Source organism: Flavobacterium polysaccharolyticum (assembly GCF_038739875.1).
GTDB classification, from domain to species: domain Bacteria; phylum Bacteroidota; class Bacteroidia; order Flavobacteriales; family Flavobacteriaceae; genus Flavobacterium; species Flavobacterium polysaccharolyticum.
In genome coordinates, this window is sequence record NZ_JBCGDP010000001.1 from 57,672 (window position 1) to 395,235 (window position 337,564).

Annotated in this window: 289 protein-coding genes, 10 tRNA genes and 5 pseudogenes (1 of these 304 running past the window's edge); 174 read left to right on the forward strand and 130 right to left on the reverse strand. The window is 34.4% G+C overall.

The features are described 5' to 3' along the window. From WFZ86_RS00285 to queG, 10 genes are all read left to right on the forward strand, one after another. On the forward strand, positions 1 to 1,015 hold the 3' portion of the coding sequence (locus WFZ86_RS00285) for a c-type cytochrome (RefSeq protein ID WP_342690341.1). The gene continues 320 nt to the left of window position 1, outside the view; the window shows 1,015 of its 1,335 coding nt (coding positions 321–1,335); its start codon lies off the left edge, out of view; it ends in the stop codon at positions 1,013 to 1,015. Positions 1,016 to 1,049: 34 nt separating this feature from the next. Continuing rightward, on the forward strand, positions 1,050 to 4,100 hold the full coding sequence (locus WFZ86_RS00290; RefSeq protein ID WP_342690086.1) for a TAT-variant-translocated molybdopterin oxidoreductase: 3,051 nt from the start codon (positions 1,050 to 1,052) through the stop codon (positions 4,098 to 4,100). A gap of 35 nt (positions 4,101 to 4,135) precedes the next feature. Next, positions 4,136 to 5,539: an NrfD/PsrC family molybdoenzyme membrane anchor subunit gene (gene nrfD, locus WFZ86_RS00295; RefSeq protein WP_342690087.1), complete on the forward strand. Its 1,404-nt coding sequence runs from the start codon at positions 4,136 to 4,138 to the stop codon at positions 5,537 to 5,539. After that, a complete protein-coding gene (locus WFZ86_RS00300; RefSeq protein WP_342690088.1) occupies positions 5,532 to 6,056 on the forward strand; it encodes a DUF3341 domain-containing protein in 525 nt (174 codons plus the stop codon). The genes nrfD and WFZ86_RS00300 overlap by 8 nt, the downstream gene beginning before the upstream one ends. A gap of 8 nt (positions 6,057 to 6,064) precedes the next feature. Continuing rightward, on the forward strand, positions 6,065 to 6,610 hold the full coding sequence (locus WFZ86_RS00305; protein ID WP_342690089.1) for a c-type cytochrome: 546 nt from the start codon (positions 6,065 to 6,067) through the stop codon (positions 6,608 to 6,610). A 27-nt stretch (positions 6,611 to 6,637) separates the two neighbouring features. Beyond that, positions 6,638 to 8,005: a quinol:cytochrome C oxidoreductase gene (locus WFZ86_RS00310; RefSeq protein ID WP_342690090.1), complete on the forward strand. Its 1,368-nt coding sequence runs from the start codon at positions 6,638 to 6,640 to the stop codon at positions 8,003 to 8,005. A gap of 20 nt (positions 8,006 to 8,025) precedes the next feature. After that, the gene (locus tag WFZ86_RS00315; protein WP_342690091.1) at positions 8,026 to 9,183 is read left to right on the forward strand and encodes a cytochrome c oxidase subunit II; all 1,158 of its coding nucleotides are present in this window, start codon (positions 8,026 to 8,028) and stop codon (positions 9,181 to 9,183) included. A 27-nt stretch (positions 9,184 to 9,210) separates the two neighbouring features. Next, entirely contained in the window at positions 9,211 to 11,007 is a 1,797-nt protein-coding gene (locus tag WFZ86_RS00320) for a cytochrome c oxidase subunit I (RefSeq protein ID WP_342690092.1), read from the forward strand. A gap of 75 nt (positions 11,008 to 11,082) precedes the next feature. Next, positions 11,083 to 12,105 carry a Holliday junction branch migration DNA helicase RuvB gene (gene ruvB, locus WFZ86_RS00325; RefSeq protein ID WP_342690093.1) on the forward strand — a complete coding sequence of 341 codons (1,023 nt, stop codon included), beginning with the start codon at positions 11,083 to 11,085 and terminating at the stop codon, positions 12,103 to 12,105. 2 nt (positions 12,106 to 12,107) lie between these two features. After that, positions 12,108 to 13,031 carry a tRNA epoxyqueuosine(34) reductase QueG gene (gene queG / locus WFZ86_RS00330; protein WP_342690094.1) on the forward strand — a complete coding sequence of 308 codons (924 nt, stop codon included), beginning with the start codon at positions 12,108 to 12,110 and terminating at the stop codon, positions 13,029 to 13,031. Here queG and WFZ86_RS00335 read toward each other — a convergent pair. The 6 genes from WFZ86_RS00335 to WFZ86_RS00360 all read right to left on the reverse strand — a co-directional run bounded on the left by WFZ86_RS00335 (position 13,026) and on the right by WFZ86_RS00360 (position 20,942). Then, on the reverse strand, positions 13,026 to 14,051 hold the full coding sequence (locus tag WFZ86_RS00335; RefSeq protein WP_342690095.1) for a LacI family DNA-binding transcriptional regulator: 1,026 nt from the start codon (positions 14,049 to 14,051) through the stop codon (positions 13,026 to 13,028). The two genes, queG and WFZ86_RS00335, sit on opposite strands and share 6 nt — an antisense overlap. 142 nt (positions 14,052 to 14,193) lie before the next feature. Next, a complete protein-coding gene (locus WFZ86_RS00340) occupies positions 14,194 to 15,213 on the reverse strand; it encodes a LacI family DNA-binding transcriptional regulator (RefSeq protein ID WP_342690096.1) in 1,020 nt (339 codons plus the stop codon). A 125-nt stretch (positions 15,214 to 15,338) separates the two neighbouring features. Continuing rightward, a complete protein-coding gene (locus WFZ86_RS00345) occupies positions 15,339 to 17,024 on the reverse strand; it encodes a glycoside hydrolase family 13 protein (protein WP_342690097.1) in 1,686 nt (561 codons plus the stop codon). An 88-nt stretch (positions 17,025 to 17,112) separates the two neighbouring features. Then, positions 17,113 to 18,021 (reverse strand): carbohydrate kinase family protein, encoded by a 909-nt coding sequence (locus WFZ86_RS00350; protein WP_342690098.1) that lies wholly within the window; start codon positions 18,019 to 18,021, stop codon positions 17,113 to 17,115. Further along, positions 18,014 to 19,345, reverse strand: coding sequence for a sugar porter family MFS transporter (locus tag WFZ86_RS00355; RefSeq protein WP_342690099.1), 1,332 nt, complete (start codon positions 19,343 to 19,345; stop codon positions 18,014 to 18,016). Before WFZ86_RS00355 ends, WFZ86_RS00350 begins: the two co-directional genes overlap by 8 nt. Next, complete coding sequence (locus tag WFZ86_RS00360; RefSeq protein WP_342690100.1) at positions 19,338 to 20,942, reverse strand: glycoside hydrolase family 32 protein; 1,605 nt, start codon at positions 20,940 to 20,942, stop codon at positions 19,338 to 19,340. Before WFZ86_RS00360 ends, WFZ86_RS00355 begins: the two co-directional genes overlap by 8 nt. A 184-nt stretch (positions 20,943 to 21,126) precedes the next feature. On the opposite strand from WFZ86_RS00360, the gene WFZ86_RS00365 reads away from it, so the two are divergent. From WFZ86_RS00365 to WFZ86_RS00510, 30 genes are all read left to right on the forward strand, one after another. Further along, complete coding sequence (locus WFZ86_RS00365; protein WP_342690101.1) at positions 21,127 to 23,133, forward strand: kojibiose hydrolase; 2,007 nt, start codon at positions 21,127 to 21,129, stop codon at positions 23,131 to 23,133. 408 nt (positions 23,134 to 23,541) lie between these two features. Then, on the forward strand, positions 23,542 to 26,529 hold the full coding sequence (locus WFZ86_RS00370) for a SusC/RagA family TonB-linked outer membrane protein (protein WP_342690102.1): 2,988 nt from the start codon (positions 23,542 to 23,544) through the stop codon (positions 26,527 to 26,529). Between the two features lie 12 nt (positions 26,530 to 26,541). Continuing rightward, complete coding sequence (locus WFZ86_RS00375; protein ID WP_342690103.1) at positions 26,542 to 28,074, forward strand: RagB/SusD family nutrient uptake outer membrane protein; 1,533 nt, start codon at positions 26,542 to 26,544, stop codon at positions 28,072 to 28,074. A gap of 167 nt (positions 28,075 to 28,241) precedes the next feature. Further along, on the forward strand, positions 28,242 to 31,550 hold the full coding sequence (locus tag WFZ86_RS00380) for a VCBS repeat-containing protein (protein WP_342690104.1): 3,309 nt from the start codon (positions 28,242 to 28,244) through the stop codon (positions 31,548 to 31,550). After that, complete coding sequence (locus WFZ86_RS00385) at positions 31,543 to 34,800, forward strand: VCBS repeat-containing protein (RefSeq protein ID WP_342690105.1); 3,258 nt, start codon at positions 31,543 to 31,545, stop codon at positions 34,798 to 34,800. The genes WFZ86_RS00380 and WFZ86_RS00385 overlap by 8 nt, the downstream gene beginning before the upstream one ends. 23 nt (positions 34,801 to 34,823) lie before the next feature. Then, on the forward strand, positions 34,824 to 36,176 hold the full coding sequence (locus WFZ86_RS00390) for a vanadium-dependent haloperoxidase (RefSeq protein WP_342690106.1): 1,353 nt from the start codon (positions 34,824 to 34,826) through the stop codon (positions 36,174 to 36,176). A 4-nt stretch (positions 36,177 to 36,180) separates the two neighbouring features. Next, positions 36,181 to 37,092, forward strand: coding sequence for a GyrI-like domain-containing protein (locus tag WFZ86_RS00395; RefSeq protein WP_342690107.1), 912 nt, complete (start codon positions 36,181 to 36,183; stop codon positions 37,090 to 37,092). A gap of 174 nt (positions 37,093 to 37,266) precedes the next feature. After that, complete coding sequence (locus WFZ86_RS00400) at positions 37,267 to 37,440, forward strand: hypothetical protein (RefSeq protein ID WP_342690108.1); 174 nt, start codon at positions 37,267 to 37,269, stop codon at positions 37,438 to 37,440. Positions 37,441 to 37,675: 235 nt separating this feature from the next. After that, positions 37,676 to 38,227, forward strand: coding sequence for a transposase (locus tag WFZ86_RS00405; protein ID WP_342690109.1), 552 nt, complete (start codon positions 37,676 to 37,678; stop codon positions 38,225 to 38,227). Positions 38,228 to 38,570: 343 nt separating this feature from the next. After that, complete coding sequence (locus WFZ86_RS00410; protein WP_342690110.1) at positions 38,571 to 39,881, forward strand: MFS transporter; 1,311 nt, start codon at positions 38,571 to 38,573, stop codon at positions 39,879 to 39,881. Between the two features lie 141 nt (positions 39,882 to 40,022). Beyond that, entirely contained in the window at positions 40,023 to 41,201 is a 1,179-nt protein-coding gene (locus WFZ86_RS00415) for a glucosidase family protein (protein ID WP_342690111.1), read from the forward strand. A gap of 2 nt (positions 41,202 to 41,203) precedes the next feature. After that, positions 41,204 to 42,136, forward strand: a complete 933-nt coding sequence (locus WFZ86_RS00420) for a carbohydrate kinase family protein (protein ID WP_342690112.1) — start codon at positions 41,204 to 41,206, stop codon at positions 42,134 to 42,136. 132 nt (positions 42,137 to 42,268) lie between these two features. Then, on the forward strand, positions 42,269 to 43,483 hold the full coding sequence (locus WFZ86_RS00425; RefSeq protein ID WP_342690113.1) for an MFS transporter: 1,215 nt from the start codon (positions 42,269 to 42,271) through the stop codon (positions 43,481 to 43,483). Further along, entirely contained in the window at positions 43,480 to 45,345 is a 1,866-nt protein-coding gene (locus WFZ86_RS00430) for a trehalase family glycosidase (RefSeq protein ID WP_342690114.1), read from the forward strand. The genes WFZ86_RS00425 and WFZ86_RS00430 overlap by 4 nt, the downstream gene beginning before the upstream one ends. Positions 45,346 to 45,578: 233 nt before the next feature. Continuing rightward, a complete protein-coding gene (locus WFZ86_RS00435) occupies positions 45,579 to 46,004 on the forward strand; it encodes a CBS domain-containing protein (RefSeq protein ID WP_342690115.1) in 426 nt (141 codons plus the stop codon). 141 nt (positions 46,005 to 46,145) lie between these two features. Next, on the forward strand, positions 46,146 to 48,431 hold the full coding sequence (locus tag WFZ86_RS00440) for an NADP-dependent malic enzyme (RefSeq protein WP_342690116.1): 2,286 nt from the start codon (positions 46,146 to 46,148) through the stop codon (positions 48,429 to 48,431). An 88-nt stretch (positions 48,432 to 48,519) separates the two neighbouring features. Further along, a complete protein-coding gene (gene ruvA / locus WFZ86_RS00445; RefSeq protein ID WP_342690117.1) occupies positions 48,520 to 49,101 on the forward strand; it encodes a Holliday junction branch migration protein RuvA in 582 nt (193 codons plus the stop codon). A gap of 23 nt (positions 49,102 to 49,124) precedes the next feature. Continuing rightward, complete coding sequence (gene sov / locus WFZ86_RS00450) at positions 49,125 to 56,345, forward strand: T9SS outer membrane translocon Sov/SprA (RefSeq protein ID WP_342690118.1); 7,221 nt, start codon at positions 49,125 to 49,127, stop codon at positions 56,343 to 56,345. 81 nt (positions 56,346 to 56,426) lie between these two features. Further along, the gene (gcvH, locus tag WFZ86_RS00455; protein WP_159690201.1) at positions 56,427 to 56,807 is read left to right on the forward strand and encodes a glycine cleavage system protein GcvH; all 381 of its coding nucleotides are present in this window, start codon (positions 56,427 to 56,429) and stop codon (positions 56,805 to 56,807) included. Positions 56,808 to 56,865: 58 nt separating this feature from the next. Then, on the forward strand, positions 56,866 to 57,177 hold the full coding sequence (locus tag WFZ86_RS00460; protein WP_342690119.1) for a VanZ family protein: 312 nt from the start codon (positions 56,866 to 56,868) through the stop codon (positions 57,175 to 57,177). A 187-nt stretch (positions 57,178 to 57,364) separates the two neighbouring features. Next, positions 57,365 to 58,108, forward strand: coding sequence for a deoxyribose-phosphate aldolase (gene deoC, locus WFZ86_RS00465; protein WP_342690120.1), 744 nt, complete (start codon positions 57,365 to 57,367; stop codon positions 58,106 to 58,108). A gap of 16 nt (positions 58,109 to 58,124) precedes the next feature. Next, on the forward strand, positions 58,125 to 60,230 hold the full coding sequence (locus WFZ86_RS00470; RefSeq protein WP_342690121.1) for a gliding motility protein RemB: 2,106 nt from the start codon (positions 58,125 to 58,127) through the stop codon (positions 60,228 to 60,230). Between the two features lie 83 nt (positions 60,231 to 60,313). Next, positions 60,314 to 61,234, forward strand: coding sequence for a heme o synthase (gene cyoE, locus WFZ86_RS00475; protein WP_425402847.1), 921 nt, complete (start codon positions 60,314 to 60,316; stop codon positions 61,232 to 61,234). Position 61,235: 1 nt separating this feature from the next. Next, positions 61,236 to 61,823, forward strand: coding sequence for a cytochrome c oxidase subunit 3 (locus WFZ86_RS00480; RefSeq protein ID WP_342690122.1), 588 nt, complete (start codon positions 61,236 to 61,238; stop codon positions 61,821 to 61,823). Positions 61,824 to 61,866: 43 nt separating this feature from the next. Beyond that, positions 61,867 to 62,844: a cytochrome c oxidase subunit 3 gene (locus WFZ86_RS00485; protein WP_342690123.1), complete on the forward strand. Its 978-nt coding sequence runs from the start codon at positions 61,867 to 61,869 to the stop codon at positions 62,842 to 62,844. Positions 62,845 to 62,864: 20 nt separating this feature from the next. After that, entirely contained in the window at positions 62,865 to 63,215 is a 351-nt protein-coding gene (locus WFZ86_RS00490) for a cytochrome C oxidase subunit IV family protein (RefSeq protein WP_342690124.1), read from the forward strand. Positions 63,216 to 63,291: 76 nt separating this feature from the next. After that, entirely contained in the window at positions 63,292 to 63,933 is a 642-nt protein-coding gene (locus tag WFZ86_RS00495; protein ID WP_342690125.1) for a hypothetical protein, read from the forward strand. Between the two features lies 1 nt (position 63,934). Further along, positions 63,935 to 64,621: an SCO family protein gene (locus WFZ86_RS00500; protein ID WP_342690126.1), complete on the forward strand. Its 687-nt coding sequence runs from the start codon at positions 63,935 to 63,937 to the stop codon at positions 64,619 to 64,621. A gap of 1 nt (position 64,622) precedes the next feature. After that, positions 64,623 to 65,165: a DUF420 domain-containing protein gene (locus WFZ86_RS00505; RefSeq protein WP_342690127.1), complete on the forward strand. Its 543-nt coding sequence runs from the start codon at positions 64,623 to 64,625 to the stop codon at positions 65,163 to 65,165. Beyond that, the gene (locus WFZ86_RS00510; RefSeq protein ID WP_342690128.1) at positions 65,155 to 65,415 is read left to right on the forward strand and encodes a hypothetical protein; all 261 of its coding nucleotides are present in this window, start codon (positions 65,155 to 65,157) and stop codon (positions 65,413 to 65,415) included. Before WFZ86_RS00505 ends, WFZ86_RS00510 begins: the two co-directional genes overlap by 11 nt. A 42-nt stretch (positions 65,416 to 65,457) precedes the next feature. Here WFZ86_RS00510 and WFZ86_RS00515 read toward each other — a convergent pair whose 3' ends face one another. Continuing rightward, a complete protein-coding gene (locus WFZ86_RS00515; RefSeq protein ID WP_342690129.1) occupies positions 65,458 to 66,867 on the reverse strand; it encodes a DUF4403 family protein in 1,410 nt (469 codons plus the stop codon). 168 nt (positions 66,868 to 67,035) lie between these two features. Between WFZ86_RS00515 and WFZ86_RS00520 the strand changes: the two genes are divergently transcribed. The 7 genes from WFZ86_RS00520 to tsaB all read left to right on the forward strand — a co-directional run bounded on the left by WFZ86_RS00520 (position 67,036) and on the right by tsaB (position 74,890). Continuing rightward, entirely contained in the window at positions 67,036 to 67,737 is a 702-nt protein-coding gene (locus tag WFZ86_RS00520) for an ABC transporter ATP-binding protein (RefSeq protein ID WP_342690130.1), read from the forward strand. After that, positions 67,730 to 68,974: an ABC transporter permease gene (locus WFZ86_RS00525; protein ID WP_342690131.1), complete on the forward strand. Its 1,245-nt coding sequence runs from the start codon at positions 67,730 to 67,732 to the stop codon at positions 68,972 to 68,974. The genes WFZ86_RS00520 and WFZ86_RS00525 overlap by 8 nt, the downstream gene beginning before the upstream one ends. A 2-nt stretch (positions 68,975 to 68,976) precedes the next feature. Next, positions 68,977 to 70,242: an ABC transporter permease gene (locus tag WFZ86_RS00530; RefSeq protein WP_342690132.1), complete on the forward strand. Its 1,266-nt coding sequence runs from the start codon at positions 68,977 to 68,979 to the stop codon at positions 70,240 to 70,242. Positions 70,243 to 70,275: 33 nt separating this feature from the next. After that, positions 70,276 to 71,391, forward strand: a complete 1,116-nt coding sequence (locus tag WFZ86_RS00535) for an efflux RND transporter periplasmic adaptor subunit (protein WP_342690133.1) — start codon at positions 70,276 to 70,278, stop codon at positions 71,389 to 71,391. A gap of 81 nt (positions 71,392 to 71,472) precedes the next feature. Continuing rightward, the gene (locus WFZ86_RS00540; RefSeq protein ID WP_342690134.1) at positions 71,473 to 72,840 is read left to right on the forward strand and encodes a TolC family protein; all 1,368 of its coding nucleotides are present in this window, start codon (positions 71,473 to 71,475) and stop codon (positions 72,838 to 72,840) included. 6 nt (positions 72,841 to 72,846) lie between these two features. Then, entirely contained in the window at positions 72,847 to 74,142 is a 1,296-nt protein-coding gene (locus WFZ86_RS00545) for an efflux RND transporter periplasmic adaptor subunit (RefSeq protein ID WP_342690135.1), read from the forward strand. A 76-nt stretch (positions 74,143 to 74,218) separates the two neighbouring features. Next, positions 74,219 to 74,890 (forward strand): tRNA (adenosine(37)-N6)-threonylcarbamoyltransferase complex dimerization subunit type 1 TsaB, encoded by a 672-nt coding sequence (gene tsaB / locus WFZ86_RS00550; RefSeq protein ID WP_342690136.1) that lies wholly within the window; start codon positions 74,219 to 74,221, stop codon positions 74,888 to 74,890. Here tsaB and WFZ86_RS00555 read toward each other — a convergent pair. The 3 genes from WFZ86_RS00555 to WFZ86_RS00565 form a co-directional block, all read right to left on the reverse strand. Further along, positions 74,887 to 75,711 carry a mechanosensitive ion channel family protein gene (locus tag WFZ86_RS00555; RefSeq protein WP_342690137.1) on the reverse strand — a complete coding sequence of 275 codons (825 nt, stop codon included), beginning with the start codon at positions 75,709 to 75,711 and terminating at the stop codon, positions 74,887 to 74,889. The genes tsaB and WFZ86_RS00555 overlap by 4 nt on opposite strands. Before the next feature lie 76 nt (positions 75,712 to 75,787). Further along, positions 75,788 to 76,231 (reverse strand): YtxH domain-containing protein, encoded by a 444-nt coding sequence (locus tag WFZ86_RS00560; RefSeq protein ID WP_342690138.1) that lies wholly within the window; start codon positions 76,229 to 76,231, stop codon positions 75,788 to 75,790. Between the two features lie 155 nt (positions 76,232 to 76,386). Continuing rightward, complete coding sequence (locus WFZ86_RS00565) at positions 76,387 to 77,280, reverse strand: NifU family protein (protein WP_342690139.1); 894 nt, start codon at positions 77,278 to 77,280, stop codon at positions 76,387 to 76,389. Between the two features lie 156 nt (positions 77,281 to 77,436). Here WFZ86_RS00565 and WFZ86_RS00570 point away from each other — a divergent pair, with 156 nt between their 5' ends. Both WFZ86_RS00570 and WFZ86_RS00575 read left to right on the forward strand, forming a co-directional pair. Beyond that, complete coding sequence (locus WFZ86_RS00570; RefSeq protein ID WP_342690140.1) at positions 77,437 to 78,435, forward strand: PorP/SprF family type IX secretion system membrane protein; 999 nt, start codon at positions 77,437 to 77,439, stop codon at positions 78,433 to 78,435. A 19-nt stretch (positions 78,436 to 78,454) separates the two neighbouring features. Next, entirely contained in the window at positions 78,455 to 78,979 is a 525-nt protein-coding gene (locus WFZ86_RS00575; protein ID WP_342690141.1) for a gamma carbonic anhydrase family protein, read from the forward strand. Here WFZ86_RS00575 and WFZ86_RS00580 read toward each other — a convergent pair. The 5 genes from WFZ86_RS00580 to WFZ86_RS00600 are packed head-to-tail and all read right to left on the reverse strand — an operon-like array spanning position 78,974 to position 82,957. Further along, positions 78,974 to 79,696, reverse strand: coding sequence for a LytR/AlgR family response regulator transcription factor (locus WFZ86_RS00580; RefSeq protein WP_342690142.1), 723 nt, complete (start codon positions 79,694 to 79,696; stop codon positions 78,974 to 78,976). The two genes, WFZ86_RS00575 and WFZ86_RS00580, sit on opposite strands and share 6 nt — an antisense overlap. Positions 79,697 to 79,706: 10 nt before the next feature. Continuing rightward, positions 79,707 to 80,780: a sensor histidine kinase gene (locus tag WFZ86_RS00585; protein WP_342690143.1), complete on the reverse strand. Its 1,074-nt coding sequence runs from the start codon at positions 80,778 to 80,780 to the stop codon at positions 79,707 to 79,709. Position 80,781: 1 nt separating this feature from the next. Continuing rightward, positions 80,782 to 81,141, reverse strand: a complete 360-nt coding sequence (locus WFZ86_RS00590; protein WP_342690144.1) for a DUF4907 domain-containing protein — start codon at positions 81,139 to 81,141, stop codon at positions 80,782 to 80,784. Further along, complete coding sequence (locus WFZ86_RS00595) at positions 81,128 to 82,123, reverse strand: Kelch repeat-containing protein (protein ID WP_342690145.1); 996 nt, start codon at positions 82,121 to 82,123, stop codon at positions 81,128 to 81,130. The genes WFZ86_RS00590 and WFZ86_RS00595 overlap by 14 nt, the downstream gene beginning before the upstream one ends. Before the next feature lie 15 nt (positions 82,124 to 82,138). Next, positions 82,139 to 82,957 (reverse strand): DUF6268 family outer membrane beta-barrel protein, encoded by an 819-nt coding sequence (locus WFZ86_RS00600; protein WP_342690146.1) that lies wholly within the window; start codon positions 82,955 to 82,957, stop codon positions 82,139 to 82,141. 227 nt (positions 82,958 to 83,184) lie between these two features. On the opposite strand from WFZ86_RS00600, the gene WFZ86_RS00605 reads away from it, so the two are divergent. Both WFZ86_RS00605 and bamG read left to right on the forward strand, forming a co-directional pair. Next, positions 83,185 to 84,519 carry a DUF4270 family protein gene (locus WFZ86_RS00605; RefSeq protein WP_342690147.1) on the forward strand — a complete coding sequence of 445 codons (1,335 nt, stop codon included), beginning with the start codon at positions 83,185 to 83,187 and terminating at the stop codon, positions 84,517 to 84,519. Beyond that, positions 84,519 to 85,754 carry a BamG family beta-barrel-assembly machinery protein gene (gene bamG / locus WFZ86_RS00610; RefSeq protein ID WP_342690148.1) on the forward strand — a complete coding sequence of 412 codons (1,236 nt, stop codon included), beginning with the start codon at positions 84,519 to 84,521 and terminating at the stop codon, positions 85,752 to 85,754. Before WFZ86_RS00605 ends, bamG begins: the two co-directional genes overlap by 1 nt. Here bamG and murI read toward each other — a convergent pair. The 8 genes from murI to WFZ86_RS00650 form a co-directional block, all read right to left on the reverse strand. Continuing rightward, the gene (murI, locus tag WFZ86_RS00615) at positions 85,751 to 86,527 is read right to left on the reverse strand and encodes a glutamate racemase (RefSeq protein ID WP_342690149.1); all 777 of its coding nucleotides are present in this window, start codon (positions 86,525 to 86,527) and stop codon (positions 85,751 to 85,753) included. The two genes, bamG and murI, sit on opposite strands and share 4 nt — an antisense overlap. An 89-nt stretch (positions 86,528 to 86,616) precedes the next feature. Next, positions 86,617 to 87,114: an OmpH/Skp family outer membrane protein gene (locus WFZ86_RS00620; RefSeq protein WP_342690150.1), complete on the reverse strand. Its 498-nt coding sequence runs from the start codon at positions 87,112 to 87,114 to the stop codon at positions 86,617 to 86,619. A 20-nt stretch (positions 87,115 to 87,134) separates the two neighbouring features. Beyond that, complete coding sequence (locus WFZ86_RS00625; RefSeq protein WP_342690151.1) at positions 87,135 to 88,175, reverse strand: OmpH family outer membrane protein; 1,041 nt, start codon at positions 88,173 to 88,175, stop codon at positions 87,135 to 87,137. 37 nt (positions 88,176 to 88,212) lie between these two features. Next, positions 88,213 to 90,963: a BamA/OMP85 family outer membrane protein gene (locus tag WFZ86_RS00630; RefSeq protein WP_342690152.1), complete on the reverse strand. Its 2,751-nt coding sequence runs from the start codon at positions 90,961 to 90,963 to the stop codon at positions 88,213 to 88,215. After that, positions 90,896 to 91,636: an undecaprenyl pyrophosphate synthase gene (locus WFZ86_RS00635; protein WP_342690153.1), complete on the reverse strand. Its 741-nt coding sequence runs from the start codon at positions 91,634 to 91,636 to the stop codon at positions 90,896 to 90,898. The genes WFZ86_RS00630 and WFZ86_RS00635 overlap by 68 nt, the downstream gene beginning before the upstream one ends. A gap of 1 nt (position 91,637) precedes the next feature. Continuing rightward, positions 91,638 to 92,324 (reverse strand): type IX secretion system protein PorG, encoded by a 687-nt coding sequence (porG, locus tag WFZ86_RS00640; protein WP_342690154.1) that lies wholly within the window; start codon positions 92,322 to 92,324, stop codon positions 91,638 to 91,640. A 166-nt stretch (positions 92,325 to 92,490) separates the two neighbouring features. Further along, the gene (locus tag WFZ86_RS00645; protein ID WP_342690155.1) at positions 92,491 to 93,375 is read right to left on the reverse strand and encodes an NAD kinase; all 885 of its coding nucleotides are present in this window, start codon (positions 93,373 to 93,375) and stop codon (positions 92,491 to 92,493) included. Between the two features lie 69 nt (positions 93,376 to 93,444). After that, on the reverse strand, positions 93,445 to 94,104 hold the full coding sequence (locus WFZ86_RS00650; protein ID WP_342690156.1) for a CBS domain-containing protein: 660 nt from the start codon (positions 94,102 to 94,104) through the stop codon (positions 93,445 to 93,447). A gap of 114 nt (positions 94,105 to 94,218) precedes the next feature. On the opposite strand from WFZ86_RS00650, the gene WFZ86_RS00655 reads away from it, so the two are divergent. From WFZ86_RS00655 to WFZ86_RS00665, 3 genes are all read left to right on the forward strand, one after another. Next, positions 94,219 to 94,932, forward strand: coding sequence for a pyridoxine 5'-phosphate synthase (locus WFZ86_RS00655; RefSeq protein ID WP_342690157.1), 714 nt, complete (start codon positions 94,219 to 94,221; stop codon positions 94,930 to 94,932). Between the two features lie 82 nt (positions 94,933 to 95,014). Beyond that, positions 95,015 to 97,294 carry a TonB-dependent receptor plug domain-containing protein gene (locus WFZ86_RS00660; protein WP_342690158.1) on the forward strand — a complete coding sequence of 760 codons (2,280 nt, stop codon included), beginning with the start codon at positions 95,015 to 95,017 and terminating at the stop codon, positions 97,292 to 97,294. Positions 97,295 to 97,370: 76 nt separating this feature from the next. Continuing rightward, entirely contained in the window at positions 97,371 to 98,153 is a 783-nt protein-coding gene (locus tag WFZ86_RS00665) for a DUF4249 domain-containing protein (protein ID WP_342690159.1), read from the forward strand. A gap of 48 nt (positions 98,154 to 98,201) precedes the next feature. Here WFZ86_RS00665 and WFZ86_RS00670 read toward each other — a convergent pair whose 3' ends face one another. After that, positions 98,202 to 99,527, reverse strand: a complete 1,326-nt coding sequence (locus tag WFZ86_RS00670; RefSeq protein WP_342690160.1) for a hypothetical protein — start codon at positions 99,525 to 99,527, stop codon at positions 98,202 to 98,204. A 180-nt stretch (positions 99,528 to 99,707) separates the two neighbouring features. On the opposite strand from WFZ86_RS00670, the gene WFZ86_RS00675 reads away from it, so the two are divergent. From WFZ86_RS00675 to serB, 8 genes are all read left to right on the forward strand, one after another. Further along, the gene (locus WFZ86_RS00675; protein WP_342690161.1) at positions 99,708 to 100,475 is read left to right on the forward strand and encodes an alpha/beta fold hydrolase; all 768 of its coding nucleotides are present in this window, start codon (positions 99,708 to 99,710) and stop codon (positions 100,473 to 100,475) included. A 45-nt stretch (positions 100,476 to 100,520) separates the two neighbouring features. Continuing rightward, complete coding sequence (locus WFZ86_RS00680; RefSeq protein ID WP_342690162.1) at positions 100,521 to 100,865, forward strand: phage holin family protein; 345 nt, start codon at positions 100,521 to 100,523, stop codon at positions 100,863 to 100,865. 201 nt (positions 100,866 to 101,066) lie between these two features. Next, a complete protein-coding gene (locus tag WFZ86_RS00685) occupies positions 101,067 to 101,879 on the forward strand; it encodes an MOSC domain-containing protein (RefSeq protein WP_342690163.1) in 813 nt (270 codons plus the stop codon). Between the two features lie 210 nt (positions 101,880 to 102,089). Next, positions 102,090 to 102,806, forward strand: a complete 717-nt coding sequence (locus WFZ86_RS00690; protein ID WP_342690164.1) for a hypothetical protein — start codon at positions 102,090 to 102,092, stop codon at positions 102,804 to 102,806. A 216-nt stretch (positions 102,807 to 103,022) separates the two neighbouring features. Further along, a complete protein-coding gene (locus WFZ86_RS00695) occupies positions 103,023 to 104,348 on the forward strand; it encodes a trigger factor (RefSeq protein ID WP_342690165.1) in 1,326 nt (441 codons plus the stop codon). Positions 104,349 to 104,560: 212 nt separating this feature from the next. After that, the gene (clpP, locus tag WFZ86_RS00700) at positions 104,561 to 105,235 is read left to right on the forward strand and encodes an ATP-dependent Clp endopeptidase proteolytic subunit ClpP (RefSeq protein WP_342690166.1); all 675 of its coding nucleotides are present in this window, start codon (positions 104,561 to 104,563) and stop codon (positions 105,233 to 105,235) included. A 128-nt stretch (positions 105,236 to 105,363) separates the two neighbouring features. Then, positions 105,364 to 106,596, forward strand: coding sequence for an ATP-dependent Clp protease ATP-binding subunit ClpX (clpX, locus tag WFZ86_RS00705; protein ID WP_342690167.1), 1,233 nt, complete (start codon positions 105,364 to 105,366; stop codon positions 106,594 to 106,596). 219 nt (positions 106,597 to 106,815) lie between these two features. Next, positions 106,816 to 108,051: a phosphoserine phosphatase SerB gene (gene serB / locus WFZ86_RS00710; RefSeq protein WP_342690168.1), complete on the forward strand. Its 1,236-nt coding sequence runs from the start codon at positions 106,816 to 106,818 to the stop codon at positions 108,049 to 108,051. A 173-nt stretch (positions 108,052 to 108,224) separates the two neighbouring features. Here the strand turns inward: serB and WFZ86_RS00715 are convergent. Further along, positions 108,225 to 108,298, reverse strand: a tRNA-Pro gene (locus tag WFZ86_RS00715). Between the two features lie 123 nt (positions 108,299 to 108,421). On the opposite strand from WFZ86_RS00715, the gene WFZ86_RS00720 reads away from it, so the two are divergent. After that, positions 108,422 to 108,862 (forward strand): SRPBCC domain-containing protein, encoded by a 441-nt coding sequence (locus WFZ86_RS00720; RefSeq protein WP_342690169.1) that lies wholly within the window; start codon positions 108,422 to 108,424, stop codon positions 108,860 to 108,862. 8 nt (positions 108,863 to 108,870) lie between these two features. Further along, positions 108,871 to 109,308: a VOC family protein gene (locus WFZ86_RS00725; protein ID WP_342690170.1), complete on the forward strand. Its 438-nt coding sequence runs from the start codon at positions 108,871 to 108,873 to the stop codon at positions 109,306 to 109,308. A gap of 84 nt (positions 109,309 to 109,392) precedes the next feature. Here the strand turns inward: WFZ86_RS00725 and WFZ86_RS00730 are convergent, their stop codons facing one another. Together WFZ86_RS00730 and WFZ86_RS00735 are read right to left on the reverse strand one after the other, a co-directional pair. Beyond that, positions 109,393 to 111,615: a TonB-dependent receptor domain-containing protein gene (locus WFZ86_RS00730; RefSeq protein ID WP_342690171.1), complete on the reverse strand. Its 2,223-nt coding sequence runs from the start codon at positions 111,613 to 111,615 to the stop codon at positions 109,393 to 109,395. A gap of 313 nt (positions 111,616 to 111,928) precedes the next feature. Then, positions 111,929 to 113,443, reverse strand: coding sequence for a GH3 auxin-responsive promoter family protein (locus tag WFZ86_RS00735; protein WP_342690172.1), 1,515 nt, complete (start codon positions 113,441 to 113,443; stop codon positions 111,929 to 111,931). Between the two features lie 184 nt (positions 113,444 to 113,627). Between WFZ86_RS00735 and WFZ86_RS00740 the strand changes: the two genes are divergently transcribed. Next, the gene (locus WFZ86_RS00740) at positions 113,628 to 114,422 is read left to right on the forward strand and encodes a DUF2797 domain-containing protein (protein WP_342690173.1); all 795 of its coding nucleotides are present in this window, start codon (positions 113,628 to 113,630) and stop codon (positions 114,420 to 114,422) included. 45 nt (positions 114,423 to 114,467) lie between these two features. On the opposite strand, the gene WFZ86_RS00745 is transcribed toward WFZ86_RS00740, so the two are convergent. Then, entirely contained in the window at positions 114,468 to 117,065 is a 2,598-nt protein-coding gene (locus WFZ86_RS00745; protein WP_342690174.1) for an AsmA-like C-terminal region-containing protein, read from the reverse strand. 45 nt (positions 117,066 to 117,110) lie between these two features. Then, entirely contained in the window at positions 117,111 to 118,871 is a 1,761-nt protein-coding gene (gene sppA / locus WFZ86_RS00750) for a signal peptide peptidase SppA (RefSeq protein ID WP_342690175.1), read from the reverse strand. A gap of 136 nt (positions 118,872 to 119,007) precedes the next feature. Here sppA and folK point away from each other — a divergent pair, with 136 nt between their 5' ends. Continuing rightward, complete coding sequence (gene folK / locus WFZ86_RS00755) at positions 119,008 to 120,147, forward strand: 2-amino-4-hydroxy-6-hydroxymethyldihydropteridine diphosphokinase (RefSeq protein ID WP_342690176.1); 1,140 nt, start codon at positions 119,008 to 119,010, stop codon at positions 120,145 to 120,147. A 160-nt stretch (positions 120,148 to 120,307) separates the two neighbouring features. On the opposite strand, the gene WFZ86_RS00760 is transcribed toward folK, so the two are convergent. The 3 genes from WFZ86_RS00760 to WFZ86_RS00770 form a co-directional block, all read right to left on the reverse strand. Further along, positions 120,308 to 122,467 carry an Ig-like domain-containing protein gene (locus tag WFZ86_RS00760; RefSeq protein ID WP_342690177.1) on the reverse strand — a complete coding sequence of 720 codons (2,160 nt, stop codon included), beginning with the start codon at positions 122,465 to 122,467 and terminating at the stop codon, positions 120,308 to 120,310. Positions 122,468 to 122,564: 97 nt separating this feature from the next. Beyond that, complete coding sequence (locus WFZ86_RS00765) at positions 122,565 to 123,095, reverse strand: RNA methyltransferase (protein WP_342690178.1); 531 nt, start codon at positions 123,093 to 123,095, stop codon at positions 122,565 to 122,567. A gap of 67 nt (positions 123,096 to 123,162) precedes the next feature. Further along, positions 123,163 to 123,603 (reverse strand): DUF1573 domain-containing protein, encoded by a 441-nt coding sequence (locus WFZ86_RS00770; protein WP_342690179.1) that lies wholly within the window; start codon positions 123,601 to 123,603, stop codon positions 123,163 to 123,165. A 151-nt stretch (positions 123,604 to 123,754) separates the two neighbouring features. Here WFZ86_RS00770 and mutS point away from each other — a divergent pair, with 151 nt between their 5' ends. The 4 genes from mutS (at position 123,755) to WFZ86_RS00790 (ending at position 127,139) form a co-directional block, all read left to right on the forward strand. Next, positions 123,755 to 126,361 (forward strand): DNA mismatch repair protein MutS, encoded by a 2,607-nt coding sequence (gene mutS / locus WFZ86_RS00775; RefSeq protein WP_342690180.1) that lies wholly within the window; start codon positions 123,755 to 123,757, stop codon positions 126,359 to 126,361. A 143-nt stretch (positions 126,362 to 126,504) separates the two neighbouring features. Next, positions 126,505 to 126,577 (forward strand) — tRNA-Gly (locus WFZ86_RS00780). 15 nt (positions 126,578 to 126,592) lie between these two features. Beyond that, a tRNA-Leu gene (locus tag WFZ86_RS00785) sits at positions 126,593 to 126,678 on the forward strand. A 113-nt stretch (positions 126,679 to 126,791) separates the two neighbouring features. Beyond that, the gene (locus WFZ86_RS00790; protein WP_342690181.1) at positions 126,792 to 127,139 is read left to right on the forward strand and encodes a YegP family protein; all 348 of its coding nucleotides are present in this window, start codon (positions 126,792 to 126,794) and stop codon (positions 127,137 to 127,139) included. Between the two features lie 108 nt (positions 127,140 to 127,247). On the opposite strand, the gene WFZ86_RS00795 is transcribed toward WFZ86_RS00790, so the two are convergent. The 3 genes from WFZ86_RS00795 to WFZ86_RS00805 form a co-directional block, all read right to left on the reverse strand. After that, positions 127,248 to 127,466, reverse strand: coding sequence for a hypothetical protein (locus WFZ86_RS00795; RefSeq protein WP_342690182.1), 219 nt, complete (start codon positions 127,464 to 127,466; stop codon positions 127,248 to 127,250). Between the two features lie 171 nt (positions 127,467 to 127,637). Continuing rightward, positions 127,638 to 129,794, reverse strand: a complete 2,157-nt coding sequence (locus WFZ86_RS00800; RefSeq protein ID WP_342690183.1) for a S46 family peptidase — start codon at positions 129,792 to 129,794, stop codon at positions 127,638 to 127,640. Positions 129,795 to 129,825: 31 nt separating this feature from the next. After that, entirely contained in the window at positions 129,826 to 130,269 is a 444-nt protein-coding gene (locus tag WFZ86_RS00805; protein ID WP_342690184.1) for a GNAT family N-acetyltransferase, read from the reverse strand. A gap of 475 nt (positions 130,270 to 130,744) precedes the next feature. On the opposite strand from WFZ86_RS00805, the gene WFZ86_RS00810 reads away from it, so the two are divergent. The 3 genes from WFZ86_RS00810 (at position 130,745) to WFZ86_RS00820 (ending at position 134,631) form a co-directional block, all read left to right on the forward strand. Then, the gene (locus tag WFZ86_RS00810; RefSeq protein ID WP_425402845.1) at positions 130,745 to 132,745 is read left to right on the forward strand and encodes an alpha/beta hydrolase family protein; all 2,001 of its coding nucleotides are present in this window, start codon (positions 130,745 to 130,747) and stop codon (positions 132,743 to 132,745) included. A 217-nt stretch (positions 132,746 to 132,962) separates the two neighbouring features. Further along, the gene (locus WFZ86_RS00815; RefSeq protein ID WP_342690185.1) at positions 132,963 to 133,925 is read left to right on the forward strand and encodes a sensor histidine kinase; all 963 of its coding nucleotides are present in this window, start codon (positions 132,963 to 132,965) and stop codon (positions 133,923 to 133,925) included. After that, positions 133,912 to 134,631 (forward strand): LytR/AlgR family response regulator transcription factor, encoded by a 720-nt coding sequence (locus tag WFZ86_RS00820; protein WP_342690186.1) that lies wholly within the window; start codon positions 133,912 to 133,914, stop codon positions 134,629 to 134,631. Before WFZ86_RS00815 ends, WFZ86_RS00820 begins: the two co-directional genes overlap by 14 nt. Before the next feature lie 4 nt (positions 134,632 to 134,635). Here WFZ86_RS00820 and WFZ86_RS00825 read toward each other — a convergent pair whose 3' ends face one another. Continuing rightward, positions 134,636 to 135,865: a 3-deoxy-D-manno-octulosonic acid transferase gene (locus WFZ86_RS00825; RefSeq protein WP_342690187.1), complete on the reverse strand. Its 1,230-nt coding sequence runs from the start codon at positions 135,863 to 135,865 to the stop codon at positions 134,636 to 134,638. 142 nt (positions 135,866 to 136,007) lie between these two features. Here WFZ86_RS00825 and WFZ86_RS00830 point away from each other — a divergent pair, with 142 nt between their 5' ends. The 4 genes from WFZ86_RS00830 (at position 136,008) to WFZ86_RS00845 (ending at position 138,765) form a co-directional block, all read left to right on the forward strand. Next, entirely contained in the window at positions 136,008 to 137,138 is a 1,131-nt protein-coding gene (locus WFZ86_RS00830; protein ID WP_342690188.1) for a DegT/DnrJ/EryC1/StrS family aminotransferase, read from the forward strand. A gap of 99 nt (positions 137,139 to 137,237) precedes the next feature. After that, positions 137,238 to 138,251, forward strand: a complete 1,014-nt coding sequence (galE, locus tag WFZ86_RS00835) for a UDP-glucose 4-epimerase GalE (protein WP_342690189.1) — start codon at positions 137,238 to 137,240, stop codon at positions 138,249 to 138,251. Positions 138,252 to 138,370: 119 nt separating this feature from the next. Further along, positions 138,371 to 138,568, forward strand: coding sequence for a hypothetical protein (locus tag WFZ86_RS00840; protein WP_342690190.1), 198 nt, complete (start codon positions 138,371 to 138,373; stop codon positions 138,566 to 138,568). Beyond that, entirely contained in the window at positions 138,556 to 138,765 is a 210-nt protein-coding gene (locus tag WFZ86_RS00845; protein ID WP_342690191.1) for a hypothetical protein, read from the forward strand. Before WFZ86_RS00840 ends, WFZ86_RS00845 begins: the two co-directional genes overlap by 13 nt. A gap of 147 nt (positions 138,766 to 138,912) precedes the next feature. On the opposite strand, the gene WFZ86_RS00850 is transcribed toward WFZ86_RS00845, so the two are convergent. Both WFZ86_RS00850 and fabD read right to left on the reverse strand, forming a co-directional pair. Further along, entirely contained in the window at positions 138,913 to 139,164 is a 252-nt protein-coding gene (locus tag WFZ86_RS00850) for a hypothetical protein (protein ID WP_342690192.1), read from the reverse strand. 134 nt (positions 139,165 to 139,298) lie between these two features. Further along, a complete protein-coding gene (gene fabD, locus WFZ86_RS00855) occupies positions 139,299 to 140,171 on the reverse strand; it encodes an ACP S-malonyltransferase (RefSeq protein WP_315146297.1) in 873 nt (290 codons plus the stop codon). 145 nt (positions 140,172 to 140,316) lie between these two features. On the opposite strand from fabD, the gene WFZ86_RS00860 reads away from it, so the two are divergent. The 3 genes from WFZ86_RS00860 (at position 140,317) to WFZ86_RS00870 (ending at position 143,258) form a co-directional block, all read left to right on the forward strand. Next, on the forward strand, positions 140,317 to 141,948 hold the full coding sequence (locus WFZ86_RS00860) for a hypothetical protein (RefSeq protein ID WP_342690193.1): 1,632 nt from the start codon (positions 140,317 to 140,319) through the stop codon (positions 141,946 to 141,948). A gap of 41 nt (positions 141,949 to 141,989) precedes the next feature. Further along, on the forward strand, positions 141,990 to 142,541 hold the full coding sequence (locus WFZ86_RS00865; protein ID WP_342690194.1) for a sugar O-acetyltransferase: 552 nt from the start codon (positions 141,990 to 141,992) through the stop codon (positions 142,539 to 142,541). Between the two features lie 159 nt (positions 142,542 to 142,700). Beyond that, positions 142,701 to 143,258, forward strand: coding sequence for a hypothetical protein (locus WFZ86_RS00870; protein ID WP_342690195.1), 558 nt, complete (start codon positions 142,701 to 142,703; stop codon positions 143,256 to 143,258). Between the two features lie 8 nt (positions 143,259 to 143,266). On the opposite strand, the gene WFZ86_RS00875 is transcribed toward WFZ86_RS00870, so the two are convergent. From WFZ86_RS00875 to WFZ86_RS00920, 10 genes are all read right to left on the reverse strand, one after another. Next, on the reverse strand, positions 143,267 to 143,578 hold the full coding sequence (locus tag WFZ86_RS00875) for a helix-turn-helix domain-containing protein (RefSeq protein WP_159690487.1): 312 nt from the start codon (positions 143,576 to 143,578) through the stop codon (positions 143,267 to 143,269). Positions 143,579 to 143,582: 4 nt separating this feature from the next. After that, on the reverse strand, positions 143,583 to 143,921 hold the full coding sequence (locus WFZ86_RS00880) for a type II toxin-antitoxin system RelE/ParE family toxin (RefSeq protein WP_159690490.1): 339 nt from the start codon (positions 143,919 to 143,921) through the stop codon (positions 143,583 to 143,585). A gap of 100 nt (positions 143,922 to 144,021) precedes the next feature. Continuing rightward, complete coding sequence (locus tag WFZ86_RS00885) at positions 144,022 to 144,546, reverse strand: NADPH-dependent FMN reductase (protein ID WP_342690196.1); 525 nt, start codon at positions 144,544 to 144,546, stop codon at positions 144,022 to 144,024. A gap of 17 nt (positions 144,547 to 144,563) precedes the next feature. Further along, entirely contained in the window at positions 144,564 to 144,788 is a 225-nt protein-coding gene (locus tag WFZ86_RS00890; RefSeq protein WP_342690197.1) for a (4Fe-4S)-binding protein, read from the reverse strand. A 5-nt stretch (positions 144,789 to 144,793) separates the two neighbouring features. After that, positions 144,794 to 145,201, reverse strand: coding sequence for an OsmC family protein (locus WFZ86_RS00895; protein ID WP_315174289.1), 408 nt, complete (start codon positions 145,199 to 145,201; stop codon positions 144,794 to 144,796). A gap of 1 nt (position 145,202) precedes the next feature. After that, positions 145,203 to 145,484 carry a GNAT family N-acetyltransferase gene (locus tag WFZ86_RS00900; protein ID WP_064716399.1) on the reverse strand — a complete coding sequence of 94 codons (282 nt, stop codon included), beginning with the start codon at positions 145,482 to 145,484 and terminating at the stop codon, positions 145,203 to 145,205. Positions 145,485 to 145,533: 49 nt separating this feature from the next. Beyond that, on the reverse strand, positions 145,534 to 146,250 hold the full coding sequence (locus WFZ86_RS00905) for a pirin family protein (protein ID WP_342690198.1): 717 nt from the start codon (positions 146,248 to 146,250) through the stop codon (positions 145,534 to 145,536). A 310-nt stretch (positions 146,251 to 146,560) separates the two neighbouring features. Next, positions 146,561 to 148,861: a DEAD/DEAH box helicase gene (locus tag WFZ86_RS00910; protein ID WP_342690199.1), complete on the reverse strand. Its 2,301-nt coding sequence runs from the start codon at positions 148,859 to 148,861 to the stop codon at positions 146,561 to 146,563. Continuing rightward, positions 148,858 to 149,544, reverse strand: a complete 687-nt coding sequence (locus tag WFZ86_RS00915) for a hypothetical protein (RefSeq protein WP_342690200.1) — start codon at positions 149,542 to 149,544, stop codon at positions 148,858 to 148,860. The genes WFZ86_RS00910 and WFZ86_RS00915 overlap by 4 nt, the downstream gene beginning before the upstream one ends. After that, positions 149,541 to 150,287 carry a nucleotidyltransferase domain-containing protein gene (locus WFZ86_RS00920; RefSeq protein WP_342690201.1) on the reverse strand — a complete coding sequence of 249 codons (747 nt, stop codon included), beginning with the start codon at positions 150,285 to 150,287 and terminating at the stop codon, positions 149,541 to 149,543. The genes WFZ86_RS00915 and WFZ86_RS00920 overlap by 4 nt, the downstream gene beginning before the upstream one ends. Before the next feature lie 783 nt (positions 150,288 to 151,070). Here WFZ86_RS00920 and WFZ86_RS00925 point away from each other — a divergent pair. Beyond that, entirely contained in the window at positions 151,071 to 151,217 is a 147-nt protein-coding gene (locus tag WFZ86_RS00925) for a hypothetical protein (protein ID WP_342690202.1), read from the forward strand. A gap of 689 nt (positions 151,218 to 151,906) precedes the next feature. Then, positions 151,907 to 154,573, forward strand: a complete 2,667-nt coding sequence (locus WFZ86_RS00930) for a S8 family serine peptidase (RefSeq protein ID WP_342690203.1) — start codon at positions 151,907 to 151,909, stop codon at positions 154,571 to 154,573. Between the two features lie 205 nt (positions 154,574 to 154,778). Here the strand turns inward: WFZ86_RS00930 and WFZ86_RS00935 are convergent. The 16 genes and pseudogenes from WFZ86_RS00935 to WFZ86_RS01010 all read right to left on the reverse strand — a co-directional run. Continuing rightward, positions 154,779 to 156,313: pseudogene (locus tag WFZ86_RS00935) on the reverse strand (IS1182 family transposase); the annotation flags it as partial. Between the two features lie 111 nt (positions 156,314 to 156,424). Next, complete coding sequence (locus tag WFZ86_RS00940; RefSeq protein ID WP_342690204.1) at positions 156,425 to 158,185, reverse strand: hypothetical protein; 1,761 nt, start codon at positions 158,183 to 158,185, stop codon at positions 156,425 to 156,427. Continuing rightward, complete coding sequence (locus tag WFZ86_RS00945; RefSeq protein ID WP_342690205.1) at positions 158,175 to 160,724, reverse strand: ribosomal protein L7/L12; 2,550 nt, start codon at positions 160,722 to 160,724, stop codon at positions 158,175 to 158,177. The genes WFZ86_RS00940 and WFZ86_RS00945 overlap by 11 nt, the downstream gene beginning before the upstream one ends. A gap of 5 nt (positions 160,725 to 160,729) precedes the next feature. After that, a complete protein-coding gene (locus WFZ86_RS00950) occupies positions 160,730 to 161,428 on the reverse strand; it encodes a hypothetical protein (protein ID WP_342690206.1) in 699 nt (232 codons plus the stop codon). Between the two features lie 4 nt (positions 161,429 to 161,432). After that, complete coding sequence (locus WFZ86_RS00955) at positions 161,433 to 162,563, reverse strand: AAA family ATPase (protein WP_342690207.1); 1,131 nt, start codon at positions 162,561 to 162,563, stop codon at positions 161,433 to 161,435. 39 nt (positions 162,564 to 162,602) lie between these two features. Further along, positions 162,603 to 163,229: a hypothetical protein gene (locus tag WFZ86_RS00960; protein WP_342690208.1), complete on the reverse strand. Its 627-nt coding sequence runs from the start codon at positions 163,227 to 163,229 to the stop codon at positions 162,603 to 162,605. 235 nt (positions 163,230 to 163,464) lie between these two features. Continuing rightward, positions 163,465 to 164,010, reverse strand: a complete 546-nt coding sequence (locus tag WFZ86_RS00965; protein ID WP_342690209.1) for a 3'-5' exonuclease — start codon at positions 164,008 to 164,010, stop codon at positions 163,465 to 163,467. Positions 164,011 to 164,031: 21 nt separating this feature from the next. Next, positions 164,032 to 164,598, reverse strand: coding sequence for a metallophosphoesterase family protein (locus WFZ86_RS00970; protein ID WP_342690210.1), 567 nt, complete (start codon positions 164,596 to 164,598; stop codon positions 164,032 to 164,034). A 55-nt stretch (positions 164,599 to 164,653) separates the two neighbouring features. Next, positions 164,654 to 165,751: a slipin family protein gene (locus tag WFZ86_RS00975; protein WP_342690211.1), complete on the reverse strand. Its 1,098-nt coding sequence runs from the start codon at positions 165,749 to 165,751 to the stop codon at positions 164,654 to 164,656. Between the two features lie 773 nt (positions 165,752 to 166,524). After that, the gene (locus WFZ86_RS00980) at positions 166,525 to 167,310 is read right to left on the reverse strand and encodes an ATP-grasp domain-containing protein (RefSeq protein WP_342690212.1); all 786 of its coding nucleotides are present in this window, start codon (positions 167,308 to 167,310) and stop codon (positions 166,525 to 166,527) included. Between the two features lie 34 nt (positions 167,311 to 167,344). Then, the gene (locus WFZ86_RS00985; RefSeq protein WP_342690213.1) at positions 167,345 to 167,914 is read right to left on the reverse strand and encodes an RNA ligase 1 family protein; all 570 of its coding nucleotides are present in this window, start codon (positions 167,912 to 167,914) and stop codon (positions 167,345 to 167,347) included. Between the two features lie 31 nt (positions 167,915 to 167,945). Then, positions 167,946 to 168,018: transfer RNA gene (locus WFZ86_RS00990), tRNA-Leu, on the reverse strand. A gap of 177 nt (positions 168,019 to 168,195) precedes the next feature. Further along, positions 168,196 to 168,267, reverse strand: a tRNA-Pro gene (locus tag WFZ86_RS00995). A gap of 6 nt (positions 168,268 to 168,273) precedes the next feature. Next, positions 168,274 to 168,346: transfer RNA gene (locus WFZ86_RS01000), tRNA-His, on the reverse strand. A 91-nt stretch (positions 168,347 to 168,437) separates the two neighbouring features. Continuing rightward, positions 168,438 to 168,510, reverse strand: a tRNA-Asp gene (locus WFZ86_RS01005). Between the two features lie 20 nt (positions 168,511 to 168,530). Continuing rightward, positions 168,531 to 168,602: transfer RNA gene (locus WFZ86_RS01010), tRNA-OTHER, on the reverse strand. Positions 168,603 to 169,499: 897 nt separating this feature from the next. On the opposite strand from WFZ86_RS01010, the gene WFZ86_RS01015 reads away from it, so the two are divergent. Then, the gene (locus WFZ86_RS01015) at positions 169,500 to 169,751 is read left to right on the forward strand and encodes a WGR domain-containing protein (protein WP_342690214.1); all 252 of its coding nucleotides are present in this window, start codon (positions 169,500 to 169,502) and stop codon (positions 169,749 to 169,751) included. Here WFZ86_RS01015 and WFZ86_RS01020 read toward each other — a convergent pair. From WFZ86_RS01020 to WFZ86_RS01055, 8 genes are all read right to left on the reverse strand, one after another. Then, positions 169,745 to 170,803 carry a nucleotidyltransferase domain-containing protein gene (locus WFZ86_RS01020; protein WP_342690215.1) on the reverse strand — a complete coding sequence of 353 codons (1,059 nt, stop codon included), beginning with the start codon at positions 170,801 to 170,803 and terminating at the stop codon, positions 169,745 to 169,747. The two genes, WFZ86_RS01015 and WFZ86_RS01020, sit on opposite strands and share 7 nt — an antisense overlap. A 3-nt stretch (positions 170,804 to 170,806) precedes the next feature. Next, entirely contained in the window at positions 170,807 to 172,102 is a 1,296-nt protein-coding gene (locus tag WFZ86_RS01025) for a hypothetical protein (RefSeq protein WP_342690216.1), read from the reverse strand. 10 nt (positions 172,103 to 172,112) lie between these two features. Beyond that, positions 172,113 to 172,859 (reverse strand): nucleotidyltransferase domain-containing protein, encoded by a 747-nt coding sequence (locus WFZ86_RS01030; protein ID WP_342690217.1) that lies wholly within the window; start codon positions 172,857 to 172,859, stop codon positions 172,113 to 172,115. Between the two features lie 122 nt (positions 172,860 to 172,981). After that, the gene (locus WFZ86_RS01035; RefSeq protein WP_342690218.1) at positions 172,982 to 173,782 is read right to left on the reverse strand and encodes a TatD family hydrolase; all 801 of its coding nucleotides are present in this window, start codon (positions 173,780 to 173,782) and stop codon (positions 172,982 to 172,984) included. A gap of 123 nt (positions 173,783 to 173,905) precedes the next feature. Further along, a complete protein-coding gene (locus WFZ86_RS01040; protein WP_342690219.1) occupies positions 173,906 to 175,327 on the reverse strand; it encodes an RtcB family protein in 1,422 nt (473 codons plus the stop codon). A gap of 175 nt (positions 175,328 to 175,502) precedes the next feature. Further along, complete coding sequence (locus WFZ86_RS01045; RefSeq protein ID WP_342690220.1) at positions 175,503 to 177,743, reverse strand: hypothetical protein; 2,241 nt, start codon at positions 177,741 to 177,743, stop codon at positions 175,503 to 175,505. 241 nt (positions 177,744 to 177,984) lie between these two features. Further along, a tRNA-OTHER gene (locus WFZ86_RS01050) sits at positions 177,985 to 178,102 on the reverse strand. A gap of 277 nt (positions 178,103 to 178,379) precedes the next feature. Next, positions 178,380 to 179,432 (reverse strand): hypothetical protein, encoded by a 1,053-nt coding sequence (locus tag WFZ86_RS01055; RefSeq protein WP_342690221.1) that lies wholly within the window; start codon positions 179,430 to 179,432, stop codon positions 178,380 to 178,382. A 129-nt stretch (positions 179,433 to 179,561) separates the two neighbouring features. Between WFZ86_RS01055 and WFZ86_RS01060 the strand changes: the two genes are divergently transcribed. Together WFZ86_RS01060 and WFZ86_RS01065 are read left to right on the forward strand one after the other, a co-directional pair. Further along, positions 179,562 to 180,191, forward strand: a complete 630-nt coding sequence (locus WFZ86_RS01060; RefSeq protein WP_342690222.1) for an HD domain-containing protein — start codon at positions 179,562 to 179,564, stop codon at positions 180,189 to 180,191. Between the two features lie 105 nt (positions 180,192 to 180,296). Further along, positions 180,297 to 181,328, forward strand: a pseudogene (locus WFZ86_RS01065) (helix-turn-helix transcriptional regulator). Positions 181,329 to 181,412: 84 nt separating this feature from the next. Here WFZ86_RS01065 and WFZ86_RS01070 read toward each other — a convergent pair. The 4 genes and pseudogenes from WFZ86_RS01070 to WFZ86_RS01085 all read right to left on the reverse strand — a co-directional run bounded on the left by WFZ86_RS01070 (position 181,413) and on the right by WFZ86_RS01085 (position 183,350). Beyond that, positions 181,413 to 182,036, reverse strand: a pseudogene (locus WFZ86_RS01070) (putative polyvalent protein kinase domain-containing protein). Between the two features lie 102 nt (positions 182,037 to 182,138). Beyond that, a complete protein-coding gene (locus tag WFZ86_RS01075) occupies positions 182,139 to 182,714 on the reverse strand; it encodes a Crp/Fnr family transcriptional regulator (RefSeq protein ID WP_342690223.1) in 576 nt (191 codons plus the stop codon). Beyond that, positions 182,715 to 183,035, reverse strand: a complete 321-nt coding sequence (locus WFZ86_RS01080; protein WP_342690224.1) for a DUF6370 family protein — start codon at positions 183,033 to 183,035, stop codon at positions 182,715 to 182,717. A 57-nt stretch (positions 183,036 to 183,092) separates the two neighbouring features. Beyond that, on the reverse strand, positions 183,093 to 183,350 hold the full coding sequence (locus WFZ86_RS01085; RefSeq protein ID WP_342690225.1) for a DUF983 domain-containing protein: 258 nt from the start codon (positions 183,348 to 183,350) through the stop codon (positions 183,093 to 183,095). A gap of 193 nt (positions 183,351 to 183,543) precedes the next feature. Between WFZ86_RS01085 and WFZ86_RS01090 the strand changes: the two genes are divergently transcribed. After that, positions 183,544 to 184,404, forward strand: a complete 861-nt coding sequence (locus tag WFZ86_RS01090; RefSeq protein WP_342690226.1) for a helix-turn-helix domain-containing protein — start codon at positions 183,544 to 183,546, stop codon at positions 184,402 to 184,404. Positions 184,405 to 184,741: 337 nt separating this feature from the next. On the opposite strand, the gene purT is transcribed toward WFZ86_RS01090, so the two are convergent. The 5 genes from purT to WFZ86_RS01115 form a co-directional block, all read right to left on the reverse strand. After that, positions 184,742 to 185,920, reverse strand: coding sequence for a formate-dependent phosphoribosylglycinamide formyltransferase (purT, locus tag WFZ86_RS01095; protein ID WP_342690344.1), 1,179 nt, complete (start codon positions 185,918 to 185,920; stop codon positions 184,742 to 184,744). Positions 185,921 to 186,445: 525 nt separating this feature from the next. After that, positions 186,446 to 187,171 (reverse strand): phytanoyl-CoA dioxygenase family protein, encoded by a 726-nt coding sequence (locus WFZ86_RS01100; RefSeq protein ID WP_342690227.1) that lies wholly within the window; start codon positions 187,169 to 187,171, stop codon positions 186,446 to 186,448. A 183-nt stretch (positions 187,172 to 187,354) separates the two neighbouring features. Then, positions 187,355 to 189,229, reverse strand: coding sequence for a peptidase U32 family protein (locus WFZ86_RS01105; RefSeq protein WP_342690228.1), 1,875 nt, complete (start codon positions 189,227 to 189,229; stop codon positions 187,355 to 187,357). Positions 189,230 to 189,485: 256 nt separating this feature from the next. Then, positions 189,486 to 190,673, reverse strand: coding sequence for a pyridoxal phosphate-dependent aminotransferase (locus tag WFZ86_RS01110; protein ID WP_342690229.1), 1,188 nt, complete (start codon positions 190,671 to 190,673; stop codon positions 189,486 to 189,488). A 50-nt stretch (positions 190,674 to 190,723) separates the two neighbouring features. Beyond that, positions 190,724 to 191,818, reverse strand: coding sequence for a fatty acid desaturase family protein (locus tag WFZ86_RS01115; protein ID WP_342690230.1), 1,095 nt, complete (start codon positions 191,816 to 191,818; stop codon positions 190,724 to 190,726). A 109-nt stretch (positions 191,819 to 191,927) separates the two neighbouring features. On the opposite strand from WFZ86_RS01115, the gene rsmG reads away from it, so the two are divergent. The 5 genes from rsmG to WFZ86_RS01140 all read left to right on the forward strand — a co-directional run bounded on the left by rsmG (position 191,928) and on the right by WFZ86_RS01140 (position 197,804). Beyond that, positions 191,928 to 192,557, forward strand: a complete 630-nt coding sequence (gene rsmG, locus WFZ86_RS01120) for a 16S rRNA (guanine(527)-N(7))-methyltransferase RsmG (protein WP_315141585.1) — start codon at positions 191,928 to 191,930, stop codon at positions 192,555 to 192,557. 278 nt (positions 192,558 to 192,835) lie between these two features. Then, the gene (locus WFZ86_RS01125) at positions 192,836 to 193,669 is read left to right on the forward strand and encodes a M48 family metalloprotease (protein WP_425402848.1); all 834 of its coding nucleotides are present in this window, start codon (positions 192,836 to 192,838) and stop codon (positions 193,667 to 193,669) included. Positions 193,670 to 194,106: 437 nt separating this feature from the next. After that, positions 194,107 to 195,168: a sensor histidine kinase gene (locus WFZ86_RS01130; RefSeq protein WP_342690232.1), complete on the forward strand. Its 1,062-nt coding sequence runs from the start codon at positions 194,107 to 194,109 to the stop codon at positions 195,166 to 195,168. Next, entirely contained in the window at positions 195,165 to 195,887 is a 723-nt protein-coding gene (locus WFZ86_RS01135; protein ID WP_342690233.1) for a LytR/AlgR family response regulator transcription factor, read from the forward strand. Before WFZ86_RS01130 ends, WFZ86_RS01135 begins: the two co-directional genes overlap by 4 nt. A 174-nt stretch (positions 195,888 to 196,061) precedes the next feature. Continuing rightward, positions 196,062 to 197,804 (forward strand): CocE/NonD family hydrolase, encoded by a 1,743-nt coding sequence (locus WFZ86_RS01140; protein ID WP_342690234.1) that lies wholly within the window; start codon positions 196,062 to 196,064, stop codon positions 197,802 to 197,804. Between the two features lie 77 nt (positions 197,805 to 197,881). Here WFZ86_RS01140 and pruA read toward each other — a convergent pair whose 3' ends face one another. The 14 genes from pruA to WFZ86_RS01210 form a co-directional block, all read right to left on the reverse strand. Next, complete coding sequence (gene pruA / locus WFZ86_RS01145; protein WP_342690235.1) at positions 197,882 to 199,510, reverse strand: L-glutamate gamma-semialdehyde dehydrogenase; 1,629 nt, start codon at positions 199,508 to 199,510, stop codon at positions 197,882 to 197,884. Positions 199,511 to 199,630: 120 nt separating this feature from the next. Continuing rightward, the gene (apaG, locus tag WFZ86_RS01150) at positions 199,631 to 200,017 is read right to left on the reverse strand and encodes a Co2+/Mg2+ efflux protein ApaG (protein WP_159690530.1); all 387 of its coding nucleotides are present in this window, start codon (positions 200,015 to 200,017) and stop codon (positions 199,631 to 199,633) included. A gap of 67 nt (positions 200,018 to 200,084) precedes the next feature. Further along, positions 200,085 to 201,332, reverse strand: a complete 1,248-nt coding sequence (locus WFZ86_RS01155; RefSeq protein ID WP_342690236.1) for a type IX secretion system plug protein — start codon at positions 201,330 to 201,332, stop codon at positions 200,085 to 200,087. 54 nt (positions 201,333 to 201,386) lie between these two features. Next, positions 201,387 to 204,293, reverse strand: a complete 2,907-nt coding sequence (locus WFZ86_RS01160) for a DEAD/DEAH box helicase (protein WP_342690237.1) — start codon at positions 204,291 to 204,293, stop codon at positions 201,387 to 201,389. 83 nt (positions 204,294 to 204,376) lie between these two features. After that, the gene (locus WFZ86_RS01165; protein WP_298298504.1) at positions 204,377 to 205,141 is read right to left on the reverse strand and encodes a class I SAM-dependent methyltransferase; all 765 of its coding nucleotides are present in this window, start codon (positions 205,139 to 205,141) and stop codon (positions 204,377 to 204,379) included. 48 nt (positions 205,142 to 205,189) lie between these two features. After that, positions 205,190 to 205,603 (reverse strand): GxxExxY protein, encoded by a 414-nt coding sequence (locus WFZ86_RS01170; protein ID WP_342690238.1) that lies wholly within the window; start codon positions 205,601 to 205,603, stop codon positions 205,190 to 205,192. 72 nt (positions 205,604 to 205,675) lie between these two features. Next, positions 205,676 to 206,494: a type I methionyl aminopeptidase gene (gene map, locus WFZ86_RS01175; protein ID WP_342690345.1), complete on the reverse strand. Its 819-nt coding sequence runs from the start codon at positions 206,492 to 206,494 to the stop codon at positions 205,676 to 205,678. A 659-nt stretch (positions 206,495 to 207,153) separates the two neighbouring features. Then, the gene (locus tag WFZ86_RS01180; RefSeq protein ID WP_342690239.1) at positions 207,154 to 208,554 is read right to left on the reverse strand and encodes a TolC family protein; all 1,401 of its coding nucleotides are present in this window, start codon (positions 208,552 to 208,554) and stop codon (positions 207,154 to 207,156) included. After that, complete coding sequence (locus WFZ86_RS01185; protein WP_342690240.1) at positions 208,554 to 209,909, reverse strand: HlyD family secretion protein; 1,356 nt, start codon at positions 209,907 to 209,909, stop codon at positions 208,554 to 208,556. The genes WFZ86_RS01180 and WFZ86_RS01185 overlap by 1 nt, the downstream gene beginning before the upstream one ends. Positions 209,910 to 209,913: 4 nt before the next feature. After that, a complete protein-coding gene (locus tag WFZ86_RS01190) occupies positions 209,914 to 211,572 on the reverse strand; it encodes a peptidase domain-containing ABC transporter (protein ID WP_342690241.1) in 1,659 nt (552 codons plus the stop codon). After that, the gene (locus WFZ86_RS01195; protein WP_342690242.1) at positions 211,572 to 212,249 is read right to left on the reverse strand and encodes a TetR/AcrR family transcriptional regulator; all 678 of its coding nucleotides are present in this window, start codon (positions 212,247 to 212,249) and stop codon (positions 211,572 to 211,574) included. Before WFZ86_RS01195 ends, WFZ86_RS01190 begins: the two co-directional genes overlap by 1 nt. Before the next feature lie 31 nt (positions 212,250 to 212,280). Next, complete coding sequence (locus tag WFZ86_RS01200; RefSeq protein ID WP_342690243.1) at positions 212,281 to 212,913, reverse strand: leucine-rich repeat domain-containing protein; 633 nt, start codon at positions 212,911 to 212,913, stop codon at positions 212,281 to 212,283. A gap of 264 nt (positions 212,914 to 213,177) precedes the next feature. Then, positions 213,178 to 213,951, reverse strand: a complete 774-nt coding sequence (locus tag WFZ86_RS01205; protein ID WP_342690244.1) for a DUF2490 domain-containing protein — start codon at positions 213,949 to 213,951, stop codon at positions 213,178 to 213,180. A 5-nt stretch (positions 213,952 to 213,956) separates the two neighbouring features. After that, positions 213,957 to 214,724 carry a carbonic anhydrase gene (locus WFZ86_RS01210; RefSeq protein WP_342690245.1) on the reverse strand — a complete coding sequence of 256 codons (768 nt, stop codon included), beginning with the start codon at positions 214,722 to 214,724 and terminating at the stop codon, positions 213,957 to 213,959. Positions 214,725 to 214,856: 132 nt separating this feature from the next. On the opposite strand from WFZ86_RS01210, the pseudogene WFZ86_RS01215 reads away from it, so the two are divergent. The 3 genes and pseudogenes from WFZ86_RS01215 to WFZ86_RS01225 form a co-directional block, all read left to right on the forward strand. Further along, positions 214,857 to 215,048: pseudogene (locus WFZ86_RS01215) on the forward strand (acetyl-CoA hydrolase/transferase C-terminal domain-containing protein); the annotation flags it as partial. A 143-nt stretch (positions 215,049 to 215,191) separates the two neighbouring features. After that, the gene (locus tag WFZ86_RS01220; RefSeq protein WP_342690246.1) at positions 215,192 to 215,593 is read left to right on the forward strand and encodes a Sec-independent protein translocase subunit TatA/TatB; all 402 of its coding nucleotides are present in this window, start codon (positions 215,192 to 215,194) and stop codon (positions 215,591 to 215,593) included. Then, positions 215,593 to 216,162, forward strand: a complete 570-nt coding sequence (locus tag WFZ86_RS01225; RefSeq protein WP_342690247.1) for a phosphatase PAP2 family protein — start codon at positions 215,593 to 215,595, stop codon at positions 216,160 to 216,162. Before WFZ86_RS01220 ends, WFZ86_RS01225 begins: the two co-directional genes overlap by 1 nt. Positions 216,163 to 216,336: 174 nt before the next feature. Here WFZ86_RS01225 and WFZ86_RS01230 read toward each other — a convergent pair whose 3' ends face one another. The 5 genes from WFZ86_RS01230 to WFZ86_RS01250 all read right to left on the reverse strand — a co-directional run bounded on the left by WFZ86_RS01230 (position 216,337) and on the right by WFZ86_RS01250 (position 221,000). Further along, positions 216,337 to 216,978, reverse strand: coding sequence for an O-methyltransferase (locus tag WFZ86_RS01230; RefSeq protein ID WP_342690248.1), 642 nt, complete (start codon positions 216,976 to 216,978; stop codon positions 216,337 to 216,339). Positions 216,979 to 217,509: 531 nt separating this feature from the next. Further along, positions 217,510 to 218,253 carry a LamG-like jellyroll fold domain-containing protein gene (locus tag WFZ86_RS01235; protein ID WP_342690249.1) on the reverse strand — a complete coding sequence of 248 codons (744 nt, stop codon included), beginning with the start codon at positions 218,251 to 218,253 and terminating at the stop codon, positions 217,510 to 217,512. 206 nt (positions 218,254 to 218,459) lie between these two features. Next, positions 218,460 to 219,011 carry a hypothetical protein gene (locus WFZ86_RS01240; RefSeq protein WP_342690250.1) on the reverse strand — a complete coding sequence of 184 codons (552 nt, stop codon included), beginning with the start codon at positions 219,009 to 219,011 and terminating at the stop codon, positions 218,460 to 218,462. Between the two features lie 6 nt (positions 219,012 to 219,017). Beyond that, complete coding sequence (locus WFZ86_RS01245) at positions 219,018 to 220,421, reverse strand: hypothetical protein (RefSeq protein ID WP_342690251.1); 1,404 nt, start codon at positions 220,419 to 220,421, stop codon at positions 219,018 to 219,020. Positions 220,422 to 220,433: 12 nt separating this feature from the next. Next, positions 220,434 to 221,000: a YceI family protein gene (locus tag WFZ86_RS01250; RefSeq protein WP_342690252.1), complete on the reverse strand. Its 567-nt coding sequence runs from the start codon at positions 220,998 to 221,000 to the stop codon at positions 220,434 to 220,436. A gap of 449 nt (positions 221,001 to 221,449) precedes the next feature. Between WFZ86_RS01250 and rlmN the strand changes: the two genes are divergently transcribed. Next, positions 221,450 to 222,493, forward strand: a complete 1,044-nt coding sequence (gene rlmN / locus WFZ86_RS01255; RefSeq protein ID WP_342690253.1) for a dual-specificity RNA methyltransferase RlmN — start codon at positions 221,450 to 221,452, stop codon at positions 222,491 to 222,493. A 60-nt stretch (positions 222,494 to 222,553) separates the two neighbouring features. Here rlmN and WFZ86_RS01260 read toward each other — a convergent pair whose 3' ends face one another. After that, positions 222,554 to 223,636 (reverse strand): alkaline phosphatase family protein, encoded by a 1,083-nt coding sequence (locus tag WFZ86_RS01260; protein ID WP_342690254.1) that lies wholly within the window; start codon positions 223,634 to 223,636, stop codon positions 222,554 to 222,556. A 222-nt stretch (positions 223,637 to 223,858) separates the two neighbouring features. On the opposite strand from WFZ86_RS01260, the gene WFZ86_RS01265 reads away from it, so the two are divergent. The 5 genes from WFZ86_RS01265 to dnaG all read left to right on the forward strand — a co-directional run bounded on the left by WFZ86_RS01265 (position 223,859) and on the right by dnaG (position 229,850). Then, positions 223,859 to 224,836: a polyprenyl synthetase family protein gene (locus tag WFZ86_RS01265; RefSeq protein ID WP_342690255.1), complete on the forward strand. Its 978-nt coding sequence runs from the start codon at positions 223,859 to 223,861 to the stop codon at positions 224,834 to 224,836. Positions 224,837 to 224,993: 157 nt separating this feature from the next. Next, complete coding sequence (locus WFZ86_RS01270; protein WP_315174395.1) at positions 224,994 to 225,554, forward strand: RNA polymerase sigma factor; 561 nt, start codon at positions 224,994 to 224,996, stop codon at positions 225,552 to 225,554. Continuing rightward, the gene (locus WFZ86_RS01275) at positions 225,541 to 226,209 is read left to right on the forward strand and encodes a hypothetical protein (RefSeq protein WP_342690256.1); all 669 of its coding nucleotides are present in this window, start codon (positions 225,541 to 225,543) and stop codon (positions 226,207 to 226,209) included. Before WFZ86_RS01270 ends, WFZ86_RS01275 begins: the two co-directional genes overlap by 14 nt. 42 nt (positions 226,210 to 226,251) lie before the next feature. Further along, the gene (locus tag WFZ86_RS01280; protein ID WP_342690257.1) at positions 226,252 to 227,295 is read left to right on the forward strand and encodes a hypothetical protein; all 1,044 of its coding nucleotides are present in this window, start codon (positions 226,252 to 226,254) and stop codon (positions 227,293 to 227,295) included. A 578-nt stretch (positions 227,296 to 227,873) separates the two neighbouring features. Further along, positions 227,874 to 229,850: a DNA primase gene (dnaG, locus tag WFZ86_RS01285; RefSeq protein WP_342690258.1), complete on the forward strand. Its 1,977-nt coding sequence runs from the start codon at positions 227,874 to 227,876 to the stop codon at positions 229,848 to 229,850. Between the two features lie 62 nt (positions 229,851 to 229,912). On the opposite strand, the gene WFZ86_RS01290 is transcribed toward dnaG, so the two are convergent. Together WFZ86_RS01290 and nadE are read right to left on the reverse strand one after the other, a co-directional pair. Continuing rightward, positions 229,913 to 230,542, reverse strand: a complete 630-nt coding sequence (locus WFZ86_RS01290) for a LuxR C-terminal-related transcriptional regulator (protein ID WP_342690259.1) — start codon at positions 230,540 to 230,542, stop codon at positions 229,913 to 229,915. 88 nt (positions 230,543 to 230,630) lie between these two features. Further along, positions 230,631 to 231,431: an NAD(+) synthase gene (gene nadE, locus WFZ86_RS01295; protein WP_342690260.1), complete on the reverse strand. Its 801-nt coding sequence runs from the start codon at positions 231,429 to 231,431 to the stop codon at positions 230,631 to 230,633. A gap of 183 nt (positions 231,432 to 231,614) precedes the next feature. Here nadE and gldB point away from each other — a divergent pair, with 183 nt between their 5' ends. Then, positions 231,615 to 232,571: a gliding motility lipoprotein GldB gene (gene gldB / locus WFZ86_RS01300; RefSeq protein ID WP_342690261.1), complete on the forward strand. Its 957-nt coding sequence runs from the start codon at positions 231,615 to 231,617 to the stop codon at positions 232,569 to 232,571. Next, complete coding sequence (gene gldC / locus WFZ86_RS01305; RefSeq protein ID WP_342690262.1) at positions 232,571 to 232,906, forward strand: gliding motility protein GldC; 336 nt, start codon at positions 232,571 to 232,573, stop codon at positions 232,904 to 232,906. Before gldB ends, gldC begins: the two co-directional genes overlap by 1 nt. Before the next feature lie 67 nt (positions 232,907 to 232,973). Here gldC and yihA read toward each other — a convergent pair whose 3' ends face one another. Beyond that, positions 232,974 to 233,594, reverse strand: coding sequence for a ribosome biogenesis GTP-binding protein YihA/YsxC (yihA, locus tag WFZ86_RS01310; RefSeq protein WP_342690263.1), 621 nt, complete (start codon positions 233,592 to 233,594; stop codon positions 232,974 to 232,976). A 24-nt stretch (positions 233,595 to 233,618) separates the two neighbouring features. Then, positions 233,619 to 234,392: an alpha/beta fold hydrolase gene (locus WFZ86_RS01315; protein ID WP_342690264.1), complete on the reverse strand. Its 774-nt coding sequence runs from the start codon at positions 234,390 to 234,392 to the stop codon at positions 233,619 to 233,621. A 370-nt stretch (positions 234,393 to 234,762) separates the two neighbouring features. Between WFZ86_RS01315 and WFZ86_RS01320 the strand changes: the two genes are divergently transcribed. From WFZ86_RS01320 to WFZ86_RS01390, 15 genes are all read left to right on the forward strand, one after another. Beyond that, the gene (locus WFZ86_RS01320) at positions 234,763 to 235,236 is read left to right on the forward strand and encodes a division/cell wall cluster transcriptional repressor MraZ (RefSeq protein ID WP_342690265.1); all 474 of its coding nucleotides are present in this window, start codon (positions 234,763 to 234,765) and stop codon (positions 235,234 to 235,236) included. Beyond that, positions 235,217 to 236,119 carry a 16S rRNA (cytosine(1402)-N(4))-methyltransferase RsmH gene (gene rsmH / locus WFZ86_RS01325; protein WP_425402846.1) on the forward strand — a complete coding sequence of 301 codons (903 nt, stop codon included), beginning with the start codon at positions 235,217 to 235,219 and terminating at the stop codon, positions 236,117 to 236,119. The genes WFZ86_RS01320 and rsmH overlap by 20 nt, the downstream gene beginning before the upstream one ends. A gap of 6 nt (positions 236,120 to 236,125) precedes the next feature. Next, positions 236,126 to 236,473, forward strand: coding sequence for an FtsL-like putative cell division protein (locus WFZ86_RS01330; protein WP_342690266.1), 348 nt, complete (start codon positions 236,126 to 236,128; stop codon positions 236,471 to 236,473). Then, entirely contained in the window at positions 236,464 to 238,470 is a 2,007-nt protein-coding gene (locus WFZ86_RS01335) for a penicillin-binding protein (RefSeq protein WP_342690267.1), read from the forward strand. The genes WFZ86_RS01330 and WFZ86_RS01335 overlap by 10 nt, the downstream gene beginning before the upstream one ends. Beyond that, positions 238,467 to 239,930 carry a UDP-N-acetylmuramoyl-L-alanyl-D-glutamate--2,6-diaminopimelate ligase gene (locus tag WFZ86_RS01340; protein WP_342690268.1) on the forward strand — a complete coding sequence of 488 codons (1,464 nt, stop codon included), beginning with the start codon at positions 238,467 to 238,469 and terminating at the stop codon, positions 239,928 to 239,930. Before WFZ86_RS01335 ends, WFZ86_RS01340 begins: the two co-directional genes overlap by 4 nt. Positions 239,931 to 240,017: 87 nt before the next feature. Further along, positions 240,018 to 241,247, forward strand: coding sequence for a phospho-N-acetylmuramoyl-pentapeptide-transferase (gene mraY / locus WFZ86_RS01345; protein ID WP_342690269.1), 1,230 nt, complete (start codon positions 240,018 to 240,020; stop codon positions 241,245 to 241,247). Position 241,248: 1 nt separating this feature from the next. Further along, positions 241,249 to 242,580 (forward strand): UDP-N-acetylmuramoyl-L-alanine--D-glutamate ligase, encoded by a 1,332-nt coding sequence (gene murD / locus WFZ86_RS01350; protein WP_342690270.1) that lies wholly within the window; start codon positions 241,249 to 241,251, stop codon positions 242,578 to 242,580. A gap of 31 nt (positions 242,581 to 242,611) precedes the next feature. Then, a complete protein-coding gene (locus tag WFZ86_RS01355) occupies positions 242,612 to 243,904 on the forward strand; it encodes an FtsW/RodA/SpoVE family cell cycle protein (protein WP_342690271.1) in 1,293 nt (430 codons plus the stop codon). Positions 243,905 to 243,948: 44 nt separating this feature from the next. Continuing rightward, on the forward strand, positions 243,949 to 245,040 hold the full coding sequence (murG, locus tag WFZ86_RS01360; RefSeq protein WP_342690272.1) for an undecaprenyldiphospho-muramoylpentapeptide beta-N-acetylglucosaminyltransferase: 1,092 nt from the start codon (positions 243,949 to 243,951) through the stop codon (positions 245,038 to 245,040). Positions 245,041 to 245,073: 33 nt separating this feature from the next. Continuing rightward, the gene (gene murC, locus WFZ86_RS01365; protein WP_342690273.1) at positions 245,074 to 246,423 is read left to right on the forward strand and encodes a UDP-N-acetylmuramate--L-alanine ligase; all 1,350 of its coding nucleotides are present in this window, start codon (positions 245,074 to 245,076) and stop codon (positions 246,421 to 246,423) included. Next, complete coding sequence (locus tag WFZ86_RS01370; RefSeq protein ID WP_342690274.1) at positions 246,410 to 247,132, forward strand: cell division protein FtsQ/DivIB; 723 nt, start codon at positions 246,410 to 246,412, stop codon at positions 247,130 to 247,132. The genes murC and WFZ86_RS01370 overlap by 14 nt, the downstream gene beginning before the upstream one ends. A gap of 6 nt (positions 247,133 to 247,138) precedes the next feature. Beyond that, positions 247,139 to 248,536: a cell division protein FtsA gene (gene ftsA, locus WFZ86_RS01375; RefSeq protein WP_342690275.1), complete on the forward strand. Its 1,398-nt coding sequence runs from the start codon at positions 247,139 to 247,141 to the stop codon at positions 248,534 to 248,536. Positions 248,537 to 248,613: 77 nt separating this feature from the next. Beyond that, complete coding sequence (gene ftsZ / locus WFZ86_RS01380; protein ID WP_342690276.1) at positions 248,614 to 250,554, forward strand: cell division protein FtsZ; 1,941 nt, start codon at positions 248,614 to 248,616, stop codon at positions 250,552 to 250,554. Between the two features lie 208 nt (positions 250,555 to 250,762). Then, on the forward strand, positions 250,763 to 251,212 hold the full coding sequence (locus tag WFZ86_RS01385) for a GatB/YqeY domain-containing protein (protein ID WP_342690277.1): 450 nt from the start codon (positions 250,763 to 250,765) through the stop codon (positions 251,210 to 251,212). A 75-nt stretch (positions 251,213 to 251,287) separates the two neighbouring features. Continuing rightward, positions 251,288 to 251,361: transfer RNA gene (locus tag WFZ86_RS01390), tRNA-Arg, on the forward strand. Positions 251,362 to 251,620: 259 nt separating this feature from the next. Here WFZ86_RS01390 and WFZ86_RS01395 read toward each other — a convergent pair. The 5 genes from WFZ86_RS01395 to WFZ86_RS01415 form a co-directional block, all read right to left on the reverse strand. After that, positions 251,621 to 252,418, reverse strand: coding sequence for a hypothetical protein (locus WFZ86_RS01395; protein ID WP_342690278.1), 798 nt, complete (start codon positions 252,416 to 252,418; stop codon positions 251,621 to 251,623). Position 252,419: 1 nt separating this feature from the next. Beyond that, positions 252,420 to 252,638 carry a hypothetical protein gene (locus tag WFZ86_RS01400; protein ID WP_342690279.1) on the reverse strand — a complete coding sequence of 73 codons (219 nt, stop codon included), beginning with the start codon at positions 252,636 to 252,638 and terminating at the stop codon, positions 252,420 to 252,422. 65 nt (positions 252,639 to 252,703) lie between these two features. Further along, on the reverse strand, positions 252,704 to 253,567 hold the full coding sequence (locus tag WFZ86_RS01405; RefSeq protein ID WP_342690280.1) for a hypothetical protein: 864 nt from the start codon (positions 253,565 to 253,567) through the stop codon (positions 252,704 to 252,706). A gap of 181 nt (positions 253,568 to 253,748) precedes the next feature. After that, entirely contained in the window at positions 253,749 to 254,531 is a 783-nt protein-coding gene (locus tag WFZ86_RS01410; protein WP_342690281.1) for a hypothetical protein, read from the reverse strand. Positions 254,532 to 254,598: 67 nt separating this feature from the next. After that, positions 254,599 to 258,495, reverse strand: a complete 3,897-nt coding sequence (locus WFZ86_RS01415) for a M23 family metallopeptidase (protein ID WP_342690282.1) — start codon at positions 258,493 to 258,495, stop codon at positions 254,599 to 254,601. A 466-nt stretch (positions 258,496 to 258,961) separates the two neighbouring features. Here WFZ86_RS01415 and WFZ86_RS01420 point away from each other — a divergent pair, with 466 nt between their 5' ends. The 23 genes from WFZ86_RS01420 (at position 258,962) to WFZ86_RS01530 (ending at position 279,213) form a co-directional block, all read left to right on the forward strand. Then, positions 258,962 to 259,612, forward strand: coding sequence for a hypothetical protein (locus WFZ86_RS01420; RefSeq protein WP_342690283.1), 651 nt, complete (start codon positions 258,962 to 258,964; stop codon positions 259,610 to 259,612). Between the two features lie 24 nt (positions 259,613 to 259,636). After that, positions 259,637 to 259,834: a hypothetical protein gene (locus WFZ86_RS01425; RefSeq protein WP_230155757.1), complete on the forward strand. Its 198-nt coding sequence runs from the start codon at positions 259,637 to 259,639 to the stop codon at positions 259,832 to 259,834. A gap of 628 nt (positions 259,835 to 260,462) precedes the next feature. Then, positions 260,463 to 261,281, forward strand: coding sequence for a hypothetical protein (locus tag WFZ86_RS01430; protein ID WP_342690284.1), 819 nt, complete (start codon positions 260,463 to 260,465; stop codon positions 261,279 to 261,281). Between the two features lie 4 nt (positions 261,282 to 261,285). Continuing rightward, the gene (locus tag WFZ86_RS01435) at positions 261,286 to 262,497 is read left to right on the forward strand and encodes a hypothetical protein (protein ID WP_342690285.1); all 1,212 of its coding nucleotides are present in this window, start codon (positions 261,286 to 261,288) and stop codon (positions 262,495 to 262,497) included. Between the two features lie 308 nt (positions 262,498 to 262,805). Then, a complete protein-coding gene (locus WFZ86_RS01440; protein WP_342690286.1) occupies positions 262,806 to 263,678 on the forward strand; it encodes a hypothetical protein in 873 nt (290 codons plus the stop codon). An 11-nt stretch (positions 263,679 to 263,689) separates the two neighbouring features. Then, positions 263,690 to 264,727, forward strand: coding sequence for a hypothetical protein (locus WFZ86_RS01445; protein ID WP_342690287.1), 1,038 nt, complete (start codon positions 263,690 to 263,692; stop codon positions 264,725 to 264,727). An 11-nt stretch (positions 264,728 to 264,738) separates the two neighbouring features. Further along, positions 264,739 to 264,930 carry a hypothetical protein gene (locus WFZ86_RS01450; protein WP_342690288.1) on the forward strand — a complete coding sequence of 64 codons (192 nt, stop codon included), beginning with the start codon at positions 264,739 to 264,741 and terminating at the stop codon, positions 264,928 to 264,930. A 418-nt stretch (positions 264,931 to 265,348) separates the two neighbouring features. Continuing rightward, entirely contained in the window at positions 265,349 to 265,693 is a 345-nt protein-coding gene (locus WFZ86_RS01455) for a hypothetical protein (RefSeq protein ID WP_342690289.1), read from the forward strand. A gap of 13 nt (positions 265,694 to 265,706) precedes the next feature. Next, complete coding sequence (locus WFZ86_RS01460; protein WP_342690290.1) at positions 265,707 to 266,954, forward strand: hypothetical protein; 1,248 nt, start codon at positions 265,707 to 265,709, stop codon at positions 266,952 to 266,954. A gap of 3 nt (positions 266,955 to 266,957) precedes the next feature. Beyond that, positions 266,958 to 268,805, forward strand: coding sequence for a fibronectin type III domain-containing protein (locus tag WFZ86_RS01465; protein WP_342690291.1), 1,848 nt, complete (start codon positions 266,958 to 266,960; stop codon positions 268,803 to 268,805). A 108-nt stretch (positions 268,806 to 268,913) separates the two neighbouring features. Further along, on the forward strand, positions 268,914 to 269,189 hold the full coding sequence (locus tag WFZ86_RS01470; RefSeq protein WP_342690292.1) for a hypothetical protein: 276 nt from the start codon (positions 268,914 to 268,916) through the stop codon (positions 269,187 to 269,189). Next, a complete protein-coding gene (locus WFZ86_RS01475; RefSeq protein ID WP_342690293.1) occupies positions 269,183 to 269,428 on the forward strand; it encodes a hypothetical protein in 246 nt (81 codons plus the stop codon). Before WFZ86_RS01470 ends, WFZ86_RS01475 begins: the two co-directional genes overlap by 7 nt. Before the next feature lie 466 nt (positions 269,429 to 269,894). Beyond that, on the forward strand, positions 269,895 to 271,676 hold the full coding sequence (locus WFZ86_RS01480) for a hypothetical protein (RefSeq protein ID WP_342690294.1): 1,782 nt from the start codon (positions 269,895 to 269,897) through the stop codon (positions 271,674 to 271,676). Between the two features lie 7 nt (positions 271,677 to 271,683). Beyond that, positions 271,684 to 272,325 (forward strand): hypothetical protein, encoded by a 642-nt coding sequence (locus tag WFZ86_RS01485; protein WP_342690295.1) that lies wholly within the window; start codon positions 271,684 to 271,686, stop codon positions 272,323 to 272,325. Positions 272,326 to 272,714: 389 nt separating this feature from the next. Continuing rightward, positions 272,715 to 273,065 (forward strand): hypothetical protein, encoded by a 351-nt coding sequence (locus tag WFZ86_RS01490; protein WP_342690296.1) that lies wholly within the window; start codon positions 272,715 to 272,717, stop codon positions 273,063 to 273,065. A gap of 1 nt (position 273,066) precedes the next feature. Then, complete coding sequence (locus tag WFZ86_RS01495) at positions 273,067 to 273,276, forward strand: hypothetical protein (RefSeq protein ID WP_342690297.1); 210 nt, start codon at positions 273,067 to 273,069, stop codon at positions 273,274 to 273,276. Between the two features lie 2 nt (positions 273,277 to 273,278). Then, positions 273,279 to 274,202 (forward strand): hypothetical protein, encoded by a 924-nt coding sequence (locus tag WFZ86_RS01500; protein ID WP_342690298.1) that lies wholly within the window; start codon positions 273,279 to 273,281, stop codon positions 274,200 to 274,202. 846 nt (positions 274,203 to 275,048) lie between these two features. Then, complete coding sequence (locus tag WFZ86_RS01505; protein ID WP_144893745.1) at positions 275,049 to 275,243, forward strand: hypothetical protein; 195 nt, start codon at positions 275,049 to 275,051, stop codon at positions 275,241 to 275,243. A gap of 382 nt (positions 275,244 to 275,625) precedes the next feature. Next, positions 275,626 to 276,093 (forward strand): hypothetical protein, encoded by a 468-nt coding sequence (locus WFZ86_RS01510; RefSeq protein ID WP_315175568.1) that lies wholly within the window; start codon positions 275,626 to 275,628, stop codon positions 276,091 to 276,093. Between the two features lie 12 nt (positions 276,094 to 276,105). Continuing rightward, a complete protein-coding gene (locus tag WFZ86_RS01515; RefSeq protein WP_315175571.1) occupies positions 276,106 to 276,663 on the forward strand; it encodes a DUF6046 domain-containing protein in 558 nt (185 codons plus the stop codon). Then, entirely contained in the window at positions 276,656 to 277,957 is a 1,302-nt protein-coding gene (locus WFZ86_RS01520; protein ID WP_342690299.1) for a hypothetical protein, read from the forward strand. Before WFZ86_RS01515 ends, WFZ86_RS01520 begins: the two co-directional genes overlap by 8 nt. A gap of 9 nt (positions 277,958 to 277,966) precedes the next feature. Continuing rightward, a complete protein-coding gene (locus WFZ86_RS01525; protein WP_342690300.1) occupies positions 277,967 to 278,962 on the forward strand; it encodes a hypothetical protein in 996 nt (331 codons plus the stop codon). Between the two features lie 2 nt (positions 278,963 to 278,964). Further along, on the forward strand, positions 278,965 to 279,213 hold the full coding sequence (locus WFZ86_RS01530; RefSeq protein WP_221917197.1) for a hypothetical protein: 249 nt from the start codon (positions 278,965 to 278,967) through the stop codon (positions 279,211 to 279,213). 90 nt (positions 279,214 to 279,303) lie between these two features. On the opposite strand, the gene WFZ86_RS01535 is transcribed toward WFZ86_RS01530, so the two are convergent. Then, positions 279,304 to 280,104 (reverse strand): S24 family peptidase, encoded by an 801-nt coding sequence (locus tag WFZ86_RS01535; RefSeq protein ID WP_230155790.1) that lies wholly within the window; start codon positions 280,102 to 280,104, stop codon positions 279,304 to 279,306. A 279-nt stretch (positions 280,105 to 280,383) separates the two neighbouring features. On the opposite strand from WFZ86_RS01535, the gene WFZ86_RS01540 reads away from it, so the two are divergent. From WFZ86_RS01540 to WFZ86_RS01620, 17 genes are all read left to right on the forward strand, one after another. Continuing rightward, a complete protein-coding gene (locus WFZ86_RS01540; protein ID WP_342690301.1) occupies positions 280,384 to 280,971 on the forward strand; it encodes a hypothetical protein in 588 nt (195 codons plus the stop codon). A gap of 100 nt (positions 280,972 to 281,071) precedes the next feature. After that, on the forward strand, positions 281,072 to 281,251 hold the full coding sequence (locus tag WFZ86_RS01545; protein ID WP_315175586.1) for a hypothetical protein: 180 nt from the start codon (positions 281,072 to 281,074) through the stop codon (positions 281,249 to 281,251). 296 nt (positions 281,252 to 281,547) lie between these two features. Further along, positions 281,548 to 282,879 carry a DUF2586 domain-containing protein gene (locus WFZ86_RS01550; RefSeq protein WP_342690302.1) on the forward strand — a complete coding sequence of 444 codons (1,332 nt, stop codon included), beginning with the start codon at positions 281,548 to 281,550 and terminating at the stop codon, positions 282,877 to 282,879. Between the two features lie 140 nt (positions 282,880 to 283,019). Next, positions 283,020 to 283,445: a hypothetical protein gene (locus WFZ86_RS01555; RefSeq protein WP_144893727.1), complete on the forward strand. Its 426-nt coding sequence runs from the start codon at positions 283,020 to 283,022 to the stop codon at positions 283,443 to 283,445. A 419-nt stretch (positions 283,446 to 283,864) separates the two neighbouring features. Beyond that, positions 283,865 to 284,209: a hypothetical protein gene (locus tag WFZ86_RS01560; protein ID WP_144893725.1), complete on the forward strand. Its 345-nt coding sequence runs from the start codon at positions 283,865 to 283,867 to the stop codon at positions 284,207 to 284,209. Between the two features lie 108 nt (positions 284,210 to 284,317). Then, positions 284,318 to 286,438, forward strand: coding sequence for a phage tail family protein (locus WFZ86_RS01565; protein ID WP_342690303.1), 2,121 nt, complete (start codon positions 284,318 to 284,320; stop codon positions 286,436 to 286,438). A 3-nt stretch (positions 286,439 to 286,441) separates the two neighbouring features. After that, a complete protein-coding gene (locus WFZ86_RS01570) occupies positions 286,442 to 287,023 on the forward strand; it encodes a hypothetical protein (protein ID WP_342690304.1) in 582 nt (193 codons plus the stop codon). 374 nt (positions 287,024 to 287,397) lie between these two features. Next, entirely contained in the window at positions 287,398 to 287,880 is a 483-nt protein-coding gene (locus tag WFZ86_RS01575) for a M15 family metallopeptidase (protein WP_342690348.1), read from the forward strand. 4 nt (positions 287,881 to 287,884) lie between these two features. Then, the gene (locus tag WFZ86_RS01580; protein ID WP_342690305.1) at positions 287,885 to 288,355 is read left to right on the forward strand and encodes a hypothetical protein; all 471 of its coding nucleotides are present in this window, start codon (positions 287,885 to 287,887) and stop codon (positions 288,353 to 288,355) included. A 3-nt stretch (positions 288,356 to 288,358) separates the two neighbouring features. Beyond that, positions 288,359 to 288,691: a hypothetical protein gene (locus tag WFZ86_RS01585; protein ID WP_144893707.1), complete on the forward strand. Its 333-nt coding sequence runs from the start codon at positions 288,359 to 288,361 to the stop codon at positions 288,689 to 288,691. Between the two features lie 212 nt (positions 288,692 to 288,903). Beyond that, positions 288,904 to 289,191 carry a hypothetical protein gene (locus WFZ86_RS01590; protein WP_144893705.1) on the forward strand — a complete coding sequence of 96 codons (288 nt, stop codon included), beginning with the start codon at positions 288,904 to 288,906 and terminating at the stop codon, positions 289,189 to 289,191. Next, positions 289,178 to 289,471 (forward strand): hypothetical protein, encoded by a 294-nt coding sequence (locus WFZ86_RS01595; RefSeq protein ID WP_315175607.1) that lies wholly within the window; start codon positions 289,178 to 289,180, stop codon positions 289,469 to 289,471. Before WFZ86_RS01590 ends, WFZ86_RS01595 begins: the two co-directional genes overlap by 14 nt. Before the next feature lie 145 nt (positions 289,472 to 289,616). Then, complete coding sequence (locus tag WFZ86_RS01600) at positions 289,617 to 290,642, forward strand: hypothetical protein (protein ID WP_342690306.1); 1,026 nt, start codon at positions 289,617 to 289,619, stop codon at positions 290,640 to 290,642. Between the two features lie 18 nt (positions 290,643 to 290,660). Further along, on the forward strand, positions 290,661 to 291,332 hold the full coding sequence (locus WFZ86_RS01605; protein ID WP_342690307.1) for a hypothetical protein: 672 nt from the start codon (positions 290,661 to 290,663) through the stop codon (positions 291,330 to 291,332). 10 nt (positions 291,333 to 291,342) lie between these two features. Next, the gene (locus tag WFZ86_RS01610) at positions 291,343 to 293,880 is read left to right on the forward strand and encodes a fibronectin type III domain-containing protein (RefSeq protein ID WP_342690308.1); all 2,538 of its coding nucleotides are present in this window, start codon (positions 291,343 to 291,345) and stop codon (positions 293,878 to 293,880) included. A gap of 72 nt (positions 293,881 to 293,952) precedes the next feature. Further along, entirely contained in the window at positions 293,953 to 294,423 is a 471-nt protein-coding gene (locus tag WFZ86_RS01615; RefSeq protein WP_342690309.1) for a phage holin family protein, read from the forward strand. A 293-nt stretch (positions 294,424 to 294,716) separates the two neighbouring features. Beyond that, positions 294,717 to 295,136 (forward strand): CBS domain-containing protein, encoded by a 420-nt coding sequence (locus tag WFZ86_RS01620; RefSeq protein WP_342690310.1) that lies wholly within the window; start codon positions 294,717 to 294,719, stop codon positions 295,134 to 295,136. 50 nt (positions 295,137 to 295,186) lie between these two features. Here the strand turns inward: WFZ86_RS01620 and rpe are convergent, their stop codons facing one another. The 10 genes from rpe to WFZ86_RS01670 all read right to left on the reverse strand — a co-directional run bounded on the left by rpe (position 295,187) and on the right by WFZ86_RS01670 (position 305,137). Then, complete coding sequence (gene rpe, locus WFZ86_RS01625) at positions 295,187 to 295,852, reverse strand: ribulose-phosphate 3-epimerase (RefSeq protein ID WP_342690311.1); 666 nt, start codon at positions 295,850 to 295,852, stop codon at positions 295,187 to 295,189. Positions 295,853 to 296,380: 528 nt separating this feature from the next. Then, positions 296,381 to 297,244, reverse strand: coding sequence for a sigma-70 family RNA polymerase sigma factor (locus WFZ86_RS01630; protein ID WP_026707723.1), 864 nt, complete (start codon positions 297,242 to 297,244; stop codon positions 296,381 to 296,383). Between the two features lie 184 nt (positions 297,245 to 297,428). Further along, the gene (locus WFZ86_RS01635) at positions 297,429 to 297,665 is read right to left on the reverse strand and encodes a hypothetical protein (RefSeq protein WP_342690312.1); all 237 of its coding nucleotides are present in this window, start codon (positions 297,663 to 297,665) and stop codon (positions 297,429 to 297,431) included. 162 nt (positions 297,666 to 297,827) lie between these two features. Further along, positions 297,828 to 298,574, reverse strand: a complete 747-nt coding sequence (locus WFZ86_RS01640) for a LytR/AlgR family response regulator transcription factor (RefSeq protein ID WP_342690313.1) — start codon at positions 298,572 to 298,574, stop codon at positions 297,828 to 297,830. Position 298,575: 1 nt separating this feature from the next. Continuing rightward, a complete protein-coding gene (locus tag WFZ86_RS01645; RefSeq protein ID WP_342690314.1) occupies positions 298,576 to 300,306 on the reverse strand; it encodes an ATP-binding protein in 1,731 nt (576 codons plus the stop codon). 90 nt (positions 300,307 to 300,396) lie between these two features. Continuing rightward, positions 300,397 to 300,792 (reverse strand): hypothetical protein, encoded by a 396-nt coding sequence (locus WFZ86_RS01650; protein ID WP_342690315.1) that lies wholly within the window; start codon positions 300,790 to 300,792, stop codon positions 300,397 to 300,399. A 197-nt stretch (positions 300,793 to 300,989) separates the two neighbouring features. Continuing rightward, positions 300,990 to 303,125, reverse strand: a complete 2,136-nt coding sequence (locus tag WFZ86_RS01655) for a polyribonucleotide nucleotidyltransferase (protein ID WP_342690316.1) — start codon at positions 303,123 to 303,125, stop codon at positions 300,990 to 300,992. Positions 303,126 to 303,297: 172 nt separating this feature from the next. Then, entirely contained in the window at positions 303,298 to 303,567 is a 270-nt protein-coding gene (gene rpsO, locus WFZ86_RS01660; RefSeq protein WP_064716460.1) for a 30S ribosomal protein S15, read from the reverse strand. Between the two features lie 159 nt (positions 303,568 to 303,726). Next, positions 303,727 to 304,671 carry an energy transducer TonB gene (locus WFZ86_RS01665; RefSeq protein ID WP_342690317.1) on the reverse strand — a complete coding sequence of 315 codons (945 nt, stop codon included), beginning with the start codon at positions 304,669 to 304,671 and terminating at the stop codon, positions 303,727 to 303,729. A 10-nt stretch (positions 304,672 to 304,681) separates the two neighbouring features. Next, complete coding sequence (locus tag WFZ86_RS01670; RefSeq protein ID WP_342690318.1) at positions 304,682 to 305,137, reverse strand: GAF domain-containing protein; 456 nt, start codon at positions 305,135 to 305,137, stop codon at positions 304,682 to 304,684. Positions 305,138 to 305,210: 73 nt separating this feature from the next. Here WFZ86_RS01670 and xrtF point away from each other — a divergent pair, with 73 nt between their 5' ends. From xrtF to WFZ86_RS01710, 8 genes are all read left to right on the forward strand, one after another. After that, positions 305,211 to 305,759, forward strand: coding sequence for an exosortase family protein XrtF (gene xrtF, locus WFZ86_RS01675; RefSeq protein WP_342690319.1), 549 nt, complete (start codon positions 305,211 to 305,213; stop codon positions 305,757 to 305,759). Further along, positions 305,734 to 306,171, forward strand: a complete 438-nt coding sequence (locus WFZ86_RS01680) for an exosortase F system-associated membrane protein (protein ID WP_342690320.1) — start codon at positions 305,734 to 305,736, stop codon at positions 306,169 to 306,171. The genes xrtF and WFZ86_RS01680 overlap by 26 nt, the downstream gene beginning before the upstream one ends. 62 nt (positions 306,172 to 306,233) lie before the next feature. Next, positions 306,234 to 307,061 carry a restriction endonuclease gene (locus WFZ86_RS01685; RefSeq protein ID WP_342690321.1) on the forward strand — a complete coding sequence of 276 codons (828 nt, stop codon included), beginning with the start codon at positions 306,234 to 306,236 and terminating at the stop codon, positions 307,059 to 307,061. A gap of 26 nt (positions 307,062 to 307,087) precedes the next feature. After that, positions 307,088 to 308,443: an MBL fold metallo-hydrolase RNA specificity domain-containing protein gene (locus WFZ86_RS01690; protein ID WP_342690322.1), complete on the forward strand. Its 1,356-nt coding sequence runs from the start codon at positions 307,088 to 307,090 to the stop codon at positions 308,441 to 308,443. A gap of 51 nt (positions 308,444 to 308,494) precedes the next feature. Continuing rightward, positions 308,495 to 308,902 (forward strand): HYC_CC_PP family protein, encoded by a 408-nt coding sequence (locus WFZ86_RS01695; protein WP_342690323.1) that lies wholly within the window; start codon positions 308,495 to 308,497, stop codon positions 308,900 to 308,902. Positions 308,903 to 309,168: 266 nt separating this feature from the next. Beyond that, a complete protein-coding gene (locus WFZ86_RS01700; RefSeq protein WP_342690324.1) occupies positions 309,169 to 311,178 on the forward strand; it encodes a TonB-dependent receptor plug domain-containing protein in 2,010 nt (669 codons plus the stop codon). Between the two features lie 20 nt (positions 311,179 to 311,198). Then, a complete protein-coding gene (locus tag WFZ86_RS01705) occupies positions 311,199 to 311,543 on the forward strand; it encodes a heavy-metal-associated domain-containing protein (protein ID WP_342690325.1) in 345 nt (114 codons plus the stop codon). Positions 311,544 to 311,680: 137 nt separating this feature from the next. Then, the gene (locus tag WFZ86_RS01710) at positions 311,681 to 312,352 is read left to right on the forward strand and encodes a DedA family protein (RefSeq protein WP_342690326.1); all 672 of its coding nucleotides are present in this window, start codon (positions 311,681 to 311,683) and stop codon (positions 312,350 to 312,352) included. Positions 312,353 to 312,520: 168 nt separating this feature from the next. Here WFZ86_RS01710 and WFZ86_RS01715 read toward each other — a convergent pair whose 3' ends face one another. The 8 genes from WFZ86_RS01715 to miaB all read right to left on the reverse strand — a co-directional run bounded on the left by WFZ86_RS01715 (position 312,521) and on the right by miaB (position 321,944). Next, the gene (locus WFZ86_RS01715) at positions 312,521 to 314,938 is read right to left on the reverse strand and encodes a hypothetical protein (RefSeq protein ID WP_342690327.1); all 2,418 of its coding nucleotides are present in this window, start codon (positions 314,936 to 314,938) and stop codon (positions 312,521 to 312,523) included. 292 nt (positions 314,939 to 315,230) lie between these two features. Next, a complete protein-coding gene (groL, locus tag WFZ86_RS01720) occupies positions 315,231 to 316,862 on the reverse strand; it encodes a chaperonin GroEL (RefSeq protein WP_064716469.1) in 1,632 nt (543 codons plus the stop codon). Positions 316,863 to 316,933: 71 nt separating this feature from the next. Further along, positions 316,934 to 317,209, reverse strand: a complete 276-nt coding sequence (locus WFZ86_RS01725) for a co-chaperone GroES (protein ID WP_024982279.1) — start codon at positions 317,207 to 317,209, stop codon at positions 316,934 to 316,936. A 141-nt stretch (positions 317,210 to 317,350) separates the two neighbouring features. Next, positions 317,351 to 317,689 (reverse strand): preprotein translocase subunit SecG, encoded by a 339-nt coding sequence (secG, locus tag WFZ86_RS01730; RefSeq protein WP_342690328.1) that lies wholly within the window; start codon positions 317,687 to 317,689, stop codon positions 317,351 to 317,353. 3 nt (positions 317,690 to 317,692) lie between these two features. After that, the gene (locus WFZ86_RS01735) at positions 317,693 to 318,544 is read right to left on the reverse strand and encodes a tetratricopeptide repeat protein (protein WP_342690329.1); all 852 of its coding nucleotides are present in this window, start codon (positions 318,542 to 318,544) and stop codon (positions 317,693 to 317,695) included. Between the two features lie 27 nt (positions 318,545 to 318,571). After that, positions 318,572 to 319,075, reverse strand: coding sequence for an LptE family protein (locus WFZ86_RS01740; RefSeq protein WP_342690330.1), 504 nt, complete (start codon positions 319,073 to 319,075; stop codon positions 318,572 to 318,574). Between the two features lie 82 nt (positions 319,076 to 319,157). Then, complete coding sequence (locus WFZ86_RS01745; protein ID WP_342690331.1) at positions 319,158 to 320,411, reverse strand: sigma 54-interacting transcriptional regulator; 1,254 nt, start codon at positions 320,409 to 320,411, stop codon at positions 319,158 to 319,160. An 87-nt stretch (positions 320,412 to 320,498) separates the two neighbouring features. Beyond that, complete coding sequence (gene miaB / locus WFZ86_RS01750) at positions 320,499 to 321,944, reverse strand: tRNA (N6-isopentenyl adenosine(37)-C2)-methylthiotransferase MiaB (protein ID WP_342690332.1); 1,446 nt, start codon at positions 321,942 to 321,944, stop codon at positions 320,499 to 320,501. 316 nt (positions 321,945 to 322,260) lie between these two features. On the opposite strand from miaB, the gene topA reads away from it, so the two are divergent. The 7 genes from topA (at position 322,261) to WFZ86_RS01785 (ending at position 331,887) form a co-directional block, all read left to right on the forward strand. After that, positions 322,261 to 324,780, forward strand: coding sequence for a type I DNA topoisomerase (topA, locus tag WFZ86_RS01755; protein ID WP_342690333.1), 2,520 nt, complete (start codon positions 322,261 to 322,263; stop codon positions 324,778 to 324,780). 3 nt (positions 324,781 to 324,783) lie between these two features. Beyond that, positions 324,784 to 325,935, forward strand: coding sequence for a formimidoylglutamase (locus WFZ86_RS01760; protein WP_342690334.1), 1,152 nt, complete (start codon positions 324,784 to 324,786; stop codon positions 325,933 to 325,935). A 108-nt stretch (positions 325,936 to 326,043) separates the two neighbouring features. Next, complete coding sequence (gene porK / locus WFZ86_RS01765; RefSeq protein ID WP_342690335.1) at positions 326,044 to 327,444, forward strand: T9SS ring complex lipoprotein PorK/GldK; 1,401 nt, start codon at positions 326,044 to 326,046, stop codon at positions 327,442 to 327,444. A gap of 48 nt (positions 327,445 to 327,492) precedes the next feature. Further along, positions 327,493 to 328,137, forward strand: a complete 645-nt coding sequence (gene porL / locus WFZ86_RS01770) for a type IX secretion system motor protein PorL/GldL (protein ID WP_342690336.1) — start codon at positions 327,493 to 327,495, stop codon at positions 328,135 to 328,137. Positions 328,138 to 328,187: 50 nt separating this feature from the next. After that, the gene (gene porM, locus WFZ86_RS01775) at positions 328,188 to 329,726 is read left to right on the forward strand and encodes a type IX secretion system motor protein PorM/GldM (RefSeq protein WP_342690337.1); all 1,539 of its coding nucleotides are present in this window, start codon (positions 328,188 to 328,190) and stop codon (positions 329,724 to 329,726) included. A 47-nt stretch (positions 329,727 to 329,773) separates the two neighbouring features. After that, on the forward strand, positions 329,774 to 330,763 hold the full coding sequence (gene porN / locus WFZ86_RS01780) for a type IX secretion system ring subunit PorN/GldN (protein WP_342690349.1): 990 nt from the start codon (positions 329,774 to 329,776) through the stop codon (positions 330,761 to 330,763). 71 nt (positions 330,764 to 330,834) lie between these two features. After that, positions 330,835 to 331,887: an NAD(P)/FAD-dependent oxidoreductase gene (locus WFZ86_RS01785; protein WP_342690338.1), complete on the forward strand. Its 1,053-nt coding sequence runs from the start codon at positions 330,835 to 330,837 to the stop codon at positions 331,885 to 331,887. 1 nt (position 331,888) lies between these two features. On the opposite strand, the gene WFZ86_RS01790 is transcribed toward WFZ86_RS01785, so the two are convergent. Further along, complete coding sequence (locus WFZ86_RS01790; protein WP_342690339.1) at positions 331,889 to 332,272, reverse strand: DUF983 domain-containing protein; 384 nt, start codon at positions 332,270 to 332,272, stop codon at positions 331,889 to 331,891. A gap of 64 nt (positions 332,273 to 332,336) precedes the next feature. Here WFZ86_RS01790 and WFZ86_RS01795 point away from each other — a divergent pair, with 64 nt between their 5' ends. After that, positions 332,337 to 334,253: an ABC-F family ATP-binding cassette domain-containing protein gene (locus WFZ86_RS01795; protein WP_342690340.1), complete on the forward strand. Its 1,917-nt coding sequence runs from the start codon at positions 332,337 to 332,339 to the stop codon at positions 334,251 to 334,253. A 529-nt stretch (positions 334,254 to 334,782) separates the two neighbouring features. After that, a pseudogene (locus WFZ86_RS01800) lies at positions 334,783 to 337,564 on the forward strand (hypothetical protein); the annotation flags it as partial.

Genomic DNA, 337,564 nt, shown 5'->3' on the forward strand with positions numbered 1-337,564 from the left:
GGCGGCTGTAAAAGTTTTTGAAGAGAATAATAAAGCGGTAATGACTGCATTTCCTCAATTGTCTGAAGGAGATATTGATAATATTATAGCTTATACTTCTGAGCCAAAAGCTGAAGCCCCTGCTCCAGGTACTAATGTTGCAAATGAAGGTGGGCAACAAAATCAAGAAGGAGGAATTAGTAATAATGTTATACTTGGTGCTTTAGCATTAGTAATGGCAATGTTAGTGGTTCTTTTGTTTTTTGTTAATAATGTATTACGAAAAGTTGCTAAAGCAAATGGTATTGAAGTTGAGCCTAAAACGCCATCTTTACCAATTTGGAAAGCATTTGCTAAAAATCAATTTTTAGTATTGGTTTCTGCTATCTTTTTGTTGTTGTGCAGTGCTTATTTTGTATATGGGTATTTAATGCAAATTGGTGTTGATCAAGAATATGCTCCAATTCAGCCAATTCATTACTCACACAAAATTCATGCTGGTGATAATGAAATTAACTGTAAGTATTGCCACTCTGCGGCACGTGTTAGTAAAAACGCAGGTATTCCTTCTTTGAATGTTTGTATGAACTGTCACAAGAATATTTCTGAAGTGGCTGAAACTACAGCTACTCCTGAGTATAGCAAAGCCTTTTATGATGAGCAAATTCAAAAATTATATGCTGCGGTAGGTTGGGATAAAACAACACAGTCTTATACTGGTAAAACACAGCCTGTAAAATGGGTTAGAATTCATAATTTACCTGATTTTGTTTATTTTAATCATTCACAACACGTTACGGTGGCTGGTATTGAATGTCAAACGTGTCATGGTCCTGTTGAAACTTATGAAATTCAAAAACAATTTGCTCCTTTAACTATGGGATGGTGTATTGATTGTCATAGAAAAACTGATGTTAAGACTGAAGGTAACGAGTACTATACCAAAATTCACGAACAACTTTCTAAAAAGTATGGTGTTGAGAAGTTAACAGCTGCTCAAATGGGAGGTTTGGAGTGTGGTAAATGTCACTATTAAAAGAAATTATTAAGATTTAATATTTATATATAATATGTCATCAAACAAAAAATACTGGAAAAGTGTTGAAGAGCTAGACGGAAATAGTTCTATTGTTGAGGCGCTTAAGAATAACGAATTTGTTGAAGAAATTCCTACTGATGAATTTTTGGGTAATAGTGATAAATTATCTTCTTCTACTTCACGTCGTGACTTTTTAAAGTACGTTGGTTTTAGTACTGCAGCTGCTACTTTGGCTGCTTGTGAAGGACCAGTTAACAAATCAATACCGTATGTGTTGCAACCTGAGGAAATCATTCCGGGCGTAGCTGATTATTATGCTACAACTGTTTTTGATGGTTTTGATTTTGCCAATTTATTGGTTAAAACTCGTGAAGGGCGACCTATTAAAATCGATAATAATACAATTGCAGGAGCTAAATTCTCGGCAAATGCAAGAATCCATGCGTCAATTTTATCGTTGTATGATAATATGCGTTTGAAAGAACCAAAAGTTGCAGGAAAAGCTGCTTCTTGGTCTTCAGTTGATTCTAAGTTGAAATCAAGTATAGCTGAGGCTAAAGCAAAAGGGGGGCAAGTAGTTTTGCTTACCAATACATTAGCAAGTCCTTCAACAGAAAAATTGATTGCTGAGTTTACAGCTAAAAATCCTAATGCAAAGCATGTTGTATACGATGCTGTTTCTTCTTCTGAAGCGTTAGATGCATTTCAAACTGTTTACGGAAAAAGAGCCTTAGTTGATTATGATTTTTCTAAAGCGTCTTTGATTGTTTCAGTTGGTGCTGATTTCTTAGGTGATTGGCAAGGTGGAGGTTTCGATGCTGGATATGCACAAGGCAGAATTCCTAAAGCTGGAAAAATGTCACGTCATTTTCAATTTGAAGCCAATATGACACTCTCTGGTGCTGCTGCTGATAAAAGAATTCCAATGACTGTTGCGAATCAAAAGCAGGCATTAGTTCAAATATATAATATTGTTACTGGTAATGCTGTTGGAGTTAAGCTAGATGATAAATTCAAAGCTGAAGTTACTAAAGCTGCTCAACAATTGAAATCTGCAGGTTCCAAAGGAGTTTTGGTTTCTGGGATTCAAGACGTAAATGCGCAGTTATTAGTTTTGGCTATTAATCAAGCTTTGTCAAGTGAAGCGTTTGTTACTTCAGGTGCACGTTTGATCAGAAAAGGTTCAAATGCAGCTGTTGCTCAATTATTAAAAGACATGAATGCTGGAACTGTTCATACATTGATTATGAGTGGTGTTAATCCAGTGTATACTTTAGCAGATAGCAAATCATTTGTTGATGGTTTGAAAAAAGTTACTACTTCTGTTGCTTTAACAATCAAAGAAGATGAAACTGCCTTATTGGCTACTATTGCTGCTCCAGTTCCTCATTATTTAGAGTCTTGGGGTGATTTGCAATTAACGGAAGGTTCTTATAGTATTACTCAACCAACAATTCGACCTTTGTTTAACACGAAACAATTTCAAGATGTTTTGTTGTCATTAAATGGTATTCCTGGTGTATATTATGATTACTTGAAAGCGGTTTCGTCTGCAAATTTTGCAGGTTCAAGCTGGAATAAAGTGTTGCATGATGGGGTTTATGTTGGTACAGTTGGTGTTGCTTCTGCTGGAACAGCTAACTATGCTGCTGCTGCAAATACCTTAGCTAGTGCATCAAGTGCTAAAGGTTTAGAATTAGTATTGTATACTAAAACTGGTATGGGTGATGGTCAACAAGCTAATAACCCTTGGCTGCAAGAATTTCCAGATCCAATTACAAGAGTTTCTTGGGACAATTATATTACAGTTTCTAATGCTGATGCAACTAAAATTGGATTATCAAATGAAATTGTTGCTAATGGTGGTTTAAACGGTTCTTATGTGACTTTAACTGCTAATGGTGTTAAGTTAGAAAATGTACCTGTTATTGTTCAGCCTGGTCAGGCAGTTGGAACTATTGGTATGGCTTTAGGTTATGGTCGTAAGGCTGCTTTAAAAGAAGAAATGCAAGTAGGTATTAATGCTTACTCTTTATATAAAGATTTTAATGATTTACAAAACGTTACCATTGAATTGGCTTCTGGCGAGCATGAGTTTGCTTGTGTTCAAGGTCAGAAAACATTAATGGGACGTGGAGATATTATTAAGGAAACAACTTTAGAAATTTTCAATACTAAAGATGCTGAAATTTGGAATGAGAAACCTATGGTATCTTTAGATCATAAAGAAGTAGAAGCTACTTCTGTAGGTTTATGGGATTCTTTTGATCGTTCTATTGGTCATCATTTTAATCTTTCGATTGATTTAAATGCTTGTACAGGTTGTGGTGCTTGTGTTATTGCATGTCATGCTGAAAATAATGTTCCAGTTGTAGGTAAAGACGAAGTTAGAAGAAGTAGAGATATGCATTGGTTGCGTATCGACAGATATTATTCTTCTGAAAGTACTTTTGCTGGTGATGTGGAAAGAAAAGAAAATATAGCTGGTTTATCTAGTTCTTTGTCCACTTTTAATGAAATGGAAAAGGCTGGAGAAAATCCACAAGTTTCTTTCCAACCTGTAATGTGTCAACATTGTAATCACGCGCCTTGTGAAACAGTTTGTCCTGTAGCTGCTACTTCTCACGGTCGCCAAGGTCAAAACCAAATGGCTTATAACCGTTGCGTTGGTACTCGTTATTGTGCAAATAACTGTCCATATAAAGTTCGTCGTTTTAACTGGTTCTTGTACAACAAAAACACTGAATTCGATTATCATATGAATGATGATTTAGGAAGAATGGTATTGAATCCAGATGTTAACGTACGTTCTCGTGGAGTTATGGAGAAATGTTCTATGTGTATTCAAATGACACAAGCAACAATTCTTAAAGCAAAAAGAGAAGGTAGAGAAATCAAAGATGGTGAATTCCAAACAGCTTGTTCAAATGCATGTTCTTCTGGAGCTATGATATTTGGAGATGTTAATGATAAAGAAGCCGTAGTTACTAAATTAGCTGCAGATGAAAGATCATACCATTTGTTAGAGCACGTAGGAACAAAACCAAACGTGGTTTACCAAGTTAAAGTTAGAAATATCTAGTAAAAAAAATTAATTAAGAATCAATATAAAGGATTATGTCGTCTCACTACGAAGCACCCATTAGAAAACCCTTAGTTATAGGTGATAAATCTTATCATGATGTAACTGTAGATGTTGCTGCACCTGTTGAAGGTAAGGCCAATAAGCATTGGTGGATTGTATTTACAATCGCATTAACCGCTTTCCTTTGGGGATTGGGTTGTATTATTTACACAGTATCAACAGGTATCGGAACTTGGGGATTAAACAAAACAGTTGGATGGGCTTGGGATATCACTAACTTCGTTTGGTGGGTTGGTATCGGTCACGCTGGAACATTAATCTCAGCTGTACTTTTATTATTCCGTCAAAGATGGAGAATGGCCATTAACCGTTCTGCAGAAGCTATGACGATTTTCTCTGTTATCCAAGCAGGTTTGTTTCCAATTATTCACATGGGGCGTCCATGGTTAGCATATTGGGTACTTCCAGTTCCAAATCAATTTGGTTCATTGTGGGTAAACTTTAATTCGCCATTGCTTTGGGACGTTTTTGCAATTTCTACATATCTTTCAGTTTCATTAGTTTTTTGGTGGACTGGTCTTTTACCTGATTTTGCAATGCTACGTGATAGAGCGATTACTCCTTTTAATAAAAGAATATATTCTATTTTAAGTTTTGGATGGAGTGGTAGAGCTAAAGATTGGCAACGTTTTGAAGAGGTTTCTCTTGTTCTTGCAGGATTAGCTACACCTTTAGTACTTTCTGTGCACACTATTGTATCCATGGACTTTGCTACTTCAGTAATTCCTGGGTGGCACACCACGATTTTCCCTCCATACTTTGTTGCTGGTGCGGTTTTCTCTGGATTTGCTATGGTAAATACTTTGCTAATCATTATGAGAAAAGTTTCTAACTTAGAATCTTATATTACAATCCAACATATTGAATTAATGAATATCGTAATTATGATTACGGGTTCTATTGTAGGTGTAGCCTACATCACTGAGTTGTTTATTGCTTGGTACTCAGGTGTGGAATATGAGCAATATGCTTTCTTAAATAGAGCTACAGGACCTTACTGGTGGGCATATTGGGCAATGATGACTTGTAACGTCTTCTCTCCTCAATTTATGTGGTTTAAAAAATTGCGTACTAGTATAATGTTCTCTTTTATTATTTCGATTGTTGTAAATATTGGGATGTGGTTTGAGCGTTTTGTAATCATTGTGACTTCATTACACAGAGATTATTTACCATCTTCATGGACTATGTTTTCCCCAACCTTTGTTGATATAGGTATTTTTATTGGAACTATTGGATTCTTCTTTGTGTTGTTTTTGTTATATTCTAGAACTTTCCCTGTTATCGCTCAGGCTGAAGTAAAAACAATATTAAAAGGAAGTGGAGATAATTACAAAAGAGAAAGAGAAGCAAATAAAGATGTACACCATGAGTAATAAAGTAATATACGCTATATACAACGACGATGATGTATTAATGGATGCTGTTAAAAAAACACGTGCAGCGCATTATCATATTGAAGATGTTTTTACCCCTTTTCCGGTTCACGGATTAGATAAAGCAATGGGACTTGCACCAACTAGATTAGCTATTTGTGCTTTTATCTATGGTTTGTGTGGTATTTCATTCGCTACTTGGATGATGAATTATATTATGATTCAAGATTGGCCTCAAGATATTGGAGGTAAACCAAGTTTCAGTTATATCGAGAACATGCCTTCATTTGTTCCAATTATGTTTGAAGAGACTGTTTTCTTTGCTGCTCACTTGATGGTTATTACTTTCTATATGAGAAGTAGATTATGGCCTTTTAAACAAGCCGAAAATCCTGATATTAGAACTACTGACGATCATTTTTTAATGGAAGTAGCTGTTAATAATAATGAAGAAGAATTAGTTTCTTTTTTCAAAAATACAGGAGCAGTTGAAGTAAATGTAATAGATAAGAATTAATTGTAGCTATGAGAAGTATATATAAATTAACACTTTTGGCTGGTATTACTTTGTTAGTTTCATCTTGTCATGATAAATTGACACCAAACTATCAGTATTTTCCAAACATGTATGAATCGGTTGGTTACGAGACATATTCCGAATCTAAAGCATTTAAAGACGGAAAAGAAGGTCAATTACCTGTAAAAGGTACTATCAAAAGAGGTTTTGATGTGTATGAATATGAAAATTCTACTGCTGGATATGAATTAGCCAAAGCTAATTTAAAGTCGCCTTTAGATTCATTGGAAAGAAATTCTGAAAAAGGAAAAGAACTTTTTGAGATTTATTGTATCAGTTGTCATGGTGCAACTGGAAATGGTAAAGGGAAATTAGTTGAAAGAGAAAAGTTTCTTGGTGTACCTAGTTATGCTGACCGTCCAATTACAGAGGGAAGTGTATTTCATGTAATTACTTATGGATTAAATTCTATGGGATCACATGCAAACCAATTGAGTGCCCATGAGCGTTGGTTAGTTGTAGACTATGTTCTTAAACTAAAAAGCGAATTATAATTGTTGAACAAACTGATCGTAATAGATATGTATACATTTTCAAGTAGATTAAAAACTTTTTCTCTTATTCTAATGGCTGTAGGCTTGTTAGGTATAGGTTATGGTTTTTATAGTGCACCAAAAGATATTCAAGAAGTAGAAGCTCTTCTTGCTGCTGATTCACACGGAAGTCATGGAGAATCATCACATGCTGCTCCAGCTGTTGCTCATGAAGAACATGCTGCTGTTACTTCTCATTCGGACAAAGCTGAAAAGTCTAGTCATAATGTTAAGGAAGACGCTGAGCATAAAGAACATTTAGAGCATGTTTTACATCAATTAAGCAACAAGCCATGGGCTGCTGTTTATGTTGCTTGTATCTTTTTTATGCTTTTATCATTAGGAACTCTTGCTTTCTATGCTATCCAACAAGTTGCACAAGCAGGATGGTCACCAGTTCTATTTAGAGTAATGCAAGGAATAACTGCTTATTTACCTATTGGTTCTATCATATTCTTTGTTATATTAGTCTTGTGTGGTCTTCACTTTAATCATTTATTCATTTGGTTAGATCCAGAAGTAGTTGCACATGATAAATTGATACAAACTAAATCAGGGTATTTGAATTTTCCTTTTTGGATTGTTAGAGCAGGAATCTTCTTGTTAGGGTGGAATGCTTACAGATATTTTTCAAGAAAAAATTGTTTAGCTCAAGACGAATCAGATGATAATTCTTTTTACAAAAAGAATTTCAAAATGTCTGCTGGTTTTTTAGTTTTCTTTATTGTTACTGAGTCTATCATGTCTTGGGATTGGATTATGTCTATTGATCCACACTGGTTCAGTACTTTATTTGCATGGTATGTTTTTGCTAGTTTCTTCGTTAGTGGTATTACAACTATTTGTATGGTTACATTATACTTGAAATCTAAAGGGTACCTAGAGCATATAAATACTAGTCATATTCATGACTTAGCTAAGTTTATGTTTGGTATTAGTGTATTTTGGACGTATTTATGGTTTTCTCAATTTATGTTGATTTGGTATGCTAATATTCCGGAAGAGGTTACTTATTTTGTTACTAGAATTCAAGAATTTAATTTGCCATTCTTTGGTGCTGTAGCTATGAACTTCTTATTTCCAGTTTTAATTTTGATTAATACTGACTTTAAACGAATTACATGGGTGTTGGTTATGGCTGGTACAGTGATACTTCTAGGTCATTATATTGATTTCTTCAATATGATTATGCCTGGTACTGTAGGTGATCAGTGGTTCATTGGAATTCCCGAAATTGCATCGGTCCTATTCTTTCTTGGGTTATTTATTTATGTTGTATTTACTGCACTTACAAAAGCTCCATTGTTGCCAAAAAGAAATCCTTTTATTGAGGAAAGTAAGCACTTCCATTATTAATATTTTAAACAGAAAAACAGATGACAAGTTTGTTGGTAATTATAGTTTTAGTTTTATTAGCTGTTGCACTTTGGCAATTGACTAAGATATTTGATCTTACACAAGTAGGTTCAAAATCTGATGACTCTCAAATCGCAACTGATAGTGATAACAATGTACAAGGATATTTAATGTTTGGCTTTTTAGCTTTTATTTATGTATTCACAATATATGGTTTGTTGAAATGGGGTGATTTGCCTCTACATACTCCTGCTTCACAGCATGGGGCTACAGTTGATAGTTTAATGAATATTACTTGGGTTTTAATTTTTGTTGTTCAAGCAATTACTCAAGTATTATTACACTATTTTGCTTTTAAATACCGTGGTAATAAAGATAATAAAGCTCTTTACTTTGCCGATAACAATAAATTAGAAGCTATTTGGAGTGTAATCCCTGCAGTTGTTCTAGCTGGTTTAATTTTATACGGTTTATATGCATGGACTAATATAATGTTCATTGATGATGAAGAGGATACTGTAGTTATAGAGTTATATGCTCAACAATTTAAATGGACAGCTAGATACGCTGGTGCTGATCAAGTACTTGGTAAAGCTAATGTTCGTTTAATTGATGGTGTTAACTCAGTAGGTATGGATTTATCTGATAAGAATGCTCAAGATGATTTCTTAGCTACAGAAATACATATTCCAAAAGGTAAAAAAGTTCACTTCAAAATGCGTTCTCAAGATGTATTACATTCTGCTTATATGCCACATTTTAGAGCTCAAATGAACTGTGTTCCTGGTATGGTTACTGAATTTGCTTTTACTCCTATTTATACTACAGCTGAGTATAGAGATTTGCCTTTTATGATTGAAAAAGTGGCTAGAATTAATGATTTACGTTCTAAGAAAAGTACTGAATTGGTTGCTAAAGGTGGAACGGCACTTGATCCTTACACATTTGATTATCTTTTGCTATGCAACAAAATCTGTGGTGCCTCACATTACAATATGCAGATGAAAGTTGTTGTAGATACTCCTGAAGATTATAAAAAGTGGTTAAGTGATAAAGTTGCTTTAGCTAAAGAATATAAATCTTCTAAAGAAGTTCCCGCCTCTACGGATGGTGCGACTAAGCCAGACAGTTTAAGTATGTCAAAAGAAACTGCTGCTGTTAAAGTAGCGATGAAATAATTATTTAAAATATTTAAAAGTATATATATGTCAGCAGAAGCTCACGATCACGGACACGATCACGAACACGAACACCACCATAAAGATACGTTCATTACTAAATACATTTTTAGTATTGATCACAAGATGATTGCTAAGCAATACTTGATTACTGGTATTGTTATGGGTATTATTGGTGTTGGAATGTCATTGCTTTTCAGAATGCAATTGGCTTGGCCAGAAGAATCTTTTAAAATTTTTAACATTTTATTAGGTGATAAATTTGCTCCAGAAGGAGTAATGGCCAATGATATTTATTTAGCTTTAGTTACAATTCATGGTACCATAATGGTATTCTTTGTACTTACTGCTGGTTTGAGTGGTACTTTTAGTAATTTACTGATTCCACTGCAAATTGGAGCAAGAGATATGGCTTCTGGATTTATGAATATGATTTCATATTGGTTGTTTTTCTTGTCTAGTGTTATAATGATTTGTTCTCTTTTTGTTGAGGCTGGACCAGCATCTTCAGGATGGACAATTTATCCTCCTTTGAGTGCTTTACCACAAGCTATTCCAGGTTCTGGAACTGGTATGACTCTTTGGTTAGTATCTATGGCTATTTTCATCGCGTCTTCATTAATGGGATCTTTGAATTATGTTGTAACTGTTATTAATTTGAGAACAAAAGGGATGTCAATGACAAGAATGCCTCTAACTATTTGGGCTTTCTTTGTAACAGCAATTATTGGAATTATTTCTTTTCCAGTGTTACTATCTGCAGCTTTGTTGTTGATTTTCGATAGAAGTTTTGGCACTTCTTTCTTTTTATCCGATATATATATAGCTGGAGAGGTTTTACATTATCAAGGTGGTTCACCAGTTCTTTTTGAGCATTTATTTTGGTTCTTGGGACACCCAGAAGTTTACATTGTATTGTTACCAGCTTTAGGGATTACTTCTGAAATTATTGCTACAAATTCTCGTAAACCAATTTTTGGTTACAGAGCGATGATTATGTCAATTTTGGCTATCGCTTTCTTATCTACAATTGTTTGGGGGCATCATATGTTTATTTCTGGTATGAATCCATTCTTAGGATCTGTATTTACATTCACAACTTTGTTGATTGCAATTCCATCAGCTGTAAAAGCATTTAACTACATTACTACTTTGTGGAAAGGTAATTTACAATTGAACCCAGCTATGTTGTTTTCAATTGGTTTGGTTTCTACTTTCATTACTGGTGGTTTAACAGGTATTATTCTTGGTGATAGTACTTTAGATATTAATGTTCACGATACTTATTTTGTGGTAGCTCACTTCCACTTAGTAATGGGTATTTCTGCTTTGTATGGTATGTTTGCTGGTGTTTATCACTGGTTTCCAAGAATGTTTGGTAGAATGTTAAATAAGAATTTAGGTTACGTACATTTTTGGGTAACGGCAGTTTGTGCTTATGGTGTATTTTTCCCTATGCACTTTATTGGATTAGCTGGTTTACCAAGACGTTATTATACAAACACTAACTTCCCTCTTTTCGATGATTTGCAAAATGTGAATGTTTTGATTACGACATTTGCTTTAATTGGAGGGGCATTTCAATTGGTATTCTTGTATAATTTCTTCGTAAGTATTTTTTACGGTAAAAAAGCTGAACAAAATCCATGGAAATCTAATACCCTTGAATGGACAGCTCCTGTAGAGCATATTCACGGTAACTGGCCAGGTGCAATTCCTGAAGTTCACAGATGGCCTTACGATTACAGTAAACCAGGGCATGATGAGGATTTTGTTCCTCAGAATGTTCCTATGAAAGTTGGTGAAGAAGTTTTACATCACTAATTCTAAGATATATTTAAAAAAGCCTTTCCTTGTGAAAGGCTTTTTTATTGCAAACCCTTTTTTTATCTTTATCCAATGAATGAAAATTTAGACCCAACCAATAGTAATTATAATTCTGAAGAACTTGATATAGAGAAAAGATTAAGGCCTCTTAGTTTTGATGATTTTGCAGGTCAAGATCAAGTTTTGGAGAATCTTAAAGTTTTTGTTGCTGCTGCGAATCAGCGTCATGAAGCTTTAGATCACACCCTTTTTCATGGTCCACCAGGTTTAGGAAAAACCACATTAGCTAATATTTTGGCTAACGAATTACAGGTTGGGATTAAAATAACTTCTGGTCCAGTACTTGATAAACCAGGAGATTTGGCAGGGTTGCTTACTAATTTAGAAGAAAGAGATGTTCTTTTTATTGATGAAATTCATCGTTTGAGCCCTATTGTAGAAGAATATCTTTATTCTGCAATGGAGGATTTCAAGATTGATATCATGATCGAATCGGGTCCCAACGCTAGAACCGTCCAAATTAATTTGAATCCGTTTACTTTAATTGGAGCAACAACTCGTTCGGGTTTATTGACTGCTCCGATGCGCGCTCGTTTTGGTATTTCTTCTCGTTTACAATATTATTCAACAGAATTGCTTACCACAATAGTTGAAAGAAGTGCTTCTATTTTTAAAATGCCAATTACTATGGAAGCGGCAATTGAAATTGCAGGTAGGAGTAGAGGAACTCCGCGTATAGCTAATGCGTTGTTGCGTAGAGTGCGAGATTTTGCTCAAATTAAAGGTAATGGTACCATAGATATAGAAATAGCTCGTTTCGCGCTTAAAGCTCTTAATGTTGATGCACATGGTTTAGATGAAATGGATAATAAGATTCTTACAACCATCATTGATAAGTTTAAAGGAGGTCCAGTTGGTTTAACTACTTTGGCAACTGCTGTTTCTGAAAGTAGTGAAACAATTGAAGAAGTATATGAGCCTTTCTTAATTCAAGAGGGGTTTATTATGCGAACACCACGCGGAAGAGAGGTAACTGAGAAGGCTTATCAGCATCTAGGTAAAGTTAGAATTAATGTTCAAGGTGGATTGTTTTAGCTGTGATTAATAACAAAGAAAAATACACTCAATTTATAAAAGCCGAATCTAAAAGACTCGGCTTTTTGTCTTGCGGTATTTCTAGAGCTGGTTTCTTGGAAACTGAAGCGCCAAGATTAGAGAAGTGGTTGACTATGCAAATGAATGGTCATATGAATTATATGGAGAATCATTTTGACAAAAGACTCGATCCCACTTTGTTGGTTGATGGAGCTAAGAGTGTAATCTCTTTGTTGTTGAATTATTATCCTTCTGAAGTGCAAAATCCAGATTCTTATAAGATTTCAAAATACGCCTTTGGTCAAGACTATCATTTTGTAATTAAAGACAAATTAAAAGAGCTATTATTTTCGATTCAAACTGAAATTGGAGAAGTTTCAGGAAGGGCATTTGTTGATTCAGCTCCTGTTTTAGATAAAGCTTGGGCTGCGAAAAGTGGTTTAGGTTGGATTGGAAAAAATAGTAATTTAATCACTCAAAAGGTTGGCTCATTTTACTTTATTGCAGAATTAATTGTTGATCTTGATTTAGAATATGATAATGCTACAACAGATCATTGCGGTACTTGTACTGCTTGTCTAGATGCTTGTCCAACACAGGCTATTGTTGCGCCTTATGTTGTGGATGGTAGTAAGTGTATTTCTTATTTTACGATTGAGTTAAAAGATAATATTCCGTCAGAATTCAAAGAGAAATTTGACGATTGGATTTTTGGATGCGATGTTTGTCAAGATGTGTGTCCTTGGAACCGATTTTCTAAACCTCATCAAGAACCTTTGTTCAATCCTAATCCTGAAATGCTTGAATGGTCTAAAAAGGACTGGGAGGAAATTACATCCGAGACTTTTAATGCAGTTTTTAAAAACTCTCCGCTTAAGCGAACGAAATGGAGTGGGCTTATCAGAAATATTGATAATGCTTTATGATTTTCTACTTGAATCCCTTTCGATAATATTAGTCTCTAAAATCAAAGTTTTTGGAGCGAACGCTATATTTTCTTTGTGCGCATTCATTTCTTCTAGTAATAGGTGAAATGATGCTACTCCCATTTCGTGACTGGGTTGATCTACGGTGCTTAATTTTGGCGTTAAAACCTGAGACATGAACCAATTGCTAAAACCAATTACTGCTACTTGTTGAGGCACTTTTATTTTATGATCATTAAAGTAAGACAAAACTCCAACAGCCACTAAATCGGTTACTGCGAAGACACCGTCTACATCAGGATGTTCTTCTATTATTTGTTTTGCAAAGTCTAATCCTTCTTGGAAAGTTACATTTTCACAAGTGTAAACTAAAGTGGGATCATATGGAATTTGATTTTTATCTAGTGTTTTTTTATAACCAATGTAACGATCTATCGCGTTTTGAGGGTTTAAAGGGCCACGTATGTGTGCTATTTTTTTACATCCTTTGTCGATTAGATGTTGGGTAGCACTCATCGCTGCTTTTTGATCGTCTATTAATACCTTTGAGCAATTGGCTAATTTTGATATTTTGTCAAACATCACAAAAGGAATTTTTCTATTAATAATTTCTTTAATGTGCTCATCGAAATTGGATTCATTCGATAGCGACATTATTATGCCGTCTACACGCTTGTTTATCAAAAGTTCAACTTGTTTTTTTTCTAGTTCAATTGACTCGTTCGATTGAAGAATGATTACTAAATACCCATTTTTTTCGGCTTCATCAATAATAGCATTAATTACATTCGAGAAAAAATGATGCATTACTTCTGGAATTATCAATCCGATAGTTTTGGATTCTTTAGTTCTTAAATTAACAGCAAAACTATTGGGGGTATAGTGTAAATCCTTCGCTAAATCCAATACAGCCTGTCTTGTTTTCTCACTTACATCAGGGTAGTTTTTTAAGGCCTTAGAAACAGTAGTTATTGAGATACCTAATGTATTTGCAATTTCTTTAAGAGTAGTTTCTTTCATGAAGTGATTTGTAATTGAGGTTTTAAATGTCTTTTGGGTTTTTGTTTGATTAAAATTAAATCCCATTAACAAGATATGTATTATTTTTCAATGCTTTAGCGATTATTTTAACTTTTTTACATTAAAAAATAGAATAATTGGTTTATGCAGAACCTCTGTGTAAAAGCGAAGTTTCTAATTCGATAGATTGATAAGCGATGAGCTGTCTTTTCTTTTTTAACTGAATTTCTTCAAATAAAATTTCAGCTGCTTTTCTACCAATTTCAAAACCGGGTTGATCTACGGTAGAGAGTTTGGGTGTGGTGATTTCGCTTACAAACGAATTGCAAAATCCAAATACCGCAATTTGTTCAGGAACCGAGATAGCTAAATCTTGCAAGGCTTTTAGTACACCTACAGCAACTAAATCGGTTACGGTGAAAATGGCATCTAAATCGGGGTGTTCAGTACAAGCTGTTTTTGCTGCTGCATAGCCATCTTCAAAATCTGAAAAATTATCACAAACATACACCAATGAGGAGTCGTAAGGAATTCCGTTGTCTTCTAGCGCTTTTTTGTATCCCAAAAAACGATCAATTGCGTTTTGAGGCATATACGATCCTCGAAAATGAGCAATTTTTTTTCGCCCTTTTTTGATTAAATAATCTACCGCCTCATAAGACGCTTTGCGATCATTAATGCTCACTTTTGAGCAATTGACTAGTTTGGCAATTTTATCGAACAGTACCAATGAAGTATTGTGTGCCAATACCTTTTTGATATGGTCGAAATCACCAGTTTCATTTGATAATGAGATGATGATTCCGTCGACTCTTTTGCTTAGCAATAAATCAATTTGTTTTTTTTCTAGTTCTAATTTTTCGTTCGAGCGCAACACAATTACCAAATAATCTCTTTTTTCAGCTTCTTCTAAAACTCCTTTGAAAACTTTAGAGAAAAAGTGAAAATCAACGGTGGGGATGATAACACCAATAGTTTTTGATTCACTAGTTCTTAAGTTGACAGCAAAACTATTTGGGGTATAATTTAGCTCTTGGGCCAAATCAATTACAGCTTTCTTGGTTTTTTCACTAATGTCGGTATAGTTTTTTAGGGCTTTTGATACCGTAGTAGTGGAAATGCCAAGCTGTGCCGCTATTTGTTTAAGTGTTGCATTATTCATTTGAAAAATTGAATGGTTTGTCTAGAAGAATCAATGCTTTTAAACAAACATACAATTTATTAGTAGAAGATGATTTCTAAAATGTGATTTGTTTTGGTTTTTTTATGGGAAAAATGTTAAAAAAATTATTTAATTGCTATGATTGCTGCTTCATAGGGCAGTAATTTGTTGCTTTCAATGCTTTTTTGATTGTAATTTGAAAGCAATATTTTTGCTCCTGCAACAGAAATTGGAATTGAAAAAAGGGCTTCCTGTGACGTAAAATTTAGTAAAACCAAAATTCTCCGACCATTTAGTTCTCTTAAATAGGCATAGACATTCTCATTTTCTTCGTCCAGTAAAGTATAACTACCATAAATGAGTGTGGGCTCTTTTTTTCGTAATTGTACCAACGTTCTAAAATAATTTAGCGTAGAGTCTACATCATTTTCTTGACTCTCAGCATTGATTGTTGTATGGTTGGGATGTACTTTTAGCCAAGGCTTGCCTTCGGTAAAACCAGCATTGGGTGTGGCATTCCACTGAAATGGCGTTCTTGAATTTTCTCTAGAGGCTTGTTTTTGTTCTTCTAAAAAACCTTCTAAATCCCCATTTTGACTTTTGATAAACTCATATTTATTTATCGTATCTATATCATTATAATCCGATATGGAATCGAATCGAATATTGACCATTCCAAGTTCATCGCCTTGAAAATAATAGGCAGTACCTCGCATAGTCAACACAAATGTGGTTAGCATTTTGGAACAAATCGTTCTGAATTCACTACTGTCATTGCCAAATTTACTCACCATTCTGGGTTGGTCGTGATTCGCCAAAAATATGGAGAGCCAGCCTTTGGTTCTGAAGGCATCATCCCAACGTGTGTAGAGTTTTTTGTAATTTACTATGCCGTAGTTCATAACGTGACTGCCAATTTCTACGCCTTCCAAATGATAGGCCATACTTAGCTCTTTTCGGTCAGGGTCTACAAAAAGAAGGGCTTCTTCGGGAGAGCCTCCAGCTCCTTCAGATACGGTCATCACATCATAGTGTTGCAAGACTTCTAGATGCATTTCTTGAATGTAATCGTGCAAATGTGGTCCTCTCCCGTAATACTTCATAATTTCGGGAATGTTACCTAAAATATCATTTGGAAGTTCGGGAAATGAAGGGTCTTTTGAAATGAATTGAAAAGCATCCATCCTAAATCCATCGATGCCTTTATCGAGCCAAAAACGCATAATGGCATACAATTCCTCTCGTACTTTTGGATTGTTCCAATTTAAATCGGGTTGTTTTACAGAGAAATAGTGAAGATAATACGCGTCGGTTGTTGCGTCATATTTCCAAGCATTGCTTTCAACGTCAAACCAACTCCATCGGTAAGGAGGTGTTCCTTTTTCGGCGGGCCACCAATAATAATAATCACGATACGGATTGTCTCTTGATTTTCTGCTTTCTTGAAACCAAAAGTGTTCATCGCTACTATGATTGAATACCAAGTCCAAAATGAGTTTGATTCCTCTCTCTTTTAGTCCTTTTAGGAGGATGTCAAAATCTTCCATAGTTCCGAAATCGGCTAAAATAGAGCGATAGTCACTCACATCATAGCCATTGTCATCATTTGGTGATTCGAAAATTGGGTTGAGCCAAATGGCGTCAATTCCTAGACTTTTTAGATAATCTAATTTTGAAATTATACCTTGTAAATCTCCAATACCATCCCCATTACTGTCCTTAAAACTTCTGGGATAAATTTGATAAATCACGGCTTCTTTCCACCATTTTGTGTCTAAAGTTGGTGAAATTATTGCATTATTTGAAGTCATTACTTTGATTTAAAGGTTATTATGATAAGATATTTAATAGTATGTACCTGTTTTTTTTGCATTTTAATATTTATTGCAAATGTTGATTTTATTCTTGAAAAGGATACATAAATTCATCGATTTCTTTTCGGGTTATTTTGGGATTGGCTCCTTCTTGTGAAGCGACTAAGGCTCCTAAAGCACAGGCAAAATTTAGTGCTGCTTGAGGATTGTTTTCTGTAATTAAAACGCTGAGTAAGCCAGCCAAAAAGGAGTCTCCAGCTCCTACTGTATCGGCTACTGTGACTTGATATCCGCTGTTGTAATACAGTTGATTATTGGTAAATAGAACGGCTCCGTGGCTGCCTTTGGTCACACAAATATTGTTGGTGTTGGTTTTTTCGGCAATGAAGTGAATGTTTTGTTCTAACGAATGATAGGGAGAGTTCAAGAAATTGGCTATTTCATATAGTTCGTCATCATTGAATTTGATGCAATCGGCTTCAAGCATTAATTCTAGAAGTAACTCTTTGTTGTAGAAAGGAGCTCGGAGATTGATGTCAAAAACTTTGAATTTTGATAAAGCTATATAATTAAGAAGGCTTTGATGAGCAATTGCGTCACGACAGGCCAAACTGCCAAAAACAAGCACATCAGCCCCAATTACTGCGGTTTCTCCTTCTTGTGTGTACTTGATTTTGTCCCAAGCTGCGGGATAATTGATGGTGTAGGTAGCAGAACCTTTTTCGTTTAAGTGCACTAAAACTTCGCCTGTTGGATGTGCACCGTTGATTTGGATGGTTTTGGTTGAAATACCTGTTGGCATAAGGTAGTCAATTACTTCTTGTCCATTTGAATCGGCTCCTATACAACTAATTATTTGTGTATTGATACCTAATGACGCTAATCTAAGAGCAACATTTAAGGGTGCTCCTCCAATTTTTTTGTGCGTTGGAAATATATCGAATAAGATTTCTCCAAAGCAAACTATGGATTTGGTGTTGGGTTGATTAATCATAAGCTTTCATTTTAGATTCAATTTCTTCAAGCGATAATCCTTTGGTTTCTGGCATCATAAAGAGTACAAAAACGAGTTGCAAGAGCATCATAAAGGCGAAAAAAGCAAAAATTGGCCAAGGATTTTCTTTGTAAATATCGATAACAATAGGGCCAACTAAAGTGATTAAAGCCGCAAAAATCCAGTGAATTCCTGTGCCAAAAGCTTGCCCGTTTGCCCTAACGGTATTGGGGAAAATTTCGGAAATAAAAACCCAGATTACGGCTCCTTGTCCGATGGCGTGAGAAGCAATAAAAAGCATAATCGAAAGCAATAAAACTACTGAGCCTAGTTGCGAATAGAAAGCAAAAGCAACCATAGTCAAGCTTAGAATGTAACCCAACGAGCCAATTAACATAAGTTGTTTTCGACCTAGAACATCTATTAAACGCATTCCGATTAGGGTGAAAACCAAATTGGTCACGCCAATCAAAATAGAATTAAACAAGGATTCTTTGGCTCCTAATCCTGCCATTTCGAGAATTTCTGGGGCATAATAGAGTATGAAATTGATACCTGATAATTGATTGAAAAAAGCCAATAGAAAAGCCAGAAGAATGGGGAATTTATACTTTTTAGAAAAGAAAGTATCCACTTTTGTACTCGTTATTACGTCTTTTTTGATTTCATTAAAACTTTCTTTAGCCTGAGCAGGAGCATAAATCATTTCTAAAACTGCTAGACCCGCTTGGTCATCTTTTTTATTCAGAATAAGCCATCGAGGACTTTCAGGAATTCTAATGACAATAACGCTGTAAATCAATGCTGGTAAGGCGACAATGCCGATCATCCAACGCCAATCGTTTTCACCGCCAAAACCTTCGAAAAAATAGTTTGAAAAAAAGGCAATCAGTATTCCGAATACGATGTTAAACTGAAATAATGTTCCCAATTTTCCACGATTTTCTGGACTTGAAATTTCCGAAATATAGATGGGAGCGGCAACTGAAGATGCACCAACACCAATTCCGCCAATGAATCTAAAAAAAGAAAAAACATAAGGATTGGGAGCCAATGCCGAGCCTAGTGCCGAAACCAAAAAGAGGATGCCTATCCAAAGCAGTGTTTTTTTTCTGCCCCATTTATCACAAGGATACCCACCCAAAAGGGCACCTAATACCGTTCCCCAAAGCGCCATAGACATTATAAAAACACCGTGAAATAATGGAGTGGTATGCCATAATTCCTTTATTGGTAAATTGGCTCCAGAGATAACTACGGTATCAAAACCAAATAAAAATCCAGCTACTGCAACAGTAAGTGACCAGTTTCTAACGTTATTCATTCTTTGCTATTTTTTTAGGCCAAATACTGCTAATGCTACTGATGGTAAAATCATTCAGTTCTTGGTCTTCGGTTGATAAAATACTTAATTGTGTGTAGGGTTTTTGAGGAAAAATTTGCTCAGTGAAACTATATAATCCATCGTTCAAGAAAAGCTCTATAGAGGACCAATCCAGAATGATTTGAAAATCGATTTTGTCGGTAACAAGTGCCAAAACGTTAGATTTATGAATGTCTTTCCCAAAGTTTTTTTCAAAGGCAACTTTTCCAGATTTTCGGCGGTCAATGCTAAACGTTTTCGATTGGGAATTATAATGGAGCACTAAAGAATCTTTTACGTCATTGGAAAAAACCAATTGTAAGTCTTTGTTAGCTGTATTGAATCGGATTTCGGATTGGTTAAAAGCATCATACTTGAAAATAGTTTTTTGATTGGCTTTTAACTGGACTTTATTAGAGGTAAAGACTGGTTTTTGTAGCTTTTTAAAAGCTGCAACAGGTTTGTTTTTCAGAAGATACTCTCCATTTATTTTTGTCAGTTCAAGTGTTCTTGGCAGTGTCATAGCGCTTCTCCAATTTTTGGTAGGAGTATTTCTGGCATATAACCAATTGCTCATCCATCCTATGAATATTCTTTGGTTATTGGGGGCATCATTATAAGTAACTCCAGCATAATTATCAGTGCCAAAGTCAATCCATTTTGGTTCTTTTTGAGTGCTAGTAAATGTTTTTCCATCAAAATTCCCCACAAAATATTGAGTTCCCGAACCTCCATTTGGAGCACCAGGATTGATGCTTATGATTAAAATCCATTTTTCTTCTCCGTTGCCATTTACTTTTAATTTGAAGATGTCAGGGCATTCCCAAACACCACCGTGGGCGCCAAACTGTTTTCCAAATTCACTTTCTTTAGTCCAATTGATTAGGTTTTTTGAAGTGTAAAATTCTGCGTGGTCTCCAGCAACAAGTACCATATTCCAGATGTTAGTTTCTGGATTCCAAAATACCTTTGGGTCTCTAAAATCTTTTTTGTTAGTGTTACTTATGATAGGATTTCGCTCGTATTTTTTCCAAGTTTCTCCTTCATCAAGGCTGTAAGCGAGCCCCTGTGATTGTGTATTTATTTTACCTGCTTTTTCAAAAGCCATATTGTGATACGTAAAAATAGCTACCATAGGCGGATCTTCTTTGGTTCCCAATCCTGAAGTATTGTTGTAATCAATTACCGCACTTCCAGAGAAAATTAATCCCAGCTCATCAGGAAATAAGGCTATTTTCTTGTGTTGCCAATGTATCAAATCGTTACTTGTTGCGTGTCCCCAATGCATTGGTCCCCAAACAATATCTTCAGGATAGTATTGGTAGAACAAATGATAGACTCCTTTGTAAAATACCATTCCATTTGGGTCATTCATCCATTTTTTTTGAGGCGTAAAATGAAATTGTGGTCGATACGGTTCTTTAAAAAGTTGGTCAGGATTTGAAGTGAGAGGAACAGCAGTAGGTATCGAAAATTCATTGTCTTTTACTTTCTCACACCCCATATTCAAGAGGCAAAGGAAAACAGGTATTAAATAAGTCTTTGCGAGTACCTTCATCTTTTTTAGTTTAACCATCCTATAAAAATAGAATTCCTTTTTCAAATTATGGAAGGCTAAAAAATCGAAAACGATTTCGATTTTTTCGAAAACGATTTCGATTCTGAATTGAGCGACTTAGTGGTGAAATCCAATTTTTTAAATGTAAATACTTTAAATTTGAAATTATTTTAACATTAAAAATATGAAATCAACAATCATTAAGATTGCCGCTATTTTTCTTTTTAGTCCATTTTCTCAGGCTCAGACCCAATCCGACGAATGGAATTTGGTAGCGAATTCTCGAGACAATTATTATGGTGTGGCTATGGCCAATGGTCAAATTGGGATTGTTACCGATGCAACTCCGCTCAAAACCAAAGAAATTATTCTCAATGGGGTTTATGACGGTAGCCCTGAGAACGGCATCAGTAGAATTGTTCGTGGGATAGAGTTTTTGAACCTGAGATTAGTAATCAATGGGGAAGAAATGACGGCTTCGAATATAGATAAATGGGAACAAGTAGTTGCTATGAAAGAAGGAACAAGTACCACTTCGTTCCGATTTAAAGATATAGCTGCTATTGAGTATACTATTTTGGCGAATAGAGCCTTGCCTTTTTCTGCGATGGCTATTGTGAAAATCACACCTTTGAAAGATATTGAAATGACTGCGGCCAATTATATGACAGTTCCCGAAGAATTAAAACAAGCCAAAAGACAATTTAGGGTATTGAAAGACAATCAATATCTAATGCCTGTTTTTGGAACTACTGCACAAACTTTGACGGGTAAATATAAAGTGGCGGCATCAACCACTTTTCTGTTTGATGGGACAAGTGAAACATTAGAACCAAAAGGCGATGAAGTAGGTTTTACAAAAAAACTGAGCAAAGGAAAAGTCTATCGGTTTGCAATAGCTGGAGGGATTTGTACTTCAAAAGATGTTACGGATCCTTTGAATGAGTCCGAAAGACAACCTATTTATGCTTTGCAAGAAGGGATTGATAAATTGTTGTTCAAACACAAAAAAGCTTGGGCCGATTTGTGGAAGTCGGGAGATATTCAAATTGAAGGAGATTTAGATGCGCAACAACGAGTACGTTTTGCATTGTATAATTTGTATTCCTTTATTCGTCCAGATTCAAGACAAAGCATAGCGCCAATGGGCTTGTCTTCTCAGGGGTACAATGGTCATATATTTTGGGATACGGAGCTTTGGATGTTTCCAACTTTGCTAGTCTTGCAACCAGAATTAGCAAAATCGTGTTTGGATTATCGTTCTGACCGTTTGGCCAAAGCCAAGCAAAAAGCAACTATTTATGGTTATCAAGGAGCGATGTTTCCTTGGGAATCAGACGACACTGGTGAAGAAGCTACGCCTACTTGGGCATTAACTGGAATTTTCGAGCAACATATTACGGCAGATGTTTCTATTGCTTTTTGGAATTATTTTGCAATGACGCAAAATCAATCTTGGTTAAGAAATGAATGGGAGGTTTTGAAACAAACGGCCAATTTTTGGGTGAGTAGGGCAGTAGAAAATGCAGATGGAAGCTATTCCATTCATAATGTGGTCGGTGCAGACGAATATGCTCAGCACGTGGATGATAATGCTTTTACGAATGCTTCGGCCATAGAAAGTTTGAAAAACACGATTAAAGCTGCAAAGATTTTAAACGAAAAAGTAGATGAAGAATGGATTAAGGTTTCGGAAAAATTAGTCATTCATAAAGAAAATGGAATCACACAAAACTACAAAGAATACAAAGGGCAAATGATAAAACAAGCAGATGTGAACTTGTTGGCTTATCCGTTGCACATCATAACAGATAAAGAACAAATCAAGAAGGATTTAGAATATTATGCTGATAAAATTGACAAGAAAGATGGTCCTGCAATGGCTTCTGGAGTTTTATCTGTTTTGTATGCTCGATTGGGAGATAGAGAGAAAGCATATGAATATTTTGTAAAATCATATTTGCCCAATAGTCGCCCACCATTTGGAGTGTTTTCGGAATCGGCTAACAGCAATAATCCTTATTTTGCAACTGGTGCGGGTGCAATGCTTCAAGCGGTTATTTATGGTTTTGGTGGGGTTGAGCAAACGGATAAAGGATTGCAATTTAATAAAGGGATTTTACCCAAAAAATGGAAGTCTTTGAAAATTATTGGTATTGGAACCGATGAAAGAACAATTACAGTAAATTAATCCGTTTGTGTTGCGATTGATGCTTTTTTTAATTTTTAATTAATTGATTTTCTGACATTAAATTTTTGTTGTTAGGATTTTGTTATGAAAAAGACATTTTTATTGAATAATTAGCAGTCAAAATCTGTGAATGGAATGTTTAACTGAGTAATCGACAAGCCATTTTGTTTAAAAAAGCCGAAGAAAAGCATTATATGTTTTTTTTATCGGTTTTTTTTATGGTTTATTTAAAATAAATATTAAAATTTTGAAGTATCTATTTTAAAATCGAAAACGTTTTCGGTCTATCGAAAACGTTATAGTTGTGCTTTTTCTTAAATTTTTCATAAAACATTGCTTAAGTTTGATATGTATAAAAAAAGCAATAACCAATTTTTAAAAAATTATTAACCAACTTATTTATTACGTATGAAAAATAGTCTACTAAAAGGCTTGATGGTATTTCTAACGGTTCTTTGCACAGGCATGGCCTATTCGCAAGAAATTACAGGAAAAGTATCAGATGCCAGTGGCCCACTACCTGGGGCCAATGTATTGGTAAAAGGAACCACTATCTCTACTCAAACTGATTTTGACGGGAGATATACCTTAAAAAACGTTAGCTCAGACGCAATTTTGGTATTTAGTTACATCGGTTTAAGAAAACAAGAAGTAAGCACTACGGGTAAGAGTGTCATCAATGTTGTCCTAAAAGACGACTCAGCAGAATTGAGAGAGGTTATTGTTGTAGGTTACGGTACTGTGAAAAAGAAAGATGCGACAGGAGCTGTAGATCAATTAGGGGCTAAGCAGTTTGATAATGTAGCTGCTACAAATCCAGCCGAGTTGTTAAGAGGTAAGGTATCTGGTGTACAGGTAACTCAATCTAGTGGGGAGCCAGGTGCAGCTATCTCTGTTAGAATTAGAGGTAACTCCTCAATCCGTTCTGGAAATAATCCATTGTATGTTGTTGATGGTGTTCCTTTAGATGGTGGTGAAGTATCATCAGGTGGTAATGATATTGCTGGTTTAGGTTCATCTTCAGCCAGAAACCCATTAAATTTTTTAAATCAAAATGATATAGAAAGTATATCTATTCTTAAAGATGCTTCATCTACAGCGGTTTACGGTTCTAGAGGTGCAAATGGTGTAATTGTAATAACTACCAAAAAAGGAAAATCTAAAATGCCTACTTTGACGTATGGAACATCTATTAGTTTTAGTAAAATTTCTGGAGATTTTAGATTGTTAAGTGGTGATGAATTTGTAGCTGCTGGTGGACAAGATAGAGGGTCTAGATCATATAATTGGGAAGACGCTATATTGAGAAACGGGTTTTCACAAAATCATGATTTAACATTTAGTAGTGGTACAGAAAATTCTAATACAAGGTTATCTATTGGGGCAACAAGTACTGACGGTATTGTTAAAAATACAGGTTTGGATAAATACACACTTGCTTTTAATAACAATAATAATTTTTTTAATGGGAATTTAAAAGTTGATACCAATGTTATTTATGCAGCGTTAAACGATCAAACTACCTTGATAAGTAATAATGCTGGTTACATAGGAAATTTAATTGGTACAGCATTATATTGGAATCCGACTTTGCCAATACGTCAACCTGATGGATCGTATACTTATGTTGGGGATGATTATTTGAATCCAGTTCAATTATTAGATTCTTATAAAGATTATACTAATACCAATAAATTGTTGGCCAATATTAGTGCAACACTTAAAATAACAAATAGTTTGAAATACAAGTTTTTATTTGGTGTAGAAACATCTAATTCTGTAAGAAAACGTCAACTCCTTCCCACTATGAGAATTGCGAGTGATGACTTAACAGGAAATGATGCCGCCAATGGAGGAGTATTAAAAAGAGGACTTGCAGAGATTTCAGGTGTTAATAAATTCAATAAAACTTTTGAACACACATTATTGTTTGATAAAAATTTCAATGACAATTTCCAAATGAATGGTGTTCTTGGTTTCTCTTATTATTCTTATGATGTAAATGGAAACAATGCAAGAGGACAAGGATATGTGGAAGCTCAAACTAATTTAATTGATAATATCCAAGGAGGTATTGCACAAGAGTTTAGAGCTAGTTCTTTCAAAAATAAAATTGAATTACAATCTTATTTTGCTAAAGCTGAATTTATTTTATATAAAGATTTAGTTGTGACTGGTTCAATTCGTGCAGATGGTTCTACTAAGCTTGGTGCAGATGATAAATGGGGTTATTTTCCAGCAGTTGGTGCCGCCTATAAAATAGTCAATACAGGCGAAGGATTGGTAAATGATTTCAAAATTAGAGGTAACTATGGTCTTACTGGTAATCAAGAGTTTCCAGTGAATTCAGCACTTTCTAAAGCAATATATGGAAATGGAGGAACACCTCAGACAGTATCAGGAGCCAATGATTTATTGCGTTGGGAAACTACAACGTCTTATGGTATTGGTACAGATTTTACATTACTTAATAATCGTTTAACGGGTTCATTTGATTATTTCCACAGAGATACGAAAGACTTAATTGCTCCAGTACCTCAAGCTACTGCGCAGCCAGGTCCAGGCTCAAATAGAAGTGTTAACTTACCAGGGAACTTAATAAATAGTGGTTTTGAAGTTGCTTTGAGCTACAAGATTATTGATACAGATGATATAAGTTGGAATTTTTCTGCAAATGCAGCTTTCTTAAAAAATTCAATGGAAAATTTTGGTTCTGTTCAACTTCTTGCGGGAGGAATTAATGGTCAAGGTTTATCAGGTGCTTATGCTGAAGTTATTAAAGATGGGTATCCACTTTATACTTATTATTTGTATGATTTTAAAGGATATGATGCCGCAGGCAATTCTATTTACACAGCAGCTGATGGAACAGAAACTGGTTTAGGAAATGCAGATAAAAAATATTTAGATAAACAACCATTACCAAAAATCAATATTGGTTTCTCAACTAATTTTACCTACAAATCTTTCGATGTTAGTACTTCTTTTTATGGAGCTTTCGGACATTATATCTATAATAATACGGCTAATGCTTATTTCTTTAAAAGTGCTTTATTGGGAGGTCGTAATGTTACTCCAGAGGTTGCCGCATCTCCACAAAATGGATCTGATCCAAACTCTCCATCAACCAAATACTTAGAAAAAGGAGATTTCTTGAGAATGGGTAATCTAACTTTAGGTTATACTTTCAAGGGGACAGCAATGGAAAGATTTAAAATTAATTCGGCTAGATTTTTTGTAAGTGCTAACAACTTATTCGTAATCACTAGTTATTCAGGATTTGATCCAGAGGTTGACACTAATAAAGCACTTAATGGTGTTCCTTCTGCAGGTATGGATTATTTGTCTTACCCTAGAGATAGAAGTATAGCAGTTGGTCTTAATGTAACATTTTAATTTTTAAGAAAAATGAAAAGTAAAAATATAATTAAAAGCATCTTTTTTGTAGGTATAGCAACTTTAGGTGTGAGTTGTACCAATTTAGAGGAAGAAGTGTTGGATGGTTTTGAAACTTCTAATACTGGTGGTGGAGCCGTAAATACAGGAGCCTTTTTGCAATCTGCTTATGAAGGTTTAAGAAGTTTTCAAGGACAAGGAGACATGTTTACCATGGATGAAATGTCTGGTGATGGTTTAGTTGGGCCAACTCGAGGCGGTGACTGGGATGATAACGCCAAATGGAGACAATTTCACGTGCATACATGGGGAGCTGACAACGAAGAAATTCGTAATGCATATAATAATTTATTGACTAATGTTTACAACTGTGATTTGGTAATTAATAACACAGCTACAGATGATCAAAAAACACAGGCACGTTTTTTAAGAGCTTTTTATTATTACCATGTTATAGATTTATTTGGACAAACTCCTTACAGAGAGGCAGGTTCTGCAGTTACAGATAATCCTAAATTTAGAACTAGAAAAGAAGCAACTGCTTTTGTAATTTCTGAATTAGAAGCAATTATAAGTAAATTACCTGCAAGAGTGGCTAATGATGCAAGTTTTGCAAGTAAAGATGCCGCTAACTTTTTACTAGCAAAACTGTATTTGAATAAAGCGGTTTTTAATGCAGATAATGCAGCGGGTCCTTATACATTTGACCCTGCAGATATGAACAAAGTAATTGCTTATGTTGATGCAATTACATCGAGCTCTTTAGAGACAAATTATTGGAGTAATTTTGCCCCAACCAATAATACTTCAAATGAGATTTTGTTCTCTTCTAAAAATGTTTTAGGTAATGGCGGAGGTATTCAATCTCGTTGGAGAATGGGTATGCATTATAATCAAACACCAGATGGATGGAATGGTTTTGCTACTGTTGCTGAGTATTATAATAAGTTTTCTGCTGCAGATGCAAGAAGACAATATTCAACCCCTTCAATTATTGCTAATTTTGGAAACCCAATTGGTTTTCAAGTTGGGCAGATGTATAAACCAGGAGGTGTTGTAGCGTTAAAAGATAGAAAGGGTAACCCTCTTATTTTTACACCTCAAGTATCAATGATTGTTACAGGTAATGCCATTGAAACTGCAGGTATACGTACTCAAAAATACGAGCCAGATAATGCCAATTTGGGTGCTCCAGAAAATGATTATGTATTAATGCGTTATTCAGATGCCTTATTGATGAAGGCTGAAGCGGCTTTAAGAGGAGGAACTGGTGGTGCTGCGGTTGCAAAAACGATCTTAGATCAAGTTTCTGTAAGAGCAGGCTTGGCGGCAGGAAGTGCACCTGCAACATTAGATGGTGTATATGATGAAAGAGGTAGAGAGTTGTGGTATGAAGGATGGAGAAGAAACGATATGATTCGTTTTGGTAAGTTCTTAGGGCCAAGAGAATTAAAACCAACTACTTCAGATCCAAAGTATGTACTGTATCCAATACCAGCCGATGCTTTGTTTAATCCAAATGTTAAGCAAAACCCAGGTTATTAATACTTTTTGGTTTAGATTAAATTTTGTTTTGTGTTAGTTTAAAGAGGGTAGCGATACCCTCTTTTTATGTAAAAGTATTTCCGTAAGTTGTTTTTTTTTACATATTAATTCTATAAATTACGTGTTTATAAGGGGATTACAAAATAATTAAAAACCTACTCTATATTATGTTGCAACGATTGTTTCTATTTGCTATTGTTATACTTTTTTTATCGAATTGTTCTAAGGTTAAAACCGATACTTTATTCACCCAATTGTCATCTTCCGATACGGGTATTGATTTCGTTAATGAAGTCAAAAATGGAGAAGATATGAACATTTTTAAATATCGAAATTTTTATAACGGAGGAGGAGTAGCAATTGGAGACATCAACAATGATGGTCTTTCAGATGTATACTTTACTTCTAATTTAGGCAAAAACAAACTCTATCTCAACAAGGGCAATTTTAAGTTTGAAGATATCTCTTTGAAAGCCGGCGTCGAAGGAGAAAAGGTTTGGTCGACAGGAGTCGTAATGGTCGATGTTAATGCCGACGGATTGCTAGATATTTATGTTTGTAATGCTGGAAATAGTAAAGGGAGTCAACAAAACAATGAGCTTTTTATTAATAATGGAAACTTAACCTTTACCGAAAAAGCCGAAGAGTATAATCTTGCCGATACTGGAATTACAACACATGCAGCATTTTTTGATTATGATAAAGATGGTGATTTAGATGTTTATATTCTAAACAATAGCTTTATTCCTGTTAGTAGCTTGAATTATTCCAATAAAAGAGAACTAAGAGACAAAGATTGGGATGTCGCCGATATTCTTAAAGGTGGTGGCGATAAATTATTACGTAACGACAATGGAAAGTTTGTCGACGTGAGTGAAGCGGCTGGTATTTACGGAAGCTTGATAGGTTTTGGTCTTGGAGTAACAGTTGGTGATGTAAATGGTGATTTGTTCCCAGATATCTATATTTCGAATGATTTTTATGAAAGAGATTATTTGTATATCAACAACAAAAACGGAACTTTTTCAGAGAAAATTCAGGATTGGACGATGCACTTAAGCCAATCGTCTATGGGAGCTGATATGGCTGATGTTAACAATGATGGTAAAGCAGATATTTTTGTGACCGATATGTTACCAGAACCTGACGATCGATTAAAAACAACCACTAATTTTGAGAATTATGATTTGTTTACACGAAAATTAAATCTTGATTTTTATACCCAATTCATGCAAAACACATTGCAGTTGAATAACGGGAATCAACAATTCAGCGAAATTGCCAATTATGCAGGAGTGGCCAAAACAGATTGGAGTTGGGGCGCTTTATTATTTGATATGGACAACGATGGTTTAAAAGATATTTACGTTTGTAATGGTATTTATCATGACTTAACCAACCAAGATTTTATGGACTTTTTTGCAAATGAATTGATGCAAAAAATGGTAATTACTGGTAAAAAAGCAGAAATTGAAACGATTATCAACAAAATGCCTAGTACGCCAATCCCTAATTATGCGTACAAAAACAATGCAAATCTTACTTTTTCAAATCAAGCACAAAATTGGGGTCTAGATACACCTAGTTTTTCTAATGGTGCAGCCTATGGTGATTTAGACAACGACGGCGATTTAGATTTGGTCGTAAATAATGTCAACATGGAAGCCTTTGTTTATAAGAACAATGCTGAAAAGAATAAACAAAACCATTTCGTTAAAGTAAAATTAAAAGGAGACCTGCAAAATAAATTTGCAGTTGGGAGTATTGTAGAATTGTTCTCTGGTTCCGAAATTTTAAGACAAGAACTCATTCCATCCCGTGGTTTTCAATCGTCGATAGATTATACGATGACATTCGGAATAGGAACTAAAAAAATTGATTCCTTGCAAGTTATTTGGCCTAACGGGAAAACGCAAACCATTAAAAAAGTAGTAAACAATACTACGATTCAATTGAATATTTTGGACGCGAAGTCTGATTTTGTAGTTAAAAATAAAGTTGTAAAACCCTTGTTTTCTGAAACGAAAACTACATTCATAGCACACAAAGAAAACAGTTTTATCGACTTTGACTACGAAGGCTTGATTTCAAAAATGATTTCTCAAGAAGGACCAGCCTATGCTGTTGCAGACTTAAATGGAGATGGAAATGAAGATGTATTTATTGGCGGAGCCAAAGGTCAAGCTGCTCAAGTTTATCTTAATAAAGGGAATGGACTTTTTGCTGTAACTAGCCAAATAGATTTCAAGAAAGATGCTAGTTTTGAGGATATAGCAGCTGCTTTTTTTGATGCAGACAGCGATGGTGATATGGATATAATGGTTGGTTCTGGAGGAAATGAAAAAGCCGATCAAGCCAATTACAAAAACAGATTATACTTGAACAGCGGAAAAGGGATTTTTACAAAAAGCACAATAGCTCTTCCAACTACAAATAATAATGTGGCTGTGATTGCTCCTTATGATTTTGATAATGACGGTGATAACGATGTTTTCATTGGAAGCCGAAGTGTACCAGGGATTTATGGCATTGACCCAAAACATTTATTGTTAGAGAATGATGGCAAAGGAAATTTTACCAATGTAATCGATAAAAAAGCATTTAAAATCAATGCCTACGGAATGATTACCGACGCCGTTTGGGAAGATATTGATAACGATTCCAAAAAAGATTTGATTTTGGTTGGTGAATGGAATGCACCTGTAATTTTCAAAAATACAGGAAGAAGGTTGACTACTTTTTCATCTAACTTGACCGAATGGAGCGGGTTTTGGAATACAGTAGAGTGTGTAGATTTGAATAATGACGGAAAGAAAGATTTGATTCTGGGTAACAAAGGAACCAATACTTCTTATAAAGCTACCAAGGAAAAACCAATGAAATTGTTTATCAATGATTATGATAACAACGGAACAATAGAGCAAATCACTACTCAAACTATTGATGGTAAAGATGTACCCTTGCATTTGAAACAAGAATTGGCCAAACAAATTCCGATGATTAAAAAGAAGAATTTGAGCTACACCGATTATTCTAAAAAGACGTTTCAAGAACTTTTCGATACCGAGGTAATCAATAATTCAGTTCAAAAAACAGCCAAAATGCAAGAAAGTTGTATCGCCATTAACAAAGGAAATGGCAAGTTCGAAATTCAAGTATTACCCAGAGAAGTGCAGTTTTCAAGTGTCAATGCCATAACAACTTTGGACATCAATAAAGATGGGATACTAGACTTGGTACTTGGAGGGAATCAATATCCTTTTAAACCTCAATTTTCTAGATTAGATGCCAATTTTGGTAGTGTGCTTTTAGGAAGCAAACAAGGGAAATTTACTTGGGTTCCCAACAACAAATCAGGATTTTTTATGAGAGGGGAAGTCAAACATTTACAAGTGATTAAGAACAAGAACAATACGACAGCAGTTTTGGCTGTACTCAATAACAACGCGCCTAAACTTTTTATAAGCAATGAATAATTTTTTAAAAGTTGGTCTAGCCTCATTAATATTGACGGCATGTTCCCAAAAAGAAGTACCACTTTTTGATAAACTCGATCCTACGGAAAGCAATATCACTTTCAAAAATGAGCTAATTGAGTCTAAGAATATTTCGATATTAGATTATCTCTATTATTATAATGGGGGTGGAGTGGCATTAGGCGATATCAATAACGACGGCTTAGTAGATGTGTATTTTACTTCCAATCAAGGGAAAAATAAATTGTATCTCAACAAAGGGAACAACAAATTTGAAGATATTTCAGCCAAGGCGGGTGTAGAAGGGCAAAGCGATTGGAGTGCAGGAACAGTAATGGCCGATGTAAATGGTGATGGATATTTGGACATTTATGTATGTGCAGTGGTTGGTATTCATGGTTTTGAAGGTCATAACGAGCTTTTTATCAATAATAAGAACAACACTTTTACGGAGAGCGCTGCAGAATATGGTCTCGATTTAGACAATTATAGTTCGTCAGCGGCTTTCTTAGATTATGATTTAGATGGAGATTTAGACATGTATTTGCTAAACCATGCCGTCCATTCTGAACTGTCTTTTGGTAATGCCAATATCAGGAACAAGAGAAGTTATGAATGTGGTGATAAATTGTTCCGAAATGATAACGGCAAATTTGTTGACGTTAGTGAAAAGGCGGGTATTTTTGGCGGAGCCAATGGGTATGGTTTAGGAATTGCCGTTTCTGATTTTAATTTGGATGGCTATCCCGATATATATATAGGGAATGATTTTCATGAAGATGATTATTATTATTTGAACAATGGTGACGGTACTTTTACAGAAAGTTTGAAACAATTTTTTGGACATACCAGCCGATTCTCTATGGGGGTTGATGTGGCTGATATTAATCACGATGGTTTCCCAGACATTTTAAGCTTGGACATGTTACCCGAAGACGAGAAAGTATTAAAAGCTTCTTTGGGAGATGATAATGTGCAAATGATGAAAGTACGTACTGAGAAATTAGGCTATCATTATCAATATACTCGCAACATGTTGCAAATAAATCAAGCTGGAAAACATTTTACAGAGACAGCACTTTTAAGTGGAATAGCTGCTACAGATTGGAGCTGGAGTGCCCTTTTTGCTGATTATGATCAAGACGGGGAACAAGATATTTTTGTTGCAAATGGTATACCTAAACGCCCTAATGACCTTGATTATGTTAAGTATTATTCCAATGATCAAATAAAGAGCAAACTCAATACAACTAAACTTCTTGACAAGCAAGCTCTAAAAAAAATGCCTGCAGGAAATGTTACTAATTACATTTTTCAAGGCAGTACCGATTTAATCTTTAAAAACCGTTCCAAAGATTGGATAGAAAATGACACTATCATCTCTAATGGAAGTGGTTATGCTGATATTGATAATGATGGAGATTTAGATATTATCACCAACAATACAAACACTGTAGCAACAATTTATAAGAATACTACAGATAAGAAAGCGAATTTTTTAAAAATAAAATTGCGTTTTGAAGGTAAAAATACTTTCGGAATAGGGAGTAAAGTAATCGCTTATGCCAAAGGACAAAAACAATTTAAAGAGTTGCAAACCACTAGAGGGTTTCAATCTTCCTCTGAGCCTATGCTGCATTTTGGTTACGGAAAAATAAACACTATTGATTCGTTAGTAGTGATTTGGCCTGACAAAACTTATCAAACGTTAAAAAAGGTAAAAGTAAATCAAGCGCTAACTATAAATGCTAATAAAAACAGAAAAGTATTTGATTACCAATTGCTTCATCCAAAAGTGGAGCCCGTTTTGCAAAAGGTAAAAGGAAACTTAGGAATTAATTTTGAGCATGAAGAAAATGAGTATATCGATTTTATTGTTCAAAAGTTAATTCCTTATCAAAGAACAGATCGTGGTCCTGCTACAGCAATTGATGATTGGGACGGAGACGGTAAGGAAGATGTTTTCTTTGGTGGTTCAAAAGATAAAAAAGCAGTCTTTTATCTCCAAAAAGGCAATGGTTTTGTAGCCAAAAGTTATCCTGCTCTTGAACAAGATGCTGTCTTTGAAGATGCTTCGGCAGTACTAGCAGATTTTGATGGCGATCAAAAGAAGGATTTATTTGTAGCTTCTGGCGGGGGAGAAAATGCTTCCAATTTGCAAGATCGTTTGTATCGCAACAACAATAACGTTCCTTCGAGACAAGAGTTACCACAATTAGCACAAAATGCAACAGTGATAAGAACTTTCGATTATGACAAAGACGGAGACTTAGATGTTTTTATTGGAAATAACTCTGAAACGAATCGTTTTGGAAGTACACCAGATTGCTATTTATTAAAGAATACCAAAGGTAAATTTACCCTAGACCAAACCAAAACGTTTGCTAAAATTGGGATGATTACCGACGCTGTTTTTACCGATTTTAATTCCGATGGACAAACGGATTTAATCGTGATTGGAGAATGGATGCAACCTACTTTTTTTGCCAATAAAAACGGAAAGTTCACCAATGTTACAACAACCGTTGCTTCTTCTAAAAATAAAGGAATTTGGCAAACTATTCTCCCTTTTGATATTGATCATGATGGCGATCAGGATTATTTGCTTGGTAATTGGGGGATGAATTCAAAGTTCAACGCCTCTGAGACTTATCCATTAAAAATGTATTATGACGATTTTGACAATAATGGCACTTTTGAAACTATTGTAGCAAAAGAGAAGAACGGAAAGTATTACACTACAATGGGCTTAGATGAATTGACAGAGCAATTTAGTGGTATGCTCAAGAAAAAATTCAATAGTTATCAATCATTTGCGGGTAAAACAGTCGAAGAGATTTTTGACCCTGCGATGCTGGCTATTGCAAAACAATATGAGGTACATACATTGCAATCGGGCTATTTAAAAAACAATAAAGGGAAATTTGTTTTTGTTCCTTTTTCTAACGCAATGCAAGTGGCGCCAATAACAAGTTTTGTAGCTGGTAATTTTGTCGGAGATGCCAAACCCGAAGTGTTTGCGGCCGGAAATTACTTTGGAGTTTCTCCTTATCACAGCCGATTTGACGGTTTCTCAGGCGCATTAATTGTCGACCAAAAAACAGTGCTTTTAGGCCATCAAATAGGTATTGATTTGACTCAAAAAGCAGTGCGTCATCTAGACATTCTCTCGGTTAATAGTCAAAACTATTTATTGGTCACCATCAATAACAAACCCGCCGAAGTCTATCAAATAACCAACAAAAAATAACCAATCAAACTAGATTTACACAAATGAAATTTTCTATTTTATCTCTAATAAGTGTTTGTTTCTTGGCGACTTCTTGCCATAACGAAAAAGCAATTACAATAACCTCTAATGATTATTGTGCTGCTGTTGATACGGTAACCGGAATTATGGTTCATGATATTTTTTCGCCACCGGTAGCAAGTAGGATATATGTTTATCCTAATGTCGCTGCTTATGAAATTATGGTGCAAAACAGTAAAGAATATCATAGTCTACAAGGGCAATTAAAAGGCTTGGATTCTATTCCAGTTTTAGACCCTAAAAGCGGCGTCAATGTTCCGTTGGCAGCCTTAATTGCGCAGATGGAAGTGAGTAAAAAACTCGTTTTTTCTGAAGAAGCTATTGAGAAATACCGCGATAGTTTGTACGCAAAATGGAGTGATGAAAATGAAAAAGAATTTGAAGTTTCTAAGGAATATGCACTAAAAGTGGTTGACCGTATTGCAAAATGGATGGGAAAAGACAATTACAAAGAAACAAGAACGATGCCTAAATATTCGGTTCATGCTGACCAACCGGCTCGTTGGCAACCCACACCACCTGCTTATATGGATGCTGTAGAACCACATTGGGGCAAAATTAGAACATTAGTAATGGACTCATCCGCTCAGTTTAAGCCTAAAGCGCCTTTTCCTTTTTCTACGAATAAAAATTCTGATTTTTATAGAGAAGCTAAAGAAACCTATGATGTAGGGAATAAGATTTCTAAAGATTTATTGGCTATGGAAAAGACCAAAAGCACCACTATTCCAGAAGAATCTGCTATAGCCACTTTTTGGGATTGCAATCCGTATGCTACCGTGACACAAGGACATATGATGTTTGCCAAAAAGAAAAACACTCCCGATGCGCACTGGATAAATATTGCTAAAATAGCGTGTAAAACCGCAAAAACAGATTTTAATAAAACGGTTTTTGTATATACCAAAACATCAATTGGTGTTTTCGAATCGTTCATCAGTTGTTGGGACCAAAAGTTCAAAACCAATGTAGTGCGTCCAGAAACCTACATCAATCAATACATAGACGAGAACTGGAAGCCGCAATTGCAAACGCCTCCTTTTCCAGAATATACCAGTGGGCATTCTGTTTTATCAGCTTGTTCTGCCGAGATTTTGACGGCAATTTTCGGAGATAAGTTTGCGTATGTAGACGATTCTGAGATTCCTTTTGGTTTGCCCAAGCGAAAGTTTACGTCTTTTAAACAAGCGGCCGAGGAAGCTTCGATGAGTAGGTTATATGGCGGAATTCATTACCGTGCAGCAATTGTAAACGGAGTGGAGCAAGGAAAAATGATTGGACAATACATCAACAGTAAATTAAAAATGACCAAGTAAAGCGATGAAGAAGAAAATTGTTATTTTTTGTAGTGTTGTGCTGTTTCTTTTTTTGGGATGGTATTTTGGCATTAAATCATCGGATTATACCATAACATTTACTGCAAAAGCAGCCTCTGGAACTGTTTTTCAAGGCATACAGGAATGGTCAAATATTCAAAGACAAAAGAGAAAAGAGCATTTTACTTTAGTAGAAAAAAATAATTTTGATTACCTAAAACAGCAGATGACGGTTGGAAATACTTCTTATACCTATGTTTGGGAAATTACTCCATTGAATGACTCAATGTCTAAAGTAAGTGTGGGAATCAATGAAATTGGAAAGAGTTGGTACAACAAAATCACCGCTCCTTTTTGGCCTACAAAATTCAAAACCGAACAAATTAGGAAAGTCAAAGATTTAAGAGAAGGATTGAATGAACATCTCAAAAATTTGAAAGTCAGAATTGACGGAGAAGGAACTTCAAAGCCAGTATATGTTGCTTACATTCAACTCAAAAGTGTGTTGCAAGAAAAAGCACAAACGATGATTGGGAATGATGCTGCAATTACAGGATTTTTATACACTCATAAAATTAAAATTGTTGACCGACCTTATGTAGAAATTGTAGATTGGGATTTAGACAAAGAAACACTCGTTTTTAATTATTGTTTCCCAATTGACCCTTCGACAAAAGCGATAGCTGACGGTAATGTAAAATTCAAAACGATTCCTGCGCTAAAAGGACTTAAGGCTACTTATTATGGTAATTTCAGAACGTCTGACAGAGCTTGGTTTGCTTTGATGGATTATGCTAAAAAGCACGATTTGAAAATTAAAAATATAGCCTTGGAACATTTTCTTGCTAACCCGTTTAACGGAGGTGAGGAATTAGAATGGGAAACCCAAATTATTATCCCTTACGATGTAAAGTAGTTTAATCTCCTGCAAGGTTTTTTTCAAACCTTGTAGGTATTTTGAAAGTGTTATTTGGCAGAGAAGACCTATAAGATTTTGGAAACCTCGCAGGTCGTGAAGTCTAAAGTTTTTTGACATCGGATTTCCTGCAAGGTTTTTTTTAAACCTTAGTAGGTATTTTGAAAGTGTTGTTTGGCAAAGAAGACCTACAAGGTTTTGGAAACCTTGCAGGTCGAGAAGCCTAGCGTTTTTTTTACATCGGATTTCCTGCAAGGTTTTTTTCAAACCTTAGTAGGTATTTTGAAAGTGTTGTTTGGCAAAGAAGACCTACAAGGTTTTGGAAACCTTGCAGGTCGAGAAGCCTAGCGTTTTTTTTACATCGGATTTCCTGCAAGGTTTTTTTCAAACCTTGTAGGTATTTTGAGAGTGTTGATTTGAAATGGAGACCTACAAGGTTTTGGAAACCTCGCAGGTCGTGAAGTCTAAAATTTTTTAACATCGGATTTCTTGCAAGGTTTTTTTTCAAACCTTGTAGGTATGTTTAATAATATAATTTAAAACTTGGCTTTAAAATGAAAGCTATTGAAATGTTTAAAAGAATATGAAATTAGAAGTTTTAGAAAAAGAATGTTACTATCATATCTACAATAGAGGAGTAAATGGTTGTGTAATTTTCGAGAATGATGATAATAAGATTTTCTTTTTAAGACAACTTTCAAAATATTTGTTAGACAAAGTTTCAATATTAGCTTATTGTTTAATGAATAACCATTTTCATTTGGTAGTTCAGTTAAAGGCTGAGCAAGAACTAGTAACTCAATCTTTTTCTAATTTTTTTAATTCTTATGCCAAAGCATTCAATAAACAATTTAACAGAACGGGTAGTCTTTTTGAAAAGCATTTTAAGAGGATTAAGTTGAATGATGAAACCTATTTGAGACAGTTAATAGTATATATTCATTTGAATCCAACGCACCATTTAGAAGTAGACTTTCGAACTTTTAAATTTTCTTCTTACCAAGCTATACTTTCAAGTAAAGAGACTAAGTTAGAAAAGGAGGAAGTCTTATTGTTATTTGGAGGGAAAGAAAATTTTATTTTTTCGCATAATGAAAGAAATGATTATTTATCCAAAAAATATGCTTTGGAATGAAACATAGTTAGTGTTTTGTTTTTAGTCCCATTTTCACTAAAAATCAATGAGTTCGAAAACGTTTTCGGTTGTTCCGAAAACGTTTTTTATTTTAAATCAGTGTCCTATTGATAGATTACGATTAAATTTAGGTTTTATAATTTGATTTCGAGCTAGAAGTGACAACCAACAAGGTAAACCATCTTTCTCTTTAGCCCCGACAGCAGCGGCATCCTTTGCTTTTTTTCTTTAAAAAAGCAAAGATATAGCGGATGGCGGGACGATGACAGCAAAGAAGCCTTTTGAATACTGCTCCTAAATCATACCTAAACAGTTTATAACTAACCTAACCGATGCACTACTTATGGCGATAAAGCTAAAACTCAATTTTTGGCAAATTTGGAATATGAATGTTGGCTTTTTTGGCATTCAATACAGTTTTGGACTGCAACAAAGTGCCGTGAATCCAATATATGATTTTTTGGGTGCGAGTCCAGACGAAATCCCGTTACTCAATTTGGCAGGGCCAGTCACTGGATTATTGATTCAACCCTTAATTGGGGCAATGAGTGACCGCACTTGGCACCCGCGTTGGGGTCGAAGAAAACCTTATTTCTTTGTTGGAGCTTTGCTTTGCAGTATCTGTTTGCTGTTGTTTCCCTACAGCAGTTCGTTGTGGATGGCGGCAGGCTTGCTTTGGATTTTGGACGCGGGTAACAATACGGCTATGGAGCCTTACCGCGCTTTTATTGCGGACAAGTTAGACGAAGAACAACAGCCGATTGGGTTTCAAATGCAAAGTTTTTTTACCGGTTTGGGGCAAACTTTGGCCAACCTATCGCTCTTTATTTTCCCGATGATTTTTATTGGCAAAACGGGTTCGTTGCCCACGTGGGTGTATGCTTCCTTTTTTCTGGGAGCGGTTTGTTCCATAGGTTCGATTTGGTGGAGTATGAAAACAACCAGTGAAATCCCGCCAACGCCAGAGGAATTGGCAGTTTTGCAATCGCACAAAGGAGGTTTGTTCGAACCCTTAGTTGAGATTTTCTCTGCCATTGGCGATATGCCTCGGGTGATGTGGCAACTGGCTTTGGTGTATTTGTTCCAGTGGTATGCGCTGTTTTGTTACTGGCAAAATTCGTCCAAAAGCATCGCCTTATCGGTTTGGCAAGCCACGCCACAAAGCAATCCAGCAGCGTATGAACAAGCTGTGAGTTGGACCGGATTGGTCAACGGTTGGTACAATGTAGTTACTTTTTTGACCGCATTTTTATTGGTAGGATTTGCCAAAAGATTCAGCCCAAAAGCCGTTCACGCCTTTTGTTTGCTCTTGGCGGCCTTAGGATTCTTGGCTTTTCCACACATCGAAAACAAGAATGTATTGTTTTTCGCCATCACCGGTTTCGGAATCGGGTGGGCGAGTATGATGGGCATCCCGTATTTAATGGTCGTTCACGAAATCCCCAAAGAGCGTTATGGCGTTTATATGGGCATCATCAATATGATGATTGTGATTCCAATGATTATTCAAAATGTCACTTTCGGATACATTCTCAAACATTTTTTACACAACGACGCTCGACTCGCCATCACTTTTGCAGGAGTACTGCTCTTGTGTAGTGTGCTTTGTACGTTATTAATCAAGAGTAAATCAACCGTTTTAAAAGATAATTAGGGCGTGACCACTTCTAGCAAAGGGGGCTTTTATAGGAGCGTGCTAGTTGCCCCCTTTGCTACAAGCGGTCGGGCTTTACGCGCTACTTCGGTAGCTAGCTTCAATCCCTCACGCAAAAAAAAGCAACGCAATTTATATCAAATGACAAGCAACATTTCTTATTCAAAAGCTATCGAATTACTCCAAAAATGTTCCTCAGAGCAAGGATTTTTGGCCAGCGCACAAGACATTTCCAATTACAAAAGAGTTTGGGCGCGAGATGGAGTGATTTGCGGATTGGCAGCCTTAGCCTCAGGTGAAGCCAACTTAATAGCAACCTTCAAAAAAACCTTGGAGACCTTGGCCACTTTTCAGCATAGCATTGGTACTATTCCTTCTAATGTTCAGTTCAACAACGATGGAGCTGAGGTAAGTTACGGCGGATTAGCCGGTCGAGTAGATGCTGTAACTTGGTTCATTATTGGAGTTTGTCAGTATGCTTATGCAACCAATGATGTTAACTTTCTAGCCAAACACGCCGCCAAAATTGAAAAAGGCTTAAAGCTATTAGATGCTTGGGAATTCAATAATCGCGGATTGGTTTATGTGCCTTTGTCCGGTAATTGGGCCGATGAATACATTACAGATGGGTATGTATTGTACGATCAATTACTCCGAGTTTGGGCACTCAAAAGCTATAATCATTTCGCCGAAGAAGCATCAATCGATGAAAAAATAAAACAAATAGAAGAATGCATTATCCAGAACTTTTGTCCTAAGTCCGGTGGGGAAAAATACCACGAAAGAGCTTACGAGGTATGTGATATTAGTAATTACTTGCCTTGTAGCTTTTCCCCAGCTGGTTATAAAAGTCAGTTTGATGGGTTTGCCAATTCATTAGCCTTACTTTTAGACATTGGTCCAGCCAATTTTCAAAAAACAATCGTGGACTATGCCACAACCTTACAACAAGAACGTCCTTTGGGATTGTTGCCCGCCTTCTGGCCACCCATTCACGAAACCGACCCCGATTGGTATTTGCTCAAAAACAACTGCAAATACGAATTCCGTAATTATCCTAACGAATTTCATAACGGCGGTAGTTGGCCAATGGTCAATGGTTTTTTTGGATTAGCCTTATTGTCAAAAAACGAAAAGGCAAATGCCACACAACTTTTGCAAGCCATAAATGATGCCAACGCCCTTGCCGATTTTAGTTTTTACGAGAACTTCAACACAGCTACAAAAGCGCCAAACGGAGTGCCATTCTGCGCTTGGAGTGCCGCAGGAGCCGTTCTTTTGCATCAAAGTATACATACTAATTTTAAACTCTTACTTTAATTTTGGAAAAAACGATAGATATAATATGTGCCGGCGAGATTCTCATAGATTGTATTGGGCAACAAACCAATGCTACTCTTGCGGAAACAACTTCTTACGCAAGATTTTTGGGTGGTTCACCAACAAATGTTGCCATAAATGCCGCCAAACTTGGATTGCGATCAGCACTTGTAGCTAGCTGTGGAGCTGATGGTTTGGGCGATTTTATGATAGAAACTTTACAAAAAGCCAAAGTAATAACAACGCAACTAAGCCAAAAACAGGACGCGTCAACCTCGATAATTTTGGTTTCTAAATCAACAGGAACCCCAGATTTTATTCCGTATCGCACGGCTGATTTTTTAATTGAACAAGAACAAATTCCAACTGCATTTTTACAACAAGCAAAAATTTTCCACACCACTTGCTTTGGATTAAGTAAAAATCCAGCGCAAACCACCATCATAGAAAGTGCTCAACTTGCGGCTCAGTTAGGTGTTAAAACTAGTATAGATATTAATTTTTCGGAACGCATTTGGCCCAATCGAGAGGAGGCAAAAACAATAATTGCAAGGTATCTAGCAACGAATCCTTTAGTAAAGTTGAGCGAAGATGATTGCTATCGTTATTTTGGGGAAACCAAATCCGAGTCTTTCATTTTGGATTATTTTCATAAACTAGGCGCAGCAACCATTTGTTTGACGAAAGGAAAAGATGGTGTGGTTTTATCTGACACTAGTTATGGGGAAATTGTGCAACCCGCTTTATCAATTACCGACATAAAAGATGCTACTGGAGCTGGAGATGCTTTTTGGACAGGTTTTTTATATGCGCAATTGCAACACAAAAGTTTTGAAGAAACGCTTGTAATCGCCCAAAAACTAGCAGTATTGAAGTTACAACATCTGGGAGGATTGCCCAATGATGTGGACATTGTAAGCTATTTGAATACTTAAATAACCGAATTAAATATGAAATGAGCACGACCAAAAATTGGTAGCAAGCATCGATGAAGATGTGCGACCCGAGCGATAGCGAACAGGCGAAGCAATTACATATGACCTTTAAAAAACAAATATTATCTACATATGAAAAAAAACACTATCAAATGGGCAATGTATCTCAATTACTTTGTTTTTGCTATTTTGCTTAATAGTGTAGGAATCGTAATCCTCAAAGCGCAAAGAAATTATGGTGTAGACGAATTAGAAGCGAGTATTTTAGAAGCGTTCAAAGATTTGCCTATAGCTATTGTCTCTTTTTTGGTTGCTTCATTTTTACCAAGAATTGGTTATAAAAGAGCTATGCTTATTGGGCTAGGATTGGTGTACATTGCTTGTATAACAATGTATTTTGGGAATTCATTTGCCACAGCAAAATTACTCTTTGCCACGGTTGGTGTTTCTTTTGCCTTGATTAAGGTGTCGGTTTATTCTCTTATCGGAAGAGTGACCGAAAGTCAGCAAGAACATAACAGCTTAATGAGCAGTATAGAAGGGGTTTTTATGATAGGAATTGCTTTGGCTTATTTCTTGTTTCCCGCGTTTAATTCTGAGACTGATCCCAATGCTTGGCTCAACGTGTATTGGTTGTTGGCAGGAATTTCTGGAGTCTCCTTTGCTTTTTTGTTTTTAGCAAAATCAGAAAGTCAAGTTGAGGTTACAGGAGTCAATCTATTCGACGATTTTAAGCAAATGTTCCAACTAATGGCTAAACTACTAACGATAGTTTTTGTAATTAGTGCTTTTTTGTTTGTGATGATAGAACAAGGGATTATGTCTTGGTTGCCCACTTTTAATAGCAAAGTGCTGCATTTGACAGAAAATATAAGTATTATGATGGCTAGTATTTTAGCTATTTCTTTAGCAGTAGGAAGATTGGCAGCTGGTTTTTTAACTAAAAAAATCAATTGGATTTGGATTTTAAGTGCTTGTATTATCATAGCGATGTTGATTGTGATTTTTGTATTGCCCAAAGCGGTAGGCCTCGAAGTAAAAACGATTACTTCATTATCCGATATTCCATTGATAGGATTTGCTTTTCCATTAGTAGGGCTGTTCATAGCACCTATTTATCCTTTGTTGAATTCTGTCGTGTTGAGTGCGCTTCCCAAAAGTTTACACAGTTCAATGACGGGATTGATTGTGGTTTTTTCAGCCTTGGGAGGTACTTTAGGGTCAAGGATTATTGGGTATTTGTTTAAGAATGAAGGCCCCGAAAATGCTTTTTATTACACCTTGATTCCGATGTTGTTGCTTTTGTTTTCCTTTTTTATATTAAAAAAATTAACGACGACCCGATGAAAATAGAAGTGGAAATCAATGCCGTTTTTGAGCAATTACTGCTGCAAGAAGATACGGATCAAGACAAAAAAATAACGAAAGACGATAAAGGTCCTAAACGATTTGTTTTGAATGACAGCAGAACAAAAGAGCAATTTGTAATTGAAGGAACCTATCATTTATCAAATCTTTTGCAAGAATTAGCAGAATTGAGGGAGCAAGGTACTATCTATGGTGAAATCAATCTTGACCGAATTCAGGAACTACCCGTAGACCGAATTTCAAGAAAAATTCGAACGTCTTATTGGGGCGAACTTACGCGGTCTATCGATAGAAAAGGCTTGCAGCAAATTTTGGCAGATGAGAAAACATCCAATGCGGTTCCTACTCTTTATGTGTCGGCAAAAGATACACAAGGTGTTGCCTATTTTTTAGCATTAGAAAAAGAATGGGGCAATTTTAAAGTGGCCATTTTACCTGAAAATTATACACAAGACTATGTCGAGACGCTAAATACCAAACCAGGGCTTTTGGCTTTGGCTACTTCTGAAGATGAAAACGGCATAAAAGGCGTTCCTTTTGTAGTTCCTGGTGGACGATTCAACGAAATGTACGGCTGGGATAGCTACTTTATTGGGTTGGGTTTATTAGAAGACGACAAATTGGATTTGGCCAAAGACATTGCAACCAATTTTAAGTATCAAATAGAACATTACGGTAAAATTTTAAATGCCAACAGAAGTTATTATCTGACCAGAACACAACCTCCTTTGTATTCTTCGTTGCTTCGAGCCATAGTAGATTATGAAAAACTAGATGTATCTTGGTTGGCAAGTCATTTAGAAACAGTAATTCTAGAATACCATTCGGTTTGGATGGTGATGGGCGAGCGTTTAACGCCAACTGGCTTGAGCCGTTACAAAGCGGATGGCATAGGAATGCCTTTTGAAGTAGAGCCAGGACATTTTGATGAAGTTTTGGAGCCTTTTGCTCAAAAATACCAACTCCCTTTAAGAGAATTTGAAAAAAAATATTTAGAACGAAGCATTGTCGATGCTGATTTGGATCAATATTTTGTGCATGATCGTAGTATGAGAGAAAGTGGTCATGATACCACCAACCGATTGATTAATTCGTGCGCCAATTTGAATTCGGTTGATATCAATAGCTTTTTGTATAAGTATGAAATAGATATCGCTTATTTTATTACGACCTATTTTGATGGTACTTTTGTGTCTCAAAATAAAACGTATACAACAAAAGAATGGCTCGATAAGGCCAAAACACGAAAGACATTAATCGATAAGTATTGTTGGAATGAAACGGAAGGAATGTATTTTGACTATGACTTTGTGAATAAGAAATCCTTTCCTTTTGAAGCGGCAACTACTTTTTCCCCGTTATGGGTAGGCTTATGTTCTCAAGAACAGGCGGTAAAATTGGTAGAAAAAGCGTTGCCTAAGTTTGTAATGACAGGCGGTATCGCTGGAAGTACAGCTGAAAGCGTGGCCAATGTAAACCCCGAAGCTCCTCAAAGACAATGGGATTATCCTTTTGGTTGGGCGCCCCATCAAATGCTATTGTGGGGAGGGCTAAAGAATTACGGATTCCAATCCAAATTGCAGGAAATGGTTTATCGCTGGTTGTGGTTGATTACCATCAATGCTGTAGAGTACAACGGTACCATTCCAGAAAAATTCGATTTAGAAATCAGTTCTCATAAAGTATTTGCAGAGTATGGTAACGTTGGAACCGAGTTTGATTACATTGCCAAAGAAGGTTTTGGATGGGTCAATGCGTCTTATCAATGCGGTTTAGCATTGCTCGCCCCAAAATGGAAAGACAATCTGAATCAATTGATTCATCCCAATGAATTATTTTAGAAGTGATTTAAGCTTTTTGCGTTTAAGCAAAATAAGGATTTTGCACCCAATTTTTGCCTTTTTTAAGATGCATAGCTGGGCTACGTGACGAAAAAAAAGGTGAAAATTGGAGGTAAAAGGCAAATTTTTTAGCAAATAAAAAAAGTTTAAATAACTTCTAATAATAAAAAATAGCTTTTATGTTTTTTGAATGTTTATTTTTTTAACTTTATATTTATTTAAATACAATTTATATGACTGTTAATCAAATATTAAGCACAAAGGGAAAGGACGTTTATTCCATACTTTCCACCAACACTGTTTACGAAGCGTTAACAGTGATGAGCGAAAAAAACATAGGTGCTATTCTTATTATTGAAGAAGGTGTTCTAAAAGGAATTTTATCAGAAAGGGATTATGCTAGAAAAATTGTTTTAAAATCTAAATCTTCTAAGAAAGCATTGGTTGATGAAATTATGGTTACTGAAGTATTTACAGTTAGTCCCTCGGATAAATTAGAGTACTGTATGGAGTTGATGAGCACCAAAAGAGTACGTCACTTACCAGTAGTTGAAAATGATGTGGTAGTTGGAATAATTTCTATTAGCGATGTGGTAAAAGCCATCATTGAAATGCAAAAAGAAACGATTGCACATTTAAATTCATACATTACACAGTAATAAAAATAAATTATGACTTTTTAAGAGCTGCTTTTGCAGCTTTTTTTATTTTACAATAAAGATTATAATAAAAATTAAATTTTTGATGATTAGTTTACAATTAGAGCTTTATCTTTGTAAGCCAGATAAAATCTAAAAAAAATGGAGAATAACAACAAAAGAAAGGAAGCTTTATTATACCACGCAAAGCCAACTCCTGGAAAAATTCAAGTAGTACCTACAAAAAAATATGCCACGCAAAGAGATTTGTCTTTAGCCTATTCACCAGGTGTTGCTGAGCCTTGTTTAGAAATTGCAAAAGACGTAGATAACGTTTATAAATACACCGCAAAAGGAAATTTAGTTGCTGTAATTACCAATGGAACAGCGGTTTTGGGACTTGGAGACATCGGCCCCGAAGCTTCAAAACCAGTAATGGAAGGGAAAGGACTTTTGTTCAAAATATTTTCGGATATCGATGTGTTTGATATCGAAATTGGAACCAAAAATGTTGACGAATTCATCGAAACAGTAAAAAATATTGCTCCCACTTTTGGTGGAATTAACCTTGAAGATATCAAAGCGCCTGAGTCTTTTGAAATCGAAAGGCGATTGGTAGAAGAACTAAATATTCCTGTGATGCATGATGACCAACACGGAACAGCGATTATTTCTTCAGCAGCTTTACTTAATGCATTAGAGCTAGCTGATAAAAAAGCTGAGGATATTAAAATGGTAGTTTCTGGAGCGGGTTCTGCTGCAATTGCATGCGCAGATTTGTACGTGCTTTTAGGGATAAAACCTGAGAATGTGTATATGTTTAATAGTAAAGGCTTGTTGACAAAAGACAATCCTTCTATCTCCGAATTGCAACGCAAATACGCAAGAGAGTGCGAGCCGGTTAGCTTGGAAGAAGCTATGAAAGGTTGTGATTTGTTCCTAGGATTATCTACAGCAGATGTCTTGACACCCGAAATGCTTTTAAGCATGTCCGAAAATCCAATTGTTTTTGCCATGGCCAATCCAAATCCTGAGATTGAATACAATCTAGCCATCGCTACTCGCAAAGACATCATTATGGCAACGGGACGTTCGGATTATCCGAATCAAGTAAATAACGTATTGGGATTCCCTTATATTTTTAGAGGTGCTTTAGATGTTCGTGCTACCAAAATCAACGAAGCAATGAAAATGGCTGCCGTTAGAGCATTGGCATCTTTGGCCAAAGAATCCGTGCCTGAACAAGTAAATGTTGCTTACGGAGCTACGAAACTAACTTTTGGTCGTGAGTATATTATCCCAAAACCTTTCGACCCAAGATTGATTGCGGTAGTTGCTCCAGCTGTTGCTAAAGCGGCTATGGAATCTGGTGTAGCACAAAATCCAATTACCGATTGGGAAAAATACAAAGATGACTTGTTAGAACGATTAGGACACGACAACAAATTGGTTCGAATGATTACTACCAGAGCCAAATCAGATCCTAAGTCTATTGTTTTTGCAGAAGCGGATCATTTGGATGTGCTAAAAGCGGCTCAGATTGTTCATGATGAAGGTATTGGATTTCCTATTTTGTTAGGAAACAAAGAAATTATCTTGGAATTGAAAGAAGAAATTGGATTTGATGCTGATGTTACAATCATTGATCCCAAGGAGAAAGAAGAAGAAGGTAGAAGAGACCGCTTCGCCACAGCCTATTGGGAAACCAGAAAAAGAAGAGGAATTTCGTTTTTGGATGCTCAAAAATTAATGCGCGAACGTAATTATTTTGCCGCTATGATGGTCAATGTTGGCGAAGCCGATGCATTAGTTAGTGGACATTCTAGAAGTTATCCTTCTGTAGTGAAACCAATGTTGCAATTGGTAGATAAAGCGCCAGGGGCTTCTATTGTAGCTACTACCAATATAATGATGACCAAACGTGGTCCGATGTTTTTCTCCGATACGGCTATCAATATCAACCCTTCAGCAGATGATTTGGCAAAGATTGCTTTAATGACAGCCAAAACAGCAAGAATGTTTGGAGTAGAGCCTGTAATTGCAATGGTCTCGTATTCTAATTTTGGTTCTTCTACCAATCCAAGCGCAGGAAAAGTTCGTGAGGCAGTAGCATATTTGCATGAAAATTATCCAGATTTATGTATTGATGGAGAAATTCAAGCAGATTTTGCCTTGAATCCAGAAATGTTAAAAGCTAAATTCCCTTTTTCTAAACTAGCGGATAAAAAAGTTAATACTTTGGTGTTTCCAAATTTAGAATCGGCTAATATTACTTATAAACTCTTGAAAGAATTGAATAAAGTAGAATCCATTGGTCCAATTATGTTGGGAATGGGTAAACCAGTTCATATTTTTCAGTTGGGTGCTAGTGTAGAAGAAATGGTAAATATGTCTACGATTGCTATCATCGACGCACAAGAAAAACAAAAGAAAAAAGTAGCTAATTAAACAAAATAAAGAACAACAAAAGTCTAGCAGATGGTTTTCAGTCAAATGCTGGACTTTTTTGTTATATTTGGTTCGTTAAAACAAATAAATGATTGCACATTTACAAGGTAAATTAGTAGAAAAATCGCCAACCCATATCGTTATAGATTGTGGTGGTGTGGGGTATCATATCAATATCTCGTTACACACTTATTCGTTATTGCCCAACACTGATTTTGTTAAAGTATTTACCCATCTTCAAATCAAAGAAGATGCTCATACTTTATACGGTTTCATAGAAAAATCCGAAAGAGAAATTTTTCGTTTACTATTATCGGTTTCAGGAATAGGTGCGGGTATTGCTAGAACAATGCTTTCTTCTTTGGACCCTAAACAAATTACTAATGCTATTGGTTCAGGCGATGTGGCTACAATTCAGTCCATAAAAGGAATTGGAAACAAGACGGCACAGCGCGTTATTTTGGATTTGAAAGAAAAAATAGTAAAATTATACGATTTAGATGAACTTTCAGTATCGCAAAGCAATACAAACAAAGATGAAGCGTTATCTGCTCTAGAAGTTTTAGGTTTTGTTCGAAAGACTTGCGAGAAAGTTATCGAAAAAATTGTCTTAGCCGAACCTGACGCTACTGTTGAAACAATTATTAAGAAAGCCTTAAAAAGTTTGTAAAAGAACCAAGAGAGTCCCATTGCATGCATAAAATTTGTATTTTTTTACTTGTTGTATGTGCCAGTTTTGTATCGTATGGTCAAGTAAATCCATCGGTTCAGGATACGGTAAAAAAAGGATATACGGTAGGGAAACTTCAAATTAAAGACCCTAAAAGTATCTTATCTTCCTACACTTATGATCCTGAAACTGATCGATATGTGTATACAAACTCTATTGACGGAATCACCATCAATTTCCCAATAATACTGACTCCTGCAGAGTACGAAAAGTTAGTGCTGCAAGAATCAAGACGCAATTATTTTAAGAAAAAAGCCGATGCCATTGATGGTAAAAAGAAGGGAGCTGAAGAAGCTAAAAAGGATTTGTTGCCTCGATTTTATGTGAAGTCTAGTTTTTTTGAATCGGTTTTTGGAAGTAACACTATTGATGTAAAACCCACAGGTTCTGTAGAAATGGATCTTGGGGTGCGCTATACCAAACAAGACAATCCTTCTTTTTCTCCTAGAAATAGAGCCAATACCTCTTTTGATTTCGATCAACGCATCAGCATGAGTTTAATGGGAAAAGTGGGAACCCGATTAGGAGTAAATGCCAATTATGACACCCAATCTACTTTTGCCTTTCAAAACTTAATCAAGTTAGAATTTACGCCATCAGAAGATGATATTATTCAAAAAATAGAAGTAGGTAACGTGAGCATGCCACTTAATAGCTCCTTAATTCGTGGGGCTCAGAGTTTGTTTGGGGTAAAAACGCAATTGCAGTTTGGAAAAACTACACTTACCGGAATTTTTTCTGAACAAAAATCACAAACGAAAAGTTTAGTTGCCGAAGGAGGTGGAACTGTTCAGAATTATGAGCTTTTTGCTTTGGATTATGACAATGATCGTCACTTTTTCTTGTCTCAATATTTTAGAAGCCGATATGACAAAGCCCTAGAAGGCTATCCTTTTATTGATAGTAGGGTACAAATTACACGTATCGAGGTTTGGGTGACCAATAAGCAAAATAGAGTAAATGCTACTTCGAACAATTTAAGAAATATTATTGCACTTCAGGATTTAGGAGAAGCACAATTAACGGGTTTGACAGATAATGAAGTGGTCGTTTTGAATCCTTCAACAGGAATTTTTAATAATCAGGCGAATTCACCTTCTGATAACTCGAACAATGATTATGACCCTGCTCAAATCACTTCAGGAACGGGATTGTTGAATTCAAATATTAGAGAAATTGCTACCTCAAGTTCTGGTTTTAATACCACCGTTACCGAAGGAAGAGATTATTCGAAGTTAGAAAATGCTCGAAAACTTACAGCTAATGAGTATACTTTTAATTCAAAATTAGGGTTCATCTCATTACAACAGCGTTTGAGTAATGATGAGGTTTTGGCGGTGGCGTATCAATACACCATTGGAGATCAGGTCTATCAAGTTGGAGAATTTGGTAATGACGGAGTAGATGCAACGAATGTAGTTGGAGGAAACAATAATGTACCTCAGGCGATTATTACTCAAAGTTTGATTTTGAAAATGCTGAAAAGCAACTTAACCAATGTGAAGGATCCAATTTGGAACTTGATGATGAAAAATATCTACCAAGTGCCAGGCGGCTATCAACTGAAACAAGAAGATTTCCGAATGAATATCTTATACGCTGACCCTTCGCCAATCAATTATATTACTGAGGTTCCAGGAACTCCTTTTCCCTCAAGTCCTACTCCAGAAAATAAAGTTGCAGAAACGCCTTTATTAAAAGTTTTTAACTTAGATCGTCTTAATTTTAACAACGATCCACAAGCGGGTGGTGATGGTTTTTTTGATTTTCTTCCGGGAACAACTATCGATGCTCAGAATGGTCGAATTATGTTTACCACGAAAGAACCGTTTGGTGAGCTTATATTTTCAAAATTACAAACACCAAATTCTGTAGAAAATTATAAAGATGTAGATACCTATAACCCCAATCAAAAGAAGTATGTTTTTAGAAGTATGTATCGTAATACTCAAGCAGGAGCATTACAAGACATCGATAAAAACAAGTATTTGATTAGAGGAAAATACAAATCATCAAGTGGTGACGGAATTCCAATTGGGGCACTCAATGTTCCTCAAGGCTCTGTAGTGGTTACAGCTGCAGGAAGACGCTTGGTAGAGGGGGTTGATTATAGTGTAAATTACCAGTTAGGGCGCGTGCAAATTTTGGACCCTTCTTTGCTAGCTTCTAATACACCTATCGAAGTTTCTTTAGAAAACAATTCTATTTTTGGTCAGCAAACCAGACGTTTTATGGGTTTAAATGTAGAACATAAAATATCTGATAAATTTGTTTTAGGTGGTACTTATTTGAAAATGACGGAAAGGCCATTTACACAAAAATCCAATTATGGACAGGAGTCTGTAAACAATACTATTTTTGGTTTCAATGGAAATTTTGCGACCGAAGTGCCTTTTTTTACTCGTTTGGTCAATAAGTTGCCTAATATTGATACGGATGTGCCTTCGAACCTTTCGGTTAGAGGTGAGATAGCATTCTTGAAACCAGATACGCCCAAAGCCGATCGATTTAATGGAGAGTCTACAATTTATGTTGATGATTTTGAGGGTTCTCAATCTACTATTGATTTGCGCTCGCCTTTTGCTTGGAGTTTGTCGTCAACACCTGTTAACGATGGTGAAAGTCTATACAATTTTAACGAAGGTGCCAACGATTTAAGCTATGGTTTTAAAAGAGCCAAACTAGCTTGGTATACCATCGATCCTTTATTTTATACTCAAAAGCCAACAGGGATTTCAAATGATGATATTTCTTTAAACTCAACCCGTAGAATTTTTAGTGAAGAATTATACCCTAACACCGATATTGCGCAAGGACAAACTCAAGTGGTGAACACTCTTGATTTAAGTTATTATCCTCAAGATAGAGGGCCTTACAACAATTCGACTACCTTTGCGAATAACCCAAAAGATAATTTTGGAGGGATTATGCGCGCCATCAATACAACCAATTTTGAACAAGGAAATGTTGAGTATATTCAGTTTTGGGTATTGGATCCTTATGTAGGCAAAGGTAATATCACGCCTATCAATACAGGTAAATTGTATTTTAATTTAGGAGAAATATCTGAAGACATCCTTAAGGATGGGAGGAAACAATATGAAAATGGTTTGGGACTGGATCAAATTTTGGTGACTCCAAAGCCTATTTGGGGAGAGGTTCCTGCTTCGCAATCCTTGATTTATGCTTTTGATGGAAATACCTCTAATAGAACCAATCAAGACATTGGGTTAGATGGTATGAAAAACGAGCAAGAAGCAACAGTATATTCTAACTACACTTCAGAACCTGATCCCGCAGGTGACGATTATACCTATTTCGCTAATACGACAGGAGGAGTTTTAGATCGTTATAAAAATTACAATGGAACAGATAAAAACTCAGCGGTTAATATTTCGGATGCCAATAGAGGGTCTACTACTTTTCCTGACGTTGAAGATATTAATCGCGATAATACAATGAATACCATCAATGCGTATTATGAATACAGTATTGATATGAGACCCAATATGAATGTTGGTGAAAATTACATTACTGATATTAGAAATACACAACAAACCTTGCCTGATGGTTCTTCAACAGAAGCACGTTGGATTCAATTTAAAATTCCAGTTTCTCAGCCACAAAATACAATTGGAGGAATATCCGATTTTCGTTCTATCCGATTCATGAGGATGTTCATGACGAATTTTGAATCACCTATTACCCTTCGTTTTGGAGCCTTAGATTTAGTTCGTGGGGAATGGAGAAGGTATACTAATTCTTTGGATTTTAATGATACCAATGTTGCAGATGATGACACCACATTAGATGTTTTAGCTGTCAATATTCAAGAGAATAACGAACGTTGCCCTATAAATTATGTAACCCCTCCTGGAGTAGTAAGAGAACAGCTTTACAACAACAATACTGTCATAAATCAAAACGAACAATCTTTAGCATTACGAGTTTCAGGTAATGGTTTAGAGCCAAACGATTCCAGAGCCGTGTTCAAAAACGTAAGCATTGACATGCGACAGTTCAATAAACTGAAAATGTTTTTACATGCAGAATCTTTGCCAAATGAAGTCGTTTTGAGAGACAATCAAATGGTTGGTTTTATCCGTTTTGGGAATGATTTTACAGAAAATTTCTATCAAATAGAAATCCCTTTACAGGTGACGGCGCCATCCTCAGATTGTAAGGTAGGTGCTTCTTCTGTATGGCCCGAAGCCAATGAAATGGATTTAAAATTAGATTTGTTGACCAAGTTGAAAATTTTGGCGATGAGTATCGATCCTGCAACTTTGCCTCCAGATGGTGTTTTTTATAAATTTGAAGACGAGTTGGATAATTCTTTATCTGGCAAAACCAATAGATTGCGAATAGGAATCAAAGGAAATCCGAATTTTGGTTTGGTTAGAACTTTGATGGTTGGTGTGAAAAGCGATGAATTAAGACTTCCAATTCTTGGGGAGGTTTGGTTTAATGAGTTGCGTATGGCTGATATGGATAACAAAGGTGGTATGGCAGCTTTATTGAATATCGATACCAATATGGCAGATTTTGCTACACTTTCACTAACAGGAAGAAAAACAACCATTGGTTTTGGAGCTTTAGAGCAAGGACCAAACGAACGCAGTAGGGAAGATATTCAACAGTATGGGGTAGTAACTAATTTGAATTTGGGACAACTGTTACCTAAAAAATGGGGAATCAATTTACCGTTTAATTACGGTATCGGGGAGGAAGTAATTACTCCAGAATATGACCCTTTTAATCAAGATATAAAACTCAAACAATTACTTAGGGAGACCACCGATAAAGATGCTAGAGATAATATAGAAAATCGCGCAGTTGATTATACCAAACGAACAAGTATTAACTTTATTGGAGTTAGAAAAGAAAGAAGTCCAGAGCAAAAACCACGTGTATATGATCCAGAGAATTTTACTTTTTCTCAGTCTTACAACGAGGTGGAGCGTCATGATTATGAGATAGAAAGCTATACCGACCAGTTGAGTAATACCACGGTAAATTATGCGTACAGTTTTCAAAACAAACCTTATGAACCATTCAAGAAAAAAACATTTGTAAAGAAAAGCGAGTATTGGAAATGGTTGCAAGATTTCAATTTCAATTTTTTACCAACTAATATCACTTTTAATAGTAGTGTGATTAGACAATACAATCGCCAGCAATTTAGGCAAGTAGATGTGGTTGGAATTGGTTTGGATCCTTTGTATAGAAGAAATTTTGCTTTTAATTATCAATATGGATTTAATTATAACATAACCAAATCTTTAAAGATAAATTATACAGCTTCTTCTAATAACATTGTGAAAAGCTATTTAAACGCCGACGATACACCGATTGATACCTTTACCATTTGGGATAGTTATTTTGATATTGGTGATCCTAATCAACACATGCAACAACTTATTGTCAATTATGATATTCCGCTGAATAAAATTCCAGTATTTGGTTTTGTAAAAGCAAATTTCACTTATCAAGGGGATTATAGTTGGCAACGTGCATCAAATGCTTTTGATAACGTTACGATTGGAGGAGTTGACTATAATTTAGGAAATACGATTCAAAATGCCAATTCAAAAATATTGAACGCTTCCTTTGCTATGGAAACTTTCTATAAATACATTGGACTTTCCAAAAAAACACCAGCTGCGGGTGCTGCTAAACCAAAAGTGGTTGCTCCAAAACCTGGTGAAAAAGTTGTAAACACAGCCGTTAAGCCTTTGCAACAAAGAAGCCCCTTTATGGATGGATTAATTGGGGTCTTGACAAGTGTGAAAAATGTTCAAGTCAATTATACGCACAATAGCGGAACCGTTTTGCCTGGTTTCACGCCAAGTGTTGGTTTCTTGGGTTCTTCACGTCCTTCTCTTGGGTTCATTTTTGGAAGTCAAGACGATATTCGATACGAGTCCGCCAAAAGAGGTTGGCTGACCACTTATCAAGATTTTAATCAAAATTATACGCAAGTAACTAACAAAATACTAAAGGCAACTGCAAATGTTGATTTGTTTCCTGATTTCAAAATAGACTTAACTGCCGATCGTACTTATTCTGAGAATTCATCCGAGCAGTATAGTGCGGTTTCTGGAAATTATTCACCATTGTCACCTTATAGTTATGGAATGTTTTCTATTTCTACGGTATTAATAAAAACAGCTTTTTCGAAAAGTGACGAAAGTGGGTCGGCTGCCTTTGATGACTTTAGGAAAAATCGTTTAACAATCGCTAATCGTTTGGCAGAAGAACGCTATGGGCCAATAATTCCAAGGTATGATGCTACCGCTCTTCCCGCATCTGATGCTACTGCGCCAATAGACAATATAGCTAACCCAAATAATGAAGAAAGAAAGAGAATTATTTCAAATGATGGATTTCCTGAAGGCTATGGTAAAAACAGCCAAGCTGTATTATTGCCGGCTTTTTTGGCTGCTTATACTGGTGGTAATGCCAAAGATGTGTCGACGGGTATTTTTAGAAGTTTTCCTATTCCAAACTGGTCGATAAAGTATAATGGCTTTATGAGGTATACTTTTTTCAAAAACAATTTCAAAAGAGTTTCGCTCTTGCATAATTATCGTGCTTCATATACTATTAATGATTATCGTTCTAATTTTGAGTATACCAAAAAACCGAATGGGGCAGATGCAAGTGGTAATTTTTATAACCCAACGGTGATTTCTAATGTGAATTTGGTTGAACAATTTAGCCCATTAGTTCGTTTGGATTTTGAATTGAAAAACTCTTTCAAAGTATTGACAGAAATCAAAAAAGACCGTGCTTTATCAATGAGTTTTGATAACAATCTATTGACTGAAGTAAAAGGAGTGGAGTATATTGTAGGTTTAGGATATCGATTCAAAGATGTAATTTTCTCTTCTCGTTTGGCAGATAATCCAACGGGTATTATAAAAAGTGACATTAATGTTAAGGCAGATTTATCTTATAGAAACAATCAAACGATTGTTCGCTATTTGGATTATAACAACAACCAATTGGCTGCTGGACAAAATATTTGGCAATTGCGTTTGGCGGCAGATTATGCCTTTAGTAAAAATTTAACCGCTATTTTCTATTATGATCATTCATTCTCAAAAGCGGTAATTTCAACTACTTTTCCTCTCACTAATATTCGTTCTGGATTTACTATTCGTTACAATTTTGGAAATTAATTTGTATTTATTCTATGTAAAAATTCAATACAAGATAGTTATATTTGCCCTTTATTATTAATAACACAACATTTATATATTATGAGCGTACCATCAAATTTAAAGTACACAAAAGATCACGAGTGGGTTAGTATCGAAGGAGATATTGCAACAGTAGGAATTACTCATTTTGCTCAAAAAGAGTTGGGAGATATTGTATATGTAGAAGTAGAAACTTTAGATCAAACGTTGGATAAAGACGAAGTTTTTGGAACAGTTGAGGCAGTTAAAACTGTTTCTGATTTGTTTTTGCCGCTTTCTGGCGAAATCATCGCCTTTAATGATGATTTAGAAAGCGCTCCAGAAACAGTAAATTCTGATCCTTATGGTGCTGGTTGGATGATTAAAGTAAAGATTGCTAATCCTGCTGAAATTGAAGAATTGCTTTCAGACGCTTCTTATAAAGAACTAATTGGTGCATAAACATTTTTTTTTCTTTGTTGCGCTGGCATGGACTTCTTTGATGTGCTACGTTTGTTTGATGAAGTCATCGGATGTTCCTTCTATAAACATTGTAGGAATTGACAAAATAGTCCACATTCTGTTGCATTTGTTTTTTACTTTTTTTTGGGGAATCACTTTGGTCAAAAGCGGCAAATGGAGTAGTTTTTCAAAAGTGATGTATGTTTCTTTTTTGCTTTCTTTCCTATTCGGATTGTTGATTGAGTTCATACAGGGCTATTTTACAGCTACAAGAAGTGCAGATGTTACAGATGTTCTAGCGAATATATTTGGAGCTTTTTTTGCAATCGCTCTTTTATATCAATTCAAAGAAAAAGTAGAAGTCCAATAAAATTTTTAAAAATCCCATTTCGATGGGATTTTTTTTTGAATTATAGCAGCGTTTATTTTTAAAGTTTCTTTCTTGAAAATCTTGTTTTTGTTGGTAAGTATAGAGAAAAAGTGGACTTCGCACCGGTGTATTCAATTAATAATGTATTTTTGTATGACTTATTTATCAATTCCAATTCCTTGTTAAAATGGATGTTAGAGCCTACCTAGATTCAACCTATTTAAAGACTAACCAACAAGCTAATTTATCAGAAGCCGAAAATGTATTGGTTGCAAAATCCTTTATTGAAGAGGCGATTCGAGAGCATTTCAAACTTATTATGATTCGCCCAGATCGAGTGGCTTTGGCAAAAAAAATGATTCAAGAAGCGCAATCTAACGTATTAGTGGGAACAGTGATTGATTTTTCCAAAGGCCAATCTGATTTGGCAACCAAACTAGCTGAAGCACAACAAGCCATAGTCGACGGAGCGGATGATTTGGATTTTGTTTGTAATTATGAAGCGTTTAAAAGAGGTGAAATTGCTTTAGTTAAAGAGGAGATTTTGAAAGGAACTCAAATGGGATTGGCACATAAAAAAACAGTAAAATGGATTATTGAAGTAGCGGCTTTGAATAATGGTCAAATTATACAACTTTCAGCCTTGATCAAAAATGTAGTTATGCAAAACTTTAAAGAGGAGCAATACGCTGCTGTTTTTGTAAAATCCTCTACTGGGTTTTATGTAACGCCTAACAATGAGCCTAACGGTGCTACTGTCGAAACCATTAAGATAATGCTAGAGAATGCTTCTCCTTTACCTGTAAAAGCTGCTGGTGGTGTTCGTAATTATGCGGATGCAGTCGAAATGATACAGCTTGGTGTACAACGTATAGGAACTTCGGGAGCAAAAGCCATTGTAGATGGTGCGAATACTCAAAATGGATATTAATTTCTAATAGATAACTATGAACAAACTTTACAGTGCGCTGTTCTTTTTCCTTGGATTAAACTGGTGTTGTAGCCAAAACCTGAATGTTTCGGCTTTTAATGAAGTGGAGCGTTTTCCTGTTTTTGCAACTTGTGAAAATCTTCAGCCAAAAGAAGTAGAAAAATGTTTTTACGATCAAGTACAAGATTTTGTATATTCTAACTTTAAAGTACCTCAAAACGATTCTTTTAAAGGTAATGTAAAAGTGCTGTTTGAGGTTACCGTAGAAGGAAAATTTAAAGTGTTGTATGTTGACGCAGTTGTTGATTCATATGCTGCAGAAGCAAAGAGAGTTATCGAAAGTATGCCCAAAGTGAGTCCTGCTACTTATAATGGTAAACCAACTTATTCTAAATATACAATTGCAATTGCCATTCCTTTGAAATCAAAAGAACAGTTCGAAGCGGAAGCACTTGCCAAAGCGGAAATTCTAAATGTTAGAAGTCCAAAGCTAACAGAATTAGATAGTATTGTTTATAAAAAATACCGTAATCCAGAGTATGAAAGTCATTTAAATGTGCCTTTTTCGCACAGTCTTTATGCGCAGTTTGATGCTAAGATGAATCAAGTGGGAAGTAACAATCATACCGCTTCAAAACCCTATACTTATGCTGAAGTAGCTAAGTATTATAATATGAAGGAAGTTAATGAGCAGTTGAAAAAGAAAGCTTCTGGTTGGTGGGCGAGAAAATTATGGAATGAAAACACTGTTGAGATTCAAGGCGAAGACTATTGGTTTACCTTAAATCCTATTTTTGATTTACAATTGGGGAAAGCTTCTCAAACTGAGAATTCATATACATATGTAAATACTCGTGCGCTAAATTTTAGAGGAGGACTAGGAAAACAATTGAATTTTACCACAACCGTTTTTGAAAGTCAAGGGCGTTTTGCAGATTATTATAATCAATATGCAGAATCGATTAAGCCTTCGGGAGGAAATCCTGCGATAATTCCAGGAGTTGGTATCGCCAAAAGATTCAAAGACGATGGGTATGATTTTCCTTTGGCGGAAGCTAATATTACTTTTACGCCAAATAAGTTTATTGATTTGCAGTTGGGATACGGAAGAAACTTTATTGGTGATGGTTATCGTTCTTTGTTTGAAAGTGATGGTGCTAGTCCTTATCCTTTTTTTAAAATCAATACTAATTTTTGGAAAATAAAATATACTAATACGTATATGTGGCTAAAAGATGTGCGTCCAGAAGTGACTGTAGATCGAACGTATGCTACCAAATTTATGGCAAATCATTATTTGAGCTGGAATGTTTCGAATCGTTTGAATTTAGGTTTTTTTGAATCTGTAGTTTGGACAAAAGACAACAATCGAGGCTTCGATATGAGCTTTGTGAATCCTATTATTTTTTACCGTGCGGTAGAGTTTGGATCGTCATCCAGAAGCGGAAATGCTTTGTTAGGATTAACTTTTAAGTACAAATGGGATGCATCTATTAATGCATATGGACAATTTTTGCTAGATGAATTCTCGTTGGGTGACGTTAAAGGAGGAGATAATAGTTGGAAAAACAAATTCGGATATCAAGTAGGGGTAAAGTACTACAATGCATTCAAAGTAAAGAATCTTTTATTGCAGTTAGAATACAATCATGTGCGCCCTTATGTCTATTCACACAGTAATCCTATTACGAATTACGCACATAATAATCAGAGTTTGGGACATCAATGGGGAGGAAATTTTAGAGAGTTAATTGCGATTGCTCGCTATAACAAGGGAAGGCTTTTTGCGGATGCTAAAGTTACTGCAGGAACACGTGGTCTTGATTTTAATACTACTGAAGATAATTTTAACTATGGAGGGAATATATATAAAGATTATGATGAAAAGCGTCCTTTTGATACAGGTGTAAAAGTGGGGCAAGGGAATAAAACAAAAGTATTTATAGCGGACATCCAAGGAGGCTATTTAGTCAATCCAACTACCAATCTGAAGTTTTTTGCTAGTTACATTTATAGAAGTTTTGATCCTTCAAAAAACACAGCTGCGACTTTTAATCAGAGCACGAATTGGGTGACAGTGGGCGTTCGATCCGATATTTTTAATTTCTATTTTGATTATTAATAGGCCAGTTTTTAATAGAAACTTTTTTTATGAGTTGTTTTTTGTCAAATCCCTTTTGATAACCTACTTTTGCAAAAGTTTTTATAAAAATAACACTAGTTTTAATCGTTTTGACAAATACAGTTTCCTTAAAATCCATTTATTTAGATTTCAAAGCCATCACTAAAGCGGGTCTTGCCATTAGTGTTGTTTTTTCTTCTATTGCTGGTTTTGTATTGGGGATAGATCATTTCGAAGTAAGTACTTGCTGGATATTACTTAAGTTAGCGATTGGTGGGTATTGCATGGTTGGCGCTTCTAATGCATACAATCAGGTTATAGAAAAGGACTTAGATGCTCTAATGGATCGAACTAAAAATCGACCAGTGGCTTCTGGAAGAATGCAACCAAGAGTAGCAGTAGTTGTGGCTACATTGTTAACTATCTTGGGATTGGCATTGTTATATAGTATAAATCCAAAATCAGCCATGTTTGGTGCGATTTCGATTTTTTTATATACTAGTATTTATACGCCACTAAAGACAATGACATCCTTGTCAGTTTTTGTTGGTGCGTTTCCGGGAGCAATACCGTTTATGTTAGGATGGGTAGCGGCTACAGGTGAATTTGGGATTGAAGCAGGCACCTTGTTTTTGATTCAGTTTTTCTGGCAATTTCCTCATTTTTGGGCTATAGGTTGGTTTTTGTATGAAGACTATGAAAAAGCAGGCTTTTTTATGTTGCCAACAGGAAAAAAAGATAATGGAACGGCTTTGCAGATTATTTTATATACCATTTGGTTAATTATTGCTTCTCTTTTACCGATGTTTGGCTATACAGGTTCACTTTTTTTAACACCTGTTGCGGCTGTTCTAGTGTTTTTGTTGGGATTGTGGATGCTTTTTTATGCAGTAAAAGTATACCAATTGCGTACAACCAAGTCGGCGAGAACTTTGATGTTGGTAAGTGTTTCTTATATTACTTTGTTACAATTAATATATATAGTAGATAAATTTTTAAGATAGTATGGATATGACAATGACTAAAGATGAGCATCAATCCAGAACCGCAAGATCCTATAAGTTGATTTTGTTGTTTGCTATGGTAAGTATGACCATGATGTTTGCAGGATTAACAAGTGCTTTTGTGGTGAGTAAATCAAGAGTGGATTGGTTGAAAGATTTTCAATTACCTCCTGCTTTTTTTATCAGCACTTTTGCTATTTTGGCCAGTAGTATTACGTTTCATTTAGCTAAGAAAGCTATTCAAAGAGACAATCAGAAAGCTACAACCCAATGGTTATTGATTACATTAGTATTAGGAATTGTATTTGTAGTATTGCAGTTTATAGGTTTTGGTCAAATTGTAGCTAAAGGATATTATTTTACAGGACCAGCTAGTTCTATTACTACTACATTCCTTTATATTGTGACTGTTATGCACTTGTTACACTTGGCTGGAGGATTAATTTCACTGCTAATTATTATTTATAATCATTTTAAACAAAAATATAGCGCAACTCAATCTCTTGGAATTGAACTGGGTGTAATGTACTGGCATTTCCTTGATTTATTGTGGATTTATTTATTTTTGTTTTTATATTTCTTTAAATAAGAAAAAAATGTAAATTTGGAAACTTTTTAACGAATTAATTTTTATGGGAGCGACAGTTACTACTGCAAACAACGACGAAAAGATATGGAGTGGCGGAAATGAGCCAATGGGAGCAAGTTATGGTAAATTAATGATGTGGTTTTTTATCGTGTCAGATGCCTTAACCTTCTCAGGTTTCCTTGCAGCTTATGGATTTTCTAGATTTAAATTTATTGAAACTTGGCCTTTAGCCGACGAAGTGTTCACTCACTTTCCATTTTTACACGGAGTATCAGCTCCTATGTATTATGTAGCCTTAATGACTTTTATCTTGATTTTCTCTTCTGTAACAATGGTATTGGCTGTTGATGCAGGACATCAAATGAAGAAAGATAAAGTGGCGCTTTATATGTTTTTGACCATCATCGGAGGTTTAATTTTCGTAGGTTCTCAAGCATGGGAGTGGAAAAACTTTATTAAAGGAGAGTATGGTGCAGTAGAAACAACAGGAGGAAGTTTACTTCAGTTTGTTGATAAAGACGGAAAACGCGTAGCTTTGGCAGACTTTGCTAAAACATTACCAGAAGAGCGTGAGCAATTGACTCGTAGCAAAGCCAAATGGTTTATGAGTGAGCCAGCCTTACCTTCTTATTCAGTAGCTGAAATTCAAGCAGGTTTCAAAGCGAATCCAGATTTATTGGTGAGAACAGAAACTATCACAAAAGACAAAAAGAAATTAGTGCTTTCAAGAGCAGAGTCTGAAGCTAGATTAGCGGATGCAAAATTGGTTATTGAAGGTGCTAACTTAACACATAACGAATACGGAAGTAAATTATTTGCTGACTTCTTTTTCTTTATTACAGGATTTCACGGATTTCACGTATTTTCTGGAGTTGTAATTAACATCATTATCTTTTTTAATGTATTGTTAGGTACCTACGAAAAACGTAGAAGTTACGAAATGGTAGAGAAAGTTGGTTTATACTGGCATTTTGTAGATTTAGTTTGGGTATTTGTATTTACCGTATTTTATCTTGTTTAATTTTAAAGGAACTTATTATTATGTCACACGAACACGTTTCTAACACAAAAAGAATTTGGTTTGTTTTCGGTTTATTATCTGTGGTAACTACAGTTGAAGTTATCTTGGGTATTATCAAACCTGAATCATTACATTATACTAATTTTCTTGGAATGAACTTGCTAAATTGGATATTTTACATATTGACAATTGTTAAAGCGTATTATATTGTTTGGGCTTTTATGCACATGGAAGGAGAAAAAAAATCTTTGCAAAGTGCCGTAGTTGCTCCGCTAATATTTTTAATTTTATATTTACTTTTTATTCTATTAACTGAAGGTGATTATGTATTCGGGGTTTTTAAAAATTCTATCATTAAATGGAATTTTTAACTAAATATTAATTCAGAAAAGAGCTCCGAAATATCGGAGCTTTTTTTATTTTTACACTCTCAATTCCACCCTTCTGATGAAAAAAAATATTGTTCTTTTTGTCTTGTTTATTCTTCCAATAGTAGCTTATTTGTTTTTTGCCTCTGGAGTGAATAGTTTTACCAAATTGCCTACAATTACTTCGAAAGTTACCGATTTTGGCAATTGGAAATCGTTGCGCGGCGATGAGGTTCGTTTAGATGGAAAAATAACTGTTCTAGGTTTCTCAGGTACTAATTTGCTTGCTAACAGAGGTAATTTGTTCAATTTGAATCAAAAGATTTATCAGCGTTATCATACCTTCAAAGATTTACAGTTCGTTATGCTTTGTCCACTTGGAACCGAAAAAGATGCCCAAGCTGTTTTAGAAGCCTTGAAAGCTTTTACCGATGTGAAACAATGGAATTTTGTTTTCGCAGCTCCAGAAGAAATTGCAAACTTTTATAAAAAAATGCAACTTAAGAGTCAATTGGACTCAAATTATGGTACTCCTAATGTTTTTATTTTTGATAAAGAACGTAATCTTAGAGGAAGAAAAGATAAAGAGGAATACAAAGAAGGTTATAACACTTTTCATCCAGCAGAGTTGAGTAACGAAATGCTTGATGACTTTAAGATCCTTTTGTACGAGTACAAAGCAGCTTTGAAAAAGAATAATAACGCTACTAAACAATTGTAATATGTTTAAGAATAAATCATATATCGGGATTTCCTTTATCATTTTAATTTTTGGAATTTATGCGATTCCTAAAATTATTGATCGTGTACAAGGCAATGCAATTGTGAAATCGGATCGATTGGATAAAGATAATGGATCTGGAATTGCCGCAGAAAGTTTGGAAGATATAGGTAAAGCACCGTCTTTTGAATTGATTAATCAAAACAATAAAACCATCAATAATGCATCTTATGAGGGTAGAGTTTATGTTTTAGAGTTTTTCTTCACGACCTGTCCTTCCATTTGTCCAAAGATGAATTTGAGTATGTTGCAAATCGAGAAAACCTTTTTTGGTAACCCTAATTTTGGTATTGTTTCAATTACCATAGATCCAAAAACAGATACTCCTGAAGTTTTAAAAGCGCATACTAAGTTATTGGGTGTTAAATCCTCAAATTGGAATTTTTTAACTGGAGATAAATCGGCAATTTTTGATTTGGCTAATAAAGGATTTAATCTATATGCTGCTGCTAATAATAAAGTGAGTGGTGGTTTTGAACATTCTGGTTTATTTGCTTTAATTGACAAAAAAGGACATATTCGTTGTAGAAATGATGAGTTTGGAAATCCTATTTTGTACTATGATGGATTAGATAAAAAAGGTGTTAAAGACATTCAAGAAGATATTAAATTACTTTTAAAAGAATAAAATGGAACAAAATACAGTTGAGCAGAAATACAATAAATGGATTGTTTTATTATCAATTTTAATCCCGGTAGCCGTTGCTATATTGTTTAAAGTTAAATTAAAAGACTTTGGAATTGAAGTGGCTCCTTTACGTTTTTTACCTCCAATTTATGCTACAATTAATGGAATAACAGCAATTTTATTAATTTGGGCAGTATTGGCAATCAAAAGAGGGAATAGACGTTTACACGAAAATTTAATGAAAACCGCCATAGGTTGTTCATTAGCTTTTTTGGTGATGTATATTGCTTATCATATGACTACAGATTCAACCAGTTACGGAGGAGGAGGAGTGTTGCGTTATGTTTATTTCTTTATTCTTTTATCGCATATTCTGTTGTCTATTGCCGTAATTCCTTTGGTGCTTATTACTTATGTTCGTGCTTTGGCAGAAAGATTTGATAAACATAAGAAAATTGCAAAGATCACCTTCCCAATTTGGTTATATGTAGCAGTAACTGGAGTAATCGTTTATTTAATGATAGCGCCGTATTATGCGAGTTAAAGTAAAAAGTCAGAAGAGAGAAATAAGAAGTAGTAAATTACAATTCCTGCTTTTGGGAATTTGTTTTTTTCTTTTTGAATTTTCTTCATATGCACAATGCGCGATGTGTAGAGCAGCATTAACAAGTGAAGGCAATGCTACTAAAGCAGCAGCAGTTAATGACGGAATTGTCTACTTAATGGTAATTCCATATCTTTTAGTAGCTGTACTTGGGTATTATATTTATCGAATGAAAAAGAAAAAATCATAATAAGATGAAAGGCTGAATTATTAATTTCAGCCTTTTTTGTAGTTATTTCAGTCCGTCTATGGTGACTTTAACGTTTCCTTTAATATTAATAAAAGCGATGATGGCTTGATTGGTTAATTGAATTTTTTGAAATTTAATGTCCTCCATTTTTCCATTTACAAAAACACCTGGCAATGGTGAATAATTATTGAGGTAACTCATCATACTTTTTTTACCTTCTTCTAAATTGGGCTGAATGGAATACCTACAGTTAGTTTCAATTTTGCGCAAGATAATTCCTTGCGCAAGCCAATTGGCGGTTCTTATTAGTTTGTCTTTGGTGTCTAAAACATAATCTAATTTATCAAAATAAATTTCTTTAGTTTTTTCGTTGTATTGCGGGAAACCTGATAGATATATGGTACCATTAACACTTCCCAATAAATCTAAAGCAATTACCATTTTGTCGTTTTTGTGCCAAATGTTTACGTTTTGAACGCTAACTTTTTTACTGCCAGAACCAAAAACTTGACCGCTAAAGTTTTTCGTCATAATTCTTGAAGCTTCTTGGTACGTTGAAACTGCTGCAATATTGGTATTGATTTGTTGTGGAATTTGTGTTACGGGTTTTAGTACTATTTTATTTTTATCATATTTTGACGTAGGTTTTACTCCAATTAGAGTTTCCATGTTGCATTTCATTCCCATTTCTAAAACAAAAGTATCATTTTTTAATCGGGCATTGGTAGTATAGACTTCAATAGGTGAAATTCGTAACCAACTCGAATAGGCTTGGCTCATTTCAAAAGGAGTACATATCTTCTCTAAAGCTTCTAAAACATTAGGTTTGAAATCCATTGATTTTTCAATCGAATCATCGATTTTCTTTTCGATTTTTGATCTGAAAAGACTTATGGTTGGGTTGATAATGTAAGTGATGGGTACATTTTTTCCAAGCACTACCATGGTTGGACTCTCTTTCCAATCCAAAGATTTCAATTCGGTTTTGGTATGCATGCGCCAATTGGCAAGGTTTACTTCGCTATTTAGAGTAACCACCCCATTCAAGTTGAATTCTTTGTAGGTGTACAATGCTACGCCTAATTTTTTGGTTCCGATGCGGTATTTTACCCACACTTTCAGTGGTAAAACGGTTTTGATTTTTTCGATGGTTCCTTCGTGTGCATTGTTGATGCTTATAGGAGCTTCTTTCCAAACTTTCAACTCAATGTCATCGTCTTCAATAGTGTTGTCTTCATAGATCAAACCATTTAGGGTAGTATTGGTCTTGTTTTCAATGTCTTTTAGTTTGATTGTTACCGGGAGATTAATAAACGAAGGGCTGCTTTCGTATACTAAGGGAACTGCGTCGTCTGGTTCTGGTTTTAAGGTGGCAATTTTGTTAGCTGTTGAACAACTTGCAGATAGTAGAATAAGCAGTAATAAGGAACAGATAAAAATAAATTTTGACATCTATTGTAGGTTTGTTTTTTGTAAAAGTACTAAAACAAATATTATTCCAAATATTTTGTAACATTTTCAAAGCAAAAGAGTCTTATCGGGTAGAATGCTTTAAGGTTTAACTTTTTATTATCACAAATTAGGAGTAAAAAGTAATAGTATTGATAAAAATTGTTTAAGATGATTGAAATTAAAGATTTACATAAATCCTATAAAATGGGATCTTCGGAGTTACATGTTTTAAAAGGAATTAATTTCAATATTCAAGAAGGAGAGTTGGTGGCCATCATGGGGTCTTCAGGTTCTGGTAAATCAACATTACTTAATATTTTGGGAATTTTGGATGAAGCCGATTCGGGTAGTTACACTCTCGATGGTGTGCCTATAAAAAAATTAAACGAAACCATAGCTTCCAAATACCGTAATCAGTTTTTAGGGTTTGTATTTCAGTCTTTTAATTTGATTAATTACAAAACGGCTTTAGATAATGTAGCCATGCCTTTGTATTATCAGGGGATAAAAAGAAAAGAACGCAACGAAATAGCTATGGCTTACTTAAAAAAAGTAGGGTTAGATAGCCATTCTCATCATTTGCCTAATGAACTTTCTGGGGGACAAAAGCAAAGGGTTGCAATAGCTAGAGCTTTGGCTTCAAATCCAAAAGTATTATTGGCTGATGAGCCTACAGGAGCTTTGGATACCAAAACCTCTTATGAAGTAATGGAATTGATTCAGGGGATTAATGATGAAGGAAAAACGATTCTGATTGTGACACACGAACCTGATATTGCTGCCATGTGCAAGCGTAATGTAGTTCTTAAAGATGGGTTGATTATAGATGATAAATTAGTAGAACAAGTTAGAGCTTCTTCTTATGTTTAATACGGAACGCTGGCAGGAAATTTTTGAGGCGATTGCCAAGAACAAGTTGAGAACTTTCTTGACAGGAATCTCTGTGGCGTCTGGTATCTTTATTTTGGTTATTTTATTGGGTGCAGGTAAAGGATTGCAAAACGGAATTGCCAAGCAATTCGAGCGTGATGCAGAAGGAATAATAGAAGTTTGGACGGGTACCACAACCAAAGAATATAAGGGGTTAAATCCTGGAAGAGAAGTGCAGTTTAGGAATAGTGATTATGACTTGGCTGTTACTAAATTCAGTGATAAGTTAGATCGAAGATCTGCTGTGTACTCCTATTGGAATGGTGTTATTGTCTACGGAAAAGAAACCGGGAATTATCAATTCAGAGGAATCTATCCTGATTACTTAGCTTTAGAAAATGCAACCATTGTAAGCGGACGTTTTATCAACGAAAATGATTTATTACATAACGAAAAAGTGGCTGCAATTGGTCAGAAAGTCAAACTGGATTTGTTTAAAGATAAAAATTCTATCGGGGAAGAAATCGTAATTAACAATGTCAATTTTAAGGTTATTGGAGTTTTTACGGATCCATCAGGAGAACGCGAAGAGTCAAGAATCTACTTGCCTATCACCACAACTCAAAAAGCTTTTAGCGTAGGCGACAAAATAAGTAATATGCAATTTACGCTGAATAAAATGGCGACTTATGAAGAAGCATTGGCACAATCTACCAAGTTTACAACAGAATTAGGGCAAATGTTGCGAAGTAAAAATACCGTTGCTCCAGATGATGAAAGCGCAATCGGAATCAATAATTCTATCGAAAATGCCAAACAATTTTATGATTTGAATTTGTATATCCGCCTATTTTTTTGGTGGGTGGGAATATGTACGATTATTGCAGGAGTAGTGGGGGTTAGTAATATTATGTTGATCATTGTAAAAGAGCGAACCAAAGAAATAGGAATCCGAAAAGCACTTGGGGCGTCGCCCATTTCTATTGTTGGCATGATATTACACGAGTCTATTTTTATTACTACCATTGCAGGTTTTGTGGGGTTGCTTTCTAGTTTATTGTTATTAGAATTGGTAGGTCCGTATGTAAAAAGTGATTATTTTTTAAATCCTGAAGTAGATTTTGGGGTAGCTATTACTACTTTAATTTTGTTAGTATTTGCTGGAGCAATGGCAGGTTTTTTCCCCGCCTATCATGCAGCCAAAATCAAACCTATTGTTGCACTTAGAGACGAATAATTATGTTTGATAGAGATAAATGGAATGAGATTTTAGAAGCATTGACGGCGAATACGTTCCGAACTATTCTGACGGCTTTTGGTGTGTTTTGGGGGATTTTTATTTTGGTCATCTTGCTTGCTGCTGGGAATGGCTTAGAAAACGGGGTGAAAAAAGGGTTTGATGGTATTGCTACCAATACAATGTTTATGTGGTCACAAACCGCTTCAAAACCTTATAAAGGGTTGCCGGCTAATCGAAAATTTAATTTTAAAAATGCTGATGTTGCTGCGCTTAAAGAGAATTTTCCTGATTTGTTGTATGTCTCACCACGAAATCAGTTAGGTGGTTTTGAGGGAGCCAATAATGTGGTTCGAGGTACCAAAACAGCAGCCTATACCATTTACGGGGATTATCCAGAGTTGATCAAACAAGAGCCTATGGATATCCCAAAAGGTCGATTTTTGAACCAACAAGATATTACCTTAAAAAGAAAAGTTGCAGTTATAGGTCAAGGAGTTATCAAAGAATTGTACGGGCCAGCCGAAGAAGTAATCGGGACTTATATCAAGATTAATGGAGTAAATTTTATGATTGTTGGAGTGTACAAATCAAAATCAAATAATAGAGGTGGCGGAGAGGAAGAACAGAAAAAAATCTTTATTCCTTTTACGACTTTCCAGCAAGCTTTTAATTTTGGAGATACTGTTGGTTGGATGGCATTAACGGCCAATGATGGAGCTTCAATTACGGATTTAAAGCCAAAAATTATTGAATTTATGAAAGGCCGACATTCCATAAACCCTGCCGATGATCGTGCTATTGGGAATTTTGATTTGTATGCCGAGTTTAGTAAAGTACAAGGATTATTCTCCATACTGAGATTCATTGCCTATTTTGTAGGAACCTTAGTATTACTCTCTGGAGTTATCGGTATTTCGAACATCATGTTGATTGTGGTAAAAGAACGAACTAAGGAAATAGGTATTCGTCGGGCTTTGGGAGCTACGCCGGGAGCCATTAGAACACAAATTTTAACCGAAGCCATTTTTTTGACTATCGTTGCAGGAATGTTTGGGATAGCCATGGCGACAGGAGTTTTAGGAATCTTGAATATGATATTAGATTCCATGCCAAGCGATGACATGATGTTTGCTAATCCAAGTGTGGATTTGGCTGTAGTGTTTTTTGCTTTAATCATATTAGTCGGCTCAGGATTACTAGCTGGATTTATACCAGCACAAACGGCTATTAGAGTAAAGCCAGTAGATGCTTTGAGAACGGAATAAAAAATAAAAGTAAAACGATTAACTAATCATAAAATGAAAAAAGGAGTAACCATAACTATTTTAATTGTAATCGCACTAGTGTTTTTTGGTGCGTTGTATTATTTGTATGCCAAGAATCAAGAGCCACCCGTAGTTTTTCAAACCGATAAAACAGAAAATAAAACTATTGTAAAAACAACCATCGCAACCGGTAATATTGTTCCAGATGAAGAGGTTTTGATCAAACCTAATATTTCAGGAATCATTGAGGAAGTGTACATTAAGGCTGGAGAAACAATCAAAGCAGGTGATTTGATTGCTAAAATTAAAGTAGTAGCTAATGTTTCTACTTTGAATAACACTCAAAATCAAGTGCAAACAGCCAAAATTGATTTGGATAACCAAGAAAAATTATTTCAAAGACAAAAAACATTATTCGACAAAGGCGTGATTTCTGCCAATGATTTTGATGCAGCTCAAGTAGCGTATAAGCAGGCAAAACAGAATTATGTTGCTGCCAAAAAGAGTAACGATATTGTAAAAACTGGAACTACTTCTGGAATGGGTAATTATGCGAACACTTTGATTCGTTCAACTGTTAACGGAATGGTGCTAGATGTTCCTGTGAAAGTTGGAAATCAAGTTATAGAAAGTAACAATTTCAATGAAGGAACGACTATTGCAAGTGTAGCCGATGTAGGAAGAATGATTTTTGTTGGGAAAATCGACGAATCTGAAGTGGGTAAAATCAAAGAAAATTTACCTATTGAGATTACAGTTGGTGCTATCGAAAACAAAAAATTCGATGCGGTTTTGAATTACATTGCTCCAAAAGGGAAGACCGAAAATGGCGCAATTCAATTTGAAATCAAAGCCAAAATGACCAATCGCGATAACACCTTTATTAGAGCAGGCTTAAGTGCAAATGCTTCTATTATTTTGGAAAAAGCCGATAAAGTTTTGGCTATCAAAGAAGCTTTGGTACAATTTGATAAAAAAACACAAAAACCTTATGTTGAAGTACAAACGGGACCACAAAAATTTGTTCGTAAAGATTTGGTTTTGGGTGTAAGCGATGGAATTTATGTTCAGATAAAAAGCGGAATTAAGGCTACAGACAAGATAAAAGTATGGAATCAAGGATTGTTAACCGAAGAGCCCAAGCCGTAATTAAGCCCTACAAACTAGTTGCTAATTTTGAAAAAATGTTAAATTTGTGCAGTATATTTGTTGCACTTTCATTCCCGATTTATGAAAAAAAATAATTATTTAAGTTTAGTGTTCTTTTTGTTCGCTTCCATTGTTGGAACGGCACAAATTAAAACCTGGACTTTAGAAGAGTGTGTAAAATATGCCATAGAAAATAATATTTCTATCAAAAACACCGCGCTAGATATCAAAACTGCCGAAATTAATAAAAAAGGGGCAGTAGGAAATTTTATTCCTTCTTTAAATGCTAATACTTCACACTCATGGAATATTGGTTTGAACCAGGATATTACGACCGGTTTACTCCGAAATCAAACAACTCAATTTACTTCTGTAGGCGGAACATTAGGAGTTGATATTTATAAAGGCTTGCAAAATCAAAATACATTACGTAGAGCCAATTTAGCAATTGTTGCCTCAAAATACCAATTGCTTAAAATGCAAGAAGATATTGCTTTAAATGTTGCGAATGCCTTTTTGCAAATTTTGTTTAACAAAGAAAATTTAAAGGTACAAAATGAGCAATTGGCGATTAGTGAAAAGCAATTGGCACGTTCAGAAGAGTTGGTAAAAGCCGGATCAATTCCAAGAGGGGATGTTTTGGATATTAAAGCAAACGTTGCGACCAATAAGCAAAATGTAATCACTGCCGAAAACGCTTTATTGATTTCAAAATTGAGTTTAGCGCAATTGTTACAGTTAAAAGACTTTTATGATTTTGATGTGGTAGATACTGAAAACATCAAAGATGAAAACAATATATTGGCCCAACCTGCTACGGCCATTTATGATAAAGCAAAAGAATCAAGAACCGAGTTAAAAATTGCTAAAACAAATTTAGAAGTAGCTCAAAAAGACTTGGATATCGCCAAAGGAGCTTTTCAACCAACTGTACAAGGTTTTTACAATTACAATACAAGGATTGCCTATGCTGATAGAGTTGGGCTAGATCAAAATGGAAATCCAGTTTCCCAAGCTGCTTTACCTTTTTGGGATCAATTTAGAGATAATAAAGGACAGGCATTTGGTGCACAATTATCAATTCCAATTTTTAATGGATGGTCAGTGAAAAATAATGTTGAGCGTAACAAAGTCAATTTAGAGAAATCTAAAATAGCTTTAGAACAACAAGAATTAGATTTACAAAGAAATGTATATACTGCATTTACGGATGCTAAAGGGGCTTTAAAAACACACGAATCGGCTATTGTTGCCTTGGAGTCTAGACAAGAAGCGTTCAATTACGCGAAAGAACGTTATGCGGTGGGGATGATGAATTCCTTCGATTTTAATCAAGCACAAACGTTGTTGACTAATGCGCAATCTGAAGTGATTCGAACCAAATATGACTATATTTTTAAAATTAAAATACTCGAATTCTATTTTGGAATTCCAATCTTAAAAAACTAATACATTATGTCTAAGAAAACTATTTATATACTTTTAGCCGTTGTCGTTGTCTTAATAGGAACCTTAGTTTGGCTTTCCAAATCGGGAGTAATTGGAAATAAAGATAAAGGAACCGAAATTGAAATTGCCAATGTAGCTGCATCAACCATTGTAGAAACGGTTTCTGCGACTGGAAAAATTCAACCCGAAATTGAAGTAAAAATATCTTCTGAAGTATCTGGTGAAATCATTGCATTGAATGTAAAAGAAGGACAAGTGGTGAAAAAAGGAGATTTATTGGTTAAAATAAATCCCGATTTATATACCTCTAGTTATAACAGAACGATATCCAATTTGTCAGGAACCAAAGCTGGTCTGAGTCAATCTGAAGCTTCCTACAAAGAAGCCAAAGCCAATTATGATCGAAACAAATCATTGTATGACAAAGGTATTATCTCTAGAGCAGATTGGGATAAAGCGATAGCTTCTTTTGAAGTGGCTAAAGCCAATAAACAGAACGCTTATTACAACGTACAAAGTGCTTCTGCGACTGTGCTTGAAGCCAAAGATAACTTAGGAAGAACAACTATTTACGCTCCTGCCGATGGTACAATTTCTGTATTGAATGTAGAATTAGGGGAACGTGTTTTGGGAACGCAACAAATGGCAGGAACAGAGATTTTGCGAGTAGCCAATTTGAACAATATGGAAGTTGAAGTAGATGTAAACGAAAATGATATTGTAAAAATAAAAGTTGGTGACAAAGCTAATGTAGAGGTAGATGCTTATTTGAAAAAACAATTCAAAGGAATTGTAACTAGTATTTCAAATTCAGCTAGTTCTACTTTAACGGCCGATCAAGTGACTAACTTTAAAGTAAAAGTTAGAATTTTGAAAGAGTCTTATCAAGATTTATTAGAAGGTAAGCCAAGTACTTATTCACCTTTTAGACCTGGAATGACTGCTACAGTTGATATTATTACCAATACTAAATCGAACATCTTAACTGTACCAATTAGTTCAGTAGTTGTAAAATCAGATACCGCTGCGGTAAAAGAAATTAAAGTAGAAGATCCCAACGAAGAAAAATCAAAACCGAAAAGCGATAAAAAATTCGAATGTGTTTTTGTGAAAGTTGGAAACAAAGCGAAGATTAGAATTATTAAGACTGGTATCCAAGATGATACCAATATTGAGGTTTTGTCGGGATTGAAAAAAGGCGATGTGGTTATTACAGGGCCTTATACAACGGTTTCTAAAGAGCTCAATTCTGGCGATAAAGTCTCTTTAAAAACAGACAAAGCAAAAGAAGGAAAGAAATAAAATAATAGTCTAACAGCTTAAAAAATCACGATCGTCAAAGAAGATTGTGATTTTTTAAGTTTATATAATTTACGTTTTGGCATACCTATTAAATATTGAAACAGCTACTAAGAATTGTTCCGTGTCTTTAGCCAAAGATGGGAGTACACTTTTATGCAAAGAAATGGCAGATGAAGGATATTCTCATGCCGAACGCTTACATGTTTTTATAGAAGAAATAATTCAAGAAGCAGGAATTGCATTTCAAGACCTTAGTGCCATTGCTGTGAGTCAAGGCCCTGGTTCGTATACGGGATTACGAATTGGAGTTTCGGCGGCCAAGGGCTTGTGTTATGCCTTGGATATTCCGTTGATTGCGATTGATACCTTACAAACTTTAGCCAGACAAGTAAAGCAAAAAGAGGGTTATATTGTTCCAATGATTGATGCTAGAAGAATGGAAGTATATAGTGCTATTTTTGATGCAAATTATGATCAAAAAAGAGCCATTCAAGCCGAAGTAATTACCGAAAATTCGTTTGCTGATAGCAAGGAGACTATGTGTTTTATTGGAGATTGTAACGAAAAATGTAAAACGGTACTTTCCGCTCCCAATTTTGTTTTTTTAGAAGGGATTCAATATCCTTCTGCTAAAGAAATGAGTGCTTTGAGTTTTGATAAATACCAAAAAAGCGACACCGTAGATGTCGCTTATTTTGAACCTTTTTACTTGAAAGATTTTATGATTACTACCAAAAGTAGTTATTAATTTTTAGCCGAGGATTCTCGGATATAAGGTTGGATTACAATACCAGCAGCATCAAAAGCTAATTTGCAATTTTCTAACGTTTCTGAAAAGACAGTGCCAAAATCCTCATTTTTAGCCCACGGACGCACTGCTAGATGAATGGCGTTATCGGTTAGATTTTTTACGCCAACCTCAGGTGCTGGGTTGGACAATACTTTTGGATTACTTCGCATAACTTCTGCAATAATCTCTTTAGCTTTCTTGATATCCGTTTCATATGAAATGGCGATAGTCAAGTCGGCTCTGCGTTGCCCTTGTGTCGAATAATTGATAATAGTTCCGTTGGATAAAATACCATTTGGGATAAAAATGGTTTGATTATTTGCGGTAACTAGTTTGGTTACAAAAATTTGTATTTCTAAGACCGTGGCAATCTGACCTTGTGCTTCTATAGTATCGCCAACTTTGAAGGGTTTAAAAAGAATAATTAACATTCCTCCAGCAAAATTAGAAAGAGAGCCTTGAAGCGATAAACCAACGGCCAATCCCATAGCTCCTAATATGGCAACAAAAGAAGAGGTTTCTACACCAAGCTTCGATATAAAAGCAATAAATAATAGGATTCGTAAAGCCCAAATTAAAATATCGGCTAAAAATTTAGTGAGTGTGGGATCTAAATCTCTCTTGATCATTATTTTTTTGATCAACCGAGTGATTAATCGGATAGCGTAAATACCGACAATTAGAATTACAAATGCCGAAATGATTTTAGGAGAATAATCAAGAATTGCATTCCAAAGTAGTGATGCGTAATTGGTTAATTGGTTTGGGTTTACTTCCATAATATCTGTTTTTTTAATTAAAAAAACCTTCTCAAGAGAAGGTTTAATGATATACAAAAGTACAATTTTTTAGAAATTATTTTGTAGCATCATCTACGTCTTTTTTAACTTCGTCTGTCTTTTCCGTCACATCTTCTGCGGCTTTCTCTGTTGCTTCTGAAGTTGTTTCTTTTACTTGATCCACCAAGTCTCCTAGCGTTGTTTCAGCTTTATCCGCATATTCGCTGATAGTTTCTTTGGCTTGATTGGCATATTCCCCCGCTTTTTCTATAACTGGAGCAGCTGCAGTACTTACTTTATCAATAGTTTCATCAGCTAATTTTTCTGCTTTTTCAAGGTATGGCGCAGCGGTCTCTTTTGCCTTCTCTAAGGATTCATCGGCAAACTTAATGGCATTGTCGATATGCGGTGCTGCGGCTTCTTTTATTTCTTCAAAAGTAGATTCTGCTTCTTTCGCTAATTCTGATGCGGATTCCTTTGCCGATCCAAATAGATTTTTAAAAAATGATGATACTCCCATGGTATTTGATAGTTAAAGATTAGTATACAATAATAAACAATTTATTATGAAAATCTTTCTTTTTTAATTTTAAAATAACTGAAAATTAACTATTTATATATTTTGGAAATAAAAAAGCGCCTCATTAGAGGCGCTGAATGTGATGTAGATTGAAATTATACTGCTTCTACTTTTATATTGTCATTATTCAACATGCTTTTAAGCATATTTTCGATTCCGCTCTTTAAAGTAAAAGTTGAAGAAGGACATCCATTGCAAGCTCCTTGCATCATTACTTTTACAGTATCAGTTTGGTTGTCATAAGAATCAAAAACAATATTTCCACCATCGGCTGCTACTGCTGGTTTTACATACTCTTCTAAAATGTTGATGATTTTTTGAGAAGTTTCGTCAAGGTTGTCAAAGTTTGCATCTTTTACCTTTTCATCTTTTAATGCAATATCCAATAGTGATTCGTCTATAACCGTTCCACCGTTTTCGATGAATTGCTTTATAAACGTTCTGAGTTCTAATGTGATTTCCTGCCAGTCATTGATTTCATATTTTGTGACAGATACATAATTCTCGTCTATAAAAATTTCTTTTACATATGGAAATTTAAATAATTCTTGTGCCAAAGGTGAAGAGGTGGTTTGGTCAATGTTTTTGTATTCTACAGGAGTTTTGGTAAGCATTCTACTTACTACAAATTTCAGTGCTGCTGGGTTTGGAGTAGTTTCTCCATATACTGTGATAGGTTGTTTTTTACTTTTGTTTTCGTCAATCGTTAGGATTGTTCCTCCATCATTTACAAATTTTTCAATTTGTTCAGCTACGGCATCTTTTACATCGTCCCATTCAACAATACTAAAGCGTTCTATAGCAATAAAATTTCCAGAGATATACACTGTTTTTACAAACGGTAAATAGAATAATTGTTGCGCCAATGGAGAGTTTTTGGTCTCATCAATGTTCTTGAATTCATAGTTTTCATTTTGTGTAATGAAATCTGGAAATTCGAATTTCAATATCGTTGGATTTTGGGTTTCCTTTATGGTTATTTTTGTCATGGCTTATTATTTTTTGCAAAATTACTAAAGTTATTTTCTACTAATACCTATATTTGGTTTTTTATAAGATTAATTGATAAAAACAAGGATAATAAGCATTAACTCCACTCATTTGTCTTTTTTCTGGTCTATCGATTTCATTAATAGAATTTCTAAATGTATACAAAAATTAAGTTTTTAAGTCTGGTTCTTTTTGTAATAGGTTTTGCAAATGCACAAGAAGGCATTCCTGTTTATTCTGATTATTTATCTGATAATTATTACTTGATTCACCCTTCTATGGCTGGTGCTGCCAATTGTGCTAAGGTAAGATTGACGGCACGTAAGCAATGGTTTGGACAAGATGATGCTCCACAATTGCAAACCTTAAGTTTTAATGGACGTGTATCGGATAGAGCAGGGGCTGGGATTATTGTTTTTAATGACAAAAATGGCTATCATTCTCAAAAAGGATTAAAGGTTTCGTATGCTTATCATTTGTTGTTTTCTCGTGATGAAATTGATTTGAATCAATTGTCTTTTGGTTTGAGTGCAGGAGTAATTCAAAGTCAGTTGGATGAAACTGAGTTTTTGAACTCTGGAGATTTTGATCCTAATATTAACGGTAATATTGTTCAAAGAGATTCCTATCTAAATTTTGATTTTGGTGCTTCATACAATTATTTGAATTTTTATGCTCATGCTACAATTAAGAATGTTGTTGAGACTAGACGAGAAATTTACAGTGTCTATGAAAGTGATAATTTGAGAAAATACTTGTTGAGTACAGGTTATGTTTTTGGTGACAAAGAGCGAGTTTTGTGGGAGCCATCGGTTTTATTTCAATTGACTGATAAAACTAAGGAAAAAACAATCGATATTAACTTGAAAGCATATAAGAATCTAGATTTTGGAAGCTTATGGGGAGGAGTATCTTATCGTAGAACTTTGGATGGCGCTGAATATGTTAAGAATAATAGTGTCGCTACACAAAAACTACAATTTTTTAGCCCAATAGTCGGTTTGAACTATAATAACTTTATGCTAGCCTATACATATTCTCAAGTTGCAGGAGCTGTTCGTTTTGATAATGGAGGATATCATCAAATTACTTTAGGGTTAAACCTATTTTGCAAACGAGAAAAATACGAGTGTAATTGTCCCGCTATTAATTAATTTCTTCAAATTTCAAGTTATGTTGATTAAATCTGTAAATGGAAAATCACCGCTAATTCCAGCTGATTGTTATGTTGCCGAAAATGCTACTATAGTTGGTGAAGTTTCTTTTGGGGAGTCTTGTAGTGTATGGTTTAATGCTGTGGTTCGAGGTGATGTTAATTCAATTTCTATAGGCAATAAGGTCAATATTCAGGATGGAGCTGTAATACATTGTACGTATCAAAAACACCCAACAGTGATTGGGAACAATGTCTCAATTGGTCATAATGCAATTGTTCATGGCTGTACCATTCATGACAACGTTTTAATTGGGATGGGAGCTATCGTAATGGATAATTGTGTTGTCGAGAGCAATGCAATCGTAGCAGCGGGTTCTGTAATTACTCAAAATACAGTGGTACCTTCGGGAACAATTTTTGCTGGAGTTCCTGCAAAAAAAGTAAAAGATATCGATCAATCTGATTTTGCTGGCGAAATCGAACGTATATCTAATAATTATGTGATGTACTCAAGCTGGTTTAAAGAGGAAAACGAATTATAGATTGATACGCTGAAAGAATTCGTTTTTATAGCCTTCACTAATTGGAATTCGCTTGTCAGTAATCATTACTTTATTTTTTTGAATGGATTTAATATGCTTAATATTAATGATATAAGAACGATGAGTTCTCGCAAATCCTTTTGGAGAAAGCAAACCTTCTAATTTTATTAAACTAGTTAGTGTTAACGTGAACTTTTTATCGGTAGTGTAAATTTTTACATAATCCTTTAATCCTTCTATATATAAAATATCATCAAAGTTTAATTTTACATTCTCATATTCGGCTCTAACAAAAATAAAATCGTGCTCTACTTCTGGTTGTGATAAAGGCGCTTGGTTTATGGGCACTTGTGCAGGTAGGAACAATTGTTGTGCTCGAGAAACAGATTTTAAAAAGCGATGAAACGGAATGGGTTTTACTAAATAATCAACTGCGCCAAGATTAAAACCTTCTACTGCATAATTAGAATATGCGGTTGTGAAAATAATCATTGGTTTTTTTTCTAATGCGTTGATGAACTCAATTCCATTAAAATGAGGCATTTCTATATCTAAAAAAATCAAGTCAATTGTTAATGTATTGATTTTAGCCAAAGCATCAATGGCGTTTGAAAACGTGGTTACGAGTTCTAAATAGTCGATTTTCGAAACAAAGTCTTGAAGTAATTCTACTCCTAGAGGTTCGTCGTCAATAATTACGCATTTAATCTTTGTCATTTTTCTTCAATTAATTTTGGATTTTATCCAGATGTAAACTCAAATGAACAGTGTATTTATTTCCCGTTTCACTAATAGTGAGCTTGTGGGAATTGGGATATAAAAGTTTTAATCTACTTTCGATATTAGACAAACCTATACCTGAATTTTTAGGGTCGATAGTGATTTTTTCTACTTTGTTTTCTACGAAAAAATCCAAATCGTTGTCCACAATCGAAATTCTTATTTTGACATAAGCAGCCCCTTTGTAGTCGGTTCCGTATTTAAAAGCATTTTCAATAAAAGAGATCAGTAACAAGGGTTCAATAAATTTGTTTTTGGTGTCTCCGTGAATATTTATCGTGATGTTTTCGATATTATTCAGTCGTAGCTTCTGCAAATCTATATAATTCTTGATATAGTTGATTTCATTTTCCAAAAATACATATTTATTGTCGGTCTCATAGAGCATATAGCGCATAAGCTCCGAGAGGGTGACTATAGCATCAGGCACTAAATCGGATTTTTTATGAGCCAACGAATAAATGCTATTAAGCGAGTTGAATAAAAAATGGGGATTGGTTTGTTTGCGTAAATAAATTAAATCTGAAGCATTTTTTTGAGCTTCGGCAATGAGTTTATTCTGCTGATTGCTGTAGTATTCTGATAATATTTTGATAATAGTACTAATTGCAGTTAATAGAATATAGAATAAAGAAGGGAAAAATTTAAAAAAAAGAGGACGGTTTGGAGGTCTTAATCTCGGATTTGGAAAATTTGAAGGACCATTGTTTCTAATCGGTAAATCTGTTCTGAATTCCGGCATAAAATACAAGGAGCGAATAATCATAAAGAAACCTATGATAGCAACGAGGTATATAAAATAAGTACCATATTTTTTTTGAAGCAATAACTGAGGGACACAATAAAAATAGTTAAAATAAAAAACGATGATACCAGAAGCCCATTGCAGAAAAAAATCACTCGAAATTTTATATGGAGCTTCATAAAATTGTACAAGTGATGCAATAATGAAAAAACACCAAATCAAGCCTTGAACTAGATAGCTGTTTGAAGTGTTATTTTTTAATATATTGAGATTCATGCTAGATTTTGATGGCTAATAAAATGATATCTTTTTTAGTGACTGTTGGCGATAGATCGTGGTTTAATTTATCGACAACCAAAGTACCTAATTTTAAGGCATCTTTTTCGCTTACAAAGCTTTTTTCTTCACTAATTACCGGTATAATGGTTTGTTTGATGATCGTTTTGCCACCAAGTTTTATGGTGTAGCCCCAGCCATTATTGACTCTTATCGTATGGAGTTGGTACTCGTTTTTTGGGCTACAAGCATACATAAAAAAAGCGAAAACTAAGACTAGTATGTTGTTTTTCTGGTTTATATTTAAAAACTGCTGGCTATTTTGCCAGCAGTTTTTGTTTACAATATTAATTGTCATCATCGTTTTGTTCTTCTAAGGGTTTGAATTCCCAAGTGTCATCAAAATAAGAAGTTCCTGATTTTCCTAATAATATAAAACCTCTCTGATTGATAGAAAAACCAATAGCATCAGTTCTTCCAGAACCTTCTAAAGAAGTTCTCTCTTCCCAAATATCAGTACTTGGATTGTATTCCCAAATCGATTTTGCATTTTCGCCAACTGCAATGTACCCTAATCCATTCATTGAAAAACTCGAAGCATTACTTCTGGCAATGGTATAATCATCGTGATCGTCTTCGTCATCATCAAGGTTTCTTTTTCTTGTCCAAACTTCAGTTGTGGGGTCAAAAACCCAAAAATCTGTTTGATAGACTCCACTGTTGATTCCTGTCCCTAAATAAGCTTTGTTGTCAATGATAAAAACAGTAGCATTACGTCTTTTATTTCCGCTAAAGCCATTGGCTAATGTCCAAGTATCTGTGGTAGCATTGTATTGATAAAAGTCCTTTAAATGGTTTCCATCATATCCAGTTCCAAAATATGCTTTTCCACCTACTTGAAACCCTACAGCTCCATATCTAGCGGTTCCTGCAAAATCAGCTTTCTGTGACCAAGTATTGGTTTGTGGATTATACTCATAAAAGTCTTTCAAGCGATTAGTTCCATCATAACCAAGGCCTACATAGCCTTTGTCGTTCAAATCAAAAGCCGATGCAGAGCTTCTACCAACTCCAGGGAAATCTGCTTTTTGTTCCCAATAATCACCTTCGGAATTGTATGCCCAAAGGTCTTTTAGGTAATCATCGCCAGTATAGCCAGTTGTGATGAAAGCATAAGTGTCGATAACAAAAAACGCAGCACTGGATCGGGCAGGGCCATCAAAAGCGGATCTCTTTATCCAGTTTCCCATCAATTCATCATCGTCATCGTCGTTCGAACATCCAATAAAAAATAAACTGCAAATCACAGTTACTAGTAGAGTTTTTGTTTTAAAGCTATTCATAGAATTAAGTATTTATTAAAGTTTGTATTGTAAACCAATAGCCAGTAAACAGCCATCTTTTATGAGAATTGAAGTTGAATTGTTTAACGAAGAGGAAATTTTATAGTCTTTTTGAAAAGAATATCCACACTTAAAATTGGCTTTCCATCTTTCGTCGATTTGACGTTCGTAGTTGAGGCTCGAATTAATTTGTGAAAAAGTAAATTTTTCAGTTCCCTTGTTGGTATTGAATTGGTTTCCTTCGTAGGAATGATTCCAAAAGAATACATTTCGACTGTTATTTGAATAAGATATTTGACTTTCTGGAAAACCAATTGCCGCTTTTAGTTTTTCATTTACTTGAAGATGATAGGTAAATGAAGGAAGGATTTTTGGGGCACCTAATGCGGTACTCCTTAGTATTCCTCCACTCAAGCTGTGATGAGTATTGATTTTATAATCTATCAGTATTCCTCCCAATAAAAGAAAATCATTCCAGCTTGCTTTTTTGTTATAATTAAAGGCTGTGATGGTCTTAGCTCGTATTTGAAAATGGTCATTCACTTTTCGGCTGTATGCTAATCGATTTTCAATACTTGAATACTCACTATCGTTCTTGAACGAATAGGCATTTGATTCTTGATTAATATTGGTTTTCGTATAGCTCATACTGTTTTCAATCTCGTTGTTCTTTGACCAATTTTTTTTTAATGTAATTCCAAATGCATTAGTTGTAACCGTTGTTTTTTTGGTTGGCTCAGTTCTTATGTTTAAGTAAGGAGTTAAAAGTGTTTGTGCTAAATTTATTTGTGTACTTACCAAAAAGAGAACAGTGGCAATTTTTAAAAATCTCATATCATTATCTATTGGGACAAATCTAGTTTCGATTTATGGTATTAAAAAAAGAGATAGATAAGTGCCTTGTTTTGCTAGATAGAATAGTGGATTTATCCGTTGAATGAAAAATAATTTATCAAAAGCGGTTCGTAGCAAAAAACATTCTTTTTGTCGTATAGAAAGGCTTATTGGTATATGTTATACTCTAGCCTATATGGGGGTTTTTATATTTGCGAAAAAAAAAGATGTATCGATTTTTAGTTGTATTTTTTGTTTTGGCAGTTGTGATTTCCTGTGACTCTGATGTTGATGAAGGGAAATTTATTGTTGGGTCTGATTATTTATCGGTTACCAATAAAGTCTTATTGCTTGATACCTTAACGGTTGATTTGTCTACGATTCAATTGGATTCTTTAATTACATCCAATACGAGTCGAATTTTGGTTGGTAATTATTTAGATCCTCTTTTTGGAAATGTAGTTTCAGAAAGTTATTTTCAATTGTCACCGTCTACTTATGCTATTGAAGATGCCACATCAGATACGAATGCCCCTAATTACGTATTCGATTCAATAGCGATGATTTTAAAATACGATCGATATTATTATGGCGACACTACTAAAGTTCAAAATTTGTCTGTACATCAATTGACACAAAAAGTAAAACCAGTTTCTATAGATAATTCGGTAACGAGTTTTTACAACAATTCAAAATTAAAGTATGAAAGCCAAAGTTTAGGAGCATTAACCTATAAACCCAGACCGATTGGGCGAGATTCCTTAAATGTAAGATTGAATGATAGTTTTGGAAGTGCTTTGTTCTTGAAGTTACAGAAAAAAGAAATTACAGACATCAATGAATTGATCGATTATTTTAAGGGTATCGTCATCAAAAGTGGTTCTTCAAGTTCAAATTGTGTAGTTGGTTTTGGTCCCTCAAGCGTGTTACGGTTGTATTATTCAGATTCTAAATCTAAGATAGAAGAAAAGTCTTTATACAGAGATTTTACTATTGCTGATTTAAATAAGCAGTTCAATGCTATACAATCCGATCGGACTGGTACTTTGATCGAAAATTTGCCTACTTCTAGATATAATTTGCCTTCTGCCAATGTCTTCAATCAATCGTTTACTCAATCTGGGACCGGTGTTTTGAGCCGAGTGAGTTTTCCTAATTTGAAGCAACTTCAGTACATCGCGGCGAAGGGCTCAATTATTAAAGCGGAGTTATTTATTCGACCCGTGAAGAATTCGTATTCAAAGTCCTTTCCGTTGGCGGATTCCTTACAAGTCTATACCAGTGATAATTTAAATCGAATAACCTCCAGATTATACGCGAATGACGGAAGTCCTGTATACGGAATTTTAAATACTAAAGAAGATGAATTCAACGAGTCCATTGGTTATACAATACTCATTGGAGATTTTTTAAGAAAAGAAGTTTTAAAATTGACAGAAACCAAAGCTTCATTATTACTCGCGTTGCCAAGCTTTGATAAAGGAGTAAATCGAGTGGTTTTTGGTGATCAAAGCAATAAAGAAAGTAAGCTCCAATTAAAAATATATTACATTACGTATTAATGAAAAACAGTAAAATTTACGTTGCACTATTGCTATTGGTTAGCACTTTGTCTTTCTCACAAAGTGTATCCACTTCCCCATATTCTATTTATGGAATAGGCAATCTTTATCAATCCGATTTTGGTCCCATTCCTTCCTTAGGTTCTTCAGGATTGGCATTGCCGTCATCCAAATTTATTAATAATTTGAACCCTGCTTCATTTGGTTTTCTAACTGCGAATCACTTTTTGTTTGATGTGGGAGGGAAAGTTATTCAAACGGAGTATAAGAACAATGAAACTTCCGAGAGTAGAAATAATGTTCAATTTTCCCATATAGGGATCGCTTTTCCAGTAACTTCAAAATCAGGATTGAATATTGTATTAAAGCCGTATACTAGTTCTTGTTATAAGATTACTGGTTTAAAATTACCCATTGAGAATAGTATAGAAAGCTATTATTTGAGTGTTTTAGGTAGCGGTGGACTCAATAATTTTGATGTTTCTTATGGCTATCAATTGTCCAAAAAATGGGCTTTGGGTCTTACGACTTCGTTTTTATTTGGGAATACCAATGACACACGAAATTATTATGTAGGAACTACAATTACTACAATTGACAAAGACATTCATTACAACGGAATTCGGCCTGTTTTAGGACTGCAATATCAGTCTGAGGCACTTCTTAGTTTTGGTGGAGTGGTTAAGTTTCCAGCTCAAGTAAATGTTTCTAAAGTACAAACAGTAAGTACGGTCGATAACGAAGTTACAACTCCTTTGCAAACCGATGTTGCTTCCAATCAAGATGATTTTTATCTTCCTCTTGAGTTGGGAGTAGGGATGAGTGCTAAATTCAAAAACAACTTGCAACTTACTTTAGACTATGAACGCAGTTTTTGGAGTTCAACCAACCAATCTGATTTGTATGGTAATTTTGTTGATAGTAATCGATTTGCTATGGGGTTTTTATATAAAAAACCTAAAGAGCGACTCAGTTATTTTGACCGCGTACAGTATTCGGGAGGATTTAATTTTGATACTGGTTCGCTTGAGGTGAATAATAAAAAAATTGAAGATAAATCAATCTCTATTGGCTTATCGTTACCAATAGACTATACTTCTAGCGCTTTGAATATATCTTATTCGTATGGGCAAAGAGCAAAAATTAGTGGAGGTTTAATCAAGGAAAATTACCATAAACTATCGTTGAATTTGTCACTTGATGGCATTTGGTTTGTAAAAAGAAAAATAAATTAAAAGTCTTTATAAAGAACTTCATAGTTGTTTTCTAGTATATCAGAAAGAACTTTTGAGTTTGTATTGGTATAAAAAATGGGGTGGCTCTCAGTCAAATTAGAGAGTCCTACTTTTTCCTTTAAAACATTCTGTGTCTGTTTCGCAACTGCCTCTCCAGAATCAATTATTTGAATATGGGGAGGCAGTATTTTTTTTATTTGAGGAATAAGGTAAGGATAATGACTACAGCCTAAAACAAGATAATCAATATTTGCCTCAATCATTGGTGTAAGATATTCAGTCAGTAATTGATTCATTTCTGTAGAGTCGATGTTGCCGCTTTCAATTAATTGGACTAATCCGTGACCAATTTGTTCAATGATTTTGGTGTCTTGATACATCTCGACTGTTTTGTTGAATAATTCACTGTTTAAAGTGCCTTGAGTGGCAAGAATACCGATCGTTTGAGTCTTAGAATGTGTTGCCGCAGGTTTGATGGCTGGTTCAATCCCAATAAAAGGAATATCGTATTTGGCTCTTAATTCTCTAATTGCATTGGTGGTGGCAGTATTACAAGCGACTACTATAAGTTTGCATCCCATTTCTAGCAAGAGTTCTGTGTTTTTCATGCTCAATGCTATGATTTCCTGTTTGGACTTTTGTCCATAAGGAGCATTCTTACTATCGGCCAAATAAATAGTTTGTTCGTTAGGAAGCAATTGATGGATGGCTTTCCAAATAGAAGTGCCACCGATACCAGAATCAAAAACGCCAATGGGTTGGTTATTATTCATATCAACAAAGTTACTTATTTATATAAATGGTTCAAAAAAAACTGCTCCAATCAAAAGAAAGGAGCAGTTAAAGTATAGGTAGTTGTTTCTTAGAATCCTAAATCTTTTTTTACGTCAGCAGTCAAGTCTGGGCCGTCTGCTAATAAAAGTGAAGCAGCATCCAAAATGTATTGCATTCCTTTCGCTTTACCAATTTTTTGGATAGATGTTCTTACTTTTTCATATAATGGTTTAGTAATATCAGATTCTTTTTGTTGTAATTCTTTTTGAGCATTATCTCTGTAAGCTACGATACGTTGTTGCATGTCTTGTACTTCTTTACCACGAGTTTCATTCACGGCATCAGTAACAGTTTTTGCTTCAGCTTCGTATTTTTTTAATAGATCTTGATACTCAGTTACCATTTTTTTATATTCTGCATCATAAGTAGTGCTCAATTTTTCTAATTGTTTTTGAGCATCTAGCATAGCTGGCATTTTAGTCATAATTTCACCAACATTTACATGTGCAACCTTTGCCTGAGCATTCATTGTATTTGCTCCCAATACTACCATTGCTGCAATTAATAAAGTTTTGATTTGTTTCATTGTTTTAAAAAATTTAGTAATTAATTTCCGTTTGTTTTTTGTTTTAATTCTTCTTCTTTAGCTTTTCTCTGAGCTTCTCTTTCTTCTAATATCTTTTTTCTTTTTTCCTCTAATGCTTTTTTGCGATCGGCTATTTCTTGTTTTTTTGCTTCAGCTGATTTGGCTCTTTCGGCAGCAATTCTTTCTCTTTCAATTTCAGCATCACTTTTTGTTGCTGTTACAGTGCCATCTTTTGCTGTTACAGATGTTTTTTCGGCACTAGCTTTTTCAGTAACTACTTTCTCTGTGGGAGCAGAAACTGTGCCATTTTTTTTAGCTTCTTTTTCTTCTTTTAATTTACGTCTATTCTCTTCGAATTCTTTTCTTTTCTGCTCTTGTAATTGAATACGTTCTGCTAATGCTTTTTCTTTTGCAGATTTTTTTGCGTCTAATTGCAATTGACGTTCATTTAACTCTGGATTTTCATCTAAAGCTTCTTGAATTTTTTCTTTAATCTGTTCAGCTTCTAATTGTTTTTTACTGAGTTGTTCTCGCTTATCGGTATTGTTTAATTTTCGCAATACTTGATCACTAATGTCGAATCTTTTTGCTGCAAAAAGCATAGTCATATCCGATGTTTTATCAAAAATAAAATCAAATTTTAAACGTTCTGCAATGTCTTGGACAACAGTAAAAACTTGATCTTGTACCGGTTTTGATAAAGAACTTTTTTGAATAATATAATCTCCGTTAGCTCCAAAACGTTTTTGCTGAAATTCTAATAATTCAGTGTCAAGAAACTTTATTTCTGTTTCTCTTTCTTCAATTAGTTCTCGAGTAAGCAAGGCTTTTTCAATGGTAAGAGCGTCTTTTAATTTTTTTATTTCATTTTTTTTAACCTCAATTTCTTGTTTCCAAGTTTGAGCTTTAATTTCTAGTTGATTGGTTGCATCTACGTAGCCATTTACATTTTGTAAAATATACTCCATATCAATGTAACCAATTTTTGGTCCTTTGGATTGAGTATAACCAACTGCAACTACAAAAAGGGATAAAAATATAAATAAAATATGTTTTCTCATAACTTTATAGTATTGAATGTGGTTAGTTTCAATAATTCTAGAATTGCTGGCCAATAATGAAGTGGGTTTCCCAACCATTAGCCTTGGTTTGTCCAGGAATTGGATCAAAACCATGACCAAAATCGATTCCTAATAAACCAAAAGCAGGCATGAAAACACGTAATCCAAAACCAGCAGAACGACTCAAGGCAAAAGGATTGTAATTTTTGAAATTATTATATGATGAGCCAGCTTCCATAAAAGCTAGGGCATAAATAGAAGCTGATGCTTTTAAGGTTATAGGGTAACGTAATTCCATAGAGAATTTATTGTACACAGTTGCTCCATCTTGTGAACCATTTGGAGTTAATGAATTGTTTGGATACCCTCTCAACTGAATCGTTTCTCTACCATCCATAGCAAAGTTTTGCATACCATCACCCCCTAAGAAAAAACGTTCAAAAGGCACTAATCCTCTATCTTGATTGTAAGCTCCCATGAAACCAAATTCTCCCAAAGTTCTTAAAACGAATTTACCATATACTTTAGTATACCAGTCGGCTTTGAATTTGATTTTGTAATATTCCAACCAGTTAAATTTCTTTTGATCTACTTTGGCAGGATCTGCGACGGCGTCTTTGTAATCAGTTACACTATTTGGTCGAGTAGAAGTTGTTGGTATGGCTTCTACATAATCTCCTTTATTAACTACTATTCCGTTATCTCCTACATATGAATCTCCAATGCTTCCATCGTATATGTATTTGTTTTCTTTTAATTCTCCTAAATTTTTATAATCTACCCCGTTAAACAAAGAGTATGGAGGTGTAAATTTAGCAGATAAACTAAACTCAGATCCGTAAGTAGGGAAAATTGGATTAAAACCTTTATTAGTGTGTGTGATTCCTATTGTATAGGCAAGGTTGTTAGAAAAACCATTTCCAAAGCTAAACAATCCTGTGAAGTAATTATTCAAGTCATAACTTTGAAAACTGATAGCATGTGATAAATAAGTAAAATCATCGGGCTCACTAAGACGTTTTGAGATTCCAACAGAAAGGGATAAAATGTTAAAGCTTTTACTTCTGTCAACTCTTGCATTTCCAGTTGAGAAACTTTGTAAAAATTGTTTACTGTAGGATAGAGATGAACTAAAAGAGACTGGTTTTTTCCCTCCAAACCAAGGCTCAGAGAATGATACACTATAGGTTTGGAAAAAAGTACTAGCTTGCAAACGAAGGGATACTTTTTGACCATCACCCATAGGTAGTGGTTTATAGGCTTCTTTATTGAACATGTTTCTTGCCGAGAAGTTGTTGAATGATAGTCCTAAGGTCCCAATGAAACCACCACCGCCATAACCTCCTTGTAATTCGATTTGGCTGGCGCCTTTTTCCACTAAATGATATTCAATGTCTACAGTTCCTGCACCAGCATCAACATTTTTGAATTTAGGATCAATGGCTTCAGGATCAAAAAAGCCTAATTGTCCAATTTCACGAATGGTTCGAACTAATTCTTCTTTGCTGTATTTTTCTCCTGGTTTTGTTCTTAATTCACGATAAATAACACGGTCATTAGTTTTGTCATTTCCAACTACCGAAATTTTATTAAAATATGCAATTGGTCCTTCAGTAACTCGAATTTCAAAATCGATAGTGTCATTAACAGTTTTTACCTCTACTGCATTAATGTTAGAGAACAAATAACCATTGTTTTGATATAAATTAGTAATGTCTTCACCATCTGGTTTTGATTTATCGGCAATACGTTTTTCAAGGAGTACTCCATTATAGGTTTCTCCTTTTTTGATCCCTAAAACTTGTGAGAGTCCTTGGTCTGAGTATACAGTATTTCCTAAGAATTTTATGTTTCCAAAGTAATATTTGTTTCCCTCTTCAACATTCACTTTAATCTTGATAGCGTTTAATTCTTTGTCGAAGGCTACAGAGTCCGATACAATTCTTGCATCTCTGTATCCTTTTTCTTTATAAACAGCAATTACTTTTTCTAAATCTTCTTTATATTTTGCTTTGATAAACTTAGATTTCTTAAAGATACGAGTCAATTTTTTTTGCTTCGTTTCTTTCATTGCGGCTCTCAAGGTTTTGTCGGACAATTTTTCGTTTCCGACAAAATCAATATTTGATATCTTTATTTTTGTGCCCGTGTCAACGTTGATTAACATATTGACTTGATTGCTTGTGGCAGAGTCAGCAGGAGTGTTTACAATCACTACTTTGGTGTTGTAAAATCCGTCTTTTTTGTATTTATTTTCAATGTAATTTTTGGTTGTAGTAATCAAGTTTTCGTTGACAATTTTACCTTTTGTCAAGTTATTATCTTTGATCAGTGCCTCGGTTTTATTTTTCTTTACACCTACAAATTTTACCTCTTTTAGTTTGGGTAATTCTTGAATATTCAACTCTAAAAATATACTGTCATTTTCAATTTTATTTACATAAAATGCAATCTCATCAAATAGGCCAAGTTTACCTAATTTTTTGATGGCACTACTAATTTCTTCTCCTGGTACGGTAATTTGTTGTCCTTTTTCTAGGCCAGAAAAAGTTACGACTGTTTGTTTATTAAAGCTTATTTTTCCTGTTACGTCAACGTTGGCGAGGATGTATTTTTTTCCTTGGTCAAAAGGGACACGATCTTGCGCTTTTATTTGTGAAAAACTTCCAAAAAGGATTAAGGTAAGGGCTATTTTTATACTTTTTTGCAACACTAAAATTTTATTTAATTTGTTCACTTGTTTTTCCAAATCTGCGTTCTCTCTTTTGATAACTAAGGATAGCCTCATATAAATCTTGTTCTTTAAAATCCGGCCATAAAATATCGGTAAAATACAATTCAGCATAAGCGATTTGCCATAGAAGGAAATTACTTATTCTATGTTCGCCGCTGGTACGTATTACTAAATCTACATCCGGTAAATTATGCGTGTAAAGATGCTCATTTATAATTGAATCGTCAATAGCGTCAATTGAAATTATATTATTTTTAACTTTCTCACTAATTATTCTTACTGCATTTGTTAATTCTTCTCTAGATCCGTAGCTTAAGGCTAGAGTCAATGTCATTAAAGTATTTTCTTTTGTAAGGTTAATCACTTCTAAAAGTTGGTTTTGAGCAGTCTTTGGTAACAACTCAAGATTGCCAATGGCGTTCAGTTTGATGTTGTTATTTTGTAGGGTGTCAACTTCTTTTTTTAATGCGTTGATCAATACTTTCATCAAAGTCTCTACTTCTAACTTTGGTCGGTTCCAATTTTCGGTAGAAAAAGCATAAAGAGTTAGGTTTTTAATTCCTAATTCTGCACTAGCTTGGATGATTTTTTTGACTGATTTGGTTCCGCTTTCGTGACCGAAGGCTCTAAGAAAACCTTGCTTTTTTGCCCAACGCCCATTGCCATCCATTATGATAGCTAAATGTTTGGGTAATCTTTCTGTATTTATTTGTTGTAGTAAATCCATATTAGTATGCGCAGTAGCATGGTTTTTCACCAAAAGTATACGTTAATGTTATACCTGAAAAAACATACCAGTCCGTGTTATTTATATTACCAAATCTGAATTGCTGTAAAGTAGCTCTTTCAGGGAGGCTTCCGTCTAAATTATCTGTAAATGTATATCTTGCACCTACTTCTAATCCGATGATAAAGTTACGGGATAGACTCGATTTTACACCAACAATCATTGGAATTGCCATCGAACTTCCTGTTTTTTCTTTATAAGTATCACCAGCAGTATTAATGTAAAGTTCATCATGAAAAAAATAATTGATTCCTGAAAAAACATATGGAGTCACTTTTAATTTGGATTCGTGTAGATTAAAATCAAAAAAGTTGAATTCTAATCCTGCTGAAAATTCTTTGATGTTGTTTTTAAAAGAGTATCCTCGTTGATTTCGGCTACCTTCTTTGGAGTCTAAATCATTCGATTGCAACATAGATTGAGTGTAAGAAAAACGATACGCATGTCTTGGGCTTTTATTCCATTTGTATAAAATACCAAAAGCCATTTCGTTAGGAGCGATGTAAGTGGTAGGACCAACATCGCCAACATAATTGCTTCCTCCTGCAAAAACTCCAATCTCGTGTATTTGAGAATAAGAAATTCCGTAAGAAAAAGCTATTAAAAGCAAATAAAAGAATTTGTTCATACTTATAAAATTGCGTGCAAATATAATAATATTCAATACTAATCAATGCTCAATAGCACAAATGTCTACTTTTTTGAAAAATAAACAAGTTTTTATCTAGCTACTGCTCTTGAATAGTCAAAACGGCAAATTCTATTGGTATCGTATAGAAGGTTTTAAATAAAACTTAGTTTCTTCGATCTTCCCCCCAAAGTAACTTATTTCGGAGTGTTTTTAAGAAAGTTTCATCTTGTATTTCGATCATATTAATTTGAAAGGGTGTTTTTTTGATGGTCAAGACGGATTCGTTTTGTACAGAGGTGATTCTTGAGTCTAATGAAACTAAATATTGGTCCTCACGTCCGGTCACTCTAAGAACAATTTCGGTATCATCTGCAATAACAAGTGGTCTTGCGTTAAGATTGTGTGGGGCAATTGGAGTAATTACGAGGCTTTTTACATTTGGTGTTAAAATGGGTCCTCCACAACTTAAAGAATAACCTGTAGTTCCTGTTGGTGTGGCAATAATTAGGCCATCTGCCCAATAGGAATTTAAAAACTCACCATTCAAATAGGTTTCTATTGTAATCATTGAGGTAGAATCTTTTCGACTTACGGTTACTTCATTTAGGGCGAAATCCAACTCAAGAATGGTTTCGTTTTCTGGTGAACATGAAAGGCTAAGGAGGGTTCTTTTGGATAAAGTATATTTTTTGTCTAAAACCAATTGCATGAAGGCGGCAATATTTTCTTTTTGAACATTAGCCAAAAAGCCTAATCGGCCAGCATTGATTCCTAATAGTGGTACTCCAGAATTTCGAACCAGCGTTACTGCTCTAAGCATCGTGCCATCACCACCTATACTTATTAGCATGTCAAAACTGTTGTCTAGTTCGGTGTGTGAACTAAAGGTATTGTATTCTTTTCGAACAATCTTCTTTTCGTATAACATTTCAAGAAAAGTAGCTTCAATCACCATTTCAACATTGTTTTCATTGAAAAAAACAAAAATATCCTTGATAATGGGTTCTGTACTTACTAAATAATATTGTCCGTATAGGGCTACTTTCATGTGTTTTGTGATTTTTCGATAGAATGTTCGTCATTAGAAAGTAGGTTTTAACTTTCTAACCTCGTATAACTATATATTAAGGTATTTGTCCAAATAATCGGATCGTTCTTTTAGGCTATTGATATAATTGTCTTCTTGGTGTTCAGAAATGATTTCGTAGTTGTAGCGACGAAAGGTTTGAATAATGTCGTTCATCGCCCCTAAACTTATTTTAATGGTAACTTGAACGGATTCTGTATTGGCTTCCGAAACAAAAAGGCCTAAAAGCTTGCCATTATTGCTTTCTACGATTTGTGCAATTTGACTCATGGAGTAGTCTAAAATTCCTTTTTGAACTACAAGTATACCACCTTGCTCTTTTAAAAAAGGAGTCTCATGAAAAAACTTGATGATGTCTTCTATTTCATAATACCCTTTATAGGTATTGTTTTCATCTAAAACGGGAACTAAGTTGGTGTGATTTTTGGCAAAAACTTCCAAAACATCTAGCCAGATCATCTGTGTTCTTGCAAAAAAAGGTTCTAGCGTAAAACGATAATCTGTTATTTTTTTGTCGCCGTCAAAGGTTTCCAAGTCATCTTTAATAATACATCCGATATAAATGCCATCTTCTACAATAGGGAAATGAGAAAATGGTATTTCATACAAACGGTCTTGAACAACCGCAATGGTTTCTTGACTGTCAATAGCTTTATAATCGTTGGTGATGTAATTTAAAATTTCTGTCATAGTTCTTTTCGAAATATTTCATGCAAAATAATCAAAAAAAGGCAAAAAGTCCTAGGTTTTACTTTGTATTTTTGTTTCCGCAATAATGTATTTGTATTAATTATATAAGGTAACATGACAAAATTAAGTGTAAACATCAATAAAATAGCTACTTTGCGTAATGCTAGAGGAGGTAACGTTCCTAATTTGTTACAAGTAGCCACCGATATTCAAAAATTTGGAGGACAAGGTATCACCATTCATCCTCGTCCTGATGAGCGCCATATTCGCTACCAAGATGCTCGTGATTTACAATCAATTGTCTACACCGAATATAATATAGAAGGAAATCCACAGCATAACTTTATCGATTTGGTATTAGAATGCAAGCCTACACAAGTTACTTTGGTTCCAGATGCCATTGGAGCCATCACTTCTTCTGCTGGTTGGGATACAGTAGCCAATGGGTCTTATCTGAGCGAGGTGATTCAGGAATTTCAACGCCACGGCATTCGAACTTCTATTTTTGTGGACCCAATAGCCGCTATGATCGAAGGCGCTAAAAAAACGGGAACAGACAGAATAGAATTGTATACCGAAGCTTTTGCACATCAATACAGTTTAGGCAATGAGAGAGGAATTGATCTTTATATAAAAGCCGCAGAACTTGCCAATGAATTAGGTCTTGGAATCAATGCAGGACATGATTTAAGTTTGGATAATATTCAGTTTTTCAAACAAAACATTCCTGGTTTGCTTGAAGTTTCTATTGGACACGCGTTAATTTCTGAGGCTATTTATTTAGGATTAGATAATGTGGTGAATATGTATTTGCAAAAATTGAAGTAAATGAAAAATTAAATAGTAAATGATTTAGAGAGAATTGGGGTGTAAATGCTTAATTTCGCATTTTTCTTATTAAAATCAAGTATTGAAATCAACTCTTCTCTTTTTCTTGTTTTGTTTTTACGGTTTATTTGCTCAAACAAAAGCCGTGGTAGCGGGGAATATAAAGTCTTCTGAAAATGAAAATTTATTTGGTGCCACAATTTCTTTTCAGGTAAACAATGTTGATTATTATGTACTAACTGATAGTGTTGGTTTTTTTTCAAAGAAGATTCCTTTGGGAAGGATTAAAGTTGCGGTAAAATATCAAAACTATACAGAAAAGCATTTTAATTTTAATTTATCGAAAGACACATTGATTTCTATTAGTTTAGAAAAAGAGCGTTCGGTTTTAAATGAAGTTATAATTACCAATACTAAAAAAGCAGGAATTACTAGTCTATCAGGAGGTAAACTGTCCTTTAATTTAAAAGAGCTAGTTAATGTGCCAACTGTTTTGGGTACTACAGACATAATTAAAGTTTTGCAACTTACTCCTGGAGTGCAAAATTCCGGTGATGCTAATGGATATTTATATGTAAGAGGAGGCGATCCTGGGCACAATGCTATTTTGTACAGCGGAACTCCAGTATATGGAATGTCTCATTTATTGGGGATATTTCCTTTTTATAATGCAGACCACATCAAAGAAGTTGATTTTGACAAATCTAGTTCAAATTCAAAATATGGAGGAAGATTAAGTTCAACTACAGAATTGTTACCTAATAAAAAAATACCTTCAGCATTCCATATTCAAGGGAATATTGGGATTTTGGCTTCTCAATTAACTTTGGCTGTTCCAATAAGTAGTAAAACAGGTTTTTATTTTTCAGCTAGAAAAACATATATTGATGAGATTGTAGCACCTTTGATTAAATCAGAATCTGAGAATAACGATGTTAAAGGGATGAAATACGGATTTTCGGACGGGAATTTTACTTTTTTATCTCAACTATCTAAAAAAAATCTATTTTATATTGATGCATTTGTTAGTGCAGATGAGTTGAAAGTAAAAGATGGAAATCTTGCTCTACGAACAAATTTAAAATGGAGTAATTTTATTGTTTCTCCAACTTTGGTGACCACTTTTTCCTCTAAAGTATCTATGTCAAATGCTGTTTATTTTAGTCAATATTCAAATGACTTGAATATGGAACAAGCTACCATTCGCTTTGGAGTTTCTTCTTATGTCAAAGATTTTGGATTTAATAATTCCTTTAGATATTTAATTAAAAATACACCTATTGAATCGGGTTTTCAGTACGTTCTACATAATTTGCAGCCGCAAAAAATTAGCGTTAAAAATTTAACAGATTCCAGTAATGCCTTTCAGAACAGTGAAATCAATTCAAGTGAAGCTGCTGTTTTTACAACAATTAAGCCAAAGATTACGGATCATTTTAATGCTGAATTGGGACTTCGAATCAATTATTATTCTTCGGGAGTAAACACAAGTTCATACCTTCATTTTCACCCTCGTATCTTATTGAATTATATAGCTAATAGTCGTTATTCGTTTTATACCTCTTATAATAAACACTATCAATATTTGAGTATGATAACGACCTCAAGTGTTGGTATTCCTACTGATTTTTGGATAGCAAGTTCCGATGGTATAAAACCACAATCATCGGATGAATTTTCAGTTGGTTCTAGTTTTAATGTTGCAAAAAATCTAGTCTCAACGGTTGGAGGATTTTACCGTTCGATGAAAGATTTATTAGAATATCCTTATGGTGTCACTCAGTTTAATGAAACGACAACACTCAAAAATGACTTACTCGTTGGAAAAGGAAAAGCCTATGGTTTTGAAATGATGCTTCGAAAAAACAACGGCAAGTTCAATGGTTGGCTTAGTTATACACTGAGTTGGTCAGATCGAAATTTTGATAAATTGAATAATGGGAATACTTATTTTGCAAAATACGATAGGCGACATAATCTTTCAGTGGTTGGGATGTATGAGTTAAATCCAAAGTGGAATTTTGGATTGACTCAAGTCTTTAGTTCTGGAAACCGTTTTACAATGCCAACGTCGTGGTATTTTATCAATAATAATCCAGTCAAAGAATATTCAGCATATAATAATGCACAGATGCCAAATTATATCAGAACAGATCTTTCTGTGAATTACTTTTTTGTAAAAACTAATACAAAAGAGAGTGCATTGAATTTTTCAATGTATAACACTTTTAATATTGATAACCCCATTTATGTGGTTTTGAATATTCAGGTTAATGATGATAAAAATAGTGTAATTGTGAAACAAGAAAAAAAGGTCTTGTACCGAATGCTACCTTCAATTAGTTGGAGATTTAAATTTTAATCAATGAAAAAATGTTTGTTATTTCTTTTGGCTCTACTTATTAGTTCATTGTTCTAAAGATGATTTTAATGCGACAGTGAAAGCTGAATCAAAAATTGTGGTAGAAGGATGGATTGAGGAAGGGGATTTTGCTCAGGTATTGTTATCTAGTAGCATTCCTGTTGCTGAGGTTATTGATTCTACAAATGTTCTGAATCACGTTATAAGGTCGGCTAAAATTACTGTTTCAGACGGAGTTAATTCAGAAGTTTTGAGGGTGAAGAATGATAAGGACAGAGTACCTCCATTTGTGTATTATGGCACTACTTTAAAAGGAGAAGCTGGAAAAGAATACTCATTAAAAATTGAATATTTAAATCGAATTGTTGAAGCTGTTACAACGATACCCAAAAGTGTTAAGCTCAATTCAGCTGAGTATATTAAGAATAAAGCCACTGATACAACAGGCTATGTTTTTGTGAAATTTGAAGATCCTTTAAATGAAAAAAACTATTATCAAATTGCGACAAGGATTGATAAGGAAGAACCTATTTTTGTACCTTCATTTTATGGTAATTTAGATGATAAAAATTTTAAAGCTTCGGCTATTGCTCTACAAATAAATAGAGGTGTTTTGCTTTTTCCTAAAACTAAATTCACTCCTTATTTTTCAGACGGAGATCTTATTTTTGTGAAGTTAAGAACTCAAAACAAAGAAGCGCTTGATTTTTGGAATAGTTGGCAAAATGAAATTGTAAACAGTAGAAACCCAATTTATCCTTCTAATACGAGTTTAAAATCAAATATTAAAGGAGGTATTGGTATTTGGGCGGGCTATGGTCAAAGTACTTTGGAAGTGAAAACACCACCAAAAAAATAAAGCCGATTTGAATTGCTCAAATCGGCTTTACAGTTATAAAATTTCTTTTTATTTGTCAAAAGCTTTGATAAAGTCTTCAAATTTCGTCTCTAAATTTTCAAACCCTTCTGAGAAGTAAGTACTCATAGACACTTCGGTATTGTCATTGAATTTCAAGTATAATTCTTCATCATAATATTGAATGATAGTACCGCCGTTTGGATTGTAATCCCAATATCCGCCGTATGTATTTGAATTGTCAACGATCCAAAGGTCATACATGTATTTGTAAGAATATCCTTTTTCTGAACGTTTCACAACTTCTGCTATTTTTGTACCATCCTTTTTAGACACTAAAGTAAGTTTGATGTTTTTATTGAAGTTTGTTACACTACCTTCAGCATATTTTAGTTGATACGCGTTAAGATCAGTTAAATATGTCTTTTTTTGATAGTCAACAATTGGCAAACTTTTTTCTAAAGCCATTTCATCAGCAGCTTCAGTCGCTAAATCCATATTTGCTACAATAACAAAATTATCCATGATTTGAACCAAGCCATTAGCTTTGCCTTTGTATTGAGTTAAATTGTCATCCTCGATCAATTTATCAATACTTGCAGAACTTCCAGCATTAAAAGAAACTAAATTTTTCCCATTGAAAGTAAAGGCTGCTTTTGAAGTGTTTTCTGTTGCTTTTGTTCCACTCATTTCCCAAGTGTAACCATCGTTAAGTGTCATTTTGTATGCAAATTCATTTGGCACTTCTTTTCCGTTAGCATATTTCGCCGTTTGAGTAAATGTAGCTGCCGATACATTGTCAATGGTTAAAACAGCATCTGCGGTTGTAGGTAAAAAGATATAATCATTTACCTCAGTATCGGTCTGCCAATTATAACTGTCTTGAATTTTTACTTTTACATCAGATGCAGTTCCTTTGGTAGAAAAAACAGCATTATTAGCGGTAAGAGATGCTTTTGCAGGAAAAATAAATTTCAATTCTGTCGAAGAAGTTGTTTTTGTCCAAGTGTTCTTCGATGCATTCCAAGTGTAGATTCCATAAACTCCAGCGGTATTGATAATATCTTCTACTGAGTTATCGTTTTTTCCGCTGAACACATCCACAGAGCTTACATCAAGCAATCTTGCTAAGTTTTGTAATGCTTCAATTGCACCAGAGCTTTTTGATTTGTCCATTTGAACCAACATTTCATTGGCCTCTGCTTCTAGTTTTACCTTTTGTTGTGCTGGCGTTAGTTTAGAATAAGGTTGCTTAATAATTTCTGCAATTTGCTCACTTAAACTCTGTTCTGCTATTGGAGTTGTAGGTTCGTCATTAGAACAAGAAATAGTTAGTTGTGAGATGGCAACAGAGAATAATAAAATTTTTTTGATCATGGATAATGATTTGCAATTGTTAATAAAAGATTTGAGTATTTTTTTGTTAAAAAATCTTATGCAAAATTAGTTTTAATTAAATTTCTCACAATACCCACTTTTAGTGATATTCACCAAAAGATTACAAATAATTTTAATTAAGTAGATTGTTTATCTTTGCGACGATTTTAAATCTAAACAATGTTACACTCAAAAATAGAAGGTTCAGGGCAACCTTTACTTATAATGCACGGTTTTCTTGGTATGTCTGACAATTGGAAAACATTAGGAACTCAGTTTGTAGATCAAGGGTATCAAGTACATCTTTTGGATTTACGAAATCATGGGCGCAGTTTTCACTCAGAGGATTTTAGTTATGAGTTGATGGTGCAAGATGTGTATGACTATTGTAAAGCGAATAGTTTAGCAAATATAGATATCATCGGGCATTCCATGGGAGGAAAAGTAGCCATGTTATTGGCCACCACGTATCCTGATTTGATACGTAGATTAATCGTGGCCGATATAGGGCCTAAATTTTATGCGCCTCACCATCAGGATATATTAGCAGGTTTGAACGCAGTCGATTTTGCCCAAAAGCCAAGCCGAAACGAGGTAGATGCTATTCTTGCTACTTATATTCCAGACTTTGGTACGCGGCAATTTTTGCTCAAAAGTTTGTATTGGCAAGAGCCGGGGCAATTAGCCTTTCGTTTCAATTTAGCTGTTTTTAATCAAAAAATCGACCAAATCGGCAAAGCTTTACCAGAAAATGCCGTAGCTATGATGCCCACGCTTTTTATTCGCGGAGGAAATTCTAATTATATCTTGGATCAAGATCTAGAAAAAATTAGGCATCATTTTCCCAATATGCAACTTCAAACCATTCCTAATGCAGGACATTGGTTGCATGCCGAAAATCCAGCACTTTTCTATCAATTCTGCGTTGATTTTTTAAAAAGCAACTAGAAAACAGTTTCTTTTTATTATTTTTAATTTAAAATAAAAAACAAAATGAATATATTTTTACGACTTTTAATCACCGCAGGTTTGGTTTTACTAATTTCCAACTTTATGTCAGGCGTACATGTAGAAAGTTTTACTACCTCGCTTATTGTAGCCTTTGTTTTGGGGTTAATTAATATTTTTATCAAACCCATAATGGTAGTTTTAACACTGCCTTTTACCATCGTAACCTTTGGATTGTTTTTATTAATCATCAATGGTTTGATGATTATCTTATGCACTAAAATTGTTGGCGGATTTGTAGTTGATTCTTTTTGGACGGCCTTGCTTTTTAGTTTGGTGCTTTCCATTACACAATCTATTGCTTACAAATTATTCATAAAGGAAAAATAGATGATAAAAACGTCATCCGATTTTTGGTATAGGAGCGGAAACAAAAGGCTTTTTTGGAGGCATCGTCCCGTCATCCGCTATATCTTTTTGGTGCCGAAAAAAAGCGGCACCAAAAAGGATGCCGCTACTGCCGGGGCTATAGAGCTGCAAATTGCTTTTTGGTAAACAGGCTACTTACTAAAACGAATCACTAGAAAAAACATGCTGCAACTTTCAGAACTTTGGATTTACCCAATCAAATCATTGGGAGGCATTTCGTTAACGCAAGCTCGAATTACCGATCGTGGATTAGAACACGATCGCAGGTGGTTGTTAGTAGATGAAAACGGAACGTTTTTATCCCAGCGAGAACATGCAATTTTGGCACTTTTTCAGCCCGAAATGCGTACAAGCGGAATGGTTATAACCTATCGGAAAACGGGTTCTTTTATCGAAGTGCCTCTTTATTATACCAAGGACCAAGCTTTGTTTACAGTAACAGTTTGGGAGGATGCCATACAAGCTTTCGAAGTTGATGCGGCAATTTCTGCATGGTTTTCTGCTATTTTAGGATTCTCTGCTCGTTTGGTCTATATGCCCGATGATAGTCACAGAAGTGTAGATGCGGATTATGCAATTTCGCCTTCGGACACTAATTCTTTTTCTGATGCCTATCCTTTTTTAATAATCGGTCAATCTTCTCTTGATGATTTGAATAATCGATTAAAAAGGCCAATTACCATGAATCGATTTCGACCCAATTTCGTGTTTACTGGAGGGGAACCCTATGAGGAAGACACTTGGAGAGAATTCAACATTGGTACCTTACTTTTTTATGGGGTAAAACCTTGTGGGCGTTGTGTAATGACTACAATCGATCAAGAAAAAGGAATTGTCTCTGGTAAAGAGCCACTTAAAACTTTGGCTAAATATCGTATGAAAGGAAATAATGTCCTTTTTGGTCAAAACTTGATTGGGCCAACTATAGGCCTGGTAGCGGTGGGCGATATTTTGTCTGTAAAAAAACGGCTTTAGAACACCTACAAAATTTTAAATAGTCCAAAATCCAAAAGCTGTTTTTATTGATGCTCTAAAAAGTAGAGTAAGGCGTTTTTTCTTTTTTTCAACTTTAACTTTCGTTCAACTTGTTTAAATTCAGTGTGGTAGTTGTTTATTTTTGGCAAATGCTTTATCTTCAAGTGGAATAGAAATGAAGAGAGTATAAATGCCAAAAACAAAGAAAAGATGCTACTATATAAGACAAACGTGCAAGAGAAGTTACTACAAGATCGCCAAAAAGTAATCGATGTCGACACTTTATTACATCAAGTAGAGCAAATTTTATCTCAGAATATTCAAGAAAGAAATAGGATTGAGTCTGCCATTCGGGAGAAAAGTTCAACAAACCAAAATGAATTTGTAATCGATTTACTCGAAACCGATAAGATTTTTCATCTTGACCAAATCAAAACAATTTGTATAGCGTATCGTTTACGTTTTCTAGACAGTCATTTTTTTAAGGATAATCTTCCTGCTGAGGCTATTTCAGAGATTCGAAGACTCGAGAAATTACACCAAACCACCTTGCAAGGATTTAAAATCATGGCTACTACCAAAACTTTTCAGTTGCTTAGCTATGATGATCCACTTTTGTTTGCGCCTTTGGGAAATGGTTATTATTATTTAATTCATAAATGGGGAGAGGATTTGCACCCTGCCCGAAAGTTGTTGGTGACTCCTTTTAAAAACGTACTAAATTTTGTGATTTTTTCAGCTTTACTTAGTTTGCTTTTTAGTGCTTTTGTTCCAGAAAGCAATTTGAGTAAAAGGGTTGTCATGGCTCCAATTATTATCTTTTTGTTTATGTTTAAATCCGTTTTTGCCGTTGGTATGTATGCGTTTTTTATGAAAGGAAAAAACTTTAATGAAGCCATTTGGAATCGGGTTTACTTCAATAATTAAGGGTCAGATTTTTTAGTATTGGTTTGCTATTCTTTTTTAAAAAGTCAACTTCAACAGACGCTTGTTAAGCGTCATAACATGTCTCTTAATTGATCAATTATCGATTAAATAATCGCTTGTTTTTCAAACCCAAAGGTTGGAAATAAAAAGCTTGTTTGCCAGTTGAAAATTTTATAATTTTGCCACCCAATTTTATAATGTAAATAAAAGAAGAAGATGGATATTAAAAGAGTAGCTATAAATGCTGTGACTGAAACGATTGTGATGACTGTGGTACACATGGATTACAAAGGTCAAGTAGCCAAAAGAATCAATGAAAAAATGCCATTGGCGCAAGTTAAAGGTTTTAGAAAAGGTGCTGTGCCAAAAGATTTGGTTGAAAAACAATACGGAAAAGCAATCAAAATAGAAGAAGTTAAAAAAGTAATTGATTTAGCTTTGGAGCGTTACATTCAGTCTGAAAGATTGAATCTTTTAGGTACTCCTCTTGCAAAAGAAGAAGAAAATAGAGATTGGTCCGCTGAAGAATTGACTTTTGAGTTCGAAATAGGTTTAGTGCCTAACTTTGAATTGGATTTAGAAGCTAAAAACGACATCGTAAAATACATCGTTACTGCTGATGATAAATTAATTGACGGGCAAGTAGCGCGTATCCAAAAACAATTCGGAAAAGCAATTTCTCAGGAAGTGGTAGCTGAAGGGTGTGACTTAACTGGAATTTTCTCTAGCGAAGCAAACGGAATCAATAATCCAACAACAATTGCATTAGATACTTTCAAAGACAAAGCGACTCAAGATTTATTTATTGGTAAAAAAGTAGGTGATGTTGTAACCGTAAACACTAAAGGTTTATTTGAAGACGATCACCAATTGATGGACTACCTAAAAGTAGGACACGATAATGTACACGACTTAGCAGTTGATGTTGATTTTACTATCGAAGCAATCAATGCTTCTGAGCCAGCTGAATTGAACCAAGAATTGTTCGATAAATTGTTTGGTGAAGGTAATGTTGCTACATTAGAAGAGTTGAAAGCAAAAATCAAAGAAGATGCTGAGGCGCAATTCGCTCAACAAGCAGACCAAAAATTATTGGCTGATGTTCAAAACTTTTTGATTGACAACACTAAATTTGATTTGCCAGCTGAATTCTTGAAAAAATGGTTACAAACTGTTGGTGAGAAAAAATTATCTCCTGCTGAAGCTGAAGTAGAATATGCACGTTCTGAAAAAGGATTGCGTTTTCAGTTAATCGAAGGAAAAGCAATGGCACAAAGTAACATTCAAATTACTTTTGAAGATTTGAAAACGTTTACTACCAATGCAATCAAACAACAAATGGCACAATTCGGACAAACAAATCCATCGGATGAGGAAGTACAAGGAATTGTAGCTAGAGTATTGTCTAATCAAGAAGAAGTGAAAAGACTTTCTGACCAAGTAGTTGCTGCTAAATTATTGGAATTGTTTAAAGAAAAAGCGAATCCAACGACTAAAGAAGTGACTTACGAAGAATTTATTGCAGCTTCATACGGAGAATAAATTATAGTTAGTGGTTTGAAAATGGAAGTTAAAAGTTTGACTGCTGAATTAGAGAATTAAACTTTATGATTTCATTAGAAAACCGAAACGATAAAAAATAGTTATATTTGAGCGTCAAAAGAATATTTTTTTTGACGCTCTTTTGTTTAAACAGTAAGGATTTATAGATTGCACCTTAAACTTTTAAACTTTAAACTTTAAACTTTAAAAAAATGAACTACGGTAAAGAATTTAAAAAATTTGCTACAAAGCACCAAGGAGTAAATGCCATGTATTACGATAAAATCGTTGCAGCAATGAATCCAACGAATATGACTCCATACATTATTGAAGAACGTCAATTGAATGTTTCTCAGTTGGATGTTTTTTCTAGATTAATGATGGATAGAATCATTTTCTTAGGAACAGGTATCGATGATCAAATTGCCAATATTGTACAAGCGCAATTGTTATTTTTAGAAAGTGCAGATGCATCCAAAGATATTCAGATTTACTTGAATTCACCAGGGGGAAGCGTGTATGCAGGTTTAGGAATTTATGATACCATGCAATATATTAAGCCAGATGTTGCTACTATTTGTACAGGTATGGCTGCTTCTATGGGAGCTGTTTTGTTATGTGCTGGAGCTGCAGGAAAACGCTCGGCTTTGCCTCATTCACGTGTGATGATTCACCAACCATCAGGAGGAGCACAAGGTGTAGCTTCTGATATGGAAATCAACTTACGCGAGATGTTGAAATTGAAAGACGAATTGTATAGAATTATTTCTCATCATTCAGGTCAATCTTTTGACAAAGTATATGCAGATAGTGAACGCGATTATTGGATGATTTCTGATGAAGCAAAGGAATACGGAATGATAGATGAAGTTTTAAGAAGAAGTTAAATTAGTATTCAGTGTTCAGGTTTTTAGTATTCAGTTTTAAGAATGAGTTATGTGTTTATAATACTAACAAGTTTATTGTAAAACCGATACTGATGACTAAACACTGACCACTGACCACTAAAAAAAAGATGGCAAAACAAGTATTACAATGTTCTTTCTGCGGAAGGAAAAAACCAGAGACCAATTTGCTAATTGCAGGTATAGATGCGCATATTTGTGACAAATGTATCGAGCAAGCACATGGTATTGTTCTCGAAGAATTAAAATCAAACGGTAATTCTAAGTTAGTGGGTGATTTGATTTTGAAAAAACCAAAAGAAATTAGAGCGTTTTTGGATCAATACGTTATTGGTCAAGAACAAACTAAAAAAGTGATGTCGGTTGCGGTGTACAACCACTACAAACGTTTGATGCAACAGCAATTAGATGACGAAGTAGAAATCGAAAAAAGTAACATCATTATGGTGGGGCAAACAGGTACCGGAAAAACATTGGTTGCCAAAAGTATTGCCAAAATGCTAGATGTACCACTTGCGATTGTTGACGCCACTGTTTTGACAGAAGCAGGTTATGTTGGAGAAGATGTGGAGAGTATTTTGACTCGTTTGTTGCAAGCCGCAGATTATGATGTAGCCAAAGCCGAACGAGGAATTGTTTTTATTGATGAAATAGACAAAATTGCTCGTAAAAGCGATAACCCTTCTATAACTCGTGATGTTTCTGGCGAAGGCGTACAACAAGCTTTATTGAAATTGTTGGAAGGAACTGTAGTAAATGTTCCGCCAAAAGGTGGGCGTAAGCATCCTGATCAAAAGTTTGTTGAAGTGAATACTCAGAATATTTTGTTTATTGCTGGTGGTGCCTTTGACGGTGTTGAACGTATTATTTCTAAACGTTTGAATCGCCAAGCGGTTGGATATTCTACTTCTAAAAATGAGGATAATATCGACAAAGACAATTTATTACAATACATTATTCCAAAAGACATTAAGGATTTTGGTTTGATTCCTGAAATCATTGGTCGTTTGCCCGTTTTAACACATATGGATCCTTTGGATAGAGCTACTTTGAGGGCGATTTTGACACAGCCTAAAAATGCTTTAATCAAACAATATGAAAAGTTATTCTTAATGGATGAAGTTGTCTTTAGTATTACAGACGAGGCGTTAGATTTTATTGTGGATAAAGCTTTAGAATACAAGTTAGGAGCGCGTGGTTTACGTTCTTTATGCGAAGCCGTCTTAACCGATGCTATGTATGAATTGCCAAGTTCAGACGATAAAGTATTAGCAATTGATAAAGACTATGCTCAAGAAACATTAAATAAAAACTTATTGAAACGTTTGGAGATTGCTTCTTAAGTAATTTCAAGCTCAATGAAAAGCAAAATAAAGCTCAAAAACATTCGTTTTTGAGCTTTATTCGTTAATGATTTGATCATAAAAGAAGCCATTTATTTCGGATTTATTCATAAACACAGATGGTTTAAAACATTCTTTCCACTTTCGATAAAAAGATGAAAGTCCTTTTTTTTGAACAATAGAATGTCGATTTTTGGCACTCATTAAATCGTTCGCAAAATGACAATAGAAGATAAAGAAATAATTTTGTTAAAAGTTTCTGGGCAGGATAAATTAGGAGTAACCGCTGGTTTAACCTCTATTTTGGCAACCTATGGCGCTACTATTTTGGATATTGGTCAAGCTGATATACATGATACGTTGTCTTTAGGTATTCTATTTGAAATTGAGAAAGGATCTAATTCAGGTCCAGTGTTGAAAGATTTATTATTCAAAGCCTATGAATTGGGGATTAAAGTAAAGTTTACTCCTGTTACCATTGAAGATTATGAAAATTGGGTGAAAGCCCAACGTAAACAACGCTATATCATCAATGTATTGGGTGAAGAATTAACTGCGGTTCAGTTATCCGCAGTGACTCAAATTTTATCGAATAATAAATTAAATATCGATTCAATTATACGATTGACAGGAAGAGCCTCCGTAGTCGAAAAAGAAGAATATCCTCGTTCTTGTATCCAATTATCCGTAACAGGAAGTTTATTAGACAAAACCGCAATGACGTCAAGTTTTATGGATGTATCTCGCGATTTGAATGTCGATATTTCTTTTCAAGAAGATAACATGTACCGTCGTAATCGTCGTTTGGTTTGTTTTGATATGGATTCGACACTAATACAAACCGAAGTAATTGATGAATTGGCTGAGTTGGCAGGAGTAGGGGAAGAAGTAAGAGCCATTACCGAGTCAGCCATGAATGGAGAAATTGATTTTAGCGAAAGTTTCAAAAAACGTATGGCGCTTTTAGAGGGCTTGAGCGAAGAAGTTTTGCAAAATGTAGCCATCAATCTTCCAATTACGAAAGGAGCCCACCGATTGATGAAGGCCTTGAAGTATTATGGATATAAAACAGCCATTCTATCAGGAGGGTTTACTTATTTTGGAGAATATTTGCAAAAAGAATTGGGTATCGATTATGTCTATGCCAATCAATTAGAAATAAAAGACGGAAAGTTAACGGGCAATTATTTAGGAGAAATCGTAGATGGTCAAAAGAAAGCAGAATACTTAAAGTCTATTGCTGAAAAAGAAGGCATTCATATTAACCAAACCATTGCGGTAGGAGATGGTGCGAATGATTTGCCCATGTTGAATTTAGCTGGATTAGGAATTGCTTTTCATGCTAAACCAAAAGTAAAAGAAAGCGCGTCGACTTCAATTTCGAGTTTAGGATTGGATGGAGTCTTATATTTATTAGGCTATCATGATCGACACATCGATATGATGCAGGAATAGTGGTTGAAGTACAACCTTGTATTTGTCAGTTCGAGCGCAGTCGAGAACAATCAATCTCGACTGCGCTCGATTTGACAAAAACGATAAAACTAGGTTACAGTAAGTTTTAATTTATTTGTAGAAAAACAAAATCCCATTTACCAAGTGTAAATGGGATTTTTATTTTAAAGAAGTCGGGATGACTGGATTCGAACCAGCGACCCCTAGCACCCCATGCTAGTACGCTACCAGGCTGCGCTACATCCCGAGAGGTGCCGAAATTACTATCTATTGTAAAAAAATCAAAGTAAAAGTTATGTTTTTTTAAAAGAGAGTCAATTTAAAAAGGTAACTTTAATACTATCAATTGGTTAAAATAAAATATAGTACAATGGAAACATTACATTTTTCAATTTTGATTCAGGCTACAAAAGAAAAAATTTGGACTGTTTTATGGGAGGATCCTACTTTCAGACAATGGGCGTCTGCATTTTGTGAAGGTACTTATGCTGTTAGTGATTGGGAAGAGGGAAGTAAAATTCATTTTCTATCTCCTACTGGCGAAGGAATGAATAGTCTGATTCAAACAAAACAAGAATATGAGTATATGGCTTTTAAGCATTTGGGAGAATTGAAAAACTTTCAAGAAATGCCTATAGATGAAGCGACTCAAGTATGGACAGGAGCTATGGAAACCTACAGATTAACAACTACAGCTAATGGGGTTTTACTTGAAACAACAATGGACTGTTTAGCGCAATATCAGCAGTATTTTGAAGATACTTTTCCTAAAGGTTTAGCCATTGTAAAGCAACTTTCAGAAACTAAATAACATATCATATGACAGCAATCAATCCTTATTTAATTTTTAATGGCAATTGTGAAGAAGCCTTTTTGTTGTACCAATCCGTGTTTGGTGGTGAGTTTCCTTATGTAGGAAGATTTAGTGATATGCCTTCGGGTGATGGAAACCCTTCTTTGTCTGAGGAAGACAGTAACAAAATTATGCACATTTCTTTGCCTATAGGCGCTCATTCGGTTTTAATGGGAAGCGATAGTAATAGTGCCTCGGGTGCAGTTACTTTTGGGCAAAATATGTCGGTGTCTATCAATACGGTGAGCCGTGAAGAAGCCGATAGGTTTTTCAATGGTTTATCCGCAAACGGAAGTATAGTGATGCCTATGACTGATACTTTTTGGGGAGCATATTTCGGAATGTGTACTGATAAATTTGGTGTGAATTGGATGGTAAATTATGATGAAGTTAAAGAAGAATAGATGAAAATCAGCACTAAGCTAAAATAGTAAAGCCCTGAGATTAGGAGGTAGTCTCAGGGCTTTGTTACTAAATCAAAACAAAAATTATTTTATAATTCCTCCTCCTTGTTTTACTTTCTCCGTATCGATATTGGTATTTTCTTGTTCTAGTTTTAGGTTTCCAAAATTATAGGTCAACGAGACACGGAAAGTTCTTGAATCTTGTTTTTGGTAAAAACGAGTGTCCAAATTTTCTCCTGCAATCAAAGCGTTAACTTCATTTTTGTTGAAAACATCAAAGCAATGTACTCCTACTTTTAATTTTTTATTCATGAAATCTTTATTGAAAGAAATATCAAATTGCTGAATAGGCTTTTCGATTTGGTAAATCTCCCAGGTTCCTTTTGGTAAAATAAAATAAGAAAGTGTATTGGTAATTTGCCATGGCAATATAATTTGTGCTTGTGCACCATAGTTAACTATCGCTTTGTTATCAAATGGAAAACTATAGCCATCAATAGTAGATTTTACATAATTGATGTTGAGGTAGATGTAATTCATCTTGTCAATAGTATTCATACGTTTTTGAAACTCTGCTTTGCCTTTAAAGAAATAATCTAAAGGAATTGGAAAGGAAGCAAAAGCACTAAATGTTTTGATTTTATCAAATTGTTGAAAGGTTTGATTACTGACTAATTCCCCAGGTTTTGCACTAAAGATAAATCGGTTGTCGTCTTTTGCAATGGTGTAGTTTGCTCCCAATTGAACAAATTGTAAGGCCGTTAACTTCACTTCAAAATTATCATAAAACACAGGTTGCAAACCTAGATTTCCTGTTGAGGTATTGTACTGATTAAAGTTGGAACTATTGTTAGGGTCAATAGTATTGTAATTAGGTTGCGCAATTTTTCTTGAATACGAACTGCTAAAATTCACTTGAGGACTTATTTCGTAAAGCGCGCTTATGTTTGGAAAAAGGTTAGTGTTTCTGTACTCAATTTTGTCTGCAATGGTGCTAGCTTCTCTTTTTACATCAAAATCTTCTAAACGAAGACCAACAGTAAAGTTGAATTTTTTTATCTTTTTTCTGGCTTCAACATAGAAGGCTAAGTTGGATTCGTTGTAATTGAAGTCGATGCTTTCTGCATAATTATTGGAATCAAAAATAGTATTTGCGCTACTGTTGATGTTGTATTGTCCAAAGTTATTTACTTTAATGGAATTGTATTTTCCACCAGTATTGATTGTAAAGTCAAGTTTGTTGAATGGAATCGCAAAATCGTATTTCAAATAGTAATTGGTCAAATTAAAATCGATGATTCCGTTATTGTATGAAGGGATGACACTCGAATTCAACCCGCTTGATTGATTGATAGGTGTTTTGTCAAAAGTGTTCAAAAAAGCTGTTACATCAAGGGTTCTTCCAAGAGTGTCGAGCTTAGTTTTGTATTGAAGACTCAATTCATTGTTATAGTTTTTGTTTTTAGAAAAGCCTTCGTCATTATAATCTATGTTTTCACCAAAAGCACTAGAGTTGAAAACAGAACGGTCATTGGCAAAGTTTCCATTGTAATTAAAAAGCAAATTAGATTTTGAACTCAACTTGTAGTTTGTTCCCAATCTGAAGTATAGGTTTCTATTGGTATTCACCGTAAAATTCTCTTGAAATAAGTTTTTATCAGGAGTAAAAGAGGTAAATGTTTGACTGTTTTTAGAACGGTTTTCGCTATCAATATAGTTATAGCCTAACATAGTCTGCCAACTGAAATTTTTCTCTTTTCCGTTTAATAAAATTTGAGGGCTTGGTTTTTGATATTTATTAAAGTTGTAATTGATGTTAAAGTTTGCATTGACACCTTTAAGCCTTTTGGAACTTGTGATGATGTTTATAATAGAACCACTAGCATTGGCATCATATGCGGCTCCAGGATTATAGATAAGTTCAACCTTTTCGATGGCATTTGCCGGAAGGCTCGAAAGATAATTTTGTAAATCGGTTCCATTTAGTGTGCTAGGTGCGCCATCAATGTAAATAGTAACTCCTTTGCCATTAAGTGTCAATCCTCCGGTTGGTGAGGTTATCACTCCAGGCAATCTTTTGATAGCTTCAAGGCTATTGCCACTATTTAGCATGCCATTATCCTTTACACTAACAATCGTCTTGTCGGATTCCACTTTTAGAAATTGCTTTTTATTGCCAAAAACGGTTACTTCTTTCAATTCTTCTGCTTTTTTTGCGCTAGCGATAGAGTCTTGTTTAGGTTTAACATCCTGAGCAAAGACAATTGAAGCAATAAATAGGCTTAGAAAAGATAAAATTATTTTCATAATAATTGGTTTTGATGAAAAATACAGTCACGTCGATTCCGTTCAAATAAAATTTTGAATAAAAATGAAATGAAAAGGATGGGATAAATTCCGCCTAAAATGAGGCTTTAGATTGGTCGTGGGGACAGTTAGTTTTCATACTGATTAATGATTTGATTGATGATTGATTAAACATAAGACGGCAATCATTTTCAATTGTTACAAGACAACATGATTTTTTTTGAAAAAAAAACAATAGCAACTGTCTCCGATACACTAAAAGAAGGACTAATAGTGTGTCGGAGACAGATGTATAAACCAAAAGAGAAGTTTTTTAAGCTTGCAATTCTTTCAACTGCTCTAAGTAATCTCTTTGGTTAGAAAGACGCGGAATTTTGTTCTGTCCACCCACTTTATTTCTTTGTTTAAGCCAATCGTAAAACAGATTTTCTCTTGCTACATTGATGACCAAAGGATTTAAAGTCATGTTGTTGTAGCGTTTGGCTTCGTAATCAGAATTTAAGGATTGTAGTGTGGTGTCTAGCACTTGGTGAAAAAGGATTAAATCTTCGGGTGGAGTTTTGAATTCAATCATCCATTCGTGTGCTCCTTTTTGCTTGCCTTCCATAAAAATAGGCGCCACAGTATAGTCTACAATTTCTGCTTGTGTGGCTGCACATGCCTTAGTCAAGGCTTGATCAGTATTTTCCACCATTAATTCTTCTCCAAAAACATTAATATGATGTTTCGTTCTTCCGGTAACTCTTATTCGATAGGGGCTTAACGATGTGAATCGAACGGTATCACCAATCAAATAGCGCCATAGACCACCGTTAGTAGTGATAACCATCGCATAATTTTTAAACAATTCAACATCCGCCAAACGTACTATTTTTTGATTCGGTGTGCCGTAAGTATCCATCGGGATAAATTCATAAAAAATACCGTAATCAAGCATCAACAACAAATCGCTTGAATAATTTAAGTCCTGTATGGCAAAAAAACCTTCGGAGGCATTATATATTTCGTAAAATTTGAAGTCGTTTTTGGGTAAAATTTTATGATATTGTTCGCGGTAGGGGTCAAAACTTACACCGCCATGAAAGTAGACTTCCAGATTAGGCCATAGTTCTATCAAATTCGATTTGCCTGTTTCTTCCAAAACTTTATTCATTAATACCAACATCCACGAGGGGACACCTGCAAAGCTTGTAACATTTTCGTTGATGGTTTCTTTTATAATGGCGCTCATTTTGGTTTCCCATTCGCTCATTAAAGAAACTTTATTGCTAGGGGTACTACTAAATTCGGCCCAAATCGGCATGTTTTCTATCAAAATTGCAGATAAGTCCCCGAAGAAGGTATTGTTGTTTTCATAAATTTGGGAACTCCCGCCTAAACGAAGGCTTTTTCCTAAAAACATCTCCGAATCCTCGTTGTTGTTGAGGTATAAGCACAATAAATCTTTGCCACCTTTGTAATGACAATCCTCTAAAGCTTCAGGACTTACTGGAATAAACTTACTTTTGGCATTGGTGGTACCACTAGATTTAGCAAACCATTTTATTGGACTTTCCCAAAGTATATTTTGCTCTCCTTGGCGTGTTCTCTCTATCAAAGGTTCTAAATCTTCATAACTAGAAATTGGAATCCGAGAGGCAAATTCGGTATACGATTTTATCGAACCATAATCATATTGCTTTCCTAACTGGGTGTTTTCAGAAGCCCGAAGTAAATTCATCAATACTTCTTCTTGTACCTCATTCGGATATTTTATAAACAATTCGATTTGGTGAATACGTTGTTTTAAAAACCAAGAAGCGATGGAGTTGATAATGGATAAAGGCATGAAGGTATATCGTTTTAATAAATTAAACCGCAGTTTTTAGATTTGAAAATATCGATTCAAATGCTAACTTTGCGGTAATCCCAAAAATAGTGTTTTTTATAAAAAATAGTCCATTTGTTGTTAAATATTCTAGGACAAAACATGTTAATAGGGAGTAAAATCTTAATCTAAATTCACATCCCAAATGATATACGAAGGAGTACTCTCTAAAATGCCAACCGAAATAGGAAATCCTATTCAATATTATTTGGTTTTCGAATCTAGTTTTCTTAACATCAATCAGTTGTTAAATAAAGAAATAAGTATTCAATTTGTTGGCTATCAATGTTTGAATTGCGGTAAAAAGAAAAAAATATTTCGTCAAGGTTTTTGTTACGACTGTTTCTATTCGAGTCCAGCGGTAGGCGATTGGATCATGAAACCTGAATTAAGTACTGCGCATTTAGGGATAGAAGACAGAGATTTGGCCTACGAAGAAAAAGTGCAATTACAACCTCATATCGTTTATTTGGCTTTGTCAAGTGAAGTCAAAGTAGGAGTAACCCGTAAAACCCAGATGCCTACGCGTTGGATTGATCAAGGTGCCGAAGAGGCCATAGTACTAGTTGAAGTCCCTAATAGATATTTGGCTGGTATCACAGAGGTCGCTCTAAAAAATCATTTTGCAGATAAAACCAACTGGCGAAAAATGTTAACCAATACTTTTGATGCTGTCGATTTGTCGCAAGAAAAGGCCAAAGTTCAAGCTTGGCTTCCAGATGAAGTTCGAGAATATTTCAGTTTAGAAAAAAACGAAATTATTAGGATGCATTATCCAGTTGTGACTTATCCTACGAAAGTGAATAGTTTGAATTTAGACAAAACTCCTTTTTATCAAGGACAGCTCATAGGAGTAAAAGGTCAGTATTTGTTGTTTGCAGACGGAACCGTTTTTAATGTTCGCAGTTATGAAGGCTATATGGTTCAGATAGCAATATAAAAGAGAAGCCTCAAAATATTTGAGGCTTCTCTTTTAGGGTCGGTGTTACTGTTCTTTCTTTTTTCCAAAAAGGCCATTAATCAATTTTCCTGCTTTTTCTTTAAGAACTTCTGTTTTTTGTTCTTTAGAAGTTGCTGTTTTAGTCGTGTCTTTGGATTTACTGCTTTTGTTGATTAAATCGGTTAAAGCAGCAGTACCTTGTTTTTTTAATTTTTCTTTTTGTTGATTCGCCAATTGATTAGTTAAATTCACAACTGCACTTTTCATGTCTGTTGAAATTTTTGGAGTAGTAAAACTTCCGCTAAGCAACGCGTTAATTGGAATATTTTCTAATTTTGAGGCATCAGCAGGTGAAAGTTTAGCGATAAAAGCATTGGCCTCTGTTCCTAAATATTTAGCAGGTACGTCAAATTTAATGTTGTAATTCATAGCTTGGTCAAAACCATGTGTACCTCCAATGGTTGCTTTGATATCTTGGTATTTAATATCAAATGGTTTAACGGTTACTTTTCCGTCTTTAAAGCTAACTGCTGCTTTTAAATCGTTTAGATTTAATTTTTTTAAATCAATAAATTTGATGTTACTATCTAATGCGCTCAATAATGTAGAGTTGCTTGAATTGACTGTAGTCGAAAGTAATTGCCCTAGTAGATCACCTGATATTGTTTTTAAATCAGGAGTCATTTCATTGGCATTAAGGTTGCCAGATAATTTAATGGTAGAATTCAATTTTCCGCTCACGGCACCAGCTATTGGAGCAATTTTCTTTAGCATGTCTAGTTGAGTGAACGTTTGAGCAATATCAACTTTGTTAAGTCCTAAATCCATGTTGAATTTTGGAGTTTTCTCTTTTGTTGACACCATACCATTCAAGCCGATTTGCCCACCAAAAATTGAAGTAATAACGTTTTGTAAGGTAACCGTTTGGTCTTTTACAATCAATTTTCCAGCACAATCTTTCAAAGTTAAGTTGTCATAAAGAACAGTTTTTGCCTTTGCAGTCAAGCTACAATTTAAGAAAGCAGGGATTTTCATGGCTTCTGTTTTTGGAGCTTCCTTACTTTCTGTTTTTGTTGGTGCAGTAGTGCTTATGAAATCTGCTATCGAAATTTGGTTTGAATTCATTGTAAAGTTTCCTTTTAGCTCTTGATTTCTAAAAGCAAAACCATAAAAATTATCCAAGACTCCAGTTATACTAAGATCGCTTTTTCCTGTTGTTGCTTTGAATTCTTGTAAATTCACACGACTGGGATTAAATTGGATTTTAGCGCTGTTAATATTCATGCTTTTGCCGTTTTCATCGGTGTATTTAAATCCAGTTAAGCTCAAATTACCAGCATTATTAATGTTTTGATACTGACTTTTTTCTACCGAAGCCATATCGAATTTCGTACTTACATCGGCTTTCAAAATACCAGAAAGCGGTTTGTCTAGTTGTATTGGGTAAGCTTTGGAAAGATTACCAAGATTAATAGTGCCTTTCAAAGAAGCATCAATCAACGCATTTGTGGCTATATTTTTAATGTTGGCTTTGGTACTAAAAACATCTTGATCGATCGTAAAAGAAAGTTGGTCTAAATTGACATAGGTGTCGTTTACGATTCCAGTTTCATTAATAATTTTAGTGTCTATAACAATGTTTTTGACAGATTTTGGCAAGTCTGGATATTGAAAAGAAGCATTGTTTGAAGCAATGGCAATATTGAATTTTGGGATGCTTGTGTCAGATTTTAATCCTTTTGCAAAACCAGTTATTGTAAATTCTCCAGAGGTTTTTACGTTCTCAATACTGCTTCTGTAAGCTGCAGGAATAAGTCCCAAGAAGTTTTTAAACGAAGAAGTAGGAGTCTTGAATCGTAAGTCAAATTGTTGTCCAGTGGCTACTAATTGGATAAAACCATCAAATTCAAGTGGTAAATCGTTTATTTTGGCTTTGTTTTCTTTGAAGGTATATTTGCTGTTTTTTAAATCTATTCCAAGTACAGCATCCAATGACAGTGCTACATTATTGATGTAGTTCATTTTGTCCATAGAGAAAGAAACTTTAGTGGTAGTTTTCGTGTCTAAATCTAGAATATCATTGGTAAAATCTCCCGTTCCAGTATGATTGATGCTGTCTAATATCATTTTAATCTTAGAGCCTTCGTCTGTGAATTTGAATTTTAAATTCTCGATTTCATAGCCTTTTATTTTAAGTGCCAATGGTTTGCTTTTGCTGTCTTCCTTTGGTCCTTTGTTTTTCAAGGCAATATCATAATTCCCCAAACCATCTTTGTTAAAAATGATATTAATAAGACCATTTTTTGTAGAGATTCCTTGAATATTCATGGGGTCGTTTTCATCATTGAAAAGCTCCATTAAAGACATTTTTAAATTCAATTCTTCCATAGCTACTAAGGTGTCTCCTTCGAAAGGAGCTTTATTGATAATAGCTAATTTTTGAATGCTAATGTTTGCATTTGGGAAATTTTTAAACAAACTCAAATCGGCCTCATTGAAGCTTACTTTTGCATCGACACTTTCGTTGATAGTTTGGCTAATTTTTGCCTTAATTTGATCTTTGAATAAGTACGGAATGGTAAACGCAGCTACTATCAGTATAAGCAATACGATTCCAACGATTTTTAAAATTTTCTTTACCATGAGATTAGTTCTTTGTTTGGGGAGGTTAAATTTTATGTTTGGAGTTTATTGAATGGAGATTTCAAAAGGCATAATGGCTTGGATTCCTTTACGATTTTGAAAGCGTTTTATTTCTTGTAGCAATCGGTAATTTTCTTCGCCAATTTCTTCTTTTATAAAAACTGCTTTTGATTTTGCAAATGGGAAATTGGCAAACATATCTTCAAAATTTTTCTCGAACTCAGGATAGTTTAAGGTACTGTAAGACTTTATTTTTGCCAAACGTGCAGCTTCCGCTAAAGCTTCTTTTAATCCACCAATTTTATCTACTAGTCCAATTTTTACTGCTTCTGATCCCGTCCAAACGCGACCTTGTCCAATAGCATCTACTTGTGCAGGGGTCATTTTTCTGCCTTGGGCTACATGACCAATAAAAGTGCTGTAGATTTCTTCTACTCCTTCTAGTGTAATCGCCTTGAATTTTTCATCCATCGGTACAAACGGACTATAGTTAGAGGCATTTTCGTGTGTTCTTACTTGTTCAGAATTGATGCCATAACGATTGGCAGCTACGGAGAAATTAGGTAGCGCCCCAAATACACCAATAGAACCCGTAATTGTGTTTTTTTCAGCAAAAATAGTATTAGCGTTACAAGCAATATAATAACCACCCGAAGCGGCATAATTACCCATGGAAACTACAACAGGCTTCACTTTTTTGGTTAATTCTATTTCTCTCCAGATTAAGTCAGAGGTTAATGCACTACCACCTGGGCTATTAATACGCAGTACAACGGCTTTAACATCTTCATTTTTTCGAGCTTCTTGAAGCGAACGGCGCATAGATCCTTCCCCAATCTCGTTTACATCTCCTTCTCCACTTCCAATTTCGCCTTGGGCATAAATTATTGCAATGGCATCATTTGTATCCATATTGATGGATGTGGTGCTTGTTTTTTGAGTGTAATCAGCTATTGAGACACTATTGTATTCTTCGTCTTTAGCTACTTTCAATGCTTTTCTTATCGCATCATGGTATACGTCTTCATAAGCAATGACATCAATTAAATTTTGTGCTTTGGCCATTTCTGGAGTTCTCGCCAAAAGGCCATTGGCGATTTCATTTAGTTTCGCTACAGAAATATTTCTGCTTTTCGAAATATCAGCAATTATACTCTCCCAAATCGAGTTCAATAAAGCTGTAGTTTGTTCTCTATTGGCATCGCTCATTTTGTTTTCTAGGAAAGGTTCAACGGCACTTTTATATTTTCCATGACGAATAACTTCCATTTTTAATCCTGATTTTTCTTGGAAATCTTTAAAAAACATTACTTCGGTTGATAAACCTTTAAAGTCTAATTCACCAATAGGATTCAAATAGATGGTGTTGGCTACAGAGTTCAAATAGTACTCTTTTTGAGAATAGCCATTAGAATACGAAAGGATAAATTTCCCTGATTTTTTGAAATGCTCCAAGGCATCTCTCAATTCTTTACTCTGCGCCATTCCTAAACCAGAATTAGTGTTCAAAATAGAAATTCCTTTGATGTCATCATCTGTTTCTGCCACCTCAATGGCATTTATTACATCGGTTAATCCAATATTTTTACGCTCAGAAAAGGCTGTTACCCATGGATCTGTATATTTGCCTGCATAATCATCGGCTATACTCTCTAAATTCAATTCAATAACAGAATTGTTTTTTACTTCGACAGCATCAGATTCTCCTCCGAAAAGTATTCCAATCAGTACAATTCCGAAGAACGAAAGCATCATAAAAACAAAAATGCCAATAACGGTAGCCAAAATATTTCCTAAAAATCTCATAGTTAATTGTTTATTATAAGTAAGTCGTCTTTCCTTTTTTAATGTTACAAATGTAGTTGTATTTTTTATTTAGCAAAGCAATCCGTGGAGGTATAAATAGTAAGTTTAATTTTCTTTTCCTTACTTTGTACTTTATATGAAATCACAACATCAAGTCATTTTATCGCTAGGTAGTAATCAAGGCAATCGTCTCGAAGTACTACAACAATGCATTCAATTGTTGCATCAAGAAGTGGGAACGGTTATCAAGATTTCTAACGTATACGAAACGCCTGCTTGGGGCTTTGAGAGCGACTCTTTTTACAATTGTGCTTTATCGCTACATACTTCTTTTTCTGCTGTAAAAGTATTGCAACAGGTTTTAAAAATCGAGAAACAATTAGGTCGTGTTCGAAGTGCCGCTCAAGGCTATCAATCTCGAACGATAGATATTGATATTGTTACTTTTGACGATTTGGTACTTGATACCGAAAAACTCAAAATACCGCATCCGTTGATGCAGGATCGTAATTTTGTTTTATGGCCACTTCGCGATTTACAGTCGGATTGGTTCCACCCAATTCTAAAAAAATCAATCACCGAACTGATTTCTGGAACAACTGATAAAAGTGTATGTCAATCTGTAGCAAACATCACCGAGCCATTGAGTAGCATTCCTCTAGAAAAATACAATTACATCGCATTCGAAGGTAATATTGGAGCAGGAAAAACAACCTTGACCACCAAAATCGCCGAAGATTTTAATGCCAAAATGGTGCTAGAACGATTCGCGGATAATCCTTTTTTGCCAAAATTTTATAAAGATCAAAATCGTTATGCTTTTCCTCTCGAAATGTCTTTTCTTGCTGACCGGTACCAACAGCTGTCTGATGATTTGGCTCAGTTCGACTTGTTCAAAGATTTTATTGTAGCCGATTATCATATTTTTAAGTCACTAATTTTTGCAAAAATTACTTTGGCAGAAGACGAGTATCGTCTGTACAGAAACCTTTTTACCATTATCTATAAAGAAATGCCTAAGCCAGATTTGTACATTTATCTGTATCAAAACACCACCCGATTGCTTCAAAATATCAAAAAAAGAGGCAGAGGATATGAGCAAAATATTTCAGAAGAATACTTGGACAAAATCAATACGGGTTATTTGGATTACATCAAATCACAGCAAGATTTGAATGTCCTAATCATCGATGTTTCAGATCTTGACTTTGTCAAGAATCAGTCAGATTACCTTTTTGTATTGGATGAAATTCAAAAAAAAATCCAATTAAAGTAGGTGATGTAATTTTGGAGCAAATCAAAAGTGCATTTTTTGCCAACAGGGTTTCCCGCTCTACGCTATATCTTTGTGTAAGCTACCGCATACACAAAGGATGCCGCTGCGATCGGGGCTAAAAGCTAGCATTTGGCTTCGAATCAATAATAACAATAAGGCGCTATCTTTTCAAAGAAAAATGACCTCTTTTTTCAACCCCAGAATCATCCAGTTTCAGTATATACCAATAATCCGAAGAAGGCAGTGGTTTTAGATTAAAACTACCATCCCATGATAACTTTGAGGGAGATAATTCAATGAGTAATTTCCCGTATTGATCAAAAATAGTGATTCTGGCTTCTGGAAAAGTTTCAAAATCTTTCACATACCAGGCGTCATTAAAACCATCATTATTTGGAGTAAAAAATTTGGGAGGATCAATTACTATGAATTGCTCTTGATCCGAGTTACAAAAGCTAGTATCTCTTACATAAGCCGTCTGAATTCCAGCGGGGACATCTGTAAAAAGATTAGAACTTTGATAACTAATGTTGTCAAGTGAATATTCAAAATAAGGAGCTGTATTCGTTACTTCTATGGTTACGGTAGTTTCTTTTACCGTCACTGTTTTTATTTCAGGAACAATTTGTTGAATCACCGTAAAGTTTTTTCTACTCGTGCAGTTTTCAGGGGCAGGGCTAGTAAGTTCTACATAAAAATTGCCAGTATTATTCACCTGAATCGTTGCCGTAGTGGCTCCTGTTGACCACAAATAAGACATGCCGGTCAGGCCAGCCTCAAGAGTTACTGGATTTGATTGACAAATGATCTTTTCTTCATCGGTAACAGCTGGAAGCGGATAAATCTTCACTTCTACAGGAACTCTAGTCCCGTTGGTACAAGTCGCATTAACCGCTTCGGCATAGAAAGTAGTATTCGTATTCAAAAATGCAGTAACGTAGGTTGTTCCGGTTCCTAATTTAGTAGTGCTTGTAGCATCGGCATACCAATTAATGGTTCCAGAAGATGGTGTTGCTGTTAGTGTTACTACAGCCGGACCACAATGGGTTACAGGTGTGTTAGTCGATGTTATGGTTGGAATTAGATTGATGGTAGCAACAACGGCCGTTCTGTTGGTAGTACATCCTCCAGAAGTTGTTGATACATAATAAGTGGTAGTAGCGCTTAAAAATGGAGTGGTAAAACTAGAGCCACTACCAACTAAATTTCCGCCAGAGTTTTGATCGTACCAATTGATGGTTCCAATAGAAGCGGTAGCTTGTAAGGTTAGAATGCCAGGGTCGCATTTTGTGGCAGGTGTCGTACTTAGAATTGATGGAATAATAATCGAAGTACTGGCAGAAAGTTGTAAAATAGGATCGCCCGGCATGCCACCATATTCCACAATATAGCCTTTGGGTTGATAATTTCCACTGACATCACCACTTAATGAAAGGTCGTTCCACGAACCAGCAATACCTACTCCCGGAGCTGTAATGTGGGCATAATCTTCGTCTCCAAGTTGATTGGGTTCATTATTATTCCAAAAAGCAAAATTAGGTGTGCTTCCATTGGTGTTTCCATTCCAGAAAATGGTTCCAGCTTCAGGGCCAGTTACCCATTTCCATACGCCTTCTGTATCAGCATCACTTCCACCAATCCAACCTGCACCTGGGGCTTGTTTTCCTGCTAATTGTGCTTCGTCCGCGGCGGTAAGTGTGGCTAGGTAGCCTTTTAGACCATAATAAGTTCGAAGTTCTGCGGCGGCTTTAGCGCTTGTCCAACTAATTCCAATAGTAGGAACGTATTCATAATAATGTCCATTTCTGGGTAAATAATTGGCTTGACCAATACTAATTGAAAAACTTCTACTGCCAGTTGCGGTTGTAGATGAGTTATTGAATTGCACATCCTTTATAGCGTTAACAAAATCGGTGTAGCTGACAGCAACTCCTGTCGGACTATTCAAAGTTAGCTTTCCTTCGTTTGCATTCCAACTACTTTTGATGGTAGGATGTGCAAGAGCATTATTTAAAAAAAGCACGTCTTGTCCCAAGCTATAGCCCGAGGATATCTGAATGTAAATAGCCTCAGTACTAGTGTCATCCGGATCTGTGATACTAATATTGGTTACAATGTTGATATTTGAAAGTAGGCAATAGGCTTGGTTTCCTGTTGCGGTAATCGTTGGAGCTATATTAGCGACGTTTTTTTTGACGGTAGCTACTTTGGCTACAGTTGTTTTTTCTTTTTTTTCAGTTGAAGGAGTTGCTGAATGGGCAAATCCAAATTGAAATAAACAAAAGACTAAAAATAAAGGTAGTGGTAAGGGGTGTTTCATTCTATAAAAATAAGATTAAAATCAATTATTTACTAATCGAAAGAAGGAATTTACAACCTAATCTTTATAGAATGTGAAAAAATAAACAATAAAGGAATTAGTAGTGATATTGTTTGAATAAGTCCCAGACAACTATACCAGCACTTACCGATATATTCAAGGAATGTTTGGTTCCCAATTGAGGAATTTCGATACATCCGTCACAAAGGGCTACCGCTTCTTGTGCTACACCATGTACTTCATTGCCAAAAACTAAAGCATATTTTTTTGAAGTATCAACTTTGAAATCTTGAAGAAAAATGGCGCTTTCAACTTGTTCAATCGCTAAAGTAATAACATTGTCTTTTTTTAGATCCGTTATAGCATCCAAAACGTTTTCATAATGTTCCCAAGCTACTGTTTCTGTAGCACCCAAAGCGGTTTTGTGAATCTCTTTGTTGGGAGGTGTAGCAGTAATGCCACATAGTATAATTTTTTCTACCAAAAAAGCATCAGCAGTTCTGAATACAGACCCAATATTATGAAGACTTCTTACATCATCAAGAACCAGAATTAGAGGTGTTTTTTTAGATTCTTTGAATCCTTCAATAGACTTTCTTTCAAGTTCGCTATTCTCCAATTTTCTCATCGTAATATCAATTTAATAAAAAAAGCCTCCTAAAGGAAGGAAGCTTTTTTTGAAATATTTATGTTTATTAGCTTTTTACTTCGTCAGGTAAAACGTTTCCTTTTATAGTCAAAGTCTTGGTTGGTTGACCAGCAGCATTTGAAGTAATTGTCACGGTTTTGGTAAAAGGACCAACTCTATCAGTAGCATATTTTACACCAATAACACCTTTTGAACCAGGCATAATAGGTTCTTTTGGACTGCTTGGAACAGTGCAGCCGCATGATCCTTGTGCGTTGGTAATAATCAAAGGGGCATTCCCGTTGTTGGTAAAAACAAATTCGCGTTTTCCGTCAGAATTACGTGCAATTGTTCCATAATCAATAGTTTCGTTAACGAATACCATTCCTGCTCCTTCAACTTTGGCTACTGTTGCTTTTATTTTTTTAGCTTTTTTTGAAGTTTCTTGTGCAGTAGCTGTAGTTATTCCTAAGCTCAAAACGAAAAGTAGGGTAAGTATTTTTTTCATAAGATTTAAAATTTAGTACCCGCAAATCTATACAAAAAACAGAAACCATGACTTAAAAAAGGCTTAAAATTTTTAATTTTTGAACCCTTCGTTATTCGCTTTAAAATCTATAAATTCGCTGTCGTAATTACAGAATTTAATTCCCACTAATTTGGCAGCAAAAGAAAAAGGCGTGAAAGAAACGCCATTGATGAAACAATATAATGAAATCAAAAGGAAGTATCCTGATGCTTGTTTGTTGTTTCGTGTAGGTGATTTTTATGAAACGTTTGGCGAAGATGCTATTCGCGCATCCAAAATACTAGGTATTACATTGACCAAAAGAGGTGCTGGGTCTGAGACGGAGACTGCATTGGCAGGTTTCCCCCATCATTCTATCAATACATATTTGCCCAAGTTAGTTAAAGCTGGACTTCGTGTAGCCATTTGTGATCAGCTAGAAGATCCCAAAATGACCAAAACGATTGTGAAACGTGGCGTAACTGAATTGGTTACTCCTGGGGTTTCTATGAACGATGAGGTGTTGCAATCCAAAACCAATAATTTTTTGGCTTCGGTATATTTTACCAATAAAAATATTGGAATTTCATTTTTAGATGTTTCTACTGGAGAATTTCTAACCGCACAAGGAAATGCAGAATACATCGATAAGTTGTTGCAAAATTTCAACCCTAGTGAGGTCTTAGTGCCAAAAAACAACAAAAATACGTTCCGAGAAACATTCGGAGACGATTACCATAGTTTTTATCTTGAAGATTGGATTTACAAAGAGGATTATGCGTTTGAAAGCTTAACTAAGCATTTTCAAACCACTTCTTTAAAAGGTTTTGGTGTCGAAGAATTGAAAGAAGGGATCGTGGCTTCGGGCGCTATTTTGTATTATTTGTCCGAAACACAGCATAATAGGGTGCAGCATATTACGGCCATACAACGAATTGCGGAAGACGCTTACGTTTGGATGGATCGTTTTACCATTCGAAATCTAGAGTTATACCACAGTTATAATCCTAATGCGGTGACTTTGCTAGATGTAATCGATCGAACGCTATCGCCTATGGGCGGACGATTATTGAAGCGTTGGTTGGCTTTGCCTTTGAAGGATGCGGCCAAAATTCAGAGTCGTCATCAAGTGGTGGGGTATTTAAAAGAAAATCAAGAAGTTTTAAAACAAATACAATATCAAATCAAGCAGATTTCTGATTTGGAACGTTTGATTTCAAAGATTGCTGCGGGGAAAGTATCGCCTCGTGAAGTGGTGTATTTGAAAGAATCTTTAGATGCGATCTTGCCGATCAAGACGATAGCTTTACAAAGTCCGCAAGAAGCCGTAAAAGTAATTGGAGATAGTTTACATAGCTGTGATTTGCTTCGAGAGAAAATAAAAACGACCTTAAATCAAGATGCACCCGTAGCTATTGCTAAAGGAAATGCGATTGCGGTTGGTGTACATGCTGAATTGGATGAGTTACGTGCGATTTCTACTTCCGGAAAAGAATTTTTAGAAGGAATTGAAAAAAGAGAATCCGAGCGTACGGGTATTTCTTCTTTGAAAATTTCTTTTAATAATGTTTTTGGGTATTACATTGAAGTTCGAAATACGCATAAAGATAAAGTGCCAAGCGAATGGATTCGTAAGCAAACCTTAGTGAATGCCGAGCGCTACATTACTGAAGAGCTGAAAGAATACGAAACCAAAATTTTAGGTGCCGAGGAAAAAATTCATAAAATCGAGGGAGAGATTTTTGAACAATTAGTACAATGGATTTCAACTTATATAAAACCAGTTCAAATGAATGCCAATTTGGTAGCGCAGTTGGATTGTTTGTGTTCTTTTACGCAATTGGCAATCGAAAACCAATACGTTTGTCCTGAATTGGATGAAACCTTTGAATTGGATATTAAAAATGGTCGTCATCCGGTAATTGAAAAACAATTGCCTGTTGGCGTGCCTTACATCGCCAATGATGTTTTCCTAGATAGAGACACACAGCAGTTGATTATGATTACTGGGCCTAATATGTCGGGTAAATCGGCTATTTTGAGACAAACGGCTTTGATTGTGCTCTTGGCTCAAATGGGAAGTTTTGTTCCAGCAGATAGCGTTAGAATGGGTATTGTGGATAAAATTTTTACTAGGGTAGGAGCTTCGGATAATATTTCGATGGGTGAATCTACTTTTATGGTCGAAATGAACGAGACGGCTTCTATTTTGAATAATATTTCAGATAGAAGTTTAGTGCTTTTGGATGAGATAGGTCGAGGAACAAGTACTTATGATGGAATTTCTATTGCGTGGGCAATTGCTGAGTTTTTGCACGAGCATCCTTCGCAACCCAAAACTCTTTTCGCGACTCATTATCATGAATTGAATGAAATGAGTGAATCGTTAGTTCGCATACAAAATTATAATGTCGCTGTAAAAGAATTAAAAGACAACGTGCTTTTTATTCGAAAACTAATAAAAGGAGGCTCTGCTCATAGCTTTGGGATTCATGTAGCCAAAATGGCTGGAATGCCGCAGTTGGTGATTTTGAAAGCACAAAAAATATTAAAGAAATTAGAAAAAGACCATTCAGGGGATGCTTTAAATGGAATCAAAGCTGCAAAAGATGAGATGCAAATGAGTTTTTTTAATCTAGATGACCCCTTGTTGGAGGAGATTAAAGAAGAAATTTTACAATTAGATATTAATTCGATAACGCCAATGGAGGCTTTAATGAAGCTGAACGAGATAAAACGAATGCTCAGTCGAAAATAATTGCAGTATAAAGAATAGGTTATCAGAAAGTTATATTTTTATTGATTTTTTTTTCTGAAAAAGGCTTGTTTTATTGAATATTTGTGCTAAATTTGCCACCGCAATACGAAACAAGTACTGTAGTTCTTTAAGAATTTGAAAACGCGAAAATAGCTCAGTTGGTAGAGCGCGACCTTGCCAAGGTCGAGGTCGCGGGTTCGAGCCCCGTTTTTCGCTCAAACACCACATAATGCTCGGATGGTGAAATTGGTAGACACGCTGGACTTAAAATCCAGTGAACAGCAATGTTCGTGCGGGTTCAAGTCCCGCTCTGAGTACAAGAAAGCTTCAAACTATGTTTGGAGCTTTTTTTATTTATGACAAATCTTAACATCGGCCTGATGAGGATGGACTAATTTGATTCTAAAATTTTTAACGTATAAATTAATGTATGGGTGCTTTTGTGATTAGTAAACGGTTTAATGATACTTATAAGTTTGTTTTTACATCGCGTAAAGGGAAGGTGATTTTTACCAGTCAAAGCTATGAATTGAAGTTTGAAGGAGAAGATGATATTGTTTTAATACAGCAGTCTATTGATGTATTGGTTTTTGTTAAATTAAAATCAGCAGCTGGTAAGTATTATTTTAGATTGTTGCTAGGAGAACGGCATATGGCTACTAGTAGAAAGTATACTACAGAGTTGCGATTGCTTAAGGGAATAGAGGAGATAAAAAAATCTGCTGCTGTGGCTGAAATTTTAGATTTTTCTGAAAACACCTTTGTTTTTCCAGATTGATCTTGTGGAGTAATGAAAAAAAACAAAAGCTTAAGATGATTCTTGGGCTTTTTTTGCATAAAAAAAGCCATCACATGGATGGCTTGATTTTTTTCTGTAATTTAAAAATTACTTAGCAGCTGGAGCTTCAGCAGCTGGAGCAGCAGGTGCAGCAGCAGAATCAACTACAGTAGCAGCAGAATCAACAGCAGGAGCAGCAGCAGAATCAACTACAGTAGCAGCAGAATCAACAGCAACTTCAGCTCCTTCAGCAGCAGCGTCAGTTTTTTTACAAGATACAACAGTCAATACAGCAACAGCAGCTAAACTTAAAAATACTTTTTTCATCTTAATTTTATTATAAAGGTTAATTATTAATTCGTGGCAAAGATATAAAAAAATTAATACGCAATATATTTTTTTGTATTTTTTTTAAATTATGTTCTCTGTTCACGAGCGTTTAAATATCAAATAGTATGCCAATATAGGGGTGTGTGCTAAAATATTAGCTGTTAGTTACTAACGTTTGCCTTTTTGGTTTTTTTTAGGATGTACCAATTGTAATTCTTCAATCAAGTTTTTTGCTCCGGCGTATTTGTCCATAATGAAAAGCACATAACGAATGTCAACCATTATATTTCTGCAAATGCTAGGATCGTAATAGATGTCGCTCATCGTACCTTCCCAAACGCGATCAAAGTTCAATCCAATTAAATTTCCTTTGGCATCTAGCGCTGGGCTTCCTGAATTTCCGCCTGTAGTGTGATTGGTACCAATAAAACATACTGGCATTTTCCCGTTTTCACCATAATTTCCAAAATCTTTGTTTTTGTATAAATCAATCAATTTTGGAGAGACATCAAATTCGTAGTCACCCGGAATGTATTTTTCCATTATACCGTCCAGATAAGTAATAGGATTGTAATATACGCCGTCTTTTGGTTCGTATCCTTTTACTTTTCCATAAGTTACTCTCAAAGTACTATTGGCATCTGGAAAAATTCTTGAATTTTCGCTCAGTTCTAGTTGCGCTTTCATATAATTGCGCTGCAATTCTGTTATTTTCAAATTTAAAGCCTCGTAAGTAGGATTTACTTCTTTTAGATACATATCGGCCATACTTTTTACTAGAACAAAAGCAGGGTCGCGGTTGATGTTTTCTAATACCGTTTTTGTGTCGCCAGTTAGTAGTTCTTTTGAGCCAGAATAGGAAGTGAGTTTGGAGCCAGAATAAATGGTTTTTGTCAGTTGGTTAATATCAACGTTGATGAGCGTGTTCGGTAAGAATTGCTTAGGTGCTTTTGTAGCATACAAACTAATGAGTTGTTCGAATACTTTTTCGTCAACTTTGGCGCTGAAATCTTTATAAAAATCACCCAATCCATTGTACAGGTTGTTTTTTCTGTCGGTAAAAGATTGCTCTCCCTTGGTGTTGTAAAGTTGCTCTAATTGATAGAATTTGTATGCAACAGTAAGTAGTTCCGTATTTCTTTGTACGGTTTCGTTAAAATAGTCTCTTGCCAAAGCGTAAGGTGCGATTTCAGTGTAATTTTTTTCGAAATCACTCAAAAGACTGCCGTATTCCTTTTCTTTTTTGGCTTTGCTAACCTTTTCTTGAAACTTCTTTTCGGCTTCTTTTTTTACGGCAATCGCATTTGATTTCTTGATGCCTAAAGTTTCACCTTGCCATTTTTTCCAATAATTGGCTGTTCCTGCATATTTTGAAGCATATTGAATTTTGATAGCATTGTCTTTTCTCATAAAACCATCGGCTACTTTAAGAGCTTGTTCTCTGATTTCGATTTTTGCAGGATTCAGTTCGTTTGCAATTTGGTTGATGGCAACAGAAGGCAAGTATTCATTGGTTCTTCCTGGATATCCAAAAACTAAAGTAAAATCATCTTCGGCAATACCGTCTAAAGAAACTGGTAAAAAGTGTTTTGGAGTGTAAGGAACATTGTCTTTTGAATAGGAGGCTGGACGATTGTTTTTGTCAGCATAAATTCTGAAAAGTGAAAAATCTCCAGTATGTCTAGGCCAAACCCAGTTGTCGGTATCCGATCCAAATTTTCCTATTGAAGTTGGTGGCGCGCCTACTAAACGAACATCTTTGAAGGTTTCGGTAACAAAAAGTAAGTATTGATTGCCATCGTAGAACGTTCGGATTTTGTTTTCTTGCCAAGCTTCTATAGGAAATGAATTACTTAAAGCGCTTATGTTTTCTTGAATTTTCTTTTGCTTTTCGGCTTCATTAGTTAGTGTATTCACTCCTTCTAATACTTGTTTGGTCACATCTTCTATTTTGACAATAAAAGTTACGACCAAATCTTTGTTGGGTAATTCATCTTCCATTTTGTAGGCCCAAAAACCATTGGCTAAATAGTCGTGTTCGGTGCTAGAATGCGATTGAATTTGTCCGTAGCCACAATGATGATTGGTTAGCAAAAGTCCTTTTGGTGAAATAACTTCGGAAGTACAGCCTCCGTTAAATTGAGGTACAGCGTCTTTTAAGCTAGATTTGTTGGTGTCGTAAATGTCTTTGGCGGTCATTTTCATACCTAGACTTTTCATTTCTTTTTCGTTCATTCCTTCCAACAAAGAAGGGATCCACATACCGCCTTGTTGGGCTTGAGTTTGGATCACAAAAAGCAATAAGAATAGTTTTAAGAATTTCATGGGAGTAATGGTATTTAAAAAGGTAATAAAATTATAATTTGAGTTTCATCAATTTTCTAGGATGAAAGGTGAAACTGTTTTTGAGGTACAATTGCTGAGCTGGAAGATTGTGTTCTTCGACTTCTAAATAAAGTAGTTTCAATCCTAATTCTGCACTTTGTGTTTTGGCAAAAGCAACGGCACTTTTTCCAATTCCTTGGCCTTGCGCTTTGGGTTGAATGTATAATTCGTCTAAAAAAGCAATCTTGCCTTGGTATTCAAAACTAAAAACAAACGTTAAAATTAGATAACCTACCACGGTGTCGTTTGTATAGATTAGCCATGCTAAACCTAATGCTGGATTGTCTATAAATTGATCCAATAATGCTTTTGTTTTTTCAATAGTAATAGGGTAGTTGTCAATAGCGTAAAAATCTACCATCAATGCGCTAATGAGATTAATGTTGTTTTTTTCTAGAGGTTTAAAATCGATCATCTTACTTTTTTAAGAGTTGCAAAGGTAGGTGATATTACGTCTGTTTGTATTTAATAACCGTAGTAACCGTTCGTCATTTCGATATAACCGTTCGTCATTTTTTGATTTTATAACAAGGCAAGGCTAACTACTTTTGAATCATCAAAAAGGAATTAATCATCAAAATAACAAAAACAAATGTCAACAAATAAAACATCAAAGACAGTAATAATAGGTCTTGTAATTGGCTTTCTTATGATAAAATTGGGTTTATGTATGCATAAAATCAATTGTTTATAATAGTACTAATCAATCAAAAAACGAACAATAATCATTAATTTAATATCAATCAAAATGGAAAAATTAAGTATCAAAAAAGTAGTGTTAGGAATAGTAACTTTAATAATTGTGTCATTTGCAGTTATTTTTCTTGCGGGAGTTGTAGAAGGTTTTTCAGACGCCATCAAATAAAGTATAATCAATCAAAAAACAAATAATGAAAAATTTTAAAAAAATTATAATGGGGTGTGGTTTGCTTTTGTCAGCTGTAAATTATGGGCAAATGACTAAAGAGCAAGTTGTTAAAGGTGATGTGTCTTTAGTAACATCTAAAGAGAAATTAGCTCAATTAGCTTCTTTTGACAATGGAAATTACAAATATTCCGTTGAAGATTTCTTTGCAAAACCAAAAGCGAGAACATTTAGATTATCTCCCGACGGATTACGCATGTCTTATTTTCAAAAAACGGATAATGGCAAAAATAATGTGTATGTAAAAGAGATAAAAACAGGCAAAGTTTCGCTTGTAATTGAGGAAAAAGAGGAGCTAATCAGAGGGTATTTTTGGCTAAATAATGAACGGTTAGCCTACGTTATGGATAAGGGAGGGAATGAAAACAGACATGTTTATTCTGCTGCCATCGATGGCTCTGCTGCTTTTGATTTGACTCCTTTTGATGGTGTTCAGGCTGAAATTACATCTGTAATTAAAAATCAAAAGGACTTTATTATTGTAACAATGAATAAAGATAATAAACAAGTTAAGGAGCCCTACAAAATTAATGTCAAGACAGGAGCAATAGAAAAATTATATACAAATACTGATCTTAAAAACCCCATACTAACGTATAGTTTTGATAAAGATGGTAACCTAATAGGGTTTGCAAAAATAGTTAACGGCATTAAAATGCAGTATTATTATAAGCCTTCAGCTTCTAATGATTTTAAATTGACAAAAGAATATGAATCGTCAGAGACATTCAATGTTGTTTCTTTAAATTATCAGACTCCTAATCCAGATGATGCTTATATAATATCAAATTTAGATTCAGATAAATCCCAAATCGTTTTGTATGATTTGAATCAGAACAAAGTCATTAAGAAAATTTATTCCAATCCGACCTTTGATTCAAATTATCTAGGGCTTTCTGAAAAAAGAAACTTCGAAGTTGATTACGTTGGGTTTAACGGAGAAAAGAGCACCATAATTCCGATAAGTAAATCTTTTAAAAAGACTTATGAAAACTTACAAAAGGAATTTAAAGAAGAGCAATTTACAATTGTTTCCCAAAGTGACGATGAAGAAAAAATGCTGATCATTGTTTCTAGTGATAAAATTTATGGAAAATACTACCAATACGATGCAAAGTTGAACAAATTGACTTATATGTTCGATTTGATGCCTAAGCTTGAACAAAAAGATATGGCCGTAATGCAACCGATTTCTTTTAAAAGTCGCGACGGAATTTTAATTCACGGTTACATCACCCTGCCTAAATCTGCTTTAGACGGAAAAAAGGTGCCTTTAATTGTAAATCCTCACGGTGGTCCACAAACCATAAGAGATAGTTGGGGATTTAATCAGGAAGCACAATTGTTTGCAAGTCGCGGCTATGCAACTTTACATGTAAACTTTAGAATTTCTGGAGGTTACGGAAAAGAATTTTTGAAATCAGGATATGGTCAAATTGGACGTAAAGTGATGGATGATTTAGAGGATGGAGTGCAGTATGTATTGTCACAAGGATGGATAAACAAAGATAAGATTGCCATTTATGGTGCAAGTCACGGAGGGTATGCCACTTTGATGGGATTAGTAAAAACACCTGATTTATATGCATGTGGAGTGGATTATGTAGGGATTTCAAACATTGAAACTTTTTTTAGTTCTTTTCCTGAATATTGGAAACCTTATAAAGAATCTGCAAAGAAAATTTGGTATGATTTAGACAATCCTGCAGAGGCTAAAATTGCAAAAGAAGTTTCGCCTTTTTATCAGGTGGATAAAATCAAAAAGCCTTTATTTGTGGTTCAAGGCGCAAATGATCCAAGGGTTAATATTGCAGAATCGGATCAAATTGTGACCGCTTTAAGAAAAAAAGGATTTGAAGTTCCTTATATGGTCAAGTACAACGAAGGACATGGTTTTGGTAGAGAAGAAAATCAAATTGAGCTGTACAAAACAATGATGGGGTTTTTTGCTGAAAATTTAAAATAATTAAAATAAAACTACCTTTGGCATTAAAAAGTGTCAGGGGTAGTTATCTTTAAACTATGATACAGTTTTTACTTTATTTGATAACTATTTTTGTGGATTTTCTAATGTCAATTTTGTTGTAATTTTTATGAGGAAGAAAAATTTTAATTCATTTAGTGATATAATAATAGTTTGGACTCTTTGCTTGTTGCTTATTTATTTTGGAAAGTCAGTAAACATGTTTCATACTGGCTACTTCAAACTATTTATTTCAGAATTTTTGTTGTGGTTAATAATTGGATCGATAACAACTGATTTTTTTAGAAAACTTTTAGAAAAAAAACAGAACTATACTTTTAATACTAAATTACTATTGCTGTTTGTTTTTTCTTTTCTCATAACAGTAGTGTTGTGGTCTTTTCTTTACTTTCCGGTTACTTATTTTACCGATATGGCATGGATTGATATGATTAAAATGTCTAATGTTTTTCTAACGTTTTATACCAACTGCTTCATAGTATCGGTTTGGTATTTTTTATATAGTAATGTTAGGCATTTAGAATCTAAAGCACAACTAGAAAGTGAGAAAATATTGTTAGAATCCACATTGAAAGAGGCACAACTCAATGCTTTAAAAGGGCAAATTAATCCTCATTTTATGTTTAATACTTTGAATAATATTAGAGGTTTAATTTTAGAAGACCCCTCTCGTTCTAGGGATATGATAACTAGGCTTTCGGAAATGTTACGGTATTCGTTGACTAAAAATGATTATAATGAGATTAAACTGGAGGAAGAATTAGAAATGGTTGTAAATTATATACAAATTTCTAAAATCCAACTCGAAGATCGATTGCAATATGTTCAGGAAATAGGCCCCGAGACTTTAAATATTAAAATACCACCAATGATACTGCAAATTCTTGTTGAGAATGCCGTTAAGCACGGAATCTCGAATTTAAAAGCTGGAGGTTTAGTAAGACTAGTAGCGAAAACAGAAGATAATTTTTTGAAAGTAACAGTAGTTAATTCAGGAAAATTATTAATTCAATCTAATTCTACACAGATAGGGTTAAAGAACATACTATCTCGTTTACAATTACTATATGGCGAACTAGCCTTTTTTGAAATAATAGAAGTAAATCAGATGGTAGAAGCACGAGTGGTAATTCCTTTGAATGATGAAAATGGAAAAAATTAAAACAATTATCGTTGAAGATTCTCGATTAGCTCGAAATGAGTTAAAAGAGTTAATTAAAAGTTTTCCTGAAATAGAAGTTATAGGCGAGGCTGATAACGTAGATTCTGGTTATGAATTGATTACAGCGAAGCAGCCAGATTTACTTTTTTTAGATATTAATATGCCTGAAAAAGATGGTTTTGAGCTGTTAGAGATGTTAGACAATGTACCGATTACGGTTTTTACTACAGCGTTTGATGAATATGCTTTAAAATCATTTGAATATAACGCTTTAGATTATTTAATGAAGCCAGTTAGTCCAAATCGATTTGCTAAGGCCATCGAAAAAATTAAGCAGAAACTTCAAGAACGAGTAATAAAGGCTGAGCAAAAAGTAGAAATTTCGAATCAAATTTTTATAAAAGATGGCGAAAAATGTTGGTTGGTCAAAGTAGCTGATATCTATCTTTTTGAAGTTGATGGTAATTACACAAAAGTTTTTTTTAACAATCAAAAAGCGATTTTAAACAAGTCGTTAAATCAAATTGATAAAAAATTGCCTGAAGATTTCTTTCGTGCTAACCGCAATCAAATTATTAACATAAATTATATAAAAAATATTGATTTGTGGTTTAGTGGTAATTTATTGGTTCAGCTGAAAGATGATCAAAAAATAGAAATTTCAAGACGGCAGTCTAGCTTGTTTAAAGAGAAAATGAGTTTATAATAAGTTATAAGTTTTTTAGAATTACTCTTGTGGCTCCTTTATTCATTTTTACAAAAGTTTGACAAATTTGCCCTTTTTCATGGCGCTTGTCAATATCCTGAACCAGTAAGTTTAACGTTTGATTTAGTTCGGTTTGTTTTGAAATTGTGATACAACCTTCTTGGTGTACTAAAGCTGTGGCTTCTGCAAAATGCGAATAATTTGGTCCAATTACGATTGGAATCCCAAAAGTGGCGGGTTCTAAAATATTATGAACTCCAGGATTTCCAAAGCCGCCACCTACATAAGCAATGTCGGCATAACTGTAGATTTTGGTTAAAATCCCAATGGTGTCAATAATAAAAACTTGTTGGTTGGATAGGGATTGATTTTCTTTTTCAGAAAATAAGACAGTCGGTTTGGTAATTTGGTCTCTTAATTTTGCTATTTGTTCTGCTTTGATATTATGTGGAGCAATAATAAATTTTACGTTTTCATTGCTGTATTGGTTAATGTATTGGGCGATAATTTCTTCATCTTTTGGCCAAGAACTACCTACAACAATAGTAATTTTGTTATTCTTGAATTCGGCTATGAAATCAAGAGTGTTGTCTTTCTCTAAAATGGCACTCACACGATCAAAACGCGTGTCTCCAGAAACCAAAACATTTTGATGACCAAGGCTCTGTAAGAGTTGTTTAGAAGATTCATTTTGTACAAAAAAGAAATCAAAAGCGTTCAGTGCTTTTCTGTAAAAACCGCCGTACCATTTAAAAAAAGCTTGATTTTCTCTCAGAATTCCAGAAATCAAATAGGTTTTAATGTTTCGTTTTTTGAGTTCGTTTAAGTAATTCGGCCAATACTCGTATTTGATAAAGAAAACCAGTTCGGGATTTGTTAGCTCAATAAATTGTTTGGCATTTTTTTGAGTATCCAATGGTAAATAAACCGTGCAATCAGCCACAGTATTGTTCTTTCGTACTTCGTAACCTGAAGGCGAAAAAAAAGTGACTATAATTTTATGGGAAGGGAATTTTTCTTTTATTTTTTCAATGACAGGAAGCCCTTGTTCGTATTCTCCTAGGGATGCGGCGTGAAACCAGATGGATTTGTCGTTGGCTTGAATTTTTTCTTCTAAAGTCTTAAAAACATCCTTTCGACCCTTTACAAAAAGAGCCATTTTTGGGCTAAAAAGGGCAACGATTTTCAATAAAAAACCTGCTATAAAAACGATTTGATTATACAGAAAAAACATGAGTATAAATTTTGGCTAAAATACAGTTTCTTTATGGTTTTTTCATTGTCTAAGAGGGATTAAATAACTATTTTTGTTGTTCTTTTTTGCGAAAACATTTTGGGTTAACCTACTTTGTTTTCAAACTTTAAATTATTTTTCAATGAAAAAAATCCAAATGGTTGACTTAAAAAGTCAATATGATAAAATAAAAGACGTTGTAAATACCTCAATTCAAAACGTTTTAGATACGAATACTTACATCAACGGGCCAGAAGTGCATACTTTCCAGAAAGAATTAGAAACCTATTTGGGCGTAAAGCACGTCATTCCATGTGCCAATGGTACCGATGCTCTGCAAATTGCTATGATGGGATTAGGATTACAGCCGGGAGACGAAGTAATCACTGCCGATTTTACGTTTGCAGCAACCGTAGAAGTAATCGCTTTATTGCAATTGACTCCAGTTTTGGTAGATGTTGACATGCACAATATGAACATTTCTTTAGAAGCTATTAAAAAAGCCATTACTCCAAAAACCAAAGCGATTGTACCCGTACACTTGTTTGGTCGTGCTGCTAATATGGAAGCAATTATGGCTTTGGCTAATGAGCATAATTTGTATGTAATCGAAGATAATGCACAGGCTATTGGTGCCAATTGCAAATTTTCAGATGGTACCAAAAAGAAAGCTGGGACTATCGGTCATGTAGGAGCGACTTCCTTTTTTCCCTCTAAGAACTTAGGTTGTTATGGTGATGGTGGCGCTATTTTTACTAACGATGATGCTTTGGCACATACTCTTCGTGGTATTGTAAACCACGGAATGTACGAAAGATACCATCACGATGTGGTGGGCGTAAATTCGCGTTTGGATAGTATTCAAGCGGCAGTTCTGAATGCTAAATTACCCTTGTTAGATCAATACAATAAAGCGCGTCAAGATGCCGCTCGCAAATATACCTTGGCTTTTCAAGGTCACGCCAATATCATTGCGCCAAGTATTTGCGATAGCTGCGATTGTCATGTTTTTCATCAATATACCTTGCGCATCATCAATGCAGATCGCAATGGATTGATGCAGCATTTGTTAGATAAAGGTATTCCATGTGCCATTTATTATCCAATTCCATTGCACGCACAAAAGGCTTATTTGGATACACGTTACAAAGAAGAAGATTTTCCAGTTACGAATCAGTTGGTACAAGAAGTGTTATCTTTACCTATGCACACTGAGCTTGATGACGAGCAAATTAAATTTATTACCGATAGTGTTTTAGAATTTTTAGGATAGTTTTTAGGAGCTATTTCCTGCTGTACGCTGTATCTTGCTTGGCGAACCCCTCCAAGCAAGGATGCCGCTTCCATCAGGGCTAACCCAAACCACACAATTATGAAAATATTGGTTACTGGAGGCTTAGGCTTCATTGGTTCTCACACCGTAGTGGAATTACAAAACAAAGGATTTGAAGTCCTAATCGTCGATAACTTGTACAATTCGTCTATCGATGTTTTAAAAGGAATCGAAAGCATATCTGGAATTGCGCCGCATTACAAAAATATTGATATGCGCGACAAAGCAGCCGTGCAGGCGCTCTTCAAAGAATATTCAGATATTGCTGGAGTCATTCATTTTGCAGCTTCCAAAGCTGTAGGAGAAAGTGTTGAGAATCCGTTATTGTATTACGAAAACAACATTGCAGCCTTAGTGTATCTTTTGCAAGAATTACAGCAAAAAGATGCGGCTTCCTTTATATTTAGTTCCTCTTGTACCGTTTACGGACAGGCCGAAAAAATGCCAATTACCGAAGATGCTCCAGTACAACAACCAATGTCGCCTTACGGGAATACCAAAAAAGTAGGGGAAGAAATCATCAGAGATACCGCAAAAGCGTCATCTATCAATGCGATTTTATTACGTTATTTCAATCCTATTGGAGCACATCCAACTGCCGCAATTGGAGAATTACCAATTGGTGTACCACAAAATTTAGTGCCTTTTATTACACAAACCGCAATTGGATTGCGACAAGAATTATCGGTTTTTGGAGATGATTATCCAACGACTGATGGTACAGCTGTTCGTGATTATATTCACGTAGTTGATTTGGCCAAAGCACACGTTATTGCGCTAGAACGATTGTTAGAAAAGAAAAACAGCGACAAAGTTGAGACTTTTAACTTAGGAACAGGTACAGGAAGTTCAGTACTCGAAGTGATTCAGAGTTTTGAGCGCGTAAGTGGTCAAAAACTACCTTACAAAATCGTACCTCGAAGAGAGGGAGACGTTACCGAAGCCTATGCTAATACACACAAAGCCAATACAGTTTTGGGTTGGAAAGCGGAGTCTACACTTGATGAAGCAATAGCAAGTGCTTGGAAATGGGAACAGAAAATACGCTCATAAATAGTACTCATTGATCAGTAAAAAGTAATCAGTAAGAAGCACCAAAGTATCGATTGATAATTTGGTGTTTTTTTCTTTAAAGAACTATTTGTAAATTCGTTAGGTAAAAATATAAAGGAATGAGTGCTAAAAAAACATCCTCAAAATTGCCCAAAGTGGAAGTGCCAGCGGTGGTTTATGAGTCTTCGCAGGTGAAGCATAAAGGAATAGATCGAGCAACATTTGATTTCGATACGGAGTTCGCTAATGGATTGACTCCAGAAGAGTTCAAAGCCGAGATGCTCAAAAGAATAAAAGCCTATCCTTGGAAAAAATAATTTTTGCAGATAAGGTTTCGAATTATTTAGATCAATTAGTATATGTGCTTTTTGAAGAAGAGTATTTTAGCTATAGTGATAATGCGCAAGTTTATGTAAATAAAATTGTTGACTTTATAGTTTCAGAAATAGCTAGTTTTCCGCATAAAAAAACACCTTTAGCACTTTCTCATTTAGGCACCTATTATATTTTTTAGAAATCGAATAAAAGAACTACTTGGTACATTTTTTTCGAAAAGAAAGCAACCGCTATTTTGATTACTGGAATTAGCAATAATCATTGTGAAGAAGCGAAAGAGTTGTAAATAAAAGCAAAGCCGAATCCTTGGGATTCGGCTTTTTTGTTACTTTTTGGCAGCTTCTTTCATTTTATCAGCGGCTTTGTCTAGTTTTTCAGCGCCTTTTTCGAGTACTTTACTCGTTTTGGCTTGTAGAGTATCTACTGCTTTTTCTACTTTTACGGTTGCAGTATCTATTTTTTCTTCTACTTCAGAGGTTACAGCCTCTTTGGCGTCATCCAATTTTGCTTTGGTTTCTTCCTTGCAAGAAACGGTTACTACAGCTAAAAATGCCAATCCTAAAATTATTTTTCTCATAGTCAATGGGTTTTATGGGTTGTTGTTTTTTTGAAAACTAAAGATAAATAAAAAATCCCCACAAACTTTACGTTTATGAGGATTCTGTTGATAAGAATTGTTATCTAAATTCTGCAATCTGCTATCTTAAATTTTTAAGCATTCGCAGTAGCGGCTTCTTTATTGATTTTTCCAATCAGCCCGGTCAATACTTTTCCTGGACCTACTTCTGTAAATAATGTTGCTCCATCGGCAATCATTTGTTGTACTGATTGTGTCCATCGTACTGGAGCAGTCAACTGAATGATTAAGTTTTTCTTGATTTCGTTAGGGTCTGAAACCGCGCTTGCTGTTACATTTTGGTACACAGGGCAAATTGGAGTAGCAAAAGTAGTCGCTTCGATAGCTGCTGCCAATTCTTCTCTAGCTGGCTCCATCATTGGAGAGTGAAACGCGCCACCAACAGGCAAAATCAAGGCTCTTTTGGCACCTGCTTCTTTCATTTTTTCACAAGCTAATTCTACGGCTTTGTATTCCCCAGAAATCACCAATTGACCGGGACAGTTATAGTTTGCCGCAACCACAACACCATCAATTGAAGCGCAAATGTCTTCTACTATTTTGTCATCTAGGTTCAAAACGGCAGCCATCGTCGAAGGGGTGATTTCGCACGCTTTTTGCATCGCCAAAGCTCTTTGAGAAACTAATTTCAATCCGTCTTCAAAAGACAAAGCACCATTGGCTACTAAGGCAGAAAATTCACCCAAAGAGTGTCCAGCGACCATTTCAGGTTCGAAATTTTCTAAAGTTTTAGCCAAAATAACCGAGTGCAAAAACACCGCAGGTTGTGTTACTTTGGTTTCTTTTAGTTGTTCTGCTGTGCCTTCAAACATAATATCGGTAATGCGGAAACCTAAAATTTCGTTGGCTTTTTCGAATAATTCTTTGGCTAATGGAGAGTTCTCATATAAGTCTTTGCCCATTCCTGTGAACTGTGCGCCTTGACCTGGAAAAACGTATGCTTTCATAATAGTATGTTTATGTCATAAATAATTTTAGTAGCCGCAAAAGTACTATTTTTATGGAATGTAAAAAAAAACGCTCCTACCTTTTCTTTTTGTTGGTTGTAACGTTTAAAAAATTAACAGACTAATAAGGAAATATCTTCATATTATGAAAAAAGTAATCTTAGTATTTTTTGCAGTTTTTATCGCATTCCTTTTGATGTATTTCGGGTTGCCGGTACTTAATTATGGCTTTTTCAAATTGCCATTCTTTCTATTATTGTTAGTTGGGCTAGTGAGTTTGTTTTTTATTAAATTAAAAGTAGATCCGAAAACCCATAAAACAACTGTTTTGAAGGCGCCTCACAAGGTGTTTTATTATAGTATATTGGTATTACTTTTTTATGTAGCCATTGTCCCTTTATTTACAACGGTAAAAATGTTCAGAAGCGAGGCGTACCAACAATTGCTTGGCAAAGTGCATAAAGGCGAAAAAATTACCCAACATATCGCACCTATTGCCATAGACAAAATCCGAGTAGTCGATGAAGAATTGGCTTATTTATTAGGCGAAAAAATATTAGGCTCGCAACCAGCTTTGGGAAGTCAAGTAGAGTTGGGACATTTTTGTATTCAAAAAGTACAAAACGAATTGTACTGGGTAGCTCCTTTGTTACATTCTGGGTTTTTCAAATGGATTAATAATTCCGAAGGTACTGCGGGTTATGTTATGGTTTCGGCTACCAATGAGCGTGATGTGAAATTGGTGCAACAAATTGATGGGAAACCTTTAAAAATAAAATACCAACCGTCTGCTTATTTTCAGTCCGAAATTCATCGCCACGCTTATCTTAACGGATACTCAACTATTGGCTTAACCGACTTTACTTTTGAAATCAACGACGATGGAAAGCCGTTTTGGGTGATTACAACCTATGACAAAACCATTGGCTTTTCTGGAAATAATGCAACTGGAGTTTTGGTAGTCGATGCACAAAATGGAGCCATTCAAGAGTATTCCATTGCCAACACACCAAAATGGGTTGATCGTATACAGCCTATAGATTTTATCGAAGACCAATTAGACGATTGGGGAACGTTAATTCACGGGTATTTCAATTTTTCAAATGAAGACAAATTACAAATCACCGAAGGGATGACTTTGGTGTATGGAAAAGACAATAAATCGTATTGGTATACAGGTATTACTTCAACCGGCAAAGACGAATCTGCAGTAGGCTTTGTTTTAGTAGATACCCGTACCAAAGAAACCACTTTTTACAAGCAAGGTGGCGCTACAGAATTTGCGGCACAAAGTTCAGCCCAAGGTAAGGTTCAAGAAAAAGAATATACTGCTTCTATGCCAATTCCATATAACATCAATTCCATTCCTACCTACGTAATGACTTTAAAAGACAAGGGTGGATTGGTTAAAATGTTTGCTATGGTTGCCATTTCTGACTATACGATTGTGGGCGTAGGCAATACGATGCGTGAGACCCTTACGGCATACAAAAATGTGTATAATATGGCCGACAATAAGATTAATCCCAATTCGGTAGCCAATAAAAAAATCATTCAATCGGTAGTGACAAGAATTCAAAACGACGTCAAAAACGGCAATAGTTTTTATTACTTCACCCTGCGAAAATCACCCACTATTTATGTAGGTTCTTCACAAATTTCGAGCGAATTACCAGTTACGGTTGTGGGAGATTCCATCAAAATTACCTATGATTTAGACCTCGAAAAAGTAGTAGATATTTCTAGTTTTCAAAATCTAACGTTGAGTAAGAAGTAAAGCATCGTTTTATTTATTTTTGTAGCTAAATCATAAAGACAATGCCTTCTGAAAAAGAAAAAATGCTCGCTGGCGAATCCTATCTCAGCAACGACAAACAGTTGGTGCAAGAGCGATTGTGGGCCAAGAAAATGCTCCAACAAATCAATGCCGAGTATATTGTAAACGGAAAAACACGCGGGCTTTTCAAGCAATTACTGCCTAATGCGCACAAGCGTTTGTACATAGAACCGCCGTTTCATTGCGATTATGGGTACAACATTCACACAGGCGAGAATGTGTATTTCAACCTCAATTGTGTGGTGCTCGATACGATGAAAATCACCATTGGTAACAACGTGTTTTTTGGGCCAGGTGTACATATTTACACCGCTTCGCATCCCTTAAATATTGTGGAGCGACGCACTTTCGAGCTGTCTAAACCCGTCACGATTGGCGATGATTGCTGGATTGGCGGCAATACCGTGATTTGCCCCGGAGTGACCATTGGCGACGGCTGCACGATTGGCGCAGGCTCGGTGGTGACCAAAGAGATTCCTCCGCATTCGCTAGCCGTAGGTAATCCCGCGCGGGTCATTCGAAAGTTACAGTAATCCTTTTTAGGAGCAGAAAGAAGCGGCTTTTTTATAGGCAAAGTCCCGTCATCCGCTGTATCTTTGCGGCCGAACCCCGGCCACAAAGGATGCCGCTACTACCGGGGCTAGAAGGCAAGAAAAGGCTTGATTAGCCAACATCCCAAAAAAAATAAAAAAATGAAAGTTATCCTACTTACCCCAATGGAAATAGAAGCCGAGAAAGTGCAAAACGCCTTGCAACGCTTTCCGTCTTTACAAAATGACTACCAAATCGTAATCTCAGGTGTGGGAAGAGAAACCACCGCCAAAGCAATGATGCATTTGCCTGCGCACGATTTGTGTGTGTTAATCGGCTTTGCCGCCATAGTAGGAAAACCCGAAAACCTTCCATCCGAATTACAATTAGGAATGCCTATAGAAATTACCAACGCCTCGCTTTATGGTTACGAAGGACAACTGTTCGAAAACGGTAAACCGATATTGACGGAACCCAAAACCAACTTGCTTTGTTTGTCTTCCTTAACTTCGGATAAATTTGTCAAAACGACGAATTTGGCCGAACGCACCGTGGTGAATATGGAAGATTATACCTTTATGTATCTCAAGCAACCACAGGATTTTATCGTGCGTATTATTTCTGATTTCTTGCCGCATACTCACGAAATTGACTTTTTTGAAGAAGTAAAACCTATTGATTTTTACAAAGCCATCGAAGCTATTGAGGGGGTTTTGTAAGTGAAAGATTAATGTGCAGCTATTTCTTGATGTAATAATTCTACATTAAAATTAACTTTTGCATTCAAAGCTCGAAAAACTTTAATAATTGTATCGAATCTTGCATCAGTTACGCTGTTTTCAATTTTAGAAATTTGAGCTTTTTTTACACCGACTAATGCACCTAATTGTTCTTGAGTCAAGTTTCTTTCTTTGCGAATTTGTTTAATGGTTTGTCCAATCAAATCAATTTTCAATTCGTTTTCAAAATTATCTCTATTTGGAGTGCCTTTTTTTCCAACGAATTTATCTGTTACTTCATCTAAACTGTACGTTTTCATACTCTTATTTCTTTTCGTTAAAATATTTTACTCTTAGTGATTCTGCTCTCTCAATTTCTAGTTTGGGAGTTTTATCGGTTTTCTTTATTATGCCGTGGGTAGAAATTACAATTGTGTCCTTTTTGTCTGATTTATCCCAAAAGGCAAACAATCTAAAATATTGTTTGTTATATAAAGTTCTAAACTCCCAAATTTCGCCATCAAGTTTTTTGAATAGTTCATTATCGTTTACGCTTCTTGATTTCCAGATATTATAAAGTATTTTTTCTCTAGATTTCGGCTCTAGACTTTCCAAAAATGTTATGACTGGTTCAAGAAATTCAACTTTAAATTTATAATCCATTGTTTACTAAGCATAATTTTTTGTAAAGATATAAGTTTCCTTTTTAAGAAACAATTTTTTCAAGTTCATCGTTTTGTTTTTTGACCACCAATCTATTATTTTATTCTATCGCCTCAATAATTTCTAGCAATTGTGCTTTCAGCTCTTCGTTGGTGATTCCTTTTTCTGCATCAAAATTGGTGGCAAAACTCGGTAACGAAAAAGCACCTTTAACATCGGCTCCTTGGAAAGGGAATCTGTTTTTGGCCATTTCCAAAACCGAAGCACCTCCTCGTGGCCCTGGTGAAGTAGCGAGTAAAAGCGTTGGTTTTTGTTGTAAGGTTTTACCGTTGATGCGGGAAGTCCAATCCAAAATATTTTTGAAAGCAGTCGAATACGCGCCATTGTGTTCCGCAAACGAAATGACAATAACATCGGCACCGCCCAGTTTGGCAAAAAAAACGTGAGCTAATTGCGGAATTCCGGTTTTGGTTTCTTTGTCTATTGAGAAAATAGGCATTTCGTAGTCGTTCAAATCCAAAACTTCAACTGTTGCGTTGGCAAATTGATGTGCGGCATAGGTTGCCAATTGTTTGTTGATAGAGGTCGCGCTAGACGATGCGCCAAAGGCTAGTATTTTTTTCATTACAGATGTTTTTATTTTTATTCATTCATATAATACGTCAATGCTCCCGAAGGGCATTTTTTTACCGTACTGATAATGGCTTCAGTAATCGAATTTTCGGGAACAATCCACGGTTTTTCTTTGGGTTTGAATACGTCGGGATTGTTTTTTACACATTCGGCAGCGTGTTTGCATAAGCTGTTTTTCCAAACAATGGTTACTTCGCCGTTGCTGTACTCTTTGGTTAAATCTTTGGCATCCATAGTATTTATAGTTGAGTGTTAATACTGACTTTGTTTTTTAATAGTTTCGAAACGGGACATTTCTCGGCTATCAAAAGTAAGCGTTCTTTTTGCGCTTCGGTAATGATTTCAGAAAAAGTGATGGTTCTCGAAATGGTAGTCTCTAATTCGGACTCGTTATTTTGTGATAGATTCAACGCAATTTGAATTTCGGGAATGTTCCAACCTTTGCGGTCGATGTACATTCGCAAGGTAGAAAGCGTACAACCCGCCAGCGAAGCCAATAAAGTAGAGTAGGGGTCAGGACCTAAATCTTGCCCTCCAATAGTTTCAGGTTCATCCATTAGTAATTCGCCGTTACGCCAAGAAATGGTGCACAAGTATTTTTGTGCACCAATACTTCCTTGAACGTCTTTTTCTAGTAAGTTTTCCATTTTAAAGCACGTCTCTAAATTCTGGAGTTTTGTCGAATACTTTTTTGGCAAACGGACAAAGCGGAATGATTTTTATGTTGTTTTCTCGCGCATAAGTTACCGCTTGAGCGACCATTTGTTTGCCCAAACCTTTTCCTTCATTGCCTGGATTTACACCCGTGTGGTCAATTATGATTTTATCTTCCCCAGCAAAAACAAACGTCATTTCTGCTTCTTGTTTGCCTTCAATTTCAATAAAAAAACTCCCTTTTTTATCGTTCATTTTTACTTGTACTTCGTTCATAACTTACCTTTTTTATTGAATACTATCTGCTGACGACTGACTACTTTTTTTATTGTTCCATCGGGATTTCCATCACCAAAAATTTAGCAGCTGTTGTTGCTTTGATGTCAATTTCTGGAGTATCCCAAATTCCAAGGGCATCTCTTTTGCTTAGTCGTTCTCCGTTGACTTCTATTTCGCCCTCAATAGTCATAATGTAAAAACCGTTACCTTCTTTTTGTAAGGCTAATTTTTTAGAGAAATCGGCATCAAAATCAGACAAATAAAACCAAGCATCTTGATGAATCCACACACCAGCATCGTCTGGATTTGGAGATAGAATTTGAGCAAAATTGTTTTTTTGTTCAGTAACATCCAAAGTGATTTGTTGGTAACGAGGTGCTACATTGCGGTATTTTGGGAACAACCAAATTTGGAACAGCTTGGTTTGTTGGTCCGCATTCGGATTGAATTCACTGTGCTGAATACCCGTTCCTGCACTCATTACTTGTACATCGCCTGTTTTGATAGTTGCGGCATTGCCCATGCTGTCTTTGTGTGCCAAATCGCCTTCTAGCGGAATGGTGATGATTTCCATATTGTCGTGTGGATGCGTGCCAAAGCCCATTCCAGCAGCAACAGTATCGTCGTTCAAAACGCGTAGCATACCAAACTGCACTCTATCGGGGTTGTACCAACTAGCAAAGCTAAAACTATGATAAGCATTCAACCATCCGTGGTTAGCATGTCCTCTTGAATCTGCGGTATGTAAAACTGATTTTTTCATCTTCGTATAAATTTAGTGATTACTAGGATACAAAGGTAAGCTCGTTGTGAGCAGAAGTCACTTAACCTAGATTAAGAAAAGCATAATCTCAAAAAAGCAGGTGTTGTAGTTCTATAAATGTAAGTGCGACTTTTGATTCTCGACTTGTGAAGGCTACTCCAAATGGAAGTGTTTTTATTTTGATGAATGCTCTGGAAACAAATTGGTATGGGTTGCTGAGGTTGGGGGCGCTAACCCAAACGACTTACTGCCCGAAATGACTTCGAAAAGGTTGCCGTTTTGGGTGCGGAGGGTTTGGATGGTTATTATATTAATTTAGATATCTTTCTATCGATTTTTTAAATTCTATTGGGACATTTTTTATTGACTCATTAAAAGTTATTTCTTCCGAGTTGATGGACTTAATGTGTTCATATAAATTTTCAATGTCTTCAAATGATAAACCATATCTTAGCATCCATATTTCCTTTTTATTATCCGTTCCAAATTTAATATAATTAGCAATTTTTTTTGCTCTTATATCATTTGTTTTTTCATGAAAATTAATAAATGCAGCATAAAACTTATCTGTTAGTGTAAAACCTATTAATTTGTCAATATAGTCGTATGTGTCATAAACAATTCTATCATAATCTACATCTCTTGATAAAGTTTTTCTTGAATCATACAAAGGATATCTCCCTAAATTTTTATTAGGTATTTCGTGAAACCCTGTTATATAACTTGCCATTTTATCGATTTCATTGTTTATATGTGATTTAATTGCATGTGAATATCTATACCAACAAACTTGTTTGAAAGTTTTGCCATAAACTCTCCATAACATAATTTTTATTGCTGTATTTAAAACATCAGCTTCAGCATTAGTCAAATCTCTTTTTAAGAAACTTTCAAATAATTTTATAAAATTATTATATAGATCCAATCTGAATTCTAAATCATTATTGACTTTATTTAAAGATATTAGCTCACTTTCAAAAAAAACACTATTTAAAATCTTGGAAATTATTTTTTGAGTTGAATCTTTTTCTATGTTTTCTAATTCTTTTGGGGTTAAATTAAATTCATCATTAAAAGTCCCATCTTTTATTGATTGTTTGAAATCATTATAATCGTCATCTTTTGCATTATCTAATTCTATTTCAGATATGTTTTTTAATTTCTCTGTATTTAGCATAACATTTCTAAAACCACTCATGTTAGATTTAATTATAATAGTTCCAAAATCAAACTTATTCTCCAAAGTTGACCTACCAGCTCTTCCGATAAGATTCTTTAATGCTAATCCATCTTTAACCTCTAGCATATCTATAAAGACAATATCAAATGGCATATTTATTCCTTGTTCAAGTGTCGATGTTGCAAAACAAATTCTGCAGAGACCTTCCTTTGTAAATTCTTCTACAAGTATTCTTGATTCTAGAGGCATTGAGCCATGATGTATTACTATACCTCTTCTGATTAAATCAATAAATTGTGAATAATAATATTTTCCAGAATTTATATTTCCACCAATTAATTTTTTTAATTCATCAACATAATAATCTATTCTTTCATTCTCTAAAATTGGACACAAATCAATATATTCCTTAAAATTTTCTAATATCCTTTTGTCATAAATTTTTTGTTTTGAGACATAAATCAGCATTCCGCCATTATTTTCTAAAACCTGTTTTATTGGGTCATAATTGCATTTTACTTTTTTATTACCCATTATCTTTTTGTCAATTCCAAAATGGTAATAATTTTCATTTTCTTTGTAAATAAATATTTGACCAACATTTTTTTGATTATAAGGTTTTGAAAACGATTTATGTTTGTCAAAGAAATTTTTTTCAATTTGTGATTCTGGGTTTGAAATAAAAGGATGCGCAAAAACAAATTTAGAGTCAGGGTATTTTTTGTAAGACCTTCTAACTATACTATCATAGTACAAGCCTCTTTTATATTCGTCATTGCTTAGCTGTGCTTCATCAAAAAGAAACAAATCAACATTAAAGGCATCTTCATTTTTGTATTTAAATAATTCTCTACATCTTTCTGGGGTAACAATAAAAATATTTTTTTTTGCTCTTTTAGTATTTATTTTATCAATGAAGGTTAGAATATTTATTGTTTTGTCTTTTATTAAGTTATTTAATTTAATAAAATACTCATTTATCAATGCTCTTGATGGTACAACTACTATTACATTATTTTTGCAATCAAGAATTTTTTTCATGAATACAAAAGACTTTCCTGTACTTGTAGGAGCAGAAAAGCTAAAACAATTATTACTATCAATTCCTTTAATGATATCGGCTTGAACTGGAGTAAAAAACTCATTGTTTTCCAAATAATTATCATATTTATCATGAAGATATTTTTTATACTGACCAAATACAACTTCTTTTAGAGTATCTCTTGGAGAGTCTTTATAAAAAATACCCATATAATTTAATACTGAGTTTTTATGTAATTCAATTTTTTCTGCTTGGTATATAAACAAATATGTTAATATTTCCATGTCAGAAATATTAACAGGTCCAATTCTAAAAAGCCTATCCAATACATAAGATATTATTTTGTCAATATCTTTCCCTTCAATTATATTTTTAATTATGTTATTCATATATCAACAGCAACACAAATAAGTTCCTCGTATTTTTTTAATTCAATAAATTCTTTATTCTTTTTAATATTTTTAATTAAGTTTTCTGTTTTATCTTTTTTAGAAGAAAAAGCAGCAGCAAATGATTTTTTACCTTTAGTAAAGTTCTCTTTTGATTTTTTACAACAAAATTTATCAATATCAATAATATCAGATGAATCTTGTTTTCTATTTACAAATTCAATAATACCTTTTAATGCCTTCCCATAAGCATTTTGACCTTTAAGATATTTAGATTCTCCAAAAATCAAGACATCATTATTATTTTTACTATAAAAATCAAAACCATGATTTCCTACGTCCTTAATTTTTATCAATTCTGCTAATGGAATATCTAAATATTTAAGTTCATTAACTATAGATTTTCTTGCAAGTTCAGAGACAATATATTCTGCTGAGTTTTGAGTAATCGAATCATCATTCTCTTTAATAATGTTTTCAGAAATATATTTTATTGTTGCTTCTGTTCTAACTTGGAATGCATCTTTTATTGTGTATTCTTCATCAAATTGATTGAGCCAACTCAAATCAGATAATGAATCAAAGATATTTCTTAAAGTTAACCCAATGTCGGTTGGAGAAATTCTAATGAAAGTTATATGCTCTTCAATTTTGATTTTTTCTGTTATTTTGTAACCAATCATAAAATTATTTTTTTAAAAACTCCATCCAACTCCTCACTCATCTTCTTCCCACTTCCCAACTTACTCGCATTGTCTTGATTAAATTGTACTGTTTCTATCAAAAAATCAGTGATCAAAGTTTCTTTTGGGTGGAGATAACTTTCGTCTTGGCGGGCTTTGAGTTGCATTAATTCTTTTATTTTATCTTGTATGTTTTGTGGCGCAATGAGCAGCAATTCGGCAAAAGCAACGGGCGGAAAGCTGTTGTTTTCTATGATCCATTTTCCGGCTAAGGCGGTGCGTAACGCATAAAAATAACTTTTTAGTTTTACCTCATCTTGCTCGCATACGGTCATGAATTTTTTGGCCGTGCCCAAATAATGGTGCAAACAGGCGATAGGCGAGAAGCATTCTTTGGCCAAAGCACGCATTTGGGTAGCAAACGCCTCATGTTCATAATACACCACCGGAGAGTACAGCCACTCTAGCAAAGGTGCATTGCTTTTGGCTAATAATTTTACGGTTTTCCGTAAATCCCAACCGCTACCGTCTAAATCGTCTTTGGTCATGAACTCAATCACATCGGGTTGTTCCCAAAGCGAGAGGTAATAGTTCAAATCGTGGCGGTATATAAAACGTATGTCATAATCACTATCGGGTGAGGCAAAGCCCCAAGCACGACTGCCCGATTCTACGGCATAGAGTAGGGTGACGCCTTTTTCGTGTTCGATAGCTTTTAATTGGTTTAGTATGTTTGTTTGCATGTTTCTCAAATTTAAAAAATATATATGACTATTCGTTACTAATACTATTTTAAGAATAAAGTAATTCTCGATTCATCACACAAGCTTTATCCTTTTCATTCTTAGTGACTTTGCTAGTCCAATTTCACGCAAAGGCCTTGAATCAGAAAGTATATCTTCAATACTTAGACTTTTGGTATGTGTTACTATTCTTTTCAATTATTTCTTGATTTTAACATTTTTGTATTTTTCACGTCGTCTAGCCTCAATCGGTTTTGATATTTAGTATAAACCAACGGGTGGCCTGAGGGAAATAGTAAAGAACTAAAAAATAAAGTTTTATGCTAGAAAAAAAACATCCTTGAAGAGGCTGCTGCGCTTTCAAGAGCAGTCCAAAACGAAAGTAAGGCTATAGGTGGTTACCTTCTTGCTTGTTATTTCTTGATGGCACTCTAGAGTCGCTCATGCCAGCACTTGTGAAGCTGTAAATGATATGGTTTGGAGATTATTTTTATAAAGTGGATTGTTTAGCATTTTCTCTTTTTTTTTGTTTATTCAAGCTGTGGTACGTTATTTCTACAGCCAAAGTTGAAATATCACTACGTAGCTATTTTGCGTACTCAGTACTACATTACAGGATAATATGTTAATAATTGTTAATTTTAAGCCAAAAAGAGAAAAGTTATAAAATTAATTATTAACTTTAACTAATTGATTTTAAGTCAATTAAAATATTTTTTTTAACACTAACTTTTAAATATTACGATTATGATAAAAAAAATTTTAGACTTGGGAAGTGTTCAGATGCTAACAAGAGAAGAACAGAAAAGAATTAAAGGAGGAGATGATGAGTTTATCACTTGTCCTTGTCAGGACGGAACGAGAGTGATTGTTCCATCAACAATGTCTTGCGAAGAGGCTGAGCTATTGTATTGCATTACAGATATGTAATTTAGTTAAAGAGTATTGCAGATCATTTGAGATCTACGATTGGGGACATCTTAGACTCTTGAATTACTGAACTACTTCTTAAACATTTAAAAAGTCTCCAATTGATGAAATTGGAGATTTTTTTTTCTTCTTGGCTGTGTTAATTTTCACTGTCTTTATTTTGAAAATAGTAGTAAGTTGTTGTTTTTGAATAGGATATAAAAATTGCATTTGACCAAAACAACAATAGTTACAGCAAAATAAATTGATTCACTGCTCCGCTAAAAAAATTAAAAAAGATGAAGTAATTTAGTTGTAGTTGATTTCTAATGCGGATTTTGGGTTTATACAAAACAAGTTTCGCACTATGCAGTTGTTTTATTAGCACGAAAAAACCTATTTTTTTAATTCATTTCTTTTAAATATTGCTCTATTAATTTGCCAAGGGAGAATAAATATTAGGTATGATTGTGATGGGTAAGTTTTAGGTTTAAAATGCCCGTTACCTCTTAAAATATGGGGAAAATTTGCTTTTATTTTTTTTAAAAAGTCTAAAGAGTAGATTGTGTTATTTGAATTCTATTTTCGTATTTTAACAGTGATAATGTAATTAAATTCGCATTTGTTTTATTTTTTTTATTAAATTCGTATTCTATTCTTAAATCCCGTGAGGAATTTATAAACCAAAAAAAACCAAAAAACTCAAAAAAATGCTAAAAAACTACTATTTTAAAGGAACGCTTTTTACTGCGTTATTTTGTTCTATGCTTACGACTTTTGGTCAGACAAAGTCACAAAGAGCACAAATTACAAAAGAGTACAACGCTAAAGAGATTAAGAAACTATCAAGTTCATTTTTAGAAAAACAGAAAACCAATAAAAAAGCAGCGATTACGTTTGCAAAAGCAAATAATATTCCTGTGTCTGTTACTCTAAAAGATGGAGGATTTGCTGAATTACAAAAAGTAAATGCAGATGGAAGTTTACTATATTACAGAACTTTTAACGTCGCTGCAGCAAGATCGACCAGAACAAATTATTTAAATACTGGTGGAGGTCTTGGATTAAGTTTAGATGGACAAAACATGACTGCTTATGTTTGGGATGGAGGACATGCAAGAGTTACACATCAGGAGTATGATGGTGCTGGAGGAACAAATAGAGTGTCAGTAGAAGACGCCTCTACTGAAGGAGGAACACAACTTAATTTTCACGCAGCTCACGTAACAGGAACAATATGTGCTAGTGGTTTTGCGGCTAATGCAAAAGGTATGGCTTCACACTCTAAAGTAAAGGGGTATATGTGGAATAATGATTTGTCTGAAGCTACAACTGAAGCAGCAAATGGAATGTTAGTTTCTAATCACTCTTACGGTTATCGATCAAAAGATGATGCAGGAAATAATATATTGCCCAATTATTTTCCAGGAGCCTATATAGAAGATTCTAGAGACTGGGATAATCTTATGTATAACGCTCCTAATTATTTAATGGTGGTAGCAGCTGGAAATGATGGAAGTCAGTCGATTACTGCAAATCCTTTAGCTGCAGGATTTGATAAATTAACAGGACATTCTACCTCAAAAAACAACTTGGTTGTAGCTAATGCACAAGATGCTACTATTGATTCAGCTGGAAATTTAGTTTCGGTAGCCATCAGTTCGTCAAGTAGCCAAGGACCAACAGATGATTTAAGAATCAAACCAGATATTGCTGGAAATGGATCAGGTGTTTATTCTTCTTACCAAAACTCGGATTCAGCTTATGGAACGATATCAGGGACATCGATGGCATCGCCTAATGTTGCAGGCTCTTTGTTGCTTTTACAACAACATCATAGAAATGTTAAAGGTAGTTTTATGAGATCAGCGAGCTTAAGAGGACTTGCTCTTCATACCGCTGATGATGCTGGATTGACTGGCCCAGATCCTGTTTTTGGTTGGGGGTTATTGAATGTAAAAAGAGCGGCAGAAACCATAACTAATACTGGGAATAGCTCAATTATAAGTGAATTGACATTACAGCCTGGACAAACGTACACCATTAATGTGAACAGTGATGGAGTAAATAAGTTATTAGCATCTATTTGTTGGACAGATCCTGCTGGAACTGCAACCACTGCATTAAATTCTTCAAGTGCAATTTTAATAAATGATTTAGATATTCGTATAACTAAATCAAGCTCTGTATTTTCTCCTTGGAGGTTAACTGGTGCAAACACAAATGGAACAGGTGACAATACAAAAGATAATTTTGAAAGAGCGGATGTTACGGGTGCTACTGGTCAATATACAATTACAGTAACTCATAAAGGAACAACACTTTCAGGTGGAAGCCAAAATTATACTTTGATTGTTACAGGAGTGACTACAAATGCAGTTACTTGTAATGCAACAGTGCCAACTAACTTAGCAAGTTCAGCTATAACTGCTACTGGAGCTACAGTTTCTTGGGGGGCAGTGACTGGAACTACTTATGAGTACCAATATAAAACTACAGCTGCAACAACATGGACAACGGGAACATCAGCAAGTGCGTCAGTTTCATTAACAGGTTTGACAGCAAGTACTGCTTATGAATTTCAGGTAAAAAGTATTTGTCCAAACAATACATCCTCTGCTTTTTCAACTAGCTTAAACTTTACGACGTCAAATGTACCTGCTCCAACTTATTGTACTTCTACATCAACAAATACTACTGATGAGAGAATTGCAAGAGTTCAATTAGGCACTATCAATAACGCTTCAACTGGTACAACAGGTTATGAAAACTTTACTTCATTATCAACCAACTTAACTAGAGGTACAGCAAATACAATTACAATTACTCCGTTTTGGAGAAGTACTACATATGCTGAAGGATATTCAGTTTGGATAGATTACAATTCCGATGGAGACTTTACTGATGCTGGTGAGCAGGTTTTCACAAGAACAGCAACTACAACTACACCAGTAGCAGGAACATTTACTGTGCCTGCCGCTACAACTACAGGTCCAAAAAGAGTGAGAGTTTCAATGAAGTATAACGCAGTTCCTACTTCTTGTGAATCATTTACATACGGGCAGGTGGAAGATTATACTGTAAATATTGTTGCTCCTAGTGTTGTGAATGCAATAACTTCTGATCTAGCAATTGTTAGTGACAAGAAGAATTATGACTTTGTTGTCTATCCAAATCCAACCAAGGGGATTTTGAATATCAGTACATTCGATAATAGAGCAGTAACTTATGTTATTTATAGCTTAATTGGTAAAAAAATAATTTCTGGTAATGCTATTGAAACAGGAATTGATGTATCTGAGATTCCTTCAGGAATTTACGTTATTGAATTGAATGACGGAGAGAAAACAGTTTCAAAGAAATTTGTTAAAAAATAAAACGATATATTTATTACTTAAAAGAGGCTGTCCGAAAAGGGCAGCCTTTTTTATGCAGCAAATTTACGGATTGGTTTTGCGTTGGTTGATTTATGAAAAAATATTCTGTTAGGGTTTTAAAAAGGTAAATTTCGACTTCTATAAGTCTATTTCGAACTCGCACAGAAAATTCTATATGAGTCTTGTGCTTTTTATTGTTATTTGTCGCCATTTTTCGAAAATTGTATCCGATAGCCATCAATAGAAATTCCATTTCTGCTTTATCTAAGCCTTTAAAGGTAAATCGATTAAATTTATTATTACTTTTTAGCTGTCCAAAGACGGCTTCAACTTCTATTGGGCGTTTACTTCGATGCTCGAGTCCTTTTTCGCTCATGAGCAGCTCTTTGGCCTGAGCCCTTAATTGGTTCAGACGGTGGTTTACCTCTATTGTCCTGTTTCCTTTGGCTTGATGACATAAACTTCTAAGTGGGCATTCATCACATCTTTTTACTTGATAATAAGATACTTGTGATTCGTATCCGTTGGCCGATGTCCGTTTTCCACTGCCAATGTTTTCCATCTTTTGCCCCATTGGGCATACGTAAAAATCCTGCTGTATATTGTAGAACAAATTCTGGACAAGAAACGGGTTGTCCTTCATTTTTTTCTTCTGCTCTTTGTGAAAATAATTATACTTTACATAGGCTGTTATGTCTTTATTTTCAAGCATTTCGTAGTTTTATTCGCTTCCATAACCAGCATCGGCCACCACTGTTTTGCTTTGTCTTGGTACCTTTTTTTAAATTCCTCCAGATGGGATTTTAAAGTCGTAGCGTCGTTAGGTGTTTGATGAATGGTTACGTTGGTAATGAATTGATTTTCTGTGGATATCTGAGGGTTGTATGCAGGTTTTAACTGTCCGTTTTTCATATGGTCTTCCTTCATTACTCATTAATATTATTTGTTTTTTTGATATTCGTGAATCTTCGATTTCTCATAAAGGTAGCGTCAGGATCTGTCTTACTGTAGGAGTTTCTATTGCCTAAAATCACTAAATCTTTTTCGTATTTTTCGAGCTTTGGCAGGTGTTCTTCCTGAAGCTTTTGAAGCTCTTTGGCTGTTTTTTTGTTAGGCTCCTTGAGCTTTTTATTTAGCTCAGCCAATTTTTTTTTCAGCTCTTCCGAGTTTATTTTTTTTGGTAATTCTTCCTTGTTAACTTCTTGATTATCGGATAAAACTGTTGATTTTTACTTCGAGTTTTTCTTTATATTTTTCTATAGAACCCCGCCAGACAAAGGTGTATTTGTTGGATTTGGCTTCTATTTTTGTTCCGTCGATGTATTGGATATCCAGACTGACATAGCCCATTTCCACAAGCATTTTGACTACCTCGGCAAATAAATCTTTGATGTTCTCTTTTAAAATCTTTCCTTTAAAATCGTTGATGGTTCTAAAATCAGGGGTTGAGTAGCCTGAAATAAACATAAAATGAATGTTCTCGGTGAGTGCTTTTGCTATTTTTCGACAAGAGTAAGTGTTGTTCAAATAACTGTAAAACAAAACTTTAAGCATCATTCTGGGATGATAGGCAGAGGTACCGCCTCCTTTATATTTTTTAAGTATATGGCTTATATCCAATAAATTGACGACCTTGTCCACTAAGCGAACAGGGTGATTTTCTGAAATTTTATCAAAAATATTTATCGGAAAAAGTTCCGGAGTATTGATCGATTGCGATTTAAATATTACTTTAGCTATTGCGCGTTTTTTGTGCAACTCTAAGATGCTATTTTAGATTAAAAACAGCAAAAAAAAGCTGTCCTTACTTTTCGGACAGCCTCGTTTTCTTATAATTACAACACATAGAAATTACCCTTTATTTTTTACCTTAAGTTTATATTTCATTACATCTTTTAACAATGATTTATTGTTTTTATTAAAATGTACTAATTCTGAGGCAATTTCGGGACTTCCATTAATTCTTTCAGCAGCGATTTCATACGCTATATTTCTGATCATTTCTTCAAGCTCATCATGTTTTGTAAATTCGTGTTTCAACAAATGAAGAAATACCGGGGCATTTACTGAAGACACTTCACTTGTATAAATATTTGTTATAGCAGTGGATAACTCTTCAGCCGACTTACAGTTTGCAAAATAATTATTCAGGCATTTTCCGGCATCTTTATTCGTTTTCCAACCCTCTAAAAGTAATTCCTGAGCATTTGTAATATCTCCAATTTTATTTTTATAAACTAAAGATGCTTTTAAGTATTGAAAATTCGTTTTATAATTTTCTATTACTTTATTAAAATACTTATCTGCTTCTGATTTATTATTTAGAATCGCATACAAATCTCCCACTTTTTCATCTTCATTTAGTTCTTTGTAAAGTCCGATTGCCTCTTTATAAGCGTGTCCTTTTTCATAACATTCTGCCGCTTTGGTTTTATTTTGAAGATACTTCAAATAAACCGCTCCCGCTTCACGGTATAATTTACCATTCTCTAAAGCCGATGCCGCTTTATGATTGTTTTTTAAAAGCTTTAAATAAATATGAGAAGCTTTTTCGAATTGTTCTCTGGCAATATAATCTTCTGCCAGTTTCTCATATCTGCTTTGCAAGGTACTAAACCTGTTCGAATCAATTAAAAATGCACCTCCGCCTGAAGAACCTGAAGAACCTGATTGCGATCCTGCCCACAACGAAATCATAAAAATCACAAAAATTACGATTCCAATAAAAACCAGGATAGATGGTAAACTTGATTTCAATTCAGAACCTTTACAACTTCTGGCCAAAACCACAAACAGTAAAACAAAACCATATCTAAAAAAACCAGTAGAGCTATCTCCCGAAGAAAGATTGGCAAGAAATCGGTGTATCCAGGAAAAATTAAACAGCCCGCCAATTCCGGTATTAAAAGAAAAACTACCTCCATTACCACCTCTTCCGGTTCCAAGTGTATCCAATGGAATTGCTAACTTCATTGCCATTTCAGGATTTTTCTCTAAATAAGCCAGAAATTTATCCATTTCCCGGTTGTTGCCATTCAACAGTTTCTTCATGTTAAAAGGCAATTTTTCAATCATTTCTTCTTCTGAAACCGGATTTTCAATGCCTTCTAAAATCTTTTCCTGATCCACCTCAATTCGCATCGAAGTAATAAATTGCGGAATCAAAACAGTTTTTGAAGGTTCCGTTATTTCGATTTGTTTTAGATTCGGTAAATGAAGTAAATCTAACCAGTTAACTTCTTCTTTCAATTCAACCAAACCAATTTCCGGATGTAAGAAATGATATTCTTCCGAAAACAACTTATGCCATTCTTCTTCTGTTAATTCAGGTGTAACCAATGTATTTTCAGGAATAAACAATTTATTTTCTGCTAATTGGTAAAAATTGTTTTTGCCGATGTCTGCAATTTTACTTTTGTTCTGATTAAAAACTATCAAACAGCCAAATAATTCATTTGCACGTACACCTGGAATAGGAAAAACTTTAATAGAATCAAGTGTTAACCCAATATTTTGAATTTCATGAAGCCACACTTCCGCTGAGGTACTTTTAATAAAAATGCCTCCTTTTGGAAATGTGTTTTTCGAATTTATCTTTAGTTTAAGCTCCATGATGTACGATATTCAAAATAAATGGTTTAAAATATTTTTCCATAAATCTGTCACCTGTTGTTACATTTTGTCCATGTTCAGGTGAAATAAAATATTGATTCCCTGCAAATTCATCTACTGAAGCCATAGCTGTCTGTATGTTTAGAACAAAAGGAACGTAAAACTTGTCTATACGTTTGTCGCTGCTTTCAAAAACCAGAATTCCATCCTGATTGGTAATTTTACTGCCATCCTCAGACTCGAAATATTGGGATTCTACATAACACACAGCTCCGTTTTTTTCGATTTCTTTTTTCAGATTTTCAGCAGCACTTTTTGTTACGTCTTTCAAAATAACACTAAATCGTTCATCGACAATTTCTTTAGCCTCTTTTAAAGTTTTATCCGTATTTTCTTTTATTGTTTTTACAACTGCCAAAGGTGATACCCCTTTGTTTTTTAAAATAAGACTGACACTTTCTTTAAATACAACATCAGCTTCCGACTTAAATGAAAATTGATCCTTTACAAATTTTAAATTTCTAAAATGACAATCATTTATCTTTAAAACATCTTTGTCTATCACAACATTGTTTAATCTTTTTATTACAGTGTATTTAACTTTACTCGACTTGTAATTACTGATAAATGCATCTTTTTCTTCGAGATTATTATTAAAAGCCTGCCTTACTTTTTCGTTTCTCATTACTGTTAGACTAAAGTCGTTAGCAATCTGGTAAAAATCCGGCAAAAGATCGATGACACCACCACCAAAATAAAAATCATTATTGTATTCAAACACTTTAAGTACCTTTTGATTGATTTTTTGGTTAAAATCTTTATAGTTTTTTAATTCTTTAGTACTAAGATTTATGGTACTGGCATAGTGTATCAGATCATAATAATGATACCAAAGTATTTTCTCTCCTTTACTACTGGTTTTCAAGGCAAAATTGCCATTTTTAAACGGAAGGTTTGATGCTATTTTCACGAATCCCTTATCAAATCTATCATTTGAAAACGCAAACAAACTGCCGTTTATGTACATATAAAACTCATTTTCGTAAGAGAATATATTTTGATAAGACCGCTCAACCGGATAAAGGAGAGATATACTTTCATCTGCTATTTTTTTTGCTTTCTCTTTTTGTTCATTATGATTTCTTATCCATAATTCATCTAAAGGCAATACAATTTGTTGGAGTATTTTCCTTCCTTTATTCTGATTTTTATAGACATTAATATTTTCCATGCCAATTGCAAAAACGTATTTAATATCATCAAAATAAGTATTCATGGCTCTTTGCATCGGAATTAGTTTTAGACTTTCTTCTGAGGAAAAAATAAAAACTTCCTGGTTCTTGCTATTGATTTTATTCTCCAGAAAAAACGAATCTAATCCAGCTGAGCAATCTAGTTTACCGCTAAGCTCGCTTAAGGAATTTATAACTTCATTGACGTTTGTAACAGCAATTTCTTTGAAATCTTCTCCAACCACATAAACCTGACATTCAATATCTGTTTTAGGATGTCTGGCAATGGCAATAGCCGAAGCAAAAGCCAAAATTTTAGGATTCCCCCAGTTTTTTAATGTATTATCGATTAATAAAATACGCTTAAATTTATCTGCTTCCGGTGGTACTTCACGCTGAATATACAACGCTTCATTATTAGCAATTCTGGACATAAAAACATCGTCATCATAAGCAAACTCAGAAATTACGAGTTTATCAAAGTCACCTTTATTGGTTAAATCTGAAATCCCTCCCAAAGGCTGTTCACTTGGATGATTGTGATGAAGCGGAATATTTAATCCGGACCAAAGTCGTTTAATAAGACTTCCTACATAAAATGTTTTATCTTCCTGAATAAGCTGATCGACAAAATCAGTCATTTTATCAGATAGATTTTTTTCTTCCAAAACTTCCTCATTTAATTTCTCATTTAAATCCTGATGCGGAACACTCTCCATTGCATTTATAACGGATTGAACTGTTGGAAACTTAACTTTTAGTAATGCAAGTGTTCTGAAATCTTTTCTGAAATTTGCCTCATTAAATTCGTCTTTAACAGATGATCGTACTAAATGATGTCTATGGTTTTTATATTCTTCAAGAATTTTTTTTGCTTTTTCTGCTGAAATTCTGTTATGACACTCGTGAAAAATAGTCTGAAACAAATTCATTCTTTTTTCGCCAGCTTTATATTCATTCGGCAAATGAGAAAGTAATTTCAAAAAATCAATACCTGCTCCAATTCTAAAAGACTGAGATTGTGGAAAAGCAGTTACTATATTCTTACTTTTTACCAAATTATGAATCATTTCAATGGCATTTTCACTTTCCGGATTCGTGGCTATAAGTGCCAATAGTAAAGTCCCAAATGGCGGAATACTGTCTTCTGAAAGGTATTCTAAAATTTCGAAGACAAATTTTTCGTAGCCAATTGTTTGCCCATTCGGAATAGCTATAGATTCAAATACACTATCTGCAGAAAATATCTGATTGTCCCATTCCCAGAAATAGTCCTCGTATGATTGAAAGTATTTTTGAAATTCCATTTTTTTTATGAAAAAGTTAAACGAAAAGAGCTTATTGAAAGCGGTTTTATATTTTTAATTGGTATTTTTGAATACGTATTATCGGTGTTCCAAAGCACCAGATCTTCTGCCGAAGGATTTATTTTTTCCTGCAGCGTTTTTGCTAATACATTCCATTCAAAATCATATCCAGAAGGAATTAAAAAGTCATTCTCAAACCAATAGGTAATGCCCTTTAAAGGCAACAAAGGTGTTCCAATAATCAATACTTTTTTATCGATAACAACCCAGCGCAATAGTTCCAGCCTATATTTTGGTGCCGTTAAAATGTATGACTTCACTTCCTCGTAATCTGCCAATAAAGCATAGGCTTCTTTTACATTTTCTGAAGGCTTTAAAACCATTTTTATTTTTTGATCAATACCAAAAAAGTTATGATTAAACATTGGAAGAGAAACTGGTAAAGCTCTCAAAATGGGTGCCCATAATAATCCTGAAGAAAGTTTCTTTACTGGTAAAAGTTTTCCTTTTTCAAACAGTAAATTGTCCTTTAGCTCATAGAGTTTTGTATATGGAATCTGAAGAAGCTCAGTTGAGATTATCTGTTCAGCCGAAAAATCTTTTATCCAGATTGTATCCGTTTCAAAAGCTACTTTAAGATTGTCCCAATGCCTGATTGCTCCCAAAAAATCTTTGTGTTCTTTTTTAATTTCTAAAAAATACATATTATTAAATAGTTTGTAGAATTTTCTGCCACAAAGATTCTATATGATCCTGAATATACTTTTTCTGTTCTGAATCTTTAATCCAGTCGCAACGGGTCTGAATGTATCGTAGTTTATCTTTAATAACGTTTTGTTCTTCAAACGAAAGATTCTCATCCTGCCATTTTTCGGTCAGATAATTCACTTCTTTTATCACGCTTTCGGCATCTGGTGTTTTATTGTATAAAGCCTGTGGGTGAGCTGATTCAGAATTATCTTTCTCTATAATTTTATTAATTATTCCTTCTAATATTTCAATTTGTTCTTCATTGTCCCAGATATATTTTAGAACCCAAAAATCAGACACAATTGCTTCATTTCTGCCACACATTAATGCGCTGGCAGCGATAAGATTCTGAAGTTTTACGGCACGTCTGTCTGATACTTTAATACCCGTATTTCTAAGGCTGTGAATTATGTCAACATATTCATTTCGTATCGCAGTCAAATCTACTTTACGGCAAAGCTGCTGCAGTTCACGAACCTCATCGGCCGAAATTGTTGATCTTTCTTTTGAATCCCCACTTTCTAATTTCCATCCTGCCAATAATACTTGCTGCAATAAATCCGGTTCTACATAGTCACATTTTATTCGAATTAAAAAACGGTCTAATAATGCATTTAGAGATTCATCTTCTGGCAAAACATTACTTGCGCCAACAAACATAAGTGCCGGAAGTTTTTTAGTTTCTTTACCGCGACGAAATATCTTTTCGTTAAGTGCCATTAGTAAACTGTTCAAAATTGCCGAATTCGCATTAAAAATTTCATCAAGGAAAACCATTGAAGCTTCTGGCATCATTCCCTCTGTGTTTGTTATCAATTCACCTTCTTTAAGTTTACGAATATCAAAAGGTCCAAAAATTTCATTTGGTTCTGTAAATCGGGTTAATAGATATTCGAAGTTTTTATCTCCTTCAATTCCTTTAGACAATGATCTGATGATCGCACTTTTTGCCGTTCCCGGAGGTCCTAACAAAAAGGCATTTTCTCTGGCCAGTAAACCAATTCCAAGCAGATCAATAATTTCATTTTTTCCAACAAAAGTCTCCTTTATATGCTTTAAAACAGTATTTAATTTATCGGTAGCATTCATTCTTTTCTTTCTATTTTTTTACTTAATTCAATTATCTGCTTAAAGTTGTGCCCAAAATATTTTTTTATAATCTCCAAATCCTATTTCTAATTGCTTTTTGATGAAATCAGATTGAGCAAATTTTACTGCTTTTCTATGCACGATTCGGTCAATATAAAGCTGTCGCAAACAGTCATCTACCGAAACAATATCGTAGTTCATCTTTTCTGTATCGATCTCAAATCCGATAGCTGAATAATGAAACTGTATTAAATGCTTTTCTAAAATAGGAATCACTAAATCTTCAGGATCTATTCTTTTCATTTCAGCAACAATCTGTGGTAAAAATCGCAGGCATATATCAGCTGAAATGATTGCAGAAGCATCATGTTTTTCTCTACATTCATGCAAAAGCAACTCCAAATCACTTATTTTATGGGCTCTGTTCAATAATAGTTGTGCTGCTAAATATACCGTTTTGGCTGCCCACAAAGCGGCCTCTTGATTAAAAGCCGGAACAGTCCCAGGATATTCTAAAATTTCCCTTTCATATTCTGCTTCCAGAAATGAAACGGTATCAGTTTCTTCTTCTTTAGAAATAGTAATTAATTTATCATACAGAATAACCTGCTCAATGGTTCTGAGATGATAAATGGTATCTAAAAATGAGGTCTTGGTTTTATCCATCTCTCTTATATTGTAATTATTTTTCCCAGGTTAATTATTTCGAAAAGTATCAATAGCTATCTTTAATTAAAACTCCTGTTCACAAATATATCATTAAACCAGAACTTTCTTAAAATATTATTTGTATACTGAAAAGTATTAAAATCAGCTTTATTTATATTAAAGAGGAACCGCAAATGTAAATATTTGCAGTCCCCTTCTAAAACTATCAATTGATAGCGGTCAACAAAAAAATCTAATTCTTTAAACACCAATTTAAGATTTTGGCAATATTTTTTGCATCATCAATTCCGCGGTGATGCGTTCCTTCCAGCGGGATTTCCAACAAGTGCAAAGCTCCGTTCATGCCAGTTGGTTTTTGCAGTCCAAATTTTTCTGCAAACAATACTTTTACATTAATATGGTCATTACCCATAGGATAAAGTACTCCAAACGATTTACATTGTTTTTTAAGCATATTCAGATCGTATTGACCGTAACTTGCCCAAGTATATAAATCTGGCTGATATTCATCTGTCAATTTCTCGATTGCTTCCTCGAAACTCACTCCGTTTTTATCCAGCAGATCCTGAGTAATAGTGGTCAGTTCTGTACAAAACGGACTTACAGCTGAACGCTGAGGTTTAATCAAGATACCTTGGCTTTTAGTTATCTCACCTGTTTCTGAATCCAGAACTGCTAATCCAATTTCAATAATTTCATTTTCCTGCCCCTGCGGTACCGTGCTTTGCCAACATGTGGCTTCTAAATCGATAATAATAATTTTATCTGTAGTTTTCATTTTTTCTAATTTTTAAATATTTTATAGTTCTCTGTCTCCAAAAGGAGCTTTCCAATTTTTCTTCATAATGAGAACTTTTACTTCTTCATAAGAAAGAGGTTCGTAATTGTGGCAGTCTACACCAACATCAAACGAACGGGATGTTTCATCATCAAACAAATGACCGTGTGAGTGACCGTACAAGTGCCATGTTCCTCTAAAAGAACTTCTCCAGACTTTCATGGCGTAGTGAAACAAGATTATTTTCTGTCTTCCGTTTGATCCTTCTGCATCTTCAACACTTAATTCATAATAATCTTTAATCCACTCAAATCGTTTCGCATAGCTTAATGCCGATTTATCATGATTTCCCTTTACAAGAAAAATAGATCCATTCAATTGATCTAAAATTTCTTTTGTCCGTTCAGGTCTTGCGAGCGAAATATCACCTAAATGATAGACAATATCTCGCGGACTTACCTTTTCATTCCATCGCCTAATGAGCTCCGCATCCATTTCTTCAACGGTAGCAAAAGGACGCTCACTAAACCGGATTATATTCGTATGACCAAAGTGATGATCAGACGTAAAAAATATTTTTTGATTCATTTCTAATTTAAATTTTCAAACTAAAACCATCAGCATTCCCGTTGATGGTTTTTCTTTATTTCACGAAGATTTCCTTCAATTGACCGATTACGTTTCCGCTTCCGGAAATTGTAATTTCTCCAATTTTATCCGCGATTTTTTCAACGTATTCCATCTCTTTCAGCTTCCACAACATTTCGTTTTCTTCCATCAGTTTTGCTGTATTAAGTAAACTTCTTGTTGCAGCTGTTTCTTCTCTTCTCATGATACTATTTGCCTGCGCTTTCTTTTCAGCAACCAAAACCTGATTCATGATTTCTTTCATATCACCTGGCAGGATAACATCTCTAATTCCTGCATCAGAAATTTTTAAACCTAAGTTTTCAATTTTAGAAGCTGCTTCTTTTAAAATCTCTTCGGCAATAGTATCTTTTTTACTCAATAATTCGTCGAGAGTCAGACTTCCAACAAAAGCTCTCAAAGCCAGTTGCATCACAACATACAATTGTTTCTCAAAATCTTTGTTTTCAATCAAAGCCTTCATAATATCAACAACCTGATATCTCACAAAAAAGTTGATTCTCAATCCTGCTTTATCTTTAGTCAACAATTCCTGACCTGAGATTTCAACTTGCTGTTGTCTCATATCAATCGTTTTAACTTCTATTGTAATAGCGTTATTCCAAAAATAATGCGTTCCGGATTTTAATTCTTTTACAAAATTCCCGTTTACAAACAACAAAGCTTTGTCGTTGCTTGCTACAATAAATTTTCTTGTAAAATATCTTAACTGATTACTTTCTAATAAGTTTACTGGAACATTTTCAGTGATTTCAATTTTAGAAAGATCTGCTTTTGTAAACTCATTTTTTACAATTCCTTTCCAGAAAGCGTGTCTTCCAGGAGTTAAAACACCTTTAAAGTTTCCGTTTACGAATTGCAAAACGATCTCGTTATCACCTATCTCAACAACTTCTAGCATTGAGGCCAGAACTTCATTCTGCAACAAAACACTCAACTCAAACGGAGCCTGAAAAACGGCATTCATATCATAGATCAACACATTTTTGTCTCCAAAAATCCAGTGTAAACCCTCTTCTACTACTTTTACTAATTTTCTGTTTTCTAAAACCAAACCTACTTGGTAACCTTCGATTTTAATTCTTTTAATCATAATATTTTTGTTTCAAGTTTCAAGTTTCAGGTTTTGAAACAGTTGAAAACTTCATTTATATTTTTACTTTTAACTTTTTACTTCTAACATCTAACTTTTTAATAAAAAAACCTCTTTGCCTTTCTCCTCCGAAAAAACGGATGAAGAGTCTGTAATTTGTTTACTTGAATTGTTTTCAATCGTATTTTGTAGCGACGATCCCCAAATCATCTTCACAATCAAATCGAGAAGAAAACAAGTATTTCAAAAAACAGTACTTTTCGCACTGGCTTTATCATGAGTGTGAAATTTTAGATTCTAAAACCTTAGTTTCACTGACAAAGACAAATCAGCTTTTTTTCTGGTCATCTTTTTAAGAGTGATGGTCTCTACTGTTTACAGATTTTCAGTCTGTTGACATACCAATTTGTCTAACCGAAACGTATTCGGTGCAGGACTCGAACCTACATAAACACTCTAATGTTCTATCCTGTTTGAACTACCGCATTACTACGAGTGGGATTCGAACCCACAACCCTTAGATCCCTTGTGTCGAATAGTTTTTTGGAAAACCATACGAAAACCTCCAAACCAAGCTGCATAGAAAAACATAATTCGCTTTCGCGGAAAGTTCCCTACAATGGTGCTATACAGAAACACGCAACTGGGCTTGTTTGATATTTTTAATCAAGGCCGAAGCTTTGATGTATTTCATTTTATAAAAGAACTTGTTTTATTTCCTGAACAAATATTCAAATTACACTGCGCAGTAATTTTGCGCAGTGTAAAAACTTTTAGTTAATCCATTCTATTACAGTCGATAAATAGACTTGTCTAACCTCTTCAAATCGGGTTATGTTCGGAATGTGATTGACTTCTAATAAATATTTGGAACCGTCTTTTGCAAGGATATAATCATTCCCGATCATATCCATTTTCAAAGCTTCTTTTATATGAAGCGTATCAGCGAGCAAATCATCATCAACAGGCATAAAACCTGCGCTATCAGGATGAATAGACTTTAACCAATCGTCTCCTTCTAATTTGATCTGCCAATACGTATCGCCAATCATCATAATCCGAACGGCTTCTCCTTCATAATAAGGTTCAATGGTTGCGGTAAATTCGCTTTCCCATTCTCCCGTAAAGCGATGTTTGTTTTCACCGCAATGCCAGTTTCCCCATTTTGCAATCGTATCTCCGGTTGTGTTTACAGAAGTGCCTGCACTTATAAATCCGCGTGGGGCACTGAATCTTGAAAGAGACAACGCTTTTACCAGACAAGGAATTTTAAAACGGCAGTCCAGCATTGCTGAAGCCTTTGGATAACAATCGCCATTCCAGATCGCAAGCCCCGCAATAAAATCGAAATCATTATCGTAAATTCCGTAATAGACTACTTTATCTACAGGCAACATCCCAATTCCGTTCGATTTTTCCATATACAAAACGGTATCTTTAACCACAATTTTTGGTATGGACTGGTGCCAGATAATATGTCCTGAATATTGGGCTTTTATACTATCGTATTCTTCCTGTTCAATACCCACAAGGGCAATTCGGTTGTATTTTTGTTTCATCGTTTTTAATTTTAAATGTTACTTGTTTTTGCTTCTAAACGGCTTCCAGTTTCAGGCGTTTAATTCCAAAATCTGTTTTTCTCAATTTGCACATTCTTTCATCTGAAATGTGGTGGAAAACAATTCCTTCAATATCATTTTCCGACAAGAAATTTTCTAAATCATCGAAATTGAGACTTACAGAATCTACTATTTCTGCACCGTGTTTTACCAAAGTATGTTTCTCAAACTTTTCAGGATTTCCTTGTACTTTCGGGCCGCATAATTCGTATGTTCCGTCAACTTTGTTTTCTAATTGATCGAAAGCTTCGAAAAAATGTTTATCCTCAGATTTTGATCTGTCGCATTTCAGCCAGTGTGGGTGATGTCCTGAAATTGGATCGGCTTCCTGACACGGAATTGCTCCTTCCGGAATTGTTCGTCCTTTTTTGGCATCGAATCTTTTGAACAATTCTCCGCCTATAATGGCTGCTGACGTACCGTCGAATTTTCTGGTTGCAATAGCTTTTCCATCAAAAACCCATTTATTTTCGATATTGATTTTATTAATTACCCTTCCTAAATCAGCAGGGTTTTTAGCAAATAATGTGGTTATCTTTTTCATTGTTTCTTTTCTAATTAAACGTTTCTTTTTGTACAGGAAGAGAGACTCGAACTCTCAAAATACAGATCCTAAGTCTGCCGCGTCTACCATTTCGCCATTCCTGCTTTTATTAATCCTCAGTATTTCAAAACTGAAATTGGTGGAAATAGTAAGATTCGAACCTACTCAGTCAAAGACAACGGTGTTTAGCTCATCATTTTTATTGTTTTTTTGGTTTCGCTGAATGAAAAATTTCATTTCAGACCGCCCTAACTCTCCAGCTTTAGCGTATTTCCATTTTGTCTGGGAAGCAGGATTCGAACCTGCGACCTCCCGCGTCCAAGGCGGGTAAACAACCACCGTTATCTTCCCAGATTTTTGGGTGTCTTCGGGAATCGAACCCTGTTCTGCGGATCCACAAACCGCCGTTTTACCAAATAAACTAAAAACACCATTTTTTTAAGCCTCTAAGATTCTAAGGTTCTAAGTTTTATTTTACTTTGAACCTGTGTTCCTCAGAACCTTAGAACCTTTTCACAAAAAGCGGCTCATACGGGAGTCGAACCCGTTTCTCCCGAGAGACAGTCGGGAAGGTTAGCCAGTAACCCCAATGAGCCAGTTCCTTCTAGAGAACAAGTGGTTTTGGAAGGGTTCGAACCTTCAACCTCCAGCAAACTCGCTGACTATCTACCAATTGCTATACAAAACCATTATTTTTTGGGCATAAAAAAAGCACCCGGTTAAAGGTGCTTACAAGATTTATAAGATATACGTATCCTATTGCCCATGTTCATGCACCTGTATTGTGTTACATCCAAGATCGTGTCCCGGGTGTAGTTGTTCTAAACTGTATATTTTTAAATCAAAAATCATTTTATGTGTTGTATTATATTTTGAAATCATTTTTATCTGAAAATCTTTGTTCTGATTTTCTTCGGCAAAGATAAAGTCGAAAAAATCAATTATCCAAATTATTTTTTAAATTACTCTACTGATTACCAATTACTTAAGCTTTGTTAAAGTCCATAAAAATCCCTTTCCGCATACTTGTGCAGATCCCTTTTTGTATCAAATGACTGTCTCTCATTGGATTATTTTTCAAGATTATATTTCGCTATTTGGTTTTATCATGTAACATTTGGTCTATTATTTTTTTAATTATTTTTAGTTAAAGATTATTTTTCTATCATTTTAGTCTTCTTTTCTGTCTGATTTAGCGATATCAAAATGCTGTAAAACAAAAAAAGCGTCCCGATGAGGACGCTTTTATATTTCTATATTGAATTTTAAATTACAATTTATTCTTCAATTCTATACAATACCTATCACGTCCATAACCATCCGCAGGAAAATTTCCTATCAGATTATAGTTTTTATGTGCTACAGACAGTTTCATAAATTTATATTTTATTCTATTTCGGGAGCAAATGTAATTATTTTATTAATATGTACTAAAAAATTAATCTTCTTAATCCTGTTTTTTGAAATTATACACATAATTTTTAACCAATATTTTCTTTATTCGCCACATAATATTTTTTAATAATTTATATTTTTGAGAATATCCTAAGCCTAAACTTTTTTATATAATCCCTATAAAAACAGGATGAAGAAACATCTTAAATACATTGACGGAAATTCAGATAAATTTTGGCAAATAGAAGCCTCAGGACTTGAATTTACAGTAACCTACGGTAAAAATGGCACAAGCGGAACCAGTCAGACCAAAAGCTTTTCAAGTCCGGAAGAATGTCTTAAAGCGGCTGAGAAAATACTGGCCGAAAAAACAAAAAAAGGATATTCGCAGTCGCAACAAAAAACGGCTGCCTTTTTGAGGACAGCCGTTTTTATTTATTGATATAGTTCTTCCCTTATTTTGATGAGAGTTTGAAATACTTTTGCTTCATCCGGCTTTTCAGGCAAAGTTGAGACTTTATAATGCTTTTCGATTGAAGCAATAAGATTATCCGCCATTTCGAGTAAATCATCGTATTCTCTGTTTCCGACTTTAATATCTAAAAGTTCCTCACGATTGGAAACACGGATATTTAATTTTCCCGTCGAAAGAATTTGTTCTGCCGTTTGCAAAAGACGAATCGTGTGCATCATGTTTTTGCTGTCGTAATTTTTGCCGTGTTGTTGGTTGGTATTGTAACGCTCTTCGTTGCGTTTTTTGATCCAGTTCCAGTATTCAGTGTATTCTTTGCAGTATTTTGAATATCCGTCTTGATTACAGGACAAATAACCGATTAGTTTTTCACCTTTTGGAATCGATGAAAGCGAAACTTCATTGGAGTTTTCTTTCTGAATAATGCCTTTGTAACCCAATGTTTTCCCGTAATCGTAAAACATCGCAAACATTCCTTTTGAATTGGGAAGATCGACCAAACCAATCTGTTCTTGCTTTAAATTCTTTTCTGTTATAAATTCTAATACCGAAACGGTTTTATAATCTTCTAAAACATAACAAAAATCTAAAAGGCTTTTCTTTTCCTTTGGCAGCGGATTTACGATTTTCTTGTTTAAGCCTCTTGCTTTTTTGATTTGCGTTACGGCATAACCCGCAAAAGAATCTTTGCATAATTTGGATAGAAAGTCTTCTATTTTCAAATTGTCCATTAACGGATGTTTGTACAAAATACAATCTTCCGGCGAAGCCAGAATTTCGAGAATATTAGGATTGTTTTTGAGTAACAATTCTACAAAACGACCAATCTCGTAATACACCTCATCATTGGTTTCATTGCTTATTTGTGGAATATAATCTAAACCAAAGAATTTTTCTTTTGGCAGATAATAAACTCCTTTGATATCGGTATCTGATGTTGGGGTCGCTAGCCCAAACGCTTTACTGCCCGAAATAACTTCAAGAAGGATGAGGTTTTGGGATTTTAGATCTTGAATGGTCATTGTTTACTTTAGTTTTTTTTTCTTTTTAGGAAATCTTACTAATATATGATATAAAGAAACATTTTTTTCGTCCCTATTGTGTAAAGTTTTAAAAATTCTTATTCCAGTATTTGCAACTCCACTGGTAGATGGAATATTAATTTCATGTATCTCATTCAACTTAAATTTAAAACACTCACCTTTTTCTATAAACTCTTTATATTTATTAGATTCAACTCCAAAGGAATTATCTCCAACATTATAATATATTACAACAAATTTTATTGGAAGACCAAGATTGATATCATATCTGTTTTCTAACTTATTTATATGCTCAGTGATAACATTTTTAGCTGTAGAATGATTTTTATAACTGATTTTAGTTGATGACAAATTAAAAAACTCAACATACGAAATAGTCCTTTGATTTAAATCTTTAATAATTCCGTCAGCTTCTCCAGAATTAATATCTTTTAAATTACCTGATAATCCAACCTGTTCTTGATTTGCTACAATATATTTATTACTAAATTTAAGTAAACTTAAAATTTGCCTATTTCTACTATTTTCATCGCATTGAAAGAATGTTTCGTTAATTTGAGTTTCTTCACAAGATTTAACAATATCTTCTAAAAGTGGAATCTCTCTAAAATTTTTGATATTAATATTTTCGAAAATAATATCATCTATAATCGATACAAAATCTGGAAAAATATATTTATAATTATATTTTAAAACTTTTAGCAATAGAGTATTATAGTGAATAAAGTAACCACATAATTCTTTTTGGATTTTATTCGATTTATCATGTCTAGCACTAAAATCATCATTTTTGAATTTCTTCAAAAACCATATTGAATCTGACAAATATTGAATTAATGAGTTTAATATCATCTTTGCATTAGAATCTTTTATAGCATTGAAAACTACATTTTCAATTGACTCAATTGTTTCAATAAAAAGATCTCTTAAGACAATCTCTTCAAAAAAAGAATCGAACCGATGAGAATCAAAATCATCTAAAAAATCTTCATAATTTAAACCTGTCAAATAGATAAAATCGCCATAATTTTCTTCTACGGCCTTAAAATACGCTTCTTTTGTGATATTACATTCAGTTATGTCATAATCATTTTCTCCTATTTGATAATATTCAACACATTTAAAAAATCTTTTAATTTCTATTCTGTTTTTTACATTTCCATTTAAATGCTCTTCAATTTGATCTCCAGTACTTCCATACTTTAGGATAATCTCATCTAGTTCATAATCATCTTGAATAATAAATTCAAGATGTGAAATATCTTTTAATAATCTCATCTAATTTTTTTTAAATAATTTCTCTCCTAAAAAACAAATCCAACTCCTCATTCATCTTCTTCCCGCTTCCCAACTTACTAGCATTCTCCTGATTAAACTTTACCGTTTCCATCAAAAAATCAGTTATCAAAACCTCTTTTGGGTGCAGGTATTTTTCGTCTTGGCTGGCTTTTATCACCGTCAATTCTTTTATTTTTTCTTGTATGTTTTGTGGTGCAATTGGCAATAATTCCATGAAATTAACTGGTGGAAAACTGTTGCTTTCTATAATCCATTTTCCAGCCAAAGCGGTTCGCAAAGCATAGAAATAGCTTTTTAGTTTTACTTCTTCTTGTTCACATACCTCCATGAAATTCTTGGTAGTTTCCAAATAATGATGCAAAGTCGCTATGGGCGAAAAGCAGTCGTTTGCTAGTTCACGCATTGCATTTGCAAATTCCTCATTTTCAAAATAAACCACAGGCGAATACAGCCACTCTAGCAAAGGTGCATTAGATTTTGCTAATAACTTTACGGCTTTCCGTAAATCCCATCTTGAGCCGTCGAGATCGTCTTCGGTCATGAACTCTATTACATCGGGTTTTTCCCAAAGTGACAAATAATAATCCGCTTCGTGCTTGTATATAAAACGGATATCATAGTCGCTGTCGGGCGAAGCAAATCCCCAGGCACGACTGCCTGACTCTACCGCAAAAAGTATTTCTACGTTTTTCTGTAGTTCTATTTCTTGTAATTTTTGGCGTATTTTTTCTTTCATGATTGCTTTCAAATGTAAATAAACAAAAAAGTTTAAACCAAGTAATAATACCTGAATTTAAAAGCTAACAAATAATCTTTTAAATAATACCTAACAGGTTTTAAAAACCTGTTATAAAACATCTAAATCCCAAAAAAACTTTTAGCATTCTTAGTCGTTTCTTCGGCAACCTTATTCAAAGGAATTCCTTTAAACTGTGCAATTGTTCCCGCAACATACGGCAGAAAAGCAGGTTCGCAACGGCGTTCGTGGTATTTCTTCAAGAGGCTGTTCGGGACATTTTTAGGAAGCATAAACGGCGCATCGGTTTCGATCATCATTTTGTCGAGCGGAACATATTGAATCACTTCTTTTAAATGTGCAAAACGTTTACTGTCTGAAATCGCTCCAGTAAAACCCAAATAGAATCCGTTGTCGAGATACGTTTTGGCTTCCTGCAGACTTCCCGTAAAACAATGCACAACGGCTTTTGGTAATTGCGGTAAATAGTCTTTAGTGATATTCATAAAACTATTAAAAGCGGCTCTTTCGTGCAGAAACAAAGGTTTCTGAACTTCAATCGCCAATTCGAGCTGGGCTTTGTAGCATTCTTCCTGCTTGTTTCGGGGCGAAAAATCACGGTCAAAATCGAGCCCGCATTCGCCTACTGAAACTACGTGTTTTTGTTTTAATAAATTCCGCAGTTTTGAAATGCTTTGTGCATCAAAATGCTGCGCATCATGCGGATGGATTCCGGCTGTCGCATATAAAACGCCCGGATACTGCCTCGCAATTTTTGATGATTCTTCGCTGTTTCTTACGCTGGTGCCAGTGAGTATCATTTTGGTTACATCGGCATCGATTGCGTCTTGTACGATATCGTCTGTATCGTTTTGGAATTGTTTATTCGTTAAATTAATTCCGATATCTATGTATGTATTCATTTTTTTAATTTTTTTAGAGTAAAGAGTAAAGAGTAAAGAAGAAAGAAAAAAGACTTCTGCACTTAGTTCTAAAGTCTATTTTCTTTACTCTATTCTCTTGTTTCTTGTTTCTTTTTCCAATAATTAGTCTTCTCTACTCCCATCATCCGCCATTCTGACCATTTTAGGTGTAAATCTGGCTATGACATCCACCAAATCCTGTTGCGCTGCCATCACCTGATTGATATCTTTGTAGGCCATTGGAGCTTCATCCAGACCTGCGCCGATAAGCGTTACGCCATGATCTTTCAGAATGGACTGCATTTCGGTTTTAGTGATGTTTTTTATGGCTTGGGTTCGGCTCATTTGTCTTCCTGCACCGTGTGAGGCCGAGTTGATGGCATTTTTCTCGCCTTTTCCTCTCACCAAAAATCCTGGCGCAGTCATACTTCCTGGAATAATTCCCATAACGCCTTTTGCAGCTGGTGTTGCTCCTTTTCTATGCACAATTACTTCTTCACCATTCCAAATTTCTTTCCAAGCAAAGTTGTGGTGGTTTTCGACTTTTGTCAAAACTTCTGCGCCTAAAGCTCTCTCCATTTTATTATGGATAATCTCGTGACAAGCCGAAGCGTAATCTCCAGCCAAATTCATCGCTAGCCAGTATTCCTGACCTAGTTGGGAATTTAGGTCTAAATAGGCCAAGTTTTTTGCCATTTCTGGAAGTTTACAAACTTCTTTGGCAATTTTGGTATACTGCCCTGCGATGGTTGCGCCCATTCCACGTGAACCAGAATGTGTTAGCAAAGCCACATATTTTCCTTTTGGAATATTCAAAAGGACATCGTCTTGTTCAAATTCGATAATTCCAAATTCCACAAAATGGTTTCCACCACCAGAAGAGCCCAATTGCGACCATGCCTTATCTTTTAAATTCTTCACAAACGGATTCAAATTGAAAGCATCATTTTCTAAAACTGCATGATTTGATTTGTATTGTCCATGAAAGCCATGTCCTGCACCAAACTTAGTATGAGCAATCAATTCTCTTTTGAATTTTGCTTCGTTCTCATAATAAAAAACCTCTGGAATATTATAGACCGATAATGCCATTCTGCACCCAATATCGACTCCTACACCATAAGGAATAATGGCATTCTTGGTGGCTAAGACTCCGCCAATGGGTAATCCGTAACCCTGATGGGCATCAGGCATTAAAGCACCTGCAACAGTAACAGGAAGTTTCATCGCTACTTCCATTTGTTTTCTGGCACCTTCTTCGATATGCCCGGCTCCGTAAGAAGTATAAGTATTCGGATTTTGGTTTAAAGGGATAAAATCTTCTGGTTTTTCATTGGCTTTTTCGATCAATGCTACTGCCAGTTTGCTAAAAATAGCGTTGTCTATATAATTTTCCGGTGCTGCTAAAACGTTTTTGAAATTAGCAATCATTTCTTCTCTTGTGAATCCGTTTCTTTTGCTGTTTATTTTTAATGCTATTCCGATTATTTTTCCTTCCGGGAATCCTAATTCTAATATATCTGTACCGTTTATTTGTGTTTTCATTGTTTGTTTTATTTTGATAGTACAAAGGTTAATTACTACTGCGCAATTATTTTGCGTAGTTTTTTATCTCACGCAGATTCAAAAAGATTTTAGCAGATCTGCGCAGATTATTTATTTATAAAAAATCCTTTTTAGATCTGCTTAAATCTGCAAAATCTGCGTGAAACCTTTGTTACTAATCTACTAATAATTGCGTCACAACCGCTGGGTTCATCGCCCATTGCGCTGTGTACACCTCATCAGCCATTTCATTTTCGGTGATTGTTAAACCTTGAGCTTCTGCTTTAAGCTGTAATAAATTACCAATATTCAATTTGCTGGTCAATTTTGCCAATAAAGCCTGAACTCCTTTAAAATCCAAACCTCCAACAACCTGACCTCCGAAAGTCATCTCTAACCAAACGATTTCTCTTTTGGCTACATCCAACACTCCAAAAACCAAACCCTTGGCAACATTCTGTGTCACACGAACCTGATGATCGACACAGGACGGATCGTAGGCAACACCTGTTCGTTCCGAAATTTTCATCGGATATTTACTATTCATCCAACCTACAACCAAATTTGGAGTTATACTTCCGTTGCTGTACGCATTGCAAGTAAAAGTTACAAATTTTGCCTTGGCTTTCGCCAATTGGTCGATATTAATGTTGATATATTCAGCCGTTCCAATTTTATTCGGAATACTTCTGATATCACCACTATGCTGACAGCCCGTTGTTGTCAATCGGCTGAAAGAACAAATATCTGAACGGTCTTCGTACGCGATATGACAGCTTAAATCCATATCTAAATGCTGCGCTGGCAAATCTTTACCCCATTGCATAAACAATCGCACTTCATTTCCTTCGATTGGAAAACGTGTTCCCATTAAAGCAACCGGCAGATCCTGAATGGTTTCGCTTCTATCACCAATCGAAACTGGCATATTGTACAATTGCGGATCAATATAGATCGTTTTGTTTGGGTTTGAAACCGACGCAAATCGTTTTTTCATCGCCAAAATAGTCAGGTCTTCAATTTGAGTTTTCATTGTATTCAACTGAGCATCATCATACAACTTCAACAACTGATTTGGCGCAATTCTTTTGTTTGTTCCGCCCAAAGGTTTCACACTTCTCTGCATGTTTACATCAAAGTAATTCTGCGCATACATGTTTAATGTAAACACCAGTCTTGCCGGAACTTTATCGATGATTTCTTCAAAATGAGTAACAGTTTCCTCTGCTCCAAACCATAGCATGTTCGAAAATAACGAACGTGCAAATAAACCCGGACGCTGTTTCAATAAGGCAAATGTCTTATCGGCATCAAATTTCAATCTTGACGAATTCACTTTACTTTGCCAAACATCATACACCTGGTTGTAGAATACATCCATTAAAAAATTCAATTTCTCAAATCCTTTTCTTTTACTGTATTCTGCCAAACGCAACGCTCGGATAAAACGAACCCACATTCCTCTTTTTGGATGCATGATCTCGCACATTGCTTCTACATCCAAATTCATATTATTTAACCAATTTGCTACCATCAAACATTCTTTTCGGGAATATTTCAGTTTCAAATCTTGTTGTGATGTAATTCTTGCTGGAACACTTGTGTCTAAAACATTGTAAAAATGATATGCATTTTTTGATGTTTTTTTGATAATCGTTTTTGGCTCCATAATCTGAAGTATTCCTGTATTTTTATACCATAAATAACGTAAGATATCTGTTGGCGTTTTCAAAAACTGCGAAGCCATATCTTCAGTGCCATTTTCAATCAAAAGATCGATAACCAGCATTAAAGTTTCCTTCATTGCTATTTCAGTTTTTGGCAAAGACAAATATTGCATCGCCATTTTTAAACTATCTACCTGAGTAGCGTCTAAAGCTGTTTTAGATTGCAATAATGAGATATAGAAATCATTTAAATCTTTTTCTGTCCACAATTCAAGTATTTTCAATTTGCTTCCTTGTCCGATATTTTCCAGTTTTCCAAATTCAAATGGAGTTCCGCAGAACGGGCAACCGTTATATCTTGCTAACGGAAAAGTATTATCAGGGATAATATGTCCGCATTGTAAAGTTGTTCCGTTTTTGACACCTAAAACATTCCAGAAATAAGTTAGAATATGATCCAAAACAGATTCTCCTGTTGGAATATTCCATTCTTTTATCAAAGGTGTCCAGTTTTTATTGGTTCCTAAAACTTCTCTTAGAACTTCTAAAACCTCGATTTTATAATTTGGGCTGACATTATTTAAAGCATGTAATAATGATTCAGAAAATGTAAATCCGAGTTTTGAAACATTGGCTAATAAAACCGATGTTGTTCCTGATAAATTTTTAACATCATTAGTAATCATTTCTGACGGAATGAAAATAGCATTTTGACGTAAACTGATTTTTAATAATTCTCTTGTTTTCATTTTTTTTAATTTTTAAAATTTAGATAATGGTGCTTCTGAGTTCTACCTAAAAGAGTGTTTGAAGTAAGAAGCACTTGACCTTAAATTCGAGTGTAATTGATGAACTATTTTATCTGGTGGGTTTCCCCAAAGAAGTAAGTTAATCTTGACCCTCTTTTTTATTAATAATAATTTTAAAACTTGCCGGACTCGAACCGGAAAAACCAATTTCCCGAAGTAAGTTTTAATTGACCATTAATAGTGAAGCAGATGGGATTCGAACCCACGACCCGGACATTAGAAGTGTACGAAGTAAGTTTAGATTGACCTTTGAAGGATAATTTCAAAACTACCTGCTCTAACCGCTGAGCTACTGCCTCATAATAATTGAATAAAAAGGTAATGGTGTAAGTATGTACGTGGAAAGTGTTTTCGAAGTAACTCAAACTTGACCTGTTTTATTCTTTATTTTATTTCTATGAACGTTTGTTTTATTTCTTGAACAAAGATTTTAAAAGTACTACGCAGTTATTTTGCGCAGTAAAATAAATTATTTTAAAAAACAAAAAAAAGCGTTCGGTATGAACGCTTTTAAAACATTAAATTCAATCTAAAATTGACTAATATGCACTAAATCAAATTTTTTGTATTTCGATATTATTTTACCAAAACCGCATTTACTTTGTTATTGGGAAATTTGTATTTAGCAATAAAATCTAAATTGTTAAGGTTTGATTCCCAAATTGTACCTTCATCGTTCATTCCTTTTTCATCTAATCCGGATCCCGCAGTATAAATTTTATTGTTTTTGATAATGATAGATTTAGGATTAGCTCCATTGATTTCCTTAACAAGAGTTCCGTTTTTCCAAATTTTACCAACAAAGTCATATTGATGTGTGTCGATATGACAACCTACGACATATACATCTGTGTTGTGGACAAATAAAGCATTGGCTTGTGAAAAGTCGTTTTCATCAGACAATGTAGCAGGACTATTATTTTTCCAAAGTATAGCCTTAGATTTAAATGGATTTCTTAAATATCCGGTTACATAAATGGCATTAGCATCCACATAAATATCTGTCGCTATACTCTCCAAATCATCTTCCTCTGAAGTTAAAACAGTTTCAACGCCATTTTTCCATACAATTGCTGTTTTTTTATCATCGATTATTTTGTAACCCGTTGCATATACATCATTTTTATACAGATAAATAGCATTGGCCTCTGAAGTTTTATCACTTAGGCGAATGGCTTGTCCGTTTTTCCAGATCGTTGCGATTGAAGAATTCAAGGTTCCAATAAATTCATTTCCGGATATATAAACATTTCCTTCGTTTACAGTCAGGTCTGTTGCTTCTACCGTATGGTTTCCGTCTGTTAAACTTTCAGCAGTATTATTTTTCCATATTTTTAGTATAGCGTTGCCATTATTCAAAGATTCAGTTCCAACAATATAAGTGTCATTGTTATAGAAAGTAACAGCATTAGCCACAGATGATGATGCTGTGTTTGATAGAATAGTTGGTTCCCCATCTATCCAAACCGAAGCAAGCTGGGTAAAATTATTGTCTTTATTTTTTCCGTATGTACTGCCAACCGCATAGTATTTTCCGCCGCTTATCTGATTGTCATCAGCGGAATCATCTGAATTAGAACAAGAAATAATCGATTGGGTAAGTATCAAAAATGCAATTATTTTTTTCATGTTTTTTTTTGTAGGTTAATTAACGCGCAATAATACAAGTTTTTTCTACTATTAAAATCATCATATTTAATGATTTATAAGATAATCTTTTACGCAATTGTTTTACGCAGTTAAAAAAGAATCTTATTTTTGAGAAAAAACATCATGAACCTCAAACAAAAATATTCTGAACTGCTTTTGAATATTGGTTTTAATGAAAAAGAGATTCAGCAAAACTGGCTTGATTTGGAAAAAGCATATTCAAAAAAATCAAGGCATTATCATAATCTGACGCATCTAAAAGAAATGATTGATGCTTATGAAACTTATTTTGATCAACTTCAGTTTCCGAGCGAAATATTATTATGCATTTTTTATCATGATTATGTTTATCTAAGTTCAAAAAAAGATAATGAACTAAAAAGTGCTGAATATGCTTTAGCCATTTTACCTGAAAATGCGAAACTTGATAGGCAATTGGTTTTTGAAGCCATTTGTGCGACACAACTCCATCAGCATAATGAGATAGAAGATATCAACTGGCTGATTGATTTTGATTTGAAAATCCTGTCAAAAGAGTGGGAAGATTACAAAATTTATTTTGAGCAAATACGAAAAGAATACCGCATTTACCCTGATTTTTTATACAAACCCGGACGTGTAAAAGCATTGAAACATTTTTTGGAAAATGAATTTATTTTTCAAACAGAAACCTTTCGAAGTTTGTATGAGGAAAAAGCAAGAACCAATATTGAAAAAGAGATTTTATTATTAACGTAATTGCGTGAGGGATGGAAACGGCATCCTATTGTGGCGGGGTTCGCCACAATAGATATAGTGTACAGCCCGACCCTTGGGGCACGCTCAAAACAAATCAATGCAACTATGGCTCAAAATAAAAATGCTTTAATTCGTTATAAAACTATTGATAAATGCCTGCAAAACCGATATAGAACTTGGACTTTGGAGGATTTAATAGCGGCGGTTAGTGATGCTTTGTTTGAGTATGAAGGCAAAGAAAATCCAGTGAGCAAGCGCACCATTCAAGCGGATATTTAAATGATGCGGAGTGAGAAATTGGGATACAATGCACCTATTGTGGTGTATGATAAGAAGTTTTACAAATACGAAGACGAAGATTTTTCTATTACGGATATTCCACTTTCAGAAACGGATATTAATGTGCTGAGTGAAACGGTTTCGATGCTAAAGCAGTTTAAAGATTTTTCTTTGTTTAATGATGTTTCGGATATTTTACAGCGGTTAGAAGATAAAATTTATGCCGAGAAGTCGAATACGCAACCCATAATCTATTTGGATAAAAACGAAAACTTAAAAGGACTACATTTTTTAGATGAATTGTATCAAGCAATCATTAAGAAAGTGGTCTTAAAAATACGGTACAAATCATTCAAATCTAGAGAGGAAAGTGAATTTCTCTTTCATGCTTTTATACTGAAAGAGTTTAATAATAGATGGTTTTTGGTGGGTAGGAAAAAGAAATCACAGCCTATTACTAATTTGGCTTTAGACAGGATCATTGCGATTGATTATGATTTTCAAACATCCTATATTGATGAAGTATTCGACGCTGATCACTATTATAAAAACATTATTGGTGTAACTGTAAATTCGGGATTACAAGCCAGGAAAATTGAACTTTGGATTGACAAAACCAATGCACCTTATGTGATAACGAAACCGCTTCATGCTACGCAGCGCCTTATTACAACCAATGACGATGGTAGCATAATAATACATTTATTGATTATTGTGAATTATGAATTCGAACGCCTTTTGTTGGGTTTTGGACAAGGTCTAGAGGTCCTAAAGCCGACAGGTCTGCGTAATAGAATGAAGCAGATTTTAATTGGTGCTCTTGAAAAATATGATGAGAATGAATCACTTCTTCAATAACCTGCTCTTCATTTTGCTAAAGAATTCAGGTGTTACGCCAATATAAGAAGCAATATGTTTTGGGGGAGTTTCGGTTTTGAAATACTATTGATAAAATGATGGTGTAATATAAAAAACGGTATCAATGAAATATAAGTTACCTTCATATGTCAGTACATTTTCATCATGTAAATCTTCCAGAATAATTCCTAAATCAGGATTAAAATAATCATTATTTCTGGTGTTTTTAAATCCATTTTCATCAAGAAAATTTTTTACATTTTCTAAGTCTGTATCTTGATCTGATTTTATGAAAGCTTGCTCAACTACGGCATATAAAACGGATTCGGATTCATAAAAACCAACTAATTGATAAGAGGTGTCTGGGAAAAAATAATTATTCAGTAATAAATTATTGAGATAATCTTCCCATCATAAATAATAGATAGCATCGTTGAGTTTATAAACCTGAAACTCATTATGAAGATAAACTTTTTGTTCAGCACCACTAGAAACAAAAGTATTGATGTCAATAGCTACAGTCCAAAAATTATTTTGGTCGCAAAATTGTTTTATGCTCCTTGCTTCTTCACTTTTGATTTGCTTGCTTTCTTTAGTCTCGCTACTTGAGCTCTTGCTTCTTCTAAGGTGACTGACGATTGCTTGGATAGCATCTCCATGCCTAACTTGGCTCTTTCCTGAAATGATATTTTGTAGTTCATGTTTCATGAAATTTAAATCACAAAGATAAAATTTAAATTGTTATAATGTTTAGTTGGGATTTGCACGAAGTAACTTCGAGACTAATCATGGTTTTGAAATAGATATCGATCACTTCTTCAATAACCTGCTCTTCATTTTGCTAAAGAATTCAGGTGTTACGCCAATATAAGAAGCGATGTGTTTTTGAGGGAGTTTGTGAATTAAAGTGGGGTATTTTTTGCAGAACTTTTCATAGCGTTCCTCGGCGGTCAAGCTCAAATTATCCATCAAGCGTTCTTGGTGGGTCACTAAAGAATTCTCTGCGAGTATTCTGAAAAAGCGTTCCAATTTTGGGATGGTTTTATAGAGTTCTTGATGGTTTTCTTTGGTAATGGTCACTATTTCAGCATCTTCTAGGACTTCGATAAAAAGATTGCCTGGTTTTCCAGAAATGTAACTGTACATATCGCCCATCCACCACCCTTCGCAGGCAAAATGCAATACATGTTCGATAATGTTATCGTTGATATTGAAGCTTCTCAATATCCCTGAATTGACAAAATAAGTACTATCAGTCACTCTACCTGCGTGCAACAAAACCGATTTGGCTTTGTGTTTTTGAGTCGTTGTTTTGGACAAAAATAAGGCCTCTTCCTCGGGGGTTAAGGCCACGTGTTTGGCAATATTTTGAAGAATTAAAGCCATTTATTTTATTTCGGGTAACAATTTGAAATACGTTACCTTAAAGCGATTGTCTACGATTTCGCCAATTACTTCAGCTTTTCTAACGGCTGCACAAAATCCGTCTTTGGCATGAGCATCTCCGTGTTGGTCGATATGCGTACCATCTACGAAATAAGATTTTCCGTTGATGCGAACAGCTAAATCACACTCTTTTCCTTCCATACCAAATTGGCATTGCCCACAAGAAGCTTCTACAATTTGCTTTTTAGGAGTTTCTTTTTTTTCTTGGGCATTACTGCTAGCAGAAATGACTAACAACAGAGCAAATACTATTTTTTTCATATTCGATTTTAAAAAAAATTATAAATGCAAGTTAGTAGTTTTTTGAAGGATTACGGCTTAGGTAGTATAATTTTTAAATAGATAAATCCACAATATTCTTGACAAACGAATGTTGAAAGGCGATAGAGTGATGAGAATAACTGCGATTATAGGAATCATTCTTAAGTCAAAGCGTTCGGTGAAAAACAAATGGGCTATGAGATAAGTTAGAATGCCTTGCGCAACACTTATTCCATAATTTACATACATTGCTCCAAAGAAATATCCAGGTTCTTTCTCAAATTTATAATTACAATTCGAACAGTGGGTGTGCATTTTTGGAAAGTGCAAGTTGAAAAAAATGTTTCTTTCATCAAATATTTTGCCTTTTCGGCATTGAGGGCAATCGTTATTTAGGATATGATAAATAGAATGTGGCATAGAAATTTTTTTTCAAAGGTAATTTTTACTTCAGTGGTTACTTTTCTTTATATTCGCAACTTATAGCACAAAAAAGACATTTTAGCATATGGGAAAATATCCTATTTACCCAATACGAAAATTTTTATCGCCTCAAATCGATAAGGATTTATATGTAAATACGTTTAAAGATCACCTAAAGAAACACAGTTTTGTAGAGGAACCACATAGACATAATTCGTATGTGTTGGTTTTTTTTACTCAAGGTTCAGGGACACATGAAATTGATTTTTCTACGTTTACTATTCAGAAGGGGAGTGTGTTTTTTTTGAAGCCAGGACAAATGCATCATTGGAGTTTGAGCGAAGATATAGACGGTTTTGTCATCTTTTATTCTGAGGAGATGTTTAATCTGTATTTTAGACAAAAACAAATCAAAGATTATGCTTTTTACACTTCCTTAAATAGTCGGCCAGAAATGCTTTTTGATGCTACTGAATCCAAAAAGCTCTTACCTTATTTTGAGACGATTGTCGAAGAAGTAAAAGACGATAAAGAGTGGCGACAAGATGTAATTTTAAATCTACTGGATATTATTCATATTCAGATAGCAAGGAAATACAATGCTATTCACATTGTGGAAACACATCTTTATAATAGGAAGATTAAAGATTTGGAAGCACTCATAGAAAGGTACTTTAGAACTCAAAAGGCTCCTTCTTTTTATGCGTCTGAATTGCATATTAGCCTAAAACATTTGAATCGAATTTGTCAAGAAATTCTTCAAATGACCACGACAAGTGTTATTGTTCAAAGAGTGATTTTAGAAGCTAAGCGCATGTTGACAGATAAACACTTAACTGTAAACGAGATTGCAGTCGCTCTAGGCTACGATGATTATTCTTATTTTTCGAGATTATTTAAAAAGCAAGTCGGTAAAAGCCCCACAGATTTTAGACTTTCAAAATAATTATGAGACTTATTTTTAAAAACATGACTGTTGGTAACTCATACCAAATAGTCAAAGTTCTTACTTCATTTTGCGTCTCTGCGCCTTTGCGTGAAATTGAACTCGCAAAGACGCAGAGCCACAAAGAAAAGAATGAATCAAGCTATAATAGTTGTAAACTAATTTACGCTATGAAATAGTACTAGTTGCGGATAGTCATATTTAAAAAAAGTCTAGTTTTTGGTTGGTATCGTATTGTTTTGACCAATATTTATAGGCTTCTTCTACATTCATTTATACTTTCTATTGTATTGTTAAATGTACTTTTTGTAAGGTTGTTGCCTGACCGCTATCAATGCTATTCATAGTGTATTGTAACAAGTGCCGCAGCACTTTTGGCTTTTTCAACTACTACATTAATTGATGTTTCAAGACTATCATTTACTAAAGCTACTCCCATGCGTCGGTAAGGTCTTGAAGTGGGTTTGCCAAAGATTCTAAAATCAGTTTTGGGTAAAGCAGCAATTTTTTCTATTCCTGTAAAACTTGGATTTTCAGAGTTTTCAGATGCTAAAATAACGGCACTAGCTCCTGCTTTTTCTAGTGTAATTTCAAAAATAGGCAAACTCAAAATGGCACGCAAATGCAATTCGAATTCGTTAAAATTTTGTGTTCCTGCCAAAGTTACCATTCCAGTATCGTGAGGTCTTGGAGATAATTCTGAGAAATAAACACCATCATCTGCCAAGAAAAATTCGACTCCAAAAAGTCCTGCGCCTCCCAAAGCTTCGGTTACTTTTTCGGCCATATCTTGGGCTTCGTATAAATCTTTGTCGGATATCAAAGCAGGTTGCCAGCTTTCTTGATAATCACCACGTTCTTGTCGGTGACCAATTGGGGCACAAAAAAGCGTAGGATTATTATTTTGCGTGACGGTCAATAAAGTAATTTCTGAATTGAATTTGACAAAAGCTTCTACAATTACTTCAACTACATCACCACGAGAACCTTCAACGGCGTATTGCCAGGCTTTTAAAATATCATCGGAAGTTTTGATGGTGGATTGTCCTTTTCCAGACGAAGACATTAAAGGTTTTACCACACAAGGGATACCAACTTCGGCTACCGCTTTTGTTAATTCTTCGGCGGTGGTGGCGTAACGATAGTTGGCAGTCTTTAGCCCTAGCTCTTTGGCGGCCAAATCACGAATGGCTTTACGGTTCATCGTAAAGTTGGCTGCTTTTGCGGATGGTACTACGGTAATACCTTGTTTTTCGTAATCATAAAAACGTTCGGTGCGAATTGCTTCTATTTCGGGAACGATAAAATCGGGTTGATGTTTGGCAACGATGCGGTCTAATGCCTCGCCATCGAGCATATTGATGACTTCAAAACCGTGCGCTACTTGCATAGCAGGGGCATTTTCATAACTGTCTACTGCAATTACAGTTTGCCCAATGCGTTGTGCAGCGATTACAAATTCTTTTCCTAATTCGCCAGAGCCGAGGAGTAGTATTTTCATTTTTTTAAATTGAATTTTGAGAGTTATTACTCAATTTGATAATTAGTAAACTACTAAAAATAGTTAGAGTAATTAATAGTATAGCGGTTATAATAATCATAATTAATGAAAATAGAATTGTATAAAAAAACTGTGATTCTACAGTGTATGATATCCCATTTATAAAAATCCCAATAATATAAATTGAAAAGAGCGCAATAATTATTTTTAAACTTATTTTACTTGAAAACTGAAAGCTAAATTCATATTTTTCAGTTTTGTTTATTGGTGGATTAATTTTTTTACTTGAATTCCAAAATAAATAAATTATAAATAACGGAAAAAGAACTCCCCAAAAAAAGACATTTCCATTTTGACCAAAATCTGCAATTAATTTTAATAATTCACAAAAAATACTTTTCGAAAACACTAAAATTGGAAAAATAGAACAAGTTACAAATCCACCAATAATTGCATATTTTGTTATCTTGTTTTTAGTTTTCATTTAATTTTTTTTAAGACAGTAAAGGTATAAAAACAGGAACTATTCACTAGTTGATTTTACAGATTAAGCAGATTTATCTTTTCGCTCCATTCTAGTTCGTTTGGTAATTTTTTATTACTGAACTCAATATGAATTACCCTGCGTCTTTCGTTATTAGTTGTTTTATTTGATGCGTGAAAAAGTAAAGGTTTCATGATCATTATTCCGCCTTTTTCAACTTCGCAGATCGTTTCTGTTTCGTTTTTAAATTCTATATTTTCAACTCTTACGATGCCATTTTTGTGTGATTTGTTTAGAACTTTTAATGCTCCATTCTCTTTGGTGGTTTTATCTAAATGAATTCTAATGGTGAAATTTTTTTCTAGAATGTCTTTTGGAGGTTGAACCGCATATTGATTTTGTTTTAAAGTCCAATTTTCGAAATTATCAACTTCAATTTTTTTGTCAACTGAAATAGTTAGATCTTGATGATAAGCTACAAACCAATTTGACTTTTCTGGTTTATCAAAGTATATAGATTTTGTTATAAAATAATCTTTACCAAAAGTAGCATGTATTATGTTGATCAAGTTTTGATTGAAGATGTGTGGTAGTACTTTGGGAATTTCTTTATGAAATTGTCGAATTGCAAATAATTCTTTAGATTTTCTAAAGGTTGAAATGGATTGTTCTTGTGATGTTTTTTGGTCTATAAATGAAATTATTTGGTTTATTTCAAAATCTGAATAAACATTGTCAATAATCTCAAAACCTTCAGAATTTATTTTGTTTGAGTAATTCATTACAAGTTTTTTTTGCGTGAGGGATAGAAGCGGCATCCTCTTGGGGCGGGGTTCGCCCCAAGAGATATAGCGGATAGCCCGACCCTTGTGGTCACGCCCACCCGACCCTAAAAAGTCGAACAGGCGAAGCAAATTTAATAAAAAAACCGATGCCTTTTTTCAATAAAGCATCGGTTTTGTATTCTAATGAAAGTGATCTTCTTCAATTTCGAATTCAGCGTCTTTTTCCCAAATCTCCATTTCACAGGGCTTGCAATTGAATTTGAGTTTGTATTCCAATTCACCTTGTTTTAATACCAAAGGTTCTTTTACTTTTTTGTCCATATTTTCTCGATGGTATTTTGGACAACGTTCCAACTCATATTTGATGCAATATTTGGTAGTCATTACACGTGATTTTCCAGGATCCCATTGTAGTTCAAAGGCTTTTTCAATTTCGGTAACGCCGTGACGTTCGTAGAATTTACGTGCTAGTTTGTTCGAAACATTGTACATAAAATCCAGCTTGGTTTCAGGGAAAGGATGATCTGTTTTTACTAATTGATGTTCTTCGCGATGGTAATTTTTCAATCGAATTTCAGACAGTTGTTCGTAAACGGTTCTTCTCATCTCGTTGATTTTGGAAATAGGTAAGAACCAATTTTCTGAAAATAAAATATTGATTTCGTCTGCTTTGTAAGGTGTGAATCCTGTTTTGGCCAAATTCGTTTTGAAAGTGGCTTCGATGGATTCGTTGTTCTTGGTTCTTTCTTTTGGATGCGCCAATTGAACCGTACTTACATTTCCATCTTCGTCTGTAGCGATTAATTCAAATCCGTTTTCGTTTTCGGTCAGCAATAAAGTTGTACTGATTTTTCGAACGGCACTGTCTTCGCGTTCCACGACTTTGATGAAAGCCGCATCGTTATTACGATAAATGAAGGTTCCTGGTTTGATTTCTTTCAACACATTTGGATAAGCCAAGCCGTTTTCAACTTTGTTCACATAAATGCCGTCGGCTTCGTTGTTTTCGTTGATGAAGCAAAGTCCATCTCCGTTGTTTAGGAATTCGCCGTTTTCGATTTCGTAGGCATTTCCAATGGTTTTAACGAGTTTGCCAATGTATTGTCCTTTCGATTTTGGACTTTCCCAAGAACCAATGGACTGATGTCTTTCGTTGACAAAATAATCGGTATATCCACGGTTGAAGGTTTTGTTCAAAGCGGAATCAAAAGTATAAGTGCACGTACCAGAAGAAGCTTTGGTGTATTTGTCATAGCCATCTCCTTCTAAGAAAGCATCTAATTTTTGACGTAAATACGAAACGTTATTTTTTACATACACGATGTCTTTCAAACGACCTTCGATTTTGAAAGAGCAAATCCCAGCTTCCACTAAATTTGGAATTTGGTCCGAAACATCAAAATCTTTAATCGAAAGCAAGTGACTGTTTTTGATTAAAGTCTCGCCATTGCCATCGATGAGATTGTAGGGTAAACGACAGTTTTGGGCACACGAACCACGATTGGCAGAACGTTCTCCATTGGCCACACTCATATAACAGTTTCCGCTGAACGACACACAAAGTGCTCCAGTTACGAAAAATTCTAGTTCAACATCTGATGTTTCAGCGATTTCTTTGATTTGGTGTAAATTCAATTCACGAGCCAAAACCACACGTTTCATTCCCGCATCTTTTAAGAATTTAATTTTGTGTGGGTCACGGTTGTTGGCTTGTGTACTTGCATGTAAAACGATAGGAGGTAAGTCCATTTCCATAATGGCCATATCTTGTACGATTAAGGCATCAACGCCAATTTCATACAATTCCCAAATCATTTGGCGACAGGTTTCCAATTCGTTGTCGTACAAAATCGTATTGATAACCACAAAAACTTGAGCATAATACAAATGGGCATATTGCACTAAAGCAGCTACATCTTCAAGAGAATTATGAGCATTAGAACGGGCACCAAACTGAGGAGCGCCAATATAAACGGCATCGGCACCTGCATTGATAGCTGCCATACCGTGAATTAAATCTTTGGCGGGCGCTAGTATTTCTATTTTCTTCTTCATTATTACAACTTTAGCTTTTCGAGTGTTCGCGAAAAAAAGTCTGCAAAGGTCTAATAAATTATTTTAGATTTCTAATTTATTGAATACTTTTTAGTAGTAGCTGTAGTTGTGAGAGGGAAATTATCTTTTTAGTCTAATTCCTTCTTGCGAAAGGATATCCTTTTTTTGATAAGAGGGAATGTGCTTTTGCTATACGCCAAAAAAAAGCCTCAAGGATATATTCTTGAGGCTTTTACTATAAAAATAGAACTTTGGTTTATCCAGCCAAAGCGTCTTTGATTCTTTTTAAAGCTTCGGTTAATAAAGCTTCGCTGGTAGCGTAAGAGAAACGAATGCAATTAGGATTTCCAAAAGCGTCACCGGTTACAGTAGCCACACAAGCTTCTGCCAAAAGGTACATAGAAACGTCGTTAGCATCTTTAATTTCGGTTCCTTTTAATGTTTTTCCGAAGAAAGAAGAAACGTCAGGGAACACATAAAAAGCGCCTTCAGGAACGTTGATTTTGATGCCAGGGATTTCTTTTAAAAGTCCAACCACTAAATCTCTACGGCTGTGGAAAGCCTGAACCATATGGTTCAATACACTTGGGTCTGCATCAACAGCGGTAATAGTAGCTCTTTGTGCTACAGAGTTAGCTCCCGAAGTTACTTGTCCTTGAATTTTTGTACAGGCTTTTGCAATAAATTCTGGTGCTCCAATATATCCAATTCTGTAACCTGTCATAGCAAATGCTTTTGCAACACCGTTTACCGTAATGGTTTTTTCTAACATACCTGGAATAGATCCAATACTACAAAAAGTTCCAGAGAAATTAATGTGCTCGTAGATTTCATCCGCTACCACATAAATATTTGGATATTTTTCTAAAACTTTAGCTATGGCAGTCAATTCTTCTCTGTTGTACACAGAACCTGATGGGTTACAAGGTGAGGAGAACCACATCATTTTTGTTTTAGGAGTGATGGCTGCTTCTAATTGTTCTGGTGTGATTTTGAAATCGGTTTCTACAGAAGTAGGAACTTCTACAGGAACACCACCTGATAATTTTACAATCTCGTAATAAGAAACCCAGTAAGGTGCTGGTAAAATAACTTCGTCACCATCGTTTAACATTACTTGAGCAATGTTGTATAACGATTGTTTTGCACCTGTAGAAACTACAATTTGAGAAGGTTTGTATTCTAAGTTATTGTCTCTTTTGAATTTTCTACAAATGGCTTCTTTTAAATCTTGATAACCATCAACTGGAGAATAGGTACTGTAGTTGTCATCTATCGCTTTTTTAGCGGCTTCTTTAATAAAGTCAGGCGTGTTAAAGTCTGGTTCTCCCAAACTCAAGCTGATAATATCTTTTCCTTGTGCTTTTAATTCTCTTGCTAATGCTGCCATCGCTAAAGTTTGCGAAGTGGCAAGGTTGTTAATTCTGTCTGAAAGTGGATTCATTTTATATAGTAAATAGTAATTAGTTCGTGTTGGATTTAGCTGTAGTAAGTTTAGGCTAATTCTGGTTTCATTCCCAATTCTCTTAAATGTTTGAAATGTGCAATTACAGCACTACGCATCGTTTTGTATTCATAGTATGGAAGGTTGCATTCTTGAGCGGTTTCTTTTACAATTTTCGCAATTTTTCCGTAGTGAATATGACTGATGTTTGGGAAAATGTGATGTTCGATTTGGTGGTTTAATCCTCCTGTATACCAATTTACAATGGCATTTTTTGGAGCAAAATTGGTTGTAGTAAACAACTGGTGTATAGCCCAAGTGTTTTCGATTTCTCCATTTTCATTTGGTAGAGGATTGGTTGTTTCTTCCACCACGTGAGCTAGTTGGAAAACAACACTTAGAATAAGTCCTGCAGTATAATGCATTACAAAAAAGCCAATCAATACTTTCCACCAAGTGATGCCAATTACGATAGGTAAAACAATCCAAATAGATACATAAATCATTTTGGTAATGATTAAAGTTGTCCAAAGGATTTTTGGGCTTTTAGGTTCACCATACGATAATTTGCGTTTCAAATAACTTTTCATTTGTTTGAAATCGGTAGTGATGGCCCAATTGAAGGTTAATAAACCATACAAAAAGATAGAATAGTAGTGTTGAAAACGGTGGAATTTTTGCCATTTGGCTTCTTTCGTAAAACGAATAATTCTTCCCGCGTCTAGGTCTTCGTCGTGTCCAGGAATGTTAGTGTAAGTGTGATGTAAAACATTGTGTTGCACTTGCCAGTTGTATACATTTCCAGCTAGGATGTAAATAGATCCTCCCATAAATTTGTTGACCCAACTTTTAGTAGAATATGAACCGTGGTTTCCGTCGTGCATTACGTTCATTCCTACTCCGGCCATTCCAATTCCGATAACGATTGTGAGCAATAAATAAGCCCAAAACGGAAGGTCAAGCGTAAGAATAATAAAATAAGGAGCTAAAAAAACAGTAAATAAGATGATTGTTTTTAAATGTAATTTCCAGTTTCCAGTTTTTTGTATATTGTTTTCTTTGAAGTAACTGTTAACCCGAGAGTTAAGTGTTCTGAAAAATTTTAAATTATCTTGCTTTGAAAAAGTAGGTGCAGTAGTATTCATAGGAATTTTTAAATAATTGCAAATGTAACTATTATAAATTTTTGAATATACATTATTGAGTTAAAAATTTCCGCTCCAAAATAAGTACTTTTGTTAAAAATTTAATGCCATGGATGAAATTCTAAAGTATTTTCCTAATCTAACGGATGTGCAGAAAGAGCAGTTTGCAAAGTTGGATTTTTTGTACCACGATTGGAATGAAAAAATAAATGTTATTTCTAGAAAAGATATAGATGCTTTGTACACTAAACACGTTTTGCATTCGCTAGGAATTGCCAAAATAAACAAGTTTGAACCTGGAACTTATGTTTTAGATGTGGGTACTGGAGGTGGTTTTCCTGGAATACCTTTGGCTATTTTGTTTCCAGAAACGCGCTTTTATTTGATTGATGTTATTGCCAAAAAAATAAAAGTGGTCAAAGCGGTTGCTGAAGCTTTGGAATTAAAGAATGTAAAAGCTGAGCAAATTCGTGCCGAAAATGTAAAAGGTGATTTTGATTTTATTGTGAGTCGTGCGGTGACCAATATGCCAGATTTCGTTTCTTGGGTAAAAACTAAGATCAAAAAGCAGCACAAACATGAATTGAAAAATGGTATTTTGTATTTAAAAGGGGGTGATTTGACCGAGGAGTTAAAGGATTTTCCGAAAGCAACAGAATATAATTTGGCCGACATTTTTGAAGATGAATTTTTCGAAACTAAAAAAGTGGTGCACTTGCCTTTGAAGTTTGTGGTGTAAATAGTTTTTATAGCAGTTTACGGTTTTTGTGTAAAATTAATCACTATCTTAATTGTGTTAAATGCTTGTTTTTCAGTATTTTTGTTCTTCTCGGTTTGAGTGGGGGAGGTTAAGTTGGTGTGTTTAGAATTAATACATTTTCTAAAAATTTGGCTATTTTTTTTGAAACTTTAATTGTAAAATGGTTTGACTTGATTTCTCATTACATATTTTGTATTTACATTTCGTTACTTTTGCAAATAATTTATTGAGTGTATTTAAAAATTAAAATAATTATGATAAAAAACAGAGTAATTTCAGTTGTTGTAGTTTTGTTCATGTTTTCAATGAGTTCGAATGCTCAAAAAATCAATGACAAAATTATAGGTTCAGTAGGTAAAGTTGTTAAAGGATTTAGTTTTAGTAATGAAGAGGCGGTAGCTCTGGCTAAAGCTGCTGTTGATCAGATGGATAAGGAAAATCCAGTAGCGGATTCTAAAGATAAATATACCGTAAGATTAAAAAAAATATTTAGTAAGCATACAACTGAAAATGGGATTAAATTAAATTATAAAGTTTACAAGGTTAAAGAGGTTAATGCTTTTGCTTGTGCAGACGGTAGTGTTCGTGTTTATCAAGGATTGATGGATGTTATGGATGATAACGAGGTTTTGGCGGTTATTGGTCATGAAATTGGTCATGTTGTCAATAATGATTCTCAAGATGCTGTTAAGGCAGCCTATAAGAAAGAGGCACTTATTGATGCAGTATCTTCTCAGTCTGATAAAATTGCGGCATTAACGAGTAGTGACTTAGGTAAAATAGGTAATTTAATTATAGACAGTAAACATTCAAGAATGCAAGAATCTGAAGCAGATTTGTATTCCTATGATTTTATGAAGAGAAACGGATACAATGTAAATGCTGTTGAATCCGCTTTTACTATTTTGGCTAAATTGAGTGAAGGTGCTGATGCTTCTTTTTTAAGCAGAATCACCAGCTCACATCCAGACGCCAAAGAAAGAGCAGAGAATGCTAAAATGCGAGCAGAAAAAGACGGTTTGTATAAGCCTTATGTTAAGAAGTCTGAGGCATCAAAAACAAAGACAGTAGTAAAAAAGAAGAAAAAATAAGCAATTATTAGTTTTTTTGTAAAATTGAACTTGTAATAATTTAATATGACTATTTGTTAATCATAGTAGTAAAACGGTTAAAGTGTAATGAGCTTTTGCTTATTTTATGTTTCCAAAAAAAAACCTCATAATATTTATTTATTATGAGGTTTTTTGTAAGTAGCTAGTGTGCTTATTCTCCTAAAAATGGATATCTGTAATCTTCTGGCGTTACAAAAGTTTCTTTGATAGTTCTTGGAGAAACCCAACGCAATAAATTCAAGGTAGAACCTGCTTTGTCGTTGATGTACCAATTATCGACTTGACTTTTTTGTGCATCGAAGTAGCATGATTAGTTAAAGATGACACTCATCCACTTTTATTTTCCGTTCATGTATTTTTATTTGCTCAATCTGTATTAGAGGAATACCTTTACTACAGCACTAATAACTTTTGAATTGAAAATAATTACAAGAATATCGACGTATTGGAAAATTCAATTCATAGGATGGATTACCACTTCTTTGTATTGGGGATGTTCTGCTTTTTTTAGCGGTAATTTTATTTGGAAAATAGGCATGGCAGATTTAATACTAGATGTGTCGATTGGTATTACACTTACACATATTTACAGAAATTTTGCTTTAAAAAATGGGTGGAATAAATTAAATCTGAAAATGTTAGTTCAAAAAATTGTACTTAGTGTTTTAGTTCTTTCCTTATTGTATATGTTTTTTATTGTTGGTAAACTTTATCTGGTACGTTCGTTTATTTTAAGAAGCAACCCCGTTTCGTTTTTAGAGTTTTTTAAATCTACACACTTACAGGTTTTTATCACTGGTACAAGATTAATGTCAATTTGGGTATTGGCGTACCACCTTTATCATTATTCAAGACTTGAAATAGAAACTGTAAAGGAAAATGCTCGATTGTCGATTATAATAAAAGAGGCACAACTTAATAACCTGAGCGCACAGCTTAATCCGCATTTCTTTTTTAACTCGCTGAATAATATAAAATTTTTGGTATTAGAAAACCCGGATTCAGCTAGGAGAGCAATTGATTTATTGTCTGAGTTGCTAAGGAATTCCTTAAACAGTAATATTGGGAGATTAGTATCCTTAAATGACGAAATTAACCTTGTTAAAGATTATCTTGAGCTAGAAAAAATACGATTTGAGGATCGTTTACAAATAAAAATTGAAATAAATACCGACTTATCAAAACATTTAATTTTGCCTTTGAGCATTCAGTCGCTGGTTGAGAATGCAATAAAACACGGGATTGAAAAAAGAAAGAATGGCGGATTTATTAAGATAAAAGTTGAGATAGTAAGCCATTTTATAAAAATTAGTGTTCAAAATTCAGGTAAACTAAGTAGAGAGATTACAGATACAGGTATTGGGTTAACTAACCTAAGAGAAAGACTATCTCTACAATTCAATGGAAATGCTTCTCTTGAAATTACAGAGATGAAAGACGAAACTGTTATGACAACTATTTTACTTCCAGTCGAATGAGAAAAATAGAAGTAATAATTGTAGATGATGAACGTTCAGCAAGGGAAGAACTAAAAAGGGCTTTAAATATGTATAAAGACTTTGTTTTTATAGGTGAGGCCGAAAATGTAGATGATGCCAATAATTTGATTAAAACAAAAATCCCTGATTTAATTTTTTTGGATATTCAAATGCCCGAAAAATCCGGTTTTGATTTATTGGAGTCCTTAGATAATGTGCCAGCAGTAATATTTACAACTGCCTATAACCAATATGCCTTGCAGGCATTTGAAGTAAATGCTTTAGACTACCTGATGAAACCCATAAGAGAAGAACGATTTGCAAGAGCAATTGAAAAAATAAGAACTGCTATAAGTCTTAAGTCATATTTAAATGATTCTGAGGTAACTAGCCGAAAAATTTTCATTAAAGATGGGGAGAAACGATTTTTTATCCAATTGGATGAAATTTATTTAATTGAATCACTCGAAAACTACACTAGACTTTTTTTTCAAGATAAAAAAGCCTTGCAAAGGCGTTCTCTCCGTCAATGGGAGGAGATGCTCGATGAAAGTGTTTTTTTTAGAATAAACAGAACCGAAATTGTAAATATTAGATATATCCGAGAAGTAAATAAAACAATCGGAGGCAGATTGGAAGTGAAACTAAAAACTGGAGAGCTATTAGAAGTTTCAAATCGGCAATCAGTTAAATTCAAAAATCTCAATGGGATTAAATAAATGAATGAATGGTGAATTTTTTAATGTTTATACAGAAACGTAAAACTATATAATCTACACTGTTTTTAGACTTAGTGAAACTTGCCTTACTACAGGTGTTATAGATTCGAAAAAATAAACATTGTTTTCAAGCCATAAAAAGAATTAAATAAAACTACTTAAATAAACTATTCAATGAAACCGATTTTCAATTTTGTATTTCTTATTTTAATACTTACAAATACGTTCTCACAACAGACAAACACTTCCAAAATAGAAGATTTAAAAAGTACTTATAACATTCAGGATAGTGTAATGATTAAGACCCGAGACGGTGCATTTATATCGGCAATAGTAGTACGAAAAAAAGGAGTCACTTCTCCAAAGCCTGTCATTCTTCAATATACTATTTATGTTAGGGACAAAGGCAGAGATATTAAAACATTAAAAGAAGCAGCAGATAAGGATTATGTGGGAGTTATAGCCTATACAAGGGGTAAGAGATTTAGTTCAAGTGAAATATTTCCTTATGAAAATGAAGGGAATGATGCTTATGATGTCATAGACTGGATAAGTAAACAAGAATGGTGCAACGGAAGCATAGGCATGTTTGGTGGTAGCTATAACGGATTTACACAATGGGCGGCTTGCAAAAAAATGCATCCTGCACTTAAAACCATTGTGCCGTATGTCGCCAATAGACCTGGAATGGGACTGCCAATGGAAAATAACGTTTCTGTAAATCCCAATTACGAATGGTCATTTTATGTCGGAAACAACAAGTATTTAGACACCGTTGCAGGGAATGACAGGCAACGTTTTAGAAAAATGCAAAACAAATGGTGGGAAACAGGTGTAGCCTATAAAAAACTGGACAGCATAGACGGCAGTCCCAACAGACTCTTTCAGCGATGGATAAGTCATCCTTCATTTGACGAGTATTGGCAGAAAATGGCACCGTACAGAAAAGAATTTACACAAATAAAAATCCCTGTTTTATCCATTGACGGCTATTATAATGACTCCCAGAACTCAGGTTTATATTATGTTAGGGAGCATTATAAATATGTTCCTAAAGCGAATCATTATCTAATTATTGGTCCCTATGGTCATTTTGGTGCCCAAAGGGGAGGTGAAGCTGTATTGAACGACTATAAAGTGGATTCGAATGCATTGATTAACACCAATAAAATTACCTATCAATGGTTTGATTATATTTTAAAGAATGGAGCAAAACCGGAAATACTGAAAGACAAGATCAACTACCAGGTAATGGGGGTAAATGAGTGGCGAACGGCCTCATCTATTGATAAAATGGCCAACAGTTTCTTGAAGTTGTATTTGACCGATAGTAAATCAGGGGATTTTCACGCTCTAAATGCCATAAAGCCAGTTCAACAAAATTTTCTGTATCAGGAAGTTGATTTTGCAGATAGAGCAACGCAAAATAATGATTACTACCCTAATCCTATCATCAGAAAAGAAATCGATACAACTAATGGATTTTTTTTTATAAGTGAGCCCTTGAAAGAGCCGACGTTAGTTAATGGTTCATTTTTGGGAGAAATAAAAGTAAGTGTCAATAAAAAAGATATGGATATTGGTGTTACTTTATATGAAGTAATGCCAAATGGAGATTATTTTCATTTGTCTTATTTTATTGGTCGTGCCAGTTATGCCAAAGACATTACAAAAAGAAGTTTGTTGAAACCAAATGAAATAGAATCTATTCCTTTTTCGAATACACATTTGGTCAGTAAACAGTTGAGTAAAGGCAGTCGTTTGCTTGTAGCTATCAATGTCAATAAGAATCCGTTTTCTCAACTAAATTATGGAACAGGAAAAGAGGTAAGTGATGAAACTATTGAAGATGCCAAGGTGCCGTTAAAAGTAAAATGGTATAATGATAGTTATGTAAAGATTCCGATTTGGAAATAACAATTTAAAATTTATAAAAAACAAAAGCCACAAATTTCATTTGAAATTTGTGGCTTTTTATACAATCTAAAATTAGATTATTCTCCTAAAAATGGATATCTGTAATCTTCTGGCGTTACAAAAGTTTCTTTGATAGTTCTTGGAGAAACCCAACGCAATAAGTTCAAGGCAGAACCCGCTTTGTCGTTGGTTCCCGAAGCTCTTGCTCCACCAAACGGTTGCATACCTACTACAGCGCCTGTTGGTTTGTCATTGATGTAGAAATTACCGGCTGCATTTTGTAAAGCTACGGTTGCTTCTTCGATGGCGTAACGATCTTGGCTGAATATAGCTCCTGTTAAAGCGTACTCAGAAGTGGTGTCAACTAATTTTAAGGTTTCAGCCCAATTTGCATCTTCGTAAACATAGATTGTGATTACAGGACCGAATAATTCAGTTTCCATAGTGGTGTACTTTGGATTACTGGTTACGATAATGGTAGGTTCGATAAAATACCCGACTGATTTGTCATAATTTCCACCAACAATAATTTCAGCATCAGTATCTTTTTTAGCTTGATCAATATAGCTAGCTAATTTGTCAAATGATCCTTCGTGAATTACTGCAGTAATGAAGTTTCCGAAATCTTCTGGAGAACCCATTTTCATTGATTTGGTATCTGTAATCAATTGTTCTTTTAAAGCTGGCCACATACTTTGAGGCACATAGGCTCTTGAAGCAGCAGAACATTTTTGTCCTTGGAACTCGAAAGCGCCACGAACAATTCCTGTTGCTACTTGTTTTATATTAGCACTTGGATGAGCTACCACGAAATCTTTACCACCAGTTTCTCCTACAATTCTTGGGTAGGTTTTGTAATGGTGGATGTTGGTTCCAATTTTTGCCCAAATGTCTTTGAATACATGTGTTGAGCCTGTAAAGTGAACACCTGCGAAATCGCGACTTGCTAGAACAGTATCGGTAACCATTAATGCATCTCCAAAAACTACATTGATTACGCCATCAGGAACTCCTGCTTCTTTGAACACATCGATGATGATTTTTGCAGAGAATACTTGGCTATCACTTGGTTTCCAAATTACCACGTTACCCATCATAGCAGCACTTGCAGGAAGATTGGCAGCGATAGCAGTAAAGTTGAATGGGGTGATCGCGTATACAAATCCTTCTAACGGACGGTATTCTAATCGGTTCCACATATCAGAAGTCGATTTAGGTTGATCAGCATAGATTTGAGTCATGAACTCTACGTTGAAACGTAAAAAGTCGATTAGCTCGCAAGACGCATCAATTTCGGCTTGGTGAATATTTTTAGATTGCGCAATCATGGTTGCAGCATTGATTTTGGCTCTGTATGGTCCAGCAATCAATTCGGCAGCTTTCAAGAAAATAGCTGCACGTTGTTCCCATGCCATATTTGCCCATGCTGTTCTGGCTTCTAGAGCGCTAGCAATGGCTTTTTCAATATGCGATTTTTCGGCTAAATGATACGTCCCTACCACATGCTGGTGATCGTGTGGTGCGGTCATATTTCTAGTATTACCCGTTTTGATTTCTTCGCTACCAATGTATAAAGGAACGTCAATTTTTGAATTCCACATGGTTTTGTATGCTGCAAGAACTGCTGCTTTTTCTGGGGAGTTAGGGGCGTAACCTTTTACAGGCTCGTTAACCGCTTTGGGTACGTTAAAAAATCCTTTTAGCATATTTTTTATATTAAATAATTGAACAGAAAATAATGATGATTCGGCTATTGCCGATAATTTGATGCAAAAGTACAAAGTTAAAATGAAAATTTTTCTCTAAAACAAAGAATAAAAGTCAAATTAATTCAAAGCAAATGATGCGCATAATCTAAAATTAGGCACAAAAACTTTGAAATTTTTAGTGGTAGTAAAATTAATCATATTGAAATATCCTTTCATAGCACCATAAGGCGAGGATAATAAGCAACCAGAGCTATAGGTGTGTTGTTCTCCTGGTTTCAAAACGGGTTTTTTACCTATTACTCCTTCACCATCTACTACTTCATTGTAATTGAGGGAATCATAGATTTCCCAGTGGCGTGAGGTAAGTTGAACAGAATCTTTGCTGTGATTTTCAATTGTTATTTGGTAACTAAAGGCAAAATGTATTTTGTAGTTTTTGAAATAAGTCCCTTCAAAACTAGTCAAAACCGATATTTTTATGCCTCTTGTTATTTGTGAAACCATATTGTGAAAAGTAGGTGCTTAATAATGACAAAATTACAAAAAAATGTATTGAAAAATATTTTTTTATTTAGTTGGTAATACTAACCGAATTCAATGCTACAAAGCCAATTACGCGGTCATATCTTTGTGTGTTTTCTCTGTAATATACGATGACTTCATATTCATTTTCCGTTTGATAAAAATTACCATCTATACTGTTTTCAGGATCTAAATTCCCTTTAGCATCGGCAACAACATATTGATAATTTGCAAAACCTTGCTTGATGAGTATGGCTTTTTCGTAAAGATTTTTTTTCTCATTGTACTCCATTTTGTTTTCGGGAGTAAGCGCATAATTGTTAAACATTCCAGTGATGTAAATGTCTTTGTCTGTTCTAAAGCTTGGAGCAGATAAACTAAAATAAATCCACGCATAATCGGCTTCGATTTTTTGATTGGTGGCGTTCAAGTTTCGAACCACAAAATTTCCATTAGCATCTAGTGTAAAGCTATAAGGAAAGTTTGCTCTGGCTTCGTCTGTAAATAAATAACCGTTATAAATACCACCACTGGAACTAATTTTGGAGACATTATTGGCGGCATTTCTGATTTCTTTATTGTCAAAAAAACGAAATTCATTTCCTGCCCAAAACTGAGTTTCGGTATCGTATCTGTAAATTAATTCGTTACCAATGGTGTATTGCGGAGGAATGTTTTTGATACCCGTGTTAAATTGACGATTTTGTAGCAACAAAACTTTGACATTTTGCAGTGGATTTTGAAAAGTAAGGCTCTTAGACGTTATCGAGAAATCTAGGTTTTGTTTGCTTTCGATGGTGCTTAAATTTCTACCTCTTTTGATTTGTAATCGAACTGAGGCAAGGTCTTCGTAGATGATAAACTTTCTAGAAAAAGCAACGTCTCTGTCTTCATTCAATATTCTGATCATGTAGTTGCCACTCAAAGCCAGTTGTGTAAATTGATTCGGAATACTAAGTTGATAATGCGAATAAAGTTGAAGACAGTTGAAAGAATTCGAATAATCAATAATTCTTTGGTTATCAAGGCCTTTTAAGTATTCTTGTTTTGGAATATCCGAAGGTACCCAATTGTAGTCACAATGAATGATTTCGTAGTAATAATTGGCTTCATTCCCAAATAAATCATCAAAGTTAAGCTCAAAAGATTCCCCTAATTTAAAAACCGGAATTACATTTTGACCATTGTCCATAAAGGAAACTGTCTTAATGTTGTAAGGAGGTATTATTTCTTGAAGAGCTTGGGCGTCCGCCAACGAACAAAATAAAAAAAGTAGTATAACAGAAATTTTTTTCATTTCAATTTTATAAATGATTTTCTAGTAAAGATAAGTATTTATTGAAATGTTTTTTTAGGTTAAAATAAAATCTAAATTTTCTTCAAGTTCTGGGCTGATGTGCTGTTCATCAAGCAACGCATCCGAAAGTAGTTTTTTGTTTTCCTGCAAACGAATGATTTTTTCCTCCACTGTGTTTTTAGTAATGAATCGGACCACATTTACTTTGTTCAATTGTCCAATGCGATGGGCACGACCGATACCTTGCTTTTCGGCAAAGGGATTCCACCAAGGATCCAGAAACAAAACATAAGAAGCTTTGGTAATATTGAGTCCCACGCCACCCGCTTTTAAGGAAATGAAAAACAATTTTGAGCGCTCTTGTTCTTGGAATTTCTGAACTTGATAAGCCCGTTCTTTTTGTGGGGTAGCACCAGTGAGTTCGCAAAAATCAATTTTGTTCTCGAGGCTCCATTTTTTATAAAATTCCAAATTCGATACAAACGAACTGAAGACTATCGTTTTTTGATTGGACTGCACCAAGGTTTCTAAATATCGCGTCACTGCCATATATTTTCCAGAATCCATTTCAGAGGAGGCATCGACCATTTTTGGGTGATTGCTCAATTGTCTCAAACGCATCAAAGTATTGATAATATTGATTTTGTCAATGCCAGAACCATCGGTTTTTAAAAGTGCATTTCTCGCTTTCGACTTTTCTTCTTCGTATAATTTCTCTTGTTCGGGTTCCATCTCGCAATAGAAAACTTGCTCCGAGAGTTCTGGTAAGTCTTTTAAAACTTGCTCTTTGGTACGTCTTAAAATAAAGGGACTGACTAAGGTTTTGAGTTCTGCGAGACTGTTTTCGTCTTGTTTTTTCTCAATCGGGAATTTGTAATGCTCGGCAAAAAAAGCATAACTCCCCAAGATATTTGGATTGATAAATTGCATTTGCGACCACAAATCGTCTAAAGAATTTTCTATAGGCGTTCCGCTCAACGAGATTTTATGAGTGGTTTGCAGTTGATTAATCGCTTTGAAAATTTTCGAATTTTTGTTTTTGATGTATTGACTTTCGTCCAAAATCAAATAGCGAAATTGGTATTTTTCTAAAATTGAAAGATCTCTCGCCACTACGGCATAGCTGGTAAAGATCAAGTCGTATTTTTCTAATTTTTTAGACAGTAGTTTTCGGTCTTGTCCTACATACTGAATTCTTCGAAAATGCGGCGTAAATTTTCTAGCTTCGTTATACCAGTTGAACACCAAAGAGGAGGGAAGCACAATCAAAGCTTTTAAGTATTCTTTGGCTAGGGGGATTTCGTTGCCAAACAAATCGAGTTGTATGTTTTCGGCTTTTTCAACCTCTAGTTTTTCTTGAACTGAGACCAGTGTGGATAAGGTTTGCAATGTTTTTCCCAATCCCATATCATCGGCTAAGCAAGCGCCTAAGCCGTTGTTGTAATGTTCCAAAAGCCATTGTACGCCTTCTATTTGATACGGTCGCAACGTGGCTTTAACCAAAGGCGAAGGTTGGTATTGAATAGATTCCTTCACGTGCAAGGCTTGTTTCAATTGTGGGATGTCTTCAAAAACCGCAAAATTGCTTTTGAGCACCGCAAGATTTCCATTTTTGATTTTAGCCAATTTTGCCATCGCACTGTAGCGAGTCATCCATTCTGACGGAATCAAAAAGTAATTTCCGTTGGGCAAAGCAAACAGACGATTTTTGTTTTTGATATTCGGAATTAACTCGCTGAAATTAAATTCAAAATCATCACAAATCACAATCATTTTGATGTCAAACCAGTCGTTTTGAATGGTATTGGAGAATGCAATCGTTACGGCATTGCTATCGATTTTCTTTCCGTCTATTTTTAAATTTTCTAAAGAAAAACCTAAGGATGCTAGTTTCTCTTTATTTTCGATAGCCCACTGAATATTAGCATACGGATCTAGATTCGTTACATTTTGCTTAAGCTCAAATAAATTATTATCGTTTTTATTCAAACCTAAATCCAATAACGTTTCGGTATAAGCAATTTCAGCTTCCGTTCGTTTGTATTGTACCAATTGGATGTTGTTTAAATCCTTTAGATCAATTTCTGAGTGTGTGTTTTTGGGTTTAGTGCTGTCAAATATGTATCCATCATAATCAAATAAAAGCCCAATAAAATAGCAGTTTTTGAAAAAATCATGAACTAGCTGTAGTGTACAATTTTGTATGGTTTCGCGAGTAATGACTTCAAATCCAGTGGCAGTGATGTCTACTTTTTTAGCAATATCTTTGATGAACTTTTCAAAATAATCGGGCACTAATTTCGAGGGAATTTCCACCACTTTTTTGGTCAAAAAAGGAGTGACTTTTTTCGAATTGATCTCCTTTAGTTGATACAGTTTATGATGTGCAACAACCCAAGCGGGATCGTCTAATAAAAGTGTAATTTTAGTATTCGAGGGATAAAACCTAGTATCAGCATCTTGGAGCAGTAGGGTGTACGAAATCCCGTTGTCGTGTTTGTCAAAATGCAGTTTGGTTGTTAAGGATGGATTTTGAGTAGCGATACGGCTGATGCGAAAATCTTTATCTTTCCCCAAGTTCAGCGAAAACGGGAAATCGTTCTCTTTTACTAAAGTATAAAATTGAGCTAAGCTTGTTTTTATAAACTGTTCAATACCCCATTTTAGTTTTTCATCTTTCAGTAAATCTTCAATTTTTTTAGCCGATTTGCTTTTGGTTCGGTATTTATTGAAAATCGCTTCGGGCTGAAGCTGCTTGCAAATCGAAAGTAATTTTTGAGTATTTATATCTAAATTTTGAATTATTATTCCCATACTTTGGAGAACATCAGGACTTGCTTTTTTCTCTAAATACGTGATGGTATCCGTATGCCCAACCACATAGGCAGTAGGGATATAGTAATTGAGTTTAGCTTCAAAACTAAGATCAAAGCAAAACTGAAAATGATTTTCGGGTTCCAAAAGGTTACTAATGATTGATTGATGGTAAACTAACTCAAATTATACGAAAACAATTCGTGACATTTGTGCTGATTCGTCAAAGTTTATTTAAAACAAACTGGGATAATTTCGCCTTTGGCCAAACAGTATTTTTCTACCAGTTCAGGCGCAATTTTTCGGGTATAATCCTCTTCAATTACGGTAAAACCAATGCTTCTTAATTTGTCAAAATAATCACGGCCATAAATGCGCACGTGGTCGTATTGTCCAAATATTTTCGCTCGTTCTTTTTGGTCGGTAATCGAGTCATCCGCAAACGTCACTTCACGATTTAAGTCCTGTGGAATCTGTAAAATAGCCATTCCACCCGGTTTCAACACGCGGTACAATTCCTGCATCGCTTTGGTATCGTCTGGGATGTGCTCCAAAACGTGGTTGCACAAAATCACATCGTATTGATTGTCTTCAAAAGGGAGATTACAAATGTCTGCTTTTACATCTGCCAAAGGCGAAAACAAATCGGTAGTGGTGTAGTCCAAGTTTTTTTGTTTGCGAAACAATTTGTAAAAAGCTTGTTCAGGAGCAAAATGCAAGACCTTTTTGGGCGCTGTAAAAAAGTCCGTTTGTTCGTTGAGGTACAACCACAACAAGCGGTGTCTTTCTAGCGAAAGCGTGCTAGGCGAAAGCACGTTATTGCGCTGCGTTTCGTATCCGTAAGGCAACATCGATTTAAAGCTTTTGCCATCAATTGGGTCCGTAAATTTGTCACCTTTTAAGGTAAAAGCAATGATTGGTCGCGCCACATAACTCAAACGAATTAATAATGGACGAGGAATGGTATTGAGTACGGTTTTGAAAAGTCTTTTCATAGTTGTTACACGGAGATTCACAAAGAAACCGCAGAGATTCGCAAAGTTTTAAAAATCTCTAGCGGTATTTATGAATCGTTTTATATTATTTTTTAAAATCTTTGAATTATAATTGATTAGCAATCCCAGTGGATATTGTCCTAATTTTAAGTAGGTTAGAGTCTGAGCAAAATGAACTGATGTAAAACTTTCTACAGTTTTTAATTCCACGACTAATTTGTCTTCGATTAATAAATCAATTCTATATCCATGATCAATTTTTATTTCTTTATAGATAATTGGTAACATTACCTCTTTTTCAACTTTAAAACCTGCTTTTTTTATTTCATAAAATAAACATTGTTGGTAAGCAGACTCTAAAAGGCCGGGGCCTAATTGTCTATGAACTTCAATAGCAAGCCCTATTATTTTATAAGAAAGTGATTCTAAATCAGGTGAAATTTTAGATGGCTCTTCTTGCATTTTATTACCAGATTTGGATAGAAATTTTGTGTATCTCTGCGATTTCTTTGTGGATCTTCGTGAAATTTCTATCTATACCACCAAAGGCACCTTTCTAAATTCCTCTTCTTCGTCGCTTTGTATGCCTAATGCTTTGTAAATGTATTTGAAAGTCGATAAAATTTCAGGTTTTCCGTCAATGATGGCCACATCGTGTTCAAAGTGAGCACTTGGTTTTCCATCGGCAGTAGTGATTGTCCAGCCGTCTTTGTGTTGTTTGATGTTTTTGGTTCCCATATTGATCATCGGTTCGATAGCCACCACCATACCTTCTACAAAAAGTTTACCGCGACCTCTCTTGCCATAGTTAGGCATTTCGGGATCTTCGTGCATTTTCTGTCCTACACCGTGACCTACTAATTCACGAACCACACCATAACCGTGAGCTTCGGTATATTTCTGAATCGCATTTCCAACATCTTCCACGCGATTTCCTAATCGGAATTCACGAATTCCAACATACAACGATTCTTTGGTAACTTGTAACAGTTTTTTCGTTTCAGGTGCCACTTCGCCAATCTCAAACGAGTACGCATGATCCCCGTGAAATCCATTTTTGAAAGCCCCACAATCCACTGAAATCACATCTCCACTTTCTAGCGGTTTATTGTTCGGGATACCGTGTACGACCTGAGAGTTTGGGCTCATACACAACGAATTCGGGAAACCGTACAATCCCAAGAAACTGGGTACTGCACCGTGGTCGCGAATGAATGCTTCGGCCAATTTGTCTAAATATAAAGTAGTCACTCCTTCTTTAATCTCGGAGGCAATCATTCCTAACGTTTTGGAAACAATCAAGGCACTTTCGCGCATCAATTCAATTTCTTCTCTTGATTTTACAATAATCATAGCAGCTAAATTTTCAGTGGGCAAAAGTACGACTTTTAAAATAATTGTATCGCTTCTTTTTTACAGAAGCAAAACAAATTCCACCAAAAAAATTAGGAGCGAAACAATAGGCATTTTCAGGCAGCAAGGTTCCCGCTTTCCGCTACAATCTTTTTTTCTACCTAAAGAGCAGGTAGAAAAAAAGGATTTCCACTACAATCGGGGCTAAAGAGCCAACAATAGTGCTTTTTTAAGGTTAAGCGTTTAACGGTTTAATCGGTTAATTGTTTCGTCTTTGCGTTACTTTTTTTCAACCATATAAGGCATATAAGATCATTGAAGTTTTTCTTTGTGACTACTTTGCGGTTAAATTTAGCCACGGATTACACAGATTTAACGGATTTTTACTCAACCTTATATGTCCTTCAATTTCTTATATGGTTCAAAAAACACCCACAACTTTATCCCAAAACTTCTATGTCTTATATGTTTAAAAGTAAGTTGATTTAATCTTTGCGCTCCTTGCGTAAATCCTTGCGACCTTCGCGGTTAAATCACACGCATTTTTTGCTTTTAGGTTAACTCTTATATGCCCTTATATGCCTTATATGGTTCAAAAAGACACCCACAATTTTAGCTCAAAACTTCTATGACTTATATGTTTTTAAACCCTAAAAAAATCAATCAGGATTCGCCATAATCTTAAACAACTCCGAATTCGAAATCAAAAAACGATTCTCTAAAGCAATCGACGCCAGTTGAGCCGAAACCAAATTATTCTCACGAGTATTAATCAAGAACAACGAACTTTCTCCAAACGAGAACAATCGTTCTTCAGATTGCAGCATCGTTTCATTATTTTTAACCAAGCCCTCAATCAAATTGCGTTGTTTGGTAAGCGAAGTGATTTCTGTTTTTTGAGCCGTAATTTTGTTGGTCAATTGCACTCTTTCTAAACTCAAAGCATATTGCGTTTCTTGTACTTTAAATTGTGCCAATTTCAATCCTCCTCGTTCTTTTCTCAAAAACAAAGGAAAGGCAAAATTCACTCCAATTTTGTAATCATTAAATTGATAATTATCGATATAACTAGGTTCGGATAGATACGAATAACTCAAATCTATTTTGGGTAATAAGGCATTAGCTTTGAGTTTTCGGTCTACATTGAGCATATCTATTTTTCGTTCGAGCGCATTGATTTTTGGATGATTCGTTATCGAAAAATCTTGATTTTGTAAATCATTCGTGCGTAACGTTTCCTGAATCGTAGTGGCCAATTTATTTTCTGGAATCAACGCATCCGAGAGTTCCAGCGGAATACTGTTGTCCAACCACAAATAGTTGGAAAGCTCCAATTTGGCTTTAGCTAATTTCAATTCAGAATCCTCTAAACTCAGCGTTCGGTTTTTTACAATAATTCCAGCTTCTATACTGTCAATCGCGGGTTTGTCTCCTTGTTTAATTAAGGTTTCGATGCCTTTGAAACGAATGTCAGCATTTTTTTGATAGACTTTGTATAACTGAACTTCATCATAGTTTCTTTTCCAATTGAAATACGCGATCGAGGCGTCATACAAAACTGCAATGGCTTCAAGTTTTCTTTCGGCTTGGCTCAATTGTACTTGCATTTTGGCCTTGCGAACATCTGCCATTCGTTGGTTAATCAAAAGACCTTGGCCCAACGGAACACTAATCCCGAAAGAGGTTAACCCTTGATTCGGAACCGTGTTTTGAGGGTTCAAGTAAATCCCTTCGTTGTTATCAAAACCTGCTTTAACCTCAATACCGTACCAAGTCGGAATTTTAAAACTACTATTCAAAATAGAATAATACTCTTTGTCTTTGAACTGCTTTTTGTCAAAATCGACTTCAATTTTCGGGTCAAATCCACCTCTTGCCATCATCAAATTGGCTTGAGCACGGGTGATTTCTAAATCGGCATTTTTTACTAAGGGATGGTATTTTTTGACATATCCCAAAAACTCATTATAGCTGAATTCGTTATTTGGGTTAACAGCTGTAGTGTTTTGTGCTTGTAAAAAAGTACCGTATAGTAAGAAAACAAGTAGGAACTGCTTCATTATTTTTTCTCTTTGGATGATTTTTGTTTAGCGGTTGTTTTATAATAATCTGGTGGGAATCCGTTTAGGGTTCTCCAGATTTCAAACCATACCGGAACCGTGTTTAGCAAAGCTATAGTTTCTGCGCCAGAGCCTACTCTTAATTGACTAGGCCATTTGTCTTCTTTTGGGTCTGGAGCAATCAATACTCTGAATTTTCCGTTTTCGCTTATGAAATTTTCTATCGCTACAATTTGACCACCAAATGTTCCATAAGACATATCAGGCCATCCAGAGAATACAATAGTAGGCCATCCATCAAACCAAACCCTTATTTTTTCACCTTTTTTGATTAAAGGCAAGTCAACAGGATTCACAAAAGTTTCTACAGCAATGTCATATTTTGCAGGCATAATGGTAGCAATTGGAGTTCCTTCTTTGATGGTTTCACCAATTCCCGCTTGTATCGCACGGTTGATGTAACCACTTTGTACCGCTTTGATGTAATACATTCCATTTCGGATGCTGTAATTGGCATATTGGTTTTCTAATTTGTTTACTTGTGCCTCAGTATCAAACTGATTGCTCAATGCAGTAAATTGGTCGCTTTCTGCTTTCGAAACCTTCTCGCCATATTCTGCATTTATTCTACCTAATTCAACTTTCGCATTGATAAACTCATTTTTACTAGTCAAAAGTTTGTTTTCTTGGGTAATGATTTTAGCCTCAACTTCTTGTTGTTTTAGCCTTTTTTCCTCCACGTCAGTTAGGGGTTTTAAACCTTCTTTGTTTAATTGTAATGCACGATTAAATTGTGTGTTGGCGATTTTGAGTTGGGTTTTTACCGCTTCTAAATCTGTAGAGTCACTTTTTATTTTCAACAAACCTTGTTTGATTTTGTTTTGGGCTTGTTCTAATTTGAGTTTTCTTTCGTTTTCAATATTTTGTATTTGAGAAGAAAGCGTGGTTACTTTTGACCCATAGGATTGCAAAGCCTGTTTTTTGGCATTGACTTGATTTTTGGTATTGGCAACCAAATTCGGGTCCATATAATCTTCTTTAATCTCTGAAATGAACATAATAGTGTCGCCTTTCTCTACATAGTCCCCTTCTTGTACGTACCATTTCTCAATTCGTCCAGAAATCACACTCTGAATAGATTGTGGTCTTTGGTTGGGTTTTAATGTAGTTACGGCTCCAGAGCCCGAAATGTTTTGTGTCCAAGGTAAAAATAGTGCGATAACCGCCAAAATCGAAACTGTCCAGATGATTCTATTCAATATTTTATAATGCGGTCTATTACTTAAATCCTTAACGGTTTTATAGCGTTGTAATGATTCTAAGCTGGTTTTGTTGCCTTCTGAAATATTTAACATGATTTTATTTTTTTATATCCGAAATGATTTGTCCTTTTTCCATAGTGAGGAATCTGTTGCATTTTGTCTTCCAATATGGATTTTTAGACGAAACTATTATCGTCCATTTATTTATATCTGATGTAATGAAATCAATGATTTCATTGGCTACTTTTTCGTCCATGGCATCCGTTGGGTCTTCATAAAACAATACTTTTGGTTTGTTGATGATACTTCTTGCCAACAGAATTTTTTGTGCATTCGATGATGATAATTGTTGTCCCTCAGGGAAAATTTGGGTATCGAGCCCTTTTGGCAATGACTTGATGTAAGGGGTAAGTTGTACCCCATCCAAAGCCCACTTCAAATCTTCATCGGAACAATCTGGGTTGTTGAAGTTAATGTTGTCCAAGATAGTACCTTCAAAAGGGGTTTCACCATGAATAATGTTGCCTATTTGAGAGCGGTATTGCTTAAGATTAATTTTTTTGAACGTATCATCATTAATATACAAAGCACCCTCTGAAGATTGTAGTAAACCTGACAAAATACGAATCAGCGTTGTTTTTCCAGAGCCATTTTTTCCTTCGATAAATACACGTTCTCCTTGGTCTATTTTCAAATTAATATCGTCTAAAATTTTCTTTGCCGATCCAGGAAATTGAATGCTTAAACCTTCTGTTGTAAGCGTAATGGCATGAAAACATTTGTTAGCTTCATAGTTGGTGTCTTCCTCCATTGTCAAGTCTGTTACGAGTCCTATTTTTTCTACTGCAGTCAATACATCATACAGAGTTTCTAGTCCTAAAATGATTTTTTCTACAGAGTTGATTACTAATAAAATAATGATTTCTGCAGCGACAAACTGACCAATGTTCATTTCTTGAGAAATTACCAAATAACCACCAATTGAAAGTAAACTAGCGGTAATAATTATTTTAAAAATAATCAAATGACTGAATTGCCTTTTTAAAACATTAAAAAGGGACTCTCTGTAGTGCAGGTATTCACTGGCAAATTTGTCATTTTTTTGCAAGGCAAAATCATAGTTGCGTTCTTTTCTAAAACTATAATTGTTACGGGCCATTTCTTGAAGCCAGCCAGCCACTTTATATTTGTACTTTGAAACTTTTAAATTATTTTCTAGCCCAATAAAGTAGGAATATTTAAAGATGAGATATAATAGTATCAACAACAGAAATCCTAGCATGATAAAATATGAATGGTAGAACGAAAGCAAGATGATACCAAACAAAATTTGTAGCAAAGCCGCCGAAAAATCGATCAATAATTTTGAAGTCCCTTTTTGAATGGTCATGGTGTCAAAGAAACGATTGGCTAATTCAGGAGGATAAGAATCATATAATTCTTCAAATTTGATTCTAGGTAAACGTGCAGCAAATTCAAATGAAGAGCGGACAAAGATTTTTTGCTGTAAATTTTCGGTGATTCGAAGTTGCATTAGCGATAAAATGCCTACTAAGGCTACTCCGATTACAACAAATATCACCAAAACAACCCAAGAAACCGTAACTCGCCCAGATTGTATAAAATTAATAATGGCCTGAATACCCAATGGGAGTGATAAGCTCACTAAACCAGCAAAAATGGCGTAAAATATAATTTGGTAGACATCTTTTTTGTCTAGTAACAATAATTTGTAATAGCGTTGTAATGGTGTCATTATTTTTGTTTTAAAAGAGTCGTTATTAAATGCGTATAAAAATCAGATGGACTTACCTCAGCGTTACAATTGGTGATGGTTTTTAAGTGATTCATTAAAAAATGTTGATGCGTAGCTCCTTCCATAATCGATGATACTAAACTTTTAGCAAAAGGATACTCAGGATTGACTTCGTGAACCATTTGTACAATTCTATTAATCACTCGCTTGTAAATAAAAAAGAAACCCTCTCGGTTTTCTTCGTCAACATCTTTGGTGTGCAAGGTTTTGGTAAACTCTTGAATGATGATTTTGTTTAATATACTTTCGTCAATATGAGTAGTAGTTATGTCGTCTTCTATTTTCTCGGTAACTATTTGTATAGCTATGATGAGTTTTTCAAGTGGATTAGTAATATTGTTGGTCGAAAAGACCAAACGATACTCCATCCAACTCCAGTACCATGAAGACAGATATACCAATAATTTGTGTTTGTTCTCGAAATAGCGGTATATAGAACTTTCATTAGATCCTATTCGTTCTCCCAGCTTTTTGAATGTAAAATTTTCAAAACCTATTTCATCAATTAGTAAAATACTGTTCTCTATAATTTTCTTACCAAGGGTGGAGGTTTCCGGGTTTTTTACAAACAATTTTTCGTTGATTGCAATACTAATATTTGATAAAATAGCGTCCATAATGGGGGTTTAGTTTCAATTTAAGATGTTTTTAAAAGTTAACTTTTATACCAAAATTCAAATTTTTCATATCTTGTAAATCAGTTTTTATTTTGTTGTCCTTTAAGTCTAAATATTTAAGATGATCTAGTTTTTTTAAGACTGGAACTTTCTCAATTTGATTGTTTCCTAAAAATAAATTTTCTAGACTTTTCATTTTTAAAACCTCACTTGGAATGGTTTTGAGCTGATCGTTTTCTAAATATAAAGATTTTAACATAGGCAATTTAGCCAGAACATCAAGTGTTTTAGGAAAATTCATCTTTGTTTCATCATTTAGTTTTATTTCTTCAAGGAATTCTAAATTAGCAAAATCACTTGGGAGAACATCAAAGTCGTTACCGCTTAAATCAATGGATTTTAAAGTTTTTATTTTTGTAATACCGCTAGGAATTTCTTTCAAATGGTCGTTTTTTAAACTTAAATATTCAAGATTAACAAATTTAGACCAGTCTACACCATCAAGTTTAAGGTTTTGATTACTCAAATTCAATCGGTAGATTAGTTCTGGTGTTTTTAAAGCGTCATTAAGATCATTGAACTCTCTATTTTTGTCATACTTAATTTGACTCCACAGACTAGTTGTGAACAAAAGAACAAGGGCATAACGAAAGTATGTTTTCATGATTTTGATTTTAATTAAACAAAAGTATATTATAATTAATAGTAATACTATCGTTTTTGGTTATTTAACTTTAATTTAAGATACAAGTACTATTTTTTACTGAATGTTTTGATCACAAAAAAAGCATACCGTTACGTATGCTTTTCTGTTTAAATAGTGAAATGGTAAGGTGCAGAATCATAATAAAATGATGTGTAGACTATTTGCTTACATTTTTTTATGTCTTTAAAATAATAAGTTATAGTAAATACAGTCCTCTGTAATTTATTTTTTTGATGTTAAATCAAAACCTATTATAGTGTTTACTATAAATCCATTATTGTTTTGGAATACATTCCGTTGTTCAATTTCCCTACCTAGTTGCAGGGTTTGATTGATATACCCACCCTCAATTCTAAAATTAGCATTATGTCTATATCCTAATAATATTCCTATTCTATTTTGATCAAAAATATTTTCATTCACATTTTTTCCAAAACCAATTAAAATTTCATTGTATACAGCAACATAAGGTGTTTTGTCTTTTATTTCGGAACCTATTATTGGCATTTGAGCCCTTACCATATAGCGGAATCTGTTCAAGAATAAATAATCATCCTCTACGCTAAGTGCTGGGTTTGTATACCTGCCTACAAATCGTTGCTCTAGCATAAACCGATGCGAGAATTCAAATTTTGATATTTTATCAGTAAGCGTTGCCATTTGGTACGTTCTATGCTCTGTGAAATCTTTGCCTTGAGCATTAATAGCATAATCGCCGTAAGGATAAGTCTCAATCCAAGCATATCCAAGTCTTAACTGAAGTTTGGGATTAGCTTGATAATTAAGACCTACTCGTAGTAGTCCTTGTTGTTTATCAGTGATGTAATTGTCTCTTCGCCATTGATATTCCGAGTGAATGCTGAATTGATTTGCAATCTTAAAGGTTCCAAAATAGCCAAGCCATCCAATCTGGTTGTTGTCTTGAAGCCTTGTGTTTTGAGCAAATACACTGCTGCACAGGAGTAACAGCAGTGTAGATAAAACAATTTTTTTCATTTAGATTATTTTTTTAACTGAGGCAAGTTATGCAAAGTTTCTGGTAAAAACTCTACTTTTCCGGTATGTATATCATAAACAGCTCCTACAATTAATATTTCTCCTTTTAGATATTTTTTATGTAATATTGGGTCGAGATCTCGCAAGTTGTTTACTTGATCAATAACATTTTGACGGACTGCATTATTGATAGGGTTTCCTGGTAAATGAGCACATTTAGCTACTGCTGGTTTGATTTCATTAATCAAGGTTACAATATGCCCAGGTACATCTTCGGGACGCTCCACTGCTGCTGCAACTGCACCACATTCTGTGTGCCCAAGTACTACAATAAGTTTTGTTTTTAATTTTAAAGTTGCAAATTCCATACTGCCGTAAGATGCCGCTGCTGATACTTGACCAGCCGTACGAATGATGAATAAATCACCTAGACCTTGGTCAAAAATCATTTCGTTTGGAACCCTAGAATCAGAACATCCTACAATTGTTGCAAAAGGTTCTTGACCGTTTTCAAGGCTTTTTATCATGTTCATGTCTTGCCTTGGTTTTATTGTTTTTCCTTCAATAAAACGTTTGTTTCCACCCATTAGTTTTTTTAATCCTATCCTTGGATCAGCATACGCAGAATCTCTATTTACTACATAATGCTCTTTCTTCCATTTTAAGGAATCAATTTCTACTTTTTTTACAGCACCTTTTTTATTCTTTTTTTCTTGTGCATAAGATGCAGTAGTGAGTGCTAAACACATTAAAAATAACATTACTTTTTTCATGGTAATAAAATATTAGTTATACATTCATAATTTGATACAAATCTAATTATAATTGATAGTTTTACTATTAATTATGGATATTTAACTTTTATTTATGTGTTTATCTATTTTAATTTTGAGAGTATCATTTGTAAAATAAGGGCTGGAGTAGTTTCTACCCGTTCGCATGTGCAATACATCATCACCGAAAACGGAATTGCAGATTTGTATGGCAAAACACTTAAAAATAGAGCGATGGAAATGATAAAAATCGCGCATCCCGATCATCAGGAATGGATTGATAAAGCCTATTTTGATTTGCTAAATACAGGAAGACGATTGTAGTAGTTGCATAACATGAATAGCAATTAAGTTGTATTACAGTGATAGGCGTTTGGTTAATTGTCAGAATGCCTCTTTTTTATGAAATATTTAAAAAGCAACTGTATTAAAATTAATATATTTGTCGCAACAAAAAAATCAACCTTATGTTTGGAATAGGAGGAGGAGAATTAATTTTTATTATGTTCATCGTTTTGATGTTGTTCGGTTCTGATAAAGTGCCAGAAATTGCTCGTACTATGGGGAAAGCTATGGCGCAGCTAAAACATGCTACAAACGACATTAAAAATGAAATTCAAAAAGGAGCTGAGGCTAACGGATTGGACCAAAAAACATTAACCGATTTAACCGGAGGAATTAATTCAGAAATAGATAAAGCCAAACAAAATCTATTAGGTGATTCCGCCAATTCGATTACTGGTTTTGCAACTAATTTTACTTCCGAAATTACCAATGCATCAAACGCAGTTGAAGGAAAACCTTCTGTAACTGCTGTCTCTACTGAGGATATCAACGAAATCGAAGGACCAATAAAAAGACAAATGTAATGTTAGACAAGCTAGAAGCATTAGACATTCAGTTGTTTGTTTTTTTAAATGGTTTAGGTTCTGAGACCTTCGATGGTTTGTGGTTATTCATTACCAAACAAGTCAATTGGACTCCCTTATTTTTGTTGCTTTTATACATCATTTACAAAAAAGTAGGAGCCAAGCAAACACTCTTTTTATTACTCTTTGTTGCGGTTTTAATCGCTTTTACAGACCAGACAACCAATTTGGTCAAGAATACCGTGCAGCGTTTGCGTCCTTGCAATAATACCGACATCAATAGCCTGATTCGCGTCGTACAATCCAGAAATTCCTTTAGTTTTTTCTCTGGTCACGCGGCCAATTCTATGGCGGTGGCGACCTTCTTGTTTTTGGTGTTGCGAAAAAAGTTTCCGTATTTCGGGCTACTCTTTTTATGGCCTTTGATTTTTGCCTATAGCCGAATTTATCTAGGTTTACACTATCCAATAGACATTCTTACAGGATATTTTTGCGGCTTTACCTTTGGTTTTTTAACCTATAAAGGGTATCAAATTCTTCAAAAAAAGTACTTTCCAATTACTAATTAGGAGCATTATCCAGCTGTACATTACAATCTTTTGGTTTGAAACTGTTTTTTTCTAAGACCAAAAAAGAGCTTCTTCCAGTCGCTTTTTTTAGTCAAGAAAAAATACCGTTCAACTCAAAAGGATTTTCATTCCCATCTGGGCTAGGAACCGTATTTTGATAAGACGTGTAGGGATTTAAAGCACTCTGCTCACCGTCAATCCATCTCGAATCGGAAGCAAAACGGTTTCAACTCTTGGGTCATTGGCTAATAAAGTATTGTATTCCAATAAAACTTTAGTGCTCAAATCATTTTTTTGCAAAGGCTCTACAACTTTACCGCTCCACAAAACATTGTCTGATAAAATGATACCACCTTTATTCATTTTTGGAACAATAAGTTCAAAATAGTTCAAGTAGTTTTCCTTATCGGCATCAATAAAAACCAAGTCAAATGTCAAATCAATGGTAGGAATAATATCGGTTCCTTCTCCTAAATGCTGAACAATTTGATTTCCCCAAGCCGATTTGTCAAAATGTTTTCGCTGAAAATCAACCAATTCTTCTTTGATGTCTATGGTGTGTAGTTGTCCGTTTTCTTGCATTCCTTCGCACAAACACAAAGCCGAGTAACCTGTGTAAGTCCCTATTTCAAGAATGTTTTTTGGGCGAATCAGTTTAGAAAGCATACTCAAAACTCTTCCCTGAAAATGACCACTTAGCATTCTGGGCAATAAAATTTTTTGGTAGGTTTCTTTGTTCAAGGCCGCTAAATGAGCGGGTTCTTTTTCTGAATGTTGCTCAATGTAATCCTCTAAATCTTGAGATAAAAAATGCATTCGAAGGCGTTTTGGTTTTAGTTGCAAAGGTATTAATTCACTAGCTAATTTGATTCGTTATTTAAAAAACAAATCAAAATTCACCTCTGTCTCGTCTTTTACTTTTATTATTCCTCCCATTTTACTGGTGAACTAAGGTCCTAGTTCAGAGAAAGTAAGTTTGGGTGTTCCACTGGCTTGTTGTGTCTATTTATTGTACACCAACGTGAAGTCTTGTAAGTAAGGGTTTTGTTAGTTATAGTAAAACTAAGGGGCATTCGTAATTGCTCTTATTAGAGTATTTTAGATTGCTAATGGTTATGTAGTTATTCTGTAAAGTTTTGACTTTTACAGAGCACTGTAAATCTTTGGTTATTATCCTATGCCCGCAATGTATGCTTCATAGGTATTTGGATTTTTTAGCTTACTAAAGGTTTTCCTTAATAAAACTATTTTGTCAAGATAAGAGAGGGAATTTTTAGTTCCAATAAAAAAAGTGTAAGATTTTTGAAAACTTATTCTTGCACTTTTGGATTATGTTTAATTACTATTTTAAAGTAATTGTTTTTGAGATAGTCGACTTGTTTTTGATAAAAATCTCCCTTTTTTTGTTGAAGTTGTAGTGCCAGCAATTATTAATGCGGCACCAGTATAGTATTGATTTGCTATTTCTTCATATGATAAGGCAACATCGTATATTTTCAACTCATCTATATCCGCATTAATACTAATCAACGAATTTATATTTCCTAATTTAAAAAATGATCCTAAAGTATTTCTATTGGGAGCCATATAGTTTTCAATTAAGACTCCATTTCTATAAATATCTGCATTTTTTCCGTCATAAACATATGTATAATTGTACCAAATTCCTTTTGCCAAAGGCAATGTAGTCACAAAATCATTTTTGTAGCCCCAAGCCGCAACATTAAGTAATGATTCATCAGAATCTGTTCCTTGATGAATTAAGCCACAGTATTGATTACCGACCGCTGCTCCATATCCCCATATATAGTTTGAATTTGTTATGTCATTGAATTTGATCCAAATAGATATGGTTCTTGGTGCATTGGTTTGCGGTAAGTTGTCAATATTTGCTATTAATCCTTCGTTTGTTAATCGAATTGCTTTTTTGTCTATTCCTGAACGATCTTTACTAAATTCGGCATTTCCTACAAAAGAAGCAGTTTTACTTGTGTTTGCAAGGCTCCCATCAAAATTAAATTCATGAATGGGTTTTTGTGCCTGAATAGCAATAGAGTAGAGTAGAAAAGAGAGGAGAACCGTTTTTTTCATAATCAAGTTAAAAGAAGAGATTTAGTTAATTTGTTTTGCTAAACTAGATTGTTTTTTTTTAGGTTTAAAACTTTTACGATGAACGGTTCGAAAACTCGTTCAACTGCTTTTGAATTTTGTTTTCGACTTTTTGTAATCGGGATTAAGTGCAAACAAAAAAACACCTTTTGTAGGTGTTTGTATCTCTTGAGTTTATCGTGTTTAGTTTATTGTATGTATAGACTAAAATTGACGGCAATTTGGTCTTTAACTTTTATCAAACCGCCCATTTTTACTGGAGGGACAAGTCCAATGTCTGAAAAATTTAATGCAATGATTCCTTGTAGTTTGTTATTGTCTTTGGTTAAAACAAAATCTTTGTATCTCAAGGTTTTATTAGTAATCAAAAAGTTGAGGTTGCATTTGTAATGGTTACCATAGGCTTTTATGTCGGTAATGGTGACAAAGCTTGAAGGGAATTGCGTAGTTTTTACTGTAGATTGTAAATCTTTGGTCATGATTCTATTCCCACAATCAAATTTAACCATTGGAATTTCGGCTTTAATGCAATTTTTATTTGTAACGTTGAGAATAATAGTGTCTTTTTTGAAAAAAGTTGTACTACAATTGTATTTACCTACCGTAGATAAACCTGTTATGTTGATTTCAATTTTGTTGATGATTAGGGAAGAATCATAAGAATGAAAATTAGGTACCGCACTTCCCAATGTAAAGAGAAGTACGATACCTAATAATTCTATTATTATTTTGTTATTCATTTTGTATTAGAAAGTGATAACCGCTTCAAATAGTAATCCTTTGAATTTACCTTGGTATAAGTCATTAACGGTTCCGTTTGCATTAAATTTACCAAAGTCTTTATATTGTTGGTCTACATAGGCCAATTTTGACAGGATATTTTTAGTCATGAACCAACCAGCAGAAGCTTCAAAGCGGTTGATAGTGATTTTATCTGTGTTTGCATTGTCTAATTTACCAGATACAGTGTTGTATCTGCCACCTACATAAAATTGTTCAGTTTTTCCAAAGCGATACACAACATCACCAGCAAATTGATTAACTGTACGGCTTTCATCCATTCCTTTTTTGTTTCCTCCTGTAGCTGTTTCAATAGTTCCAAAGAATTCCAATCCTTTGTATTTTACAAAAGGGTTAAACATTATAGACGTTAACTTGTTGCCAAATCCAGGATCAAAGCGTCCTGTAGTATGGTTTGCTTTTAAGTCTTTAGTGAAATCATTGTCAACTGTCGTACTTCCATTTAGGTAAGCTGCGTGAGTCATCACACCATAGTAACGGCTACCTGCTCTTTCAGAAGAATATAAGTTTCCGCTAGTGTTAGCACAGTGATATAAAGATCCTGTAAAACGCACTCTAAGGTCTTCACTCAATTGTTTGTCATACCCTAATTTTGCTAAAATAGTTGGGCTAATAGTTGTGTTTTGGTCTGGCAATGCTGCTGATGGAGTTCCAGGAACAAATTCAGAAACGTTTTGGTTCAATTTAGAGTTGGTAACTCCAATCATACTTACTAATCCATTTCTGTTGTAGTATACTTCAATTCCAGGCTCAGTAGTAAATGAATCCATAATGTTGCTTTCTATAAAAGGATTCATCATTGCATTACCATTATCAGATCTTCTAAAGTGAGCATCACCATAGTTGTTCTCCATTTGACCAATTTTGATAGTCGCATATTTCATGAAATCTTTCAAGAAGTCTTTTTGGATAAAGTCTAATTTGTCAATTTGTAAATAACCACCTTTTACCCAAGTTTCGTTGTGGTGTCTTGCAGCTAAATACAAATCTAAATTAACACGAACACCATCATATAATTGAGCACCAATGGTCATGTTTGCAGTTGGAAGATTCAAGTTATTAGCCAAATTGTTTAGTTTATAACCTGTAATAGCGGCATTATTATTTGGATTGGTGAATGAGGTTCCTTTGTGACCGTTAAAAGAGTTGATTGCTTGGAATTGTAAAGCAAATGCAGCTCCTAAATCGATACTTAAACCTTTGAACTCAACAGAATCTTTTTTAACGTCAAATTGATTGATACCTGTTTTGTCTCTTGGAATTAAGTTTTGTATTTGTCCAAATCGGTCTTGTGCTTGCGCAGCAGTTAGGCTTAATAAAGCAGCTGCTAAAAAATAAATTACTCTCATTTGTTGTTAGTTTTATTTGTAATTAAGGTTGAATTTTATTGTAAGATCTTTTCCTGTTTTGATAGTGCCTAATAAAGCAGTAGGGGCTTTCATGCCAAATTCGTCAAAAGTGATTTTGTTTGAACCTTGAATGTTAACTACTCCATTTACTACAGCTACTTTTATTTGTGTTTTCAAGTCTTTGCTTACTCCTGCAATGGTGTAAGTCCCTGTTAGGTTCCATGTTGTTTCGTTAACTTTTGCAGCAGTTTTCAAAACATATTTTATAGTTTTGAATTTTTTAGCATTTAGAGTTTCGTAAGCTATTTTGTCCATTCCGCCTTTTCCACTTTTAATAGTTTCAACAGCTAAATCAATAGTGATAGAATTAATATCAACAACTTTCGAGTCGGTTACTGTAAGATTTGAATTACCATTTTTTGAAGCAGAAGTCATTTCCCAGTCATGCAATGTTGAAGTTCCTAGAACTGTAAAACTAGTCTTATTGTCTAGCGTGTAATTCTTTTGTGCTAAAGCAGTGATATTAATCAGTACTAAAGCAAATGTTAAAAAAATAGATTGAATTTTTGTTGGTCTCATCGTTGTGTATTTAATGATTATTGTAATATTCTTAATAATAAAAGGTTTTTTTGTGTTTTTTTACGGTATTATCCTTTTTGTGTTATTTATATAGCAAATTTCGCTACAATGTCCGGAGTGAAACATGATAAAAGTCAGACTTAAATAATTTAAGATTTTTTTAACAATTTTACATCGATTTCGTTGACTTTTTATTTAGAAGTAGTTTCAATAAGAACAAAGAATAGTGTGAATTAGTCAGATTTTGATTATGTTTTTTTTGCTTTTTTGTTTTTTTATTCAAAAAAGCATTCATTTTTTATGAATTAAATCGTATTGCAAAAAACTTTATTGGATTCTGTTTTCTCATACAGTTCATATTGTTATGCATTTTGTTGAATTTGTTAAAAAGGATATTATTAATAAATGAAATTGAATTCAAAACATTAAAATTTGAATAAATTTGCAGCATGGAAATCGAGAAAAAAGATATTAGATCATTATCTAAAGAAGAATTACGAGACTTTTTTGTAAGCAATGGCGACAAAGCTTTTCGAGGCAATCAAGTATATGAGTGGTTGTGGACCAAAGGGGCTCATAGTTTCGAGGATATGACAAATGTGTCTAAATCCACAAGAGCAGCATTAGAGGCTAATTTTGTAATCAATCATATCAAAGTTGATACCATGCAACGCAGTGAAGACGGTACGGTAAAAAATGCTGTTCGTTTGCATGATGGATTGGTGGTCGAATCGGTTTTAATTCCAACCGAAACCAGAACTACCGCCTGTGTTTCAAGCCAAGTAGGTTGTAGTTTGGATTGCAATTTTTGCGCGACCGCACGATTAAAACGCATGAGAAATTTAGAACCCGCTGAAATTTATGATCAAGTTTTGGCTATTGATAAAGAGAGCAGATTATATTACAATCATCCGTTGTCTAATATCGTATTTATGGGAATGGGAGAGCCTCTGATGAATTATAATAATGTATTGAAAGCTATTGAAATGATTACTTCTCCAGAAGGATTAGGTATGTCTCCCAAAAGAATCATGGTGTCTACTTCGGGAATACCAAAAATGATAAAAAAATTAGCCGATGATGAGGTGAAGTTCAAATTAGCGGTTTCACTTCATTCAGCAATCGATTCAACTCGAGCCAGAATCATGCCTTTTAGTGCCAATTTCCCTTTGAAAGAATTGAGAGAGGCTTTAGAATATTGGTACCGAAAAACCAAGAGCAAAGTGTCCTATGAATATGTAGTTTGGAAAGGAATCAATGATGATAAAGTTTCAATTGATGCTTTGGTGAAATTTTGTAAATATGTGCCTTGCAAAGTGAATCTTATTGAATACAACCCTATCGATGATGGTGAATTTCAGCAAGCTTCTGAAGAGGCGATAGCTGCCTACATTAAAGGCTTGCAGGCTATTGGAGTTGTGGTCAAAGTAAGAAGAAGCAGAGGAAAAGATATCGATGCTGCTTGTGGTCAATTAGCGAATAAAGAAGCTTAATTTTTTTTAATATATAGTGAAGGAGTTGATTTTAGTCAACTCCTTTTTTAGTGATAACACTTACTTAAATACATCTTTAATTTCTTCTGCTACAGGATGATTTGCTTCAAAAGTATAACCAAGAATTTTTGCCATAGTTTGTGCAAATTGATTTTGATAAATTTGCATATTGGTATTTATTTCTCCTTTGGCGTCTATTTTTGGCCCCATGGTTGCAAACCAAATTTCAGAAGCATCTTTAATATTGCTTCCATGACTTGTCCATTCTGATTTAACTAAGTCACCTCGGCCATGGTCTGTTGTAATAAAAATAGCTGTTTTATCTTTATATTGTGAATCATTTTGAACAAACTCCCATAGTTCTTTTACCCAAGCATCTACCTGATGGGCAGCATCTAAATACGATCGGTAAAAACCAGCATGTGCCCATTCATCTGTTTCTCCATAAGCAATATACAAAACACGAGGTTTGTTTGTTTTTAGTTCTTCTAAAGCTTCATAATGAGTAAATACATCAAGACATTCGTTTTCGTGAAAAGGTTTATACGAATCAGTCAACATTGCATTGATTAATTTTTGTCTTTCATTGGGTTTTTTGCCTCCAACTTTATCAAAGGCTGAGATTACTGGAAAACCAGCTCGCTTTTCGTTCAAAATTCGATCAAATGCATCCCAAGCACCAAATGCAGCAACTTTTCCTTTTATTTTTGATTGTTTATTAAAATATTCTAATACGGTGATATTTGGATTAGGAATATAGTCATTTGAATTTATCGAAGTATCAGCAAATCCAGTCATAATTTCACTATATCCGGGATAGCTAAACCAATATGGATTAGCATTGTTCACTTTGTTTCCCAATGTTTTGTTACCATAGATTTGTCCTTTTTTTGACAAAACAGACCATATAAAAGGCATAAGTTTCTGTCTTCGCTCTTTAAGGTCAGCAGACCAATATTTTTTATAGATATAAGCACTATCCGATTGATTGTATCTTTTATCATTAGCCAAAGACTCGTCCATTCCTTTAAAGACTTCCTGCCATCTAAGGCCATCTGTGGTGATGATAATAATATTTTCAGCTTTTTGTCCTCTTGAAAGCATGGTGATAAAAAAGACAAGTAGTAGGGTTTTTGTTTTCATAATTCATTTTTTAAATGATTTTTACCTCGTTTTACTAGTAAGGATAAATATTTGGAGCAGTACAAACATAGCTGTATATTGAGAATAGTTCTATTAAATTAAGTTTAACAAAATGCAAACTATACATTTCACATCGGTTATTTTAGTCCGACTGTTTATCTTATCTTAAATTTATAGTTAAAGCTATTTTTTTTTACCAAAAAATGTAACTTTGGCACCTAAATGAATATCACCTCACAAATAAAGCAGCCCATTTTTAGAGAAATGGAACTTTTTGAAAAAAAGTTCTATGAATCAATGTCTTCTCAAGTGGCGCTGCTCAATAGAATCACTTATTATATTGTAAATCGTAAAGGGAAACAAATGCGTCCAATGTTTGTTTTTCTTACCGCAAAGATGATTTCTGGAGGGACTGTCGATGAACGCACTTATCGTGGTGCTTGTGTGATTGAACTCATTCATACTGCTACATTAGTGCATGATGACGTAGTAGATGATAGCAATCGCCGAAGAGGTTTTTTCTCCATCAATGCCTTATGGAAAAATAAAATTGCAGTATTGGTTGGAGATTATTTGTTGTCCAAAGGTTTGTTGTTGTCCATAGATCATGGCGATTTTGATTTGCTGCGAATTATTTCGGTAGCCGTTCGCGAAATGAGCGAAGGAGAATTATTGCAAATAGAAAAAGCCAGAAGACTCGATATTACAGAAGAGGTATACTACGAAATTATCCGAAAAAAAACAGCGACTCTAATTGCAGCCTGTTGTGCTTTGGGGGCTAGATCTGTTAGCGATAATGAGGTGGTTGTAGAACAAATGCGAAAGTTTGGAGAACTTATAGGTATGGCTTTTCAAATTAAAGATGATTTGTTCGATTATACCGAAGAAGCTATTGGGAAGCCTACTGGAATTGATATCAAAGAGCAAAAAATGACTTTGCCGTTAATTCATGTTCTAAATACCTGTACTACAAAAGAAAAAAGTTGGTTAATTAATTCCATCAAAAACCATAACAAAGACAAAAAGCGAGTAAAAGAAGTCATTGCTTTTGTCATCAGTAATGGTGGACTTTCCTATGCCGAACAAAAAATGATTGATTTTCAACAGGAAGCATTAGCTATTCTTGAAAATTTCCCCACGTCCGATTATAAATCGGCCTTGATTTTAATGGTAAATTATGTAATCGAAAGAAAAAAATAATTTTTTTTTCGTCTGTAAAGTCCCGTAATCATTGATATTTCTGTTTTTTTATTAAAAATAAAACAACTGCATGCAACCTTTTTGTTGCTTGCTTCGTCTATGCTAATAGAAGTCGGTTTTACAAAAACAACAATTGCTGACCCATACGTTTTATAATATGAAAGTAATTCCATTACATCATGAAGAACAAAAATTGATTCAACTTGCTATTGAAAACAATAGACAGGCACAACAACAGTTGTATTCTAAATTTTCTTCAAAAATGTTAGGAGTTTGTAGGCAGTATATCAAAGATATTCATCAAGCCGAAGATGTAATGATTACCGCATTTATGAAGGTTTTTGTGAATCTAAGAAATTTTGAACACAAAGGAAGTTTCGAAGGTTGGATCCGCAGAATTATGGTCAATGAATGTATTTCTTTTTTGAGAGTAAATAAAAAAATGAAATATACCGAAGACGAGTTTTTTGTAGAGGAAAGTTTTGATGCCATTGGAGATCAGTTCTCCGTAGAAGAAATTCAAACCTTAATAGATACCCTTCCAGAAGGTTATAAAATGGTGTTTAATTTATATGCGATAGAAGGATACAAACATCAGGAAATTGCTCAATTGCTTGGTATTTCTGAAGGTACTTCAAAATCACAATTGTCGCACGCTAGAAAAATGTTACAACAGCAGATCAACTGCTTAAAAAATAAGCAAAATGGAACGAAATAATTTTGAACAACAAGCCAAAGAGAAGCTCTCCAATCGAGAAATTGCTCCCTCAGCTCAAGCTTGGGATCGATTAGACGCGATGTTGTCTATCCAAGAAAAGCCAAAGAAAAAAATCAATTGGTGGTATGTTGCAGCAAGTGTTACAGGGCTTTTATTGGTAGGGACACTCTTTTTTAACACATCAAAAGAAAGTAATGTTATAATGCCATCTCAAGAAATTGTGGTGACTTCTACTGAAGATAAAGATTCGGTTACGACACAACCTTCTATTGAACCCCAAAACGAAGTAAGTGTTCAGCCTAAATCCGCTGTAGCAACGAATGTGTCTAAGGTTACCAATAATCCATTAAAAACTACAAAAACAAATCATCAGGAGCTTTCAATCAACAATCAAATCACAACCCTCAACAATCAAGTTAGTACTACAATTGAAAAGAGCACAACACATCAAGCAATTGCTGCGATAGATGAAAATGTGCAAGTAGTACCAACGGTAATCCAAAAAAAGCAAAAAATTCAAGTCGATCCTTCTACTTTATTATCGCAAGTCGATGGAGAATTGGAACTCTCTTTTAGAGAAAAAGTAATTGCCAAAGTGAATAAAAATTATCAAACCGTAAAAGTGGCTTTGGCCAACCGAAACAATCAAGAATAAAAACAATCAATCATCAATCAAATTTTTTAAAAACTAGTAATCATGAGAAATTTTACCATTTATTTAGCCGCCCTATTCTGTCTTTTAGCCAGCAAAATGATAGGCCAAGAATCCTTTGAGAAACGCGCTAAGGAAATCGCCACACGAATTGAAAAAATCACCAAAGAAGAAAAAGCAGCACTAAAAGAGGAAATTGAAGCCGTAAATCTTCAGCAGCAAGCGGGTACAATTACCAAAGAAAAAGCAGACGAGAAAAAGAAAGTACTTGCCGAAGCCAGAGCCATCAATATCGAAGCCCGAGTAGCTAAAGAACAAGAACAATTGAATGAATTGGTACAGCTTAAAGTTGACGGAAAAATAAAAGAGAGCGACTCTTCTCGAACTTTAGTGATTCACTGGGACGACGATTTTAACTTTAGAAATAAAAAGAGAGAAAAGAAATTTGGTGAAAAAAGAACCACGAGTCAATTTGTTTTTGCTGCAGGTTTGAACAATCTCATGGTTGATGGCAAATTACAAGATAAAGATTATAAATTCATAGGTTCTCATTTTTATGAGTGGGGAACTACCTATAACACTCGAATCTTAAAAGAGCATAATTTATTGCATTTCAAGTATGGTATGTCCGTAATGTATAATAATTTACGTCCTACAGAAAATCGCACTTTTGTGGTAAATGGAGATCAGACTAACCTAGAAGTATATTCAAAAGATTTGAAAGAATCCCGTTTTAGAAACGTTTATTTAGTAGTCCCTATGCACTTAGAATTTGATTTTTCTGGCAGTACAATGAATGATGACAAGCGTCAATTTAGAACTCACAAATCCTTTCGTTTGGGGTTAGGCGGTTACGCAGGAATCAATTTGAAATCAAAACAAAAACTAGAGTACCGTGAAAATGACGAGAAAATTTATCAAAAAACAAAGGGAGATTTCAATACCAGTAACTTCATTTATGGTTTGAGTTCATACATCGGGTACAAAGAAACTAGTTTGTATGTAAAATACGATTTGAATCCCTTGTTTACAAGCAATGCAGTAGACCAAAACAATATTTCTATGGGAATACGTTTCGATTTTAATTAAGATTAGGAGCGAATCATCAGGCTTTTTCAGGCCACATCGTTCCCGCCATCATTCCTAAACCTCGTGAGCTGAACCCCAGCTCACGAGGTTTTTCCCTTCTGTCGGGGCTATACGATTAGCAAGGTTTTTTCCTTGGAAGAAATTTGCTAGTATCGGGTGAATCATAAATTATGTTTTGTAGCTATTTAGATATTTTTTCGGACATTAATTGCCTCCAACTTTAGTTGGAGGGGGGCAATTTGAAAGTTTTAAAGGCTTTAGCCAAAATTAGTCGCTTTTATTTGGCTAAAGCCAATGAAATCAATCCCCATAATTCCCCAACTAAAGCTGGAGCCAATTGAAAGCAAGACAAGCTCAATAGTTGCTATATTTTTTTTGAAGCACCCCACACCACCTATCTACTTAAATCCGCGAAATCTGCGTGCCATAATTCGGGCGTTGATTTCGTAGCTTCACACAGACATTTTTGATATTTTGATAAATGCTCAATTTGTCTTGTGCACAGCAGCAGCACTAAGTTTAATAATCCAAAATTAACTTTGTATCTTTGGCCTTTGCCAACTTTATTCCCTTATAAATTGATTTCAAAAGCAACCATAGATACCGTTTTCGAAACCGCTCGTGTAGAGGAGGTTATTGGCGATTTTGTACAATTAAAACGAGCAGGAAGTAATTTCAAAGGGTTGAGTCCTTTCTCAGATGAGCGTTCACCTTCCTTTATGGTGTCGCCAGTAAAACAAATTTGGAAAGATTTTAGTTCTGGAAAAGGTGGTAATGCAGTAGCTTTTTTAATGGAGCACGAGCATTTTACGTATCCAGAAGCGATTCGATATTTAGCTAAAAAATACAATATCGAAATCGAAGAAACGGAACAAACCGATGCCGAAAAAGCCAATACCGATGTCCGTGAAAGTATGTTTTTGGTGTCTGAATTCGCGAAAAATTATTTTCATTCCACACTATTAAATACCGAAGAAGGGAAGGCGATTGGCTATTCTTATTTCAAAGAAAGAGGCTTTACCAATGAAACCATAAAAAAATTCGGGTTAGGCTATTCCCCAGAAACTTGGGACGCTCTGACTAAAGAAGCGCTTGGAAAAGGATACCAATTACAATATTTAGAAAGCACAGGCTTAACCATTCCGAGAGACGACAGACCATTTGATAGATTCAAAGGCAGAGTGATGTTTCCTATACAAAGTATGTCGGGTAGGACCTTAGGTTTTGGTGGGCGTATCTTAACCAATGATAAAAAAGCGGCCAAATATTTAAACTCTCCTGAGAGTGAAATTTATCATAAGAGCAAAGTCTTGTACGGAATTTTCCAAGCCAAACAAGCCATTGCTAAACAGAACAACTGTTATTTAGTCGAAGGATATACAGACGTAATTCAATTCCATCAAGCGGGAATCGAAAATGTTGTAGCCTCTTCCGGTACTGCTTTAACACCCGACCAAATCCGATTAATCAATAGATTGACCAAAAACATTACCGTACTTTTTGATGGTGATGCAGCAGGACTTCGTGCTTCCATTCGAGGAATCGATTTGATTTTGGAGGAAGGGATGAATGTAAAAGTGTGTACTTTTCCTGATGGCGATGATCCAGATAGTTTTGCCAAAAAAGCATCCTACGATGATTTAGTAGCTTACTTGGAGAATAACGCAAAGGATTTTATTCAGTTTAAAGCCTCTCTTTTAATGAACGAAGCTAAGAATGATCCCATCAAAAAAGCTGATTTGATTCGGGATATGGTGACGAGTATTTCTAAAATTCCAGACCGCATTCAAAGAGAGATTTATTTGCAAGAATGTTCCAGAATTATGGATATTTCTGAGCAAGTATTGGTGAGTACTCTAGCACAATTAGTGCAAAAAGATGTTGCCGAAGTAGGGAAAAAACAAAAGCAAGAACAAAAAGCATTTGAAATTGTTAAGAATGAGAATCCAGTTCAAGCAGAGAAAGTAAATGTGCTGTATCGTTTGGAAAGAAAAATCATTGAAATTTTATTGCTCTACGGAAACAAGGATGAAGTTTTTGAGGATGTTCTTTTAAAAGCCAACTCTGATGGTGAGATTGTTCATGTGGTTGAGAGAAAAGAGTATAAAGTTTTTCAGAGGATCTATTTAAGTCTACAAGAAGATGAGGTGGAATTAGCCAATCCATTGTTTAGAGATATTTTTAATGACTTGGTCAATTACTATTTGCAGAACGAAGCAGATGGGATTGAAAATTATTTAAAGAGTTTAAAGCCAGAATTTGCACAAGAAGTTACTGATATTTTGATGGAAGAAGAACAAATTGTACTCCATAATTGGGAAGGGCAGAATATTTTTGTAAAACAAAAAACAGAAACAGTAAGTCAACACACTTCGGAAACAATTATATCCATTCGCGAATATTTAATCAATAAACTAATCATGGATTTAATGAATGAATTCTCTTCAAATCCAGAGGCAGATATCGAAGAGTTGAAGGTGATGATTAATGATTACAACAAGCTGAAGGTCAATTTGACGGGGGCTATTGGTAGAATTCGATCAACTTATTTATAAAAAAAGGAAGTCAATTGACTTCCTTTTTTGCTTTAGTAGCAATTAGTACAACTTAAATCAAATTATACGATTTCTAATGTTTTTGCTTTATTAACTAAATCAACCAAATTGGTTACATTCAATTTCGTTAATAAACGCAGTTTGTAAGTACTAATTGTTTTTTCGTTTAGAGAGAGAATATCAGCTATTTCATGGTTTTTCTTACCATGGCTTAAATAGCGTAATACTTCGATTTCTCGGTTAGACAATTTACGATACAAACGTTCGCTTTTGTTTTGTTTGGCTATTAAAGCCATGTTTTTACGAACATTTTCGTTCACAATAATTTTGCCTTGATGAACTTTTACAATAGATTGACCTAATGTTTCAAGTTTCTCGGATTTGTGAACATAGCCAGAAACTCCTGCTTTAATTGCATTGGGAGCATAAATTTGTTCCGAAAGACTACTAAAAATAACAATCTTCGTTTTAGGGTAGTTTTTCAACATCGCCTTGATTTCAAAAATACTCGCCAATCCTTCTAATTCTAAGTCGATTACCAATACATCGATTTCCTTGTTTTGGAGGATGTCTCGAACCATCGAAAAATTACCAACATTGGCTACAATAGAGATTTCATCGTGGTCTTTAAAGTACGATTTAACTCCAAAATGGGTTACAGGATAATTATCTGCTAAACAAACTTTAATCATGGTATTTGTTTTTTAAGAGTTGTCTATCAAAATGATAGCATAAATGTAGTAAAAAAAATACAATAACTATTATAAGTGTTAATTTTTTTTATTTTTTTTCTATAGTGCATACAGGTATTGGGTTCATTTTGTGTCGATTAGCAGTATTTAGGCGCTTGTAGGTCTCAAAAACTTCTTTTTCTCTACCCTCAAATTCCGAAATCGTTTTCCCTAATTCGTCTTGAAGCATGGCCCATTCGAGTTCGTCATAGCTAGCTCCCAGCTGATCTTCGTCTGATCTATCGTCACCAAATAAGCCATCTGTTGGAGCAGCAACCAAGATTGCGTTGGGAACTTTTAAAAATTCGCCTAAAGCATATACATCTGATTTTAGTAAATCGGCTATAGGACTTAAATCTACGCCACCGTCTCCATACTTAGTGTAAAAGCCGACACCAAAATCTTCTACTTTGTTTCCTGTTCCGGCAACTAGTAGTCCATATATTCCAGCGTAGTAATATAAGGTGCTCATTCGTAAACGAGCTCTTGTATTAGCTAAAGATAAATTCATTTTGGCAGTGTCTTCGTGCTCAGGAACTACTTTTTTGAATGCTTCAAAAACAGAAGTCAAATCAGAAGTGGCACTTTTTACATTAGGGAATCGCTCTTTTAATTGTTTGATATGTTCTTCTGCGCGACTAACATGTGACGGTGCTTGATGAATAGGCATTGTTACACAAAGTACATCTAGACCCGTTTGTGCACAGAGTGTGGAAGTTACTGCGGAATCAATACCACCAGATATTCCGATTACAAATCCATTCGACTTGGCATTTTTGGCATAATCGGTGAGCCATTTTATAATTTGAGTATTTACTTTTTCTGGTGATAAGGTCGTTTTTTTAATCATAATAGTTTACGTTTTAAAAAGCAGGAATGTATATTTGCAAAATCTTTTCAAAAAGGGAATTTACTCTGAAAACATTTAAAAGCTAAATTAAATAATAAATATTAAACCGCCATAATTCCAAACCATAAACTAGAGGGAAGAAACGGGATTAAAACAGAGAATGCTACAAATAATTTATAACTTATGAAAATCTATCTTTTACCTCTTGCCATTTGCTTCTTTCTGCTTTCATGTGAAAAGAAAAATAAGATTGAAAAAGCAGTAGAAGAAATTCCAGTAGAAATTAAAGTTGACCGATTTGACAAAGCTTTTTTCGAAACTAAACCTGAGGACTTGCATCAGTTAAAACAAAAATACCCTTATTTTTTCCCTGCAGGAACGGATGATGCAATTTGGATTGAAAAAATGCAGCATCCTCAATGGAGAGAATTGTATGGAGAAGTGCAAAAAAAGTATGCTGATTTTTCTTCCATTAATCAAGAAATAGAAACACTCTTTAAGCATATTCAGTTTTATTTTCCTAAAACGAAATCGCCCAAAGTTGTTACTTTAATTTCTGAGATGGATTACAACACCAAAACGATTTACGCGGATAGTTTGGTTATTGTTTCTCTAGAGCTATATTTAGGTAAAAATCATAAATTTTATCAATTCCCCGAATATATCAAACAAAATTTCGAGCCAACACAAATCGTTCCAGATATTGCCTCTAGCTTTCTTCAAGCAAAAATGGTTCCAGATACTGATAGGACATTCATGTCTCAAATGATTTATTTAGGAAAAGAATTGTACATAAAAGAATTGTTGTTGCCAGAATATACAGATGCCGCTAGAATAGGATATACTCCTGAGCAAATTAAATGGTGCATTGAAAACGAGGGTTATATTTGGCGTTATTTTATTGATAAAGAAATGCTGTATAGTGTAGACGCTAAATTAATCCCTAGATTTTTGAGTCCTGCGCCATTTTCTAAATTTTATTTAGAAATAGATAATGATTCACCAGGACAAGTAGGGGCTTGGATTGGTTGGCAAATAGTAAGATCGTATATGAAGAATAATGATATTACTATCAATGAATTGTTGAATAAAAAAGCAAAAGAAATTTTTGAACAATCAAAATATAAACCTAAAAAATAATGTCAAGTACACATACCTCAGAAATTAAATTTCAAGTTGAATTAGATGAAAATAGAGTGCCAGAAAAACTGTTTTGGTCTGCTGAAGATGGCGGTGTAACAACAGAAGAAGCTAAAGCAATTATGCTCTCTATTTGGGACAGTAATCACAAAGAAAGCATGAGAATTGATTTGTGGACGAAGGATATGCCGGTAGATGAAATGAAAATTTTTTTCCATCAAACGCTAGTGGCTATGTCAGAAACATTTAAAAGAGCAACCAACGATGAGAAAATGGCAGATACTATGATGGATTTTTGTGATTATTTCGCCGAAAAATTAGAACTGAAGAAGTAAATTATATAGAATAAAAAATCCCAAATCTCAATTTTTGAACTTGAATTTGGGATTTGTATTTTGTGATTTAAAACATGTTATTGTTTTTGAAGACTTCTTGGTTTACCTCATCAATGTATTGCAATAATTCTTCTTTGCCAGTGGATTCTGTAGAAGAAGTAACAAAATAATGGGGCATTTCGGACCAATTGTTCGCTAGCATTTTCTTCTTATACGCTGCAATATGAGAATCAATCTTTACTCGGCTTATTTTATCGGCTTTTGTAAAAATGATACAAAATGGAATTTCGCTTTCTCCCATGTACGACATGAATTCAATATCTATGGTTTGTGCTTCATGGCGTATGTCAATAAGTACAAAGGCACATACTAATTGTTCCCTTGATTCAAAATAATCCGTGATGAATTCTTGAAATATTGATTTTGTTTTCTTGGATACTTTGGCATAGCCATAACCAGGTAAATCAACTAAGAACCAATTGTTATTGATTAAAAAATGATTGATAAGCTGCGTTTTTCCTGGCCTTGCCGAAGTTTTTGCTAATTTTTTGTGATTGGTTAGCATATTGATCAACGAGGATTTTCCTACGTTTGATCGACCAATAAAAGCATATTCAGGCAAGAAATCTTTTGGACATTTACTTACATCAGAATTACTTATAACAAACTCAGCAGTATTGATTTTCATTTTTTATTATTCTACTCTTGATGATTAATGTGCGGCTAAGTGAGTATGGGTTAGCCAATCTTCTAAAACGCGATTAAACTCTTCTGGATGCTCCATCATTGCCGCATGACCGCATTTGTCAATCCAATACAAACTAGAGTTTGGCATGAGTTGATGGAACTCTTCTGCTACTTCAGGAGGTGTTACTTTGTCATTTTTTCCCCAAATGATACAGGTTTGTACATGCATTTTGGGTAAATCTTTTGCCATATTGTGACGTATAGCACTTTTAGCTATCGTCAAAGTTTTGATTAATTTGATTCGGTCATTTACTGTTGCAAAAACTTCATCTATTAATTCTGGTGTGGCAATTTTTGGATCGTAAAAAACATCTTCTGCTTTTTTCTTGATGTATTCGTAGTCTCCTCTTTTCGGATAGCTATCACCCATGGCACTTTCGTAAAGTCCAGAGCTACCTGTGATCACAAGTCCAGCTACTTTTTCAGGATACATTTTAGTGTGATATAATGCAATATGTCCACCCAATGAGTTACCTAAAAGGATAACACGATCTAGGCCTTTGTAAGTAATAAAATTTTTGACGTAAACTGCAAAGCTTTTAACGTTAGTCTTTAAAATGTTTTGGGTATAAATAGGTAAATCAGGAATGATAATTTTATATCCTCTTTCAGAAAAATAACTTGCCACAGCATCAAAGTTACTTAATCCTCCCATAAGCCCGTGAAGGATTACGATTGGAGTTCCTTCTCCGGCTTCATAATAGCTATACTTGCCTTCTATTTTATAGTATTTTTCCATGTAATTTGTGACTCAATTTCAATTTCGACAAATATAGGATTTATTAAATTAAAATAAATTGTTAGGGTCTCTTTTTACTGCTTTTATTCTTTTTCATCTATTTATTTGACTAAAAACGAGTGGTTTTCAATATTTAAAATTTGATTTTTTAACATCATACTTTTCTCTTTGTTGATTTGATTTATTTGGTGTTTTTTTTATTGCCATTAACTTTCCTACAAAAAAAAATATCCTGTACTAATATGTTGATAGTGCATAAATTAAGGCTTTTTGATTAAGAGTGGGTAAACTTATCAACAAAGTGGTATAATGTGGTAAATTGTGGTAATATTTTATATATTTTTGCTTTATACAATCTAATGTAAAATAGGTGGATCCAATTATTGGTACATATGAGTGCAAAGTTGATGCTAAAGGGCGGGTAATGTTGCCTTCACCTTTGAAAAAGCAATTGGCTACTTCTCTTCAAGACGGTTTCGTTTTGAAGCGCTCCGTGTTCCAACCTTGTCTGGAATTGTATCCAATGGAGGAATGGAATGTAATGATGCAAAAAGTAAATGGATTGAATCGTTTTGTAAAAAAAAACAATGATTTTATTCGACGTTTTACTGCTGGTGTAAAAGTGGTAGAGATTGATGCTTTGGGAAGGATGTTGATTCCTAAGGATTTAGTAGGCTTTGCTAGTATTGCTAAAGATGTAGTTTTTTCATCTGCGGTAACCATCGTAGAAATATGGGATAAAGATTTGTATGAGAAATCAATAAGTGGAGAGGATCTTGATTTTGCTGATTTAGCAGAAGAAGTTATGGGTAATCTTAATAATAATGACAATGGAATATCATAATCCTGTATTGCTAAAAGAAACAGTAGATGGTTTGGATATCAAGCCTGATGGTGTGTATGTAGATGTTACTTTTGGTGGAGGAGGACATTCGGCCGAAATATTAAGAAGACTTGGGCCTGATGGAAAGTTATTTGCTTTTGATCAAGATGAAGATGCTTTGGCGAATGCCTTGCCAGATGAACGATTTACTTTAATTAATGAGAATTTTAGATTTATAAAGCGCTTTCTTCGTTTCTATGGCGTAAAAGGTGTGGATGGAATTTTAGCCGATTTAGGCGTTTCTTCTCATCAATTTGACGTAGCCGAAAGAGGTTTTTCTACTCGTTTTGATGCAGAACTAGATATGCGAATGAGTCAGAAGAATGATTTGAGCGCCTATAGAGTAGTCAATGAATATGATGATGCGAATTTGAGAAGAGTTTTTTGGGATTATGGAGAACTAAAAAATGCTCCTGCTTTGTCCAGAACCATTATAGAAGCAAGAGAAAAGCATCCTATCAAAACAACCGATGAGTTGAAATTGATTTTGGCGAAATATTTACCTGAAAAAGTTCGTAATAAAGTTTTGGCTCAAATCTATCAAGCCATTCGAATTGAAGTGAATCAGGAAATGGATGTTTTAAAAGAATTTTTAGAGCAATCTTTAGAGATTTTGAACCCTGAAGGGAGGTTAAGTGTAATCTCTTATCACTCTCTTGAGGATAGATTAGTAAAGCGATTTGTGAAAAACGGCATGTTTGAAGGAGAACCTGAACGTGATTTTTTTGGCAATTTTTCGGTGCCTTTTAAAACTATCGGAAAATTGATTATTCCTTCTGATGAAGAAATAAAAAGTAATAATAGAGCACGAAGTGCAAAATTGCGTATTGCAGAAAAGAAATAATTATATATGAAACAAGGAGTTTACGCCATATTGAAAGCGAAATATTTGATTCATGATGATGCCATTAAAAATTGGCGTTTTATTGTTTTCTTGATATTGCTTGCTATTCTTATGATTGCAAACACCCAACGATTTGAACAAAAGGTTTTTGAAATCAATGAGCTAAACAACGAGGTTAAAGAACTTCGTTCTGAATTTGTTGATAAAAGATCAGAATTGATGAAGTTAAAAATGGAGTCTACCGTTTCAAGAAAAATGGAGGCTAAACAAATTTATCCATCAACAGTTCCGCCAGTAAAAATTAAAGTTAATAAAGAAGAAGACCCGAATATATTCGAAAAACTATGGCAGTAGAAGATAAAAACATATCATATCGTATTTATCTAGTGGCATTTTTCCTCTTTGTCATGGCCACGGCTATAGCTGTGAAGCTAACGAATATTCAGTGGGTAGAAGGTGACTATTATAGAAAATTAGCCAAAGAAAGAACGGTTAAGAATTTTGTTATTCCAGCCAATAAAGGAAACATTTATTCCGCTGATGGAAGTCTTTTGGCAACTTCAATACCTAATTATGAGATTCGATTTGATGCGGTTGCACCAAAGACTGAAGATTTTGAGAAACATGTAAAACAATTAGCTGATTCTTTGGGTAAACTTTTAAATAAATCTTCGGATACTTTTGAGCGAGATTTACGAAGAGCGAGAGTAAATAAAAGCAGGTATTTTCTAGTAGCTCGAGACTTGAGTTACACCGAATATATGGCCATAAAAGGCTTTCCATTATTCAAACTCGGTCCTTATAAAGGCGGTATTATAGTAGAACAAGAAACAGTTCGTGAACATCCTATTGGTAAAATTGCCGAAAGAACTATTGGTTATATAGGAAGAGATGTAAACGGGCATATCAATCCAGTTGGGGTAGAAGGGGCGTATAGTAAATATTTAAATGGTAAAGATGGTCGTATTCTAAAGCAAAAAATTGCCAAAGGACAATGGAAACCCATAAGTGATGTCAATCAGGTTGAGCCACAAGATGGTTATGATGTGATTTCTACTATTGATGTCTTTATTCAAGATATTGCGCATCACGCTTTGCTTAAACAATTAGAAGAATATCAAGCAGACCATGGATGTGTGGTGGTTATGGAAACTCAAACGGGATATGTAAAAGCGATTTCTAATTTAGGTAGAAATGAAAAAACAGGGGGGTACTCTGAGCGTTTGAACTATGCAGTTAGAGAATCTCATGAACCTGGCTCTACCTTTAAGTTGGTAGATTTAATGGCTTTGTTAGAAGATAAACTTATTGATACCAGCGCAGTTTTTGATAGCAAAGGGGGAGAAATAAAATACTTCGGACGATCAGTTCGTGATTCCCACAAAGGGGGCTATGGAAAAATTTCATTAGCAAGAGGATTTGAAGTTTCTTCTAATACGGTCATGGTTCAAGCGGTCTACAATAATTACAAATCTAATCCGACACAGTTTGTAAATCATATCAATTCGTATGGATTGAATAAAAAATTAGGATTAGGGTTTAATGGAGAAGGGAAACCTTACATTCCACAACCTACAGATCCGAAATGGTCTAGAGTAACATTGCCTTGGATGGCTTTTGGATATGGTGTTTCGGTAACTCCTTTGCAAACCTTGGCGTATTATAATGCAGTGGCTAATAATGGAGAGATGGTAAAACCTTTGTTTGTGTCTGAAATTAAAGAATGGAATAAAACCATCAAAAAGTACGACAAAGTAGTATTGAATCCTAAAATATGTTCACAAGAAACCATTCATAAACTCAAAGCGGTTTTAGAAAATGTGGTCAAAAAAGGAACAGGTTCTAAGTTGTATTCCAAAGATTTTTCTATGGCAGGAAAAACAGGAACGGCTCAAGTAAATTATGCTAAATCAGGCGGTGCCGAAAAGTACTATGCGTCTTCATTCGTAGGATATTTTCCGGCAGATCACCCAAAATATTCTTGTATTGTAGTAGTGCACAAACCCAATACAACCAATAATAATTATTACGGAGCTGATGTAGCGGGACCAGTTTTTAAACGTATTGCTCAAAAAATATTTACTGATTCTCCAACAACCAATGAGATAAAAAATTTAAATCGAAAAATTCAAAAGCAAGAGAACGATTATAATTCTTATTATGTCAAAGCGCAAAAGAAGATAAAAGCAATTCCTAATGTTCGTGGAATGGCTGGTATGGACGCTGTTGCACTGTTAGAAAATTTAGGATTAAAAGTAAAAGCTATAGGAATTGGAAAAGTAAAGAAGCAATCACTTCAAGCAGGACAAAGTATAGCAAAAAATGCAACAATAGTATTAGAATTATCATGAAAACACTAAAGGATATACTCTATAAAGTAGCTATCGATGCACTTAATGGTGCTACCGATAAAGCAGTTCGTCAATTGCATTTTGATTCTAGAAAAATAGAATCTAATGATGTATTCGTGGCTATCAGAGGTACTGTTTCTGACGGACATGATTATATTGAGAAAGCAATAGAATTAGGGGCAACTGTTATTGTATGTGATGTTTTTCCAGAAGTTTTACATCAAAACGTGACGTATGTTCGAGTAAAAGATACTAATGCAGCATTGGCTTGCATGGCAGCTAATTTTTATGACAATCCATCTCAAAAATTAAAATTAATCGGAATAACAGGAACTAACGGTAAAACTACCATTGCTTCTCTATTATATCAAATGTTTAAAAAAGCAGGGTTTAAAGTAGGTTTGATTTCTACTGTTAGAATTCTAGTTGATGATACCGAGTTTAAAGCAACGCACACTACTCCAGATTCCTTAACTATCAATTATTATTTGGAGGAGATGAATACCGCAGGTGTTGAATACTGTTTTATGGAAGTAAGCTCACATGGAATTCATCAAAAAAGAACCGAAGGGTTACATTTCGTAGGAGGAGTGTTTACCAATCTTTCTCACGATCATTTGGATTATCATCCCACTTTTTCGGAATACCGTGATGTGAAAAAATCATTTTTTGACTTTTTACCCAAAACAGCCTTTGCTTTATCTAATGCAGATGATAAAAATGGGGTTGTGATGTTACAAAACACCAAGGCAATCAAACGTACTTATGCTCTTAAAACTTATGCAGATTATAAAGCCTTGATTCTTGAAAATCAATTGTCAGGCTTATTGCTAAAAATTAATGATAATGAAGTTTGGGTAAAGTTAATAGGCACATTCAATGCTTATAATTTATTAGCTATTTACGGAACCGCGGTGGAATTAGGTCTAGAAAGTCTTGAAGTACTTCGTTTGTTGTCTGAATTAGAAAGTGTTTCAGGTAGGTTTCAATTTATTGTTTCGGCTCAAAATATAACGGCTATCGTTGATTATGCTCATACACCAGATGCACTAGAGAATGTTTTGAACACGATCAGCGATGTGCGTACTCAAAATGAACAATTAATAACTGTGGTAGGTTGCGGCGGAAATAGAGACAAAGCCAAACGTCCTATCATGGGAGGAATTGCTTCTGAAAAAAGCGACAAAGCTATTCTCACTTCTGATAATCCAAGAGATGAAGAACCAGAAACTATCATTGCCGAAATGGAAGCTGGGGTAGCACCACAAAACTTCAAAAAAGTTTTAGTTATCACAGATAGAAAGCAGGCTATTAAAACCGCCTGTCAATTGGCTCAACCCAATGATATTATTCTCATTGCTGGAAAAGGACACGAAACCTATCAAGAAATCAAAGGAGTTCGTCATGATTTTGATGATATGAAAATTGTAAAAGAAACTTTAGAGCAATTAGGAAAATAAAATAACAAAGATCAAAATCTAAATCCCTTACACCATTCTTTAAGCGGAATTTAAAATTTGAATTTAAATTTTTAAAAATAGAAAAATATGCTGTACTATTTATTTGAATATTTAAACAAAACAATGGATGTTCCTGGAACAGGAGTTTTTCAGTATATCACTTTTAGATCAGCATTGGCATTCATGTTGTCCTTGTTGCTGTCTACTATTTATGGTAAACGAATTATTGGTTTTTTAAGAAGACAACAAGTGGGCGAAACGGTTCGTGAACTTGGACTAGCGGGTCAAAATGAAAAAGCGGGTACGCCTACTATGGGTGGTCTTATCATTATTTTTGCCACTTTGGTACCTGTATTTTTGTTTGCAAGGCTTCAAAACATTTATATCGTTTTGTTAATCGTTACAACTTTGTGGATGGGAACCATTGGTTTTGTAGATGATTATATCAAGATTTTCAAAAAAGATAAACAAGGTTTAAAAGGGATTTTTAAAGTATTCGGTCAAGTAGGTTTGGGCTTAATTGTGGGTTCAGTACTTTATTTTAGTCCAGCAGTAACAGTAAGAACTGATACAGGAAAAATAGATGTTTTTAAATCAGCGACACAAACAGTTATTCTTCCTGCACCAATAGAGGAAAAATCTACGGCTACTACTATTCCATTTTTCAAGAATAATGAGTTTGATTATGCCGAATTGTTAGCTTGGACTGGTGATGGTTACGAAAAATGGGCTTGGTTAATCTTTATCCCAGTTGTTATTTTTATCATTACAGCGGTTTCAAATGGTGCCAATTTAACAGACGGGATAGATGGTTTAGCTGCGGGAACATCGGCAGTGTCCGTTTTTGCTCTCGGTATTTTTACATTCGTTTCAGGAAATATTGTTTTTTCGAATTATCTCAACATTATGTATATCCCGCATTCTGGAGAAATGACGGTTTTTATTTTCTCTTTTGTAGGGGCGCTAATTGGTTTTCTTTGGTACAATTCCTATCCTGCATCTGTGTTTATGGGTGATACCGGAAGTTTAACCATCGGTGGGATTATTGCTGTCTTGGCTATTGCGGTTAGAAAAGAAATGTTGATTCCTTTGTTATGTGGAATCTTTTTAGTGGAGAATTTTTCAGTCGTATTACAAGTAGCTTATTTTAAGTATACCAAAAAACGATTTGGCGAAGGACGAAGAATTTTCTTGATGTCGCCTTTGCATCATCATTATCAAAAGAAAGGCTATCACGAGAGTAAAATTGTTACTCGTTTTTGGATTGTAGCTATCATGTTGGCTATTTTATCTATTGTAACCCTAAAATTAAGATAACATGAGACTAGTTGTTTTAGGTGGTGGCGAAAGTGGTGTTGGAACCGCCATTTTAGGAAAAAAGCAAGGCTATGAAGTTTTTGTTTCTGATTTTGGAAAAATAAAACAAAGCTATAAAGATGTTCTTACTAAATATGAAATTCCTTGGGAAGAGGAACAACATACTGAAGAGTTGATTCTAAATGCTACTGTGGTTATGAAAAGCCCGGGTATTCCTGACAAAGCTCCAATAGTAAAGAAATTAGTTGAGAAAGGAATATCGGTTATTTCAGAAATTGAATTTACTGCTCCTTTTACCAAAGCAATTACTATTGGTATTACAGGAAGTAATGGAAAAACGACCACCACTATGCTTACTTATCATCTACTAAAAAGTGCTGGTTTGAATGTGGCTTTAGGTGGGAATATTGGAAAGAGTTTTGCTTGGCAAGTTGCAGAGTATGATTATGATGTATACGTATTAGAATTAAGTAGTTTTCAGTTAGACGGAATAATTAATTATAAGCCACATATCGCCATTCTAACCAATATTAGCCCAGATCATTTGGACCGATACGAATACAAATATGAAAATTATATTGCTTCAAAGTTTCGAATTACCATGAATCAAACCGAATCAGATTTCTTGATTTATGATGCAGACGATGAAGCTACTCAAGAATGGTTAAAATACAATACAACAAAAGCACAATTAATACCTTTTTCTATTTCTCAAACACTGGATTTAGGAGCATTTTTTAAAGACAACAATATGGAAGTTAAAATGAATCAAGAAGAATTTTCAATGGAGACCGAGTACATTGCATTAGAAGGAAAACATAATATGAAGAACGCAATGGCAGCAACATCTGTAGCAAAATTAATGCAAATAAGAAATGCTACTATCCGTGAAAGTTTATCGAATTTTCAAGGTGTAGAACATAGGTTAGAAAAAGTTCTAAAAATTCAAAATGTTCAATACATCAATGATTCAAAAGCGACCAATGTAAATGCTACTTATTTTGCCTTGGATAGTATGAATGTTCCAACAGTATGGATTGTTGGAGGTGTTGATAAAGGAAATGATTATAATGAATTAATGTCTTTGGTACGCGAAAAAGTAAAAGCGATTATTTGTTTAGGAATTGATAATTCCAAGATTATTGCAGCCTTTGGAAATGTAGTAGATGATTTAATTGAAGTAAATACAATGAATGATGCCGTAAGAATGGCACAACGTTATACTGAAAAAGGTGATGCTGTACTATTGTCACCAGCTTGTGCAAGTTTTGATTTATTTGAGAACTATGAAGATCGTGGTCGTCAATTCAAACAAGCGGTTTATAATTTGTAAATAATATAAGTTGGTTTAAAATATTTAAGTAATGAAGGAACTAGTAAACAAGTTAAAAGGAGATAGAGTAATTTGGTCATTCGTGGCTTTATTGGCTTTGTTTTCGTTTATGCCTGTTTTTAGTGCCAGTAGTAATTTGGCTTATATTGGTTTGGGTAAAGGAAATACGCTAGGATATTTGCTGAAACATCTCGCTCATATTGGTATTGGGTTTTTAATTATTTACTGGGTTCACAAGGTTCCTTATTTGTATTTCAGAGCGATCTCAAAAGCTGCTCTACCGGTTGTTTGGGTGATGTTGGCTTATGCTTTAATCAAAGGCACTGTTATTGCAGGAGCGAATGCTAGTCGATGGATTCAAATTCCTTTTATCAAGATTACCTTTCAGCCTTCTACTATGGCGGCTATTGTGTTGTTTGTATTTGTAGCTCGTTATTTATCCAAAAAAAGAGAAACACCTGTAGATTTTAAATCGTCGTTAATCGAATTATGGTTGCCTGTTTTCATAACGTTAATCTTTATTTTGCCTTCTAACTTTTCCACTACCGCTTTGATTTTTTCAATGGTCTTGATGTTGGTTTTTATTGGTCGATATCCATTAAAATACATTGGTTTCATAGTTGGCTCTGGAATAGTAATGCTTATGTTCTTTGTGTTAATTGCAAAAGCGTTTCCAGATTCTAGATTCTTTAGTAGAGTAGGTACTTGGGAAAACCGTATCGAACGATTTACCTCGGATAAGGCAGACGAAGATAATTATCAAATCGAAAAGGCTAAAACTGCCATTGCCTCAGGTGGACTTTATGGATTAGGACCTGGCAAAAGTGTACAGAAAAATTTTCTACCTCAATCCTCCTCTGATTTTATCTTTGCCATTATAGTAGAAGAGTGGGGATTGATTGGTGGTTTGTCTGTACTAGGATTGTATTTGTTACTAATGTTTCGTTTTGTAATTGCATCTCATAAAGCCAACACTTTGTTTGGTAAATTAATCGTGATTGCCCTTGGTTTTCCTATGATTTTTCAAGCCATGATTAATATGGCTGTTGCGGTAGAATTATTACCAGTTACAGGACAAACCTTGCCTTTGATAAGTAGTGGAGGAAGCTCCATATGGATGACCTGTTTTTCTCTTGGTGTTATTTTGAGTGTGACCAAAAAAGAAGAGGAAATTGCTCAAGAATTGAAAGAAAAACAAATTCGAGAAGAAGCATTACAAAAATTGATTGATGCACAACTCGAATCGGATACTCAAGAAATGGAAGAAGAAGAATATTCTATAGAAGATCATGCTAACCCAATGAATGCTGTACTTAACCGATAGTATCAGATAGTAGTAAATTGTTCATTTGTTCTAAATTTTTTAAGATGTCAAAATTAAAATTCATATTGAGTGGTGGTGGTACTGGTGGTCATATCTATCCAGCAATTGCTATTGCAAATGAGCTAAAGAAGCGATTTCCAGAAGCAGAGTTTCTTTTCGTGGGTGCCAAAGACAAAATGGAAATGCAAAAAGTACCTCAAGCGGGTTATGCTATAAAAGGTCTTTGGATAGCAGGTTTGCAAAGAAAATTGACGCTTCAAAATGCATTATTCCCATTTAAATTGTTAAGTAGTTTGTGGGAATCTAGAAAAATTCTTAAAAACTTCAAGCCTAACGTAGTTATTGGTACAGGTGGATTTGCAAGTGGTCCACTCTTGAATGTGGCCAATAGTTTGAATATACCGACATTAATTCAGGAACAAAATTCATATCCTGGGATAACTAATAAGTTGTTGAGTAAAAAAGCTGCAACAATATGTGTGGCTTATGAAAACTTGGAACGGTTTTTTCCAAAACATAAAATGATTTTAACAGGCAATCCTGTTCGACAAGATTTGATTGATGTTACCGCCAAACGAGAAGAAGCAATTAGTTATTTTAAGCTAAATCCAAATAAGAAAACAATATTGGTTTTAGGCGGAAGTTTGGGAGCAAGACGGATCAATCAGTTGATAGAAAAAGAATTGGATCATCTTTTGGCACAGCAAGTTCAAATTATTTGGCAATGCGGGAAATTATATTTAGATGATTATTCCAAATATAATTCAACTCAAGTACAAGTAGTAGCCTTTATCGAGCGTATGGATTTAGTATATGCTGCTGCCGATGTTGTTGTTTCTAGAGCAGGTGCTTCTTCAGTTTCTGAGTTGTGTATTGTGGGTAAACCAGTCATTTTTATTCCTTCGCCTAATGTGGCTGAAGATCATCAAACCAAAAATGCGCAGGCTATTGTGGATAAAAAGGGGGCAATAATGATTAAAGAATCAGCTTTAGAAGAAGAATTTAGTTTAGTGGTAGAAGCTTTGTTGAAGGATGAGGGAAAACAACAACTCTTGGGGGATAATATAAAAAAGTTGGCCTTGCCTCAAGCAACGGTTCAAATCGTTGATGAAATTGAAAAGTTATTGAAAAAATAGAAATACTATTTTGTTAATTTTTAAAATTGAAAAATGAACTTAAATCAAATACATAACGTCTATTTTGTTGGCATTGGAGGCATCGGAATGAGTGCTTTGGCTCGTTATTTCAAAAATATTGGAAAACAAGTTTGCGGTTATGATAAAACGCCATCGATGTTAACAGACGAACTTATCGAAAGCGGAATTGATATTCATTTTGAAGATAATATAGCTTTAATTCCTGCTGGTTTTAAACCAGAGAATACTTTGGTGATTATTACCCCAGCAGTTCCAAAATCGCATTTGGAATGGAATTATTTCTTGTCCCAAAATTATGAAGTAAAAAAACGTGCAGAAGTACTAGGGATTATTACCAAAGATACTTTTAGTTTTGCTGTGGCTGGAACACACGGAAAAACAACTACCTCCAGTATTTTAGGGCATATTTTGTACGAAAGTGGAGCTGATGTTACCGCATTTATTGGAGGAATTGTTGAAAATTACAATTCTAATTTAATCGGCATGGGTAAAACAGTTACTGTGGTCGAGGCAGATGAATTCGATCGCTCTTTTTTGCATTTGCATCCTAATATTGCTTGTGTTACCTCTATGGATGCGGACCATTTAGATATTTATGGAACAAGTGAGGCGATAGAAGCATCTTTTGTAGAATTTGCTGAAAAAGTAGAAGATAAAACTAAGTTGTTTGTGGCTCAAGGGCTTCCATTAGAAGGTTTGGTTTGTGCAATCGATCAAGACGCGCAATTCAAAGCATATAATGTGAGAGTTGAAGAGGCAAGTTATGTATTTGATGTACAAACTCCCACAGAAACAATTACTAATTTACGTTTTGGTTTACCAGGTAGGCATAATTTGATGAATGCATTGATGGCATTGGCAATGGCTAAAACTTATGGCACCTCAACTGAAGCTATTGCTAGTGCTTTGTCAACATTTAGAGGAATCAGAAGACGTTTTTCTTATCAAATAAAACGTTCGGATTTAGTATATATTGATGACTATGCGCATCATCCAACAGAGATTAATGCAGTGCATCAAGCAGTTAGAGAGTTGTATCCGAATCAAAAAGTTTTAGCGGTTTTTCAGCCGCATTTGTTCAGTAGAACTAAAGATTTTGCTGATGATTTTGCTGCTTCTTTGTCTAAATTTGACGAAGTTTTATTGTTGGATATTTATCCCGCTCGTGAATTACCAATGGAAGGTGTGACCTCTCAATGGTTGATGGATAAAATGACGAATGCTAATAAAAAATTAGTTCAAAAAGAAGAATTAATAGCTTCAATTCAATCTTCGGATGCTACGATTATTGTAACTATTGGGGCTGGAGATTTAGGAGAAATGGTTCCCTCAATAAAAAAAGCACTAGATGAAACGATTTAATTGGGCATCCATTCGCTTATTGTTAATGTTAAGCATTGTGATTTTTTTGTATTCTTTTACCGGAAAACGAAATCTAGAACGGACAATTACAAAAGCTGAAGTTATTTTTGTTGGAGAAAATCAACTTTTTGTAAAACAAAAAGCGGTTAATAAATTGTTAATAGAAAATAGAATCGACCCCAAAACTATTGGTAGAGATGCCTTAGATTTGAACAAACTCGAGAAAACCATTGATTCACACCCTATGATTGATAAGTCAGAAGTGTCTGTAAGTGTTGATGGTGTTCTAAAAGCTGTAGTAAAACAAAAGACACCAATTGCTAGAATTAGTAATGACGGTGTGTCTTTTTATGTTGATTATAAGGGAGATAAAATGCCTTTGTCAAGCAATTATTCAGCAAGAGTTCTTCTTGTTTCGGGGGAAATAAACGATAAAAATAAGGAAAAGTTTGCTGAGCTATTTCGTGTAATTTATGACGATGTTTTTTTGAAAAAAAACATCATTGGAATGCAAGTTATGCCAAATGGTAGCGTTTTACTGTTGAATAGAAACTACAATTTTAAAATTGATTTTGGTCAGTTGATAAATGTAGAACAGAAATTCAAGAATTATAAAGCGTTTTTTCAAAAAGTAGTTTTAGACAGTTCAATCACAAAATACAAAAAGATTGATCTTCGATTTGCGGAACAAGTAGTGTGTACTAAATAATAGAAAATGGAAAAAGAGAATATTGCGGTAGGTCTAGATATTGGAACAACCAAGATAGTTGCCATGATTGGCAAAAGAAATGAATATGGAAAGTTAGAAATTTTGGGCGTTGGAAAATCCAAAAGTTTAGGTGTGGCTAGAGGTGTTGTAAATAACATTACTCAAACCATTCAATCTATTCAACAAGCTATTTTTGAAGCAGAAAATAATTCAGGATATAAAATCAAGGACGTAGTGGTTGGTATTGCGGGTCAACACATCCGAAGCATCCAACATAGCGACTACATTAGCCGAAATAACCCTGAAGAAGTAATAGGTGATTGTGATATTGATTTATTAATTAGTCAAGTTCATAAATTAGCGATGTTGCCTGGAGAAGAGATTATACATGTACTGCCACAGGAATTTAAAATTGACGGACAATCGGATATAAAAGAGCCTGTTGGAATGTATGGCGGAAGATTGGAAAGTAGTTTTCATATAGTAGTAGGGCAAGCTTCATCGATAAGAAATGTAGGAAGATGTATTCAGAGTTCAGGAATTGAGTTGTCTGGTTTGACTCTAGAACCTTTGGCTTCGTCTGATGCGGTTTTGAGCCAAGAAGAAAAAGAGGCTGGAGTTGCTTTGATTGATATTGGTGGTGGTACTACTGATTTGGCTATTTTTAAGGATGGTATTATAAGACATACAGCTGTAATTCCTTTTGGGGGAAATGTTATTACAGATGATATCAAAGAAGGATGTTCTATCGTAGAAAAACAAGCCGAATTGTTAAAAGTAAAATTTGGTTCCGCTTGGCCAGGAGAAAATAAAGACAATGAAATTGTTTCTATCCCGGGTATTCGAGGAAGAGAACCAAAAGAAATCTCGTTGAAAAATTTATCAAAAATCATCCACGCAAGAGTGGTTGAAATTATTGAGCAAGTATTTGCAGAAATCAAATTATATGGTCATGAAGATCCACGTAAAAAATTAATCGCTGGAATTGTATTAACTGGTGGTGGAGCTCAATTGAAGCATATTAAGCAATTAGTGGAATACATTACTGGAATTGATACCAGAATTGGTTACCCTAATGAGCATTTGGCCGGTAATTCTGATGAAGAAATTTCAAGCCCATTGTATGCTACTGCGGTTGGATTAGTAATGAATAGTATTGAGAAAAAGACGCAAAGCGCTATCAAAATTGATAAAAGCCCTGTTCTAGAAAGAACACCTTATTATAGAGAACATGTGGTTGAAACAGTACCACTACCTGAAATCGAAAAACCTTTGGTTATAGATTTGGAGGTAAAAGAAGAAAGACACGTGGCAAGTGAAGAATCTACAGAAACTAAAATAAGACGATCTTTTCTAGATAAATATGTAGACAAGATTAAAGAATTTTTAGATAACGCAGAATAAATAATAAAATAAAAAGCTCTTTTTGTACCCACCTAAAGAGCATATAATATAAATAAGAATTTCAAAAACCCAATAAGATGACAAGCAACTCAGAATTTGGAAGCATTTCATTTGATTTACCAAAGAACCAATCAAATGTGATAAAAGTTATTGGAGTAGGTGGTGGAGGTAGTAATGCTATAAACCACATGTTTAAACAAGGAATTAATGGTGTTGACTTTATAGTTTGTAACACAGATTCACAGGCTTTACAAAATAGTTCAGTGCCCAACAAAATTCAATTGGGAGTAAACTTAACCGAAGGACTTGGCGCTGGTGCTAATCCAGATGTAGGACATCAATCTGCGATAGAAAGTATCAGTGAGATTGAAAAAATGTTGGACAGTAATACCAAAATGGTTTTCATTACTGCCGGAATGGGTGGTGGAACAGGAACAGGTGCTGCTCCAGTGATTGCTCAATTGGCCAAAGAAAGAGATATTTTAACAGTTGGTATCGTTACTTTGCCTTTCTTGTTTGAAGGTAAAATTCGTCAAGAACAAGCGATTATCGGTATCGAAAAATTACGTAAACAAGTGGACTCTTTGATTGTTATCAATAATAATAAATTAAGAGAAGTCTATGGTAATTTAGGTTTTAAAGCTGGTTTTTCTAAAGCTGATGAAGTATTGGCAACGGCTTCAAGAGGAATTGCAGAAGTAATTACACATCACTATACGCAAAACATCGATTTAAGAGATGCTAAAACAGTGTTGTATAACAGCGGAACTGCTATCATGGGTTCTGCAACGGCTGTTGGAGAAAATAGAGCTAAAGAGGCTATTATTGCCGCTTTGGATTCCCCTCTTTTGAACGATAATAAAATTACTGGAGCCAAAAATGTATTGTTGCTTATCGTTTCTGGAACTAACGAAATTACTATTGATGAAATCGGAGAAATTAACGATCACATACAAAATGAAGCGGGTCATAATGCTAACATCATTATGGGAGTTGGTGAAGATGAATCATTAGGTGATGCGATTTCTGTTACGATTATTGCAACTGGTTTCGATGTGGAGCAGCAAAATGAAATTGTAAATACGGAACCAAAGAAAATTATACACACTTTAGAAGAAGAACAAAGAAGTGTACACAATTTGATCAATACACCAGTAACTACTTTTAATTTTAACGAATCCAATTCAGACGTTACAGCAGAACGAGTAGTGTTTGAATTAGAAGACGAGATTGAAGAAGAGGTTCCTGTTGTTTTGGAAGTGAAAAAGCCTGTAATGAACAACGATGAATTGATTGTAATGTCTGAGTTTATTAAAAATTTAGATGTAACATTCGAAATTGTTTCTCCAATTGAAGATTTTGATTTTAATATATCGCTTCCTTCAAAAGAAGAAGTTCAAATTCCGCAATTAAGTATTCTGGAAGAACAAAAACAAGCTGCCTTTTCTTTTGATTTGCCAGTAGCTCCAAAGCCAAACTTTGTAGCGCCAGTTGCAGACGAAAAAGTAGTATTTGAATTGACAAATGAAGCGCATGATATTAAAGTGGTTCAGCCAATTCAATTTGTGCCTGTGACGGAGTTAACAGATAATGGAATTATCAAGTATTCATTGGAAGAGTACATGGAAGTAGACAATGATTTTGTACAATCTAAGCCACAAGTTAAGCAAGAAGAGGTTCCAGCTGAGTTGAATATCACCATGAAACAAGTGACTCCAGTTGAAACTAATGAAGTGATGCCTGAGTCAGTTTCTCCAATGGATATGACCATCGAAGAAACGCTTCGTTTTAGAGCGGAAGAGAGAAGAAAAAAACTAAAAGAGTTCAACTATAAGTTTCATAATAATGTAACTAGAATTGACGAATTAGAGCGCGAGCCTGCTTATAAACGTCTTGGATTAGATTTGACCAATGCACAAGCGGTAAATCAAAATTCAAGAATTTCTGTAAGTACAGATAGCAATAATGATTTACAATTTCGTTCTAATAATTCTTATTTACATGATAATGTAGACTAAGGTTTGATATAAAAGAGAGAATAGCCTGAAACCTATTTCAGGCTTTTTTTTTGATTTTTTATTCAAATTTGGAAACTTTTCGGGAGTTGTTAATACCAGTTAAATGTTCTAAATTTGCATTGCTTTTATTACTTATGAATTTTAGAAGAAAAATCAGCAAGTAGTAATAGCCTTCAAAAAGAAAAAAACAAATTAAACAGACTATATAATGAGTTTATCAGTACGTATCATGGACGAGATTAAAAACGCCATGAGAGCAAAAGATACTTTGGCTCTAGAAGCCTTAAGAGCAGTTAAATCAGCTATTCTTTTAGCACAGACAGAAAGTGGAGCAAAAGAAGAAATTGCTGCAGAAGAAGAAATCAAATTATTACAGCGTTTGGTAAAACAAAGAAAAGATAGTGCGGCTATTTACACGCAACAAGGAAGAGCTGATTTGGCAGAACCAGAGTTGTTACAAGCGGCTGTTATCGAACAATTTTTGCCTGCACAATTAAGTGAAGCTGAAGTAGAAGCTGTGGTAGCTAAAATCATTGCTGATAGCGATGCATCAGGAATGGCAGCTATGGGTAAAGTAATGGGATTGGCATCTGCTGAATTAGCTGGAAAAGCAGACGGCAAAACAATTTCAACAATTGTGAAAAAATTATTGTCTTAATTTTAATTTTTTTTTAATTCCAAATTCCATTTTTTTTTGGAGTTTGGAATTTTAAAATTTAATTTTATAACTATTGACTGCGTAGTTCAACTGGATAGAATATCAGATTTCGACTCTGAGGGTTGCAGGTTCGAACCCTGCCGTGGTCACAAACTCGAAAAATAAAAGGCGTGAAGATTACACCTATTGGTAATCTTCACGCCTTTTATAGTTTGTGGGTAACTCAAAAAAGAACCACGTATGGTGGTTGATTACCCCAAAAAACTCACATCGCTCCTATTGTTGTATTCCTTCCCATTTTATAATAAAGGATTGTAATAATTTTTCCCAATAAATTTAAAATTGTATATTTCGGGTAAAATATTGTTCCTTAATATCAAAAAAAGGCACCTTTCGGCACCTTTTAAATTAGTTTTCAAATTTTGTGACTTTTTTTAATGGTGTCCATTTATAATAAGTTCCTTCTCCACCAACCCCTTGAATATAAAATTGACCTCCTTCTTTTTTGATAGTATAACTCGCTTTACTATGTTCACATCTTTCATCACTATCTTGAACATAAAAAAGTTCTAATGTATTGTTATTTTCTTTACCTCTGTAACGACCACTGCATAACTCAGAACCAGTTTCGTGTAAAGAAATTTCATTTTCTGCAATATTAATTTCATAATTATACATTTCCCTGCCGTGGTTTGTATAGTCGCCTTCAACTGAAACTGTGAATTTGCCTATGAAATTCTCTGAAATTGATTTAGTTATTTTGAATTTCCATTTTTTTATTAGCTTTTTATTTAAAAATAAGTTTAAAGTTTTAAACTCATTGAAAATTTCAACTTTTACTACTATATTTCTAGATTTAAGATTAATTGTATCTATTGTCTTATATCTTTCAATATCTTGATTATCAAGAAATTTATTAACTGAAAAAATATATTCATTGGTATTCTGTATGTTATAAAGACCATACCAAATACTATCTATAGATGTTTCCTTAAAATCTAATGCTTTTACATCAACTAGTTCTGTCATTGCATTGAACTCATTATTTATAAAAATATCTTTTTGTTGTTTTTCTTCATAAACACTATCGATTGGCTTGATTTTATTATTTAAGTCATTTGTTTTAGTAATATTATCAGCTTTTTTACAAGATAAAAACACTAATAATAATGTTAATACCATATAAAATAAAGTTTGTTTTTTCATATTAATTTCCTGTTTGTTTATTTCTATCTGGATTAGTTACTACATCCTTATTAAGTTCATTAATTGTTGTTAAAGGGTTTAATCTTCCTCCTGTCCTAGCACTTGTATTTCGTACTTCAAAATGTAAATGATTCATTTTAGAGGCTTGCCCTGAGGCATTACCTGTTTGGGCAGGTTCTTTATAACGTTTAGTAGATTGCTTCAGGTTCTTTTTTAGCAATTAATTTTGCTTTACGATTTTTTTAAGTAACAAAAAAGCCACTTTAAAAAAGCCACTTTTTTGTTTTAATTTACTTCATCAACTAAAAAACCATATTTTGTTGGTTTGTTAGATATACTGTTTTTCAAATCAAATATTTGACTGCTTACAAAATATTGATTCTTTATTTTAACAATTTTTACTTCGGGTTCAAGTTTATTTTTGGCATAGTCTTCTAAAAGACTTTTTTTATGATAAAGAAATAAAGTGTCTTTAATTTGATAAGGAATAAGCATGTCTTTTATAGATCGTTCAGATATATACGAAGAATCTTTTGAAATTTTAATTAAATAATTATAATTATAACTTTCGTTATATGATTCTAGCCAAACATTATAATCTTTTATCCATTTTTCATCAATATTTAATTTCGATATTGAGTCAATATATACATTTTTATTTTCAATTTTTTTTATTGAATCACATTCTTTAATCGTCATACATGCTTCACAAGGAGGATCGTTTAATTTCAAATTAATAAAAAAATTGTTTTCTATAGTTGTATACGTAAATCCTTCTTCTGTTTTTCCTTTCGCAGATATATATTCCCAAATTGCAACTTTTTTACTTTTATCAATCCATCTAAAATTATAATGCCAATCATTTTCTTTTTCATTCTCAGAATTTATAGTGAATATTTGATATCCACCATCCGTAGTTACAATTCTTGAAATTTCAAATGTTGTAGCTTCCATTAATTCTACTTGAATTGTGTTTTTTGTTGTAATTATGTTTCTTTCGAATTTACCACAACGCTTATAGTATTTTGATTGATATTTCGTGATATCTATCCATTTTTTATTAGATAATTCTGTAGGTATTTTTTCTTCAGATGAACATGAGAATAATAATGTAAGAACAATTGCTATTGCTATTTTTTTTAAATTCATTTTTAATTGTTTTTTCTAACTTGTGAAACAGTATACCTTCTATTTTTGAGTAATCAGTTTATTATTCTTTTTATTACTTTTTCCACAGGAAATAATTAAAACTCCTAAAATGGTTAAAATTATAATTTTCGCATTTATTTTTTATTTAAAAAAAGCTACTCGAAAGTAGCTTTAATTTTTTTTAATCAGGAAAAATTGTTTTTAAAACTTGTGTTTTGCCATTTGTTTCACTCAAATTAAACTCAGTAACCCCTCCTGAGAAACTTAACTCAATTACTATTTTTTTTGAATTAATGATTTTGTAGTTAATATCTACATTATTTTTTTTATAGATCGTATCTCTTTTAGGAATATTATCTAATAATAAATAACCATCTTCATATTTTTCTTTTTTTAAATATTGATGTAAGTTACCAATAGAGAAGTTCGAGTTACAAATAGTAACAAATCCATTACTCATATCACCTCCTTTTTCAATACAATTCCAATTTTTTAGTTCATTAATATCATTAACGAAATACATTTTATTATTTTCAAAATAACATTTTATCATTTCATTCCAAACTTCCTTTTTAAAGTTTAAACTTTCTGGTTCTTCTATGTCATTAGTAATATCAAATATTTTTTTGTTTATTGGATCAATAACTAACCAACCAATATTGTTTTCGCTATTTTCACTTCCAACTGCATTCATAAACAATCGCAAAGTTAATTTTGACTCATCGATACTTTCAATATCAATCTTTAACTCTTTTTTAAAGGGATTATTCAAACTTGATGTTTTTACAATTTCATAAAGAACTTTTAAACACTCTTCACTTTCTAAACTATTTTTTTTAAAATCAACTGTGTCTTCTAGTTTTGTGTTAATCGAATCATTTGAATCCTTTAACAAAATTTTATTATTAAGATCATTTTTACATGAAGTCAAAATAAGAAAAAACAAGACAGATAAATATTTCATTTTATATAGATAATTTTGAAGTTTAAAACTTTTTATCAAAAATATCTTTTTTTTTTTAAATTATGATTTATTCTTTTATAAAACTATCAACTATCCTCGCTCTAACTCCAGCTAAACTATTTCGATAATTTTCTTGAACACTTTTCTTTAAACCTGCCCATCTACTGTAATTGCCGTCATACTTTTTAATATAAAAAACTTTATATTCCATTCCTGCTAATACTGAATTGAGTACAATAAATCTTTTAGGCTTATTTTTTATTTGCAAATTACCTCCTTTCCCACTCATGCCTGGATTTTCGAATAATTCTTTTATCCCTAAAAATTTATGTTCAGGAAATTTTGTAAAAAAGGTAGGATCCCATCCATAGAAAGGTGCTTCTTTACCAATAGTTGCTTCCATACCCGCAGAGCCACAAATTTTATATTGTAAAGATGTAAAATGTGTTGTCTCCAATCGATACATTTTTTCAATTATAACCGCCATATCTTTACTGTATTTTTCATATATAACCCTAAGAGCTTTTTTAGCATCTTCTTCATTATAATCTCTCGATAATACTTCACTTCCTAAAATGCTTTTTGATTTCTCAAAGGTGTTAATATAACCTTCTTTCAAAATTTCAAAAGAATCTATTAAATCTTGTCTTCGTTTAAAAGGAGAGCCATTTATTTTATTTGTCAATGGGCTATTTAAATTCTCTCCAAATTCTGTAGAAAAAATTTCAAAATGTAACATGTAAATGTTTTCACCTTTGATTACTGTGACTCCTACTAACTTTCCGGTCTCACCTAAAATATCTTTTTGTTTGACTTTATCATGTTTTTTAACCTTAATACTTTTTGGGCTTAATTCTCCATATCTTGCAATAAATTTTCTGCCATCTTTTAATTTATGCAAAACAGTTACTTGATGTGTGCCAGAGTAAAAATAACTTGTATCGAGAACAATTCCATCAGCAATTGCCACAACCTTAGCTTTTGGTTCAGTATATAAATCCCTTCCAGCATGTTTTCTTTTCTTTTTTTCACGATACGAGTTAAAAGTTGCTTGGTTGTGTCCATCGTCATCGCCCCAATAATTTCCTTTACCCCATGCTGAATTAATATCATTAGTTGGTTTCTCTAGTAGTGGAAAAATTATTTCGGATTTAATTTGCCACTTCGCTCCAACCTGAAACACCAGCGTTTTATCCTTAAAATGTTTTGTAGAAAATCCTTCAACACCTGCATAATAGGTTTCGGTGTCGTTTTTTTTCAAGTGGGCTGGTGCCTTTTTTTGAAAGCTTAATTCAGCAATACCATTTGCTTTAATTGTGGATTCGCTCAAATTTTCAAGTATAGAATCATCTTCTAAGGCATGAGCAGTGAATTTAAGTTTTTCGCCTATCATATTTCTGGTATGAGCTACCATTTTTATTTTAGTAGGTGTTTTGCTATTGTAAGGTACTCTATCTGTTGGCACCAATCGCTTGCCCTCATATTCAAAATACAAGTCTAAAATTTCTTTTTTGGTGGTTACTTTTAACTCTGCATTTGATACGGGATAGCTAATTCCTTTAAAAGCATATAATTGATTATCGACTACGCCTACAAGTGCAAATTTCAGGTTAACATTCCAATTTGAAATTCCTAACTTAGCTTTCATTTCTTTTGAAAAACTAACTGCTGTATTTATTTTTCCTTCACTATCGGTTTTAGTAGTTATAAAATATCTGTTTTTGTAGTAAGCACTGTCTTTGTGTGCTTTTACATGAAAATATATTCTAACCTCTTCGTTGCAAAAATTAGGAACAGTAGCTTTAACATAGTTGATTTCGCCTATAAAACCAGATGTGGTTTTAGGCGTGCCGCTGGTATCTGTCCAATTGGCTTCAGTGACTGTTGGATGTACCACTTGTATTTGTTGTGATGAAGTTGATTTTTTGCCTTCGCGGGTATTGCTGTAGGCTTCAACCCAATATTTGCCTTCTGTTAAAGGCAAATTAAATGTGGCTTTTGTTCCTTTTGCAAAAGGTTGTTTTGGTGTGGGGTTATCTTTGTTAAAATCTTGAAGTTCTTTTTCATTATACAACACCCATTTTACGTTATTCATTTCTTCTGTAGTGGCTGGATTAAATAAAAATTCAGTGGCCTTATATTCTACTTGTTGTAATTTTTCTAATTTTAAATAAATATTATCTTTCTTAAAGTTTTTAGTGATACTTATTTTTTCAACATAATTTTCTTTTGTTTTAAATTTAACTTTCCCATCAATTGGATACTGACCGTTACTTGTAACAATAACAGTATAAGTGCCTAATTTTGGTAACGATACATTAAATAAACCATTTTCAGACAATGGTTTAACTTCCGAAATAGAAACAAATTCATCTTTTGCTTTATATTCAATTTGATAAAATAATTGTAAAGGATTTTTTGGTTTAGCAGCTTTATTTGCTTTTAATTTTACTGCAAATTGTTTTGCCTCTGTAAATGGTCGGGCATAGCCAGCACTAAAATTAGTAGGGGCAATAATTTCAATTTCTTGTTTTATGATGTTGATATCAACATAAGCAGAATGTTTTTTATCTTTAATAGCGTCTGCTTTTTCTCCATAAGCTTCAATGATATAGTTCCCTAGTTTTTCAAAATTATAACTAAAATTAGGGCCTTCGTTTACAAAAGTTTTTTCTATTTTGTTGTTTAAGTAAACCACCCAGTTGATGTTTTCTTTGGCAAACTTTTTTTGATTTACTAATTTTTCGTTTAGGCCAAATTCTAAACTTTCGCCTAGTATAAAGGTTTTAGCCGATGTGTTTTTAATAAATACCCCACCTTTGTTGACACCAGCTCCTATATTATCTTTCGCACTTAATTCCTTTAAGAAAGCATAAACATTTTGAGCACCTAAATTGGCATACATTTTATCTGGACTCAAATTTGGATATACTTTAGTTTTGGTAAAAAATGTTATGCTGTTGGGCAATTCGGTTAAGCCTTCTACTTCTCTTAGTAATAAAAATAATTCGTCGTATTGCTCAAAAAGGTTGGCAATATTGACTTGTTCATTTTTTAATTCTTTTAAAATAGTGTTCCAGTAATTCTTAGACCCAACACTAATTTGGTCATTCAAAATTTTGGATTCTATGGCAGCAATCATTTTTAATCGAATATTGTCCCAATGAAAGGTTGCTGTTTCACTTCCAAGGGGTTTCAATTCGTTGTACATTAAATTAAAGCGTGGATCATTTTTGTAATCAGCAATAGAAGCGCCTTTTTCTAATTTATCTAATACATCGGACCAATACTTTATGGCTTCTGTATTGTTATTTTTTATGGCGTTATTTAATTGGGTTTGCACCCCCTTTTTTACCTCATCGATAGTAGGTGCTAGATTGTTTTCTTTTAAGTGTTGCGGCAAACGAACACTTTCTTGAGTGCCTACATTAGCATAAGGTTGCGGAGCGATACTAGTGATTCCTTTGTTTGTCGTGTCGTTTTCGACTTCCGAAGTCGGAGGAGTAGTGTTGGCTGATGTGAGAGAACGCATTGCCGTTTTATCATTGGTATCAGTAACGCCTCCTCCGTCTGGAAGACTTGAAGTTGCATTTTTTACTTGGCCAACAGCTACTGTTGAGCTAGTAGTATTATTTTTGATAGGATCCCCATTAGCCGAAGGAGTAGTGCCAGTGGATAGTGCTGTTTTTTCGATGGTTGCAGCAGTGTTATCGATGGCGCCTCCTTCGGTTGAGGAATTAAGATCGTTTGTAATAGTATTGTGCAGTTGTTGTTCCTGCCATATTTGTACTATATCTTTTTGTTGGCTCATTTCTTTAGAGACTTTGGCCAACTCTTTTATGAAGACATTGGTTAAATGTTCAGCGCTTTTTATATCAGCACTATTTTGTATTGAAAGATTGAAATTATGAATTACATTTTTACTCATCGCTAGGTGTTTTTCTGGGTGTAAAAGTAATGTCAAAGTTTGTCTTTTTTTGTATTTCAAACTGCTTGTATTCAGTAGTTTCAGTAGGTTTTGTTTTTGCTGAAACTACTGAATTCACAGGGCCTTTTTTTGTTCTTTTTGTATGCTTCTGTGCTACTTTTACACCCTCAAAAAAGGAATTGGCGGGCACTCTTAATTTGTTGTTTCTCCTGCATTTTTTCTAAAATCACATACTACATTATATAGTAATCACCTTAAAAACAATAGCCCCTATGAATTTTTTATTATCGATAGGTATCAGAGAAAAGCCTAAAAAAAACCTGACAAGAGTAGCTTTCGTTTTTATGAAGCCATTATTTGAACAGGCTCATAGAAAATCAAGTTCCGCTCTATAACAATCATTATGGAATCTAAAGCAAATTCACCTTTGTTTGAAAAAGACAAAAGATGGAATGAAATCACAATCTAAACCTTATTACTATAATTTAAAAACAAACAAAATATGGCATTACAAACATTAACTACCATTAAGAACTGGTTTACAACCGGTCTAAAACCGACTCAAACTCAGTTTTGGGATACTTGGGATTCGTTCAGACACAAAAACGAAAAAGTGCCTGTGGAAGAAGTAGATGGGATCGATCAATTATTGGATCAACTGCCTCCCAAGACAATTTATAAAACGGGTCAGTTGCTTATTTTTAAAAACCCCGATAACGTATTAGATTCGACTATACTTGAACCCAACGATACTGTAATAGGACATGTAGAAGGAGAGTTTTTGAATTCAGGAACTTATTATGGTGGTGATCCGATGTTGTTGAGTAGTTACACTCAATCCAATAATCAAGTAGGGCGAATTATAGCCTTCAATTTTAGCAATCAAAAAAATGGTGACGTAATTACTTATGAACTTAATGATGAAGTATTGCAAAGGGCATACAGCTGTGGCGCCTATAATGGAGTTTATATTATGTATAAAAGACCAGGCGATCTCGATTTTTTGAGTGCATGGCCTAGTGGTACCTACCCTCAAGCATGGGTTACATGGCTTGAATTAACTCCAGGTACTATTATTAAATTAACAGATACTATTGGCGGTTTGGACGATTCAGAAGAATATATAATATCATTAATAGGAAAACCAAAATAAAATATTAAAAAGAAAATAATCAATATGAAAAACTTCATCAAAAAATACTGGATTTTAATTGGGATGATTGCGGCTTTTACTTTGGAGCACACATTTGACATTCTCAACGGTTTAGGGTTTTCAACCCTGCAAATAAAATTTGTTGAAGGACTTGGAGCACTTATTTACGGATATTTTTTTACGAGTAAATACAACGCCAAAAAACTTTCAAAACAATTTTAAAACAACAAAAAGAACCTTCAATGTCTTATCGATTCACAAGTGTCTTGTATGGCTTTTTTTGTGGCACTATTTATCGATGGATTTTGAGGGTTAAGTATGGGAAAGATATCTCTGCGGTCTTATTTTTAATTCATTAAGTGCATTTTGTCATGCGATGTAGGTTATTCGTAAAGATAGGCAAGTCTAATGTAGGTTCTGGGTTTGGGTCATGGCCGTTTTGTAATTTAATTTGCCAAAAGGAGAAGTACTAAGGTTTAAATATTTGTTAAACAGTGTTTAAATAGTAAAAGCAGCGTTTATATCTATGGGCTTTGAATTATTGCAATAATGGTTTGATTTTTAGTAAACTAATTTCTGTTGAAACTACTGTATACACAAGTGTTTGTTTTGTATTCATTATGTTTCTCTGTTTTATTTTTAGCATTCTAAATTTATTTTTTGGAAGTTAAATAGTGTTAAAAAAATATTATTTTTTTAAACAGTAAGGAAGTTTTGTAGGTTTTTATGTTACTATTTGGTACCAGTTTTGTTCTAATAGTGTCATCATAACATTTATTCAAATTCATCATTGTTTCAAGAATCAAAGAATTGAGTGGATATGGGGTCTGTAACTTAAAGCAAACAAAATATGGCATTACAAAAATTAAGTACTGTAAAGAACTGGTTTGAGATCAGTTTGAAATCTACTCAAAATCAGTTTTGGGGCACTTGGGATTCGTTCAGGGACAAAGACGAAAAAGTAGCTGTCGCTATGGTTGAGGGAATGGATGAAGTATCGGGTCAATTGTCTCCGAAGGCAATTTATAAATCGGGACAGTTGTTTCTGTTTAAGCACCCTGATAACGGATTAGATACTACTACACTTGAACCTAATGATACCGTAATTGGGTATGTAGGGGGAGAGTTTTTGAATGCAAGGACCTATTATGGTGGTGATCCCATGCTATTGACTAGTTACATACAACCAGAGATTTTGCCTCCCGCTTTTGCTTTTTATTACAAAAATACCCAGCCAAGTTTGATTATGGCGAACAATGAGGTGCTAGTGAGTTCATACGTTTATCGAGATGTAGCGCAAAAAATAATATATGAAAGCCATTTGGGTACCGTTGAAGATGCACAAAGAGTGATTTTGTTGGATCCTAATACAGAAAAGGAACTAGTAGCACTAACTTATGATCCCTCTTTATTTGAGAATTTTCCAGATTTGAATGACTTCACGATAGACTTGATAAAACAAGAAAACGATATGTTCTTGAATATTGATATTGACAAGGATGTGTTTATGAATTATAATGGAACACAGACCACTTTTTCTTTTTATACCGACTTTAGAAAATCTGATTACTGCCTTGTTTTGTATGTTCAAATTACGGACAATACTACTAGAGAAATATACAATTTGCCCTTATTTACAGCGGTGTTATTTCCTGAAAATATTTTATAAAAAAATGAAAAAACTACTTATAGTATGCATTTTAGCCATTGGGATGATGGCGAATGCGCAGGCTCCTCAACTTATTGCGAAACCCTTAAAATTAACCTCGGTTGTTAAAGGAACCGCTGCTGATAGCGTGTTGGTTCTTGGTGCCGATAAAATTATGAAATTTGTGCCTAGAAGTGCCTTTGGTCGCTTCACTCAGGTCAATCCAGATTGGAATGCAGTTTCTGGTCCGAGTGAGATACTCAATAAACCATTTATACTTAATGGGTATCAAGATGGAGCCAAATCCAATATGGGAGTAGGAGCATCAGAGATTTTGTCAAAAACTACAACTGGTGATTATAACATAGGGTTTGGTGATGGAACTTTGCCGTTTACTACAACAGGGGTGCAGAATGCTGCGTTCGGTTCCTATGCTCTGTATTCGAATACAACAGGCTCGTATAATTTAGCCATGGGAATATCGGCTTTACAAAATAACACCACAGGTATTGCTAATATTGGGATTGGAGGGTACTCGCAGTATTCATGTGTATCAGGAAGTTATAATCTAGCAATAGGAGGAAGTGCTTTGTATTCTAATGTGTATGGCACTCAGAATATTGCAATAGGAGGTTCAGCATTAAAGAGTAATATTGGAACTAATGGGTCTAATGTTTTTGGACATAGATCAATAGCAATAGGTACTAGTGCTATGCAGAACAATACTACTGGTAACGGTATTGCCATAGGTAATTTAGCTTTAGGCTCTCAAACTATTGGTACTTGGAATATTGGTATTGGAATGCAAGCAGGAAGTGGTATTACCACAGGGAGTAATAATGTGGTTATTGCTGGTACAGGATTTATATTGGCTGGAGGAGGCATTACCACTGGAAGCAATAATTTGATTGTTGCACAAAATAACGGTAATACAACAGGTGTGACTACTGGTAGTGGTAATACCATAATTGGAAAAGTTACTGGACTTGCTGCTGGTTTGACCAATAATGTTGTTTTGGCAGATGGGGTAGGTACCATTAGAGCGCAACACGATGGAACCTCATGGCTGATGAACACTCCCATTAAAACTACAAAATACAATTTGTCGACCTTGAATACTGCTCCTACATCAGCAACAGATGTCGGAACGTTAGGCGAAATAAGGTATACAGCCTCTCATATTTATGTTTGTATAGCTACCAATACTTGGGTTAGATCTCCTTTGACCACTTGGTAATAAGGCAATGTCATTAAGTTAAGGGGAAAAAGAAAAAATAGTACGCAGATTCAGTAGATTTTCACTCATTTTTCTGAATAAATCTGCGAAATCTGCGAGAAAACAAAAAGAACAATTCCTTAACTTAATGACATTGGGTAATAAGGGAGAGTCTTTTTTTATTGTTGTTAGGGACTTTATACGCAACTACTTAGTTATGCTTTTTCATTCTTCTAACGACACACAACAATCATAATCTAATTTCACTATTGTCTAAAACAATAAAGTGTTGAATGGATTAGAATTTATAATTTAAAAAACAAACAAATATGGCATTACAAACATTAAATACGATAAAAGACTGGTTTAAAACCGGTCTAAAACCCAGTCAAACTCAATTTTGGGACACTTGGGATTCGTTCAGACACAAAAACGACAAAGTGCCTGTGACTGAGGTTGAAGGATTGGATGAATTATTGGATCAACTGCCTCCCAAGACAATTTATGAATCGGGTCAGTTGCTTGTTTTTAAGAACCCGGGTAATGAGTCCGTCAATAATTTCTTAGAACCTGACGACACGGTTATAGGTTTTGTAGAAGGCGATTTTTTGAATGCTGGAACGTATTATGGTGGTGATCCGATGTTGTTAAGCAGCTATGAGTTTAGACTTCCAACACTCCCTTTTATTTTTTACAATGAAGCAGAACTACAAACAATTCCGCCAGAAGACTATTTTAGCAATGTCAGCGACTTGTTTTATCACAATGTCAATCTGGACGGAGGAAATGGCACGATCACTTCGGTATATCAACTACTAGATGCGGATTATAACTATTTGGGCGAAGTGCTTTTAGGACCGATTCCAGTTACTGAATGGTTGCCAGTAAAAGAAAGAACTACAGGAGAACTCGTTTTAGAATATCAAATACCAAACGCCGCTTTTTGGAACAATCTCTACGCTGCTAATTCATCATTCTATTGGTCCCAAATTCTTATAGAATTCTCCCCTAGAGATGGGCGTGCAAATAGAATTGTAACCGCTAGAATTTTTGCGGGAACGCTAGATCAAGTAGAAGGTGATAACTTAAGGAGTGCAAATGTATTTCAAACAATGCCTGATGAGGGCGAATACAAGATAATTGAACTTAGAAATACATATTTCGGAACATCACAAACCATTTTAAAAATCAGATATAAATAGCAAAAGAAAATATGAGAAAAATAATTTTATTATGCGTTTTAGCTATCGGGATGATGGCAGACGCTCAGACCGTGCAAACCATTGCAAAACCATTAAAGCTTAATATAGTTGCCGCGGGAACTGCTGCCGATAAACACCTTGTTATTGGTAGCGATAAAGTCGTAAAGCAGGTAAGTGATAATTCCGTAAAAACAGTTAATGGTATTGAACCTGTCAATGGGGACGTTACTTTGTCTGTTTCTCCACAAGTTAATTCAGATTGGAATGCTACAAGTGGTTCTGGATTAATTTTGAATAAACCTTCATTTAGAACAATTAACGGTCAAAGCATTTTTGGCTCTACAGATTTAACTATATCTTCAGGAATAAGTATACCCCATTTAGAATCTAATAATGGTGATAAGACAGTTTGGAACAATGGAAAGAAAGATATCGAAAGTAACACTGTTTATGGTGAGGGAACACTTAGACTAAACACAACTGGAATTAATAATACTGCTACTGGTAAAAATGCTTTATATTCAAACACAACAGGAGATGGTAACACTGCTAATGGTAAAACTTCTTTATATTCAAATACGGAAGGTGGTGCTAACACTGCTAATGGGTTGGATGCTTTACATTTAAATACAACTGGAAATAATAACATTGGTAACGGTTACGCTGCTTTATATTATAACACAACAGGAAGTGAAAATGTTGCTATTGGTGGAAATGCTGGCTCGGCTCTTGGAAATCATAATATGAATACTATCACAAACAATTCTGTATTTTTAGGTTATTACTCAAGGGCATTGGCAAATAACCAAACTAATCAAATCGTAATAGGACATACAGCAGTAGGTGCAGGTTCTAATACAGTTACTATCGGTAATACATCAATTGTTAGAACAGTTATTAGTGGAGTTATTCAAAAGAGAGCATTAGACACAGCCCCTACATCAGCAACAGCCCCAGGAACTGTTGGTGAAATAAGATTTACTGCAACGCACGTTTACTGGTGTATCGCCCCCAATACTTGGATTAGAGCGGCTGGATCAACTTGGTAATAATTAAATCAATGAAAAACTTTATCAAAAAATACTGGATTTTAATTGGGATGATTGTGGCTTTTACATTAGAGCATACGTTCGACATCCTAAACGGTTTAGGGTTTACGCCACTACAAATAAAATTTATAGAAGGACTTGGAGCCCTTATTTACGGGTATTTCTTTACCAGTAAATACAACGCCAAAAAACTTTCAAAATAACCCTTACAACAACCCAATGAACCATCAATATCTTATCGATTTAAAAGTGTCGTCTATGGGCATTTTTTGCTTAACTATTCAATTTTCAGAAGCCGAAAAATGGATGAAAGGTTACTGCATTTTTGATTACCATTGGGTTCACTATTCATAGATGGATTTTGATGGTTAAAAACAAAAAGCCATGAATCTTCATTTAAAATATAAATCGCTTTTAAATAAGAATGAAATCAACACACCTCTAAGAACTGCACATTTTATGGCGCAATTAGAACACGAGAGCGGTTTAGTTGCAAGGCGATAGAATTTATTTTTCACATCTGTTGACAGACTTAGAAGTACTTTCAAGACACCATTTAAGAATAAAACAGACTCGTTTGTTCGTTCTTTTTTACGCAACCCTCAGCATTGCGCAAATTATGTGTATGCTAATCGTGGTGGCAATGGCGACCAAGCATCTGGAGACGGTTTTAAATACCGTGGTGGCGGCTTTTTGCAAAACACATTCCGTAACGGTTACGAGTTTTTAAAAGTCAAAACAGGGATTGATTTCGTTTCTAATCCGGATTTAATTTTAGTTGAGGCCAATGCGATGATTTGTGCCGTTCTATTTTGGAGCGAAAACAAGTTGAACCAATACGCTGATCTAGATGATTTAGATGCTGTAAGTGATGCCATCAATTTAGGCCGCCAAACAGAACGTTATGGAGATTCTAATGGGTATACCCACAGAAAAGAGTGCTTACAAAAATGGAAAACAATTTAAAAAACAAACAAATATGGCATTACAAACATTAAATACTATAAAGGACTGGTTTAAAACCGGTCTAAAACCCAGTCAAACTCAGTTTTGGGACACTTGGGATTCGTTCAGACACAAAAACGACAAAGTGCCTGTGGCAGAGGTCGAAGGATTGGATGAGATAATCGATTCGAAAGCGGATAAGATGATTTTGGATAATCATTTAACAGACGATGCTGCTCACGCTGATTTGTTTAATGATAAAGAAGACAAAACCCAAAAAGGCGCACCCGATGGTTACGCTCCATTGGATGAATTTACCAAATTGGCAGCGCAATATTTGAACATTGTAAACGACTTGGTTACGGGTGGTGCTGAATCGCTTTTGAGCGCGGAACAAGGAAAGGTTTTACAAATGCAAGTTAATGCCATCAACAACTTGCTTACTTCTGACAACGTGAATTTAGACTCGCTACAGGAGTTGGTAGACGCTGTCGAAACGGTTCAAGCATCACTAAGTACAATCTTAGTAAACGACCTCACTACTGGTGGAATGACCAAGGCTTTAACAGCTGAGATGGGGAAAACTCTAAAATCTATAATTGATAGTAAAGCATCAATTGCACATTCACATACAATTTCTGAAGTCACTGGATTGCAATCTGCAATAAATGCTAAAATATCAAAGACAGAATCAGAATTTTATGTAGTTGGTTATTCCGACATTGGTGAAATTCGCATAGTAGTATCTAGTAATTCTAGTAATTTAGTAATTGAATCTTACGTTTTAGATGAATCGTTTATAGAATCAGTAGAATTTACTACTGGTTTCGAGCCATACGATGGTAAGAGGTATTCTATAACAAATAAGTCGGGTAAACAACTTGTTTTTAACAAAAGTGTTTTCATAGGGATGAATTCATTTAATAATGGGGATACTTATTCTTTTATTTATAGTAACAATGGAGGTAGTCCTATATTTATACCTAGCAATACTCCACCAGTATTGGAGCTAGATTCTCAGATTGAGGTTTTTGCAAACACAACTGTAAATCCAGTTTGGAATAAAAAGACCATACTATTCACGGCCAATTGTACCATCACAGTTCCTGCAACTCTTTTATCACAATATGGATTTGTATTTAGAACATTAGCAGGAGTTACAGTAACTTGGGCTATTACAGCGCCATTTACTTGGGAAACAACGCCGTCAACAACACCTGAGAAAACAACAGGTAGTTTTATGAGAAGAGGCAACACAAATACAATTTTATTAGACTTTTAGACTATGCAAACATTAAAAAAATTTTATTTTGGAAGGCAGAAAGAAAATTTTTTGGTTTATGAAGGAGAGCTTTTGCAAAACTTCGGCAGTCAATCGATGGGTTCTACTATGTCTAGAAATGGACTGTTTATGTATAAAATGATACATAATGGAGATTATGTTGATATGTATCAGCTATCGAGACCTTATAGTTTAATAAATCCATTATATATTGGAAGATCATTGAATATAAATCAAGCAGGTGAAACATCACCTAAAGGAATTTATTTAACAGCAGATGGATTAAGAATGTATTGTGGGGGTTCAACATCTGGGAACATATTACAATATACCCTTTCAACTGCTTGGGATGTAAGAACCGCAGTTTTTGTTAAATCATTTAATACAGGGGGGGCGACGCCTGTTGTTCAACTTAGTCAAGATGGTTATTACTTATTTACAGGAAGTGTTAATAGTTTCAAAAAACATACATTGTCGGTGCCGTTTGAAATTGATTCTGTAATATCATCAATTAACTTTTCACTTCCTTTAGGAAATATTTCAAGTAATTTTCACATAACAACAAATGGAAGAGCTATTTTTTGTAATTCAGGCTCATCTAATATTATTAAACATACATTGACAGAACCTTATTCAATGGTAGTCGCTAAAACACAGATTGTAAATATTAGTTCAATTTTTTCTGCTACTAATTTTCAAGGAATAACGGTTTCTGAAGATGGTAAAAAATTAATCACAACTGACTATGGATATAAACATATTATTTTAAACATGCCTACACCATTCAAACTTGGTAAAGGATTGTTAATGAGTGTAATAACGCCTAATGTAGTAACCGGTTTATCAGTAGGACCAATATATAACACAGCAGTACAATTACATTTTACACCTCCAAGTAGTGCAAGAGCTATTGTTTTTTATGAGTGTTATCTTGATGGAGTATTTAAGCAGGAAATCAAAAACAGTGGTGAATTTATCACGGGATTAACTCCTGCTACGAATTACAACATTACCCTAGTAGCGGTGGATGTTTTTTATAATAAATCGGTGGTGAGTAATGTAGTGAATGTGAGTACAAATACAATAGATGCTGATCCATATTTATACATTGATGCCTCAGGAAATCAAGCATACGAAGCAGCAATTGTAAATTTATTTTCGGATTTAAAAGCACAAGGCTTATACAACAAAATCCAAGCCTTTTACCCATTTCTGGGCACAACCCAAGCGCAGCACAAATGGAACGCTAAAAACCCACTAGACACCAATGCGGCCTTTAGATTACAATTCTTTGGTGGAGGAACACATAGTAATTTAGGCTATCAATGTAATGGTACCAACGCTTATGCTAATACTTTTTTTGTACCTAGCACAAATCAGAATGTCAATAGTAATGGTCTAAGTGTTGTTGTTGGGTCTAATATTGCAAATATTCAAAATGATGTTGTTGAAATAGGCTCATTTGTATCACTTACTCAGGCTTCATTAATTCAATGTAGAGGAAACAACACAAGCTACAATAGAAGTACTAGAATTAATGGGAACACTATCAACCAAATAAATCAAAACGATGCTAGAGGTGTTTTTACAAGCGTTAAACAATCAGCAACATTCACAAAATTCATAAGAAACAAAACAGAAATTGCAAGCGGTAATAGCGGTGGTAATCTTCCAAATATAAGTTTATTTGTAGGAAATCTTAATATTAACGGTACTCCTTATGCTGCTGGATGGAGTACACAACGCATCCAATTCACCGCCATACACGAAGGGCTTACGGATGCAGAAGTAGTAGCCTTGCATACAATAATAGATAATTTCGAAGCAGCCATTGGACGTAAAACTTGGTAATATAAAAAAACAATACATCATGATACAATTAAAAACACCCTATCACACATCGAAAGAGCCATTCCAATTACAGGAACGCTACAAATAGAAATAGCCTCATGGAACGTAATGCAGGACGCTACAATATATGAAATAGAAGATTTCATTGTAGACGAGAATGGAGCAAAAAGATTGATTAACACAAGACAAAAAAGAGTAGAAAACTCAGAGATAAATCAACTTGCTCAGATTGTTGAGCTTGATGGCGATTTTGATGGAATGTCAAAAACAGAATCTGATTGGGAAAAAGCTAAAAAAGGATTGTTACTATTCGTGCAAAATGATCTAGTTGATTCTGAACGCACCATTTATGGTCAACTACCTAATGATTGGGAGTTATGCTAGAATTCCTTTTATTCATAATCGCTTACCTCTTGTATCTACCACTTACGCTAATCAATTTCCTTTTGGTACGCAACAAAGGCTATTTCAGAGATTCTGCTGTTACGTTAGACAAATTAGCCAACAGAGAATTTAGAACACTTTGGAACAAAATACTAATCAAATGGGATGGTTATGATTTTGGAAACAGTAATGAAACTATTTCAAGTGTTTTGGGTAAAAATATTCAAAATGAAACCTAACCACAACAGGAAAAGCCCTCGTTTTTATACTAACCAAAAAGCATTGTTTGGATGCGATAGACTGGAAGGTATAGAATTATTTTAAACCCAATAATAGCCTAAACATTACATGGACAACTTATGTAAATAAATGGGGCTGAGGTTAGTGTTAAGCGTTTTTCTGAAACTCGATTTTATTGTCAGAAGGTATTCTTGAAATTCAACTTGATCAATAAAACTCCCAATTTTTCGATAAAAAAGAAAGAGTCACTGTCCTTTAGAATAAAAATCAGCTTAATTATTGGTTGATGGTTTTGTGCAAGCTTGTTTAGAGGCTTAATCAGAATTTATTCTCACTCACGCGACTTATAGGATTTCGCTTTTTCATTCTTCTAACGACACACAGCAATCATCATCTAATTTACTATTGTCCAAAACAATAAAATATTGAATTCGTAGAAATTAATAATTTAAAAACAAACAAAATATGGCATTACAAACATTAAATACAATAAAGGACTGGTTTAAAACCGGTCTAAAACCCAGTCAAACTCAGTTTTGGGACACTTGGGATTCGTTTAGACACAAAAACGACAAAGTGCCTGTGGCAGAGGTTGAAGGATTGGATGAGATAATCGATTCGAAAGCGGATAAGATGATTTTGGATAATCATTTAACAGACGATGCTGCTCACGCTGATTTGTTTAATGATAAAGAAGATAAAACCCAAAAAGGCGCACCCGATGGTTACGCTCCATTGGATGAATTTACCAAATTGGCAGCGCAATATTTGAACATTGTAAACGACTTGGTTACGGGTGGTGCTGAATCGCTTTTGAGCGCTGAACAAGGAAAGGTTTTGCAAATGCAAGTTAACGCCATCAATAACTTGCTTACTTCTGATAACATGAATTTAGACACGCTACAGGAGTTGGTAGACGCTGTCGAAACGGTTCAAGCATCACTAAGTACAATCTTAGTAAACGACCTCACTACTGGTGGAATGACCAAGGCTTTAACGGCTGAAATGGGGAAGCTTTTGCAGACGAATAAGGTCGACAAAGTAGCTGGTGAACGCCTTATTAATGCTGCTGAAATTACCAAGCTTGCGGGCTTAAATAATGTGGTAACAACCGTTAGAACTATTCTTTCTACTGTATTGGCCACGCAAGATATTGCTGGATTTGTAACCTATATCAATACTTTGGCAACCCCCTTGATAATTGGGCCAAATGAAATTGTAGAATATAAAACATCTGACACAGGGCGTGTGTTCAAATTGCTTTTACGTGGTAGAAGCTTTGGCGTTGGTCAACCTGCAATTGTTGCAGCGGATGTAATCGAAACCACCGAGTTCTTAAACAAGGACATTCGCTTGAGTAATTATCCCTCTACTAGAAATGATGGGCAATTACCCACCAATAAAGTGCTTGCGCCTGATGTGAACGGTAATTTGAAATTATACACGATTGCCACAGCACCAGCGCCTTATTTAGATGAAATAAAGCCATATAGTTGTTTGCCAAACAGTACTGGTAATATTGTTTTGAAAGGAGCGTTTTTTACACCAAATATGACCGTACAAATAGTCGGGCAAACTATAAACTACGTAAAATTTATTAACGATAATGAAGTGCATGCAAATGTTACTACCGGAATTGCTGAGGGTAGTTTTGATATTATTTTAAATAATGGGTTAAGTGCGACATTCGACGGTAGAATGTTAATCGTTCTTGGCGAAATCAAAAAAGTATCTTCAGCAGATTGGACAATATTGTCAGGAAACCCCAATGTATCAAATGACGGAAACATTGAATTAACGCTTTATGATATTGCCTGTTCTGGTACTTGCTTTAATATTCCTAATGGTGAAAATTTCAGACTTTACTTTACTTTAACTCGTTCGCCATTAGGCGCAACCATAGGGATGCCTGACCAACCTTCAATTTCTTTGGTATCTGCAGTGGATAACTCCGTAAAATTTGCAGCAAAAGTTTATTTAAACGGTGCAGATATAAACTCCCACATGAGGGTTTATCAAGAATCAACTGGTCTTTCTTATGGTAAAGAACTTGGAAACGTAGAATCCTTTGTAATGAAAACAAATCCTCCTACTTTTTATTTTGAGAGAATTGGCACCGAATATCGCTTTAGAGATTATAATACAAATATCTTATTTACAGATACATTTTCAGGAAATTTAAAAGTGCGGGCTGACATAAGAAAATTTGATATAACTAATATTAGATATGTTAAACTAGCAATATAATAAAAATATGAGCGCACAAATAGTATTAGATCATTATTTAGAAAAATATCAAACATTAGGTAATACCTTAACAGATATTTCATTCGACAATTTGCCTTTTTTGCAAGAAAAAGAGCCGTTGTATAACATGAAAGGACAAAAGGTTTCCAAGTCGTATCACGACACCAAAGGAAAAGAAGCCATACGAATAACTTACGATAGAGTTTTCGGGGACTATGAATACAACGGAACCGTTTACCCCAATGTTTTTTTAGGGCTTCAAAAAACAGTACATTATATGGATTGGGCGGGAGAAATAGCCTATTCGAAGAAAAAGCAATTTTACAGCTTTGATTTACAGCCTGTTTTTTTGGGTGATGGAACTGAAACGATAGTAGGCTTTTCTAGCCAAAAATTGCGTAAAGTGCTAAAAGATGAACGCCTTGCTGCGGATGATTATCTGCAAGCCATGAACCAACAGTTATATGCTGTTTTGTACCAAGCTTACCAAGTTGAGTATAATAACTATCTAACAACAGGTGTAAGTCAACCATTTGTTTCCGCCTTAAACAACGAAACAAATCCGCAAATTTTGGCTATGCTCAGCAAAGAGGTTTTTGGACATGAGCCAATGACTGTAAAGGAACTCGTAATTATGAATTTACAGTAACATAGATTTACTTTTTTTATTGTCCAAAATTGTATTGACAACTTATGTAAATAAATGGGGCTGAGGTTAGTGTTAAGCGTTTTTCTGAAACTCGATTTTATTGTCAGAAGGTATTCTTGAAATTCTACTTGATCAATAAAACTCCCAATTCTTCGATAAAAAAGAAAGAGTCATTGTCCTTTAGAATAAAAACCAGCTTAATTATTGGTTGATGGTTTCGTGCAAGCTTGTTTAGAGGCTTAATCAGAATTTATTCTCACTCACGCGATTTATAGGATTTCGCTTTTTCATTCTTCTAACGACACACAGCAATCATCATCTAATTCACTATTGTCCAAAACAATAAAATATTGAATTCGTAGAAATTAATAATTTAAAAACAAACAAATATGGCATTACAAACATTAAATACAATAAAGGACTGGTTTAAAACTGGTCTAAAACCCAGTCAAACTCAGTTTTGGGATACTTGGGATTCGTTCAGACACAAAAACGACAAAGTGCCTGTGGCAGAGGTTGATGGTATCAATGAGTTGTTAGCTCAGGTGTCGTCTACTATAATATACAAGACTGGCCAGCTATGCGTGTTCAAGAATCCAAGTAACGAAAATGAATCTATTTTGGAAGCTGGCGATATGGTCACGGGAATAGTAGAGGATATGTTTATTAATGCCTCGTATTTAGGTGGCGATAGTACGCTGTTATCTTCCTTTGATATTGTTAATCAAACTGAAATTTAACATGAAACTAAAAAAGAAAATCAAACAATTAAAAGCCGAAATCAAGGCTTTAAAAAAAGTGGTTAAAAGTGATTCTATCACACTAAGCGACCAAAGCAACCCAAACAAAGCAGTTGTTTTAAGTTATGTGGATGGCGTATTGGCCACACAAGAAGTTACTACAGAGGTTGTGGTGACTGTAGACAATATTACTAACTCATTAAATCAATAATCATGGATAAGAAATATAAAATTGAAAGAAGTCTTATTTTAAACGAAGTTAAAGAAGGAGCAGCGGAAGATCGCGTGATGGTTGTCGATGCCAATAATGAAGTTGGTTCGGTTGCTAGAAGTGAGTTTGGTGGTGGAGGTGGAAGTCAGGATTTGCAAAGCGTAGTGGATTCTGGAAACGAAGTTATAGATTCGGAAATACTTTTTATTGGTACTAATATCTCAGGGAAAAATATTGAAGGTACCAAAGGACTCGTTTTTGATGTTCAAGACGGAGGAATTATTTTTAATAATTTTTCTAATGAAACCCTAACTGGTCAGGTGTCTATGCGTGCCGACAATGCTGTTAATGGTGCTTATAGCTTACAATTTCCAGATAAAACACCGGGTTTTTATACTCTAGCAACAACTGACGATATAGCGGCTGTTGGAAGCCAAGATTTGCAAAGTGTTTTGGATAATGGGGGGGTTTATATATCTGATTATGATGCTGGCGAAAGAAGAATATTAGCGTTTAGAGATGCAGATAACAATAAATCCCACTTTTTTTATATTGACTCTAATTCTGAATCAGGACAAAAAGGAGGTAGTATGTTTATAGCAGAAGAACTTGTTAACTTTTCTGGATTTGGAGATAATGGTTGTTTTGGAGATTGTGCAATAAACTCAGGATACATTAATTTAACACAAAAATTTGATTCTTTTGGCACTAGTGTGACAAGACTAGCATTTGCAGAAAATCTAAATGAAATTACAACTCTTTTTTTACCAGCGAAACCTACAGGAGCCTACACCTTAGCAACAACTGACGACATCCCTACTGGCTTGACTCAAAATATAACTATTGGAGCAAACACTTTTACTTTTACCAATGGTATTTTGACAGATTTCGAAACTGTTGAGGGGCCTACTGGGGATGAAGTTTAACTAGATGCCTCAATAGATTAATGGCGATTCTCATGGAGGAAGAGAAGTAAAAAAAGTCCTCCAACAAAATTAATACTTTCTCAGGGAATTAAAATATAACAATAAAGCCACACCGTTGGAGGACATAAGTCTTCTATGGTGTGGCTTTCGTGTGTTTAATAATTATCCTGAGAAGTGCAAAATATAGAATGATCAATCATTAATCAAAAATCAAAATGAACAAGTATCATCAAATCTTAAATAAAATCCTTGATAAAGGTAAAGTTCAAAAAAATAAAGGAACAATATAGAAGGCAAAAAGCAGCTGTTAAACAGCGAATCGGTTAAGCCTGCTTTCAATGTTGGTTAAACCTAATAATAGCCTCAATATTACATTGACAACTTATGTAAATAAAATGTGTGAGGTTCGCGTTAAGAGTTTTTCAAAGCTAACACAGATGCTGATTTATCACTCATACTATTGCGTCAAAGGCTATCAGAGCATTTAGTGCTCTTGTAGGCTTTGGCGCATTTTTATTTAAAAACAGATGTTGTTTAATTAGAAAAATAGTTGTGATCAAAACCCTTGTGGTTGATAGTTTTTATGATTGCTTTTTGCTGGTGTATTTTGTTGTTATACAAGATTTTGTGAAGGTTTTTGTTTTACTGAAACTACTGAAAACAGGTGTCTTGTTTTTCTTTTTTTATGGTTTTCTGCATTATTTTTACACCCTCCAATAGCCACTATTACTACTTAAAAACAGACATGATAGTGCTATTCGTTCTCAGAAGATTTTAGAGAATTATCACCTCAATTTTAGAGGTCTCCCATACTAATCTTAATCAATAACTAAATAGTAAATAATCATGGATATTACACCAAGAGACTTAGGCGAAACACCTAAAACACCAGACATGAGCAACTTTAAAAATCCTTTGGGACAGCCTTTAGAAGGAAACATTTTTATAGAGAGTTTTACGATTACGCCTTTAACTACATCCGAAAAAAATGAAGATTTGGCCGAAGTCATAAAAAGAGAAAGTAGAGATAGTGCGATTTAAAAGTTGACCATCGGCCATTTCTTCCGGTTTTGAGAATAGAACCCGAACAACATAGATTTTAAATGGTTTAAAAAACAAATTTTTATATAAAAACGAGTAAAAATCTCTCCCATCTGTGTTGAATTGTTCGTCTGCTTAGTGGACAGTCGTAATTTAATCGAACTGTCTGTAAATCATACCAATATTCAAAGTGTTGAAAATATACTTTGCGTCTTTGTGACTTTGCGTGAAGTTGTACTCGCAAAGTCTCAGAGTGCAGAAATGCTAAAGTCTGTGAAAAAGAGACAGTCAATTTATGCTATGAAATGGCACAACTAAGGATAATTTCAAAAGCCTAATTTTTAATCATTGTAAAAACACAAAATAAGTAAAGCCTAAAAAAATGCCAAACGAAACAATAGAAAAACTAAAAGAAAAATACGGTAGCGTATTAAAACTTACTTCTGAGGACCAATTAACAAACGTTTATTGCAGAAAACCATCGTTCACTACATTTTTAAACTATCAAGATAAATACAAAGACAATCCACATGAAGCGATATTGTTTTTGTTTCAAGAATGTGTATTGGATAAAGAGATCTATGATGATGAATTCATGCTTTCGGCAGGGAATTCTATTGTATCCATGATAAAAAAAGATAGTGAATTTGCCATTGATTTTACACCTCAGAAGGATGAATTTAAGAAATCTGCAGCGCTTATCAGATATGCTTTTAAGATAGATCCATATCAATTAGCTATGGATGAGTTTTACAAATTACTAGAAGAGGCGCTGTGGTTACAAAAACACAAGGAGACAAGACTAGAAAACACCTTCATAACGGCCTTTGCTAAAACATTTTCAAATTAAAAATAAAAAAATATGAAATTCAATTTTAATGTAAACGAAATTTTAGATACCAAGGACATCGAATACGCTGGGATCAATTATAACGAATCAGAATCGAAAGATTTTATTATAGATAAAACAGGAGGGGAATTTAACCTGCGGGTTTTTGCTCCTTTAGTATTTGAGCCTTTGGTAAAAAGCGATCTTAATCTACCAAGTTTGCGAGTAGATGCTGTTACGGTTAATTTAAATCGTTCAAAAACCATAAAAAAAGAGAGTATAGAAGGGCGAGATTCAACAATCAAAGAGCATATATCAAATGGCGATTTTAGTATTTCGATAGAAGGATTAATTGCCAATGAAACGGGCGATGAGTACCCAAAAGAAAAACTTTTCTTATTGAAACAATTCTTAAATGCACCTTATTCTTTAAGGATAACACATGCAATTTTGAACCGATTTGGAATTTATGAATTAGTTATAGATTCCTATTCAATCCCATCTATTGCTGGAACAAAAAATATTCAAAAATTTACTGCCAGTGCCACATCAGACGAAACGGTAGAGCTAATAATTAGAGACAATGCTTAAACTAAATGCAAAAATCAGAGTTTACGATACGGTAAGAGGTATTCCTTCTCCTAAATTTTATGAATTTACATATGTAAAAAATGTCGAGATAAGCAGTTCTTATAAAACGCTTACAGATACTGCTACTATTGAAATGCCTCAAAAAGTATATACTGACACCAAAGGATTTGATCAGAGTTTATTTGCAAATGCAAGTGGTGCGCAAAAAACAATCCATGATTTCTTTAAACTAGAAAGTTTCATCGAAATATTTTTAGGATATGATGACGATTACAAACCAGCTTTCAGAGGGTATGTCACAGGAGTACAAACGGATGTAAATGTTAGAATATCTTGTGAAGACGTGATGTATGCTTTTAAGAAAGTAAAAGCTGTAAAAGATAATGATGTTCAGGATAAGAATGATATGTACAATGTAGTGTCAACAAATCCAACAACAAATGTTGAAAGTTTTAATCCCAAAATGTTCTTTGAAAAAAGGATAAAAGAACTAAAATTACCTTTTAAAGTAAATGCGCTTGATGAAGAATTGGGGAATGTTATGATTAACAGAGATCAAAGCTTGGCTCAGGTTTTCGAAATGTTGAAAGATAAAGGCATATATACTTATTTTAAAACCGAAGCTTCAGGGCCAGTACTTACAATTACCAATAATCCGCAACAACATACAGCTACAGAACTAGCGGGTTTTATAGATCGGAATTTTATAAAAAGCCCTCTAGCAGGTGCTGTTGTAAAAAAGTTAATTAACCAAGGACTAAGTCTTTTAAAATCTCAATTGAGTAAAATGACTCGATCCGATTCTGATGTCTTCTCGGGTGAAGTGCGTTTTAAATTTCGTTACAATATTATAGAGGATAAATTAACAGTAGTGAATGAATCTACAAAGAATACCCGTGTACGAGTAGAAAAATACTTTAAGAATTCAAACACTCCAGTTTATATCGAATTAGGTGATCCGAATGGGCAATTAATAAAAACTCATGTCCTACATAATGATAATGAAGACTTACCAAAAGACATTGAAGCTTTCGAAAAAGCAACAACGGAAGCGACTTCAGTATTGTATCAATATGGTGCCTTGAGAGCCATGCAGTCTAAACCAAATGGATTTGAAGGTTATTTTTTAACTTTTGGAGAACCCTTTGTAAGGCCTACAGACAAAGTAATTCTGGAAAACGCTAAGGATAAAGAAAAAAACGGCACCTTTCAGGTCGAAAAAGTTGAGCGAAGTTATGGTGAAAACGGTTACAGGCAAAAGATTTACATAGGACGAAGAGTAGAAACAGTTTAAAAATACAAAATGGGAAATATAAAAGATCTAATAAAAGATGTCGCTAGCAAGAATCAACTTGTTGAAACGTTTGCGGCAAAAGTCATTGAAATAAATACAGAAACAGAATCGCTCCATAATCCAGAAGACGCTTATACTGTAAACATTATGAGAGCCGATGGAGCCATCATTAAAAACGTACGTTTGAAAGCTTCTATTCTGGACTTAGAACAAGGAATTATTACCATTCCCAAAAAGGATAGTTGGGTGTTGGCTTCTATTATTGATGGAGTAGAAACAAGGGCGTTTATTTCTCAGTTTTCGGAAGTAGAACGCATTTTTATTCGTTTCAAGGATGATGAAAACCATTATTTGGAAATTGATACAGAAGTGGATAAATTCCAGATTGTATTCAAAGAAAAAGAAGACAATGATTCTTCATCAACCTCAGTACCTACATACAAAAAAATTGCACAACTAGAGTTTAGTGGTAACGAGGATTCAAATATTACCACCTCTTTTTATAATGAAAAGGGAAAAGAAATTTCTAAAAACAGTTTTAATGGAAATCAACAGCAAACCGTTATAAATACTATTAATGGCGAAGATGTTAAAGAGCGTTTAAAGTTTACGCTTTCTTGCGGAGAAAATGCAAATGCTGAAATGCAATTTTTAGATAAAGACAGTAATGAAAAGCAAAGAATAACGTTTGACGAATTACATACAGAAGTAAATCTCAACAAAGGCAATACAATTTTCAATTTAAAAGATAAAGAGTCAAAAATCAGCATAAAAAATGGATTTGAAGCTACAATTTCAGATGCTATGACTTCGTTTAAAAAAGGAGATTTAACTTTTGAAATGGATGACAAATTTAAAATATATGCAAATGAAAAAAATTTGTTAACAGAATTAGAAAGTTTGATTACAGAGATATCAAAAATTGTCGTCGTACAAGGAGTTGGCCCAAATGTAGCAGGCCTACTTTTAATAAAATCGAATTTAAAAACTTTATTAAAAATTTAAAAATGGGATTAAAAATTTCAGCATTAGAAGAAGCGATCTTAGATGTCTTAGTAAAAAGCTCGCAAATATCAGTTGATGTAAATAACGGAAACGATAATAATAATCAAGCACAAAAGGCAAGAGAAAAAGCAGCTGAAAAATTAGCATCAGCTATTGAAGCATTCGTCAAATCAGGAACCGTAACCACAACAGTTACGACAACTGGATCTGCATCAGCCCAAACCGGAACAGGAACGGGATCTATTTCTTAAATAATTTTAGTTAGTGTTGAAAATCCTTCTTACCGTCAAAACAGTAAGAGGGATTTTTTTATTTGAAAATGAACCTCAACTTTTAGAATTTTAATTCAGTTTTTTCTTTAAAGCCTCTTCCATTTCATAAACTTTACTTTCTAGGGCATGAAGTTTTTCATAGATGTTAATAGGATCTGGCATCTGCTTAGAGGCATACATGCTGGCGTACCAAATCTCTAGAATATCCTCGGCATAAATAGAATACATGGGGTAGTTTCCGTCTCTATTGTCGGATTTTAGAATTAATTTGCCACTTTCTCTGATTCTGTTTAAAACTCTTTTTACTACGACACCGTCATTTTTACTTATTACAACATAAATTCTGCCGTCAAGGATATCATCAAAGTTGTCGACATATTTTCCAAAAAGGTAATCCCCATCATGAATTGTAGTCGACATTGAGTTTCCTTTTATTTCAAAGCATCTATAGGTACCGTTTTTTAACATAGGCATGCTAAATGAAGGAAGTGTTTCCATGTATTCTGGGTCAGCATAACCGTCTAAATAACCAGCACGAGCCTTTACTCCAACAAAATTGATGTTTTCTTCACCGTGAGCATCTACCGTGATAATTTTTGGAATGTTCAAACTAACTTGATTGTTTGTTTTATTGACGAAAATTTCATCACTATTTTTAAAAAGGTAGTCAGGATTTACATTACAATGAGTAATTATACTTTGAAGCAAGTCAAATCCTGGTTTGGTTCTTTTTCTTTCACCATCGGCTTGCAATCTGCCAATGGTAATACTATCTATTGTGGTGCTAGTTACCCCTATTACTTTGGCAAATGAGTTATTGTTTAATTTAAGCTCGTCTATAATATGTTTTATCTTAGTATGTATTTCCATAGTATGAATACTTTTTGTGTAATATGTTTTGTTTTTCTTTAAGGGATTCAGCTATATGTTGCAAAGCTAAATAATATAAAGCAAAAAATAGTTTTTATTTGTTTATTTTATTCTAAATTGACTGGTTTTCAGTGTGTTTGTAGCTTCTTTCTTATTGTGTTACTGTAACATAAATGCAAAATAATTAAATCATATTACTGAAACTATTGCATAATTTAATGTAATATGTTGCAATTATTAAAACATATGTTGTATATTTGTAAAAAAATAATCCATCATATGATTTTAAAAGAATTTTATAACGAAAAAAAGAGCGCTATCGAAACGGAGTTTTCTTCTAATGCGCCAATAGTACATCTTTACAGTGATGCAGTTTTTAAAACAGCAGTTACAAGTCCAATCGTAATGTTCAAATATGATACTATTGCTTGGGAAACATCTTCTGAAAAAAACTATAAAGCAGATGTGTCTTTTTGTATTTATGTAGTGCTACCAGTTGGTACCCTTTCTTCAACAAGCTATGAAGATGTATTCGAAATCGCTCATCGCATAGATAAAGCGATATTGACCACTAGTAGTAGTAATGCCAATTTGGACACTAATTCAACGTTTAAGGTAAAAGAAAAGCAATGGAACAATGAGGAAGTGTATTGGGCTAAAAACGACTATTTTATTTGGGAAATGACCTATAAAACAACATTGGTCGAAAATATCTTGAAAAAGAAATACATCCTTTTCAATAATGGATTGAAAGATGAAGAGCTAGAGGCACTTGGCTACGACTTAAAGTCAGGAATAATTGGAATCAACCCAAATCAAGTTGAAGGAACTTTAGATTTAGGCACAGCTTCAGCAACTACTACTTAAAATCTTAGCGCTATTAAATTAAGAGCAGACAACACATACACAAAAGACAACGACCGAATCTAAAAATTATTTATCCTAATACCCTTATTTTAACCCAACCATGAGAAGAAGTAGAACACTATTAGACAAAAGAAGAGAATATGTAATCAATTATTTGAATATGAATCAAGCAAAACAAATGAAAGTTGTTGTATCTGAGCTTTCGGATAGCTTGTTTCTCACAGAGCGTACAATTTATACCATTATAAACGAAGGGCTCGCTACAGAAGCCAGGGCCTAAAACACTGAAACTACTGGTTTTGACAGTCAATAAAATTGGAAAAAGCAAGTTTGAACTTTAAATTTGTACTTGATATCAAAAACAAGTTTATCTCTTGGCCAAGAGTAAAATTCAATTTAAAAACTGTTTTTTGAAAGCTTTCCAAAAATAGTAAACTACTTTTTGGATTCCAGATTACAAATACCTTTTTAAAATTAAAATCATTAAAAATAAAAAGTTTTTAAACTTTTTACAGTCCATCTTTTGCCTCTTTTTAACGCAAAAGTAAAATTTAAACAATTAAAACAATTTATATTATGAGTACATTAAATGATGTTGTGATTAACAAACTATCAGGCGGATTAGGGAGAAGAACACCAGATCAAGACATGGTTTCAGGATTACTTTTTGACGGAGTTCCAACTTCAAAATTAGTTTTTGAAAAAGTAGAACGTTTGGCTTCATTAGAAGATGCAGAAGCCTTAGGAATTACTGCTGATTACGATGTAAACGGGCAATCGGCTTACTATCAAATTCAACAATTTTTCAGGATGAATCCATCGGGAGATTTATACATTATGATTACGGATGGAGAGGCTTATGAACATATAGTTGATAAAGCAATGGCTATGCAGGAACAGGCCAACGGGAATATTCGTCAATTGGCAATTATTTTTTCTGGAGAAGCTACATTTGCCGACACACAAGCTGCTGTAAAAAAAGCACAAACACAAGCAGCCCTTGGTTACAAAGATTACATGCCTTTTGAGGTAATTTTAGAGGGAAAAGGGTTTGATCCTGATACTGCTATGAATCTATCTGAATTGAACGCAGAAAATGTATCTGTTGTAATTGCCATGGATGTTGAGAAAGCTTTTGAGCAAAAATTGTTTATGAAAGGTAGTACAGCAGAGAATGACAAACTCTATACTTTAGCTTATAACGAGAAATTAGTGCCAGTAGAAAATTCTTATAATATTTACAAGGTGCAGAAAATCGATAACAGTAATAATGACGATAGAGAGGGGCTTGAATTCACTTTCAAAGAGGTTTACATAAATACAGCAGCAGTAGGATTGGCATTAGGGGCTATCTCTAAAGCAAAAGTATCTGAGAACATCGCTTGGATCGAAAAATTCAATCTTACTGGCGAGGGTTTTTCCAAAGCTGGTTTTGTAGGCGGAAAAGAAATTAAAACGTTAGGAACTTTAAACGGGCTAAACGAAAAGAGATTCATTTTTGCTAGAACCCACACAGGATTGTCAGGTGTTTATTTTAACGACAGCCACACTTGTACTATGGGTACATCAGACTTTGCTTATGTAGAGAACAACCGTACAATAAATAAAGCAACTCGTTTATTGCGTACTGCTTTATTACCAAAATTAGCTTCTCCAGTTTTGGTAGATATTGATGGAAAATTACCTCAATCCGTTTCAAAAAGCTTTGAAGGCTTATGTAGATCTGCTTTAGAAGGAATGGTGGCCAACCAGGAAGTTTCAGATTTTGATGTATACGTAGATCCAAAACAAAACATTTTGGGAACATCAGAATTAAAAGTGAAAGCAGAAATCACTCCAATTGGTACAGCTCGTAAAATTATGGTTGATTTAGGATTCAAAAATCCTTTCGGAATCGACAAAGCATAATGTATTGAATTCGTTATAATTCACCAACAATAAAAAAATCACAACCACTATCCTTCTAATTGGATTGTGATAAAAAACAAATAAATAAAAGAGTATAGCTCCTGAACGTTATCAGGATAAAAAACAAATAAACGCTAGATATGAATAAATTACCATTAATTAACGGACAACAACACAGCTGGTCATCAATTGAAGTAAGTATTGCAGGCAATATCGTTACCGGTATCACTGCTGTAAACTATAGTGACTCAGTATCTAAAGAAAACCATTATGGAGCTGGAGACATGCCAGTACACAGAGGTAGAGGGAAGTATGAAGCAAAAGCTTCAATTACTTTATACAATTACGAAGTAGAAGCTATTTTGGCGGCTTTGCCAAAAGGACAAAGATTGCAAGATGTGAACCCTTTTAGTATCATCGTAAGTTACCTTGACGATAGTAACGAAGTAATTACACATACTGTAAGAAACTGTGAGTTCAACTCAAACAGCAGAGGAATTAGCCAAGGCGATACCAAAATTGCAGTTTCTTTTGATTTGATTTGCTCTCATATTGAGTGGAACTAATCATCCTGATTAATTCCTAAAATTACAATGCCCTTTTCTATTGCTAAAAACCGACTTAAAAGAGAAACCAAACATTCAATCGCATTACGCAAAACGAATTCAACAGGAATATAATTTTTGCATGCAAACCATTTTACAGACTCTTTATTCGTCCGTTTTAGATTAGGAATCTTCCTCCAGAGGCTGTGTTGAGATTGTTTAACTCAAAACGAATAACTCAAGCAGCCTCTTTTTTAATGAAGTAATTGACATAAACGATCCAAAAGTAAATTAGTTACTATAACAATGACATCGATACCTGTGTCAATAAACAACAGCTGGTATGGCTATTTTGATTAAACCATCAAAATAAAAAGCAAAAGACCCTTTCAACTCAGACAACAAGTACTCAATCATACAACCAATAATTAAGTTTCAACATGGAAACAGTACCCTCAAAAAAAACCGATATTCTTGACGGAAACATTACTCAGGCGCAATTCAATCAATGGAAATACAAGCATAAAAAAGTAGTTAAACTTACCATTGCAGATGATGATGAAACACCACTATTTGCTTATTTCAGAAAACCGGATATGAGCATTCGTTCTGCGGTGCTGCAAGCCTCCAAAATGGATGAATTCAAAGCACTCGAAGTGCTTTTCAAAAACTGTTATTTGGGAGGCGATGGCAAAATAGAGCAAGAAGACGATTTACGCCTTAATATCACCACAGCATTTTCAGACCATATCCAACCCAAACCTGTTACAATAGAGATTTTGTAATAACACTCGGAGTTTTTGTTTTAGATGCTATAAAAAATAATAAGCTATGTTCTACTATTAGCACCCTCTTTTGCGCTCTATAATTATCCATTATAATATACCTATCCAATGATTCGTCAAACACATAACTTAGTTTTAAAAGACACCAGCGAAAGCGAAATGGCTCGATTTAGGCAATTCATGCTTCATGTGGTGCGTATGCAAGTGGAAGAAGGAAAAGCCGCCGCCGAATGGAATCAATTTATTGCATCCGAATATGGCAGCGCTCCCGAAAATAATCAACCTAAACTTAGCACATCAGAGGTTATAAGCAAACCAAAAGTTAGTGTGCCAACAAAATCCCAACTAAAAGCAAAACCTAAAGCTGCGGTAAAAAAACAGGCAAATCTAAAACCAATCAACCAGAGAGGATTTGTAATAGCCGAAAACGGTATTCGTTTGCATGCCACAACTTCTCCATATGATGCTCAGTACAAAGCAAAAAAAGGACGCTATACCACTATTTATAAAAAGATGGACTTTGTAACTATAGTACATGAAGATTTAGATAATAAAGGTTGGTACAAAATAAAAACATTAGATGGTCAATATGGCTATATTGAAAAAAAACATATTGCACTTGTACCTTATGACGAAGTACTGGATAAGTATACGCGCACTTTTTTGTTAGTGAAACCAAACTATACTTTTGAAATAAACATTGCAAATCGTTTATATCCTAATTATAAACATAAAACGGGCGATGATAGAAGAACATTAGCAGAAGCTTTTTATTTATTAAACAAACAGAGTAAGCATAGGCATGGTGTAGTATTGAAAGAGGGAGGCACCTCTACAATTGATAAATTAGACATAGCCGCTAAAGCCTTTGCTGACCCTAATTTTCAAAAAGCAAGAGCTTTATACGACCAATTGCAACTTACAAGTGGATATATAGTGCGTATACCTACCAATGAGTACATTAATTTACAAAAGAAAAAAGGTACTTTAAGTCAACGTTCTGCAATTGAAAATTTCATAATAGAAATGGCTCGTGCCCACCAAGGGTTTTATGAAGGATTTATATATGGTTTGTACAGCCAAATAAAAGACTTAGTAGTTGGATTATGGGATTTACTTAAAGGGATTTTAACAGGTAGTTTATTTAAAAGCATATGGGATTTTGTGGTCAAAATTTGGGAAGGTGGATTAGAGGGTTTGAAAAAATTCTTAAACGGAATAACTGACGCAATAGGTAGAAACTGGAATACTTTTTGGAAAAAATTTAACAGCGGTAACCCAAGACTACAAGCTTATTTAATTGGAGAATTAATTGCTGTTGTTGTTTTTAATATTGTATTAGCTATAGTAACAGCTGGAGCAACTGTATACTTAGCCGCTACTACCAAAGGAGCTGCTTTATTAGCTAAATTTCCTAAAATAGCAAAACTGGTAAATAAAGCAATAGATGCCATTCCTAAAACTCAACGACGTTTAATTGAGAAAACACTAAAGGACAAAGCGGGAAATGTTTTAAAAGATTCAGAAAAACGTATATTAAAAAAGCAAGTTGAATCTCAAGCTAAAAAAGAAGCTTTAGAACGTTTAAATCGATTAAAGAAAAAAAATAATAGTAACCCACAGCAACATGCTGAGTTTATCGATACTCCTGAAAATTTACCGAAAAGTAAGGTGCCTAAAAAAATAGTTAAGAAAAAAACTAAAAAAATAAAATCGACTATTTCCGATAATTGGAGTAACTTTACCCCTAAACTAGATAAAGAATTCGCAAAAAGATTAGAAAAATTTAGAGGAGGTAAAGATAAAACTTTTGACTCTAAACTTAGTGGTGGAGAAGGTCAATTATTTCAAACACCTTATTCGGATAATTTGGTATTAAAAAGATGGTTTTCAAAAAGAGTGGATGACATGCCTAAATCAATTCGTTTGTTAGAGCAAACTAAAAAAATTATAGAATCTAATCCTCAATTAAAAAAAATCATTGAAGTTGTTGACATAAAAGAAAAAGGCAGTGACTGGGTTGTTAGAGGTTTTGATCCAGATTCAATTAAGATTCGTGATTTAGAATTAGATCCTTTTGTAGTTAAATCACGAAAAAAAGCAATAGAATTGTTATCAAAACAGAATGACGAAATATCAAAAAGTATATTAAAAAAGATAGAAAAAAACTCTGCAAATATTCATTGGTCAAGAGAAAAAAAGAAATTATTAATAATAGATATGATGTAAAACATGAAAACATTTGAAGAATTAAAAAAAGAAATTACTTTAAAAATATATATAGAAAGTGAACTTGGAACAATGTATACTCAAAAAGAAGCTTCTATTTTAGATAAATCAATTATTAGACATTTTGATAGTGAGGTTACGCCAGAATTTATCCCGCTTTACGTTCATTTATATAAAGAAGTACAAAATTGGATTGAAAGCAGACCAAGTATTAACGAGTTTGTATTTATGCCTAATTTAATTGAAATAGGAAAAGATTACATAATACGTCCTTTTTATGTAATTTTCATTAGTAATGATAGATATATTGATGGTTATGAACCAATAGCTCCTCCAGCTAATTATTACGGAATGATAAATAATATTTCATATGAATTATCTAACGAGTTACCTGAAGATTACGATGAAGAAAATTATATTTATAACGAAGAAAATATAATTCATCGTATTGTCAGAAAAAGCTTATTAGGATGTACCGCTAAAACATTTTATGAGGACAGTTTAGAAAAATTTATCATTGTAGAACCAAAAATTTCATTAACAGATTTAGAAGAATGGAAAAAAATAGTTGAATCTAAAGAATAGACTATTTTTTATCAATATAATTTCACCTCTATTTGACACCCGTTTTTCTCCTCTAGAAAAACGGGTGTTTTTTTGTTATTGATCTAGATTTCAACCTACAATATAAAATCATAAAAAGAAAAAAATCTTCTACTGAAACTACTGTTTTGCAAAGCCATATTATTTTTTGCACACGCTATTTCGATGTATTTTTACAGTGTTCTTAAAAACTGCTATTGCAATCCAAAAAAGAACATTTTTCAGGAGCTATTGCAGTCATAAATACCTCTCCAAGCAACATAACCTTACCGCCTTTGATTTACACCGTGATTGTTTTCGAACCATCGGGAAAGGCCTTTTATTCTCAAAATCTAAAATCATTATTACATACAAATATGGATCAAACAACAAAAAAACACATTGATTTACTTCATCCTTCGGTTAGGGAAGAAGTTACTAAAATTATCGAGGAATGCAATCTTGCTTTAACAGGAAGAGCAAAAGTGCGCATTACGCAAGGTCTTAGATCTTTTCAGGAACAAGAGGATCTTTATGCTTTTGGAAGAACAAAACCGGGAAAAAAAGTCACCAATGCCAAAGGCGGACAATCGATTCACAACTATGGTTTTGCCGTTGACATTTGTTTAATTATAGACGGGAAAGTAGCCTCATGGGATACGGCAAAAGACTGGGACAATGACCAAATTTCGGACTGGCAGGAATGTGTGAAAATTTTCGCCAAATACAACTGGAACTGGGGCGGTGACTGGAAAACTTTTAAGGATCTTCCGCATTTTGATAAAAAAGGATACAGCGATTGGAAAGTACTAAGCAAGCTAAAACGGGACAAAAAAAACTATGTAATCTTATATAAATAAACAAATGAAACATTTAAAACTAAAACACTTTGCCTTTTTAATCCTTTTTTCTTTGATCTTTTCCTCTTGTAGCCTTACTAGAACGGCTTTTTTTGATCAGTACTCTTACGAAAAAACCATAGAGTTAAAAGTGGCCACCAATAGACTAATAAATAAAGCAGCTACTCCTTATGTGGTTCATAAAGAAGAGGTCGAAAACTTATTCTTAGACATAGAAAAATTGATAGAATATGAGAAGAATAAACCCAACAATGACATCACTTTTGCCATGTGGAAAATGTTGACCGATAAAGAAAAAAATCTTTTGGCTGGATTTTTCAAACGATGGGAAGTAAATGGTATTGTGTCAAAATCATTTTTAGAGGAATTTAAAAAACAAATTTTAGAAGCTTTCGATTTACTTATTCAATATGAAGTAAAAAAAGACAAAGAATCTAAAGAGGCCTTACTAGATCTAATCAACCTCAATACATAAGCCATGAATAACGACAAAGTAATTGAAAACATAAAGGAGGAATTAAAAGTAGTTTTCTTCAATAGTTATGAAGATATTAAGTCACAGCTAGAAAAAGACTTTGATACTTTTTTTGAGATTTCTAAGAGTAAATTAGAACGCTGGATGATTCTTTTTTCTACTGGAGATATAACCAAAGAAGAATTAGAATGGTTGTTAAAAAGTCAGTTGGATATAGTTGTTTTAAAAACACTTCAGGCCAATGGGTTGTCAAAAATAAGACTGAACACTATTAAAAAAAACATAGTAAAAATCATTTTAAAAGTAATTATGGACGTTATTATTCCTAGAACTTAATAATTTAATTCTAAATAAAAATAAAGCACCATAATTTATTGATTAATAGTTTTTTGTTGTAATGTACAACCTGCTGAAACTACTGATTACAAGTCTTCAAAATCTTGGTTAAGGGTAAAGCAAGGCGTATTTTTACAGTATCAAATAAAACAGCATCTTTTGGATATGGCGCGCAAATTCAAAGGTGATATTAACCCACAAAGCAACAGCATATGAAAGATTTCATTATAGAAGACGATTTATTAATTATAAATGGAGATTTTGCCATCAAAGATTCAGATCAGCAAAATATCGAACACCTTTTGCTAAGCCAAAAAGGAAGCTACAAGGAGTTTCCTATACTTGGCGTAGGAATTAAAAAATACATTAACAGCCCAGATGCAACCTCTAGGCTAAGACTAGAAAACGAAATAGATAAACAATTATCGTATGACAACTTTTATATTAAAACATTAGACGTTAACGATTTGCAAAACATTAAAATCGATGGAAACTATTAAACCGCAACAAAACCAGAACATTTTTGACATTTCTTTGCAAGAATATGGAAGCATAGAAAAAGTATTCGACCTGCTAGAAGACAATGAAAAGTTTGACATTACAGATGATCTTTGTGTTTACGAAGATTTAAAAATTGGTAGAGAGGCCTTTAAAAAAGATATTGTAGAATATTACAATTCCAGAAATTTAAAACCTGCGACCGCTCTTACTGAAGAAGAGGGGTATTACTTCTCCGGAATTGATTATATGATTATAGAAGATGATTTTATCATTTATTAATCATTTATCAAAAATTAATCTCAACTTTTAGAAGTCTCTAAAAGAAAACTACAACTCTGTAGTATTTACAAAAAAAAACATAAAAAATTATCTATAAGCATATTACATATGTCTTACAGGCTAAACTATATCTAAAAAATAAAATATGGCACGTACAATTGCTGAAATACAGAATGAAATTCTGAAGGAGAAAGATAATCAATCGGCTTTAAAAGGCTTGACAAGTTCCTCAAAAACAAGTATTTGGAGACTTTGGGTAAACATTGTGGCAACTGCAATTTGGGTACACGAAAAAATAGTCGAAAAAAATGCTTTGGTTTCTAGACCACACACTTTAAACTGGTATAGAGAACAGGCGTTAAACTACATTCATGGGGCAGAACTTGAATGGAAAGACGGTTCTTATCAATTTGATACTACTAGATTTATTGATGATAACGAAATTGACAATGCTAAAATCATTAAGTATTGTGCAGTTAGTGAAGTAGATTTAGAGGAAGTCCTTAAACAATTAAGAGATGATATCACTATAAAAGATGAACAAATATTTTCTGATTATTTTCATAACAAGGTTGGGGTCGTTTTTATGAAAGTTGCCACCGAAAGTGATAATAAAATTTCTAGAATAGATGTTCCTGATCAATTGGCTGGTTTTAAAGAATATATTGCTCGAATTAAGGATGCTGGAAACCAAGTACATATTATTTCAAGTCCAGGAGATATATTAGAACTGAATCTTACTGTTTATGTAGATCCAATGACAATTTTCATTGATCCTAAAGATATTGAAGCTTATAAAAACAAAGTTAAAGATCCTGACTCACTTGTAAATTATGTCTTTAATAAGGACAATGGTTCTTTAATTTTAGACACTTCAACAAAACCTGTGGAAGAAGCTATTAAAAATCATCTAAAGAATATTGAATTTAATGGTGCGTTTATAAGAGCCTTTTTAATAGACTCGGTTCAAAAGGTAAATGGGGTGAAGATTCCTGTACTTAATAAAATTCATACTTCTTTGGCAAAAAATCCTAACAATCAAAATTATCCATCACTAACCGAAGTTACTAAAATGGAATATTTCATTCCTCAAGCGGGATATTTCGATTTAGATCAACTTAAAATTAATGTAAACTACATTCCTTATACCTTCTACCGAGATAAACAATAGTCTAAATTTTATATACCAATGAATAATTACACCGTTTTAAAATGGGGAAAGCTATTGCTATGGCTCATTCCTCCAATTCTTAGAAAGAAAACACATTTTGATTGGCTTGAGGCTGTACTCACTCCTCTTCGAAACATTTACGAGGAAACGTTGTATAAAATGCAACATACAGGTCAAGTTATTTATCTTGAGAAAGTACTCAACGAAGCCTTTAATCAAGTTGCAAAATATAATCCCAATTTAAGTATTGAGGAGAAGCGAGAAAAAGGATTAATTTATATTGATGAGTCTGTCAAGCCTACTTTACAATATCTATATCTCCACAAAGAGTATTATGAACCAAACGGAACGTTAATAATTCCGCAACTAAAAGTATTTAAGCATGATGAATATTATGAAAACAGAGATAATCAACCCATTTATCTAGCCCATCGCGAAGATTATACGTCCGTTGCTTACGCTAATTTTAGAGTATATATACCAGAAACTTTAATCGGAACGGGAGATGATGATATTGTTGTTCAGCCCCAAAATAACGAATTTATGCATACAGAAGCTATAAACGTAGCCACTATTAAGTATCACAGTCTTCTTAATTTTTATAAACTAGCGGGCAAGAGTTATGAAAGTTATTCGTATTTACCAAAAAAACCTTCAGATAAAAAAATAGAAAAAACAACAGACATTTAAATCAATAAAAATGAAACAAGTAAATTTTAGTAATTCGGGAGGATTTCCCCTAGAGCAAGAAACATTAGAGAGGCTTCAAACAGCTTACAGATCTGAGTTGTACGAGGCTTTAAAAAGACATTTTAGTATAGATCTCGCTAACGATTATATTCTGGCTCATGCAACAAGTCAGCAAAAAGGCTGGGCAGTTATCCGTCAGGAAGATCCCGTAAACCCAGGAAATAACGTAGGAATTTTGTATCCTATTACTATTGGAACTCAAAAACCTTATTTAAAAACCACCAGAACAGCTGTAAATTTAATCTACGGAACTAGCGCGTCTCAAACGGCCTATTATGATTATGAAGCTGAATATAGCTCGCAGAAATATAATGATGAGGTTGTGGTTACTAAAAGTGGCGATGTGCAAACGATTAAATATTATGATGTAAGCAATTTGGTACCTGTTACAGATATCAAAACAATCGATGAAATCCTAAAAGCGATAAATTCCAGCATTGATGCAATTCAAGCCAATATCAATACGATTGAAGAAGATATAAATCTAATTAACGAATCGTATCTCCCGATTAACGGGTCAAAAGCCATGCAAGGAGATTTAGATCTTGGGACTCATCAATTGTCAAAATTAGATACAAAACAAACCCTCGAAGCAAATGTAAGATCCAGAGACTTTAGATTGGGTTCAGTAGACAGGAGAGGATTGTTGCATCCTGCGGAACCTTTAGGAAGGGCTTTGGTAGATAGTAGTGACCAATTGAATACAAGTCTTACTTTAAATTATGGGCCAGATTGGACCAATACTTACGTTGGCGGAAAAGTATATTTAAACAATATCAATTCATCTAATTCTACAGGTTCTTTGCTGGTAATAGATGGATTAAATCAGGTCACAAAAAGCGACACACTAATCGACTCTTTACTAAGTCGTATCACGGCTTTAGAAAACAAACCAGCAATCGCCGTGCCTATCGGGATGGTGGCAATTTGGGGTAAACCCGCTCCATTTCCAGAAGGTTGGGAAGAATATAAGCCTTTGAGAGGAAAAATGCCAGTTGGACTTTTTAATCCAACTCTAGACGAAAGAAGTGATATTGAAGACGGAGACGGAGGAAATAATGTTACTTATTATAGGGATAGTATCGGTAGTGTCGTTTACCCTTTTGATACATTTGGAAATACGGGCGGTAGAGTGGGTAAAACATTAAGTACTCAAGAACTACCTCCACACTTTCATCACAAGCCCAACTCTAAATTTAAAAGTTTTGTTGCAGGATCTGGAGACTATGGTAATGATAGTTCTACAGGAACAGGTACAGATGGAGGAGACAATAGTCAGATGGCAATTGGAAATTTAGGTGCTAATTATAATACTAATGGAGATGCTTTAGAACAAACTGTTGGAGATGGTAAGTCTTTTGTTTTGTTAAATCCATACAGAGTTGTTAATTTCATAGAATATACAGGACGTCCAAGTGATAAAACAGCCCCAACAGCGCCAACCTTAATAGCATCAAGCATTGATACTACAAGTGTATCTTTAAACTGGTCAGGAGCAACTGATGAGTTTGGTGTTACTGATTATATTGTATATGGAAACGCTATTTCGCCATTCTCAGTAGGTAATGTTTTCAACCGAACTATTTATGGCTTAGCACCCGGCACATCTTATACTTTTTATGTTAAAGCAAAAGATGAGGCAGGAAATCTATCAGCAGATAGTAATATCGTAAGTGTTACAACAAGTGTTATTGATCTTACTCAGCCCTCAGTTCCAAATTATATAAACGGGTTTATGGAAGATATAAATCAGATATACATTGAATGGGGTGCTGCATTAGCAAATGAAAATGTTGTTAGTTTTGAGGTATGGAGAAGAACATCTGGAGGTATATCTAGTTTAAGATATACTGCTGATGTTTATGAAAACTATTTTTATGATACCGGAGATTACAATACTACTTATTATTATAAAGTAAGAGCTAAAAATAGTATAGGGAATTATTCTGAATTTACTTCTGAGGTTGGTGTTACTACAGGTTCAAACGGTGGGTCTTGTTTCGATGTAGAATCTCTGGTAACCATGGTGTCAGGTCAATCAAAAAAATTGAAGAATGTGGTGGTTGGAGATCAGCTTCAAGGCTTCTCTTTTCCTAACGAAGTCGATGAGTCTGAAGGTGATTATATGTCCTGGAGTGGAAAGTTAAGCGAAGCCACAAAAGTAGAAGTTACGGTAGTTAACAAAATAACAAGTATACAGCCTAATTATTACGAAATTAAAGCGGCAGACACGACTACGGTTAGAGCTACAGCGTTTCATCCTTTATTGGTTACCGAAGATGGCGAAAATGTACAGTGGGTATGTGTTAAAAATATAACACCAAATATGTTGTTAATTGACAAGACTGGAAAAATAAAACCTATTGAATCGATTTTATTTAAAGATGAACCTCTAGAAGTGGCTTTATTGGATGTGGAATCTGTAGATAGCTATGTGATTTCGGGAATTGTTGCGCACAATTTAAAACCTATAGAAGAAATTGTATAAACAGTAGTTAATAGTAATTAATAGTAATCTTTTGGGGTATATATCCCAAAAGATTACTTAATCAAAAAATCAATGGTACAAAAAATTTCAGAATATTTAAACGAGATAAAATTATTGCTTTATGGGATTTTTATGTACTTGGAAATGGATACGGGAATAGTTAAAGTATTGTTTTACTTAATGGTAATGGATACTTTTTTAGGAGTAATCAAAACCATAGTATTAAATGACCAATTTAGTTTTAAAAAATTAGTCATAGGATTTGTATCCAAGTTAGCGGTGTTATTGGTGCCAACGGCATTGGCATTAATGAGTAAAGGCTTAAATTACAACTTTAAGTGGTTTGTTACTATTGTGATGGATTTACTTATTGTGAGTGATGGGATATCAATAATTAGTAATAGTATTGCTATTAAGACAAAAAAAGAAGTAGAGAATTTTGATGCTATGACATTGATGCTGAAATTGATAAGAAATCGATTGGTGCAATTATTTAAAAGACTTTTAGTTATAATTGATCCAAAGTATCACATAGAAAAATAATAGTAGTAGAGGCTCTATAATATAGTGGAGTAAGTTTTTGTTTGAATTTAAAAATAGGAGATACAAGCGTAGCGTATCTTAGACTCCACTAAAAGTATAAACTCGTGAAAAAAATGCTTGGTTTTGAAGAAAAATTTATTTGTAGTAGATTTCTAATGCGGAATTTTGGGGTAAGGGCTTATAGAAAAACTGTTGATGTAAAGTAACCATAATAATTGTTTTTCTAACTGATAATCATCAGGTTTCTTGCTTTTTTTTTACTTTAAATTTGGGTATATTTAAAAGCAAGGGTTATGAAAAGCAATGTCCCCGTTTCAAAAATAATGTCCAAACATTTGGTAAAATTGCATCTGAATGATGATTTGACTAAAGCTGAATCACTATTCAAACACCATAAAATTAGACATATTCCAGTTGTTAATGGAAATAAGATTTTAGGTATTTTGAGCTATACTGATTTGTTGCGCATCTCATTCGCAGATGCAATAGATGATGAAGAAGAAGTGATTGATACTACTGTCTATAATATGTTTTCCGTAGAGCAAGTTATGGTTAAAAAAGTGACCACAATTGCGCCAGAAACCACCATAAAAGAAGCGGCTGAGATTTTGACTCACAATCATTTTCATGCATTGCCTGTTTGTGAAGGTGAATTGCTTGTCGGAATCGTAACTACAACCGATTTGATTCAGTATTTAATTGATCAGTATTAAAAAAGAAAGAGGCTGTATCTTTTAAAATGATATAGCCTCTTTTTTGTTTTTTAGATAGTAGTGATTTGTTTCAAATCTTCGATAGTAGCTGTTGGGTTTTCGGCTTTAAAAACGAAGCTTCCAGCAACCAATACATCAGCTCCAGCTTCTACTAATGCTCTTGCATTTTTATTCGTAACCCCACCATCAATTTCAATTATGGTGTTGGCTCCTTTCTGAATAATTAAATCTTTTAATTTGGTTACTTTATTGTACGTGTTCTCAATAAATGATTGTCCACCAAATCCAGGATTTACACTCATGATGCAAACCAAATCAATATCATTGATTACATCTTCTAATAAATCAATAGAAGTGTGCGGGTTGATAGCTACACCAGCAAGCATTCCTTCAGCTTTAATCGCTTGTAAAGTTCTATGAAGGTGATTACAAGCCTCATAATGAACGGTTAGAATATTTGCACCTAAATCTGCAAACGTTTTGATGTAGCGATCAGGATCAACAATCATTAAATGTACATCTATCGTTTTGGTCGCATGTTTTGCAATAGCTTCAAGTACAGGCATACCAAATGAAATGTTGGGTACAAATACGCCATCCATGATATCAATGTGGAACCAATCGGCTTGACTGGCATTGATCATCTCTATATCACGCTGTAAATTTGCAAAATCGGCAGCAAGAACCGATGGTGCTATAATTGTGTTTTTGCTCATTGTTGTGTTGTGTTATTTTTTTTGGCAAAGATAATTTTTTTAATGGCATAGTTCACAAAGAATTTATTCGATAACCAACACGAATTAGTTTCCCCAAAATCAGTAATAAAATCTATGAATTTTTTATAGTTATTCTGAATCGAATCCTTAGATTTTAAAAGTATTTAATTGTTCAAAAGAGGTGTTTTCAGATCCTTTGTAATAGGTATTAGTAAGCCAGACGTATTAGTCCGAGTTGATCTTTAATTTTATAAGTTAGAGTTTTTGTTTTGGAGGGAATTAGTGGCAAAATCAATTTAAGCGTTTGCCCTGCAAAAAACAAAACTCCGGATACTCGAGCGAAGCGAACTGACCGGAGTTTTGTTTGCCCTGCAAAAAACAAAACTCCGGTAATCAGCCGGAGTTTTCAATCATCAATCAAAAAACGAACAGTTAATCAGGCTGTCGTTACTTTTAAAATTCCAATCATATGAAATTCCAAACCCCAAAAATAATAAAATTGTAATTTGAAATTTGTTTTTTTGGAATTTATCCTAAATAGGTTTTTAATATTTTACTTCTAGAAGTATGTTTTAATCTACGGATGGCTTTCTCTTTAATTTGACGTACACGTTCACGCGTTAAGTCAAATGTTTCGCCAATTTCCTCTAAGGTCATGGGGTGTTGATCGCCTAAACCAAAATACAAACGAACTACATCGGCTTCTCTTGGGGTAAGTGTTTCTAAAGAACGCTCAATTTCTGTACGTAACGACTCGTGGATTAATTCTCTGTCTGGATTTGGAGATTCTCCTGAACGTAAAACGTCATAAAGGTTAGAATCTTCTCCTTCAACTAAAGGAGCATCCATTGATAAGTGACGACCAGAGTTTTTCATAGACTCTTTAACATCATTTACAGTCATGTCTAACTCTTTTGCAATTTCTTCAGCAGAAGGTGGACGCTCATTAGATTGTTCCAATAACGCATACATTTTGTTGATTTTATTGATAGAGCCAATTTTGTTTAATGGCAAACGAACGATACGAGATTGTTCAGCCAATGCTTGAAGAATTGATTGACGAATCCACCATACCGCATATGAAATGAATTTGAAACCACGAGTTTCATCAAAACGTTGTGCTGCTTTAATCAATCCTAAGTTTCCTTCATTGATCAAATCCGGTAATGTTAATCCTTGGTTTTGATATTGTTTAGCAACAGATACTACGAAACGTAAATTAGCTTTAGTTAATTTTTCTAAGGCTCTTTGATCACCGGCTTTAATTTTTTGTGCTAATTCTACTTCTTCATCGGCAGTAATTAAATCTACCTTTCCAATTTCTTGTAAGTACTTGTCTAATGATGCAGTTTCACGATTGGTTACCTGCTTGGTGATTTTAAGTTGTCTCATGGTATTTGTCTCCTTATTGTTTAAGTGTACAAATGTTTATACGAGTCGTGTTTCAAAAAAGTTACATAATTATCATTTTTTTTCGATAAAAAAATAAAATACCCCAACTTTACTCTGAAAGATGGGGTTGGTTATAGATAAAATGAAATCTTTTATTTGCTGTAAATATTTGGCTTATAGGTCATCAGGGGGTTTTTAGCATCTCGTCAAAAAGATTTTTCAAAGATTTGACATACAGAGGAAAACCTATGGCCAAAAAAAGATATTCCTTTCTTAAAACGGTTACATCATCTAGAATTTGATACAAACTGGGTACTATGATCAGTAATGAAACTAGAATTCCAATCCATGGATTTAGTTTGGCAGTTAAAATTTGTTTCAAGAGTTTCATTTCAAATTGGTTTTTGGCTGCTATACTCATTTTAGTTACTTTATTAATTATGGTGTAAAAATATCTTTGTTGTAAAGATATTTGAAAGCCGATGTCATGAAGCTTCTTTTTTTTGTCATAAAAGCATTTTTTTGAGTTGAAGTCAAAAAAAAAATCTCCTTTTGGAGACTTATTTGTTTGGTTTGTATTGTTTTAAGACAAAATATTCATTTTCTTAATGAAGTCTTTATAGGTATCGCTAAGGTTGACTTTATGCCCACCTTGCATGATGATTAAATTGTCTGCGAGGATGATTTCTTCGATTTTGTTTACATTGACCAAATAATTGCGATGGGTTTTTATGAATTCATTGGGGTTGAGTAACCCACTAATTTTGGTAAGCGAAATCAGAATCACAAATTTTTCTTTTTCGGTAATGATGTTGCAATAACGTTCTTCAACTTCGATGTAGAGAATGTCTTTTAGGGCTACTTTTTTTAAGGCATTTTTTTTCTTGATGAACAAATACTCATTGCTTACCACGGTATCTTGTTCTTCGCTTTGAAAGACTTGGTTTTGGGCGTAAAATTTTTCTACAGCCATTTCAATAGCATACAAAATTTCTAATGCATTGAAAGGTTTCATTAAGAAACTAAACGGTTTAGTAAGTTTGGCTCTTTCGAAGATTTGACGGTCTTGTGAACTGGTCAAAAAAACAAATGGCTTTACAGTATTGGGAACTATGCTGATCGCTTCAGCAAAAGCGATGCCGTCGGGTTTTCCATCCAAAAAAACATCTATAATGGCAATATCTATCTTTTCATTATAAAACAGCGTTAAGGCTTCTTTAAATGTTCTTGCTACCCCAACGATGTTGTAGTTGTTTTCTAAAAGTACTTTGCTTAGGGCGTTGCTTTCTTCTGGCGTATCTTCTATGATTAGAATGTTGATGGTATCCATGTTATATTGTTTTTGGGAATGATAGTATCATCTTAGTGCCTTTGTTGAGTTCGCTTTCTATGGCCAGTGTACCGCTATTTTTTTTAATCATTTGTTTGCATAATTGCATTCCTAGTCCTGTTCCTATGATTTCTGAATTGCTTTTCTTGGCCAATAGTTCGTTGTCTTGTAATAACTCGGCTATGGTTTCTGGACGCATCCCGATGCCTTGATCTTCAATGATGAATTGATGGAACTCGGATGGGGTGTCTAGGCTATAAAAACGAATTTTGCTGTTCTCTGGAGAGAATTTAATAGCATTGTCCAACAAGTTGCGCAAAATTATTTTTAACGAATCGAGATCTACGAAGATAAAACAGTTTTTGGATACTTCATTTTCAAAGGCAATTGTTTTTTCTAACAGTAAGGGTTTGTAGCTGTATTCTATTTGCTGTACAATAGAAAACAAATGCACCGAATCTTTATGAAAATACAATTGTTGGGTTTGTAGTAACGCCCAATGCAACAAATTGTCTAATAGGCTATAGGCGCCATTGGCAATCGCACTGTTTTGATGCAGGAGTTTGTCGAGTTCGTCGTAGTTTTTGGATTCTAGGGAACTGGTGAGTTTGGTGTTGCTAGTTTTGAGTGCATTGACTGACGAACGCAAATCGTGGCTAACAATAGAAAACAATTGGTCTTTGGTTGCGTTGAGCTCGTCTAGTTTTTCTTTTTGGCTTAAAATGATTTTAGCATTTTTCACCTTTTGTCCATAAACATAAACACCACCGGTTAAAAGAAGCAGTAAACCTATGGTAGAAAAAAACATGGTATTGCGTTGGGTATTTTTTAATTCATTTTCTATTTTGAGTACCGAGATTTGTTTTTGTTTTTGAGCTACAGCATATTTTTTTTCATAATCTGCGAGAGCCCAGACTTTGTTTTGATTATTAAGAGAATCTTGCCATTGCTCCGATTCTTTTCTATAAACTAGAGCTTTTTTGAAATTGCCTCTGTTTTCTTCGACTACGGCCATGTTAAATGAAGCAAGGTGTTTTTTATCAAAATCTTTTACTTTTTTGGATAAAATATATCCTTTTTCAAAATAGGGAATAGCTTGTGCATCTTTGTATTGATCATAATACAATGTTGCAATACTCCCATACAAAAAAATTAAAGAGCCAGTATCATTTTCTTTTTCTTGAAGTTGGAGGCTTTTAAGTAGGTATGCTTCGGCTTCGGGAAATTGTTTGAGATGTAAATAACAAATGCCTAAATTTTGATAAATAATACTTATTTTATAGCCTTGTTGGTTTGGAATTGGAATTTTTTCTACTTCTTTGAAATAGTAGATAGCTTTTTTAAACTCTTTTAGTTCTAAAAAATTTTCTCCAAGATCTTTATTTGATAAAGGATAAAATTCAAAATTTTTAGAAACTAAATTTAATTCTGTAATGGCTTCTTTGAATAGTTTTTTTTCTCTAAAACTACTTCCTCTAAAATAATGACAATAATCGGCTAATTCTTTGTTATTACTTGAATGCAATTGTTTCATTGAGTTGACCAATGTTGAATCCCAATTCTTTTTAATAAAAAAAGATTGTGCTTTTTTAAAGTTGTATTCAGTACTAAATTCTTTTGTTTTTTTCTCAAGTGTTTTTACAAAAATATCATTTTCTAAAAGTCTTTGAGAGAATAAAAGAGATGGAATCATTAAATATAATATAACTAGAATAAGTATAGATTTAGCCATTTCAAATGATACATATTTAAATATAATAAAAAGTACACATTGTTTGTTTTTGTTAAACGATGTGTACTGAATTTTAAATTAATTTTGTAGTTAATGCCCTACTCCTGTTTTAGTTCCTCTAGAACCTTCTGGATCTAGGTTTATCATATAAGAATCAATTTCAGTTATATTCGCAACAGTATCTGAAGTATAATCTACTTCTATATAATACACATCGCAAGTTTCAGGCGTTGCTTCCGAGAAATTATAATCGTAATTCATGGTTAGTACATTGCCAGATTCTATTGGTGTTTGCACAGTTGGAGCCACGGTATCCTCAGAGTTCATATATAAAGTAGCTCTAATTTTTATTGTTAAGGGACCACCTTCTGGGGTGTAGAATTTTGCTGAAACCAAAGGAGCAACAGGATAGGTTACGGTTTGAGGACTAGTAAAAGTAAAAGGGGTTGTGTTAATTTTTGTGTTTTGAATAACTGTAAATGCCATGTCTAATACTTGTTAATTAATGTTAATAAGGTTAAAGGTATTTTTTTTATATGAATTAAATGTAAAGTCGTTTAACTTTTTTTAATTTTTATTGACAAATTCATAAATAACTGTAGGATAGTACAGTTTTTTATACAAAAAAAAGCCCTTATTCATAAGAGTAAGGGGCTTTTGAAAATTAACCTTTATTGAAATAATTATTCTTTTTTCTCTTCGCGTGGAGGTCTCGGTAACAATGCTTTTTTAGATACCTTTTCTTTGCGCGTTTTAGGGTCTAAACCTAAGTATTTTACTTGGAAAACATCGCCCATTTTCACTACATCGGCTACGTTTTCAGTTCTTTCCCAAGCTAATTCAGAAACGTGTAATAATACTTCGTTTCCTGGAGCAGCGGTATATTCGACCACAGCACCAAAGTCAAGCATTTTGATTACTTTCACTTCATACGCTTCTCCCATTTGTGGTTTGAAAGTAATAGAAGCAATTTTTGCTAATACTGCTTCGATTCCAGCAGGATCCGTTCCTAAAATTTCGATAACTCCTTGCTCGTCTACTTCGTTGATTACGATGGTAGTTCCTGTAGCTTTTTGTAATTCTTGAATTACTTTTCCACCAGGTCCGATCAAGGCGCCAATATAAGTGCCAGGAATAGTTCTAGTAATGATTTTTGGAGCGTGTGCTTTAACATCAGCTCTAGGTGTAGCGATAGTTTCAGTCAATTTGCCTAAAATATGCATACGTCCTTCGCGAGCTTGGTTAAGTGCTTGTTCCATGATGTCATAACGCAATCCATCAATTTTGATGTCCATTTGGCAAGCTGTGATTCCGTCAGCAGTTCCAGTTACTTTAAAGTCCATATCTCCTAAGTGATCTTCGTCACCTAAAATATCAGACAATACAGCAAATTTCTCTCCGTCAGTAATCAATCCCATAGCAATTCCAGAAACTGGTTTTACCATTTGAACTCCAGCATCCATTAACGCCATTGTACCTGCACAAACGGTTGCCATTGAAGAAGAACCATTTGATTCTAATACTTCAGAAACAATACGAATAGTGTAAGGACAATCAGCAGGAATCATGTTTTTTAACGCACGTTGTGCTAAGTTTCCGTGACCTACTTCTCTTCTTGAAGTTCCTCTTAATGGTTTTGCTTCACCAGTAGAGAAAGGAGGGAAGTTGTAGTGTAAATAGAATTTTTCTTCACCTTGTTCTGATGGAGAGTCGATTTGGTTCGCTTCTCTAGAAGTTCCTAAAGTTACAGTAGCCAAAGCTTGTGTTTCTCCACGAGTAAACAATGAAGAACCGTGAACTCTTGGTAAATAATCCGTTTCACACCAGATAGGTCGGATGTCAGTAGTTTTTCTACCATCTAGACGAACACCTAATTCTAACACTACATTACGAACGGCTTCTTTGTTGGTTTTGTAGAAATATTTTGAAACTAAATCACCGTCAGCAGCCAATTCTTCTTCAGTAAATAAAGCTTTTACTTCTTCTTTTACTTCAGCGAATGCAGCACTTCTTTCGTGTTTAGCAGATCCCACTTTTGCGATAGCATAAATTTTATCGTAAGCAGCGGCTTTTACTTTTTTATAAATTTCTTCGTTTTCTTTTTCTCCTTCGTAAGTACGAGTTTCTTTTTTGCCAAATGCAGCTTGTAAACGATATTGTGCTTCAATTTGAACTTTAATAGCTTCGTGTGCAAATTTGATTGCTTCTACCATTTCAGCTTCTGAAATTTCTTTCATCTCACCTTCAACCATTGCTACAGAGTCCATAGAAGCACCAATCATCATATCGATGTCTGATTTTGCTAAGTCTTCTCTACTTGGGTTGATTACAAATTTACCATCAATACGTGCAACACGTACTTCTGAAATCAAATTGTAAAAAGGAATATCAGATACTGCTAATGCTGCAGATGCTGCTAAACCAGCCAATGCATCAGGCATCACTTCTTCATCATGAGACATCAACTGAATCATAACTTGTGTTTCAGCATGGTAATCGTCTGGGAATAGTGGACGTAATACACGGTCTACTAAACGCATCGTCAATACTTCGCTGTCGCTAGGACGTGCTTCTCTTTTGAAGAAACCACCTGGAAAACGACCTGCTGCTGCAAATTTTTCGCGGTAATCTACTGTTAATGGTAAGAAATCTACCGCTGGGTTAGCGCTACGAGCTGAAACTGCTGTGGCAAGTATCATCGTGTCGCCCATTCTAACTACTACAGAACCATCCGCTTGTTTGGCTAAACGTCCTGTCTCGATTGTGATGCTTCTGCCATCACCTAAATCGATTTTTTCTACAAATAATTGTGGAATCATAAATTTTTCCTTAATTGGTTATACAATGGGTTTTAGTTGTGTTGTAGTTGTTGTAGTAGTTGTTGTAGTAGTTGTTGTTTCTAAAACCCAATGAAAAACCAAACTTTTTTCTTGTAAATGCTTGAAATGTAAAAACAAAAAGAGGCACTTTCGCACCTCTTTTTTATATTGATTATTTTCTAATATTCAATACTTTGATAATCTCACGGTATCTGTTGATTTCTTTTTTCTTCAAGTAATCCAACAAAGCTCTTCTTTTACCTACTAATAGTACCAAAGAACGCTCAGTGTTATAATCGTGACGATTTTTTTTCAAGTGCTCAGTAAGGTGGCTAATTCTGTGTGTGAATAAAGCGATTTGTCCTTCTGCAGATCCAGTGTTTTCTGCTTTTCCTCCGTGTTTAGCGAAAATTTCCGCTTTTACTTCTTTAGTTAAATACATGCTAATATTATTTAAATGATTTTTATGTATGACTTACAGCTCTTGTAAGACGGGTGCAAAAGTATAAAATAAATTTGACTAGAACAAAAGAAACGTTTTTTTCTTTTTGGAATTGACTAGCATTTAGATGTTGCGAGCTGTTTAAATTATTACAATGATTTATTGAAACACAATTGGGAGTGTGAGATGTGTCTTAACGTTTACACCTCGATGTTTTCCAGGTATCCAATTTTCATATTGAGAAATTAATTGAATTGCATTCTCTGTAATTCCATATTGGTCTCCTATATATGCAGAAACATTTTCTAATTTACCGTTTTCGTTAATGTCAATGTTGATGATTATTTTGCCTGTAATTTTACCATTGATGTTTTTTGGAATGATGTCGTTTTTTTTTAAATAATTATAAAAATCATTCATTCCTTTTTTGGGATGGGCCCTTTCGTTAACGACATTGTAAGTAAATTTGTTATTCAAAGAGTCAAGACTATGGCCCACAACTAATTTGCCTTTATTGTATTGTTCGGTAAAACTGACTTTTTTCCCTATTAAATGTCCTCTCCAAATACCTTCTTTCAAAAAGTTTTTTATTGTGCCAGTTGAGGTTTGATCGTTCCAGCCCTCTTCTACATATTCTCCCTCGCCATTGGTTACTTTTTGCACATTATTTTCATCAAAATAGTTAAGAATTTTTAGGGTAGACTCTTTTTTGTTTTTGCTTACTTCGAATTCTGATTCTAATTTGAGAACTCCATTTTCATGATAATAATACTGTTTGTTGATAAGGATGTTGTTTTCGTAATTAGCTAGTCGTTTCCTTTTACCATTTTCATAGTAATATAAGCAATTACCGTCTAGGATAACTTTGTCCTTATTTAAAGTAGTTCCTATTAGATATATTTTGCCTGATTTGTAGTATATCTTTATTGGATATTTTTTTTTATCGGAGTCATAATCTTCGATTTCTTTAATGTATTCAAAATTTTTTCCGTTGGATGTTACTAGATATTTATCGATGTGAAATAATTTCTTGGTGCTGTTTTGAGAATAAATCTTTGAGGAAACTAATAGAAAAAATAAGATAAAACAGTTTTTTATACTCATAAAAAATGATTTAAAAAAGTTTAGCAATTTCTTTATTCACAAACTCCAAGAAGCGTTCGTCTGCTTCAGTGAAAGGGTCGATAACATGACTATCAATATCGATTTGGCCAATGTTTACGCCGTTTACAAATAGCGGCACCACAATTTCTGATTTTACGGTAAAGCTGCATGCGATGTAGTTGTCTTGTGCAGACACATCAGGAACTACAAAGTTGGCATTCGATTCGGCTACTTGTCCGCAAATTCCTTTTCCGAAGGGAATAGCAGTATGGTCTGTTTCAGCTCCTACATAAGGACCTAAGTGTAAGGTTTTGGTATCGTGGTTGGCGAAGTAAAATCCTACCCAATTGTAGTAGTCAACAGATTCGTTCAGCAGTTGGCAAATGGCTAATAATTTCTCGTCTCTAGTACTAGTGGCGCTGCTTGTAATGGCAATTACCTTTGGTTGTAATTCTTTAAATGTCATTTTATAATTGTTTTTATACAAAAGTATTTAATGCTAGTCTTATAAATTACATAAATTTGAAAAAAAATCAATTTTGAAAAACTATTGGACACTTTACAAGCCTTTTTTGAAATTCATTGGGGCATTTTTATTCGCTTATATCTTGCTTACTTTTTTATACCAGTGGTATCTGTCAGGATATGAAAATAATCAATTGGATGGTATCACGCGTCTTGTAGCAAGTCACGTTGAAAAAGTCTTGCAAGTATTCGATTCCAATTCGGCTGTAGTGTATCATCAAAATACTAAAATCAGTATTTTGATGCATCAAAAAGAAGTGGCTACCGTAATTGAGGGATGCAATGCAATAAGTATTATGATACTTTTTGTTTCTTTTGTGATTGCTTTTGCTGGAAAGTTTAAGGCTACTTTGTTGTATTTGATTGGAGGTAATGTCTTGATTTATTTGCTCAACGTGATTAGAATTGCAGTTTTGAGCCTACTCTTGTATCGTTTTCCAGCCTATGAACATCTTTTGCATGGTGTGATTTTTCCTCTGTTTATTTATGGGGTCGTTTTTATCTTATGGTTTATTTGGGTTAACTACTTTTCTATCTATGCTAAAAAACCTACCTCAAAATAAAGGCAAAATCGTTCTTGGGTTGTTGCTTGTTTTTCTTTTAGTGTTAATTCGCGAATTTGAAACACAACTGTTTTATGATCCTTTTTTGCCTTTTTTTAAAAGTGATTATGCTGGTCAACCTTTGCCAATATATGAACCCATTCCATTGTTTTTAGGATTGCTTTTGAGATACGGATTGAATTCCTTGTTATCCTTGGCTTTGTTGTATGTTATTTTTGAAGATAAGGATATGCTTCAGTTTTCGGGTGTACTGTTTGCTGTTTTCTTTGTGGTTTTACTATTGACTTTTTTTTACATCCTTTCTTTTCAGAATCAAAATTATTTGCTTCTTTTTTATGTGCGTAGGTTTTTGATTCAACCTATTTTTATCCTGCTCTTTATTCCTGGATTTTATTATCAAAAACACCTTTAATAGCTAATTTATACGTACCTTTAGTTGGATTTCTGCATATAGAATATGTAAACTAAAGCGTGATGAAAGTTGTCAAATATTCAGGGGATACAGTTGATTTTAATTCCAATAAGTTATTGAAATCACTACTAAAAGCAGGTGCCAATCCTGAGCAAGGCCAACAAATCATTTCGACGATAAGTGCACAACTTTTTGATGGGATGGCGACCAAGCAAATTTACAAGATGGCTTTTGCCTTGCTAAAGAAAAATTCAAATGCACACGCAGCGCGTTACAACTTGCGTGAAGCCATACGAATGTTAGGTCCAGCTGGTTTTTATTTTGAAAAATATATTGCACGCCTTTTTGAATCGGAAGGCTATCTGACGAAAACCAATTTAGTTTTACAAGGAAAATGCGTCACGCATGAAATAGATGTTTTGATTCAAAAAGACTCGGAAATGGGAATGGTGGAATGCAAGTTTCATGTGGGTAGAGAAGTGGCTTCGGATGTAAAAGTGCCGATGTACATTTTGTCTAGATTTAATGATTTAAAAACAAAATCGCATCCTTTTTTTGATTCCAAAAGTCCTCTGACTTCGTGTTGGATAGTAACCAATAATCGATTTACGACAGATGCCATCACTTTTGCTAATTGTTCAGGATTGCAACTTTTGAGTTGGAATTATCCTGAAAACAATAGTTTGAAGTCCAAAACGGACCAGAATAAATTATATCCCATTACGTGTTTGACCACTTTGTCTCTGGCAGAAAAGGAGCATTTATTGCAAAAAGATTTACTATTGGTTAAAGATATTTTGACCCATTCATCGGTTTTGAATACGATTGGTTTGAGTCCAAATAGAATACAAAATGTACTCAAAGAAGCAAGAGAATTATGTAGCACTTAGTGTTGTTAATTTAAAAAATATTCCTAATGAAAATTACATGCATTGGAGGGGCAGGAACCGTTACAGGTTCTAAAACCCTTATAGAAAGTAACGGAATTCGGATTTTGATTGATTGTGGACAGTTTCAAGGTATCAAGCCCTTGCGAGAATTGAATTGGGAGCCTTTACCTATTTTGCCCTCTACCATTGATTTTGTTTTGCTGACTCACGGGCATTTAGATCATTGTGGCTGGTTGCCAAGGTTGGTCGATCAAGGTTTTAAGGGAAAAATTTATTGCACGAGCCCCACTGCAGCTATTGCCAAATTAATTTTACTAGATAGCGCCAAAATTCAAGAGGAAGAAGCAAACAAAGCGAATGAAGGCCAGTATTCGAAACATCAAATCGCTGAACCGCTTTATACTGTGGCTCAAGCAGAACAAGTGTTTTCTCATTTTAGAGTGATTCAAACCAAAACGCCTATCGCTTTGGATGCCGAAATTGAAGCGGTTTTTAGTAATGCTGGGCATATTCTTGGGGCCTGTAGTATCGAATTGCATTTAGAAAATCAGTATTTGGTTTTCTCGGGTGATATTGGGCGAGATAATGATGTATTGCTATTTCCACCAACCATACCAACACGAGGGGATTATTTGTTTTTGGAAAGTACGTATGGAAACAGATTGCACCCCGACACCGACCCCAAACTTGAGTTGGAAATGTATATCAACAACACTATTACCAAAGGCGGAACGGTAATTTTGCCCAGTTTTGCAGTCGAAAGAGCTCAGAGTGTGATGTTTTTGTTATGGCAACTAAAACAAGAAGGGCGAATTCCTTCGGTTCCTTATGTCATTGATACGCCTATGGGAATTAGTATGCTGGACCTTTTTGAAAACAATAGAAAATGGCACAAATTAACACAAGAACAGTATGTTGGAATGTGTAAAATGTTTACTATGGTTTCAGATTATAAAGAAACCATTGAAATGATTTACAATAAACAGCCAAAAGTCGTTATTGCTGCGAGTGGAATGATAACAGGAGGAAGGGTTTTAAGTTATTTAGAGCGCTATATTGGTTTGCCAGAAACAACAGTAATTATTATTGGGTATCAAGCCGAAGGAACTCGTGGAAGAAAATTATTAGAAGGCGCTCAGGATATTAAGATTCGTGGGAAATATTATGAAGTCAAAGCTAATGTTGTGGAGATAGAAGGCTTGTCTGCCCACGGCGATCAAAAGGACTTATTGCATTGGTTATCGGCTTTAGAAAAAAAACCTAAGAAAGTGTTTTTGGTGCACGGCGAGAATCAAGCGGCTGATGAATTGCGCATTAAGATACAAGAGCTATATGGCTATGATTGTGTGGTTCCAATGATGGGACAAACGTTTGATTTGTAATTTTAACAAATATTTTAATTGTTACAAGAATCCAATGACTAATTTCGCAGTATGAATGTAAAGAAGAGCACTAGTTTATTTTTGGCACTCCTGTTATTGGTTTCCAATATAGGGATGGCTTTTAATGTGCATTATTGTGGCGACTCTATTGCTGCGATAAGTTTGCATTCTGAACTTTTATCTTTGACAGAGCCAGATGGTTGTTGTGAGAAAACGGCAGTTGTTGAAAAGGATTCTTGCTGTAAAGATAAAGTGGTGCATTTTGAAAAAAAGTCGGATAATGCGACTGTGAAGATTGTACTGTTTGACATTTCGGCTCCTTTCTTAGTGCCTGTTCAGCAAGTTCCAGTTTTTGCTACAACACCTCATTTTCAAAAAGCGATAGTCAACGATTTTTATGTTGCTATCAATGCGCCTCCGCTCTACCAATTATACCATCAATACATTTTTTACGCCTGATTTTTGTTTATTTAATTTCTTGAAAATTTTATAAACAGTTGTCGTTTGAGCACTTTTTTCCTTATGTGCAGGTTTGCGTAAGGGATAGCAGCCAATGTCATTAAGTTAAGGAATTACTCTTTTTGTTTTCACGCAGATTTCGCAGATTTACGCAGAAAAATCAGTTAAAATCTATTGAATCTGCGTGCTATTTTTTCTTTTTCCCCTTAACTAAATGGGGTTACGCCCAAAATAAGCTGAAACGACTGCATAAATCAGAGTAAACAATGCAGAAAAAAATAGTGCTTTTGGCCGCCATTTTACTCGCTTTTCCAGTTTTTTCACAAGAAAATCTAGACGAAGTAAAGGTGACCAAAAAGCGAAAAGGATTGCAAAAGTCCTTCACGGTTACCGCCAACACTACCTTGGTAACCAGCAAAGAGTTGCTTAAAGCGGCTTGTTGTAATTTGGCCGAAAGTTTCGAGACTAATCCATCTATCGATGTGAATTTTTCGGATGCTTTGACGGGCACGAAACAAATCAAAATGTTAGGCTTGACGAGTCCGTACCTAATGATTACGGAAGAAAATGTACCCTCCGTTCGTGGGGCATCCCAAGCGTATGGACTGTCGTTTACTCCGGGAACTTGGGTCGAAAGTATTCAAATTACCAAAGGCGCGGGAAGTGTAGTGAATGGGTATGAGAGCATTTCGGGACAAATAAACACCGAATTAATCAAGCCTATCAACGATATTCCTTTCTTTTTGAATGCCTACGGTTCTACTGATTCTCGATTTGAGTTGAACACGCATTTTAATACGCAATTGTCTCAAAAGTGGAGTAGTAGTTTGTTTGTACACGGTAACACTCGTGTGTCTAAAATGGACCAGAACAACGATGGTTTTATGGATAATCCGTTGGCCAAGCAAATCAATGTTATGAATCGCTACCAGTATTATGATGCCGAAAACGGACTAGTAAGTTTTATCAATTTCAGGTATATGAATGATAAAAAACAAGCTGGTGAGGTTGGTTTTGATCCCGATACAGACCGAGGTACTACTAATCGTTGGGGTTCTGAAATCAATACGCAACGATTGGATTTGGCAACGAAAGTGGGGTATGTCTTCAAAGATATGCCGTTTCAAAGTATAGGTTTTCAAAATGCTTTTACATTACACGATCAAAATTCGTATTATGGTTTGAATGTGTACGATATTAAGCAAAGTAGTTTTTATTCGAATTTGATTTTCAACTCCATCATTAACAATACAAAGCATAAGTTTGCAACTGGAATCAACTTTGCGTACGACAATTACAATGAGTTTGTGGGGTTGACAGATTATGGAAGAGTAGATAATTCGGTTGGTGCTTTTTTTGAATATACGTATGATAACGACGATAATTTTAGTTTGGTTTTAGGTGGAAGAGTCGATAATCACAATCGATTGGGGACTTTTGTAACGCCACGTTTGCATCTTCGTTACAATCCTTGGGAGAAATCGGTGATTCGTTTTTCGGCAGGAAGAGGAAAACGCGCGGCGAATATTTTTGCCGAAAATCAATCGTTGTTTGCTAGCTCTAGAACGCTTTCTATTTTGGATACCGATGGAAAAATCTATGGCTTAAATCCAGAAATTGCTTGGAATTATGGTTTAAGTTTTAATCAAAAATTTCAATTGTTTGGTCGCAATGGTGATGCCGGATTTGATCTTTACAGAACCGATTTTCAAAATCAAACGGTAGTTGATGTTATGCAATCGCCACAGCAGGTTTTGTTTTACAATCTAAAAGGGAAATCCTATGCGACGAGTTTGCAAATCGAATTCAATTATGAACTAGCGAATCGTTTTAGTTTGCGTTCTGCATATAAGTATTATGACATTCAAACGCAATACTTGTCAGGTGTTTACCAAAGACCCTTGCAGGCAAAACATCGTTTTTTTGGTAATTTAGAATATGAAACAGGACGAAGTGAATCTGGAAGCCAATGGCGTTTTGATGCGACTTATAATTGGTTAGGCAAACAGCAATTGCCTGTAACTACCTCGAATCCTGCTCAAGATCGTTTACCTGATTTTTCTCCGTCTTATAACTTGATTAATGCTCAAGTTACGCATGTGTTTTCTTCTAATTTCGAAGTGTATGTGGGAGGAGAAAATATTGGTAATTATAAGCAAAGTAAAGCTATACTTGGAGCAGAAACTCCTTTTGGGTCTGCTTTTGATGCCTCAATTGTATATGCGCCAATTTTTGGTCAAATGTATTATGCAGGCCTACGTTTTAAAATAAAATAAACTTTAAATAAATAGAAATTATGAAAAAAATAGTTTTAGTTGTATTAGTTGCTTTAGTAGGTTTTGTTGCTCAAGCACAAGCCAAAAAAAATAAAAACGCAAAATATGTAACCGAGGTAAATGGTAATTGCGGGTTGTGTCAAAAACGTATTCAAAAAGCAGCTCTTTCGGTAGAAGGGGTGAAGTCAGCTACTTGGGATATTCCTTCGCATCAATTATCTTTAATTCTCAATGAAGAAAAGTGTTCTCTTCTAGATGTTAAAAAAGCAATTGCAAAAGTGGGGCATGATACCGATGAGGTTAAAGCAACAAAAGAAGATTACGACAAGTTACATGCATGTTGTTTGTATGAGAGAAAAGAATAATTTTTTAGAACACCCAAGACTGTTGTTTTGGGTGTTTTTTTAAACCGTTAATAAAAGTTTAAAATAAGGGTTTATTTTGCGCCTTTGTTAAAAAATCCCTAATTTCACACCTTATAAACCCAAATTTAAGCCCGAGTATGAATAATTTTGAATGGACCCAATTATTAAATCCTGAGTTTTATATCACATTAAGTATTGGTGGCGTTCAAATTGGGTTGTATGTGGTTTTGTTTATCGTATTTGCCGAGACAGGACTTTTTGCAGGTTTTTTTCTTCCAGGGGATAGTTTACTTTTTCTTTCAGGAATTTATAGTCGTAGTTTAGTTGAAAATCTTTTCGTGGTTGAAAGTGATTTTATCAACGTAACTTTTTTGTCAATAATGGTTGCTATAGCTGGAGTATTAGGGAATACAGTTGGCTATTGGTTTGGTGCGAAAAGCGGGTATTATTTATTCAAAAAAGAAGATACATTTTGGTTTAAGAAAAAGTATTTGTTGCAATCGAAAGATTTCTTTGAAAAGTATGGCGGAAAAGCGATTATCTATGCTAGATTCTTGCCTATTTTTAGGACGTTTGCTCCTATAGTGGCAGGTATTGTTTCAATGGATAAAAAGAAATTTATGTTCTTTAATATTTTAAGTTCGTTTATGTGGGCGTTTCTTTTAATTTTTGCGGGTCATTATCTGTATGGGATTTTTCTTGAATATGATATCGACTTGAAAAAACACATTGAATATATTGTAATTGGGATTATTTTGGTTTCTACTTTTCCAGTTTTTATGAAAATGTTGAAAAAGAGACCTGAATAATTTAGTCCATAGTAAATAGTGATTAGTCCTTGGCTGATTTATACAAACAAAAAATCCGAAGCTTTGAAACTTCGGATTTTTTTAGTAATATATCAACGTTTTTTGACTTTCGTATTCTTTCTATTGCTATAAGTCGCATTAATGCAATTTAGAGCTGACCCAATATGTTTAATTCAAGTTTACAATCTGAGATGTTGAGATTAACTGCCCATCATTACTTATTCCCTCAATAATAAGTTTTACTTTTTTGGATGCTGTATTCGGAATGTCAAAATTTACTATTCCATTAGCGCTGCTTTCTATATAATCTTGCCAGTAGATGTAATTAAGATTTTTATGGTTGACATCATTAATGACTAAAGTATCTTCGGGAGTAAATGCTCTTGAGTGGCTGTATCCATTGGCAATGATAACTGAGTTTATGCTTTTTCTATTATCTTGGGGGACTTTTGAATACAGTTTGATTACACCAAGGCTACCTTCAATAATATTAGGTCTATTGTCTGTATAAATTTCATCGAGGTCTTCCATAAAAAAATTGAAAAGCCTGTCTAAGTCCATTAAGGGGAGGTTATCTAAATATACCGGTGTTCTATTGGTTAAAACGGATCCTGTGGGTCTATCTGATGGGTTTATTTGCATTAGCATTGGATCAAAGAGTTTTCTTGCTTGTCTATTGGCTGTAATCATTACGGGAATTGTGTTGCTTGTAACAAAGCCATTTGAATTCAAATAAGAAAGAACCGTACGGCCTAGATCGGAAGGTTTTACTTTGTATGCTTTGCGCATGTTTTGATTATAAGTTAATCCACCTAATTCATATTGGTGTTTTAAACTACTGTTTTTGGCAAGCACTTCTTTTAATTTTACCGCTCTTTTTTCTGTTATTAAAGGAGGTAAGCTGTTGGCAATTATTACAACCGGAGCGTCATTTTGATTTGGTGTAAAGCTATGGCGGAATGGTCTAGTTTCTGTTTTGATTTTGGTGTTGTATTTAAAATTTACCTCGTCAAGATTCTTTTTTTTATAAAAAGTGAAATGCACCGGAATGGAATCAGGTAAAAATAAATTATTGAATTCAAAGTGACCCTTTTTATTGATGTCAGCGAATTCCATTAAGAAGTTATTAATGGAATAAATGCGTACTTTGTAATCTTCGTAATTTTTTAATGACTCATTTATATTCCCAACTATAGTTAATCCATGTTCATTGGTATACATTTTTTTAGGAGGGTTTGCCATTATGTTTTTCCATTCGTATTTGTGCTTGTTTTGATTTAGTAAAACTAAATCAAGGTTGTGTTTCTCCTTGAGCGTAGCTTGATTAGAAATGGATTGCGTTTCGAATGTTATAGGCGTTGTTAAATATGAGTTTAATAACAAGTCGCCGATTATACTTCTTGAAGGGACCTCAGGACTATTATATTCTGGTTGAACCGCCACACTTAAGTTATAGCTATTTTGTGTTGTTTTTGCTGCTAAGGTTGTTGTGCTTTTATCTTGAGTAATCTCCTTAAATTCAAAAGTATTCGTTATTGTCTGTATGTTATTGTAGACCATTCTTTCTGCATATTGTTTTCCAGTACCGTCAATAATTCGTAAATAGTTTACACCATTAAACAGTATATTGTTAGGGATTTCAAATGTATCCTCGATTTTGCTTTTGGATAATTTGAGGTCAAGGATGTGCGATTTGTCGTCTTTGTGAATGACTAAATAGAGCATTTGATTTTGAAGTTTTTCGATAGTTTCACTATTGGTCATGGCTGAAACAATAGTTTTTTTATCATAAAAATAGTTGTTGACTGTAAGTGCTATTCCAGTAGTACTGGCTTGAGGTAATTGTTTCTCAACTACTTTGCTTCCACTTTCTACTAAAATGAAGAAATCTTCTGTTGTAGGAACAAAATCAAAACGACCATTTCCGGAGTCATTTAAGGAAAGCTGCATTAGTTTTTCTTTTTTGGAGTTGACCAACCAAGCTTCGGTATCAGGTATTGCTTTTCCATTGCCATTACTTACATTTATACCAATGGAGTTTTTCGTGTCGGTAACTAGCATTCCCCCTTCTGGAAAAATAGTAGTGTTGATACTATTTGGTTTAGTAGTAGTAATTAATTTAGTGTTTTCTTCAATGTTTGTGATTATAATAGGGTAGGTGGAGGATTCGTCTTCCGTGAAATTATTCATCCAATTGGTATACACTTGGAGGTAGTATTTTCCAGTAGGATATTTTCTGTTCAAATTAATATTTCCTGAAAAGCTATTGTTATTGGCGTAAAATAGATGATCTTGTATTTTTTCTCCTTTTTCATTCAGTAAAGCTATCTGTATGTTTGTAGTTTTTATGGTCGCATTAGTTTGTTTTCTATTAGCGATATAGCCTTTAAACCAAATGTTTTCTGAGGTTAAGAATTCATTTTTGTTTAGATGTAGGTGTATGTTTTCTCTATCTAAGCTAAAATAATTCTCGAGCGATTTTTTAATATATTCTTTATCAATTGATGAAGAAGTATTGGATTGGGACCGAGCATTTTGAAAAACCAGAATGCTGATAAGTGTGATGATTGTGTAGTAATTTTTCATAAATTTTGGCTTTTAGGTTGAAGATTTTACAATTATCAAAGTATATGCCAATTTTTTATTTTTTATAACAGGTTCTTCTGTTATATGCTTGGTTTTTTGTTGTGTTTCTAGTTTAAAATTAGATATATCTTATTGTTTGTGGGCTTTCATAATGATAAATATTTATTTTAAAATTAACAAGAATTATTTCCTTTTAAACATAAACAAAAAATCCGAAGCTTTTAAACTTCGGATTTTTTTTATGGTTTCCAAATTGGAGTTTGGAATTTTTGTATTGGAATTTTAATGCTTATTACATCATTCCTGGCATTCCGCCTCCCATTGGCATTCCGCCTCCAGCATTTTCTTCTTTAATATCGATCAAAGCACATTCTGTAGTTAAGATCATTCCTGAAACAGAAGCTGCGTTTTCTAAAGCCACACGGGTTACTTTTTTAGGATCGATAATACCTGCTTTTAGCATATCAGTATATTCGTCAGTTTTGGCATTGTAACCAAAATCTCCAGTTGCTTCAGCTACTTTGGCTACTACAACAGAGCCTTCTAATCCAGCGTTTTCTACGATAGTTCTCAAAGGAGCTTCTACCGCACGAGATACGATTTGGATACCAGTTGCTTCATCAGCGTTGTCTGCTTTTAGTGTGCTTAGAACAGTTTTTGCTCTCAATAAAGCTACACCACCACCAGCAACAATACCTTCTTCTACAGCGGCACGAGTAGCGTGTAAAGCATCGTCAACTCTGTCTTTTTTCTCTTTCATTTCTACTTCAGAAGCAGCACCTACATAAAGAACAGCAACACCTCCAGCTAGTTTAGCCAAACGCTCTTGTAATTTTTCTTTATCATAATCAGAAGTCGTAGTTTCCATTTGACCTTTGATTTGGTTCACACGGTTTTTGATCAATTCTGTATCTCCAGCACCATTTACAATAGTAGTATTGTCTTTGTCGATAGTTACTCTGTTAGCAGTTCCTAACATATCGATGGTAGTATTTTCTAGTGTATAGCCTCTTTCTTCAGAGATTACAGTTCCTCCTGTTAAGATAGCGATATCTTCTAACATTGCTTTTCTTCTGTCTCCAAAACCTGGTGCTTTTACAGCAGCAATTTTCAAGGCACCACGTAATTTGTTTACTACCAATGTTGATAAAGCTTCGCCATCAACATCTTCTGCAATAATCAATAAAGGTTTTCCTGATTGGGCTACCGGTTCTAAAACAGGCAATAATTCTTTTAATGAAGAAACTTTTTTATCGTATAAAAGGATGAATGGATTCTCTAATTCAGCTTCCATTTTTTCTGGATTCGTTACGAAGTAAGGAGATAAATATCCTCTATCGAATTGCATTCCTTCAACTACATCTACAAAGGTTTCGGTTCCTTTGGCTTCTTCAACAGTAATTACACCTTCTTTTCCAACTTTTGCGAAAGCAGTAGCGATTAATTCACCAATTACTTCGTCATTGTTAGCAGAAATAGAAGCAATTTGTTTGATTTTTTCAGAATCGCTTCCTACTACTTTAGCTTGTTTTGCTAAGTCGGCAACGATAGCTTCAACAGCTTTATCGATTCCTCTTTTTAAATCCATTGGATTGGCTCCAGCGGCAACGTTTTTTAAACCTTCTTTCACGATGGCTTGCGCTAAAACAGTTGCAGTTGTAGTTCCATCACCAGCTAAGTCGTTGGTTTTTGAAGCTACTTCTTTTACCATTTGAGCTCCCATATTTTCTAATGGGTCTTTCAATTCGATTTCTTTAGCTACCGTTACACCGTCTTTCGTTACATTTGGTCCTCCAAAAGCTTTTCCAATAATAACATTACGTCCTTTTGGGCCAAGTGTTACTTTTACTGCATTAGCTAATGCGTCTACCCCACGTTTTAAACCGTCACGTGCTTCAATATCAAATTTAATATCTTTTGCCATTTTTTTTATTTTTTTAGAATAATTAATAAATTGAAGGGATAAGTAGTGACTTATCCGTACTGTTTAATTTTTTAGATTATTGCAAGAATGTCATCCTCGCGCATAATCAAATAATCGGTTCCTTCTAATTTTAATTCTGTACCCGCATATTTACCGTAAAGTACGGTATCGCCTACTTTTACTGTCATTGCGTGGTCTTTGGTTCCATTACCAACAGCAATTACAGTTCCTTTTTGAGGTTTTTCTTTTGCGGTATCAGGAATAAAAATCCCTGAAGCTGTTTTTGTTTCAGCGGCAACAGGTTCGATAAGAACTCTATCCGATAGGGGTTTAATGTTTAATGCCATGGTTTTTATTTTTTATTTTGAATTAATTTTTTATTGTTTTTTTGAATTTCAGAAATTGTGCCAACCCTTGTAAACTGACAATTTTTCCTAAAAAAAATGCCAGCTTTGACAGGCTGGCATTTTATATTCTGTATATTTTTCTTATTTTGTAGCTGGTGCAGCAGGTGTTGCTGGTGTATTTTGAGCTGGTGCAGTTTTAGGAGCAGCAGTTTCAGTTTTTTCTATAATTTTAGAATCTGAATCACTCATAGAGCCTGTGAAACTTAAACTTGAAAGCAAAATTAAAGCAATCAAGATTGTAGCTAATGTCCAAGTACTTTTGTCTAAAAAGTCAGTCGTTTTTTGAACACCACCCAACATTTGTGATCCTCCTATTGATGATGATAATCCGCCACCTTTAGGGTTTTGAACCATAATTACTACGATTAGTAAAAAACAAACTATAGTTATTAAAACTAAAAAAATTGAAAATGTGCTCATTGTTTAATTATTGTTATTTTGTAAATTCCTTATTTCTGATATATGGTCTGCAAAGAAACTACTTTTTTCTGGATATTTCAAAATTAATATTTCATAGGCTTGTATCGCTTTTTGATATTTTTTTTGTTCCAAGTAAACTCTTGCTAAAGTTTCGGTCATTAAGTGTGTATTGTCTGAAGAATTAAGTTCAAATTGCGGAGCTGGAGCAGAGCCTGGTTTGATTGGCGCAATTTTAGGATTGGTTTCTATGAACTTATCAATCAATGCTGCTTTTTTCTTTCTTTCTTCTTCCATACTATCTTCGAAGGTTTTTGAATTGTTCTCTATACTTCGGTCGATAGGCTGTGTTCTCGATAATTGTAACCATTCCTGAAATGAGTGCTTTTCATTTGGAGTAAAGTCAATAGGTTTTCCGAGTTCAATAATCGATTCCGGTTCATTTTCATAAGTAGTATCGTTATTGTTAGTCGCTTCTTTTATAGACGTGAGTATAGATAATTCTAGTGCTTTTTGTTGTTGTTCCAAAATAGTTTTTGGATGTACGATTTCACTATCTACCACTTCCATATTCATAAGCTCGAGATTTTTTTTGTCGTACAAGTCATTTTGAAGAGTATCAAAATGCTCTGAGGTAATGAAATCAAATAGTATCGAACGGTCTGTGGTATGCGCAGCTGTAACCTTTAATGCATAATTGTATTTGAAACTATTTTGGATGAAAAGACCTTTTAGACGTAAGGCTCTTGCGCTTTGAAAGTATGGGAATTCATTTAGAATATTGCCAAGTGCATCCGTATAGACACTATTAATAGTGTCTGGTTTGTTTATCAAAAAGGTATAATCAGTAACGTTCATTTTATAGTCAAGATAGGATTAATTGTTTTACCACTTTGCCAGTGATTCATTAAAAATGTCTTGCGAAATTCTATCAAAAATTTCTTTTAGACCAGCGCTTAATGTTGAACCCGTTAATTGTTGATCGGCAGGATAATCATAGAAAAACTCAAATGATTTTTCAAAGTTATCGGTTTCTTTGTTTTTATTAGTAAAACGAACATTAATTCTGATTTTCAAACGGTTTTGTGCTGCACGCTGATCTGCCGTTGCAGTCATTGGGCTGATTCTGTAATCGGTAATTTCTCCTTCGTATACTAAATCTCCTCCGTTTTTTACCAAGTTCAAATTGGTTTGATTTTGAATTAAATCTTGTAATTGTAAGGTGAAAGTTCTGTCTATTCCTGGTTCAATCAATTCGGCATTGTTTTGGAAAAAATTCACTTGAAATGTTTTAGCATCAATTTCACCAGAGCCAGTAAAGTTGTATACGCCACAGCTATTCAGTGTGAAAAGGCAAATGATTGCAAATAAAAAAAATAATTTTCTCATAAAGTTGTGGTGAAACGAACACCATTTTAAGTTCTCAATTCCAATTGTATTCAAATATAGTAATTTGGAATTGTATTCATTTTTATAAATCAAATTGTTTGATTTTTCTATACAGAGTACGTTCTGAAATGCCTAGTTCATCGGCGGCTGCCTTTCGTTTTCCTTTGTTTTTCTCTAACGACTTTTTAATTAACTCAATTTCTTTTTGTTCTAGTTTGAGAATTTCTTCTTCTTCAATAGTTTCGGCAAAAAGATAGTTTTCCTCAGGTTCTTGATAATTGTTATCAATATTTTGAGTCGTAATTACGGCTGTTCTTGGTTCTTCTTCGAATTCAATTTCGCTATCTGATTTTGACCCATAAATTTTTTGAATCAAATTCTGGTTGGTTTCTTGTACTTTTGAACTTCCGTTTTGCATTAATTCCAACGTTAGCTTTTTTAAATCATGCAAGTCGCTTTTCATATCAAAAAGAACTTTGTATAAAATTTCTCTTTCGGTATTAAAATCACTATCGTTTTTCTTGTCTTTGATTACAGAAGGCAAGTTACTACTCTCCATTGGGAGATACGATTGTAAAGTAGCCGCATTTATATCGCGATTGGTTTCTAAAACAGAAATTTGCTCTGCAACGTTTCTTAGCTGTCTGATATTTCCATTCCATCGAAATTTTTGCAATACATGAATGGCGTTATCATCTAGCTTTAATGGAGGCATTTTATATTTATGAGCAAAATCAGCAGCAAATTTTCTAAACAATAAATGAATATCATCTTTACGATCACGAAGAGGTGGCAAAGTAATATCTACTGTACTTAAACGATAGTATAAATCTTCTCTGAATTTTCCTTTTTCAATGGCATCAAAAAGATTAACATTGGTTGCTGCTACAATTCGAACGTTCGTTTTTTGTACTTGAGACGAACCTACTTTTAAAAATTCACCATTTTCAAGGATACGTAATAAACGTACCTGAGTAGTTAACGGTAGTTCTCCTACTTCATCTAGAAAAATGGTTCCGCCATCGGCAACTTCAAAATAGCCCTCTCTAGTATTAGTTGCTCCAGTAAAAGCGCCTTTTTCGTGACCAAAAAGTTCACTGTCAATAGTTCCTTCAGGGATTGCACCACAGTTTACAGCAATGTATTTGCCGTGTTTTCTATGAGAAAGAGAATGGATGATTCTTGGAATGTTTTCTTTTCCTACACCACTTTCGCCAGAAACCAGCACCGAAATGTCTGTTGGAGCCACTTGGATGGCTTTTTCAATGGCGCGATTGAGTTTGGGATCATTCCCAATAATTTCAAATCGTTGTTTTATTGCTTGAACTGTTTCCATATTGTTTTGTTTAAAGGTTTAAGTGTTTAATGGTTTGAAGTTGTTTGGTGAACGCTTTTAAACCATTTTAAACTATTAAACTTTTTCTTAATTCATCTCGCTTAGCCCAATTGCTTTGCCGATAAGTGTCGCACCAGTTGTTCGTTCTACTAGTACATTAACAAAATCACCAATTTTATAGTTTTCTTTAGGAAAAACAACAGTGATGCTTTGTGAATTTCTTCCAGAGAATTCGTTTGGCGATTTTTTAGACACCTTTTCAACTAAGACTTCTACAGTTTTACCGATGTATTGTTCTGTTCTATATCTAGCATGCGTTTGCTGTAAATCTACAATTTCTTGTAATCTTCTTGCTTTTGTTTCTTCCGGAACGTCATCTTCCATTTTTCTTCCTGCTAAAGTTCCTGGTCGTTCAGAGTAGCTGTACATGTACCCAAAACTATATTTAACATAGTCCATCAGTTTCAATGTATCTTGATGGTCCTGCTCGGTTTCGGTAGGGAATCCAGCAATCATATCTTGAGAAATCGCACAATTTGGAATAATTGCATTGATTTTGTCGATAAGTGCCATGTATTCTTCTCGAGTGTGCAAACGATTCATTTCTTTTAGAATTCGGTTACTTCCAGATTGAACTGGTAAATGAATATGTTTACAAATATTTGGGTACTTTGCTATTACGTGCAAAATGCTTTCATGCATGTCTTGCGGATTGGAAGTCGAAAAACGAATTCTCATTTTTGGAAACCCTACAGCAACCATTTCGAGTAGTTGGTCAAAATCGACAGCTGTAGCTTTTTGCATTTCAGAAGCATTGACAAAATCTTTTTTCAATCCGCCACCGTACCATAAATAACTGTCTACGTTTTGACCTAAAAGAGTAACTTCTTTATATCCGTTGTTTTGTAATTCTTGAATCTCATTCATTATACTTTGAGGTTCTCGACTTCTTTCTCGACCTCGGGTAAATGGGACAACACAAAACGTACACATATTGTCGCAACCACGTGTTATAGAAACTAAAGCAGTAACCCCATTACTCATTAATCGAACGGGAGCTATGTCACCATAGGTTTCTTCTTTAGAAAGAATAACATTAATGGCGTCACGACCTTCTTCTACTTCGTTTAATAAATTTGGTAAGTCTTTGTAAGCATCAGGACCAACAACTAGATCTACAATTTTTTCTTCTTCTAAAAATTGACTTTTTAAACGTTCAGCCATACATCCTAAAACGCCAACTTTCATTCTTGGATTAATCCGTTTTACAGCGTTGTATTTTTCTAATCGCTTTCTAATTGTTTGTTCGGCTTTGTCTCTAATTGAACAAGTATTTACTAAAACTAAATCAGCTTCTTCTAGTTTTTGAGTGGTGTTGTATCCATTAGTAGATAATATCGATGCGACAACCTCACTGTCAGAAAAATTCATAGCACATCCGTAACTTTCTATAAAAAGCTTTTTTGTGTTTTCGGGCTTATTTTCTAAAACAAGACTTTCACCTTGTTTGCTTTCTTCAATAATCTTTTCCATGGGAATTTTAAAAGCGCAAATATAAGCGAAATTTGGTAAAGATGACAAGATGTCAGATTAAGAATTAACATTGTTTTTAGAGTTTTCTTAATGTTATGGAGGAAGATATAATTAGGGTAAGAAGGGGCTGACTGACAGTGTTTTTTATTTCTTTGGTTAAGGTGAAAAAAGAGTTTTTTTGTTTTTTGAAAGCCCTAAAAGGGGACTTTTGATAGTTTGAAGAACATACAATTCAATTATAAAATGTACTTTTAAAGTGTAATAATCTTTAAATTTAAAAAAATCATATACTTTTGCCGATACAAACAAACGGGATATGGCAAAGAATTTAGTTATAGTGGAGTCACCTGCAAAGGCCAAAACAATCGAAAAATTTCTAGGAAGTGAGTTTCAGGTAGAGTCAAGTTATGGTCATATTGCCGACTTGCCTTCAAAAGAAATAGGGGTAGATGTTGAAAATGGATTTAAACCCAAGTATGAAGTTTCTTCGGATAAAAAGGCTTTGGTGAGTAAACTAAGAACACTTTCTAAGAATGCAGAAATGGTTTGGTTAGCAAGCGATGAGGACCGCGAGGGAGAAGCCATCTCTTGGCACTTGGCGGAAGAATTGAAATTAGATGCTAAAAAAACCAAACGTATCGTTTTTCATGAAATCACTAAGAATGCAATATTAAAAGCCATTGATAATCCTCGTGAGATTGATTATAATTTAGTGAATGCTCAGCAGGCTCGTCGTGTTTTGGATCGATTAGTAGGATATGAGTTGTCTCCTGTACTTTGGAGAAAAATCAAAGGAGGTCTTTCTGCGGGACGTGTGCAATCTGTTTCAGTTCGCTTGATTGTTGAACGTGAAAGAGAAATTCAAAATTTCGCACCTGTAGCTAGTTATTCCGTTGTTGCCGAGTTCACAAACGAAGCAGGTAAAACAGTAAAAGCTAAGTTGCCTAAAAATTTTGCCACGAAACAAGAAGCGCAAGATTTTTTAAATAAAAATACCAACTCTTTATATAAGGTCTCAGATTTAGAAACGAAACCGACTAAAAAATCACCTACCGCACCTTTTACCACTTCAACTTTACAACAAGAAGCGGCTCGTAAATTGTATTTACCAGTTGGAATTACAATGCAGTTAGCGCAACGATTGTATGAGGCGGGATTGATTACTTATATGAGAACGGATAGTGTGAATCTATCTAAAGAAGCAATGGAAGCGGCACAAGCCGAAATTATAAAATCATACGGAAAGGAATTTTCTAAGCCACGAACTTTCGCTAATAAAAGCAAAGGAGCACAAGAAGCACATGAGGCGATTCGTCCAACGGATATGTCTTTGCATACCGTAAATGTAGATAGAGACCAAGCGCGTTTGTATGATTTGATTTGGAAAAGAACTTTGGCTTCTCAAATGAGTGATGCAGAATTAGAACGTACTAATGTTAAAATTGAAGCGAATAATCACAGTGAGGTTTTTGTGGCCTCAGGTGAAGTGTTGCTTTTTGAAGGTTTTCTAAAAGTATATTTGGAAGGGCATGATGATGATGAGGAAGAACAAGAAGGTATGTTACCCGCTTTAAAGGTAAATGAGCCATTGGTCAACTCATTCATTACTGCAACGGAACGTTATTCTCGACCTGCTGCAAGATATACAGAGGCTTCTTTAGTAAAGAAATTAGAAGAGCTTGGTATTGGTCGTCCGTCTACCTATGCGCCAACAATTTCTACTATTATTAATAGAAATTATGTAGAAAAAGGAACTCTAGAAGGGCAAGAACGTAATTATACACAGCTTACGCTTAAAGCTGGAAAAATAGCTGAAAAAGTCTTAAAAGAAAATACAGGTTCTGATAAAGGAAAATTAGTGCCAACAGATATTGGGACTATAGTTACCGATTTCTTGGTGAAAAATTTTGGATCTATTTTGGATTATAATTTTACTGCAAAAGTGGAACAAGACTTCGATGAGATTGCTGAAGGTAACATCGAATGGGCTAAAATGATGCAAGAGTTCTACGATAAATTCCATCCAAATGTAAAAGATGTTGAGGCAAATGCTGATAGAGAAAGTGGAGAACGTATTTTAGGAACAGATCCGGTTTCAGGGAAACCAGTTTCAGTTCGTTTGGGTAAGTTTGGGCCAATGGCTCAAATAGGAGATGCTGAGGATGAAGACAAAAAGTTTGCTAGTTTGCGAAACGAACAAAATATCGGAAACATTACTTTAGAAGAAGCACTGAATTTATTTTTATTGCCAAAAAATTTAGGTACATATAAAGGAGAAGAGGTTGAGGTAAGTAACGGGCGTTTTGGACCTTATGTGCGTCACGGAGCAGTTTTTATTTCTTTACCAAGAGGTGAAGATCCATTGGACGTTTCGTTGGTACGCGCTCAAGAGTTGATTGATGAAAAGGCATTGGCTGATGCTCCAATTGCTGTCTACAAAGGAGAAAGTGTTCAAAAAGGAACTGGAAGATTTGGTCCTTTTATTAAATGGAATGGTATTTTTATCAATGTTTCTAAGAAATTTGATTTTGATAATTTGTCTCAAGCTGATATTGAGTTTTTAATTGAGGATAAATTACAAAAGAATATTGACAAGGTTATTCATAATTGGGAAGCTGAAGGAATTTTGGTTGAAAAAGCACGCTGGGGACGTTCGGTTATTACTAAAGGTAAGATAAAAATCGAATTAAGTAAAGATGTTGATGCGTCTAAACTGACTTTAGCTGAAGTACAGGAAATGATTGCAAAGAAAACACCTGCGAAAAAAGCTCCTGCAAAAAAGGCAGCAGCAAAGAAATCTACACCTGCAAAAAAAGCAGTAGCTAAAAAAAAGTAAACTATGGAGTTTGATTTTCTTGTGCCCATTGATAAAGAAATCATAGATTTTAGGAATGAATTGTCCTCTCAACATATTGGAGGAATTATTTCTTTGCATACAGATGATATATTTCCAGATTTAAACAAGGTTAAGATAGCTTTAGTTGGAGTGCTTGAGAATAGAGGATCAGATAACGTTCAATCTGTGGTTGATTTGAGTGCGGTTCGTAAATCATTTTATGGGTTGTTCTTGGGTAATTGGAAAATTGGAATTGCGGATTTAGGAGATATTTTACCTGGGAATTCGGCTATGGATACTTATTTTGCAGTCAAAAAAGTAGTCGCTAGTTTGATTAAAAAAGGGATAGTTCCCATTGTTATTGGTGGTTCTCAAGATCTTACTTATGCATTGTATAGGGCTTATGACGAGTTGGAACAAATGGTTAATTTGGTGGCGATAGATAATAGATTTGATTTCGGAAAAGAAACAGATAGTTTGTCTAACAGCTCTTACTTGACTAAAATGGTAATCGATGCCCCTAATAATCTTTTTAACTATTGTAATGTTGGTTATCAAACGTATTATAATTCTCAGGAAGAGATCGATATCATAGAAAAATTATATTTTGATGCCTATCGATTAGGGGAAATTTCTAATAATATTGCCCTAGCAGAGCCCGTTTTTAGAGATGCTGATATAGTAAGTTTAGATTTAACGGCTGTAAAGTCTTCTGATTCGGGAAATTTTAATACTTTCGCACCGAATGGATTTAATGGAAAGGAAATATGTTCTTTGTCTCGATACGCAGGAATAAGTGATAAAGTGTCTTTGTTTGGTATTTTTAATCATTACAATACTGTACAAGAAGCAGTTTTGATTGCTCAAATTATATGGTATTTTATTGAAGGATATCAATTTCGATCGGGGGAGTATCCTTTTGGAACTAAAGATAATTATCTTAAATATATAGTGCCATTAGAAGAAGAAGAGTTAGTTTTTTATAAAAGTAATAAAACTGATAGATGGTGGATAGAGATTCCTTTTTTAACCAATAGTAATAATAAATTAAAAAGAAACACGTTGTTACCCTGTTCTTATGAGGAGTATTTGATTGCATGTAATCAAGAATTACCCGAAAGATGGTGGAAAGCACAGCGTAAAAATAGTGTTTAAAAGTTATTAAAAAAAATATCGATTTGTTCCTTGTAAAAATTGTTTATTTAAAAAATAATAAATAGGTTTACAGACTTTAAATAATGAATAGTTAACCCCCAAATTTATATGAAGAAAATCATTGTGTTTACGGCATTTTTAACTCTGTTAATAAGCTGTGGTAAATCAAGCGATAAAGGAGAATTAGTAGGAGTTGAAGGAGGTAAGTGGCACCCAGAAAAACCTTTCGGAATGACATTGGTTCCAGGAGGTTCTTTTATTATGGGTAAATCAGAGCATGATATAGCTGCTATCGACGATGCGCCAACTAAAACCGTTACCGTGCGTTCATTTTATATGGACGAAACCGAAATTACAAATAGCGAATACCGTTCTTTTGTAGAATGGGTAAAAGATTCTACTATTAGAGTTCGTTTAGCAATTCTTGCGGAAGATAGTGGGCAAAAAGGTGCTGCTACTGGCAAGGGTAAAAATGCTGGAAGTATCGGAGATTTTGCTTTCAATGATTCCGATCCTGCCAAGATGACTGCCTACGATAAGTATATGTATGATAATTATTATAGCGTTGGGACGGAAAAAGATCCTTATGCTACAAGAAAATTGAATCGTAAGGTGAAATTGATAAAAGACACAAAAAAATATCCAGACGAGTATTATGCTGAAGTAATGGATTCAATGTATTTGCCAATAGACCAATCCTACAACGGTCTTAGAACAATAGATGTAAATAAATTGAAATATAAATATACTTGGATGGACATTCAAGCAGCAGCAAAAGCTAAAAAGGGTTCTAGAAAAGATTTTATAAGAACCGAAGAAATTAATGTATATCCTGATACTACAGTTTGGATTAAGGATTATGCATATTCCTACAATGAGCCAATGCATAATGATTATTTCTGGCACAAGGCTTATGGTGAATATCCTGTAGTTGGTGTGAAATGGACACAAGCCAAAGCTTTTTGTGCATGGAGAACTCAAAATAAAAATACATACATCAAGTCAAAACAAAAAGGGCGAGATTTAGTAAATTCTTTCCGTTTACCTACTGAAGCGGAATGGGAATATTCAGCTAGAGGAGGTTTGGAATCAGGTACTTATCCATGGGGAGGTCCTTATACTAAAAATGATAGAGGATGCTTTTTGGCTAATTTTAAGCCAAGTCGTGGAGATTATGCAGCAGACAATGCTTTGTATACTGTAGAAGCAAAATCTTACGAGCCTAATGGTTACAATTTATATAACATGGCTGGTAACGTAGCAGAATGGACTAATGATGCATATGATCCAAACGGTTTCGAGTATGTTTCTACAATGAATCCAAACGTTTCAGATGCTTCTAATAAACGTAAAGTTGTTCGTGGAGGTTCATGGAAAGATGTTGCCTACTTCTTACAAGTAAGTACTAGAGATTTTGAATATGCTGATTCAGCTAGAAGTTTTATCGGATTTAGAACTGTTCAAGATTATATGGGTACACAAGTTACTGGGAACAAAGGATCAAAATAGTATTAAACCAAATCTAAATATTTTTAAATTAACCTAAATCAAATTATCATGGCATTATTAAGCAAAAAAACAATGAACTTCGCTTACGGTATGGGAGCGGCAGTAGTAATTATCGGAGCATTATTCAAAATTACTCACTTTGAGATTGGACCACTTACAGGAACTCTGATGTTGTCACTTGGTCTAGTAACTGAGGCTTTAATTTTTGCTTTATCTGCATTCGAACCAGTTGAAGACGAATTAGATTGGACCTTGGTTTATCCTGAATTAGCTAATGGTCAAGCTAAATCACAAGTTAAAAAAGAAGAGAAAGTTGATGCTCAAGGAGTTTTATCTCAAAAATTAGATGCAATGTTGAAAGAAGCTAAAATTGACTCTGAATTGATGGCAAGTTTAGGGAATAGTATCAAAAATTTTGAAGGGGCTGCAAAAGCTATCTCTCCAACAGTTGATTCTATTGCTTCTACCAAAAAATACAGCGAAGAACTTTCTATGGCTGCTAGTCAAATGGAATCATTAAATAGTTTGTATAAAGTTCAATTAGAAAGTGCTTCAAAAAATGCTGAAGCTAACAAAGAAATCGCAGAAAATGCTAGTAAATTGAAAGAACAAATGGCTTCAATGACCGCTAATATCGCTTCATTAAACAATGTTTATGGAGGAATGCTTTCTGCAATGAACAACAAAGGATAATTAGTTTTTAGACTAAAATTATTATTTATTAAACTAATTATTTAGAAAAAATGGCAGGAGGAAAACTAACCCCTAGACAGAAGATGATTAACCTGATGTATCTGGTTTTTATCGCGATGTTAGCAATGAATATGTCCAAAGAAGTTTTATCTGCTTTTGGATTAATGAATGAAAAATTTGAAAATGCAAACGCTGCTTCTACACAAAACAATCAAGCTTTATTGATGTCTTTAGACACGAAGGCTGCTGAAGCAAAAGGAGACTTCGTTGCTGCTGCAGCTACAGCTCACAAAGTAGAAGTAATTACAAAAGAATTTGACGCTTACATCGCTACTTTAAAAACTGATGTTCTTAAAGGTTTTACTGTAGATACAGAAACAGGCAAATTACCATATGAGAATATGGACAAAGGTGACAACATTGATAACTGGTTTATTGGTGAAGGATACACTAAGAAAGGAAATGAAATTATTGCGAAAATTGAAAAGTATAAATCAGATATAAAAGCAGCCTTAGGAGCTGATAAAAAATATGCTGCAATTGCTAAAGAAGTTGATGCAAAGTTTGATTTAAGTGAGGTTAAAGATAAAGATGGTAATAAAATTAAATACCTATCTTATCATTTTAAAGGTTTTCCAGCTGTAGCTTCTGTTGCAAAATTATCAGCTTGGCAAAATGATGTTAAAAAAGTAGAAGGAGATGTTTACAATTCTGCTTTAGGAAAAGCAGCTGTTGAAGCAGCTTCTTATAGTAATTATCAAGCTATCGTAGTATTAGAAAAGAATGCTTACTTTCAAGGAGAGAACGTAAAAGGTAAAGTAGTTTTAGGTCGTTATGACGAAAATACTAAACCAACTTCTTTCCAAGGTCCGGGTAAATTAGAGAACGGTCAAGCGGTTATCTCTCTTACTGCGGGTGGTGTAGGAGAACAAAATATTAATGGTCAGTTTTCATTCTTAGAAGATGGTAAAACTATTCCATTGAAGTTTGAAGGGAAGTATGTTGTGGTTCCAAGACCAAATTCTGCTACTATTTCTGCTGATAAAATGAATGTAGTTTATCGTGGTGTTGTGAATCCGATGTCTATTTCTTTTGCTGGAATTTCAGACAAAGATGTTACGGCTTCAGCTCCTGGTTTGACAAAAGTTGGTAATGGTAAATACAATATGAGTCCAGGTACTGGTACAGAAGTTGTTATTAATGTTACGGGTAAAATGTCTGACGGGAAAGTTGCATCAGATAAAAAAGTATATAGAATTAAAGGTATTCCTGGTCCATCTGGGACAATTAGAGGTGAAATGGGTGTAGTAAAAGGACCTAAATCTAACCTTCAAGTTGCTACAATTGGGGCTAAGTTAGTAGACTTTGATTTTGAAGTAGGATTAGACGTTGTTGGATTCAACTTTAAAATTGCTGGTCAACCAACTGTTGTAGTTTCAGGAAATCGTTTAAATTCACAATGTATCACTGCTTTATCAAAAGCGGGAAGAGGAGATCAAGTTACAATCTCTGAAATCAAAACTAAATTAGTAGGTGCTGGTAGTTATTTATTGCCTAGAACAGCTCCAGTAATTTACGAAATACAATAATAGTACGTTTGTAAAAAACTACTCCAATATTTTATAAGGACACCATGATGAATGTAAGATTTTTTTTAATAGCTATTGTCACTGTATTAGGTAGTGTGGCTGGATTTTCTCAATCCAATCTTTTGAACGCCAAAAAACCTAGTGAAATTGGACTAAAGACTAAAGCACAACTTATTTCTGATAATGACAGGCCATTAGCTTACGGTTATGTTCATGATAGAGATATTTTGATGGGGAAAACTACATGGGAAATTATTGATTTGAGTGAGAAAATCAATTTTCCTTTATATTTTCCGATTGATACTGCTAACATTGGGACAGACAGACGTTCTTTATATGACGTTTTAACAAAAGCAATGAAGTCTGGAAAGATTACCGAAGTATATACTGATAGTTATTTTAATACAAAAAAATCACTGAAAGATATACAAGGTTCTTTATCTCGTATTGATACTACTGATGCTGGTCGAGAACTAATAAATCAAGATCCAGATGCCTACAGAAGTAGAGTTGTTAAGAAAAAAGTGGTAACTGGAACTGGTAAAAAGAAAGTTGTTACCTATGTTGACGAAACAGTTGGTCCAACTAAATCAATTCCTGCTGAATATATCTTGAAACAAGATCTTAGTGCCCAAGATGTAAGTCAATACAAGATTAAAGGTTTTTGGTATTTTGACAAACGTCAGAGTGAGTTGAAGTATCGTTTACTTGGAATTTGTCCTGTAACTCCAGATGTTTATACGATGAATAGTGAAGAAAAAGATTATATCGAATTGTTTTGGATCTTTTTCCCTGCTGCTAGAGAAGTATTTCATGAGGCAAAAACATTTAATGAGAAAAACTCATCTATGCCAATTTCCTATGATCAAATTTTGAATTCTAGAAGATTTAATGCGGTTGTTTATAAAGAGGAAAACATTTACGGTGATCGTGCAATTGAAGATTACATGAAGGATAATTCTCAAAACCAACTTTTGGAATCAGAAAGAATTAAAGAAAAAATTCGTAATTTCGAACAAGATATGTGGAACTACTAATTCATTTAGTTCATATACGAAAAAAACTCTTACTGTTAAGTAAGAGTTTTTTGTTTTTAAATCTTATTTATATGATTGATTATATAATCGTTGGTGCTGGTTTAGCTGGAATTTCTTTTGCAGAATTGGCTTTGAAAAATGATAAAAAAGTGATTGTTTTTGATAATGATTCACAAAATTCTTCCCGCATAGCAGGGGGGCTCTACAATCCAGTTATTCTTAAACGATTTACAGAAGTTTGGGATGCCGAAAATCAGCTAAAAGAGATGGCTGATTTTTATGATTCCTTAAAAGATAATTTTTCAGTCACGTTCGATAATAGATTGCCTATTTACAGGAAGTTTTTTTCTATCGAAGAACAGAATAATTGGTTTTTAGCTTCTGATAAAAAGCTACTCTCTCCTTTTTTGTCAACTACAATAAAATTTTCTAATTACAAAGGTATAAACGCACCATATGGATATGGTGAAGTGTTACAAACTGGTTATGTTGATACAGCGCTTCTGCTACAGTATTATCGTGAATTTTTACGAAAATCAGGGATGTTTTGTAATGAAGTATTTAATTATTCTGCTTTGTCATTTACAACTGATGAGGTTGAATATAATGGAGCTAAAGCAAAACACATAATTTTTGCTGAAGGTTTTGGATTACATAATAATCCTTATTTTAATTTTTTACCTCTTGATGGCACCAAAGGGGAATTATTTATCATAAAAGCTCCTGACTTAGCTATTGATGTTATTGTTAATACTAGCGTCTTTATTCTTCCTTTAGGTGATGGTTTATTTAAAGTTGGAGCTACGTATAATTGGAAGGATAAAACGGATTTGCCTACTGAAGGAGGTAGAATGGAATTATTAGAACGTATTCAAGAAATTATTAATTGTGACTTTGAAGTTATAGAACATTTTGCTGGAGTTAGGCCTACTGTGCGAGATCGCAGACCTCTTGTTGGAACTCATGATGTGTATCCCCAACTGCATATTTTGAATGGATTAGGAACTAGAGGTGTTATGCTAGGGCCATCAATGGCAAAGACATTGTATAATCATATAGAATATAAAATGCCTTTACAGCCCGAAATTAATTGGGTTAGATTTTTAAAGAAATTCAAAAAATGATTTATTTTTTTGTGCTACTTGGGTCATAACTTACAAATAAGTTGATATAGATATTCCTTGACCATCTTAAAACCCAAGGGAATAAAAGTAGTAATGTACCTAGTATCACAAAAAAAGAATTTTTGATACTTGTACCCAGGAATACATAGGATATGATAAATGCTGCTAAACCTACTGCTACATTTAAGGCATAGCTTACATACATTGAGCCATAAAAAAAAGATGGTTCAATTTGATATCTCAATCCACAATGGCTGCAGGTTTCATTCATTTTTAGTACTTTATTGAGATTAAGTGGGTTTTTATCCTCATACATACTTTCATTCTGGCATTTCGGACAACTTCCTGTTAAAATGCTATTTAGTTTGGATCCTTTTTTTAACATTTGCAAAAATTTTCATCAAAGGTACAATTTTAGATTGCTACCGATGTAACATTAGTCACATTCTATGCTTAATATACACAATTTATCAGTTTCTTTTGGGGGTTCGTATTTGTTTGAAGAAGTTACTTTTCGTTTAGGAGCAGGCGATAGAGTTGGACTTGTAGGCAAAAATGGAGCGGGAAAATCTACAATGCTTAAGATTTTAGCTCGTGATTTTGCTCCAGACTCAGGAAGTATTGCTCAAGAAAAAGAAGTACGGATGGGGTTTCTTCGTCAGGATATTGATTTTGAAGCTGGACGTACGGTTCTTGAGGAGGCTTACGAAGCTTTTACCGAAATCAAAATTGTTGAAAAAAAGCTAGACGAGATTAATCATCAATTGGTTAGTAGGACTGATTATGAGAGTGATGAATATAGTCAAATCATTGAGGATTTGTCTGATTACACCCATCGTTTCGAGCTTTTAGGCGGGTATAACTATGTAGGTGATACTGAAAAAATTCTTTTAGGCTTAGGTTTCAAACGTGAAGTTTTTGATAATCAAACAGACACTTTTTCTGGGGGATGGAGAATGCGTATTGAGCTTGCTAAATTATTGCTTCAATCTAATGATATTCTTTTATTGGATGAGCCAACTAACCACTTGGATATTGAAAGTATCATTTGGTTAGAAGGTTTTTTAAGAAATTTTCCTGGGGTAGTAGTTATTGTCTCTCACGATAAAATGTTCCTAGATAATGTTACCAATAGAACTATTGAGATATCATTAGGCAAAGCCTACGATTTTAACAAGCCTTACTCTCAATATCTAGAGTTAAGACACGAAATACGAGAAAAACAGTTGGCTACTCAAAAGAATCAAGCCAAAAAAATTGAAGAAACGGAGAAATTAATTGAAAAGTTTAGAGCTAAAGCTTCTAAAGCTTCGATGGCTCAATCACTCATCAAAAAGCTTGATAAAGTAGAGCGAATTGAAGTGGATGAGGATGATAATTCTGTTATGAGTATTTCTTTTCCTGTTTCAAAAGAACCTGGGAAAGTAGTTATTGAAGCAGAAAATGTCACCAAATCGTACGGTGATAAGACCATTTTAAAAGATATCAATCTCTTGGTTGAACGAGGAAGTAAAATTGCTTTCGTTGGACAAAACGGCCAAGGGAAATCCACATTTATTAAAGCGATAGTAAATGAATTTAAATATGATGGTTCAATAAAGTTAGGTCATAACGTTCAACTGGGTTATTTTGCCCAAAATCAAGCAGAGTATTTGGATGGTGAGATTACACTTTTGGAAACTATGGAAAATGCTGCTACTGATACGAATCGCATGAAAGTTAGGGATATGTTAGGGGCTTTTTTGTTCCGTGGCGATGATGTTGAAAAGAAGGTGAAAGTACTCTCTGGTGGAGAACGTAACCGTCTGGCGCTCTGTAAGCTTTTGTTACAACCAATAAACGTTCTTTTGATGGATGAGCCAACGAATCACCTTGATATTAAATCTAAGAATGTTTTGAAAGCTGCGTTGCAAAAATTTGGTGGTACTTTATTATTGGTATCTCATGACCGTGATTTTTTGCAAGGAATGTCTAATATAGTCTATGAATTCAAAGATCAAAAAATTAAGGAATATCTTGGAGATATTAACTTTTTCTTAGAGCAACGCAATTTGGAGAATATGCGAGAAGTTGAGAAAAAAGATATAGAAAAGCATGTGGCTCCAAAGGATAATGCAAAATCAAAATCTTCCTATGAAGACCAAAAAAAGAATAAAGCGTTACATAATAAATTGAGTAAAATAGAAAGTCAGATAAAACAGTTGGAGCAAGATATTCAGCATGATGACAAAATGCTAGCTTCTAATTATGATAAGCATATTGAAGATGCTAATTTTTTTATTGCTTATAACAAAAAGAAAGAAGAATTGGATCAACTGCTCATGGATTGGGAGATTGTTCAAGAGGAAATAGATCAGTTGTTATAGCCTAAATTATAACTTTATTTTACTGTCAATAATTTTTTTTGATTCTATTTTAAAAAAAACTAGAGCTTGTGTTTATAAGTTAGCCCAATTTTTAACAAAAAAGCAACTTGATTAAAAGTTTTTTATTTGAAATATATCAGACGGTTGTGTATTCATAAAAAGCATTATATGTAAGCTTAAACTTATTTTTTTTAAAAATTAACCTAATTATTCTTTCTTTTTTCATTTTTTCATTTTTAAATGTGCTTAAAGTAAATGTTAATAAGGTGTATTTCGTCGGTTTTTTTATACGTTTCATCGATTTGTCTTATTCGATTTAACATAAATTGATTGTTTGCAAGGAAGTTATGAATCTAATTTTATATTTTCGCGCTCAAATATGTGTTTTTTGCATTTTGTTAACAGATGAGTACTAAGGTGCTATTCTGTTTTTGAAATATTAAAAAAAACTATTTGTTTATTCCAAAGACTAAATACCACATTTATGCCCAAATCTACTTTTCTCTTCAGGAAAAAAGCAATTTTTTCTATGCTTTTATTTTTGCTAATTTTTACAAGCAATAAAACATTATCCCAAACAAATATTTCAGGAATTGTTAATTCATACACTTCTGTAACAAGTTTGAATCTTCCAAGCTGTGCAGCATGCTCTTTGAGTTGTATTCATACAATCACTGTTACTGATGCTTCAAATCTTGCTGTAGGAGATAAAGCTCTTATCATTCAAATGAAAGGAGCAACTATTAGCACGGCAAATACAGCGGCTGGTGGAAGTATTACTGCTATTAATGATGCTGGTAATTACGAATTTTTTGAGATTGCAAGTATTGTAGGTAATGTAATAACACCCCGCTATCCATTGATTCGAAGCTACAATGTAGCAGGAAAAGTGCAAGTGGTTAGAATTCCTAATTACACTTCTGCAAATATTAATGGGACTTTAACTTCTTTAGATTGGAATGATGCATTAGGTATTGGTGGTGTTGTAGCGATAAGCGCTAGGACACTTACATTCAATGCTGATATAGATGTAAATGGACGAGGATTTAGGGGCATTCAGATGCCAATTAATGGAACGCCTAATAACTGTAGTGCTGATCCTTCTTTACAATTTGTCTTACCTGACACTAATAATTCATCCTATACTAGAGGAGAAGGTATTGCGTTATTTAATTCAGCATCAGATAGGGGTAGAGCGCCAAGGGCAAATGGTGGAGGATCTGGTGCTTCGGGAGATTCAGGAGGAGGAGGAGGAGCCAATTATGGTGCTGGCGGTGAAGGAGGAAAACGTTGGTGTGATGTAAGTGGAGCGAATGCAGGAGGATTTGGTGGATATGCAATGACAACTTATCTCGCACAAGATAAAGCCTTTTTGGGTGGAGCAGGGGGACCAGGTTGGGTTTCAACCAATAATCCTTCTACCGCCGCTGATGGAGGAGGGATTGTGATTATTTTTGCAGATGAAATAATTGGTAATGGTCATTTTATAAATGCAAATGGGTTATCACCTTTGGCAGTCAATCCTGTCGGTGCTCCTGATGGAGGTGGAGGTGGTGGTGCTGGAGGGTCAGTTGTGTTAAAAGTGAATAGGTATACAACTAATCTTACGGTTAATATCAATGGCGGTGATGGTCAAGATTTAAATATAGATCTGAATACAAATGTGGCTCATGGTCCTGGAGGAGGAGGAGGAGGAGGAGTGTTACTTTACTCAAAAGCCACACTTCCAGCAAATCTTTCTTTAAATACAACAGGAGGAATAGGTGGACAGCATTTAAATGGTTTTAGAAATGATTCTCGTGACGGTCAATCTGGAGGTTCAGTATCATTGTATATTCCGATTGAAAATCCAAACTATGTTGGAAACACAGATACCGATAGTGTTCCTCAAAATTGTGATTTAGATGATGATAATGATGGAATTTTAGATACTGTTGAATATGGAGTTTTACCAGACCCTTTTGGAGATGCTGATTCGGATAGAATTCCTAATTATTTTGATCCTTCAGCTCCAGGTTTTGTTGATACAAATACCGACGGAATAGATGATAGATATGATACGGACCTTGATGGTGTTTTAAATCAACTTGATTTAGATTCTGATAATGATGGTTGTTCTGATGCAAATGAATATTATAATTCTATTGCTGCCGATGGAGGTGATGGTGGTGTTTATGGAACGGGCATTCCAACGGTTGATACTTCAGGAAGGGTAAATGGACCTGTTGCTGCGCCATACTCAGGTACCTATACCAATGTAACAAGTTTAGGTTCAGCAAGTGTGCTAAATCCATCAACTCCTTCAAATCAGTCTACAGCAGTAGGAGGTAATGTGTCATTTACTACAACTATAACTACATCAGGTTCAGGAACTACACAGCATCAATGGCAGGTAAGTACTGATAATGGGGCTTCGTGGTCTAATATCGCTAACGGTGGTGTTTATTCTGGAGCTACAACAGCTACGTTAAGCATTACAGCAGCAGTTGTATCGATGAATGGATATGATTATAGAGATATAGTAACGCAAAGTAATTATGTTTGTGGAACGGTAACTTCTGCAGGAGCTAATTTGTGTGTAGTTGCGGCTACCTTATCATCTAATTCACCAGTCTGTTCTGGTTCTGATGCGATATTTACCATAACAGGCACGCCAGGCAATACAGTTACCTATTCAGGAGCAGCTTCGGGTACCGTTACCATCGGAGCAGGTGGAACAGTTGCTGTTACGGTAACAGGTGTAACTGCTAACACCACTTTAAACATAACCAATGTAAGCAACGGAACCTGTAATCCTACTTTAAACGCTACGGCAACGGTAACTGTAAATGCTTTACCCGTTGCGGCTACCTTATCATCTAATTCACCAGTTTGTTCTGGTTCTAATGCGATATTTACCATAACAGGCACAGCAGGCAATATAGTTACCTATTCAGGAGCAGCTTCGGGCATAGCTACCATAGGAGCAGGCGGAACAGTTGCTGTTACGGTAACAGGCGTAACTGCTAACACCACTTTAAACTTAACCAATGTAAGCAACGGGACCTGTAATCGTACCTTAACAGCTACGGAAACGGTAACGGTAAATGCTTTACCAGCTGTTCCGACAATTAGTTCGACAGCAGCGTCTTGTTCGTCAGCAGAAACCAGTACGATTAGCAATTACAATGCATCGAATACATATACTTTTGACCCAGCTACACCAGGAATTACAATCAACACCACCACAGGATTAATTAGTGGATTGATCGTTGGAACAGATTATACAGTAACATCAGGCAATGGAAGTTGTACCTCAGTAGCATCAGCCA

What these genes read in the sequence shown, in the direction of transcription:
- WFZ86_RS01040 (WP_342690219.1), bottom strand. Translation starts at nt 175,327, where the DNA reads ATGAAAACACAAATAAACGGTACAGATATATTAGAATTAGGATTCCCG.
- WFZ86_RS01600 (WP_342690306.1), top strand. Translation starts at nt 289,617, where the DNA reads ATGGCACGTACAATTGCTGAAATACAGAATGAAATTCTGAAGGAGAAA.
- folK (WP_342690176.1), top strand. Translation starts at nt 119,008, where the DNA reads ATGAAATCACAACATCAAGTCATTTTATCGCTAGGTAGTAATCAAGGC.
- WFZ86_RS01725 (WP_024982279.1), bottom strand. Translation starts at nt 317,209, where the DNA reads ATGGCATTAAACATTAAACCCCTATCGGATAGAGTTCTTATCGAACCT.
- WFZ86_RS01055 (WP_342690221.1), bottom strand. Translation starts at nt 179,432, where the DNA reads ATGAAAAAAATAATTGCATTTTTGATACTTACCCAATCGATTATTTCT.
- WFZ86_RS01795 (WP_342690340.1), top strand. Translation starts at nt 332,337, where the DNA reads ATGCTTAATATACACAATTTATCAGTTTCTTTTGGGGGTTCGTATTTG.
- WFZ86_RS01705 (WP_342690325.1), top strand. Translation starts at nt 311,199, where the DNA reads ATGAAAAAAATAGTTTTAGTTGTATTAGTTGCTTTAGTAGGTTTTGTT.
- WFZ86_RS01545 (WP_315175586.1), top strand. Translation starts at nt 281,072, where the DNA reads ATGAGAAGAAGTAGAACACTATTAGACAAAAGAAGAGAATATGTAATC.
- WFZ86_RS00290 (WP_342690086.1), top strand. Translation starts at nt 1,050, where the DNA reads ATGTCATCAAACAAAAAATACTGGAAAAGTGTTGAAGAGCTAGACGGA.
- WFZ86_RS01115 (WP_342690230.1), bottom strand. Translation starts at nt 191,818, where the DNA reads ATGAATACTACTGCACCTACTTTTTCAAAGCAAGATAATTTAAAATTT.
- WFZ86_RS01560 (WP_144893725.1), top strand. Translation starts at nt 283,865, where the DNA reads ATGGAAACAGTACCCTCAAAAAAAACCGATATTCTTGACGGAAACATT.
- WFZ86_RS00890 (WP_342690197.1), bottom strand. Translation starts at nt 144,788, where the DNA reads ATGGATGCCAAAGATTTAACCAAAGAGTACAGCAACGGCGAAGTAACC.
- porG (WP_342690154.1), bottom strand. Translation starts at nt 92,324, where the DNA reads ATGAACAAATTCTTTTATTTGCTTTTAATAGCTTTTTCTTACGGAATT.
- topA (WP_342690333.1), top strand. Translation starts at nt 322,261, where the DNA reads ATGGCAAAGAATTTAGTTATAGTGGAGTCACCTGCAAAGGCCAAAACA.
- ruvB (WP_342690093.1), top strand. Translation starts at nt 11,083, where the DNA reads ATGAATGAAAATTTAGACCCAACCAATAGTAATTATAATTCTGAAGAA.
- WFZ86_RS01530 (WP_221917197.1), top strand. Translation starts at nt 278,965, where the DNA reads ATGGGATTAAAAATTTCAGCATTAGAAGAAGCGATCTTAGATGTCTTA.
- WFZ86_RS01045 (WP_342690220.1), bottom strand. Translation starts at nt 177,743, where the DNA reads ATGAAAACAAGAGAATTATTAAAAATCAGTTTACGTCAAAATGCTATT.
- WFZ86_RS00360 (WP_342690100.1), bottom strand. Translation starts at nt 20,942, where the DNA reads ATGAAGGTACTCGCAAAGACTTATTTAATACCTGTTTTCCTTTGCCTC.
- WFZ86_RS00510 (WP_342690128.1), top strand. Translation starts at nt 65,155, where the DNA reads ATGCGAGTTAAAGTAAAAAGTCAGAAGAGAGAAATAAGAAGTAGTAAA.
- WFZ86_RS01645 (WP_342690314.1), bottom strand. Translation starts at nt 300,306, where the DNA reads ATGGCTAAATCTATACTTATTCTAGTTATATTATATTTAATGATTCCA.
- WFZ86_RS00565 (WP_342690139.1), bottom strand. Translation starts at nt 77,280, where the DNA reads ATGACAAAAATAACCATAAAGGAAACCCAAAATCCAACGATATTGAAA.
- WFZ86_RS01205 (WP_342690244.1), bottom strand. Translation starts at nt 213,951, where the DNA reads ATGAAAAAAATTGTTTTATCTACACTGCTGTTACTCCTGTGCAGCAGT.
- WFZ86_RS00885 (WP_342690196.1), bottom strand. Translation starts at nt 144,546, where the DNA reads ATGAAAAAAATACTAGCCTTTGGCGCATCGTCTAGCGCGACCTCTATC.
- WFZ86_RS00650 (WP_342690156.1), bottom strand. Translation starts at nt 94,104, where the DNA reads ATGACAGAAATTTTAAATTACATCACCAACGATTATAAAGCTATTGAC.
- WFZ86_RS00425 (WP_342690113.1), top strand. Translation starts at nt 42,269, where the DNA reads ATGAAAAAAAACACTATCAAATGGGCAATGTATCTCAATTACTTTGTT.
- WFZ86_RS01790 (WP_342690339.1), bottom strand. Translation starts at nt 332,272, where the DNA reads ATGTTAAAAAAAGGATCCAAACTAAATAGCATTTTAACAGGAAGTTGT.
- rpsO (WP_064716460.1), bottom strand. Translation starts at nt 303,567, where the DNA reads ATGTATTTAACTAAAGAAGTAAAAGCGGAAATTTTCGCTAAACACGGA.
- WFZ86_RS00540 (WP_342690134.1), top strand. Translation starts at nt 71,473, where the DNA reads ATGAAAAAAAATAATTATTTAAGTTTAGTGTTCTTTTTGTTCGCTTCC.
- porK (WP_342690335.1), top strand. Translation starts at nt 326,044, where the DNA reads ATGAAGAAAATCATTGTGTTTACGGCATTTTTAACTCTGTTAATAAGC.
- WFZ86_RS01475 (WP_342690293.1), top strand. Translation starts at nt 269,183, where the DNA reads ATGCTAGAATTCCTTTTATTCATAATCGCTTACCTCTTGTATCTACCA.
- WFZ86_RS01445 (WP_342690287.1), top strand. Translation starts at nt 263,690, where the DNA reads ATGAGAAAAATAATTTTATTATGCGTTTTAGCTATCGGGATGATGGCA.
- WFZ86_RS00965 (WP_342690209.1), bottom strand. Translation starts at nt 164,010, where the DNA reads ATGAAAACTACAGATAAAATTATTATTATCGATTTAGAAGCCACATGT.
- WFZ86_RS00960 (WP_342690208.1), bottom strand. Translation starts at nt 163,229, where the DNA reads ATGGATAAAACCAAGACCTCATTTTTAGATACCATTTATCATCTCAGA.
- WFZ86_RS00345 (WP_342690097.1), bottom strand. Translation starts at nt 17,024, where the DNA reads ATGACTTCAAATAATGCAATAATTTCACCAACTTTAGACACAAAATGG.
- gcvH (WP_159690201.1), top strand. Translation starts at nt 56,427, where the DNA reads ATGAGCGTACCATCAAATTTAAAGTACACAAAAGATCACGAGTGGGTT.
- WFZ86_RS00795 (WP_342690182.1), bottom strand. Translation starts at nt 127,466, where the DNA reads ATGAAAAAAGTATTTTTAAGTTTAGCTGCTGTTGCTGTATTGACTGTT.
- WFZ86_RS00800 (WP_342690183.1), bottom strand. Translation starts at nt 129,794, where the DNA reads ATGAAATTCTTAAAACTATTCTTATTGCTTTTTGTGATCCAAACTCAA.
- WFZ86_RS01635 (WP_342690312.1), bottom strand. Translation starts at nt 297,665, where the DNA reads ATGAGTATAGCAGCCAAAAACCAATTTGAAATGAAACTCTTGAAACAA.
- WFZ86_RS00385 (WP_342690105.1), top strand. Translation starts at nt 31,543, where the DNA reads ATGAATAATTTTTTAAAAGTTGGTCTAGCCTCATTAATATTGACGGCA.
- WFZ86_RS01085 (WP_342690225.1), bottom strand. Translation starts at nt 183,350, where the DNA reads ATGCACACCCACTGTTCGAATTGTAATTATAAATTTGAGAAAGAACCT.
- WFZ86_RS00645 (WP_342690155.1), bottom strand. Translation starts at nt 93,375, where the DNA reads ATGAAAGTAGCCCTATACGGACAATATTATTTAGTAAGTACAGAACCC.
- WFZ86_RS01155 (WP_342690236.1), bottom strand. Translation starts at nt 201,332, where the DNA reads ATGAAAAAAATTTCTGTTATACTACTTTTTTTATTTTGTTCGTTGGCG.
- WFZ86_RS00805 (WP_342690184.1), bottom strand. Translation starts at nt 130,269, where the DNA reads ATGATCGATTTTAAACCTCTAGAAAAAAACAACATTAATCTCATTAGC.
- WFZ86_RS01605 (WP_342690307.1), top strand. Translation starts at nt 290,661, where the DNA reads ATGAATAATTACACCGTTTTAAAATGGGGAAAGCTATTGCTATGGCTC.
- WFZ86_RS00690 (WP_342690164.1), top strand. Translation starts at nt 102,090, where the DNA reads ATGCTACTATATAAGACAAACGTGCAAGAGAAGTTACTACAAGATCGC.
- WFZ86_RS00415 (WP_342690111.1), top strand. Translation starts at nt 40,023, where the DNA reads ATGACAAGCAACATTTCTTATTCAAAAGCTATCGAATTACTCCAAAAA.
- WFZ86_RS00340 (WP_342690096.1), bottom strand. Translation starts at nt 15,213, where the DNA reads ATGAATAATGCAACACTTAAACAAATAGCGGCACAGCTTGGCATTTCC.
- WFZ86_RS00875 (WP_159690487.1), bottom strand. Translation starts at nt 143,578, where the DNA reads ATGAAAACGTACAGTTTAGATGAAGTAACAGATAAATTCGTTGGAAAA.
- WFZ86_RS01630 (WP_026707723.1), bottom strand. Translation starts at nt 297,244, where the DNA reads ATGAGACAACTTAAAATCACCAAGCAGGTAACCAATCGTGAAACTGCA.
- WFZ86_RS01195 (WP_342690242.1), bottom strand. Translation starts at nt 212,249, where the DNA reads ATGGACGCTATTTTATCAAATATTAGTATTGCAATCAACGAAAAATTG.
- WFZ86_RS00900 (WP_064716399.1), bottom strand. Translation starts at nt 145,484, where the DNA reads ATGAACGAAGTACAAGTAAAAATGAACGATAAAAAAGGGAGTTTTTTT.
- WFZ86_RS00675 (WP_342690161.1), top strand. Translation starts at nt 99,708, where the DNA reads ATGTTACACTCAAAAATAGAAGGTTCAGGGCAACCTTTACTTATAATG.
- WFZ86_RS01760 (WP_342690334.1), top strand. Translation starts at nt 324,784, where the DNA reads ATGGAGTTTGATTTTCTTGTGCCCATTGATAAAGAAATCATAGATTTT.
- WFZ86_RS01410 (WP_342690281.1), bottom strand. Translation starts at nt 254,531, where the DNA reads ATGAAATATTTATCTGTCTTGTTTTTTCTTATTTTGACTTCATGTAAA.
- WFZ86_RS01700 (WP_342690324.1), top strand. Translation starts at nt 309,169, where the DNA reads ATGCAGAAAAAAATAGTGCTTTTGGCCGCCATTTTACTCGCTTTTCCA.
- WFZ86_RS00870 (WP_342690195.1), top strand. Translation starts at nt 142,701, where the DNA reads ATGAAAGTTATCCTACTTACCCCAATGGAAATAGAAGCCGAGAAAGTG.
- WFZ86_RS00905 (WP_342690198.1), bottom strand. Translation starts at nt 146,250, where the DNA reads ATGAAAAAATCAGTTTTACATACCGCAGATTCAAGAGGACATGCTAAC.
- WFZ86_RS01250 (WP_342690252.1), bottom strand. Translation starts at nt 221,000, where the DNA reads ATGAGACCAACAAAAATTCAATCTATTTTTTTAACATTTGCTTTAGTA.
- WFZ86_RS00380 (WP_342690104.1), top strand. Translation starts at nt 28,242, where the DNA reads ATGTTGCAACGATTGTTTCTATTTGCTATTGTTATACTTTTTTTATCG.
- WFZ86_RS01075 (WP_342690223.1), bottom strand. Translation starts at nt 182,714, where the DNA reads ATGGCTTTAATTCTTCAAAATATTGCCAAACACGTGGCCTTAACCCCC.
- WFZ86_RS00930 (WP_342690203.1), top strand. Translation starts at nt 151,907, where the DNA reads ATGCTAAAAAACTACTATTTTAAAGGAACGCTTTTTACTGCGTTATTT.
- WFZ86_RS01640 (WP_342690313.1), bottom strand. Translation starts at nt 298,574, where the DNA reads ATGGATACCATCAACATTCTAATCATAGAAGATACGCCAGAAGAAAGC.
- WFZ86_RS00440 (WP_342690116.1), top strand. Translation starts at nt 46,146, where the DNA reads ATGGAGAATAACAACAAAAGAAAGGAAGCTTTATTATACCACGCAAAG.
- WFZ86_RS01030 (WP_342690217.1), bottom strand. Translation starts at nt 172,859, where the DNA reads ATGAAAGAAAAAATACGCCAAAAATTACAAGAAATAGAACTACAGAAA.
- WFZ86_RS00655 (WP_342690157.1), top strand. Translation starts at nt 94,219, where the DNA reads ATGACAAAATTAAGTGTAAACATCAATAAAATAGCTACTTTGCGTAAT.
- WFZ86_RS00545 (WP_342690135.1), top strand. Translation starts at nt 72,847, where the DNA reads ATGTCTAAGAAAACTATTTATATACTTTTAGCCGTTGTCGTTGTCTTA.
- WFZ86_RS01585 (WP_144893707.1), top strand. Translation starts at nt 288,359, where the DNA reads ATGAATAACGACAAAGTAATTGAAAACATAAAGGAGGAATTAAAAGTA.
- WFZ86_RS01715 (WP_342690327.1), bottom strand. Translation starts at nt 314,938, where the DNA reads ATGAAAAATTACTACACAATCATCACACTTATCAGCATTCTGGTTTTT.
- WFZ86_RS01495 (WP_342690297.1), top strand. Translation starts at nt 273,067, where the DNA reads ATGAAACTAAAAAAGAAAATCAAACAATTAAAAGCCGAAATCAAGGCT.
- WFZ86_RS00830 (WP_342690188.1), top strand. Translation starts at nt 136,008, where the DNA reads ATGAAAAAAATCCAAATGGTTGACTTAAAAAGTCAATATGATAAAATA.
- WFZ86_RS00515 (WP_342690129.1), bottom strand. Translation starts at nt 66,867, where the DNA reads ATGTCAAAATTTATTTTTATCTGTTCCTTATTACTGCTTATTCTACTA.
- WFZ86_RS01135 (WP_342690233.1), top strand. Translation starts at nt 195,165, where the DNA reads ATGAGAAAAATAGAAGTAATAATTGTAGATGATGAACGTTCAGCAAGG.
- WFZ86_RS01245 (WP_342690251.1), bottom strand. Translation starts at nt 220,421, where the DNA reads ATGAGAGTAATTTATTTTTTAGCAGCTGCTTTATTAAGCCTAACTGCT.
- WFZ86_RS00480 (WP_342690122.1), top strand. Translation starts at nt 61,236, where the DNA reads ATGGATATGACAATGACTAAAGATGAGCATCAATCCAGAACCGCAAGA.
- WFZ86_RS00790 (WP_342690181.1), top strand. Translation starts at nt 126,792, where the DNA reads ATGGGTGCTTTTGTGATTAGTAAACGGTTTAATGATACTTATAAGTTT.
- WFZ86_RS00560 (WP_342690138.1), bottom strand. Translation starts at nt 76,231, where the DNA reads ATGGGAGTATCATCATTTTTTAAAAATCTATTTGGATCGGCAAAGGAA.
- WFZ86_RS01745 (WP_342690331.1), bottom strand. Translation starts at nt 320,411, where the DNA reads ATGGAAACAGTTCAAGCAATAAAACAACGATTTGAAATTATTGGGAAT.
- WFZ86_RS01470 (WP_342690292.1), top strand. Translation starts at nt 268,914, where the DNA reads ATGCAGGACGCTACAATATATGAAATAGAAGATTTCATTGTAGACGAG.
- WFZ86_RS00535 (WP_342690133.1), top strand. Translation starts at nt 70,276, where the DNA reads ATGAAAAAAGGAGTAACCATAACTATTTTAATTGTAATCGCACTAGTG.
- WFZ86_RS01510 (WP_315175568.1), top strand. Translation starts at nt 275,626, where the DNA reads ATGCCAAACGAAACAATAGAAAAACTAAAAGAAAAATACGGTAGCGTA.
- WFZ86_RS00810 (WP_425402845.1), top strand. Translation starts at nt 130,745, where the DNA reads ATGAAAAATTTTAAAAAAATTATAATGGGGTGTGGTTTGCTTTTGTCA.
- WFZ86_RS00670 (WP_342690160.1), bottom strand. Translation starts at nt 99,527, where the DNA reads ATGATCAAAAAAATTTTATTATTCTCTGTTGCCATCTCACAACTAACT.
- yihA (WP_342690263.1), bottom strand. Translation starts at nt 233,594, where the DNA reads ATGAAAATCAATACTGCTGAGTTTGTTATAAGTAATTCTGATGTAAGT.
- WFZ86_RS00740 (WP_342690173.1), top strand. Translation starts at nt 113,628, where the DNA reads ATGATATACGAAGGAGTACTCTCTAAAATGCCAACCGAAATAGGAAAT.
- murG (WP_342690272.1), top strand. Translation starts at nt 243,949, where the DNA reads ATGTCAAAATTAAAATTCATATTGAGTGGTGGTGGTACTGGTGGTCAT.
- WFZ86_RS00590 (WP_342690144.1), bottom strand. Translation starts at nt 81,141, where the DNA reads ATGATGACAATTAATATTGTAAACAAAAACTGCTGGCAAAATAGCCAG.
- WFZ86_RS01785 (WP_342690338.1), top strand. Translation starts at nt 330,835, where the DNA reads ATGATTGATTATATAATCGTTGGTGCTGGTTTAGCTGGAATTTCTTTT.
- WFZ86_RS00315 (WP_342690091.1), top strand. Translation starts at nt 8,026, where the DNA reads ATGACAAGTTTGTTGGTAATTATAGTTTTAGTTTTATTAGCTGTTGCA.
- WFZ86_RS00600 (WP_342690146.1), bottom strand. Translation starts at nt 82,957, where the DNA reads ATGAGATTTTTAAAAATTGCCACTGTTCTCTTTTTGGTAAGTACACAA.
- WFZ86_RS01240 (WP_342690250.1), bottom strand. Translation starts at nt 219,011, where the DNA reads ATGAATAACAAAATAATAATAGAATTATTAGGTATCGTACTTCTCTTT.
- WFZ86_RS00895 (WP_315174289.1), bottom strand. Translation starts at nt 145,201, where the DNA reads ATGGAAAACTTACTAGAAAAAGACGTTCAAGGAAGTATTGGTGCACAA.
- sov (WP_342690118.1), top strand. Translation starts at nt 49,125, where the DNA reads ATGCATAAAATTTGTATTTTTTTACTTGTTGTATGTGCCAGTTTTGTA.
- WFZ86_RS00850 (WP_342690192.1), bottom strand. Translation starts at nt 139,164, where the DNA reads ATGAGAAAAATAATTTTAGGATTGGCATTTTTAGCTGTAGTAACCGTT.
- WFZ86_RS00495 (WP_342690125.1), top strand. Translation starts at nt 63,292, where the DNA reads ATGAAAAAAAATATTGTTCTTTTTGTCTTGTTTATTCTTCCAATAGTA.
- porL (WP_342690336.1), top strand. Translation starts at nt 327,493, where the DNA reads ATGGCATTATTAAGCAAAAAAACAATGAACTTCGCTTACGGTATGGGA.
- WFZ86_RS00630 (WP_342690152.1), bottom strand. Translation starts at nt 90,963, where the DNA reads ATGAGGCTATCCTTAGTTATCAAAAGAGAGAACGCAGATTTGGAAAAA.
- WFZ86_RS01110 (WP_342690229.1), bottom strand. Translation starts at nt 190,673, where the DNA reads ATGAATCCACTTTCAGACAGAATTAACAACCTTGCCACTTCGCAAACT.
- WFZ86_RS01550 (WP_342690302.1), top strand. Translation starts at nt 281,548, where the DNA reads ATGAGTACATTAAATGATGTTGTGATTAACAAACTATCAGGCGGATTA.
- WFZ86_RS01280 (WP_342690257.1), top strand. Translation starts at nt 226,252, where the DNA reads ATGAGAAATTTTACCATTTATTTAGCCGCCCTATTCTGTCTTTTAGCC.
- WFZ86_RS01165 (WP_298298504.1), bottom strand. Translation starts at nt 205,141, where the DNA reads ATGAAAAGACTTTTCAAAACCGTACTCAATACCATTCCTCGTCCATTA.
- WFZ86_RS00365 (WP_342690101.1), top strand. Translation starts at nt 21,127, where the DNA reads ATGAAATCAACAATCATTAAGATTGCCGCTATTTTTCTTTTTAGTCCA.
- WFZ86_RS00880 (WP_159690490.1), bottom strand. Translation starts at nt 143,921, where the DNA reads ATGGATTATAAATTTAAAGTTGAATTTCTTGAACCAGTCATAACATTT.
- WFZ86_RS01435 (WP_342690285.1), top strand. Translation starts at nt 261,286, where the DNA reads ATGAAAAAACTACTTATAGTATGCATTTTAGCCATTGGGATGATGGCG.
- clpP (WP_342690166.1), top strand. Translation starts at nt 104,561, where the DNA reads ATGAACTACGGTAAAGAATTTAAAAAATTTGCTACAAAGCACCAAGGA.
- WFZ86_RS01430 (WP_342690284.1), top strand. Translation starts at nt 260,463, where the DNA reads ATGGCATTACAAAAATTAAGTACTGTAAAGAACTGGTTTGAGATCAGT.
- WFZ86_RS00720 (WP_342690169.1), top strand. Translation starts at nt 108,422, where the DNA reads ATGGAAACATTACATTTTTCAATTTTGATTCAGGCTACAAAAGAAAAA.
- WFZ86_RS00910 (WP_342690199.1), bottom strand. Translation starts at nt 148,861, where the DNA reads ATGAATAACATAATTAAAAATATAATTGAAGGGAAAGATATTGACAAA.
- WFZ86_RS01340 (WP_342690268.1), top strand. Translation starts at nt 238,467, where the DNA reads ATGAAAACACTAAAGGATATACTCTATAAAGTAGCTATCGATGCACTT.
- WFZ86_RS00520 (WP_342690130.1), top strand. Translation starts at nt 67,036, where the DNA reads ATGATTGAAATTAAAGATTTACATAAATCCTATAAAATGGGATCTTCG.
- murI (WP_342690149.1), bottom strand. Translation starts at nt 86,527, where the DNA reads ATGAATAATAACCAACCCATTGGCGTTTTTGATTCTGGTATCGGTGGC.
- WFZ86_RS01580 (WP_342690305.1), top strand. Translation starts at nt 287,885, where the DNA reads ATGAAACATTTAAAACTAAAACACTTTGCCTTTTTAATCCTTTTTTCT.
- WFZ86_RS01235 (WP_342690249.1), bottom strand. Translation starts at nt 218,253, where the DNA reads ATGAAAAAAACGGTTCTCCTCTCTTTTCTACTCTACTCTATTGCTATT.
- WFZ86_RS01265 (WP_342690255.1), top strand. Translation starts at nt 223,859, where the DNA reads ATGAATATCACCTCACAAATAAAGCAGCCCATTTTTAGAGAAATGGAA.
- fabD (WP_315146297.1), bottom strand. Translation starts at nt 140,171, where the DNA reads ATGAAAGCATACGTTTTTCCAGGTCAAGGCGCACAGTTCACAGGAATG.
- rlmN (WP_342690253.1), top strand. Translation starts at nt 221,450, where the DNA reads ATGGAAATCGAGAAAAAAGATATTAGATCATTATCTAAAGAAGAATTA.
- WFZ86_RS01105 (WP_342690228.1), bottom strand. Translation starts at nt 189,229, where the DNA reads ATGAAGAAGAAAATAGAAATACTAGCGCCCGCCAAAGATTTAATTCAC.
- WFZ86_RS01680 (WP_342690320.1), top strand. Translation starts at nt 305,734, where the DNA reads ATGCTAAAAAACCTACCTCAAAATAAAGGCAAAATCGTTCTTGGGTTG.
- WFZ86_RS01565 (WP_342690303.1), top strand. Translation starts at nt 284,318, where the DNA reads ATGATTCGTCAAACACATAACTTAGTTTTAAAAGACACCAGCGAAAGC.
- WFZ86_RS00860 (WP_342690193.1), top strand. Translation starts at nt 140,317, where the DNA reads ATGAAAAAAGTAATCTTAGTATTTTTTGCAGTTTTTATCGCATTCCTT.
- WFZ86_RS00525 (WP_342690131.1), top strand. Translation starts at nt 67,730, where the DNA reads ATGTTTAATACGGAACGCTGGCAGGAAATTTTTGAGGCGATTGCCAAG.
- WFZ86_RS00620 (WP_342690150.1), bottom strand. Translation starts at nt 87,114, where the DNA reads ATGAAACAAATCAAAACTTTATTAATTGCAGCAATGGTAGTATTGGGA.
- WFZ86_RS01670 (WP_342690318.1), bottom strand. Translation starts at nt 305,137, where the DNA reads ATGACATTTAAAGAATTACAACCAAAGGTAATTGCCATTACAAGCAGC.
- gldB (WP_342690261.1), top strand. Translation starts at nt 231,615, where the DNA reads ATGAAAATCTATCTTTTACCTCTTGCCATTTGCTTCTTTCTGCTTTCA.
- mraY (WP_342690269.1), top strand. Translation starts at nt 240,018, where the DNA reads ATGCTGTACTATTTATTTGAATATTTAAACAAAACAATGGATGTTCCT.
- WFZ86_RS00955 (WP_342690207.1), bottom strand. Translation starts at nt 162,563, where the DNA reads ATGAATGCTACCGATAAATTAAATACTGTTTTAAAGCATATAAAGGAG.
- WFZ86_RS01370 (WP_342690274.1), top strand. Translation starts at nt 246,410, where the DNA reads ATGAAACGATTTAATTGGGCATCCATTCGCTTATTGTTAATGTTAAGC.
- WFZ86_RS01020 (WP_342690215.1), bottom strand. Translation starts at nt 170,803, where the DNA reads ATGACCATTCAAGATCTAAAATCCCAAAACCTCATCCTTCTTGAAGTT.
- bamG (WP_342690148.1), top strand. Translation starts at nt 84,519, where the DNA reads ATGAAAAACAGTAAAATTTACGTTGCACTATTGCTATTGGTTAGCACT.
- ruvA (WP_342690117.1), top strand. Translation starts at nt 48,520, where the DNA reads ATGATTGCACATTTACAAGGTAAATTAGTAGAAAAATCGCCAACCCAT.
- WFZ86_RS01490 (WP_342690296.1), top strand. Translation starts at nt 272,715, where the DNA reads ATGGCATTACAAACATTAAATACAATAAAGGACTGGTTTAAAACTGGT.
- WFZ86_RS00770 (WP_342690179.1), bottom strand. Translation starts at nt 123,603, where the DNA reads ATGAAAAAAATACTTACCCTACTTTTCGTTTTGAGCTTAGGAATAACT.
- ftsZ (WP_342690276.1), top strand. Translation starts at nt 248,614, where the DNA reads ATGACAAGCAACTCAGAATTTGGAAGCATTTCATTTGATTTACCAAAG.
- WFZ86_RS01710 (WP_342690326.1), top strand. Translation starts at nt 311,681, where the DNA reads ATGAATAATTTTGAATGGACCCAATTATTAAATCCTGAGTTTTATATC.
- groL (WP_064716469.1), bottom strand. Translation starts at nt 316,862, where the DNA reads ATGGCAAAAGATATTAAATTTGATATTGAAGCACGTGACGGTTTAAAA.
- WFZ86_RS01210 (WP_342690245.1), bottom strand. Translation starts at nt 214,724, where the DNA reads ATGAAAAAAGTAATGTTATTTTTAATGTGTTTAGCACTCACTACTGCA.
- WFZ86_RS00320 (WP_342690092.1), top strand. Translation starts at nt 9,211, where the DNA reads ATGTCAGCAGAAGCTCACGATCACGGACACGATCACGAACACGAACAC.
- WFZ86_RS01405 (WP_342690280.1), bottom strand. Translation starts at nt 253,567, where the DNA reads ATGAATTTAAAAAAAATAGCAATAGCAATTGTTCTTACATTATTATTC.
- WFZ86_RS00570 (WP_342690140.1), top strand. Translation starts at nt 77,437, where the DNA reads ATGTATACAAAAATTAAGTTTTTAAGTCTGGTTCTTTTTGTAATAGGT.
- WFZ86_RS01185 (WP_342690240.1), bottom strand. Translation starts at nt 209,909, where the DNA reads ATGTTAAATATTTCAGAAGGCAACAAAACCAGCTTAGAATCATTACAA.
- WFZ86_RS01555 (WP_144893727.1), top strand. Translation starts at nt 283,020, where the DNA reads ATGAATAAATTACCATTAATTAACGGACAACAACACAGCTGGTCATCA.
- WFZ86_RS00685 (WP_342690163.1), top strand. Translation starts at nt 101,067, where the DNA reads ATGCTGCAACTTTCAGAACTTTGGATTTACCCAATCAAATCATTGGGA.
- WFZ86_RS00825 (WP_342690187.1), bottom strand. Translation starts at nt 135,865, where the DNA reads ATGTTTTTTCTGTATAATCAAATCGTTTTTATAGCAGGTTTTTTATTG.
- WFZ86_RS01100 (WP_342690227.1), bottom strand. Translation starts at nt 187,171, where the DNA reads ATGAATTACTCAAACAAAATAAATTCTGAAGGTTTTGAGATTATTGAC.
- WFZ86_RS01610 (WP_342690308.1), top strand. Translation starts at nt 291,343, where the DNA reads ATGAAACAAGTAAATTTTAGTAATTCGGGAGGATTTCCCCTAGAGCAA.
- WFZ86_RS00735 (WP_342690172.1), bottom strand. Translation starts at nt 113,443, where the DNA reads ATGCCTTTATCCATTATCAACTCCATCGCTTCTTGGTTTTTAAAACAA.
- sppA (WP_342690175.1), bottom strand. Translation starts at nt 118,871, where the DNA reads ATGAGATTTTTAGGAAATATTTTGGCTACCGTTATTGGCATTTTTGTT.
- WFZ86_RS00635 (WP_342690153.1), bottom strand. Translation starts at nt 91,636, where the DNA reads ATGGATTTACTACAACAAATAAATACAGAAAGATTACCCAAACATTTA.
- apaG (WP_159690530.1), bottom strand. Translation starts at nt 200,017, where the DNA reads ATGGTTTCACAAATAACAAGAGGCATAAAAATATCGGTTTTGACTAGT.
- WFZ86_RS00395 (WP_342690107.1), top strand. Translation starts at nt 36,181, where the DNA reads ATGAAGAAGAAAATTGTTATTTTTTGTAGTGTTGTGCTGTTTCTTTTT.
- porM (WP_342690337.1), top strand. Translation starts at nt 328,188, where the DNA reads ATGGCAGGAGGAAAACTAACCCCTAGACAGAAGATGATTAACCTGATG.
- WFZ86_RS00925 (WP_342690202.1), top strand. Translation starts at nt 151,071, where the DNA reads ATGCTAACAAGAGAAGAACAGAAAAGAATTAAAGGAGGAGATGATGAG.
- WFZ86_RS00950 (WP_342690206.1), bottom strand. Translation starts at nt 161,428, where the DNA reads ATGTATTTTTTAGAAATTAAAAAAGAACACAAAGATTTTTTGGGAGCA.
- WFZ86_RS00980 (WP_342690212.1), bottom strand. Translation starts at nt 167,310, where the DNA reads ATGAAACAAAAATACAACCGAATTGCCCTTGTGGGTATTGAACAGGAA.
- WFZ86_RS00470 (WP_342690121.1), top strand. Translation starts at nt 58,125, where the DNA reads ATGAACAAACTTTACAGTGCGCTGTTCTTTTTCCTTGGATTAAACTGG.
- WFZ86_RS01515 (WP_315175571.1), top strand. Translation starts at nt 276,106, where the DNA reads ATGAAATTCAATTTTAATGTAAACGAAATTTTAGATACCAAGGACATC.
- WFZ86_RS01275 (WP_342690256.1), top strand. Translation starts at nt 225,541, where the DNA reads ATGGAACGAAATAATTTTGAACAACAAGCCAAAGAGAAGCTCTCCAAT.
- porN (WP_342690349.1), top strand. Translation starts at nt 329,774, where the DNA reads ATGAATGTAAGATTTTTTTTAATAGCTATTGTCACTGTATTAGGTAGT.
- WFZ86_RS00725 (WP_342690170.1), top strand. Translation starts at nt 108,871, where the DNA reads ATGACAGCAATCAATCCTTATTTAATTTTTAATGGCAATTGTGAAGAA.
- WFZ86_RS01500 (WP_342690298.1), top strand. Translation starts at nt 273,279, where the DNA reads ATGGATAAGAAATATAAAATTGAAAGAAGTCTTATTTTAAACGAAGTT.
- WFZ86_RS00695 (WP_342690165.1), top strand. Translation starts at nt 103,023, where the DNA reads ATGGATATTAAAAGAGTAGCTATAAATGCTGTGACTGAAACGATTGTG.
- WFZ86_RS01170 (WP_342690238.1), bottom strand. Translation starts at nt 205,603, where the DNA reads ATGCAAGAAGAGCCATCTAAAATTTCACCTGATTTAGAATCACTTTCT.
- WFZ86_RS01690 (WP_342690322.1), top strand. Translation starts at nt 307,088, where the DNA reads ATGAAAATTACATGCATTGGAGGGGCAGGAACCGTTACAGGTTCTAAA.
- WFZ86_RS00405 (WP_342690109.1), top strand. Translation starts at nt 37,676, where the DNA reads ATGAAATTAGAAGTTTTAGAAAAAGAATGTTACTATCATATCTACAAT.
- WFZ86_RS01485 (WP_342690295.1), top strand. Translation starts at nt 271,684, where the DNA reads ATGAGCGCACAAATAGTATTAGATCATTATTTAGAAAAATATCAAACA.
- murD (WP_342690270.1), top strand. Translation starts at nt 241,249, where the DNA reads ATGAGACTAGTTGTTTTAGGTGGTGGCGAAAGTGGTGTTGGAACCGCC.
- WFZ86_RS00915 (WP_342690200.1), bottom strand. Translation starts at nt 149,544, where the DNA reads ATGATTGGTTACAAAATAACAGAAAAAATCAAAATTGAAGAGCATATA.
- WFZ86_RS01440 (WP_342690286.1), top strand. Translation starts at nt 262,806, where the DNA reads ATGGCATTACAAACATTAAATACGATAAAAGACTGGTTTAAAACCGGT.
- pruA (WP_342690235.1), bottom strand. Translation starts at nt 199,510, where the DNA reads ATGCTAAAAGGATTTTTTAACGTACCCAAAGCGGTTAACGAGCCTGTA.
- WFZ86_RS01315 (WP_342690264.1), bottom strand. Translation starts at nt 234,392, where the DNA reads ATGGAAAAATACTATAAAATAGAAGGCAAGTATAGCTATTATGAAGCC.
- nrfD (WP_342690087.1), top strand. Translation starts at nt 4,136, where the DNA reads ATGTCGTCTCACTACGAAGCACCCATTAGAAAACCCTTAGTTATAGGT.
- WFZ86_RS01090 (WP_342690226.1), top strand. Translation starts at nt 183,544, where the DNA reads ATGGGAAAATATCCTATTTACCCAATACGAAAATTTTTATCGCCTCAA.
- WFZ86_RS00815 (WP_342690185.1), top strand. Translation starts at nt 132,963, where the DNA reads ATGTTTCATACTGGCTACTTCAAACTATTTATTTCAGAATTTTTGTTG.
- WFZ86_RS01595 (WP_315175607.1), top strand. Translation starts at nt 289,178, where the DNA reads ATGGAAACTATTAAACCGCAACAAAACCAGAACATTTTTGACATTTCT.
- WFZ86_RS00575 (WP_342690141.1), top strand. Translation starts at nt 78,455, where the DNA reads ATGTTGATTAAATCTGTAAATGGAAAATCACCGCTAATTCCAGCTGAT.
- WFZ86_RS01225 (WP_342690247.1), top strand. Translation starts at nt 215,593, where the DNA reads ATGTTAGACAAGCTAGAAGCATTAGACATTCAGTTGTTTGTTTTTTTA.
- deoC (WP_342690120.1), top strand. Translation starts at nt 57,365, where the DNA reads ATGGATGTTAGAGCCTACCTAGATTCAACCTATTTAAAGACTAACCAA.
- WFZ86_RS01735 (WP_342690329.1), bottom strand. Translation starts at nt 318,544, where the DNA reads ATGAACGTTACTGATTATACCTTTTTGATAAACAAACCAGACACTATT.
- WFZ86_RS01140 (WP_342690234.1), top strand. Translation starts at nt 196,062, where the DNA reads ATGAAACCGATTTTCAATTTTGTATTTCTTATTTTAATACTTACAAAT.
- WFZ86_RS00585 (WP_342690143.1), bottom strand. Translation starts at nt 80,780, where the DNA reads ATGAATCTCAATATATTAAAAAATAACACTTCAAACAGCTATCTAGTT.
- WFZ86_RS01230 (WP_342690248.1), bottom strand. Translation starts at nt 216,978, where the DNA reads ATGCATTTTTTATCTCAAGATTTAGAGGATTACATTGAGCAACATTCA.
- WFZ86_RS01385 (WP_342690277.1), top strand. Translation starts at nt 250,763, where the DNA reads ATGAGTTTATCAGTACGTATCATGGACGAGATTAAAAACGCCATGAGA.
- WFZ86_RS01575 (WP_342690348.1), top strand. Translation starts at nt 287,398, where the DNA reads ATGGATCAAACAACAAAAAAACACATTGATTTACTTCATCCTTCGGTT.
- map (WP_342690345.1), bottom strand. Translation starts at nt 206,494, where the DNA reads ATGATTATTGTAAAATCAAGAGAAGAAATTGAATTGATGCGCGAAAGT.
- galE (WP_342690189.1), top strand. Translation starts at nt 137,238, where the DNA reads ATGAAAATATTGGTTACTGGAGGCTTAGGCTTCATTGGTTCTCACACC.
- ftsA (WP_342690275.1), top strand. Translation starts at nt 247,139, where the DNA reads ATGGAAAAAGAGAATATTGCGGTAGGTCTAGATATTGGAACAACCAAG.
- rsmG (WP_315141585.1), top strand. Translation starts at nt 191,928, where the DNA reads ATGGATGAAATTCTAAAGTATTTTCCTAATCTAACGGATGTGCAGAAA.
- WFZ86_RS00460 (WP_342690119.1), top strand. Translation starts at nt 56,866, where the DNA reads ATGAAGTCATCGGATGTTCCTTCTATAAACATTGTAGGAATTGACAAA.
- WFZ86_RS01505 (WP_144893745.1), top strand. Translation starts at nt 275,049, where the DNA reads ATGGATATTACACCAAGAGACTTAGGCGAAACACCTAAAACACCAGAC.
- WFZ86_RS00840 (WP_342690190.1), top strand. Translation starts at nt 138,371, where the DNA reads ATGAGTGCTAAAAAAACATCCTCAAAATTGCCCAAAGTGGAAGTGCCA.
- WFZ86_RS01465 (WP_342690291.1), top strand. Translation starts at nt 266,958, where the DNA reads ATGCAAACATTAAAAAAATTTTATTTTGGAAGGCAGAAAGAAAATTTT.
- WFZ86_RS01520 (WP_342690299.1), top strand. Translation starts at nt 276,656, where the DNA reads ATGCTTAAACTAAATGCAAAAATCAGAGTTTACGATACGGTAAGAGGT.
- WFZ86_RS01620 (WP_342690310.1), top strand. Translation starts at nt 294,717, where the DNA reads ATGAAAAGCAATGTCCCCGTTTCAAAAATAATGTCCAAACATTTGGTA.
- WFZ86_RS01420 (WP_342690283.1), top strand. Translation starts at nt 258,962, where the DNA reads ATGGCATTACAAACATTAACTACCATTAAGAACTGGTTTACAACCGGT.
- WFZ86_RS01015 (WP_342690214.1), top strand. Translation starts at nt 169,500, where the DNA reads ATGAAGAAACATCTTAAATACATTGACGGAAATTCAGATAAATTTTGG.
- WFZ86_RS00485 (WP_342690123.1), top strand. Translation starts at nt 61,867, where the DNA reads ATGGGAGCGACAGTTACTACTGCAAACAACGACGAAAAGATATGGAGT.
- WFZ86_RS01080 (WP_342690224.1), bottom strand. Translation starts at nt 183,035, where the DNA reads ATGAAAAAAATAGTATTTGCTCTGTTGTTAGTCATTTCTGCTAGCAGT.
- WFZ86_RS00940 (WP_342690204.1), bottom strand. Translation starts at nt 158,185, where the DNA reads ATGGAGCTTAAACTAAAGATAAATTCGAAAAACACATTTCCAAAAGGA.
- WFZ86_RS00355 (WP_342690099.1), bottom strand. Translation starts at nt 19,345, where the DNA reads ATGAATAACGTTAGAAACTGGTCACTTACTGTTGCAGTAGCTGGATTT.
- WFZ86_RS00310 (WP_342690090.1), top strand. Translation starts at nt 6,638, where the DNA reads ATGTATACATTTTCAAGTAGATTAAAAACTTTTTCTCTTATTCTAATG.
- WFZ86_RS00375 (WP_342690103.1), top strand. Translation starts at nt 26,542, where the DNA reads ATGAAAAGTAAAAATATAATTAAAAGCATCTTTTTTGTAGGTATAGCA.
- WFZ86_RS00300 (WP_342690088.1), top strand. Translation starts at nt 5,532, where the DNA reads ATGAGTAATAAAGTAATATACGCTATATACAACGACGATGATGTATTA.
- clpX (WP_342690167.1), top strand. Translation starts at nt 105,364, where the DNA reads ATGGCAAAACAAGTATTACAATGTTCTTTCTGCGGAAGGAAAAAACCA.
- WFZ86_RS00390 (WP_342690106.1), top strand. Translation starts at nt 34,824, where the DNA reads ATGAAATTTTCTATTTTATCTCTAATAAGTGTTTGTTTCTTGGCGACT.
- WFZ86_RS00605 (WP_342690147.1), top strand. Translation starts at nt 83,185, where the DNA reads ATGTATCGATTTTTAGTTGTATTTTTTGTTTTGGCAGTTGTGATTTCC.
- WFZ86_RS00370 (WP_342690102.1), top strand. Translation starts at nt 23,542, where the DNA reads ATGAAAAATAGTCTACTAAAAGGCTTGATGGTATTTCTAACGGTTCTT.
- WFZ86_RS00970 (WP_342690210.1), bottom strand. Translation starts at nt 164,598, where the DNA reads ATGAATCAAAAAATATTTTTTACGTCTGATCATCACTTTGGTCATACG.
- WFZ86_RS01260 (WP_342690254.1), bottom strand. Translation starts at nt 223,636, where the DNA reads ATGAAAACAAAAACCCTACTACTTGTCTTTTTTATCACCATGCTTTCA.
- WFZ86_RS01335 (WP_342690267.1), top strand. Translation starts at nt 236,464, where the DNA reads ATGGCAGTAGAAGATAAAAACATATCATATCGTATTTATCTAGTGGCA.
- WFZ86_RS01740 (WP_342690330.1), bottom strand. Translation starts at nt 319,075, where the DNA reads ATGAGAAAATTATTTTTTTTATTTGCAATCATTTGCCTTTTCACACTG.
- rpe (WP_342690311.1), bottom strand. Translation starts at nt 295,852, where the DNA reads ATGAGCAAAAACACAATTATAGCACCATCGGTTCTTGCTGCCGATTTT.
- WFZ86_RS01290 (WP_342690259.1), bottom strand. Translation starts at nt 230,542, where the DNA reads ATGATTAAAGTTTGTTTAGCAGATAATTATCCTGTAACCCATTTTGGA.
- WFZ86_RS01655 (WP_342690316.1), bottom strand. Translation starts at nt 303,125, where the DNA reads ATGATTCCACAATTATTTGTAGAAAAAATCGATTTAGGTGATGGCAGA.
- serB (WP_342690168.1), top strand. Translation starts at nt 106,816, where the DNA reads ATGACAATAGAAGATAAAGAAATAATTTTGTTAAAAGTTTCTGGGCAG.
- secG (WP_342690328.1), bottom strand. Translation starts at nt 317,689, where the DNA reads ATGAGCACATTTTCAATTTTTTTAGTTTTAATAACTATAGTTTGTTTT.
- WFZ86_RS00305 (WP_342690089.1), top strand. Translation starts at nt 6,065, where the DNA reads ATGAGAAGTATATATAAATTAACACTTTTGGCTGGTATTACTTTGTTA.
- WFZ86_RS01615 (WP_342690309.1), top strand. Translation starts at nt 293,953, where the DNA reads ATGGTACAAAAAATTTCAGAATATTTAAACGAGATAAAATTATTGCTT.
- WFZ86_RS01355 (WP_342690271.1), top strand. Translation starts at nt 242,612, where the DNA reads ATGAAGGAACTAGTAAACAAGTTAAAAGGAGATAGAGTAATTTGGTCA.
- WFZ86_RS00865 (WP_342690194.1), top strand. Translation starts at nt 141,990, where the DNA reads ATGCCTTCTGAAAAAGAAAAAATGCTCGCTGGCGAATCCTATCTCAGC.
- WFZ86_RS00920 (WP_342690201.1), bottom strand. Translation starts at nt 150,287, where the DNA reads ATGCAAACAAACATACTAAACCAATTAAAAGCTATCGAACACGAAAAA.
- WFZ86_RS00435 (WP_342690115.1), top strand. Translation starts at nt 45,579, where the DNA reads ATGACTGTTAATCAAATATTAAGCACAAAGGGAAAGGACGTTTATTCC.
- WFZ86_RS01395 (WP_342690278.1), bottom strand. Translation starts at nt 252,418, where the DNA reads ATGAAAAAACAAACTTTATTTTATATGGTATTAACATTATTATTAGTG.
- WFZ86_RS00820 (WP_342690186.1), top strand. Translation starts at nt 133,912, where the DNA reads ATGGAAAAAATTAAAACAATTATCGTTGAAGATTCTCGATTAGCTCGA.
- miaB (WP_342690332.1), bottom strand. Translation starts at nt 321,944, where the DNA reads ATGGAAAAGATTATTGAAGAAAGCAAACAAGGTGAAAGTCTTGTTTTA.
- WFZ86_RS01180 (WP_342690239.1), bottom strand. Translation starts at nt 208,554, where the DNA reads ATGAAGCAGTTCCTACTTGTTTTCTTACTATACGGTACTTTTTTACAA.
- WFZ86_RS01650 (WP_342690315.1), bottom strand. Translation starts at nt 300,792, where the DNA reads ATGGCATTTACAGTTATTCAAAACACAAAAATTAACACAACCCCTTTT.
- WFZ86_RS00500 (WP_342690126.1), top strand. Translation starts at nt 63,935, where the DNA reads ATGTTTAAGAATAAATCATATATCGGGATTTCCTTTATCATTTTAATT.
- rsmH (WP_425402846.1), top strand. Translation starts at nt 235,217, where the DNA reads ATGACAATGGAATATCATAATCCTGTATTGCTAAAAGAAACAGTAGAT.
- WFZ86_RS00730 (WP_342690171.1), bottom strand. Translation starts at nt 111,615, where the DNA reads ATGAAAATAATTTTATCTTTTCTAAGCCTATTTATTGCTTCAATTGTC.
- WFZ86_RS01460 (WP_342690290.1), top strand. Translation starts at nt 265,707, where the DNA reads ATGGCATTACAAACATTAAATACTATAAAGGACTGGTTTAAAACCGGT.
- WFZ86_RS00745 (WP_342690174.1), bottom strand. Translation starts at nt 117,065, where the DNA reads ATGGTAAAGAAAATTTTAAAAATCGTTGGAATCGTATTGCTTATACTG.
- WFZ86_RS01695 (WP_342690323.1), top strand. Translation starts at nt 308,495, where the DNA reads ATGAATGTAAAGAAGAGCACTAGTTTATTTTTGGCACTCCTGTTATTG.
- WFZ86_RS01535 (WP_230155790.1), bottom strand. Translation starts at nt 280,104, where the DNA reads ATGGAAATACATACTAAGATAAAACATATTATAGACGAGCTTAAATTA.
- WFZ86_RS00490 (WP_342690124.1), top strand. Translation starts at nt 62,865, where the DNA reads ATGTCACACGAACACGTTTCTAACACAAAAAGAATTTGGTTTGTTTTC.
- WFZ86_RS01540 (WP_342690301.1), top strand. Translation starts at nt 280,384, where the DNA reads ATGATTTTAAAAGAATTTTATAACGAAAAAAAGAGCGCTATCGAAACG.
- WFZ86_RS00975 (WP_342690211.1), bottom strand. Translation starts at nt 165,751, where the DNA reads ATGATTAAAAGAATTAAAATCGAAGGTTACCAAGTAGGTTTGGTTTTA.
- WFZ86_RS00350 (WP_342690098.1), bottom strand. Translation starts at nt 18,021, where the DNA reads ATGATTAATCAACCCAACACCAAATCCATAGTTTGCTTTGGAGAAATC.
- WFZ86_RS01425 (WP_230155757.1), top strand. Translation starts at nt 259,637, where the DNA reads ATGAAAAACTTCATCAAAAAATACTGGATTTTAATTGGGATGATTGCG.
- WFZ86_RS00625 (WP_342690151.1), bottom strand. Translation starts at nt 88,175, where the DNA reads ATGAGAAAACATATTTTATTTATATTTTTATCCCTTTTTGTAGTTGCA.
- WFZ86_RS00985 (WP_342690213.1), bottom strand. Translation starts at nt 167,914, where the DNA reads ATGAAAAAGATAACCACATTATTTGCTAAAAACCCTGCTGATTTAGGA.
- murC (WP_342690273.1), top strand. Translation starts at nt 245,074, where the DNA reads ATGAACTTAAATCAAATACATAACGTCTATTTTGTTGGCATTGGAGGC.
- WFZ86_RS01450 (WP_342690288.1), top strand. Translation starts at nt 264,739, where the DNA reads ATGAAAAACTTTATCAAAAAATACTGGATTTTAATTGGGATGATTGTG.
- WFZ86_RS01220 (WP_342690246.1), top strand. Translation starts at nt 215,192, where the DNA reads ATGTTTGGAATAGGAGGAGGAGAATTAATTTTTATTATGTTCATCGTT.
- WFZ86_RS01200 (WP_342690243.1), bottom strand. Translation starts at nt 212,913, where the DNA reads ATGAAAACATACTTTCGTTATGCCCTTGTTCTTTTGTTCACAACTAGT.
- WFZ86_RS01685 (WP_342690321.1), top strand. Translation starts at nt 306,234, where the DNA reads ATGAAAGTTGTCAAATATTCAGGGGATACAGTTGATTTTAATTCCAAT.
- WFZ86_RS00335 (WP_342690095.1), bottom strand. Translation starts at nt 14,051, where the DNA reads ATGAAAGAAACTACTCTTAAAGAAATTGCAAATACATTAGGTATCTCA.
- WFZ86_RS01270 (WP_315174395.1), top strand. Translation starts at nt 224,994, where the DNA reads ATGAAAGTAATTCCATTACATCATGAAGAACAAAAATTGATTCAACTT.
- WFZ86_RS00765 (WP_342690178.1), bottom strand. Translation starts at nt 123,095, where the DNA reads ATGAGAAAATTGGAGAATAGCGAACTTGAAAGAAAGTCTATTGAAGGA.
- WFZ86_RS00555 (WP_342690137.1), bottom strand. Translation starts at nt 75,711, where the DNA reads ATGGAAGTAAACCCAAACCAATTAACCAATTACGCATCACTACTTTGG.
- WFZ86_RS00580 (WP_342690142.1), bottom strand. Translation starts at nt 79,696, where the DNA reads ATGACAAAGATTAAATGCGTAATTATTGACGACGAACCTCTAGGAGTA.
- WFZ86_RS01525 (WP_342690300.1), top strand. Translation starts at nt 277,967, where the DNA reads ATGGGAAATATAAAAGATCTAATAAAAGATGTCGCTAGCAAGAATCAA.
- WFZ86_RS00595 (WP_342690145.1), bottom strand. Translation starts at nt 82,123, where the DNA reads ATGAATAGCTTTAAAACAAAAACTCTACTAGTAACTGTGATTTGCAGT.
- WFZ86_RS00760 (WP_342690177.1), bottom strand. Translation starts at nt 122,467, where the DNA reads ATGAAACACCCCTTACCACTACCTTTATTTTTAGTCTTTTGTTTATTT.
- WFZ86_RS00505 (WP_342690127.1), top strand. Translation starts at nt 64,623, where the DNA reads ATGGAACAAAATACAGTTGAGCAGAAATACAATAAATGGATTGTTTTA.
- WFZ86_RS01665 (WP_342690317.1), bottom strand. Translation starts at nt 304,671, where the DNA reads ATGAGTATAAAAAACTGTTTTATCTTATTTTTTCTATTAGTTTCCTCA.
- WFZ86_RS01035 (WP_342690218.1), bottom strand. Translation starts at nt 173,782, where the DNA reads ATGAATACATACATAGATATCGGAATTAATTTAACGAATAAACAATTC.
- WFZ86_RS01590 (WP_144893705.1), top strand. Translation starts at nt 288,904, where the DNA reads ATGAAAGATTTCATTATAGAAGACGATTTATTAATTATAAATGGAGAT.
- WFZ86_RS01330 (WP_342690266.1), top strand. Translation starts at nt 236,126, where the DNA reads ATGAAACAAGGAGTTTACGCCATATTGAAAGCGAAATATTTGATTCAT.
- gldC (WP_342690262.1), top strand. Translation starts at nt 232,571, where the DNA reads ATGTCAAGTACACATACCTCAGAAATTAAATTTCAAGTTGAATTAGAT.
- WFZ86_RS01190 (WP_342690241.1), bottom strand. Translation starts at nt 211,572, where the DNA reads ATGACACCATTACAACGCTATTACAAATTATTGTTACTAGACAAAAAA.
- WFZ86_RS01025 (WP_342690216.1), bottom strand. Translation starts at nt 172,102, where the DNA reads ATGAGATTATTAAAAGATATTTCACATCTTGAATTTATTATTCAAGAT.
- WFZ86_RS00680 (WP_342690162.1), top strand. Translation starts at nt 100,521, where the DNA reads ATGAATATATTTTTACGACTTTTAATCACCGCAGGTTTGGTTTTACTA.
- nadE (WP_342690260.1), bottom strand. Translation starts at nt 231,431, where the DNA reads ATGATTAAAAAAACGACCTTATCACCAGAAAAAGTAAATACTCAAATT.
- WFZ86_RS00530 (WP_342690132.1), top strand. Translation starts at nt 68,977, where the DNA reads ATGTTTGATAGAGATAAATGGAATGAGATTTTAGAAGCATTGACGGCG.
- WFZ86_RS00430 (WP_342690114.1), top strand. Translation starts at nt 43,480, where the DNA reads ATGAAAATAGAAGTGGAAATCAATGCCGTTTTTGAGCAATTACTGCTG.
- WFZ86_RS00410 (WP_342690110.1), top strand. Translation starts at nt 38,571, where the DNA reads ATGGCGATAAAGCTAAAACTCAATTTTTGGCAAATTTGGAATATGAAT.
- WFZ86_RS01570 (WP_342690304.1), top strand. Translation starts at nt 286,442, where the DNA reads ATGAAAACATTTGAAGAATTAAAAAAAGAAATTACTTTAAAAATATAT.
- WFZ86_RS01480 (WP_342690294.1), top strand. Translation starts at nt 269,895, where the DNA reads ATGGCATTACAAACATTAAATACAATAAAGGACTGGTTTAAAACCGGT.
- WFZ86_RS00945 (WP_342690205.1), bottom strand. Translation starts at nt 160,724, where the DNA reads ATGGAATTTCAAAAATACTTTCAATCATACGAGGACTATTTCTGGGAA.